The sequence below is a fragment of the Halomonas sp. A020 genome (genome assembly GCF_027943625.1).
Lineage (GTDB): Bacteria > Pseudomonadota > Gammaproteobacteria > Pseudomonadales > Halomonadaceae > Vreelandella > Vreelandella piezotolerans.
In genome coordinates this window covers 2234646-2696018 of sequence record NZ_AP022850.1, presented here as the reverse complement: position 1 = coordinate 2696018, position 461373 = coordinate 2234646, and the positions used below count along the sequence as shown (strand labels likewise).

At 58.5% G+C, this 461373-nt stretch carries 422 protein-coding genes, 18 tRNA genes, 3 rRNA genes, 2 pseudogenes and 1 riboswitch (2 of these 446 running past the window's edge); of the genes and pseudogenes, 198 read left to right on the top strand and 247 right to left on the bottom strand.

Features of this window, described 5'->3' with window-relative positions; all coding sequences use genetic code 11:
• Positions 1 to 84 carry the 5' end (the start) of a 23S rRNA (cytidine(2498)-2'-O)-methyltransferase RlmM gene (gene rlmM, locus FRH_RS12560; RefSeq protein ID WP_139528415.1) on the bottom strand. It extends 984 nt beyond the left edge of the window, so the window shows 84 of its 1068 coding nt (coding positions 1-84); its start codon is at positions 82 to 84; its stop codon lies beyond the left edge, outside the window.
• A 246-nt stretch (positions 85 to 330) separates the two neighbouring features.
• Between rlmM and rnk the strand changes: the two genes are divergently transcribed.
• On the top strand, positions 331 to 744 hold the full coding sequence (gene rnk / locus FRH_RS12555) for a nucleoside diphosphate kinase regulator (protein ID WP_139528414.1): 414 nt from the start codon (positions 331 to 333) through the stop codon (positions 742 to 744).
• 432 nt (positions 745 to 1176) lie between these two features.
• Here the strand turns inward: rnk and rrf are convergent.
• From rrf to FRH_RS12520, 7 genes are all read right to left on the bottom strand, one after another.
• A 5S ribosomal RNA gene (gene rrf, locus FRH_RS12550) occupies positions 1177 to 1292 on the bottom strand.
• 155 nt (positions 1293 to 1447) lie between these two features.
• Positions 1448 to 4338, bottom strand: a 23S ribosomal RNA gene (locus FRH_RS12545).
• Between the two features lie 291 nt (positions 4339 to 4629).
• Positions 4630 to 6162, bottom strand: a 16S ribosomal RNA gene (locus tag FRH_RS12540).
• Together the 16S, 23S and 5S rRNA genes form the textbook arrangement of a ribosomal RNA operon.
• Positions 6163 to 6723: 561 nt before the next feature.
• Positions 6724 to 8529 (bottom strand): acyl-CoA dehydrogenase C-terminal domain-containing protein, encoded by a 1806-nt coding sequence (locus FRH_RS12535; protein ID WP_281996963.1) that lies wholly within the window; start codon positions 8527 to 8529, stop codon positions 6724 to 6726.
• Between the two features lie 229 nt (positions 8530 to 8758).
• Positions 8759 to 9526, bottom strand: a complete 768-nt coding sequence (locus tag FRH_RS12530) for an SDR family NAD(P)-dependent oxidoreductase (protein WP_219863275.1) — start codon at positions 9524 to 9526, stop codon at positions 8759 to 8761.
• A gap of 31 nt (positions 9527 to 9557) precedes the next feature.
• Positions 9558 to 11228 (bottom strand): AMP-binding protein, encoded by a 1671-nt coding sequence (locus FRH_RS12525; RefSeq protein ID WP_139525648.1) that lies wholly within the window; start codon positions 11226 to 11228, stop codon positions 9558 to 9560.
• A gap of 195 nt (positions 11229 to 11423) precedes the next feature.
• The gene (locus FRH_RS12520; protein ID WP_139525647.1) at positions 11424 to 11987 is read right to left on the bottom strand and encodes a TetR/AcrR family transcriptional regulator; all 564 of its coding nucleotides are present in this window, start codon (positions 11985 to 11987) and stop codon (positions 11424 to 11426) included.
• A gap of 127 nt (positions 11988 to 12114) precedes the next feature.
• Here FRH_RS12520 and FRH_RS12515 point away from each other — a divergent pair, with 127 nt between their 5' ends.
• The 5 genes from FRH_RS12515 to FRH_RS12495 all read left to right on the top strand — a co-directional run bounded on the left by FRH_RS12515 (position 12115) and on the right by FRH_RS12495 (position 16010).
• A complete protein-coding gene (locus tag FRH_RS12515) occupies positions 12115 to 13302 on the top strand; it encodes an acetyl-CoA C-acyltransferase (protein ID WP_281996962.1) in 1188 nt (395 codons plus the stop codon).
• 140 nt (positions 13303 to 13442) lie between these two features.
• Complete coding sequence (gene arsH / locus FRH_RS12510; protein WP_281996961.1) at positions 13443 to 14162, top strand: arsenical resistance protein ArsH; 720 nt, start codon at positions 13443 to 13445, stop codon at positions 14160 to 14162.
• A 13-nt stretch (positions 14163 to 14175) separates the two neighbouring features.
• Complete coding sequence (gene arsB, locus FRH_RS12505) at positions 14176 to 15249, top strand: ACR3 family arsenite efflux transporter (RefSeq protein ID WP_139525644.1); 1074 nt, start codon at positions 14176 to 14178, stop codon at positions 15247 to 15249.
• A gap of 13 nt (positions 15250 to 15262) precedes the next feature.
• Positions 15263 to 15667, top strand: coding sequence for an arsenate reductase (glutaredoxin) (gene arsC, locus FRH_RS12500; protein WP_016914320.1), 405 nt, complete (start codon positions 15263 to 15265; stop codon positions 15665 to 15667).
• A gap of 28 nt (positions 15668 to 15695) precedes the next feature.
• A complete protein-coding gene (locus tag FRH_RS12495) occupies positions 15696 to 16010 on the top strand; it encodes a CC/Se motif family (seleno)protein (RefSeq protein ID WP_139525643.1) in 315 nt (104 codons plus the stop codon).
• On the opposite strand, the gene FRH_RS12490 is transcribed toward FRH_RS12495, so the two are convergent.
• From FRH_RS12490 to FRH_RS12450, 9 genes are all read right to left on the bottom strand, one after another.
• Positions 15975 to 17126, bottom strand: a complete 1152-nt coding sequence (locus tag FRH_RS12490; RefSeq protein ID WP_139525642.1) for an MFS transporter — start codon at positions 17124 to 17126, stop codon at positions 15975 to 15977. The two genes, FRH_RS12495 and FRH_RS12490, sit on opposite strands and share 36 nt — an antisense overlap.
• Entirely contained in the window at positions 17123 to 18346 is a 1224-nt protein-coding gene (gene arsJ, locus FRH_RS12485) for an organoarsenical effux MFS transporter ArsJ (RefSeq protein WP_281996960.1), read from the bottom strand. Before arsJ ends, FRH_RS12490 begins: the two co-directional genes overlap by 4 nt.
• Positions 18339 to 19370, bottom strand: coding sequence for an ArsJ-associated glyceraldehyde-3-phosphate dehydrogenase (locus FRH_RS12480; RefSeq protein ID WP_281996959.1), 1032 nt, complete (start codon positions 19368 to 19370; stop codon positions 18339 to 18341). The genes arsJ and FRH_RS12480 overlap by 8 nt, the downstream gene beginning before the upstream one ends.
• A 124-nt stretch (positions 19371 to 19494) precedes the next feature.
• Positions 19495 to 20241 (bottom strand): phosphate ABC transporter ATP-binding protein PstB, encoded by a 747-nt coding sequence (pstB, locus tag FRH_RS12475; RefSeq protein WP_231125546.1) that lies wholly within the window; start codon positions 20239 to 20241, stop codon positions 19495 to 19497.
• Positions 20242 to 20331: 90 nt separating this feature from the next.
• The gene (gene pstA / locus FRH_RS12470) at positions 20332 to 21690 is read right to left on the bottom strand and encodes a phosphate ABC transporter permease PstA (RefSeq protein WP_139525639.1); all 1359 of its coding nucleotides are present in this window, start codon (positions 21688 to 21690) and stop codon (positions 20332 to 20334) included.
• Positions 21691 to 21696: 6 nt separating this feature from the next.
• Entirely contained in the window at positions 21697 to 23076 is a 1380-nt protein-coding gene (gene pstC / locus FRH_RS12465) for a phosphate ABC transporter permease subunit PstC (RefSeq protein ID WP_139525638.1), read from the bottom strand.
• A gap of 102 nt (positions 23077 to 23178) precedes the next feature.
• Positions 23179 to 24198 (bottom strand): substrate-binding domain-containing protein, encoded by a 1020-nt coding sequence (locus FRH_RS12460; RefSeq protein ID WP_219863262.1) that lies wholly within the window; start codon positions 24196 to 24198, stop codon positions 23179 to 23181.
• 166 nt (positions 24199 to 24364) lie between these two features.
• Positions 24365 to 25102 carry a sulfite exporter TauE/SafE family protein gene (locus tag FRH_RS12455; RefSeq protein WP_281998164.1) on the bottom strand — a complete coding sequence of 246 codons (738 nt, stop codon included), beginning with the start codon at positions 25100 to 25102 and terminating at the stop codon, positions 24365 to 24367.
• Positions 25103 to 25107: 5 nt separating this feature from the next.
• Positions 25108 to 26283, bottom strand: a complete 1176-nt coding sequence (locus FRH_RS12450; protein WP_139525636.1) for a multidrug effflux MFS transporter — start codon at positions 26281 to 26283, stop codon at positions 25108 to 25110.
• 156 nt (positions 26284 to 26439) lie between these two features.
• On the opposite strand from FRH_RS12450, the gene FRH_RS12445 reads away from it, so the two are divergent.
• Both FRH_RS12445 and tal read left to right on the top strand, forming a co-directional pair.
• Positions 26440 to 28098 (top strand): methyl-accepting chemotaxis protein, encoded by a 1659-nt coding sequence (locus FRH_RS12445; protein WP_255303847.1) that lies wholly within the window; start codon positions 26440 to 26442, stop codon positions 28096 to 28098.
• A gap of 25 nt (positions 28099 to 28123) precedes the next feature.
• Positions 28124 to 29062 (top strand): transaldolase, encoded by a 939-nt coding sequence (gene tal, locus FRH_RS12440; RefSeq protein ID WP_139525635.1) that lies wholly within the window; start codon positions 28124 to 28126, stop codon positions 29060 to 29062.
• A gap of 59 nt (positions 29063 to 29121) precedes the next feature.
• Here tal and FRH_RS12435 read toward each other — a convergent pair whose 3' ends face one another.
• From FRH_RS12435 to FRH_RS12400, 8 genes are all read right to left on the bottom strand, one after another.
• Complete coding sequence (locus tag FRH_RS12435) at positions 29122 to 29640, bottom strand: STAS domain-containing protein (protein WP_139525634.1); 519 nt, start codon at positions 29638 to 29640, stop codon at positions 29122 to 29124.
• On the bottom strand, positions 29630 to 30823 hold the full coding sequence (locus tag FRH_RS12430; protein WP_139525633.1) for a fused response regulator/phosphatase: 1194 nt from the start codon (positions 30821 to 30823) through the stop codon (positions 29630 to 29632). The genes FRH_RS12435 and FRH_RS12430 overlap by 11 nt, the downstream gene beginning before the upstream one ends.
• Positions 30824 to 30831: 8 nt before the next feature.
• Positions 30832 to 31635 (bottom strand): VacJ family lipoprotein, encoded by an 804-nt coding sequence (locus tag FRH_RS12425; protein ID WP_231125525.1) that lies wholly within the window; start codon positions 31633 to 31635, stop codon positions 30832 to 30834.
• Positions 31636 to 31714: 79 nt separating this feature from the next.
• On the bottom strand, positions 31715 to 32836 hold the full coding sequence (locus FRH_RS12420) for a beta-ketoacyl-ACP synthase III (protein ID WP_239297297.1): 1122 nt from the start codon (positions 32834 to 32836) through the stop codon (positions 31715 to 31717).
• A 98-nt stretch (positions 32837 to 32934) separates the two neighbouring features.
• Positions 32935 to 36846: an ATP-dependent RNA helicase HrpA gene (gene hrpA / locus FRH_RS12415; RefSeq protein WP_281998163.1), complete on the bottom strand. Its 3912-nt coding sequence runs from the start codon at positions 36844 to 36846 to the stop codon at positions 32935 to 32937.
• A gap of 203 nt (positions 36847 to 37049) precedes the next feature.
• On the bottom strand, positions 37050 to 38723 hold the full coding sequence (locus tag FRH_RS12410; protein ID WP_139525629.1) for an AMP-binding protein: 1674 nt from the start codon (positions 38721 to 38723) through the stop codon (positions 37050 to 37052).
• Between the two features lie 164 nt (positions 38724 to 38887).
• Positions 38888 to 39667: a class II glutamine amidotransferase gene (locus FRH_RS12405; protein ID WP_139525628.1), complete on the bottom strand. Its 780-nt coding sequence runs from the start codon at positions 39665 to 39667 to the stop codon at positions 38888 to 38890.
• 27 nt (positions 39668 to 39694) lie between these two features.
• On the bottom strand, positions 39695 to 40120 hold the full coding sequence (locus FRH_RS12400; protein ID WP_139525627.1) for a hypothetical protein: 426 nt from the start codon (positions 40118 to 40120) through the stop codon (positions 39695 to 39697).
• 62 nt (positions 40121 to 40182) lie between these two features.
• Between FRH_RS12400 and FRH_RS12395 the strand changes: the two genes are divergently transcribed.
• A complete protein-coding gene (locus tag FRH_RS12395; RefSeq protein ID WP_139525626.1) occupies positions 40183 to 42258 on the top strand; it encodes a prolyl oligopeptidase family serine peptidase in 2076 nt (691 codons plus the stop codon).
• On the opposite strand, the gene FRH_RS12390 is transcribed toward FRH_RS12395, so the two are convergent.
• Genes FRH_RS12390 through FRH_RS12380 form a run of 3 tightly spaced genes read right to left on the bottom strand, consistent with a single transcriptional unit; the run spans position 42230 to position 48877 of the window.
• Complete coding sequence (locus FRH_RS12390) at positions 42230 to 42844, bottom strand: biliverdin-producing heme oxygenase (protein ID WP_139525625.1); 615 nt, start codon at positions 42842 to 42844, stop codon at positions 42230 to 42232. The two genes, FRH_RS12395 and FRH_RS12390, sit on opposite strands and share 29 nt — an antisense overlap.
• On the bottom strand, positions 42834 to 44324 hold the full coding sequence (locus FRH_RS12385) for a GAF domain-containing protein (RefSeq protein WP_139525624.1): 1491 nt from the start codon (positions 44322 to 44324) through the stop codon (positions 42834 to 42836). Before FRH_RS12385 ends, FRH_RS12390 begins: the two co-directional genes overlap by 11 nt.
• The gene (locus FRH_RS12380) at positions 44321 to 48877 is read right to left on the bottom strand and encodes an EAL domain-containing protein (protein ID WP_139525623.1); all 4557 of its coding nucleotides are present in this window, start codon (positions 48875 to 48877) and stop codon (positions 44321 to 44323) included. The genes FRH_RS12385 and FRH_RS12380 overlap by 4 nt, the downstream gene beginning before the upstream one ends.
• A 243-nt stretch (positions 48878 to 49120) precedes the next feature.
• Here FRH_RS12380 and FRH_RS12375 point away from each other — a divergent pair, with 243 nt between their 5' ends.
• Positions 49121 to 53095, top strand: a complete 3975-nt coding sequence (locus FRH_RS12375; protein ID WP_281996958.1) for an EAL domain-containing protein — start codon at positions 49121 to 49123, stop codon at positions 53093 to 53095.
• Between the two features lie 173 nt (positions 53096 to 53268).
• Positions 53269 to 53439: a hypothetical protein gene (locus FRH_RS12370; RefSeq protein WP_168444442.1), complete on the top strand. Its 171-nt coding sequence runs from the start codon at positions 53269 to 53271 to the stop codon at positions 53437 to 53439.
• A 60-nt stretch (positions 53440 to 53499) separates the two neighbouring features.
• On the opposite strand, the gene FRH_RS12365 is transcribed toward FRH_RS12370, so the two are convergent.
• From FRH_RS12365 to grxD, 8 genes are all read right to left on the bottom strand, one after another.
• On the bottom strand, positions 53500 to 53958 hold the full coding sequence (locus tag FRH_RS12365) for a YcgN family cysteine cluster protein (RefSeq protein ID WP_139525621.1): 459 nt from the start codon (positions 53956 to 53958) through the stop codon (positions 53500 to 53502).
• A 31-nt stretch (positions 53959 to 53989) separates the two neighbouring features.
• Positions 53990 to 54568 (bottom strand): ACP phosphodiesterase, encoded by a 579-nt coding sequence (locus FRH_RS12360; RefSeq protein WP_281996957.1) that lies wholly within the window; start codon positions 54566 to 54568, stop codon positions 53990 to 53992.
• Between the two features lie 25 nt (positions 54569 to 54593).
• Entirely contained in the window at positions 54594 to 54887 is a 294-nt protein-coding gene (locus tag FRH_RS12355; RefSeq protein WP_281996956.1) for a YcgL domain-containing protein, read from the bottom strand.
• A complete protein-coding gene (gene rnd / locus FRH_RS12350) occupies positions 54884 to 56017 on the bottom strand; it encodes a ribonuclease D (protein WP_281996955.1) in 1134 nt (377 codons plus the stop codon). The genes FRH_RS12355 and rnd overlap by 4 nt, the downstream gene beginning before the upstream one ends.
• A 47-nt stretch (positions 56018 to 56064) precedes the next feature.
• On the bottom strand, positions 56065 to 56676 hold the full coding sequence (gene recR / locus FRH_RS12345) for a recombination mediator RecR (RefSeq protein WP_139525617.1): 612 nt from the start codon (positions 56674 to 56676) through the stop codon (positions 56065 to 56067).
• A gap of 3 nt (positions 56677 to 56679) precedes the next feature.
• Complete coding sequence (locus tag FRH_RS12340) at positions 56680 to 57006, bottom strand: YbaB/EbfC family nucleoid-associated protein (protein ID WP_139525616.1); 327 nt, start codon at positions 57004 to 57006, stop codon at positions 56680 to 56682.
• A gap of 48 nt (positions 57007 to 57054) precedes the next feature.
• Positions 57055 to 58992, bottom strand: a complete 1938-nt coding sequence (gene dnaX / locus FRH_RS12335) for a DNA polymerase III subunit gamma/tau (RefSeq protein ID WP_281996954.1) — start codon at positions 58990 to 58992, stop codon at positions 57055 to 57057.
• 160 nt (positions 58993 to 59152) lie between these two features.
• Complete coding sequence (grxD, locus tag FRH_RS12330) at positions 59153 to 59503, bottom strand: Grx4 family monothiol glutaredoxin (RefSeq protein ID WP_139525614.1); 351 nt, start codon at positions 59501 to 59503, stop codon at positions 59153 to 59155.
• A gap of 218 nt (positions 59504 to 59721) precedes the next feature.
• Here grxD and argF point away from each other — a divergent pair, with 218 nt between their 5' ends.
• Positions 59722 to 60642: an ornithine carbamoyltransferase gene (gene argF, locus FRH_RS12325; protein ID WP_281996953.1), complete on the top strand. Its 921-nt coding sequence runs from the start codon at positions 59722 to 59724 to the stop codon at positions 60640 to 60642.
• A 135-nt stretch (positions 60643 to 60777) separates the two neighbouring features.
• Here the strand turns inward: argF and FRH_RS12320 are convergent.
• Positions 60778 to 60853, bottom strand: a tRNA-Ala gene (locus FRH_RS12320).
• Positions 60854 to 61027: 174 nt separating this feature from the next.
• Here FRH_RS12320 and uvrY point away from each other — a divergent pair.
• From uvrY to nadB, 7 genes are all read left to right on the top strand, one after another.
• Complete coding sequence (gene uvrY, locus FRH_RS12315; protein ID WP_139525612.1) at positions 61028 to 61678, top strand: UvrY/SirA/GacA family response regulator transcription factor; 651 nt, start codon at positions 61028 to 61030, stop codon at positions 61676 to 61678.
• A 46-nt stretch (positions 61679 to 61724) separates the two neighbouring features.
• Positions 61725 to 63539 carry an excinuclease ABC subunit UvrC gene (uvrC, locus tag FRH_RS12310; RefSeq protein WP_281996952.1) on the top strand — a complete coding sequence of 605 codons (1815 nt, stop codon included), beginning with the start codon at positions 61725 to 61727 and terminating at the stop codon, positions 63537 to 63539.
• A gap of 98 nt (positions 63540 to 63637) precedes the next feature.
• Positions 63638 to 64186, top strand: a complete 549-nt coding sequence (pgsA, locus tag FRH_RS12305) for a CDP-diacylglycerol--glycerol-3-phosphate 3-phosphatidyltransferase (protein ID WP_281996951.1) — start codon at positions 63638 to 63640, stop codon at positions 64184 to 64186.
• Between the two features lie 98 nt (positions 64187 to 64284).
• Positions 64285 to 64359, top strand: a tRNA-Gly gene (locus tag FRH_RS12300).
• Between the two features lie 31 nt (positions 64360 to 64390).
• Positions 64391 to 64464 (top strand) — tRNA-Cys (locus tag FRH_RS12295).
• 39 nt (positions 64465 to 64503) lie between these two features.
• Positions 64504 to 64590: transfer RNA gene (locus tag FRH_RS12290), tRNA-Leu, on the top strand.
• A gap of 182 nt (positions 64591 to 64772) precedes the next feature.
• Positions 64773 to 66359 (top strand): L-aspartate oxidase, encoded by a 1587-nt coding sequence (gene nadB / locus FRH_RS12285; RefSeq protein WP_281996950.1) that lies wholly within the window; start codon positions 64773 to 64775, stop codon positions 66357 to 66359.
• A 4-nt stretch (positions 66360 to 66363) separates the two neighbouring features.
• Here nadB and FRH_RS12280 read toward each other — a convergent pair whose 3' ends face one another.
• On the bottom strand, positions 66364 to 66762 hold the full coding sequence (locus FRH_RS12280; RefSeq protein WP_231125524.1) for a hypothetical protein: 399 nt from the start codon (positions 66760 to 66762) through the stop codon (positions 66364 to 66366).
• Positions 66722 to 67015 (bottom strand): succinate dehydrogenase assembly factor 2, encoded by a 294-nt coding sequence (locus tag FRH_RS12275; RefSeq protein ID WP_139525608.1) that lies wholly within the window; start codon positions 67013 to 67015, stop codon positions 66722 to 66724. The genes FRH_RS12280 and FRH_RS12275 overlap by 41 nt, the downstream gene beginning before the upstream one ends.
• Before the next feature lie 218 nt (positions 67016 to 67233).
• Here FRH_RS12275 and FRH_RS12270 point away from each other — a divergent pair, with 218 nt between their 5' ends.
• The 3 genes from FRH_RS12270 to lapB all read left to right on the top strand — a co-directional run bounded on the left by FRH_RS12270 (position 67234) and on the right by lapB (position 69125).
• The gene (locus tag FRH_RS12270; RefSeq protein ID WP_139525607.1) at positions 67234 to 67530 is read left to right on the top strand and encodes an integration host factor subunit beta; all 297 of its coding nucleotides are present in this window, start codon (positions 67234 to 67236) and stop codon (positions 67528 to 67530) included.
• 95 nt (positions 67531 to 67625) lie between these two features.
• The gene (locus FRH_RS12265) at positions 67626 to 67931 is read left to right on the top strand and encodes a LapA family protein (RefSeq protein ID WP_139525606.1); all 306 of its coding nucleotides are present in this window, start codon (positions 67626 to 67628) and stop codon (positions 67929 to 67931) included.
• Positions 67932 to 69125 carry a lipopolysaccharide assembly protein LapB gene (lapB, locus tag FRH_RS12260; RefSeq protein WP_281996949.1) on the top strand — a complete coding sequence of 398 codons (1194 nt, stop codon included), beginning with the start codon at positions 67932 to 67934 and terminating at the stop codon, positions 69123 to 69125. It abuts the gene before it with no gap.
• On the opposite strand, the gene pyrF is transcribed toward lapB, so the two are convergent.
• Complete coding sequence (gene pyrF, locus FRH_RS12255) at positions 69126 to 69827, bottom strand: orotidine-5'-phosphate decarboxylase (RefSeq protein ID WP_139525604.1); 702 nt, start codon at positions 69825 to 69827, stop codon at positions 69126 to 69128.
• Between the two features lie 274 nt (positions 69828 to 70101).
• Between pyrF and FRH_RS12250 the strand changes: the two genes are divergently transcribed.
• Positions 70102 to 70386: a ComEA family DNA-binding protein gene (locus FRH_RS12250; RefSeq protein WP_239285877.1), complete on the top strand. Its 285-nt coding sequence runs from the start codon at positions 70102 to 70104 to the stop codon at positions 70384 to 70386.
• Positions 70387 to 70452: 66 nt separating this feature from the next.
• Here FRH_RS12250 and prpF read toward each other — a convergent pair whose 3' ends face one another.
• The 5 genes from prpF to FRH_RS12225 form a co-directional block, all read right to left on the bottom strand.
• Positions 70453 to 71631, bottom strand: a complete 1179-nt coding sequence (prpF, locus tag FRH_RS12245; RefSeq protein ID WP_281996948.1) for a 2-methylaconitate cis-trans isomerase PrpF — start codon at positions 71629 to 71631, stop codon at positions 70453 to 70455.
• Between the two features lie 79 nt (positions 71632 to 71710).
• Entirely contained in the window at positions 71711 to 74350 is a 2640-nt protein-coding gene (gene acnD / locus FRH_RS12240; protein WP_281996947.1) for a Fe/S-dependent 2-methylisocitrate dehydratase AcnD, read from the bottom strand.
• A 30-nt stretch (positions 74351 to 74380) separates the two neighbouring features.
• Positions 74381 to 75508, bottom strand: coding sequence for a 2-methylcitrate synthase (gene prpC, locus FRH_RS12235; RefSeq protein ID WP_153842429.1), 1128 nt, complete (start codon positions 75506 to 75508; stop codon positions 74381 to 74383).
• A gap of 55 nt (positions 75509 to 75563) precedes the next feature.
• Positions 75564 to 76463 carry a methylisocitrate lyase gene (gene prpB, locus FRH_RS12230; RefSeq protein WP_139525599.1) on the bottom strand — a complete coding sequence of 300 codons (900 nt, stop codon included), beginning with the start codon at positions 76461 to 76463 and terminating at the stop codon, positions 75564 to 75566.
• Positions 76464 to 76475: 12 nt separating this feature from the next.
• Positions 76476 to 77261, bottom strand: coding sequence for a GntR family transcriptional regulator (locus FRH_RS12225; RefSeq protein WP_139525598.1), 786 nt, complete (start codon positions 77259 to 77261; stop codon positions 76476 to 76478).
• Positions 77262 to 77513: 252 nt separating this feature from the next.
• On the opposite strand from FRH_RS12225, the gene pabB reads away from it, so the two are divergent.
• The gene (gene pabB / locus FRH_RS12220; RefSeq protein WP_139525597.1) at positions 77514 to 78872 is read left to right on the top strand and encodes an aminodeoxychorismate synthase component I; all 1359 of its coding nucleotides are present in this window, start codon (positions 77514 to 77516) and stop codon (positions 78870 to 78872) included.
• A gap of 118 nt (positions 78873 to 78990) precedes the next feature.
• Positions 78991 to 79611: a phosphoadenosine phosphosulfate reductase family protein gene (locus FRH_RS12215; RefSeq protein ID WP_139525596.1), complete on the top strand. Its 621-nt coding sequence runs from the start codon at positions 78991 to 78993 to the stop codon at positions 79609 to 79611.
• Between the two features lie 93 nt (positions 79612 to 79704).
• On the opposite strand, the gene cysB is transcribed toward FRH_RS12215, so the two are convergent.
• Positions 79705 to 80679 (bottom strand): HTH-type transcriptional regulator CysB, encoded by a 975-nt coding sequence (gene cysB / locus FRH_RS12210; RefSeq protein ID WP_139525595.1) that lies wholly within the window; start codon positions 80677 to 80679, stop codon positions 79705 to 79707.
• A gap of 276 nt (positions 80680 to 80955) precedes the next feature.
• Between cysB and trxA the strand changes: the two genes are divergently transcribed.
• On the top strand, positions 80956 to 81339 hold the full coding sequence (trxA, locus tag FRH_RS12205; RefSeq protein ID WP_009722702.1) for a thioredoxin: 384 nt from the start codon (positions 80956 to 80958) through the stop codon (positions 81337 to 81339).
• Positions 81340 to 81401: 62 nt separating this feature from the next.
• On the opposite strand, the gene FRH_RS12200 is transcribed toward trxA, so the two are convergent.
• Entirely contained in the window at positions 81402 to 82523 is a 1122-nt protein-coding gene (locus FRH_RS12200; RefSeq protein ID WP_139525594.1) for an AI-2E family transporter, read from the bottom strand.
• A 194-nt stretch (positions 82524 to 82717) separates the two neighbouring features.
• On the opposite strand from FRH_RS12200, the gene FRH_RS12195 reads away from it, so the two are divergent.
• The gene (locus FRH_RS12195) at positions 82718 to 83548 is read left to right on the top strand and encodes an SIMPL domain-containing protein (protein WP_139525593.1); all 831 of its coding nucleotides are present in this window, start codon (positions 82718 to 82720) and stop codon (positions 83546 to 83548) included.
• On the opposite strand, the gene serS is transcribed toward FRH_RS12195, so the two are convergent.
• Positions 83490 to 84767 carry a serine--tRNA ligase gene (serS, locus tag FRH_RS12190; RefSeq protein WP_281996946.1) on the bottom strand — a complete coding sequence of 426 codons (1278 nt, stop codon included), beginning with the start codon at positions 84765 to 84767 and terminating at the stop codon, positions 83490 to 83492. The two genes, FRH_RS12195 and serS, sit on opposite strands and share 59 nt — an antisense overlap.
• Positions 84768 to 85010: 243 nt before the next feature.
• Here serS and FRH_RS12185 point away from each other — a divergent pair, with 243 nt between their 5' ends.
• The 3 genes from FRH_RS12185 (at position 85011) to FRH_RS12175 (ending at position 90157) form a co-directional block, all read left to right on the top strand.
• On the top strand, positions 85011 to 86264 hold the full coding sequence (locus tag FRH_RS12185; RefSeq protein WP_281996945.1) for a dicarboxylate/amino acid:cation symporter: 1254 nt from the start codon (positions 85011 to 85013) through the stop codon (positions 86262 to 86264).
• A 111-nt stretch (positions 86265 to 86375) separates the two neighbouring features.
• Complete coding sequence (locus tag FRH_RS12180; RefSeq protein WP_281996944.1) at positions 86376 to 86966, top strand: DUF4202 domain-containing protein; 591 nt, start codon at positions 86376 to 86378, stop codon at positions 86964 to 86966.
• A gap of 89 nt (positions 86967 to 87055) precedes the next feature.
• Positions 87056 to 90157: an FAD-binding and (Fe-S)-binding domain-containing protein gene (locus FRH_RS12175; RefSeq protein ID WP_281996943.1), complete on the top strand. Its 3102-nt coding sequence runs from the start codon at positions 87056 to 87058 to the stop codon at positions 90155 to 90157.
• A 43-nt stretch (positions 90158 to 90200) separates the two neighbouring features.
• Here the strand turns inward: FRH_RS12175 and trpC are convergent, their stop codons facing one another.
• From trpC to FRH_RS12150, 5 genes are all read right to left on the bottom strand, one after another.
• Positions 90201 to 91004, bottom strand: coding sequence for an indole-3-glycerol phosphate synthase TrpC (trpC, locus tag FRH_RS12170; protein ID WP_239285863.1), 804 nt, complete (start codon positions 91002 to 91004; stop codon positions 90201 to 90203).
• Positions 91005 to 91012: 8 nt separating this feature from the next.
• On the bottom strand, positions 91013 to 92032 hold the full coding sequence (trpD, locus tag FRH_RS12165) for an anthranilate phosphoribosyltransferase (RefSeq protein WP_139525587.1): 1020 nt from the start codon (positions 92030 to 92032) through the stop codon (positions 91013 to 91015).
• Between the two features lie 36 nt (positions 92033 to 92068).
• On the bottom strand, positions 92069 to 92674 hold the full coding sequence (locus tag FRH_RS12160) for an aminodeoxychorismate/anthranilate synthase component II (RefSeq protein ID WP_239285861.1): 606 nt from the start codon (positions 92672 to 92674) through the stop codon (positions 92069 to 92071).
• 98 nt (positions 92675 to 92772) lie between these two features.
• The gene (gene fdhF, locus FRH_RS12155) at positions 92773 to 95589 is read right to left on the bottom strand and encodes a formate dehydrogenase subunit alpha (RefSeq protein ID WP_281996942.1); all 2817 of its coding nucleotides are present in this window, start codon (positions 95587 to 95589) and stop codon (positions 92773 to 92775) included.
• Positions 95586 to 97325, bottom strand: coding sequence for an NADH-ubiquinone oxidoreductase-F iron-sulfur binding region domain-containing protein (locus FRH_RS12150; protein ID WP_281996941.1), 1740 nt, complete (start codon positions 97323 to 97325; stop codon positions 95586 to 95588). Before FRH_RS12150 ends, fdhF begins: the two co-directional genes overlap by 4 nt.
• A gap of 288 nt (positions 97326 to 97613) precedes the next feature.
• Between FRH_RS12150 and FRH_RS12145 the strand changes: the two genes are divergently transcribed.
• A complete protein-coding gene (locus FRH_RS12145) occupies positions 97614 to 98531 on the top strand; it encodes a zinc ABC transporter substrate-binding protein (RefSeq protein WP_281996940.1) in 918 nt (305 codons plus the stop codon).
• A 12-nt stretch (positions 98532 to 98543) separates the two neighbouring features.
• Here the strand turns inward: FRH_RS12145 and FRH_RS12140 are convergent, their stop codons facing one another.
• The gene (locus FRH_RS12140) at positions 98544 to 99212 is read right to left on the bottom strand and encodes a phosphoglycolate phosphatase (protein ID WP_281996939.1); all 669 of its coding nucleotides are present in this window, start codon (positions 99210 to 99212) and stop codon (positions 98544 to 98546) included.
• A gap of 135 nt (positions 99213 to 99347) precedes the next feature.
• On the opposite strand from FRH_RS12140, the gene FRH_RS12135 reads away from it, so the two are divergent.
• On the top strand, positions 99348 to 100646 hold the full coding sequence (locus FRH_RS12135) for an NAD(P)/FAD-dependent oxidoreductase (protein WP_281996938.1): 1299 nt from the start codon (positions 99348 to 99350) through the stop codon (positions 100644 to 100646).
• Positions 100647 to 100703: 57 nt separating this feature from the next.
• Here FRH_RS12135 and rpe read toward each other — a convergent pair whose 3' ends face one another.
• Positions 100704 to 101402, bottom strand: a complete 699-nt coding sequence (gene rpe / locus FRH_RS12130; RefSeq protein WP_281996937.1) for a ribulose-phosphate 3-epimerase — start codon at positions 101400 to 101402, stop codon at positions 100704 to 100706.
• 253 nt (positions 101403 to 101655) lie between these two features.
• On the opposite strand from rpe, the gene cysP reads away from it, so the two are divergent.
• From cysP to FRH_RS12105, 5 genes are all read left to right on the top strand, one after another.
• Positions 101656 to 102693, top strand: a complete 1038-nt coding sequence (gene cysP / locus FRH_RS12125) for a thiosulfate ABC transporter substrate-binding protein CysP (RefSeq protein WP_153842416.1) — start codon at positions 101656 to 101658, stop codon at positions 102691 to 102693.
• Positions 102694 to 102702: 9 nt separating this feature from the next.
• Positions 102703 to 103557 (top strand): sulfate ABC transporter permease subunit CysT, encoded by an 855-nt coding sequence (gene cysT, locus FRH_RS12120; protein ID WP_139525578.1) that lies wholly within the window; start codon positions 102703 to 102705, stop codon positions 103555 to 103557.
• Positions 103557 to 104384 carry a sulfate ABC transporter permease subunit CysW gene (gene cysW, locus FRH_RS12115; RefSeq protein WP_281996936.1) on the top strand — a complete coding sequence of 276 codons (828 nt, stop codon included), beginning with the start codon at positions 103557 to 103559 and terminating at the stop codon, positions 104382 to 104384. Before cysT ends, cysW begins: the two co-directional genes overlap by 1 nt.
• Complete coding sequence (locus tag FRH_RS12110; RefSeq protein WP_219863243.1) at positions 104381 to 105475, top strand: TOBE-like domain-containing protein; 1095 nt, start codon at positions 104381 to 104383, stop codon at positions 105473 to 105475. The genes cysW and FRH_RS12110 overlap by 4 nt, the downstream gene beginning before the upstream one ends.
• A gap of 80 nt (positions 105476 to 105555) precedes the next feature.
• The gene (locus FRH_RS12105) at positions 105556 to 106149 is read left to right on the top strand and encodes a YajG family lipoprotein (RefSeq protein ID WP_139525575.1); all 594 of its coding nucleotides are present in this window, start codon (positions 105556 to 105558) and stop codon (positions 106147 to 106149) included.
• An 8-nt stretch (positions 106150 to 106157) separates the two neighbouring features.
• Here FRH_RS12105 and FRH_RS12100 read toward each other — a convergent pair whose 3' ends face one another.
• The 3 genes from FRH_RS12100 to FRH_RS12090 form a co-directional block, all read right to left on the bottom strand.
• The gene (locus tag FRH_RS12100; protein WP_139525574.1) at positions 106158 to 106790 is read right to left on the bottom strand and encodes a thiopurine S-methyltransferase; all 633 of its coding nucleotides are present in this window, start codon (positions 106788 to 106790) and stop codon (positions 106158 to 106160) included.
• 31 nt (positions 106791 to 106821) lie between these two features.
• Complete coding sequence (locus FRH_RS12095) at positions 106822 to 107457, bottom strand: TIGR04211 family SH3 domain-containing protein (protein ID WP_139525573.1); 636 nt, start codon at positions 107455 to 107457, stop codon at positions 106822 to 106824.
• Positions 107458 to 107542: 85 nt separating this feature from the next.
• On the bottom strand, positions 107543 to 107872 hold the full coding sequence (locus FRH_RS12090; protein ID WP_009100748.1) for a DUF1820 family protein: 330 nt from the start codon (positions 107870 to 107872) through the stop codon (positions 107543 to 107545).
• A 208-nt stretch (positions 107873 to 108080) separates the two neighbouring features.
• Here FRH_RS12090 and FRH_RS12085 point away from each other — a divergent pair, with 208 nt between their 5' ends.
• From FRH_RS12085 to FRH_RS12075, 3 genes are read left to right on the top strand one after another with little or no spacing between them, the layout of a single operon-like run.
• Entirely contained in the window at positions 108081 to 109304 is a 1224-nt protein-coding gene (locus FRH_RS12085) for a carboxylate--amine ligase (protein WP_139525572.1), read from the top strand.
• Between the two features lie 30 nt (positions 109305 to 109334).
• A complete protein-coding gene (locus FRH_RS12080; protein ID WP_139525571.1) occupies positions 109335 to 111359 on the top strand; it encodes a hypothetical protein in 2025 nt (674 codons plus the stop codon).
• A gap of 33 nt (positions 111360 to 111392) precedes the next feature.
• Complete coding sequence (locus FRH_RS12075; protein WP_139525570.1) at positions 111393 to 112145, top strand: TlyA family RNA methyltransferase; 753 nt, start codon at positions 111393 to 111395, stop codon at positions 112143 to 112145.
• 3 nt (positions 112146 to 112148) lie between these two features.
• Here FRH_RS12075 and mscK read toward each other — a convergent pair whose 3' ends face one another.
• Positions 112149 to 115484, bottom strand: coding sequence for a mechanosensitive channel MscK (gene mscK / locus FRH_RS12070; RefSeq protein WP_139525569.1), 3336 nt, complete (start codon positions 115482 to 115484; stop codon positions 112149 to 112151).
• 177 nt (positions 115485 to 115661) lie between these two features.
• On the opposite strand from mscK, the gene FRH_RS12065 reads away from it, so the two are divergent.
• The 4 genes from FRH_RS12065 to FRH_RS12050 all read left to right on the top strand — a co-directional run bounded on the left by FRH_RS12065 (position 115662) and on the right by FRH_RS12050 (position 117792).
• The gene (locus FRH_RS12065; protein WP_139525568.1) at positions 115662 to 116693 is read left to right on the top strand and encodes a phospholipase A; all 1032 of its coding nucleotides are present in this window, start codon (positions 115662 to 115664) and stop codon (positions 116691 to 116693) included.
• Between the two features lie 88 nt (positions 116694 to 116781).
• Positions 116782 to 117114 carry a DUF883 family protein gene (locus FRH_RS12060; RefSeq protein WP_139525567.1) on the top strand — a complete coding sequence of 111 codons (333 nt, stop codon included), beginning with the start codon at positions 116782 to 116784 and terminating at the stop codon, positions 117112 to 117114.
• On the top strand, positions 117114 to 117509 hold the full coding sequence (locus FRH_RS12055; protein ID WP_153842412.1) for a phage holin family protein: 396 nt from the start codon (positions 117114 to 117116) through the stop codon (positions 117507 to 117509). Before FRH_RS12060 ends, FRH_RS12055 begins: the two co-directional genes overlap by 1 nt.
• Positions 117493 to 117792, top strand: a complete 300-nt coding sequence (locus tag FRH_RS12050; protein WP_137093870.1) for a YqjK family protein — start codon at positions 117493 to 117495, stop codon at positions 117790 to 117792. Before FRH_RS12055 ends, FRH_RS12050 begins: the two co-directional genes overlap by 17 nt.
• Positions 117793 to 117887: 95 nt before the next feature.
• Here the strand turns inward: FRH_RS12050 and FRH_RS12045 are convergent, their stop codons facing one another.
• Positions 117888 to 119072: an NAD(P)/FAD-dependent oxidoreductase gene (locus FRH_RS12045; RefSeq protein ID WP_281996935.1), complete on the bottom strand. Its 1185-nt coding sequence runs from the start codon at positions 119070 to 119072 to the stop codon at positions 117888 to 117890.
• Between the two features lie 196 nt (positions 119073 to 119268).
• Here FRH_RS12045 and FRH_RS12040 point away from each other — a divergent pair, with 196 nt between their 5' ends.
• Together FRH_RS12040 and FRH_RS12035 are read left to right on the top strand one after the other, a co-directional pair.
• Positions 119269 to 120333, top strand: a complete 1065-nt coding sequence (locus FRH_RS12040; protein WP_281996934.1) for an efflux RND transporter periplasmic adaptor subunit — start codon at positions 119269 to 119271, stop codon at positions 120331 to 120333.
• A complete protein-coding gene (locus FRH_RS12035; protein ID WP_281996933.1) occupies positions 120333 to 123473 on the top strand; it encodes an efflux RND transporter permease subunit in 3141 nt (1046 codons plus the stop codon). The genes FRH_RS12040 and FRH_RS12035 overlap by 1 nt, the downstream gene beginning before the upstream one ends.
• A 74-nt stretch (positions 123474 to 123547) precedes the next feature.
• Here FRH_RS12035 and FRH_RS12030 read toward each other — a convergent pair whose 3' ends face one another.
• Positions 123548 to 123961 carry a DUF3617 family protein gene (locus FRH_RS12030; RefSeq protein ID WP_139525562.1) on the bottom strand — a complete coding sequence of 138 codons (414 nt, stop codon included), beginning with the start codon at positions 123959 to 123961 and terminating at the stop codon, positions 123548 to 123550.
• A 160-nt stretch (positions 123962 to 124121) separates the two neighbouring features.
• Between FRH_RS12030 and FRH_RS12025 the strand changes: the two genes are divergently transcribed.
• Positions 124122 to 124331 (top strand): CPXCG motif-containing cysteine-rich protein, encoded by a 210-nt coding sequence (locus FRH_RS12025; RefSeq protein WP_281996932.1) that lies wholly within the window; start codon positions 124122 to 124124, stop codon positions 124329 to 124331.
• Positions 124332 to 124348: 17 nt separating this feature from the next.
• Here the strand turns inward: FRH_RS12025 and FRH_RS12020 are convergent, their stop codons facing one another.
• From FRH_RS12020 to FRH_RS12005, 4 genes are all read right to left on the bottom strand, one after another.
• Positions 124349 to 125191 (bottom strand): ABC transporter permease subunit, encoded by an 843-nt coding sequence (locus FRH_RS12020; RefSeq protein WP_139525560.1) that lies wholly within the window; start codon positions 125189 to 125191, stop codon positions 124349 to 124351.
• Positions 125188 to 126099 (bottom strand): ABC transporter permease subunit, encoded by a 912-nt coding sequence (locus FRH_RS12015; RefSeq protein WP_139525559.1) that lies wholly within the window; start codon positions 126097 to 126099, stop codon positions 125188 to 125190. Before FRH_RS12015 ends, FRH_RS12020 begins: the two co-directional genes overlap by 4 nt.
• Before the next feature lie 31 nt (positions 126100 to 126130).
• Positions 126131 to 127312 (bottom strand): polyamine ABC transporter ATP-binding protein, encoded by a 1182-nt coding sequence (gene potA / locus FRH_RS12010; RefSeq protein WP_239296237.1) that lies wholly within the window; start codon positions 127310 to 127312, stop codon positions 126131 to 126133.
• A 95-nt stretch (positions 127313 to 127407) separates the two neighbouring features.
• Positions 127408 to 128511 (bottom strand): polyamine ABC transporter substrate-binding protein, encoded by a 1104-nt coding sequence (locus FRH_RS12005; RefSeq protein ID WP_139525557.1) that lies wholly within the window; start codon positions 128509 to 128511, stop codon positions 127408 to 127410.
• Positions 128512 to 128862: 351 nt separating this feature from the next.
• On the opposite strand from FRH_RS12005, the gene ahpC reads away from it, so the two are divergent.
• On the top strand, positions 128863 to 129426 hold the full coding sequence (gene ahpC / locus FRH_RS12000; protein WP_139525556.1) for an alkyl hydroperoxide reductase subunit C: 564 nt from the start codon (positions 128863 to 128865) through the stop codon (positions 129424 to 129426).
• A 179-nt stretch (positions 129427 to 129605) separates the two neighbouring features.
• Complete coding sequence (gene ahpF, locus FRH_RS11995; protein WP_139525555.1) at positions 129606 to 131162, top strand: alkyl hydroperoxide reductase subunit F; 1557 nt, start codon at positions 129606 to 129608, stop codon at positions 131160 to 131162.
• Between the two features lie 100 nt (positions 131163 to 131262).
• On the opposite strand, the gene moeB is transcribed toward ahpF, so the two are convergent.
• The 5 genes from moeB to hemA are packed head-to-tail and all read right to left on the bottom strand — an operon-like array spanning position 131263 to position 135797.
• On the bottom strand, positions 131263 to 132018 hold the full coding sequence (moeB, locus tag FRH_RS11990) for a molybdopterin-synthase adenylyltransferase MoeB (RefSeq protein ID WP_153842406.1): 756 nt from the start codon (positions 132016 to 132018) through the stop codon (positions 131263 to 131265).
• Positions 132019 to 132022: 4 nt separating this feature from the next.
• Positions 132023 to 132523 carry an Lrp/AsnC ligand binding domain-containing protein gene (locus tag FRH_RS11985; protein ID WP_139525553.1) on the bottom strand — a complete coding sequence of 167 codons (501 nt, stop codon included), beginning with the start codon at positions 132521 to 132523 and terminating at the stop codon, positions 132023 to 132025.
• Positions 132524 to 132553: 30 nt separating this feature from the next.
• Positions 132554 to 133402, bottom strand: coding sequence for a peptide chain release factor N(5)-glutamine methyltransferase (gene prmC, locus FRH_RS11980; protein ID WP_153842405.1), 849 nt, complete (start codon positions 133400 to 133402; stop codon positions 132554 to 132556).
• Positions 133402 to 134490: a peptide chain release factor 1 gene (gene prfA, locus FRH_RS11975; protein WP_153842404.1), complete on the bottom strand. Its 1089-nt coding sequence runs from the start codon at positions 134488 to 134490 to the stop codon at positions 133402 to 133404. Before prfA ends, prmC begins: the two co-directional genes overlap by 1 nt.
• Entirely contained in the window at positions 134487 to 135797 is a 1311-nt protein-coding gene (gene hemA / locus FRH_RS11970) for a glutamyl-tRNA reductase (protein WP_153842403.1), read from the bottom strand. The genes prfA and hemA overlap by 4 nt, the downstream gene beginning before the upstream one ends.
• A gap of 228 nt (positions 135798 to 136025) precedes the next feature.
• Here hemA and FRH_RS11965 point away from each other — a divergent pair, with 228 nt between their 5' ends.
• The 9 genes from FRH_RS11965 (at position 136026) to FRH_RS11925 (ending at position 143426) form a co-directional block, all read left to right on the top strand.
• Positions 136026 to 137819 (top strand): tetratricopeptide repeat protein, encoded by a 1794-nt coding sequence (locus tag FRH_RS11965; RefSeq protein ID WP_281996931.1) that lies wholly within the window; start codon positions 136026 to 136028, stop codon positions 137817 to 137819.
• An 86-nt stretch (positions 137820 to 137905) separates the two neighbouring features.
• Positions 137906 to 138556: a lipoprotein insertase outer membrane protein LolB gene (gene lolB / locus FRH_RS11960; protein WP_153842401.1), complete on the top strand. Its 651-nt coding sequence runs from the start codon at positions 137906 to 137908 to the stop codon at positions 138554 to 138556.
• A 58-nt stretch (positions 138557 to 138614) separates the two neighbouring features.
• Positions 138615 to 139475: a 4-(cytidine 5'-diphospho)-2-C-methyl-D-erythritol kinase gene (ispE, locus tag FRH_RS11955; protein WP_281996930.1), complete on the top strand. Its 861-nt coding sequence runs from the start codon at positions 138615 to 138617 to the stop codon at positions 139473 to 139475.
• A gap of 30 nt (positions 139476 to 139505) precedes the next feature.
• Positions 139506 to 139580 (top strand) — tRNA-Gln (locus FRH_RS11950).
• Positions 139581 to 139639: 59 nt separating this feature from the next.
• The gene (locus FRH_RS11945) at positions 139640 to 140581 is read left to right on the top strand and encodes a ribose-phosphate pyrophosphokinase (protein ID WP_026001771.1); all 942 of its coding nucleotides are present in this window, start codon (positions 139640 to 139642) and stop codon (positions 140579 to 140581) included.
• Positions 140582 to 140677: 96 nt separating this feature from the next.
• Positions 140678 to 141319, top strand: coding sequence for a 50S ribosomal protein L25/general stress protein Ctc (locus FRH_RS11940; RefSeq protein WP_281996929.1), 642 nt, complete (start codon positions 140678 to 140680; stop codon positions 141317 to 141319).
• A gap of 188 nt (positions 141320 to 141507) precedes the next feature.
• The gene (pth, locus tag FRH_RS11935) at positions 141508 to 142089 is read left to right on the top strand and encodes an aminoacyl-tRNA hydrolase (RefSeq protein ID WP_239296229.1); all 582 of its coding nucleotides are present in this window, start codon (positions 141508 to 141510) and stop codon (positions 142087 to 142089) included.
• A gap of 104 nt (positions 142090 to 142193) precedes the next feature.
• Positions 142194 to 143285, top strand: a complete 1092-nt coding sequence (gene ychF / locus FRH_RS11930; protein WP_281996928.1) for a redox-regulated ATPase YchF — start codon at positions 142194 to 142196, stop codon at positions 143283 to 143285.
• Between the two features lie 64 nt (positions 143286 to 143349).
• A tRNA-Met gene (locus FRH_RS11925) sits at positions 143350 to 143426 on the top strand.
• Positions 143427 to 143505: 79 nt separating this feature from the next.
• On the opposite strand, the gene FRH_RS11920 is transcribed toward FRH_RS11925, so the two are convergent.
• On the bottom strand, positions 143506 to 144810 hold the full coding sequence (locus FRH_RS11920) for a M18 family aminopeptidase (protein ID WP_153842398.1): 1305 nt from the start codon (positions 144808 to 144810) through the stop codon (positions 143506 to 143508).
• A gap of 138 nt (positions 144811 to 144948) precedes the next feature.
• On the opposite strand from FRH_RS11920, the gene FRH_RS11915 reads away from it, so the two are divergent.
• Positions 144949 to 147042 (top strand): carboxy terminal-processing peptidase, encoded by a 2094-nt coding sequence (locus tag FRH_RS11915; RefSeq protein ID WP_281996927.1) that lies wholly within the window; start codon positions 144949 to 144951, stop codon positions 147040 to 147042.
• A 74-nt stretch (positions 147043 to 147116) separates the two neighbouring features.
• Here FRH_RS11915 and FRH_RS11910 read toward each other — a convergent pair whose 3' ends face one another.
• The 4 genes from FRH_RS11910 to FRH_RS11895 all read right to left on the bottom strand — a co-directional run bounded on the left by FRH_RS11910 (position 147117) and on the right by FRH_RS11895 (position 147994).
• Positions 147117 to 147497: a metalloregulator ArsR/SmtB family transcription factor gene (locus FRH_RS11910; RefSeq protein WP_176558203.1), complete on the bottom strand. Its 381-nt coding sequence runs from the start codon at positions 147495 to 147497 to the stop codon at positions 147117 to 147119.
• Positions 147498 to 147640: 143 nt separating this feature from the next.
• Positions 147641 to 147716, bottom strand: a tRNA-Asn gene (locus FRH_RS11905).
• Positions 147717 to 147754: 38 nt separating this feature from the next.
• Positions 147755 to 147830 (bottom strand) — tRNA-Asn (locus FRH_RS11900).
• A gap of 88 nt (positions 147831 to 147918) precedes the next feature.
• Positions 147919 to 147994: transfer RNA gene (locus tag FRH_RS11895), tRNA-Asn, on the bottom strand.
• Between the two features lie 188 nt (positions 147995 to 148182).
• On the opposite strand from FRH_RS11895, the gene miaB reads away from it, so the two are divergent.
• The 5 genes from miaB (at position 148183) to lnt (ending at position 153663) form a co-directional block, all read left to right on the top strand.
• Positions 148183 to 149526: a tRNA (N6-isopentenyl adenosine(37)-C2)-methylthiotransferase MiaB gene (gene miaB, locus FRH_RS11890; RefSeq protein ID WP_281996926.1), complete on the top strand. Its 1344-nt coding sequence runs from the start codon at positions 148183 to 148185 to the stop codon at positions 149524 to 149526.
• An 86-nt stretch (positions 149527 to 149612) separates the two neighbouring features.
• Positions 149613 to 150701, top strand: a complete 1089-nt coding sequence (locus tag FRH_RS11885) for a PhoH family protein (protein WP_139525540.1) — start codon at positions 149613 to 149615, stop codon at positions 150699 to 150701.
• Complete coding sequence (gene ybeY / locus FRH_RS11880) at positions 150698 to 151162, top strand: rRNA maturation RNase YbeY (protein ID WP_139525539.1); 465 nt, start codon at positions 150698 to 150700, stop codon at positions 151160 to 151162. Before FRH_RS11885 ends, ybeY begins: the two co-directional genes overlap by 4 nt.
• Positions 151163 to 151272: 110 nt before the next feature.
• The gene (locus FRH_RS11875; protein ID WP_139525538.1) at positions 151273 to 152157 is read left to right on the top strand and encodes a transporter associated domain-containing protein; all 885 of its coding nucleotides are present in this window, start codon (positions 151273 to 151275) and stop codon (positions 152155 to 152157) included.
• A gap of 48 nt (positions 152158 to 152205) precedes the next feature.
• Positions 152206 to 153663, top strand: coding sequence for an apolipoprotein N-acyltransferase (gene lnt / locus FRH_RS11870; RefSeq protein WP_153842396.1), 1458 nt, complete (start codon positions 152206 to 152208; stop codon positions 153661 to 153663).
• Between the two features lie 90 nt (positions 153664 to 153753).
• On the opposite strand, the gene phaC is transcribed toward lnt, so the two are convergent.
• From phaC to prmB, 5 genes are all read right to left on the bottom strand, one after another.
• The gene (phaC, locus tag FRH_RS11865; RefSeq protein ID WP_153842395.1) at positions 153754 to 155607 is read right to left on the bottom strand and encodes a class I poly(R)-hydroxyalkanoic acid synthase; all 1854 of its coding nucleotides are present in this window, start codon (positions 155605 to 155607) and stop codon (positions 153754 to 153756) included.
• Between the two features lie 104 nt (positions 155608 to 155711).
• Positions 155712 to 156122, bottom strand: a complete 411-nt coding sequence (locus tag FRH_RS11860; protein ID WP_139525535.1) for a phasin family protein — start codon at positions 156120 to 156122, stop codon at positions 155712 to 155714.
• 150 nt (positions 156123 to 156272) lie between these two features.
• Complete coding sequence (locus tag FRH_RS11855) at positions 156273 to 156644, bottom strand: hypothetical protein (protein WP_139525534.1); 372 nt, start codon at positions 156642 to 156644, stop codon at positions 156273 to 156275.
• A 60-nt stretch (positions 156645 to 156704) separates the two neighbouring features.
• A complete protein-coding gene (aroC, locus tag FRH_RS11850; protein ID WP_281996925.1) occupies positions 156705 to 157796 on the bottom strand; it encodes a chorismate synthase in 1092 nt (363 codons plus the stop codon).
• A gap of 13 nt (positions 157797 to 157809) precedes the next feature.
• Complete coding sequence (prmB, locus tag FRH_RS11845) at positions 157810 to 158769, bottom strand: 50S ribosomal protein L3 N(5)-glutamine methyltransferase (RefSeq protein WP_153842393.1); 960 nt, start codon at positions 158767 to 158769, stop codon at positions 157810 to 157812.
• Positions 158770 to 158919: 150 nt separating this feature from the next.
• Here prmB and FRH_RS11840 point away from each other — a divergent pair, with 150 nt between their 5' ends.
• Positions 158920 to 159483: a Smr/MutS family protein gene (locus tag FRH_RS11840; RefSeq protein WP_153842392.1), complete on the top strand. Its 564-nt coding sequence runs from the start codon at positions 158920 to 158922 to the stop codon at positions 159481 to 159483.
• Positions 159484 to 159500: 17 nt separating this feature from the next.
• Here the strand turns inward: FRH_RS11840 and FRH_RS11835 are convergent, their stop codons facing one another.
• Both FRH_RS11835 and FRH_RS11830 read right to left on the bottom strand, forming a co-directional pair.
• The gene (locus FRH_RS11835) at positions 159501 to 160517 is read right to left on the bottom strand and encodes a patatin-like phospholipase family protein (RefSeq protein WP_176558202.1); all 1017 of its coding nucleotides are present in this window, start codon (positions 160515 to 160517) and stop codon (positions 159501 to 159503) included.
• 60 nt (positions 160518 to 160577) lie between these two features.
• Positions 160578 to 161450: an alpha/beta fold hydrolase gene (locus FRH_RS11830; protein WP_168444439.1), complete on the bottom strand. Its 873-nt coding sequence runs from the start codon at positions 161448 to 161450 to the stop codon at positions 160578 to 160580.
• A gap of 80 nt (positions 161451 to 161530) precedes the next feature.
• On the opposite strand from FRH_RS11830, the gene FRH_RS11825 reads away from it, so the two are divergent.
• The 3 genes from FRH_RS11825 to FRH_RS11815 all read left to right on the top strand — a co-directional run bounded on the left by FRH_RS11825 (position 161531) and on the right by FRH_RS11815 (position 163631).
• The gene (locus tag FRH_RS11825) at positions 161531 to 161713 is read left to right on the top strand and encodes a hypothetical protein (protein WP_139525529.1); all 183 of its coding nucleotides are present in this window, start codon (positions 161531 to 161533) and stop codon (positions 161711 to 161713) included.
• Between the two features lie 89 nt (positions 161714 to 161802).
• On the top strand, positions 161803 to 162246 hold the full coding sequence (umuD, locus tag FRH_RS11820; protein ID WP_139525528.1) for a translesion error-prone DNA polymerase V autoproteolytic subunit: 444 nt from the start codon (positions 161803 to 161805) through the stop codon (positions 162244 to 162246).
• Positions 162243 to 163631 carry a Y-family DNA polymerase gene (locus tag FRH_RS11815; protein ID WP_281996924.1) on the top strand — a complete coding sequence of 463 codons (1389 nt, stop codon included), beginning with the start codon at positions 162243 to 162245 and terminating at the stop codon, positions 163629 to 163631. Before umuD ends, FRH_RS11815 begins: the two co-directional genes overlap by 4 nt.
• Here the strand turns inward: FRH_RS11815 and FRH_RS11810 are convergent.
• The 9 genes from FRH_RS11810 to FRH_RS11770 form a co-directional block, all read right to left on the bottom strand.
• Positions 163554 to 165017 (bottom strand): sodium-dependent transporter, encoded by a 1464-nt coding sequence (locus FRH_RS11810; RefSeq protein ID WP_281996923.1) that lies wholly within the window; start codon positions 165015 to 165017, stop codon positions 163554 to 163556. The two genes, FRH_RS11815 and FRH_RS11810, sit on opposite strands and share 78 nt — an antisense overlap.
• 134 nt (positions 165018 to 165151) lie before the next feature.
• Positions 165152 to 166534, bottom strand: a complete 1383-nt coding sequence (locus FRH_RS11805) for an L-serine ammonia-lyase (protein ID WP_281996922.1) — start codon at positions 166532 to 166534, stop codon at positions 165152 to 165154.
• Positions 166535 to 166717: 183 nt separating this feature from the next.
• Entirely contained in the window at positions 166718 to 167584 is an 867-nt protein-coding gene (gene purU, locus FRH_RS11800) for a formyltetrahydrofolate deformylase (RefSeq protein WP_281996921.1), read from the bottom strand.
• A gap of 59 nt (positions 167585 to 167643) precedes the next feature.
• Entirely contained in the window at positions 167644 to 168276 is a 633-nt protein-coding gene (locus FRH_RS11795; protein ID WP_139525523.1) for a sarcosine oxidase subunit gamma family protein, read from the bottom strand.
• Complete coding sequence (locus FRH_RS11790; RefSeq protein WP_281996920.1) at positions 168269 to 171319, bottom strand: sarcosine oxidase subunit alpha family protein; 3051 nt, start codon at positions 171317 to 171319, stop codon at positions 168269 to 168271. The genes FRH_RS11795 and FRH_RS11790 overlap by 8 nt, the downstream gene beginning before the upstream one ends.
• On the bottom strand, positions 171316 to 171657 hold the full coding sequence (locus FRH_RS11785; RefSeq protein WP_281996919.1) for a sarcosine oxidase subunit delta: 342 nt from the start codon (positions 171655 to 171657) through the stop codon (positions 171316 to 171318). The genes FRH_RS11790 and FRH_RS11785 overlap by 4 nt, the downstream gene beginning before the upstream one ends.
• 24 nt (positions 171658 to 171681) lie before the next feature.
• Positions 171682 to 172932, bottom strand: a complete 1251-nt coding sequence (locus FRH_RS11780) for a sarcosine oxidase subunit beta family protein (RefSeq protein ID WP_139525520.1) — start codon at positions 172930 to 172932, stop codon at positions 171682 to 171684.
• Positions 172933 to 172979: 47 nt separating this feature from the next.
• Positions 172980 to 174293, bottom strand: coding sequence for a serine hydroxymethyltransferase (glyA, locus tag FRH_RS11775; protein WP_281998162.1), 1314 nt, complete (start codon positions 174291 to 174293; stop codon positions 172980 to 172982).
• Between the two features lie 383 nt (positions 174294 to 174676).
• Complete coding sequence (locus FRH_RS11770; RefSeq protein WP_153842383.1) at positions 174677 to 175783, bottom strand: hybrid-cluster NAD(P)-dependent oxidoreductase; 1107 nt, start codon at positions 175781 to 175783, stop codon at positions 174677 to 174679.
• Positions 175784 to 176144: 361 nt separating this feature from the next.
• Here FRH_RS11770 and FRH_RS11765 point away from each other — a divergent pair, with 361 nt between their 5' ends.
• Positions 176145 to 177431: an aromatic ring-hydroxylating dioxygenase subunit alpha gene (locus FRH_RS11765; protein ID WP_153842382.1), complete on the top strand. Its 1287-nt coding sequence runs from the start codon at positions 176145 to 176147 to the stop codon at positions 177429 to 177431.
• A gap of 204 nt (positions 177432 to 177635) precedes the next feature.
• Here the strand turns inward: FRH_RS11765 and fdhA are convergent, their stop codons facing one another.
• Positions 177636 to 178826, bottom strand: coding sequence for a formaldehyde dehydrogenase, glutathione-independent (gene fdhA / locus FRH_RS11760; RefSeq protein ID WP_153842381.1), 1191 nt, complete (start codon positions 178824 to 178826; stop codon positions 177636 to 177638).
• A gap of 243 nt (positions 178827 to 179069) precedes the next feature.
• Between fdhA and FRH_RS11755 the strand changes: the two genes are divergently transcribed.
• From FRH_RS11755 to FRH_RS11745, 3 genes are all read left to right on the top strand, one after another.
• Complete coding sequence (locus FRH_RS11755; protein WP_281996918.1) at positions 179070 to 180650, top strand: BCCT family transporter; 1581 nt, start codon at positions 179070 to 179072, stop codon at positions 180648 to 180650.
• A gap of 166 nt (positions 180651 to 180816) precedes the next feature.
• Entirely contained in the window at positions 180817 to 182562 is a 1746-nt protein-coding gene (locus FRH_RS11750) for a sodium:solute symporter family protein (protein WP_219863222.1), read from the top strand.
• Positions 182563 to 182660: 98 nt separating this feature from the next.
• A complete protein-coding gene (locus FRH_RS11745) occupies positions 182661 to 183548 on the top strand; it encodes a DMT family transporter (protein ID WP_281996917.1) in 888 nt (295 codons plus the stop codon).
• A gap of 77 nt (positions 183549 to 183625) precedes the next feature.
• Here the strand turns inward: FRH_RS11745 and FRH_RS11740 are convergent, their stop codons facing one another.
• The 7 genes from FRH_RS11740 to FRH_RS11710 all read right to left on the bottom strand — a co-directional run bounded on the left by FRH_RS11740 (position 183626) and on the right by FRH_RS11710 (position 193087).
• Positions 183626 to 184456 (bottom strand): electron transfer flavoprotein subunit beta, encoded by an 831-nt coding sequence (locus FRH_RS11740; RefSeq protein ID WP_139525512.1) that lies wholly within the window; start codon positions 184454 to 184456, stop codon positions 183626 to 183628.
• Complete coding sequence (locus FRH_RS11735) at positions 184446 to 185714, bottom strand: electron transfer flavoprotein subunit alpha/FixB family protein (RefSeq protein ID WP_139525511.1); 1269 nt, start codon at positions 185712 to 185714, stop codon at positions 184446 to 184448. The genes FRH_RS11740 and FRH_RS11735 overlap by 11 nt, the downstream gene beginning before the upstream one ends.
• Positions 185711 to 187714, bottom strand: a complete 2004-nt coding sequence (locus FRH_RS11730; RefSeq protein WP_139525510.1) for a (Fe-S)-binding protein — start codon at positions 187712 to 187714, stop codon at positions 185711 to 185713. The genes FRH_RS11735 and FRH_RS11730 overlap by 4 nt, the downstream gene beginning before the upstream one ends.
• 200 nt (positions 187715 to 187914) lie before the next feature.
• Entirely contained in the window at positions 187915 to 189987 is a 2073-nt protein-coding gene (dgcA, locus tag FRH_RS11725) for a dimethylglycine demethylation protein DgcA (RefSeq protein WP_139525509.1), read from the bottom strand.
• 23 nt (positions 189988 to 190010) lie between these two features.
• Positions 190011 to 190556: a DUF5943 domain-containing protein gene (locus tag FRH_RS11720; RefSeq protein WP_139525508.1), complete on the bottom strand. Its 546-nt coding sequence runs from the start codon at positions 190554 to 190556 to the stop codon at positions 190011 to 190013.
• A 179-nt stretch (positions 190557 to 190735) separates the two neighbouring features.
• A complete protein-coding gene (locus tag FRH_RS11715) occupies positions 190736 to 191713 on the bottom strand; it encodes a dipeptidase (protein WP_139525507.1) in 978 nt (325 codons plus the stop codon).
• 231 nt (positions 191714 to 191944) lie between these two features.
• A complete protein-coding gene (locus tag FRH_RS11710; protein WP_139525506.1) occupies positions 191945 to 193087 on the bottom strand; it encodes a GlxA family transcriptional regulator in 1143 nt (380 codons plus the stop codon).
• A 599-nt stretch (positions 193088 to 193686) separates the two neighbouring features.
• Here FRH_RS11710 and FRH_RS11705 point away from each other — a divergent pair.
• Both FRH_RS11705 and FRH_RS11700 read left to right on the top strand, forming a co-directional pair.
• Positions 193687 to 194946 (top strand): M20/M25/M40 family metallo-hydrolase, encoded by a 1260-nt coding sequence (locus FRH_RS11705; RefSeq protein WP_139525673.1) that lies wholly within the window; start codon positions 193687 to 193689, stop codon positions 194944 to 194946.
• Positions 194947 to 195335: 389 nt separating this feature from the next.
• Positions 195336 to 195539, top strand: coding sequence for a hypothetical protein (locus tag FRH_RS11700; RefSeq protein WP_139525505.1), 204 nt, complete (start codon positions 195336 to 195338; stop codon positions 195537 to 195539).
• A gap of 419 nt (positions 195540 to 195958) precedes the next feature.
• On the opposite strand, the gene FRH_RS11695 is transcribed toward FRH_RS11700, so the two are convergent.
• Entirely contained in the window at positions 195959 to 196645 is a 687-nt protein-coding gene (locus FRH_RS11695) for a type 1 glutamine amidotransferase domain-containing protein (RefSeq protein WP_281996916.1), read from the bottom strand.
• A gap of 499 nt (positions 196646 to 197144) precedes the next feature.
• Between FRH_RS11695 and FRH_RS11690 the strand changes: the two genes are divergently transcribed.
• The gene (locus FRH_RS11690) at positions 197145 to 197924 is read left to right on the top strand and encodes a CLCA_X family protein (RefSeq protein WP_139525503.1); all 780 of its coding nucleotides are present in this window, start codon (positions 197145 to 197147) and stop codon (positions 197922 to 197924) included.
• A gap of 137 nt (positions 197925 to 198061) precedes the next feature.
• Here FRH_RS11690 and FRH_RS11685 read toward each other — a convergent pair.
• Positions 198062 to 198897 (bottom strand): annotated as a pseudogene (locus tag FRH_RS11685) (diguanylate cyclase).
• 1068 nt (positions 198898 to 199965) lie between these two features.
• Here FRH_RS11685 and FRH_RS11680 point away from each other — a divergent pair.
• Positions 199966 to 200307 (top strand): hypothetical protein, encoded by a 342-nt coding sequence (locus FRH_RS11680; protein ID WP_281996915.1) that lies wholly within the window; start codon positions 199966 to 199968, stop codon positions 200305 to 200307.
• A gap of 51 nt (positions 200308 to 200358) precedes the next feature.
• Here FRH_RS11680 and FRH_RS11675 read toward each other — a convergent pair whose 3' ends face one another.
• From FRH_RS11675 to FRH_RS11665, 3 genes are all read right to left on the bottom strand, one after another.
• Positions 200359 to 201120 (bottom strand): DNA adenine methylase, encoded by a 762-nt coding sequence (locus FRH_RS11675; protein WP_281996914.1) that lies wholly within the window; start codon positions 201118 to 201120, stop codon positions 200359 to 200361.
• A gap of 129 nt (positions 201121 to 201249) precedes the next feature.
• Positions 201250 to 202290: a phage portal protein gene (locus FRH_RS11670; protein WP_281996913.1), complete on the bottom strand. Its 1041-nt coding sequence runs from the start codon at positions 202288 to 202290 to the stop codon at positions 201250 to 201252.
• Positions 202287 to 204065: a terminase family protein gene (locus tag FRH_RS11665; protein WP_281996912.1), complete on the bottom strand. Its 1779-nt coding sequence runs from the start codon at positions 204063 to 204065 to the stop codon at positions 202287 to 202289. Before FRH_RS11665 ends, FRH_RS11670 begins: the two co-directional genes overlap by 4 nt.
• Before the next feature lie 146 nt (positions 204066 to 204211).
• On the opposite strand from FRH_RS11665, the gene FRH_RS11660 reads away from it, so the two are divergent.
• The 10 genes from FRH_RS11660 to FRH_RS11615 all read left to right on the top strand — a co-directional run bounded on the left by FRH_RS11660 (position 204212) and on the right by FRH_RS11615 (position 209787).
• Positions 204212 to 205024 carry a GPO family capsid scaffolding protein gene (locus tag FRH_RS11660; protein WP_281996911.1) on the top strand — a complete coding sequence of 271 codons (813 nt, stop codon included), beginning with the start codon at positions 204212 to 204214 and terminating at the stop codon, positions 205022 to 205024.
• Between the two features lie 15 nt (positions 205025 to 205039).
• On the top strand, positions 205040 to 206110 hold the full coding sequence (locus FRH_RS11655) for a phage major capsid protein, P2 family (RefSeq protein WP_281996910.1): 1071 nt from the start codon (positions 205040 to 205042) through the stop codon (positions 206108 to 206110).
• A gap of 2 nt (positions 206111 to 206112) precedes the next feature.
• A complete protein-coding gene (gene gpM, locus FRH_RS11650; RefSeq protein WP_281996909.1) occupies positions 206113 to 206793 on the top strand; it encodes a phage terminase small subunit in 681 nt (226 codons plus the stop codon).
• 110 nt (positions 206794 to 206903) lie between these two features.
• Positions 206904 to 207395 carry a head completion/stabilization protein gene (locus tag FRH_RS11645; RefSeq protein ID WP_281996908.1) on the top strand — a complete coding sequence of 164 codons (492 nt, stop codon included), beginning with the start codon at positions 206904 to 206906 and terminating at the stop codon, positions 207393 to 207395.
• Positions 207392 to 207616 (top strand): tail protein X, encoded by a 225-nt coding sequence (locus FRH_RS11640; RefSeq protein WP_281996907.1) that lies wholly within the window; start codon positions 207392 to 207394, stop codon positions 207614 to 207616. Before FRH_RS11645 ends, FRH_RS11640 begins: the two co-directional genes overlap by 4 nt.
• 23 nt (positions 207617 to 207639) lie before the next feature.
• Entirely contained in the window at positions 207640 to 207843 is a 204-nt protein-coding gene (locus FRH_RS11635; RefSeq protein ID WP_044627847.1) for a hypothetical protein, read from the top strand.
• Positions 207833 to 208318 carry a lysozyme gene (locus FRH_RS11630; protein WP_281996906.1) on the top strand — a complete coding sequence of 162 codons (486 nt, stop codon included), beginning with the start codon at positions 207833 to 207835 and terminating at the stop codon, positions 208316 to 208318. Before FRH_RS11635 ends, FRH_RS11630 begins: the two co-directional genes overlap by 11 nt.
• Positions 208315 to 208737, top strand: coding sequence for an Rz-like lysis system protein LysB (lysB, locus tag FRH_RS11625; RefSeq protein WP_281996905.1), 423 nt, complete (start codon positions 208315 to 208317; stop codon positions 208735 to 208737). Before FRH_RS11630 ends, lysB begins: the two co-directional genes overlap by 4 nt.
• A 107-nt stretch (positions 208738 to 208844) precedes the next feature.
• Entirely contained in the window at positions 208845 to 209339 is a 495-nt protein-coding gene (locus FRH_RS11620; RefSeq protein ID WP_281996904.1) for a phage tail protein, read from the top strand.
• Positions 209329 to 209787: a phage virion morphogenesis protein gene (locus FRH_RS11615; protein WP_281996903.1), complete on the top strand. Its 459-nt coding sequence runs from the start codon at positions 209329 to 209331 to the stop codon at positions 209785 to 209787. Before FRH_RS11620 ends, FRH_RS11615 begins: the two co-directional genes overlap by 11 nt.
• On the opposite strand, the gene FRH_RS11610 is transcribed toward FRH_RS11615, so the two are convergent.
• Positions 209774 to 209935 (bottom strand): hypothetical protein, encoded by a 162-nt coding sequence (locus tag FRH_RS11610; RefSeq protein WP_281998185.1) that lies wholly within the window; start codon positions 209933 to 209935, stop codon positions 209774 to 209776. The two genes, FRH_RS11615 and FRH_RS11610, sit on opposite strands and share 14 nt — an antisense overlap.
• Between FRH_RS11610 and FRH_RS11605 the strand changes: the two genes are divergently transcribed.
• The 10 genes from FRH_RS11605 to FRH_RS11560 are packed head-to-tail and all read left to right on the top strand — an operon-like array spanning position 209864 to position 215188.
• Complete coding sequence (locus FRH_RS11605; RefSeq protein WP_281996902.1) at positions 209864 to 210415, top strand: phage baseplate assembly protein V; 552 nt, start codon at positions 209864 to 209866, stop codon at positions 210413 to 210415. The genes FRH_RS11610 and FRH_RS11605 overlap by 72 nt on opposite strands.
• Positions 210415 to 210765 carry a GPW/gp25 family protein gene (locus tag FRH_RS11600; RefSeq protein ID WP_281996901.1) on the top strand — a complete coding sequence of 117 codons (351 nt, stop codon included), beginning with the start codon at positions 210415 to 210417 and terminating at the stop codon, positions 210763 to 210765. The genes FRH_RS11605 and FRH_RS11600 overlap by 1 nt, the downstream gene beginning before the upstream one ends.
• Positions 210762 to 211658, top strand: coding sequence for a baseplate J/gp47 family protein (locus FRH_RS11595; RefSeq protein WP_281996900.1), 897 nt, complete (start codon positions 210762 to 210764; stop codon positions 211656 to 211658). Before FRH_RS11600 ends, FRH_RS11595 begins: the two co-directional genes overlap by 4 nt.
• Entirely contained in the window at positions 211655 to 212377 is a 723-nt protein-coding gene (locus FRH_RS11590; protein WP_281996899.1) for a phage tail protein I, read from the top strand. Before FRH_RS11595 ends, FRH_RS11590 begins: the two co-directional genes overlap by 4 nt.
• Entirely contained in the window at positions 212374 to 212901 is a 528-nt protein-coding gene (locus tag FRH_RS11585) for a phage tail protein (protein ID WP_281996898.1), read from the top strand. Before FRH_RS11590 ends, FRH_RS11585 begins: the two co-directional genes overlap by 4 nt.
• A complete protein-coding gene (locus FRH_RS11580) occupies positions 212898 to 213257 on the top strand; it encodes a hypothetical protein (RefSeq protein ID WP_139525413.1) in 360 nt (119 codons plus the stop codon). The genes FRH_RS11585 and FRH_RS11580 overlap by 4 nt, the downstream gene beginning before the upstream one ends.
• The gene (locus tag FRH_RS11575; RefSeq protein ID WP_281996897.1) at positions 213250 to 213504 is read left to right on the top strand and encodes a hypothetical protein; all 255 of its coding nucleotides are present in this window, start codon (positions 213250 to 213252) and stop codon (positions 213502 to 213504) included. The genes FRH_RS11580 and FRH_RS11575 overlap by 8 nt, the downstream gene beginning before the upstream one ends.
• Positions 213501 to 213866: a hypothetical protein gene (locus tag FRH_RS11570; RefSeq protein WP_193460735.1), complete on the top strand. Its 366-nt coding sequence runs from the start codon at positions 213501 to 213503 to the stop codon at positions 213864 to 213866. Before FRH_RS11575 ends, FRH_RS11570 begins: the two co-directional genes overlap by 4 nt.
• Positions 213863 to 214702, top strand: a complete 840-nt coding sequence (locus FRH_RS11565) for a hypothetical protein (RefSeq protein WP_281996896.1) — start codon at positions 213863 to 213865, stop codon at positions 214700 to 214702. Before FRH_RS11570 ends, FRH_RS11565 begins: the two co-directional genes overlap by 4 nt.
• 12 nt (positions 214703 to 214714) lie before the next feature.
• Positions 214715 to 215188 (top strand): hypothetical protein, encoded by a 474-nt coding sequence (locus FRH_RS11560; protein WP_281996895.1) that lies wholly within the window; start codon positions 214715 to 214717, stop codon positions 215186 to 215188.
• 57 nt (positions 215189 to 215245) lie between these two features.
• On the opposite strand, the gene FRH_RS11555 is transcribed toward FRH_RS11560, so the two are convergent.
• Positions 215246 to 216103: a hypothetical protein gene (locus FRH_RS11555; protein WP_281996894.1), complete on the bottom strand. Its 858-nt coding sequence runs from the start codon at positions 216101 to 216103 to the stop codon at positions 215246 to 215248.
• Positions 216104 to 216139: 36 nt separating this feature from the next.
• The gene (locus tag FRH_RS11550) at positions 216140 to 216985 is read right to left on the bottom strand and encodes a hypothetical protein (protein WP_281996893.1); all 846 of its coding nucleotides are present in this window, start codon (positions 216983 to 216985) and stop codon (positions 216140 to 216142) included.
• A gap of 166 nt (positions 216986 to 217151) precedes the next feature.
• On the opposite strand from FRH_RS11550, the gene FRH_RS11545 reads away from it, so the two are divergent.
• The 6 genes from FRH_RS11545 to FRH_RS11515 all read left to right on the top strand — a co-directional run bounded on the left by FRH_RS11545 (position 217152) and on the right by FRH_RS11515 (position 224046).
• Complete coding sequence (locus tag FRH_RS11545) at positions 217152 to 218336, top strand: phage tail sheath protein (RefSeq protein ID WP_281996892.1); 1185 nt, start codon at positions 217152 to 217154, stop codon at positions 218334 to 218336.
• 21 nt (positions 218337 to 218357) lie between these two features.
• Complete coding sequence (locus tag FRH_RS11540) at positions 218358 to 218870, top strand: phage major tail tube protein (protein ID WP_044627860.1); 513 nt, start codon at positions 218358 to 218360, stop codon at positions 218868 to 218870.
• Positions 218871 to 218918: 48 nt separating this feature from the next.
• Entirely contained in the window at positions 218919 to 219227 is a 309-nt protein-coding gene (locus FRH_RS11535) for a phage tail assembly protein (protein ID WP_281996891.1), read from the top strand.
• A gap of 153 nt (positions 219228 to 219380) precedes the next feature.
• Positions 219381 to 222104, top strand: a complete 2724-nt coding sequence (locus tag FRH_RS11525) for a phage tail tape measure protein (protein ID WP_281996890.1) — start codon at positions 219381 to 219383, stop codon at positions 222102 to 222104.
• A 515-nt stretch (positions 222105 to 222619) separates the two neighbouring features.
• Positions 222620 to 223063 (top strand): phage tail protein, encoded by a 444-nt coding sequence (locus tag FRH_RS11520; RefSeq protein WP_281996889.1) that lies wholly within the window; start codon positions 222620 to 222622, stop codon positions 223061 to 223063.
• On the top strand, positions 223060 to 224046 hold the full coding sequence (locus tag FRH_RS11515) for a phage late control D family protein (RefSeq protein ID WP_281996888.1): 987 nt from the start codon (positions 223060 to 223062) through the stop codon (positions 224044 to 224046). Before FRH_RS11520 ends, FRH_RS11515 begins: the two co-directional genes overlap by 4 nt.
• 2 nt (positions 224047 to 224048) lie before the next feature.
• Here FRH_RS11515 and FRH_RS11510 read toward each other — a convergent pair whose 3' ends face one another.
• Positions 224049 to 225044: a hypothetical protein gene (locus FRH_RS11510; RefSeq protein ID WP_281996887.1), complete on the bottom strand. Its 996-nt coding sequence runs from the start codon at positions 225042 to 225044 to the stop codon at positions 224049 to 224051.
• A gap of 248 nt (positions 225045 to 225292) precedes the next feature.
• Complete coding sequence (locus FRH_RS11505) at positions 225293 to 225643, bottom strand: hypothetical protein (RefSeq protein ID WP_139525400.1); 351 nt, start codon at positions 225641 to 225643, stop codon at positions 225293 to 225295.
• Positions 225644 to 225759: 116 nt separating this feature from the next.
• Between FRH_RS11505 and FRH_RS11500 the strand changes: the two genes are divergently transcribed.
• Entirely contained in the window at positions 225760 to 227073 is a 1314-nt protein-coding gene (locus FRH_RS11500; RefSeq protein WP_281996886.1) for a Y-family DNA polymerase, read from the top strand.
• Positions 227074 to 227085: 12 nt separating this feature from the next.
• On the opposite strand, the gene FRH_RS11495 is transcribed toward FRH_RS11500, so the two are convergent.
• The 5 genes from FRH_RS11495 to FRH_RS11475 all read right to left on the bottom strand — a co-directional run bounded on the left by FRH_RS11495 (position 227086) and on the right by FRH_RS11475 (position 230172).
• A complete protein-coding gene (locus FRH_RS11495) occupies positions 227086 to 227574 on the bottom strand; it encodes a hypothetical protein (RefSeq protein ID WP_281996885.1) in 489 nt (162 codons plus the stop codon).
• A complete protein-coding gene (locus tag FRH_RS11490) occupies positions 227567 to 227935 on the bottom strand; it encodes an STAS-like domain-containing protein (protein WP_281996884.1) in 369 nt (122 codons plus the stop codon). Before FRH_RS11490 ends, FRH_RS11495 begins: the two co-directional genes overlap by 8 nt.
• Positions 227925 to 229001: a hypothetical protein gene (locus tag FRH_RS11485; RefSeq protein ID WP_281996883.1), complete on the bottom strand. Its 1077-nt coding sequence runs from the start codon at positions 228999 to 229001 to the stop codon at positions 227925 to 227927. The genes FRH_RS11490 and FRH_RS11485 overlap by 11 nt, the downstream gene beginning before the upstream one ends.
• A gap of 30 nt (positions 229002 to 229031) precedes the next feature.
• Complete coding sequence (locus FRH_RS11480) at positions 229032 to 229697, bottom strand: LexA family transcriptional regulator (protein ID WP_281996882.1); 666 nt, start codon at positions 229695 to 229697, stop codon at positions 229032 to 229034.
• A 277-nt stretch (positions 229698 to 229974) separates the two neighbouring features.
• Positions 229975 to 230172, bottom strand: coding sequence for a hypothetical protein (locus FRH_RS11475; RefSeq protein ID WP_281996881.1), 198 nt, complete (start codon positions 230170 to 230172; stop codon positions 229975 to 229977).
• Between the two features lie 48 nt (positions 230173 to 230220).
• On the opposite strand from FRH_RS11475, the gene FRH_RS11470 reads away from it, so the two are divergent.
• The 11 genes from FRH_RS11470 (at position 230221) to FRH_RS11420 (ending at position 236805) form a co-directional block, all read left to right on the top strand.
• Entirely contained in the window at positions 230221 to 230547 is a 327-nt protein-coding gene (locus tag FRH_RS11470) for a hypothetical protein (RefSeq protein WP_281996880.1), read from the top strand.
• Positions 230548 to 230592: 45 nt separating this feature from the next.
• Positions 230593 to 230799: a hypothetical protein gene (locus tag FRH_RS11465; protein ID WP_281996879.1), complete on the top strand. Its 207-nt coding sequence runs from the start codon at positions 230593 to 230595 to the stop codon at positions 230797 to 230799.
• 25 nt (positions 230800 to 230824) lie between these two features.
• On the top strand, positions 230825 to 231028 hold the full coding sequence (locus tag FRH_RS11460) for a hypothetical protein (RefSeq protein WP_044627875.1): 204 nt from the start codon (positions 230825 to 230827) through the stop codon (positions 231026 to 231028).
• 38 nt (positions 231029 to 231066) lie between these two features.
• Entirely contained in the window at positions 231067 to 231267 is a 201-nt protein-coding gene (locus tag FRH_RS11455; RefSeq protein WP_239296065.1) for a hypothetical protein, read from the top strand.
• A complete protein-coding gene (locus tag FRH_RS11450; protein WP_219863131.1) occupies positions 231267 to 231551 on the top strand; it encodes an ogr/Delta-like zinc finger family protein in 285 nt (94 codons plus the stop codon). The genes FRH_RS11455 and FRH_RS11450 overlap by 1 nt, the downstream gene beginning before the upstream one ends.
• 161 nt (positions 231552 to 231712) lie before the next feature.
• Complete coding sequence (locus FRH_RS11445; RefSeq protein WP_281996878.1) at positions 231713 to 234379, top strand: toprim domain-containing protein; 2667 nt, start codon at positions 231713 to 231715, stop codon at positions 234377 to 234379.
• A gap of 11 nt (positions 234380 to 234390) precedes the next feature.
• Positions 234391 to 234789, top strand: coding sequence for a hypothetical protein (locus FRH_RS11440; protein WP_281996877.1), 399 nt, complete (start codon positions 234391 to 234393; stop codon positions 234787 to 234789).
• A 2-nt stretch (positions 234790 to 234791) separates the two neighbouring features.
• Entirely contained in the window at positions 234792 to 235013 is a 222-nt protein-coding gene (locus FRH_RS11435) for a TraR/DksA family transcriptional regulator (protein ID WP_281996876.1), read from the top strand.
• Positions 235003 to 235296, top strand: coding sequence for a hypothetical protein (locus FRH_RS11430; protein ID WP_281996875.1), 294 nt, complete (start codon positions 235003 to 235005; stop codon positions 235294 to 235296). The genes FRH_RS11435 and FRH_RS11430 overlap by 11 nt, the downstream gene beginning before the upstream one ends.
• On the top strand, positions 235293 to 235511 hold the full coding sequence (locus FRH_RS11425) for an AlpA family transcriptional regulator (protein ID WP_281996874.1): 219 nt from the start codon (positions 235293 to 235295) through the stop codon (positions 235509 to 235511). The genes FRH_RS11430 and FRH_RS11425 overlap by 4 nt, the downstream gene beginning before the upstream one ends.
• A 127-nt stretch (positions 235512 to 235638) precedes the next feature.
• Complete coding sequence (locus FRH_RS11420) at positions 235639 to 236805, top strand: DUF3596 domain-containing protein (RefSeq protein WP_281996873.1); 1167 nt, start codon at positions 235639 to 235641, stop codon at positions 236803 to 236805.
• A 91-nt stretch (positions 236806 to 236896) separates the two neighbouring features.
• On the opposite strand, the gene FRH_RS11415 is transcribed toward FRH_RS11420, so the two are convergent.
• From FRH_RS11415 to FRH_RS11390, 6 genes are all read right to left on the bottom strand, one after another.
• Positions 236897 to 236984 (bottom strand) — tRNA-Ser (locus FRH_RS11415).
• A 91-nt stretch (positions 236985 to 237075) separates the two neighbouring features.
• Positions 237076 to 237582, bottom strand: a complete 507-nt coding sequence (locus FRH_RS11410) for a YiiD C-terminal domain-containing protein (protein ID WP_139525502.1) — start codon at positions 237580 to 237582, stop codon at positions 237076 to 237078.
• 31 nt (positions 237583 to 237613) lie between these two features.
• Entirely contained in the window at positions 237614 to 238174 is a 561-nt protein-coding gene (locus FRH_RS11405) for a nitroreductase family protein (protein ID WP_139525501.1), read from the bottom strand.
• 27 nt (positions 238175 to 238201) lie between these two features.
• Positions 238202 to 239035 carry an NADPH-dependent 7-cyano-7-deazaguanine reductase QueF gene (gene queF / locus FRH_RS11400; protein ID WP_139525500.1) on the bottom strand — a complete coding sequence of 278 codons (834 nt, stop codon included), beginning with the start codon at positions 239033 to 239035 and terminating at the stop codon, positions 238202 to 238204.
• Positions 239036 to 239097: 62 nt separating this feature from the next.
• Positions 239098 to 239871 (bottom strand): ABC transporter permease, encoded by a 774-nt coding sequence (locus FRH_RS11395; RefSeq protein ID WP_139525499.1) that lies wholly within the window; start codon positions 239869 to 239871, stop codon positions 239098 to 239100.
• Positions 239868 to 240830 (bottom strand): ABC transporter ATP-binding protein, encoded by a 963-nt coding sequence (locus FRH_RS11390; RefSeq protein ID WP_139525498.1) that lies wholly within the window; start codon positions 240828 to 240830, stop codon positions 239868 to 239870. Before FRH_RS11390 ends, FRH_RS11395 begins: the two co-directional genes overlap by 4 nt.
• Positions 240831 to 241103: 273 nt before the next feature.
• Here FRH_RS11390 and FRH_RS11385 point away from each other — a divergent pair, with 273 nt between their 5' ends.
• Positions 241104 to 242735 (top strand): methyl-accepting chemotaxis protein, encoded by a 1632-nt coding sequence (locus FRH_RS11385; RefSeq protein ID WP_139525497.1) that lies wholly within the window; start codon positions 241104 to 241106, stop codon positions 242733 to 242735.
• A 158-nt stretch (positions 242736 to 242893) separates the two neighbouring features.
• Here the strand turns inward: FRH_RS11385 and FRH_RS11380 are convergent.
• From FRH_RS11380 to FRH_RS11355, 6 genes are all read right to left on the bottom strand, one after another.
• A tRNA-Gly gene (locus FRH_RS11380) sits at positions 242894 to 242968 on the bottom strand.
• A gap of 32 nt (positions 242969 to 243000) precedes the next feature.
• Positions 243001 to 243076, bottom strand: a tRNA-Glu gene (locus FRH_RS11375).
• Positions 243077 to 243080: 4 nt separating this feature from the next.
• Positions 243081 to 243155, bottom strand: a tRNA-Gly gene (locus tag FRH_RS11370).
• 40 nt (positions 243156 to 243195) lie between these two features.
• Positions 243196 to 243271 (bottom strand) — tRNA-Glu (locus FRH_RS11365).
• A gap of 4 nt (positions 243272 to 243275) precedes the next feature.
• A tRNA-Gly gene (locus FRH_RS11360) sits at positions 243276 to 243350 on the bottom strand.
• Positions 243351 to 243375: 25 nt separating this feature from the next.
• Positions 243376 to 243451: transfer RNA gene (locus FRH_RS11355), tRNA-Glu, on the bottom strand.
• Between the two features lie 363 nt (positions 243452 to 243814).
• On the opposite strand from FRH_RS11355, the gene dctP reads away from it, so the two are divergent.
• The 8 genes from dctP to htpX all read left to right on the top strand — a co-directional run bounded on the left by dctP (position 243815) and on the right by htpX (position 252325).
• Entirely contained in the window at positions 243815 to 244918 is a 1104-nt protein-coding gene (gene dctP, locus FRH_RS11350; RefSeq protein ID WP_139525496.1) for a TRAP transporter substrate-binding protein DctP, read from the top strand.
• 1 nt (position 244919) lies between these two features.
• Positions 244920 to 245429 (top strand): TRAP transporter small permease subunit, encoded by a 510-nt coding sequence (locus tag FRH_RS11345; protein ID WP_139525495.1) that lies wholly within the window; start codon positions 244920 to 244922, stop codon positions 245427 to 245429.
• 3 nt (positions 245430 to 245432) lie between these two features.
• Positions 245433 to 246758, top strand: a complete 1326-nt coding sequence (locus FRH_RS11340; RefSeq protein ID WP_139525494.1) for a TRAP transporter large permease subunit — start codon at positions 245433 to 245435, stop codon at positions 246756 to 246758.
• A 27-nt stretch (positions 246759 to 246785) separates the two neighbouring features.
• Complete coding sequence (locus FRH_RS11335) at positions 246786 to 248372, top strand: gamma-glutamyltransferase family protein (protein ID WP_139525493.1); 1587 nt, start codon at positions 246786 to 246788, stop codon at positions 248370 to 248372.
• A gap of 211 nt (positions 248373 to 248583) precedes the next feature.
• Positions 248584 to 248982: a peptide-methionine (R)-S-oxide reductase MsrB gene (msrB, locus tag FRH_RS11330; RefSeq protein WP_139525492.1), complete on the top strand. Its 399-nt coding sequence runs from the start codon at positions 248584 to 248586 to the stop codon at positions 248980 to 248982.
• Between the two features lie 80 nt (positions 248983 to 249062).
• Positions 249063 to 250016: a ribosome biogenesis GTPase YlqF gene (ylqF, locus tag FRH_RS11325; protein ID WP_139525491.1), complete on the top strand. Its 954-nt coding sequence runs from the start codon at positions 249063 to 249065 to the stop codon at positions 250014 to 250016.
• Positions 250017 to 250070: 54 nt separating this feature from the next.
• Positions 250071 to 251321: a pyridoxal phosphate-dependent aminotransferase gene (locus tag FRH_RS11320; protein ID WP_139525490.1), complete on the top strand. Its 1251-nt coding sequence runs from the start codon at positions 250071 to 250073 to the stop codon at positions 251319 to 251321.
• Between the two features lie 98 nt (positions 251322 to 251419).
• Positions 251420 to 252325: a protease HtpX gene (gene htpX, locus FRH_RS11315; RefSeq protein WP_139525489.1), complete on the top strand. Its 906-nt coding sequence runs from the start codon at positions 251420 to 251422 to the stop codon at positions 252323 to 252325.
• A gap of 55 nt (positions 252326 to 252380) precedes the next feature.
• Here htpX and pdxB read toward each other — a convergent pair whose 3' ends face one another.
• A complete protein-coding gene (gene pdxB / locus FRH_RS11310) occupies positions 252381 to 253520 on the bottom strand; it encodes a 4-phosphoerythronate dehydrogenase PdxB (RefSeq protein WP_139525488.1) in 1140 nt (379 codons plus the stop codon).
• Between the two features lie 84 nt (positions 253521 to 253604).
• Between pdxB and FRH_RS11305 the strand changes: the two genes are divergently transcribed.
• A complete protein-coding gene (locus FRH_RS11305; RefSeq protein WP_139525487.1) occupies positions 253605 to 253886 on the top strand; it encodes a hypothetical protein in 282 nt (93 codons plus the stop codon).
• A gap of 33 nt (positions 253887 to 253919) precedes the next feature.
• On the opposite strand, the gene FRH_RS11300 is transcribed toward FRH_RS11305, so the two are convergent.
• Complete coding sequence (locus tag FRH_RS11300; RefSeq protein ID WP_139525486.1) at positions 253920 to 254255, bottom strand: glutaredoxin family protein; 336 nt, start codon at positions 254253 to 254255, stop codon at positions 253920 to 253922.
• Entirely contained in the window at positions 254248 to 256485 is a 2238-nt protein-coding gene (gene rlmKL, locus FRH_RS11295; RefSeq protein ID WP_139525485.1) for a bifunctional 23S rRNA (guanine(2069)-N(7))-methyltransferase RlmK/23S rRNA (guanine(2445)-N(2))-methyltransferase RlmL, read from the bottom strand. The genes FRH_RS11300 and rlmKL overlap by 8 nt, the downstream gene beginning before the upstream one ends.
• 388 nt (positions 256486 to 256873) lie before the next feature.
• On the opposite strand from rlmKL, the gene rmf reads away from it, so the two are divergent.
• The gene (gene rmf, locus FRH_RS11290; protein ID WP_139525484.1) at positions 256874 to 257083 is read left to right on the top strand and encodes a ribosome modulation factor; all 210 of its coding nucleotides are present in this window, start codon (positions 256874 to 256876) and stop codon (positions 257081 to 257083) included.
• Positions 257084 to 257161: 78 nt separating this feature from the next.
• Here rmf and FRH_RS11285 read toward each other — a convergent pair whose 3' ends face one another.
• From FRH_RS11285 to FRH_RS11265, 5 genes are all read right to left on the bottom strand, one after another.
• A complete protein-coding gene (locus tag FRH_RS11285; protein WP_139525483.1) occupies positions 257162 to 258178 on the bottom strand; it encodes a quinone-dependent dihydroorotate dehydrogenase in 1017 nt (338 codons plus the stop codon).
• Positions 258179 to 258333: 155 nt separating this feature from the next.
• Positions 258334 to 263157 (bottom strand): NAD-glutamate dehydrogenase, encoded by a 4824-nt coding sequence (locus tag FRH_RS11280; RefSeq protein ID WP_281996872.1) that lies wholly within the window; start codon positions 263155 to 263157, stop codon positions 258334 to 258336.
• Between the two features lie 193 nt (positions 263158 to 263350).
• Entirely contained in the window at positions 263351 to 264460 is a 1110-nt protein-coding gene (trmA, locus tag FRH_RS11275; protein ID WP_139525481.1) for a tRNA (uridine(54)-C5)-methyltransferase TrmA, read from the bottom strand.
• Positions 264461 to 264517: 57 nt separating this feature from the next.
• Positions 264518 to 265315, bottom strand: coding sequence for a glutamate racemase (gene murI, locus FRH_RS11270; protein ID WP_139525480.1), 798 nt, complete (start codon positions 265313 to 265315; stop codon positions 264518 to 264520).
• A gap of 156 nt (positions 265316 to 265471) precedes the next feature.
• Positions 265472 to 266017, bottom strand: coding sequence for a hemerythrin domain-containing protein (locus FRH_RS11265; protein WP_139525479.1), 546 nt, complete (start codon positions 266015 to 266017; stop codon positions 265472 to 265474).
• A gap of 234 nt (positions 266018 to 266251) precedes the next feature.
• Between FRH_RS11265 and FRH_RS11260 the strand changes: the two genes are divergently transcribed.
• Entirely contained in the window at positions 266252 to 267577 is a 1326-nt protein-coding gene (locus tag FRH_RS11260; protein ID WP_139525478.1) for a replication-associated recombination protein A, read from the top strand.
• A gap of 31 nt (positions 267578 to 267608) precedes the next feature.
• Here FRH_RS11260 and lolA read toward each other — a convergent pair whose 3' ends face one another.
• Positions 267609 to 268265, bottom strand: coding sequence for an outer membrane lipoprotein chaperone LolA (lolA, locus tag FRH_RS11255; RefSeq protein WP_139525477.1), 657 nt, complete (start codon positions 268263 to 268265; stop codon positions 267609 to 267611).
• A 140-nt stretch (positions 268266 to 268405) separates the two neighbouring features.
• Complete coding sequence (locus FRH_RS11250; RefSeq protein ID WP_139525476.1) at positions 268406 to 271678, bottom strand: DNA translocase FtsK 4TM domain-containing protein; 3273 nt, start codon at positions 271676 to 271678, stop codon at positions 268406 to 268408.
• 117 nt (positions 271679 to 271795) lie between these two features.
• On the opposite strand from FRH_RS11250, the gene aat reads away from it, so the two are divergent.
• From aat to infA, 3 genes are all read left to right on the top strand, one after another.
• The gene (aat, locus tag FRH_RS11245; protein WP_139525475.1) at positions 271796 to 272545 is read left to right on the top strand and encodes a leucyl/phenylalanyl-tRNA--protein transferase; all 750 of its coding nucleotides are present in this window, start codon (positions 271796 to 271798) and stop codon (positions 272543 to 272545) included.
• Positions 272546 to 272573: 28 nt separating this feature from the next.
• Positions 272574 to 273308: an arginyltransferase gene (locus FRH_RS11240; RefSeq protein ID WP_139525474.1), complete on the top strand. Its 735-nt coding sequence runs from the start codon at positions 272574 to 272576 to the stop codon at positions 273306 to 273308.
• A 137-nt stretch (positions 273309 to 273445) separates the two neighbouring features.
• Positions 273446 to 273664 (top strand): translation initiation factor IF-1, encoded by a 219-nt coding sequence (gene infA / locus FRH_RS11235; protein ID WP_007111068.1) that lies wholly within the window; start codon positions 273446 to 273448, stop codon positions 273662 to 273664.
• Positions 273665 to 273837: 173 nt separating this feature from the next.
• Here infA and clpA read toward each other — a convergent pair whose 3' ends face one another.
• The 3 genes from clpA to FRH_RS11220 all read right to left on the bottom strand — a co-directional run bounded on the left by clpA (position 273838) and on the right by FRH_RS11220 (position 279105).
• Positions 273838 to 276114 carry an ATP-dependent Clp protease ATP-binding subunit ClpA gene (gene clpA, locus FRH_RS11230; protein WP_139525473.1) on the bottom strand — a complete coding sequence of 759 codons (2277 nt, stop codon included), beginning with the start codon at positions 276112 to 276114 and terminating at the stop codon, positions 273838 to 273840.
• A 153-nt stretch (positions 276115 to 276267) separates the two neighbouring features.
• Positions 276268 to 276576 carry an ATP-dependent Clp protease adapter ClpS gene (gene clpS / locus FRH_RS11225; protein WP_044627932.1) on the bottom strand — a complete coding sequence of 103 codons (309 nt, stop codon included), beginning with the start codon at positions 276574 to 276576 and terminating at the stop codon, positions 276268 to 276270.
• A gap of 294 nt (positions 276577 to 276870) precedes the next feature.
• Positions 276871 to 279105 carry an NADP-dependent isocitrate dehydrogenase gene (locus FRH_RS11220; RefSeq protein ID WP_139525472.1) on the bottom strand — a complete coding sequence of 745 codons (2235 nt, stop codon included), beginning with the start codon at positions 279103 to 279105 and terminating at the stop codon, positions 276871 to 276873.
• Between the two features lie 308 nt (positions 279106 to 279413).
• On the opposite strand from FRH_RS11220, the gene FRH_RS11215 reads away from it, so the two are divergent.
• The 9 genes from FRH_RS11215 to FRH_RS11175 all read left to right on the top strand — a co-directional run bounded on the left by FRH_RS11215 (position 279414) and on the right by FRH_RS11175 (position 288187).
• On the top strand, positions 279414 to 280085 hold the full coding sequence (locus FRH_RS11215) for a pseudouridine synthase (protein ID WP_139525471.1): 672 nt from the start codon (positions 279414 to 279416) through the stop codon (positions 280083 to 280085).
• Complete coding sequence (locus FRH_RS11210; protein ID WP_139525470.1) at positions 280082 to 280552, top strand: NUDIX hydrolase; 471 nt, start codon at positions 280082 to 280084, stop codon at positions 280550 to 280552. Before FRH_RS11215 ends, FRH_RS11210 begins: the two co-directional genes overlap by 4 nt.
• A gap of 73 nt (positions 280553 to 280625) precedes the next feature.
• Positions 280626 to 281783, top strand: coding sequence for a tRNA 2-thiouridine(34) synthase MnmA (gene mnmA, locus FRH_RS11205; protein ID WP_281996871.1), 1158 nt, complete (start codon positions 280626 to 280628; stop codon positions 281781 to 281783).
• Entirely contained in the window at positions 281780 to 282418 is a 639-nt protein-coding gene (gene hflD / locus FRH_RS11200; RefSeq protein WP_139525468.1) for a high frequency lysogenization protein HflD, read from the top strand. The genes mnmA and hflD overlap by 4 nt, the downstream gene beginning before the upstream one ends.
• 55 nt (positions 282419 to 282473) lie before the next feature.
• On the top strand, positions 282474 to 283859 hold the full coding sequence (gene purB / locus FRH_RS11195) for an adenylosuccinate lyase (protein WP_139525467.1): 1386 nt from the start codon (positions 282474 to 282476) through the stop codon (positions 283857 to 283859).
• Between the two features lie 50 nt (positions 283860 to 283909).
• Positions 283910 to 285085: a cupin domain-containing protein gene (locus tag FRH_RS11190; protein WP_139525466.1), complete on the top strand. Its 1176-nt coding sequence runs from the start codon at positions 283910 to 283912 to the stop codon at positions 285083 to 285085.
• 3 nt (positions 285086 to 285088) lie between these two features.
• Positions 285089 to 285514 carry a GNAT family N-acetyltransferase gene (locus FRH_RS11185; protein ID WP_139525465.1) on the top strand — a complete coding sequence of 142 codons (426 nt, stop codon included), beginning with the start codon at positions 285089 to 285091 and terminating at the stop codon, positions 285512 to 285514.
• Positions 285515 to 285895: 381 nt separating this feature from the next.
• Positions 285896 to 287494, top strand: coding sequence for an isocitrate lyase (locus tag FRH_RS11180; protein ID WP_139525464.1), 1599 nt, complete (start codon positions 285896 to 285898; stop codon positions 287492 to 287494).
• A 225-nt stretch (positions 287495 to 287719) separates the two neighbouring features.
• Complete coding sequence (locus tag FRH_RS11175) at positions 287720 to 288187, top strand: glycine zipper 2TM domain-containing protein (RefSeq protein WP_054641192.1); 468 nt, start codon at positions 287720 to 287722, stop codon at positions 288185 to 288187.
• 137 nt (positions 288188 to 288324) lie between these two features.
• On the opposite strand, the gene FRH_RS11170 is transcribed toward FRH_RS11175, so the two are convergent.
• Positions 288325 to 288603 carry a hypothetical protein gene (locus FRH_RS11170; protein WP_139525463.1) on the bottom strand — a complete coding sequence of 93 codons (279 nt, stop codon included), beginning with the start codon at positions 288601 to 288603 and terminating at the stop codon, positions 288325 to 288327.
• A gap of 176 nt (positions 288604 to 288779) precedes the next feature.
• Here FRH_RS11170 and FRH_RS11165 point away from each other — a divergent pair, with 176 nt between their 5' ends.
• Positions 288780 to 289262, top strand: a complete 483-nt coding sequence (locus tag FRH_RS11165) for a peptidylprolyl isomerase (protein WP_139525462.1) — start codon at positions 288780 to 288782, stop codon at positions 289260 to 289262.
• 79 nt (positions 289263 to 289341) lie between these two features.
• Here the strand turns inward: FRH_RS11165 and nikR are convergent, their stop codons facing one another.
• Complete coding sequence (gene nikR, locus FRH_RS11160; protein WP_139525461.1) at positions 289342 to 289743, bottom strand: nickel-responsive transcriptional regulator NikR; 402 nt, start codon at positions 289741 to 289743, stop codon at positions 289342 to 289344.
• Between the two features lie 105 nt (positions 289744 to 289848).
• On the opposite strand from nikR, the gene FRH_RS11155 reads away from it, so the two are divergent.
• Genes FRH_RS11155 through FRH_RS11135 form a run of 5 tightly spaced genes read left to right on the top strand, consistent with a single transcriptional unit; the run spans position 289849 to position 294673 of the window.
• The gene (locus tag FRH_RS11155) at positions 289849 to 291432 is read left to right on the top strand and encodes an ABC transporter substrate-binding protein (RefSeq protein ID WP_139525460.1); all 1584 of its coding nucleotides are present in this window, start codon (positions 289849 to 289851) and stop codon (positions 291430 to 291432) included.
• Positions 291423 to 292403: an ABC transporter permease gene (locus FRH_RS11150; RefSeq protein WP_231125522.1), complete on the top strand. Its 981-nt coding sequence runs from the start codon at positions 291423 to 291425 to the stop codon at positions 292401 to 292403. The genes FRH_RS11155 and FRH_RS11150 overlap by 10 nt, the downstream gene beginning before the upstream one ends.
• On the top strand, positions 292400 to 293197 hold the full coding sequence (locus FRH_RS11145; protein WP_139525459.1) for an ABC transporter permease: 798 nt from the start codon (positions 292400 to 292402) through the stop codon (positions 293195 to 293197). Before FRH_RS11150 ends, FRH_RS11145 begins: the two co-directional genes overlap by 4 nt.
• A 29-nt stretch (positions 293198 to 293226) precedes the next feature.
• Entirely contained in the window at positions 293227 to 294048 is an 822-nt protein-coding gene (locus tag FRH_RS11140) for an ATP-binding cassette domain-containing protein (protein ID WP_139525458.1), read from the top strand.
• On the top strand, positions 294041 to 294673 hold the full coding sequence (locus FRH_RS11135) for an ATP-binding cassette domain-containing protein (protein WP_139525457.1): 633 nt from the start codon (positions 294041 to 294043) through the stop codon (positions 294671 to 294673). The genes FRH_RS11140 and FRH_RS11135 overlap by 8 nt, the downstream gene beginning before the upstream one ends.
• On the opposite strand, the gene FRH_RS11130 is transcribed toward FRH_RS11135, so the two are convergent.
• From FRH_RS11130 to FRH_RS11115, 4 genes are all read right to left on the bottom strand, one after another.
• Positions 294641 to 295828, bottom strand: a complete 1188-nt coding sequence (locus FRH_RS11130; protein ID WP_139525456.1) for an MFS transporter — start codon at positions 295826 to 295828, stop codon at positions 294641 to 294643. The genes FRH_RS11135 and FRH_RS11130 overlap by 33 nt on opposite strands.
• Before the next feature lie 37 nt (positions 295829 to 295865).
• The gene (locus FRH_RS11125) at positions 295866 to 296396 is read right to left on the bottom strand and encodes an NlpC/P60 family protein (protein ID WP_231125521.1); all 531 of its coding nucleotides are present in this window, start codon (positions 296394 to 296396) and stop codon (positions 295866 to 295868) included.
• A gap of 211 nt (positions 296397 to 296607) precedes the next feature.
• A complete protein-coding gene (locus FRH_RS11120; protein ID WP_153842323.1) occupies positions 296608 to 299073 on the bottom strand; it encodes a YbeU/YbeR family protein in 2466 nt (821 codons plus the stop codon).
• A 181-nt stretch (positions 299074 to 299254) separates the two neighbouring features.
• Complete coding sequence (locus tag FRH_RS11115; RefSeq protein ID WP_139525453.1) at positions 299255 to 299497, bottom strand: GlsB/YeaQ/YmgE family stress response membrane protein; 243 nt, start codon at positions 299495 to 299497, stop codon at positions 299255 to 299257.
• A 117-nt stretch (positions 299498 to 299614) separates the two neighbouring features.
• On the opposite strand from FRH_RS11115, the gene FRH_RS11110 reads away from it, so the two are divergent.
• From FRH_RS11110 to FRH_RS11095, 4 genes are read left to right on the top strand one after another with little or no spacing between them, the layout of a single operon-like run.
• Positions 299615 to 300484 (top strand): D-hexose-6-phosphate mutarotase, encoded by an 870-nt coding sequence (locus FRH_RS11110; protein ID WP_153842322.1) that lies wholly within the window; start codon positions 299615 to 299617, stop codon positions 300482 to 300484.
• A 58-nt stretch (positions 300485 to 300542) separates the two neighbouring features.
• Positions 300543 to 300734 carry a hypothetical protein gene (locus tag FRH_RS11105; RefSeq protein WP_058576924.1) on the top strand — a complete coding sequence of 64 codons (192 nt, stop codon included), beginning with the start codon at positions 300543 to 300545 and terminating at the stop codon, positions 300732 to 300734.
• A gap of 47 nt (positions 300735 to 300781) precedes the next feature.
• On the top strand, positions 300782 to 302170 hold the full coding sequence (locus tag FRH_RS11100; protein WP_139525451.1) for a YcjX family protein: 1389 nt from the start codon (positions 300782 to 300784) through the stop codon (positions 302168 to 302170).
• The gene (locus tag FRH_RS11095) at positions 302167 to 303204 is read left to right on the top strand and encodes a TIGR01620 family protein (RefSeq protein ID WP_139525450.1); all 1038 of its coding nucleotides are present in this window, start codon (positions 302167 to 302169) and stop codon (positions 303202 to 303204) included. Before FRH_RS11100 ends, FRH_RS11095 begins: the two co-directional genes overlap by 4 nt.
• Positions 303205 to 303222: 18 nt before the next feature.
• Here the strand turns inward: FRH_RS11095 and FRH_RS11090 are convergent, their stop codons facing one another.
• The 7 genes from FRH_RS11090 to FRH_RS11060 all read right to left on the bottom strand — a co-directional run bounded on the left by FRH_RS11090 (position 303223) and on the right by FRH_RS11060 (position 310966).
• Positions 303223 to 304344, bottom strand: coding sequence for an ABC transporter ATP-binding protein (locus FRH_RS11090; RefSeq protein WP_139525449.1), 1122 nt, complete (start codon positions 304342 to 304344; stop codon positions 303223 to 303225).
• 175 nt (positions 304345 to 304519) lie between these two features.
• Positions 304520 to 305398: a carbohydrate ABC transporter permease gene (locus FRH_RS11085; protein ID WP_054641198.1), complete on the bottom strand. Its 879-nt coding sequence runs from the start codon at positions 305396 to 305398 to the stop codon at positions 304520 to 304522.
• The gene (locus tag FRH_RS11080; RefSeq protein ID WP_139525447.1) at positions 305391 to 306305 is read right to left on the bottom strand and encodes a sugar ABC transporter permease; all 915 of its coding nucleotides are present in this window, start codon (positions 306303 to 306305) and stop codon (positions 305391 to 305393) included. Before FRH_RS11080 ends, FRH_RS11085 begins: the two co-directional genes overlap by 8 nt.
• A gap of 98 nt (positions 306306 to 306403) precedes the next feature.
• Positions 306404 to 307678, bottom strand: a complete 1275-nt coding sequence (locus FRH_RS11075) for an ABC transporter substrate-binding protein (protein WP_139525446.1) — start codon at positions 307676 to 307678, stop codon at positions 306404 to 306406.
• Positions 307679 to 307849: 171 nt separating this feature from the next.
• Positions 307850 to 309253, bottom strand: a complete 1404-nt coding sequence (locus FRH_RS11070) for an ATP-binding protein (protein WP_244993004.1) — start codon at positions 309251 to 309253, stop codon at positions 307850 to 307852.
• A gap of 74 nt (positions 309254 to 309327) precedes the next feature.
• Positions 309328 to 310053, bottom strand: coding sequence for a response regulator (locus tag FRH_RS11065; RefSeq protein WP_139525445.1), 726 nt, complete (start codon positions 310051 to 310053; stop codon positions 309328 to 309330).
• Positions 310054 to 310168: 115 nt separating this feature from the next.
• Positions 310169 to 310966: a Cof-type HAD-IIB family hydrolase gene (locus FRH_RS11060; protein WP_139525444.1), complete on the bottom strand. Its 798-nt coding sequence runs from the start codon at positions 310964 to 310966 to the stop codon at positions 310169 to 310171.
• A gap of 180 nt (positions 310967 to 311146) precedes the next feature.
• On the opposite strand from FRH_RS11060, the gene FRH_RS11055 reads away from it, so the two are divergent.
• The 3 genes from FRH_RS11055 (at position 311147) to FRH_RS11045 (ending at position 315355) form a co-directional block, all read left to right on the top strand.
• Positions 311147 to 313087: an exoribonuclease II gene (locus tag FRH_RS11055; RefSeq protein WP_281998161.1), complete on the top strand. Its 1941-nt coding sequence runs from the start codon at positions 311147 to 311149 to the stop codon at positions 313085 to 313087.
• Positions 313088 to 313221: 134 nt separating this feature from the next.
• Positions 313222 to 314340, top strand: a complete 1119-nt coding sequence (locus tag FRH_RS11050; protein ID WP_139525443.1) for a glycosyltransferase family 1 protein — start codon at positions 313222 to 313224, stop codon at positions 314338 to 314340.
• Entirely contained in the window at positions 314318 to 315355 is a 1038-nt protein-coding gene (locus tag FRH_RS11045) for a lysylphosphatidylglycerol synthase transmembrane domain-containing protein (protein WP_139525442.1), read from the top strand. Before FRH_RS11050 ends, FRH_RS11045 begins: the two co-directional genes overlap by 23 nt.
• A gap of 64 nt (positions 315356 to 315419) precedes the next feature.
• On the opposite strand, the gene sucD is transcribed toward FRH_RS11045, so the two are convergent.
• The 9 genes from sucD to sdhC form a co-directional block, all read right to left on the bottom strand.
• Positions 315420 to 316292 (bottom strand): succinate--CoA ligase subunit alpha, encoded by an 873-nt coding sequence (gene sucD, locus FRH_RS11040; RefSeq protein WP_044627828.1) that lies wholly within the window; start codon positions 316290 to 316292, stop codon positions 315420 to 315422.
• Positions 316292 to 317458 (bottom strand): ADP-forming succinate--CoA ligase subunit beta, encoded by a 1167-nt coding sequence (sucC, locus tag FRH_RS11035; protein WP_016914526.1) that lies wholly within the window; start codon positions 317456 to 317458, stop codon positions 316292 to 316294. The genes sucD and sucC overlap by 1 nt, the downstream gene beginning before the upstream one ends.
• Before the next feature lie 165 nt (positions 317459 to 317623).
• Positions 317624 to 319063 (bottom strand): dihydrolipoyl dehydrogenase, encoded by a 1440-nt coding sequence (lpdA, locus tag FRH_RS11030; RefSeq protein WP_139525441.1) that lies wholly within the window; start codon positions 319061 to 319063, stop codon positions 317624 to 317626.
• 112 nt (positions 319064 to 319175) lie between these two features.
• Positions 319176 to 320735, bottom strand: coding sequence for a 2-oxoglutarate dehydrogenase complex dihydrolipoyllysine-residue succinyltransferase (odhB, locus tag FRH_RS11025; RefSeq protein WP_281996870.1), 1560 nt, complete (start codon positions 320733 to 320735; stop codon positions 319176 to 319178).
• A 38-nt stretch (positions 320736 to 320773) separates the two neighbouring features.
• Complete coding sequence (locus tag FRH_RS11020; RefSeq protein ID WP_139525439.1) at positions 320774 to 323608, bottom strand: 2-oxoglutarate dehydrogenase E1 component; 2835 nt, start codon at positions 323606 to 323608, stop codon at positions 320774 to 320776.
• A gap of 347 nt (positions 323609 to 323955) precedes the next feature.
• Positions 323956 to 324666 (bottom strand): succinate dehydrogenase iron-sulfur subunit, encoded by a 711-nt coding sequence (locus tag FRH_RS11015; protein ID WP_016914530.1) that lies wholly within the window; start codon positions 324664 to 324666, stop codon positions 323956 to 323958.
• Positions 324667 to 324693: 27 nt separating this feature from the next.
• Positions 324694 to 326469, bottom strand: coding sequence for a succinate dehydrogenase flavoprotein subunit (gene sdhA / locus FRH_RS11010; protein ID WP_139525438.1), 1776 nt, complete (start codon positions 326467 to 326469; stop codon positions 324694 to 324696).
• 3 nt (positions 326470 to 326472) lie between these two features.
• Positions 326473 to 326820, bottom strand: coding sequence for a succinate dehydrogenase, hydrophobic membrane anchor protein (gene sdhD / locus FRH_RS11005; RefSeq protein ID WP_139525437.1), 348 nt, complete (start codon positions 326818 to 326820; stop codon positions 326473 to 326475).
• Positions 326814 to 327191, bottom strand: a complete 378-nt coding sequence (sdhC, locus tag FRH_RS11000; protein WP_196781579.1) for a succinate dehydrogenase, cytochrome b556 subunit — start codon at positions 327189 to 327191, stop codon at positions 326814 to 326816. The genes sdhD and sdhC overlap by 7 nt, the downstream gene beginning before the upstream one ends.
• A gap of 488 nt (positions 327192 to 327679) precedes the next feature.
• Between sdhC and gltA the strand changes: the two genes are divergently transcribed.
• The gene (gene gltA / locus FRH_RS10995; RefSeq protein ID WP_139525436.1) at positions 327680 to 328966 is read left to right on the top strand and encodes a citrate synthase; all 1287 of its coding nucleotides are present in this window, start codon (positions 327680 to 327682) and stop codon (positions 328964 to 328966) included.
• A gap of 99 nt (positions 328967 to 329065) precedes the next feature.
• Entirely contained in the window at positions 329066 to 329947 is an 882-nt protein-coding gene (locus FRH_RS10990; RefSeq protein ID WP_139525435.1) for an NAD(P)-dependent oxidoreductase, read from the top strand.
• Between the two features lie 375 nt (positions 329948 to 330322).
• Here FRH_RS10990 and FRH_RS10985 read toward each other — a convergent pair.
• The 3 genes from FRH_RS10985 to gltX form a co-directional block, all read right to left on the bottom strand.
• Positions 330323 to 330398 (bottom strand) — tRNA-Glu (locus FRH_RS10985).
• Positions 330399 to 330449: 51 nt separating this feature from the next.
• Positions 330450 to 330525: transfer RNA gene (locus FRH_RS10980), tRNA-Ala, on the bottom strand.
• A gap of 129 nt (positions 330526 to 330654) precedes the next feature.
• Positions 330655 to 332133: a glutamate--tRNA ligase gene (gene gltX, locus FRH_RS10975; RefSeq protein WP_153842315.1), complete on the bottom strand. Its 1479-nt coding sequence runs from the start codon at positions 332131 to 332133 to the stop codon at positions 330655 to 330657.
• Positions 332134 to 332419: 286 nt separating this feature from the next.
• Between gltX and FRH_RS10970 the strand changes: the two genes are divergently transcribed.
• Complete coding sequence (locus FRH_RS10970) at positions 332420 to 332944, top strand: helix-turn-helix domain-containing protein (RefSeq protein ID WP_139525433.1); 525 nt, start codon at positions 332420 to 332422, stop codon at positions 332942 to 332944.
• Between the two features lie 21 nt (positions 332945 to 332965).
• Here FRH_RS10970 and FRH_RS10965 read toward each other — a convergent pair whose 3' ends face one another.
• Positions 332966 to 333544 (bottom strand): hypothetical protein, encoded by a 579-nt coding sequence (locus FRH_RS10965; RefSeq protein ID WP_139525432.1) that lies wholly within the window; start codon positions 333542 to 333544, stop codon positions 332966 to 332968.
• Between the two features lie 395 nt (positions 333545 to 333939).
• Between FRH_RS10965 and dusA the strand changes: the two genes are divergently transcribed.
• A complete protein-coding gene (dusA, locus tag FRH_RS10960; RefSeq protein ID WP_281996869.1) occupies positions 333940 to 334983 on the top strand; it encodes a tRNA dihydrouridine(20/20a) synthase DusA in 1044 nt (347 codons plus the stop codon).
• A 342-nt stretch (positions 334984 to 335325) separates the two neighbouring features.
• Here the strand turns inward: dusA and FRH_RS10955 are convergent, their stop codons facing one another.
• Positions 335326 to 336057 (bottom strand): SDR family oxidoreductase, encoded by a 732-nt coding sequence (locus FRH_RS10955; protein ID WP_281996868.1) that lies wholly within the window; start codon positions 336055 to 336057, stop codon positions 335326 to 335328.
• Positions 336058 to 336210: 153 nt separating this feature from the next.
• Here FRH_RS10955 and FRH_RS10950 point away from each other — a divergent pair, with 153 nt between their 5' ends.
• A complete protein-coding gene (locus FRH_RS10950; protein WP_153842313.1) occupies positions 336211 to 337095 on the top strand; it encodes an AraC family transcriptional regulator in 885 nt (294 codons plus the stop codon).
• Positions 337096 to 337209: 114 nt separating this feature from the next.
• On the opposite strand, the gene FRH_RS10945 is transcribed toward FRH_RS10950, so the two are convergent.
• Positions 337210 to 338664: a catalase gene (locus tag FRH_RS10945; RefSeq protein WP_281996867.1), complete on the bottom strand. Its 1455-nt coding sequence runs from the start codon at positions 338662 to 338664 to the stop codon at positions 337210 to 337212.
• Positions 338665 to 338846: 182 nt separating this feature from the next.
• Entirely contained in the window at positions 338847 to 339878 is a 1032-nt protein-coding gene (locus FRH_RS10940; protein WP_044627886.1) for a succinylglutamate desuccinylase/aspartoacylase family protein, read from the bottom strand.
• A gap of 243 nt (positions 339879 to 340121) precedes the next feature.
• On the opposite strand from FRH_RS10940, the gene FRH_RS10935 reads away from it, so the two are divergent.
• Both FRH_RS10935 and FRH_RS10930 read left to right on the top strand, forming a co-directional pair.
• Positions 340122 to 340733 carry a TetR family transcriptional regulator gene (locus tag FRH_RS10935; RefSeq protein WP_139525375.1) on the top strand — a complete coding sequence of 204 codons (612 nt, stop codon included), beginning with the start codon at positions 340122 to 340124 and terminating at the stop codon, positions 340731 to 340733.
• A 70-nt stretch (positions 340734 to 340803) separates the two neighbouring features.
• Positions 340804 to 341727, top strand: coding sequence for an alpha/beta hydrolase (locus FRH_RS10930; RefSeq protein ID WP_239296115.1), 924 nt, complete (start codon positions 340804 to 340806; stop codon positions 341725 to 341727).
• Positions 341728 to 341736: 9 nt separating this feature from the next.
• Here the strand turns inward: FRH_RS10930 and FRH_RS10925 are convergent, their stop codons facing one another.
• From FRH_RS10925 to FRH_RS10905, 5 genes are all read right to left on the bottom strand, one after another.
• The gene (locus FRH_RS10925) at positions 341737 to 342411 is read right to left on the bottom strand and encodes a hypothetical protein (protein WP_139525373.1); all 675 of its coding nucleotides are present in this window, start codon (positions 342409 to 342411) and stop codon (positions 341737 to 341739) included.
• A 211-nt stretch (positions 342412 to 342622) separates the two neighbouring features.
• The gene (locus FRH_RS10920; protein ID WP_139525372.1) at positions 342623 to 345811 is read right to left on the bottom strand and encodes an efflux RND transporter permease subunit; all 3189 of its coding nucleotides are present in this window, start codon (positions 345809 to 345811) and stop codon (positions 342623 to 342625) included.
• Entirely contained in the window at positions 345811 to 347079 is a 1269-nt protein-coding gene (locus FRH_RS10915; protein WP_139525371.1) for an efflux RND transporter periplasmic adaptor subunit, read from the bottom strand. Before FRH_RS10915 ends, FRH_RS10920 begins: the two co-directional genes overlap by 1 nt.
• Positions 347080 to 347144: 65 nt before the next feature.
• Positions 347145 to 348614 (bottom strand): TolC family outer membrane protein, encoded by a 1470-nt coding sequence (locus FRH_RS10910; RefSeq protein ID WP_139525370.1) that lies wholly within the window; start codon positions 348612 to 348614, stop codon positions 347145 to 347147.
• Positions 348615 to 348762: 148 nt separating this feature from the next.
• Entirely contained in the window at positions 348763 to 350721 is a 1959-nt protein-coding gene (locus tag FRH_RS10905; protein ID WP_176558194.1) for a sigma 54-interacting transcriptional regulator, read from the bottom strand.
• Between the two features lie 434 nt (positions 350722 to 351155).
• Between FRH_RS10905 and FRH_RS10900 the strand changes: the two genes are divergently transcribed.
• Genes FRH_RS10900 through cynS form a run of 4 tightly spaced genes read left to right on the top strand, consistent with a single transcriptional unit; the run spans position 351156 to position 354699 of the window.
• Positions 351156 to 352439: a CmpA/NrtA family ABC transporter substrate-binding protein gene (locus FRH_RS10900; RefSeq protein WP_244992996.1), complete on the top strand. Its 1284-nt coding sequence runs from the start codon at positions 351156 to 351158 to the stop codon at positions 352437 to 352439.
• 2 nt (positions 352440 to 352441) lie between these two features.
• A complete protein-coding gene (gene ntrB / locus FRH_RS10895) occupies positions 352442 to 353299 on the top strand; it encodes a nitrate ABC transporter permease (protein ID WP_139525368.1) in 858 nt (285 codons plus the stop codon).
• Positions 353300 to 353309: 10 nt separating this feature from the next.
• Positions 353310 to 354266: an ABC transporter ATP-binding protein gene (locus FRH_RS10890; RefSeq protein WP_153842311.1), complete on the top strand. Its 957-nt coding sequence runs from the start codon at positions 353310 to 353312 to the stop codon at positions 354264 to 354266.
• On the top strand, positions 354259 to 354699 hold the full coding sequence (gene cynS / locus FRH_RS10885) for a cyanase (RefSeq protein ID WP_153842310.1): 441 nt from the start codon (positions 354259 to 354261) through the stop codon (positions 354697 to 354699). The genes FRH_RS10890 and cynS overlap by 8 nt, the downstream gene beginning before the upstream one ends.
• Here cynS and FRH_RS10880 read toward each other — a convergent pair.
• The 11 genes from FRH_RS10880 to FRH_RS10830 form a co-directional block, all read right to left on the bottom strand.
• The gene (locus FRH_RS10880; protein ID WP_153842309.1) at positions 354684 to 355532 is read right to left on the bottom strand and encodes a fructosamine kinase family protein; all 849 of its coding nucleotides are present in this window, start codon (positions 355530 to 355532) and stop codon (positions 354684 to 354686) included. The genes cynS and FRH_RS10880 overlap by 16 nt on opposite strands.
• 73 nt (positions 355533 to 355605) lie before the next feature.
• A complete protein-coding gene (gene xylB, locus FRH_RS10875) occupies positions 355606 to 357090 on the bottom strand; it encodes a xylulokinase (RefSeq protein WP_153842308.1) in 1485 nt (494 codons plus the stop codon).
• Positions 357090 to 358577, bottom strand: a complete 1488-nt coding sequence (locus FRH_RS10870) for a mannitol dehydrogenase family protein (protein ID WP_153842307.1) — start codon at positions 358575 to 358577, stop codon at positions 357090 to 357092. The genes xylB and FRH_RS10870 overlap by 1 nt, the downstream gene beginning before the upstream one ends.
• A gap of 36 nt (positions 358578 to 358613) precedes the next feature.
• The gene (locus FRH_RS10865) at positions 358614 to 359234 is read right to left on the bottom strand and encodes a nucleoside/nucleotide kinase family protein (protein ID WP_153842306.1); all 621 of its coding nucleotides are present in this window, start codon (positions 359232 to 359234) and stop codon (positions 358614 to 358616) included.
• A 7-nt stretch (positions 359235 to 359241) separates the two neighbouring features.
• Positions 359242 to 360027, bottom strand: a complete 786-nt coding sequence (locus tag FRH_RS10860) for an L-iditol 2-dehydrogenase (protein WP_153842305.1) — start codon at positions 360025 to 360027, stop codon at positions 359242 to 359244.
• Complete coding sequence (locus tag FRH_RS10855; protein ID WP_139525361.1) at positions 360011 to 360709, bottom strand: HAD-IA family hydrolase; 699 nt, start codon at positions 360707 to 360709, stop codon at positions 360011 to 360013. Before FRH_RS10855 ends, FRH_RS10860 begins: the two co-directional genes overlap by 17 nt.
• Positions 360706 to 361863, bottom strand: a complete 1158-nt coding sequence (gene ugpC / locus FRH_RS10850; RefSeq protein WP_139525360.1) for a sn-glycerol-3-phosphate ABC transporter ATP-binding protein UgpC — start codon at positions 361861 to 361863, stop codon at positions 360706 to 360708. Before ugpC ends, FRH_RS10855 begins: the two co-directional genes overlap by 4 nt.
• Before the next feature lie 11 nt (positions 361864 to 361874).
• Positions 361875 to 362726 (bottom strand): carbohydrate ABC transporter permease, encoded by an 852-nt coding sequence (locus FRH_RS10845; RefSeq protein WP_153842304.1) that lies wholly within the window; start codon positions 362724 to 362726, stop codon positions 361875 to 361877.
• A 32-nt stretch (positions 362727 to 362758) separates the two neighbouring features.
• The gene (locus FRH_RS10840; RefSeq protein ID WP_139525358.1) at positions 362759 to 363649 is read right to left on the bottom strand and encodes a sugar ABC transporter permease; all 891 of its coding nucleotides are present in this window, start codon (positions 363647 to 363649) and stop codon (positions 362759 to 362761) included.
• A 75-nt stretch (positions 363650 to 363724) separates the two neighbouring features.
• Positions 363725 to 365047 carry a sugar ABC transporter substrate-binding protein gene (locus tag FRH_RS10835; RefSeq protein ID WP_153842303.1) on the bottom strand — a complete coding sequence of 441 codons (1323 nt, stop codon included), beginning with the start codon at positions 365045 to 365047 and terminating at the stop codon, positions 363725 to 363727.
• Between the two features lie 164 nt (positions 365048 to 365211).
• Positions 365212 to 366165 carry a sugar-binding transcriptional regulator gene (locus FRH_RS10830; protein WP_139525356.1) on the bottom strand — a complete coding sequence of 318 codons (954 nt, stop codon included), beginning with the start codon at positions 366163 to 366165 and terminating at the stop codon, positions 365212 to 365214.
• A 121-nt stretch (positions 366166 to 366286) separates the two neighbouring features.
• Here FRH_RS10830 and FRH_RS10825 point away from each other — a divergent pair, with 121 nt between their 5' ends.
• The gene (locus FRH_RS10825; protein ID WP_153842302.1) at positions 366287 to 366598 is read left to right on the top strand and encodes a YqfO family protein; all 312 of its coding nucleotides are present in this window, start codon (positions 366287 to 366289) and stop codon (positions 366596 to 366598) included.
• 35 nt (positions 366599 to 366633) lie between these two features.
• Here the strand turns inward: FRH_RS10825 and FRH_RS10820 are convergent, their stop codons facing one another.
• Positions 366634 to 367191, bottom strand: a complete 558-nt coding sequence (locus tag FRH_RS10820) for an NUDIX hydrolase (protein WP_153842301.1) — start codon at positions 367189 to 367191, stop codon at positions 366634 to 366636.
• A 93-nt stretch (positions 367192 to 367284) separates the two neighbouring features.
• On the opposite strand from FRH_RS10820, the gene FRH_RS10815 reads away from it, so the two are divergent.
• The 4 genes from FRH_RS10815 to FRH_RS10800 are packed head-to-tail and all read left to right on the top strand — an operon-like array spanning position 367285 to position 370836.
• Positions 367285 to 367956: a CoA pyrophosphatase gene (locus tag FRH_RS10815; protein ID WP_153842300.1), complete on the top strand. Its 672-nt coding sequence runs from the start codon at positions 367285 to 367287 to the stop codon at positions 367954 to 367956.
• Positions 367953 to 368621: a 2OG-Fe(II) oxygenase gene (locus tag FRH_RS10810; protein WP_153842299.1), complete on the top strand. Its 669-nt coding sequence runs from the start codon at positions 367953 to 367955 to the stop codon at positions 368619 to 368621. The genes FRH_RS10815 and FRH_RS10810 overlap by 4 nt, the downstream gene beginning before the upstream one ends.
• A 20-nt stretch (positions 368622 to 368641) precedes the next feature.
• Complete coding sequence (locus FRH_RS10805; protein WP_153842298.1) at positions 368642 to 370171, top strand: ATP-binding protein; 1530 nt, start codon at positions 368642 to 368644, stop codon at positions 370169 to 370171.
• The gene (locus tag FRH_RS10800) at positions 370171 to 370836 is read left to right on the top strand and encodes a response regulator (RefSeq protein WP_153842297.1); all 666 of its coding nucleotides are present in this window, start codon (positions 370171 to 370173) and stop codon (positions 370834 to 370836) included. Before FRH_RS10805 ends, FRH_RS10800 begins: the two co-directional genes overlap by 1 nt.
• 7 nt (positions 370837 to 370843) lie before the next feature.
• Here the strand turns inward: FRH_RS10800 and FRH_RS10795 are convergent, their stop codons facing one another.
• A complete protein-coding gene (locus FRH_RS10795; protein ID WP_231125533.1) occupies positions 370844 to 371725 on the bottom strand; it encodes a L,D-transpeptidase family protein in 882 nt (293 codons plus the stop codon).
• A 371-nt stretch (positions 371726 to 372096) separates the two neighbouring features.
• Between FRH_RS10795 and FRH_RS10790 the strand changes: the two genes are divergently transcribed.
• Entirely contained in the window at positions 372097 to 372576 is a 480-nt protein-coding gene (locus FRH_RS10790; RefSeq protein WP_153842296.1) for a PRC-barrel domain-containing protein, read from the top strand.
• Between the two features lie 136 nt (positions 372577 to 372712).
• On the opposite strand, the gene FRH_RS10785 is transcribed toward FRH_RS10790, so the two are convergent.
• Positions 372713 to 373135: an OsmC family protein gene (locus FRH_RS10785; RefSeq protein WP_044627904.1), complete on the bottom strand. Its 423-nt coding sequence runs from the start codon at positions 373133 to 373135 to the stop codon at positions 372713 to 372715.
• 241 nt (positions 373136 to 373376) lie between these two features.
• On the opposite strand from FRH_RS10785, the gene FRH_RS10780 reads away from it, so the two are divergent.
• Positions 373377 to 374282 carry a DMT family transporter gene (locus FRH_RS10780; protein WP_139525347.1) on the top strand — a complete coding sequence of 302 codons (906 nt, stop codon included), beginning with the start codon at positions 373377 to 373379 and terminating at the stop codon, positions 374280 to 374282.
• Here the strand turns inward: FRH_RS10780 and FRH_RS10775 are convergent.
• The 6 genes from FRH_RS10775 to FRH_RS10750 form a co-directional block, all read right to left on the bottom strand.
• Positions 374242 to 375078 (bottom strand): MOSC N-terminal beta barrel domain-containing protein, encoded by an 837-nt coding sequence (locus FRH_RS10775; RefSeq protein WP_153842295.1) that lies wholly within the window; start codon positions 375076 to 375078, stop codon positions 374242 to 374244. The two genes, FRH_RS10780 and FRH_RS10775, sit on opposite strands and share 41 nt — an antisense overlap.
• A gap of 88 nt (positions 375079 to 375166) precedes the next feature.
• On the bottom strand, positions 375167 to 376162 hold the full coding sequence (gntR, locus tag FRH_RS10770) for a gluconate operon transcriptional repressor GntR (protein WP_153842294.1): 996 nt from the start codon (positions 376160 to 376162) through the stop codon (positions 375167 to 375169).
• 79 nt (positions 376163 to 376241) lie between these two features.
• Complete coding sequence (locus FRH_RS10765; RefSeq protein WP_153842461.1) at positions 376242 to 376742, bottom strand: gluconokinase; 501 nt, start codon at positions 376740 to 376742, stop codon at positions 376242 to 376244.
• A gap of 57 nt (positions 376743 to 376799) precedes the next feature.
• Positions 376800 to 378080 carry a TRAP transporter large permease gene (locus tag FRH_RS10760; protein ID WP_139525344.1) on the bottom strand — a complete coding sequence of 427 codons (1281 nt, stop codon included), beginning with the start codon at positions 378078 to 378080 and terminating at the stop codon, positions 376800 to 376802.
• Positions 378081 to 378085: 5 nt separating this feature from the next.
• Complete coding sequence (locus tag FRH_RS10755; RefSeq protein ID WP_139525343.1) at positions 378086 to 378712, bottom strand: TRAP transporter small permease; 627 nt, start codon at positions 378710 to 378712, stop codon at positions 378086 to 378088.
• 71 nt (positions 378713 to 378783) lie between these two features.
• The gene (locus FRH_RS10750) at positions 378784 to 379857 is read right to left on the bottom strand and encodes a TRAP transporter substrate-binding protein (protein WP_153842293.1); all 1074 of its coding nucleotides are present in this window, start codon (positions 379855 to 379857) and stop codon (positions 378784 to 378786) included.
• A gap of 308 nt (positions 379858 to 380165) precedes the next feature.
• Between FRH_RS10750 and FRH_RS10745 the strand changes: the two genes are divergently transcribed.
• The 4 genes from FRH_RS10745 to FRH_RS10730 all read left to right on the top strand — a co-directional run bounded on the left by FRH_RS10745 (position 380166) and on the right by FRH_RS10730 (position 382532).
• Positions 380166 to 380615: a MarR family transcriptional regulator gene (locus tag FRH_RS10745; protein WP_139525341.1), complete on the top strand. Its 450-nt coding sequence runs from the start codon at positions 380166 to 380168 to the stop codon at positions 380613 to 380615.
• 127 nt (positions 380616 to 380742) lie between these two features.
• Positions 380743 to 381168, top strand: a complete 426-nt coding sequence (locus tag FRH_RS10740) for an organic hydroperoxide resistance protein (protein WP_153842292.1) — start codon at positions 380743 to 380745, stop codon at positions 381166 to 381168.
• Between the two features lie 249 nt (positions 381169 to 381417).
• The gene (gene yghU / locus FRH_RS10735) at positions 381418 to 382278 is read left to right on the top strand and encodes a glutathione-dependent disulfide-bond oxidoreductase (protein WP_139525339.1); all 861 of its coding nucleotides are present in this window, start codon (positions 381418 to 381420) and stop codon (positions 382276 to 382278) included.
• Positions 382279 to 382301: 23 nt separating this feature from the next.
• Entirely contained in the window at positions 382302 to 382532 is a 231-nt protein-coding gene (locus FRH_RS10730; RefSeq protein ID WP_139525338.1) for a DUF2798 domain-containing protein, read from the top strand.
• Between the two features lie 101 nt (positions 382533 to 382633).
• Here FRH_RS10730 and FRH_RS10725 read toward each other — a convergent pair whose 3' ends face one another.
• The 14 genes from FRH_RS10725 to FRH_RS10660 all read right to left on the bottom strand — a co-directional run bounded on the left by FRH_RS10725 (position 382634) and on the right by FRH_RS10660 (position 397093).
• Positions 382634 to 384745 carry a TonB-dependent siderophore receptor gene (locus tag FRH_RS10725; protein WP_244992995.1) on the bottom strand — a complete coding sequence of 704 codons (2112 nt, stop codon included), beginning with the start codon at positions 384743 to 384745 and terminating at the stop codon, positions 382634 to 382636.
• A gap of 153 nt (positions 384746 to 384898) precedes the next feature.
• Entirely contained in the window at positions 384899 to 385216 is a 318-nt protein-coding gene (locus tag FRH_RS10720) for a DUF6693 family protein (RefSeq protein ID WP_153842291.1), read from the bottom strand.
• 71 nt (positions 385217 to 385287) lie between these two features.
• Positions 385288 to 385827 (bottom strand): YetF domain-containing protein, encoded by a 540-nt coding sequence (locus tag FRH_RS10715; protein ID WP_139525336.1) that lies wholly within the window; start codon positions 385825 to 385827, stop codon positions 385288 to 385290.
• Positions 385828 to 385888: 61 nt separating this feature from the next.
• A complete protein-coding gene (locus FRH_RS10710; protein WP_153842290.1) occupies positions 385889 to 386209 on the bottom strand; it encodes a hypothetical protein in 321 nt (106 codons plus the stop codon).
• Positions 386210 to 386263: 54 nt separating this feature from the next.
• The gene (locus FRH_RS10705) at positions 386264 to 387202 is read right to left on the bottom strand and encodes a lipid A deacylase LpxR family protein (protein WP_231125531.1); all 939 of its coding nucleotides are present in this window, start codon (positions 387200 to 387202) and stop codon (positions 386264 to 386266) included.
• 304 nt (positions 387203 to 387506) lie between these two features.
• Entirely contained in the window at positions 387507 to 388046 is a 540-nt protein-coding gene (locus FRH_RS10700; protein WP_153842458.1) for a YaeQ family protein, read from the bottom strand.
• A 46-nt stretch (positions 388047 to 388092) separates the two neighbouring features.
• On the bottom strand, positions 388093 to 388800 hold the full coding sequence (locus FRH_RS10695; RefSeq protein WP_153842289.1) for a glutathione S-transferase family protein: 708 nt from the start codon (positions 388798 to 388800) through the stop codon (positions 388093 to 388095).
• Positions 388801 to 388837: 37 nt separating this feature from the next.
• The gene (locus FRH_RS10690; protein ID WP_153842288.1) at positions 388838 to 389455 is read right to left on the bottom strand and encodes a LysE family translocator; all 618 of its coding nucleotides are present in this window, start codon (positions 389453 to 389455) and stop codon (positions 388838 to 388840) included.
• Positions 389456 to 389555: 100 nt separating this feature from the next.
• On the bottom strand, positions 389556 to 390329 hold the full coding sequence (locus tag FRH_RS10685; RefSeq protein WP_139525333.1) for an enoyl-CoA hydratase-related protein: 774 nt from the start codon (positions 390327 to 390329) through the stop codon (positions 389556 to 389558).
• A 109-nt stretch (positions 390330 to 390438) separates the two neighbouring features.
• Positions 390439 to 391287, bottom strand: a complete 849-nt coding sequence (locus FRH_RS10680) for a 3-hydroxybutyryl-CoA dehydrogenase (protein WP_281996866.1) — start codon at positions 391285 to 391287, stop codon at positions 390439 to 390441.
• On the bottom strand, positions 391284 to 392930 hold the full coding sequence (locus FRH_RS10675; RefSeq protein WP_153842286.1) for an acyl-CoA synthetase: 1647 nt from the start codon (positions 392928 to 392930) through the stop codon (positions 391284 to 391286). Before FRH_RS10675 ends, FRH_RS10680 begins: the two co-directional genes overlap by 4 nt.
• A 107-nt stretch (positions 392931 to 393037) precedes the next feature.
• Positions 393038 to 394834, bottom strand: a complete 1797-nt coding sequence (locus FRH_RS10670) for an acyl-CoA dehydrogenase (RefSeq protein ID WP_153842285.1) — start codon at positions 394832 to 394834, stop codon at positions 393038 to 393040.
• Positions 394835 to 394948: 114 nt separating this feature from the next.
• Positions 394949 to 396319, bottom strand: a complete 1371-nt coding sequence (locus FRH_RS10665; RefSeq protein WP_153842284.1) for an MFS transporter — start codon at positions 396317 to 396319, stop codon at positions 394949 to 394951.
• 135 nt (positions 396320 to 396454) lie between these two features.
• Positions 396455 to 397093: a class I SAM-dependent methyltransferase gene (locus FRH_RS10660; RefSeq protein WP_153842283.1), complete on the bottom strand. Its 639-nt coding sequence runs from the start codon at positions 397091 to 397093 to the stop codon at positions 396455 to 396457.
• A gap of 41 nt (positions 397094 to 397134) precedes the next feature.
• Between FRH_RS10660 and FRH_RS10655 the strand changes: the two genes are divergently transcribed.
• From FRH_RS10655 to FRH_RS10640, 4 genes are all read left to right on the top strand, one after another.
• Positions 397135 to 397518 carry a VOC family protein gene (locus tag FRH_RS10655; protein ID WP_153842282.1) on the top strand — a complete coding sequence of 128 codons (384 nt, stop codon included), beginning with the start codon at positions 397135 to 397137 and terminating at the stop codon, positions 397516 to 397518.
• 117 nt (positions 397519 to 397635) lie between these two features.
• Positions 397636 to 398040, top strand: a complete 405-nt coding sequence (locus tag FRH_RS10650) for a DUF4870 domain-containing protein (protein WP_153842281.1) — start codon at positions 397636 to 397638, stop codon at positions 398038 to 398040.
• 3 nt (positions 398041 to 398043) lie between these two features.
• A complete protein-coding gene (locus FRH_RS10645) occupies positions 398044 to 398976 on the top strand; it encodes a lipid A biosynthesis acyltransferase (RefSeq protein WP_153842280.1) in 933 nt (310 codons plus the stop codon).
• Between the two features lie 12 nt (positions 398977 to 398988).
• Positions 398989 to 399339, top strand: a complete 351-nt coding sequence (locus FRH_RS10640) for a DUF4870 domain-containing protein (protein ID WP_139525324.1) — start codon at positions 398989 to 398991, stop codon at positions 399337 to 399339.
• Between the two features lie 10 nt (positions 399340 to 399349).
• Here FRH_RS10640 and FRH_RS10635 read toward each other — a convergent pair whose 3' ends face one another.
• Entirely contained in the window at positions 399350 to 400759 is a 1410-nt protein-coding gene (locus FRH_RS10635) for a mannose-1-phosphate guanylyltransferase/mannose-6-phosphate isomerase (protein ID WP_281996865.1), read from the bottom strand.
• The gene (locus FRH_RS10630) at positions 400756 to 402351 is read right to left on the bottom strand and encodes an alkaline phosphatase (RefSeq protein ID WP_281996864.1); all 1596 of its coding nucleotides are present in this window, start codon (positions 402349 to 402351) and stop codon (positions 400756 to 400758) included. The genes FRH_RS10635 and FRH_RS10630 overlap by 4 nt, the downstream gene beginning before the upstream one ends.
• A 176-nt stretch (positions 402352 to 402527) precedes the next feature.
• Here FRH_RS10630 and FRH_RS10625 point away from each other — a divergent pair, with 176 nt between their 5' ends.
• From FRH_RS10625 to FRH_RS10610, 4 genes are read left to right on the top strand one after another with little or no spacing between them, the layout of a single operon-like run.
• Complete coding sequence (locus FRH_RS10625) at positions 402528 to 404057, top strand: glucan biosynthesis protein G (protein ID WP_281996863.1); 1530 nt, start codon at positions 402528 to 402530, stop codon at positions 404055 to 404057.
• Entirely contained in the window at positions 404050 to 406020 is a 1971-nt protein-coding gene (gene mdoH, locus FRH_RS10620; RefSeq protein WP_281996862.1) for a glucans biosynthesis glucosyltransferase MdoH, read from the top strand. Before FRH_RS10625 ends, mdoH begins: the two co-directional genes overlap by 8 nt.
• Complete coding sequence (locus FRH_RS10615) at positions 406021 to 406794, top strand: FkbM family methyltransferase (RefSeq protein ID WP_281996861.1); 774 nt, start codon at positions 406021 to 406023, stop codon at positions 406792 to 406794.
• A gap of 52 nt (positions 406795 to 406846) precedes the next feature.
• On the top strand, positions 406847 to 407647 hold the full coding sequence (locus FRH_RS10610; RefSeq protein ID WP_281996860.1) for a creatininase family protein: 801 nt from the start codon (positions 406847 to 406849) through the stop codon (positions 407645 to 407647).
• Here FRH_RS10610 and ribA read toward each other — a convergent pair.
• Complete coding sequence (gene ribA / locus FRH_RS10605) at positions 407644 to 408747, bottom strand: GTP cyclohydrolase II RibA (RefSeq protein WP_281996859.1); 1104 nt, start codon at positions 408745 to 408747, stop codon at positions 407644 to 407646. The two genes, FRH_RS10610 and ribA, sit on opposite strands and share 4 nt — an antisense overlap.
• Before the next feature lie 97 nt (positions 408748 to 408844).
• Between ribA and FRH_RS10600 the strand changes: the two genes are divergently transcribed.
• On the top strand, positions 408845 to 409669 hold the full coding sequence (locus FRH_RS10600) for a RibD family protein (RefSeq protein ID WP_153842457.1): 825 nt from the start codon (positions 408845 to 408847) through the stop codon (positions 409667 to 409669).
• 123 nt (positions 409670 to 409792) lie between these two features.
• On the opposite strand, the pseudogene FRH_RS10595 reads toward FRH_RS10600, so the two are convergent.
• The 4 genes and pseudogenes from FRH_RS10595 to FRH_RS10580 form a co-directional block, all read right to left on the bottom strand.
• Positions 409793 to 410659 (bottom strand): annotated as a pseudogene (locus FRH_RS10595) (lysylphosphatidylglycerol synthase transmembrane domain-containing protein); the annotation flags it as partial.
• A 2-nt stretch (positions 410660 to 410661) separates the two neighbouring features.
• Positions 410662 to 412596, bottom strand: a complete 1935-nt coding sequence (locus FRH_RS10590; protein ID WP_281996858.1) for a glycosyltransferase — start codon at positions 412594 to 412596, stop codon at positions 410662 to 410664.
• A complete protein-coding gene (locus tag FRH_RS10585) occupies positions 412593 to 412991 on the bottom strand; it encodes a 6-carboxytetrahydropterin synthase (RefSeq protein WP_139525315.1) in 399 nt (132 codons plus the stop codon). Before FRH_RS10585 ends, FRH_RS10590 begins: the two co-directional genes overlap by 4 nt.
• 33 nt (positions 412992 to 413024) lie before the next feature.
• Positions 413025 to 414005, bottom strand: a complete 981-nt coding sequence (locus FRH_RS10580) for a zinc-binding alcohol dehydrogenase (RefSeq protein ID WP_281996857.1) — start codon at positions 414003 to 414005, stop codon at positions 413025 to 413027.
• Positions 414006 to 414264: 259 nt separating this feature from the next.
• On the opposite strand from FRH_RS10580, the gene FRH_RS10575 reads away from it, so the two are divergent.
• Both FRH_RS10575 and FRH_RS10570 read left to right on the top strand, forming a co-directional pair.
• Positions 414265 to 414984 (top strand): CDP-alcohol phosphatidyltransferase family protein, encoded by a 720-nt coding sequence (locus FRH_RS10575; protein ID WP_139525313.1) that lies wholly within the window; start codon positions 414265 to 414267, stop codon positions 414982 to 414984.
• Between the two features lie 290 nt (positions 414985 to 415274).
• Positions 415275 to 415835, top strand: coding sequence for a manganese efflux pump MntP family protein (locus FRH_RS10570; protein ID WP_281996856.1), 561 nt, complete (start codon positions 415275 to 415277; stop codon positions 415833 to 415835).
• A 109-nt stretch (positions 415836 to 415944) separates the two neighbouring features.
• Here the strand turns inward: FRH_RS10570 and bla are convergent, their stop codons facing one another.
• The 9 genes from bla to FRH_RS10525 all read right to left on the bottom strand — a co-directional run bounded on the left by bla (position 415945) and on the right by FRH_RS10525 (position 423720).
• On the bottom strand, positions 415945 to 416826 hold the full coding sequence (bla, locus tag FRH_RS10565; protein ID WP_281996855.1) for a class A beta-lactamase: 882 nt from the start codon (positions 416824 to 416826) through the stop codon (positions 415945 to 415947).
• Positions 416827 to 416943: 117 nt separating this feature from the next.
• Positions 416944 to 418368: a glycosyltransferase family 2 protein gene (locus tag FRH_RS10560; RefSeq protein ID WP_281996854.1), complete on the bottom strand. Its 1425-nt coding sequence runs from the start codon at positions 418366 to 418368 to the stop codon at positions 416944 to 416946.
• Positions 418368 to 419501 carry a HEAT repeat domain-containing protein gene (locus FRH_RS10555; protein WP_281996853.1) on the bottom strand — a complete coding sequence of 378 codons (1134 nt, stop codon included), beginning with the start codon at positions 419499 to 419501 and terminating at the stop codon, positions 418368 to 418370. Before FRH_RS10555 ends, FRH_RS10560 begins: the two co-directional genes overlap by 1 nt.
• Positions 419491 to 420294 (bottom strand): YaiO family outer membrane beta-barrel protein, encoded by an 804-nt coding sequence (locus tag FRH_RS10550; RefSeq protein ID WP_219863091.1) that lies wholly within the window; start codon positions 420292 to 420294, stop codon positions 419491 to 419493. The genes FRH_RS10555 and FRH_RS10550 overlap by 11 nt, the downstream gene beginning before the upstream one ends.
• A 12-nt stretch (positions 420295 to 420306) precedes the next feature.
• On the bottom strand, positions 420307 to 420702 hold the full coding sequence (locus tag FRH_RS10545; protein ID WP_219863089.1) for a response regulator: 396 nt from the start codon (positions 420700 to 420702) through the stop codon (positions 420307 to 420309).
• A 42-nt stretch (positions 420703 to 420744) separates the two neighbouring features.
• Positions 420745 to 422151, bottom strand: a complete 1407-nt coding sequence (locus tag FRH_RS10540; RefSeq protein ID WP_281996852.1) for an ATP-binding protein — start codon at positions 422149 to 422151, stop codon at positions 420745 to 420747.
• Positions 422152 to 422285: 134 nt separating this feature from the next.
• A complete protein-coding gene (locus FRH_RS10535) occupies positions 422286 to 422744 on the bottom strand; it encodes an N-acetyltransferase (RefSeq protein ID WP_281996851.1) in 459 nt (152 codons plus the stop codon).
• Between the two features lie 2 nt (positions 422745 to 422746).
• A complete protein-coding gene (locus tag FRH_RS10530; RefSeq protein ID WP_281996850.1) occupies positions 422747 to 423175 on the bottom strand; it encodes a GFA family protein in 429 nt (142 codons plus the stop codon).
• Positions 423176 to 423255: 80 nt separating this feature from the next.
• Entirely contained in the window at positions 423256 to 423720 is a 465-nt protein-coding gene (locus FRH_RS10525) for an OsmC family protein (protein ID WP_281996849.1), read from the bottom strand.
• Between the two features lie 195 nt (positions 423721 to 423915).
• Between FRH_RS10525 and FRH_RS10520 the strand changes: the two genes are divergently transcribed.
• The 3 genes from FRH_RS10520 (at position 423916) to FRH_RS10510 (ending at position 425403) form a co-directional block, all read left to right on the top strand.
• Positions 423916 to 424737 (top strand): aldo/keto reductase, encoded by an 822-nt coding sequence (locus FRH_RS10520; RefSeq protein ID WP_281996848.1) that lies wholly within the window; start codon positions 423916 to 423918, stop codon positions 424735 to 424737.
• A gap of 163 nt (positions 424738 to 424900) precedes the next feature.
• Positions 424901 to 425152, top strand: a complete 252-nt coding sequence (locus FRH_RS10515; RefSeq protein ID WP_081195530.1) for a type II toxin-antitoxin system prevent-host-death family antitoxin — start codon at positions 424901 to 424903, stop codon at positions 425150 to 425152.
• Entirely contained in the window at positions 425149 to 425403 is a 255-nt protein-coding gene (locus FRH_RS10510; RefSeq protein ID WP_281996847.1) for a Txe/YoeB family addiction module toxin, read from the top strand. Before FRH_RS10515 ends, FRH_RS10510 begins: the two co-directional genes overlap by 4 nt.
• A gap of 310 nt (positions 425404 to 425713) precedes the next feature.
• Here FRH_RS10510 and FRH_RS10505 read toward each other — a convergent pair whose 3' ends face one another.
• The 4 genes from FRH_RS10505 to FRH_RS10490 form a co-directional block, all read right to left on the bottom strand.
• Positions 425714 to 426055: a hypothetical protein gene (locus FRH_RS10505; protein ID WP_281996846.1), complete on the bottom strand. Its 342-nt coding sequence runs from the start codon at positions 426053 to 426055 to the stop codon at positions 425714 to 425716.
• A 454-nt stretch (positions 426056 to 426509) separates the two neighbouring features.
• Positions 426510 to 426710: a hypothetical protein gene (locus tag FRH_RS10500; RefSeq protein WP_281996845.1), complete on the bottom strand. Its 201-nt coding sequence runs from the start codon at positions 426708 to 426710 to the stop codon at positions 426510 to 426512.
• A gap of 113 nt (positions 426711 to 426823) precedes the next feature.
• Positions 426824 to 427411, bottom strand: a complete 588-nt coding sequence (locus FRH_RS10495; RefSeq protein ID WP_281996844.1) for an ImmA/IrrE family metallo-endopeptidase — start codon at positions 427409 to 427411, stop codon at positions 426824 to 426826.
• Between the two features lies 1 nt (position 427412).
• Positions 427413 to 427898, bottom strand: coding sequence for a hypothetical protein (locus FRH_RS10490; RefSeq protein ID WP_281996843.1), 486 nt, complete (start codon positions 427896 to 427898; stop codon positions 427413 to 427415).
• 387 nt (positions 427899 to 428285) lie between these two features.
• Positions 428286 to 428437: riboswitch (TPP riboswitch) on the top strand.
• Between the two features lie 81 nt (positions 428438 to 428518).
• On the opposite strand from FRH_RS10490, the gene tenA reads away from it, so the two are divergent.
• Positions 428519 to 429187 (top strand): thiaminase II, encoded by a 669-nt coding sequence (gene tenA, locus FRH_RS10485; protein ID WP_281996842.1) that lies wholly within the window; start codon positions 428519 to 428521, stop codon positions 429185 to 429187.
• 23 nt (positions 429188 to 429210) lie between these two features.
• A complete protein-coding gene (thiC, locus tag FRH_RS10480) occupies positions 429211 to 431127 on the top strand; it encodes a phosphomethylpyrimidine synthase ThiC (RefSeq protein ID WP_281996841.1) in 1917 nt (638 codons plus the stop codon).
• A gap of 17 nt (positions 431128 to 431144) precedes the next feature.
• Here the strand turns inward: thiC and FRH_RS10475 are convergent, their stop codons facing one another.
• From FRH_RS10475 to FRH_RS10435, 9 genes are all read right to left on the bottom strand, one after another.
• The gene (locus tag FRH_RS10475) at positions 431145 to 432224 is read right to left on the bottom strand and encodes an NAD(P)-dependent alcohol dehydrogenase (RefSeq protein ID WP_281996840.1); all 1080 of its coding nucleotides are present in this window, start codon (positions 432222 to 432224) and stop codon (positions 431145 to 431147) included.
• A gap of 143 nt (positions 432225 to 432367) precedes the next feature.
• Complete coding sequence (locus tag FRH_RS10470; protein ID WP_139525293.1) at positions 432368 to 432553, bottom strand: CsbD family protein; 186 nt, start codon at positions 432551 to 432553, stop codon at positions 432368 to 432370.
• A gap of 106 nt (positions 432554 to 432659) precedes the next feature.
• Positions 432660 to 433778, bottom strand: coding sequence for a DUF2955 domain-containing protein (locus FRH_RS10465; RefSeq protein ID WP_281996839.1), 1119 nt, complete (start codon positions 433776 to 433778; stop codon positions 432660 to 432662).
• Positions 433768 to 434829, bottom strand: a complete 1062-nt coding sequence (locus tag FRH_RS10460; protein WP_281996838.1) for an HlyD family secretion protein — start codon at positions 434827 to 434829, stop codon at positions 433768 to 433770. Before FRH_RS10460 ends, FRH_RS10465 begins: the two co-directional genes overlap by 11 nt.
• Positions 434830 to 434996: 167 nt before the next feature.
• Positions 434997 to 436325, bottom strand: a complete 1329-nt coding sequence (locus FRH_RS10455) for a TRAP transporter large permease subunit (RefSeq protein ID WP_281996837.1) — start codon at positions 436323 to 436325, stop codon at positions 434997 to 434999.
• A complete protein-coding gene (locus FRH_RS10450) occupies positions 436322 to 436837 on the bottom strand; it encodes a TRAP transporter small permease subunit (protein WP_139525289.1) in 516 nt (171 codons plus the stop codon). Before FRH_RS10450 ends, FRH_RS10455 begins: the two co-directional genes overlap by 4 nt.
• Positions 436838 to 436915: 78 nt before the next feature.
• The gene (locus tag FRH_RS10445) at positions 436916 to 437968 is read right to left on the bottom strand and encodes a C4-dicarboxylate ABC transporter substrate-binding protein (protein WP_281996836.1); all 1053 of its coding nucleotides are present in this window, start codon (positions 437966 to 437968) and stop codon (positions 436916 to 436918) included.
• A 230-nt stretch (positions 437969 to 438198) separates the two neighbouring features.
• A complete protein-coding gene (locus tag FRH_RS10440; protein WP_281996835.1) occupies positions 438199 to 438708 on the bottom strand; it encodes a porin family protein in 510 nt (169 codons plus the stop codon).
• Positions 438709 to 438839: 131 nt separating this feature from the next.
• Positions 438840 to 439760: a DMT family transporter gene (locus FRH_RS10435; RefSeq protein WP_153842249.1), complete on the bottom strand. Its 921-nt coding sequence runs from the start codon at positions 439758 to 439760 to the stop codon at positions 438840 to 438842.
• 152 nt (positions 439761 to 439912) lie between these two features.
• On the opposite strand from FRH_RS10435, the gene FRH_RS10430 reads away from it, so the two are divergent.
• Together FRH_RS10430 and pta are read left to right on the top strand one after the other, a co-directional pair.
• Positions 439913 to 441097, top strand: a complete 1185-nt coding sequence (locus FRH_RS10430) for an acetate kinase (protein WP_153842248.1) — start codon at positions 439913 to 439915, stop codon at positions 441095 to 441097.
• On the top strand, positions 441094 to 443277 hold the full coding sequence (pta, locus tag FRH_RS10425; protein WP_281996834.1) for a phosphate acetyltransferase: 2184 nt from the start codon (positions 441094 to 441096) through the stop codon (positions 443275 to 443277). Before FRH_RS10430 ends, pta begins: the two co-directional genes overlap by 4 nt.
• A 95-nt stretch (positions 443278 to 443372) precedes the next feature.
• Here the strand turns inward: pta and cyoE are convergent, their stop codons facing one another.
• From cyoE to FRH_RS10395, 6 genes are all read right to left on the bottom strand, one after another.
• The gene (gene cyoE, locus FRH_RS10420) at positions 443373 to 444296 is read right to left on the bottom strand and encodes a heme o synthase (RefSeq protein WP_139525284.1); all 924 of its coding nucleotides are present in this window, start codon (positions 444294 to 444296) and stop codon (positions 443373 to 443375) included.
• Positions 444254 to 444580 carry a cytochrome o ubiquinol oxidase subunit IV gene (cyoD, locus tag FRH_RS10415; RefSeq protein ID WP_044629017.1) on the bottom strand — a complete coding sequence of 109 codons (327 nt, stop codon included), beginning with the start codon at positions 444578 to 444580 and terminating at the stop codon, positions 444254 to 444256. The genes cyoE and cyoD overlap by 43 nt, the downstream gene beginning before the upstream one ends.
• 1 nt (position 444581) lies before the next feature.
• Positions 444582 to 445193, bottom strand: coding sequence for a cytochrome o ubiquinol oxidase subunit III (gene cyoC, locus FRH_RS10410; protein ID WP_044629016.1), 612 nt, complete (start codon positions 445191 to 445193; stop codon positions 444582 to 444584).
• Positions 445193 to 447220 (bottom strand): cytochrome o ubiquinol oxidase subunit I, encoded by a 2028-nt coding sequence (gene cyoB / locus FRH_RS10405; protein ID WP_139525283.1) that lies wholly within the window; start codon positions 447218 to 447220, stop codon positions 445193 to 445195. The genes cyoC and cyoB overlap by 1 nt, the downstream gene beginning before the upstream one ends.
• A 2-nt stretch (positions 447221 to 447222) precedes the next feature.
• A complete protein-coding gene (gene cyoA, locus FRH_RS10400; protein WP_139525282.1) occupies positions 447223 to 448269 on the bottom strand; it encodes a ubiquinol oxidase subunit II in 1047 nt (348 codons plus the stop codon).
• A gap of 318 nt (positions 448270 to 448587) precedes the next feature.
• Positions 448588 to 449355 (bottom strand): DeoR/GlpR family DNA-binding transcription regulator, encoded by a 768-nt coding sequence (locus FRH_RS10395; protein ID WP_062374779.1) that lies wholly within the window; start codon positions 449353 to 449355, stop codon positions 448588 to 448590.
• A 291-nt stretch (positions 449356 to 449646) separates the two neighbouring features.
• Here FRH_RS10395 and FRH_RS10390 point away from each other — a divergent pair, with 291 nt between their 5' ends.
• The 7 genes from FRH_RS10390 (at position 449647) to cdd (ending at position 456631) form a co-directional block, all read left to right on the top strand.
• A complete protein-coding gene (locus FRH_RS10390; protein ID WP_139525281.1) occupies positions 449647 to 450492 on the top strand; it encodes an outer membrane protein OmpK in 846 nt (281 codons plus the stop codon).
• A 34-nt stretch (positions 450493 to 450526) separates the two neighbouring features.
• Positions 450527 to 451810 carry a NupC/NupG family nucleoside CNT transporter gene (locus tag FRH_RS10385; protein ID WP_139525280.1) on the top strand — a complete coding sequence of 428 codons (1284 nt, stop codon included), beginning with the start codon at positions 450527 to 450529 and terminating at the stop codon, positions 451808 to 451810.
• Positions 451811 to 451893: 83 nt separating this feature from the next.
• Positions 451894 to 452700, top strand: a complete 807-nt coding sequence (gene deoC / locus FRH_RS10380) for a deoxyribose-phosphate aldolase (protein ID WP_281996833.1) — start codon at positions 451894 to 451896, stop codon at positions 452698 to 452700.
• Complete coding sequence (gene deoA, locus FRH_RS10375; protein ID WP_281996832.1) at positions 452701 to 454053, top strand: thymidine phosphorylase; 1353 nt, start codon at positions 452701 to 452703, stop codon at positions 454051 to 454053.
• Positions 454053 to 455297, top strand: coding sequence for a phosphopentomutase (locus FRH_RS10370; RefSeq protein ID WP_281996831.1), 1245 nt, complete (start codon positions 454053 to 454055; stop codon positions 455295 to 455297). The genes deoA and FRH_RS10370 overlap by 1 nt, the downstream gene beginning before the upstream one ends.
• Before the next feature lie 164 nt (positions 455298 to 455461).
• Positions 455462 to 456187: a purine-nucleoside phosphorylase gene (gene deoD / locus FRH_RS10365; RefSeq protein WP_139525276.1), complete on the top strand. Its 726-nt coding sequence runs from the start codon at positions 455462 to 455464 to the stop codon at positions 456185 to 456187.
• Positions 456188 to 456223: 36 nt separating this feature from the next.
• Entirely contained in the window at positions 456224 to 456631 is a 408-nt protein-coding gene (cdd, locus tag FRH_RS10360) for a cytidine deaminase (protein ID WP_139525275.1), read from the top strand.
• On the opposite strand, the gene FRH_RS10355 is transcribed toward cdd, so the two are convergent.
• From FRH_RS10355 to FRH_RS10335, 5 genes are all read right to left on the bottom strand, one after another.
• Positions 456628 to 457617: a LacI family DNA-binding transcriptional regulator gene (locus FRH_RS10355; RefSeq protein WP_139525274.1), complete on the bottom strand. Its 990-nt coding sequence runs from the start codon at positions 457615 to 457617 to the stop codon at positions 456628 to 456630. The genes cdd and FRH_RS10355 overlap by 4 nt on opposite strands.
• A gap of 84 nt (positions 457618 to 457701) precedes the next feature.
• Complete coding sequence (locus tag FRH_RS10350; protein ID WP_281998160.1) at positions 457702 to 458931, bottom strand: ABC transporter substrate-binding protein; 1230 nt, start codon at positions 458929 to 458931, stop codon at positions 457702 to 457704.
• 94 nt (positions 458932 to 459025) lie between these two features.
• On the bottom strand, positions 459026 to 460075 hold the full coding sequence (locus tag FRH_RS10345) for a Gfo/Idh/MocA family oxidoreductase (RefSeq protein WP_281996830.1): 1050 nt from the start codon (positions 460073 to 460075) through the stop codon (positions 459026 to 459028).
• A complete protein-coding gene (locus tag FRH_RS10340) occupies positions 460072 to 460851 on the bottom strand; it encodes a ThuA domain-containing protein (RefSeq protein WP_281996829.1) in 780 nt (259 codons plus the stop codon). The genes FRH_RS10345 and FRH_RS10340 overlap by 4 nt, the downstream gene beginning before the upstream one ends.
• Positions 460852 to 460989: 138 nt before the next feature.
• Positions 460990 to 461373 carry the 3' portion of a hypothetical protein gene (locus FRH_RS10335; protein ID WP_139525270.1) on the bottom strand. It continues 1026 nt past the right edge of the window, so 384 of the gene's 1410 nt are visible here — the last part of the coding sequence; its start codon lies beyond the right edge, outside the window; its stop codon occupies positions 460990 to 460992.

The following is a 461373-nucleotide window of genomic DNA, read 5'->3' as shown; positions in this document are numbered from 1 at the left end:
ATGATGCTGCATCTCTGCTAACGCATCGTTTTCAAACCCTGGTCGGCAGTAAACAAGCCATGACGTGGGTACCGTATCGCTCACCTTTCACCTCAAAATCATTTGCAATCCATAAATGCGATATTTATCACTTGCTCGCTCGGCGGCCTGCATCATAGCACTTTGCGCGCCTCGCTCTAAGCGCGTCGTCTTTTCATTAGAAGTGTCGTACACTATCCAAACAGTATCTTGAGTCCTTCCTTCTTGGTGGGGCTTTTTTTATGCCAGACAGTACCATTTGACTAACAACGCACGCCGTGTCGTTCGGCCGCGTTTGCCAAGGAGAGCATCATGGGGCAGCGTCCTCCCCTCTTGATTAATCGTCTCGACGCAGATCGTCTGCAGCGCTTGATCGATAACGCCACCGACAAGGATCAAATGGTGGCTGAGCTTTTACAAGACGAGCTTAGTCGCGGAGAAGTAGTGGATCCTGAAGACATTCCCGACAACGTCGTCAGTATGAACAGCCAGATTCAGTTCACTGACCTAACGCGTAACCAGCAGATGGTGCGTACACTGGTGTACCCGCACTCTCTCAGCACGACGAAAGACGCTATTTCGATCATGGCCCCCATTGGAGCCAGCCTATTAGGGCTCAAAGTGGGCGACACCATCGACTGGCCGCTGCCCAATCAGCAAAATGCTCGCCTGCGAGTAGACGCGATTCTCTGGCAACCCGAACGCGAGAAGCAGTACCACCGCTAACGTCGATCAAAAGAGCCACTTATGCGAATAGGAAGGTGGCCAGTGCCCGTACCTTAGCAATGAACGGGATGGGTGAATAATAAATGCATGAATAATGCTATTCGCCCTTCCCCGCTTATGGTTTTTCACTTCCCCTTCGTGCACACAGCAAAAAACCCCGAGCACAGCGTACTCAGGGCCTGAATAATGGCGCGCTTATCGAGCGCGCAACAAAAAACCCAGCCGATTGGCTGGGTTCTTTGCGGTATAAGTGCCTGATTATGTTCGGGCCGGCCACCCGGCGGGCGGCGCTCCGCGACTTTACTCGTCTCATCCTGAGACTCGCCCTTCGGGCCCGCTGAAGCGGTTCCCGTTCGTTCCCGACGAACGGCTCCAGGGAGAGACCCCTTAACGACAAAACCCCGACCAGATGGCCGGGGTTTCTAAATAAGTGCCTGACGATGACCTACTCTCGCATGGGGAGACCCCACACTACCATCGGCGCTAAGCGGTTTCACTTCTGAGTTCGGCATGGGATCAGGTGGTTCACGCGTGCTATGGTCGTCAGGCGTAACGGGTAATGCATATCATGCTGAGTGCGTCGTTGACGCGGTAAGTGATCGTCTCATGTCCGCCAGCACGTTGGCTGGCGGATGCGTATCCGGTTTTTCGAGTGGCTGTCCACTCGATCGTTATCACGGCGACCAGACCCCTTGGGTGTTATAGGGTCAAGCCTCACGGGCCATTAGTACACGTTAGCTCAACGCCTTGCAGCGCTTCCACACCGTGCCTATCAACCAGCTGGTCTCGCTGGGCCCTTTAGGAGACTCTAGGTCTCAGGGATGTCTCATCTTGAAGGGGGCTTCCCGCTTAGATGCTTTCAGCGGTTATCCCGTCCGACCATAGCTACCCGGCAATGCCACTGGCGTGACAACCGGAACACCAGAGGGTCGTCCACTCCGGTCCTCTCGTACTAGGAGCAGCTCTTCTCAAACATCCAACGCCCACGGCAGATAGGGACCGAACTGTCTCACGACGTTCTAAACCCAGCTCGCGTACCACTTTAAATGGCGAACAGCCATACCCTTGGGACCGACTTCAGCCCCAGGATGTGATGAGCCGACATCGAGGTGCCAAACACCGCCGTCGATGTGAACTCTTGGGCGGTATCAGCCTGTTATCCCCGGAGTACCTTTTATCCGTTGAGCGATGGCCCTTCCATACAGAACCACCGGATCACTAGAACCTGCTTTCGCACCTGCTCGACGTGTCTGTCTCGCAGTCAAGCACCCTTATGCTCTTGCACTCATTGCACGATGTCCGACCGTGCTGAGGGTACCTTCGTGCTCCTCCGTTACGCTTTGGGAGGAGACCGCCCCAGTCAAACTACCCACCACACACTGTCCTCGATCCGGATCACGGACCTGAGTGAGAACGCCAATGATGCCAGGCTGGTATTTCAAGGTTGGCTCCACCCGAACTGGCGTCCGGGTTTCAAAGCCTCCCAGCTATCCTACACAGGCAACATCAGCGTCCAGTGTGAAGCTATAGTAAAGGTTCACGGGGTCTTTCCGTCTAGCCGCGGGTACACCGCATCTTCACGGCGATTTCAATTTCACTGAGTCTCGGGTGGAGACAGCGTGGCCATCATTACGCCATTCGTGCAGGTCGGAACTTACCCGACAAGGAATTTCGCTACCTTAGGACCGTTATAGTTACGGCCGCCGTTTACCGGGGCTTCGATCAAGAGCGTCGGCCGAGGCCTAACACCATCACTTAACCTTCCGGCACCGGGCAGGCGTCACACCCTATACGTCCGCTTGCGCGTTAGCAGAGTGCTGTGTTTTTACTAAACAGTTGCAGCCACCTGGTATCTTCGACCGGTTCGGGCTGAAGGAGCAAGTCCTCTCACCCTACGCCGGCGTGCCTTCTCCCGAAGTTACGGCACCATTTTGCCTAGTTCCTTCACCCGAGTTCTCTCAAGCGCCTTGGGATTCTCACCCTGACCACCTGTGTCGGTTTGGGGTACGGTCGCACATGATCTGAAGCTTAGAGGCTTTTCCTGGAAGCGTGGCATCAATGACTTCGACACCGTAGTGTCTTCGTTTCGTGTCTCGGCCTTGAGCACCCGGATTTACCTAAGCGCTCAGCCTACTCACTTTCACCAGGACAACCAACGCCTGGCTCACCTAGCCTTCTCCGTCCCCCCATCGCAATCATGTCCGGTACGGGAATATTGACCCGTTTCCCATCGACTACGCCTTTCGGCCTCGCCTTAGGGGCCGACTCACTCTGCTCCGATTAGCGTCGAACAGAAACCCTTGGTCTTCCGGCGAGGGAGTTTTTCACTCCCTTTATCGTTACTCATGTCAGCATTCGCACTCGTGATACCTCCAGCATGCTTCTCAACACACCTTCATCGGCTTACACGACGCTCCTCTACCGCTCACACATAGTGTGAACCCGTAGCTTCGGTACCTGGTTTAGCCCCGTTACATCTTCCGCGCAGGCCGACTCGACTAGTGAGCTATTACGCTTTCTTTAAAGGATGGCTGCTTCTAAGCCAACCTCCTAGCTGTCTGAGCCTTCCCACATCGTTTCCCACTTAACCAGGATTTGGGGACCTTAGCTGACGGTCTGGGTTGTTTCCCTTTTCACGACGGACGTTAGCACCCGCCGTGTGTCTCCCACGCTCGCACTCACCGGTATTCGGAGTTTGCCTCGGGTTGGTAAGTCGGGATGACCCCCTAGCCGAAACAGTGCTCTACCCCCGGCGGTGATACGTGAGGCGCTACCTAAATAGCTTTCGAGGAGAACCAGCTATCTCCGAGCTTGATTAGCCTTTCACTCCGATCCACAAGTCATCCAAATCTTTTTCAACAGATCCTGGTTCGGGCCTCCAGTTGATGTTACTCAACCTTCACCCTGCTCATGGATAGATCGCTCGGTTTCGGGTCTATATCCAGCGACTGTGTCGCCCAGTTAAGACTCGGTTTCCCTACGGCTCCCCTATACGGTTAACCTCGCCACTGAATATAAGTCGCTGACCCATTATACAAAAGGTACGCAGTCACGGAACAAGTCCGCTCCTACTGCTTGTACGCACACGGTTTCAGGATCTATTTCACTCCCCTCTCCGGGGTTCTTTTCGCCTTTCCCTCACGGTACTGGTTCACTATCGGTCAGCCAGGAGTATTTAGCCTTGGAGGATGGTCCCCCCGTCTTCAGTCAAGGTTTCTCGTGCCCCGACCTACTCGATTTCACGTGATCAGATTTTCGACTACGGGGCTATCACCCGCTATGGCCAGACTTCCCAGTCTGTTCGCCTAATCTTTCACACGCTTAAGGGCTGGTCCCCGTTCGCTCGCCGCTACTAGGGGAATCTCGGTTGATTTCTTTTCCTCAGGGTACTTAGATGTTTCAGTTCCCCTGGTTCGCCTCTTACGCCTATGGATTCAGCGCAAGATACTCATCTTGTGATGAGTGGGTTTCCCCATTCAGAGATGTCCGGGTCACAGGTCGTTTGCCACCTCACCGAACCTTATCGCAGGCTACCACGTCTTTCATCGCCTCTGGCTGCCTAGGCATCCACCGTGTGCGCTTCATTGCTTGACCCTATAACCCGAAGGGGTCTGGTGTCTCGCAATGATAACGATTGCCGGATACGCTTGAGACGTATCACTTAACAATTACGTATGAACGTATAAAACGTTCATGTCAGCATGATATACATTGTTAAAGAGCGACTGCTATAAGCAGTGATAAGCGTTCTTTCACATCAAAAAAAGAGAAAAGACCTTTCTTTTTCTTTTAATGTGAAAAAAGCATCCGCTTATCACTGCGTATCAACAGTATTCTGATCAGGTAATTCATTGTGAGCGCTTACCGCGAGGGTGCGTCATCGTTTAAGGAGGTGATCCAGCCGCAGGTTCCCCTACGGCTACCTTGTTACGACTTCACCCCAGTCATGAACCACACCGTGGTGATCGCCCTCTTGCGTTAGGCTAACCACTTCTGGTGCAGTCCACTCCCATGGTGTGACGGGCGGTGTGTACAAGGCCCGGGAACGTATTCACCGTAGCATTCTGATCTACGATTACTAGCGATTCCGACTTCACGGAGTCGAGTTGCAGACTCCGATCCGGACTGAGATCGGCTTTTCGGGATTGGCTCACTCTCGCGAGTTGGCAACCCTTTGTACCGACCATTGTAGCACGTGTGTAGCCCTACTCGTAAGGGCCATGATGACTTGACGTCGTCCCCACCTTCCTCCGGTTTGTCACCGGCAGTCTCCTTAGAGTTCCCGCCATTACGCGCTGGCAAATAAGGACAAGGGTTGCGCTCGTTACGGGACTTAACCCAACATTTCACAACACGAGCTGACGACAGCCATGCAGCACCTGTCTCTGCGTTCCCGAAGGCACTAAGGTATCTCTACCAAATTCGCAGGATGTCAAGAGTAGGTAAGGTTCTTCGCGTTGCATCGAATTAAACCACATGCTCCACCGCTTGTGCGGGCCCCCGTCAATTCATTTGAGTTTTAACCTTGCGGCCGTACTCCCCAGGCGGTCGACTTATCGCGTTAACTTCGCCACAAAGTGCGCTAGGCACCCAACGGCTGGTCGACATCGTTTACGGCGTGGACTACCAGGGTATCTAATCCTGTTTGCTACCCACGCTTTCGCACCTCAGTGTCAGTGTCAGTCCAGAAGGCCGCCTTCGCCACTGGTATTCCTCCCGATCTCTACGCATTTCACCGCTACACCGGGAATTCTACCTTCCTCTCCTGCACTCTAGCTTGACAGTTCCGGATGCCGTTCCCAGGTTGAGCCCGGGGCTTTCACAACCGGCTTATCAAGCCACCTACGCGCGCTTTACGCCCAGTAATTCCGATTAACGCTTGCACCCTCCGTATTACCGCGGCTGCTGGCACGGAGTTAGCCGGTGCTTCTTCTGCGAGTGATGTCTTTCCTAGCGGGTATTAACCGCTAGGCGTTCTTCCTCGCTGAAAGTGCTTTACAACCCGAGGGCCTTCTTCACACACGCGGCATGGCTGGATCAGGGTTCCCCCCATTGTCCAATATTCCCCACTGCTGCCTCCCGTAGGAGTTCGGGCCGTGTCTCAGTCCCGATGTGGCTGATCATCCTCTCAGACCAGCTACGGATCGTGGCCTTGGTGAGCCGTTACCTCACCAACTAGCTAATCCGACATAGGCTCATCCGATAGCGGGAGCCGAAGCCCCCTTTCTCCCGTAGGACGTATGCGGTATTAGCCTGGGTTTCCCCAGGTTATCCCCCACTACCGGGCAGATTCCTATGCATTACTCACCCGTCCGCCGCTCGTCAGCATCCAGCAAGCTGGATCTGTTACCGCTCGACTTGCATGTGTTAGGCCTGCCGCCAGCGTTCAATCTGAGCCATGATCAAACTCTTCAGTTTAAGATCAATGCGGTTCTTGCCTGTCGCCGAAGCAACAGAAGCGAACCAAACTTGGCTCAAGGGTCAAACGAATTCATTCATTAGGCCGAAGCCTGTTTGACGAGTCGCTTGCCTTGATAATAGGTGATTTATCACCCTCATCGGCAAGCGCCCACATGAATTACCTGATCAAATTGTTAAAGAGCAACTTTCTTAATGTCGCTGCGGCGGGCTCGATGACCTGACCCGTGTTGCCTCAGCGAGGAAGGCGTATTCTACGCATTCCGTGGTGTTTGTCAACCGCTGTTTTCAGCGGGCGAAGCGAGCGATCTGACCAACCTACCACAGAACTCTAACTTCCTGACAAACAAGAGATTTTCCAACCTCATCACCGCTGGTAACGCTGGGCGTCCCCGGCAGCGGATGCGTACTTTACGGATTCGATGCCGGGTTGGCAAGGGCTAATGTGAAAAATTTTTCAAATAGCCGAGATAAAAAAGCGGCAGGCAATGCCCGAGGGCAAACCTGCCGCAAACCACCGATCAGTACCCTGACCAGAGAGTGCCTGGCAAAGGCGTGGGCTCAGCTCTCGAAGCCCAGGCCAAAATCTTCGCTGGAAATCGCCATCAAGCTACCGGCACCTGCCTGGATCATGGCGGCGTGCGCCTTGGTACGTGGCAGCAGACGCTGGTAGTAGAAACGCGCCGTATTTAGTTTGGCGGTGTAGAAAGCGGCATCTTCACCCCCCTGTGCACTAGCGGCTTGCTTGGCAGCGCGAGCAAACAGATAGGCGACAGCGACATAGCCGGAGTACATCAGGTAATCGACGCTGGCGGCCCCTACTTCTTCACGATCCTGCATGGCCTTCATACCGATACCCATGGTGAGCTCACCCCACTGGGCATTGAGCTTGGCCAGCGGCTCGATAAATTCCTTGAGCGCAGGGTTGTCGGCTTCGGCTTGGCAGAACTTGTGAATCTCCTTGGTGAAGACCTTGAGGGATTCACCCTGGCTCATCAGCACCTTGCGGCCCAGCAGGTCCAGCGCCTGGATACCGGTCGTGCCTTCATAGAGGCGCGTGATACGCGCATCACGTACCAGTTGCTCCATGCCCCACTCTTTGATGAAGCCGTGACCGCCAAAAATCTGCACGCCTTCATTGGTGCACTCGAAACCCACTTCCGTCAGGAAGGCCTTCACGATCGGCGTCAGCAGGCCAAGCAAGATCTCGGCACGCTCCTTCTCTTCGCCTGCTGCGCCATGCTCGACCACGTCCAGCAACTGGGCGGTATACAGCACCAGCATGCGCCCGCCTTCGGCAAAAGCTTTTTGGGTCAGCAGCATGCGACGCACGTCGGGATGGACGATGATCGGGTCGGCGGCTTTATCAGGGGCCTGAACACCTGAAAGGCCACGCATCTGCAAACGATCACGGGCATAGCTGAGCGAGTTCTGGAAGCTGGCCTCCATCAGACCAAGCCCTTGAATCCCCACGCCCAGACGGGCCGCATTCATCATGGTGAACATGCAGGCCAACCCTTTGTTCGGCGCGCCTACCAGGTAGCCCGTGGCACCATCGAAGTTCATGACACACGTTGCGTTGCCGTGAATACCCATCTTGTGCTCGAGAGAGCCACAGCTGACACCGTTACGCTGCCCGGGGTTGCCCTCGGCATCGGGCAGGAACTTGGGTACGACGAACAGTGAAATGCCTTTGGAGCCTTCCGGCGCATCCGGCAGCTTGGCCAGCACCAGATGGACGATGTTCTCGGCCAGATTGTGCTCACCGGCAGAAATGAAGATCTTGGTGCCGGTGATCTGATACGCGTCGTCCTCCGCAGGAACCGCACGGGTCTTGATCAGCCCGAGATCGGTACCGCAATGGGGTTCGGTCAAGCACATGGTGCCGGTCCAGACGCCTTCGACCAGCTTGGTGAGGTAAGTGGCCTTTTGGGCATCGGTTCCGTGATGACGCAGCGCGTCTGCAGCGCCGTGGGAAAGCCCCGGGTACATGCCCCACGCCAGGTTGGTGGCGCAAATCATTTCGGAGAGCATCATGGCCAGCGAAGGCGGCAGCCCTTGTCCACCCTGCTCAGGATCTGCCGCCAGGCTTGGCCAACCCCCTTCGACATACTGCTGGTAGGCTTCCTTGAAACCACGGGGCGCTTTGACCTCCCCACCTTCCAGCAGGCAGCCCTCTTCATCACCGCTCTGGTTCAATGGCAGCAGAACGTCACGGGCAAAGCGAGCGCCCTCTTCCAGAATCGCCCCAACGACGTCAGGAGACGCTTCTTCACCATTCGGCAGTGCCGCATAGTGGCTTGGGTAATCAAACATTTCGTTCATCACGAAACGCATGTCACGTAGGGGGGCTTGATAGCTCGGCATGTCACTTCTCCTAAACGGGGGCTGAAAGAGCCGGTACTCAGCAGCTACTTTCAAACACATGTTTGAAAATTAGCGCGCAGACCCGACACAGTCAAGCAGTCGTTTGAATTAAATCGAAAAACCGACTACAACTTTGGTCTTTACCTTAGTAACGTCATGGTTTGAAAATAAAAAAAAGCCCGCCCGAAAAAACCGAGCAGGCTGTTTATCAGAGCTTACTGAGCGTAAATCACTGCATGCGGATACCACCATCCAGGCGAATCACTTCACCATTGAGCATCGGGTTGGTGATGATCTGCTCGGCCAGCAGCGCAAACTCGTCGGCCTTGCCCAAACGCTTGGGAAAAGGCACCGCAGCGGCCAACGCTTGGGCGGCTTCATCCGGTATCTCGCTCATCATCGGGGTTTCGAACACCCCTGGCGCAATGGCCATGACACGAATCGCGTGGCGCGACAGCTCTCTGGCAGCAGGCAAGCTCATGCCCACGACCCCCGCCTTAGAGGCACTGTAGGCGCACTGACCGACTTGCCCATCGAACGCGGCAATCGATGCGGTATTGATGATGACGCCACGCTCACCCCCTTGGTCTGGCGGGTTGCTGGCCATGGCGGCGGCCGCCAGCCGCATGACATTGAAAGTGCCTACCAGATTGATCTGAATCGTGCGCGCATAGCCCTCGAGATCTGCTGGGTTGCCTTGCCGATCCACCAGCTTGGCTACGCTGACCACACCGGCACAATGAACCACCCCCGAAAGACCGCTTTCGCCCCCCAGCGCAACGGCTTTGTTCACCGCCTCCTGCATGGCGTCGGAGGAGGTAATGTCGGCGATGCATGCTTGCGCGTGAGCGCCCAACTGCACGGCAAGGTCCGTCACACGATCACTCATGTCGCACAGCACCACCTTCCCGCCCGCCTTTACCAGCCGTTCGGCCGTGGCGGCACCCAAACCCGACGCAGCGCCGGTAATCAAAAACGTACGATCCTGGACCTGCATGGCACTCTTCCTGTGAATGATATCCTGTGAATTATGAGCTGTGGCGCACTTGTTCGGCCGCTTGAGCACGCAGTTTGAAGCGCTGAATCTTGCCGCTGGGCGTTTTGGGCAGCTCATCGACGAACTCGATGATACGAGGAAAAGCATGCGTAGAGAGCCGTTCACGTACTTGCTGACGAATCTCTTCCGCCAGCGCATCGCTGGGCTCGTAGCCATCGCGAAGTACGATATAGGATTTGATGATCTCGCCACGAATCTCATCTGGCTGGCCAACGGCGGCGGACTCTGCCACTGCCGGGTGCGTCATGACGCTATTCTCTACGTCCGTTGGTCCCACTCGGTAGCCCGCCGTGGTGATGATGTCATCGTCCCTACCAGCAAACTGAAACGAACCATCTTCGTTACGAATCACTACATCGCCGGTCAGGTAATAGCCATTGACGAAGGGATCTTTCTCCTGCCAAGTGTATCCTTGGAAAAAGTGAGCCGGAGAATTCTTAATGTCCACCGCAAGCACACCTGGTTCACCGGGCGGCAGCTCATTGTACTCGGCATCGAGAATGGCCAATCGGTAGCCCGGCATCGGGACGCCCATGGCCCCCACGTGCTTGGGATGGTCAAGAGAGTGATGGTTATTACAGGTCATGCCCGTTTCCGTCTGGCCATAATGGTCCATCACCGGACAGCCCAACGATTTTTCCACCCAGGTGACCACCTCGGTATTAAGCGGTTCTCCAGCGGAACTGGCTGCACGCAGCGATAACGTTTGATGCGCGTCATCGAATAACCCAGATGCTTTCATCAAACGGTAAGCCGTGGGTGCCGCAGCAAAATTGGTGATCTGATGGCGCTTCATGAACGCCAGCGCCCCTTCGGCGCTGAAGCCTGCCTCGCAAAAGTGGGTCGTGACTCCAAGTAGCAGCGGCCCCGCGATGGCGTAATAAAGGCCGTAGGCCCAACCTGGATCTGCCATGTTCCAAAAACGGTCTTCCTCGCGCAGATCCACAGCGAGCTCCATATAAAGCGCGAAAGCCGTCATGCCTGCTAAAGGCACGGCAACGCCCTTTGGCTTGCCCACCGTCCCCGAAGTGAACATTTGCAGAAAGGGCTGATCTGGCGACAGGCGCGGTGGCGCATCGCTCATTGACGTATACGTCAATGCCGTTTGCCAATCGAGGTCATCGCCATGCTCACTGCTCGCACCACCCACGGCTAATACGGGTGGGCACTGGCTCAATCCATCGAATTTATAGCGATTGGCGTGATCCGTAATCACTAACTTGGTATCAGCACGACCGAGCCGATAGTCAACTGCATCAGGGCCAAAAGCGGTGAACAGTGGCTGATAGACCGCACCGATTCGCCAGGTCGCCAGCACGGCGACCAGCAAATTGACAGAACGAGGCAGCATACAGGCAATTCGGTCGCCCTCACCAAGCCCTTGGCTTATGAACCAGCCCGCTAGCTGGCTACTTTGGCTGTCAAGCTCGGCATAGGTCAACGTATGGGTCTGGCCTTGGGTGTCTTCATGCACCAGCGCTAACACATCACCGCGGCCTTGGCGCACATGCCTTCCGCAGCATGCTTCATAGGCGTTCAGGTAACCATCTTGATGGTCGTCCAGCTTGGCGACGACACTCTCTATTGAAAATTTCTCGACAAATGAAGAATACGAGGGAAGTGACGATGATGTTGCTGTCATGACGGCTCTCTTATGTTGTTGGTCGTGAGCACTCAAGCAGGCAAAACTCCACGCGCTGTCAGCTTTATTATCAGTTTACGTTAACGGAAGCCTGCCAATAGACCAACGCTAAAAGTATTTCACCTATTGCGCAAGCCGCAAGCGCCGCAACAAGGTTAGACGTTGGTCGACCGAACAGAAGCCTCGCTGTTAGGCTCACCGCGATAGGATCATCGCCACCAGCTCGTCGGCAAGGTCGTCTGGCGTTCGAGGACCGTTGGGGTCATACCAACGGACAGTCCAGTTCAACGCTCCTAAGATGAAGCGGGAAACGAGAAAGCGGTCACCATGAATCAGCCCGGCCGCCAAGGCGTCATCGATCACCTCGACCCACAGAGCCTCGTAAGCATCCCGTAGATGACTCAAATGCGCGCTGGCAGCAGGGTCCAATCGCCGCCACTCGAACAGTGCGACGACATGAGCGTTACGGTCTGCAAACAGTGTTTCCAGATGAGCTCTTGCCATAGCATGTAGCCGTGCCTCTGCACCGTCGGGACAGGACTGAAGCGCAGCTTTCGCAATGGCAAGCGCATTTTGGGTACCCTCCTCGATCACCGCTGCCAGAATTTCTTGCTTATCTTTGAAGTGATGAAACAGGCTACCCGATTTAATGCCCATTTCCTGCGCCAACATGCGCACCGTGGTGCGATCAAAGCCTTCTTGGACGAATAGCTGAGCAGCTAAGCGCGTCAATTCCTTGCGGCGAGGAGATGCATTCATTACATTCATGTCATTTACACTAGCGCTTGCTTGGTTACTCAGGAGAAAACCACAGCCCCGCGAATGGGTCAACGCATCGCTAACTACTCAGCTCGATAATCACAAAAAAGCTATCAGGAGATAGGTCATGAGTCGCGCTACCGACGTCGTTTTTTTATCTGCCACCCGTACCCCGATGGGCGGCATGATGGGCAGCCTGTCTAGTATGAGTGCCCCTGAACTTGCCGCCGTTGCCATCCGCGCTGCCATCGAGCGCGCGGGCATTGAGGCCGCCGCCATTGAAGAGGGCATCCTGGGCTGCGTGCTGCCAGCGGGCGTCAAACAAGGCCCTGCGCGCCAAGCGATGCGCCAAGCGGGCATTCCCGATGCCAATGGTGCCACGACCATCAACAAACTCTGCGGCTCTGGCATGAAAGCGGCCATGTTGGCCCATGACCTGATCAAGGCGGGCAGTGGAGAAATAGTGCTGGCGGGCGGCATGGAATCCATGTCGAATGCCCCCCATGTGCTGACCAAAGCACGCGGCGGCTATCGTCTGGGCCACGGCGAGCTGAAGGACCACATGTTTCTCGATGGCCTGGAAGATGCCGAAACCGGAAAGCTGATGGGGGTCTTTGCGCAAGAGGTGGCCACCGAGCGTGGCTACACCCGAGAACGGCTGGACGATTTCGCGATTGCCTCGCTGGAACGGGCTATGGCCGCCACCAACCATGGCGACCTGGATGCGGAGATGGCGCCCGTCACCGTGACGACCCGCCAGGGTGAAACCGTGGTATGCCACGATGAGCAGCCCTTTCAGGCCAAACTGGACAAGATTCGCCAACTGCGCCCAGCGTTTGCAAAAGACGGCACCATTACCGCCGCCAATGCGAGTTCGATCTCCGACGGCGCCTCGGCGCTCATTTTATCGAGTCACGAGGCAGCACAGCGTCACGGTGTCAAACCGCTGGCCAGGATGCTGGGACATGCCACCCACTCGCGTCATCCCAGCGAATTTACCATCGCGCCGGTGGGAGCCATCGAGAAGCTGATGAAAAAGCTTGGCTGGGGCGTCAATGATATAGACCTGTTCGAAATCAACGAAGCCTTTGCGGTCGTCACGCTGATGGCCATGGATGATCTGGGCCTGCCACATGAAAAGGTCAACGTGTTTGGCGGCGCCTGTGCCCAGGGGCATCCCATCGGCTCTACCGGCTCACGCATCATTGCCACGCTGATTCATGCCTTGCGCCAGAAAGGGGGCAAACGCGGTATCGCCAGCTTGTGCATTGGTGGCGGTGAAGCAACCGCCGTGGCGGTCGAGCTGATCGACTGATTTACAACGCGCTTCATGGCGGTAGCGATGAAGCGCGTCTGGCCCAGGGCTGACAAGATGATCGGTGTTGCAACAAAAGATATATGAAAATTCATATATCAATGCCAAAATGAAGGACATCGTTTTTAACGGACCTTCACATGGCACACTTCGACACCTTACCCAATCTCGATCCTGCCCTGTTCAACATTCCCAGCCCGGAATCCCTGGGGTTAACGTGTAACGACCTTCCCTCGCCTAAAATACTGCTGCTGTATGGCTCGCTACGCAAACGCTCCTTCAGCCGACTGGTCGTCGAAGAAGCCGCGCGCCTGCTCGAAGCCATGGGGGCTCAAACACGTATCTATGACCCCAGCGGACTGCCTCTCCCCGATGCCGAGGATGCCAGCCATCCCAAAGTGGAAGAGCTGCGCACGCTGGCCCAGTGGGCGGAAGGCATGGTCTGGTGCTCCCCCGAACGACATGGCGCCATGACCGGCATCATGAAGGCACAGATCGACTGGATTCCTCTGGCACTGGGGGGTGTCAGGCCCACCCAAGGCAAGACACTGGCGGTCATGCAGGTGTGTGGCGGATCCCAGTCGTTCAATACGGTGAATCAGCTGCGTATTCTGGGTCGCTGGATGCGGATGCTGACCATTCCCAACCAATCCTCGGTGCCCAAGGCCTTCATGGAGTTCGATGACGACGACCGCATGAAACCCTCCCCTTTCTATGACCGCATCGTGGACGTCATGGAAGAGCTGATGAAATTCACGCTGCTGACCCGAGAGCGCAGCGACCTGCTGACCGACCGCTATTCCGAGCGTAAGGAGAGTGCCGAAGAGCTCTCCCGACGGGTCAACCAGCGCGCCATTTGAACGAGGAGTGAACATGACACAGCCACAGCCAGCCACCCCCAGCAGCGCCGACATGGGACTTTTCGAGCGCTATTTGTCGCTCTGGGTGGCCATTGCCATCATGGTCGGTATCGCCGTGGGTCAATGGGCGCCCCAGGTACCGGAAACCCTGGCGCGCTTTGAATATGCTCAGGTGTCGCTGCCCATCGCCGTGCTGATCTGGGCGATGATTTTCCCGATGATGGCCCAAATCGACTTCAGCGCGGTCGCCGGTGTGCGCCGTCAGCCCAAGGGGCTGACCATCACCACCACCGTCAACTGGCTGATCAAGCCATTCACCATGTTCGCGCTGGCCTGGCTCTTCTTCATGGTGATTTTCCGCCCGTTCATCCCTGAAGCGCTGGCCAACCAGTATCTGGCCGGGGCGATTCTGCTGGGGGCCGCCCCCTGCACGGCCATGGTGTTCGTATGGAGCTACCTGACACGGGGCGACGCGGCTTACACCCTGGTACAGGTAGCGCTGAATGATCTGATCATGCTGTTTGCCTTTGCCCCCATCGTGGTTCTGCTGTTGGGCATCTCGAACATCCAGGTCCCGTGGAACACGGTGCTGCTCTCGGTCGTGCTCTACATCGTCATTCCCCTGGCCGCTGGCTATGTCACTCGCAAAGCGCTGATGGCCAGAAAAGGCGCCGAATGGTACGACAAGGTGTTCATGAAACGCCTGGCCCCGGTCACCCCCATGGGCCTGATCGTCACGCTGGTCTTACTGTTTGCTTTTCAAGGCGATGTCATCCTGAGCAATCCGCTGCATATCGTGCTGATTGCCGTTCCGCTGATCATTCAGACCTTTCTTATTTTCTTCATCGCCTATGGTTGGGCCAAGGCGTGGCGCGTACCGCATAATATCGCCGCGCCGGGGGCGATGATTGGTGCCAGCAATTTTTTTGAACTCGCCGTGGCCGCCGCCATCGCGCTGTTTGGCCTGCAGTCTGGAGCAGCCCTGGTCACGGTGGTCGGCGTGCTGGTAGAAGTCCCGCTCATGCTGGCCCTGGTGCGTATCGCCAATAAGACGCGCGCGCATTTTCCTGCAGCCCAACCCTCCTGATGAGGACCCCGCCATGATCGTGATCTATCACAACCCTGCGTGTGGCACGTCGCGCAATACGCTGGCCATGATCGAAGCATCGGGAGAAATACCGCAGGTGATCCACTACCTGGAAACGCCGCCCAGCCGAGAGCGGCTGTTGGCACTGCTGGCCATGATGCAGCTGCCCCCCAGGGCGCTCTTGCGCCAGAAAGGGACGCCTTATGATGAACTGCAGCTCGACGATCCAACGTTGAGCGATGACCAGCTCATCGACGCCATGATGGCTCACCCGCTGCTCATCAACCGGCCCATCGTCAGTACGCCCAAGGGCACGCGATTATGCCGCCCATCCGAGCAGGTATTGGCGCTCCTGGACCACCCTGTTGCACAATTTACCAAGGAAGACGGAGAGACCGTCTACTATCCCCCCACCTAACGGCCCGGCATGGGCAGCCAGGAGCGTCATGCGTCAAGTCATCGAGATGGAGCACCCTGCCGTGGCATTCATCCAGCAGCATGGAGGCGTGGTGACGGTACGCCGTTCACCACGTCATGGCTGCTGTGGCGGGACGGCACATATCGCCGTGGCAGAGCTGGGCGCGCCAAGCGATACATCGGCCTTCGAATATCATCAGTTGCCAGAGGCCGGCCTCTGGATAGAGCCGTCCCTTGCCTGGCAAGACCTGCGATTACGGGTGGAAGGATGGTGGAAATTCAGGCGGCTGTTCCTGGATGACGCCCCGTTAACGCCGAGGAGCCGGGATACTCAACAGCGCTAGCGTGGCTGCCAGCATGAGCAGCGACGTCAGCCATAACGCGGCTGCGCCCCACTGGTCGATCAGCAGCCCAAACAGCAGCGGCGCCAGAGCCTGCAAGGCCCGAGCGGGCATCATGATGAGCCCCTGCCTGCGCCCAAACCCCTGCGGGCCAAACAGTGCCAGGGGCAGCGTCCCCGAGGCAATCGTCATCATGCCGTTACCCGCCCCATGCAGCAACGCAAACCCGGCGGCCGGCATGCCGAAAAACGTCAGCAACCCGGCGCCCACGGGATGCAGCGTGGTAGCTATCCTGCCTGCGAACAAGGGGTGAAACCGGCGCAGCAAAACGAACTCCCCCATGCGCGCCGCTACTTGCGCAGGCCCCACCAGAGCAGCCGCTGCAATCGCCACCGACAGAGAAACGCCACTCTCCTGCAGCAGCCTGGGAAGGTGGGCGGCCATGGCCGTGGAGACGAACCAGCCCGCCGCGAACACGTACGCCAGCAGCAGCAGGGTAAAACGCGGGCGTTCAGGCGCCCCAGACGCAGGGCTCGACGCGCTGGAGAGCGCTCGCTCGGCCTTGGGCAAGCGAGCGTTCAAGGGCATTCCCAACACGACATGGGCCAGCGCCCAGCTGGCGCAGGCAGCACGCCAGCCCCACTCGCTCTCGATGAAGGCAGTGATGGGCCAGCCAAGAGTACTGGCAAATCCTGCCACCAGGGTCACGCCGGTAATCGATGCCCTGGCGTGACTCCCCAGCAGCCGCCCCAGCGTAGCAAAGGCCGCATCGTAAAGACCCAGCGCCATGCCCACGCCCATCAGCAGCCATGCCAGCACCAGTGTCACCGCCCCTTGCGCCAACGCCAGTGCCAACAAGCCCACCGCCATGATGGCGTTCGAGGCCATCAGCACACCGCGCCCGCCCTGGCGATCGATCAGACGCCCGACGCTGGGTCCCAACATGGCGACCAGCAGCAACGCAGCCGAGAAGGCGCCAAATACCCAGCGAGTGGACAGCCCCAATTCCAGCGCCATGGGCCCCGCCAGAATGGCGGGCAGATAGTAGCTGGATGCCCAGGCAAGGGTCTGGGCACTCCCCAGGGTGAGCGTCAGACCAGCGCCAGGCGAACGAATCACGCCACCTGCCTGGGCAGCGCCAGTGCCATGAGCGCGCTGGCAGCCACCAGCGCCGCCGCCACCCACAGGCACGCACTCAAACCATAGGCCATGTAGAGCCACCCCGAGAGCAGCGTGCCGACCAGGCGGCCCATGGCGTTGGCCATGTAGTAGAAGCCTACGTCCATGGACACGCCATCGGCACGGGCGTAGTGGACGATCAGATAGCTGTGCCAGCTGGAGTTGACGGCAAACAGCACGCCAAAGGCCAGCAGCCCCACCACCAACCACCCCACTTGAGCCAGAGGCAACAGTGCCAGCAGAATGGCGAGCACGGCAAGCGCGGCTGCCCAGCCAGCCGTGAGCATACGAGCATCTCCATGGAACAGTGCGGTGAGCCTGGGCGCCTGGGTCTGCACGCCGCCGTAACCAATGATCCAGGCAGCCAACAGCCCACCCACGGTCCAGTGGCTCCAGCCATGCTGATCATAAAGGAAGACCGGCAAGGCCACGACAAACCACACGTCTCGAGAGGCAAACAAGCAGAAGCGTGCCGCCGAAAGCACATTGATGGCGCGGGACTTGGAGAAAATCTCGGAAAACTTTGGCTTGACCTTCTGTTTGCCGAGATCAGCCTTCAACCGCCACAGCGACAGCCCCAGCACGGCACCCAGCATCAGCGCCATGGCCACCACCGCGCCGCGAAAGCCGATCAGCGTCAGCAGCACGCCGCCCACAAAAAAGCCCAGCCCTTTCAGGGCATTTTTGGAGCCGGTCAACATCGCTACCCAGCGGTACAGGGCGCTGTTGGCATTGGCACTATCTGCAGGCACCAGCACTTTCACCGCACTTTTGGCGCTCATCTTGTTCAAGTCTTTGGCAATACCCGACAGCGCCTGGGCCGTCATGACCCAAACGACGGTGAGCATCCCGGCAGGCACCATAAGCATGGCAAGCGCCACAATCTGCAGCCCTAGCCCCACGTTCATGGTGCGATTGAGCCCCAACCGCGCACCCAACCAGCCACCCACCAGATTGGTCACCACCCCAAACGCTTCGTAGAACAGAAACAGCATGGCGATTTGCAGCGGCGAGTAACCCAACTGGTGGAAGTACATCACCACCAGCATCCGCAGGGCCCCATCGGTGATGGTAAACGCCCAGTAGTTGCCCGTGATCAGCATGTACTGGCGCACGTCGAAAGGCAGTGCGCCGATGCGTGCCCTGAGCGACTCAGCCACGGCGCGCCTGCTCCTTGCCCACCATCCAGGCAAGCTCAGCGGTGCGGTTGGCATAGCCCCACTCGTTGTCGTACCAGGCGTAGAGCTTCAACTGCGTACCATTCACCACCATGGTCGAGAGTGCATCGATGATCGAGCTGCGTGGGTCAGTGCGATAGTCGATGGACACCAGCGGCCGCTCCTCGTAACCCAGAATCCCCTTCAAGGGCCCCTCTGCGGCCATCTTGAGCGCCTGATTGACCTCCTCGACGGTTACCTCGCGCTCGAGCTCGAATATCATATCGGTCAACGAGGCATTGGCCAGCGGCACGCGAATCGCATGGCCGTTCAGCTTGCCGGTCAGCTCAGGAAAGATGGCCGTGATCGCCTTGGCCGAACCGGTGGTGGTGGGAATCAGGCTCATGCCGCAGGCGCGCGCCCGGCGTAGGTCCTTGTGCGGTGCGTCCAGAATCGTCTGGGTATTGGTAATGTCATGCACCGTGGTCATGGAACCATGACGGATGCCGAACGTTTCTAGAATGACCTTGACCACGGGGGCCAGACAGTTGGTGGTGCAGCTGGCCGCGGTGACGATGCGGTGCGTAGCGGGTTCGAACAGATGATCGTTGACACCCACCACTACGTTGAGCACGCCCTCCTCCTTGACCGGCGCACTCACCACCACACGATCGACCCCCTGATCCAGGTAGGCCTGCAGCTTCTCCGTGGTTTTCATTTTGCCGGAGCATTCGATCACCACATCGCACCCGGACCAATCACCTTCGGCAATCGTCTTGTGGGCGCTAAAGGCGATAGTACGGCCATCGATGGTGATCGCCTCTGGGGCGGCGTCGATGCCCTGCCCCGGCGCCCACTGACCATGTACCGAGTCAAACTCCAGCAAATGGGCAAACGTCGCCGCATCGCCGCCTGGGTCGTTGATGCACACCAATGTTACCTCGTCGGCAGCGGCTCGCGCCCACAGACTGCGCAGTGCCAAACGACCAATACGGCCAAATCCGTTGATACCAATGCGTAGTGACATGCTGAACCTCCAGAGCAAAGCGAGCTAGATATATGAAAAATCATATATTAAAGATCAAAAAAAAGCAGTGTTCTATCGCGCAGGCGACAAGCCGCCTGCGCGATAGGGAGTGAGCGGCGCTACATCATCCGAAGCGCCCCGTGATGTAGTCGTGGGTACGCTGGTCTTGCGGATTAGTGAAGATCTCGTCGGTGCTATCGACCTCCACCAAGTCACCCATGTGGAAGAACGCAGTGCGATCCGCCACGCGTGCCGCCTGCTGCATGTTGTGCGTCACCATGACGATGGTGTAGCTCTCGCTGAGTTCATCGATCAGTTGCTCGACCTTGGCTGTCGCGATGGGGTCCAGGGCCGAACAGGGTTCGTCCATCAAAATGACGTCCGGGCTAACGGCCACGGTACGGGCAATGCACAGGCGCTGTTGTTGCCCCCCCGATAAACCGGTCCCCGGCTGATCGAGGCGATCTTTCACTTCGTCCCAGAGGCCTGCACGGCGTAAGCTACTTTCGACGATGTCATCCAACTCCGCCTTGCGTTTTGCCAGCCCGTGCAAACGCGGACCATAGGCGATATTTTCATAAATCGATTTGGGGAACGGGTTAGGCTTTTGAAACACGATACCTACTTGAGCGCGTAGCAACACGACATCGCGATCCGGCGCATAGATGTCCTTGTCATCCAGGGTGATCTTGCCCTCCACCCGACAGATGTCGATGGTATCGTTCATACGGTTCAAACAGCGCAGAAAGGTAGACTTACCGCAGCCAGAAGGCCCGATGAACGCCAACACCTCGTTTTCGTATACGTCCAAGTCGATGCCGTTGATCGCTTGGCTGGCACCGTAAAAGACCTTGACGTTCTGGGCGCTCATCTTGACCGTGTCAGTGGCTTTACTGGTGCGGCTCTCGCCAGCGCCTACGCTCACCATAGGGGATGTCTTTGGCTCTGTTGAAGTATTCACTTACCACCTCGTCTCGAATTTTTTACGCAGCCAGATTGCCAGTGCATTCAGGCTCAGCATCAACCCCAGCAGTACAATGATGGCCGCTGACGTACGCGCTTCGAAGAAATTACGTAGCTCGTTACCCTGCCATAGATAGATTTGCACGGGTAGCGCAGCAGACTGGTCCAACGGCGTAGCAGGCACGTTGGATACGAATGCATTCATGCCGATCAACAGCAGCGGCGCCGTCTCACCCAGCGCCTGGGCAACGCCCAGAATGGAACCCGTTAGAATACCGGGCAGCGCCAAAGGCAGCACATGATGGAAAACGGTCTGCACTCTCGACGCTCCAATTCCCAAGGCCGCCTGGCGTATGGAGGGAGGAATAGAGCGCAGCGACGCCCGAGTCGCGATAATGATGGTCGGCAAGGTCATCAGCGTCAGCACTAGGCCACCCACCAGCGGGGCTGATAGCGGCAAGCCCAGATAGCCAATGAAGATGGAGGCCCCCAGCAAGCCAAACACGATGGAGGGCACTGCCGCCAAGTTATTGATATTGATCTCGACGAGATCGGTCAGCCGGTTCTTGGGAGCGAACTCTTCGAGGTAGATGGCGCTAGCCACACCAATCGGTACCGATAGCACGATCACGATCAGCATCATGAACAGCGACCCCATAAACGCGCCTGCCAGGCCTGCCGACGCAGGCGAGCTGCGCGAGTCCGTATTGAGGAACAACGAGGTGCTGAAAGAGTTACGAATGACATTTTCATCGTAAAGACGATCCGCCCACTCGCGCGTTTGAGCGCTTAGCTGCTGGCGTGAATCCGGCAGGGAGCGGTCGATATTGCCTTTTATCCAGACATCGACATCCGCAGCGGCCAGCATTTTAACTTCGACGGTCTGACCCAATAGGGAAGGATTCTCGACGAATTGATCGCGCAGGGAAAAACGCTCATCCGACGCGACTAATGCACGTAAGTCGCGCAGTTGGCGTGGCTCGACCTCGACACCTAACGCCTCTTCCATGGCGCGGTCGATCAGCGACTGCCAATTTACCATTCCCGCTTGAATCAACCACTGTGTGTAGCGCTCATCGAAGGCCGCCTGGCTTTCACCACTGGCACGCTCGGGCTTCTCGTCAAGTTGAATCACTTCAGGATCGAAGTAAATTTCTGGATACAGAGTTGACTGCCAGAATGCCGGCACACCGCGCATCAAAATACTGATGAACAGAATGGTGACAAGCGTGAGGCCAATCACTACCGCGGCCAAACCCGCAAAGCGGAAACGCTTTTCTTGACGATGACGTCTTGCCAGCGAATTTTCGATCGTTGTCAGACGGTGCTGACGGCGCTGCTCAATCGTAATAGACATGGTCGCTTACTCGTATTGCTGGCGGTATTTACGCACCACAACCAGTGCGATGACATTCAGGCCAAGGGTAATGACGAACAGCGTCAGCCCCAGAGCAAAAGCCACCAGCGACTGCGGGCTGGCAAAGTCCATATCCCCTGTCAGCTGGTTGACGATGGTCACCGTAATGGTCGACACCGCTTCGAACGGATTGCCGTGAAGCACCGGATTATTACCAGCCGCCAATACCACGATCATGGTTTCACCAATGGCGCGGCTGGCGGCCAACAAAAACGCACCGACGATACCTGGAAGCGCAGCAGGCAACACTACTTGGCGAATCGTTTCGGACTTCGTTGCACCCAACCCTAGCGCACCATCGCGCAACGACTTAGGCACTTGGGTAATGATGTCGTCTGACAAGGACGAGACGAATGGAATGATCATGATGCCCATCACCAAACCCGCCGTCAGTGCACTGGTGGTGCGAATGTTGATGCCCACCACATCCCCAAGGCTAGACAAAAACGGACCGATGACGATCAACGCGAAAAAACCGTAAACGATCGTGGGAATACCCGCCAGCACTTCGATGATCGGCTTGGCCACACTACGCAGCCAAGGGGGAGCGTACTCGGCCATGTAAATCGCCGTCATCAGGCCCACAGGGATGGCCACCAACAAAGCAATGATACTCACCATCATGGTGCCCCATAGCAGAGGCAGTAAACCAAATTCGCCTTGCGCATCGGTGCCCGAGGTACTGAAGCGAGGATTCCAGGTCGTTCCAAAGAAGAACTCTGCTGGACTGATGAAGCTAAAGAACTTCAGCGCTTCGCCCAGCATCGATAGCACGATGCCCACGGTGGTGAAAATCGCAATGGCCGAGCAAGAAGCCAGCGCAATAGAGATCACTTTTTCGACATGGTTACGTGCACGCCATTGGGGGGAAACGCGACGGCGAGCAAGCACCAGCCCCACCACCGCCACAACGGCCATCAGTGCGATCAGGGTCGTGTTCTGAAAGGTCTGCAAGCGAGCCATGTGAGCGGCCGCCGCTAATTCTTCGGGGCTTCCGCCACCCGCCACATTTCGCTCGTTGGCTAGCGCAGTAATGCGCCGTAACAAGGTAGCCATTTCACGTTCGTTCATACCCGCCACTAGCTCGGGGGGCAGTTGTTGAACGACCAGCATATCCATCAATTGTGGCGCCAGCAGCGACCACAATATAAACAGCGCAAGCGCTGGCAACCCGCACCAAAGGGCCACCAACGCTCCATAATAACCGGGGCGCGAATGCATCCGCACATCGTGCTCTGCCGCAACCGCGCGACTACGTGTTAACCCTAAGTGGTAAGCCAAGGCCATTATCACGAGTAGCGTGGCTATCAAGGCAATGTTACTCATTCTCTCTCCGCCCATGATTTCCTACGTTCAAGCGCCAGCATCATTTTCATGATGCTGGCGCAATACCTACCTACACATCGCTATCAAGCGACAAGGGCAGTCTTACTCTTCTACGCTTACCACGGTACGGGCCTGGAACTCAGCCAGTGCTTCAGCACGCTCTTCTTCGCTCATCGGAATGAGACCAGCGTCTTCCAGCGGGCTGCCATAGCCAGAGATCATGTCATTCAAGAAGAACTCGGTATACTCGGCCAAGCCAGGAATAACGTCCAGGTGCTCACCCTTGACGTAGAAGAACAACGGACGAGAGACGGGATACTCGCCCGAACCGATGGTTTCCAGGCTCGGGGTTACGCCATCTACCGTGGCCACTTGCAAGCGATCACGGTTTTGATCGTAGAAGCTCAGACCAAATACGCCAACGGCATCAGCCTGGGCATCCAAGCGGGCCAGAGTTTCGGTGTAATCGCCAGCAATCTCGACGATACGGCCATCGCCACGCAGCGCATTACACGCATCGCCTTCTACGTTGGCGTCGCTTTCACAACCAGCGTGCACGACTTTCTCTTCGAACACTTCACGGGTGCCGTGGTTGGAAGCCGGAATGACCAACACGATCTCCTGATCGGGTAGGCTGCTGTCGATTTCGTTCCAGCGAGTGTAGGGGTTGTCGACCAACTCACCCTCGTGGGTAACTTGTGCGGCAGCGGCTTTGAACACGTGCTCAGGCGTTAACGCGAACTCTCCACGGTCGATACGAGAAGCAAACACGATACCATCATAGCCGAACATCACTTCGAGAATTTCGTTGACGCCATTTTCGTTACAGCTGGCCACTTCGCCGCTGCGAATGGCGCGAGAAGCGTTGGCGATGTCAATGGTGTTTTCGCCAACGCCCTGGCAGAACTGACGCAAACCGCCACCGGAGCCGCCAGAACCGACGACCGGCGTGTTGAACTGGGGATAGGTGTTACCAAACTCTTCGGCAACGATACTGGCAAACGGAAGTACAGTGGAAGAACCGGCAATCTGCACCGTGTCACGAGCTACGGCGGCAGTCGATACGCCGGTAGCGAGTGCGGCAGCAACAACAACACCAAGTGTCTTTTTCGTTACTTTCATCGTCATGTCCCCTCTGGTTTCATGCCTGGGCTGCTTGAATTAACCCGTTCGGCAATGTTGGCGATTGGCCTTTCACACCGAGGAGTTTGCACAGTGACGATTGCAGAAATATGACAGTGGTAATTTTTTTAGCAAGGAATGTTAACGAAGCGTTGGCCCAAGGACTTCAAAGCAGCAGCCCCAGTGCTGCTAGCGTGCATAGTGCCAATGAACAGCGCTGCAGCAGCACTTTATCCAGCCGGTGGGCCACTGCATCGGCCAACGCATTGCCGACCAATACGGCAGGCAAAAACGTCAGTGCCAGCTTGAAATGCCATGCGCTGAGCTGCCCCGCCAGCGCCAGCGTCGCCAGAGTCAACAGCGAGGTGATGACGAAAAAGGCCGCCAAATTACCGCGCATTCGATCGGGCGAAAAGCCGTGCATCAATAGCACGATGGGCGGCCCACCAATCGCCGCCACGGTGCCGAAGATGCCCGACAGCACACCGGCCACGAACAGCGTGACGCGATTCACCGGCACATGAAAACGGCACAGCGTGACACCGACCGCAAACAGCACGATGGCGGCAATCAGCGCTTCCAGCACGGCCATGGGCGCCGCCAGCAGCAGCCAGATGCCCAGCCCATTACCCGGCAGCCGCCCCACCAGTGCCACGCCGATCTCGCTCAGATGCACTTCGTGCCAATAGCGACGTACCATCATTAGCGATACCGTAAAACCAAACAGCACCAGTACGACAGGCACCAACCGAGGCTCCAGCATCAGCAGCAGCGGCGCCCCAACGACGGCAAGGCCAAACCCCGTCGCACGCTGTACGAAGGCACCTAGTAGCAGCACCCCGGCACAGGCAAGCCACCTATCCAGTGAAAGTCCTAGCGAGAGCTCCAACCCTTCCAATACCATCACGCTCAAGACACCCGAGTAAGCTTTCTCACCCCAATATTCCCAAGCAGCGCCGCCCCTAACATGGTTAGCACCATTGGCCAAAGATGCTCGACCTGGAAGAGTCCCACGAGTACACCCGCCAACGCGCCACAGCTAAACTGGATGCCCCCCAGTAGTGCCGTGGCCGTGGCGCTGATATGACCGAAATGATCCAGCAGCGACGAAATGGCATTGGGTGTAATCAGTCCAATCATCCCAGTGAAGAGCATTACCAACACCACCACGACAGGTAATGAAGCCAGGCCAAGCGCCGTCGTGACGACTAACGCCAACGCCGCGAATAGCTGTACCGCCAAACCAAACCGCAGGTTCTGCTGCGGCGTCCGCTTGCGCAGAAGATGAATATTCAGCCGATTAGAGAGAGCAATGATGACCACATTGACACCAAACACCAGCGGGTAAATTCCCGGAGAGAGGGAGAAGTAGTCTAAGTAGAGAAACGGTGATGCCGTCACGAAAGCGAACAGGCCTGCAAAAGAGGCGGCCACCGCACAAATGTAGCCCATTCCCTCTCGGTGACGCAGCACGCTGGCGTAGTTGCCCAACACCTGACGTGGGGTGGCGGCGGGCCAACTGGGGTCACGGGTTTCGGGCAATCGCGTGCCCAACAGCCATAATAAGAACCCAGCATAGACCGCTAGAAAGACGAAGATCAGCCACCAGCCTGCAATATGCAGCAGCAGACTCCCAACCGCCGGAGCCACCAGCGGGGCCAGCATCATGATCATGGCCATGGTAGACATGACCTTGGCAGCCTCACGCCCGCTGAAGCAGTCACGCACAATGGCTGCCGAATTCACCACGCAAGCCCCGCCTCCCAGTGCTTGTACGAATCGCCATATCAACAGTGAGGTCAAACTATCAGCAGTGGTGATCATCAAGCTGGACAGCATAAAGACAACCAGCCCACTCAGCAGGACGGGTTTGCGTCCTATACGATCCGACAAAGGCCCAAAACAGAGCTGCCCCAGCGCAAAGCCGAACAAGAACATGCTAATGGAAAGCTCGGTATGGTGAATGCTGGCATCGATACTCTCCGCCAACACGCCCATGGCTGGCAGATAAGCATCTATCGCAAAAGGGGCCAATGCCGTATTCGCCGCCACCAAAAGCGCCACGCGACGCGGATTGAGTTCCATACATCTCCTCACAGCTACGCTGGTCGACCGCCTGGCGGCCATTTAGATAGGACGCTAATCATACACTCAACCCCAGGATCTCGCACCGTTCACTCAGAACTGAAACATTTGCCTATTAAGCTGGCTTCATGAGTCGAATGAGGAATACCTGGGGGCATGATGACACTCACAAAACTTGAAAACATTTCGTTACGCCAGCTAAGCCTATCGGCACTGCTCTTGATGGCGGGCTGCCTGCTGATGTTTGCCGCGCTAGCATGGCACATCATGCAGCAGAGCCAGCGTGATCTGGCCGCTTTGGAGCTGGTCAACGTGCAGCAAGCGTCTTCGCTGAATCGACTACACATCGCCAGTTTAGAAGGACTCAATCGCATGGATCGCGCTTTAGAGCGACAACTGCGCCCCTCGCTCGGTGATCCTATTGCAGCGCTGGAAGCGGTCGAGTACGAGTTGAACGAAATGTCACAGGCACTTGATAGCTTTCTGCAAGCCACACAGAACAGCCCGTATTCAGCGCTACGCGATGCCATCGATGATAGAGCCCATCAACTGCTGGCTAGCATGGATGCGCAGCACGATGCCATCACCTCCGGTGACCGCAGTGGCTATCGACAAATCACGCTGGAAGCCATGGCGCACAGCGAGGCGCTAGCCAGTCATGCACGCGCATTTTATCAGGTCGCCGATCAGCAAGGCGTCAGTCTGATGCAAAAGGCCGAGCAGCGTGGTGGCATGGTCGCCGTTGGCTTGGCCCTGGGTATGGCGATCTCACTCGCACTCATGGGATCGCTGATATGGCTTGGGCATTACCAGTTGCTTCAGCCCATTCGCCACTTGATCGTCCACTTCCGTCATATGGCCGACGGGGATTTGAGCAAGGCGGTTCCCGCTCGAGGTAACAATGAAATCGGCCAGCTCTATGCTGCCTTGGGCGTCATGCAAACCTCTCTCATTGGCACCGTCACCCAGCTACATGACAACAGTCAGCACGTCTTCCAAAGCGCTCAGCGTTTGGCATTGGGTAATGAGGACCTCGCCACACGCACTCATCAGCAAACCACCTCGTTGGACAGCACGGCAACCAACGTCCATACGTTAACCGATAGTGTGGCGCATACCGCTGAACATGCTCTCCAGGCCAAAGAGTTAACCGAACATGCGACGGCGCAGGCACAGCGGAGCCACCAGACCATGGAAGCCTTTCTGTCGACCATGGGAGAGATCGACACCCACGCCAAGCAGGTCAACGACATCGTCAATGTCATCAATAGCATTTCGTTCCAAACGAACCTGCTCGCTCTCAACGCCTCGGTAGAAGCCGCGCGAGCGGGTGAGCAGGGCCGCGGCTTTGCCGTCGTGGCTGCAGAAGTACGCTCACTGGCCACCCGCAGCGCGGAAGCCGCGACCCAAATTCGTCACTTATTGGCATCTTCCAATGCGAGTATCGAGCGGGGTAATCAGCTATCCCGCGATGCCAGTCAACAGTTCGAAGAGATGGTGGGCTCGATCTCCTCGACCCGCCGAGTAATCACCGACATCGCCGATGCTGCCCACCTGCAACACCAGCACATCGAAGAGATCAACAAAACATTACAGGAACAAACCCATGTGACACAGGCGAATGCTCGGCAGGTCGATGCCACCGCACAAGACGCCATGTCGCTGGAGTCGGCCGCCGAAGGGATGCGCGAGCAAGCGGCCCAATTCAAGGTAAACCAACAGCGCCGGGCATCTGATTACCAGTGGCGCGCCGCAGATTCTTCGCCAACGTTACCGATCAACCATACTCAACGTGAGTCAGCCTTGTTAGAGTAACCTTGACTCAAACAAGGAGCACTGCATGGCCACTAGCCTATTAAACCAATTGAAAGAGATGACCACTGTGGTGGCCGATACGGGAGACCTGGAGGCCATCCGCCGTTTTCAGCCCAAGGACGCCACCACCAATCCATCGCTGATTCTTCAAGCTGCCCAGCAAGAGGAACGACGGGCTCGCTTGGCCAGTATTGCCAAAGACAGCACCGATCTGGACGACGCGGTCGATCGTGTAGCGGTGGATATCGGTAGCGAAATTAGCAAGCTGGTACCCGGCTACGTATCGACCGAAGTCAGCGCCCGCCTCTCGTTTGACCGTGACGCCACGATTGCCAAGGCGCACTCGCTGATCGAGCGTTATGCCGAGTGCGGCGTGGGTCCTGAGCGTATTCTGATCAAGATGGCCTCTACCTGGGAAGGCATTCAGGCCGCCCGCCAGTTGGAGCGCGACGGCATTCGTACCAATCTGACATTGCTATTCGGCTTTGCTCAGGCGCAGGCATGTGCCGACGCCGGTGCCACGCTCATTTCACCGTTCGTTGGCCGCATCCTCGACTGGCACAAAGCCCGTTCGCCGGAAGCCGACTTTAGCGGCGCCAATGATCCGGGCGTACAGTCGGTAAAACGTATCTACGACTACTATAAAGGCCATGGCTACCCCACGATCGTCATGGGAGCGAGCTTCCGGAACGTCGATGAAATTCAGGCACTCGCTGGCTGCGATCGACTCACCATCTCCCCTGCTCTGCTCAACGAACTCGACGAGCTGCAGGGTGACTTGCCACGGCAGTTAACGCCCATGGGTGCTAGCAGCTCCATCGAGCAAGCGCTAGCGCAGGCTGATTTCCGGTGGGAGATGAACGAAGACGAAATGGCGACAGACAAGTTGGCCGAGGGTATTCGCAAATTCATGGCCGATCAGCGTAAGCTCGAGGAGCTGCTGAGCGCGCTACGCCAAGGGTAAGCGCTGCCTCGGCAGCCCCCAACCAGGACGCCCTCTTAACCGCTCGCTAAGAGGGCGTTTTACTTATGTGTCACCGTCGATTGCGATTCGAGCATTTCGACCAGCGGTTGAAACTGCTCACGATTATGCTCGTTCATGTGCATCAAAATACGGTGCGCTTCCAAAATACGTGTGCGCAGGCCCTCTTCATCGGCAGGCTCGGCTGGCAAATCTTGCATCGATGAACTGAGCGGGGTAGTGGGCTGCAGAGGCGCTTCCATTAGCGTAAAAAAGCGCGCAAATCCCATGACGTCGAGCATCTGCCGCACGTCGGGGTTATCGGCAATGATCGTCGGCGGCTGTTCCAACCGCCCTTTGACGGCCATAGCGACTTTCGCAAGGAAGCCGAGCGCGGTGGAATCCACGTTGGTCGCTTCGCGCAGGTCGATCATCACCGCCTGGAGCCCAGGGGTTTGGGCAAGGCGTTGCGCTTGCGTATCGAGCGTGGCACACAGCGTCAGTCGCACGTCTCCGCAGAGCTTCAAGACAAAAACACCAGAGTCGAACGCCGCTTTGATACGGCCCTCTTCAATCAGCATGACCAAATCCGCTCACCATCATGATTGTCAGGTCATCGGGTAAAGCATCGCGGTCTTGGTTCGCCTCATCATCCGCATCGCCCTTTTCGAGGAGCGAGTTGGTGCTGGCTAGCCGGTCGCGCAGCTGCTCAAGCGTGACACTTTCGCTAACGAGTTGCTCAAGTTCCGTGAGCCGCGTGTCGAGCGTTTTACCCGGCAAGCATTCCAATACACCGTCTGAACACAGCCATAAACGAAAATTGGCCGGTAAAGCACAGCTAAGCGAAGGATACTCCACATCGGGGAAAAGGCCTACCGGCATCCCTTCCCCAGCAAGACGCTCTAGTTTACCGTCGGCCGCGAGCAGCGGCATCGGTAGCTGAGCACCGAGCGAATAGTGAAGAGTATGCGCCTCATGGTCAATAACACCGACGAATAAAGTGGCATGTTTTCCAATATCGGTATCCTGCAGCTCACGGTTCATCGCCGCGAGCCAGTGGGGGGGCAATTGCTCTGGGGCTTGGCCATCCCACTCGTTGAGCCAACGGTTACACAGATATTTGAGCAGCACCGTCACGAAAGCAGACGACGCGCCATGCCCCGACACATCGGCAAAGTAGAACGCACTGAAGCGATCGTTATAACGTTGGTAGTCAAGAAAGTCGCCTGATAAATACAGCGATGGCGCAAACCAGTAGTCGTAGTAAACGCCACTGATCACTTTGGGATGCGCGGGCAACAATCGGCGCTGAATATGGCCCCCGCTTTGTTGATCCATGCGCAATAGCGCCAAGTGCGTCTCGAGGCTCTCGTTGAGCTCTGCCAGGCGCTCACGGTCACGGTCACGCTCCTGCGCCAAAGCGTGCAGCTCGATCGCTTTGCGAATCATCCGGCGCAGTAGTTCAGTATGGCGTAGCGGGTGCACGATATAATCCACCAGCCCCACATCGATCGCCTTGATCAGGTCAGCATCCTGGCGAGAGTCGCTCACGATGAGCGTGGGCAGCCGAAGCGTTAACGGCGACCATTGCTGCCGCGGCACAGCGCGCGCATGGGCGACGATCAACGCAGTGCCGTTAGGCAAATGGGCTATGTTATCGGCGGCGTACACCCACATGCCGTCGCAAGTAATCGCCTCGGCCAGCGCATCGCGCTCGGGGCCAGGCTCATCGATTACTGCGATCAACTGCTTAGCGTGATCCATGTTGGGCCTCAATCGGCGAAATCGTCGTCACCAAAGTCGGTATCGTCGAAATCAAAATCATCCATGGCAAACGGGTCATCGCCCAGCGCTCCGTCATTTACCTCGAACTGTCGGCGCTGTAAATAGGCATCGCGTACGAACCGGTAGCGATCTCCCGAAATCAACGACTCTTGATCCAGCAAGCCCGCACGTATATCGATGATGTTCAGCGCTGTCAGACCGATCCTGACACGATCTTCGTCTAGGTAAGTGGGCGGATAGGCGGCCATGTCGGCAGGTCGACCGGTGGCATCGCGCAGCGTGCTAGGGCCAAACAGCGGAAGAACCAAATAGCGCGAATCTTCCCAGCCCCATACGGCTAGGGTTTGACCAAAGTCCTCCTCATCGGCAGTGATCTCCATCAGAGTGGCGTAGTCCAGCAAGCCGCCGATACCTACCGTAGAATTGATCAAAAAGCGAGAGGTCGCGAGCCCTGCATTAGCAGGCTTGCCCTGGAGTAAGCTGTTGAGCGCCGTGCGTATCTCTGCCAAGTTGGAGAAAAAGTTACCTACCCCTGTTTGAACAGGTTCAGGCGTGATGGTTTTATACCCCTGCGCTACCGGCTTGAGAGCGTAGCGGTCCAATACGTCGTTGAACGCAAACACGCGTCGATTGAAACCTTCCCATGGATCCTGTGGATCAGCGGCCACTTGCGCCTCCGCCGCTCCCTCCTCTTGAGAAGCCCCTGTGCTCGCGCAGCCGCCCATGCCGAGCATCGTGAATAGCAGAAGCGGCAACAGCTTCTGCCATCCATTTCCCGCTTGTCTTTGCATTGCCCACCCCTTCAGCATGCGTTGTCCTCTTACCGTATTGCTCGCGCTTCTCAACATTCACTCTCGAATCGCCACACGCTTACTGACGGCGCACCACCACGCTGCCCGCACTGTAACCTGCACCGAACGAGCAGATAACGCCGATATCCCCGTCCGTTAACGCCTCGCGGTGAAGGTGGAAAGCGATGATCGAGCCTGCCGAGCTAGTGTTGGCATAGCGATCGAGAATGATCGGGGCCTGTGTCTCGCTAGGTTCTACACCCAGCACTTTACGTGCAATCAAATCATTCATATGGCGGTTGGCCTGATGAAGCCACATACGCGTCAGATCAGCACCCGACAGCTCGAGCGAGGCAAGATGGTCGGTGATGAGCTTAGCCACCATCGGGCAGACCTCTTTGAAAACGCGTCGTCCCTCTTGCACGAATAGCTTGTCCAACGCCTGCGGATCACTGTCGGTCACACGGTTCAAAAACCCAGCATTGTTGCGAATCGCGTTGGAAAATTTGGTGACTAGCCGCGTGCCAAGGATCTCATAGCGTTCCCGGGCCACCGCCACGTCGTCATTTTCCAGTACCATAGCCGTACAAGCATCGCCGAAAATAAAGTGGCTGTCACGGTCTCTAAAGTTCAAATGCGCCGAACAGATCTCCGGGTTGACGATCAAGGCCCGCTTGACACTGCCTGCCGCAATCGCATTCGCCGCCGTTTCCAGCGCAAACGTGGCGGAGCTGCAGGCAACGTTCATATCGAATCCGTAGCCAGACGTACCCAATGCTTGCTGTACTTCTACCGCTACCGCTGGATAAGCGCGTTCTAAGTTAGAGCACGCCACGATGACCAGCTCGATATCTGCGGCATCCACCTCAGCCGCCGACAAGGCTTGGCGTGCCGCCTGGGTGGCCATCTCACACTGGATGGAGGGCTCGTCATTACGACGCTGTGGCAGTTTGGGTCGCATGCGCTGGGGATCAAGGATGCCGTCAGCATCGAGCACGTAGCGGCTTTTGATACCCGAGGCTTTTTCGATGAACTCACTGCTAGAATATGCCAATGCTTCTTGTTCGCCCCGTGCGATGGCGTTGGCATGCTGGGTGTTGTGCTGATCGACCCAAGCATTGAAAGCAGCGACCAACGCCGCGTTGTCAATGGCGTTTTCCGGCGTGTAAAGTCCAGTACCGGTGATCACTACGTTGGCCATGCTGTCTCCTTAAGAGGCCTCGACACGTCAAGCCGAAACCATCAGTCAAATAGTATCGTGCAGGCAGACCATCCTGCTCTGTGCTGACGAACGCTGTGTTAGGGATGCGTGATCTCTTCCCAGCGTTTTTCCAGGCGCTTTACTGACACCGGCATTTTTGTTCCGAGCTGCTGCGCAAACAGAGAAACACGCAGCTCCTGGAGCCACCAGCCGAATACCACGAGTGCCGGGTCTTCAGCGTTACCGCGTCGCTCGCTTTTGCGTCGCGCGTCGAAGCGTTCTTCGAGCGCCTGGACATCCTGCATCATCATTTGATCACGACCTCGTTCGCGGGCCGCCTTTTCAAGGCGAATCAACGCGGCTTCGGTATAGCGTGGATACTCATCGAGCCACTCCCCAGCATCGCGAATGAAGCCAGGATAGACCAACCGCTGCATCTGTGCGCTCACATCACTGTAAACGAGCGCTAGCGCAAAATTGAGCTTCCCTTTAAGCACCTTGGTGACGGCTAAATGCCCTTTCAAGGCGTTTTCAACCCGCTCCAAAAGCGTTACCGCATAGGGAATCAGCGATTCGCCGGTCCTATTGAGACGCTCGGCGAGCTCAGGGGCAGAGCGCGGCAGCGGATGTGTCGCCACCACCTGGGTAAACACTGCTAGCAGCAAGTCGTCCACGAGCACCTGCTTAGTGCCTACTTTAGCAAATAGCAGCGCGCACTTTTCCACCCCAGGCAAGCGTTTGATCGCTTTCACTTGCTCGGGCTGCTTTGCGATGGCTAACCGGGCAACGCCCTCTTGGTGGGCCGCAGTGGCTTTCGCAGGGTGATCGAACAGGCTGACGTTGAAATGATGCCCATTGGCGACCAGCGCTGGATAGGCTTCTACACGAATGCCCGCTTGCGTGGTCACACGCGACTCGGGCAGCGGTGTCTGAGGTAGTTCGTCCATCGAAGGCGCTTGGCTTGCCTGATCGGCCAACGCCTGGGCCCCTGCACTAGCCGCCTCTTCGAAACGCTTCTCTAGTGCCCTCACGTCGCGCCCCTGGCCAAGCATGTCACCCGCATGATCGACCACTCGCACGTTCATGATCAGGTGCGGGGGTAGCAAATCGAGACGCCAATCGTCTGGATGAACACGGGTGCCGGTACGTCGGCGAATGAACTCACCCAACGCTTCGGTAAGCGGCCGCTCATCGGGCGCTAGCGTCTCCAATGCAGCATCGACCCAGTCAGGAATGGGCACTACCTGACGACGAATGCTTTTCGGCAGCGATTTCAAAAGCGCAATACACTTCTCGCGTAGAAGCCCCGGCACCAACCACTCAAGGGCATGAACGGGCAACTGCGGTAGCATGGCCGCAGGCACGGTTAGGGTCACGCCATCGTCGGCGGCATCCGGGTCGAAGTGGTAACTGACCGGGTACGCGACGCCAGACAGCGTTAAATGATCTGGATACTGCGCCAGAGTGACGTCATGGGCATCCCGGGCCTTGAGAGCATCGATATCGAACTTGAGCAGCTCAGGGTCCTGACGCTCGGCCTGCTTACGCCAGTGCTCGAAGCCCTTGCCATTGACGACATCTGCGGGTATGCGCTCGTCGTAGAAGGCAAAGAGCGTCTCTTCGTCAACGAGAATATCCCGCCGACGGGCGCGATCTTCTAGCGCTTCGACTTCATCGATTAGCGCACGATTATGGGCGAAGAACGCCCCTTTGGTTTGAAACTCGCCTTCCACTAGCGCCCGGCGGATGAACAGCTCCCGCGACTCCTGTGGCGCAATGGGCCCATAATGAACACGACGGCGCGCTACGATAGGTAGGCCAAACAGAGTGACCTGCTCGAAGGCGACCACCTGGGCACGCTTCATCTCCCAGTGAGGCTCACTGTAGCTGCGTTTCACCAAGTGTTCCGCCTGCGGTTCGATCCATTGGGGGTCGATTTTGGCGACGGTGCGGGCAAACAGCTTGGTGGTTTCGATCAACTCGAAGGCCATGACCCATTTGGGGGTTTTCTTGGCCAGCCCTGAGCCTGGATGAATCATGAACTTGCGGTTTCGCGCGCCGAGGTACTCGCGGTTTTCAAGTAACGTGCCCAAATGGGAGAGCAGACCCGATAGTAACGCCTGATGCAGCTTACCGGACGTTTTCCGTCTGGCTTGCTTGGCCTGCTCTTCGCTTTCGTTCTCATCACGGGGTAGCGGTGCGGGCACCTCGATATCCATATCCCGCAACAGCTGGCGTAGCTGGCGAAACGTATCGTGCCACTCGCGCATGCGCAGGTAGTTGATGTAGTGCTCGCGACACCAGCGGCGCAGCTGGTTGCCGGATAGCGCATCGCGGGCGTTATCAATGCCATGCCACAAGTTCAACAACGCCACGAAGTCGGAATCCGGATCGTGCCAGCGCTGATGCGCCTGGTCGGCGGCTTGGCGCTTGTCGGCGGGCCGATCGCGGGGGTCTTGAATCGCCAGCGCCGATACGACAATCAGTACGTCACGCAGGCAGCCCCGCTCTGCACCAGCCAACACCATACGGGCCAAGCGAGGGTCGATGGGCAGCTTCGCCAGCTTACGGCCCAGTGTGCTCAGTTGCTGCTTCTCGTTGACGGCACCGAGCTCGAAAAGCAGCCTAAAGCCATCTTTGACGAAGCGACTATCGGGCGGGTCGACGAAGGGGAAGTCTTCGATACTGCCTAGCTTGAGTGCCAGCATCGACAAAATGACCGACGCCAGGTTGGTACGCTGGATCTCCGGGTCGGTGAACGCGGGCCGAGACAGAAAATCCTCTTCGTCGTAAAGACGAATACAGACGCCTTCGGCGATCCGGCCGCAGCGGCCCTTGCGCTGATTGGCGCTGGCCTGGCTGACTGGCTCGATGGGCAGTCGCTGAATTTTTGCCCGGTAGCTGTAACGGCTGATGCGCACAAGGCCCGGGTCAATGACGTAGCGTATCCCCGGCACGGTGAGTGAGGTTTCGGCCACGTTCGTCGCCAGTACGATCCGCCGTCCCCGGTGAGGAGCAAACACCCGATTCTGCTCTTCGTTGGAGAGGCGCGCGTACAGCGGCAAAATCTCGGTGCCTTTCAAGTCAGCACGGCGCAACGTATCGGCAGTTTCACGGATCTCCCGCTCGCCGGGTAAAAACACCAGTACGTCCCGGGGGCCATGCAGCCAGCCTTTTTCTCGTTCGATCGTTTCGATTTCTCGCACGGCGTGAACGATGCCTTCTTGCAGTGTGCGGTCCTCTTCATCCTCATCGCTGCGCGCCAACGGACGGTAATGCACGTCTACCGGGAACGTTCGGCCCGACACCTCGACCACCGGCGCTGGCGTTTCAGGCGTGCCGAAATGCGCCGCAAAACGCTCCACATCGATTGTGGCCGAGGTGATGATGACTTTCAGATCAGGACGCTTAGGCAGCAACCGTTTGAGGTAGCCAAGCAAGAAATCGATGTTCAGGCTGCGCTCGTGGGCTTCGTCAATGATCAGCGTGTCGTAACGGAGCAGCAGAGGATCGTGTTGAGTCTCGGCCAGCAGGATTCCGTCGGTCATCAGCTTGACGAGCGTGCTCGGTGAGCTTTGGTCGTTGAAACGGACCTGATAGCCTACTTGCTCGCCTAGTGGTACGCTCAACTCCTCCGCCAGACGCCCCGCGACGCTGCGCGCCGCCAGACGCCGTGGCTGAGTATGGCCAATCAACCCTTTACGGCCACGACCCAGCTCCAGACACATTTTAGGTAACTGAGTGGTTTTACCCGACCCCGTCTCCCCGGCCACGACCACCACTTGATGGTCACGGATCGCGGCGAGAATATCCTCACGGCGCTCTACCACCGGCAGCTCTGCCGGGTAATCCAGCGTCACGCGGAGGCTTTCCCGCTGGGCCAGCAATTGCTTGGCTTGGTCGACCTCCCGCTCCACCTCGTTCAAACCGCGGTCGATCGGTTTGTTCTCTCGCTGCCGCCGCCGTAGGCCCGCCACCCGACGCGAGAGCCGCTCCTGATCACGCCGCATGACGTGATCTAGCGACGCCTTGAGCGTTGCTAGTGAGGAAGCGTTGTCTTGCAGGATGTCGATACGGGATGAGTGCGTGTCGGTGGTCACGTTAGGCTCGGTTCCATCTCAGAATAAACGTCGGCCCACTTGCAAGTGGGCCGACCATTGTAACGCTTTCGCGAACGAGACGCCTAACGTCCGCTTGACCGAGTACTCAAGCTTTATGGCGTAGAAGGCTTTTCCTGATCACGCAGTTGGCGCCGCAGCACCTTGCCAACGTTGGTCTTCGGTAGCTCATCGCGGAACTCGATGTATTTGGGCACTTTGTACGCAGTTAGCTCTTTCTTGCACCAAGCCCGTAACGTCTCGGCATCGAGCTGGCTGTTTTTCGACACCACGAATAGCTTGATGGCCTCACCCGCGTTCTCATCGGCGACGCCCACGGCCGCTGCTTCCAACACATCTGGATGTGCTGCGACGACGTCCTCGACCTCATTGGGGTAGACGTTGAAACCCGACACCAAAATCATGTCCTTCTTACGATCCACGATTTTGATGTAGCCGTCGCTCTGTAATACAGCGATATCTCCTGTCCGGAACCAGCCGTCATCATCGATGGCGTTACGCGTTTCCTCTTCACGCTGCCAATAACCTTTCATGACCTGAGGGCCCTTCACACACAGCTCCCCTGGCTCTCCAAACGGCATATCTTGGCCATCGCCATCCACCACTTTCACCGACGTACCCGCGACCGGTTTGCCAATGGTGCCCAATTGAATGGCATCGTTGGGGTTGAAGCTGACGATAGGCGACGTCTCGGTAAGGCCGTAGCCTTCGGCGATCGGGCAACCGGTGGTCTCTTCCCAGCGCTGAGCAGCCGCCTTGGTCAGCGCCATGCCGCCGGAAATGGTCAGTTTCAATTTGGAGAAGTCGAGCTGTTTGAAGTCATCACGATTACATAGCGCATTAAATAGCGTATTGAGGCCGATAAAACCGGTAAACGGCAGCCCTTTGAGTTCTTTAACGAAATTGGGCAAATCTCGAGGATTGGTGATGAGCAGCGAGTGATTGCCGGTTTCCATCAGGAACAAGCAGTTCACGGTAAAGGTGTAGATGTGGTAGACAGGCAACGGCGCAATCACCAGCTCTTCACCATCGGTGAGATGTTCACCGATGGCTGAACGGGCCTGTAGCATGTTCGCCACCAGATTGCGATGGGTCAGCATGGCCCCTTTAGGCATACCGGTCGTGCCGCCCGTGTACTGCAGCGCTGCCAAATCCTCCAACGTGCGCTCCACGGGGGTGTGCTTTAGCGACGCGCCTTTCTTCAGTGCGTCTCTAAAGCCAACGGCGCTGGGCAGCGAGTAGGCAGGCACCATTTTCTTGACGTGCTTCACGACGGCATTGATGAGCCAACGCTTGGGGGCATCGTGCAGGTCGGCAAGCTGCGTTACCAATACATGCTTAATGTCCGTTTTATCGAGCACTTTTTCTAGCTTGTCGGCCATATTGGCCAAGATCACGATGGCCTTGGCATTGGAGTCTTTGAACTGGTGCGCCATCTCCCGCTCGGTATACAGCGGGTTGGTGTTGACCACCACGAGCCCCGCCCGCAAGGCACCAAACACTGCCACGGGGAACTGAAGCACGTTCGGCAACTGGATGGCGATCCTGTCTCCTGGCACCAAGTCGGTCTCATGCTGAAGCCAAGCCGCGAAGTGAGCCGAAAGACGGTCAAGGTCGGAAAAACTCAGCGTTTTGCCCATGCAGGTAAACGCGGGCTTGCTTGAAAAACGTGAGACGGCTGAGTGAAAAACATCCGTAATAGAGTGGTAGTCTTCCAACCCTTCAAGCGCTGGTCCGCTTAAAATAGAGGTGTTGGCGTGTTCGCTCATGGGCTATCTCCGCTATCCGTGTCGATATGAGACCGACCTTGTTATTGTGGTGGGGTTGTATAAAGCGACTAAATGCCAACGATATACGACGTTTAGGGCACTGTAAAACGATCGATTGAAACTTACGTTTCAACTTTAGCTTATACCCTTCGAACCCTATTGCATTATGGACAATACCGCGCGCTGATTTCTCCCTCACGCCATACCAGTAACTCCCCTGGCACCATGCGCTGCCATGCCTCGTTTTGAGTGAGCGGCTCAGTCGCAATGACCGATACGATATCGTTGGGCGTCGTATGCTCGATGAAATTGACCGTCATCTCAGCATCAGATAGCTCCGCCTCACCAAAGGGCGCACGCCGAGTGATGTGCGCCAACTTGGTGGTGCAATAGCTATAAAGATAGACGCCGTCAGAAAGGAGTAAATTAAAAACGCCTAAACCCCTGAGCTGCTCACATAGTGAATGCAGTGTTTCCCATAGTGCCTCTGGCGAAGCCGGTGGCATAGGAAACGTGCGCCGCAGTTCACCCATGATCCAGCAAAACGCATGCTCGCTATCGGTATTGCCCACCGGGGTGTACATCCCTAAGGGCAGCGACTGCCAGTTGCTCAGTTGACCATTATGAGCGTAACACCAAGGCCGACCCCACATTTCACGGGTAAACGGATGCGTGTTGGCCAGCCTTACCCCGCCCACGTTGGCTTGGCGAATATGACTGATGACGACGTTGGATTTGATCGGATACTCACAGATCAAGCGGGCAATCGGTGAATCCACGGACGGGTGAGGGTCTCTGAATTCGCGATAGCCGCCCTCCTCATAAAAGGCGATACCCCAACCGTCGCGGTGCGGGCCTGTGCCTCCACCGCGGTGCAAGAAGCCTGAGAAGCTGAAGCAAATATCGGTGGGCACGTTGGCACTCATGCCCAGCAATTCACACATGGGCGCGCTCCTTTGCTGCTTCTCCCACTAGCGGATGACCGGTTCACGGCGACGTGTCGGCTGGGGGGCCTCTTCCGCTTGATGGCGCGGCGGGGTGTGCTCTTCAGGCAACGGGCGACGCCACCACCACAGCGCGATGCCAATGCCTGCCCCCAGCGCTACGCCCAGCACGGCCCACAGCAGCCCGGTGCGCATGGCGCTTGCGCTGTGCTCAAAGAAACCAACGGCCGCCACCATCGCCGAGGGCGCCCAGCCGGTATAAAACTCCCCCTCCTCAACCAGCGGCAAGCGGTAGTTCGCAGGCATCCACATGGCGCCCGCCACGCACCAGGTGATCACTAATCTTGGCAGACGTGGAAACAGGGCCAACGCAAAGTACACCGCTAACAGAACCAGCAGTGAAAGACCGTAATAACTTAACCACAGCAGTGACATTGAGTCTGCAAACAGCATAATACCCCTCATGTGGGTGGAATCACCCGACGTTGATTTCCCGTTATGGTACCTGTCAATTTATGAAAGCACAGCCTGGTATGCACGAAGGCTCGCCCGTCGCGCACTATTATCGCGCCGATGATCCTGAATGGCACTGGTTAGAAGACCGCGAGAGCACTGACGTCAGCGATTTCATCACTGCGGCCAACCAGCAGCATGCCGACTGGTTTGCCCCCCTCTCACCCCTAGCGGATACGCTCTACCGTTCGCACCTTGCACGTAGGGAGTTAGCGGTCAAGAGTCTAGAGACAGCGCTTGACCACTTTACGTTCTGGAGCGAGACCGGCGCGGAAGATGATTACCCTTGCTGGTGGCGTTACCCCAACGGCCAGCCAGAGCAAAAAACCTGTTTTCTCGATGTCCGCGAGCGCGCTGCTCATCAGCCGTTCTTTGATATGGGGGACATGGCCCTCTCTCCCGACGAGCAGTGGCTGGCCTGGACGGAAGACACTCAGGGTGACGAGCGTTTTACGCTGTGGTTGAAAAGGCTGCCTAACGGAGCGCCCCGTCAGCTACTTAGCGATATCGGCCCTAGCGTATGCTGGGCGGAAGACCAAAGCGCCGAGGGTGCCACGCTTCTATTCACCCGCTTCGACGATACCCAACGACCAGACAGCTTATGGCGTCTGTGGGTCGCTTTTGCCAAGGACGGGGGTCAGCCATCTCCTGAATTGATCTTCCGCGAAGCCGATCCGGAATTCTGGGTCGGCGTGGGCAAAACACGCTCGAAAGCCTGGTTAATGATCGAAACTGGCTCGAAGGAGACCACGGAAGTGCTTGCTCTTCCAGCCCACCGGCCAGCCGTCCCGCCGGTATGTCTTCATGCTCGCCAACCGGGTGTAGAGGTAAGTATCGATCATCGCCCTGGCACGTTCTATCGCTTGAACAACCAAACGGGACCACACTTCCAGTTAGACATCCGCACCGATTCGCTGAGCAACCCACAGGCGCCTTGGCAAACGCTGATTCCTCACCGCGACGATGCAACGCTCGAAGGTATGGATGCATTCTCATGGGGGCTAATTCTGGCCGAGCGCAGCCATCAAGATGCACAGGTAAGGTTGCGCCGTGTGGAACTGGATGCGCAACATCATTTCCTATTCGATGGCTATTTGGCGCTGCCGGAAACGCTTTGCTCACAGCTTCTGGAAGACTCGCCCCACTTCGATACGCGCACGCTGCATCTACGAGAAGAGTCGTTCACCCGCCCGCCAAGCTGGTACGCCCTGGATCTCGATAGCGGTCAACGCAAACTGTTGAAGCGCGTCGCCGTTCACGGCCACCTGACACCTGAGCAATTGACCAGTCGCCGAGTATGGGCGACCAGCCACGATGGGGAGCAGGTGCCCATCTCGGTGGTCATGCGGACCGACTTGGCCGACCAACCGCTGCCCACTCTGCTGTACGGTTATGGTGCCTACGGGGACGCACTGGACCCCTGGTTTTCGATTGCCCGACTGGAGCTTCTGGAACGCGGCGTCGCGTTTGCCGTGGCTCATGTGCGGGGTGGTGGTGAGCGCGGCGAACCGTGGTACTTGAAGGGCAAGATGGCCCACAAAGAAAACAGCTTTCACGACTTTTTAGCCGCCCGTGAGGCCCTCGTCACCGCCCATGTCAGTCAACCTGAGCGGGTGGTCGCCTATGGGGCCAGCGCCGGTGGGCTACTGGTAGGCACGTGCCTTAACCGCGCGCCCGAGGCGTTCTGTGCCGCCGTATTGGATGTGCCTTTTCTGGATGTGCTGCGCACCATGCAAAACCCAGCGCTGCCGCTCACCACGGCCGAGTATACCGAGTGGGGAAATCCGGAAGACCCAAATGTCGCCAAGCGTATCGCGGGCTACTCGCCTATCGACAACATCCAACCGCAGCGCTACCCAGCGCTATGGGTCGAAGGAAGCTGGTTCGATACTCGGGTGAGCTACTGGGAGCCTGCCAAGTTCTACGCCCGCGTCACACAGGCGCAGCAGGGAGACGCGCCCATTCTACTGCATACCGACATGAGCAGTGGGCACGGTGGCGCCTCGGGCAGGTTCAAAGCCTGGCGGGATGCCGCACGCCAAGACGCATTCATTCTATGGGCGCTAGGGCTGGCGTAATGGCGTCGTCGGCGGGAAGCGCCGCAGTGAGCGCTTGGTTGAACTCACCAAAGGCTTGGCGAGCGCCCATAACGACGTCGGGCCATGTGGACTCAGGACACACGGCTTCGGCATAGTGCCAAAAAGCAGCCCATGCGTGGGGAGTCAGCGGCACATCGGTAAAAAAACGGCATGGCACCTGCTCCCCCAGTAAGCGCCGAACATGCCGACCAATCAGCTGTCCGCCCAGTCGAGACCCCTCTAGCACGTACATCATTCCCACCTTTTCGTATGCGTTGGCGGGGGCGGTGAACGGCCAAGCCGACTGCTGCGGTTGATTCAGGCCTACGAGGTCCTGGCGAAGCAGTGGCTCCCGCAGGGTCAATGGATAGCGCGCTTCGTCATCTACTGGCGACTGATCTAACGTAAACTCCAGCCCGGCAATGGCAGGATAAAGCGCCGCAAGCCCACGTCCAAAGCGGGTCCTATCAAGGTGAGGACTCAGCAGTGTCACCAATGCCGGATGATGGTCGATGCAGCGATGGTCGGCTTTCGTCGCGAGCCTTAGTGTCTGCGCCAGTAGCCCCCCTGCATCTTTATGCTTCATTTTGCCGCCACGGTATTGTCTTGGCTTGCTGGAGCAGCGCACGTAGTTTTAAAAGATGAAGACGGGTACTTTTGGTCCAGGGTCGGCTGTGCCCCAGTCGCTGTTCGACCCAAGCTTCGAAGGACCGCCTTGGTGACACCATGCTGCCTCCTTCGCGGTAATCCACCGGCTTATCGGGATTACCTCCCCAGGTGACGTTGTAAATGTGCTCCACGCGGCATAAGTAAAGATTGACGGTATGATGCGAGTCGAAGGGAAGATCGCTGATCAATGCCACACCCGCCACTTCACTAAGCGGCATCCCCGGGCAGTCACGCTGCAGACACTCGCTGACCCAAACATTGCTGGACTCCTTCGCAGCCTGGGTCGCGACCATCGCCATCACATGAGGCGTCAATCCTACGCCTTGCTGGTAGTACTCCTCCCCCATCTGCAGTATGACGCCATCTACACTGAAGGTGTCCATCAACCACTCGCTCAACTCGTCCCAGGCGCTTTCAAGCTCGCCGTGACGCATCAGCACCGACTTAGCGTGATCGAAGTAGCGCTGCAGACCATCGATGACTTGCTGACGCCGACGCGCTTTGAAATCGCGCAGACGTAAGTTAAACCCCTCACTCAACGTACGTATGGACTCAAGCTGGCTGAGCGTAAGCTGTTTGGGCATAGCAGCATGGCAAGAGATAAGCGCATCCAACTCTCCCCCCTGGATGATCGGTAGCGAGACGGCACCCTCAACGCCCATATTGGCCATGTACTCCAAGTGCACTGGCGAGGCACTGCGCAGGTCGACGTAGCTCAAGTCAGGCGTTGCATCGGCCTGGGTCGCATAGATCGGTACAGGGGCGGCCGTGGCATCGGGAATCGTACGCCACGGGTTCTTCAAATAGAGTTGGCGAGCGATATAGGGTATGTCGCTGGCGGGAAAACGCAGCCCACGATAGCTGCCCGTCACGCCCTCGCGACGCGCCTCGGCGATCACCTCACCATCACCCTCTGGCATGAAACGGTAATAGAGCACCCGGTCGAAACCACTCACCGCCAGCAGGCTATCCATTAGCGCCTGACACTGGCTTGCCAGCTCATCAGCACTCTCCGGCACAGCCGTAGGAGGGCTGACGGCAACCATCGGTGCGGCATGGGCATCGACAGGATACAATTCATAGATCCAACCGCGCCCATGATGCTGAGTCACCACGACATCGAACTCTTGCCGGGGCGTTTCGCATTGACCCGCATGCCGCTCTCCAGGACCTAGGTTGGGGAGCGTTTTGACGATACCGTCAAGAAAGGCGGGCAACGGCTTTCCCAGGCCTACTTGGGGCTCCACATCCCTCAATAGAGTCTCTGCATTGGCCGAAACGTGTGAGACCGTGCCATCGACATCGGTAATCAGCAGCACACCATGGGGCTGAATGGCGCCAGAAAGGTGTAGCGCCTCCTGCTCACAGTGGTGGATAAAGCCACGGGATTGGGTCATGACACTACATCCTGAGAGGGGGCATCGTGGGGGTGACCACTGCCGGTAATCAAGGCCGTGAATTCGGCCAGCGGTAACGGTTTCGAGAGTAGGTAACCTTGAACAAAGTCACAGTCGTTTTCAATCAACCACGCTAATTGAGAGGAGGTTTCGACCCCCTCCCCCACGGTGCGAATGCCCAAGGCCTTTGCCATACCCAAAATCGCCAGCGCAATGGCGCGATCACCCTCGTCTTTTTCCCCTAAACCATCCACGAAGCTTTTGTCTATTTTCAACTCGGCCAAGGGCAGCCGCTTCAAGTACGCTAGCGATGAGTAACCAGTGCCGAAGTCGTCCACGGCCAGTTTAATGCCCGCTTCACGCAGTTTTTCGATATTGCCCAACGCCGAACTCGACCGATCCACTAGGGTACTTTCCGTGATTTCCACCTGAATGAGCGAGCAAGGCACCCGGTACTGTTTCAAGCAGCCGAACAGATGCGTAATGAAGCGCTCCTCTTGAAAACTACGCGCGGATACGTTCATGGCCACTGGCGGCGGCGTCAGTCCATCGTCACGCCACTTGGCCAATTGGCGAATCAATTGCAATGCTACGTAGCGGTCCAGCTCCAGAATCAGGCCGGTCGCTTCGGCCACCGGTATGAAATCGACAGGACTTACCTGTCCCAGCGTGGGATCGACCCACCGCAGCAGCGCCTCGGCTCCGGATAACGCGCCTTGGTCGACACAGACGAATTTCGGCTGGTACACCAGCTGTAAACGGTCGTGTTCCATTCCGTCGCGCAGGGCATGCTCGATGGCGACATCACGCATCAGGCGTGCTTGAAGCTCGGGTTTAAACAATTCGAACCGATCACGACCATTCTCTTTGGCTCGATACATTGCCGTATCAGCGGCTTTGGTGAGCCCAGCCACGTCGTCACCATCATCGGGGCAGAACGCCAAGCCAACGCTAGAGGTCACGAACAGCGCATGACGGCGCACGTCGAAAGGCTTGGAGAGTGCCTCGACAATCCGCTTAGCGACCTGCTCGGCCCCTTCGATGGAGGTATCCACGAGGATGACCGTAAACTCGTCACCGCCTAGGCGGGCAACGGTATCCATGTCCCGCACCAGCTCTTTCAGACGATGCGCGACTTGAATGAGCAGCTCATCCCCAACGTCATGCCCCAGGGTATCGTTGATACTCTTAAAGTTGTCCAAATCCAAAAACATTAGTGCGCTGGCCTGCTCACTACGCTTGGCGTGAGCAATCGCTACTTTGAGACGGTCCTGAAACAGCGTTCGATTCGGCAAGCCGGTCAGCGCATCGTGGGTGGCCAAATACTCTGCTTGGCGCTGCGACTCCTTGATATGGCTGATGTCCGAAAAGACCGCTACACATAGCGCTTCGTCTTGGCTATCGGGCTCGATCATATTGAGCGTTAGCCACTGCGAAAATAACGTGCCGTCTCGGCGTTTGTTGAACACTTCACCCTGCCAATATCCGTGCTGTTTGACGATGTCCCACAGCACATAGCAAGTGCCCCGTCGTTGCCTACCCTCCTGGCTGTCATCGTCGCGGTACAGCAAGGGTAGCGCGGGCTGTCCCTCGACAGCGTCAGCCGCGTACCCCGTAATGCGACTAAACGCATTATTGACCGACCTAACATTGCCTTGGGCATCGATGACGACAATCGCCTCGCCAGCTTGCTCGAAGACCTTCGAGGCCACCAGCATTTCTCGTTCGGCGTGTTTACGCGCGGTAATATCTTCAGACTCAGTCAAAATCAAGTAGGGATGGCCTTGCTCGTCACGTAGCACTTGATGCACGCAGGACAAGACACGCGCAGTGCCGTGATCGCTGGGGAGCGTATGCTCAGCCTCAACGATTTTTTGAAAGCGCACCGCATCCATGTCCCGCGCCCATACCGAGCCTGCGTATGCGTCTGGGAAAAGCTCGAAGACACTTCGCCCAATCAATTGCTCTTTCGTGAGACCAAACGTTTTGAGAAACTGCGGATTGGCAAACGTGTAGCGTCCGTTGAGATCTTTCAACGCGACCATGATCGTGCTGTTTTCCATCAGCGCTTGCATTTGCGCTTGAGATTGTCTGAGCTTCGCTTGCACTTGGCTCAGGTCGGTCACGTCCATCAACGTAACGACCAGTAGCTCCACCGTCCCTTGCTGATTGATGCCGGGGGTGATCAGCCGCTGTAGTAGTCGCCCTTCGAGTTCGATAACGCTCTCCACCGGTGCAGCCTGCCGGGCAACGTCTGCCATGGCGTTCTCTAGATCATCGAACACCTGCGGTAAGCGAAGCCCCGACACATGGCGCATCAGCGCGGTTGGACGAACATTGAACGAGCGTGCAGCAGGCGCATTGTAGCGTTTGAGAAAAAGTGCACCATCGAATACTAGTAGCGGAAAATCGAGCGCATCGTACAGATAGGTATATTCTTCGTTGAGCTTCGTCAGCTCGCCGGTTTTCACGTTGAGCTCTTCATTCAAGCTGATCAGTTCTTCGTTCGTCGCTTGCAGCTCTTCGTTGGACGCTTCCAACTCTTCGTTCGTGGCCTGAAGCTCTTCATTAGACGCTTGGGCCTCTTCGTTGAGCGACTGCATCTCCTCATTGGCGGTCGCTAGCTCTTCAATGAGCGACTGTAAATGTTCGCGAGTGGCCTCTAGCTCATCTTCTAAACTATCGGCGCCATCGAGTAAAGGTGGCTCCATGAGCTGGTCGAGCGGCATTCGAGTTGGCTTTTCGATATCCGCCAGCGGTGCCAAAACGATCAAGATACGCCGCTCGTCTCCTTGGTCGGTAAGCCCACGAACGCTGAGCTGCCACCACTCATCGTCAAGCCGCCGACGTCGCCCTAGCTGTGGCGCTCGCTGTTTGTTGAACTGGTGTAACAAGGACATCAGTTCACCGCAAAAAGGGTCGATCATGACATCCTGAATGCCCACCTGCGTGCGTCCGGCAGGAAAGCGTAAGAAACGTTTTACCTCCCCGGCGGTATGCTGAACGTTACCCTGAGCATCGCATAAGGCCACGGTGATCCCCATGTGCGCAACTAGGGCATCCAATAGCTGCTGCAGGTCTCGATCTTGGCGCTTCACGGGAGACATGATGCTTCTGGACGTCGGCGCGTTATTCATGATCTCGTGACTTTCGCCCTGTTTGGCAAATAGTCGTTCGCGACGGTCGACTGGAGTAAACAGTGGCTCACAGTGTCCAATGCTCTCGGAACGCCCTAAAAACAGAGTGCCTTTTACCCTGAGACCAAAATGGAAGCGCTGCAGGACTTTAGACTGAAGCTCACTATCGAAGTAAATCAAGACGTTCCGGCAGGTAATCAGACTCAAGCGCAAAAAGGGTGGGTCGTCGACCAAATTGTGCTTTGCAAACACAATCATATCCCGCAAGGTTTTGTTCACTTCATAAAAGTGTTCGAGGCGTGTGAAATAGCGGGCCAATAGGTCGGGCGATAGCGCCTCTAATGCAGCGCTTAGGTAACGACCACGCCGGGCTATCTCTAGTGCATATTCGTCAATGTCCGTGGCAAAAATCTGCACCACCACGCTGCTATCGAGCATGCGCTTCGCTTCAGCGATCAACAGCGCAAGGGAGTATGCCTCCTCGCCGGTCGCACAGCCCGCTACCCAGATACGCAGCGGGCCCGCATCGGCCTCTTCTACCATGGAATGAATCACTCGTTTGAGCGCGTCAAACGCCGTGGTATCTCGAAAAAAAGCCGTTACGGAGATCAATATATCGCGTCCAAGCTGTTCAAGCTCAGAGGGGTCGCGCTCCAACAATGCAACGTACTGCTGAATGTCCGCGACGTGAGTGGCCACCATACGACGGCGGATCCGGCGACTCAACGTGCCCAGTTTGTAGCCGGAAAAATCCAGATGGCGACGCTCTTTTAACAACGAAAGCACCCGCGGAGGCACCGCTATTTGGTTTCCTTCGAGGCTCGCGCACTCTAGGCGCGCCAACTCAGACAGCCGAGCAGCCATCTCGTCGACGTCGAGAATATAGTCGATGACCCCGGCATCAATCGCCGATTGGGGCATCCCATCGTACTTGGCGCTACTTGGCGTTTGCACCATGGTGATGCCACCGGCGGCTAAGATCGCCCGCAACCCGGCAGTGCCGTCCGATCCCGTCCCAGATAGCACGATGCCGACGGCAGATTCATGTGCATCACTGGCTAATGATGAGAAAAAATCGTTGATTGAGGGCTTAGGCACGATATGGGGCAACGCGGGCGTCGTGTGAAACGCACCTTCTTTGATCGTCGCGTTGGTGTTGGCGGGCACGACATAGATGACCCCTGGCTCAGGGCGCTGTAGATGTTCGAGCCTCACCACCTGCAGCCGTGTTTCTCGGCTGAGGATTTCCACCAGCATACTCTTGTGATTAGGAGACACATGCTGCAGCACAACAAACGCCATAGGCAACGCAGGGTCGAGCGGTCGGATCAGGTTGGAAATGGCTTCGAGCCCGCCAGCCGAGGCTCCGACCCCTACCACAATGGGCGGTACAGGCGCAGAAGTTGCAGCGGTCATGAGGTGTCCTTGCAAATCGAGAGGTCTTTCCCCAGTCTACACAGCTCTATGGTAAAGCTATATGTCCCCAACCGATAAACTATAAACGCAGTCGCTATTTAGCGTTGATAGGCGCACCTTGTAGAGCCGACTTTCGACGGATGGCGCCTTGCCAGCCTAGGGGATCGCTGAGAGTATTGGCCTGTACTGTGCAATCGCTATATCGATATCGATTCCCACCCTGTTTTAGGTGGCCGCTGCCTAATGGATGTCAATAACCGTGAGTTAGCGTTACAGACGGGCCTACTCATGCTGTTAACCACCACGGTCATTATCGGTGGTGCCAGCTTGATATTTGGTACTGTGCCTCGCCTGCCCCAGCCGCAAGCACTGGCGATACTTCCCGATAGTTCGCTCGTCATCCTACTCTCAGGCTTGGGCTTGAGCGCCGTCATGGCAAACGCCCCTCGCTGGCGACGTATCGCGGGCATTACCCTGTTGTTGTTAGCGCTTTATACGGCTATCCATAACTCCTTTGCTGGCAGCTCGGGCGTCTCTTGGCTCACCGGACAGCCCAGGCTACCCAGCCAAGCCGCGCCTATTTCCCTGCTCGCGGCGTTCTGTTTATGGGTCGGACCCAAAGGTGCCTGGCAACGTCGCATATGGCTGAGCGGGGGGATGGTGCTGTGGGGGATCGGTGCAATAACGCTCCTCCACAATTTAGGTGTCGCACTGCCGAACTGGCTGCCTCGCGCCAGTGCTCCGTTGCCCGCTTTTTTGTGTTTCTCGTTTGGCTTGGCCATGATCATGGTGAGTCGGCACGTCCCACACTTGGCGGCCTCGTTGAGCAAAGCCGCTGTTGCGGCAGGCATCGTGGGTGTAGCGCTGAGCATGAGCGCTTGGTTTTTATTGAGTTGGAGTCAGCATGCCACCACCCGCACAGAAGCAGAGAACACGCTCGCCAGTGTCACCACCAGTGTCGAACGTACACTGAACTCTCGTGCCGTCATCCTTGAACGTCTCGCTGAACGCTGGCAAAACCTGCCCGAAGAGGAGACCTTTCGCCAACAGGAAGTGGCTCGCTACTGGCGTGATTATCCCAGCATCCGCGCCCTGGCCTACTTCCTCCCCTCAGCGCGAGACGTCTGGCGACATGCTCAGCAGGAAAACGAACTTTTATGGCTGGATGACCAGCTCGTCAGTCAGTCGGTATTACGCTGGCTGAATCAGCCACGAACCGTTCAGTGGCTCTTTCCTGATCCACAGCGCCCTGATATGGCTCTTTTGGCAGTGACCCCCTCGGTCGAGGAGCGGGCTCAGCTCGTGGCCGTCATCGATATAGCCTATCTCATTACTCAAGAGACCCAAATTGCGGATCAAGCTTTCTCGCTTTCGATCAGCCATGCAGGCGGTTCCATCCTCTCAGCCGACACCGCGACAGATGAGCAAGAAGCACGACCACAGGACGCCCCCCTTAGCGAACAGCGCCTTGGGCTGCCAGGTGATGCGGCGCTAAACTTGAGCCTTTGGCCGCGCCCTTCACCTACGTTCGATGTCGCTCAATTCCTTGCTGCCAGTATCGGCATAGCGGGTTTGCTACTCACCTATCAACTGGTGCTTAGCTTCGCCTTGATCGCGGCAAGAGCTCAGCGGACACGGGAGCTTGCCAAAGCCAAAGAGGCACTGGAGGATCAGCACCGCATCCAAGCCATGATTGCTCGCGACGAGCCCTGCAGCGCCACCCTTCTGCAAATTTGCCGGCTCTTGGAACAACAAAGCCCACACTGCCACGCGGCCATATGGCGGCTAGACAACACAGCGACCTACCGAGTGGAAGTACTCTCCAGCAGTCTACCGTTTGCCCTCCAAGACTCGCTATCCTTCAGCGAGAGCCTCGTCACGCTGGTCAGAGAACTACATCAGCAAGGGCAATCGACGACGCGTTTGACCCCAGATACCAACACGTCGCTGACGTTTAGCCAAATGGCGGCCGAGAATGGGTATGTTTGCGCCGACGTACACATCATAAGCGGCTCAGAGGCACTGCCTTTGGGCGTGGTGGTACTGCTGTCGCAGCAGATGCCCGCATCGGCAGCCAACCACACCGCCGATACCGAACCAACGCTGTTACCTAGCGCTCTGCGATTGATGCGTTTGGCTATCGAGCGTTATCACCACCAACAAACCCTACAAGACAGCGAACAGCGCTTTCGCTCACTGTTTACTCAAAATCCAGACGGCGTGTTTTCGCTGGATATCGACGGCCACTTCCTCAGCGTGAACCAATCACTCCTGACGCTGATGGGCATGAGCGAAGCCGATATCATCGGTCAACACCTTGACAGTTTCGTGCCCACCGAGCAGCGCGAATCGATCGACGAAGTCTTTAGCCAGGCGCTCACCGGCGTGGCACAGCGTATAGAAATCGAGCTTCCTAGCCAAACAGGGCAACTGCACTTCGTCGATATCTCGTTTCTACCGACAGTGGTCATGGAAACGGTGGTAGGCGTGTACGGCGTGGTAAAAGAGATGACCGCCCTGCGTTTCAACGAGGCGCAATTGCGTATCTTTCAGCGCAGCCTGGAGGCGAGCAGTAATGGCGTGTTGATTTGTGAGGCTCGCGGCGACGACTTCCCGATCATTTACGTCAATCCTGCCTTCGTTGCGATCACCGGCTATGAACTCGACGATGCCCAGCAACAAAATTATGACTTTTTAAAGGGACCAGATACTGACCCCAAACAGGTACAAGAGATCCAAGACGCGCTCACCCATCAGCAAGACATCAGCTTGACGATTCGTCACTATCGTAAAGATGGACGCGCATTCTGGAACAACGTGTTCATATCCCCCGTGCGTGCGCAAGATGGCAAAGCGACCCACTTTGTGGGCATTATCAACGATATTTCAGAACGAAAAGATCACGAAAACGAGCTGGCATTTCATGCCACGCACGATGCGCTTACTGGACTTGGCAACCGGGCGCTGTTCGAAGATCGTTTACGCCATGACGTCGACTTAGCCAAGCGACACCATCAGCAGCTCGCCGTGCTGTTCATCGATTTGGACGAATTCAAGCCGATCAATGACACGTTGGGCCATGCCATCGGCGATCAAGTATTGATCCACGTGGCACGTCGTTTGGAGGACGTGATTCGCCCTTCGGATACGCTTTGTCGCTTTGGCGGCGACGAATTCGTGCTTCTGCTGCCTGATTTGGACGCTCCCCATCAAGCACAAGAGGTGGCCGAACGCTTGCTCTTAGAACTCGCCCAGCCCTATCGCATCGACCGGCACGAACTCTATCTCTCGGCGAGTATCGGTATCGCGCTCGGCGATGAGGGCCTCGATAATCCGGCGGCTCTGCTTCAACAGGCAGACATGGCGATGTACAAAGCCAAACAGCAAGGGCGAAATACCCAGCAAATCTTTACACACGATATCAATCAGAAGTTGACACAGCGCGTCACGTTGAGAAACGACCTTCAAGAAGCCATCAGCCAAGAGCAATTCGAACTGCATTATCAACCACTGCTGGGTCGAGAGGGTGATGTACGCGGTTTCGAGGCGCTTCTTCGTTGGAATCATCCTGTCAAAGGCCCCATTTCACCTGCGCTATTCATTCCCATCGCCGAGGAGACGGGACAAATCATCGGCTTGAGTCAGTGGGTCATGGAGCGTGCCGCCCAAGACTTCATGAAACTGCCACCAGATCTACCAAGCGACTGCCGCATGGCGATCAACCTATCTCCCATGCAATTTCATCGCCCTAGCTTTTTGAGCTCGCTACGCAACACCCTCGACGCCGCAGGTCTCCCGCCCACCGCACTGGAGCTGGAACTGACCGAAGGTATTTTAATGAACGACACCGACGCCGCCATCGATACGCTGCACGCGCTACGAAACATGGGGATCAGTATTGCGATCGATGACTTTGGCACGGGGTTTTCGAGTCTTAGCTACCTACGCCACTTACCCATCGATAAAATCAAGATCGATCGCAGTTTCATTATCAATATTGGTGACAACGGCAAAGATGCCGCCGTCGTGCAGGGAATCATTGCACTCGCTCATCATTTAGAGCTCACCGTGGTTGCCGAGGGTGTCGAAACCCGCCAACAGGAGCGACATTTACTGTCGCTGGAGTGCGACGTTCTACAGGGGTATTTGTTCGCCAAACCCATGCCATTCAATACCCTCATTGGTTGGCTAGCCAAGCATAGGACTCCCCAAGGGTGAGTCTTGACACCAGCAAACCAGCAGCGCCGAGGCGCTGCTTTTTTATGAGTACGTGTTGGCGTCGAGTTTATTTATGAAAACATTTTCCATAAAACTTCACAGGGCGCTTTTTTTACGTCATACTAGCCATAAGTTTCATATACCAACGTCTAACCAACATGACGAGGCACACCATGAATTATCAAGATAAGTTTCTGACCATCTGGGACGCACCGGTCACATCAGCGGCGCAAGAAAAAGCCAAGCAAAGCGTTCAGCAGCGTGCCAACAGGCCTCAATCTTCGGCGCTGAAAGAAGCGTTCCTAACGATTTGGGACAGCACGAAAAGCAAAACCGCCAGCTAACCCAGAGGGCAGCTAGCGGCCGAATTGCCAAGGAAGGCAAACACCACAACGAGCATCACATCATGTCATCGGGATCACGGCAATAATGTGCTCTTCGAGATATTTCTCTGGCACGTCATCCTGCGACACGGCAAACCCACGCACACTCACTCCTTTGCGGTGCACCCGCTCGGCATCGTTACTCAACAATGGGTGCCAACCCGCCAGCTTTCGCCCTTCCGCTACGCGCCGATAACCACAGGTTTGCGGCAACCAAGTAAACTCTTTGACCAGCGCAGGCGTTAGCTGCGTACAATCCGGCACGCTATCAAAGCGGTTCTCATAATCACTGCACTGACAGCTATGGGTATCCAGCAGCCTACAAGCTACGTTCAGAATGGCGAGCTCTTTCGTCTCGTCATCGTGCAGCTTGAGCAAACAACACTGGCCGCAACCATCACACAGCGCTTCCCACTCGGGCTGAGTGAGCTCTTCCAGCGGGTAGCGCTCCCAAAAGCGCTCGCGAAGCGCGGTATTCATCTCTTATCACCTCAGCAAACCGTTACGTCTATTAGTGAATACTCTCAGCGCCATCGCTGGTTAGCTCTGCGCGGCACTCGCTCCACAGTCGACTGAAATCGCGTTCCAGTGCAGCGTAATCTTCACGCAGCCAGGGAACGAGCTCGGCCAAGCGATTAGCGCCTGACAGCCGCTGCCCAATGCCCGATACCGCACGGCAGGTAAAGTCGAAATCCGCATAGCGGCGAAGCCAGTCTTGCTCGACCAGGACCGGCATCATCGTCGACAGCCGCTGGGGTGCAGGCCAAGCACTCAGTAAACGATAGCAGCGCTCGACCAACGCGGATTGCTCGGCCCCTGCATGCTGGCGCGCAATGAAGTGATCCCAGACGATATCCAGCGCAATGCCCGCGTAGCGTCGCTGCGTCTTCGGGGCACGCCGTTTGGCCAACAAAACACTCGGGTGCTGATCTACCCAGGCATCGACCCGGCGATGATGACGAATACCGCCTGCAACACTCGGCGACCACCCAGAGAGATCGCTGCCTTTTACGCCATCGGCAATCAAATTGCCGTACAAAAAGCCATCGTCGCCTGGCTGTGCCAGCCAGGCGTGGGCCAGAAAGTTCATAATGCCCTACGCTGCCTTCGTTCGTTCACGAGCGGTCAGCTGACTGTGCTCTATGAATGTCGAGTAAGTAAGGCTCTTTGGCAGGCGGCATTTGCAAATAAAACCCCTGTTCATCGATGGCCGTCATTACGTCGGCTGCTTTGACTCGGGCAAGCGCCTTGTCCGCCGTCAGGATCATGGTCAGCACGGGCAATGGCTTACCAAACGTAGCCATCAGCGCGTCAGGCACACTCTCCAGACCTTGACGCTTGTCCACATAAAGATACATTTCGTCTTTGCGCGAACTTTTAAAGATCTCGCAAAGTAACTTTTCACTCATAAAGATGACTCCTCGAGCGCTTGGTGAATCGCCTGGGTAAGGCAGCGGGCACGCCAGCCGCTAAGCTCCGTCAGCGGCTGGTGCGCGAGCCGCTGCATGACCAGCGCCTCGATATCCCGTCGGCGCAGTAACATTTCAGGCGCGATGTTCAGCTCAGACGCCGTTTCCGTCACCACGCCTTTGATGATTTTGAATCGGCGTTTGAAAGCAGGTTGCATCGGGTCAGGCCAGGGTGTTGGCAACGCGTTATCGGGACAGTGAAGCGCCTGTTTGACGAGCGCCAATAGGGCATCGCCCTCTTTTTTGACCAGCGACGGTTTGACGCCGTCTATCTCGGCGAGCTCATAGCGGTTTTTCGGCATCTTCTCGGCGATGGCAAACAGCAGCTTATCGCTCACCAGCCAGTTACGCGGTAGATCGCGGCGACGCGTTTCACCCTCACGCCAGATGGTCATCAGCCGATACGCCTCGAGTTGGCGTGGTGAAAGCCGCCACAACTGACGCTGGCGAGTATACCACTGACCATCGTTCTCCTCGCTGCGCCCTGCCTGCTCAATCAAATGGGTGCACTCGCTGTCTAGCCACTCCCGTCGTCCTAGACCGTCCAGTTTCTCAGATTGAAGTTGCCATACCTGGAGTAGATAGATGACGTCCAGCGCCGCATATTCACACTGAGACGGCGTCAACGGCCGCTCCAACCAGTTGGAGCGCGTTTCTTCTTTTGGCAGCGTCTCACCTACCCAATGCTCGACCAGCTTTTGATAGCCCATGCCGGGGTTTTCCCCCAAAAAGGCCTGCGCGACTTGGGTATCCACCAGCGGTGTAGGGAGAACGCCCGCCCAATGCTGGAAAACCTCCAGATCTTCGCTGCAAGCATGCAGCAGTTTCACCGCATCGTTTTGCAGCAGCGCTTTGAACGAGGCCGTGCAGGGCGTACAGAGCGGATCGACCAAATAAGCGACGTCATCACTGGCAAACTGAATCAACGCTGGGACGGGGAAGAAGGTGTTCTCACGGAAAAACTCGGTATCGAGGGCAATGACACTAGCACCGGCCACCGCTTCACAGGCGGCATCCAATGCCTCGGCATTATCAATCCATTGATATAAAGAAGAGCTTGAAGAGGACAAAGCAGTTTTCCGGGTTGGCACAACCGCATCAGCGCTTGCGTTTCTTGTCAGTATTCGTCGCTAGCGAAAGGCTGGCGACCGTTAAAGGCGCGACTCAGTGTGCCACCATCGACATACTCCAGCTCACCGCCCATGGGCACCCCGTAAGCAAGACGTGAGAAAGCGACGCCGTAATGTGCTAACTGAGACGCAATGAAGTGGGCGGTCGCTTCACCTTCTACCGTGGGATTGGTCGCCAACACCACTTCACGAACGCTGCCCTCGGCCACGATACTCTCGAGCACATCGAGCCCAATAGCGTCTGGCCCAATACCGTCGAGCGGCGAGAGATGGCCATGTAGCACGAAATAGCGCCCTTGAAAGCCACCGGCCTCTTCGATCGCTAGCTGATCAGCAGGGGACTCGACGACACAAAGTAGCGCATCGTCTCTGCGCGGACTCTCACACAGCGCACATATCTCGGCTTCAGTCAGCGTTCGACAGCGCTGGCAATAACCGACCTCATCGATCGCTTGCTGGATCACGGCGGCCAAACGCTTCCCCCCCGGGCGCTCACGCTCCAAGAGATGCATGGCCATACGTTGAGCCGTTTTCGGCCCAACGCCGGGCAGCACGCGAAAGGCGTCCATCAATTGCTCGACAAGCGGAGAAAAACGCATGGTTTAGAAGGGCATCTTAAAGCCAGGCGGTAAATTCAGGCCGGCCGTTGCTTCTTCCATCTTCGCTTTAGAGTTGGCTTCTACTTTGCGAACGGCATCGTTCACTGCGGCGGCCAGTAAATCTTCCAGAAGCTCCTTATCTTCTTCCAGCACGCTAGGGTCAATCGTCACATCGATGACATCGTGACGGCCGTTCATGGTGATTTTGACCATCCCAGCGCCTGCCTCACCATGTACCTCCGCCTGAGCGACTTCTTCCTGTACACGCTGCATTTTTTCCTGCATTTCTTGGGCTTGCTTCATGATGTTGCCCATTCCGCCTTTGAACATGCGGTGTTCTCCTCAATTATTGAAACGGATAAAGATAGCCGGTAGCCATTAAGAGCGTGCCGCTGGCGTCGGTTTGACGGACGACTCAATGAGCGTAGCCCCAAACGCCTGCTGTAGCTTCTGGATATTGGGGTCGTGATGCAATAGATCAACTGCCTGTGCGTGGCGCTCCTGCAGCAGGCGTTCTTCTTGCTGGCGAGGCGTTTCCAGCGCCGTGTCTAGCTCGGCGACGCTGAACTGAAGCTTTCTTGTCAACCCCAACGCCTTGAGCGCACGCTCGATTCGTCCATTGTGCACATCGGCTTGCATGGCCGACTGACTGGGGTCGAGCCGCAGTATCACGGTCTGCCCATCATCGCTCTCCAACTGGCAATGTGCCGCCAAATTGCGCGTCAAGCCTCCCAAGCCCAACGCGTCAAAATGGGCTAACCACGTCTTATGGTCCCAACGACCAAGCTCGGTCACGGGTTCGGGTGTGACTTCAGACGTAGCAGCAACCAAAGAGGCGTCATGTGGCTCTGGCTCTGGCTCTGGCTCTGGCTCTGGCTCTGGCTCTGGCTCTGGCTCTGGCTCTGGCTCTGGCGCGAGCGTAGCCGTATGTTCCACTTCTTCAAGCGACCAGGGCGGGGGCTCCGACTCGTCTCGTTCGGCGCCAGTCGGCAAAGACAAGGCCGAGCCCGCATCATCCTCATGAGCCGCTGAGGCCTGCACCTCAGCAGGCGCTACGGACGACTCCCCGGCGACTACGGATGCAGGCTCAGACTTTTTTGCGCTAGATCCGTCGACAGAAGTAGCGGTCTCGGTTGATGCCTCGGCGGGTGCGCTCGTATCGGAGGCGGGCTCGCGGCGTAGCGGTAACGGCGTTACCGGCGGTTTCGGCACGCCCTGGGGACGGAAGGCCAGCATACGCAACAAGGTCATTTCCAAGGCGCTGCGCAAATCCGGGGCATGCACCATGTCGCCACGTCCCTGAATACCAATCTGGTAGTAGAGCTGAATGTCTTCGGCGGTAAAACGGCTGGCCAACTGCTGGATCTGCGCACGATCACCGTGACTGTTATCCACAGCATCGGGCACCATCTGCGCCACGGCCAAGCGATGAAGAGTGGCCGTCAGCTCGTCTAGCACGGCGGCAAAATCCGGCCCCTGTTCGGCCAACTGCGCCACTTCCGCCAACAGCTTCTGCACGTCCACATCTGCCAAGGCATCGACGAGCGCGAGCACATGGCGATGATCCAGCGTACCCAGCATGGCCGCCACATCGGCGTGCCGAACGGCGCCTTGGCCGAACGCAATCGCTTGATCGGTCAGACTCATAGCGTCACGCATGGAGCCTTCGGCGGCTTTGCCCAGCAGCCAAAGCGCGCTCTCGTCGTAATCGACGCCCTCTTGCCCCAGCACGTAGGTCAAATGCTCGACGACACGCTCAGGCGGCATGTGCTTGAGCGTAAACTGGAGACAACGTGATAAAACGGTGGCCGGGAGTTTATGCGGGTCGGTCGTCGCCAGCAGAAACTTGACGTGAGGCGGGGGCTCTTCCAGCGTTTTCAGCAGCGCGTTGAAACTACTGGTGGACAGCATGTGCACCTCATCGATGAGATACACTTTATAGCGCCCTTGTGTAGGCGCGTACTGGACATTATCGAGCAGCTCGCGGGTGTCTTCCACTTTGGTACGCGAGGCAGCATCGACTTCGATCAGGTCGACGAACCGCCCCTCGTCGATGGCTTGGCAGCTATCACACTGACCACAGGGGGTCGAGGTAATGCCTTCGTCGCCGCGCCCATTCGCCGTGCAGTTGAGGCACTTTGCCAAGATGCGCGCCAGGGTGGTTTTGCCGACGCCTCGCGTGCCGGTAAAGAGGTAGGCATGATGCAAACGGCCCTGATCAAGAGCATTGACCAGGGCGCGTTGAACATGGGCCTGGCCCACGAGCTCGTGGAATGTACGTGGCCGCCACTTGCGGGCCAGAACCTGATAGCTCATTGAGCAACACTTCCTTTGGCGGGCTGACAATCGGTGCGACGCGGCCCATCGTGAACCGCGTTTGCTAAGAGTAAGCGCTTAGTGATTGCGCACCATTCTAGCGGCTGCACCGCAGCCCGCCAACCGCCGGGCGGTCTTCAAACGGCTTGTGGCATCACGCTCAAGCGTTTTCACCACCTTCGGCGGCTGCAGCGCGCTGGGCGGCTTCTTTGACGAGTTTTTCCAGCTCGCCGTTTTGATGCATTTCGACCACGATATCGCAACCGCCAACCAGTTCGCCCTCTACCCACAGTTGCGGAAATGTCGGCCAGTTGGCAATTTTGGGGAGTTCTGCACGGATATCCGGATTGTCCAGAACGTTGACGAAGGCAAAGCGCTCACCGCAGCTCATCAGCGCCTGAACCGTCTGCGCGGAGAAACCACACTGGGGCAACTGAGGTGTGCCTTTCATGTAGATCAGAATCGGGTTTTCGCTGATTTGACGCTGAATGTTTTCGGCAGTCGTGCTCATGATGTGCTCCTAACGAGTGTTGTGTTCCGCGCCAGTCTACGCCATCCGCTCACTGGCTTTAACCCCATGACCGGCAGAGTAAGGTAGGCGCGGCTGCCGCCAATACCCGAGCAAACGACTCGGTCTTAACGCGTGGCCGCCATTCTACGCATGCTGCTCGCGTTGCGCATCCCCTGCCGCATCGCTAGGATGGTGTTTTTGTGTGGAGAGCAGTCATCATGGCGACACGCCATTTCCTTACTTTACTGGATTTATCCCCAGACGAGCTGGCGTATTTGATCCAGCGTGCCATCAAGATCAAAACGGACTTGAAAGCCAACGGTCCGGTTTATACACCGCTGCCCAACCGCACGCTGGCAATGATTTTCGAAAAATCCTCCACGCGTACTCGTGTCTCTTTCGAGACGGGTATGGCGCAGTTTGGTGGCCACGCGCTCTTCCTCTCTCCCCGCGATACCCAGCTGGGCCGCGGCGAGCCCATCGAAGATACCGCTCGCGTGCTCTCTGAAATGGTCGACGCCGTGATGATTCGCACCTTCTCTCACGAAGGATTGGAAACCTACGCCAGTGCCAGCAGCGTGCCGGTGATCAATGCGCTCAGCGACGACTATCACCCCTGCCAACTGCTAGCAGACGTCATGACCTGGACCGAGCTTCGCGGCAGCGTGAAAGGCCGTACCGCCGTATGGGTGGGCGATGGCAACAATATGTGTCACTCCTGGATCAATGCCGCTCGCCAGTTCGGCTTCCATTTGAGGGTATGTTGTCCGAGAGGATACGAGCCTCGCGCTGACATCATGGAAGCGGCTGGCAACTGCGTCACGCTACTCCACGACCCCAAAGAAGCGGCCAAAGACGCTGACTTGATCACCACCGACGTGTGGGCATCAATGGGCCAGGAAGCAGAGCAAGCAAAGCGCGAGGCGGATTTCGCCGGCTTTCAAGTCACCGAAGCCATGCTCGATACCGCCAAGCCCGACGCCCTCTTCCTGCACTGTCTACCAGCTCACCGCGGCGAAGAGATTAGCCATACACTGCTGGACGACCCGCGCGCCGTGGTTTGGCAAGAGGCAGGCAACCGTCTGCACGCCCAGAAGGCACTGATCGAATTCCTGCTGCTCGGGCAAATCGAAGGCTAAGCTCTTCGTAACCCAAGCTCCTCGAAGCCTAAGCTCTGGTGCTTTCCACCCAAACTCGGGTGGAAAGCAGAGGAGCAAAGCTCGAGAGCAGGCATACGAAAACGCCGCGTTATAAATAACGCGGCGTTTAAAATTTGGTGGAGCCTAGCGGGATCGAACCGCTGACCTCAACACTGCCAGTGTTGCGCTCTCCCAGCTGAGCTAAGGCCCCAATCACTGCAGCAACCTGCAGCGGAGCGAATACTAAGCGACAAGTAGCGCAAGGTCAAGGTTTAAAGTAAACAAGCATCAACTAATTCTCCTTTGCCAAGAGCTGTGGCACTCTATAGTTTCGCAGCACGCGTATCGCCCGAGCCAACGATGACTACCTGCAGGAGCCAGACCCTTGATCAACGTTTTAATTGCCGATGATCACCACCTGGTGAGAACCAGTATCGCCCACCTGCTCAACGAAGAGTGCGATATCAAAATCGTGGGTGAGGTTGACGATGGCGAAAGCGCCGTGACTCAGTGTCGCCAGTTAAAGCCTGATATCGTACTCATGGATATCCGCATGCCGGGAATCGGCGGACTCGAAGCCACACGCCGTATCCACCGCACCTTGGCCGATGTCAAAGTGATTATTCTTACCGCGCATTTGGAGGATAGCGTGCTGCGACGGATGCTCGAGGCCGGCGCATCAGGCTTTCTTAGCAAAGGGGCAGACGCCGTTGAAATGACCGAAGCCATTCGGCAGGTATTCCACGGACGCCGTTATGTCAGCCAAGAGATTGCCCAGCGGCTTGCCTTGGCGCACTTCACTGACGAGGATAACCCCTTTAGCCACCTCTCCCACCGTGAACTACAAATAGCGCTGATGATCGTCAACTGCCAGCGTGTACAAGACATTTCCGATCGCCTGCACCTGAGCCCAAAGACCGTCAACACGTACCGTTACCGCCTGTTTGACAAGCTGCAAGTCGCCACGGACGTCGAACTCACTCACCTTGCCTTACGCCACGGGCTCGTCGAGGGCTTTGACGCGATCCTGGGATAGACCTACCATCGCCTCTTCTGACGTTTGAGAGCGCCGATGCCCAGCCATGACTTTTGATGCCAAGCAGTTTCTAAGCTCCGTCAGCTCGTCGCCGGGCGTTTACCGCATGCTCGACGAAGAGCAAAATACGCTCTATGTAGGGAAAGCAAAACGCCTGAAAGCTCGGCTGGCAAGTTATTTCCGTGGCCAACTCAATGCGAAAACTCAGGCGATGGTGGCGCGCATTGCCGACATTCAAATCACTGTGACCCGCAGTGAAACCGAGGCCCTGTTACTCGAACAAACGCTGATCAAGGAACTTCGCCCGCCCTATAACATTCTGCTGCGCGACGATAAGTCGTATCCTTTCGTCTTCGTCACTGATCGCCACCCCTACCCGGCTCTGGAGTACAAGCGTGCACGCCAGCGTCGCGATGACGGCCGCTACCTAGGCCCTTACCCCAGCAGCGGCGCGGTCAAGGAGAGTCTCACGCTGATGCAGAAAATATTCCGCATCCGCAACTGCGAAGACAGCGTCTTTGCCCACCGTTCTCGTCCTTGCTTGCAGTATCAAATCCAGCGCTGCAGCGCCCCATGCGTGGACTATATTTCCGAGGAAGAGTACCGGCGAGATGTGGAGCACGCCGTCATGTGCTTGGAAGGCAAGAGTGAGCACGTCACGCAGCTATTGACTCAAGAGATGGAAATCGCCAGCCAGGCGCTCGACTTCGAAGAAGCCGCTCGTCTGCGCGATCAAATTCAGCAGCTGCGTCAGCTTCAGCAGCGCCAATTCGTCGATAACGAGAGTGGCGATGCCGATGTGTTTGCGCTGGCCCAGCGACCGGGTGCACTCGGCATCTCTATCCTAAGCGTGAGAGATGGACGCTTACTAGGCGCGCGCCATCACACGCCAAAAAACGATCTCGACCTACCGCCGGAGATGCTGTTGACCGAAGTCGTCAGCCAGTACTACTTTGGACAGCCCCATAATGTTCCTGGGGAAGTGATTACGAGCCACCCCCTAGAGGATAGTGCGCTGATTGCCGATGCGCTCTCGCAACTGGCGGGCAAAAAAATCAGGGTCGCCAGCCAGGTACGCGGACATCGCGCCCAGTGGCAGCACTTGGCCATGACCAACGCCGAGCAGCAGCTCGCCTCACAGCTTGCCAACAAGTCTCAACTGACCCAGCGTTTCGAGGCCCTACAAAGAGCGCTCGGCCTTGACAGCCTGCCAGAACGGCTGGAGTGCTTTGACATCAGTCATAGCCAAGGCGAGGCGACGGTAGCGTCCTGCGTCGTTTTTGATCATCAAGGCCCGCGTAAGAACGACTATCGCCATTTTCGCATCGAAGGCGTTGCCGCCGGGGATGATTACGCTGCCATGCAGCAAGCGCTCACTCGGCGGCTGAAGCGAGTAAAAAGCGGTGAAGCGGTGGCTCCAGACATCTTGATTGTGGATGGCGGCAAAGGGCAGCTCAATATGGCGCGTGGCGTATTGAACGACTTAGCCGTTACCAACATCGTGCTGCTGGGCGTCGCCAAGGGCACTACCCGTAAAGCGGGTCTAGAAACGCTATTCTTAGAGACCAGCGATAACCCGTTACCGATGGACCCTGCTTCCCCAGCGCTGCACCTGATACAGCACATTCGCGACGAGTCGCACCGCTTTGCCATTGCCGGGCACCGCGCCGCCAGAGACAAAGCGCGGCGCACCTCTACTCTGCAAGACATCCCCGGCATTGGGCCAAAACGGCGGCGCGAACTATTGCGCTTCTTCGGGGGGCTACAGGGCGTACAAAAGGCAAGCCGCGATGAGCTGGCCAGAGTGCCTGGCATCAACGCCGCGCTGGCTGAGACGATTTATACGTCATTGAACGGATAAACGCGTTCTTAACATGGATGCAATGCGCTAAGGGGGATAGAATGACCCCACGCTTCACTCCGACTTTCATGATTCTCCGGCAAGGATCGCGCCCTGCGATGAATATACCCAACATACTCACACTGGCAAGAATCGTTTTCATTCCGCTACTGGTCGTACTGTTCTATCTACCCTTTAGCTGGAGCATGCCAGTCGCTGCGGGCTTGTTTGCCCTTGCTTCCGTGACGGATTGGTTAGACGGCTACCTCGCCCGTCGCTGGAATCAATCCACTCCCTTTGGCGCTTTCCTAGACCCTGTTGCAGATAAGCTCATGGTCGCCGTGGCACTCGCCCTGCTGATCGAACGCTTCGACACGCTGGTCTTGACGCTCCCAGCTTTGGTCATCATTGGGCGTGAAATCGTCATTTCGGCGCTTCGAGAGTGGATGGCAGAGATGGGCAAACGCGGCATGGTCGCTGTGTCCTGGATTGGCAAACTCAAAACCACGCTGCAAATGATGGCCATTCTGGTACTTCTGGCCTTCCCCCCAGGACATTTTATTGCCCTTTTAGGCGTGGGGGTGCTTTACGTCGCCGCCGCCCTGACACTGCTCTCCATGGTCCAATACCTCAAAGCTGCTTGGCCTCACCTTAGCCGCTCCATGTAAAGGGCATTGCCTCAGTTTTACAATAGCTCTTTGAACCCATTGGTAAATTGATTGTTTGACAAGCGCGTGGCGATGCGTATAATTCGCCCTCGAGTCGAGCGGGAATAGCTCAGTGGTAGAGCATCGCCTTGCCAAGGCGAGGGTCGGGAGTTCGAATCTCCTTTCCCGCTCCAATTTGGTTGACCCCAATGAAATGACTTGCTTGGCTGGATGGCAGAGTGGTTATGCAGCGGACTGCAACTCCGTGTACGCCGGTTCGATTCCGACTCCAGCCTCCATTTTCAGTGTAACGATGGCTTTCATAGCATCGATACACTGCCCGGATGGCGAAATTGGTAGACGCAAGAGACTTAAAATCTCTCGGAGGTAACTCCGTGCCGGTTCAAGTCCGGCTCCGGGCACCATTGATAAACCATTAATTTAGATTGAAAGTAACGCTGCGAGATAGAGGCTATCTACGCGGCTTTTTTTGTATCTGCCCCTCCCCTCCAACTCCCTGTTTTTTTGACCAAACACATCGCCTAGTCCGAAACGTCACGCTATCATGCCCTCCTGACTATTGTCGTAAAGAGAGGAAGCGGGCCAAATGAGCACGCCAGCATCTGACATATTGATTATTGGCGGCGGTGTCGCTGGTCTAACCTTGGCGTTGGAAGTTGCTGATCATTTGTCCGTTACCCTGGTTCGTCCTAAACAGGATGATCAAGGGGCCAGTCGCTGGGCTCAAGGCGGCATCGCAGCGGTGCTTTCCCCAGATGATTGCCTGGATGATCATGTACGGGACACGCTGATTGCAGGCGACGGTCTGTGCGACGAAGAAGCCGTTCGCTTTACCGTATCTCACGGACCTGAGGCCATTCAGTGGCTCATCGACAGGGGCGTGCCTTTCACCCTCGACCCCGACCCTCAGGCTCGCTACCCCTACCACCTCACCCGAGAAGGCGGGCACAATGCGCGGCGCATCATTCACGCCGACGATGCAACAGGCCGCGCCGTCGTCGATACCCTGGTCAGCAGCGTCACCGCGCACCCACGCATTAACCAATGCAGCGATCTCACCATCGTCAACCTGTTGCAAGATGCCAAGGGCCGTTGCGTTGGCGCCCAGGGCGTCGACAGTAGCCAGCGGCGACAATTGCTTTTCGCCCAACACACGGTACTGGCGACCGGCGGAGCCAGTGGGCTCTATCGCCACACCACCACCCCTTCGCCCAGCAGCGGCGAAGGGATGATAATGGCAGCCGAGCTGGGCGCCTCGCTCTGCAACCTCGAGTTTCAGCAGTTTCACCCCACCTGCCTTTACGACCCGCACGGCCCGGCTTTCCTCATTAGCGAAGCAGTACGAGGTGAAGGGGGACATTTGCTCGACGAGACGGGCCACCGTTTCATGCCCGACCTGGACCCGCGCGCCGAACTTGCCCCGCGAGACGTGGTGGCGCGCGCCATCGACGCGCACATTCAGCAAGGCACACTGGGGCACGTTTGGCTAGACATTCGTCACCTCGGGCAGGCAGCCATACGCCATCACTTCCCCACGATTTTGACGCATTGCGCCTCACGGGGAATCGACATTACGCGCCAGCCGATCCCCGTTGTTCCCGCCGCCCACTATAGCTGCGGCGGTGTCGCAACGGATCACGTGGGCGCCACACAGGTCGCCAACCTCTACGCGATCGGAGAAACCGCCTACACCGGCCTTCACGGAGCCAACCGTATGGCCAGTAACTCGCTCCTGGAGTGCTTGGTGTATGCTAGAAGCTGTGCGCAGCACATCCTTGCGTCCCCTAAGCACGCACGCGAGACGGTCACGCAAGAAACCGTAACCCCCCCTCCCTTAACCCCAGACGCCCCTTTTGACGCTAAGCAGCTCGACCGGTATCGCCACACGATGCGTAGCATCATGAGCCAACATGTTTCCATCGTTCGGAGCGATCAAGGCCTAGAAGCTGCCCGCAGAGCGTTAGCCGCCCTGAGCGATGAATGGGAGTCGAACGAATCCGCCAAGACACACCCAGAGAGCATTCGCCTCCAGCAGGCCCTGGCATTGGCCACAATGACGGTGATGGCCGCCGCAAAGCGCCACGAATCACGGGGGTTGCACTACTCGAAGGATTGGCCGCGCCCCGCACTGGATACTCAGCCATCGTGGATAAAGCTAGATGACCTGGTCTAAAGGATCAGCGGCCCGGCCGATGAAAGCAGCGACGCAATGCGCGCTGACTGGCATTCGGCAATGAGTCGGGCCACACCCACATTCGCCGGGCACCGATACGCAGACCGACCAGCCAAGGCCCAAGGTAGTCACAGCTTACACCTAATCTCACGCCCGGCTCACCCGTGCTCTGCAGCCAGTAACCTTCCCACTGACTGCCGTTTTGCACCAGATGAAGCTCACCACACCGCTGTGTACGATAAGCCCTAACGATCAGCCACACGCTGATCACAAGCATACCTGACGATACCCAGACGCTTAATGCCCGAGCGGTGAGTAGCGCCAAACCCAGCACCAAAGCAACTTGAACACCAACGGCTAATTTAGAGCGTACGATAGGCAGCGTTATCGGTGGTTTCAGCATGCTCGACGATCATCTGGACGAGATGGCGAAGCTCAGGGTCTTCGGGCCATTCTCGATGCATCAACCACACGAACAGATCTTGATCCTCTTCTTCGATCAAGCGCTGGTAGGTGCGCTGTTCCTGTTCGCTTAGCGCGTCGAATCGCTGCTCCAAAAAGGGAATCAACAGCAGATCCAGCTCCCACATACCGCGTCGGGAGTGCCAGTAAAGCCGCTTTCGTAGAACGGCAGCAGGGGAAGTGTCGTCGCTCAACGGTCGCTTCTCCGAGTCAGTGAAATGAAAGGCCAGTATACCGAAGCTGCAGGGTCGCGCCAGCGCCGAGCATCGCCTATGCTGTTAATCAGCTTTGTACTTACCTAGTACCTTGTTTTATCTGAATTGTTTTATGCGTTTATGCGCAGTATGCTGATTTCGATGTTATCGAGGTCGCATGTGCGTCACGGCCTTTAAAGTTCGCAGGGAGCCAACCGATGACCAAATCTGAATTAATCGAACAAATTGCGATGCGTCAACCGGAGCTATCCGCCAAAGAAGTCGAGACGGCGGTGCGTATTATCTTGGACGATATGACCGATGCGCTTGCCAACGGAGGGCGAGTGGAGATACGTGGTTTTGGCAGTTTCTCGCTTCACTATCGCGAGCCGCGCACAGGGCGCAATCCTAAAACCGGTGACCCGGTGGACCTGGATGGCAAGTACGTCCCGCATTTCAAACCGGGCAAGGAGTTGCGCGAGCAAGTCGACGCCAGTCGTGCGCTCGGCTACTGACCGCGAAAGTAGCGGTATCCGACCTTCTGCGGGATGACGCCGTGCCGAGACTCAGACACAATAGCACCATGAATGTCACTGACTAGGAAACTCTCATGCGTTGGATCAAAGGGCTGATTCTGGCCGTCATTTTATTGGTAGTGCTGCTGGTCGGCATTTTGTTCGCCGTCAATAATCAGCAGGCCATCCCCTTGAACCTGATCTGGGCCGAACTGCCTCCGGTCTCGCTATCGGTGTGGTTGCTGGCCACGTTGGCGGTTGGCGTCATCGTCGGCATGCTGGCCATGCTCGGTGTGTACGTCCGCCTAAAAGCGCAGCTCGCCCGTAGCGAGCGCCACAACAAACAGCAGCGTAAAGAGCTAGACCGTTTACGTACGCAGGGGTTTAAGGAACTTGCCTAAATGCAGGATGCGGTGCTGCTAGGCGTTCTCTTGGCAGCCATAGCCATTGGCTTTGGCCTGGGTTTTCGCTACGCCCACCGCCGCGCCCAGCGACCCTCCCGCGCTCCGGGCCTCTCCAGAGAATACTTCGTCGGGCTGAACTACTTATTGAACGAGCAGCCTGACGAAGCCATCAAAACGTTCATCCATGCACTAGATGTCAACAGCGAAACCGTTGAGACACACATTGCCTTGGGGAAGCTGTTTCGCTCGCGGGGTGAAGCGGACAAAGCCGTCGGCATCCACCAAAACCTGCTCGCCCGCCCCGCCCTCTCTACCACGACCAATGAAACCATTCAGCTCGAACTCGCACGGGATTTCATCGCCCTGGGCGTGCATGATAGAGCGCAGCGTTTGCTGCGTGCACTGCTGGAGCACTCCAGCCAAGAGGGCCTGCGCCTGGAAGCTAAACGACTATTGATCGACCTGCTCGAGCGTGAAAAAGAGTGGCAGGATGCCTTAGAAATCGTACAACCGCTCATGAAACAGCAGCCCGCCATGCGCCGACCTGCCTCTCACTGGCTATGCGAGCTTGCTCAGCAAGAGATCGACCAATCTAGCCGTGCTTTGGCACGTAAACATCTCAAAAAAGCGCTACAGCTAGACGAGCGTTGTGTACGTGCGACGCTGATGCTTGCCGATCTGGACATGGACAATGGCCAATACGCCAAAGCCATCGAACGTCTCAGCCATATTCCCCAACAGGATATCGCTCACATCCCGACCATGTTACCAGCCTTGCAACGCGCCTATGCACGCCACGACGACCTAGCTGGATTGGAAACCCACCTCTACCAACTATTAGGCGAAGCCCCCTACACTAGCGTCATCGTGGCACTAGGCGCACTGGTACATCAACGAGATGGCGTCGACAGCGCTATCGAGCGCACCGGCGAATGGCTAGCAGAAGCCCCTAGCTTGGGGGGACTGGATTATCTGGTAGACCTTTACTTGGAGAGCGAGCGCCTCATGGGTAAAGAGACGCCCGATACACGCTTGATGCTGCTCAAACATCACACCAAGGCCCTGATGGGCGGGAGGCCCCGCCAACGCTGTCGCCGCTGCGGCTTTAGCAGCGACAGTTTGGCATGGCAGTGCCCAAGCTGTCGCCGCTGGGGAACGATCAAACCGATTACCGGCGTAGAGGGCGAGTGATCACACGCCCGAAAGCTCGGCCTCGATGGCTGCCAACGCTGCCATGGGATCCTCGGCCTGGGTCACCGGACGACCAATCACCAAATGCGTACTGCCCGCGCGCATCGCATCAGCGGGTGTCATGATGCGCTGTTGATCGTTCGCTGCAGCAAAGCTTGGCCGTATGCCTGGGGTGACTTTCAAAAACGCCTCGCCACACTTCGCACGAATTTGGGCCGCCTCCTGGGCCGAACAGACGACGCCGTTCAAACCACTTTGCTGCGTCAAAGCCGCCAAGTGCATGACATGCTCAGCAGGGCTTGCCGTTAAGCCCACCTCCGCCAAATCCTCTTTGCCCATACTGGTTAACACTGTGACGGCGATCAAGTGAGTCGCGAGTCGATGATCGGATAACCGTTTGGCGGCTGTTTCCATCATTTTACGCCCGCCCGATGCGTGTACGTTCACCATCCAAACCCCCTGTTCCGCTGCCGCCTGAACGGCACTGGCCACCGTGTTGGGAATATCATGGAATTTAAGATCCAGAAATACCTGGAAGCCACGGCCGTGAAGCGCTTCCAGCACCGCAGGGCCACTGCGCGTAAAGAGTTCTTTACCGACTTTGACACGACAGCGAGCCGGGTCGAGCTGGTCGGCCATGCAGAGCGCCGCATCGAGCGAGGGGTAATCGAGGGCAATAATCAGTGGGGAATCGGTGGACACGCGCTTACTCCGTGTTCGTGAACGCTGTTGAAAAATCACGTCTTGGACGCAGGGGCAAGCGCCTAGTGTACCAGCCTCGCCATATAAGCTGTGTAAGCGATTCGCCATTACCCTGTAGCGAAAGACTTACAAAAGTTATCGTTGATCGCTTACAGCACTTACGTTTTGAAAAGTTTAAGTTCATTAAGGCGGCGACCATGAAGGTGACCGCGACTACTCGCCATCACGTTGAGCACGTGGCTGGCACCTAAGCACCAAATAAGGGACATGAACCATGCACACAGCCGTCAAACGCTTTGTCGTTGCACTTCTCATCAGTCTGAGCCTAGGACTTTCCAGTGCAGCATTTGCCCAAACCGTGGCTCCCATCAACGTCAACAGCGCCGATGAAGAACTGTTAGCTGAATTACCAGGCATCGGCCCAAGCCGCGCCGCCGCCATCATCGAAGAGCGCGAAACCAACGGCGCCTTTACGGATGCCGATGACCTCACTCGGGTGAGCGGCATTGGCCCTGCCACGGTAGACCGTATGCGCGATCAGGTCACGTTCGAAGAGTAACGTGAGCCATCACCGTGCTCTGCCGCCGCTTGACAATAGCCAGCGGCGGCAGACTACCTCTACCGATCAGAACGTATCGCTGGGGATACGGACCTCACCCTCCATCAATACCCTGGCACTGCGGCTCATCAACGCTTGATCGATTTGCCAACGGCCATCAACCAAGCTGGCTTTTGCTCCCACTCGAAGGGTACCTGACGGATGCCCAAACGTGACCGCCTCGCGCTCGATGCCTCCTGCGGCCAGGTTCACTAACGTGCCTTGAATGGCCGCGGCTGCGCCAATCGCCACCGCCGCTGTGCCCATCATGGCATGGTGCAGTTTACCCATCGATAGGGCTCGCACGACCAGGTCGACATCCTCCACACGAACGGCTTTACCGCTTGACGCGGTATAGCTCGAGGCCGGCGCGACAAAGGCGACTTTCGGGGTGTGCTGGCGGCTAGCCGCCTCCTCCACACGCTGAATGAGCCCCATTTTAACCGCCGCGTGAGCGCGAATCGTCTCGAACATCGCCAGCGCCTTGGCGTCGCCGTTGATCGCGTCTTGCAGCTCGCAGCCGGTATAGCCTACGGCTTCGGCATTGACGAACACCGTCGGGATACCGGCATTGATCAACGTCGCCTTCAGCACGCCGACGCCCGGCACCTCTAGGTCATCGACCACGCTGCCGGTGGGGAAAATCGCTCCCTCTCCGTCCGCCGGGTCCATAAACGCGACGGGAATTTCTGCGGCAGGAAAGGTGACGCCATCCAGCTCGAAATCACCGGTCTCTTGCACCTCACCCTCCGCCATGGGTACTTGGGCAACGATGGTTTTCTGAATATTGACCTGCCAAATACGCACTTCCGCGATGCCGTTTCGAGGCACCTTGGCGGGATCGACCAAGCCGTTGGCGATAGCGTAAGGCCCTACCGCCGCGGATAGATTTCCGCAGTTACCGCTCCAGTCCACGAAGGGTTTATCGATCGAGACTTGGCCGAATAGGTAATCCACATCGTGATCGGGCGAGTCACTCTTCGAGAGAATCACCGTTTTGCTGGTGCTGGACGTAGCTCCTCCCATGCCATCAATCTGTTTTTCATAAGGATCGGGGCTACCAATCACGCGCAGTAGCAGCTTATCGCGCGCTTCACCCGGCACCTGAGCGGCGGTGGGCAGGTCACTCAAAGTGAAAAACACCCCTTTACTGGTGCCGCCCCGCATATAGGTGGCGGGAATACGCATTTGTGCTTGATGAGCCATGACGCACCTCTCAAACAATAGCCTGGCTACAGCCAGGCTATTCGCTATTCATCACCCCCTTACCATCGCGCTGAGACGACTAGGCAACGGAGGATTCCAAAAAGTCCTGAGCAAAACGCTGCAGCACGCCACCGGCAGAATAGATGGTCACTTCTTCGGCCGTATCCAATCGGCAAACCACTGGCACGCGCTCGGTGCTGCCACTCGTGCGGTGAATGACTAGGGTGAGCATGGCGCGCGGTTCGGGCGTGCCTTCCACATCGAAGACTTCCGTGCCGTCCAACTCTAGGGTTTTCCGCGTGGTCCCTTCCTCGAACTGCAGCGGCATAACACCCATACCGATCAAGTTCGTGCGGTGAATACGCTCAAAGCCCTCGGCGACGATGGCCTCTACCCCCGCAAGGGCAACGCCTTTTGCCGCCCAGTCACGGGATGAGCCCTGCCCGTAATCCGCCCCGGCAATGATGATGAGCGGCTGCTTACGTGCCATATAGGTTTCGATGGCTTCCCACATGCGAGTCACCTTGCCTTCCGGCTCGATCCGCGCCAGCGACCCCTGCAGCACCTTACCCTGCTCATCGTGGACCATTTCGTTGAACAGTTTTGGATTCGCCAGGGTGGCCCGCTGGGCGGTCAGGTGGTCGCCACGGTGGGTGGCGTAGGAGTTGAAGTCCTCCTCCGGCAGGCCCATCTTGTGCAGATACTCCCCCGCCGCACTATCGAGCATGATGGCATTGGAGGGAGACAGGTGATCGGTGGTGATGTTGTCCGGCAAAATCGCTAGCGGACGCATGCCCTTTAGTCCACGCTCTTTTGCCATGTTGCCTTCCCAATAGGGCGGGCGGCGGATGTAAGTGCTTTGGGGCCGCCATTCGTACAGCGGGCTTACCTTGGTACGCGCGCTCTTGTCCAGGTCGAACATCGGGATATAGGTTTGGCGGAATTGCTCGGGCTTCACCGCCGACTTTACGATGGCGTCGATTTCGCTATCGTCGGGCCAGATGTCTTTGAGCGTGACCGGATTCCCCTGAGGATCGTACCCCAACACGTCTTTTTCGATATCGAAGCGGATCGTGCCCGCAATGGCATACGCCACCACCAGCGGCGGCGAGGCCAAGAACGCCTGTTTGGCGTAGGGGTGGATACGTCCATCGAAGTTACGGTTACCGGACAGCACCGCCGTGGCGTACAAGTCGCGGTCGATGATCTCCTGCTGAATGCTGGGCTCCAGCGCCCCCGACATGCCGTTACACGTCGTACAGGCATAGGCCACGACGCCAAAGCCGAGGTTTTCCAGCTCGTCCATCAAGTGCGCCTCTTCCAGGTACATCTTGACGGTTTTCGAGCCGGGCGCCAGCGACGATTTCACCCACGGCTTGCGCGTCAGCCCCAATCGGTTGGCATTGCGGGCAATCAACCCTGCCGCGACCATATTGCGCGGATTGGAAGTGTTGGTGCAGCTGGTGATGGCGGCAATGATGACGGCGCCATCCGGCATTTTCCCGGCCTGTTCATCGGCTCGGGCTTTATCCAAATCGATGGCAATGCCGCGCTTGGCGAGCTCCGAGGTCGGCAAATGGGCGTGGGGGTTCGAGGGGCCCGCCAACGTGCGTGCCACGCGGGAGAGATCGAAGCGGAGTACCCGCTCGTACTCGGCCGTCGTCAAACTATCGGCCCATAGGCCGGTCTGCTTGGCGTACGCTTCGACCAGCGCCACCTGTTCGTCTTCGCGCCCGGTGAGCTTGAGGTACTCGATGGTTTGATCATCGATGTAGAACATCGCCGCCGTGGCACCGTACTCCGGTGTCATATTGGAGATGGTGGCACGGTCGCCCACGGTCAGCGCATCGGCCCCTTCGCCATAAAACTCCAGATAAGCGCCCACGACCCGCACTTTACGCAGAAACTCGGTAATCGCCAGCACCATGTCGGTGCCGGTGACGCCCGGCTGTAGCTTACCGGTGAGTTCGACACCGACGATGTCCGGCAGGCGCATCATAGAGGCGCGCCCCAGCATGACGCTTTCGGCTTCCAAGCCACCCACACCCACGGAGATCACGCCTAACGCGTCGACCATGGGCGTATGGCTATCGGTGCCCACGCAGGTATCGGGATAAGCAATACGCAACCCTTGTTCATCTGGGCGGCACTGCACCACTGGCGACATCTTCTCCAGATTGATCTGGTGCATGATGCCGTTGCCGGGAGGAATCACGTCGACGTTCTCGAACGCCAGCTTGGTCCAGTTGATGAAATGGAAGCGATCATCGTTGCGACGATCTTCCACTTGACGGTTTTTCTCGAAGGCATCCTTCTCGAACCCCGCGTGCTCCACCGCCAAGGAGTGATCGACGATGAGCTGGGTAGGCACCACGGGATTCACTTTGGCGGGGTCGCCACCTTTTTCGGCAATGGCGTCACGTAGACCCGCCAGATCCACGAGCGCGGTCTGGCCTAGTATGTCGTGGCATACCACCCGCGCCGGATACCAGGGAAAGTCCAGCTCCTGCTTGCGCTCGATGAGCTGTTTTAGCGCATCGCTAAGCAGCTCAGGGTCGCAGCGACGCACCAACTGTTCGGCCAATACCCGTGAGGTATAGGGCAGCGTGGCATAGGCGCCGGGCTGTATGTCCTCGACCGCCTGACGTGCATCGAAGAACTCTACCGGCTCGCCCTCTACCAGAACGCCCGGTAGCGGCTTGCGATAATTCGTGTTCATAACGCCTCTCACTTAGTCACACGCAACCGATCAGTCGCGCGCTTCGATGGGTACCCATTCGCTCTTCTCAGGGCCGATGTAATCAGCACTGGGGCGAATAATTCGATTATTGGCACGCTGCTCGAACACGTGCGCAGCCCAGCCGGTCACCCGTGACATGACGAAAATCGGCGTGAACAGCTTGGTAGGAATATCCATGAAGTGGTAGGCGCTGGCATGGAAGAAATCGGCGTTGCAGAACAGTTTCTTCTCACGCCACATCACCTCCTCACAGCGAACGGACACCGGATAGAGCACGGTGTCGCCAACATCATCCGCCAGCTTCTTCGACCACTCTTTGATAATGGCATTACGCGGATCCGACTCCCGATAGATCGCATGGCCAAAACCCATGATCTTCTCTTTACGCTCCAGCATACCCAGCATTTCCCGCTCGGCTTCTTCGGGAGACGTCCAGTGCTCGATCATCGCCATGGCCGCTTCGTTGGCTCCGCCGTGCAACGGGCCGCGCAGCGAACCGATCGCACCGGTCACGCAGGAATGCATGTCGGACAGCGTCGACGCGCACACTCGGGCAGTGAAGGTAGAGGCGTTGAACTCGTGCTCGGCATACAGAATCAGCGAAACGTTCATCACCCGGGCATGCAGTTCGGAGGCGGGCTCGCCGCGTAGCATATGCAGAAAATGGCCGCCTACCGAGGCATCATCGGTGTCGGTGTCGATACGCACGCCATCATGACTGAAGCGGTACCAGTAGCAAATGATCGAGGGCAGTACGGCCAACAGGCGATCCGCGACATCCTGCTGCTCGTCGAAGCTCTCCTCGGTTTCCAGGTTGCCCAGCATGGAGGCACCCGTGCGCATCACGTCCATCGGGTGGGCGTCTTTGGGAATCTGCTCCAGCACGGTTTTCAGCGCATCGGGGAGACTACGAAGGCCTTTCAGTTTGGCAATGTAGTGATCGAGTTCGGCTTGGTTGGGCAGCTTGCCTTTCAACAACAGGTAAGCGACCTCCTCGAACTTGGCTTTTTCAGCCAGTTCTTTGATATCGAAGCCGCGGTAGGTTAGGCCTGATCCGGTTTTACCCACCGTACACAGGGCCGTCGTCCCCGCACTTTGTCCTCGTAACCCTGCACCTGCTAACGGTTTATCGCTCATGTGATGTCTCCTGACGTACGTATTTATAAGAATTGTTGGTCAATAGGGGTAACGTTTAGGCGTCTTTTTGCTCGGCAAACAGCGCGTCGAGCTTCTGCTCGAAATCGTGATAATTCAAAAAGTCATACAGCTCATTGCGGGTTTGCATGGTGTCGATGACCTCACGCTGATGGCCATGCGTCATGATGCTCTGGTACACCTTCAAGGCAGCGGCGTTCATGGCGCGGAAAGCCGAGAGCGGGTAGAGCACCATGCGGCAGCCCACATCGCCCAGCTCCTGCTGACTAAACAGCGGCGTCGCGCCGAATTCGGTAATGTTGGCCAGAATGGGGGCGTTCACTCGCTGGCAGAATGCCTTGTAGTCGTCCAGCGTATGCACTGCCTCGGCAAAGATAGCGTCTGCACCTGCCTCTACGCAGGCATTTGCCCGCTCGATGGCAGCATCTAGGCCCTCTTTTTGGAATGCGTCGGTGCGAGCAATGAGATAAAAATCAGAGTCCAACTTGGCATCCGCAGCGGCTTTGATGCGGTCGACCATCTCTTGCTGCGACACGATGGCTTTGTTGGGGCGATGGCCACAGCGTTTTTGCGCTACCTGATCTTCCAGGTGAACGGCGGCCACGCCCGCACGCTGCATCTCTTTGACCGTGCGGGCAATGTTGAACGCACCGCCCCAGCCGGTATCGATATCCACCAGCAGTGGTAAGTCCGTCGCGCCGCAAATCCGGTGAGCGTCTTCCACCACATCGTTCATGGTCGTCATGCCCAAATCTGGCAAACCAAACGAGGCGTTCGCCACGCCGCCACCGGACAGATAAATAGCATGATGCCCCACCCGTTCGGCCATCATGGCCGTATAGGCGTTGATGGTACCTAGAATGGGTAGCGGCTGGTTGGCATTCAGCGCGGCACGAAAGCGTGCTCCAGGGGTTGACGAGGGTGATGATGACGGCATGGGCGTAAGCTCCTAATCAGACGTTGTTGTGGCTTGTTGTTCGTTCTTTGTAGACGCCGGTACGCTTGCCGCAGGCGATTGCTCAAGAATCGCGGCGTAGCGGTCGGCGACATTGGCGCGGGAGGCGCTGACATGACGGCGCATTAGCAGTTCGGCCAGCTCGGCATCGCCCGCCTCAATGGCATCGACGATGCGATGGTGCTCGACGAATGCCCGCTGCGGCCGTGTGCCGCTGGCGCTAAACTGCGTGCGATAAAGACGCACGAGATAATAAAGGTCGTCGCACAGCAAGTTCATGAGCATTTTGTTGTGACTGCCCTGAACGATGCGATAGTGGAAATCCAGGTCGCCTTCACGCTGGTAGTAAGCTTCACCACGCTTCAGGTCACCCTGTCTTTCATGGAGCGCCAACACGTCGCGCAGTCCTTGAATCTCCTCGGCCGACATGTGCTCCGCCGCCAACCGAGCCGCCATGCTCTCCAGAGCTTCACGCACGTCGAAAAGCTCCAGCAGCTCTTTCATGGAGAGTTTGACCACCCGTGCGCCCACATGGGGCACTCGCTCGATCAAGCGGTGCGCCTCCAAACGACGCATGGCTTCTCGCAGCGGCCCACGTGAGATACCGTAAGTTTTAGAGAGCCCAGGCTCGGTAATTTTGCTGCCCGGTGCCAATTCGCCACGTACGATATCGCTCTGTAACTGATGAAACACGCGCTCCGCGAGCGTACGCACCTCTGGCGACACCGGTTCAGCAGAGCCGTCATGGGAGGTCGAGGAAGTAGTTGCAAGTAACGTCATGGGGAATTGTCGACAATTAGGGAATAAAAGAACTTTAGCCCGCCGCATTTCCCTCGTCAACCATGCAAAAAGGCCGTTTTAGTTCACCTTTCGTTGCAAGTCCTTTCTTCACCGCCCGACCAATGTCAACAATCAGCGATGCCCTATCCTGAATGGAGTTTGCTGCGTGAGAAAGGCGTCGACGGCCATACTGGTGTCATGAGGTTACGGCCTCTAAAATACGTCGCCCCCCACTGGCTTGGCGTTTGCTTCATGACAACGGCGTTGACGATTTCAGCCCTGCCCTACTCTACTGACCCTTTGGCGCTCTTCGCCAAATTGCGGCACCGCCCCGGCGCAGTGCTGCTTGATAGCGGCCGCCCAAAAGCGACGACCGGCCGTTTCGACATCGTCAGCAGCGATCCGCTGGCAACGCTGACAATGACCCCAGAGGGCGACACTCGACTGTCGTCTGACATGCTCACTCTTCCCGCCTCACTTGCCGAGGACGTCACCGCGCAACAGCAGTGGTTGATCGAACAGCTACCCGCGGTCAACGTAAAGAGCGAATTGCCTTTTCTGGGCGGGCTGATGGGCTACTGGAGCTATGACCTGGGCCGCAATCGCGCCGATATCGCCAGTCAACACCCTGCTGCCACTCGTCTCCCGTTATTACGTGTGGGGCTATTTGATTGGTGCATCACACTAGATCATGTCAAAGAGCAAGCGTGGTTCGTTGGCAGCCCGGCGCGACGTGAACAAGTAGCGGCATGGCTGGCGGCGCCCGACACGCCAACAACGCCTTTCAAGCTCACTCAGCGATTTTCCCCGGAGTTGACTCAGGCGGCCTACACCGAGCGTTTCGATGCCGTTCAGCGCTACATTCGTGCTGGGGACTGTTATCAAATTAACCTCGCCCAACGTTTTACAGCGCATTACGAAGGCGATGAGTGGCAAGCGTATCTTCAGTTGCGTAAAGCAACCCCCACGCCATTTTCTGGTTTTATGGCCTGGGGTCATCAGGCTGTGCTATCGCTCTCTCCCGAGCGCTTCATTCAAAGCCGTGACGGCTTAGTGGAAACACGCCCCATCAAAGGCACACGGCCACGAGGCAAAACGCCCGACCAGGACCGTGCCCTGGCGAATGATTTGCTCAGCAGCACCAAAGACCGTGCAGAGAACGTGATGATCGTGGATTTGCTGCGCAATGATTTGGGTCGCGTTTGTGTCCCCGGCTCCATTCGCGTGCCGCAGCTATGCCAGTTAGAGAGCTATCCCAACGTCCATCACTTAGTCAGCGTGGTGCAAGGCCAACTGGCGTCCCAACACTCACCGCTTTCATTGCTCACGGCAGCGTTTCCCGGCGGCTCGATTACCGGCGCACCCAAAATACGGGCAATGCAAATAATCGATGAACTGGAGCCCTGCCAGCGCAGCGTCTATTGCGGCAGCTTGGGCTATATCGACGTGCGCGGCAGCATGGATACGTCGATTGCCATACGCACAATGGTGGCTGACGATGGCGCTCTCCACGTGTGGGGCGGCGGCGGGTTGGTGGCAGATTCACAAGCCGAGGAAGAGTACACCGAGACATTGGACAAGATTCGTCATTTGATTGGCGCCTTGGAATAAACAAACTACTTTTTTAAATCCAAAAGAAATATAAAAGCCTAACCAAACGGTATTGGGGAGAAGTCCTTCGCTTTTGGTAGCCTAGAGACATTGCACGCTTTTTCACATAGGAGGCCGCATGTCCTCAACGCTCGAACAGATCAATCGCGATTTCGCCAACGACCCGCAAGGGCTTATCGAGTGGGCGTTCAGCCAGGGTGAGCGCCCTATTTGCACTACCAATTTTCGCCCCTTCGAAGCCGTCATTTTGCACATGGTGACGCAGGTGCGTCCGGATATTCCCATCGTATGGATGGATAGCGGCTATAACACCGAGGCGACCTATCAGTTCGCAGACGCACTCATTCAGCGTTTGAATTTGAACATCGTCAGCTTCCTACCCCAACGCACCCGCGCCCATCGTGAAGCCTTGGATGGGCCAATGCCTGGCATCGATGACCCGCGGCACAACGCCTTTACGCAAGAAGTGAAGCTAGAGCCTTTCGAACGGGCGCTTCGAGAAATGAAGCCTGACGTATGGTTCACAGCCCTGCGCGCCGAAGACACGCCAGAGCGAGCGAAAATGCAGGTCGTCAGCCGTAATAGCGACGGCTTACTGAAAGTGGCGCCGCTGCTTCAGTGGACGGCCAAAGATATGTACTACTACCTGGAAGCACATGATCTACCCAACAACTTCGACTACTTCGACCCCACCAAGGTGGAAGAGAAGCGCGAGTGCGGCCTACATCTTCAGCACTAAGATCAGCACGGATCAAAGCGCCACGTAACATAAAGTTCGTCATGCCTCCCTTCACCTGCTTCGGCCTAACTTCCGAAGCAGGTTTTTTTGGGATCAATACTCTGGCAGCTCGACGCCTTCGAACAGCGTCTGTTCGAAGCGCGGCCCGGCCATTAGCGCCTCATCCACTCGGTCACGGGTCAAATGAGGTGCAAAACGCGCTAGAAAATCGTACATGTAGCCACGCATGAAGGTCCCGCGCCGAATACCGATTTTCGTCGTCGAACTGGCAAACAGATGGCGGGCATCCAGGGCGACCAAATCACTATCCAGTGCCGGGTCGACCGCCATGTGCGCGACGATACCCACGCCCATTCCCAAGCGCACGTAGGTTTTGATCACGTCCGCGTCGGCCGCCGTTAGGACGACATTGGGCGTCAAGCCCTTGGCTTTGAACGCATCGTCGAGCTGAGAGCGTCCGGTAAAACCAAACACGTACGTCACTAGCGGGTGTTCGGCCAATGCGTCCAGGGTCAAGGGTCCGTCGAGGGTGGCCAGCGGGTGCTCCTTAGGCACCAGCACACAGCGATTCCAACGATAGCAGGGCAGCAACACTAGGTCGGTGAATAACTCCAATGACTCCGTGGCAATGGCAAAGTCCGCCTGCCCTTCGCTGACCATTTGAGCAATTTGTTTGGGCGTGCCCTGCTGCATGTGCAGCGCCACTTCAGGATACTTCAGCGTGAATTCGCTGATGATCGGTGGCAGCGCATAGCGCGCTTGTGTATGTGTGGTGGCAATCGCCAGGCTACCGCGACGCTCATCGCTGTGCTCTTGCGCTACTTGCTTGATGTTTTCGGTGAGTTTGAGCACCTGCCCCGCCAATTCGATGATCGACTGTCCGGCAGGCGTGACACGGGTGAGGTGTTTTCCGCTCCGAGCAAAAATCTCGACACCGAGCTCATCTTCCAGCAGGCGAATCTGTTTGGAAATGCCCGGCTGGGAAGTAAATAAACTTTGAGCTGTCGCCGAGACATTGAGGTTGTGTCGATTGACTTCCCAAATATAGCGAAGTTGCTGTAGCTTCATATCCTCACCTTATTGTCTATGCCGTAAGCACGTCATAGCGCATCCTCGTGCTGCGACTCCGTGCTTGGCCAAGCACCCGATAACCGTGCTTCAATGAGCACATTTTTGAATAAAAAAACGCCTCATAATTCCCTTATAGTATAAAAAATAGCGCCTATGAGCATCTATTAATTTTTTCTATTTAAGGCTGAATCGTATCAGGAATTTGCCAGCACCCTTCTCGCCCGCTAACATCTGGCAACTTGGCGCGGTGAAAGTGCGCTAATATATCGCGTAATGACCGTTGCTCCATTTGAGGCAACGAAACAGCAAGAGCAACGCAAACGGGAGAAGCAAATGGCTAATAATGTTGATGTCACCAACGCCAATTTCGAGCAAGAAGTCCTCAACGCCGAACAGCCTGTCCTGCTGAAATTCTGGGCCCCCTGGTGCGGCCCATGTAAAGTCATGGCGCCTGTTGTCGATGAAGTGGCCGCCGAGCGTGGCGACAACTTGAAAGTCGTCAGCGTGAACGTTGACGATGCCCCGGAAATCGCTGCCGAGCAAGGTGTTCGCGGCGTCCCCACCGTCATGTTGTTCAAGTCGGGCACCAAGGTCGCTTCTCTAGTAGGTGCGCAGTCCAAGTCTCAGTTGACGCAGTTCATCGACCAGAACGCTTAAGCCGTTCACGTTACCGCTGGCATGGCCAGCGGTAACGACGCTTCCTCTTCTCCTTCTCCGCCTTATTCACGCTTCGACCATACACCTCGTCGCCAGGGTGGACGACGCGCATCGCCAGGTCGCCTTACCTGCACGTTCCGTTGCCTGCCAGGTCCTAACAAGTGAGCGATCCAGCGCGTTTGTGGATGGCTATCCAACGCGATTTTCAGCGTCATAGTGAGCACCACCGACAGCAACATACCCGCCGCACCAAAGATCCAACCCCACACCACTAGCGAGAGAAACGCCACGAACGTGGATAATCCCAGCGCTTGGCCCATCACTCGTGGCTCGATCAAGTTTCCCAAAATGAAGTTGATGACAAGATACGCTGAAGCCAATAAGAATGCCTGAAGTAAACCGCCATCCTGAGAGACCAAGAGCAACAGCACCGGCGGAATGGCCGCGAGCGCGGAACCGATATTGGGAATGAAGTTGAGCGCAAAGGCCAGCACCCCCCAGAGCAGCGGAAATTCTACGCCCACCATGAGGCATGAGAGCCACACCAGCACGCCGGTCGCCAAACTAATCACGGTCTTCACCGCCAAATAGCGCTTTAACGTCACACTGAACTCGCTGAACCGTTTGAGGCTCGGCGCCGGATTCTCTAGCGCGCGCGACACTTTATCGCGGAAGTGCAGTGTTTCGAACAGCATGAAGATCACCAGCAGTGCAACGATACTGCCCTGCATGAACAGCGAACCCAGCTCGCCCAGAAGCGTAGCGACCCAAGAACCGTCATCTTCCATGGCGAACATCGAACTGAGCTGATCAGGATCGATGGCCAGCCCGTGGGAGGCCAGCGTATTGAGAAGATCCCAATAGTGCTCGTAAAGCCTTGACTCGATATCCGGCAGCGCCTCGATGAACGTACTGAAACTGTTCACGACCAGTAAACCGATCAGGGAAAGAAAGCCCATCAACACCAGTAGCGTAATCAGCGCCGACATTCGTCGACTCAGGCCGCAGTGATGCAGCCACTGAACGGGAGAGGTACACACCACGGCGATGAATACCGCCAGCAGCAGCGGCACCAATAAATCGGCACCTATTTTCATACCCGCGATGATCACGACTAGCGCAGCAATCGCCAGGGTGGCGTTGAGGGGAATACTTCGATAATCCTCATCCGACAACTTCGACATAGCCCTTTCCTTAGCATGTTATCCATACATGATGGTCGTTTAGATGACGTTGCACAAACCATGCAAACATTCAGCAACCGCTTTTCGTTTTCGCTTAGCCTGTGAACTTTATGTCCACGCCCCCTTCAAAGCAGCGACATCTCACGCTATTTAGCGCACACAACGTATTGGCTCTCTCAGCAAGGAAGTGACCGATGAAAACAGCAACACACTCGTTGAAACGGCTTCGTCATGGCGTGCTGGCCGGCGCGTTACTGGCCCTTTTGGCAGCCCCTAGTGCACAAGCGGCACCACCCGCGCCCCCCAGCCTCAGCGTCCAGGCACAGTCGTGGGTAGAGGTCGAACCCGACAAGGCCACGCTCTCTGCTCGCCTTTGGGAAAACACGCCGGCAGTGTCCACCCTCGAAGAGACGGACAGCGCCGCGCTTGGCAGCGCTCGTGAACGCCTCGAAGAGCGTGCCAGTGAACTCATCACCGCCATGGAATCACTGGGCATCGAGCAGCGTGCGATCCACGCCGGCTCATTGAACGTTTACCCTGAGCACGTTGCAGGACCGCACAACGAAAATGGCGAGCAGGAACCGCTGATGCGCACCCGTTTGGAGCGTCCCTTCAGCGTCGAGCTAACTAATATAGACCAATTAGGCGATGTGCTGGACGCGCTGATTGGCGCTGGCGTCAATGCGTTGGATGGCGTGCAGTTCGATCTACAAGACCGGGAAGCAGCTACCGACGAGGCATTGACCAAGGCGCTGGAAAAAGCCCGCCATAAAGCCGACCTCATGGCGAGCACCCTCAACGTCACGCTTGGCCCCGTTCAGCGTATCGAAGAGACGCAATCGCCCATTTTCCAGCCCCGGATGATGGCCATGCGCGCCGAAAGTGACACAGTCGGCGGCGGTGCCGCCAGTGACTACCGCCCCGGCACCATTCGCATCGATGCCGGGGTAAACGTCGAGTGGGCGCTTAGAGGACAAGACGCTCGAGGCCGCCCAGGTAGGGTTGCAGGGGAGCCGGAACAGTAATCGATCCATCTGCCTGCTGGTGGTTTTCGAGCACCGCCAGCAGGCAGCGCCCTACCGCAAGGCCAGAGCCGTTGAGCGTATGCAGTAACTGCGGCTTTTTGACATCTGGATGACGGTAACGCGCTTGCATCCGGCGCGCCTGGAAGTCCTCGCAGTTAGAGACAGACGAGATTTCCCGGTAGGTGTTTTGGCTTGGCAGCCACACTTCCAGATCGTAGGTTTTCGCTGCGCCGAATCCCATGTCGCCGGTACATAACGTCACTACGCGATACGGCAACTCGAGTGCCTGCAGAATGGCTTCTGCATGCCCACGCATCTCTTCCAACGCGTCGTAGCTCTTCTCCGGCTCCACGATCTGTACCATTTCGACTTTGTCGAACTGGTGTTGACGAATCATGCCGCGCGTATCGCGTCCATAAGCGCCAGCTTCCGAACGGAAACATGGTGTATGCGCCGTGAGCTTCATCGGCAGTGCGGCCAGCTCGACGATCTCATCACGCACGAAGTTGGTCAGCGGCACTTCAGAGGTGGGAATTAAGTGGTACTCCCGCTCATCGTTCAGCTTGAAGAGATCCTCGCCAAACTTGGGCAGCTGACCCGTGCCCATCAGCGAATCGCGGTTGACCATGTAAGGCACATAGCACTCTTCATAGCCGTGCTGCTGGGTTTGCGTATCGAGCATAAACTGCGCCAACGCACGATGCAGTCGCGCAACGGGCCCGCGCATCACTGCAAAGCGCGCGCCGGTCAGCTTGGCCGCCAGCTCGAAATCGAGATAACCAGACTTCTTGCCCAAATCCACGTGATCCAGCACGTCGAAATCGAACTCTCGCGGCGCTCCCCAGCGGTGCAGCTCGACGTTATCGTCCTCACTCTTGCCTTCCGGCACGCTTTCGTGGGGCAGGTTGGGGATACCGCTGATGGCCTCGTCCCACTCCTCCTGCACGTCAGCCAATTCTTTTTTGGCTTTATCCAGGCGGTCGCCTAAATCGCTGACTTCATCCAGCAGCGGTTGAATATCTTCACCGCTGGCCTTGGCCTTACCAATCGCCTTAGAGCGCATATTGCGCTCGTTCTGCAGTTGCTCGGTCTGAGTTTGCAGTTCACGACGACGCGACTCTAGCGCCTTAAGCGCTGCAGTATCGAGTTCAAAGCCCCGGCGGGCCAGTCGTTGCGCAGTCGCATCAAGATCACCGCGCAGCAGTTTCGGATCGAGCATGGATTATCCCTTGGCCTGAATTCAGTGGAACACGGCACATCGACGCCGTGGCAAAGGGGCCTATTGTAGGCAAAAGCGAGACAAGGGGCTATGGGGCATGGCCACCACAACCACTAGGTAAAGCGCCGGTATGCGCTATGAACAATTTACATACCCATCCCCGATCATTAGGCAAAAGTGATAGAGTGCCCGCCCTTCGTCAGCAAGAACCACTAACAACGGATCTAAAAAAGGAGAAACAACGTGCAGGAAACCGCACCGAAAGGAGCATGGGGATGGTGGCGTCGCATTGCCCTGTGGAAAAAAATACTGGCGGGCTTGGCCCTCGGGGTAGTGGCAGGAGCGCTGCTCGGTGAAACCGCCAGCATCTTCAAACCGCTGGGCGATATCTTCATCAACGCCATCATGATGCTGATCGTACCGCTGGTCTTTTCTACCCTGGTGGTCGGCATTACTTCAATGCGCGACCCGCAAAAGATGGGCCGAATCGGCGCTCGTACGATAACGCTTTATTTGGTGACCACCGCCTTCGCGATCACCATTGGCCTCGTGCTCTCGACGCTTTTGCAGCCTGGGGTAGGCGTGGGGCTGAGCTTCGATGCCGAGGTATCGGCCAACGAAGCGCCCTCTCTGGTCTCCATCCTGGTCAACCTCGTGCCGCGCAACCCGCTGGATGCCTTGGCGAACGGCAACATCATGCAGATCATCGTGTTTGCCATTGGGCTGGGAATCTCGCTGACGCTGATCGGCGAGAAAAGCGAACCGGTCATGAAGGTTTTCGATAGCTTCGCAGAGGCCATGTACAAACTCACCGGCTTGGTGATGGCGTTCGCCCCGTTCGGGGTCTTTGGCTTGATTGCCCACGTCTCGGGTCAGTACGGCCTGGAGATCCTGCTGCCGCTCGCCAAGCTAATTGGCGTGGTCTATGTAGCCAGCATTCTGCATGTTCTGGTGATTTACTCAGGTTTTATCTCCCTGCTGGGTCGTTTGAATCCCGTGCGCTACCTGAAAGGCAGCCTGGACGCCATTGTCGTCGCTTTCTCCTCTGCTTCCTCTGCGGGCACCCTGCCCGTATCGATTCGCTGTGCGCAGAAAAACCTGGGCGTATCGGAAGGGGTATCGGGCTTCGTCCTGCCCGTGGGCGCCACCATCAACATGGACGGCACTGCGCTCTACCAAGGTGTGGTGGTGCTGTTCATTGCCCAGATGACCGGCACCGACCTGAGCATGATGGATTACGCCATGATCGTTGCTACCGGCACACTGGCTTCGATTGGCACGGCGGGCGTGCCCGGTGCGGGGCTGATCATGCTCTCCATCGTCATGGCGCAAATTGGCCTGCCTCTGGAAGCCATTGCCGTGGTAGCGGGGATCGACCGCATTCTAGACATGGCACGCACCAGCGTGAACGTGGCCGGTGATTTGATGGTCACCACGCTGGTGGGTAAAAGCGAAGGTGAGCTCAACGAAGAGATTTACAATACCAGCCGTTCTTGACATCGGCTTTCTGACCCTAGCGCGCCCGCTGCCCCTGGCAGCGGGCGTTTTTTATCGTGGCCGACAAGCTGCTAGGATACCTCCATTCCACTCCCTCCAAGCGAGCCCGCCATGTCGTCCGCTTTTGACAAGACCCTTGCCGCCCTCGACGCGCTGCACGCCCAAGATCCCCAGACGACCACCCTCTCGGATGGCACTGCCCAGCCCCAAGAGCTGGCCTATGCCCAGCGTATGAGCCGGTGGCTAGAGCGACTCCAGGAGACGCCCAGCGACCTATTGGGCATTGCCGTGCGCGCGCAGCATCTGCAGCGTTGGAAGCTGCCGCGTAGCGATTATCCGGAAGGCCGTATTGGCTATTTGACTTGGCGACGCGACCAGAGCGCTCGAGCAGGCGATACCACGGCAGCGATCATGGAAGAAGCGGGCTACTTCCAAGAGGAGGCCAAGCGCGTCGCCAGCATGATCCGCAAGCAGGGCCTGGGGCGCGATAGCGATGTGCAAGCCCTGGAAGACTGTGCCTGTTTGGTGTTCTTGGAAAACTACTTTGCGGACTTCTCCCGCAAGGTAGAGCACGATCACATGGTGCGCATCGTGCAAAAGACCTGGGGTAAGATGTCGCCGCAGGCGCACGCACTGGCCCTGACGCTGCCCATGAACGATACCTGTTCAGCACTCGTCAAAGAGGCTCTCGGCAGCGACTGAGTCCGGCTATCGAGATGCACCGCTACGGTAGCTGCGGTAAAGTAGCGCTTATCCCTTATCCGCTTCCAGCAGTGACGGCTCAACCTCCTATGATTGCATCCCTGGACTCTCGCACGGCCCCTTTCGAACGCCTTGGCAGCCACTACGTGCGTTTTCTCGACGCTCTGCGTGCCCGCGGTTTCGAAGGTGACATCGCGCCGGATTACGCCCACCGCACCGTGCTGGCTACGGATAACTCGATTTATCAGCGCCTGCCCCAAGCAGCGGTGTTTCCCAAGCATGCCGAGGACCTGGAGCGTCTCGCCAAGCTGGCCTGCGAGCTGCCCCACCGGGATATCGTGCTGACACCCCGGGGCGGCGGCACCGGCACCAACGGCCAGTCGCTGACCGACGGCATCGTGGTGGATGTCTCCCGCCACATGAACCAAATTCTTGAGATCGATGTGAAAGCCCGCCGGGTGCGGGTACAGGCGGGCGTGGTCAAAGACCAGCTCAACGCCGCGCTGAAACCCCACGGGCTGTTTTTCGCCCCGGAGCTCTCGACCTCGAATCGCGCCACCATTGGCGGCATGATTTCCACCGATGCCAGCGGCCAAGGGAGCTGCCAGTACGGCAAAACCCGCCACCACGTGCTGGAGCTGGATACGGTTCTGCTCGGCGGGCAGCATTTACACAGCCGCCCGCTGAGCGCCGATGAGGAGCAGCAGGCGCTGGCCCAAGCGGGTGTGCTCGGCAAGGTACACCGCACTGCCGCGACGATCATCGACCAGCAGCGTGAATTGATCGAGGCGACCTTCCCGCCGCTCAACCGCTGCCTCACCGGCTACGACTTGGCCCACCTGCGCGAAGATGGGCGGCTCAACCTGAACAGCCTGCTGTGCGGTTCGGAGGGCTCGCTGGGCTTTTTGAACGAAGCCGTGCTCAACGTACTGCCAATCCCCAAGCACTCTACGCTCGTCAACGTGCGCTATCCAAGCTTCATGGATGCCCTGCGGGATGCCAAGGCGCTGATGGCCAGCAGCGCCAAGCCCACCTCCATAGAAACGGTAGACGACACCGTCCTACAGCTGGCGATGGACGACTTCGTTTGGGACAGCGTGGCGGAATTTTTTCCCGCAGGCAGCACGCCCATTCAAGGCATCAACCTGATCGAGTTCAACGATGATGACCCCGAACGGCTCGCGGCGCGTGTAGCGGCCTTTACCCAGCACCTGAGCCAGGATGCCACTGTGGAGCGGCTGGGCTACACCCTGGCGGAAGGCCGTCCGCAGATCCAAAAAGTCTACGCCATGCGCAAACGCTCGGTGGGCCTGCTGGGTAACGTTCAGGGGGAGAAACGCCCGCTGCCGTTCGTGGAGGACACCGCCGTCCCGCCGGAGCACCTGGCGGATTTCATTACCGAGTTCCGCGCCGCGCTGGATGCACGCAAGCTCTCCTACGGCATGTTCGGCCATGTGGATGCGGGGGTGCTGCACGTGCGCCCGGCGCTGGACATGAAAGACCCGGCCCAGGAAGCGCTGATTCGCGAGATCTCCGATGAAGTCGCCGCCCTCACCCAGAAGTACGGGGGGCTACTGTGGGGCGAACACGGCAAAGGCGTGCGCTCCGAATACGGCCCCAAGTTCTTCGGCGAACTTTACCCCTACCTGCAGCAGGTCAAGGCGGCCTTCGATCCGCACAACCAGCTCAACCCCGGCAAGATCGCGTCACCTTCCGAAAGCGCCATGCTGATTGCGAAAGAGAGCGACCCGGAACTGCTCACCATCGACGGCGTGCCTATGCGCGGCCAACTCGACCGCACCATCGACGAGCGGGCCTGGCAGGCCTACGACGCGGCGGTGTACTGCAACGGCAACGGCGCTTGCTACAACTACGATGTGGACGACCCCATGTGCCCCTCGTGGAAAGCCACCCGCGACCGCCGCCACTCTCCTAAAGGCCGCGCCAGCTTGATACGCGAGTGGCTACGCCTGCAGTCGCAAGCGGGCGTCGACGTGGTGGAAGAGTCGCGTAAGAAAAAGCAGGAGCGCACCTGGGGCTTCATCAAAAGCTTCCCCAAGCGGGTGATGAACACCCTTAGCCGCCAGCAGCAACACGACTACTCCCATGAGGTGTACGACGCCATGGCGGGCTGCTTGGCGTGCAAATCCTGCGCGGGCCAGTGCCCGATCAAAGTCAACGTGCCGCAGTTCCGCTCGCAGTTTTTAGAGGTGTATCACGGCCGCTACCTGCGCCCGCTGCGCGACTACGTGATTGGCGGCACCGAATTCATGTTGCCTGCGTTGACCAAGATCGCTCCGCTCTATAACGCCGCCCTTGGCCAGCGTTGGGTCGAGCAGCTGATGCAAAAAGGGCTCGGTATTAGCGACTCCCCCGCGCTCTCTCGCGCCAGCGTGAAAAAACAGCTGCGTGCCTGGGGCGTGGCGGAAGCCACGCCCACATCGCTTGCGCTCCTCACCGAGCAGCAGCGAGCCAACAGCGTCGTGATCGTGCAAGACGCTTTCACCACTTATTTCGAAGCCAAGCTGGTGATGGACGTGGTAGAGCTGCTATCGCGGCTGAACCTGCGCGTGTTCGTCATGCCGTTTTCCGCCAACGGCAAGCCGCTGCACGTACAGGGCTTTTTGGGTGCCTTCGAGCGCACGGCAGAAAAGCAAGACAAACGCCTTCGCGCACTCAGCGAGTTCGAGGTGCCCATGGTGGGCATCGACCCTGCCATGACGCTCACCTACCGCCAGGAGTACGTCAAAGCGTTGGGCCCTGAGCAAGTGCCGAACGTACTGATGCTTCAGGAGTGGCTGGCGACCCGCGTCAACACCCTCGCCACCAACAAGCTCACGCTCGAAGACCCAGGCTTTAAGCTACTCTCCCACTGCACCGAAAAAACCAACGCACCGGGCAGCCCGAAAGCGTGGCAGCAGGTGTTTGCCGCCTTTGGATTGCAGTTGGAGCTGGCCACCACGGGCTGCTGCGGTATGTCCGGCACCTACGGCCATGAGACCCGTAACGTCGCCACCTCCAAAACGATCTACGCTCAGTCGTGGCAGCCCCAGGTCGAAGCCGAAGAGAACAGCGGCAAGCTACTGGCCACCGGCTACTCCTGCCGCAGCCAAGTAAAGCGCTACTCGGCGCAAACCCTGCCCCACCCGCTGCAAGCCCTGCTCTCCTGCATCAAACAGGCCAGCCGCTAACGCGACTGGCCTGCTGGGGCTTGCTTGTATCCGTGTGAAGCGTTTAGAAAAACAGCCGCTTGAGGGCCAAACCAGGGTCCTCTTCGCGCATGAACGCCTCCCCTACCAGGAAACCATTGACTTCGTGGTCACGCATCAGCTCTACGTCATCACGCGTGTGAATACCTGATTCGGTGATCACGGTGACGCCATCAGGAATACGCGGCAGCAGGTCCAGGGTGGTATTCAAACTGGTCTCGAACGTGTGCAGATTACGGTTATTGATACCCACTAGCTTTAGGTCCAAGGCGAGCGCCCGCTCTAGCTCCTCTGCATCGTGAACTTCCACCAACACGTCCATGCCCAATGCGTTGGCCTGCTGGTGCAGGTCGCGCAGCTGAGCGTCATTGAGCGCCGCCACAATCAATAGGATGCAGTCCGCACCGATGGCGCGCGCTTCTGTGACCTGATAGCCGTGGGTAATGAAGTCTTTACGGATCACCGGCAGGTCACAGGCATCACGAGCGGCGATGAGGTAATCCTCATGGCCCTGGAAGAAGTCGGCATCGGTGAGCACCGAAAGACACGCCGCCCCGCCCTGGGCGTAGCTTTTGGCGATATCCGCTGGGTGAAACGCTTCCCGCATCACGCCTTTAGAGGGCGAGGCTTTTTTCACCTCGGCAATCACGGCCGCATCGCCTGCCGCAATACGCTGATTCAATGCCTCAATAAAGCCACGGGGCGCGCTCTGCTTTTCCGCCAGCGCAAGCAGATCCGCTTCAGATACCGCCTGCTGACGCTCAGCGACTTCCTGGTCTTTACGGGCCAAAATGCGCGTTAAAATAGTCGGCGTTGCCTGGTCACTCATTGGAAGTTTTACCCTTTAAAGACGCTAGTGAAGTGCGAAAGCTCTCTGAGCTTCTCAAGCGGTAGTTTGGAGGCCTGGGCATCCTGGGCCACCATCACGCCCTCTTTCAAGCTATCGGCCACGCCCGCGCAGTAAAGCGCCGCCCCGGCGTTGAGCGCCACCATATCTGCCGCTGCGCCTTCACCGCTAAGCGCGGCTTTCACCAAACGCAGGCTATCTTCCGCGCTGGACGCTTTGAGGTTGGCCAGGCTTTGGCGCTCGACGCCCAGGGATTCCGGCGTAATGGTGTACTGGGTAATTTCGCCCTCTTTTAGCTCCGCCACCAGCGAGGGTGCCGCGAGGGAGATCTCATCCAGGCCATCCTCAGAATGCACCACCATGACATGGCGGCTACCCAGCTTGCGCAATACTTCGGCCATCAGCGGCACCAGCTCGGCCGAGTAGACGCCTAACACCTGGTTGGGCGCCCCGGCCGGATTGGTGAGCGGGCCCAGAATATTGAACAACGTACGTACGCCCATTTCGCGCCGCGGTCCAATGGCGTAACGCATGGCCGGGTGGTGGTTAGGTGCGAACATGAAGCCAACGCCCACCTGCTCGATGCAGCGGGCTACTTGGTCGGGCTTCAGGTCAAGATAGATGCCTGCGATATCGAACAGATCCGCGCTACCCGAGGAAGAGGAAACGCTGCGATTGCCATGTTTAGCAACGTGAGCCCCCGCCGCCGCCGCCACGAAACTGGACGCGGTCGATACATTGAACAGGTTGGCACCATCGCCGCCGGTACCGACGATATCCACCACGTTCTCGGTGTGCAGCTCGACGCGCTTCATGAGCTCACGCATCACCTGGGCAGCGGCGCTGATCTCTTCAGCGCTTTCCCCTTTCATGGCCAACCCCACCAGTAGACCGCCAATTTGCGCGTCGGAGGCTTCGCCAGTCATGATCTGGCGCATCAGCGCGTGCATCGCATCGAAAGAGAGGTCTTCGCGGCGCATCACCGCGTTAATTGCGTCTCGCATTTGCATGAGCAGGAAAGCCCCTAAAGCGTATGAATGTGGCGATCAGCCGCGTTGTAAAAAATTGGCCAATAACGCATGGCCCTGGCGCGTGAGTATCGACTCAGGATGAAACTGTACGCCTTCCACATCAAGGGTACGATGACGAAACCCCATGATCAGCCCAGGCGTCACGTCATCTTCGGCGGTCCAGGCGGTCACTTCTAGGCAGTCGGGCAGGCTCTCATGCTCAACCACCAATGAGTGATAGCGCGTCACTTCCAGCGGGTTTTCCAGCCCGCTGAACACGCCCTGCCCACGGTGTACAACGGCCGAGGTTTTGCCGTGCATCACCTGGGGCGCCTGCACGACCTTGCCGCCATAGACCTGGCCAATGGCCTGGTGCCCCAGGCAAACGCCCAATATAGGCAGTTTGCCCGCAAAGTGCTCGATGGCTGCCAACGAAATGCCTGCCTCGTTGGGCGTGCAAGGGCCGGGCGAAATTACCAGATGGGTCGGTGCCAAGGCGCACATCTGGGCTAAGGTAATTTCATCGTTGCGGTAGGTCATCACCTCGGCATTCAGCTCACCCAGATACTGGACGATGTTAAACGTAAAGCTATCGTAGTTGTCTAGCATCAACACCCGTTGCACTGCCTGTGCTTGCGACATCGCCCCGCTTACTCCATCAGATAATTAACACTCACTGGCAGGATGATACCCCAACCCAGACGCTCCTTGCAGGGGCAGCGTGCAGGGGCGGAGCTCGCTTAGTGCGGCTGCGGCACTGCTGCGCGCTCCAGCCGACAGGCGGCGTACTTGAACTCGGGTATTTTGCCGTAAGGATCCAAGGCCGGGTTGGTGAGCAGATTGGCGGCGGCCTCGGCGTAGGCAAATGGCACGAAGACCATACCATTGGGGATTTTGTCGTCCACTCTGGCGGTCAGCGTGATCGCGCTCCTCCGCGTAATAATGGTGAGCTTCTCGCCCGGCGACACCCCCAAGCGATGGAGTTCACCCGCTGAAAGACAGGCGACCGCTTCTGGTTCTAGCGCGTCGAGCACCTGGGCGCGCCGCGTCATGGAGCCCGTATGCCAATGCTCTAACTGACGACCCGTGGTCAATACCGTGGGGTACTCGTGATCCACCGGCTCATCCGGGGGAAGCGGACGCGCAGGGGCGAATTTGGCCAGCCCGCCAGCGCGCGGAAAGGCGTCGCTAAACACCACATCCTGACCCGGTTCATCCTCGGCTGGGCAGGGGTATGTGACAGAGCTCTCCCGCGCTAGCCGCTCCCAGCTAATATGGTTGAATGAGTGCATCCCCTGCTGCATTTCAGCAAACACGTCTTGCGGGTGCTGATAGCGCCAGTTCAGCCCAAAGCGGTTAGCGATCTCCTGGATGATCCACCAGTCTGGCTTGGCGTCTCCTGGCAACGGTAAGGCAGCACGCCCAAGCTGTACTTGGCGGTTGGTGTTGGTCACGGTGCCCTCTTTTTCGGGCCATGCAGAGGCAGGCAAAATGACATCGGCAAACTGGGCGGTTTCAGTGACGAACAGATCCTGCACCACCAAATGCTCGAGCTTACCCAGCGCGGCGCGGGCATGGGTAAGGTCCGGGTCAGACATCGCCGGATTTTCACCCAGGATGTACATGCCACGCACCTCGCCTGCATGAATCGCATTCATCACTTCCACCACCGTCAGTCCAGGCTCATTGCTCAGCGGCGTGTTCCATAGCGCTTCAAACGCGGCGCGTAGCTGGCTATCGCCTACTGGCTGGTAGTCCGGCAGCACCATGGGAATCAGCCCCGCATCCGACGCCCCCTGCACGTTATTTTGACCCCGCAGCGGGTGCAGGCCCGTGCCGGGGCGACCGGTATGGCCGCAGGCCAGTGCCAGCGAAATCAGGCAGCGGGCGTTGTCGGTGCCATGGGTATGCTGGGAAATACCCATACCCCAGAAAATCATCGCTTTTTCGGCGTTGGCGTAGCGCCGCGCCACTTCACGAATGGTGTCGGGGGAGACGCCGCATAGTGCGCTCATGGCTTCCGGTGTACTGTGAGCGACGCTCAGCTTGAGCGCGCCAAAGCCCTCAGTGTGGGCGTCGATGTAGGCTTGGTCATACAGGCCTTCCGCAATGATCACATGGAGCAGCGCGTTGAACAGCGATACATCCGCCCCTGGTGTAAAACGCACGCTCATGCTGGCGTATGCGTCCAGCGCCTGCCCGCGAGGGTCGAGAATAATGATCTCGGTGCCCTGCTTGGCTGCCTGCTTGAAGAATGTCGCCGCCACGGGGTGATTCACTGCCGGGTTGCAGCCGGTAAGGATCACCACATCAGCCTCCAGCGCCTGCATAAACGAAGCGGTCACCGCGCCAGAGCCTAAGCACTCCATCAGCGCCGCGACGGAGCTGGCATGGCAAAGCCGCGTGCAGTGGTCCACGTTATTGCTGCCAAAGCCGGTACGCACCAACTTCTGGAACAGCCACGCCTCTTCGTTAGAGCATTTGGCGCTGCCAAAGCCCGCCAACGCTTTGGGGCCTTGCGCCTGTTTAATCGCCATTAGGCCGCCCGCCGCGATTTCCAGCGCTTCGTCCCAATTGACCTCACGGAAATGGCTGAAAGGATTGGCAGGATCAAAGGTAGGGTCGAGCGCTTTGGGAATCCCAGGCAAGCGTATCAGTGGCTTGGTCAGGCGTGCCGGGTGGCTCACGTAATCAAACCCAAACCGGCCTTTCACGCACAGGCGGTTCTGGTTAGCGGGGCCGTTGCGCCCTTCCACATAAGCCAGGGCATCGTCGTTAATATGGTACGTCAGTTGGCAGCCCACCCCGCAATAGGGGCACACGGAATCTACCTGCCGCTGGCTTTGAGAATCGCCCTGACCTTGGGCATTGACCACGGTGGCAGGCATCAGCGCGCCGGTGGGGCACGCTTGCACGCACTCGCCGCAGCCCACACAGGTGCTCTGGCCCATCGGGTCGGCAAAATCAAATACCACGGTGGCGGCAGCGCCTCGCTGCGCCATGCCGATGACATCGTTACTCTGCACCTCGCGGCAGGCGCGCACGCACAGGTTGCAGGTAATGCAAGCGTCCAAGTTGACGTGCATCGCCGGGTGACTGGTATCCGGCTGGCTCACCTTCGGTGCCGCCGCCGCATGGCTGACGGCGACTGAGCGGCGTGCTGGCAGCCACGACTTAACGGCCGCTTCGTCAACCGCCAATTGGTCGGCTACTTCCCAGAAGTGGCTGGAGCGGTCTGGGCTTTGGGCGCGGCTGGGCTGGTCGGCCATCAGCAGTTCCAATACCGTTTCACGCGCTTGTATGGCACGGGGCGAGTGGGCGCTGCGTACCACCATGCCGGGTTTGGCCTCGCGGATACAGCTTGCCGCCAGCACGCGCTCGCCTTCCACTTCCACCATACAGGCACGGCAATTGCCATCGGCACGGTAGCCGGGGGCGTCTTTGAAACAGAGGTGAGGAATGGTCTCGCCAGCGCGCTTGGCCACCTGCCAAAGAGTTTCTCCGTGGTAGGCAGTGACGTCTTGATCATCCAATACAATAGTGAACGAAGCGCTCATGGTGCACTCCCTTCAGCGGCATCACTGACGATAATCTGCTGCTGGGCGAGCGCAGGGCGGAAATCCTTGAGTAGTCCTAAGACAGGATTCGGTGCCGCTTGCCCCAGGCCGCAAATCGAGGCGTCCTGCATCACTTGCGCCAGCCGAGTGAGCGCTTGCACATCCCATGTGGGTTGCTCCAGCAGGCTGAGCATTTTCTCGCTGCCTACCCGGCAAGGCGTGCACTGCCCGCAGGATTCATCGGCAAAAAAAGCCAGCAGATTGGTGGCCACCGCCTGAAGGTTATCCTGATCAGACAGCACGATTATCGCCGCTGACCCAATAAAACTGCCGTGCGCCTGAAGCGTATCAAAATCCAGCGGCACATCGGCTTTGCTGGCCGGCAGAATGCCACCCGAGGCCCCGCCGGGCAGGTAAGCGGCCAGCGTATGTCCTTCTGCCATGCCGCCCGCATACTCTTCAACCAACTCGCGCAGCGTGATGCCTGCTGGTGCCAAGTACACACCGGGCTTGTTCACTCGACCAGAGATAGAAAAACTGCGTAGGCCCCGCCGTCCGTGGCGCCCATGTCCGGTAAACCATTCCGCCCCTTTGTGCCAAATGGCGGGAATCCAGTAAACGGTTTCGACGTTATTGACCAGCGTGGGACGACCAAATAGCCCCTCTTGGGCCACGTAAGGCGGTCGGTGGCGCGGCTTGCCGGGCTTGCCCTCCAGGGATTCGATCAGCGCCGACTCCTCGCCACAAATATAGGCGCCCGCTCCCCGGCGCATGATGATGAAGCCCCGCGCGACGATGCCCGCCTGCTCAAGCTCTGCAATCGCCTCATGGAGCACGCGGTGTAGGCCGGGGTACTCGTCGCGCAGATAGATATAGAGCGCCTCGGCATCGATTGCCCAAGCGCTCACCAGTGCGCCCTCCAGAAACTGATGCGGCGCGCGCTCTAAATAGTAGCGGTCTTTGAACGTCCCCGGCTCGCCTTCGTCAGCGTTGATGACGCAGTAGCGTGGCCCGGCGGCTTGACGCACGGCCTGCCACTTTTTGAAGGTAGGGAAGCCCGCGCCTCCCAAGCCTCTCAGGCCCGAGGTTTCAAGCGTCTGCAGCACCTCATCAATGTTGACCTTACCGCTTCGGGCATTGGCCAGTAACTGGTAACCGCCCATCTGCTGATAGTCGCCAAGCCGCTGCCATAGGATCGCTTCAGGATGAAAGTGCCCCGTGTCCACGACAGCTTCTACACCGTCTGCGGTGGCATACAGCACATGGTGGTGGCCAACTTCAGCCACCGGCGCGGTATCGCAGCGACCCATACAGGGCGCACGGATCACCCGCACGCAGTCAGGGTCAACGCGGGCTTCCAACGCTTTGTGTAGCGCACTGGCCCCTGCTAATTGGCACGAGAGAGAATCACAGACGCGAATCGTCGTATCCGGGGGAGGCGCTTGTTGGTCATGCACGACATCGAAGTGGGCGTAGAACGTCGCCGTCTCGTACACCGCCGCCATAGGCAGGTTCATATAGGCTGCCAGGGCGCGCAGTTCCACGAGCGATAGATGGCCGTGGGCGTCCTGAAGGGTGTGCAGGTGCTCTATCAGCAGGTCGCGGCGTTTCAAGCTGGGCGTTTGGCGCTCATCGCCCAATAAATCGCGAAGTGCCGCCAGCGCCACGGGGGCGATATCGCGCCCATTGGGGTAGCCGCGACGGCGGCGAGAAGACGTAACAGATTGAGAAGTCATGACGCGCCATCCAGAGCTAGGCCAAAGAACGTTACAAACACCGCCGTCAAAGCCGCTATGCTCAGTGAAGCGTACAAACGTTGCGACAGCGACTCGATGGGCAGCCCGCCAAGAGCGATGCCAGCGTTGAGGGCTTTTCATAGCATAGAGGGTAAGCGTCAGCGGGGAAACCATCGCGTCTGTTGGTGGTGCAGCTCACTATGGCCGCTCTCTACACCAAGCAAGACTGGCAACGGGGCGCGACTCTCTTTATTATCTCCCGTCATTTTAATGGGTTAGGAGCGTGGCATGGATAAGCGAATATCTTGGATCATCACGCTCTTGTTAGTAGCAACATTCATCTCTTCGCCGTCATTCGCCGCATCGTCTGCCAAGATCATCGCCTCGTTTTCGGTGATCGAGGATTTGGTCAAACGCGTTGCCGGTGACGACATTTCCATTACGACGATCGTACCGATCGGTGAAGATGTGCATCGCTGGGAACTCACCCCGCCTAACGTACTCGCCGTCGAAGAGGCCGATATCGTGTTTTACAACGGCCATGGATTAGAGCCGTGGATTCGTCATTTAAAAGCGATGGCCAGCGATAGGCTGACGCTAGTCGCACTCGCCGAGATAGCCGACTATCCGACCCTGACACTACAGCAGGGGCAGTACGAGGGAAGCCCTGACCCACATATGTGGATGGCTCCGCACGGTGCAGCGGCCTATATCGATGTCATCATGCACACCCTCAGCGCCCGCTTTCCCGAGCGTGCCGACGCATTTCGAACGCGCGCTGAAGAGGCCAAGGACGCGCTTTCGTTACTCGACCAGCAGGTCATCGAACGCTTGGAGGGCATCCCCCACACCAATCGACTGATCACCATGAGTGAAGCCGCACTAAGCTACTTTGCCCACGCTTACGGATTCGAGTTCGCGGCCATTTGGGGGCTGAATAGCGAAACGATGGGCAGCGCTCACGACATGGCCAGCATGAGTGAGCGTCTGGTTGACAAGCGCCCGCCAGCGCTATTTTTTGAGAGCACGACACCCGACATTCACATGGACGCCCTAGCCCGGGAGACCGGTTTGACGCTGGCAGGCCCGCTCTACGTTGATACGTTGAGTGAGGCCGACGGGCCCGCTTATAACTACCCCGCTTTGCTACACCACACTACCGAGCTTTTGCATGAAGCCCTGGGGGGCGCAAGAGCCGAGGAGTAGCCGTTAGCTGAGTTAGCCGAGTAGATCGCGCAGGGAGGAGACGAGCAGATCAGGCTGGCTCTGCGCGATAGGCTCGCCGTGGTTATAGCCGTACGGCAACGCCACGGTGGCAAAGCCAGCCGCCTTACCCGCCGCAATATCGTGGCGAGAATCACCTACCATCACGCTGGCTGACGGAGCAATGTCTAACGCTTGCGCCACATGAATCAATGGCACCGGACTTGGCTTTTTCTCGCTGAGCGAATCGCCCCCAACGGTAAGCGTAAACAGTGCTAGCAAACCGAAGTGATCTAAAATAGGCGCAATGAACCGCTCGGGTTTGTTGGTGATCAGGGCCAGGGCAAAACCTGCTTCACGCAGTGCGTGAAGCGCTTCCGATACGCCAGGGTAAAGCGTCGTCCACGCGTTGGGTGCAGCTCCGTAGTGGCGCATGAACGCTTCATAGCCGTTCTGCTGCAGCGCCGCCTCGGGTCGCTCACCTAGCGCCCAGGTCAGCGCTCGCTCCACCAGCACCTGAGCGCCGTTGCCCACCCAGTCGCGAACCTGCGCTTCACTCGGCTGGGCCAGCCCAACGTCGTGCAGCGCCCGCTGCACGCCAACGGCCAAATCCGGCACCGAGTCGATCAACGTACCGTCTAGATCAAAGGCAATTAACCGTTTTTCTTGCAAAATGGTATGCACGCGCCGGCCTCACTGATGCGTCTAAGCGACTGGTTCACGATAATGTCGATTAATTCCATCATCTTACCCGTTTAGACCTTCGTCATACAGCGTAGAAAGTTCTATGCTGTGGCTATATTTGCCAAGGAGAGAGTAATGGCCATTCCCCGAATTGTGATTGTGGGCGGCGGTGCAGGCGGGCTAGCCCTTGCCACACGCCTTGGGCATACGCTGGGCAAGAAAAAGCGCGCTGAGATCGTCCTACTCGACCGCAATGCCACCCACGTATGGAAACCGCTGTTGCACGAGCTAGCTACCGGGGTACTCAACTCCAGCATGGATGAAGTGGATTATCGCGGTCACTCCTCGGCCCACTACTACCGCTACCAGCGCGGCTCGCTGAATGGCTTGGAACGTGACAAGAAGGTCATTCACCTAGCGCCCATCGAAGACGAAGATGGCATGGAAGTGCTTCCCGCCCGCCAGCTCACCTACGATTACTTGGTACTTGCGCTAGGCAGTGTATCCAACGATTTTGGCACCCAAGGCGTTGCAGAGCACTGCCACTTCATCGACTCTCCCCAGCAGGCCAAAGCCTTCCAGCGGGACATGATCAACACGTTTCTGCGCTATACCGACCCCAGTCTGCGCCAACACACTCAGCTCACCATTGGCATCGTCGGGGGCGGAGCGACGGGCGTTGAACTGTCCGCCGAACTCCTCGACGCATCTCGGCTGCTCAATGCCTACGGCGTCACAGCGGTGGATCACCAAACGATCAGCGTGCATTTGATCGAGGCAGCACCGCGTCTGCTGCCCGGCTTATCCGAACGTATCAGCCAGACCGTTCAGCAGGAACTCGAGAGCCTGGGTGTCACCGTGCATGTCGGCACGGCAATTCAAGAAGCTCAGGAGTATCAGTTGGTCACAGGGGACGGGGAAATAATAGAAACCGACCTGAATGTGTGGGCGGCAGGCATCAAGGCTCCCTCGTTTTTGGCCGAGCTGGGTTTGAGCACGAATAAGCGCCATCAGATCAACGTCAAACAGACACTACAAAGCGTGGACGACTCGCATATTTTTGCGATGGGCGACTGTGCTTGCTGCCCCCAAGGCGACGAAGCCACGGTACCGCCTCGCGCTCAGGCGGCGCATCAGCAGGCAAAGCTACTAGCGAAGAATTTAGAACACTGTCTAGCTAAAAAGCCGCTGCAAGACTTTACCTATCACGACCATGGCTCATTGGTATCGCTGGCCCGTTACGATGCCGTCGGAAATTTGATGCGCAGCTCGGCCTCTCGAGGTCTGTTTTTGGAGGGATGGCTCGCGCGCCAAGCCTACGCGTCGCTCTATCGCATGCATCAGCTCTCGATTCACGGCGCGCCGAAAACCGGGCTTGCCTGGCTAGTGGATAAATTGAACCGCTACCTCAAACCACGTATGAAACTTCACTAAGGACATGTAAAGGGCGGAAGATCAGCCGCCCTTTTGTGTTTTAGCGCGCTTTCCGTCTCAGCGCACCTTAGCGAGCTGCGTTCGCATCTGCTGAATCACGCTGTCGTAGCCATGCGGGTCGCTTGCCTGATGGGCGTTAAAAATCGCCGAACCAGCAACAAAGGTATCGGCACCAGCGGAGGCGATGTCTGCAATATTGTCGACTTTCACGCCGCCATCGATTTCAAGGCGAATCGGCAAGTCCGCCGCATCGATACGCGCCCGTGCCTCGCGCAGTTTGTCCAACGTACCGGGAATGAATGACTGGCCGCCAAACCCAGGATTGACGCTCATCAGCAGCACCATATCCACTTTATCCATCACATAATCGAGGTATGACAACGGTGTGGCCGGGTTGAACACCAACCCTGCTTTGCAGCCGCCATCACGAATGAGCTGCAAAGAGCGATCGATATGTTCGGAGGCTTCGGGGTGAAAAGTGATGTAGCTAGCCCCAGCCTCGATGAAATCGCTGATCATACGATCCACTGGCTTCACCATCAGATGAACATCGATGGGTGCGGTCACACCATGGTCGCGAAGGGCCTTGCATACCATCGGCCCAATGGTCAGGTTTGGCACGTAATGGTTATCCATCACATCAAAATGCACCACATCGGCGCCAGCCGCCAGAACGTTATCGACCTCCTCGCCCAACCGCGCAAAATTGGCGGAGAGTATCGACGGGGCAATCAAAAATTCCTGGGCAGCGCTCATGGCGGGGTCCTCGGATAAACAGTACGTGATGATGAGATAAGAAAGACATTCAAGCGCATATCTTACCAGAGCTGCTCACGAAGCCCTATGCCCAGAACGCACGACCAACCAGCCTGAAAGACGGGCCATGCTCGCTCGATACGTCAACACATATTTCCAAATAGAATATAAAACACGATTGTAATTCCACAATCCAAGGTTTAACCTTAACAGCATTGCGAGCATCATCGCCCATCGTTTCTAGGAGTTTGCAATGACGTCATCCACTGCATTCCGTACTACCCTTCGCCGCAGCCTGCTGGCCGTCGCCCTAGGTACTGCCGTTTCTGGCATGACCTTCTCCAGCGCTGCCGTTGCTCAGGAACGCGAGCTACTGAACTCTTCCTACGACATCGCCCGTGAGCTGTTTGCCGCCATCAACCCAGAGTTCCAGGCATGGTGGGAAGAGGCGCATGACGAAGAAGTCGCCATCAGTCAGTCGCACGGCGGCTCCTCTGCTCAGGCGCGTGCCATCATGCAGGGGCTACGTGCCGACGTCGTGACGTTCAACCAAGTGACCGATGTTCAGGTACTGGCCGATGCGGGTCTGGTAGCAGAAGATTGGCAGGATGCGTTCCCGAACAACGCCTCGCCCTACTACTCCACCACGGCGTTTTTGGTGCGTAAAGGCAACCCTAAGGGCATCGAAAGCTGGGATGACTTAGCCCAGGAAGACGTTCAGATCGTTTTCCCTAACCCGAAAACCTCGGGTAACGGCCGCTACACCTACTTAGCCGCTTGGGGCTTCGCCGAAAACGAATTCGACGGTGACGAAGAGCAGATACAGGACTTCATGCGCACTTTCCTGCGTAACGTTGCCGTCTTCGACACCGGCGGCCGTGGTGCCACGACCAGCTTCATCGAGCGCGGCATTGGTGATGTATTGATCAGCTTCGAGTCAGAAGTGAACAATATCCGCAGCGAGTACGGCAGCGATGACTACGAAGTGGTCGTTCCGCCAGTCAGCATTCTGGCCGAATTCCCGGTGGCAGTCGTGGGTGAGAACGCCGAGCGTAACGGGAACAGCGACCTCGCCCAGGGCTACCTGGAGTACCTCTACACCGAAGAAGCACAGCGCCAGCTAGCAGGTTTCAACTACCGCGTTCATAACGAGACGGTGGTCGACGAGTTTGCCGACCAGTTCCCCGACACCGAGCTATTCGAAGTCGAGAACGTGTTCGGCAGCTGGGAAGAAGCGATGGAGACCCACTTCGAAGGCGGTGCTCTTCTCGATCAACTGCAGCGTCGTTAACGGTATCTCATGAGCCAGTTAGCATTTTGGCGATCCGGCAGCACGCGCGTGCTGCCGGGTTTTGGTCTATCCATGGGCATCAGCGTGCTGTTCATCTCGCTGGTACTGCTTCTGCCGATGACGGGGCTGTTCGGTCAGCTTTCCGAACTGAGCTTGGCCGAGTATGTTGCGATCATCACCGAAGGCCGCGTGGTGGCCAGCTACATGGTCACCATCGGCGCGGCAGCGGTCGCCGCGCTGGTGAATGCGGTATTTGGCCTGCTTTTGGCTTGGGTACTGGTACGCTATGAGTTCCCCGGCAAACGCCTGCTCGATGCGCTGATGGATCTCCCTTTTGCCCTGCCCACCGCAGTGGCAGGCATTACCCTCGCCACGCTTTATGCGGGCAACGGTTGGGTGGGCAGTATCATCGAGCCGATGGGGTTTCAGGTCGCTTATACTTGGGTGGGAATTGCCCTAGCGATGGCCTTCACCAGTATCCCTTTCGTGGTGCGCACGGTTCAGCCGGTGCTGGAAGATTTACCCGCCGAAGTGGACGAAGCCGCGATGTCCCTGGGTGCCACCGATGGCGTGGCATTTCGCCGCGTCATCATGCCGCATCTATGGCCCGCGCTCGTCACCGGCACCGGGCTTGCCTTCGTGCGCTCACTGGGCGAGTTCGGCGCGATCATCTTCATTGCGGGTAACATGCCCTACGAAACCGAAATTACCGCGCTGATGATCTTCGTCAAGCTGCAGGAGTATGACTATGCGGGGGCATCCGCCATTGCCTCGGTGGTGCTGTTCGTCTCGCTAGCACTGCTGCTCGCCATCAACATCTGGCAGGGGCGTTTCGTGCGCCGCCTGCATGGAGGAAAAGGATAATGCGCCGGATTGGTGACGCGCCCACCGTGCGGCGCTTGTTGATTGGCGCAGCCTTGCTGCTGTCCGCGCTATTTCTGCTGCTGCCGCTGGTGGCTATTTTTGCTCAAGCGTTCTCTCAAGGTGTGGCAGTGTTTTGGGGGAACGTGAGCAATACGTTCACTCTGCACGCCATTGGTCTCACGCTGATCATCGCGCTGATGACCATCCCCATCTGCTTGGTCTTCGGTGTCGCCTTGGCGTGGCTGGTGACGCGCTTTAGCTTTCCGGGACGGCGCATTCTGCAAACGCTGATCGACATTCCGTTTGCCGTCTCTCCCGTCGTCGCTGGCTTGATCTATCTCCTACTGTACGGCCGCAACGGCTGGATCGGAGGCTGGCTCGATAGCCACGACATTCAGCTGATGTTCGCCTGGCCGGGCATTTTGATGGTAACCGTCTTCGTCACCTGCCCATTCGTGGCGCGGGAATTGATTCCGCTCATGCAGGCGCAAGGGTCACACGAGGAAGAAGCCGCCGTGACGTTAGGTGCTTCTGGTTGGACGACGTTTTGGCGGGTCACACTGCCCAACATCCGCTGGGCACTACTGTACGGCATCATCCTGACCAATGCCCGTGCGGTGGGTGAATTTGGCGCGGTGTCGGTTGTCTCAGGAGCCATTCGCGGGCAAACCAATACGCTACCGCTACACCTAGAGCAGCTTTATCAGGACTACAACGCCGTCGGGGCGTTTGCCAGCGCTGCGCTGTTGGCGCTGATTGCCCTGTTCACGCTTGCGGCCAAGGCAGGCCTTGAATGGCGCGCATCGCGCCGGGAGGCATTCTCATGAGTATTCGCTTACAGAATATCGCCAAACACTTTGCCAACACCCAGGCGCTCGAACCGATCAATTTGGATATTCACGAAGGTGAACTGGTGGGCTTGCTAGGCCCCTCCGGCTCGGGCAAAACCACTCTGCTACGCATCATAGCCGGCCTGGAAAGCGCCGACCGCTCGCCGCAGCCGGGTAAAATACTGTTCGGCGACCGTGACGTTACCCACGTGCACGTTCGCGATCGTCGTATCGGCTTCGTCTTCCAGCACTACGCCCTGTTTCGCCATATGAGCGTCTATGACAACGTGGCGTTTGGTCTCACGGTGATGCCGAAAAAGCGTCGTCCTTCCAGCGGCGACATTCGTGCACGGGTGTTTAGACTCCTGGAAATGGTTCAGCTTCAGCACTTGGCAAATCGGCTCCCTGCACAGCTTTCCGGTGGCCAGCAGCAGCGCGTATCGTTGGCGCGCGCACTCGCCGTAGAGCCAGACGTACTGCTGCTCGATGAGCCGTTTGGGGCATTGGATGCTAAAGTGCGTCAAGATCTGCGCCGCTGGCTGCGTCGCCTGCACGACGAGCTGAACTTCACCAGCGTGTTCGTCACCCACGATCAGGAAGAAGCACTGGAGCTCTCAGACCGTGTGGTCGTAATGAGCAACGGCCGCATCGAGCAGATCGACACGCCGGATACGCTCTACCGCGCGCCGAAGAACCGCTTCGTGTTCGAGTTCTTGGGGGATGTGAACCACCTAGAAGGGCGCGTTCGCAATGGCGTACTGACCTGCGGCGATGCCCACCTGAACGTGGACTTGTCCGACGGCGATGAAGAGCTGTTGCTCCGCCCCCATGAGGTGCGCCTTGCAGAGGAGCCCAGTGCGGAGTGCCACCTACCGGTGACCGTTACCGCCATCTCCCCGGTCGGTGCCGAAGTGCGCGTAGAGCTAGAGGCCGACTGGCTAGCCACTCCGTGGCAAGCCACCGTTCGCCATGCCGATTTCGAGCGCCTGCATATGCGCCGCGGCCAGCGGTTGTTTGCCCATCCGCGCCAGTGGCACCGTTTCAAAGAAGAGGCCAAAACACCCGAGCAACAGACCCGCGTGGCCTAGCCATGGCTGGCGTCTCGCGTAAACTCAGGTCTATACTGCGGCCTTTGTCTCGTTCAACCAGGATGATTGCGGAGAGTAATATGCGTCGGCGTCACTTTTTACGCGCGTCGGGTGCGCTGCTGGCCACCTTACTGGTAGCAGGCTGCGCAAGCCCTCAGTATCTACAGCTCAACCCCACCCGTAGCGCCAACGTGCCACAAACCGGCTCGGGTCAACAAGTTACCGTCGTGGCCGTCGACGCCCGGCCGAGTGAAGTCATTGGTACGCGGACGGGCGGCAACATGTCCACCGCGCAGATTACCGTCAGCAGTCACGAATTGATCCCGCGCCTGCAGGCCGAAGCCGAACGCGCCGCCAGCGATATGGGGTTCACTCCCACCCGCGAAACCGCGCAGGGTCGTCCCAGTTTGACGCTAGAGCTTGCCAGCTTGGATTACGGACGTGGCGACAGTGGCCAGCCGCTGATCGATGAAGCGCGCATCGAAGGGGTGTTCCGTGCGATCGCACACAACCAGGGCACGACTTATACCGGCACGTATACGTCACGCCGTACCCAAGGCTACGCCATCAAGCCCGGCGAGGATGCCAATACACGTATGCTCAACGATCTGCTTAGCGATGGACTGAATCGGGCGTTCAGTGACCCAGAGCTGGGCAGGCTGCTAGCCCGATAAGCGCTCGTTTATACCCGTGGCCCGCGACGTTCTAACGCCCATAGGCTCTCGCTGCGGCCACGAGCATCAGCCTCTAGACGAGCCAGCCGCTCGACATGGAAGTTGGGCGTCATCAAGCGCTCGATTTCGTCATCCGGCACGCTAAAAGGCGGCCCCGCTTCGCCATCGCCATGGGTAAGCCCCACCAACAGCCCTTTTGCTCCCGGCGGGGTCAATTGCGCCAAATGAAAGGCATAACGCTCTCGCGTTGCCGGTGGCAATGCAATCAAAGAGGCCCGGTCGTAGAACGCGCCCACTTCTGCCGCTTGCTGAATATGCAGATGAAAAAAGTCACCGCACCACAGCTCGATACTGCCCTGCCGAGACACCTCGAACCCCGCTTGGGTATAGCGCGAAACACCGCTGCGTCGCTGAGCCAAAAACTGCTCGATGGCCTCCGGTGCAAGCTCGATGCCGAGCACTGGGTGCCCGCGATCCGCCAGCCAGCGCATGTCTAGGCTCTTCCCACATAGTGGCACCAGCACTTTGGTCCCATCGGCCACGCCTAATTCCGGCCAGTGCTTGACCAGCGCAGGATGAGTCTCCTCGAGATGAAAGCCGATGCGCCCCTCTTGCCAGCGCTGCCGCCAGGGATTCTCCATGAGCTACCTCGTTATTGCTTGGAAAGCACGTTTAGAACCAGCGATCGCGCTTTTTACGACGGCGCGGTAAATGCGGCACGATCAAGCCTACCAACAGACCGGCCCCTGCCACACCGCCACCGTACATGAAGTAGCGCATCAGCAAGTCCTCCTCTTGGGTATCCAAGCGGGCCTGCAGGGCGCGCACCTGCTGGCGAGACTGCTCCGCTTGATTGTCCAACTCGGCGTTTCGGGCTTCCAGGTCGGCGATACGCTGCTCGCGAATATCCAGAGTTTCCGTCATGGAGGAAACCCGCTGCTCCCAGGTATCGTTGATTCCGTCTAGCTCTTGCGTCAGCTCTTCAACTTGGGCTTGCAGCTCGGGAAGCTGCTGACGCGCGCTGGGCGTTTGCTGCAGCTCATTGCTGAGCACCCAAACGGTGTCGCCGCTGTTACTGCGTACCCGTGTGTAATCGCCGCTGGTTTCCAGCACCTCGACCTGCTCGCCGGCGTTCAGCGTTCCCACAATGCGATAACCATCTGTCGGCCCGCTACGCACATAGGTGCTCAGTTCATCGCTCACCCAAGCTTGGCTATCGGATTGAGCTAGCGCTGCTTGGCTGCTCACGGTTAACAGCACGCCCACAGCGGCGGCATAACAGTTACTGCGAATTTTTTCTACTTGCATGACGTCATGTCCTGGTCAAAAAAACGCGCGTGGCCGACGAAGCCGCCGCGCGTGTCGCTCAAAGCGTTGCGCATGTCTTAGGCGCTTACCCTTCCCCGCGGGGCGGTAACGGAAAGGGACGAGGAAACTCTGCGACGCGAGCATCACTTTTCACGGCTTTCAACGGGCCTTCACGCTCTACCTCATCGATCCGCACAATGGCATTCAACGGCAGGTAGCTACGCTTCACTCCCTCGAAGGTTCGCTGCAGTTTTTCCGCTCCTGGATCCACCACCACCCGCGACGCATCGTCAAAGACAAACTCCTCGACTTCAATAAAGCCCCAGAGTTCGCTTTGAAAGATCTCTCTGACGTATAAATCCCAAATTTCACCCTGCTGGTGAACCACTACACGGTAGATCGGCTTGGCCGCCATCTTGGCCTAATCCTCTTGCCACTTGAACGTATCGTTACTGGGCAAGCCTACCATATTCGCGCTGGGCTCTTTAGCAGACATCGCTAACGTGGGCGAATTCCCGCTATTTTCGCTTCAGAAGCTGCTAATTAGCCCAGAATGGTTCGGGTCGTGTATGGTGAAGAGAGCAGTTGGCAAGACCATTCATCACCCCAGAGGAGTCAACACCATGCAAAAGGATCCCAATAAGGGCTATATCGCCCTCTTAGGCTGGAGCCTCAATGCGATCGAAGCGGCGGAAAACTTTGACCGCCGATATATCGTGGTGGCACCCGACTGGGCGGAGGAGTACTGCCAAAAGCACGACATTCCCTACGTCCCTTGGAACTTCGAGCGCCTCAATGACCGCTCCATGGAGATCGCCGAAACGCTCAAGGAAAAAGGCGTCGACGTGGCGATACCCCTATTCGAAGAGACCGTGGAGTGGGCGGGGGCCATCAACTCGGTGCTGCTCGACAATCCGCGTCTTTACGGCCAGTCGCTGCTACTGCGTGATAAGGCGCTCATGAAACGCCGCGCACAGCTTGGTGGCATTCGGGTGGGCATTTTCGAAGAAGCCCACGACAAAGAGGACGTCATCCGCTTTCTCAAGCGCGTCAACCAGACGCTGTTGAAGCTCGATGGCGACCCCAACGACCCCATCCACCTCAAGGCCTTCGACAAAGCGGGTTGTTTGGGCCACCGGGTCATTCGTACCCCTGACGAAGTCGATACGATCCCCGAGGAGGAGTTTCCAGTCCTGATGGAGTCACACCTGGATGGCTGGGAGTTCGCGGTAGAAGCGTGGATTCACGATGGCAAAATCGCCTTTTTGAACATTTCCGAGTACGTCACGCTGGGCTACTCGGTCTTCGTGCCTGCTTCCCCAGAATTGGAGAAGTACCGCGCGCAGATCACCGCGCAGATCGAAAAACTGATCAAAGCCTTCGATATCGAATTCGGTCTGATTCACCCCGAATACTTCGTCACCAGCGACGGTGAGATGTACTTTGGTGAGGTCGCCTACCGTCCGCCGGGCTTCAAAGTCTTCGAACTGTTGGAGCGGGTTTACGGCTTTAACGCCTATCAGGCGTCCATGCTGGTCTTCGACCCGAAAAGCACCAAAGAAGAAGTGGCTGAGTTCTTCCCGAAAGAGATCGTCGATGCCGACGGCTTTGCAGGCTGCTTCGGCGTCTATCCACGCCGCCGCGTCGTGAGCCGCCTAGAGATTCCAGAAGAGACGGAAGATCACCCCTACTTCGAGTCTCACGAGCTGACCCCACCGCTGGAAGAGACCGTCACGAAACGCACCGCCTTTGGCACTCACTGGGGGTTGATCTACTTTAAGGGTGACGATGCACATACGATTCGCGATCTCCTCAAACGCCAAGAAGATCTCGACTTCTATGTATAATCCCCGCTTACGCTGGGATAAGGAGTCACCGTGACGACCAAGCACGAGGCTACTGCCACACAAGATGGCAAGCTTGCTGGACTACTGAGCAAATTCGATGATGCATTGCGCCTGCTTTCGCAGGCGCCAACCTTTTCTAAACCGTCAAAGCTCCCCCGCGTGCTCGACACTGCACGCCGCGTGCTCCTTCAAGCAGGCGGATGTGCCGCTCTGGAGCATCGCTCGATGGATATCGAGTCTGCCGGGGTCTTTGAAGGTTCCGATTGGGCAACTCCTCAGTTTTTGGTACCTACTTTGACGACCTTCTCGCTGAAAAGCGCCGATGCCAACGTGGTCGTCATCGAAGCGCTCAGCGAATTACGGCTTCTCGCCGTCGCCAAGGGCGATTATGCCCACCCGCTCGTTTCTCAAGAGCATGCCCATCACTACCTTACCCAGGTCATGGCGATCAATCTGTGGCTGCTCTTCAACGCACCCAGCGAAGCCGAGCGAGAGACCCAAGGGCGCTTAGCCAACATTTCTCGTCAGCTGTTTCACCATCTGGCCGAGCGTATCGGCTATGAGTACGTCATCGATCAGTTGATCGATGAGATCTGGCGCATTCTCAAGCAGCGCCCGATTCAGGTCGATGCCATTAAACAGATGATCACCCAGATTGCACTCTGCCAAGCCAATCCAGACATCGATCTAGGGGCCAGCGGCCATGGCGCGGATCGACTCGTCAGCTCGCTATATGGCCCGACACAAGCCTGCCGGGAAGATCCCGGCATCGATATCTACCGAGGGCGTCTGGAGCGAATGGATAACGCCACGCTTCAGGCAGAATCCATTGGTTTTGCCCGCGCCATGCACGATACCGGCCTGGTATCTCCTTACCATGCGGTGCTATTACGCTACCTGCTAGAAGAGGGCGACCACCTGCTCTCCGAAGCCCTTGGGCTCTCCTCCACCGGCCGCGACTGTTTGCTCTGCTACCGAGAGCTGGTGCATGCACTGATTCGCAGCGGTGTTTACCCGGCCACCGCGCAGGCGGTGTACGGTCTGGCACTTTTACTAGAACGCGGCATCCTCTATCAACCGCCTGTCGCACCCGCCATGTGGCGTCAGCTCAACCTTCAACTCTCCGAGTGGGCCGAGGCGCGTTTGACCCTGGCGTATGGCGAGGTAGCCTCACCCCGTGCACGGCTCATCGAGGGTGTATTGTGCATGCTAGGGCTACCGCTGGGTGTCGGTCAGGGTAACAACCCTACCTGCCAATCGGCGCGGGCACTCTCCATGTGGGCCTATAACGACCCGGACTATCTGCTGCAGATGGTGACTTGGGCGGCGCGGGACGATGAAATCATCATGCACTTCGAAGGCCAGCCGATTTCCTCCAACGAGAGTATCTCGGGCGTGGCTACCGAGCTGCCGATGGATCTCGATCCGGTGTCACTGATCGTAGTGCCCCATCTGGACCGAATTTATGCCGAGATGGGACGTCGCTGCTTAGGTCGCGAGGGCGATCCACACCGTTGGGTCAACCCTGAATTTCATGGCTGGTGGTCTGGCCGTGGCTTCAGCATCAATGTCGATGTCGCGACCGGCCAGTTGGCCGAGGTCGATAGTTTCGTCCGCCATTTTTATGCCAGCTATCATCCGTACTACAACGGCAACCAGCCGTTGATTCATCCCCAGCCTGCGGGTATTGCCGTGACCGACAGCGCCGCACGGTTTATTGGCTGGCACGCCATTACGATTTTGCGCGCCTCGCTAGACCCCAACGACATCATGCGGGTCTACTTCTACAATCCCAACAACGACAGTGGCCAAGATTGGGGCGACGGGGTCAAGGTCAGCACGTCCGGCAACGGCGAGCGCTTTGGCGAGGCATCCCTGCCCTTCGAGCAGTTCACCTCGCGACTCTATATTTACCACTACGACCCCTTAGAGCGCGGCGAACTGGCGACGGTATCCACCGAGGAGCTCGACCGCGTGAAGGGATATCTGCATCGTAGTTGGGGAGCGACTCGTCTCCCTTCCGCCGCGCTACAGGCTGACCAGGGGCCCCAATAACCCGGGCGCTTTACCATCACAGACATGACCACCATGATACGACTCGACCAACTGTTGGTCAGCCAAGGGCTGGCCAGTTCTCGTACCCGTGCCCAACGACTGATCAAAAACGGGCGCGTTTTTTTGAGCAATGGTAAGCCGCTGAGCAAACCATCGGAGAAATGGCCCTCCGATACGCCGCTACGCATCGACGCAGACCCAGAGGAGCGCTACGCCTCTCGGGCGGGGCTCAAGCTGGAGAGCGTGCTACTGACGTTAAATATGCGCCTCGACGAGCGAGGCGTGCTGGATATTGGTCAATCGACGGGGGGCTTTACCGACTGCGCCCTGCAGTTCGGCGCGCGCCACGTCATTGGTGTGGAAGTGGGCCACGACCAACTCGCCAGCCACCTGCGCAGCGACCCTCGTGTGACGTGCCTAGAAGGACTCAACGCCCGCTATATGAGCGGTGCAGCGGCGCTATTGAACACCCTCGCCGAACGGCCCATTGATCTTGCGGTCATGGATGTTTCGTTTATTTCCCAGACCCTGATCTTGCCTGAGGTTGCCGCACTGCTGCCACCCAGCGGGCAGCTCCTCTCCCTGGTCAAGCCGCAGTTCGAACTCGACCCAGGCGCGCTGGATAAGCGCGGCATCGTGCGCGACCCGCAGCGCTATCAAGAGGTAGAACACCACATACGCGACGCCTGCGAGCAGTGCGGCCTCGTCATCAGTCACTGGCAAGAGAGCCCGATTACCGGCAGCGACGGCAATCGGGAGTTTCTACTATTTGCCAGCAAGCGGTAGCGATCAGCTCAAGGTAGCGGGCGGGAGAGTCGAATCCGACTGCACGTTCACCGGCTCTCCCTGCTCACGATGTAGCCATACGTCCAACTGCTCGAAGGCGATTTTCACTCCAGCCTCCTTGAACAGCTCGTCCACCCGGCAGTTCACCTCGTCGGCAGCAAACAAGCGGTCCAGTAGGTCATTGACAAAAATACGCAGTTCGAAATTCAGGCTGTGTGGCCCATAGCTCAAGCAGAACACCTGCGGCTCCGGGTCATCCAATACGCGTGCGTTCTCATCGGCAGCTTGACGTAACAGTCTATGCACGAGTGGTAAATCCGAACCGTGGGAGACGCCGTAGGTGAGCACCACGCGGGTCACGTTGTCGGAGAGCGACCAGTTGATCAGTTGGTCGGTCACGAACGTTTTGTTGGGAATGATGATCTCTTTGCGGTCGAAGTCGGTCACCGTGGTCGCCCGAATGCGAATCCGGCTGACCGTGCCGTGAAGGTTCCCTAGCGTAATGGTGTCGCCGATACGAATGGGGCGCTCGAACAGAATGATCAATCCCGAAATGAAGTTGGCAAAGATCTCTTGCAAGCCAAACCCCAAACCCACACTCAGCGCCGCCACCAGCCACTGCAGCTTGTCCCAAGAGACCCCCAAGGTCGCCAGCGACATGACGATCCCGGTGCCTACGATGGTGTAAGAGAGCAGTGAGCTAATCGCATAAGCGCTGCCCTGCTTGAGCGCCAAGCGAGAGAGCACCATGACTTCGAGCAGTCCTGGCAGGTTACTCGCCATGATGAACGTGACAGCCACCACCAGCAGCGCCGTAAAAAAATCCGAAATGGAGAGAGCATCATCGACCAGATCGCCTTCGCCCGCGTCCCAAAGCGATACCTGGTCCAAGTAACCCAACACCGAGAGCAGGTCCGACCACACCAAATAGAGCAGCGCACTGAAACCAATCAGCAGAATCAGCTTGGAGAGCCGCAGCGACTGAGCGTTGATCTTTTCCATATCCAGCGGCGGCTCTTCGACTACCTCGAGCCCGCCTTCGGCACCCTCTTGCACCTGGGCGCGCCGTCTGGCCAGCGCTCGGCGGTAGGCCAAGCGGCGGGCGGCAACGGCCAAACTACGCACCACCGTCGCCTCCACTACCACCCAAAGCCCTAATAGGTAGAGCGTAATGGCAAAACGCGCTACCAGCCTGAGCGCCGTGTACTCGTAGCCCCAGGCAACCAGGCCCATCAGCACCAGTGGAACGGCGGCCATGGCGAGCCCCAAGATCAGCCTGAAAAGCCGCACACCAAAGATTGGGACATGGGCCAGGATGAGCTGCGTCAGCGACCACGCCATGGCAAGCAGCCCCCCCATGAACAGTGCCATGGCGACAGGGCGCTGGGCCAAGGGGGTCTCCATCTGTTCAGACATGGCCGCAATGGCCACGACCGGTACCAGCGCCATGCCCAGCCCAATCAACAAGCGACGCAGCCGCGCGTTGTACGCCGGTGACCAGGTAAAGTGACGCTCGGCGACGCCGTCGGGCACCAGCAGTCGCCGCCCAAGGGCTACCACGAACCAGCTCAAACCAAGCTGCAGCAGCGCCGGTGCCAGTCCAAGGGCCAGACCGCCTTCCGCCGTACGTAGGGCTACGCCCGTGCCAGCCAACGCCAGCGGGCCTGGTACCGCCAGCAGTGCATTGAGCAAAACGGCCTTGGGGGTATGCAGCTGGGTATCGCTCTTCAAACGGCCAATTTGTGAATGAATCAGCGCCAAACGCGCTTTGATATGCCCGCGCAAAGCGATTAAAACCACGCTCAACAGCAGCAGTGGCGCGCCCACCAACATGTCCCATGAGAGCCCTTTCCAACGAGTAGGCAACACCGCGCGCCACTCCCCTTCCCGCCACTCCTGCTGAAGATGCTGGGGCAGTTGGCGCAGCCAGTTCACATCTAGAGGACGACTGTTGGCCACCCAAAACAGCTGCTCATCGATGGTAGTGCGTAAATCTTGTGTCGTGCTGAGCAGCTGCTGCTGATTGAGCTGTAGCTCGATAGCCGAGCTCAATAGGTTGCCGTATGCTTGTTCGAGCTGCTCGACCAGCTCGCGTCGGGATTGATACAAGCGGGTCAGAGAATCCACCAGCCCTGGCGTGACATCGACGCCAGCCTCTTCCAGGCGCTGAGCTGCCAGTCGCTCGCCCTGCCGGAGTTGATCGCGCTGGCGGATGAGATCGAACTGCTTCAAACGCAGATCGGCGATCTCATCTTGCAAATCCCGGCGCGGCACCACAACGGGTAGCGATTGACGCTGTTCGCGAAGAATACGCGACAACAGTTGGCTGCCGCGAATCGCCTCCATCTGCTCGTTGAGGCTGCGCTGGAGCTGGCGAACATGCTCCAACTGGCGCTGCGCCTCGATGTTTTCGCGCACGATGCCATTGGCACGGTCCGTCGCCCGCAATAGCTCCAGGCTAAGCGTTTGGTTGATCTGCTGTGCATTCAGCACGACAGGGTGCCCCTCGGCGATCAATGGATCGTTCTTGGCGGCGTCGGCAATGGCCTGTTCAGACTGAAGACGTCGCTGGCGGTCGATCACGCCCTGGAGCAGGTTGAGCTGCTGCTCTTGCTGGTCGATTTGCAAGGCAATCAGGTCACGACGCTGCTGAGCCAGCTCGCGCAGGCGACTGTTAGCGCTCAACTCCCGCTGGTTCAGGGTGACCTCTTGCTCGGCCACCGCTCGCTCTAAGCGCCACTGAATGAGCTGCGCATCCTCACGGGCCGAAAGCTGGCGGTCGGCGAGCAGCGCGGCTCGGGTATCGTGCTCACGACGCAGTGTTTCAGCCCGCTGCAGCGCCTCGGAAATGGCCTGTTGCGCCCGCTCGGGCAGCGTTTGCGCCGCAAGGAGTTGGGAATTCACCTCGGCCATTTGGCTCTGGAGCTGCTGCAGTTCGATCACGGCATCCGCTTGTTCGGCTTCCAAAGCCTCTAAAGGCATATCGCTAAGGTTATCGACCGACAGCTGCAGACTCTCCTCTTGCGCAGCGTTGAGCTCACGCTCCAGGCGTAGCAACTGCTCAGGCGCCTGACTGACCCGCTGCTCGAGTGCCTGCTGACGCTCTTCGATCGCTTGGAGCCGCTCATATGCCTGCAATGCAGCGGTCAACGCCGCTTGGTCACGCTGCTGCTCAGCGGTAGGCTCAGTTTCAAGAGATTCAATGACTGCCAAGCGTTCGGAGAGCTCAGCTTGAGGAGGAACGCCCTCGATCGAGGTGCTTTGAGCGATGGCGGTTTCCGCCAACAGCACTACCACAAACAGGCAGCCGATGGCGGCTTTCAGGGCATTTCTAACCACGTGACGGATGCCTCATAGACATATCGGCCCGCGATGTCGGGCGAGATAGCCATTGTCATGGGTAAGACAGCTCGACGCAATATTGTCAGCACGTCGCCATACGGAGTTGACTTACACAAGCGGCATGTATAGAAACAATGCTGGCATCTCTCTACTCTTAATTTGCGAGCCACGTTGATGGTTACCCGAAAACTGCTGTTCACCGGTTTGGCGACATTTGTGAGCGCGACCGTGCTCAGTCAAAGCGCCATAGCCGATTCCCGAGAAGACATTGAAGCGCGCATTCAAGCGCTCAATACCGAACTCTACCAGTTGCGCCAGCAGCTTCAGCAAATCGAAGCACCCGAAGATGCCGCCCAGGGTATCGAACCAGCGCCGCTGCCAGTCGAAGTAGCGCTCGAAGACCTGAGCGAACGGCGACAGTTGGAACAAGAGTCGTCACGTAACCCCTTCGCCATCACGACGCATCGCACCAACTATCTGTTCCCCATTAGCTACAACACGAATCAAAACGTCGAGAATTTCCGCAGCATCACAGACGACGTTCAACCGGATAGTGGTGAGGTCAAATTTCAATTCAGTGCCAAGTTCAATTTGGCCGAAAATGTCTTCGGTGACATAGGCGACGTTTACTTTGCGTATACCCAGCGTAGCTGGTGGCAGGCGTACAACACCGATGCCTCCTCGCCGTTTCGCGAAACCAACTATGAGCCCGAAGTGTTTATCGACTTCGACAACGCCTGGAGTGCCTTGGGGTGGGTGAACACCCGCAACCGCGTTTCGTTCATCCATCAGTCAAACGGCCGCTCCGATCCGCTCTCGCGCAGTTGGAACCGAGTGTACTTGGAAAGCACCTTCCAAAGCGGCGATTGGGCGCTCACCCTGGCGCCCCACTGGCGCGTGCCCGAGTCGGATAGCGATGATGACAACCCCGATATCGAGCGCTTCGTCGGCTATGGCGACATTCGCCTCGCCAAGCGCCTGCAAAACAACCATGAATTTGCCGGTCAACTGCGTGGCAACCCTAGCGCCGGCAACTACGGCACGCAGATCGATTACAGCTGGCCCGCGTTCAACGGCGTGCGCACCCATGTGCAGTATTACTACGGTTACGGCGAGAGCATGATCGATTACAACCACCGCGTGCATCGCCTGAGCCTTGGTTTTAGCCTCAACCCACTGTTCAGCGCCACTGGGCTGAACCGTTAAGCCAGTAAGGTTGTCTATATGATGATGACTGCTATGCTGAAGTCGTCACTCGAAGTCGTAACTCATTCACTCGTCAAAGGAAGACATCATGGCAAAACGTAATACAGACACCTCTGCCCGTGCTGACCAGCTCAAAGAGGATCTGCGTCACCTCAGCGAAACCGTCGAAGAGCTGATGAACGCCACCTCCAAGGATGCTAGCGGCGAAATGCGCGACCTGCGTGAGCGTGCCGAGCGACGTTTGAAGGATACCCGTGCCCGCCTAGAAGCCCGCGGTGAACGTTTTTACGAAGATACCCGCGAGACACTTTCAGAGCAGGTCGATTGCTGTGATCGTTACGTCCGTGAGAACCCCTGGACCAGCATCGGCCTTGGTGCCGCAGCGGGCCTTGTCGTTGGTATGCTCCTCGGACGTCGCTAATGGCTTTGGGTCCTACCCAACGTGTCTTTTCCGCCGCCAAACGCCTGCTAAAAACACTGGTTGCCAACAGTGAGACCCGCCTGCGTTTGGCGGTTTTGGAACTAGAGGAAGAGCGCGCCCGCTTATTAGTCTTACTGCTGCTTGCTGGTGCCAGCCTGCTATTACTGCTTCTTGGCATTGCTACGCTAACGGCTCTTGTCATTGTGCTTTTTTGGGACACGTATCGTCTCACGGCCATCAGCGTGAGTGCTGGTGTACTGATTGCACTCAGCGTACTACTCGCCGTAATAGCACTTCGTCAAGCCAAGCGTCATACGCTGCTCAAAGAAACGTTAAAGCAGCTTGCGGCGGACCGGGCCTTGCTAGAGGTGAATGAGGATGACCCGTCACGATAGCGTCGTTAAACCACTCAGCCGAGCAGAGCGCAAGGCGGCGCTGCTCGCCGAACTGGAGCAGCAGCGTATCGACATATTGGTCGATAGCGACACGTTGCTACATGCCTCTTCCCCGCTGGAACGTCATTGGAAAAGCGTCAAACTGCCGCTTTACGCCATTGGCGGCATTGCTGCGTTACGCATTGCACGTCATCCAGGCGGTGCCATGGTGCTAGGTCGTAAGGCACTGGCAGGTTACATGCTCTTTCGGAAGTTGAAGCTCCTTGCCAAAGTGGCGACATAATCGTCCGTTGACCGCTACGCCTGCGATAAGGATGATCCGACAAGCCGCTGCGGCTCACTTACCGCAGCGGCTTGTTTAATGCGTGTCGATGACACTTAACACGCTTGTCCACAGGCAACACCGCTAGCCCATGCCCACTGAAAGTTATAGCCGCCTAGTTGCCCCGTCACATCCAGCACCTCACCAATGAAGCGCAGCTGCGGTAGGTCTTTGACTTCGAAAGTTTTCGATGAGATAGCATGGGTACTTACCCCGCCCATCGTCACCTCCGCCGTGCGCCACCCTTCCGTACCCGCCGGTTTTAGCTGCCATTGGTTGAGCCGCTGAGCCCACACATCAAGCGCTTCATTGCTGTACTGGGCCAGCGGACTAGCCAGCTCTGCGTTGGGGTACCACTCTTGCAATGCTTGTGCAAAGCGCTTGGGAAAACGCTCGCCAAGCCAGGTAGACAATAGGCGCTTAGGGGTTTCCTGCCGCGCATGACGCAAGGCCTCCGCGACGTTTTCACCCGGCAAGAGGTCAATGGTAATCGCGCTACCAGACTCCCACACGCTGGAGATCTGCAGCATGGAGGGGCCAGACAGCCCTCGGTGGGTAAACAGCATCGGCTCGACAAAGCGCGTCTCCTTGCAACTCACCGCCGAGGGCAGGCTGACGCCAGAAAGCGCTGCGACCCGCTCTTTCCAGCTATCGCTCAGGGTAAACGGCACCAAGCCGGGGCGAGTGGGCAGCACCTCCAGGCCGAACTGGCGCGCAATGTCGTAGCCAAATCCCGTCGCCCCCATGGTGGGAATGGAGAGCCCCCCTGTAGCCACCACGACCACGCCTGCATCGATGGTCCCCATGGAGGTGGTCAGGCGCATGCCCTCCCCTTGGCGCTCCACGCGCGAGATGGAGGTTTTCAGTGCCACCTCTGCCCCAGCCCACTCACACTCGGTCATCAGCACCCGAACGATCTCTTTAGCGGAATCGGCGCAAAACAATTGTCCAGGCGCTTTTTCTACATACTCGACGCCATGGGCTTCCACGAGCGATACGAAGTGTTCTGGACGGTAACGTTTTAATGCGGAGATACAAAAATAAGGATTTTCAGAGTAAAAATGCCCAGGCGCCGTATCAAGATTGGTAAAGTTACAGCGGCCTCCCCCCGACATTAGGATTTTTTTACCCGCTTTGTTGGCATGGTCGAGCACTAAGACACGTCGCCCGGCATAGCCTGCTTGCGCCGCGCACATCAAACCAGCGGCGCCCGCGCCAATGACCACGACGTCGAAGACCATTACAAAGGCTCCCAAAAAGAATAGGCGGGTATTTTAACAGGTAAAAAGCACTACATTGCTGTACATTATCAGCTTTAAAGTACAAGAAGAGCACAATATTTCGCTTGGCGGTACGGCACCGCTGCGCCTAGGGGCTGACACCGGCCTGGACGGTGGAGCGTAAAGCACCCAGTCCGTGAATGATATCGAGACACTTATGCCTGCATCGAAACGCACCTTTTGTGGCCTCTTACTACTGCTTGGTTGGGCCACTCTTGCCAGCGCGCAAACACCCCCACCCGTCATTGGGTATCAAGTAGCGTCCGACACCTGGTCGGACCCGCTGGAAGCGCTGGGCACTTTGAGCGCCGACGAGAGCGTGACATTATCCGCTACTGTCACCGACACCATCGCGGAGATCAACTTTGACGATGGTGAACAGGTCGAGCGTGGCCGCTTACTCATTCGTCTGGAAGATGCCGAAGAGCAGGCACTATTGAGAGCAGCGCAAGCGCTCACCGATGAGCGGCGCAATGCATCCGGCCGCGCCTCGCAGCTGCAGCAGCGTAACTTAGCGGCCAGAGCCGACGTCGAAGATACGCAATCTCAGCTCCGCCAAGCGCAAGCCGATGCCCAAGCGCTAGAAGCGCGACTCGAGAATTATCGTATCCTTGCACCGTTTAGCGGCAGGGTCGGCTTTCGTGATGTCAGTGTCGGCACGCTCGTCACCCCAGGTATGGCGCTGGTGACCCTCGACAAGCTCGACGTCATGAAGCTCGACTTCACCGTGCCTGAGGTGTTTTTGGGCCGACTCTCTGCCGGGCTGAGCCTAACGGCCACCACCGCAGCGTATCCAGACGAGGTGTTTCGCGGGGAAATTGCTAGTATCGGCACGCGCATCGATCCCACCTCCCGCAGCGTGAACGTTCGCGCCGAGCTTGCTAACCCCGACTTGAAATTGCGCCCCGGCATGCTGATGGAGGTCATCGTGCAACAGCGCGTGCGCGAGACGCTCGTGCTCCCTGAAGCCGCCCTTCAGCCCAGTGGCAACCGCCATTTCGTCATGGTAATTCAACAGCAGGAGGCCCCGCGCTTAGAACGCCGTGAGGTCGCTATTGGCGAGCGACGCAGTGGCGAGGTCGAAATCCTCGAAGGCCTTCGTGAAGGCGACTTGGTCGTGATCCACGGCCTACAGCTCGCCCGAGAAGGCCAAGAGGTCAGGCTACTGGGCATTGCCGACGAAACGACGGATATTCGCTCGCTGCTGGAGGCTGATCGCTAATGCGTTTATCCGATATTTCCGTCCAGCGGCCCGTGCTCGCCATGGTGATTGCGGCGCTAATCATCGCCTTTGGACTGCTGGCGCTCAATCGTTTACCGCTTCAAGAGTATCCGACTGTCGACCCGCCCATCGTTAGTATCGATACACGCTACCCCGGCGCCTCAGCAAGCGTGGTAGAAACACGTATTACCCAAGTGCTGGAAGATCGTATTGCCGGGGTCGAAGGTATCGAACTGATCACCTCTCAAAGTGAAGATGGCCGCTCGCGTATCGAAATCGAGTTCGCCATCACCATGGATATCAACGCCGCGGCGAACGATATACGCGACCGCATCTCCGGCGCGCTGCGCAATCTCCCAGACGACGCCGACAACCCAGAAGTCACCAAAGCCGATAGCAGCGAAGAGATCGTCGTATGGCTGAGCCTGTCGGGGGCGGACTACTCGATTGCCGAACTCACCGACTACGCCAACCGCTTTCTCGTCGATAGCCTGTCGGTGCAACCCGGCGTTGCCCGCGTGCGTGTCGGCGGCGGCCAAGATTACGCCATGCGCGTGTGGCTCGACCGTAACGCACTGGCGGCTCGCGGCCTAACCGTGGGCGATGTAGAAGACGCATTACGCGCCGAAAACGTCGAGCTACCCGCTGGCTCGATCGAGTCCGATGACCGTCAGTTCATCGTCCGTCTGCCGCGCAGCTTCGCCACCGCCGATGATTTTCAGCGCCTAGCGCTCACTCAAAGCAACAACGGTTATTTGGTACGTCTTGCCGATGTCGCCCGCGTGGAAGTCGGGTCAGTAGAAGATCGCTCGGTGTTCCGAGCCAACGGTGTGCCCATGGTGGGGCTGGGGATGATCATGCAGTCCACCGCCAACGTGATCGAGCTGTCTGAGGCGGTGCAGCAAGAGCTGGAGCGGCTGCAGGGCACGCTGCCCGCGGGCATGTCGCTTGCACTCAATTACGATGCCTCAGTGTTTGTCTCTGGTGCCATCGAGCAGGTCGTCATGACGCTCTTTATTGCCATGGGCCTTGTCGTCATCGTGATTTTTCTGTTCCTAGGCAATCTACGTACGACCCTGGTCCCCGCCGTCACGGTACCGATTGCCGTGATTGGCGCGTTCACGGCGCTGGCCGCAATGAACTTCTCCATCAACCTGCTCACCCTGCTTGCCCTGGTGCTGGCCATCGGGCTGATCGTGGACGACGCCATCGTGGTACTCGAGAACATCAATCGACGCATGCATGACTATGGCGAAACCCCGCTAGTGGCCGCCTTTCGTGGCACGCGACAAATCGCCTTTGCAGTGATCGCCACCACCCTGGTGCTGGTCGCCGTCTTTGTACCACTGAGCATGCTGCAAGGCGACATCGGCCGACTGTTCTCGGAATTTGCCCTGACCATGGCGGCGGCGGTGATCGTCTCTACCCTACTCGCGCTGACGCTAACGCCGATGATGGCCTCCAAGATTCTCAAGCCCGGCATGCACGACAGTCGTATTGGCCAAGGCGTACAGTGGTTGCTGGACGGCACTAAGCGCCGCTATCAATGCGCTCTTGAAACCGTATTGGCAGCCAAATGGCTGGTGGTGGCGCTGTTTGCTTTACTGATCACGGGTACGGCGTGGCTCGCATCGGCGCTGCCCAACGAGTACACCCCCCAGGAGGATCGCGGTAACTTCATCGTGCTGGTGAATGGGCCCGAAGGCGCCACATTCGACTACATGATGGACTACATGGACGAAATCGAGGCGCGGCTAACCCCCTTCGTAGAGAGCGGCGAGCTGGAACGCGTGGTCGTGCGCGCCCCGCGTGGGTTCGGCAATATCGAAAACTTTAACAGTGGGTTCATCATCGTCAATATGGCTGACTGGGGCAGCCGCCGCAGTGCCTGGGAGATCATGGCTGACGTGCGCCAACAGCTTGGCTCGCTGCCTGGCGTCCAAGCCTTTCCGGTGATGCGCCAAGGCTTTGGCCAGCGTACGCAAAAGCCTGTTCAGTTCGTCTTGGGCGGCGGCACCTATGAAGATCTTGCCCGCTGGCGTGATCGGTTGATCAACCACGTACGGGAAAACAACCCGCGCCTGACCGCCATCGAGAGCAACTACGACGAAACCCAGCCCCAGCTAAGGGTGGATATCAATTACGAACGCGCCGCATCGTTGGGCGTTACGGTGACCGAAATAGGCCGCACACTAGAAGTCCTGCTAGGTGGGCGTAACGTGACGCGCTATGTAGATGACGGTGAAGAGTACGACGTCATCGTGGAAGGCGACCGCAGCCGCCAGAACAGCCCGCGAGCGCTGGATAACATTCAGGTGCGCTCGATGCGCACGGGCGAACTGATCCCGCTGGCCAGTCTCGTGACTTTGTCCGATTTTGCCGGGGCTAGCACGCTGAACCGATTTGACCGGGTACGCGCCATCACGATCGAAGCAAACCTCGCTGACGGCTATCCCCTTGGCGAAGCGCTGGCCTACCTCCAAGACGCCGCGGATACGCATCTACCGGAAGAGGTACAAACCAACGTGGCCGGGCCTTCCCGGGATTTCCAGCAGGCCAGCGGCGCAACGACGTTTCTGCTGATCCTCGGCGCGGTGGTGGTCTTCCTGGTGCTGGCGGCTCAATTCGAGAGCCTGATTCACCCCTTCGTCATCATGCTGACGGTGCCACTCGCCATGAGCGGTGCGCTGCTCGCGCTGCTACTCAGCGGCCAGTCGCTGAATATTTATAGCCAAGTCGGCCTAGTACTGCTGATCGGTTTGGCGGCCAAGAACGGTATCTTGATCGTCGAGTTCGCCAACCAACTGCGCGATGAGGGCCAGGGGTTTCGCTCGGCGCTGATCGAAGCCTCGGTGACGCGTTTGCGGCCCATATTGATGACCGCCGTCACCACCATGGCCGGTGCCATTCCGCTGATCATCTCCAGCGGCCCGGGGGCCGAGTCACGCCTAGTGATCGGCACGGTCATCATGGCAGGCGTCGGGGCTGCCACCCTCTTCACGCTGTTCGTCGTGCCGGTGGCCTACGACCTGCTGGCCCGCTACTCCGGCTCGCCTGGGGCGGTCAAGCGTCAGCTCGAAGAGGAGATCGCCAATGCCCCGACGGCGCCACACACGCCGCTGGAAACGCCAGAGCGATGAATCGACGGGCAGTAGAGACACCAAGGGCGCCCAGTGGGCGCCCTTGGTGGTTTAGGCTATCGTAACGGGAGTGCTTATTCGCAGTTACCGATACGCTCGCCTTCGATCGTCGTGTTCATGGTCAGTTCGCCCATGGGCGACTGCGTCAGAATATCCACGGTGCCTTCGATCTGCTCACCCATGAAGCGCATTTCGCCATCGATGGTGGCTTCGCCACCCTCTGCGCGGCATACCATGCTGTAGGAGAGGCCATCGGCATTCATCTCTTGGTCCAGCAGCTCGCAGCCCTCTTCCTCTTCGATGAAACCGAACTCAGCGCCTTCCAGTTCTGCCTGGGTAATGCACTGACGCTCGGTTTCGGTTTGATCGGGAATCTGCATATCGCCACTGACGCTAGTTACGCTGACGAACTCCCACTCGCCGGGCGTCAAATTCGGTGTATCTGCCTGGGCGACCATTGGGAAGGCCGCTAGGGCCGCAACTGCCATGTATCGTTTCATCATCGCTCTCATCTCGCTAGGTGATTCGGGAAAACCCGCTGATATCCTACCTGATTCGCGCAGCAGGCGCCTGCCTGTAAAGCGCACTGCTACACTGAGTCATCATGTCCATGCTTCAGCCAGTGTAACGTTAAAAAGGGCAAACACCATGCAAGACGACGCGTTGATCCATCACGATTTTCACTGCCCTTATTGTGACACCCCGCTCACCTTCGTGATCGACATCTCACAGGGCAGCCATGATACCTGGGAAGGTTGTCATCAGTGCTGTGCGCCCATCCAACTTCAGGTCATCGTTTCGCCGATGACCGGCGAGCTAGAAGCCGTCATCACCGGCCGTGATGACGACGTGCTCTAGCGGCGCTCGAACTCTATTCAAGCCCCTTCGGCCTGCTGCATGGCCGCCTGACGCTTGGCCTCGCTGCGGCGCATGAAATACCACGCCAGCAGCGTCGCCAACGACACCGTCAAAATGATCAACGTCGCCAACGCGTTGATCTTCGGCGACACGCCCATCCGTACCGATGAGAACACCACCATCGGCAGCGTGTTCGCACCCGGGCCCGACACAAAGCTGGCAATGACCAAGTCATCCAGCGAGAGGGTAAACGCCAGCAACCAGCCAGCGGCCAGCGCCGGGGAGATCACCGGGAGCGTCACAAAGAAGAACGTCTTGACCGGGGGCGAGCCCAAATCCATCGCCGCTTCCTCGATGGAGCGGTCCACTTCCCGCAGGCGAGCGGCGACCACCACCGCCACGTAGGCACTACAAAACGTAGTGTGGGCGATCCAAATGGTCGCCATGCCACGGTCAGCAGGCCAACCTATTAGCTGCGCCATTTGCACGAACAGCAGCAGCAGCGACAGACCGGTGATGACTTCCGGCATTACCAGCGGCGCGGTCACCATGCTCGAGAGTGCCGTTTTACCTCGAAAATGTCCGTAGCGGGTCATGACGAAGGCCGCTACCGTTCCCAGGCACACCGCCATGCTGGCGGCAAAGAAGGCAATCTTCAAACTGGTCCACACCGCCGACAAAATCTGCTGGTCGCGGAATAGCTCACCGTACCACTGGGTGGAGAACCCGGCCCATACCGTCACCAGGCGTGATTCGTTGAACGAATACACCACCAGAACGACCATGGGTAGGTACAAAAACAGCAGCCCCAGCACCAGCATCACGGTGGTAAAACTTGGGCGCCGATGCGATCTGATCATTCTTCAAGCTCCCGTGACTGGTAGCGGTGGAACCACACGATAGGGACGAGCAATAGCAGCAGCATGACCATGGCGAGCGCCGAGGCCACGGGCCAATCCCGATTGAGGAAGAACTCTTCCCACAACACCTTACCAATCATCAACGTATCGGGGCCGCCCAGCAGTTCGGGAATCACGAATTCACCGACCGCTGGAATGAACACCAGCATCGAGCCCGCAATGATGCCCCCCATCGAGAGCGGCAGCGTGACCTTCAAGAAGGTGTTGAATTTACGTGACCCAAGGTCCGATGCCGCTTCCAGGAGCGAATTATCCAAACGCGTCAGGTGGGCGTACAGCGGCAGCACCATGAACGGCAGGTAGGCGTAGACGATGCCTACGATCACCGAGAATTGCGTGTTCATCATCCGCAGCGGGGCATCGATGAGACCAAGCCCCATCAGCAGGTTATTGATCAACCCGCTATTGCTGAGAATGCCCATCCAAGCGTAAACCCGAATCAGAAACGACGTCCACGACGGCAGCATCACCAACAGCAGCAGAACCAGCTGCCAGCGCCCTGGCGCACGCGCCATGGCATACGCCATCGGGTAGCCAATCAGCAAACATACCGCCGTGGCAATGAACGCGGTTTTGATCGACCCCCAGTAGGCGGCCACATAGAGCGAATCGGACAACAGAAACAGATAGTTGCCTAAATTCAGAAAAATGTTGAGCGTTTGGTCGGCATACTCCACCAGCGGCCCATAGGGCGGAATGGCGATGGCCGATTCGGATAAGCTGATTTTCAGCACCAGCGCGAACGGGAGCAGGAAAAACAGCGTCAGCCACACCAGCGGAAGTGCAATCACGGCGCGACGGCCTAGCTGCATCCGCTTGATCACGCCTGAAACGCGAGATGGCGTCATCATAGGCAATCTCCTCTCATCCACCTGGGCATTAGCGGTTCAGCACGATAGCGCTGTGGTCTTCCCAGTAAACGTACACGCTATCCTCCCAGGTAGGGCGGTCGCCGCGACGCTCGGTATTGGCCATGCTGACCTTGATCATCTGCCCGGAGGCGGTGCGCACGTAGTAGAGCGAGTAGCCACCCAAATAGGCGATATCGTCCACTTTGCCCGCTTCCCAGTTGTACTCACACGTTGGCTGTTCGCGGGTGAGCCAGATTTTCTCAGGGCGCAACGCTGCCCACACCCGGCGATCCACCGCTTGGGTCGTAATACCGTGATCGATATAGATAGGTCGCGACAGCGCGGGGGATTCGATGCGGCAGTGATCGGCGGCGTCTTCGATGATCTCCCCTTCGAACAGATTCACCGTGCCGACGAATTCAGCCACCATTCTGCTCGCGGGGCTTTCGTAGATATCCACCGGTGAGCCCACCTGCTCGATCCAGCCGTCGGCCATGATCGCCACGCGGTCGGCCATGGTCATGGCTTCTTCCTGGTCGTGGGTCACCATGATGCAGGTGACGCCGACCTGCTCGATGATCTCGACCACCTCCAGCTGCATTTCGGTGCGCAGCTTTTTGTCCAACGCGCCCATGGGCTCATCGAGCAGCAGAAGCTTGGGTCGCTTGGCGAGAGAGCGTGCCAAGGCCACCCGCTGACGCTGACCGCCTGAAAGCTGATGGGGCTTGCGCTTGGCGAAACGCTCCATGTGCACCAGTTTGAGCATCTGAGCCACGCGCGTCTCGATGTCGGCTTTCGGCAACTTGTCCTGCTTCAAACCAAAAGCAATGTTTTGGGCCACGGTCATGTGCGGAAACAGCGCATACGACTGGAACATCATGTTGATGGGCCGTTTATGTGGTGGCATCTCGGTGATGTTCTCGCCACTCAGCAAAATGCGCCCCTCGCTGGGCGTCTCGAACCCCGCCAGCATGCGCAGTAGCGTCGACTTACCCGAGCCAGAGCCGCCGAGCAAGGCAAAAATTTCGCCGCGCTTCACCTGCAAATTCACGTCATCTACGGCAAGCGCATCATCGAACCGCTTGCTCAAACGCTTGACCTCTAAAACGATATCCTCGGCAAAACGAGGCGTCTTGCCCTGGGCGCGAGCCTGAGGAGGTACGGCAGACGAAGCAGAGGGAACGTCGTTCGACAGGGGCGTAGTGACCATTCGCCACTCCCATCAAAAGGCCCGAAAGACCGGGCGATAAAAGACAAACAGCGAGCCGGGCAGCTGCCCGGCTCGCCGTCAGACGATGATTGGCATTAACGTCCAGATTTGACGCGGTTCCAGGTGCGCGTTCGAGCACGCAGCAGCTCCTGGGGTTTTTCGACTTGGACGTAAAGGTTCTTCATTACGTCGGTCTCAGGGTAAATGGCCGGGTCGTTGATCAGCTCATCAGAGAGATACTCGTTAGCAGCCAAGTTGGGGTTGGCGTAACGCACGTACTCGCTGATCTCGGCAGCGATTTCCGGGTCGAGAATGAAATTGATGAACGCGTGGGCGTTCTCAGGATTCGGCGCATCGGCCGGCACCGCCATCATGTCGAACCACAGCGCAGCGCCCTCTTTCGGGATGCTATAACCAATGGTGAAATCACGACCCGCCTCTTCGGCACGCGCAGCGGCCTGGAAGATATCGCCGGAGTAACCCGCCGCCACGCAAATGTCGCCATTAGCGAGGTCAGAAACGTAGCGCGAGGAGTGGAAGTAAGTGATGTTGTCGCGAACGTTGGCAATCAGCTCACCAGCCGCTTCGATGTCTTCGACGGTCTCGTTCAGCGGATCCAAGCCAAGGTACACCATAGCAGGCGACAGCATTTCATCGCCCGAATCCATCATCGATAGACCACAGCCCGCTTCACTCAGCTTAGTGGTAATCTCTGGATCGAACAGCAGTGCCCAGCTATCCAACGGAGCGTCGTCACCGAGAATGTCGGTCACTCGCTCGACGTTATAACCGATGCCGTTGGTGCCCCACATATAAGGAACGGAGTATTCGCTGCCTGGGTCGATGGTTTCGAGATTGGCCATCAGCTCCGGGTCGAGGTTGTCCAAGTTCGGCAGCAGCTCATGGTTCAGCGGCTGGAAAACGCCCGCTTTGAGTTGGCGGGTAAAGTAGTACGTTGACGGCACCACCACGTCGTAGCCAGAACGGCCCGACAAGAGCGCTGCGTCGAGAATTTCGTTACTGTCGTACACATCGTACGTCACTTCGATACCGGTACGCTCGGTGAACTTCTCCAGCGTTTCCGGGGCGATATAGTCAGACCAGTTATATACCCGCACTTCCTCAGCGTGGGCAGCGGCAGCCGCTACGGCAAAAGAGATGGCCGTAACGGCCGCTGAAAGTTTTTGGATGTTCCCCATCTACCTGCTCCTAAATGTAAAATTCACGTCACCACAGCCCACGGTCGGCAACCGACTGCTCTTTGAAGGAAGGCCTGTACGCCAACCCAACGCAGTTGAAAACAGCTTAGGCGATTATCGCAACCGTGCGAATTTTGCGGTGCAGTGCCGCCTACCGCAAGAGCCACCGAAAAATTCTTGTATTAAGCCCCGACTGCCCCCACAACAAGTGTCGCGAAAGGTAGCCAAATCGTTCAATAGTCCACTTCTATTGGAAAGATTCATTTTTCCAATTTTAGCTATTAGTCGTAGCCCGCTACCATTAGCAACAACTTTTTTTACTGCCATCCACCCTTTATGGAGACGTTCTAAATGTCTTTGATTAACACTGAAGTAAAACCGTTTAAAGCCACCGCCTACCTGAACGGCGAATTTATCGATGTTACTGAAGCGGACCTCAAAGGTCAGTGGTCCATTTTCTTCTTCTACCCGGCTGACTTCACCTTCGTCTGCCCGACCGAGCTTGGCGATTTGGCCGACAACTACGAAGCCTTCAAGAAGCTGGGCGTCGAAATCTACAGCGTATCTACCGACACCCACTTTACCCACAAAGCATGGCACGACAGCTCTGAAACCATCGGCAAGCTTCAGTACCCGATGATCGCTGACCCAACCCTGCAAATTTCTCGCAACTTCGAAGTACTGATCGAAGAAGCAGGCCTTGCTGAGCGCGGCACCTTCGTCGTTGACCCCGATGGCAAAATCCAGATCGTCGAAATCAACGCTGGCAACATTGGCCGTAACGCCGAAGAGCTGCTGCGTAAAGTGAAGGCAGCTCAATACGTTCGTGAAAACCCGAACGAAGTGTGCCCGGCCAAATGGAAAGAAGGCGAAGAGACACTTGCCCCGTCTCTGGATCTCGTAGGCAAAATCTAACTCGCCTACCGCTGCCCTACCGGCAGCATGACACCCGGGCACTTGGCCCGGGTGTTCCGTTTAAGCACCCGTATCACCGCATCCCTGTTTTCCCTAGCGCCATTGGCTGCCCGACTGACTCGGCAGCGAGCGTTTTAGGTCGAGAACGACTTACTGCTGACTGCGAGGAAGCCACTGTCATGCTGGACGCCAATTTAAAAAATCAGTTGAAAGCTTACCTGGAAAAAGTGACTCAACCGTTCGAGATCGTTGCGTCCCTCGATGACGGTGCCAAGTCACGTGAATTACTGGGTCTGCTGGAAGATATCAGCAGCCTCACCGATAAGATTACTCTGCACACCGACGGGCAAGACAGCCGTACCCCGTCGTTTGCCATCAACCGCCCCGGAGAAGAGACCGGCGTGGTCTTTGCTGGCATCCCCATGGGCCACGAGTTCACTTCGCTGGTACTGGCGCTGTTGCAAGTGGGTGGCCACCCACCGAAGACCTCTCAAGCGCTGCTGGACCAAATCAAGGATCTCGATGGCGAAATGCTGTTCGAGACCTACTACTCGCTCTCCTGCCAGAACTGCCCAGATGTGGTCCAGGCACTGAACCTGATGGCAATCTTTAATCCGAAGGTGCGCCACGTCGCCATCGACGGTGCGCTGTTCCAGGATGAAGTCGAATCGCGCGAAATCATGTCCGTGCCCAGCATCTACTTGAACGGCAAGCCGTTTGACCAGGGACGCATGACCCTCGAACAGATTCTCGCCAAGGTCGATACCGGCGCTGCAGAACGCGAAGCGAAGAAGCTGAGCGAAAAAGCTGCGTTCGATACGCTCGTCATCGGCGGCGGCCCAGCAGGTGCGTCGGCAGCGATCTACTCCGCCCGTAAAGGCATCAACACCGGCGTTGCCGCTGAGCGCTTCGGCGGTCAAGTCGCCGATACCATGGGCATCGAGAACTTCATCTCCGTCACCCATACCGAAGGTCCCAAGCTGGTCAGCGCGCTCGAAGAGCACGTCAAAGAGTACGACGTCGACGTCATGAATCTGCAGCGCGCTACATCGTTCAAAGCAGCGGAGGCCGATGGCGGCCTGCACGAGGTCACCTTCGAATCTGGCGCGAAGCTGAAGAGCAAGACCCTGGTACTGGCGACCGGCGCCCGCTGGCGCGAAATGAACGTGCCTGGCGAACAGGAGTACCGCAACAAAGGCGTTGCCTACTGCCCCCACTGTGACGGCCCGCTGTTCAAAGGAAAGCGGGTGGCGGTCATCGGTGGCGGTAACTCGGGCGTCGAAGCCGCGATCGACCTGGCCGGCATCGTCGGTCACGTGACGCTGGTGGAGTTCATGGGCGAAATGCGCGCCGATGCCGTCTTGCAGAAGAAGCTGAAGAGCCTGCCCAACGTCGACATCGTGCTGAACGCTCAGACCACCGAGGTCACTGGCGACGGCAGCCGTGTCAACGGCCTGACTTACAAAGACCGCAATACCGATGAAGTGAAGAGCATCGCACTGGAAGGCATTTTCGTACAAATCGGCTTGGTGCCCAACACCGAGTGGTTGAAAGGCTCGCCCATCGAAATGTCCCCGCGTGGCGAGATCATCGTCGATGCCCACGGCATGACCTCGGTGCCCGGCGTGTTCGCCGCAGGCGATGTGACCACCGTGCCTTACAAGCAGATCATCATTGCCATGGGTGAAGGCGCCAAAGCGTCCTTGGGTGCCTTCGACTACCTGATTCGTCATTAAGCAAATGACTGGCTAAGAGGGCGGCCGTACCGCCCTACTGAGTTCGTTCCCTTTGACGTGAAGACCGTGACGTCACGCCCGCCTCCCTGCGGGCGTTCTTTTATGCGCGGGCGCTACACACTGGGCAGGCAGGATCTCTCGGCACTTGGAAATGGCGCCACTGGCCGCTCAAGCCATCGAAGGTGGACAAGCCCTGATGTGACCTGCCCGCGCCGCTGATCAGTTTGAACGCTTCGACCGCCTGGAAACAGCCGATCAGCCCCACCAGCGGGGCCATGACCCCGCTCTCCGCACAGCTCAACGTTTCGTCGTCACTATCGCCTGGCGGGTAGAGGCAGGCATAGCAGGGGCAGGCATCATCACGGGGATCAAACACCGCCAACTGGCCCGAAAAGCGAATCGCTGCACCGGAAATCAGCGGCACGCCCGCCCGCTGAGAGGCGGCATTGATGGCATAGCGACTGGAGAATCGATCGGTGCAGTCCAGCACTACGTCGGCCGAGGCCACCAAGTCCATGAGCGCCTCGCCTTCGGCATGTTGCTCGATCGCCACGACATGGCACTCCGGGTTGAGCGCCTGCATACGCTCCTTCGCTGAGCGCGCTTTGTTGACCCCCAGACTGGCTTGCTGGTGGGCAATTTGACGCTGTAAATTTGTCAACTCCACCTGATCCGCATCGACGATGGTGATCCTGCCAACGCCCGCCGCCGCCAGATAGAGCGCTACCGGCGAGCCGAGCCCGCCGGCACCAATGATCAGGGCATGAGCAGCACTCAGGCGCTCCTGGCCGCCAATATCGACCTCGGGCAGCATGATTTGGCGGCTATAGCGCAGCAGCGCCTGATCGTCCATCATCGCGTTACTTATCCTCAAACTCCTCGATATCGGGGATGTGCAGGCTAAAGCTCTCCTTTACCTCTTCCATCACCACGTAGCTTTTCGACTCTTTCACGCCGGGAAGGGTCAGCACTACATCGCCCAATAGCTGACGATACGCGGCCATTTCGGGAATGCGGCACTTCAAAATATAGTCGAACTGCCCAGAGACCAAGTGACACTCCTGAATCTGCGGCAGCTTCTCGACCGCTCGGCGGAACTCGTCGAACACCGTCGGCGATTGGGTTTCCAGACTAATTTCGACGAACACCAGCAAATTCGCCTTGAGCGCCCGGGGATCGAGAATGGCTTGGTAGCCGCGGATGATGCCCGCTCGCTCCAGGCGTTTGACACGCTCCAAACAAGGGGTTGTGGATAACCCAACTTCCGAAGCAAGGTCTACATAGGAGATACGTGCGTTTTCCTGCAGACAGCGCAGAATCTTCAGGTCGATACGGTCCAGCGTTCTATTTTTTGGTTTCATGGCAGGATCCAATACTGATGAATCAGGCAGTTATTCGAGATGCCCCAGGGTAACCCGTTCATGGCCGCCGATGTCTTGTACGCTTTCAACGTTTTGATAGCCCGCCTGCATCAATGCTTGGCGAACGCAGGCAGCCTGCTGGTAACCGTGCTCTAGCGCCAGCCAGCCGCTGGGAGAAAGAAACGCTTGGGCAGCGATGATCAGATGCATCAAGTCCGCCATGCCATCCCCCTCGGCCACCAGCGCCGAACGGGGCTCGAAGCGCACGTCACCCTCGGACAAATGCGGGTCGTCGGCGGCGATGTAAGGCGGGTTACTCACGATGATATCGAATGCATCGCCGTCAGGCGGCACTCCCAGCGAAGCAAACCAGTCGCTCAGCAAAAAAGTTGCGTTAGCGATGTGCAGTGTCTGAGCATTGTGAGTGGCAAGCGACACTGCCTCCGGCCGAACATCGACCCCAATGACTTGCCACATCGGCCGCTCACTGGCAAAGGCCAGCGCGATAGCCCCGGTGCCCGTCCCCAAATCGAGCAGCCTGCCGCTGGGCGCTTTGGCACGCGCCAGCACGACGTCCACTAGCGTTTCGGTATCGGGACGGGGGATCAGCGTAGAGGGCGAGGTGGCTAGCGGCAGGCCCCAAAACTCGCGCTCTCCGGTCAAGTAAGCCACCGGCTGTCCCTGAGCACGCGCGGCGACCAAGGCGTCAAAGCGAGCATGCTCCCAGGTGGGGCATTCGCTATCGCCCCAAGTGTATAGCCACGTGCGGCTGCGGCTTGCAGCGAATGCCATCAACACCTCAGCATCGATCCGTGGCGATGGCGAACCGGCGCGCTGCAACCGCTGGGCAGCGCTCTTCAGAAGGGCGTCGAACGTCATCAAGCGTCCTGCAGCGCCGAGAGCTGTTCTGCTTGGTACTCGTGAATCAGAGGCTCGATGACGTCGTCCAATTGCTCGCCGCTCACTACTTCGGTCAGCTTGTAGAGCGTCAGGTTGATCCGGTGGTCGGTAATGCGCCCTTGGGGGAAGTTGTACGTCCGGATTCGCTCGCTGCGATCCCCCGACCCTACCAACGAGCGGCGAGCATCGGCCTGCTCCTGGCGCTGTGAATCCACGGCGTTGCGTTTGAGCTTGGCGGCCAGCAGCGACATCGCTTTGGCACGGTTCTTGTGCTGGCTACGCTCTTCCTGGCACTCCACCACCACGCCGGTGGGCAGGTGGGTAATACGGATCGCGGAGTCGGTGGTATTGACGTGCTGACCACCGGCACCGCTGGAGCGGTAGGTATCAACCCGCAAATCGGCCGGATTGATATCGATATCCCCCACCTCGTCCACCTCGGGCATCACCGCGACGGTGCACGCTGACGTGTGGATACGCCCCTGCGATTCGGTTGCCGGTACGCGCTGCACCCGGTGAGCGCCCGACTCGAACTTGAGCCGCGCGTAGACGCCTTCACCCTTCACCCGGGAGATGACTTCTTTATAACCGCCCTGCTCGCCGTGGCTGGCACTGACGACTTCGACACGCCAGCCACGCTTTTCCGCATAGCGGGAGTACATGCGAAACAGATCGCCCGCAAAAATAGCGGCTTCGTCCCCGCCAGTACCTGCACGCACTTCCAAAAAGACGCCGCGCCCATCGTCGGGATCTTTCGGGATCAGCAGGCGCTTGAGCTCCACGTCGAGCGTTTCCAACTGCTCGCGGCCTTCGATGATCTCCATCTCGGCCAGCTCGCGCATGTCGGGGTCGCTGTCGCGGCTGAGCTGCTCGGCGTCGGCAATGCTCTGTTCCACGTCGAGATAACGCTTCCACGCGGCGACCAGCTCTTCGAGTTCGGCGTACTCACGGGAGTAGTCGCGAAAGCGCTGTTGATTGTTGATCACCTCAGGATCCGACAGCAGCATGGCCAGCTCTTCGAACCGGTCGGAAAAGCTGTCTAAACGTTGGCGCAAAGTCTCTTTCATGCGGGCGTATCATCCTTCTGGCGTTTTGCCGAGGGCGCAGGCTGCTCGAAGGCGGGCTTCGGTGGTAGCAGCAGGCGCGGCGCGGCGCTGAGCAAATCGTGGTTTTCCTGGGCAGCCGCTTCGCGAATGGTCAGCGTCGGCTGATGCATGAACCGGTTAGCGAGCTGGTGCGCCAAACGCTCGACCACTTTGGCGGGGTCTTCGCCTTTGGCCAGACGCTCCAACGCCTGGTCGCGGGCTTGGTCGCGCAGCGATTCACCGTGACGCCGAAAATCGCGAATCACTTCGCCCCCATTGCGTACCCGCCGCTCCTGCTGCCAGCTCCCCACGCCGTGTTCGATCAGCGACTCGGCTTGGTCGGCCGCAACCTGGCGATGACGCCGGTTCTCCTCGATCACCTCTTCCAGGTCATCGACGGTATACAGGAACACGTCCGCCAGCTCCCCCACTTCCGGCTCGATATCCCGGGGCACGGCGATGTCTACCATGAAGACCGGGCGATGGCGGCGCTTCTTCAGCGCCCGCTCGACCATGCCCTTACCCAGAATCGGCAGCGGCGAGGCGGTGGACGAGATGACGATATCGGCACGCTCCAAGGCGTCGGGAATTTCCGGCAGGGTAATCGCCGTGCCTCCGAGCGAAGAGGAGACCCGTTCGGCACGTTCACGGGTACGGTTGGCAACGGTGAGCTGACGTACCCCCGCCTCGTGCAGGTGGCGAGCCACTAGTTCGATGGTCTCCCCCGCACCTATCAATAGCGCATTGGCGCGGCTGAAATCATCGAAAATGCGGCTGGCCATGCTAACGGCGGCATAGGCCACCGACACCGGGTTCTTGCCGATTCCGGTTTCGGTGCGTACCTGTTTGGCCACGGCAAAGGTGTGCTGAAAAAGCCGCTCCAGCTCGCCACCCAGCCCCTTGGCCTGGCGCGCCTGCTGGTAAGCCTCTTTCAACTGACCCAGAATCTGTGGCTCGCCCAACACCATGGAGTCCAGACCAACGGCCACGCGCATCAAGTGACGCGCGGCATCGTTATCGTGGTAGTGGTAGGCACAGCGGGTAAGCTCTTCCACACGCAAATTATGAAAACGGCCCAGCCAGTCCAATACGGTTTGCTCACCGGCGGCATCCGTCACACAGTAAAGCTCCGTGCGATTACACGTCGAAAGTACCGCTGCTTCGCTGATGTGAGGCAGGCTGCGCAGCTCGGCCAGCGCGCTTTCTAGCTGCGTTGGCGTAAAAGCCACCTGCTCGCGCACCGCGACGGTAGCAGTACGATGATTGATTCCCAGGGCAAGAAGCGTCATGGGTTATGCGTCTTCGCTAGTGGATCGGTCGTCACGTCACTGTCGGTCATTGTTTCTTGGCTTGCTGATACAAGTCTAAGAGAGCAGCTTTGTAAGTGAATTGCGCTGACTCGGCTCTTTTTCAAGGAGAGTCATTCTATCACAGCCGAGCATCTTCTGGCGCACACCACTTTGCCGCAGGCAGCCAAGCCGCTATGCTGAACACTCGGCCACTTGATCGAGATACGCATGCCCCATCGCGCAACACTTCTGGGTATTCCCCTTTCGTTTTCGGGTTTTCCACTGTACCCCCTGGCCGCCATGCTGATGTTGAGCGGCTGTCAGCTCTCGCCCTCGCTGCTGGGTAACGACGCGCCATCTCGTGTCGATGATCCCATGGCATCGGCGCCCCCCATCACACGCGGCTTGGATGCCGCAGGCTTGAGCACCCTGCTGGCCGCCGAGCTGGCCGGGCAGCGAGGCGACTACCGCTATGCTGGGCAAGGCTATCTCGACGCCGCGCAGCGCTATACCTCGCCGGGGCTTGCCGAACGCGCCACGTTTGCTGCTCGGTTTGGTAACGACGCGGCGTTGATGGAAAGCGCCGCGCTTCGCTGGCGTGAGCTCGATCCACAAGCAGAGACGCCCAACCGCCTGTTAGCGTCGCTGTCGCTTCAGCGTGGCGATTGGCTCGACAGCCTTGAGCAACGACTCGCCATCGCCAGGGCTGGCGGTAACGGTGAGATCGCCACCTTTGCCGAAATCGCTGTAGCGGAAGAGGCACCGCTACGCCTGCTAGCCCAGCAGTTACGACGCTATCTCGGCGAGCCCGGCGCCGCCCAGCGCGAGTTTCATAGCGATGTGCTGCTAGGTACCGCCTTGATCGAAGCCGCCCTAGGAGAAACGCAAACGGCGCAGCGCTACTTGAACGAGGTGGAGCAACAAGCCCCCGAGTCATCCGCGCTATGGCTTGCCAAAGCCCGTCTAGCACTTGAAACCGGCGACCACCGTGGCGCACAGCGAGCCGCCCAGCAGGGCTTGAACCTTGCCCCGGACGACGTGCGATTCATCCTCATGCTGGCTCAGGCAGAAATCCGGCTCAACAACATTACCGCCGCCGAGGAGCAAACCAACGCGCTTCTCGATAGTCATGGCGGCAACCAGGAACTACGTATTGCTCTCGCCCAGCTTTATTTAGAAGAGGGACACAGCGAGCCCGCCTATCGGCTGCTGCAACCATTGATTGGTCAAGAGAACGTCCCAAACCTCGTCTACTTCCTGATGGGTGCCATTGCGCAGTCTCAAGATGAAGTCGACAATGCCCTTCTTTACTATCGACAAGTGCAGGAGGGCAACGAGTTTCTTCCCGCCAGAGCCGCAGCGGCCAACATGCTGATCGACGACGACCGCCTGCTGGACGCCCGCGCCTTTCTGCGCATCGAGCGTATGCGCCATGATGCTTACTTTGGCGACTTGGTACGGCTAGAAGTACAGCTGCTCGACGAGCTCTCACGTCAAGAGGACGCCACGGCGTTACTGAATCGTGAACTCATCCGCACGCCGGATGACACCAGCCTTCTTTACATGCGTGCCATGCGCGCCTGGGAGAGAGGTGATTTGGCCGGCATGGAGCAGGATTTACGTCAGATCCTGCGCACCGAGCCCAACAATGCCGATGCGCTGAACGCGCTGGGCTACACTTTGGCCGATCTCAATATTGCTGGCAGGCTAGAGGAGGCCCGCGACCTGATCGAGCGCGCCTACGAGGCCGACCCTAATAACCCCGCAGTACTCGATAGTATGGGGTGGGTATACTTCCGACTTGGCCAGCCCAATGACGCACTCGCATGGCTGGAGAGTGCCTACGCCCAAATGCCCGACCAAGAAATTGCCGCGCACCTCGCCGAGGTTCTGCACTCGCTGGGACGTAGCGATGAAGCGCGAGAGCTCATCGAGCGAATTCTTCAGCGCGCGGCGTATCACCCGCAAATCGATGATTTGCTAGAACGCCATCCTGAACTTAGGCCCGTACGCGCGCCCTAAGGCTTACGCTTGGCGGGCGCACTAGCGCCCGCACGCTCTCTTAATCGACAGCCACCTTTGTAAATAGCAATGACATGGAGCCAGTTATGTTGACCTCTTTTTTGCACCGCGCGCCCTCTAGCACGCCCTCTTGCTACCGCGCTGCACGCTTATGGGTAGCGGCCTTGGCCATCGCCACCCTGGCAGGCTGTGCCAGCCAATCGCCGGTCGATGAGAGCGGCCGCCAAGCAGGGCAATGGGAACGCCAGCAGGCCGAGGTCGAAGCGTTCGACACCTGGACCCTGGTAGGTAAAGCGGGACTGCGCACCCCCCAGGAGAACACCAGCGCCAACCTGGACTGGAACCAAACACCCTACTATTTCCGCATGCTGATCAGCGGTCCCTTCGGCGGTGGCCGTAGCGTACTGGAAGGCCGTGAAGGCCGCTTCTCGCTGACCACCAGCGAAGGCCGTTTCGAAGCCGAAACGCCAGAAGCCTTGATGGAAGAGCAGCTTGGCTGGTCGCTGCCGGTGCGCGCCATGCCCGACTGGGTGCGCGGCCTGCCCGGCGATCACGCCAGCTACCAGCTAGAAACCGACGAGCTGGGTTTTCCGAGCTTCTTGCAGCAGGATGGCTGGGAGATCGATTACCGCGACTGGGAGCAGGCAGAAGGCATGTGGCTGCCGCGCCGTCTAGTGATGAACTATGGCGACGTGCGTATTACCCTGGTCGTCAATCAGTGGCAGGCGTCACAGTAGTCTTCTCGGGCTGGCCTAGCGCCAGCCCTTTTCATACGCTTAGCAGTAGAGAGACGGCATGTCCGCAACACCCCAAACGCTTACCCTACCCGCTCCCGCCAAGCTGAACCGTATGCTGCACATCGTAGGGCGCCGCCCAGATGGCTACCACGAACTGCAGACGCTGTTTCAATTCATCGACCTATGCGACTACCTGAGTTTCACGCTGCGCCAAGATGGCATCATCGAACTGACCACACCGATAGCGGGAGTGGCCCACGATGACAACCTGATCGTACGGGCAGCCACCTTACTGCAGCAGGCCAGCGGCACCCACTTAGGCGCGACGATTTCCATCGAGAAGCGCCTACCCATGGGCGGCGGCTTGGGTGGGGGCAGCTCCAACGCAGCCACCGCACTCAAAGGGCTCGACCGGCTCTGGCAGCTTGGACTGGGCGATACGCCCCTGGCCGAGCTCGGTTTGGCGCTGGGTGCCGACGTGCCGGTTTTCGTTCGGGGCCGCAGCGCCTGGGCAGAAGGCGTCGGCGAAAAGTTGACGCCCGTGACTCTCGACACCCCATGGTTCGTGGTCATTCACCCCGGTATTAGCGTCTCGACCCCGGCGATCTTCCAAGACTCGGAATTGACACGCGACAGCCTCCCCATTACTATGGCGCGCGCACTGCAGGGGGGAGTAGCCGAGTGGCGTAATGACTGCGAGGCGACCGTCAAAAAACGCTACCCGCACATCGCGGAAGCACTTGACTGGCTCGCGCAGCATGCACCTAGTCGACTGACGGGCACAGGCGCCTGTTTGTTTGCCGCTTTCGAGTCGAAAGAGGCAGCGCAAACGGTGGCTGAATTGGCTAATCGGCGCTGGCAAGCGTGGGTAGCGCGCGGACTCAACACCTCTCCCCTACAAGATGCTCTGGGCTGCTGAAAGCGCCCGGTCATCGCATTAGGTTATTGCTGGGGTATCGCCAAGTGGTAAGGCACCGGTTTTTGGTATCGGCATTCCCAGGTTCGAATCCTGGTACCCCAGCCAACGCTAATGTTGATCTGCGTTTTCTCCCCTGATCCCCAACACTGCAAAGGTGGCTGCGCGTGTCAAAATTGATGGTTTTCACCGGGAACGCCAATCCCGAACTCGCTCAAAAGATTGCCGAGAGCTTAGACAGCCGGATGGGTAACGCCACGGTGGGTCAATTTAGCGACGGCGAAATCGCGGTCGAGATCAATGAGAACGTGCGTGGTAAGGATGTCTTCATCCTGCAATCCACCTGTGCCCCGACGAACGACAACCTGATGGAACTGATCCTGATGGTCGACGCTCTGCGTCGCGCCTCAGCGACCCGTATTACGGCAGTGGTTCCCTATTTTGGCTATGCCCGCCAGGACCGTCGTGTACGCTCCGCCCGTGTTCCCATCTCCGCCAAAGTCGTGGCGGACATGATGGTGAAAGCAGGCGTCGACCGCGTCATGACCATGGACCTGCACGCTGACCAAATCCAAGGTTTCTTCGACGTTCCGGTCGATAACGTATACGGCTCACCGATCCTGCTGGACGACATCGAGCGTCAGAACTACGACGATCTCGTGGTCGTCTCTCCTGACGTTGGCGGCGTGGTACGCGCCCGTGCCATCGCCAAGCAGCTCAACGCCGATCTGGCGATCATCGACAAGCGTCGCCCCCAGGCGAACCAAGCCCAGGTGATGCACATCATCGGTGAAATCGAAGGACGCACCTGCGTGGTCGTCGATGACATGATCGACACCGCCGGCACGCTGTGTAAAGCCGGTGAAGCCCTGAAAGACCACGGCGCTGCGCGCGTTGTCGCGTACGCCACGCATCCGATCTTGTCCGGCCCCGCGGTCGACAACATTACCAACTCTGTACTGGACGAGGTTGTCGTGACCGACACCATTCCGCTCGCCGACCACGCGCGTCGCAGCGGAAAAATTCGCCAGTTGAGCGTTGCTGGCCTGATTGCGGAAGCCATTCGCCGCGTCAGCAACGAAGAATCCGTCAGCGCGATGTTTCACTAACGCCTGACGTTATGAGCCCCCACTTGGGGCCCTGGAAACGTCGTCGTCTGGTCGCGGGCGGCGGCGTTTCCTTACTTAAACCAAGAGGCAAATTCCATGTCTGATTTTATCCTGCAAGCCAGCGTTCGTAACGACCTGGGGAAAGGTGCGAGCCGCCGCCTGCGTCGTGCGAACCAACAAGTACCGGCCGTTGTATACGGCGGTGAGAAAGGTGCTCAGTCGATCTCCGTAGAAAAAACGGCGTTCTACAAAGCGATCGAAGACGAGTCCTTCTTCTCCTCTGTCATCAAGCTGGTGATCGACGGTAAAGAAGAGCAAGTTGTCGTTCGTGACCTGCAGCGTCACCCGTTCAAGCCGCTGCTGACCCACGCTGACTTCCTGCGTGTTGACGCTACTCACGAAATCACCATTAACGTGCCGCTGCACGTGGTGAACGAAGAGAAGTGTGTCGGCATCAAAGACCAAGGCGGCGAACTGCACGTACTGGCCAACGAAGTGGCCATTAGCTGCTTGCCGAAAGATCTTCCGGACTTCCTGGAAGTGGACATCAGCAAGGTCGAGCTGGGCACGACTCTGCACCTGTCTGACCTGACCCTGCCGGCCGGCGTCACCTCCGTTGACCTGTCCCATGGTGAAGAGCACGACAACGCCATTCTGAGCATCACCAAAGTGAAAGTACGCGGCGACGACGAAGAAGAAGACGAAGGCGAAGGCGACGCAGAAGACAGCGCCGAGTAAGCCTGGTTAAAAGTGCTGCCAGCCAGCGCTGCCTGGGCCATGCTCGCATGGCCCAGGGATGTTAAAATCAAGCGCTTCGGCGCTTGATTTTTTTTTGCGGCATGAGGCTCGATAGCCTCAGGCAGCCGCCTGCCAAGGCAGTTCCGTCACACGTCGTCATATCTTCCAGAACCGTTGGAGGTGGGAAAATGAGCCAGGTAACGGCCATTATAGGACTGGGCAACCCAGGCGCTGAATACGACGCCACCCGACACAACGCGGGCTTTTGGCTCGTCGACGCCATTGCACGCAGCGCCCACACCGAATTGCGTCCTGAAAAAAAGTTTTTAGGTCTCTACGCCAAAGCCCGTGTGGGTGACCATGAGCTGCATTTGCTCAACCCCACCACGTTCATGAACCGTAGCGGTGCGGCGGTCGCCGCGCTTACCCAATTCTTCAAATTGACCCCGGAGAACCTGCTGGTCGCCCACGACGAACTCGACCTTCCCCCGGGGCAGTCACGTTATAAAACCGGCGGCGGACACGGCGGCCACAACGGGCTGCGCGATATCATCAGCGCCCTGGGCAACCAGAAGCAGTTTCACCGCCTGCGCATTGGAATTGGCCACCCGGGCGAAGCGAAGCAGGTGGTCAATTACGTGCTGGGCCGCCCGGGCAAGGCCGAACAAGAAGCCATCGAGCGCTCGCTGGACGAGTGTCTGGCCACGCTGCCCCTCGCGCTTTCCGGCGACTGGGCTAAAGCCATGAACCGCCTGCATAGCGTAAAATAGCGGCACGTTGTCGGACTCTATCACCCCGCGTTACGAACGCACTCTTTTCACACCGGGCAGACGCAGCAACGGTTGCGCCGCCCTAGCGGTCAGGAAGTTATTTTATGGGCTTTAACTGCGGTATCGTCGGCCTACCCAACGTAGGCAAATCCACGCTCTTCAATGCGTTGACCAAGTCGGGCATTGATGCCGAGAACTTTCCGTTCTGCACCATCGAACCCAACGTCGGTATCGTGCCGATGCCCGACCCACGTCTGGACAAGCTGGCGGCCATTGTGAAGCCTGAAAAAGTGCTGCCCACCACTATGGAGTTCGTGGACATCGCGGGTCTTGTAGCAGGCGCCTCCAAGGGAGAGGGCCTGGGCAACAAGTTCCTCGCCAACATTCGCGAAACCCAAGCGATTGCCCACGTGGTGCGCTGTTTCGATAACGACAACGTCATCCACGTCGCCAATCAGGTCGACCCACGCGCCGACATCGAGACCATCAACCTCGAGCTCGCCCTTGCCGACCTGGACACCGTCGAGAAAGCCAGTCAGCGCTTGGTGCGCGTGGTGAAAGGTGGTGACAAAGACGCCATTGCCACCAAAGCCGTGCTGGACAAGATTCAGCCGCACCTGGCAGAAGGCCAGCCGCTGCGCAGTTTTGGGCTGGACGAGGACGAGAAGCGTCAGGTAAAAAGTTTCGGCTTCTTGACCCTCAAGCCCACCATGTACATTGCCAACGTCAATGAAGACGGCTTCGAGAACAACCCCTACCTGGACATCGTCAAAGAGATCGCCGCCGAAGAAGGTGCAGTCGTCGTGCCGGTGTGCAACCAGTTAGAAGCCGAAATTGCCGAGCTGGATGACGAAGAGCGCAGCATGTTCCTGGCCGACATGGGCATGGAAGAGCCGGGACTCGACCGCGTGATTCGCGCGGGCTACGCCCTGCTGGGCCTGCAAACCTACTTCACCGCCGGTGTGAAAGAAGTGCGCGCCTGGACCGTGAAACAGGGCGCTAGCGCGCCGGAAGCCGCCGGTGTGATTCACACCGATTTTCATAAAGGCTTCATTCGCGCCGAGGTCATCGCCTATGACGACTACGTCGCGCTAGGCGGCGAACAAGGTGCCAAAGACAACGGCAAATGGCGCTTGGAAGGCAAAGAGTACATCGTCAAAGATGGCGACGTGATCCACTTCCGCTTCAATGTATAAGCGAGAAAAGAAACAAATGCTTGACGGGCGGCGTGCCTCTGGGTAATATTCGCCCCCGTTGAACGGCTACGTAGCTCAGCTGGTTAGAGCACATCACTCATAATGATGGGGTCCCCTGTTCAAATCAGGGCGTAGCCACCAACACCGAATACCGCTAGCAATAGCCAGGCCCGCTGACTCAGTCAGCGGGCCTTTTTCGTTTTTAAAATGCTGATCAATATTACGCAAGCGCCGGGCGGTTCAAGAAGACCGTCAGCGCACGGGTCAGGTAATCCACGTCTCGCGTACCGGACGTTTCACGAATCGAGTGCATCGCCCACTGGGGCAACCCGACGTCGATGGTCGGCACGCCCACTTCCGTGGCGGTAATCGGCCCTATGGTGCTACCACAGCCCATATCCGCCCGTGTGACGAACGACTGTACGGGCACATCTGCTTCGCGACACACGTCCCGGAACAGCGCGCCGGTGACGCTATTGGTGGCGTAGCGTTGGCTGGCGTTCACCTTGATCACCGGGCCGCCGTTAATGGCCGGACCGTGACGTTCATCGTGTTTGTCGCGGAAGTTTGGATGCAGCGCGTGGGCGTTATCGCAGGAAATCATCAGCGACGATTGAATCAGCTGAATCAACGACTCCTCGCTGCCACCGCCCACCTGGGCATTCAAGCGTTTCAGCACGTCGCTCAAGAACGGCCCCTGGGCACCGCACGCGCTGGCACTGCCCACCTCCTCATGGTCATTCGCCACTAGCAGCGCGCCCTGACTACCATCGCTTTCCAGCAGCGCTTCCAGGCCCACGAAGCACGAAAGCAGGTTATCCAGCCGCGCGCTGGCCAGCAGCTCCTTGCGCAACCCGACCAGTGATGGCGGCTGAACGTCGTAAAAACCCAACTCGAAATCCACCACCTCGACCGCGCGTAGGCCGTGCTGCTCTTCCAACCACTGCCCCAGCAGTTCGTGCAGCTTGGCGGTATCGCTCTGCATCAGCACCGGCGCCATCTGTGTTTGCGGATTGATCGAGCGCCCCGCATTTACATCGCGGTCCATATGGATCGCCAAGCTCGGAATCATTGCAATCGGACGCGCCACGTTGAGCAGCACGCTCTCCAAGCGGCCATCGGCATGGCGCACGTGAACGCGGCCCGCCAAGCCCAAATCGCGGTCAAACCAGGGGGCCAATAGCACGCCGCCGTACACCTGCACGCCCAACTGCAGCCAACCCGCTGAATATTGGGTGGCGTTGGGCTTCAAGCGCAGCCCTGGGCTATCGGTGTGAGCACCCAGCATGCGCAGGCTGGTCAGCTTACCAGCGGGCAGCTGAAACGCGATCACCGACGAGTCGTTGCGCGTCACGTAGTAGCGCTTTCCTGGCGACAACTGCCAGTTCGCGGTCTCTTCCAGGCGCGCAAAGCCCGCCTGCTCCAAACGCTCGACCATGCGTTGGGTCGCATGCCATGGCGTGGGCGACTGCTGCAGAAAATCGCACAGCCGCGTTAAACGTTCCGCGTTGAAAGCCTCGGACATGGAATTCCTCATAACAGTAATGATTGAGTCTCACAGGGGAAATGACCTGCTACAATGCTCCCTCGGCCTACGCAACTCATAGGCTGACTGCGGGTCTAGGGAAGAATGAGTGTACACAAATCCGGGAGAGCTTGACTGATGAGCTTGTTTGCAACGCTTTCGCGCTCGGTCGCCCTTGCCGTCATGCTGGTGATCACCAGCCCGGCAGCGCTGGCGCAACTTGCGCCGACCGACGAACAACGCCAAGCGGCGGTGGAAATTGCGGAAGCCCTCCGCTATGGCCATTATGCCGATATTGATTTCGACGAACAGTGGTCACAGGAAGCTTTCCAGCGCTATCTGGACATTCTTGATGGTCAGCGCAGCTACTTACTGAACCGTGACATCGAACCCTATCGCCACCTCGAAGACGACATGGCCGACGCGCTGTTCGACGGCGACCTAGACGATGCGTTTGCGCTTTACAACCGTCTCAGCGAGCGGCACACAAACCGCTTGGAATGGCTGCTCGCCGAATTGGACGACGGTTTATCGTTGGAGTTCGATAGCAACGAACGCTTGGAAGTCGACCGCGAAGACGCTCCCTGGGCCAGCCGCGAAAGCGAGCTGGATGAGCTATGGCGCAAACGGCTGAAAAACGACGCCCTGACCCTCGCCCTCACCGACCAAGACGCAGAGCAGATCGAAGACAACCTGCGCCAACGTTATGAAGGCCAGCTTTCGCGGTTACGCCAAACGGAATCGGAAGATGTCTTTGGGCTGCTGATGGCCGCTGTCTCCGGCACCATCGACCCGCATACCGGCTACCTATCTCCTCGCCAAGGCGAATCTTTTGACATTCAAATGAGCCTCTCGCTGGAGGGCATAGGCGCGCTACTGCAATCCGACGGCGAGTACGTCAAGGTCTCTAGCCTCGTACCCGGCGGCCCCGCGGAGCGCGCAGGTGTATTAGAACCCGCCGACCGCATCATCGCCGTGGGCCAGGAAGAGGGAGAAATGGTCAACGTGGTGGGCATGCGCCTGGATAACGTCGTCGACCTGATTCGCGGCCCGAAAGGCTCCGTGGTCCGCCTGGACGTGGTGCCGGCCCAGGCGGTGGATATGACCCGCTCGCAAATCGTCGAAATCACCCGCGATACGGTGAGCCTTGAAGATCAAGCCGCCCACAGCGAAGTGATCGAAGTGATGCGTGACGGCGAGCCACACCGCATCGGCGTCATCAATGTGCCCACCTTCTACGTGGACTTCGACGCCTGGCAAGCCGGTGAAGAGGAGTACCGCAGCACCACCCGCGACGTCGCCCGAGAAATCGAGACTCTCAAAAAAAAGGGTGTGGAAGGCATCGTGCTGGACCTGCGCAATAACGGCGGTGGCGCGCTACAGGAAGCCAATTCGCTGATCGGCCTATTCATCGACCGCGGCCCCACCGTGCAGGTACGCGACGCCCAGGGCCGCATTCAGCTCTACGGCGACACCGAAGCGGGCACCGTGTACGACGGTCCACTCACCGTACTGGTGAACCGCCTTTCAGCTTCGGCCTCGGAAATCTTTGCCGGCGCCATTCAGGACTACGGCCGTGGCGTTGTAGTGGGCGCCTCCACCTTTGGCAAAGGCACCGTGCAAACCCTCAACGAGCTGAGCCATGGCCAAATCAAACTGACCCGCGCCAAGTTCTACCGTATCTCTGGCGACAGCACCCAGAACCGCGGCGTGGAGCCAGACATCACGTTTCCCAGCTTGATCGACCCCGAGCGCATTGGTGAAAGCAGCCTGGATAACGCATTGGCTTGGGACACCGTGCAAAACGTTCAGTATCGCCGCTACGGCGAGCCGGAGCGCGTACTGCCTACGCTGATTGCTCGCCACGAAGAGCGCGCCAAAGAGAATCCCAACTTCCGCTATCTGGAACGCCAGTCCACGCTGGCTCGCCAGCTGCGTGAACAGCACACCAGCGTGAGCCTAAACCGCGAGCAGCGTCAGAGAGAGCTAGAGGCCCAAGAAGCCGAGCAACTCTCTCTGGAGAACCAGCGCCGCCGCGCCCTGGGCCTGCCGGAACTGGAAGAGTGGATGGACGCGCGTAGCGACGGCACCGCCGCCACCGAAGACGCCGAGACCGAGAACGACAGCGACGACGAAGAGATGCCCGTGGACCGCGCCCACGTGCTCGAAGCCGCCGAAGTGCTCCTCGACTACGTTCATCTGCAAGAGAGCCAGCGCATGGCCAAGCGTTAACCACGCTTACCCTACACTGGAAGCGACAACGCCAGCCTTCGGGCTGGCGTTTTTTTGCATGTCATCGATGGCTGTTAACAGAGCGCCGCACGCCGCGCCGGGCGATCTCCCATGCGCGCCAAGCGTTGCGTCAGCGCTTCCAACGGCACTGCACTCCCCTGCGCACCCGATGCGATGATCGACTGCGCCCAGGCCGGCAGCTGCGGCGCCAAACGGTAGTAGACCCACTGCCCCTCCCGCTGGTCGACCAGCAAGCCACACTGTCGCAGCTGTGCCAAATGGCGCGACACCTTGGGCTGAGACTCCTCAAGCGCATAGGTCATCTCACACACACACAGCGACTGCTCGCGGGCAATCAGCAGCACCAGCATCAGCCGCGTCTCATCGCTCAAACACTTGAACACCTGCAGCGCCTGCAGGCTAGCCGCTTCTCCCACGACACCTTCCCACGCCATGAATTGGAAACATAGTGTACGCCATACGATAGGCAGGCGTTAAGAAGGGACGGACAGCTAACAAATACACATGTAAAAACACCCAAGATGCCAGTTGGCAACGGGCGATAGAATCATTCAGATAGGAAAGGTGATACGCTAAATGGCTCCCCGAGCAGGACTCGAACCTGCGACCCAATGATTAACAGTCATTTGCTCTACCAACTGAGCTATCGGGGAACGTTTACCTTATCGGTAATAATAGCAGAACAGCGATGTGGCTCCTCGAGCAGGACTCGAACCTGCGACCCAATGATTAACAGTCATTTGCTCTACCAACTGAGCTATCGAGGAACATCGTTTGCTGTTGCGTCTGAGCTGGAACCGACGACTTATCAGTGTTTGCGTAGATTGACCTAAGCCACTGTGCTGATAAGTGTTTTGGCTCCTCGAGCAGGACTCGAACCTGCGACCCAATGATTAACAGTCATTTGCTCTACCAACTGAGCTATCGAGGAACTGCTCAAACACGGTGCGTAGTATACTGATTGAATCGCGCGGGTCAAGTATCGATTATGGGGGAGTGCTAGCCCCTGGTTGGCTGTGTCCGTATAATGCAGCCATTCGACGGCAGCGCTGCACGCTGTCTCACCGTTATTTCATTCATCCCTCGTCCCCTTCGACGACCCATAGATGACAGGTACCGATGGCGAAGAAGCTCTTCATCAAAACGCACGGCTGCCAAATGAACGAGTACGACTCCTCGCGTATGGCGGACCTACTCGGCGAATCTCACCAGCTAGAACTCACCGATAACGAGAAGGAAGCAGACGTCATTCTTCTCAACACCTGCTCCATTCGTGAAAAGGCGCAGGACAAGGTGTACCACCAGCTAGGCCGCTGGAAAAAGCTCAAAGACGCCAATCCAGACCTGGTCATTGGTGTGGGCGGCTGCGTAGCCAGCCAAGAGGGTGAAGCGCTGCGCAAACGCGCCCCTTACGTGGACATGATCTTTGGCCCGCAAACGCTACACCGCGTGCCGAAGATGCTCGACGCCCGCAACAATAATCAGATTGCGGCGGTGGACGTCACTTTCCCGGAAATCGAGAAGTTCGACCACTTGCCCCAGCCCAAGTCCGATGGCGCGACGGCGTTCGTGTCGGTCATGGAAGGCTGCTCCAAGTACTGTACGTTCTGCGTGGTGCCCTACACCCGTGGCGAAGAGGTCTCGCGACCCTTCGAGGCGGTGATGGACGAAGTGATCCACCTGGCGGACCAGGGCGTGCGCGAGATCAACCTGCTGGGCCAGAACGTCAACGCCTACCGGGGGGAGAATGACGATGGCGACGAGATCGACCTGGCCGAGCTGATTGCCTGCGTGGCCGCCGTCGACGGTATCGACCGCATTCGCTTCACTACCTCGCACCCAGTGGAATTCACTGACAGCCTGGTCGACGCCTTTGCCGAGATTCCCGAGCTGGTCAGCCACCTGCACCTACCGGTGCAGTCCGGCTCCGACCGAATTCTCAGCGCCATGAAGCGCGGGCACACGGCAGAAGAGTACATCGAGAAGATGGAGCGCATCCGCGCGAACCGCCCGGATATTAGCTTCTCCTCCGACTTCATCATCGGCTTCCCCGGTGAAACGGAAGAAGATTTCGAAGCGACGATTGATCTGATTCATCGCATCGGCTTCGACCACTCGTTCAGCTTCGTCTACTCGGCGCGCCCCGGCACGCCGGCATCGGGCTTGGCCGACGACACGCCAGAAAGCGTCAAGAAGCAGCGCCTGGCCATTCTGCAGGAGCGCATCCTGCAGCAGGCGGCGCAAATCAGCCGCCGTATGGTGGGCTCTACCCAGCGCATCCTGGTCACCGGGTTCTCGCCCAAGGACCCCGGCCAGCTCTCCGGGCGCACCGAGAACAACCGAGTCGTCAATTTCCGTGCCGCCAACCCCACCGAACTGATCGGCTACTTCGTCGATGTCGAGATCACCGAAGCGCTGCCCAACTCGCTGCGTGGCGAGCTTGCTTCGGGCGAGCGTTATTGATCGCTCGCCTATCCTATGTAATTGCCCCGGCCCCGCCGGGGCAGTAAGCTGAGACTCACACACATCAACTAACGGGTTTCTTACTCTTGAGCCAGCCATCACCTCAGGCCAATCGCATCATTACCCTAAGCCTTGAACCCAATGACCCGCAGCGCCTTGCCAGCCTCTGCGGCCAGCAGGACGAGCACCTAAAGCTGATCGAGAGCCGCCTGGACGTGACGTTGCGCAACCGTGGCAACGTTTTTCAGCTGGCCGGTGCCGCGAATCGTATCAAAGCGGCTGCCAACGTGCTGGAACACCTCTACCGTGAAACCGCTGCCGACGAGCTCTCGGCGGATACCGTGCATCTATTCCTGCAGGAGTCAGGCCTGGAAGCACTGGAGGAGGAAGAGGACGGCGAAGGCGGTAGCGATGAAGTGATCATGCGCACCCCGCGTGCCATGATCAAACCCCGCGGCCTGAACCAGCAGCGCTACGTGCAGAGCATCCGCGAGCACGACATCAACTTCGGCATCGGACCAGCGGGTACCGGCAAAACGTACCTTGCCGTAGCGGCTGCCGTGGAAGCGCTCAACCAGCAAGAGGTGCGCCGCATCCTTCTGGTCCGCCCAGCGGTGGAAGCGGGCGAAAAGCTCGGCTTCCTACCGGGGGACTTGGCGCAAAAGATCGACCCGTACCTGCGCCCGCTATACGACGCGCTGTACGAAATGATCGGCTTTGAGCAGGTGGCGAAACTGATCGAGCGTCAGGTGATCGAGATTGCCCCGCTGGCTTACATGCGTGGCCGCACACTCAACAACTCGTACATCATTTTGGACGAGAGCCAGAACACCACGCCGGAGCAGATGAAGATGTTTCTGACGCGGATCGGCTTTGGCTCCACGGCGGTCATCACCGGCGACATTACCCAGGTCGACCTGCCCCGGGGGCAGCGCTCGGGGCTGTCGCAGGTGCTGGACGTGCTCAAGGATACCCCCGGCATCGGCGTGACCCACTTTGCCGCGAAGGACGTAGTGCGTCACCCGCTGGTGCAGCGCATCATCGAAGCCTACGACGAGTTCGAGTCTCAGCAGGAAGTGGCCGAGCGTGCCCGGCGTGAAGCCCGCCAGCAGGAGCGCGAAGCGCGTATGCAGGCCATGGAGCGCAACAGCAGTCCGAGAGAGAACGACCGATGAGCACTATCGTGATCGACCGGCAGGCGGCCATCGATGAGCCGCTGCTCCCTTCGCTCGAACAGCTCACCCACTGGGTGGGCTGTGTCTTTTCTCGTCATCCGGACGACGAGCGTCAAGAGTTGACCATTCGTTTCGTCGACGAAGAGGAGAGCCAGGCGCTCAACCGCGACTATCGCGGTAAAGACAAGCCCACCAACGTGCTCTCGTTTCCGTTCGAGAACCCACCTGGCATCACTCTTCCGCTGCTGGGTGACCTAATCATTTGTCACGCCGTGGTCGCCCGCGAAGCCGACGAACAGCAGAAGCCGCTGGCCCACCACTATGCACACATGGTCGTACACGGCACCCTTCACTTGATGGGCTACGATCATATCGACGACCAGGAAGCCGAAGAGATGGAGCAATTAGAGCGTGAGCTGTTGGCTTCCCTCGATATTGCTGATCCTTATCACGCGTCCTAAATCCAGCGAACGTTTAGAGTGGTGTCAACGGCCACTCAGTGATACAACGATGGCGTGTATGTACGATCACCCTAGCAACACCTTTTTTGGTAACTGAGAGATTTGACGCAATGAGCGAAGACCGATCGAGCAACCCCAATCAAAAATCATGGCTCGAGAAACTCTTTGGCGCCCTTTCCGGAGACAACGACGAACCCAGCTCACGAGACGAGCTGATGACGTTTTTACGCCACACCGCTGGCAAACTGAAGCTCGATCAAGACGCCATCATGATTATTGAGGGGGCGCTCGATATCAGCGATCAGCAGGTGCGTGAAATCTTGATCCCACGCTCTCAGGTCACGGCCATTACCCTCGATCAAACGCGGGAAGATTACCTGCCGCTAATCCAAGAAACCGGCCACTCCCGCTACCCCGTGGTGGGCGAAAATCTGGACGACGTGAAAGGTATCCTGCTTGTCAAGGATCTACTGCCCCTGCTGTCACAATCGCAAGAGAGCCGCGACGCCTTCAAGCTGGAAGACGTGCTGCGCCCAGCGATGTTCATTCCCGAATCCAAACGTCTGAATACGCTGCTCAAGGAGTTTCGCGAGACCCATAACCATATGGCGATCGTGGTGGACGAGTACGGTGGCACGGCGGGGATCATCACCATCGAAGACATTCTCGAACAGATCGTCGGGGATATCGAAGACGAGCATGATACCGATGAAGAGGACGATATCCGTACGCTGGAGAACGGCCACTTCGCCATTCGCGCCCTCACGCCCATCGAAGACTTCAACGAGCGTTTCGGCACCGAATTCTCCGACGACGAATTCGACACGGTGGGTGGACTGGTCATGCAGCAGTTCGGTCACCTTCCCGGCCGCGGCGAACACACGACGCTAGGCGGCTGGCGCTTCGTCATCTTGAACGCCGATAATCGCCGTATTCGCCTGCTCGAAGCCTACCGCGACAGCGACGCCGCTGACGACGAGCATCAGGACGACTAGATGGCCGTCCTCCCACTGTCTTTACTACCCTGCAGATAGGATATCGCCATGGGGTTCACACCCACGTTGATGCTACAGCTGCTCGCCGCTCTGGTGGCGGGCGGCTTTACCACGCTGACCGCCTCCCCCTTCGAACTCTGGTGGCTAGGCCCGGTGGCCATGGGCCTGCTGTACGTGGGCCTGCACACGCTGACTCCGCGCCAGGCGGCGCTGAAAGGCTGGCTTTATGGCGTGGCGTTATTTGCCAGCGGCACCTCTTGGGTGTACGTCTCGATTCACGATTACGGCTATACCGGGGTGCCGCTGGCGGTGTTTTTGACGGCGCTCTTCGTTGGGGTGCTGGCGCTCTTCTTTGCGGGCACGTTCTGGCTCTACCGCCGCTTCATCGGCCCCCGCTGGGCGCTGCTCACCTTTGCTGGTGCGTGGGTGCTGGGCGAGGTGCTGCGCACTTACTTGTTCACCGGCTTCCCTTGGCTGCTGGTCGGCGCGAGCTACGTGGACTCCCCACTGGCCAACTGGGCCCCAGTAGGAGGTGTCTACCTACTCTCGCTGCTGGTGGTGCTCACCGGCACGCTGGGAGCGGAACTATTGCGCCGCCAGTGGTGGGTCGCCCTGCCGCTGGCCGCCATCTGGCTGGCCCCGCTGGCACTGCCCAGCCAGTGGACCACGCCGGTCAGCGAGCCTACCCGCGTGGCGCTGCTACAGGGAAACTTGCCGCAGCTGCTGAAGTGGACCCCCGAAGGCCAGCGTACCGCGGCCAATACCTACAGCGAGCTGACGCGCGAAGTGGCGGATGAGACGGATCTGATCGTGTGGCCGGAAACGGCGTTGCCCATGATCGATAGCCAAGCACGGCCCGTGCTGGAGCGAGTGCAGTCCAACCTGCCGCCTGAAACGGCTCTCATCACCGGCATCGTGCAGTTGGATGAGAACGACCGCTACTTCAACAGCGTGATTGGCGTTGGCAACGTGGAAGGCAGCTACCAAAAAGAGCACCTGGTGCCGTTTGGTGAGTACCTGCCGCTGGAGAGCCTGCTGCGCGGCGCCATCAACTTCTTCGACTTGCCCATGTCCAGCTTTACCAAGGGCGCCTCCGAGCAGGTGCCGATGCAAGCAGCAGGAGTGGCGATCGGTAACGCCATTTGCTACGAGATCATCTACCCAGCGCTGGTCGCAAAGCGGGCGGCAGATAGCGGCGTGATCGTGACCGTCTCCAACGATACTTGGTTCGGCGCCTCCATCGGCCCGCACCAGCACCTGCAAATGGCGCGCCTGCGCGCCTTGGAGAACGGCCGTTACGTGGTACGCGCCACCAGCAACGGCATCACCGCCATCATCGACCCACGTGGCGACGTAGTGGAGCGCGCGCCGCAGTTCGAGACCACCTATCTCACCGGCGAGTTTTACGCCATGGAGGGGCTGACGCCGTTCACCCGCCTGGGCAGCCTGCCCGTTTGGTTGCTGGCGGGGCTACTGCTGCTACCGGGCCTCGTGCGTCGGCGGTAACGGTTGCGGCGCAGCGGCCATCAAAAAGCCCCCTGACACGTTCGTGGCAGGGGGCTTCGTTTTAGGCGGGCTTCTAACAGCCCTCGCCGATCAGGTGCTGCTAGGAATTTCTCCGAGCACTTCTGGAATGGTCATGCGCACGTAGCGGCCCGGCGCGGCTTCGATCACCTTCAGCTCGCCCGCACCCGGCTGGCGGGCGGGCACCATCTTTTTCGGGTCCGCATCGGCGTAGCCGTTCTCCGTCACCCACGCTTGCCAATGGGGCCACCAGGAGCCTTCGTGGAAGGTCGCGCCCTCCTGCCAGGCGTCGTGGGTCTCGGGCAGCGTGTCGTTGGTCCAGTAGCCATACTTGTTCTTATGAGGCGGGTTCACGATACCGGCAATATGCCCGGAACCGCCCAGCACGAAGGTCGTCGGGCCTTTGGGCAGCAGCGCACCGTAGTAGGTGCTGTTCCACTTGGCGATGTGATCCTCTTTGGTGGAGACGAAATAGCTGGGCGCCGAAATTTTGCGCAGGTCGATGTTGACGCCGTCCAGCTCGATGCCGCCCGGCTCCACCAAACGGTTCTCCAGGTACATATGACGCAAATACCATGCGTGAGTGCCAGCCGGCAGGTTGGTGCCGTCGGTGTTCCAGTAGAGCAGGTCGAAGGCTGCCGGAATCTCACCCTTCAGATAGTTGTTGATGTAGAACGACCAGAACAGGTCGTTCTCGCGCAACAGATTGAAGGTATAGGCCATGGATCGGCCATCCAAATAGCCCTGCACCTGCATGGTTTGCTCAATGCCCTGCACTACGCGCTCGTTCAAGAACACGCCGATATCGCCCGGGTCTCGAAAATCCTGCAGTGTGGCCATGTAGGTGACCGATTTCACCTTGCGGCCACGGCGGGTGCTGGTGAGGTAAGCCACCGTCGAGGCGGTCAGCGTGCCGCCCACGCAGTAGCTCAGCAGGTTGACCGACTTCTCTCCGCACGCCTTTTCGATGGCCTCCATGGCGCTGATCGGGCCCATCTGCATGTAATCGGCCCAGGTAATGTCACGCTGCTCGGGACCTGGGTTACGCCAGGAGATCAGAAACACCGTGTGGCCTTGGTCGACCATCCACTTTACGAGCGAGTTATCTTCACGCAGGTCGAGGATGTAATACTTGTTGATCCAGGGCGGCACGATCAATAGCGGCGTCTTGAACGTTTTTTCGGTGGTCGGCGTGTATTGAATGAGCTGGATCAGCTCGTTTTCATACACTACGGCGCCAGGCGTTACCGCGATGTTCTCGCCCACGCCAAAGGCGCTGCGGTCGGTCATGCGTACGTTGATACCCTCTGCCGAGTTGGCAAGGTCTTCACGCAGCCGTGCCAACCCGTCGACCAAATTCTGGCCTTTGGTTTCCAGGGTACGGCGCATCACTTCTGGGTTGGTCGAGACGAAGTTGGTGGGCGACATCGCGTTCACCAACTGGCGGGCGTAAAACGCCAGATTACGCTTATGAACGGGGTCCAACCCGTCGAGGTCGTTAATCAGCTCGTCGACCATCTGCGAAAACAGCAGATACTGCTGCATGATCGCCATGTAGTAGGGATCGGTGGTCCAGGCATCGTCCTTGAAGCGCCGGTCATGTTTGGGCGGGGTCACGAGCGGGGTGACCTGCTCTCCGGCCATGGCGCGCACTCCCTGCTGCCATAAAAGCCACTGGTCTTGCATCAGCCGCGACTGGGTTTGCCACAGCAAATTTGGGTTGCTCATCAGCGAGCGGGCGGCGGCTTCGAAGCTCTCGCGCATATCGCTGTAGACGGAGTCGGCGGCTTCGCTGGGCGCCATGCGTGTCAGTAAGTCGCCTAACAGAGCGTTGTACTGCTCACCAATGTCGTCGAGCTGCGCCTTCCATGCCTCCATCTCTTCTTGAGAGTAGTGTTGAGACGGCATTTTCCACCCTGACTGCATACCCCTTCCCCCTCACCTGCTGGGCGGCATCCGCCCCGGCAACGCTTTCAAGAACACGACAAACGAAGGCGGCGCCTCGATGGCGCCGCACGGCTCGTTCACGATCAGCTTTTGCGAGACGACTGGCTCGTCGCTTTGGCGGGCTGCTCGCCTTTGGCGGCGGCGCTGGCCTGTTCGGTCATTTTTTGCCCGGCTTCGCTAAACAGCTTCTCCATTTCGGATTTGAACTGCAGGCTCATCTCGCTCATCGCTCGCGCGTCTTCCTGCATTTGTTGGGAGAGCTCGTTCATCATTTCTGCTTGTTGGGTGCCGAAATCGCGCAGGCTCTCGGCGTCGCTGATCTCCGTTGCACTGCGGATGCGCTCGGTGCCCATTTGGGTATAGCGCTTCATCGCTTCGAGCTGATACTGGGTCATTTTTTCCATGTTGTTGAGCATCAGCGAGTTCATCTTGCGCATCGGCTCGAACATTTGGCGGGTCTGGGCGTTGAAGGCGTCCATCATTTTGTCTTGCATGGTGATTGCTCCTATCTCTCGTTCCTTGGCATGAGCCGGGAGTGGCTCATCACATCGCAAATTGCTGCACCGCAAAAAGAGTAATACGCGCCATGCTGCTTTGCAATATACTCCCGCCGCAGTGCTCCCCATCGATAGCGCCTAACTCGCCTACCCCTTGGCCCGAGAGCGAGAAGAGGCCGTGGCTTTCGCCTTGGTCGTTTTCTCATTGGCCGCCGACGAAGGTTCGCTATCCGTTTGGCTGGCACTACCGCTGTGGGCGCTACCGGCCTGGCGCAGCATATCCAGCATCATCTGTTGATAGGTGCCAAAATTGGCCAGCCCCTGTGAAAGCCCCTGCTGCATCATGGGTTGCTGCAAAAAGGGGCGCATCAAGCTCATGGGGTCATAGCCCTCTACCCCTGATTCCATCTGCCGTTGAATGTTGTTCAGCAAGTTCTGCTGGAACGCTTCCACATCGGGGAGCCCCAGCGACTGCCGAAACTCATCGGGCGTCAGGTCAAACTCAACGTTAATTTTCATAGGGAACTCCTTAACCGTCTTCCTTGAGTGTAGCAGCGAACTTCTCGGCGTACCTTGGCGTTATCGCTGACCCAAACGCGGTGTATCAACGCTAACGTCGGCGTTTTGGCCACGATGGCGCAGCCAGTGGTCGAGCAGCGTAATCGCCATCATGGCCTCGGCAATCGGCGTTGCCCGAATACCCACGCAGGGGTCGTGACGCCCTTTGGTGATCACCTCGACCGGCTCGCCGTATACATCGATGGAGCGTCCGGGCGTGGTAATGCTGGACGTCGGCTTCAGCGCCAGCCGCGCGACGATGGGCTGGCCGCTGGAAATGCCGCCCAGCACGCCGCCTGCGTGGTTGGAGAGAAAGCCTTCCGGCGTCATCTCGTCGCGGTGTTCGCTTCCGCGCTGGGCAACGCAGCCAAAGCCCGCGCCGATTTCGATCCCTTTTACCGCGTTGATACTCATCAAACCGTGCGCTAGATCAGCATCCAGGCGGTCGAAGACCGGCTCGCCCAGACCCACGGGCACGCCCTCGGCAATCACGGTGATTTCCGCACCCACGGAGTCCTGATCCCGGCGAAGCTGATCCATGTAGGTTTCCAGCTCAGGGACCTTATCGGGGTCGGGGCAGAAAAAGGCGTTCTGATCGACGGCGTCCCAGGTTTTGAAGTCGATCTTGATCGGTCCGAGCTGGCTCATGTAGCCACGAATCTGAATACCCTGTGCCGCCAGCACCTTCTTGGCAATGGCACCGGCCGCCACGCGCATGGCGGTTTCACGGGCACTGGAGCGGCCGCCCCCTCGGTAGTCGCGGTGGCCATACTTGTGGTGATAAGTGTAGTCCGCGTGGGCGGGGCGGAACTGGTCCTTGATCTTGGAGTAGTCCTTGGAGCGCTGGTCGGTGTTTTCGATCAGCAGGCCAATGGAGGTGCCGGTGGTCTTGCCGTCGAACACGCCGGAAAGAATGCGCACCTGATCCGGCTCTTTGCGCTGGGTGGTGTGGCGCGAGCTGCCAGGGCGACGGCGATCCAGGTCGCCTTGCAGATCCTCTTCGCTAATCGCGATACCGGGAGGGCAGCCATCGATGATGGCTCCCAACGCGGGACCGTGGCTTTCGCCAAAAGTAGTGACGGTAAACAGTTTGCCAAACGTATTGCCAGACATGGGCGTTAATTCCTCACGCAAAAGACGCCGCATGGGCGTCGAGTTCAGCGGCGCTCAGGGCGAACACGCCCTGGCCGCCACGCTCGAATTCAAGCCAGATGAACGGCACCTCGGGGAAGGCGGCCTCCACGTGGCGGTCAGAGTTGCCGACTTCGACGATCAGCCAGCCCTCTTCCGTTAAGTGTTGCCGCGCCTCGCGCAGAATGCGCCGCACGATATCCAGGCCGTCGCTGCCGGCGCCCAGCGCCAGCGACGGCTCGTGGCGGAACTCGGCGGGCATGGTGGCCAGATCGCGCTCATCGACGTAGGGCGGGTTGGAGACGATCAGGTCGAAGCGCTGGCCTTCCAGGCCGTCGAACACGTCCGATGCCACGGCGCGCACGCGGTCGCCGACATCGTGACGGGTAATATTTTGCCGCGCCACGGCCAAGGCATCCTGGCTGATATCCGCCAGCGCCACTTCACAGGTGGGCAGCACCAGCGCCGTGGCAATGCCGATACAGCCAGAGCCGGTGCATAAATCCAGCACCCGGGCGGGCGGCTCTTCGGGGAACCAGGCGGCAAAGCCATCTTCGATCAGTTCAGCCATCGGCGAGCGGGGGATCAACACGCGCTCATCGACGTTGAAGGGATAGCCAGCAAAGAAGGCTTCGCCCAGCAGATACGGCAGCGGGCGGCGCGTGGTGACGCGCTCACGAGCGAGGCGAATGATCCGCTCGCGCTCGACGGGCAGCAGCCGCGCATCCAGCACGGCGGGGTCGACGTTCCAGGGCAGATGCAGCGCACCCAGGCAGAGCGCTACCGCCTCGTCCCATGGCGACTGCGTACCGTGGCCATAGTGCAACCCCGCCAAATAGAACTCACTGGAAACCCAGCGCAAATAGTCTCTCAGCGTGAAAAGCTCGCTGATCAACGCAGATTCCGGCTGCGCTAACGTCGAGGGGAAGGACTCATCGGTGAGATGCGTGGTCACAAGGGCTCCTGGCGTCAAAAATTCGTTAGGGGGATTGTACCTTTGACGCCGCCCGGTTCACAGCAGCGCTAGGCTCGCTATACTGTCTCGCCTTAGCGTTTTTATTCATCGCCGTGTTTTTCACCACTACCTTGTTGATTCGAGCCGACCATGACGCGACACCTGCCCAACGATGACGATATCAGTGCCTTTCGCCAAGCGCTGCAGGCGGCAGGGGTGCGCCGTATTGCCACTAACCAAGCCGATCCCGGCAAGCCCAAGCGCCCGTCAGAGGCCAGCGAAGCGCGCCGCCGCGCGGCGGTGGAGAGCAACACGTTGCAAACCAGTGGGCGCACTTCCGATGGCCGGGTAGAGGCCGTGCGGCCCTCGGAGTATCTTGAGTTCAGCGTCCCCGACCTCCCCTGGCGTACCTTTAGCCAGCTCAAACGGGGCCAAACGGCATGGCAGGCGGGGTTGGATCTGCACGGCTACACCTTGGAAGAGGCGCGTTTGGAGCTGGAGAGTTTCTTGCGCGACGCCGCCGCTCAGGGGCTGCGCTGCGTGCTGGTGGTGCATGGCAAGGCGTGGGGCACCACGTCCGACTTCCCTGTGCTGAAAAGCCACACCAACGCCTGGCTGAGAGAGTGGCCCGGCGTGCTGGCGTTCTGCTCTGCCACCGATATCGATGGCGGCACCGGGGCGGTGTATATCTTGCTGCGTAAGCGTGGCCAGTAGGGTTATTTCTAACGTGTTTACTCCGCCGCATCCGAGGCGATGCTCGGCATGCGTCGCTCCAATGCCTCATCGGCCAAGTGACGGCCTAACCGAATCAACTCGTTGGCACGGTGGAATTCATAAGTGCTGCAAACCGTTTTGGGAATCTCGATCAGTACGTCGGGCGGATAGCCCGCCACTTTGTACTTCGCTAGTGCCGCCTGAGTAATATCGAACGACTCCAGAATCATATCCAGCTTGCCCCACTCACGCTTGCCACGCAGGTCCACGGTTTCGTCATCGTCGCTCTCGTCGACACCACCGCCCAAACCGCCCCACAGCCGCCGGGTGGTGGCGCGCACCTCTTCTATCCAGCCACCAATATTGGCGTCCCGATCACGCACTAGGGCGGTGCGTTCGTCATCGTGTGCCTCTTTGGGTAGCAGCTCATCCAGCGTGACGGGCTGCGGGCTGTGGGCGGTAACGTTCACCGCCACCACGAAATCCGCCTCATGGGCCGCCAGAATCGGCATCATGGGGAGCGGATTGAGCAGCCCGCCATCCACCAGCACCTGCTCACCAACGTGTACCGGCGTGATCACTCCCGGCACGGCAATCGAAGCGCGGATGGCGCGCAGTAGCGGGCCGTTTTGAAACCAGACTTCTCGCTGACGCACCAAGTCCGTCGCCACGGTGGTCACCGGAATGGGCAGGTCTTCGATCAGCCGATCGCCCACCAGCTCTTCGAGCTTGCTCATCACTTTGTTGGCGCGCATCGCGCCCATGGGGCTCCAAGTCACGTCGACCAGCTTGAGCACGTCTAGGTAATCGAGGTTACACACCCAGTCGCGATACTCCGGCAGCTTACCCGACGCGTAAATGCCGCCGATCAGCGCGCCCATGGAGCATCCGGCTATCGAAATGATCTCGAAACCTCGGGCTTCTAGCGCCTCGATCACGCCGATGTGTGCATACCCCCTTGCGCCACCGCTACCTAACACCAGAGCGACTTTATTGCCGCCCCCCAGTGCTCTCTGCGTCAATTGGCTAACCACGTTCCGACCCTCCTTGTTGGCCTAGCGACCCATGGGTGTGCGTTGGCTTTTCATGCACCATCAACTGGCCAAGCAGTGTTCACGAGAGATCACGTCGGCCACGCGTTCGACGGCCTGCGGCTCCAAATGCAGATGATGACCGCCTGATAGCACGTGCCGGGTGAGCTTCGGCACTGCCTGCCGCGCCTGAACGGCCCATGCCCGCTCGCCCAAAATACCTCGTTCTCCTTCTATCAATAGCACCGGTGCGCGAATCTCGCTCAGTACGGCCAGCACCTGCTGGGGCGTAAAGCGTACCAGCGAGGGTTTGAGCAGGCGGCTATCGGTACGCATCTGCACCTTACCATCGGCGGTGATTTGAGTATTGCGCTCGACCAAAGGCATCGCGGTGATACTGTCCAACGGCGTGACACCGCCCGCCACCCGGGCCGCCACGGCGCTTTCCAGGTCAGGATAACGCGGCGTGCGTGAAGAACTGCGCCGATGAGCGATGACGCCTTTGCGCAGTTGGCTAACCGTCTCTTCTGGCGGCGTATTGAGCGCGCCCAAGCCGTCCAGCAGCACCAGTTGCGCGACCTTTTCTGGCAAGGCAGCCGCGATCAAACAGGCAACCGCCGCGCCCATGGAGTGCGCCAGCAGCGTGGTCTGTTCGAGGCCTAGGTCGTCCATGGTATCCAGCACATCATGGGTGTAGTCCCAGAGCGCGTAGTCGCTGCCCGCAGGTGCATGGACGGAGTGCCCGTGGCCACGAAAATCGATCGCCACGATGCGAATGCCCAATGTACTCACCAAGTGCGGGGCTAGGCGTGTGAAGCTCGCGGCGTTATCCAGCCAGCCATGCAGCGCCAGCCAAGTGGGCGCGTCACGCTGTCCCCAGCTCAGGGCCGCTAACCGCCCATCGGCCAACGAAAGCGGCTGAGGCGCCGCACTCATTCGAGAAGCGTCCTTCATAAATCAGTGTCTCACAGCGAAAATCCGGCGCGTCAGATGACGCTATGGATGCAAACATTAGGATGCAAACGTTACCATGCTCGACGCAGCGCTTGCGCTGCTTTTACGCGGCCACGGGCCACGACGCCGATTATTTTTTGATGGAGATTGCCATGAAACCTCGCCGCGATACCCGCGTTCGCAACCTTGTGTTCTTTATCACGGTCATTAGTGCCCTGGTCGTGGGGCTGTGGCTGGCCCGCTAAGAGGCGAGCTTGCAATTTTTACCTCGTGGATAAATACTGTTTATTTATACTGTATATAAACACACCACTCATTCTCGAGGATACCGACGATGCCGTCTCAACTCGCCCCCGTTGCGACAGCCTTGCCGTTAACGTCTCAGCCGCTGCCGTTTCCTCCCTTGCGAGGCCGCGCAGGCTTTAGTGGCTTTCCTTCTCCGGCACAAGACTATGAGCCGCGCACCCTCGACCTCAATGCGCGGCTGATCAAACATCCCACCCAGACGTTTTACCTCACCGCCGCTGGCGACAGCATGGAGGGCTGGGGCATCTTCGAGGGAGATTTACTGGTCGTCGACCGCAGCGTCACGCCCCGCTTAGGGCATATCCTCGTGGCCATGTTCGATAACGAAGTGCTGATCAAACGCTACGCGCTGTATCGCGGCACGCCACACCTCTGCTCTGCCCACCCTCACTACCCGCCGCTGCCACTGGAAGACACCGACTGTCAGCACTGGGGCGTGGTGCGTGCCGTCATACACGAGTACCTTCCATGATCGGGCTGGTAGATGCCAATAACTTCTATGTCTCCTGCGAGCGGGTGTTCAACCCAGCGCTAGAAGGCAAGCCGGTTGGCGTGATGTCGAATAACGATGGCTGTGTGATTGCCCGTTCGGCGGAGATGAAAGCCATGGAGATCGCCATGGGCACGCCCGCCTACCAGTTAGAGGGGCTGCGCCGCCGTGGCGTGATTCACCTGCTCTCTTCCAACTACGAGCTGTATGGCGATATGTCGGCAAGGCTGGCCCAGCTACTGCGCGATGCCTGTCCCGAGGTCGCCCCCTACTCCATCGACGAGATGTTCATCTACTTGGACGGCTTCGACGATGCCCAGTGCCAAGCCATCGGTGCAGCACTGCGCCGCCGTATTCGTCGCCATTTAGGGCTGCCCGTGTGCGTGGGCCTTGCGCCGACACACACGCTGGCCAAGCTGGCCAACCACGTAGCGAAAAAGCAGCCGCATTATGAAGGGGTATGTTTACTTCAAGGCGATAGCGCGACTACCCATGTGCTGCTCAAACGGCTCGCCGTTAGCGACGTGTGGGGGGTCGGGCGACGCTTGTCGGAGCGGCTAGCGGTGAGCGGTATTCGCACCGCCTGGGACCTGCGTGAGTGCGACCCGAAACTGCTGCGCAAACGCTTTTCCGTGGTAGTGGCACGCACCGCACTGGAACTACGCGGTACGCCCTGCCTGGAGATGAACGCCGTGGAGCAGCCCCGTCAACGCATCATGACCTCACGCTCGTTCGGTCAAGCCACCGGCGTCAAAGCAGACCTGCACGCGGCGCTGCGCCGCCACGCGCAGCGCAGCGCCGAAAAACTGCGCCAGCAGGGCAGCCTGGCCCGCGCGGTGATGCTGTTTTTGAATACCAACCGCCACCGCAAAGATCAGCCGCAGCGCTCGCCCAGCGCGATGATTCCACTCGACGCGCCTACCGACGATACCCGTATCCTCTTGGAGGCCGTTCGCGAAGGGCTCGACCAGATGTACCTGCCCGGCTTTCAGTTCATGAAAGCGGGCGTGATGCTGCTGGATTTGGTGGATGCGCAGCAGTATCAACTCTCGCTGCTACAGCCTGCCGCCAAAGCACACCCGCACTTGATGAAGACCGTCGATGCCATCAATCAAAAGATGGGCCAAGGTACGCTACGCTTCGGTATGACCGATGCCGACGCACCTTGGCAGCTACGCTGTGCGCACCGCTCCAATCGCTACACCACGTGTTGGGATGAGTTAATGGAGGTAGGCACTCACCCTGGCGCCATCGCTGAGGCCAGGGCGAGACGAGAAGCGCAGCAGCGCTTAGCGGGAAGAGAGCGCTCGGCGAAGACGCGGGCTAATGGCTTCGCCCACCACGGCCACGAGCACCAACAGCGCTAGCAGCACCGGCCAGTGGGCCGCAAACGACACCTGGTACAGCCCGAGAGCATCGACGAAGATCACCAGAATGCCCAGCGGGCTCACATAGCGCACCATGGCCAGCCACAGTGCATAGGGCAGTGGCGCAAGACCCAGCTCGTCGCGGAAGGTCTCGCTGTTCAGCACGAAGCCCGCCAGCAGCACCATACCCAGGCCACCCAACGGCATCATCCAGCGCGAGGTGAGGTAGTCCAACCAGTCGAAGAAGTGCTTGCCCGCCAGCGTCCAGTCTGCGCCCAGGTTGAACGACAGCATCGCCAGCGTGCTGATCAGCCACAGCACGATGCCGGTGGCCCAAGCTGCCGACCGACGGCTCATGCCTTTGTTATCGCACAGCCAAGAGACCGTCGCTTCCACCATGGAGATCGACGAGGTGAGCGCGGCCATGGAGAGCATCAAGAAGAACAGCACGCCAAACAGCGACCCCAGCGGCATGGCCTGAAACGCCAACGGCAGGCTCATGAAGAGCAGGCCCGGGCCTTCGCCGGGGTTCATGCCGTTGGCGAAAATCACCGGGAAGATCGCCAGCCCCGCCATCAGCGCCACCACGGTATCGGCCACGGCCACGCTCAAAGTGGTGCGGCCAATGGAGGCACCTTTGGGCAGGTAGCTGCCGTACGTCAGAATCGCTCCCGACGCCAGCGAGAGGGTGAAAAACGCGTGGCCCAGCGCCGCCAGCATCCCTTCGCTGGAGAGGCTGCCCGCCTTGAAGGAGAACAGGAACGCGACCGCATCGCCGAAGCCGCCAGAAAATATCCCGAAGGCGATCAGCAGCAAGAGCATCAGCACGAGGCCAGGCATCATCCAGCTGACGTTTTTCTCGATGCCCTCTTGAACACCTTTACCGACGATGAACATGGTCAGCAGCGTGACCAGGGTGCTCCAGCCGCCGAGCGCAAAGGGGTTCGCGTTGTTGGCGCCGAACACGGCGGCCATGTCGTCAACGCTGGTGCCCGCCAAGCCGCCGGAGAGCATTTTCCATAGATAGGAGAACGACCAGCCCGCCACCACGACGTAGAACGACAGAATCATGAAACCGCAGAGCATGGCCATCCAGCCCAGCAGCGACCAGGCCGACGACCCTCCAGACTCTTTGACCACGCGACGTATGGCATCGATGGGGCTACCACGGCCACGACGACCGAAGGCGATTTCCGTCATCATGACCGGCACGCCCACCGCCAAAATACAGGCCAAGTAGACCAGCACGAAAGCCCCGCCACCGTACTCGCCGGTGATGTAGGGGAATTTCCAAATATTACCCAGTCCCACCGCCGAGCCGGTGGCCGCCAGCATGAAGCCCCAGCGGCCCAGCCACTGAATGCGAGGTTGTCCCGAAGACGCCATGACCTTCTACCCTGTCGGAAAAAAGCGCCTATCCTAGTGGATTTTGTCGCGAATGCCCACGATGCCCGTGCAAGACGCCTTTAACGCTCTTTCCCCGATCCTTTCTCCAGCCCTTTCTCCAGCCTTTTGCGGTATCAGCATTCGATGGCATTGACGGCCAGCCCGCCTTTGGAGGTTTCCTTATATTTATCGAGCATGTCTTTACCCGTATCACGCATGGTGCGGATCACTTTATCCAGCGAGATGAAGTGCGAGCCATCGCCCCTCAGCGCCATCTGCGCGGCATTGATGGCCTTGACCGTGGCAATCGCATTGCGCTCGATGCAGGGGACTTGCACCAGCCCGCCGACGGGATCGCAGGTCAGCCCCAAGTTGTGCTCCAAGCCGATTTCGGCGGCGTGTTCGACCTGCTCGGGCGTTGCCCCCATCACGTCGGCCAGGCCAGCGGCCGCCATGGCACAGGCGGAGCCCACCTCGCCCTGGCAGCCCACTTCAGCTCCGGAGATCGACGCATTCTTCTTGCAGAGAATGCCGATGGCGCCCGCGGCCAGCAGAAAGTCCACCACCTGCTTTTCACAGGCGTTGGCCTGAAACTTCATGTAGTAGTGGAGGACGGCGGGGATGATACCCGCCGCGCCGTTGGTAGGCGCCGTGACCATGCGCCCACCTGCCGCGTTCTCCTCGTTGACCGCCAGAGCGAAGATGTTCACCCACTCCATGGCCGAGAAGGTCGAGGCAATCAGGCAGTCGTTCTGCTCTGCGGTTTGCAGACGCTGATAGAGCAGCTTTGCCCTACGCTTCACTTTCAGGCCGCCCGGTAGAATGCCTTCGTGGGTCAGCCCGTTATCGATGCACTCACACATCACTTGCCAGATGCGCCATAGCTCGTTTCTGATCTCCTCTTCGCTGCGCCACACCTTCTCGTTCTCCAGCATCAGCTGGCTGACCCGCAGCCCGTGATGCTTACAGAGCGACAAGAGCTCATCGGCAGTATCGAAGTTATAGGGCAGCACGACGCCCTCGAGGTCGTCCAGCGGCTTGTCTACCTGGGACTGCTCCACGACGAAGCCGCCCCCCACCGAGTAGTAGGTATTGTCGTAGAGCACCGCGCCTTCCGACGTGTACGCAGCCAGCCGCATGGCATTGGGGTGGTGCGGCAGGCTCTCTTCGTGGAAATGAATGTCCGCGTCCCAGTCGAAGGGCACCTCTTTCTGGCGACCGAGGCTCAACGACCGAGACGCTTTCAAGCGCTCGATCGACGGCTCGATCACCGCCGGGTCGATCGTGTCGGGCCGCTCACCCAGCAACCCCATGATGATGGCGTGATCGGTCGCGTGCCCGACCCCCGTGGCAGAGAGCGATCCGTAGAGATGAACGACCAAATGCCCGACGTCGTTGAGCAGCTGTCGATCTCTTAGCTGGGTCACGTACGTATAGGCGGCCAGCATGGGCCCGACGGTATGCGAACTGGAGGGACCGACTCCAATCTTAAAGAGGTCGAAAACACTGATAGGCATTGGAGCACCTCTTTACCTATGCACGGGAGGACATCAGGCCGTGCCTGATACCTAGAATGAGTGAACGAACGATGGTTAAAACGACGGTCGGTGTCGAACGGCGTGTGCGCCGTTCGATGTCTTGGTTGGGCAAGGTGTCATGGGCAAGCCATGACGGGCGCTCGACGAGCGCCCGTCAACGTATCAGTTACCGAACACCACCGTGCGACCCGAGTAGAAAAACACGCGGCGCTCCACGTGGTAGCTAATCGCCCTGGCCAGGGTCAAACACTCGATGTCTCGCCCCTTGGCCACCAGGTCTTCGGGGTAGTGCGTATGATCGACCGGCTCGACCCCTTGAGCGATGATCGGGCCCTCGTCGAGGTCGTTGTTGATATAGTGCGCGGTGGCACCCACCAGCTTGACGCCTTTTTCGTAGGCCTGGTGGTAGGGTTTGGCCCCTTTGAAGCCGGGCAGCAGCGAGTGATGGATATTGATAGCGCGTCCCGCCAGCAACTCGCACATGGAAGGAGACAGCACTTGCATGTAGCGGGCCAGCACCACCAGCTCGGCGTCGGTCTCGGCGATGATGTCGCGTACCTGGGCTTCCTGCTGCAGCTTCGTTTCGGGGGTGATCGGCAGGTAGTAGTAAGGCAAACCGTGCCACGCCGCCAGCGGCTCCAGGTCCGGATGGTTGGAGACCACGGCTTTGATATCCAGCGCCAGCTGCCCCGTGCGATAGCGATAGAGCAGGTCGTTCAGGCAGTGATCGGCCTTGGAGACCATGATCACGGCCCCGGTGCGCTTGCCCGGCGCGGTCAGTTCGAACTGCATGTCGAACTCCCGCGCCCTGGCCAGAAAATCAGCGTCGAAGCGCGCTTCGTCGAACGTATCGCACTCCGGACGAAACTCGGCGCGAATGAAGAAGCGTCCACCCAACCGATCATCGAACGAGTTCAACTCGGTGATGTAGCACTGCTGCTCTTTCAAAAAGCGCGTCACGACGTCGACCGTTCCCAAACGGCTCGGGCACTGGGCGGCAAGAATCCAGGTATCGCTCATTCGGCTCATAATGTGTCTCTCGATGAGGGCAGACGATCACCGCCGGAACGCCGTTCCGGCGGGTCCGCTCATTGTTCTACGTGAACGCCATACTCGGCGGCTGCATCCAGCAACCAGCGATAAGAGTAGTCGGCGAAGCTACGGCGTATCACGAGCTCCCAGCACTCTTCACTGGGGCGACGTAGATTGACGGTCGCCTTGGCGAAGACGGTCGTCACCCCCTTGCCGACAGGAAAATGGCTGGGATGGACGTCGTAGACCACCGTTTTCATCAACAGCTCTCGGGCCGCCTCGCCGGTGAGTTCGAGCAGGGTCTGCCCGCCGCTGACGTCGCTGATGGCGAAGTGCGCATCAGCCAGACGCTCGCGCAGCTTGGTTTCCAGCGGATACTCCTCGCCACCGGGCACGATCACCAGCCACTCGTCCGGGGAGAGCCACTGAATGGAGCGCTCGCCGCTGGCATCGTGCACTAGCGCCTGCGGGCGCCCCGGCAAGCCAATGCCTAGCACGTCGCGCACCGCTTCGTCGAGCACGATGGCACCTCCCCGCAGCACCAGATGGCCGAGCATTGCACGTTCGCGTATTTTCAGCCGATAACTGCTGCCCCGTGGGGCGCCGCTGCGCCGGTAGCTGTAGGCGAGCGGTGACTCCACTGGAACAGCGGTATCGGTACGGGTGTCAAAAGTGGCCGCATTAGACATTCTGGCGCTCTCCCTTCGGGTCGTAGAAAACGGAGCTGACGATTTCGGCTTCATGGGTTTGGCCATCGGCCATGGGGAGGTAGACCGTCTCTCCCATCTTCTTGAGGCCGCCTTTGACCACGGCAAGGGCAAACCCTGCACCCAGCGTCGGGCTGTAGTAGCTGGAGGTCACGTGCCCTGCCATGGGCATGGGAATCGCGTGGTTCGGGTCGAACACGATCTGCGCCCCCTCTTCGAGGACGACCTTGGGATCCTTCGGCCTGAGCCCCACCAGCTGCTTACGATTCTCACGCTTGGTGTCGCTACGCGTCAGCGCCCGCTTGCCAATCCAGGAAAACGGCTTGTCGTAGCCGACGCACCAGTGCATGCCCAGATCTTCTGGCGTCACCGAGCCATCGGTCTCCTGCCCCACGATGATGAAGCCCTTTTCAGCGCGCAGCACGTGCATGGTTTCGGTGCCGTAGGGCGTCAGGCCATACTTTTCACCATGTTTGAACAGCGTTTGCCATACGTGCATGGCGTAGTTGGCCTGGACGTTGATCTCGAAGGTCAGCTCGCCGGTGAAGGAGATGCGGAATACCCGCGCCGGTACGTCGGCCACCTTGCCAGAGCGCCACTCCATGAACTTGAAGCCGTCCCGATCGAGATCGATGTCGGTGATCTCGGAGAGCAGCTTGCGCGCCTCGGGACCGGTGACGGTCATCGTGGCCCAGTGGTCGGTCACCGAGGTGAAGTAGACGTCCAGCTCCGGCCACTCGGTTTGATGCCACAGCTCCAGCCACTCGAGAATGGCCGCCGCGCCGCCGGTCGTGGTGGTCATCAGGAAATGGTTCTCGGCCAGACAGCTCGTGACGCCGTCGTCGGTCACCATCCCGTCGTCTTTACACATCAAGCCGTAGCGGCACTTGCCCACCGCCAGTTTTTCCCATTTGTTGGTATAGACCCGCGCCAGAAACTCACGGGCGTCGGGGCCTTGAATGTCGATCTTGCCCAGCGTCGAGGCGTCGAGGATGCCGACCTTTTCGCGCACCGCCAGGCACTCACGCGCCACGGCCTCATGCATCGTTTCGGTTTTGCCATTGACCTTCTGCGGGTAGTACCACGGCCGCTTCCACTGGCCGACGTCCTCGAATTCGGCGCCGCGCTCGACGTGCCACTGATGCAGCGCCGTGTAGCGCTCAGGATCGAAGAGTTCGCGGCAGTGTCGACCGACGATGGCGCCAAACGTCACCGGGGTATAGTTGGGACGGAAGACCGTGGTGCCGACCTCAGGAATCGAGCGTCTCAGGCAGCGGGCCGCAATCGCCATGCCGTTGATGTTACCCAGCTTGCCCTGGTCGGTACCGAAGCCCATGGCGGTGTAGCGCTTGACATGCTCGATGGACTCGAAGCCCTCGCGGGTCGCCAGCTCGATACCGGCCGCCGTCACGTCGTTCTGCAGATCGACGAACTGCTTCGGCGCACGCGTCGTCGCTTTCTCGTGGGGCACTTGGAACAGCGCCACCGCCTGGCCCTGCTGCAACGGCTCGACGCTGGGCGCATTGACGACCTGGGTGGTTTTACCCATGGCCGCCGCTGCCTTGATGCCCGCTTCGATGCCCGCCGCGAGCACGTCACCCAAGGCATAGGTGCCGTTGGCACCGCCGCAGGCCTGGACGCCTTTCACGAGCCCCGGCACGAAACCGATGATCTCGTCACGCCAGGTCGGCCGCGCGCCCGTATGAGACGCCAAGTGAATCACGGGGCTGTACCCACCGGAGCTGGCGATGGTATCGCAGGCCAGCTCTTGCACCGCACCGTTCACCTTAAACGCATCGATATCGATAGCGGCGACGCGCGCCGCGGTGACCCGGTTGCTGCCTTTGGCCTCGATCACGGCACTGCCGGTGACGATCTTGATACCCTGGGCGCGAGCAGCGTCGATCCAATCGCCCTTTGGCGCTTCGCGAGCATCGACGATCGCCACCACGTCACGACCCGCCTCTTTCCAATCGAGAGCCGCGCGATAGCCGTAGTCGTTGCTGGTGGAGAGCACCAAACGGCGACCGGGCACCACGCCATAGCGACGGATATAGGTGGACACGGCCCCGGCCAGCAGGTTGCCGGGAATGTCGTTACCGGCATAGACCAGCGGGCGCTCATGGGCGCCCGTGGCCAAGATGACCTGACCGGCGCGTACGCGATGCATGCGCGAGCGCACCGGGCGATGGCCGTGGACCACCGGCGCGGTCTCCCCCAGATGCTCGGTACGCCGCTCGTGCAGCGTGACGAAGTTATGATCGTGGTAGCCGTTCGCCGTGGTGCGCGGGAGCAGCGTGACGTTGTCACAGCCCGCCAGTTCGTCGAGTACCTGGGCGACCCACTGATCGGCGGGTTTGCCTGCCAGCATCTCACGGGTATCCAGCAGCGAGCCGCCCATTTCCTCTTGCTCGTCGGCGACGATCACTCGCGCACCGCTGCGTGCCGCTGCCAAGGCGGCCGACAGGCCTGCCGCACCGGCGCCCACCACCAGCACGTCGCAGTGCTGGTGGAGATGGTCATAGCTGTCCGGATCGTTCTCCAGGGGGCTGCGGCCCAGCCCCGCCGCCTTGCGGATGTACTTTTCATACGTCATCCACATTGATGCCGGGGCCATGAAGGTCTTGTAGTAGAAGCCGGGCGGCATGAACTGACCGCCGATCTTGCCCACCAGCCCCATCATGTCGCGCTGCACGTTTGGCCAGCCGTTGGTGCTGCGGGCGGTCAAGCCGTCGAACAGCGCCTGCTGGGTCGCACGCACGTTAGGCACCTGGGCCGCTTCGCTGCTGCCTAGCTGCACGATGGCATTGGGCTCTTCGGCTCCCGCCGCCACGATGCCGCGGGGCCGTGAGTATTTGAAGCTGCGATTGACGATATCGACACCGTTGGCCAACAGGGCTGACGCCAGGGTATCTCCTGCCTGGCCTTGATAACGCTGGCCATTGAAGGTGAAGCTCAGCGTGCGCGAGCGATCGATACGGCCGCCGGTATCAAGGCGGTTGGCTTGTTGCTTGGACTGGCTCATGCCCGCACTCCTTCTGGACGACTCTCCGCGACCGCTTCGCGAGGCGCTGTCTGGCTCTCGGCCATGATGGACGGCTGCTCACCCATCTTGTAGGTCTCGAGAATTTCGTAGCTCACCGTGTGACGCGTGACGTTGAAGAACTTGCGGCACCCCACTGCATGCACCCACATTTCGTGGTGCACGCCGCGCGGATTGTCGCGGAAGAACAGATAGTCTCCCCACTCTTCGTCGCTGCACTCCTCGGGCTGTTTGGGGCGCTCGATGTGCGCCTGACCCTTGGGGTGAAACTCCTCTTCTTCACGGTGTTCGCCGCAGTAAGGGCAATAGATATAGAACATGCGAATTCTCCTCGCTTACAAACCCTAGTGGGCCACACCGGCAGCGCCGTGTTCGTCGATCAGTGCACCGCTGTGGAAGCGGAACATGGAGAACGGCTCGGCAATCGGATGCATCTCACCTTTGGCGAGGCTGGCAGCGAAAACGTGCCCCGACCCCGTGGTCGCTTTGAAGCCGCCCGTGCCCCAACCGCAGTTAAAGTAGAGGCCTTTGACCGGCGTCTTGGAAATGATCGGGCAGGCGTCCGGACAGGTATCCACGATACCGCCCCACTGACGGTTCATGCGCACCCGAGAGAAGATCGGGAACATCTCGACGATCGCTTGGAGCGTATGCTCCACGGTCGGGTAGCTGCCGCGCTGGCCGTAGCCGTTGTAGCCGTCGATACCCGCACCGATCACCAAATCCCCCTTGTCGGATTGGCTGACATAGCCGTGGACGTGGTTGGACATCACGACGGTGTCGAGAATCGGCTTGATCGGCTCGGAGACCAACGCCTGCAGCGGATGGGACTCTAGCGGCAAGTTGAAGCCCGCCATCTTGGCCAACACGCTGGAGTTACCGGCGGCCACGCAGCCCACGGTCTTGGCCTCGATGTCACCGCGATTGGTGTGCACGCCGTAGATCTTGCCGTCACGGATCTTGAAGCCGGTGACTTCGGTCTGCTGAAGGATGTCCACGCCGTGAGCATCGGCACCGCGGGCGTAGCCCCAGGCCACGGCATCGTGGCGAGCCACACCGGCACGCGGCTGCCAGGAGGCACCCATGACCGGATAGCGGGCGTTCTTGGAGCAGTCCATGATGGGCACGAGCTCTTGCACGCCCTTGGCATCCAATACTTCACCGTCGATACCGTTGAGGCGGTTGGCATTCACCCGGCGCTGGATATCGCGCATGTCCTGCAGCGTGTGCCCCAGGTTGAGCACGCCCCGCTGCGAGAACATGACGTTGTAGTTGAGATCCTGGGAAAGCCCTTCCCACAGTTTCATGGCGTGTTCGTAAAGCGCCGCCGCCTCGTCCCACAAGTAGTTGGAACGCACGATGGTGGTATTACGCGCGGTATTGCCACCGCCCAACCAGCCTTTTTCGATCACCGCGACGTTCTTGACGCCGAACTCTTTGGCTAAGTAGTAAGCCGTGGCCAAACCATGGCCGCCTCCACCGACGATAATCACATCGTACTGTTTCTTGGGCGTGGGATTGCGCCATTGGCGCTCCCAGTTCTCATGGTGGCTCAGCGCGTGCTTGACCAGGCCGAAGCCGGAATAGCGTTGCATAGTGGTCTCCTTAGTTCAGCCGCGCCGGGCCCTGCCGGCAAGCCGATTCAAGCAATGGATTCGACGGATTCAGTAACGGCAGCGCCATACACCGGGTGACGAGCACACACCTCGGCCACGTTGGCACGCACCCGGCTTTCGATATGAGTGGTATCCACGCCGGCGGCCAGCTCATCGAGAATGTCGCAAATCCATCCAGCGAGGTCGGCGCACTCTTGGGCATCGAATCCCCGCGTGGTGACCGCTGGCGTGCCGATGCGCAGCCCGGAGGTCACGAAAGGGCTCTGGGGGTCATTGGGAACGGTGTTCTTGTTGACCGTGATATGCGCGCGACCCAAGGCCGCATCCGCGTCTTTACCAGTGATGCCCTGACGAATCAGCGACACGAGGAAGAGGTGATCGTCGGTGCCGCCAGACACCACGTCGTAGCCGCGCTCGACGAACACGCCCGCCATCGCTTTGGCGTTATCGATCACCTTCTGCTGGTAGCGCACGAAGTCCTGATTCATCGCCTCTTTGAAGGCCACGGCCTTGGCCGCGATCACGTGCATCAGTGGGCCGCCTTGCTGGCCTGGGAAGACGGCGCCATTGAGCTTCTTGTAGAGCGACTCGTCACCGTCCGCCGAGAGAATCAGCCCGCCACGTGGGCCGCGCAGCGTCTTGTGGGTGGTCGTGGTCACGACGTGGGCGTAGGGCACGGGGCTGGGATACAAGCCCGCCGCGACCAGACCCGCCACGTGGGCCATATCGACCATCAGGTAAGCGCCCACTTCGTCAGCGATAGCGCGAAAACGCCGCCAGTCCACCACGCGGGAGTAGGCCGAGAAGCCTGCAATGATCATCTTGGGGCGGTGCTCGCGGGCCAGGCGCTCCATCTCTTCGTAGTCGATCTCGCCGGTCTCCGGTTTGAGACCGTACTGCACGGCGTTGTAGTGCTTACCGGAGAAGTTGGGCGCGGCGCCGTGGGTCAGGTGGCCGCCATGGGCCAGGCTCATGCCCAGCACGGTATCACCCGGAGAGACCAGCGCCATGAAGACCGCGGCGTTGGCCTGGGCGCCGGAGTGCGGCTGAACGTTGGCGTAGTTGGCGCTGAACAGGTCACAGGCACGCTCGATGGCGAGCGCTTCGACTTTGTCGACGTATTCGCAGCCACCGTAGTAGCGGCGGCCCGGATACCCCTCCGCGTACTTATTGGTGAGCTGAGACCCCTGGGCCTCCATGACGACCTTGCTGGTGTAGTTTTCGGAGGCGATCAATTCGATATGCGCTTCCTGGCGTGCCGTTTCTTCGGCCATGGCTTCGGCGAGCAGCGTATCGTACTGGGCTAATCGGGCACGGGGGGAAAAATTATTCTGAAGCATCATCGCCTCCTCATTCGTCACTTGTTATTCACTATCATGCAGTGCGTTCAATACTGATGAGCCTTTGGCCACCATGGGCTAGAGCGCTATCACGTGTTGTTACGGCGATACTATCGCTGGTTGGTACCGCCAAGATGCTTAACGACGTCACCAGGGGATGCATTTGCGACATGCTCGGCATTTAGCCAGACGAGCTGCATCGGCCCCTACACATCGTCTTGTCCAGCGCCTTTTACGCAGTGGGCATCCCCACCTCGAACGTCGCCAACACGCCAATTACCGGCCACTCCCCGCCATCGCCAGGCTCGTAAAACAAGCAAAACGCCCCGAACGGTCAGTAGCCGTTCAGGGCGTTAGAAGCACATCAAAGCGTCGCACGATGGCTAGAAATCGACCACCAAGTTGCCTTTCGGGCGACTGCAGCACGACAAGATATACCCCTCTTCGACATCCTCCTCGGTGATGCCGCCGTTATGCTCCATCTCGACGTCACCGGACTTGAGCGCCACCCGACAGGTGCCGCAAATACCCATACCGCACGCCTTGGGTATGTGCAGACCGAGCTTCGCGGCCGCTTCATGAACCGTCTCACTGGGTTGGATACGAACGCTTTTCCCGGAGCTGGCGAACTCGATACTGTGTAGCTCGCTGGTGTCGATCTGCTCGGCCGCGACCTCGGCCTGCTCGGCAAGCTCGAGCACCTCTTCGCGCACCTCGACCGGCGTGGCACCGAACGACTCTTCGTGGTAGTGGTTCATGTCGAAGCCGTTGGCACGAAGAATATTCTTGATGGCATTCATGTAGGGCGTCGGGCCACAGCAGAAAATCTCTCGCTCCATGAAGTCCGGCACGATGAGTTCGAACAGCGGCTTGGTCAGGTAGCCACGGTAACCGGCCCAGGCTTCACCGATATCGTCTTTGTTCTCACAAATGATGTGCAGCTTGAATTCAGGAATGCGCGAGAACATGTGCACCAGCTCGCGATGGTAGATGACATCGCGAGGCGCGCGGGCGCTGTGTACGAATTCGACGTCGACGCTGGCGTTGGTATCGAACAGCCAGCGGGTCATGGACATCAGCGGGGTGATGCCCACACCGCCGGAGAGGAACAGGACTTTCTCGGCGGGAAAATCGATGGAGTTGAAGTTACCGACCGGCCCGTGCACCACCAACTCATCACCCACCCTCAGGTTGGCGTGCAGCCAGTTGGAGACCTTGCCACCCGGCACCTGCTTGACGGTGATGGAAAAACTATAGGGGATGGAGGGCGAGCTGGAGATCGTATACGAGCGCATGACGGGCTGGCCGTCGATCTCTAGCTCAAGCGTGACGAACTGACCGGGCTTGAAGAAGAACATCACCGGTTGCTCGGCCATGAAGCAGAACGTACGCACGTCCTGCGTTTCCTGTATCACCTTGACGCAGCGCACCTGGTGACGGCCGTTGGTCCAGGTTTGGGTCGTGACCGGATTGAAAAAATTGGTTGTCATTATCGCCTCTGCCTGACCGGCCTTCATCGCTATGCATCACCGGATCGTGTCGCTGCACGACCAGTACCGTTGACGAGCATTCTGGGGATGCCCAACCCAGCAGACTTACCTGACAGCGACGCGCACTTACCTCGCGCCACTCTCTCTCGTTTAGAAATCACTTTTTTAGTCGCCACTGCGTCACCGTATGTCGCGGCTGGATAACTCGCCTACTGACGTCTGCAACACAATCAGCCACAGACATCGCACCACAGTCGAACAAAACGCCAGGTTACGCAGCACAACAACAAGACAAACGATCTTGACTAACGGCCGACTCGCAGCCCTCAACAGGAAAGCGGTGGTTCACGAGGATACTGGTATGCAGAAAAGTGTGTTGAATATGATGGAAGACCCGCTGGCAGCGGCACGCGAGGCAACGGCCCAAATGCTGCGAACTCGCGAGACGACCTATTCGCTCCCGCAGCCGTTTTACAACGATGCCCGGCTGTTTGCGCTCGACATGCAAGAAGTGTTCGAGAAAGAGTGGCTGTTTGCGGGCATGACCTGCGAAATTCCCGCCAAGGGCAACTTCATGACCCTGGACATCGGCGATAACCCAATCGTCATCGTCCGTGGCGACGGCGGCACCATTCACGCCTTTCACAACGTCTGCCGCCATCGCGGCTCGCGTCTGTGTTTGAAAGAAAAAGGCAAGGTCGCCAAGCTGGTCTGCCCCTACCACCAGTGGACGTACGAGCTCGACGGCCGCCTGCTGTTCGCAGGCAGCGAAATGGGCAGCCAGTTCGATCTCAAACAGTTCGGCCTCAAGCCGGTCCACGCAGAGACGGCGGGCGGTTTCATCTTCATCAACTTGAGCGAACAACCGCCCGCGTTCGATGAGTTCCTCGCCACCCTGGATCACTACCTCGAACCCTACCAGATGGATAACGTCAAGGTGGCCGTCGAGTCCACCATCGTCGAGCAGGCCAACTGGAAGCTGGTGATCGAAAACAACCGTGAATGCTACCACTGCAACGGGTCGCACCCTGAGCTACTCAACTCGCTGCAGGAGTTCGACGATACCGACGACCCCCGCGCCACCCCCGCCTACAAGGCGCTGGTGGCCAAGAAGCAGGCGGACTGGGATGCCGAGCGCGTTCCTTATCAGCTAAAGCGGCATGGCAAGCGCAATCGCCTCACCCGCACACCGCTGCTGGACGGTATCGTCTCCATGACCATGGATGGCAAACCGGGTAGCCAGAAGCTGATGGGACGCCTACAAAGCCCCGACATGGGCTCGCTGCGCATTCTGCATCTTCCCAACTCCTGGAACCACTTCATGGGCGATCACGCGGTGGTGTTCCGCGTGCTGCCCATTGGCCCTCAGCAAACCATGGTGACCACCAAGTGGCTGGTGCACAAAGATGCGGTAGAGGGGGTCGACTACGATCCCGAGCGGCTGCGCCAAGTATGGGATGCCACCAACGACCAGGATCGCCAGCTGGCGGAAGAGAACCAGCGTGGTATCAATTCCAAGGCCTACCAGCCCGGCCCGTACTCGGAAACCTACGAATTCGGCGTGATCGACTTCGTCAACTGGTATGCCGCGCGCATGCTAGAGAATCTCGAAAACGACCAGCCGTCGCTCAAGCTCGCCCAGGGTTGATCAATAGGCGTGAGCCACACGGCACCCAGCAGCTGGCCCGCAAACGCGGGCCAGCTTTTTTGATGGGCACTCAGCAACTCTCTCAACGGCCTCGATACGCGCTAAGGAAAGAGTGCCGGGCTCACACCATCCACGACAAAAACGGCACTCCGTGGAGTGCCGTTCGTGATCGTTGCCTTAGCCAATGCTATGGCATTGCTGCGATCACGCCACGCTGCCGTGGGGATCGATGACGAATTTCTTGGCCGCACCGCCATCGAAATCGGCATAGCCCTGGGGCGCCTGATCCAGATCGATCATCTGTACGTTGACCGCATCGGCGATCTTGACCTTACCGAAAAGGATCGCCTGCATCAGCGGACGGTGATACTGCATCACCGGGCACTGCCCCGTATGGAAGCTGTGGGACTTGGCCCAGCCGAGGCCAAAGCGCATGCTCAAAGCCCCCTGCTTGGCCGCCTCGTCAGCCGCGCCTGGATCTTCGGTCACGTACAGACCGGGAATACCGATCTGCCCGCCCGCACGGGTCAGCGACATGGCCGAGTTGAGCACCGTGGCGGGCGCCTCTTTACCGTGGTTACAGCCGCAGGCGTGGGCTTCGAACCCCACGCAGTCGACGAAGGCATCGACCTCTCGCTCGCCGAGAATCGCCTCGATCTTGTCGGCCATGTCACCGTCTTGGGTCAAGTCGAGGGTTTCACAGCCAAAGCTGCGGGCCTGGGCCAGACGCTCTTCGATCATATCGCCGACGATCACGCAGGCTGCGCCCAGCAGTTGAGCGGACACCGCAGCGGCCAGTCCCACCGGGCCCGCGCCAGCGATATAGACGGTACTGCCCGGTCCGACGCCGGCCGTTACGCAGCCGTGAAAACCGGTAGGGAAGATATCGGAGAGCAGGGTCAGATCCTTGATCTTCTCCATGGCCTGATCGGCATCCGGGAACTTCAGCAGGTTGAAGTCGGCATAGGGCACCATGACGTACTCCGTCTGGCCGCCTACCCAACCGCCCATGTCCACGTACCCATAGGCAGCGCCTGGACGCGACGGATTGACGTTGAGGCAGATGCCGGTCTTGCCGGATTTACAGTTACGACAGCGGCCGCAAGCGATATTGAACGGCACAGACACCAAGTCGCCCGGCTTGATGAACTCGACGTCGCGACCGGTCTCGATCACCAGCCCGGTGATTTCGTGTCCCAACACCAGGCCCGCAGGCGCCGTCGTGCGCCCCCTAACCATGTGCTGGTCACTGCCACAGATGTTGGTAGTCACGACTTTAAGAATGACACCGTGCTCACATTTGCGATTCCCCAGCGCAAGCTCAGGATACGCAATAGATTCGACGGCGACTTCACCTGGGCCCTTATAGACGACTCCGCGATTGGCTGCACTCATGGATGACTCCTGTCGCTGCTTGTTGTTGTGCATAGCGTGAATGGCGCTTTTTCACACTATCCCTTCGCCACCCCGAGACTTGCTCCAAAAAGGCATCCACATGTCTATTCGAGACATGCCCGCCAGGATGAATAGGTAGAGGTCGCTTTCGAGATACTTCCCGCTGCGAACACGCTCAACAATTTCTGACGTCGGCGGTGCCCATCCTGCCTGACGTACTAAAACAACCTAAAAGGAAACGCGATGAACAACGACGATGATCCCGTTCTGTCGCCTGGACAGGACAACACACAGATACTGGGGTTGGACTTCCATAACCCCGTCTTCCCACTCTCCGCTCTCGCCATCCTGCTCTTCATTATCTATGCGCTGGTCTATCCAGACGCCGCGAACGCACAATTGGGTCTCGCCAAGAACTGGTCGATCGAGCATTTCGACTGGCTCTTCATGGTGGCGGGTAACGTTTTCGTGGTCTTCTGCCTGATACTGATCTGCTTACCCCTCGGCCGAATTCGCTTGGGCGGCAAAGATGCCAAACCGGAGTACTCACGCACCTCCTGGTTTGCCATGTTGTTCGCAGCGGGCATGGGGATCGGCCTGATGTTCTGGAGCGTCGCCGAACCGGTGGCCTATTACACCGACTGGTACGGCACCCCCCTTAACGCGCCCGCGGGCACGCCGGAGGGCGCCAGCGCCGCCATGGGCGCGACCATGTTCCACTGGGGACTGCATCCCTGGGCCATCTATGCCGTCGTCGCGCTTTCGCTAGCGTTTTTTGCCTATAACAAAGGACTGCCGCTGACGCTGCGCTCCGCCTTTTACCCCATTCTGGGCGAGCGTACCCGCGGCTGGGCTGGCCATGTCATCGACATTCTCGCCGTACTGGCCACCATCTTCGGACTGGCGACCTCGCTCGGGTTTGGCGCGACCCAGGCGGCAGGCGGCCTCGCTTACCTGTTCGACGTGCCCAATACCATTGGCACCCAGCTGGCGATCATCGTCGTGGTCACGGTCATCGCGCTGATCTCGGTATGGCGGGGCATCGATGGCGGCGTCAAGCTGTTTTCCAACATCAACATGGTCATTGCGGCGGCGCTACTGCTGTTCGTGGTCGTCGCGGGCCCGACCCTGATGATCCTGACGGGTGTCGGCACCACCGCAGTGGACTACGCCAGCTATCTTCTGCCGCTGTCGAACTGGATCGGCCGCGAGGATGACACCTGGTACCACGGCTGGACCATCTTCTACTGGGCGTGGTGGATCTCCTGGTCACCGTTCGTCGGCATGTTCATCGCTCGCGTCTCCAAGGGACGTACAGTTCGTGAGTTTTTGATTGCGGTACTGTTAGTGCCCACGCTGGTCACGCTGGTCTGGATGAGCACCTTTGGCGGCACGGCGCTCTCGCAAGCGACCAACGGGGTCGGCGAGCTGGCCAACGGGATCAGTGACGTTTCGCTTGCCATGTTCCATATGCTGGAGCAGTTGCCCCTGACCAGTATCACTTCGACGCTGGCCATCGTGCTGGTGCTGGTGTTCTTCATCACCTCATCGGACTCCGGCTCATTGGTCATCGACAACATCACAGCAGGCGGCAAGACCGACGCGCCCAGGAGCCAGCGTGTCTTTTGGGCCACGCTGGAGGGTGTCATTGCAGGCGCCCTGCTCTATGGTGGAGGAAGTACTGCCCTCACGGCACTGCAGGCGGGTGCAGTCGCCACCGGGCTCCCCTTCACCATCGTGCTGCTGCTGATGTGCTTCAGCCTCTACAAAGGACTTCACAAAGAGTGGAAACAGACGCAAGCGGTGCCTAACGCCGCCGTCTGATCGGGTCAAGTCACCGCCAACGACGGGGCGCCATGCAGATGGCGCCCCGTTCGTTTTGCGGACAGCGTGTCGTGATTTCGGCACTATAGGACGCTACTGGCTATGAGACGCCAAAACACGCGCGGCACTATAACGACACAACATCAACGACTTCATGGCGACCCTCATGATCTACACCATCGCAATACTGCTAAGCCTGGTCGGCTATTTCGTAATCGGCCACCTGGCCGGACGTCGCGTCAAGGGGCTGGACGACTATCTGGTCGCTGGCCGCAATGCGCCTACTTTCTTCATCCTCGGCACCCTAGTGGCCAGCTACCTGAGCACCAGCGCCTTTCTGGGCGAAACGGGGTTTGCTTACCAAGGTTACCCCTTCGTGATGCTGATCTTTGCGGCGGTCAGCACCTCGGGCTGCCTGCTGGGGGCGCTGGTGTTCGGCCGCTACCTGCGCCGCAGCGGCGCGCGCACCGTGCCGGAGTTCTTCGGCAAGCGATTTGCCTCGCGCCGGGTACAGGCCATCGCCGGTCTCACCACGATCATCGGCCTTGGCGCTTACCTGCTGGGCGTGATGCAAGGCGCGGGCATCATGTTCGCCGAACTGACTGGCATGCCCTACTGGGTGGGGCTGGTGCTGGTATGGGCGACCTATACCGGTTTCATTCTCTACTCCGGCTCGCCGGGGGTGATGCTCACCGATACCATCATGTTCGTGATCTTCTCGCTGGCCGCCGTGGGCGGGTCGCTGTATGTCATCCAGGATCTAGGCGGCTGGAGCGGGGTCGTCGAGGGGCTGCTGATCCAGACCGACAAACCGGGCATTGCGCTTTGGCATGGGGTGGTCGACGGGCCGGAGGCCAGCTTCTCTTCTCCTGGCGAGGCGCTGGTCTGGGGCCTCACCCTGGGACTCGTATGGGCGGCAGTGCTGGCGGCAAGTCCCTGGCAGTCCAGCCGCTATCTGATGGCCCGCAACGAGCATGTCGTCATGCGCTCGGCCATGCTCACCGCCGTGGCGCTGGCCGTGTTCTACGCGCTGATGATGATGACCGGCGCCGCGATCAACCTTTACGACGCGACGCTCGATCCAGAGCGTTCGATGGTCTGGGTGGCGCTCAACGTGCTGCCGACCTGGCTGGGGGTGGTCATTCTGACCGGAGTATTCGCCGCAGGGCTCTCCTCCTGCTCGACCTTTCTATCGATCATTGGCTTCAGCCTCTCCAACGACATTCTGCCCGCCTCGACGGATGAGCGGACGGCCATGCGCAAGAGCCGCATCGCAGTGCTCGCGGCTGGGTTGATCGCGCTGCTGCTGGCCCTGTTTCAGCCCCCCGCCGTCATGTCGGTGGTGTGGTTCGCGGCGACCCTGTTTGCCTCCTCCTGGGGGCCGGTGGCGCTGATGAGCATCTGGAGCCGTCGCATCACCGCGGCGGGCGCAAGCTGGGGCTTGGTCGTAGGCTTTGCCGGTAATGTCGCGCTCTCGTTGATGGTGCAGGCCGAATGGATTAGCCTGCCCGTCTACCTGCATCCGGTGCTGCTCAGCACGCTCTTGGCCCTGGTGGCCATCGCACTGGCCTCGCGTGTGACCCAGGTGAGCGAGGCCGAGTCGGCGTATCGGGCCTTCCTGCACGAATTCGATGCCAGCGCGATGAGCGGCTGGGTATCCGGCACCCGCTGGATCGCCCTGTGCACCATGCTCTCGGGCGTCGCCATCGGCGTGTTTCTGTGGCAGCAGTACGCCGTCATACTGGCGGGGTTCACCGAACGCTTCGCGCTTTCCAACGGTGCGGTGTCGGGTGCTTACCTGCTGGCGATCGGCTGCGGCAGCATGCTGCTGATCGCAGGTGCCGTGGGCGCCTGGGTGGTGCGCGACCGCCACGCAAAGAGCCCGGCGATAGCGGGCCACCCCAGCCAGTGACGACCTCCATGAGGCCGCTCGCCTCATCGGCCTGAGGTCGTCCATCGCCCGCCTACTCGGCGGGCGCTTCACTTCATGACTCACAAGGAGATGAGATCATGCAGCTCAGCACCTATCAACGCGGCCTGCTCATCGTGGTACTCGGTGTGGTATTTCTCAGTTTCGACGGTCTGCTGATCCGGCTCGCCGCCACCGACGGCTGGACCGTCATCTTCTGGCGCGGCCTGTTGATGTTCTGCGTACTGGGGCTCATATGCACTGTCGGCCAGCGGCTGACGGCCTTGAGACGGCACCCCGTTGCGTCACTGGCTTCGACCGTGCTGCTGGGCCTGATATCCAGCCTGTTCGTGCTGGCGGTGATGAACGCGAGCGTTGCCAACGTGGTGGTGATTCTCAGCACCGCGCCGCTGTTCGCCGCCGTGTTCTCACGGATGTTCCTGGGAGAGAGGGTCGCCCGGCACACGCTGGCGGCCATCGTGGCCTGCATGCTGGGCATGAGTCTGGTCTTCATGGGCCACGGCGCCCACGGAATGCTGCTGGGTAACCTGTACGCCCTGGCAGCCTCCGCCGCCATCGGTGGCAACCTGACGCTGCTGCGCCGTTTTCCAACCGTCGATACCATGTCGGTGGTCGCCGGTGGTGGGCTGCTATCCGCCGCGGTGGCACTCTCCATGGCCACGCCGCTGGCCCTCGATGCTCAGCGCTACGGCGTACTGGCCTTGATGGGGCTCGTGCAAATGCCCTTGGCGACGGTACTGATCAACAGCGCCACCCGCTACCTGCCCTCCACCGAAGTGGCGCTGTTTTATCTGGTCGAAACCGCGCTGGGCACGGCGTGGGTGTGGTGGTTACTGGGCGAAGCGCCCAGCGTCTCGACGCTGATCGGTGGCGGCGTGGTGATCCTGGTGCTAGTGCTGCACGCCTGGATAGGCCTTCGCCTCGAACGCCAGCGGCTACGGATATCTCCCGCCTTTTGCGCCAAGTAGCCAACGCCCCCACATGCGCACGCAATGAAAAGCCCGCGGGAGTGCGGGCTTGGTAGGTAACGCTAGAGGAATAGACGTCAGCGTAGCACCTCCTCCTCCTTGAGCAGCTTGTAGATCGCCTCGGCGCCCTGCTCAGGCGTCACGTCGGTGAGCACTTGGCCGCCCTTGCCCTCGGACTTGGCGGCCGCCGCCTTGAAGCGATCCCTGGCCGACGCCGCCTTGACGATCTTCAAACGCTTGGGCCGTTTACGGGCGGGGGTCAGGTGCCACTCGGCCAGTGCCGTATCGGCTTCGGGCTGGGTCGGCTCGACGGCCAGTTCCCCGCGCCGCGCCGGACCAAAGGCACTTTGACGCGCCACCGGCGCCGCCTCGTCCACGCTGATGATGGCCGGCAGGCGCACCTTGAGGCGACGACGCTGCCCGCGCGGCAGCGCCTGCAGCAGGGTCAGCACGCCGTTCTCCACGCTTTCGACGGCCGCCAAGCCGTTGATCAGCGGCCATCCCAGGCGTTCTGCCAGCGCGTAGGGCAACAGCCCAGAGCCCTCCCCGCGCTCCGCGCGGGTGCCGGTAATCACGAGCTGGGGGGACGCCGCCGTCAGGTGCTCGGCCAACGCTGGAATCGCGTCGCTGCCTTCGGGCTGCTCCAATAGAGTCATGGCATCGAGCCCCATCCCCAAGTAACCGCGCAGCGCGGCGTCGCTCTCATCGTCCTTCGGACCGGCATGCAAGACGCTTAGCCGCGCGCCCGGCTCCTCGCTCTGCATGGCCAGCGCCAGCTCCAGCCCGCGGGCATCCTGCTCGGCACGCCGCGGACGACCGGTGGTCGGGTGGCGACCAATGGAGACCAGCACCGCGATGCTCACCCCCTGCTGGGATGGCTGCTTCTGCTGCGTTGAATCAGGCCGCATCGCGCTCTCCTCCTCGCTGCCGTTCGACCATGGCCACCAGGGCGGCCAGAATCTGCGTACTATCACCAATGACGGCCAGATCGGCCCGCTTGATCATGTCGCACCCAGGATCGACGTTGACCGCCACCACCTTGTCGCAGCGCTGAATGCCCTGCAGGTGCTGGATCGCGCCTGAGATGCCGACGGCCATGTACACGCGGGCCGTGACCCAGGTGCCGGTCGCGCCTACCTGACGGTCGCGGGCCATGAAGCCATCGTCCACCGCCACCCGGGACGCCCCTTCGGTAGCACCGAGCACTTTGGCAGCGTGGTGGAAAGCCTCCCACTCTTTGACACCGTTGCCGCCGGAGAGAATGAACTCCGCCTCGGCCAGCGCCACGCCCGCCGGGTCCACGGCCACCTGCCCCAGATCCTCGATCCGCGACAGCGTGGTGGGAATCGACGCCGCCAGGCTCACCGGCTCCGCCGCGTGGCGCGTTTCGTCCACCGGCTCGGCGCATTCGGCCAGTGCCAGCGTGACGCGGGGTAGCGGACGCTGAATGTCCAGGCTGTCGGCGGCACCGCGTGCGGTACAGCGCCAGTCCAGCGAAGCGTTTGGATCGGTCTCGACCTGCCAAACGCCGGTGGCGGCGCGCTCGCCCAGGCGCACGGCCAGCCGCCGCCCCAGGTCGGCACCGCCCAGCGGCGAGTCCGGCAGCAGCCAGAAGCGCGGTGCCATCTCCCGTTCGACGGCGTTTAGCGCCGCCAAGCGCGCTTCGGGCGCGAACCCAGCGTAGTACTCATCGTCCAGATGCACGACCCGGTCGATACCGGCTTCACCCAGCGCTTCCTCTTTGTGCTCGCCAAACAGCACCGCCACGACCGCGCCAGGGCGCTCGGCGTCGGCATCCGCCAACCGCCGAGCCAGGCCCAACAGATCTTTGTCGTGGCCGGATAGGCGTCCGCCGGTCAGATCGGGCACCACGGCAACCAGGAAGGCCGGTTGCTCGATGGTCACCGGGCGACGGCTATCGCGGCTGGCCGCGGCGGCCGCCGTGGACGCCTCGCCCTGCTGGAGACCGCTGCGGTCGATACGCTTCACGCCATTGGGGCCGATGAAGCCGATGGCGTGGGGGTTCTTGCGCATCACACCGTTGGGGCCCAGCCACTCGCTGACAGCAGAGCCATTCATTTCGGACGCCACGCTGGCGTGCTCGGGGTGCAAGCGGTTGCGGGCAATCCATTCGCGACGCGGGTCGCGGCGAATGATCTCACTCATACGGTCACCTCCTCGGCGGGCGTGGTGGTAGCAGAGCGACGGGCCGCCTCGAGCGCAGGGTCAGTAGGGCGCTCGACCAGCGCATCCGCCACCAGTTCGGCAATGTCACGCACCTCGGCAGTGGCATCCACCACGCCTTCCAACATGGCGGTACACTGCGGGCAGCCCACCGCCACCAGCTCGGCACCGCTCTCTTTGACGTCGTTCATGCGCATGTCGGGAATACGCTGCTTGCCGGAAATATCGGTAATCGGCGCGCCGCCACCGCCGCCGCAGCAGCGCGAGCGGAAGCCGGAGCGCTGCATCTCCTTGAGCTCGATACCCAGTGCCTTGAGCACGTTGCGCGGGGCGTCGTATTCACCGTTGTAGCGCCCCAGGTAGCAGGGGTCGTGATAAGTGACGCGGCCGCCCTTCCAGGGCGCGAACGCCAACCGTCCGGCCTCATATAGCTCAGCAATGAACGTACTGTGGTGGCGAACATGATAGTGGCCGCCCAGCTCACCGTACTCGTTGCCCAGCACGTGGAAGCTGTGCGGGTCGCAGGTGACGATCTGCAGGAAGTGGTACTTGGACAGCGTGGCAATGTTGCGCTTGGCGAGTGACTGGAACGTGGCCTCGTCACCCAGACGACGCGCTACATCGCCGCTGTCGCGCTCTTCAGCACCCAGTACAGCGAAGTCCACCTCGGCGGCACGCAGCACTTTCACCAGCGCACGCAGGGTACGCTGATTGCGCATGTCGAAGGCGCCATCCCCCAGCCACAGCAGCACGTCGACCTGCTTGAGATCGGCCATCAGCGGCAAGTTGAGATCCGCCGCCCAGTGCAGCCGCGAGCCTGGATCGAAACCGCCGGGGTTGTCGGTGGCAATCAGATTGTCGAGCACCTCGGCGCCTTTGTTGGGCGTCTTGCCCCGCTCCAGCGTCAGGTGGCGGCGCATATCGACGATGGCATCGACGTGCTCGATCATCATCGGGCACTCTTCGACACAGGCGCGACAGGTGGTGCAGGACCATAGGGTCTCGGCATCGACGAGCGCCTTGCCCTCCAGCGCCACGATGGGCGAATGGGGCGCACCCGCATGTTCACCCACGGGTTTTCCCGGGTAGGGAGAACCGACATAGCCCGCGTCGCTGCCCCCGGCCATGCCCACCACCATGTCCTGAATCAATTTCTTGGGGTTGAGCGGCTGGCCCGCGGCAAACGCCGGACATACCGCTTCACAGCGGCCGCACTGGACGCAGGCGTCGAAGCCCAGCAGCTGATTCCAGGTAAAGTCGACGGGCTTTTCCACACCCAGCGGCGCCTTGGCATCGTCGAGATTCAGCGCTTTGAGGCCCGTCGAGCGGCCGTTGCCACCCTTGTGCGTCGAGAAGCGTTCGGCACGGCGGTGGAAAGCCAGGTGCAAGGCTCCCGCAAACGCGTGCTTCATCGGCCCGCCCCAGGTCATGCCGAAGAACATCTCACCCAGCCCCCAGGCGATGACGCCCGCCAGCACCAGCGCCAACAGCCAGCCGCCACTGCTTTCCAGCAGCCCTTCGGGCAGTAGGGCCACCGTGGGCAGAGTGATCAGGAAAACGCCCAGCGAAAATGCCATGAGGCTTTTTGGCAGGCGCATCCAGGGCCCCTTGGAGAGCCGCGTGGGTGGATCGAGCCGCCGACGCGCCACGAAGAGGCTGCCGATGAACATCGAGGTGCTGGCCAGGAGCAGTAATCCGCCCAGCACGGGGTTGGCGACCCCAAGACCGTGCACCAGGATCATTAGCACGGCAGCGGCCACGAAGCCACCGGCGGTGGCCACGTGGGTGTTGGAGATCATCTTGTCACGCCCCACCACATGGTGCAGATCCACCAAGTAGCGGCGCGGCATTGCGATCAGACCCTTGAGCAGATCGACCTTCGCCGGGCGTCCCTGGCGCCAGAGACGCACGCGGCGCACGGCGCCGATGACGGCCAGGGCCAAAGCGCTAAAAATCAGTATCGGCAAGAGCGTGTCGAGCATGGTACTCACCTCATCTTTCGCGGCGGGGCTGCTCCGGCGGCAGACCTCGGCGAGGGCGCTGTCAACCCATCCCTGGGCGCTACTTTCGACATATGACCGCCATGGATGGCGGAAATGCCGTAAACGTACGGAACTGTTTTACGGTCCTGTCAAAAGACCCTCGCTACGGTCTTCCACCGGCGCCCCGGCTCTCGCTCGGGTCAAAAATCCTTGCAGATTCGCAGGGCATCGTAGATGGCCGCGTGGGTATTACGCGGTGCCGTGCAGTCGCCCAGGCGGAACAGCAGGAAGCCATCCCCCTCTTCGCTCAGGCAGGGCTGAGGCTGAATCGCATAGAGCGCCTCAAGATCCACCTGCCCTTTATTGCGAGACTGCTCCTTGAGGGCGTAGTAGAGCGACTCATCGGGGCGCACGCCGTTCTCGACGACCACTTGATCCACCACGCGCTCTTCCAGGGCGCCGGTGTACTCGTTTTCGAGCACCGCCACCAGGCTGCCGCCCTCGCGGTAGACCTTATGCAGCATCAGGTCGGAGGACATGATCACCTCCTTCTCGTAGAGGCTGCGGTAGTAGGTCGGGAAGGTGGTGCCGCCCACCGCTGCGCCGGGCTTGATGTCGTCGGTGACGATCTCCACCTTGGCGCCCTTGTCGGCCAAATAGTCGGCCGCCGAGACGCCGGAGAATTCGCAGATGGCGTCATAGATCAGCACGTTCTTGCCCGGTTCGACCTTACCGGAAAGGATGTCCCAGGTACTGACCACCAGGCTTTCCTCGGGATTGTCCGAGTAGCCCCACTCGGGGTGCTGGCTCAGGAACGGCTGACCGCCGGTGGCCAAAACGACGATGTCCGGGCGCAAATCGAGCAGCGTTGCCTCGTCGGCGCGGGTACCGAGGCGCAGATCGACCTTGAGACGCGCCAGTTCGAGCTGATACCAGCGGGTGATACCGGCAATCTGATCGCGCTGCGGCGCCTGGGCGGCAATGGTGATCTGGCCACCCAGGGCGTCCGCCGCTTCGAACAGCGTGACATCGTGACCGCGCTCCGCCGCCACCCGCGCCGCTTCCATACCGCCAGGGCCACCACCGATCACGACGACCTTACGCTTGGCGCCCTCGCTCTTCTCGATGATGTGCGGCAGTCCCATGTACTCCCGCGAGGTCGCCGCGTTCTGGATACACAGCACGTCCAGGCCTTGGTACTGGCGGTCGATGCAGTAGTTGGCGCCGACGCACTGCTTGATCTGGTCGACCTGCCCCATTTTGATCTTGGCGATCAGGTGGGGATCGGCGATGTGGGCGCGCGTCATGCCGACCAGATCGACATAGCCCCCTTCGAGGATACGCTGCGCCTGGTTGGGATCCTTGATGTTCTGGGCATGGATCACCGGCACGCTGACCACTTCCTTGATGCCCGCCGCCAAGTGGAGGAAAGGCTCCGGCGGGTAGGACATGTTGGGAATGACGTTGGCCAGGGTATTGTGGGTGTCGCAGCCGGAACCGATGACGCCGAAGAAGTCGACTTGGCCGGTGGCGTCGTAGTAGGCGGCGATCTGCTTCATGTCATCGTGAGAAAGACCGTCGGGATGGAACTCGTCGCCGCAGATACGCATGCCGACGCAGAAGTCGTCACCCACTTCGGCGCGTACCGCCTTGAGCACTTCCATACCGAAGCGCATGCGGTTTTCGAAGCTACCGCCCCACTCGTCGGTACGCTTGTTGACTCTCGGACTCCAGAACTGGTCGATCAGGTGCTGGTGCACGGCCGACAGTTCGACCCCGTCGAGGCCGCCCTCTTTCGCTCGGCGCGCGGCCTGGGCGAAGTCGCCGATGATGCGCCAGATCTCTTCGACTTCGATGGTTTTACAAGTAGAGCGGTGCACCGGCTCACGGATACCGGAGGGTGAGACCAGCGTCGACCAGTCGAAACCGTCCCAGCGGGAGCGGCGGCCCATGTGGGTAATCTGGATCATGATCTTGCCGCCATGCTTGTGCACGGCATCGGCAAGGTTCTGAAAGTGCGGAATGATGCGGTCGGTGGAGAGGTTCACCGAGCTCCACCAGCCCTGGGGACTGTCGATGGAGACCACCGAGGAGCCGCCGCAGATACATAGACCGCAGCCGCCTTTGGCCTTCTCCTCGTAGTACTTGACGTAACGCTCGGTGGTCATGCCGCCGTCGGTGGCGTGCACTTCGGCGTGGGCGGTGCTGACCACGCGGTTACGGATCGTCAGTTTGCCGATTTCGATCGGCTGAAAAATTGCGTCGAATGCCATGTGCGTCTCTCCTCTACCTCTGGCTATCGGGCGGCGTCGTTCAGCGGCTGGACGGTAAAGAGCCCAACGTCACAGCCCTCTTCGGCAGCACTTTGGGTCTGCTCGGCCACGGTGCGCAGCGAGCTTCCCCGCGCGGCGAGGATTTGATCCATGGCACCAGCAAACCAGCCAGTGAACATGTACTCCTCTTTTTTACCGGTCTTGCCGAGTTGGTAAACGAACGCGCTATGCTCGAGACGCACCTGGGCGGTACCCGAGTCGAGATCGATCTGCTCGGTCAGGAAAAGCCCCCAACCGCGCTGAGAGAGACGATTCATGTAGTGCTCGAAGACGGCCTCGCCCTCGATACCATGGCATTCGGCCTCTTTTTCGCACCAGTGCCAGGCGCTCTTGTAACCAGCGTGATAGAGAATCTCGGCGTACTTCTCGGCACCCAGCGCCTCTTCGATGGCCACGTGGTTGTTGATGAAAAAGTGACGCGGCACATACAGCATCGGCAGGGCATCGCTCGTCCAAACGCCGGTTTCGCTATCGACTTCGATGGGCAGTGCGGGGGCCAGTTTGGTCACGGTTATATTCCTCGAATCTTTGTTATGTCAGGTTATCGACGGGGCTACCCCGGGAACATGCCTACGAGGAGGCGCTATGAATCCATCCCTGGACGCTACCGACGCCATCCCTGGCGTCGGACCTCCTCTACGGCATGCTCCCGGCGCCCCTCGCTTCGGAGGCAGTCATCTGCTCGGCGTCAGGCGCCCCAGACGTCCTTGAGCACGCGCACCCAGTTCTCGCCCATGATCTTGCGCACCTGTTTTTCGCTCATGCCGCGCTTGAGCAGCGCCTCGGTGAGATTGGGGAACTCTCCCACGGTGCGGATTCCTTCGGGATTGATGATCTTGCCAAAGTCCGTCAGGCGGCGTGCGTAGCCCTTGTCGTGGGTCAGCCACTCGAAGAACTCCTGACCGTGTCCCTGGGTGAAGTCGGTACCAATGCCGATGGCGTCTTCACCGACGATATTCATGATGTACTCGATGGCCTCGCAGTAATCATCGATGGTCGAGTCGACGCCTTTCTTGAGGAACGGGGTGAACATGGTGACGCCGACGAAACCGCCGTGATCGGCGATGAACTTCAGCTCTGCGTCGGACTTGTTGCGGGGATGCTCTTTCAAGCCCGAGGGCAGGCAGTGGGAGTAGCAGACGGGCTTTTTGGACTCGAGGATGACTTCCTCGGAGGTCTTGGCGCCGACGTGAGAAAGGTCGCACATCATGCCCACACGGTTCATCTCGGCCACGATCTCGCGGCCAAAACCGGACAGGCCACCGTCGCGCTCATAGCAACCGGTACCGACCAAATTCTGGGTGTTGTAACACATCTGCACGATGCCCACGCCCAGCTGCTTGAAGATCTCGACATAGCCGATCTGGTCTTCGAAGGCATGGGCATTCTGGAAACCGAAGATGATCCCGGTCTTGCCCTCCTCCTTAGCGCGGGTGATGTCGGCGGTGGTGCGCACCGGGCGCACCAGGTCGCTACACTCTGCCATCAGCTGATTGGATTTGACGATGTTGTCGACCGTGGCCTGAAACCCCTCCCACACCGAGACGGTGCAGTTGGCAGCGGTCAAACCGCCGCGACGCATGTCTTCGAGCAGTTCGCGGTTCCATTTGGCGATGATCAATCCATCGATGACGATGGCGTCATCGTGCAGTTCAGAGGGGGTCATGGCTAAGCTCCAACATGGGTGAATGAAGCGAGCATAGCGCCGACGCTGGGCAGGGCGACGCTTGGAAACGACCGTGGAAATTCCAAAAGCGTCATTCTGTCGCTAAAACGACGCAGCCCGATTCCCCGCCAACAGAGCAACAGCCGACCGGCCAAAGGGGAGCCGTGCCCATAAAAAAAACGTGCCGCTCTCAGTAAGCGGCACGTTTTAAAGGGACCTTCACACGTCACATCAGCTCAATACCGGTACGCTAGCAAAGGTGGGCTCCCCCTGAGCGTAGGCCAACGCCTGCTGGGCACTCGACAACGGCTCGTTCTTGTAAGGCTTGATTCCCCACCGCTTGATCAGAGACGCAGATTTATCGGGGTGGCCCTCCTGGCGGTCGGAGACACCGAGGCGCTCGTTGCGGGGCGGCACGCCAAAGTACTCTCGATAGCATTTCGAAAAGTGCGGCGTAGAGACGAAGCCGCAGACCGACGCAATTTCGATGATCGACAACGGCGTTTGCTTGAGCAGCTGTCTCGCCCGGGTCAACCGCAGCTTGAGATAGTAGCGGGAAGGTGAACAGAGCAGATAGCGTTGAAAAAGCCGCTCTAACTGGCGCCGTGAGACGCCTACGTAGCTCGCCAATTCGTTGAGTTCGATAGGCTCTTCTAGATTGGCTTCCATAAGCGCCACGATTTCCAACAGCTTGGGCTGAGTCGTCCCCAGCACATGCTTGAGGGGCACGCGCTGCTGATCCTGCTCGTTACGCACGCGCTCGTAGATGAACATTTCGGAGATACCCGCCGACAGCTCTTTGCCATGGTCGTGAGCAATCAGGTTGAGCATCATATCGAGCGGGGCGGTACCTCCTGAGGCCGTGAACCGATCGCGATCGATAGAGAACAGGTGCGGGGTCAGAATCACATTAGGGAACGCCTCCTGCATGGAGGGCAAGCACTCCCAATGCACGCTGGTTTCGTAATGATCCAGCAGCCCCGCCTGGCCCAATGCCCAACTGCCCGTGCATACCGAGCCAAGCCGCTTCACCTGACGCGCCTGTGCCTGCAGCCAGCGGAGGTGTTCACGGGTCACACTATGCTGTGGGCCCACTCCGCCACACACGACGACCCACTCGAGCGACAGCGGCGTATGAATGGAAGCGTCTGGCGTCACCTGCAAGCCGTCACTGGCACGCACCGGCAGGCCATCCTGGGTCAGCGTGTACCAGCGATAAAGCTCACGACCGGCCAACTGGTTGGCCATACGCAGTGGATCGATGGCGGATGCCAGCGAAATCAGGGTGAAATTGTCCAACAGCAGAAAGCCAAGGGTCTGTGGTTCGCACGCACGGTTAGTCGTGGCCGAGTCTTTTACTGAATGTGATGTCATGGTCCTACCCTCACTCACCTTTTTAAACCATTCGTCTTTTTTATTAGAGTTTTTTGGTATCCCTGGCGTTTCATAGCCTCCCCTGATGCAGTATGCCTGAATGCTAACTCATCCAAGGGGGCGTCTTGCTCCGTCGTCGTATACTGGCACGAATAGAGCGGTTAGAGACAAGACTATTACACTCATCTGCTCGCAAAAGTCGCAAATAACATGTTGTAAGTCGCATTGGGACCTCTAGAGGTGTATTGAGCGAAAAAATGTTAGTTCCAGACTTGAGGATGAAACGCTGATAGAGGCGCGCACTGAAGGTCGCCTTGTGTAGACCGCGGAAGGTTAGCCCTCGTCATCGCTGACTAATACGTTGAATTAATTACTTTTAAGAATATTCATATCGATAAAAATTGCCATTCAGGTATCCATGGACAGTAGCCACTGATACCGCCAGCATGACGTGCCCTAGCCGTTCATGCTGATGAGCAATTGACCAGCGACCCAAATGATACTTAATCAACTAACTTCAAGTACTGGCGAACGCTATACAGCCAGCCACAATCTGGCAGACTAGTGTGTTTATACCCCCTCAGAAGTGAGTAAGCATGATGAGCGATACCGCAAAACCCTGGACGCAACCGATGCCCGATGCGCAGTTCAAACTGATGCGCGACATTTTGGCGGCCCCCAGCCCAGTGGGCTTGGAAGGCGCGATGACCTACGGCGTACTAAAGCCCTACTTCGAGAGCTTCGCGCCCAGCGACTGGCACCTGCACCAGTTCAAAGGCAACGCAGGCGTGGTGCTAGACACGCATCCGGGCCGCGATGACATGTTCAAGTTGATGATCATCGGCCACGCAGACAAAATCCGTATGCAAGTTCGTTCGATTGGCGAAGACGGCAAGGTCTGGATCAACACCGACTCTTTCTTGCCCGGCGTATTAATCGGCCATGAAGTCACGCTGTTCAGCGAAGATCCAAACGCCCCAGGCCACTACCGCAGCATCGAAGGCGGCACAGTAGAAGCACTCGGCGCTATCCACTTTTCTGATCCCGCTCAGCGCGATGGCAGCAAAGGGATCAAAAAGGAACAGATCTATCTTGACCTGCAAATCCACGGCGAGAACAAAAAGCAGCAGGTACTGAACCTAGGCGTGCGTCCAGGCGACTCGATTATCTTCAACCGCCCTATTCGCTCTGGCTTTAGCCCGAACACCTTCTACGGTGCCTATTTGGATAACGGTTTGGGATGTTTCGTGACGGCAGAAGTGGCGCGCTTGATCGCCGAAGCGGGCGGCACCGACAACGTACGGGTGATGTTTGCCATCGCCAGCTACGAGGAAATCGGCCGTTTCGGTAGCCGCGTGCTGGCTGGTGAGCTCAAGCCCGATGCGCTCATTGGCGTGGACGTGAATCACGACTATGTGGCCGCCCCTGGCATCGGCGACAAGCGCATGCAGCCGCTGGAAATGGGTAAAGGGTTTACGCTGTCGGTGGGCTCGATTGCCAGTGAACAGCTCAACCGTATCATTGCCAGCGCTGCCAAAGAGCAAGACATCCCCATGCAGCGGGATATCGTGGGGGTGGATACCGGCACCGATGGCATGGCTGGCGTTCTGGCCTCCATCGATAGCGCAGCAACGTCTATGGGGTTCCCAATCCGCAACATGCACACTATTTCGGAAACCGGTAACACCCATGACGTGCTGGCGGCAATTCACGCGCTACACCACACCATTAAAACGCTGGATACCCTGCCCAATCCCAAGCAGGCATTTTTGGATAATCATCCGCGTCTCGATCAAGCCAGCCCACTAACCCATCAAGGCAGCGCCAAACCTGAGAACGATGACGAAAAATCCGCTTGATCCCTATAAAAAAACCCCGGCCATTGCTGGCCGGGGTAGTAGTAATTCCTCCGTAATCCTTCTTCACGAACCTCCTGTTCGTGCATCCCTGGTCTGACAAGCGTTCCATGCTTGCTCTCGCTCCTTAACACCTCTCCCTGTGTTGCTACTTACCTTGAACCTTCTATGTGTCAAAAACATTAACCTGAGATAGAAAATAGCGCACTTTTGATAAATTTTACCTTTTGGCATACCGAGCCCCCTTCAGGCGCGCAGCATGCTTTTCTTAGCGCTTTACCAGGCGACCGCCTATACTTTTTCTGCATCCATCGTGATGTTTCTCTACACGGACGTTACCACGCCTGAACCCATTCATTCCCTAGCGGTAGGAGGTCAGCGTGAGACATATCATGATCAGTTCGACCGTCCACGGTGTGGATATCATGTGCCGCCACTGCGGCAATGCAGAATCCGCCACCACATCGTACCTCAATCGGTTCCGGTTGGAAGGCACCGGTAAGGACAGCGTGCTGCTTCGCTGTTTGAGTTGCCAAACGTCGGTGTCGGCCCCCATGAGCCAGCTAAGCGCTCTGTTCTATCACTACGCCTGTTAATGGCTTAGATGAACTCGAGCACACAAGTACGGCTCGCAAAAAAAACCCCGACCATCGCTGGCCGGGGTTTCATCAGGTCCTCCCTAATCTTACATCACGAACATCCTGTTCATGCTTCCTTGTGCGCCGCAAGCACTCCCTACTTGCACTTCCTTGTAACGCCTTCCTTGCGTTATGTGCACACAGTGCGCCCTATAAAGCTCGAGTTATCTAACCTGGGATATGAAACGCGAAAAGTTTTTCGTTTCGTGCGCGCACCATCTACGCGTGCTTACGCAGGTCGGCATCAAAAACGTCCCACGCTTCGCTGGCCACTCATCGATGAGTGAGACCGCGACGCTTTAACGGCCGATGGGCTGCTTACCTACGCAAAAGGCGGGCTCGAAGGCCCGCCTTGTCGATGGCATTACGTCAGCGTACTAGCGTGTGAACCATGCCATCAGCGCCTCTGCCGTAGGAGCAGAAGAGGGCGGGTTTTGGCCGGTGATCAACTGACCGTCCTCGCGTACGTAGGGTGTAAAGATATCGGCTTTGCTGTAGATACCGCCACATTTCTGTAGCGCATCTTCTACTAAATGCGGTACGACATGAGTGAGACCCACCGCCTCTTCTTCACCATTAGTAAAACCGGTCACTTGACGACCTTTCACCAGCGGCTCGCCGCTTACGTCTTTGGCATTCACCAGCACGATAGGTGCGTGGCATACCGACGCCACCGGTTTACCTTGGGCGATAAAAGTTTCGATCAAATGGATAGAGTCTTCATCGTCCACCAAATCCCATAACGGCCCATGGCCACCAGGGTAAAACACCGCGTCGAAATCGTCTGCGCTCATGTCGCTCAGGCGATGCGTATTCGCCAATTCGGCTTTAGCTGTCTCGTCTTGCTGAAAGCGTCGGGTTTCGTCGGTTTGGCTCTCTTCCGCATCGCTTTTGGGGTCCAGCGGCGGTTGCCCACCTTTAGGTGAAGCAAGCGTTATGTCAGCGCCCGCATCTTTGAAGACGTAGTAAGGTGCCGCCAGCTCTTCCAGCCAAAAGCCGGTTTTCTCTCCTGTATCACCTAGCTGATCGTGCGAGGTCAACACCATTAGAATACGCTTACTCATCTCGATGCTCCTATTGGTCACGCATGGGATAGCATTTGCACTCCTAGGGCTACTTTGGGGCGCTCATCGAGGCTTACAAGCCCTACCTCCTGATATTGTATAGCAAATTCATCGCGAACAAACGAAAAGTAACTCTTTGTTTTATATAAATTAAACGACATAAATCATCATTTCGTACCATTCAGGTACAATAAATATACAATTTAATCTTGTACATTATTTATCCCTAACCTATAGTTTGAAGGGTCGGGGGCAGGGATACCGCGGCACAAAGGAATGTACGCTAAGGAATAGCGACACCAAGCTCACGGAAAAGAGCGTGCTCAGGAAGAGCCATGTAAAGCCACGGAAGGAGCTAGCCAAGGAAGAGCTAAGCGATGACCATGGAAGGCAAGGTACTAGAAGCATCGGTGCTTAAAAAAGCGTCCTCAGTTTTGAGGGCGCTTTTTCATGGGTGAAAGGTAGCTAACGCTATGATTTCCACCGACATAGGTGATACGTGAGCTTTCATGAACGACCATTTTTTCGGAACGGCCCTACACATCGCGCAGACTCCGCCAGTAGCTTTGGCGCAATTCGCCGCCAATTTGACTTCCGCTCTATCGAAATTGGCCGCTGGGTAACGCGTGAAGAGCGCGATCGAGCGGCAGCGCTGTTTCATGATGCGCTCTGCGACCTCATGCTCATTTTACAAGGCAACGAAACGCTGATTTCACTTAGAGGCGCACTAGCGCTGCAGTACGGCACCGGTGGGCGTCCTGGCGTGTCGGCACACTATGATCCCAGCCAGCGTAGCTTTGCGCTTGCCAAAAACGCTGGCCCCGGCAGCATCGCTCATGAGTGGTTTCACGCATTTGACCACTACATTGCCCCCAAATGTTTTCAAGACCTGCCTAATAACGCCTTCGCCTCAGCCGCCTGGTTGACCAATGCCGCACCCATTTGCCACCCCCTCAACCAGCGATTACTCGCCTGTTTCCGGGCCATTCTGCTTCAACCGGACGGCCAGCAGCCTAGCGCACTATTTTTAAACGCTGCCGCAATGGACAAATCGCTGGGCCAGCTTTACTACAGCAAACCCGAAGAGATGTGCGCTCGCGCTTTCGAAGCTTTCGTTCAAGATGCTCCGATCAAAAACCACTTTTTGGTCAAAGGCACCCAGTGCTCTCCTGACGCCGAACGCGGCTTGTACCCGGTAGGTGAGCAGCGCGCAGCGATCAACCGCGCATTTAACCACTACTTCTCTAGCCTTGGCGCAGCGCTGAGCCTTGAGCAATAGCGATGTGCAAAATCTTTTGCTAGCGACTAGGCTGTAGGCTCACTTATTTCTCAGAGGACGAGAGCATGCCATCTACTACTACTATCGTGGTCGTCGTTGTCGTGGTTGCCGTGGTGATCTTTGGTTTTAGCGGTGGCCTACCGTTTTGACGCACCGGAGTATGCACGACCACGCTGTTTTTTCATCCGGTACATGTTTACATCGGCATGGCGAAGCAGTGTGTTGGCATCTTGGCCGTCTTCGGGATAGACGGCCACACCCACGCTGCAAGACGGCATATCCATGCAGAGTGTACTCACACTCTCGTTCGAGGATAACTCGTCAAGCAGTTGAGCCGCTTTTTCCATCGCGGCTTCTTTGGAGTGAAGATCGGTCAAGAGTACCGTGAATTCATCCCCACCCATGCGTGCCACCGTGTCGGTATCACGAACACAGCTACTCAAGCGCGGGCTATCTCACACAGCACGGCGTCTCCTGCCGCATGACCGTGCACATCGTTGATACTTTTAAAGTCATTCACATCCAAGAATAGAAGTGCCAAACGGGCTTGATAACGCCTAGCGGTAGTCAACGCCGAGGCTAGGCGGTCATAAAACAGCGAGCGATTGGTCAGCTTCGTCAACGGGTCGTGGTGTGCGAGAAAACGCAATTCCTCTTCCGCTTGAACTTGGGGGGTGATGTCGCGTGCGACGCCAATACGCACCTGCTCCTCCTCGGACCAGCGCGCAGACCATAATATATGCACCACGCTGCCACTCTTGTGCAGGTAGCGATTACGAAAATCGAGATGAGGCTGTCCATTCATTACTCGCTTGATGGAAGCATGCGTCATCGCCACATCTTCTGGGTGCATATAGCGGGTAATTAGGGTGCCTATCAGCTCATCAGCGCGATACCCCAACAGCGACTCGCAGGCATCACTGACGAATAGAATGCGATGCTCTGCATCTACCACGAACACGGTATCGAGCATCAGGTGAATCAGTTTGGGGTAAAGCGCCTGCAAATCGACGGTCATGGGCAGCCTGGCGGGGTGACTTTCTCCCGAGTATAGACGGATCAAGAGCTGTATCAGTACCGTCTGTCTCGACCCTTCCATCGAAATTAACACTATGAACTCGATGAAGTTTCCAGCCAACCTTGTTTCACGGAGATCTCACTAGAATGTTCCCAAAACCGCTCCCAAAGCCCAGAAACGACGAAGGGGAATCAACATAAGGTTGATTCCCCTTCTATATTTCGTGGCGGAGAGGGAGGGATTCGAAACCACACTGACCTCCCTTCCACTACCTAACTAACTGATTCTATTATGAACTATCACGACTGACAGCACCAAAGCATTCCCAGTTTGTTCCCGAGTATTTGGCAGCAACGTCATTATCACGTACGTGCGCACGTCACATGTGGAGGGTTGGCGGGAATGTGTGGGTGTCTCGGAAAAAGGTAATAAAGGTAACCAACCTCGCGAAAACCACCTAAGCAATTGAAATTATTAAAATTAACACAGTCGTTCAAAAGGTAATAAAAAGGTGATCTATAGGTAACCACATTACCTTTTATAAAGGTGAATCGTTCATTTATAAAAAACATTTACTATCAATAAGTTACTCAAAAATTACCTTTTACATCACCTTATATTACCTTTTAGAGGTAATAAAAAACCAAAATAAAATCAGCTGCTTGCGATTAAAAAAGAGACAGATCACCCAGGTTACCTTTTTCCGATCTCCCCATGCTTTTATGCCCCACTCCCTTCACGAAGCCACACCATGCTCTGTTTGAAGGAATTCGCATGATTCCGCATGGAAATGGGCGTACGGAATTTGGCCGCAGGCCCTAGTAAAGGCGCGGTTTAGCGGCATGTGCATGGGTGCATAAAAATACACAGGTTTAGCGCGCAGGCGGGGCGGGGAGTCGACGGCGCGCCAGAGGGAGCAGTGGATGGTAAGCTATTTAAATTGCATCACCACAAATCAGGCTGAGCTCTGGGTAAAATTAGTAGGGATATTCACCATCAGAACATCGAAGTCTAGGAGTGAAAATGGAAGCAAATCTAACTCATCTGATTGCGTTAGTTGTAGGTGGGACCATGCTCTGTACAATCATTTTTTATCTCATGAAATGCAGAGGGGACCTTGGGCGTGCTGTCATATTTATAATCGCTATTCTCTGTATGGTCATGGGAGCATTCGGGCAGTTTCTATTCGAGGATCTATCCTCGACATACCAAATTATGCATGATGCAAATAAAATAGATGCTGAGCTGTTCAGCAAACTAGCCAGCGACGCAAAGTTGTGGTCACAAATTTTAGGTACGACTTTTATCGGCTTAGGAGTGGGTCTTCTAGTGGCATATCTATCTCATAAACCTGTCAAAAGCTAAAAAAGAAACCGCCCTCATCAGGGCGGTTTGGTTAATGCCTTCGATACCAGCCTAGCGATTGCTGATAATCAGCTCCCCCCGCGGCTCTGTCGCCTTCTGTCCTACAGTGTATCGAATTTGCGTAGTGTGGTGCGTTAAGCCCTGAAAGGCGTCTCGCATTTCTGGCGTGTCGTTGACGCTGATCACGAACTGCCCCTGACCTGTTCGGGCAAGGTCGCCCATACGGTAGTACTCCTCCAGCGGAAAGTCGCAACCGTAGCCGGCGGTTCCCCAGTAAGGCGGGTCGAGGTAGAACAGCGTGCCTTCCCGATCGTAACGCTTGATGCACTCTGCCCAGTCCAGGTGCTCGACCACTGTACGTGCCAAGCGTAAGTGCGCAGCGCTGAGATCTTCCTCAATTCGCAGCAGGTTCATTCGTGGTGGGGAAACGGCAGAGGTGCCAAACGTCTGGCCACTCACCTTGCCGCCGAAGGCCAGCTTTTGCAGGTAGAAGAAACGTGCCGCCCGCTGGATATCCGTCAGGTGGCGAGGGTCGATCTCGCGTTGCGTGAGGTACTCTTCACGGCTGATCAGCCCCCAGCGGAACTGTTTCACCAGCTCATCCGGGTGGTGCTTCACTACGCGGTAGAGGTTGACCAGCTCCCCGTGGGCGTCGTTGATGACTTCCACTTTGCTGGGGGCTTTCATAAAGAAGAGCGCAGCACCGCCGCAGAAGGGCTCCACATAGGCGGTGTGCGGTTTGAAAAGCGGTAGGATCTGTTTAGCCAAGCGGCGCTTGCCGCCCATCCAGGGCAAAATCGGTCGATTCATCATCCATGATACCTGTTCAAATATACAGTATTGATATACAGTAGTGGGTATCGCTTGCGGGGCCGGGACGCCTCCACTGCTTTCAGGGATGAAACGAGCGATATGCGCCTGGTCATGCCAGGCGCTTTTTTATTATGGGTCTAGCGAATACTCCCGAAACCGAATCACCTCCCCCCCCAGCACGTCGTTGATCTCACTGAACACCGCCTGCACCGGCTCAAGCTCATTGGTGACGAACACCTTGGCGGCTTTCTCCACGTCACCGAAACCGCCCGTATTGTTGGGGATGATGCCCATGAGCTGCGGGGGAATACGGTGGCCGGCGAGCTGGTCGTCGCGGGTGATGTTCTTGATCGCGGCGAAGTCGTCCTTGGCGGCCACCTCAGAGATCGGGATGATCTGGATACCGTCTTTTTTGCCGTTGGGGCTGTACAGGAACAGGTTGCGGAAGTTGCCCACGCCCTTCGACTCCTTCAGCGCGGTGCGCATGGCGTCGATGTCTTCCTGGTTGTGGGCAGCGTCGGAAACGTACATTACGAACCCCGCGTGGGAGCCGTTCAGGTAGTACTTACGCCGAAACAGCGTGGCGTTCTCATTCAGGAAGATCGACTGCAGCGCGCCCAGGTAATCCGGCACGCCGTACACCTCTTGGTTAATATCCGGCTCTAACAGGTGGATGATGCTGCCCTCGTCAAACTCGCTGCGCTCCGACCAGTTGGGCACCCAGAAGTAACGTTTGAGATCTACCCCACGGCGAACGTACTTCGCCCGCGCGGGCTTCAATGCCAGCAGCCTTCCCAAGCGGCCGAAGATCCGCTCCAGGTAGCAGTTGCCAAATACCAGATAGTCGGTGGCCAGCGCGCTAAATGCTTGGCGGCTTAACAGCGGGTGGGGAATAAACGAGCGCACCAGGATATTGCGCTTCACCTGAATGGCCGAGCCATGGTGCGCCGTGGCCCGGTAGGTTTGGGCCAGCGCGGGAAAATCCACCGGCGGCTCGTACCACTCGTTGCCCAGCATCCAGCAGCCGGTATAGAAAAAATCGTACCCATCAATCACCGGCGTCGGCTCGCCGAAGCTAAACGCCTCCGCTTTGGCAGGCGCGGCGGTGGTGTCGGTGTCTTTCACGTAAGCGGGCACGCGCACCCGTGGCTTTTCTGCCGCGTCGCTCATCCGTACATCTCCATTAGGGAACGGCCAGTGCCATGGTCGGCGGGGCCATCAAGAGGCTCATTGTGTAAGGCGTGCATGGTCGCCCACGCCAGGTCAGCGTGGCCGGTTTGGTTGTTGCGCCCTGCGGTGTAGGTCATCTGGCGGCCGGAGGCGGTCAGCTCCCGGCGGATCGCCATAAACGACTGGGCGAGATCCACCCAGCCAGCATCGAATTCAAGACGCCCCTTATTGATGATCTGCTGCGCCTGCATCACCAGGCGCGACTTCATTTCCGGGGTATAGCGGTAACGGGTGACGGTGGGGAAGAACTTCGCCACCAGTTGGGCCACGGCTTCACCGAGGCCCGAGGTATCAATGCCGATAAACGTCACGTTATAGCGGCGGGTCACGCTGCGGATAAACTCCGCCTGGGCTTCATAGTCGCGCCCTTTGAGACGATGGCGTTCCAGAATGCGGTGCTTACTATCGGCAGTTTTCGGCGGTGCGACCACCACCAAACCGGCACCATCGCCATCCTCACCATCCCCCGCCGGGTCGTAACCAATCCATACTGGAAATTCGCCATACGGCCGAGGCGCGAAGGGTTTCAGATCCCGCCAAGCATCCCAGCTATCCACCATGCAGCGCTGCATCATCGCCAGCGGGAAGGCGCTCTGCGTATCGTCCACGAACTCGCACATCAGCAGGTTCGCAAACTCGTCATCCGAGTATTCGAGGCGCAGTTGGTCGATGTCGAATAGGTCACAGCCCCCGGCAATCGCATCCTCGATGGTCACGATCTGCCGCCACTGGCCATCTGGCCCCCGCGCCCCGTTTTTCAGCGCCGCGTGGCTGACATCGATCTTCACCCGGTCGGCTTTCTTCTGGCGTTTGTTGAACCGGTCACCGGTCCAGAACGGGTAAGCTTCGTGGGCCACGGAAGATGGCGTGCTGAAGTAGGTCTGCTTCCACTTCTTGTGCATGGCCATGCCCGACGTCACCTTACGGAACGTCTCGAAGCCATGAATCCAGAAGTATTCGTCTAGGTAGGTATCGCCGTGGTAGCCCTGGGCGGTTTTGGCGTTGGTACCCAGAAAGTGCAGCTCTGCGCCATTGGCGAGAATGATCGGGTCGCCCTTGAGTTCCACCCCGGTCACTTCCTTCACGAACTGCACGATGTAGTGGCGGAAGATATGCGCCTGGGCCTTACTCGCGCTCATGAAGATTTTGTTCTTACCGGTCTCCATGGCATCGGCAATCGCCTCCCGGGCGAAGTACCACGTCGCGCCAATCTGGCGGCTTTTGAGCAGGTTACGAATGCGCTCATGCTGCCCCGCCCGGTACCAGCCCCGCTGGTAATCAAACAGCGAGGCCTCGAACGCCTCAACAATCTGAATCACCCCTTCATCACCCACATCGTTCCGGGCAGGCTTCTTCTTCGGCCCCTCGTTGCGGCGCTCGATGTTGGGGTTCAGGTCGGCTTCCTTCCCGCTGCCCTGGTACTTATGCACCCGGGCAAGCCGCTCGATCTGGCGGCCCAGCAGGTCGATCTCCTTAAAATCCTTGCCCTCTTTCTGCTCCTTCCAAATCAGTTGCACCAGGCGCGCTTCCAGCGCCCCTTCGACCCGCTGCGTGGGCGTGGCCTCGTCCCAGGCGTCGCGCTTTTTCCAGCTATCAATCGTTGCCCGCGGCAACTCCAAGAATTCGGCAATGCGCGCAATCCGCCACCCCATCCAATAGAGATGGCGGGCAGAAAGGCGGTGCTGGTCGTCGTCAATCGGGGCTTGGGCTGTCATGCCGCCAGCGTACCCGCGCAGGCACAGTCACGATTGCCCCGCCCGATGTAAGTCACGCCACTTACACCCAGCCCTCATTGAGCCAAGGCCCCACTGCGGGGAACCTGACCGCAGCCAAACGCCCACCCACTCACCGAGGCCCGACCATGCCCTGGCACCGTATCGCAAAAGAAGGCGCAACCACCGATGGCCGCACCATCAGCGCCGAATGGCTCACCCAAATGGCCGCCAACTTCGACCCCGCCAACTACGGCTGCCGGGTCAATATGGAACACATCAAAGGCCTGCTGCCGGATGGCCCCTTCAAAGCCTACGGCGACGTGACCGCGCTCAAAACCGAGGCAGACGACGACGGCAAGCTCGGCCTTTATGCCGAGATCGACCCCACCGACGAACTCAAGGCCATGGTCGAAAAACGCCAGAAGGTCTACACCTCCATGGAAATCGACCTCGACTTTGCCGACACCGGCGAAGCCTACCTGGTCGGGCTGGCGGTCACCGATTCCCCCGCCTCCCTCGGCACCTCCATGCTCAAGTTCAGCGCTTCTGAGGGCAAAAACTCCCCGCTGGCCGCCCGCAAACAGCGCCCGGAGAACCTCTTCTCCGAAGCGCTGGAAACCGACCTCTCCTTTAGCGAAGCGCCGCACGAGCAAGGCCCTTCGCTTGCCGAACGCGTCAAAGCGCTGTTCAAAAAGCAGGATGCGAAAAGCGCCGCCGGTTTCGAGGCCTTCCGCAGCGAGCTGGAAGAGACCCTCGGCCTGTTCGTGGAAAAACACCAGGCACTCAGCGACGCCCTGAAAAAGCGCCCCACGCAAGCCGCCTTCAACGAGCTCAAAAGCGACTACGAGACCCTGAAAAAAGAGTTCGACGCGCTCTACACCAAGCTCGACAGCACCCCCAACCGCCCGGCCCGCACGCCCGCCACCGGCGGCGACACCGACATCGAAACCGACTGCTAAGAGACGCCCACGCCCATGCGCAACGAGACCCGCAAGCACTTCAACAACTTCGCCGCCAAAGTGGCGAAGCTCAACGGCGTCCCCGACGCCACCCAAAAATTCGCCGTCGACCCCACCATTCAGCAGCGGCTGGAAAAGCGCATTCAGGAATCCAGCGACTTCCTCTCGCGCATCAACATGGTCGGCGTCGATGAGCTGAAAGGCGAAAAGCTCGCCCTCGGCGTTACCGGCCCCATCGCCGCCCGCACCAACGTCGCCAACCAGGACCGCAAAACCCGTGACCTCACCACGCTGGACGCCCAGGGCTACGAGTGCCGAATGACCGAATTCGACACCCACCTGGGTTACGCCAAGCTGGATGCCTGGGCCAAGTTCCCCAACTTCCAGTCCATGGTGCGCGATGTCATCGTTCGCCAGCAGGCGCTGGACCGCATGATGATCGGCTTCAACGGCACCTCCGCCGCCGCGCAAACCGACCCGGTCGCCAACCCCTACCTGCAAGACGTCAACATCGGCTGGCTGCAGCAGTACCGCACCCACGCACCTCAGCGAGTGATGAAGGACGGCAAAACCAACGGCAAGATTCTCATCGATCCCACTGCCGAGAAAAATACGGAAGGCAAATTGACTGGCGGCATTCTAGGCGACTACGCCTCGCTGGACGCCCTGGTATACGACGTCATCAGTAGCCTCATCGCGCCCTGGTTCCGCCGCCTGCCGGGGCTAGTGGTCATCCTCGGCCGCAACCTGATGTCGGATAAATACTTCCCGCTGCTCAACCAGCTACCGCCCAGCGAGCAGCTCGCCGCCGATCTGGTCATCAGTCAAAAGCGTATTGGCGGGCTGCAAGGTATGGATGTGCCTTTCTTCCCCGAAAACGCGCTGATGGTCACCACCCTGGATAACCTCTCGGTCTACTGGCAGAACGGTGCCCGCCGCCGCTTCGTCACCGAAAACCCCAAGCGCAACCGTATCGAGAACTACGAGTCCTCCAACGACGCCTACGTGGTGGAAGAGTTCGGCGCGGGCTGTCTGGTGGAAAATATCGAACTCTCTGAAGCTGCTCGAAACGGCATCAAGGAGTAGTGATGACCAGCCCAGCCCGCCGCCACTTTGAACGCGTCAGCGCCGCCCTCGCCGCCGCTGACGCGGGAGAAGCCCCCATGCAGGGCGAAGCGTATGAGCTGATGCAAGCCGCGCTGTTTGAAGACTATCGCCTGCTCAAATCCACCCAATCCATGGAGCGCAAAGCCGAAATCAAGCGCGAGATCCTGCCCAAGTACGCCGAGTACGTGTCCGGAGTGCTGGAAGCGGGCCAGGGCGCGCAAGACGACGTGCTGATGCGCGTGATGCTCTGGCGTATTGATGCCGGTGACCTCGCTGGGGCCATAGCCATCGCCAAGTACGCCACCAAGCACGGCCTTACCCCGCCGGATCAATTCGAGCGTGGCACCGCCGCCATCATCGCCGAAGAGGTCGCCGACCAGGCACTGAAGCAGCTGGATGAAGAAGGCGCAGACACCACCGCCCTGCTGGTTCACCTGGTGGATGTGGAAGCGCTCACCCGCGATGCGGATATGCACGACCAGATCCGCGCCAAGCTGCACAAAGCGCTGGGCTACACCTGCCGAGCCACCGGCCAGCTAGACGACGCCCAGCACCACCTGGAACGCGCCCTCGCGCTCAACGACCGCATTGGCGTGAAGAAAGACCTCGAACGCCTGGAACGAGAACGCAAACAGAACGCTGCCGCTACGCCCACGGGCTAGCGGCCAACCGAGTCGACCGCCGACGTCAGGGGGCGCGACGTAAGAGCCAGGCGTTTTAACGCCCACGCTCGAACGCCGCCCACCCCCTTCTTATTCAAGTGAGGGAACCGATGAGCAGCTTTATCTCGGCAGGCACACCCAAAAGCGGCACCCACACCACCGAGCAGCCGCTCGACAGCCCGCTCGAAAACAACGGCTTCTGGCCGGACATCCAGCCCAGCGATTTTCGCGCCACCCACCGGCTGGACAGCACCATCACCCAGCCGCGCATCGAAAGCGCCCTGAAGGCCGCCATGATCACGGTCAACCGCGTGCTGCGCCATTGGCAGCAGGCCAAGGTCGAAGCGGGCTACCCCACCATGGCCTCGCTGCCCATTCCCGTGTGGCAGTCGCCGGAAGTGTTCAACGTGCTCTACCTGCGCGCCGTGTACTCCACCGCCCACGCCAGTCTGCTGGAGCACTACGCCGATTATGACGCCACCAATAGCGCCCGGGAGCGCGGTGAACAGCTCCAAGCCCCCGCCGATGGCTACCGCCGCGACGCCGCCTGGGCGATCAGCGAGATCGAAGGGCGGCCACATAGCACGGTCGAGCTGATATGACCCTCGCTCCATCCAACACCGTGCGCGCCCAGCAGCACGACACCCTGGATGCCATTTGCTACCGCGTCTACGGCACCACCCGAGGCGTCACCGAGCAAGTGCTAGCCGCCAACCCCGGGCTGGCAGAACAGGGGCCGGTGCTGCCCCACGGCACGCCGGTCACCCTGCCTGCCATTCCCCAGGCCACCCAACGCGCCCCCACGGTGAACCTGTGGGATTAACGTTCTAAATCGCCGAGGCCCGTATGAGCCACCACTTTGAAATCACCACCGAAAGCGCCAAAGCCGCGCCCCCGGCCATCGTCTCGCTGCTGCACGTCGGCGGCATGACGCCCGCCGATTGGGTCACGGTGCTAACGCTGCTCTACTTGGCGCTACAAATCGGGCTGCTGATTCCCCGCTACCTCACCCGCTTACGTGACTATTGGGAGAACCGCCGTGGGTCTTAAAACCAAGCTCGGCGTCAGCCTGGCCGCCGGGGCCATCAGTATCGCCACCGCCGTGGTGTCGTTCTACGAAGGGTACGAGCCCACCGCCTACCGCGACCCCGTAGGCATCCCGACCATCTGCTATGGCCACACGGAAACCGCCCGCCTGGGGCAAACGCTCAGCCAGGCAGAATGCACCGCCCTGCTGCAGCAGGATCTCGGCGAGGCCTTCGTGGTGGTGGATCGCCGCGCCCAGATCGAGCTACCAGAACCCACCCGCGCTGCGCTGGCCTCGTTTGTTTACAACGTCGGGGCTGGCAACTTCGCCCGCTCCACCCTGCTGCGCAAACTCAACCGGGGCGACCTGCACGGTGCCTGCCATGAGCTCAGCCGCTGGGTTTACGCCGGGGGAAAACGGCTCAACGGGCTGGTTAGCCGCCGTGCCACTGAGAAAGAGATCTGCTTGGCAGGCTTAGCACAGGAGGCCACGCCATGACCCGCCTACTCGCCGCCCTTGCCATTTTGGTGCTCGTGCTGCTGATCACCTGGGCGCTGTGGCAGCGCACCCACGCCGCCGAAGCCCGCGCCGAACTGGCCGAACAGCAGCTCTCTCACTCACAGCAGCGGGAAGCAGAAAGCAAGGTGGTCATCGATGCGCTCTGGGAAAACGCCATGCGCCTAGAAAGCCAGCGGCGTGCCCTCGCTCAGCAGCAGGCCACACTCACCCGCACAGCGGCCAACCGCCTGGCCACCATTGAGGAGCTACACCGTGACAATGCAGAACTTCGCGCTTGGGCCGGCTCTCGCCTGCCTGATGCTGTTATCCGGATGCGCCGCCGCCCCGCCGTCACCGGTGCCGACGCTTATCATCAATCAGTGCGCGACCCCCAGCCCCTGCACGCTCCCCGCGAGTAACCCCGAAACCAACGGCGAGCTAGACCTGCAGCTAGAACGCACCGAAGCCGCCTGGGCACAGTGCGCCGCCGAAGTCGATGCCGTCATCGCCTGCCAAGAGGCCCACCATGCAGAAGCTCCACCTGCTACGCGCTCACCTGGTTAACGCGGTACCCGCCCTGGCGAAAGACCCCGAACGGCTGCTCACCTTCGTGGAAGAAGGCAGCATCGCCTTTCGCCGTGGCCCCAACCTTACCCACGAATACCAGTTCACCGCCCAACTCGTGCTCACCGACTTCAGCGCGAACCTGGACACCATCATCGTGCCGCTGCTGCAGTGGCTAGCCGAGTACCAGCCCGACGCCGACCCCTTTGATGCCATCCGCTTTGAAGCCGAGATCCTCAGTCATCAATCGGTGGATGTCGCCCTGCGGGTAACGCTCAGCGAACGGGTGCTCGCCAAGGTGGAATGCGCGACTGGGCACATTAAGGTCGACCGCGCCCTGCCACGATTCGAGACCACCGGCTGCCCGGATACCCGCTGGCAGCTACTGATCCGCGATAGCGACGCCCAGGAGGAGTACACCCTGGTAGCCGAATGGGACGGCCCGAATGCCGGATAACATGGAAGCGTTGGAGGAGTGGGTCGGCCCGCTGCTCGCCAAGCTGGACGACCAACAGCGCCGCGCCCTGGCCCGCAACGTGGCGCGGGATCTTCGCCGCCGCCAACGCGAACGCATCCGCGCCCAAACCAACCCGGATGGCACGCCCTACGCCCCGCGTAAGGAACAGCGCCTGCGCGCCCAGCAAGGCAGCATCAAACGGCGCGCCATGTTCAGCAAACTCTCCACTGCCAAATGGCTCAAGGCCACCGCCCAAGGCGACACCGCCGTGGTGGGTTTCTTCGGCAGCGTCGCCCGCATCGCCGCCACCCACCAGCGCGGCCTCAAAGATCGCGTCACCCGCGACGGCCCCCGCGTGAAGTACGCCCAGCGGGAGCTGCTCGGTTTCACCGCGCTGGATCAAGAGCACATTATGGATTCTGTGCTCAAGCACCTCAGCCCCGGCTAAGCGGCTCGGTGTAAACCGCCCCATTCACACCCGCCGCCGCTTCGCCTTCGCCAAACGCCGCCGCAGGATAGCGGCTATGAACATTCCCGAACTCCTCCGCCTGCTGCACAACCTGATCCGCCTCGGCACCATCGCCGAGGTGGACCACCGCGCTGCCCGCGTGCGCGTTAAAACCGGCGAGCTGTTAACCGACTGGCTGCCCTGGCTGGAAGGCCGCGCAGGCACCACGCGGGATTGGGACCCGCCTACGAAAGGCGAGCAAGTCATCCTCTTTTCACCCGGCGGCGACCCCGCCGCCGGTGTGGTGCTGTGCGGACTGTGCTCAAACGCGCACCCCGCCCCGGCGGAGGTCGCCACGCTGTGGCGCAGAATCTTCCCCGATGAGGGGCTATTCGAGTACGACCACGCCAACAGCGTGCTGCGCATCCGCCTGCCCGGTGCCATCGAAATCAGCGCGCCCGGCGGCACCACCTGGCAAGGCAACATCCAGCACACCGGCGAGCTGAACCGGAAAGGCGGCTACAGCCAGCAAGGCGGCGGGCTAAGTCACAACGGCAAAAACGTGGGGCACGACCACGCCCATAGCGGCATCCAGCCCGGCCCCGCCAACACCCAGGGGCCAATCTAATGGCAGGCATGAACGCACACACCGGCCGCCAGTTGGATTCGCTGGCCCATATCCAGCAATCGGTGGCAGACATTCTCACCACGCCCATCGGCTCCCGCGTGATGCGTAGGGAGTACGGCTCGCTGCTGCCGGAACTGATCGACCAGCCCTTGAACGGCCCCACCGCCCTGCGTGCCTACGCCGCCACGGTGGTGGCCTTAATGAAGTGGGAACCGCGTATTCGCGTGCAACAAGTCACCCGGCAGGTCTCCACCCAGCGCCCTGGTCGTTTCGATCTGATCATCACCGCTCAGCGCGTGGATAACGGCGAGCGCGTCAGCCTAGACGTGCCGCTCAGGGGGAATCTATGAACAATGCCATCGACCTCTCCCAGCTTCCCGCGCCAAACGTCATCGAGCCGCTGGACTATGAAACGATCCTGGCCGAGCGCAAGGCGCGGCTGATCGCGCTGCATCCCGAAGAGGAGCGGGAAGCCGTGGCCGAGCTGCTCGCGCTGGAATCCGAACCCACGGTCAAGCTGCTGCAGGAGAACGCCTACCGCGAGCTGCTACTACGCCAGCGCATCAATGAAGCGGCCCGCGCGGTGATGATCGCCTTCGCCAACGATGAGGACCTCGACCAGCTCGGGGCCAACCTTAACGTGAAACGCCTAGTGCTGGACGCAGGCGACCCCACCGCCATTCCGCCGGTACGTCCCACCCTGGAAAAAAACCGCGACTACCGCGCCCGTATTCAGCTCGCCTTTGAAGGGTTATCGGTGGCGGGGCCAAGTGGGGCGTATGAGTACCAGGCCATTAGCGCCCACCCCAGCGTGCTGGATGTTTCAGTCGCCAGCCCGGAACCCGTGGAGGTCGTGCTTACCATTCTCTCCCGGGAAGCCGGTGGCCAGCCCAGCCAAGCGGTGCTAGAGGCAGTGCGCAAGAGCGTGGATGAACGCCGCCCACTGACGGATCGCGTTACCGTGCAAGCGGCCACCCTGCTGCCGTTCAGCATCACGGCGGTGTTGGCCCTGCGCATCGGCCCCGATCCCGCCGTGATTCGTGAGCAGGCCCGGCAACAGCTAGCAGCATACGTGGAAGCCCGCCATCGGCTAGGGGCGTGGATCACCCGTTCAGGCGTTCACGCCGCCCTCACCGTGGAAGGCGTCGAGCGCATCACGTTGGAAGGCTTTAGCGAGATTATCGCCGCCCAGCACCATGCGCCGCACTGCACCGGCATCACCCTGCACACGGAGGGCGTATGACCGACCTACTGCCCCCCAACCGCACCGCGCTTGAATCGCGCCTGGCCGCCTCGCACCCGCTCGCGCTGCCGGTACCGCTGCGCACGCTCTGGAACCCGGCCACCTGCCCGGCGCACTGCCTGCCGTTTCTGGCCTGGGCGTTTTCGGTCGACCAGTGGCACGAGTCCTGGCCGGAGAGCGTCAAGCGCCGCGTGATCGCCAACAGTGCAGAGCTTCACCGCATCAAAGGCACCCGCCCAGCGGTCGAGCTCGCCATGGAATCCCTCGGGGTAGAAGTCGAACTCACCGAGTGGTTCGAGGCCACGCCCCACCTGCCACGGGGCACCTTCCGCGCCGTGCTCTACGTGAACGAAAACCTCACGCCCGAAGCGCCGGCGCTGCTCAGCGACACGCTCTACACCCAGCTACGCCAGGCCATCGACAACGCCAAGAACCAGCGCAGCCACTACACCTTCCAGGTGGGTGCCCGCTACGCAGCGGGCATGGGGGCCGCCAGCGCCGTGAAAAGCGCCGCCGTTCGGCGCGACACCGCCAACGCCATCACGCCCCCGCTGAATGCCCAAAGCTCCCTCGGCGCGGCAGCCGTGCAGCGCACGGCGGCAGTCTCCCGCTGGGCGGCCACCGCCACCCAATCTCCCACGTTATCCACCCCGCTTGCCGTGGCCTGCACCTTCCGCGCCACGGCGGTGGCCCGTTATCCCATGGAGGCCCCCGCATGACGGCCCTTGTTCCCACGCTCACCCTCGCCGGGCTAAACGCCGTGTTTAATGCCCAAGGCGATGGCCTGCAAGCCCGCATTACCCACCTCGTGCTGGGTGATCAGGGGCGCACGCCTAGCCCATCGCACACCTCACTCGGCAACCAGCGCCGCCGTATTCCTATTGCCGATGGCGAAAAGACCGCCGACCGGCAGCTCCACGTCACCGGCGTGGTGGATGGCGATGGCCCGGAGTTCTGGGTGCGGGAAGTGGGCTTTGAATTGGAAGACGGCACGCTGCTGGCGATCTGGTCCAGCACCCAGCCGCTGGCCTACGTCTCCAATAACGTGCCGCTGCTGCTGGCGTTCGATCTACGCCTGGAGGCGCTACCGGCGGATGCCGTCACGGTCGTCACCACCGGGGCCAACCTGTCGCTGGCCGCCTGGGGCGAGCAGTACCTCGCCAATGCGGCGGCCATCGTCGACAACATGGCCCGCCAGGTGGATCTCCTCTACCGCGTTCAAGCCCTAGAGAAACGCCCATGAGCACCCAAGCTCCCACACTCTCAATGATCGCGGGCACTACCTACCGCTTTAGCGCGACCTGGGCCAGCGACGACGCCCACGCCACGCCGATCAACCTCACCGGCTGCGAGGCGATGTTCGCGGTGGTCAGTTACCAGGGAGAAACGCTGCTCACCTGCGAGACGGGTAACGGCATCGACCTGGAGCCAGAAGACGGTGGCATCCACCTGCACCTTCGCCCCGAGCAAACCGCTGGCCCCGTGGCCCCGCACTGGGCAGGTGCCCGTTACGAGCTGCGCATCACCTTTCCCAACGGCGATGTGTTCAGCCTGCTGCAAGGGCGCTTTCAGCTACAGCCGGGGGTGATTCATGGCTAACGCCACGCGCCTCACCATCACCATGCCCGCCCGCAGCGTCACCGTGCGCCTACCCGCATCGTCGCGCTTTCAGGTAATTAGCCACGGCCTGCAGGGGCCGCCCGGCACGCTCTCGGCGGAGATCCTGCAGCAGGTCAGCGAGGCCCGCCACGCCACCCAACAGCTCGGCAGCATGATGGCCGCGCTCACACAGGAATTCACCTACTACGGCGGCAGCATCAGCGCCCAGGAGGACGACACCCCATGAGTTTTGACGACAACCTCGCCGCGCTTCGCCAAGCCGTGACCCACACACTCGGGGTGATCGACGGCAAGCTGCGCAACAAAGCCAATAAAGCCGACGTGATGACGCCGGAACAGGTCGACCAGCGCATTCAAACGCTGATCGGGGCCGCGCCCGAAACCCTCGACACCCTGGCCGAGATCGCCGAAGCGCTGGGCAACAACCCCAACTTCGCCGCCACCATCACCGAGCAGCTCGGCACCAAGGCCACCAAAACCCAACACGCCGCGCTTGAGGCTGAACTCAGCGAGGCCCTCACCGCGCTCACCGACGCCTTCACCCAAGGCGCGGCCAACATCCAAAACGCCACCCAGGAGACACCATGAGCTTAGAAAGCCAAGTCGCCGCGCTCGTCAGCGCCGCCAATAGCCTCACCAGTCAAGTGGCTGGGAAGATGAGCCAGATTGACCAGAAGGTGGATCAGGCCACCCAAGCAGTGCCTGAGGCGGTGAAGAAACTGTCGCAACAGACCTTTTACGTCGATGCTGAATACGGCGATGACAACCATACGGGTACCAAAGAAACCGAACCACTAAAGACCATCAAAGGGATTGGAAAGCACGCGGCTAGCGGTGCAGAAATAGTGATATATCTAAAGGCCGGACAAACCCATGAAGTTAACGGGTTTGGTTTCTACATCTCCACCGGGATGATTGGCTTCTACGCATGGGGCGACTATGCAAACCTTGGTAAGCCAGAGATTAAATTTTCCCCTGCATATGACCAAGCCAATAACTACTACAGTGGTTATGTAGCTGGATTATCCACTGGAAACATACTGACTCGCTTCTGTGACTTAACGGTAGACTTTGACGCTTCAAAAGGAACGTTAGGTACGCAAACCTCTTTTTGGGCCTACTCCAATAGCGCCATTTCAATAATCATGCACGCTGCGGCGATCACGCTTAGAAACGCACCTTTAATAGCGGCCTACAGTGGTTACACAGGGCGTGACCTCTATTTATCGCTGTGCAGTATCGAGGTCATTGAGAATGTGTCGGGGCATGCACATCTTGTCAAAAACCGCAATGGCACACACCACACCCTCAAACTGGACGTTTACGCCACTAACCTAATAGGCAGTATCACTTGGCGGGATTTAATCAACATCTATCCAGACAACCGAAACATATTAACGAACCTCGACCTAACAGATATTTAAGGAGCCTATAGCATGATAATTAGCTCTGTATCTCATAACGGCAACTCGTACTGGAATGTGGACTCTGCGACAACCACACTACCAACCGATGTCATACTGCACGCAGGCCAGCAAAAGCTAAACCAGCACATCGACACCGCCGCCGGCAACGCCCGTGCCGCGTTTGTCAGCCCAGGCAGCTATATCGATCAGGAGTATCTGCTCGCTAAGCAAGAGGCGCAGGCCTGGCTAGACAGCGGCAAAGATGCCAACGCCATCCCCTCCAGCGTCAGCGACCACATGGCCATGTTTGAAGTAGGTGCCGAAACCGCCGCCACCGAGATCGTCGCCACCGCCGAGGCATGGGAAACCGCCTTGCGCGAGATCCGCCAACTACGGCTCGGCGGCAAAGCGTCGGTACGCCAAGCGGAGACGATCGAAGCGGCAGAGGCAGCTGCTAAGGAAGCGATTGAGCAGTTGAATCGGTATCGGCCGCCGGAGGGCTGACCAATCACACTGAAATAAGAAGCCCGCCGATTGGCGGGCTATCTAAGACTTAATAACTCACCATGCAATATTACCAGCACTTTCTCTTACTTGCTCTCCAAGCCCAAACCATAACCATTCCTCACCTGCCTGTCGCAATTCAAATCTTAGATACTCACTAGCTTTTTTCATAAAATCAATATCACCAACACCCACCTTATAAGAGCAATAGCACCTCACAAAAACCCAAACGTCTTTGTCCATGCCAATGCCTTTTTTCATATTGCTATCAAAAATATAATAGATATTAGAATCAGCCCCTATCAGTTCAAAAGCCATTAAGCATATATCATCAATCTCAGAAAAATAATCTCTAACAAAAAAATCTACATCATTTGGGTTTATTACTTCACTCTTGATGGCATTAGTCAGCGTGCTAGGATATGCCAGCACCTGGCTATAGTTCATACGTTGAAAAAGCTGGGCACAATTCCAGACTTCAACATGCTCATTGCTAGAAAAGTTCGGAAAGTCTCTCTGACTTCTATTGGATAAAGAGTTTACCACTAACGGCAGTACGTTCAAGCTTGCTTCATATGCACGTTCTACAATTCTTTTGTCAGTCGCCATATCAAGTTGCCGTTTCGCTATAGCCAGCTGTTCCTCCTGGCTATCTATCAACTTTTGCTGTTGTTTTAGAGTAATTATAAAAGCTGCCAAAGTAGCTACTACTGCCGCCACCCCAACTGTACCCGATAGGTATGTCGCAAAATCTGCCCAGTTCCCAGTATCGGATGAGATAGGCAACTCTTTAAAATTCCATACGTATGCACCTATAGCAACCATCGCAATCATTACTACTGCAATGGCAAGTACCCAATAGCCATGGTCTTTAATCCAACAAAAAAACTTAGCAGCACTTAAGTTAATTGCCACAACCACCCCCATGAGGAATTTCACAATCAATAAAAATTATTTATTAAGTACATCAAGCTGTGCACTATTGAGTTTTTTTATCTTAACCCCTAGCTCATACCAATTCACCAGCTTACGATCTTCGCCTTCAAATGTTGTTTGCATATTCAAGAAACGCTTTCCTTTTTCACAAAATTCATCATCACCTAAACCGGAATAGTAAGCCATTACACATAGCATATAAAAACCTGGACTCCTAAGAGGCCTTGCAAACCTTTTATCTAACTGGCAATCAACGACATTGAAAAGTTCTGGAGACACCTTTAACTGTTGAAATAAAAAAAGATGGGTTCTGATCACAGGTCCCAATGTCATATTGGCATATGACTCAACATCACCTACAGTGTCTTCATTTAAAAAACTCGTTATTCTATTTGCATGTTCAAAGAGGTCTTTCCTTATATAGTAACTATACCCTTGCCCTCTATCCCTGATAACCACTTTCATTGACTCTGTTGGCATAACCATCTCATTAAGCGAAACCTCAATATAATCAATCATCATGGGAAGCAGGCTTTTTATATTATCATAGGCTAAATCAACTTCTCTTTTCCTTTTTTCAAACTGCAATTGTTGTTCGGAAAATGAAATAAGTTTCTTCTGATCTCTTATTATTTCATTTTGGCTATCAATAAGCTCCTGTTGATGTCCCAATGTTCTAACAACTGCATAAAGCGTGCCTAGCACCGCTGTGACACCCACCGTGCCTGATAAGTACGTAGCAAAATATGCCCAATCCTCGGGATCGGTTGATGTTGGGTTGCTGCCAAAAACTAAGATATAAGCAGCCACGAAGATGAAAGCGAAAATGGCTACCAACATACCCACCAGTTTATTCTCCATCCCAACATTCCCTTAGCAGTCACTTTCCCGCACCTTACCACACCCACCATGTAAACCACCCCACTTACACCCACCACTGCTACCACCCTCCCCCCAGCCCCCGCACGATACCTGCGTGAATTCACCCTTTTCGTTACTCGAACAGTGAACCTGCGCAGGAGCCACCATGGCACTCGATCAATACCACCACGGCGTGCGCGTTGCGGAAGTTAATGACGGCACGCGTACTATCCGCACCGTCTCAACCGCCGTCATCGGCGTGGTTTGCACCGCACCGGATGCGGACGCCACCACCTTCCCCCTCAACCAGCCCGCGCTGGTGACCAATGTGGACACCGCCATTGGCAAAGCGGGCACTCAAGGCACGCTAAAAGACACCCTCACCGGCATTGGCCAGCAGGCCAAGCCCATCATCGTCGTGGTGCGGGTAGAGGAAGGCCTAGACGACGAAACCACCACCGCCAATGTGATTGGCACCACCACCGAGCTAGGCCAGCGCACCGGGCTGCAGGCGCTGCTCACCGCCAAGCAAAAGCTGGGCGTCTCGCCGCGCATTATTGGTGTGCCTTACCTGGATACCCAGCCGGTGGCCACCGCGATGGTCTCGGTGCTGCAGCAGCTGCGCGCCTTTGGCTACGTGTACGCCCACGGCTGCGAGACCACCAGCGATGTCATCGCCTACCGCGATGAGTTTGGTGCCCGCGAACTGATGGTGCTCTGGCCCCAGTGGCAAGCGTTCGATACCGACGACGCGCAAACGCTGGATATCAGCCCCGTGGCAATCGCACTGGGCCTGCGCGCCAAGCTGGATCAAACCGTGGGCTGGCACAAAACCCTGAGTAACGTGGCGGTGAACGGCGTCACCGGCATCAGCAAAGACGTGTTCTGGGATCTACAAAGCCCCAACACCGATGCCGGGCTGCTCAATGCTGCCGATGTCACCACGCTGGTGAACCAGAACGGCTACCGCTTCTGGGGCTCGCGCACCTGCGCCGGGCCAGAAAGCCTCTTCCCCTTCGAGAACTACACCCGCACCGCCCAGATCCTCGCCGATACCGTGGCCGAAGCGCACCTGTGGGCGGTGGATCTCCCCCTGCACGCCTCATTAGCGCGAGACATCATCGAAGGCCTGAACGCCAAATTCCGCGAGCTGAAAACCCTGGGGCTGATTGTCGATGGCAGCGCCTGGCTAAACGAGGAGCTCAACACCCAAACCTCCCTCAAGGGCGGCAAGCTGCGCATCGACTACGACTACACGCCGGTACCGCCGCTGGAAGACCTCGGTTTTCAGCAGCGCATCACCGACTCCTATCTGGCCGACTTCGCCGAGCGCGTCGCGGCCACCGCCTGATTGGATTAGCGAGAGACCCCCATGGCACTCCCGAAAAAGCTCAAAGACCTCAACCTGTTCAGCAATGGTGAAAGCTGGCAGGGCATCGTCCAGTCGATCACCTTGCCCACCCTCACCCGCAAGATCGAAGAGTGGCGCGGCGGCGGCATGGACGGCGCAGTGGGTATCGATATGGGCCAAGACGGCCTGCTCACCGTGCAATGGACGGTAGGCGGGCTGGTAGAAAGCCTGTTCGACAACTTCGGCACCGCCCGCATCGACGCCGACATGCTGCGCATGACCGGCAGCTACGAGCGCGACGACATCGACGATGCCTCCTCAGTCGAGGTGGTCATGCGCGGCCGCCACACCGAGATCGATATGGGCGACGCCCAAACCGGTGAGAACACCGAGCATCAGGTCACCAGCACGCTCAGCTACTACAAGCTCACCATCGACGGCACCGAGAAAATCGAGATCGACCTGGTGAACGGCGTGTTCAAGGTCAACGGCGTCGACCGCCTCGCAGGCCGCCGCCAGCGCCTGGGTATTTAACACAGGCATTTAACCCGATCCCTTTAACCCAACACCAGGAACACCCCCATGACCAAAGCTGCCACCACTCAAGCCATCGCTGCCACCATCACGCTGGATACCCCGCTCACCCGAGGTGAGACCGAAATCACCGAGCTACGCCTGCGCAAACCCACCTCCGGCGAGCTGCGCGGTGTCTCCCTGGCCGATGTGCTGCAGATGCAAACCGATGCGCTGATCACCCTGATCCCGCGCCTCTCCAACCCATCGCTCACCGCCACCGAGGTACGCCAAATGGACCCGGCCGACCTCGTTCAATGCGGCGGTGAAATCGCCGGTTTTTTGCTGACGAAGCGGGCCAAGGGCGAGAGCGAATAAACCTCCCCAATCAGGTAGAAGACGCGATGGCGGATCTCGCCATCGTCTTCCACTGGACCCCGCAAGACTGCGCCGCCTTCACCCTGCGCGAACTCATGGCCTGGCGAGAACGAGCGCGCAAACGCAGCACCACCACAGACACCAGGAGCCAGCGTGGCCGGTAACAACCTCAAGCTGCAGGTCATTTTAAACGCCGTGGATAGGGCCACCCGCCCGCTGCGGGCCATCGACCGTGCCAGCCAGGCCGCGTCTCAGGCCATGCGTGAAAACCGCGACCGCCTAAAGCAGTTGCAGGCCACGCAGAAGAACGTCAGCTCCTTTCGCACCCTCACCCGGCAATCCACGGAAACCGCCACCGCCCTGCGGGAACAGCAAGAGCGCATTCGTCGCCTCTCGCAGCAAATGCACACCCACCAGGGCGACACCGCCGCCCTGCGCGCTGAACGGCAAAAAGCCATTACCCAAGCGCGCAGGCTCAGCCAGCGGGTAGATGAAGAACGCCAGCAGCTCCAACGGCTACGCAGCACCCTGAATGAAAACGGCGTCAGCACCGCCCACCTCTCCCGCGATCAACGCCGGCTTTCCAGCGACATCCAGCAGGCCAATACCGCCGTGGAAGAGCAGCGGCAGCGGCTCAAGCGGCTGGCCGAACAGCAGCGCAACGCCGCCCAAGCGCGTAGCCGCTACGACCGTGCCATGAGCCTACGCAGCAGCATGGCCGGTACCGGCGCAGGCATGGTGGCCAGCGGCGGTGCCGCGCTGTACGCCGGGGCACGGCTGCTGGCCCCCGGTGTTGAATACGGGGAATCCATGTCGCGGGTGCAGGCACTCACCCGCCTGGAAGGAGACGATGAACGCCTGGCAGCGCTTCGCCAGCAAGCCCGGGAGCTAGGGGCCACCACCGCCTTTAGCGCCGGGCAATCCGCCGATGCCCAAGGCTACCTGGCCATGGCCGGTTTCGACCCCGCCGCCATTCAAGCGGCCATGCCGGATATGCTCAACCTGGCACTGGCCAACCAAACGGATCTCGCCCGCACGGCGGATATCTCCTCCAACATCCTCTCCGGCTTTGGGTTAGACCCCGCCGAGATGGGCCGCGTGGGCGATGTGCTCACCGCCACCACCACGCGGGCCAACGTCGATTTAGAGATGCTCGGCGAGTCAATGAAGTACGTCGCCCCGCAAGCGCGGGCGATGAATATGTCGCTGGAGCAATCCGCCGCCATGGCCGGGCTGCTGGGCAACGTGGGTATTCAAGGCAGCCAGGCAGGCACCACCCTGCGCGCCATGGTCACCCGCTTAGCCGCCCCCACCGGGGCCGCCGCCGGTGCGCTGGCCGACCTCGGCGTGAACGCCAAAGACGCCGAAGGCAACCTGCGCGACATCCCTCGCATTCTCACTGATGTGGCAAGAGCCACCGAAGCGATGGGCAACGCCGACCGCGCCGCCTACCTAAAAGACATCTTCGGCGAAGAACCCGGCGCCGGCATGGCGGAACTGATCGCCCAGCAGGGCAGCGAAGGCATTGAGGCGTTTGTCGAGATCCTCTCCAACGCCGCTGGCGAAAACGCCCGAGTAGCCAAAACCATGGCCGACAACATCGGCGGCGACCTGAAATCGCTCAAATCGGCCTGGGATGAAGTGGGTATCTCGATCACCGAGACCAACAACGGCGCGCTGCGCGGTCTGATTCAGAACGTCACCGCCATCACCCGCGGCATCGGCCGCTGGATCAACGAAAACCCCAAGCTGGCAGGCACTCTCGCCAAAGCCGCCGCCCTGGTGGCGGTGCTGGTCGCGGCAGGTGGCGCGCTTACGCTGATGCTCGCCTCCATCCTCGGCCCCTTCGCCATGGTGCGCTTTGGCATGGCAATGCTCGGCCCGCAGGCGCTAATGGTGGGTAAAGCACTTACCTGGTTAGGCGGGGTGATTCGCGCCGTGGGTATGCTGGCCGTCGCCAACCCCATTGGTGCAGCGGTGGCCGCCATTGCCGCCGCCGCGTATCTCATCTATCGCTACTGGGAACCCATCAAAGCATTCTTCCAAGGGCTATGGCAGCAGGTAAAAACCGCGTTCGATGATGGGCTGGGGGCAGTCGCGCAGCTGCTGATGAACTGGTCGCCGCTTGGGCTGTTGTACCGAGGCATTACCACCGCGCTTTCCGCGCTGGGCGTCGAGATCCCCGCCCGCTTCACCACGCTAGGCAGCGCGGTGATTGATGGGCTGCTGGTAGGCCTGCGCAACGGCCTCGGCACCGTGCGCCAGGTGATTACCGACCTCGCCAACAGCATCGCCAACTGGTTTAAAGAGATCCTCGGCATCCACTCCCCCAGCCGCATCTTTTCGGGCTTTGGTATCAACATCATCGAAGGGCTGATCGGCGGGCTGACCGGCAAACTCGCCGACCTGCGCGACAGCGTAATGGGCATTGCCGACAACGTGCGCAGCTGGTTTGCCGACGTGCTGGATATCAACAGCCCCTCCCGCGTGTTCACCCAGCTAGGCGGCTACACGGTGGACGGCCTGAACCAGGGGCTAGACGCCCAGCGCGACGAACCTGCCAAGCGCATTCAAGAGATCGCCCGCCGCGTGAGCCGCGCCGGAGCCGGGCTGGCACTCGGGGCGGCCACCCTGCCCACCGTGGCGATGCCGAACATCGAGCAGCAAACGCCGATTCAGTTCGATAACCGGCCGCCGCTCAGCAGCCAGGCAGCGGTGCAGCACGTCGATAACTCGAGTAACCACTACCACATCACGATTAACGCTGCGCCCGGGAGCGACGCGCACGAGATCGCGAGTATCGTAGGTCGTGAGCTAGATCGGAGGGAGCGGGAGAAGGCTGCGCGGAGTCGTTCTTCTTTGCGAGATCTAGAGTAGCAATACGAGTAACTAGCACAAACATTGCATTCATCGGTATACAAATCATGAAAACTAAAACTGAAACAAAGGAAAACAGAGCAATCCAGTTTATGAGATAACTATCTCTATACGTAGCCATATCATCAGGAATCCAATTCATAATTTGCATGAAAACGACGAGGAAAGCTGAGTGGGTAATCAATAGCGCCAAAGGAACCTTATTGGTTTCTCGCACTAAGGAAATAGCTATTACGCCCATAGCAATATATAAAAAATCCCTCACTGGGACTTCTCTAATGGCTTCAAACAAAACATCATCATTGACACCTTCGAATGAATCAAGAACACCAACGCATAGAGCAATCAATAAGAATGAGAAAAAGTATTGAATATAAAAATAAATACCAAGCTTAAACCAGAACAGCCCTTCACTGTCCCCTTTTTTAAGCCGCTTCCTAATTCTGAACCTCTCAGATCTTATATTGCGCCCATGGAAAAACTTTTTTATTAATTTATTCACAGGATAACTCACGATGTTAATGGCCCTCGGCATGTTCATCTTTGAAACTCGTTCAGTTCCCTATCAAGAACTTAAGCGTATCACGGAATGGCGGCACCCCAGCCAATCCCGCGTGGGGCAGCGGCCCGCTTACCAGTTTGCAGGCCCAGGCGCGGATACCATCACCCTAAGCGGTACTCTGCTACCCACCTTCACCGGCGGCCGCTTTAGCCTGGATGAGATCCGCGAGATGGCCGACCAGGGCAACGCCTGGCCGCTGGTCGAAGGCACCGGCCGCCAGTACGGCTTATGGGTGGTCACCCGGGTGGAAGAAACCAGCTCCCACTTCTTCCGCGACGGCGCGGCGGAGAAAATCGAGTTCAACCTCACGCTCGAGCACGTTAATGATGAACGCACCGACCTGATCGGCCGCTTGGCGCTGCCCGCCGTGGCGCGATTGGCCGGGGGCTACGTATGAACGCTTACCCCAAGCCCAGCTACCGCATCACGCTGGATGGCACCGACATCACCCCACGCATCAACGGCCGCCTGATCAGCCTATCGCTACGCGAGCAGCGCGGCCTGGAAGCCGACCAACTGGATATCACCCTGGCGGATCACGACGGCCAGCTCGCCATTCCCTCACGCGGGGCCGAGCTGCAGGTGGCGTTTGGCTGGCAGGAGGAAGAGCTGGTGGATAAAGGCCGCTTTACGGTGGATGAAGTACAGCACACCGGCACGCCGGACCAGCTCACCATTCGCGCCCGCTCGGCGGATATGCGCGGCCAACTGCCCGGCAAGCGCACCCAGGGCTGGCACGATGTGACGCTGGGCGAGATCGTCACCACCATCGCAGGCCGCAACCGCCTGGAGCCGGTGGTGGCCGCCGCGCTCAACGGCATTCGTATTGGCCATATCGACCAAACCGACGAATCAGACCTGAATTTTCTCACCCGCCTGGGCGAGCGTTACGATGCCATTGCCGCCATCAAAGCCGGGCGCATGCTGTTCACCGTGGCCGGCCAAGGGCTCACCGCCAGCGGCCGCGCTATGCCCGCCATCACCCTCACCCGCCGCGACGGCGACCAGCACCGCTACAACGTGACCGACCGCGACGCCTACAGCGGCGTAAAAGCCTACTGGAACGACACGCGAGGCGCAGAGCGCCACACCGTACTGGCAGGCACGGAAGAGAACGCCAAACAGCTACGCCCCACCTACGCCACGGAAGACGACGCCCTGGCCGCCGCCCGTGCCGAATGGCAGCGCATCCAACGCGGCCTGGCAGAGTTCGAGTTAACGCTGGCTTTGGGCCGCGCCGACCTGCTGCCCGAAACCCCGCTCACGCTCGCGGGCTTCAAGCCTCAAATCGACGCCACTGCCTGGCTGGTAAGCGAGGTCACGCACTCGCTGAATGATGGGGGGTTGGGGACGGTGATTAGGTGTGAGGTAAGAGGTTAGCTTTATGCAGCTATTATCAAATTCGTCGCATTGAACTGCTCGATTATCTCAGAATCAGCTTCTAATATTTTTTGGGCTGCTGTAGATGGAGATACAGGAGCCTCGAACTTATTAAAGCTCCACATCCGGTACAATTGAACTCGTTCACTGTGGTCGGATGTTAGATAAATAAAAAACTTCGTATTTGAACGTTCAAACAAAATTTTTTCTGAACAGTAGTTCCTTACTCTCTCACACAAAGGGTCAATCTCTAGAAGTTCATTATGCAGCTTTGCCACGGATCTCGCTGAAGAGTCATGCTTGGTGTATTCCAAACGATTTATGAGATCTATCTTTTTCTTCAACTCATCAAGGAGACTTAATCTATATGCATGATTGAAAACACTTAATCCTTGAATCTCTCCCAATGTATGTGTAAGGATACTTACGTCTTTTTCGACTTTACCAGTGACTTCATTTTTTTCTTCAACTACTTTTCTAACATCCACAGCTATAGATCGCCTACCTGATTTAGCCATTTCCTGAAGCTTTGAGACAGCACCAGAAGGTAATGATTTGACCAAATCAGAAACATACTTATTTACACAACCTATCTGTTGAGCCTCTACTTCTAATTTTTTTACAATCTTACCTTTGTCATAAAAACAATCATTAACATAACCAACTCTTTCAAAGAACCGCTTTTGATTGTCATAATGAGCTACTGACTTCCTTAACTCACCTTCTGGATCAAAATCTTTAACGCATGTACTTCCAAGGAGCGACTTGATTCCATCAGTTAACTCAACAACATATCCATTTCTGTGATTTTGACCACATATATCTTTTTTCTTTTTTTCACAAAAACACTTTAAATGAGGTTCTGAATCTTTTAAGCGGTAATCTCCTATCAGTGCCACAAAATTATTGGCATTCACTGCGGTAGGGGTTTGAGTATCTACGATCTCAAGAATATCACTAGTACGCTCATAAGAATTTATATCTAATTTCTTACTCATCCCTACCCCTAGCTGTATTAGGCTCACGGATATTTTCTTAATATAACCTAGCACACAGGTAGCGCGTGAACCAATCTGGAACGGGAGGCAAATTAATACCCCCAGCCATTCCATGGCCGGGGGTATCAGTGCCGCAATCTTCTGGCGAAACAACCCTGCAACGCGTGCTTTTAGGCGACACCACCACTATGACAAATCAGCTCAGGCAATGATGTAAGCCATTGACCATAAAGCTTGTAAGCGATCTCCTACAACGCCCAGCACCTCGCCTGCCTCACCACCACCCCACGAAACTGCTTCGCGGTGATGAAGCACCCTTCTCCGCCCGTGGGCGGCAACAGGCGGCAGCGGCTGCCGACGCGCTGGGTTTTGAACAACCGGTACTCGCCCTCTACTTCCGCCACCACCAGATCCGCGTGGCCATACGAGCGGGCTTCGTCCACCACCAGCACGTCGCCTTCCATCCATGGCCCACCTGGGTGCGCCTCCTCGCTAATCTCCACCAGAAAACAGGTCGGCGGAAATTTTCGCCGGTCCATCTCCGCCACCGCCGGGTGCTCCACCCCCACCACGGCAGGCCCCAAGTAGGTCACTCGCATGCTGTTGCCCTGTGCTAGCTCCATATTCAGCGACGTATATTAGCGTTTGCCTGTCGCCTCCCTAATGTCTAATACTGTATAAACGAACAGCATTTAACAAGGGTTAAGGAGGCGACATGATCGGGTTAGTGGACTGCAACAACTTCTACGTGAGCTGCGAGCGGGTGTTCAACCCCAAGCTGAACCACCGAGCGGTGGGCATTCTCTCGAATAACGACGGCTGCATCGTCGCCCGCTCTAATGAGCTCAAAGCCCTGGGCGTGGAAATGGGCACGCCCGCCCATCATGTGCGCCATCTGGTCGAACGCGGCGAAGTGATTCTCTACTCCTCCAACTATGAGCTGTACGGTGATATGTCTCACCGGGTGCAGAGCGTGCTCGAGGAGGAGACCGCCGGCGTTGAGCCCTACTCCATTGATGAAATGTTCGTGCGCATGGATGGCTTCACGCCAGAGGCGCTGCTGGCCCACGCCAAAACCCTGCGCTGGAAAGTGCGCCGCTATACCGGCATTCCCGTGTGCGTGGGCGTAGCGGCCACCCATACCCTCGCCAAGCTCGCCAACCGCATCGCCAAAAAGCACCCCGGCTACCCCGGCGTGTGCATCCTCCACGCCGATAGCGACGAAGCCCGGCACCTGCTGGAGCAAATCGACGTGGGCGACGTGTGGGGCATTGGCCGCCGCCTGAACGAGCGGCTGCAGGTAATGGGCATCAAAACCGCCTGGGATCTGCGCGAAGCGGACGCCAAACGCCTGCGGCGCAAGTTCTCGGTGAACGTAGAGCGCACAGCGCTGGAGCTGCGCGGCATTCGCTGCCTGGAAATGAACGACCTGCACGAACCTAAACAGCGCATCATGACCAGCCGATCGTTCGGCCGCCCCACCCAGCAGCTCACCGACCTGCAAGGGGCCATCCGCCACCACGCGCAACGCGGTGCCGAAAAACTACGCCAGCAGAAAAGCCTGGCGCGTGCCGTCATGGTGTTTCTGAAAACCAACCGATTCCGGCCCGACCTGCCGCAATACTGCCCCAGCGTGGTGGTGGAACTGGAACGCCCCACCCAAGACACCCGCGAGATCCTCCACGCCGCTCAAGAGGCGCTGCGCAAAATCTACCGCCCTAACTACGCGTACAAAAAAGCCGGGGTGATGATGCTCGACCTCACCGACCAGCACCGCCAACAGCTCAGCCTGATGGACACGCCACAAACGGAAGAAGAGCGCCAACGCAGCCAAAAGCTAATGGCCACCATGGACGCTCTGAACGAGAAGATGGGAAAAGGCACGGTACGCCTGGGCCTACCAGAAAAGAACGCCCCCTGGCACCTCCGCTGCGCGAACCGCAGTCCGCGCTATACAACGCATTGGGATGAGCTGATGAAGGCGTATACGGATGAGGGGGCGGCTAAGAGGAATTTAAAGCCAAGGTAGTATTTTCACTAATTATAGAACAGAACATTTATACCGAAATGCGCGTTCAATTTCATCTAGCAAATCGTCCCTGGCGTTCAATATACCTGCTATCTCAATAGTGTAATAGTTAGGTGTGGATGCAGTGGCTTTATTATTCCCAAACGAATTAACGCCAGTGATACTTTTCTTGTGGCCTCTAAGATGATATTTCAAGGACTCCTTTTCATTACTGGAAAAGGGCAACCTATCAACCCTTCTATTTAAAGATTTAAAAGATAGCACTATTTTTGCCTCTAACGATCTATCTTTCTTACCGGCATGGTATTCGACACCATTTTCGGTTATTTCAAGCACCTGAGCAATTACCTCATCAACAGCACTTCTAAGCTCTTTCCTAAACTCTCTTTTATTATTTTGACTATTTACAACAATCCAACCAAGCACAATAAGCAGCAATGATATAAAGCTTATAAAAACCCTAAAATCATCTACGCCGTTTACATCAAAAAAATCAAGCATCCTTAGCTTCCAACATTGCATCACTTATATAGCTTTCAATCTCAGATACTAAAAAAGGATCTTCTTCAGAAACAAACTTCATTTTTTTTAAAATATCCTGCCCTTTAAAAAGGCCTGTCCTAACAAGCCCACCAAACGACTCTTCTAAAAACGAAGACCCGTAACCAAACCCACCATCAAAAATAATTTTGACATCTTCACCAGTAGCAAGGGCTGGCATTAAATGCTCATTCCTAAAAGCCTCGCCACTAAACGGTCCCTCATCTACATATCTGCCAGCAGGGAAGGGCGAAAAGTCTTTTGCTATGTTAATAACTTTCATTACGATAGCCCTATAATAAGGCGTGTTTTCAATAAGCACATTCTAGCTCCTTCTCCTTAGAACCAGAACCCATATTTTCAGGTAAAGACACTCGCCACCCTACAATAGTTCCGCTCATACTACTAGAATAGTCAATTGTTTCTGTTTCACCACCACTTTTATACCTATATCCGCCACAGTTACTTAATATAAACATTTCGCCCTCACTACAAGAGTCCACTGTTTCAACTATTTGGCGCAACCCTTTGCCACGATAAGATTTATGTGTTCTTGTAACGCTATCTATCACAGCTTCTTGAATAAGCTTAGAATCAGTTAATTTATTTCCAAGTAGATACATAAGCGATTCAATTAGACTTGGTTTTGTTTTTGGTAAGCTATCGGGAATGCCCACACCCAGATCGCAAAGCACAACTGTAAGCTGTCCATCAACCTCTTGCGAAAAAAGCCACCAAGGCTTAGTTCCCATACTAATATCAATACCGTCTCTTCTATTCCCAATATAAGCGTGCTGATTGGCATTGGTCATTGCCTCAGACATTCCCTTATAGAGCTGTATTGAAAGTGAATTAGCAATCCTACCTTTATATTTACTCAGAATATTTCCACAGTTTTCACCATTGACATTTTCACCATAAGCCGCAAGCCAACTGTAAACATCTTTTCTTTTCTCTTCGGGCGCTCGTGGAATACTGCATTTAACTAAACTTGTAAATTCTATTTTTTTAAAAACCTGTGCTACAACCTGGTCTATTGGTGCTGTTGACCTAATATCAATATAAGGAAAACGCTTTTTAAGCTGAGAAATCTCCGCATAGAGATAAATCATGCCATCAGCAACAACTTTATTAGTTTGCGAGAAATCAATCCAGATATTGACTTTCCCGTTAAGAACCAACCGTCTAATACTTTTAACAAATGAAATAAGCTTTTTTCTGGGGTCGCTCTTTACCAGAGACAAATGCTCAGGTCCAGTTAGAATAAAGTAACCACGCTTCTTTGACCTTTCCTTACTAGCTAAAGCATTTCTCTTTTTTCTTAACGCTATAGTATCTTTGGACTTTTTTAACAAATATTTCTTTTGACTGGGCGATAACTTTCTCATAAATCAAATTCCCTTTTAATTATTAGTAAATTACACAACCCGCCCAATCCGTATCTCACACCGCCCCAGAATCACCACATCGTGCATATCCTGCGGTTTGATCATTTCCGGTTGGTAGTGGTCATTGTCACTGATCAAGTACAGCGCTCCGCCCGCCAAGCGCTGCACCCGCTTAATCCGGCGCTCACCACTCACCAGCAGCAAGAACACCCCTTCCTGTTTCGGGTCGCGGTTGCTGCGATCCACCAGTACCCAGTCGCCATCGGCCAGGGTGCCGTCCATCGAATCCCCACGCACTTTGATGCCCACCACCTGGGCAGGGTCTAGCCCCTGCTCGGTCAGCTCACTGCTAGGAAAGTGAAGGGTGGTTTTGACCGGCTCGCCCTCGAAGCTACGACCAGCGCCCGCAGCAGCTTCGATGTCGTACATCTTGATGGGTGAAAGCTCTGCCGATGGTTCACTTAACGCAACCCCGAGAGGTTGAGCAGTGGCATTTACTGAACGCTGGCCTTTGAGCACGTAAAAGACATCCACACCCTCATCAGAAACGGCGGAAAGGTAGGAAGAATCAGGGCTACTGGCACCTTTTTCATATTTGATCTGGGTGGTTTTTCCTACACCCCCAATCTGCGCAAGGGCCGTCTGACTCAACCCAATCCGCTCACGTTCTTCTCTCAGGCGCTCGCCAATGCTCATTTTTATGAACCATCCTTATTGACAGGTTCATTTTTGTGAACCATTCTATTCATGTCTTTCACTTCGATACACATAGCAAAGGGAGCCACTGCCATGGCCACACCCGCTGAATCTCACTGCCACATCCCCCTGGAAGGCCACCAACAAGTGATGGCCAACAAGGTTCTTGCAGAAACCGTGGGAGAACTCGCTAAGCAAGGCTTAACAGGGGAGGAACTGCGCAAACGGGCTATCGATCTTGCCGCGGCCCTATGCGCAGGTATCCACCATGTTGCCACTACAGCTCCTTGTAATAAGCCGTCAGCTTCTTGTGAGCCGCAATGATGGCATCAGCCAGCGCTTCACCGTCCCCGGTACTCATCGCTTTGTACTCACCACCGAGATCAAAAGCACCGGTTTCACACAGCGCTAAAACGACCTCTTGGGCGGCTCTCTCCGGCTGACCCTTGGGACTAACTACACGTTGCTCAGACATTACCAAAGCCCTCCTTGGGCATCTGTAATCACAAAGGAAACCACTGCCATGGTCACCATCATTGCCACGATCATCTTGCCGCCTTCCCCCACCGTGCTGTTTCGCGGGGTGGAAGTGAACCTGAACCGCTGTTCGCCACGTACCCGCCGCACCATTGAAACGGCGCTGCGCCAGGGCACGGAGAAGCCCAACCCGCTGGCCGATCTCGAAGCGCTGGAAGAGCGCACCACCGCCCAGGCGGTGAGTCAGCTCGCTGCCACGATGCTGGCCCAAAACGCGCCGTTCGAGCAGGTGGAAGACGCCTTGTGCGAACTGCGCACCCACATGGATGAGCACTTCCTGCAGCGCAAGCTGGTGCGCTTGTACGAGCGCTAAACCGCTGCGGCCAAAGTTATTCAACCTGATACGGAAGCCTACCCCATGACCACGCCCAACGCTATTGCCCCAAAGCCAATTTATGCCCCCAAAGGCTGCACCAGCACAGTACTGACGCGCATGACCGAAGACGAACGCGCCGACCTGGAGCGCATCGCCGAGCTGGAAATGCGCTCGCTCTCGGCCACTGCTCGCATGTTGTTGCTGCGCGGCATCGCCCAGTACGACCAAGACACCCTCAATGCCGAATGACCCTGCTTGCATAAGGATGTTTGCCATGTACCAGGACCCCAAACGTGTGCGCACCCGCTACGCCGCTCTCAATTTGGATCAGTACGAGGCCCGACTGATCGATGCGCTGGTGGATTACACCGGCATCGAGCGGGCATCGCTGCTGCGCCAACTGGTGCTGAAAGAAGCCCTAGAGACGCTGGGCGTTGCGGATCTCTCACTTAGCACTGTGCCCCAGCAGGCGTCGTAAAGGCAGGGCTTTTTGAGGCCCTCAAGGAGCATTGAGGTATGGCTGACCAACCGGCACGCGGCGAACGCCTTCCGCTGAACGACCAGCTAGAGGCCGCGCTGCAGCAGGTGTGTGAACAGCAGGATTTAACCAGCCTGGACGACGCCGCCGAATGGCTACTGCGGCGGCGGCTACGTAAAGGCACCCAAGGGCTCACCGGCCGCGGCCGCGCCCTTTATCCGGTAGGGAGAAACCATTGATGTCGACCGCTTCCAAGCACCGTATGCCCTGCCCCCACTGCGGCCACAACATGCGGGTCCGCAACAGCCAGGGGCTAACACCGGTGTACCGCGAAGGGGTAGTGGAGTGCCGCAACGTGGAGTGCGGCTTTCGAGGCAAGGCGGGGTTTCAGGTGCTGCACACCCTCACCCCGAGCGATATCCCCAACGCCCGGGTGGATCTTCCGTTCGCGCCTCGCCTGATCCAGCAGATGCAATTGGACATCACCCGCCCAGCCGCCAACGACGAACGTTATGAGGGTTAAGACGATGCAGAGAGCTGCCCATCACCCAAGGCCCCCGCGGCCACCACGCCCCTTTCGGCCTGTGTGTTATGCCCGGCCGAAAGGGGGCACCCACGGCCCCGCCGGTGCCGTGAGCTAAGCCCAAGCCCAGCCCCATCCATTTGTTGAATAAGGAGGCGAGCGTGAATTCATCGCTGCGCCAGGACATTGTTGCGCGCTTAATCAGCGATTTTGAGGCGATTGAGCGCGGCCCCTACCTGCAACGGGTGCGCTGCCCGGAGTGCGGTAAGCGCGAGGCGTACATCAACGCTGACGCGCCGTGGATGCTGAAATGCGGGCGGGAAAACAACTGTGGCGCACAAATCCACATCAAAGCGCTGTTCCCGGATCTGTTCCGCTCCTGGAGCGATCGCTACAGCCCGAAAGCGAACGAAACGCCCAGTTCCACCACGCCGGTGGCCGATGGCTACCTGCGCGATGGCCGGGGCTTCGAGCTTTCCCGCATTCAGGGCTGGTACACCCAAGAGAGCTACTGGAAGCCGGAAATTGGCGGCACCGCCACCGTGCGCTTCGCCCTACCCGGCGGCGCTTACTGGGAGCGCCTGCTGGATAACCCGGAGCGCTTCGGCAAGCAGAAAGCCAATTTCGTTGGCCGCTACAAAGGCCAGTGGTGGTGCCCGCCAGCCCTCACCGCCGCTGATTTAGTAGCGGCTGAGGAAGTGTGGATTGTAGAGGGCATCTTCGATGCAATAGCCCTTTACCACCACGGCATCGCGGCGGTTTCCGCTATGAGCTGCGGCAACTACCCCGATGAGGCGTTGAACGCCCTTTCCGATGCCGCGCACCAGGCCGGTACCAGCCGCCCCACATTGGTATGGGCGCTGGATAACAACCGCGCCGGCCACAACGCTACTCATAAGCACGTAAAGCGCGCCAGGGCGGCGGGCTGGGAGTGCTACGCGGCGCAGATCCCGAACGGTGGCCACGACTGGAACGACGCCCACCAGCGCGGCGAGCTCAACGAGAAACACCAGGAAACCTACCGCTACCACGGCGACCTGCTGCTGGCCCCCACGGCCATGGCGAAGGCGCTGTTGATGTACAAGCGCCGTGAACAGCGGGAGTTCTGGTTCGAGTTCAAACGCCAGCTGTGGTGGTGGAAGCTGGACATGGACGCCTTCGACCGCGCCCTGCGCGCCGATGGGCTAGACGGCGAAGACCAGCGGCAGATCGACCCCGCCCTGCGCGATGCGGCGCTGGAGCAATCCGGCAGCGTGAAGCGCATCTGCACCTGTTTCCCCACAGCGCTGTACTACCAGGCCAACGCGGTGACCGATGAGAGCTGGTACTACTACCGCGTGGAGTTTCCCGACGGTCGCCCGCCCATCAAGAACACCTTCAGCGGCGGCCAGCTGGCCTCGGCTTCTGAGTACAAAAAGCGCCTGCTGGGCATTGCCCCCGGCGCGGTGTGGACGGGTACCAGCCAGCAGCTCGATAGCCTGCTGCAGGACCAGATCGGCAACATCAAAACCGTCGAGACCATCGACTTCATCGGCTACAGCAAGGAGCACGGCGCGTATGTGTTCGGCGATCTTGCCGTGGCCGGTGGCAAGGTGGTGCCGATCAACAGCGAGGACTTTTTCGAGCTTGGCCCCCGCCGCCAGCTGAAAACCCTCAGCCAATCCGTATCGCTGCACATCAACCCCGACCGCAAGGCGTTCAGCACTGAGTGGACGCAGCAGCTCTTGGGCGCGTATGGCTCTCGGGGCGTGGTGGCCCTGGCGTACTGGATGGGCAGCCTGCTGGCCGAGCAGATCCGCGCCGAGATGGGCAGCTTCCCGTTTTTAGAGATCGTGGGTGAAGCCGGCGCGGGTAAATCCACGCTGATCGAGTTTCTGTGGAAGCTGTGCGGCCGGCGCGATTATGAGGGTTTCGACCCCAGCAAGGCCACCATGCCCGCCCGCAGCCGTAACTTTGCCCAGGTGAGCAACCTGCCGGTGGTGCTGATCGAATCCGACCGCGAGCAGGAAGGCGGTGCCAAGCAGAAGCAGTTCGATTGGGATGAGCTGAAAACCGCCTTCAACGGCCGCTCGATCCGCGCCCGTGGCGTGAAGAACAGCGGCAACGACACCTACGAGCCGCCCTTTCGCGGCAGCATTGTGATTAGCCAGAACGCCCCGGTGCAGGCGGGCGAGGCGATTCAAACCCGTATCTGCCACCTGCATTTCACCCGGGAAGGCCAGAACAAAACCACCAAAGCGCTGGCCGAGGGGCTGGAGCGTACCGAGCTAGAGCACGTCAGCCAGTTCGCCTTGGCCGTCGCCCAACGGGAAGCCGCGCTGTTGGCCACCATCACCCAGCGCGCCCGTTTCTACGCCGACCGCTTGGCCGATGACCCGGATATCAAGGTGCTGCGCATCGCCAAGTGCCACGGCCAGCTAATGGCGTTGGTGGAGTGCCTGGGGCCGGAGGGCTTGGGGCTGTTCGACCAACAAACCATCGATATGGCCAACGGCATGGTGGAGCAGATGGCCCGCGAGCGGCAGCAATCCATCAACGCCGACCACCCGATGGTGGCCGAATTTTGGGAAGCCTTCGACTACATCGAAGGCCTGCGCGACGAGCCACAGCTGAACCACTACGGCAAGGGCAGCGAGCACATCGCCGTGAACCTTAAAGACTTCGAGCGCACCTGCGCCGAATACAAGCTGCGCACCCCCGAAATGCGCGAGCTGAAGCGCTATTTGAAGACCAGCAAGACCCGCAAGTTTATCGAATCCAACCGCACCGTGAACTCCCGCGTCCGCCTGCACGGCGGCAGCGTGAAGTGCTGGGTGTTTCAAGCATGAAGGAGCCTGTGATGACCACTCAACCCAGTATGCCCCTGGTGGTTCAGCGTATTCGTGAACGCAACCGCCAGGCGTTGGAAGCCATGATCGCCGCCGAGGCCAACCACCACTCTTATTGCGCCCAAGTAGCGGCTCAAGGCCTAACCGCGTTGAAGCGCCTGGCAGAGGTGGCCGAAGGCGATAGCCACCAGCCGCAGCACTGCCGCCGCGTACTGCTGGCCGTTTACAACAGCTACGCCTGGCCGCTGAACCTAACCAGCCTGCGCGTGCTGGATAACGACCTGCGCCGCGCCGCCCTGGCGGTGATCGAGTGGTCGGCCGTTAGCGACCGCGAGCTTCACGAGTACCTGCCGCACGGCCACGAACTGATGCAGCGCTTTGCCACCATCGAACAACAGAAGGATCAATAACCATGGCTGACAACGCCGACATCGCCGCCGACCTGATGGAGCGCCGAATGCAAGCCGCGCTAGCTAATCGCCCTGTTTGGATTGGCTTAGATCCAGCCGCCAACCCGGAGTGCGAAGACTGCGGCCACGAGATCCCCCAAGCCCGCCGCGACGCCCTGCCCTGGGTAGCCACGTGCATCGAGTGCCAAAGCATCCGCGAACAACGGGGGCGCTATGGCCGCTAACAGCCCTAAGGGCGGCCAGCTTGCCCGGCAAGCCGCCATGCTGTGCCAGGACGCACAGTTTCAGCTCTACCTCGACCGCCGCCGGCGCGCCAAGCACGGCATGACCGAGAGCCAACTGCCCGACGGCACCCACAACACCGATGACGCCCGCGACTGGCTCTGCGCTGCTTGCCAGATCCAGAGCCGGGCGGAATTAGATCACCACGTCACCGCGGCGGCCACGTTCCGCCGCATTCGCCAACGCTTCCTGAGTTGGAAGCAGCAAGGAGGTCATCAACCATGACAACGCCCACTACAGGTAACCGCCTGCTACGTAGACCGGAAGTAGAACACCGCACAAGCAAGAGCCGCTCTGCGATTTATGATGACATCAGAAAGGGTACCTTTCCGGCACCTGTGCCCGTTGGTAGAAAAAGCGTCGCCTGGCTGGAGTCTGATATCGAAGAATGGATCGCTGGCCGTATAGCGGCCAGGAGTGCCAAACGAGGAGAGTTGTAAGTCACAACGCCGCCTAGCGCGGCGTTTTATCCAAGGCTTAAAATAACGGTATAAGAAATCAAAGCGTTTCGCTCCCTTTCAAACTGAAATACACTGTTTATATTTACAGTTTAACGAAGGGGGCTTCATGGCTGATGGGGTTGAAGTTCGCGGCAACGCCGTGCGCATCTATTTCCGCTGGGAGGGGGAGCTGTGCCGCGAGCCGCTGCCTGGTGCAGCGACTGAGAAAAACATCGAACATGCGAAGCGCCTGGCGACCATCATCAACTACGAGATCGAGGCCGGCACGTTCGACTACGCCCGCCACTTTCCTGAATCCAAACGCCTGGCGGAGAACAGTTTCGGCCATTACCTGGATCTTTGGCTGGCCATCAAGAAAAACGAGCTGGCGTATTCCAGTTATCGCGGTGTGCTTTCCAAGGCTGAAACCCACGTTAGGCCAAAGTGGGGCGAGGCGCAGGCGGATGCGATCGACCACATCGAGCTGCAGTCGTGGATTCAAAAGGAGCTCTCGGCCACGCTGGCCAATAAGACGATCAAAGAGATCGTTAGCATCATGCGGCAAACTTTCCGGCTTTATGCCACGCGCAATAAGAAGTCGTTCGACCCCACCAGCGGCATCACCATTCGCTTGCCGGATGATGAAGATCCCGACCCTTTCACGCGCAGCGAGATCAAGCTGATCCTTGACACGCCAACGACACGCGAGCAGGAGCTGAACCTGATCAAGTTCGCCCTGTTCGATGGGCCACGCATTTCAGAGGCGCAGGCGCTTGCCTGGGAAGACATACTGGATGTGGATAAGGGGATTATTCGCTATCGGCGGGCGGTCGTGCGCGGGCGTTTCAAGGTGACGAAAACCAAGCGATCTACCCGAGTGCATCACCTGCTCAAACCTGCCCGGGAGGCGTTGCAAGCGCAGTATGCCATCACTAGCAAGCTAGAGCCGCGTGTTTACGAGGTGGTCGATCGGGATAACCGGACGGTGCGAAAAGAGAAGCTACGCCTGGTGTTTTTGAATTCCCGTAACAATGAGCCATTCTACGAGAACGCCATTCGCGAGCGCTTCTGGAAAACCCACCTTAAACGCGCTGGCGTTCGTTATCGTGGCCCCAACCAGTGCCGGCACACGTTCATCAGCCAGTTGCTTTCCCTCGGCGTGGTGCCGCTGCACTGGATCTCCAACCACGTTGGCCACGCCACGATCACCATGATTCAGCGCCGCTACGGTAAATGGATACGCAGCGACGGCCCTGACATCCCAGCGCTCATCGAGAAGCAGCTAGACCTGTAGCATTCCCAGGCTTGTTCCCAAAACCGATCCCAAGGCCCAGAAACGACGAAGGGGAATCAACATAAGATGTTGATTCCCCTTCTATATTTCGTGGCGGAGAGGGAGGGATTCGAACCCTCGAAGCCTTTCGACTTACACACTTTCCAGGCGTGCTCCTTCGACCACTCGGACACCTCTCCACATTGTTGCTCTGCCGTCGGGCGCTGCCTTTCTCAACAGAACGGCGCGTATTCTATGGCCTAAGCCGTGAAATAGCAAGCCTTTTCCTGATTAGGCATTGGGCAGCACGGCGTAGCGTCCGTGGGCTTCTAAACAGAGTGCATCACCGCAGTAGAGCTGATGGGTCAATTCGATACTGCCTTTGCCTCGCTCGTTGAGTTTGTCGGCAAGCTGGACAGGGCCCTCCGGATGGCTGGGCGTGCAGATGAGGCGATAGTCCCTTGTGACCGGAGCAAGAAACCGTTGGTCGGCCTCGGCGACCACCACGTCTTGCGCTCTGCCCTGCTGACGAAGCCACAGAGTGACCCAACACCAGCCTTGCAGCGTGGTTTGCGCGGTCAGTGCTCCGCCGAAGCCAGTGCCTTTGTCATTGAGATTAGGCGTAAGCGCCAGTTGCCACGTGAGCGCGCCATTGGCTTGACTCATATGGGTAATACCCAGCGCCTCTACCATAGGGATGGCGGCCTCTAGCCAACGTTGGAAAGCCTGAAGATCCTCCTCCCCGTCTGGTAACGGCAAACGAGGGTATGGCATACCCGGCTGACGCGTATGGCGCATGTTGCTCTCCTTCATCGCTAGGCGGCGTGCATTAGCGCCAGTGCTCGACGAAACTTGCCGCGTCGTGCTTTGGCACGGGTTTGTGACGTCCGCCCAGGCTGCCGAGGTAGATGAACGCCACGACCTCGTCCTCCTCATCGAGCCCAAGACCTTTACGCACCACCGGATCGAAAGCGTACTTACCGCTGCGCCACATGGCTCCCAGGCCCAACGCGTGGGCAGCCAGCAGAATGCCGTGAGCCGCACAGCCAGCAGAGATCACCTGCTCCATTTTGGGTACTTTGGGAATATCCGGGGTGACCTTGGCAATCACGGCAATGATCATTGGCGCGCGCAACGGCTTTTTACGCGCGGCATCGAGCGTATCATCGCTGACGCTGGGGTCTTCCTGAAACTCCGCTTCGGCAAACAGCTCGCCTAGGCGCTCCCGGCCTTCGCCAGTAAACTCGATGAAGCGCCACGGGCGCAGTTCTTTGTGGTCAGGGGCACGCAGGGCCGCCTGATAAATGGCGCTGAGCTGATCGGCGTTAGGGGCAGGCTCGGCGAGCTTGCCCATGGAACTACGTTCGTGAAGCAGCGTGAGTGCGTCCATGAAGACTCCTATCCATTGAGGTGAGCGTTACTGGCGCGCCAAGCGCAGTGGGCTGGGAGGGGCAAGGCCCGGTGTGGCGCGCCAAGGGCTGATGTCCAAGCCGCCGCGTCGCACGTAGCGCGCCAACACCAGCAGCTCTTCCGGCTTCGCCTGCTGCATTAAATCAGTGAAGATATGCTCGACGCAGTGCTCGTGAAAATCCTGGTGCTGCCGGTAGCCAATCAGGTAGCGCAGTAGCCCTTCTCGGTCGAGCTTGGGGCCTTTATAGCGAATCAAGACGCTTCCCCAATCCGGCTGACCAGTCACCGGGCAATTGGATTTTAGCAGATGCGAATGCAGCGTCTCCTCGACGATCTCATCACTGATAGCAAGGTGCATGGCACTCGGGGTGTAATCGCTCACCTCGATATCCAGGTCGTCCAGGCACTCACCCGGCAGTCGCTTGGGCGCGAGTTCACCGTCATCAACGCCCAACAGCTCGACGCTAACGCTGGCACCAGCAGCGCGGCTCAGGTCGTGTACCAACGTCTCCTCCACCTCGGTTTGGCTAGCAAAGCGCGTTTGGTTGAGACTGTTGAGATAGAGCTTCCAAGATTTGGACTCGATGAGATTCGGCGAGCTGGCGGGTAAGCGAAAACGCGCCACCGCGACGATGGGTTTACCGCGCGCATTGAGCCAAGAGACCTCGAAGGCATGCCACTCGTCTTCACCGACGAACGGCAGCGTACGCTCGTCGATGCCCAGCGGCGCACGGTTGGCTGCGCGAGGAATGGGGTATAGAAGCCCCGCGTCGTACTGCTCCGGGTAAGTGGAGTCGCGCCCCAAGGGCGCGTGTTCTAAGGTATCGGGGCGATGTGTCATGGACACTCTCTCAGTCGTGCGATGTCAATGAAGGCATGTCGGTGGGCGGCCGTTACCACCCATTAGCTGCGAATGCCTTTGCCGCGCTCTAGCATGGTCAGCGCGACCATGAATAGCACGATGATAAAGGCAAAAATAGCGGCCAGTGCCCAGCCTACCGGAATATCGGAAACGCCCAAAAAGCCGTAGCGAAAGACGTTCACCATATACAAGATCGGGTTGAGCATCGATACGCCCTGCCAGAAATCCGGCAGCATCGAAATCGAGTAGAACACGCCACCCAAATAGGTCAATGGGGTCAGAATGAACGTCGGCACGATAGAGATATCGTCGAATTTATTCGCCAGCAGCGCGTTGATAAATCCGCCAATGGAGAACAGCGCCGAGGTCAGCACCACGACCAGTATCGTCAATAGCGGATGTTCGACCGTCAAACGGGTGAAGAACAGCGATACCAGAGTAACGATCAACCCCACGCCCAACCCCCGCGCCATGCCGCCGAGTATGAACCCGGAGAGAATCACGCCGTTGGGCATGGGTGACACCATCATCTCTTCGATGGAGCGTTGAAACTTGTTGGAGAAGAAGCTGGACGCCACGTTGGAGTAACTGTTGGTGATCACCGACATCATGATCAGTCCTGGCACGATGAAGTCCATATAGCTGAAGCCGTCCATATCACCAATGCGCGACCCGATCAGGTTACCAAAAATGATGAAATACATGGCCATGGTAATCGACGGCGGCAGCAGGGTTTGCGGCCAGATACGGGTAAAACGCTTGATCTCTTTGAGCACCAACGTCCAAAGGGCCACCAGAGTTTGCATGATATTCACGCGCTGGCCTCCTGTTGCTCACGCTGATCGATGGCCTGCTGGCTGCTCTCTACCATGGAAACGAACATCTCCTCTAGGCGGTTGGCACGGTTACGCATGGAGACCACCTGAATCCCCTGCGCACTCAGCGCACTGAACACATCGTTCAGCTGCTGGCCACGGTGAATGACCAGCGCCAACTGGGACGGCTCGATCTGCTGTAGCTCGAATCCTTCGATGGCAGGCACGCGTGTCAACGGTTCGGCAAGATCCAAGAGGAAAGTCTCGGTGTCCAGCTCCGCCAACAGCTCGCGCACGCTGGTATTCCGTACGATCTCACCGTGGTTGATGATGGCGATATTGCGACACAGGCTCTCGGCCTCTTCGAGATAGTGCGTCGTCAGGATGATCGTCGTGCCCTCATCGCGGTTGATGCGGCGCATGTACTCCCACATGCTGCGGCGGAGTTCGATATCGACGCCCGCCGTGGGCTCGTCGAGAATCAGCAGTTTGGGACGATGCATCAACGCGCGGGCAATCATCAGGCGGCGCTTCATGCCCCCCGAGAGCATCCGCGCACTACCGTTGCGTTTTTCCCACAGCCCTAGATCGGTCAATAGCTGCTTGGCGCGGGGCAGCGCTTCACTGCGCTTCATACCGTAATAGCCTGCCTGAGCCAGCACGATATCCAGCACCTTCTCGAACTGGTTGAAGTTGAACTCTTGAGGCACCACGCCGAGCTGATACTTCGCCTTGGCGAAATCCTTGTCGATGTCGATCCCAAAAATCGACACCTTGCCCGCCGTTTTCTGCACTAGCGAACACACGACGCCTAGGGTGGTGGACTTTCCTGCGCCGTTGGGGCCCAACAGCGCAAAAAAATCGCCCTGCTGGACGTCTAGATCGATACCTTTTAACGCTTGAAAGCCGTTGCCATACGCTTTGGTAAGGCCACGGATCGACAATGCCGGTTCGGCCATGAACATGTCCTGTCAGCAAGTGGGGAAGCATAAAGCGATAAGAGTAAGATATCGGGGCACGCGTATATTTTTTCAAGTTAGCAGCATAAAGCGCGTCGAAGCCTTTTCCATGCTGCTGATTTCCCTCTATTAAGCACTACATTAAGTGACACTTTGCCACTCGATTACTGCGGCAGCGCTCAAGTTAATACTTTAGTATTAGATCAGTGCCTGCCTAGCTAGGCAGCAGCACCTCAAGGGAACATACTGATCATACAAGAGAGCCTATCGATAATGAGCACCGCCATTACCTCGCCCTCCGGCGCTAATACCCATCTCTCGCCATCAGAGTCGTCTGCCTCCACACAAAAAAAGCTATCCACACTGCCGCTGCGCCGCCAACGATGGCTGGGCGTCGTTGTTCTTTGGTTGATTCTGGCGATGATGATCACGATCAACGCTTGGCAAAGCCGCGCGTTGCTGTATGCCGAGCGCGAACAGCGCATGGTCACCGCCGTGGATATTGGCGTATCGACGCTGGCGCATTACCACCAGCTCGCCGAGCAGGGCCAGCTCTCCATGCCGGAAGCGCAGCGTCAGGCCTTCAACACCCTACGCGACGTGCGCTTTGGTGAAGAGGATAACTACCTATTCGCGTTCAATGGCAGTCTGCGTATGCTGGCTCACCCTAGCCGCGACGTAGGAGAGGACATCTCTCAGGTAAAAGACCCTGAGGGCACGCTCATCTTCCAATCCATTCTTGATAACACCCGAGACACTGGCAGCGGCTTTACCGAATACTTCTCTAACTTTGCCCGCGGTGGCGATGCCAAGCCAAAAGTGCGCGCTTACTCAGCCACTTTTACGCCGTGGGATGTCTACGTGGCTAGCGGCGTGTTCGTCGGTGACGTCAGTAGTACCATCATGCGCCAGCTCGTCAAAAGCATCTTGGTAGGCATCGTGGCAGGCGCGCTGGTCACGCTGGCCTTTTGGGGCATGATCTCTCTCATTCTACGCCGACTAGGCGGGGAACCGCGCTATGCCGCAGGCGTGGTATCACGCATCGCGCAAGGCGATTTGACGGCCCCTGTGGCACTTCATCCCAACGACACGAGCAGCCTGCTGTATGACATTTGTCAGATGCGCGACAAACTACACGATGCCATGCAGGAGATTCATGCCACCAGCACGTCCGTAGACCATAACGCAGGCGATATCGCCGCAGGCAATCAAGAGCTTTCATCGCGCACCGAGCAGCAGGCCGCCGCGCTTCAACAGACGTCCTCCAGCATGGAAGAAGTGACCGCCACGGTTCGCCAAACCGCTGACAGCGTCGAGCAGGCGAAAGCACTGGTCAACAGCGCGAATGAAACGTCTCAGGCGGGCCAGAAAGCCATCGGCGATGCAGTAGCGTCCATGAAGGAGATAACAGCCGAAGCGGATAAAATCACCGAGATCGTCACGCTAATCGACAGCATTGCTTTCCAGACCAATATTTTGGCGCTCAACGCCTCGGTCGAGGCCGCCCGCGCGGGTGAGCATGGCCGGGGGTTCGCAGTTGTGGCTGGTGAAGTTCGCCAGCTAGCCAACCGCTCGGCCAACGCGGCGCATGAGATCAAAGGCTTGATCAATACCTCCAACGCTCAGGTCAGCAACGGCGCCAACTTAGTGGATGCCGCCAAACAGCGCATGCAGGAGATCGATCAGCGCATCCAGCGCGTCAACGAGCTGTTTACCGACATCACTACCGCGACCCATGAACAGACGCGCGGCATCGAGCAGATCAACGTCGCCATTGCTCAGCTCGATCAAGCCACCCAGGACAACGCCTCCATGGTTCAGCAAACTGCTCTGTCTGCTCACGACTTGAAGCAGCGCTCCCAGTCGCTCAATAGCGTCGTCGGCCACTTCACCCTGGTGGATTGACCCACCCGCTGCCCAGGCCCTGCGCCTGGGCACGCCCACCCTACGTATCGGCCAACGCAACACACGCGCACACGAAAGCGCCGCAACGAGGCGGTAACAACATTTTCGAAAGGGGATTAAAAAAAGGGGCTATGTAACGAAACAAGAAGGGGTTTGCATGGAGCGGGAAAAGAGATTCGAACTCTCGACCCTCGCCTTGGCAAGGCGATGCTCTACCACTGAGCTATTCCCGCAACGCAAACATGCAACGATGCTTTAGAGTGAGTGGCGTCCCATAGGGGGTTCGAACCCCTGTTCCCGCCGTGAAAGGGCGGTGTCCTAGACCACTAGACGAATGGGACGTGCTGGAGCGGGAAAAGAGATTCGAACTCTCGACCCTCGCCTTGGCAAGGCGATGCTCTACCACTGAGCTATTCCCGCTAAACAGGCTGTCTCACTATTAGCATCTCTGCTATCGGATTGGCGTCCCATAGGGGGTTCGAACCCCTGTTCCCGCCGTGAAAGGGCGGTGTCCTAGACCACTAGACGAATGGGACGTACTGGAGCGGGAAAAGAGATTCGAACTCTCGACCCTCGCCTTGGCAAGGCGATGCTCTACCACTGAGCTATTCCCGCAACTCCGATACCTGAACGATTTAAGTGGCGTCCCATAGGGGGTTCGAACCCCTGTTCCCGCCGTGAAAGGGCGGTGTCCTAGACCACTAGACGAATGGGACGTTTCATTGCCTCGTCGAGGTGGCGCGTATATTACTCAGACCAGGGGTCGAGTGTCAAGCACTCTGATATCAAAACATTAATTGATGGTTAATGAGGCAGTAAGGTGGCTCAAAACAAACGCTGCGCAATTGTAGTGCCTAACAGAGTGTTTACAGCGCGCATACGCATCATATCGGTGCACTTCCCGCTACTGAGTTCATCGACCGTGTAGCCCTCCTGTTCTCTGACAGTAACGACAAACCGCTAAAAATCTTTCATTTACAATAAAATCGATTTTTTGGCACACCCCTTGCAGTCTCATTAACGATCCAACGACGTAACTGCTCCGCGACTCTTCGCTTCCCGACTGCTTGAGGTGCCTTATGTCTTTTACTCGTCGCAAGTTTCTTACCACCGCTGCACTGACCTCCACGGCTGGCTTAGTGCTTGGCGCACCTAGTGTGGCAAGCGCTCAATCCTCCGAGCGCTTCAACTGGCGCATGACCAACGCTTACAGCCCCGGCTCGCCCTTCTATGTCGAAGGCCCCGGCAGCCCTACCGATGTGATTGCCAAGATCAACGCGATGTCCGGCGGGCGTTTGAACATCCAGCACTTCGCAGCGGGTGAATTGATTCCTGCACTGGAAGGGTTCGAAGCCGTGCAGAGCGGCACCATCCAAATGAACGCAGCCAACAGCTACTTCTGGTCGGGCACCACCTTTGCCGCTCAATACTTCACCACCGTGCCCTTCGGCATGAGCTTCATGGGGCATATGGCATGGCTCTACCACGGCGGCGGCTTAGAACTATGGGAAGAAGTCTATGCTCCTTACGGTATGGTCGCCCTACCGCTCAACAACACTGGCGTGCAGATGACTGGCTGGTTCCGCGAGCCCATCGAGGATATCGGACAACTCAACGGTTTACGCATGCGCGTGCCCGGGCTTGCAGGCAAAGTGTATTCGGCACTGGGCGTCGATGCCCGTGTACTGCCCGGCGGTGAAATTTTCCCGGCGCTAGAGCGTGGCGTGATCGACGCCGCTGAGTTCGTTGGCCCGTATCAAGACCGCCGTATGGGGCTGCAAAACGCGGCCAAGTTCTATCACACCACGGGCTGGCATGAACCCTCTACTACCGGCGAGCTGCTCATTTCCAAGCAGCACTGGGACGAACTGCCGGAAGATCTGAAGATGATCGTGAAGAGCGCCTGCATGGCCGCATGTCTTGAGAGTGTCACCTGGTCCGAAGCGGTGAACGGCGAAGCGATGACCGACCTGGTCGATAACCACGGCGTCACCGCCAGCATGCTGCCCGACCCCGTAGTGAATGCCCTGCGCGAAGCCACCATGGATACGCTGGCCACCGAAGCCAACGCCGACCCAATGGTGCGCAAAGTTCACGACAGCTACATGGCCTTCAAGGCCAACCATGACCGCTGGGCAGGCGCCAGCGAACGCGCCTGGTTAAACGACATCATTGGGGTGTGATATGCAAACCGTGGAACGCGTTGTCCACGGGATCGAGGCGGTGGTCCGGCTATTTGGCTGGATCGCCGCTTGGATCTGCGTGGTACTGGTGGCCCTAGTCGCAGGCGATGTGGTGATGCGCTACCTGTTCAGCGTTGGCGCCGTGTGGCTACAAGAGTTGCAGTGGCACTTGATCTCCCCCATTGCGCTATTCGGTATGTCGTACCTTTTGTTCATGGGCGAACAGGTGCGGGTCGATGTGTTTTACGAGCGCTTTCCGGAAGCCTTACAGCGGGTGATCGAAGTGATTGGCGGCTTGCTGCTGCTGGCCATGGGGCTCTATATCGCCTGGTTAACGCTGCCCTGGGTCGAGCAGTCCTATCTTCGGAACGAGGCCTCTCCCAACCCAGGCGGCCTGCCGCTGCGCTGGGTGCTCAAAGCTCTTATCCCCTTCGGGTTTCTTTTATTGGCGCTTCAGGGCTTGGCCCATGCGCTGCGCCAAGGGTTTGCTCTACCAAACCGAGGTGAATAACGCATGTCTCCTAATGAGTGGCTCGCGATCGGCATGATCGTCGCCTTTTTTGTACTGCTGTTAATCGGCATTCCGGTAGCGATCAGTATTGCCGTCACGGCTTTTGTATTTGGCTATCTCGGCTTTGGCCCTATGCTATTTAACCTGCTGCCCTCGCGCATTTACGGCGTGGTGACCAACTACACCTTCATGGCGATACCCCTGTTCGTGTTCATGGGCGTCATGCTGGAGAAATCGAAGCTAGCCGAAGAGCTGATCGATGTGATTGGCCACTTGTTCGGCGGGCTTTCCGGCGGGATGGGCGTGGCGATTATTTTCGTTGGCGTGCTGTTAGGAGCCGCTACCGGTATCGTGGGCGCGACTATCGTCACCCTGGGCCTGCTGACACTGCCCACCCTGCTTCGCAGAGGCTACCCCAAAACCTTGGCCACCGGCATGATTTGCGCCTCAGGCACATTGGGCCAAATCATTCCGCCTAGCTTGGTACTCATTCTATTGGCCGAAATCCTGGGTGAATCGGTGGGCACGATGTTCGCCGCTGCCATGGTTCCCGGGTTAGCGCTAGCGGGTATCTACATCGTGGCGATTTTAGTGGTGGCACAGCTTTATCCCGGCATGATGCCCCCCATCCCGGCAGAAGAGCGCGCTGAGATTAGCAAAAGGCAGTTACTGTACAAGGTGATGACGGTAGTGGGCCCACCCGTTGGTCTGGTGTTTGCAGTACTCGGCTCCATTATTGGCGGCATTGCGGCTCCCACGGAAGCCGCCGCCATGGGCGCGCTAGGGGCGTTGGTGTTCGTTGCCTGCTCGGGACGGTTGACCATATCGCTATTAAGCGACGTGGCCAAAGCCACGCTAGTGATCTCCGCCATGGTCTTTTTTATTTTAATCAGCGCGCAGGTCTTTGGCCTTGCCTTCCGCGGGCTGGGGGGCGAACACTTGGTAGAACGCATGTTTGATTGGGTGCCCGGTGGCGAGTTTGGCGCCCTGCTGTTCATGCTACTACTGATGTTCGTGCTGGGTTTCTTCTTGGAATGGATCGAAATTAGCTATATTGCTCTACCGCTCTTTTTGCCCTTCTTTATACAGATGGGCGTGGATATGGTGTGGCTGGGTATTTTAGTGGGCCTGGTGCTGCAAACATCGTTTCTTACCCCGCCCTTTGGCTGGTCGCTATTTTTCTTGAAAGGCGTCGCGCCCAAAGAGGTGACCACACTGGATATCTACAAAGGGGCGCTACCCTTTATCGGGCTGCAATTTTTAGCCGTGGCGCTAGTGTTTATGTTCCCAAGCATAGCCACGTGGCTACCCGATGCCATTGGCTGGTAACCACAACCAATAACAAAGGACTCTTCAATGCTCCACACCCAACGTAGTTACGGCGGCAGCTGTGTCGCGCCACACCACTTGGCCGCCAGCGCCGGTCGCGATGTTTTGAAACAGGGTGGCAACGCTGTCGAAGCCATGGTCGCAGCAGCAGCGGCCATCGCCGTGGTCTACCCACACATGAACGCCCTGGGGGGCGACGGTTTTTGGTTGATTCACGAGCCCGGCAAATCGCCAGTGGCCATCGACGCTTGCGGCCCCGCTGCACAACTCGCCAACGGCGATTTTTACGCCGGGGAATCGCACATCCCTGAACGCGGCCCCAAAGCCGCGCTTACCATGGCAGGCACGATTAGTGGCTGGCAGGAAGCGCTCAATGTGGCGGCGGGTTGGGGTAACGCGCTGCCGCTGACCACGCTGCTGGCCGACGCCATTCGTCACGCCGATGAAGGGGTGGCCGTTTCGCAAAGCCAGGAAACGCTCACCGCCAAACACCTGGAGCGCTTGCGCCAAAGCCCCGGCTTTAGCGATGCCCTGCTGCTTGACGGCCAAGTCCCCCGCGAAGGCGAGCGCTTGCGGCAGCCCCGCCTGGCGAAGACGTTGAAACGCCTCGCCAGCGCCGGGCTGGAAGACTTCTACCGGGGTGAACTCGCCGCTAGCATGGCGAAGGATCTGGAGGCACTCGGCAGCCCACTACGCTTAGCCGATTTTCACACTTACCGCGCTCAGCAAGTCACACCGCTGCACGTGCGCCTCAACGACGCCACACTGTATAACCTGCCCGCGCCTACTCAAGGCATGGCGTCGCTGATGATTTTGGGCATTTACGAGCGCATTAAAGCCGCCGAGCCCAATGGCTTTGACCACCTGCACGGGTTAATTGAAGCCACCAAACGCGCCTTTATGCTGCGCGACCGCTACGTTACAGACCCACACCGTGTTCCCACGCCGCTGCAGGAGCTTCTCAGCGAAGAGCGCATTGGTGCAGAAGCTGCCGAGATTAATCCTAACCAGGCGCTACCTTGGCCTCACGAGCCTGCGCCCGGCGATACTATTTGGATGGGCACCGTCGACAGCGAAGGCCGCTCGGTGAGCTTTATTCAGAGCATCTACTGGGAATTTGGCAGCGGCGTGGTACTGCCTGAGAGCGGCGTGCTGTGGCAAAACCGCGGCATTAGCTTCTCGCTCGACCCTGACGACTTACGCGGTTTAGCCCCTGGCCGCAAACCCTTCCACACGCTCAACCCCGCGCTGGCACTGTTCAACGATGGGCGCACGATGGTGTACGGCACCATGGGCGGCGAAGGCCAGCCGCAAACCCAGGCGGCGGTGTTCTCCCGCTACGCGCTGCACGGCATGCCGCTGCAGCAAGCCGTCACCGCACCGCGCTGGCTATTGGGGCGCACCTGGGGAGAGTCCAGCACCAACCTGAAGTTAGAAGAGCGCTTTGATGACCGCTTGGTGGCCGCACTTGCCACCGCAGGCCACGACGTAGAAGTACTGCCAGAGGCGTTCAGCGACACCATGGGCCACGCAGGCGGCATCGTGCGCCACCCGGATGGCCTGATCGAGAGCGCCCACGACCCGCGCAGCAACGGGGGAGCGGCTAGCGTGTAAAGGGCCTTCAGCGGGTACTTAACAAGGAGCCTTCAGCGGTTTAGTGTGGAAAGCGACTGGCGGATTTTATCACTTTCGCACATGCTGAACTTGGACAGGCGGCCCATTGTCGTTAGCCTTTCCGCAGTTGCTACGATGCGTGCTAACGCTAATAGGCTAGCCGCCTTAGACAGCCTCTGATAAACGGCAACCAGAGGGAGAGGAGATTCCCATGGCGAAAATTGAAAAATCCCCCGACGAGTGGCGCAAGCAGCTCACGCCCGAGCAGTACCGGGTTGCCCGGGAGAAAGGCACCGAACGACCGTTTACCGGAGATTACCAGGTAAGCGATGCTCAAGGTATTTACCACTGCGTTTGCTGCCACGCGCCACTGTTCGAGAATGAGCATAAGTTCGATGCGGGCTGCGGCTGGCCCAGCTTTGATCGCCCGCTGGGGGCTCGTTGTGTCGAGGAGCACCGCGATACGTCCCACGGCATGATTCGCACCGAAGTGGTCTGCTCGCACTGCGACGCTCATCTGGGCCACGTCTTTCCCGATGGACCTCCTGACACCACCGGTTTGCGCTACTGTATCAACTCCGTCTCGTTGGAGTTCCACCCCGACGAGTAACCTTTGAAAGGAAGCACGGCAAGGCGGGCACCATCTGCTAGAATGGTCGCCCGCTTTTTTTGTGCTTGTAGGAGACCCCCATGCTCGGCTGGTTCCCCGGACATATGAATAAGGCCCGCCGCCAGATCAAGGACGCGCTGCCAGAAATCGATGTGGTCATCGAGGTGCTCGACGCGCGCCTGCCCTACTCCAGCGCCAACCCGATGCTGGCCGAGCTGACTCGCCATAAGCCGGTGCTGAAAATTCTTTCCCGCGCCGACTTGGCCGACCCCGTTCGTACCGACGAGTGGGTGGCCTTTTTTGATGCCCAGGCAGACACCCGCGCTCTGGCGATTACCACCACACAGACCCGCGAGCTCAAGAAGATTCCCAAACTGTGCCACGAGCTGGCCGGTGCGGTGCGCGCCGACCGCGATGTACGCGTGATGGTGATGGGCATCCCTAACGTCGGTAAATCGACGCTGATCAACGGCTTGGCCGGTCGCAAAATTGCCAAAACCGGTAACGAGCCGGCGGTCACCAAGCGCCAGCAAAAAGTGCGCATCGACGGGCGTGTCGCGCTGATCGACACCCCCGGAGTGCTGTGGCCGAAAATCGAAGACCAAGCGAGCGCCTACCGTTTGGCGGCTAGCGGTGCGATTCGCGATACTGCCATCGAGTATACCGACGTGGCCATCGTTGCCTGCGCAGAGCTCGCCAAACGCTACCCCGCCGAGCTCACCGCCCGTTACAAGCTCAAAGCGCTGCCCACCTACGCAGCCCCCGAGTCAGATGACGTAGACGCCGACGGGCCGAAAAGGCCCGATTTCCTGGCGCTGGCCGGGTTCGATGGTCACGCCATTCTCAAAGAGATTGCCGGTAAACGCGGTGGCCTGCGCCCCGGCGGCGAAGTGGATCTTCACCGTGGCGCCGAGGTGCTGCTGCATGAATTGCGCGACGGTAAGCTTGGACGCATCACGCTGGAAACCCCCGCAGACATTCCGCCGCCGCCCGAGCAAAACGACCAAGACAGCCCGGCCCTATCCGACGCATAATGAGCCAACAACAGACACTTCCACGGCAATGGACACTTTTGGATAACGCACCCCATGGACACGCCCCAGCCTAGAGAATCATACCCGCTTAAAAAATCACACAAACTGCACAACGTTTGCTACGACATCCGCGGCCCGGTCCTCGACCACGCCAAGCGCCTGGAAGAGGAAGGCCAGCGGATTTTGAAGCTCAACATTGGCAACCCAGCACCGTTTGGCTTCGAGGCGCCGGAAGAGATTTTGCAGGACGTGATGCGCAACCTGCCCACCGCCCAGGGCTACTGTGATTCCAAAGGCCTCTACTCCGCCCGCAAGGCGATCATGCAGGAGTGTCAGCGTAAGCAGATTCCTGGGGTGGGTATCGAAGATATCTACATTGGTAACGGCGTGTCCGAGCTAATCGTCATGGCCATGCAGGCGCTATTGAATGATGGCGACGAGGTGCTGATTCCCGCGCCGGACTACCCGCTATGGACGGCAGCCGCTCATCTCTCCGGCGGCCATGGCGTGCATTATCTGTGCGACGAGCAGGCCGACTGGGCACCGGATATCGCCGATATTCGCGCCAAAGTCACCAGCCGCACCCGTGCTATCGTGGTCATCAACCCCAATAACCCCACCGGGGCGGTCTACCCCCCGGAAGTGGTCAGGGAAGTGCTCGATATCGCCCAAGAACACAACTTGGTGGTGTTCTCCGATGAGATCTACGACAAGATCCTCTACGACGGGGTCGAGCACACCGCCACTGGCGCACTGGCCGACGATGACCAGCTCGTGATCACCATGAATGGCCTGTCGAAAAGCTACCGCTGCGCCGGCTTTCGCTCTGGCTGGATGACGATCTCTGGCACCCTAGCGAAGCAGCGGGCGAAGGACTTCATTCAGGGCCTGACCATGCTGGCCTCGATGCGGCTATGCGCCAATGTACCCGCCCAGCACGCTATTCAAACGGCGCTTGGCGGGTATCAGTCGATCAACGACCTGATTCTGCCGGGCGGGCGATTGCTGGCCCAACGCGACATTACCGTCGAGAAGCTCAACGCGATTCCCGGGGTCACCTGCGTGACGCCCAAAGGCGCACTCTACGCCTTTCCGCGCTTGGACCCTCAGGTATTCAATATCAAAGATGACCAGCAGCTGGTGCTGGATTTGCTTCTGCAAGAGAAAATACTGCTGGTGCAAGGTACTGCCTTCAACTGGCCAGACCCCGACCACGTGCGTATCGTGACGCTGCCCTGGGCCGACCAGCTCGGCGACGCGCTCGACCGCTTTGCCAATTTCTTGTCCCGCTATCGCCAAACGTGATCGACACGCTACCAGCGACTTGAAACTGACATGAAATGCACGTATCTAAGCCATCATTCCATTAACGCTTGTTATGACCTTGAGGGAGATCGTCACCCATGATGCGAATCGTGCTGTTTTTAGCCACCAACTTAGCGGTGTTGCTGGTCGCCAGCCTGACGCTAAGGCTGTTTGGCGTTGAGAGCTATCTCAACAGCCAGGGCATTAACTTTACCAGCCTGCTGATCTTCTGCTTTGTGTTCGGTATGGCCGGTTCACTGGTCTCGCTGTTCATCTCTAAATGGATGGCGAAACGCTCGACCGGCACGGTGATCATCGAAAATCCGTCGAACGCCACCGAGCAATGGCTGGTGGATACCGTGGCCGAGCTTTCCCGTGAAGCGGGTATCAAAACCCCAGAGGTGGGCATTTTCCCCGCCCAACAGTCCAACGCCTTTGCCACTGGCTGGAATAAAAACGATGCCCTAGTGGCGGTATCGGCGGGCTTGCTCAACCGTATGCGCCCAGAGGAGGTGCGCGCGGTGCTTGCCCACGAAATTGGCCACGTTGCTAACGGCGACATGGTGACACTAGCGCTGATTCAAGGCGTGGTGAATACCTTCGTCATGTTCTTCGCTCGTATCGTCGCCCACTTGGTCGATAGCTTCCTGAAAAGCCGCAGCGATGGCGAAGGTGGCCTGGGCTTTATGGGTTACTTCGCCGTGGTGATGGTGGCCGAAATCGTCTTTGGTATCGTCGCCTCCGCCATCGTAGCCTGGTTCTCCCGCTACCGTGAGTACCGTGCCGACGAAGCGGGTGCCCGCCTGGCAGGCACTGGGGCGATGGTCAACGCCCTGGCACGTTTGAAGGCCGAAACCGAAATGCCCGACCAAATGCCGGATACCCTGCGCGCCATGGCGATCACCAAAGGCCAGACCCGCTCGCTGGTCGAGCAGCTCTTCGCCAGCCACCCGCCGCTGGATGACCGTATTCGTGCCCTGAAAGAAGCGGCTTACCGCCAGTAAGCGACAAACCGCGCGATAAAAGATGCCAAGGCCCGCCAATGCGGGCCTTGTTAATTTAGGCAATCCAAAAACCCGCCGCCTGAAGCGATGGCTGCAATGACACCGCGTCGTTCTCCAAGTGAACGGTCAGCGTGCCAAATTCGCGACGTAGCGGATAGTTGGCGCGGCAGCTATCAAAGCCTTTGGCAATGCCCTGATGCACCACTTGACGCTGCAACGCATCGTGGTCGCGGCGTACGTCATACACGGCCCGCGCACATAGCCGAAGCGCCTCTTCCACAGGCAGTGCCTCCTGCAGCGTGAGCGTAGCGAGTGCTGGCGGTGGGCAGAGCGCGCTAAACGGCATGTCGCTGGGCAGGCCTAACTGCGCTGCCAACGCCTGCTGAATCATCCATGTGCCGCGCAGCTTGCCATCCAGGCTATGCCCGGCAATATGCGGTGTCGCTAAAGCAACCAAGTCACGTAGCCCCGCATCGATACCAGGCTCGTCTTCCCAAACGTCCAGTATGGCCGTGATATCGCCCTTCCCTGCCATACGGCTGCGCAACGCTAAACCATCCAGGCAGTCACCGCGTCCAGCGTTCAACAGCAGCGTACCCGGGGCAAGCTCGTCGATACGCTGGGCACTCAGCATCTGATAAGTGGCGTGAGGACCCGCCTTCACCAGCGGGGTGTGCAGGCAGATGACGTCACACTCCTCGATGAGCGTATCGAGGGAGACGAAACCGCTCGCGCCCTCTTGTTCCGCCCTGGGGGGGTCACACACCCGTACCGCCACGCCAAGTGCCTGCAAGCGGCGCTGTAAGCGACTACCCACGTTGCCTGCGCCAACGATGCCCACGGTTCGTTTCAGCAGCGGCCAGCCTTCTCGCTCGCCCACCGTCAGTAAGCTGCTCAGCACATAGTCCACCACCGCGTCCGCATTGCATCCCGGCGCGCTGGCAAAGCCAATTCCACGCTCTTTGAGATAGTCGAGATCGATATGGTCAGTACCAATGGTACAGGTACCCACAAAACGCACCGCGCTGTTGGCCAGCAGTGTGCGGTTCACCTGAGTGATCGAGCGCACGATCAGCGCATCGGCGTCCTGCACGTCTGCCGCACAGATCTCGCGGCCTGGCAGACGGTGCAGCGTCCCCATGCCTGCAAAACAGGCGTCGGCAGCGGGGATATTAGCGTCGATAACAAGTTTCATAGGCGTTTTGGTATCCGGGCTTTACAATACGCCCGCAATGGCTTGCTGTGCAGGCGTGATCAAGCAGTGGTTAAGGAGATGGGTGTGATCGTACGCTGGGAAACCGACCATGACTATGTGTTGGTGCATATTCACCAGGATATGTTCGGCGACTGGATTTTCAGCCGCGCCTGGGGGCAAATCGGCACCCAGTTTGGCGGATTGAAACACCAGTTAGCGGACACTCTGGAGCAAGCAGAGATGTGGCTGGAGGATGAAACGACGATTCAATCCTCACGCGGGTTCCGCAAAGTGCTTGAAGCCGCCGACCATACGCCAGAAGGCCAAGAAGCGATGCGTCAGCTATCGCTTTTGGATGCCCTCTGACGCATCACCTGTTAAACGGACTCGCCCGTTTCGTTAGCCTAAGAAGCGCCGCCCGTTGCGCTGATGCGCCCCCACGGGGGGCGCGTGTTCTGGCGGCGCGGTGAGTGCGGCCAGCGCCGTCTCATCCAGCCAGCCCCGCTCGCTCAACCAGTGGCTCAAACGCGCCACGTCGAAGCCGCGATCCAACTCGACCCCGTCGTCATCGACCAGCACCGGGATCCGCGTGCCGTAACGCTCCACTAGAGCGTCGTCGTCGCTGATCTCGATGTGGTGCAGCCTCACCTCTTGGTTGGCCAGGGTTGCCACCAGCACCTCCAATTGGGCGCATAGATGGCAGCCTAGCGTGGTGTAAATCGATAGTTCAATCATCGCCTTGCCCTTTATCGGCAAAGGGGGCGTGACGCAGCAAAAATACGTGATGCAAGTTGGTGCGCCGCTGAAAATCCGGATCGAAGGTGCGCGCAGTGATCTCCTCGACGGCGTAGCGCTCGCTCAGTGCTTCGTCGAGCTTGAAGCGGCGCTGATTGTTGGAGAACACCAGCGTACCGCCGGGGGCCAGGCGCGCCATGGCGAGCTCCACCAAGCGCGGGTGGTCGCGCTGCACATCGAGCGTGTCGCGCATCTTTTTCGAATTCGAGAAGGTCGGCGGATCCATGAAAATCAGATCGAACTGCGCGTTGGCGGTTTCCAGCCAGCGGAAGCAGTCATCCCGCACCACGCGGTGCAGCCTGGGGTCGAGCTGGTTGAGCGCAAAGTTGTCCCGGGCCCACTCCAGGTAGGTGTTGGACATGTCCACGCTAACGCTGTCGCTGGCCCCGCCTAGCGCGGCCTGCACGGTGGCCGTCGCGGTGTAACAGAACAGGTTGAGAAAGCGCTTGCCGCTGGCCATCTCGCCCAGCATTCGGCGTACCGGCCGGTGGTCCAGAAACAGACCGGTATCCAGGTAATCCCGCAGGTTGACCCATAGCCTTGCGCTGCCCTCCCGCACTTCAAAACGCTCGCCGCTGGCATCGCGCTTTTGGTACTGGGCCGCACCGGTTTGCCGCTCGCGGCGCTTGACGTAAATCTTGCTGGGATCGACCCCCAACGCCTCGGGCAGCACGTCCAGCGCATCAAACAGCCGTTTTTGTGCCTGAGAAGGGTTCACGGAACTCGGTGCCGCATACTCCTGAACGTGCACGCGGTCGCCGTAGCGATCCACTGCCAGCGCGTACTCCGGCATATCGGCATCGTAAAGGCGATAGCAGGTTTCACCACTCTGCTTCAGCCATTTTTTCAGACGTTTTTGATTTTTTGCCAGACGGTTGGCAAACATCTTTGCATTTTCCGACACCGTCGATGTTGTCGTACGGCTTGCCTGGGGCACTACGCCCGCGTCTGTCGGCTCACCGCTCTGCTTAGGCGCAGGGCGGGCGCTGGCAATCTCCATGAGCAGCAGCTTGGCATCCAGCGCGCCGTTTTTTAGCGCGTACTGTTTGTGGGCGCGCAGCCCAAGGCGGTGGCCGAGATCCGGATTACCGGTAAACAGCGCCAGCGTCCAGCCAGGAAACAGCGCCTTGGCTTTTTCACCGAGCTGAGCATAAAGCCGCACCAGTTCCGGCAGCTCGCCCAGGCGCTCGCCGTAGGGCGGGTTGGTGATCAATAGCCCCTGCTCGGCGGTCAGCGTCTCCGGCCGATGTAGTTGGGCGAGACTCTGGCCGTGGAGCGTGATCAGCGCAGGAATGCCCGCCCGCATGGCGTTAGATTTCGCGGCGGTCAGTGCTGCCGGGCTTTGATCAAAGCCCATCAGTTCGGTTTTGCAACGTTTGCGTCCAATCGAGGCGCGTGCTTCGGCTTCGCGTTTTAATTCACTCCACACAGCGTCTTGATGGCCTGCCCAGCCGTGAAAACCAAACCGCTCGCGGTTCAAGTTAGGGGCTTGGTCAGCCGCCATCAGCGCCGCTTCGATCAGCAGCGTTCCTGCTCCACATAGCGGATCGATCAATGGCTCGCCCGCTTTGGCCCGTTCCGGCCAGCCTGCGCGCACCAGCAGCGCTGCCGCCAAATTCTCTTTGAGCGGCGCGTGCCCGACATCGCGGCGGTAGCCACGGCGGTGGAGACTATCACCGGAGAGATCGATTCCCAGGCTTAAGTTGGCCCGGTGCAGGTGGGCGTAAATGCGCAGGTCAGGCGCTTTGGTGTCCACGTTGGGCCGCTCTCGACCGCCTAACTGCAGCGCGTCCACCACGCCATCTTTCACCGTCTGTGCGCCGAAGCGCGTGTGGCGAATATGGTCGCTGCGGCCATGAAAATCCACCGCCAAGGTCTTGCCGGGGGCAAGATGCTGGCTCCAGGCGATGCGTGCGACCACATTGCGTACCTGCTCGGCGGTCTCGACCAGAGACTCCCGCGCCAGTAGCAAAATCACACGGTTCGCTAGGCGAGACCATAAACAGACCCGGTAGGCCGTGGCTTGGTCGGCAGAAAAATAGACCCCCGCCACGGTGGTTTTACCCGGTTCGGCGCCCAGGGCCGTCAGTTCATCCGCCAGCAGGCCTTCGATGCCTTTGGGGCAGGTCGCTAGTAGGTTGAGAGGGGCAGTTTGGCTCAGCTCGGTCATGATGATCGCCGCGCGTCACCGCGCGATATTCCTGTATATGGCAAATGAATGTATGTCTTATGACAATTTGATGGTCGACAAGTGACCCCATCATGGTCTAACAATAAGAGGGTAGCTACTAAAAACGCATGCGTTGCTTGTCAGGGTCTTTATCGTGTCTGTTTCTAAACGCCGGTAATGATCCTTGGCTTGTCTGAGCTTGCCGCTTCTTCCGTTCAGCACGTGAGTGCTAGGCATTAGCGCTGAGGCAGCAGCTCACTCTTGAACTTGAAGTCACTTCTCGAAGTGGTGTTGGCAATCTGGGTAAAGCACGCCTATGGGCCTGTTGTTACTACGTTGCCTTGTGACCTGCTTCTTATCAAAGGCTTTCATGCAAAGAGGTTAGCCAATGAAACGACAAAAACGTGATCGCTTCCAACGGGCTTATGTTCACGGCTACAAAGCGGGCATCATGGGTCGCTCCCGTGATGATTGCCCCAGTCAAGATGTCAATTTACGCGAATATTGGATGAGCGGTTGGCGTGAAGGTCGTGGTGACCAGTGGGACGGAATGATCGGCGTCTCCGGTATTCATAAAAACCCCATGGTCATGACCTAATTTATTTACCTTTTACTCAAACATTAGGAGACGGAGCCCGCTGCAAAGCGGGCTTTTTATCGCCTATCTGCGGCTTTTTCAACCGATTTGCTTGAGCGCCTCGGCACACTGCTTCACTAGCCCAGGCCCTTGGTAGATCAATCCCGAATAGAGCTGCACAAGATCCGCACCGGCCGCCATTTTCGCCCGGGCCGCTTCACCACTATCGATGCCACCCACGCCAATGATCGGCAGCGTCGGCAGGTGCTTGCGCAGTAGACGAATGACCGTATTGGACGCCTCGAACACCGGCTTACCGGAGAGCCCGCCGGCTTCTTGTGCTTGCGGGTCGTTCTGCACGGCCTCCCGGGAGACGGTGGTATTGGTCGCAATCACGCCGTCCAGCTCGTTGCGTGCGATACTGCCAGCCACCAGCGCGACCTCCTCTTCGCTCATGTCTGGTGCGATTTTCACCAGCAGAGGCACCCTGCGACCTGCCTGAGCATCCAACTCGCGGCTTTTGGCGCGAATCGGCCCCAACAGGGCATCTAGCTGTTCGCCAAACTGCAGCGTGCGTAGCCCCGGTGTATTGGGCGACGAGATATTCACCGCTATGTAGTCCGCCGCGCCATGTACCGCATCGAGGCATAATAGGTAGTCATCCAGGGCGTTCTCAACCGACGTGGTCAAATTCTTACCGATATTGATGCCGACGATGCCGTTGTAGTGACGTTTTTTGACCTGCGCGACGAGATGTGCCACCCCTTTGTTGTTGAACCCGAAGCGGTTGATGATCGCCTCGTGGTCGGCCAATCGAAAGAGACGCGGTTTTGGATTTCCCGGCTGCGCCTTGGGTGTTACGGTGCCGACCTCCACAAAGCCAAATCCTAGCTCGCCCAGCGCATCCAAGTGGTCGGCGTTTTTATCCAGCCCGGCCGCCAGCCCAATACGGTTAGGGAAACGCAGCCCCATGAGTTCGACCGGGTCGCTCACCGGCTTGCCATACAGTCGCTGAATACCGCCCACTTTGTGCAACGCGTCGAGCGCGTTCAGCGCCATGCCATGGGTGGTTTCGGGATCCAAGCGAAACAGCAGCGAGCGGGCAATGGGGTACATCGGTAAGACTCTCCTAATCGGTGGGCGACGTGCGGGGCGGGCGCAGTATAGCGCACATCGCCCAGGCTTCGCAGGATGAAAAAAGCCGCGTCCTGGTCCCCCAGGGCGCGGCTTCCTACCGAGCGTGCAGCGTGCCGTTGAGCATGCGCTTCGGTTTACGCTTCGCTGTCGCTCTCGGCCAGGTCGACCAGTTCACGCACGGCCACGGCGAACAGTGCAAACCCTCCTTCACTGCCACCGCGCACTTCGTCGATCAGGCGGCACCAGCGGCGGTGTAGCTCGGCATGCTGCTCTAGCCACTGGGCTACCCGCTCTTGGGTGTCACGGCTGCCGGCTTCTAGCTTCAGAACGCTGGTAGTGAGCGCCAGCTGCTGACGGTCGATGTCGTCGCGGAAGGTTTCTCTCGCCTGGGCCTGCCAGGCATCGCGGACCTCCAGGTGGGTAACCTGCTGGATCATCCATGGTAGCTCTAAGCGGCTGCCGATTTCATAGAACACCTCGGCCACCCGTTGCGGCTTCTCGTTGGTGATCCGCGCGGCTTGAATGATGCCCAGGCCAGCGTAGAGACTCGGCGCGGCAGCCACGGTGGCGGCCAGTGCTTCCGGCACGCCAGCTTCCAGCAATTCATCACAGCGCTGGCGCCATACGGCCTGCTCTTCACCGCTGAGCAGCTCGCCAATGCCCTCCTGCAACTGCGCCAAGCGTGGGCCGAAGTACTCGATGGTGTCCTGGGTCGAGAGCCCCAGGTGCTGACGCAGGAACCAGCGCGTGGCGCGGCGGATCATGCGCATCAAATCCAGCATCATGGAGTACTGCACACGGCTGGGCACTTGGTTATCCAGCGCTTCGATCTGCGCCCACAGCGACGGCAGATTGAAGGCATCGCGGGCCACCACGTAGGCGCGGGCAATGTCCGCACGGCCAGCGCCGGTCGAATCCATCAGGCGACGCACGAAGACGATGCCCATGTGATCGACGAGATCGTTGGCCACCTGGGTGGCGACGATTTCACGCTTTAGACGGTGGTCGTACATCTCGTTCTGGTAGCGTTCGGTGAGCACGGCCGGGAACAGACGCTCCAGATGACGGTGGATATACAGATCGTCGGGCACGTCGGAGTTGATCAGGTCGCCCTTCAGGGTGCTCTTGGCGTAGGAGATCAGCACCGACAGTTCCGGTAAGCGCATGCCCTGATTGTTGCTGGCGCGCTCTTTGAGCACGTCATCGGCGGGCAGGAACTCGAGCTCGCGGTCGATTTGACCGGCGGACTCCAGCTCGCTGATGAAGCGACGGTACGGCCCCATGCCCTGGTGAGACAAGATCTCCGACAGGTCCAGTGCCTGGGTCTGGCGGTAGTTATCCAGAATCACCAGGTCGGCAACCTCTTCGGTCATGTCGGCCAGCAGCTGGTTACGCTGCTTGTCGGTCATATCGCCACGCTTGACCACTTCATCGATCAAGATTTTGATGTTGACCTCGTGATCCGAGCAGTTCACGCCGCCCGCGTTGTCGATAAAGTCGGTATAGACGCGTACCCCGTTGGCGGCGGCTTCCATCCGGCCACGCTGGGTCAGGCCCAGGTTACCGCCCTCGCCGACCACGCGGCAGTTCAATTCTTTACCGTTGATACGCAGCGCATCGTTGGCTTTGTCGCCCACATCCGCATCGGTCTCTTCAGAACTCTTCACGTAAGTACCGATGCCGCCGTTCCAAATCAGATCGACCTTTGCTTTGAGCATGGCGCGAATCAGGTCGTTGGGCGACAGGCGAGCCTCTACAATCCCAAACGCTTGCTGCATTTCCGGCGTGATGGTGATCGACTTGGCGCTGCGGCTGAACACCCCACCCCCTTGGGAGATCAGTTCGCTGCTGTAATCTTCCCAGCTGGAGCGCGGCAGATCGAACAGGCGTTTGCGCTCGGCAAAGGCCGCTGCGGCATCCGGGTTCGGGTCGACGAAGATGTGCAGGTGGTTGAAGGCGCCCACCAATTGGATCTTATCGGAAAGGAGCATACCGTTACCGAACACGTCCCCCGCCATGTCTCCGATACCCACCACGGTAAACAGGTCTTCCTGGGTATTGACGCCCAGGTTCTTGAAATGACGCTTCACGGATTCCCACGCGCCGCGAGCGGTGATTGCCATCTTCTTGTGGTCGTAGCCGTTGGCACCACCGGAAGCAAAGGCGTCACCCAACCAGTGGCCATACTCGATGGAAATCGCGTTGGCGATATCCGAGAAAGTAGCGGTGCCTTTATCGGCGGCTACCACCAAGTAAGTGTCGTCTTCATCGTGACGCACGACGTTTTGCGGCGGCACTACCTCGCCACCCACCAAGTTGTCGGTGACGTCCAATAGCGCACGAATGAAGATTTGGTAGCAGGCGATCCCTTCCTTCTGTTGGGTTTCGCGGTCGGCGTTTTCCGGCATGCGCTTACATACGAAGCCGCCCTTCGCGCCGACAGGCACGATGACCGCGTTTTTCACCTGCTGCGCTTTGACGAGGCCCAGCACTTCGGTACGGAAATCCTCGAGACGATCCGACCAGCGCAGGCCACCACGGGCCACTTTACCACCGCGCAAGTGAACGCCTTCGACACGCGGCGAGCAGACAAAGATCTCGAACGCCGGGCGCGGCTTGGGCATTCCGGTGACTTTCGACGGCTCCAACTTGTAGGCGATGTAATCCTTGAAGCGGCCACCGTCGGTGGTCTGGTAGTAGTTGGTACGCAGCGTGGCCTGAATCAGCTCCATGAAGCGGCGCAGCAGTTGGTCATCGTTGAGGCTGGCAACGCCTTCTAAGTGCTCGTTGAGTCGCGTAAGGCAGTCATCGACGTTGCTGGGCTGCTGGGCCGGGTCGAAACGCAGGCGGAACAACTCCACCAGGGTCTGGGTAATGGCCGGGTAGTTCGCCAGCGTTGCGGCAATGTAATCCTGAGACATACCGAAGCGAATCTGCTTCAAATAGCGGGCATAGCCGCGCAGCATGGCCACTTCGCGCCAGTCGAGCCCTGCGCCGATGATCAGGCGGTTGAAGGCGTCGTTATCGGCCTCGCCTGCCCAAATACGCTTGAACGCTTCGCTGAAGGTGTCGCGCATTTCGCTCAGGTTGACGCCTTCACGGCTGTGTTCCAGTTCGAAATCGTGAATCCAGTAGCGCTGCTGTGGTGCGTTGATGTCGTAGGGGCGCTCGCCAATCACGCGCAGGCCAAGGTTTTCCATCATCGGCAGCACGTCGGAGAGTGGAATTTGCGATTCGCGGTGGAACAGCTTCAGGTTCATGCCGCCCGCCTGCTCTTCCAGGGGGCGATAAAGCGACAGAGAGAGATCGTCGCCGTTATCCAAATTCAGCAGATGCTGGACATCGAACACGGCCGTGCGAGCGTTGAAATCTTCCCGGTAGCTGGCGGAGAACGCGTCGTGGAACTGATCGATCAGATGATTGGCACGCTCTTCCCCGAAGCCTTCGATCATCGCCGCCTGCAGATCGTCGCGCCAGCTGCGGGCTAGGCGAGCGACTTTACTCTCCAGGCGTTTGAGATCGTATTGGCTCGGGGCGTCGCCGTTGAAGCGCAGGATCAATTGGATACGCGCCAGCACCGACTCGGATAAGTAGGTGTTGAAGTCGCCGAAGTGCGCGTCCAACTCGTCGCAGAGCATGCCCTGAATGCGCTGGCGTAGATCGGTCGAGAACACATCACGCGGCACGAACACCAGGCAGGAATAGAACTTACCGCTGACATCGGCGCGGATGAATAGCCGCACCTGACGGCGCTCACGGATGTTGAGAATACCCAGTGCGGTGCTGGCTAGGGATTCGGTACTGATCTGGAATAGGTCATCGCGTGGGTAGACTTCCAGCACCTGCAACAGCTGCTTGCCGTTGTGGCCCTGGGGATTGAAGCCAGCGATATCCATCACGGCCTTGAGTTTACGACGCAGCAGCGGAATGTTGCGCGGCGACTCGTTGTACACCGTGGCGGTGAATAGGCCAAAGAAGCGGCGTTCGCCAATGACGTTGCCGTCATCGTCGTAGCGGTCGACGGTGATGTAATCTGGATACGTGGGTCGGTGCACGCGGGAGTGGTGGGCGCTTTTGGCGAACGAGAGCAGCTGCGGCACCAGCACATAGTCATTGTGCTCATCGACACCCTCTTCGGTGCGGATTCGCTCGCGGTAGCGCGGCTGGTCCAACCGGAACACACCCAGCACGCTGTTGGGATCACGCTGCAGCTCGTTGCCTTCTAGCAGGTACTCATCGTAGCCCAGGAAGGTGAAGTTATCTTTCAGCAACCACTCTAGGAAAGCGATGGCTTCTTCATGGTCATCCGGGTCGATCTGCGGCGGGCAATTTTTTTCCAGCTCTTGAATGGCGGAGGTAATTTGACCGCACATGGCATCGAAATCGCCCACGGCGGTACGCACGTCCCGCAGCACTTCGTGCAGATTACGCTCGATTTTTGCCAGGGATTCGGCATCGGTGTGGCGATCGACTTCGATGACGATCAGCGATTCACGGGCGTCCGGTGCATTCTCATCTTTGGGAGAGGTGAGCGCCTTCAGCTGATGCTGGCTATCACGGGCCACGGCGAACACGGCGTTTTGAATGGCGTGTACCGTTAGGCCGCGACGGTTGAGTTCGATGCGCACGGAATCGACCAAAAACGGCATGTCTTCATGCAGCACCGCCACGAAGGTGTGGGTAGACTGCCAGCCATGCTCTTCGAAATCCGGGTTGAAAATGCGTACTTTAGGGCTTTTCGGATCATGGTGCTGGAGGAACTGCCAGATGGACAGCGTCGCACCGTACAGGTCGTCTAAACGACGGTCGACCAAGTCTTCCACCGGCACCGTGGCATAAAAGTGGCGCGCAAAGGCTTCGATATCGGCCGCCCGCGCTGGCTCCAGTCGCGCTTCCAAGCGCTCTTGTAGCTGCTTTAAAAGATCCCGCCGACTCTCTTCGATCGCAACGTAATGCATCCATCACCTCGACTGCCTGGGGCCACTACTTAGGCCAAAAAAACGAAGGACAATAGGCCTTTAGGCCACACTACCCATTAGCTTACGCTACCCATCATCGCCACCCTAACCATCTGACAGGTTATTCATGGTGTATACCGCTTGTGCATCATAAGCACTATTGACAAGTTCCACGCGTCTCATGTGAGTGCGCTCAAGGCTGTCGACGGGTCAGCAGCACGCCACATTCACAGTGGTGGGTAAACGGAAACTGGTCAAATAGGGCGAATCGCTCGATGTCATGGGTCTTGGTCAGCAGCGCTAAATTTTCGGCCAGTGTGACCGGGTTGCATGAAATATAGACGATTTGAGCGTATTCGCTGACTTGATGGCAGCTCTGCTCATCCAGTCCCGCCCGAGGTGGGTCGACCAGCACGGTCGTGAAGTCGTACTCGTCGAGGGCCATGTCGGCCACGCGGCGGCCCGCCTTCTCGCCTTTCAGGGCCAACGAAAACTCTTCCGCCGACATACGCGCTACGTGAGCATTGGTCACACCGTTGGCATCGAGATTGACGTTGGCGCTGGCTACCGAGGTGCGCGAAATTTCAGTGGCCAGTACGCGGCGGAAATTGTCGGCCAGAGCGATCGTGAAGTTGCCGTTGCCGCAGTAGAGCTCCACCAAATCCTCGTCCTGACGACCTTGCGTGACCTCTTTGGCCCAGCTCAGCATGGTTTGACAGATATGCGCGTTGGGCTGGGTAAAACTGTTTTCCACCTGCTGATAGTGCAGCGTGCGGCCATCTACCGTGAGCTTCTCCCATACATGGTCCTGGGTGAGCACGAGGCGCTGCTTGCGAGAACGACCAATAATCATGATACCCAGCGCGCGCTCTAGCGCACGGGCTTCCGCCTCCCAGGCATCACCCAGCGGGCGGTGATAGATCAGCGTTACCAGCGCTTGACCAGAGAGTGTGGTCAGAAACTCCACCTGAAACAGACGGCGACGCAGCTCATCGCTAGCTAAAAACGCCTCTCGCAGTTGGGGCATCAACGCGTTGATCTGGGCACTAGCCACAGGAAACTGGTCGAGGCGTACCACCCGTTTGTTTTTAGGATTCTCTGGGTCGACCTCGAACATGGCATAGAACAGATCGTCCGCTTCATGCCAGATACGAAACTCGCAGCGTTGACGATAGTGACTCGGCGGCGAGGGATACACCTCCAGTTCAGGCGTATCGAACGCGGCGAAGGTGGTGGCCACGTAGGCTTGCTTATCGGCCAGCTGCTCATCGTAATGTGCTGGGTCTACAGTCGGGATCGCCAAGGTGGCTCCTCTCTACTCATGGTGAACGTCTTGGAAGATGCGCTGCTCGTTGGCAGCCTAGCGGGCGTTGGGCAATTCGAGCGGTTGCGCTGGCTGAAAACCGTAGCGGGCAAAGCCATCGGTCAATGCGATCGCGGGGGCAGTCGTAAAGCAGCGGTCATCGACGGTGTGGCTAACGAGCGCGGTGGCAACCTGGCCGACCCGTCGCGCAATGGCATCGCCAGAATCGACCCAAGTGATAGGCACCGGTGCCAGCGATGCTAGCTGTGGCTGCAAAAGCGGAAAATGGGTGCAGCCTAACACCACGGTATCTAACGCCGGTTGGGTCTGGGTGGCTTGCCATAGCGGTGCCAGCACCTGACGCATGCGTTCCACGTCAAAGGGCGCTCCCCCCAGCCAGGCCTCGGCCGCGGTCACCAAATCGCCCGCAGCGACCCGGGTAACCACACAGTCGCTGGCAAAGCTGTCGATCAATCCTTGTGTGTAGGGACGGTTCACCGTGGCCGCCGTCGCCAGCAAACCAATATGACGCGTGGCACTCAGCTTGGCCGCCGACTTGATCGCTGGCACGGTGCCCACGACCGGTATCGAAAGCGCTTGACGCAGCTTCTCAAGTGCCAGGGTGCTCGCGGTGTTACACGCCACGACCAGCACGCTAGCCTGACAGGCGCGCACCGCCGCTTGGCACACCGTCACGATACGCGCAGCAAGCGTTGCGTCGTCGCGCAGTCCGTAGGGTAACCAAGCGTTATCGCAAGCGTAACAGAGAGCCGCCGAAGGGTAGTGTTGACGCAGCGCATGGGCGACGGAAAGCCCGCCCACGCCAGAATCGAAAATCAGTATTGGCCCTGCCATTACCCCTCACCTGCCCATCCGTTCTATTGAAATACCGCGTTGATCAACGCCGGTGACGTTTGTTATCACGCGTTAGCGTGACGTTTCAGCCGCCCATAAAAAAGGGGCGCTAGTTTAACACGCCCCGTTCGGCACTGAAGGTGTCACATGCTGAGATTACAGAGCAGGTACGTCGGCGCCGCGCAGCTCGGCGTATAACTCTGGATAGGCAAGCTGAAGTCGCTCTAACTCTTTTTCCGCCTCTTCGGGCAGGGCTTGGCGTAGCTCCTCCAGATCATCTGGGGTGAAATGTTTGTCGATCAACGGGAAAAGCCCCTCACGTTCATGACGCAGATAGCCGCGATGCGCCTCCAAGTACGCTTTGAGGTCGTCGGCAAAGCGGTCCATCGGCAGAATGTTGTCCATGAGGATCATGTCAATATCATGGGAAAGGCGCATCAAGCGAGGCTTGAGCTCACGATAATCGCTGGCCATTTGCTCCATGAGTGGCAAGTGTTCAGGGGCCTGCACCTGCAACCGCTCGACACAAATACGCTCTAACGGCGTTGCGAACCCCTCCATGTAAGACAGGATATAGTCCACCACTTCGCGCATCAGCTGAAAGTCAGGCCGTTCTCCGCTAGCCAAGGTTTTTTGCTTGAGCTGCAGCACATGGAGCATTCGCGCCATGTTGGCATGATCTAGACGCAGTTGGTTTAACATCGTGCCGTCTCCTTAGTGAGTGTCATGCTGGCTGCTTTCTACTGCAGTCAGCACGCGATCATGAGCTGGGTTCTACTACACTAGCGTTAATCCTTGTCCTGCGCCTCCGCGATATTCAATCACATGGGCGCTTCTTTACGGTCATGCCAAAAGGTAGCCTGACGTAACCTCTTTTACCACAGACACTTGTTAAGCATTGGTTGTTCAACGTCTCGATTTACAACGGAAGTTTATATGGATCTTTTTGACGCAACCCCGGGTGACGACGCGCCGCTGGCCTATCGTATGCGCCCGTTGACCCTGGACGACTATATCGGTCAACAAGCACTCGTCGGGCCTGACAAACCTCTACGTCGCATGGCCGAATCAGGCGTGGTGCGCTCGATGATTTTATGGGGACCACCCGGCGTTGGTAAGACCACGCTTGCTGAGCTCCTAGCACGTGCATCCAACGCGCAGCTCGAGCACCTGAGTGCAGTGATGGCTGGCGTCAAAGAGATACGAACGGTCGTAGAGCGCGCTCGTCAGCGCACCGCGCCAACGCTTCTCTTTTTAGATGAGATCCACCGCCTGAACAAGAGCCAGCAGGATGCACTGCTGCCCCACGTGGAGTCTGGTCTTTTGACGCTGATCGGCGCTACCACCGAAAACCCCTCTTTCGAAGTCAACTCGGCCCTGCTCTCCCGAGCACGCGTGTATGTCCTGAAGTCATTGACCCAGCAAGAGCTGGTCGAGGTCATGGAGCAAGCGCTTGCCGATACCGAGCGGGGACTTGGCAAGCGTGCCATCGAGGTAGAGACCGGTGTATTGGACGCGTTGGCCCACGCCAGTGCCGGCGATGCTCGGCGAGCCTTGGGGCTACTGGAAACCGCCTGCGATTTCACAGAACAACAGAGTGGTCGTGAGGTGTTACGTCAGGCAGTACTGGCGGACGTGGTGGGTCATCACACCAGCGCGTTCGATAAACAGGGCGATGCGTATTACGACCTGCTTTCGGCGATTCATAAATCGATTCGCTCCTCTCGTCCCGATGCCGCGCTCCTCTACATGGCGCGCTTCATCCAAGGCGGCGGCGACCCGCTGGATATAGTAAGACGTTTGACAGCCATCGCTTCGGAGGACGTCGGCAATGCCGACCCTCGCGCGCTACCGCTAGTGATTGCTGCCTGGGATGCCTATTTGCGATTGGGCGATTACGAGGGCCAGCGCGCGATTGCCCATGCCGCGATCCATTTGGCTGTCGCTCCAAAAAGTAACCGTATAGACCGCGCCTGGAAGAGCGCCCAGCAGTTCGTTCAGCAGCAGCCTCAGGTGGAAGTGCCCACTTACCTACGTAACGCACCAACCAAGCTCATGGAGCAGCTCGGCCATGGTGAAGGCTATCGCTACGCTCACAACGAGCCAAACGGATATCCAGCAGGCAGCGCCCACGACTGCTGGCCAGAAGACGTGCCCAAAACACGCTTCTACGAGCCGAGCCCGTTTGGCCAGGAGAAACGGTTCGGGGAAATCATGGCGTGGCGGGAAGAGCGCGACCAAGAAGCAGATCGGGCGCCTTAGAGCGCCCGATCGTAATCTACTGATTCACCCTCTACATCTCTTCGCGAATCACGTCCGTACCTTCGGGGATCTGGAAATCGAACAGATCGCGGTCGATAGTGCCATTGCGAGTGATGCCGCTAAAGGTGATGGCAGTGCGCTGACCGGTACTGTCCATCATCCAGAGCTCGGTGAGAGTATCGCCGTCGAAGACCATGCTGAGCTCCTCGAACAGCGTATCGGCCAGCGTCGGCATCAAGGTAAAGACATCGTCGCCATCCTGCTGCTCGTAGAACACATCGTAACTTGCCGTCAATTCATCGGCGCTGCCTGATAACAACAGCGCGGGCGTATGGGTCACACGGTCATCCATCGCCTGTACCGTGACCTGCTCCAAGTCAGGATCGTAGAGATACACCTCCTCACCATCGGAGACCACGGTTTGCGAATAAGGTGCCTCGACTTCCCAGCGCAGCATGCCGGGCCGCGACAGCCACATTTCCCCACGTGCGCTCTGCAAACGATCACCGCTGCCATCGAGAATCTGCTGCTCGAAGGTGGCGTGGTAGTTTTCCAACGGATCCAAGCGCTCGGTGAGCCGCTCTGCCGCCTCGTTGGCCCAGGCAGTCATAGGGGCAGCAAAAGTCAATCCCAGCGCACTGGCGGCCAGTGCCAATGCCGGTGAGCGGCGGTTAGAGGGTTCGCGCATGTTCTTTCTCCCTAGGCATTCATTGCCGAATAGCGGACGAGGCAAAGAGCGTAAAAAGCTCCGTATGCCCCTCAGACGCGAAACGCGCCGCAGGGTTTCACCGGCGGCGCGACTTTCACGCTTATTGCATGGTTGACGTGTTAATGGCCCACCGGCGGCGGCGCCAGCACCTCGCGGGCACCGTTGGTACCCATGGAGGAGACCACCCCGGCCCCTTCCATGGCCTCGACCAGACGTGCGGCCCGGTTATAACCGATCTTGAAGCGCCGCTGTACGGCAGAAATCGACGCTTTTCGCGTTTCAGTAACGAACTGCACCGCTTCGTCATAGAGCGCGTCCTGTTCGGCATCATCGCCATCGACGCCTTCCGCTTCGAGCCCGGTTAGCGCATCGGCAGATACGCCGCCGGAAAGAATCTCTTCGATGTACTCCGGCTCGCCTCGACGCTTCCAGTCATCGACCACCCGGTGGACTTCATCGTCGTCCACGAAGGCACCATGGACACGATTCGGTGGACCGGAGCCCGCGGGCAAGTAGAGCATATCGCCATGACCCAACAGACTTTCGGCACCGCCCTGGTCGAGAATGGTGCGCGAATCGATCCGCGAGGAGACCTGGAACGCCATCCGTGACGGAATGTTCGCCTTGATCAGGCCGGTCACCACATCCACCGACGGGCGCTGAGTAGCCAGAATCAGATGGATACCGGCAGCCCGCGCTTTCTGCGCCAGCCGCGCGATCAGCTCTTCGACCTTTTTGCCGACGATCATGAACATATCGGCAAACTCATCGATGACCACTACGATATAGGGCAGCTTTTCCAGCACTGGAGGCGTTTGATGCATTTCCCAGGGCTGGGGCTCCCATAGCGGGTCGGCCACCTGGGCACCGGCACGTTCGGCTTCATCGAGGCGCGCGTTAAACCCGGCGATGTTACGCACGCCCATGGCGGCCATCAGCTTGTAACGGCGCTCCATTTCAGCCACACACCAACGCAAGCTATTGGCAGCTTCCTTCATATCGGTGACGACAGGCGCCAGCAAATGCGGTATGCCGTCATACACCGACAGCTCCAGCATCTTGGGATCGACCATGATCAGCTTGAGTTCATCGGGTGTAGCCTTGAGCAGCATGGAGATCAGCATGGCGTTGACCCCCACCGACTTACCCGAACCGGTCGTACCGGCCACCAACAGGTGGGGCATTTTGCCCAAATTCGCCACTACCGGACCACCGCCAATATCTTGGCCAAGTGCCATCGTCAGCGGTGAATTCTCCTGCTGGTAGCGGTCCGAATCGATCACTTCACGCAAACGAATCATTGCGCGATGCGGGTTGGGAATTTCGATACCCACCGTGGGGCGGCCAGGGATGACCTCGACCACACGCACGCTCTTGACCATCAGCGAACGAGCAAGGTCTTTGGCCAGGTTACTGATTTTGGAAACCTTCACCCCGGCGGCAGGTTTGATCTCGAAACGTGTAATGACCGGCCCCGGCCACGTATCGACCACTTCAGCTTTAACACCGTATTCGCGTAACCTGACTTCCAGGAGTTCCGCCATATCGGCCAGCTGCTCATCCGTGTAGTTCGGCTGATGCGGCTCCGGCGGCGTGAGCAGCTGCAGGCTGGGCACCTCGCCCTCGGGCTCTGGAAGCGTTTCAAACGACGGACGCTGACTCTGTAGATGTTCGACGGTCCAGAGCGTCGGTCCATTGTCTGACTCTTCTTCGGCCGACTCGGTCGAGAACGTAGGCTCATGGCGCGCGCTGGCCGGCGCCTGCATGGCGGTCTTGACCGGTAGCTCGTCGTCATCGTCATCCCACACCGGCTCGGGCACCACCTCGGGTACGCGCTCACGACGCGACTCCGCAGACATCGGCGTTGGCCGATAAGCGGGATCGCTTTCGTCACTGCGCAGCGTCGTAGGAGCGGGGGCGGGTGCTACCTCTGGTTCTGGTGCTGGCTCTGAACGGCGAGCCAGCTCAACGGGCGTAATGGATTCCGAGGTCTCTTCTGGCTCATTGCGTAACGCGCGTAGCGGCACGGTCGGGGCAACGTCCTCGCTCGTTTGCTCTTCGCCAGCGCTTAAAGGTGAGTACTCACTCTCTTCCTGACGCACGGCAGGCTCTGGCTCATCCACGGGCTTGGTCGCAAATGCGTGCGCGTTTGGCAAGGATGTCTCAAGCGCTTCGAGCGGTACCTCTGTATCGGCGATAGAGGGTATCGGCTCTGGTTCTGGCTCCGGAGCAGGCTCTTGGACGTCCTCCGGAGCGTGAGCGGAGAGCGGCATGATCGGCTCTTCAGGCGCGTCTTTCTCTGGCGTCATCTTCGGAGAAGGCGCTGTCTCCAACTCGGGGTCTTGAGATGCGGCAGCCGCGGGAGGGGCCGGTGCATGACGCTCGCTCAGCACAGCGGCCGCTTCCCAGGGAATCGACGTATCGGTGACCGACGACGCCTCATCCTCTGCGGGTGCCGAGAAGCTCGGCTCACGGCGCTCGCGACGACCGACAGGTGAGCGCTCACTGACGGTAGGGCGCACGGGGGGCTCAATTGCTTCACTGGCCCGAGGCGTGGTCGTCGCCACTTCGTCATCGACGGGATCGGTACTCGTGTCACTCGGCTCAGCCCAGGAGCGCTGCTTCACTTTCTTGGACGCTGCCTTGGCCGCTGCGCGCACCGCGGCCCGTTCGGCACGCTTTTCACGCCGCTTGGCACGGCGCTCGCCAAACCAACCGCCGATACGACAAAGTTTACGACCGACTTCATCGGCCACTTGCAGCCAAGACATACCGCTAAACAGCGGGAAACCAATGAGAATGAGCGCTGCAGCGATCAACCCTACTCCGCCACTACTGACGAGCGGTTTTAAGGTGCCCACCAGCCCCTCTCCCAATATACCGCCAGAGGCATAGGGCAAAATGCTATCGGGATGGTAAAAGTGCAGTGCCCCCAACATGGTCGTGCCGAACATCAGCAGCACTAGCCCGCCCGCACGTACGGCGATGGCCACTGGGTCTAGCTCGAAGCGTACCTGGCGAGAGCGCATCAGCCACCAGGCGGCGTAACCAAACATACCCGGCCACCATAGGGCACTTGCACCCAGCAGTGAATAGAGCACATCGGCCAGCCAAGCACCCACGGGCCCCATCCAGTTGCGAACCTCGGTTTCGGGGCCTTGGTACGACCAGCCTGGGTCGGCAGGATGGTAACTAAACAGGGCCAACAGCAAGAAGACGCAGAGCGCCAGCATGACGACCACCACCCCTTCACGGGCAGAGCCTTGCAAGCGCAGGCCAACGCGGCGCGCCTTATCCTTCGCGGCATTGACCCGCGCCGATGATTGAGAACTCGATGGTGACTGACGCGACTGCCGCTGCGTTCGCTTGTCTACCGCCTTATTTACTTTCAAGCGATTCTCCCTTTACACCACACGGTGTCTTTAATCCACTTGCGAGTTTGCATCATACCGAGCATCCTTCCGCCGTCACAGCGCTTCGACGGACGCCACTAGCAACAGGAGCAAGCGATGCTACCTTGGCTCTCATCGCCACACCCCACTTTTCCTTCTACCGAACAGGCGTTGGAGAACCCTAACGGCCTGTTGGCTGCCGGTGGAGAGCTTACACCAGCCTGGCTGGTAGACGCTTACCGAAAAGGGATATTTCCTTGGTATAGCGACGATGACCCCATTTTATGGTGGAGCCCAGATCCACGCATGATACTGCTGCCTGAACAGTTTAAACGACGCCGCAGCCTTGCTAAACGGCTGCGACATAGTGGCTTTAGCGTGACGCTGAATCAACACTTTGCCCAGGTAATCGAAGCGTGCGCTGCGCCACGTAAAGACGAGCTGGGCACCTGGATCAATCCTTCCATGCGCGACGCTTACCAGAGGCTGCATGCATTGGGCATTGCCCACAGTGTCGAGGTCCACCATGGGGGCCAGCTGGTAGGCGGACTCTATGGCTTGGCGATGGGGCCGGTATTTTTCGGCGAGTCGATGTTTTCACGCCAGCCAGACGCCTCTAAAATTGCCCTCGCCCACTTGGCAAGCGCCATGCACACTTACGGCGGCAAGCTCATCGACTGCCAGGTGCATACACCGCATCTGGCCAGCCTCGGCGCAACAACGGTCGCCCGGCGAACGTTCATCAACTATCTTGAGAAGTGGCTGCCAGAAAAGGCGTTTTGCTTATCCAGCACTGAGACTCAAGCGCCCCAGGTGCCAGAATCTCCGTGGCTTGCAGCCATTGCTTCAAACGCAACAGCACAGTGACCGCCGTTCATGATCAAGGAGGCAAGCCGTGAGTAGTAACGCTCCTCGCCGCCCCGTGCGGGATTTGCGCTTCTTCCTAACCGTTCCTCATGCCTGCAGCTACTTGCCAGGCAAAGAGGCTACTACGCTGTTTCTTGACCCCCAGGAGTCACCCGTGCCAGGGGTGTACGACTCACTGTCGCTGCTGGGTTTCCGACGCAGCGGGCGCCACTTATACCGCCCCCACTGCGAGGGATGCAACGCTTGTCGATCGGTGCGGATTCCGGTGGATCACTTTAGCGCCAACCGCACCCAGCGAAAAGTCTGGCGGCGCAATGCCGATATCGAAACGCGTGTCATCCCAGCGCGCTTCGATGCTTCGCACTACGCGCTCTACGCTGACTACATTCGACAGCGACACGCTGACGGCGATATGTTCCCACCCAGCCGCGACCAATATCGCACCTTTTTGACGCTGGAAGAACCTTACGCCCATTTGCTGGAAATGTATCTCGACGACGAACTGGTGGCCGTGGCAGCGTTCGACCAGCTCGAACATGGACTATCGGCCATCTATACGTTTTTCAAAGTGGATGATGCGTTAGAGAAACGATCCTTGGGCACGTTTGCCATTTTAAAGCTAATCGAGCTTTGCCAAGAGAAACGGCTTCCCCACCTTTACCTTGGCTACTGGATCGAGGAGTGCCGAAAAATGCGATACAAGCAGGCGTTTTCGCCTATCGAGCTGCTCGATGGTCGCCACTGGCGCCCCTTAATTCGCTAATCTGAGCAGCTTTTTTGCCTTGACGGCAGGCTTACGGCACAATATAGCGCTGTTTCTTAGGCGTGCAGGTCTGTGCCAACGCCGTCGGAAACACTCATTCGACTATCCACGATATCTAAAAGTGAGGATCTGCCTATATGGCACGCGAAGATCATATTGAAATGGAAGGCGTGATCGTTGACACCCTTCCCAATACCATGTTCCGGGTTGAGCTTGAAAACGGCCATGTCGTGACCGCTCACATCTCTGGCAAAATGCGTAAAAACTACATCCGCATTCTGACTGGCGACAAGGTCAAGGTAGAACTAACGCCCTACGACCTGTCCAAAGGCCGTATCGTTTATCGCTCGCGCTAAGCCTTGAGTGTGCCCTCAAGCAACGTCTGCTCACAGATCGCGTCCCACGGCTATTAGTAGCACCGCGTAAAGACGGCGCCGCTCCCTGGAAACGACAACGCCCCGTCGAAGACAGGGCGCTGTGCGTGCTAGCGAGTATGCATTACTGCTTGTCGGTCATCTTAGCGCCCTTTTCAGGGCGCATCTGCCATTTCCGACTCTGTCGAAAGATGAAGCTCTCCCTCCTCCAGGCTAACATGTACGATACCACCGTGCTCGGCCAGCTCTCCAAACAGAATCATCTCTGCGAGTGGCTTCTTGAGCTTCTCTTGGATCAAGCGAGCCATCGGCCTTGCCCCCATATCCGGGTCGTAGCCTTTCTCTGCTAGCCAATCCCGGGCGACGTCGTCTACATCCAGCTGCACGCGCTTCTCGTCTAGTTGCGCTTGAAGCTCGATCAGGAACTTGTCGACCACGTTGCGCACTACCGTCGTGGGCAGCGCATGGAATTGAATGATGCCGTCCAGGCGGTTACGGAATTCCGGCGAGAAGGTCCGACGAATCACTTCCATCGCATCCGTCGAGTGATCCTGGCTCTGGAAACCGATAGAGCGACGCGACGCCTGCTCCGCCCCAGCGTTCGAGGTCATGATCAAAATCACATGGCGGAAGTCTGCCTCGCGGCCGTTGTTGTCCGTCAAACGACCGTGATCCATGACCTGCAATAGCAGATTGAAGACTTCTGGATGCGCTTTTTCGATTTCGTCGAGAAGCAGCACGCAGTGCGGCTGTTTGGTGACGGCCTCGGTCAGTAGCCCACCCTGGTCATACCCCACATAGCCTGGAGGCGCACCGATCAAACGCGACACGGTGTGACGCTCCATGTACTCCGACATATCGAAACGCACCAGCTCGATGCCCATGATATGCGCAAGTTGCTTGGCTACTTCCGTTTTACCGACCCCAGTCGGGCCTGCGAACAGGAAACTGCCCACGGGCTTATCGGGAGATTTCAGGCCCGCACGGGAGAGCTTGATGGCCGCCGACAGTGAATCGATCGCTTCGTCTTGACCAAACACCAACATTTTCAGGTCGCGGTCCAACTTCTCGAGCTGTTTACGATCCGAACTTGAGACGCTCTTCGGCGGAATGCGCGCAATGGAGGCCACCACGGCTTCCACCTGCTCCACGTCGATCGTCGTAGCGCGTACCTCAGGGGGTAGCATCCGCTGATGCGCACCCGCTTCGTCGATCACGTCGATCGCTTTATCGGGCAGGAATCGATCGTTGATGTAGCGATCCGCCAATCGGGCCGCACTTTCCAACGCACCGTCGGTGTATTTCAGTTCGTGGTGCTCTTCGAAGCGCGAACGCAGCCCTTTGAGAATCTTGATGGTGTCCTCAACGGACGGTGCCAGCACGTCGACCTTTTGGAAGCGGCGTGCCAAGGCGCGGTCTTTCTCGAAAATTCCGCGGAACTCCTGGAACGTGGTCGAACCAATGCAGCGCAGCTCGCCTGAAGAGAGCAGCGGTTTCAACAGATTGGAGGCGTCCATTACGCCGCCCGAGGCAGCGCCCGCGCCAATGACCGTGTGAATCTCATCGATGAACAAGATGGCATTGGGCTGTTTGCGCAGCTCGCTCAGCAAGCTCTTGAGGCGCTTTTCGAAATCGCCACGGTATTTGGTGCCTGCCAATAGCGCGCCCATGTCCAATGAGTAGACCACCGCATCGGCGATCACTTCGGGCACGTCTTCTTCGACGATGCGTTTGGCCAGGCCTTCAGCAATGGCGGTTTTGCCCACGCCCGCCTCACCCACCAGCAGCGGGTTGTTCTTACGACGACGGGCCAGGATTTGCACGACACGCTCGAGCTCGTGATCACGACCAATTAGCGGGTCGATTTTACCCTGGCGCGCCTGCTCGTTCAGGTTGGTGGCATAGCCCGTCAGCGGGTGAGCGGCACCTTCGGCACTGCCCTCTTCTGCATCGTCGTTTTCTTGAGAAGAGGGAGAGGGTGAAGGGCCATGACCAGACACTTTCGAGATGCCGTGAGCAATGTAATTTACTGCATCGACCCGTGCCACACTCTGTTGCTTCAAGAAATAGACTGCCTGACTCTCTTGCTCAGAGAAGATCGCTACTAGCACGTTAGCGCCTGTTACTTCACTCTTGCCAGACGATTGAACATGGAATACCGCACGCTGAAGCACGCGTTGGAAGCCCAGCGTTGGCTGTGTTTCACGGTCACCCTGCCCCTCGGGGATCAGCGGTGTGGTCGAATTGATGAAATCCTGCAGATCGGACCGCAGCTTGTCGAGGTTTGCCCCGCACGCCTTCAGCACATCCACCGCAGAAGCATTGTCTAGCAGCGCCAGAAGCAGATGCTCGACGGTCATAAACTCGTGGCGCTTCGAGCGAGCCACGGTGAAGGCCGTGTTCAGGGTCAGTTCAAGTTCTTTGCTCAGCATGGCAGTCCCCTTTTCGCTACTACCTAGGGCATATCGCCACCTAGGGCTTGCGTCGGATCAGTTTAATCGACCGGCACTTTCAACATCGGGTACAAATGGCATGGTTGCAAGCCCCTGCGCTACTTTTTTTCAACGCAGGTTACGTCAACGGGGTCAATCGGCCGCTTCGATATCGCTCATTAATGGGTGCTCGCACTCACGGGCGTACTCATTCACTTGATAGCTCTTTGTTTCAGCAATATCCCGGGTAAAAATGCCGCACGTGGCTTTTCCCTGAGTGTGTACGGCCAGCATGACCTGTACGGCTTTTTCGCTATCCATATTGAAAAAACCCTGCAGCACTTCGACGACAAACTCCATGGGGGTATAGTCGTCGTTGTGCAACACCACTTTATATAAAGGCGGCTGTGCCAGCGCGGGCTCGGCCGACTGCACCGCTAAGTCATCATCGTGCTCGGGCATGCCTGGACGCGTCATGCCTGCCTGTAGCGTCGCTACCACGATTGGGCTTTCTGTAATACGCATAAGCTGCAAGGATCATCTCTAGGCTGACGGACGGTGTCTGACAAGCAGTTCTAGGGAGGATGCTGAGAGCAGCCTCGGTTGTACACACTATAATCTGCTGTATAAGACGCACGCCATCAACAAGGGTTCACGAAAAACTCGAAATTATCACACTGGGCAAAACAAAAAACCCCTGCCTGCTAAGCAGGCAGGGGGCGAGCCGCACACAGGGTGCGACTGTCACCAGGCGATTTAGCCTTTGGCAACCATTGCCAGGGCGTCGTTTAGCGTCTTGCTTGGACGCATGGCTTGGCTGGCCAGTTCACCGTTCGGGTGGAAGTAGCCTTGAATATCGACCGGCTGACCTTGAACGCTATTGAGTTCGTCAACGATCGCGGCTTCGTTGGCTTTGAGCGCTTCGGCCAAACGGGCGAACAGCGTTTTCATATCGCCATCCTGATCCTGAGCTGCCAATGCTTCTGCCCAGTAGAGGGCCAGGTAAAAGTGGCTGCCACGGTTATCCAGCTCGCCGACTTTACGCGATGGCGACTTGTTGCTGTCGAGGAATTTGCCATTGGCTTCATCCAGCGCTTTTGCCAACAGCGTCGCGCGGGCATTACCGAAGGTGCTGCCTAGGTGTTCGAGCGACGCTGCCAGCGCCAGGAACTCACCCAGCGAATCCCAGCGCAGATGGTTCTCTTCCAGGAACTGCTGAACGTGCTTCGGTGCCGAGCCGCCAGCGCCGGTTTCGAACAGACCACCGCCGTTCATCAGCGGCACGATGGAAAGCATCTTGGCGCTAGTGCCGAGCTCCATGATCGGGAACAGGTCGGTGAGATAGTCGCGCAGCACGTTACCGGTGACGGAGATGGTGTCTTCACCCTTGCGAATGCGTTCCAGGGAGAGTTTCATCGCGTCGACGGGCGCTAGGATACGGATATCCAGGCCGGACGTGTCGTGGTCTTTCAGGTACGTTTCGACCTTCTTGATCAGTTGGGCGTCATGGGCACGGTTGGCGTCGAGCCAGAACAGCGCTGGAGCACCGCTGTCGCGGGCACGAGTAACCGCCAGCTTCACCCAGTCTTGAATCGGCGCATCTTTGGTTTGGCACATCCGCCAAATGTCGCCCGCTTCTACCGTGTGGCTGAATAGCGTTTCGCCCGAGTCGTCGGTCACCACGACGGTACCGTCGGCGGGCATTTGGAAGGTTTTATCATGGGAGCCGTACTCTTCGGCTTTCTGCGCCATGAGGCCCACGTTAGGAACGCTACCCATCGTGGTCGGATCGAACGCACCGTTCTGCTTGCAGTCTTCGATAACGGCTTGATAGATGGTGGCGTAGCAACGATCCGGGATGACCGCTTTGGCATCCTGCAACTCATCGTTGGCATTCCACATCTTGCCGGAATCACGAATCATCGCCGGCATGGAGGCGTCGATGATCACGTCGCTGGGCACGTGGAGGTTGGTGATGCCTTTGTGGGAATTCACCATCGCCATGGCCGGGCGTGTTTGATACAGCGCCTCGACATCGCCTTTGATGGCGTCTTGCTGGTCGCTGGGCAGCTTCTCGATGGCGCTGTACAGGTCGCCGATACCGCTGTTGGCGTTGAAGCCCGCGCTCTTCAGTGCGTCAGCGTGCTTCTCCAGCACCTCTTTGTAGAACTCTTCAACTACGATGCCGAACATGATCGGGTCGGAGACCTTCATCATGGTAGCTTTCAGGTGCAGCGAAAACAGCACGCCGCTCTCTTTAGCATCGTTGATCTGGCTGTCGATGAAGCTACGCAGACGACGGCTGCTCATGCACGCCGCATCGATCACTTCACCCGCCTGTACCGCAAGCCCCTCTTTTAGCACTACCTGGGTGCCATCGGCTTGCTGCAGCGCGATCTTCAGCGTGCCCGCTTTTTCCATGACCGCTGACTGCTCGCTGCCGTAGAAATCGCCTTCGCTCATGTGCGCGACATGAGACTTGGAGTCAGCGCTCCACTCGCCCATACGGTGCGGGTATTTACGCGCGTAGTTCTTGACCGATTTCGGCGCACGACGGTCAGAATTGCCCTCACGCAGCACCGGGTTTACCGCACTGCCTTTGGCTTTGTCATAGCGCGCTTTGATGGAGGCCTCTTCATCGTTCTTAGGCTCTTCCGGATACGCCGGCAGCGGATAACCCTGACTCTGTAACTCTTTGATGGTCGCTTTGAGCTGGGGGCCAGAGGCGCTGATGTTAGGCAGTTTGATGATATTGGCTTCCGGCGTCTTCGCCAGCTGACCCAGCTCAGCCAAGTCGTCGCTGACGCGCTGCTCGTCGTTCAGAATGTCGGGAAACTGTGCCAGCACACGGGCAGCCAGCGAAATGTCGCGGGTCTCTACTTCGACACCGGCAGAGTCGGTAAAAGCATCAATGATGGGTAACAGAGAGTAGGTAGCGAGCGCAGGAGCTTCATCGGTGAGCGTATAAATGATCTTCGGCGTTTTAGACATTTTTGCGTTAACCTCTTTTTCGGTCGCTGTGATTATAAAATCCTGAGCTACGCGGCCCATTACAACGATTGGCCATGCCGCGAAGCGTGTGGAGCATCCTGTATGCGCTGCCCCTTTAGTCAGTCGGTGGTACTACTGGTCACTCGGTGGTTACTGCGGTAACGGCGACGGCGCGGCAAGCACCGTTCTGCTTTCGGCCCTTTCAAACTCAAACAGCCGGGCCAGATTATACCAGCGCTGCACTTTAACCGCATGAGCGATTGTCGACAAATCCTCTGCCTACAGTCTGCAAGACAGTTCGAGAGACGATGAGCACCCTATATCTACTGCACAAACCCTACCGCATGCTCTCCCAGTTCACCGACAGCCAAGGCCGCTCTACTCTGGCCGACGTGCTCGATGCGCCGGGTGTTTATGCGGCCGGACGCCTCGATTACGACTCGGAAGGACTGCTCTTGCTGAGTGATGATGGCAACCTGATCCACCGTATCGCCCACCCCCGTCACAAACAGCCAAAAACCTACTGGGTGCAGCTCGAAGGTCACATTACCGACGAGGCCATTCGCGCACTCGTATCCGGCGTCACATTGAAAGATGGGCCCACTTTGCCCGCCAAAGCTCGGCGTATGTCGCCCCCTGACGTGGCTGAGCGCGCCCCGGCCATCGATCCCAAACGCCATCCCGTGACCAGCTGGTTGGAACTCACCATTAGCGAGGGGCGCAATCGCCAAGTGCGCCGCATGACCGCCCACGTTGGCTTTCCCACTCTGCGCCTGATACGTGCCGCGATTGGCCCCTGGCAACTGGGCGATCTCGCACCCGGCCAGTGGCGCAAAGAGACGCTACACGCGCCACGGACGACCCAAGCGACCAAGCCGCGCAGCGGACAACACAAACCACTCAACACCCATAAGGACGCTGAAAGGGGCGCCAAACGCGGCTCGAAAAGCAGTGCAAAACCAAGAGGAAGACGCAAATGAGCGGCGTTGTCCAAACGGACGTTGCCCGCCCCATCATTCACAGCACCGTTGCCTGTGTGATCGAGCAGCAGGGGCGTTTTCTAATGGTGGAAGAGAATAAAGGTGGCCCACACACGCTGTTCAATCAGCCTGCCGGACACGTCGAGCACGGGGAAGGGCCGATGGCAGCCGTTCACCGTGAAGTCATGGAAGAGACCGCTTGGCAGATCACCTTGACCGGCTATCTGGGGCTGTACGTCTTTCACACGCCTGCCGGTACGACCTTCCATAGTCACGGTTTCGTTGCCACGCCCAGCCAGTACGTTAGCTCGGCTATCGACCCGGCCATCGTCGCGACCCACTGGCTGACACGAGAGGAGATTGCCATGTTGGACGGCGCCCGACGGTTGCGCAGCCCGCTGGTTCTCCAACGTATCGACGACGCGCTAAACGGCCACTGCTACCCGCTTGGCGTGATCAAGGAGTGAAGCACTCGAAGCATCGAGCCCCCATCGTGTATAATCGCCGCCCAATTGCACACCACTTCAACCGAGGATGCTCATGACATCCACCCATGGCTCAGCCACCCAGGACACGGCGGACATCCGCACTGCGGCCACCGGCAAGGTTATCGTCGGCATGTCTGGCGGCGTCGACTCCTCCGTTTCGGCACTCCTTCTGCTCCAGCAGGGTTACGATGTCGAAGGCTTGTTTATGAAGAACTGGGACGAGGACGACGGCACCGAATACTGCACGGCCAAAGAAGACCTAGCGGATGCAGAAGCCGTGTGCGCCAAACTGGGCATCAAACTGCATACTGCGAACTTCGCCGCCGAATACTGGGACAACGTTTTCGAGCACTTCTTAGCGGAGTACAAAGCGGGCCGTACGCCGAACCCTGACATCCTCTGCAACCGCGAGATCAAGTTCAAAGTCTTTCTAGAGTATGCCGAGATGCTAGGTGCCGATAAAATCGCTACCGGCCACTATGTGCGGCAAGGCATTCGCGACGGCCACCCGCGCCTGCTGAAAGGCCTGGATGGCAATAAAGACCAAAGCTACTTCCTGCACGCCGTGCCGGAAGCGGCCATCGCCCGCACCCTGTTCCCGGTGGGCGAGCTGGAGAAACCCGAGGTGCGCGCGCTGGCGGAGCAGCACGATCTGATCACCGCCAAGAAGAAAGACTCTACCGGCATTTGCTTCATCGGTGAACGTCGTTTCCGCGACTTTCTGCAACAGTATCTGCCCGCCCAACCCGGGACCATCGAGACCCCCGAAGGCGATGAGATCGGCCAGCACATGGGCTTGATGTATTACACCTTAGGCCAGCGTCAGGGACTGGGAATCGGCGGCTTGGCCAACTACTCCGAAGAGCCCTGGTACGTGGGGGCTAAGGATCTCGATCGCAACGTACTGATCGTGGTTCAGGGCAAGCATCATCCGCTGCTGTACACCGATGCGCTGGCCACCGAGCCCATGGACTGGGTCGCGGGTCATCCTCCCGTGCAGCGGGGCCGCTTTACCGCCAAGACGCGCTACCGCCAAAGTGACTGTCCCTGCGAGATCATTGCCCAGCCGGACGGCAGTGTCGAGGTCGTGTTCGACGATCCACAGTGGGCGGTCACGCCCGGCCAGTCGCTAGTGCTTTACGATAACGATATCTGTCTGGGCGGCGGCGTCATCCGCGCCACCTGGAAAATGGCGGAGGCCGCCGCATGAGCGCCACTCCGATACACCGCGCGCCCGACTCCCCTGCTGCCCGCCAGACCCTTGCGCTGGCGGGCGTATTCCAAGCCGCCAGTCTGGTCGACGAGCTGGCACGTACCGGGCAGGTCGATACCCGCGCCTGGGAAACGCTGATCAACGCGACGGTCGACACGAATCCCGAAAGCTTCGAGGCGATTTACGGCGGCCATCCCAACAATCTGCGCCGCGGTCTAGAAACGCTGGAAGCACTGGTGGGGCGCAAGCAAGCTAACCCGGTCGTGCTTCGCTACGGTTTCTCGCTGCTTTTGTTGATGAACAAGCTGCGCACCGACCGCCAGATGATGGACCTGCTAGGCCAGAAACTCGCTCATGTCCAAGGACAAGCGGAGCACTTTGGCACGACCCACGAAAACGTCATCGCCAGCCTCGGTGAAGCTTACCAAGAGACTATCTCGACGTTTAAAACACGCATCGTGGTGCAGGGCGACCCCTCGTTACTGCAAACCCGTATGATGCCGGAGCGGGTGCGCGCCTGCCTGATGGCCGGCATCCGCTTCGCCCTGCTATGGCATCAGCAGGGTGGGCGCCGCTGGAAACTGGTTTTCCAGCGCAAGGCAATGCGCCGAGCACTGGATGACCTCGGCTAGCCGCTGCGCCACCTCACTTTCGATCCCTGACTTTGACTACTCTGGAAACCAAGCCATGCAACTCTCTGCTCTGACCGCCCTCTCCCCCGTCGACGGCCGCTACGGCGCCAAAGCCGCCGCGCTACGTGAACACTTCAGCGAATTCGGCCTGATACGCGCGCGGGTCATTGTGGAAGTGCGCTGGCTGCAACGCTTGGCTGACCACGGCCAAATCGTGGAAGTGCCCCCGCTCTCCGCAGAAGCCACCGCTTTTTTAGAGCAGTTGATTCGCGACTTTTCCGTGGACGACGCCGAGCGCATCAAAGAGATCGAGCGCACCACCAACCATGACGTCAAAGCGGTCGAGTACTTCTTGAAAGAAAAGATCGCAGGACAAGCAGAGTTGAATGCGGTCACCGAGTTCATCCACTTCGCCTGCACCTCTGAGGACATCAACAACCTCTCCTATGGCGTGATGCTGGCAGACGGCCTTAAAGCCTTGCTGCCGACCATGCATCAAGTCGCCGATGAAGTTGCCAAGCTGGCGATTGCCCATGCCGGTCAGCCGATGCTGTCGCGCACCCACGGCCAAACCGCTAGCCCCACCACGCTGGGCAAAGAGATGGCCAACGTGGCGTATCGCCTCAAGCGACAGCTCAAGCAGATCGAAAGCGTCGAGATTCTGGGCAAAATCAACGGCGCGGTGGGCAACTACAACGCCCACCTGACCACCTACCCGGACATCGACTGGGAAGCCAACGCGCGCACTTTCGTCGAAGGTTTAGGGTTGAGCTTCAACCCCTACACCACACAGATCGAACCCCACGACTACATTGCCGAGCTGTTCGATGCGATCTGCCGCTTTCACACGATTTTGATCGATTTCGATCGCGACGTCTGGGGCTATATCTCGCTGGGCTATTTCAAGCAGCGTACCGTAGAAGGCGAAATTGGCTCGTCGACTATGCCGCACAAGGTCAATCCGATCGACTTCGAAAACTCAGAGGGTAACTTGGGGTTGGCCAATGCAGTGATGAGCCACCTGGCACAGAAACTGCCGATTTCGCGCTGGCAGCGCGACCTGACCGACTCCACCGTGCTGCGCAACCTTGGCGTTGGTCTGGCCTACGGCCTGATTGGCTACCACGCTAGCCTGAAAGGCATCAGCAAACTGGAAGCCAACCCTGAGCGTCTTGCAGAAGACCTGGACAACAGCTGGGAAGTGCTGGCCGAACCTATCCAGACCGTCATGCGGCGTTACGGCATCGAAAAACCCTACGAGAAGCTCAAAGAACTGACCCGCGGCAAGCGGATCGATCAGGCAGGCTTTGCTGCCTTCATTGACACACTCGAGCTACCTGAGACGGTCAAAAAGGAGCTGAAAGATCTCTCGCCTGCCAGCTATATTGGTAATGCGAAGGCCCAGGCCGAAGCTCTCAATCAGCGGCTTGCTGCACTCTAAACGACGCTCTGCGGCACTGACGTAGTGCTCACTTGAACTAGGATAACGCCATGAGTCATCACGATAAGCCACTCACCCTGTTGGGCGATTTAACGCCCGCAGACTTCTTGGCCAACTACTGGCAGCAGAAGCCACTGCTGATCCGTGGCGCTATCCCCGATTTCGTCAGCCCCATCGATCCCGACGAACTGGCAGGCCTTGCCTGCGAACCGGGCGTCGAAGCGCGGCTGGTCGAAGAGAATGGCCCCGACGGCCCCTGGCAGGTCTCGCACGGGCCGTTCGACGACGCCACTTTCGAGCGGCTGCCCGAAGGTCACTGGAGCCTGCTGGTACAAGCGGTCGATCACTACGTGCCCTCCATTGCGGCGCTGATGGACGAGTTCGACTTCCTACCTCGCTGGCGGCTGGACGACATCATGGTCAGCTACGCCCCTCCCGGTGGCAGCGTTGGGCCACACATCGACCAGTACGACGTCTTCCTCCTGCAGGCTAGCGGCCACCGCCGCTGGCAGTTGGGTGGTAAGCAGCTCGACAATGCGCCGATCATCCAAGGGATCGATCTGCGCATCCTCGAGTCGTTCGAGATCGAAGCAGACTCCGACTGGACCCTGGCACCCGGCGACATGTTGTATTTGCCGCCAGGCTGGGCACACCACGGCGTCAGCCAAAGCGATGACTGCATGACCATTTCGGTGGGTTTTCGCGCGCCCTCGGCCGACGAAGCCATCACCTCGTATGCCGATTATGTCGGCGAACAAATGTCGGACTCCCAGCGTTATAGCGATGCGGGCATGGCCCCTGCCGAGGAGGTAGGCGAGCTGGACGATGCCGCCGTCGAACGCATGCGTCAGTTCATGCTGAGCGCGCTGGATAACCCTGAGCAAGTGGCCCAGTGGTTTGGCCGCGTGATGACCCAGCCCAAATATATCGATCAAGTCGTGCCTCTCGAAGAGCCGATGAGCGAAGCCGACCTTGTTGCTCAACTACAAGACGGCGAACCTTTGTTCCATATGCCAGGGTCTCGCTTCGCTTGGCGCAGCGATGCCTCTGGCACCACGCTGTTCGTCGATGGCGACGGGCACGCCTGCTCAGAACCCCTCGCCAAACGCCTTGCCGACGCTACACCGATGTACGCGGACGTGCTGGAACTCGAGGGCGCCGCCGCTCTGGTGACTCGACTGATCAATAGCGGCAGCCTGGGCTTCATGGGCGACGACGAGGAGTAACGCTTGGAACAAAACGCCACCGTGACAAGCGGCCACTGGGAAATACTGGAAGAGCACGCTTCGCGGATCCGCCGAGTCGTCTTCATCGATGAACAGCAGGTACCTCAAGAGGAAGAGTGGGATGGCCTCGATTCGCAGTGCCTGCATTTTCTGGCCATGCTCAAAGGCGAGCCGGTCGGCACGGCCCGCCTTCTTCCCGATGGCCACATTGGCCGAGTGGCAGTGCTCGAACATGCCCGGGGGCTGGGCATTGGCTATCAACTCATGGAGGCCGCCATCCAAGCGGCACGCGATGCCGGGCACGCCCGGGCGGTGCTCAGCGCCCAGCTACATGCTCTCGCTTTTTACGAGCAGCTAGGGTTCGTTGCCCACGGCGACGTGTTTATGGATGCAGGCATTCCCCATCGTGAGATGACGCTGTTTTTGTAGTGATTCAGCGCCAATGTCGCCAAGCGCCACCCCGTGTGGCGCTTTTTTTGTGTTCGTAGTCAAAGCCATGACGAAAAACGACTACACAAACAGGGCGTTTGGCGTAGTCGCTGTCGTCGGACTACAACGCCGCGTGCCCCCAAGTGACAATTGTTGGATCTCCTTGCCTAGTCGATAGTTATTGCACTGCAGCGTTAAGGACTCTCCTCTTCGGAGACACCGACACTGTGAAACGCAAAGCGCCACACCGCGACGTTTTATTAAGAGACGATGGGTGTAGAGACAGCGCCGCGAATTTGAATAATGCTGGAATCTATCTCGCAGGTGCAGCATAAGAACAAGCTAACGTGCGAACGACGATAACTCTGGAGGAAACAGCTCATGACAGGACTGCTCGACGATATCAAAGCCATGGCCCACCTTCGCGAAGCCCAAGGCGGCAAGTGGTCAGCCATCAAACCTGAATATGCTGCCCGTATGCGCGCTCAAAACCGTTTCCATACCGGTTTGGACATCGCTCGCTACACGGCCAAGATCATGCGCGACGACATGGCCGCCTACGATGCCGACACCTCCCAGTACACTCAGTCGTTGGGCTGCTGGCACGGTTTCATCGGTCAGCAAAAGCTCATCTCGATCAAGAAACACTTCGGCACCACCAAACGCCGCTACCTCTACCTCTCTGGATGGATGGTAGCCGCGCTGCGCTCCGAGTTCGGCCCGCTACCCGACCAATCCATGCACGAGAAAACCTCGGTCGCCAACCTGATCGAGGAACTCTACACCTTCCTCAAGCAAGCGGATGCCTGGGAACTCAACCACCTGTTCCGCGCCCTGGACGACGCCAAGGCGGCAGGCGATAGCGCTAAAGAGAAAGAGCTGATCAGCAAGATCGACAACTACGAAACGCATATCGTGCCGATCATTGCCGATATCGACGCCGGTTTCGGTAACGCCGAAGCCACCTACCTACTGGCCAAAAAATTCATTCAAGCGGGCGCTTGCTGTATCCAGCTCGAAAACCAGGTCTCCGACGAGAAGCAGTGCGGCCACCAGGATGGCAAGGTCACCGTTCCCCACGAAGACTTCCTAGCGAAGATCAACGCCGTGCGCTACGCCTTCTTAGAGCTGGGCGTCGAAGATGGCGTCATCGTGGCGCGCACCGACTCCCTTGGCGCAGGGCTCACCCAAAAGATTGCCGTCACCCATGAGCCGGGCGACCTGGGCGACCAGTACAACAGCTTCTTGGATGGGGACGTCATCGAGAACGCGGCAGACATCAGCAACGGTGACGTCGTCATCAAGCAAAACGGCAAGCTGGTCAAGCCCAAGCGTTTAGCCTCGGGTCTCTACCAGTTCAAGCCGGGCACGGGGGAAGATCGCGTGGTGCTGGACTGCATCACCAGCCTGCAAAACGGTGCCGACCTGTTGTGGATCGAGACCGAAAAGCCCCACGTTGGCCAAATTGCCAGCATGGTGAACCGTATCCGCGAGGTGGTGCCGGATGCGAAGCTAGTCTACAACAACTCGCCCTCCTTCAACTGGACGCTCAACTTCCGTCAGCAGGTCTTCGATGCTTGGGAGAAAGAGGGCAAGGACGTGTCGGCTTACCAGCGCGACAAGCTGATGAGCGTCGAGTACGACGACACCGAACTGGGTCAACTCGCCGACGAGTGGACGCGCAACTTCCAGCGCGACGGTGCTCGCGAAGCCGGTATCTTCCACCACCTGATCACGCTACCCACCTACCATACGGCAGCGCTGTCTACCGACAACCTCGCCAAGGGCTACTTCGGTGACGAAGGCATGCTGGCCTACGTCGCAGGCGTTCAACGCCAGGAGATTCGCCAAGGTATCGCCACGGTCAAACACCAGGACATGGCAGGCTCCAATATCGGCGACGACCACAAAGAGTTCTTCCATGGCGACGCCGCGCTCAAGGCGGGCGGTAAAGACAACACCATGAACCAGTTTGGTTAATCCGCTCTTCGCATGACCCACAGGAGGCGTCGGCCTCCTGTTTTTTTGCACACTGCTTTCTTAATGCCTGTCTACACTATCATTGTGACCTTTTTTTGGGATGGCTGGTCAAAGCGCCACACTTCCGTTATCTTTTAACGAACGCTGTTCTAAAACGAAATAGACGCGATGTTTGGCAATTGATGAAACGCCATTGACGCGGATAGATACCCACTGGAGGTTTTAATGAAACGTTTATTACCCGTTGCTGCATTGAGCATTTTGACACTGGCTGGCTGCGCCAATACCGCGCCCTACTCAGGCGATGTTTACCGTGGTAACCAAGCGCAAACGGGGCAGAGCGTCAGCTATGGCACCATCGTGGCCGTTCGCCCCGTACAAATTCAGGCCGATAGCCGCACCGGCAATTTGCTGGGTGGTGGCGGCGGCGCCGTGATTGGTGGCCTGCTAGGTAGCCAAATTGGCGGCGGTTCTGGCCGTCAGCTTGCCACCGTTGCCGGTGCCTTGGGCGGTGCCGTTGCCGGTACGGCCGCAGAAGATCGCGCCAACCGGATCAACGCACTGGAAATGGAAATTCGTCGTGATGATGGGACGGATGTGGTCGTCGTGCAAAGCGCCGATCGTCAGTACCAAGCAGGCCAACGGGTTCGTTTGATTGGCAGCGGTGCCAACCTGAGCGTTGCGCCTTACTAGCACCAGAGTTGCCCACTATTCGCCCGACGCTATACGCGTCGCGGCTCGTCAAAACAACAGCCCGGCCGATTTGGCCGGGCTGTTGTTTATTCAGCTATTTGACGATTCGAACCCAGGAGTGGACTCGATGGCTCGACTTAGTGGGCCATGCTGCTTGCCCAATTGGCGAGCTTCACGATGATCAAGCCAATCACGGCTAGCAAGATCGCCACCAGCAGCACGTCTACCGGGCGAATCAGTGTCGTTGCGCCCAGTACGGCCAACGCCGCTACCCACAGGTAGCGGTTGTCACCATGGCTTTTCAGCACCTCGGGCAGCACTTTGTCCAACCCTTGGCTAACGCCGCTTTCCCAACGTTTATTAGCAAAATATGCAATCAGCGCGAAGGCGACAACCCAAATAAAGAAGATGGTCATAACGGACTCCAGCGAGTGTATGGCAGGTTAAAAATGGGTGGATGTAGGGTATCCCTGCACACCCCTAGGCGCAATAGCGCTAAAGGCGTGTGGGTGGAAAAACCCCGCCGCCCCCCTGACAAGCCGCTCCACACGCGTTACCATGTTGGGACATGCACTCACCGAAAGGTTATTCAATGCAAATTGCGCAAAACTCGGTTGTCGCGTTCCACTATACCCTGACCAACGATGCAGGTGAGGTGCTAGACAGTTCCGAAGGCCGCGAGCCGCTCACCTATCTCCACGGCGCTGGCAACATCATCCCAGGCCTGGAAAAAGAGCTCGAAGGCCGCGCTGCTGGCGACAAACTGAACGTCCAAGTCGCTCCGGAAGAGGGCTACGGTGAAGTTCAAGAACAGCTGATGCAAGAAGTGCCGCGCGATGCGTTCCAAGGCGTCGAGAGCGTCGAGCCCGGCATGCAGTTCCAAGCCCAGACCCAGGGTGGCCCGCTGATGGTGACCGTCAAGAAAGTCGAAGGCGATACCGTCGTCGTCGATGGCAACCATCCGCTAGCAGGCCAGCACCTCAACTTCGACGTTGAGATTGCGACCGTTCGCGAAGCTAGCCAGGAAGAAGTCGAGCACGGCCACGTGCACGGCGAAGGTGGTGTCGAGCACTGAGCGACTCGACGCGATCAAGGGGCGGCCACTGGGCCGCCCTTTTTTATGGATATCAGGTTTTCAAGTGGGCATTAGCGCCCTATTCGTCAGGAATCAGTACGAGCTGGCCGTAGCGCACGCTGCGCGATGACGTCACCTCATCGGAGAACTGCTTCAGTGCGCTCCCCTGCCCCTTCAATAGCGCCACCTCCAGACAACTATCGTGATTGATGTGCACGTGCAGCGTCGAGAGCGTCAAGTCGTGATGATCATGGGAGTGGCGAGTCAGCCGCTTGGAAAGATCTCGCGCCGCGTGATCATACACGTACACCAGCGCTCCCATGCACGGCGCATCAGGTGCAACCTGCTCTTTAGCCTGCGTCAGCCCGCTGCGGGTGAGATCACGAATCGCCTCCGAGCGATTTTGATAGCCGCGCAGCGCCATCAGCGCGTCGACGTCGCTTAACAGCTCTTCATCCAGCGTTACCGTTACCCGCTGCATACCCTCTCCTTCGCCGGTCTCTCATTGTGCATCGCCGCAACTTCCAGCGTTGATAGTATGATGTTATTGTAAAAACATCATATCAGCAGCCTTAAAAGGTGTCTTATGCGTCGCTCTATCATACTGGCTCTAGCAGCCACATGCGTAGCGCTAAGCGCGCCTGCGTTGGCCAAAGAGCAGCTAGTGCTAGCCATTGGCGGCGAGCCGGAACAAGGCTTTAACCCACTGCTGGGCTGGGGGCAGTACGGCAACCCGTTGTTTCAATCCACGCTACTCACCCGTGGCCAAGATTTGACGCCGCAACCGGGGCTGGCGACCGAGTGGTCGCTGTCTGACGATCGCCTCACCTGGACGCTCACTTTACGTACGGATGTGCGTTTTTCCGATAACACCCCGCTCACCGCTGACGATGTGGCCTTCACCTTCAATGCCGCCGCGGAGGCGGGTGGCCGTGCCGATCTCAGTGCACTGGAGAGCGCCCGGGCCATCGACGGCAACACGGTTGAACTGACGCTAAAGGCACCGCGCATTACCTTTATCGATCAACTCATGACGCTGGGCATCGTGCCTGACGCTGACCGGGACAATGGCTATAGCGAGGGTTACGGCAGACAGCCGTTAGGATCCGGGCCTTACCAGTTGGTCGAATGGCAAGAGGGCGAGCAGCTGATTGTTGAGCGCAACCCCTACTTCTATGGCCCCACGCCCATCTTTGAGCGCCTGGTGTTTTTATTTACCGATGAGGCCGCCACGCTCAGTGCCGCCCACGCCGGTGAGGTGGATCTCGCCGCGGTGCCACAAGCACTGGCGAACAACCTCCCCAGCCAAATGCAGCGGGTCATCATGAAGAGTGTGGACAACCGCGGCATTCTGTTTCCTATGCAGCCCGATGAAGGCGAACAGGCTGCCAACGGCGCTCCGATTGGCAATGACGTCACGTCTGATCTCGCCATCCGTCAGGCGGTGAATCTTGCCCTCGACCGCGAAACACTGGTGGACGTAGCGCTCAACGGTTTTGGTCGTCCGGCCTTTGGCCCGGCGGACGGCCTGCCCTGGAGCCAAGAAGGCGAGAAAGTGGCGGCGCCCAATTTAGCACGCGCTAATGCCCTACTCGATGAAGCAGGCTGGGTTCGCCAGGACGAAGACGGGCTGCGTTTTAAAGACGGCCAGCCAGCACGTTTTCGCCTGACGTACCCATCGAGCGACACCACGCGCCAACAGCTCGCCCAAGTGAGCGCTGAGATGGTGCGACCGCTTGGCATCGAGATGCAGCCCACCGGCCGCCACTGGGACGAGATTCAACGGGAAGCCCTCCATCAAGATGCCATTGTGTTTGGTTTCGGCAGCCATAGTCCGCAGGAGGTGTACTACCTGTTTCATAGCGAGCATGCCGGATTTGGTTTCTATAACAGCGGCTATTACGCCAACGAGACCGTGGATAAACACTTAGAGGCCGCTCAGGCCGCAGCAACGCCGGAAGCGGCCAACCCACTCTGGCAAGCGGCGCAGTGGGATGGCGACACCGGCTATGGGTTGCAGGGTGATACCAGTTGGGCCTGGATGGTCAACCTTGCCCATGTGTATGCCACCCACCGCTGCCTTGATCTGGGTGAGCTGGGCGTGGCCCCCCACGGACACGGCTGGCCGATAACAGCTAACCTGCTGGAGTGGCGCTGGTCGTGCGACTAGCCACCTGGTTCACGGCACGCCTACTGCGGTTGGTGCTGGTACTACTATGTGTCGCGGCCGTCTCGTTTGGGCTGATGATGCTCTCGCCCATCGACCCTGTCGATGCCTATCTTGGCCCGCAGATGGCCCAGGTAAGCCCGGAACAGCGGGCCTTAATCGCAGAGCAGTGGGGGTTTGATGCGCCTGCTATGGTCCAATTTAGCCACTGGCTGCGCCAGCTGCTCAGCGGAGAGCTGGGCTGGAGCCATATCTACAACCAGCCGGTCAGCGAGGTCATTGGCCAGCGCTTCCAGCGCTCGTTCTTCCTGCTGTTTGGCGCCTGGCTACTCTCACTCGCCCTGGGGATGCTCCTGGGCATCGCGGCAGGCAGCAAAGAGGGCGCTTGGCTTGACCGTCTGATTAGCGGCTATGCCTATATCACCGCCTCGACGCCCACCTTTTGGCTGGCCATGCTGGCGCTGCTGCTCTTTTCGGTCACCCTCGGCTGGACACCCACCTGCTGCGCCGGCCCCATGGGCGTTCTCAGGCAAGAGGTGGGCCCACTGACGCGTCTACATCACTTGATCTTGCCGATGGCGACACTGGCGCTGCTGGGTATGGCGACGATCACACTGCACACGCGTGCCAAGATGGTGGCGTTTATGCGCTCGGAGACGGCGCTGCACGCCTTTGCACAAGGCGCAAGCCGCTTCGATATCGCTTGGCGTCATGGCCTTCGCCATGCCAGCCTGCCCGCCATCACCCTGGCGTTTGCCTCTCTCGGCGAGCTGTTTGGCGGTTCCCTACTAATTGAGCAAGTCTTTGCTTATCCCGGGCTTGGTCAGGCCACTGTTGCGGCGGGTTTAAGAAGCGATGTGCCCCTGCTGCTCGCGATTGCGCTGTTCACCGCGCTGTTTGTCAGCATGGGCAATCTTATCGCCGATGGCCTTTACCAGTTAGCCGACCCGCGCATAGCGCAGGGGCAGCGATGAACCGCCAACCGCGCCTACTGGCAGCAGGCTACGCAGCAATGCTCTGCCTACTGGTGGCACTGCTGCTCAGCCACCATGTCTGGCTAGGTGATACGACTTTTCACATGCAATTTGAGGCGCGCTTAATGCCTCCTAGCGCCACCCACTGGCTGGGAACGGATGCGCTGGGCCGGGAGCTATGGGCACGCACGCTGGCCGGTCTTGCTCTGAGTTTTTGGGTAGGTCTTAGCGCCGCACTACTAGGCACGCTGATTGCCGTAAGCCTGGCGAGCCTAGCGATGCTGTCATCAACGCTAGATGCCCTGGTCAGCCTGCTGATTGATACGCTGCTAAGCGTACCGCACCTGATTTTACTGCTGCTGATTGCCTTTGCCCTCGGCGGCGGAACCCAGGCAGTGATTATAGCGGTCGCACTGACCCACTGGCCCAGTCTTGCCAGGGTGCTGCGCGCAGAGCTATTGAGTGTACGCCATGCCCCGTACGTAGCCATGTCGAAAGCATTCGGCAAACCCCACGGGTTTATTGTGTGGCACCACCTGCTGCCCCATTTACTGCCTCACTGCTTGGTCGGCGCACTGCTGCTGTTCCCCCATGCCATTTTGCATGAAGCCGCTCTGACCTTTTTGGGCGTTGGCCTGGACCCAACCCAGCCCGCCATTGGCGTACTACTGGCCGACGCCATGCGCTATCTCACTGGTGGCTACTGGTGGCTTGGCGTGTTTCCGGGGCTGGGCTTACTGCTCATGGTGCTGGCCATTGGGCGTTTTGCGGCCCTGCTGCGCCAAGCGCTGTAAGGCGATACGGTCTACCTGAGGAGTTTGCCATGCTGCATATCGAACGGCTGACCCTAGAACTGCCCCATTACCCCCGCTGGTGGCAAAGAGAGTGGGCCACCTGTATCGACGCGCTATCGCTGCACATAGCAGCGGGCGAAATACACGCGGTGGTGGGGGCATCAGGCGCAGGGAAAAGCCTGCTCGCCTACGCCATTATGGGACTGCTGCCGTCGGCGGCTAAGATGAAGGGAACGCTGCATTTTCACTCAGCGCCTTTAACCCCTGCGCGTCAGCGCCAGCTACGCGGCCATCAGCTAGCGCTGATTCCCCAATCACTAAGCGCCCTTGACCCTCTCGCTCGTAGCCAGCAACAGGTACGCTGGGCTGCCCAGCGCGTGGGGTTTGAACGCCCCGCCGCCGATCAGCGTGCCGAGGCGCTGCTCGGCCACTACCAGCTTAGCCACGCCGCCGCCCTCTACCCCCATGAGCTCTCGGGTGGCATGGCCCGTCGCGTACTCATCGCCATGGCCCAAGTGGGCAACGCGCACCTAGTGATTGCCGATGAGCCCAGCGTGGGTCTAGACCCCACACAGCGCGACCGCGTACTGGCAACGCTAAAGGCCATGGCACTCGAGGGCAAAGCAGTATTGCTGATTACCCACGACCTTCGCCATGCCCTGCCCATTGCCGACCGCGTCACCGTGATGCGACACGGCAAAGGCCTAGAGACCGCCCCCGCCAAAGCGTTTCAGGGCCAAGGGGAACGGTTAACCACCGCTTATGCACGCGCCCTCTGGCACGCGCTGCCGGATAACGCTTTCAGCACGCTGCCAGTCACCGCCTTGCGACAGGAGCCAACGCTTGCTTGAAGCCCATGGTGTCTCGTTTCACTTTCCTTCCGGCTTGCCGCTCCTGAAAGGAGTTTCCCTTCGGCTTGCACCTGGCGAATGGATCGGGCTCAGCGGCGACTCTGGGGCAGGAAAAACCACCCTGGGTAAACTGCTGGCAGGTCAGCTAGCCCCCCACGAGGGCCAAGTGACCATTGACGGCGCGCCGCTACCGACACAAGGTTTAAGCCCCGTACAGTGGCTTCCGCAGTCACCTGAGCTGGCGGTCAACCCGCGCTGGCGGGTAGGCAAGATAGTGAGAGAGGCATGGACACCCCCCGATACGCTGATGAAAGCGTTTGGTATTGAGCCGCACTGGCTCAAGCGTTTTCCCAGCGCCCTCTCTGGCGGAGAGCTACAGCGTGTATGCGTACTTCGCGCACTCGCCCCCGGCGTGCGCTACGTGGTGGCCGATGAAATCTCAACCATGCTGGATCCCATCACCCAATTAACCCTTTGGCAGGCGCTGCGCGCCCAAGCGGAACGCCACAACCTGGGCGTGCTGGTAATCAGCCACGATACGGCGCTGCTAAAGCGCCTGTGCCATCAACGGTGGCATTTGGCGGGTGGGCAATTAACGGCTGGTACGGCGCTCGAAGCGCCATAGGCCCACGCTAATGAACAGCGTCACGCAAAGCAGCAGCCACGAACCGATCGCCACGCCCTGCCACTGCGACCAGCGCCAAAAGGGCTCCAACCAAAAACCGCCAATGCTGGCACCTAGATAGTAAAACACGAGATAGAGCGCTGATGCGCTACCCCGCGCTCCTTGGGCATAGCGCCCCACCCAGCTAGACGCCAGCGAATGCGCCATAAAAAAGCCAAAAGCGTTAATGGTCAAACCCAATATGATCAGTGCCAGCGAGTCCGCCAAGGTCACAGCCGTCCCCAGCATCAGAATCACGATGCCTGCGCTAATACAGATGGCAGGTGAAAAACGCCCCGCCAACTTGCCGGACACCGTCGAACCAAAGGTACCGCCCAGATAGGTAAGAAAAATCAGCCCTAGACCGCTGGTCGCCAACTGATAAGGCGCATCCGCTAGACGAAAAGTGATATAGCTGTATTGGTTGATAAAAATCAGAAAGTTGATGCCGCCTAGACAGTAGGCGGCGAGCAGCACCGGTGAGCGCAGATGTCCCAGCAGGTCTGTCACTGCGTCACGCAAATGAAAACGTTTGGGCACGAAGGCTTGGCTGTTGGGCAGTAGCCGCCAGAAAAGCACACAGCCAACCAGGGTCATGGCTCCCACTGCAATAAACGCTGCCGTTGGCCCGCCGATGGCGGCGGCACCACCGCCAACGATACGTCCGCTGATACCGCCCAACGAATTGGCGCCGATATAGAGCCCGACGGCGCTCAGCAGAGCCGTCTTGTCGAACTCATCGCCCATCCAGGCAATGGCCACCGCAGGCAAACCTCCGAGCACGAAGCCTTGCAGCAAGCGCAGCAACAGCAAACTTTCGAAGGACGGCGCAAAGGCCAAGGCAAGCGACAGGCCACCGGCCAGGAGCAGCGTAAACCGCATGATGGCTTCCCGACCAATCGCGTCGGAGAGCGGCCCAAACACCAGCAGCGCCAAGGCCAGCGAGAGTGTCGACACCGACATCAGCAGGCTGACACCTAGCGTCGACACGCCATAGGTCTCTTTGAGTCCAGGCAGCAGCGGCTGCGGTACGTACAGGTTGATGAACACCAAAAACGACCCTAAACAGAGGGCCGCCGTCGCGCGCCACCAAGCGCGCGTCTTTGCTTCAATCATGGCCTTTCCAACGTGAACGGACGCTCACGGCGAACACTTACGGCATGAAACGGCTGCTGAGCTGAGCCAGATTGGTCGGCTCTAGCGCCCGACGCGACTGCCAGTAATAGCGCTGCCAATAGCTGTTGTCCAAGCTTGAGATGATCACCCCTTTGGAGGTGGACGCATGGAGAAAGTAGCCATTGCCGACGTAAATGCCCACATGGTTGTAGCGTCCCGGTGGGCGGAAGAAGACCAGATCGCCCGCCTGTAGCTCTTGGCGGTCGATCGGGCGTCCCTCATGCACTTGATCTTGGGTGGAACGGGGTAACTCGACGTCAAAGGTATCGCGGAATACGTTTCTCACCAGGGCAGAGCAATCGATCCCTCGATCCGTCGTTCCTCCAATCCGATAAGGCGTTCCGGCCCACCGCTGATGCTGCTCTAGAAGCGCTTGGCGCACGACTGTTGGCGGGGGTGTCTGCAGACTGCGAAGATGCGCATCGATGGGATCAACGGGCGACATTTGAGGATTGGCGCCCTGCATGCCGGGAAGCGACATCGAGAAGTAATCCTCGGGGGGTTCCATACCCTGGCGTGAGGCGGAGCCCGCACAACCAGCTAACAAAGCAACGACGACACAAACACTTACAACACGGACAGCGGTCACAGCGGGGTGTGGCGACGCAACCATGCGATTAACCTCGTGACTGAAGAAAAAGTGGAAAAGACCCAAGCATGAGAAAACTCATTTTTTACAAACCCTGGACTATAAGCTAGTTATCCTATGCTTGGCGAGCCTAATGTAAGATTCGTTGATCACCCGGCAGCGTATCGATATGCAGCGGCGCGAAATGGCGCGGCTTGTTGCCTGGAAAATCCAGGCTCGCCCAGGGGCCGGCCAGCACTGGCGCGCCGCATAACCAAGCCACCAGCGCTTGACGAAAACCGGCCAAGAAACTCTCTCGTTCCGGGGTGTCGCCCATGAAAAACGAAAACCCTGCGTACATGCCCGCCGCATACTCCTGCCAACCCGAGTAATGATCCGCCGCCAACTGATAGGCGCGGTCGAGCACGTTCGCGAACGCTGACTTGTCGAGCCAACCTAGCTGACGTGCCGCAATGGCGAGATCGACGAGCTGGGCAATGTCCCAGGCGGCCATATCCACGTCATTACAACCATCTTCGTTGGTACTCACTCGGCGCAGGCGCAACAAGTGGTGACGCTCCTCTTCGCCGCAGTCGCCGGACTCCAATATGGCGATCTCAGCCGCCAACCGCTCCGGGTTCAGCGTGTAGGGCGCGTAGTTGATCTGGTACTCCTGCCGATCTCCCGCCTCCAACATGAAGGTCAAAAACTCCTGCATGTCGTCGGCGCTAGAGAGGTGATAGTGGCTCTCTACCCATTCGCGAATGTCGGCGCACTCACGAGGACTTTCCAACTGTGGCTCGCTCCAGACCGCGCTGTTCAGCGGCCCCACCAGCGACATCGCCGTGAAGTGGGTCAATGTAGGTCTCTCACCCGGTTCGCACCAAGCATCGGGGCGCCAATCTAGCCAGTGGAACAGGCTGCCAGGATCTTCCAAATGCCATGCGATTTCATTGATCAGCGAATCATGCTCGGGCTCTGGCAGGCAACTCTCCCAGGCAAACCACGCCTCTAGCAGACGCTTGGGCGACGCATAAAAGCGACACAAGCAGCTACGTAAGGCGCTAGCGTGTTGCATGAGCGGTTCGCGCTCGAACAGACCACTGTCGAAAGCCATATGCAGATAGAAGGCAAATTTCTCCGCCATGTGAATCGTCGCGGCGTGGCGGCTCACGCCTTTTACCGCGTTGCGCTGTTTGAGCTCATCGGGGGTCGGCTGACCAAAGCGCGTCTGCGACGGTGGCAATACGCCATGGGCGGCATCCGCAGCCAGCTGGTTAAGATGGTGCGCCTGGGCAGGTAGCCAGTAGCGCGCCAGCACTTGGTGGCCCTCATCGGCATGCAGCCCCAGAGAGTCTTGAAGGTAAACGGCGGCATCTGCCCTGCGCTGTTCGGCGATCGGCGCTGACGGATCGAGTTGCCGCAACATGACGTCCGGCTCGCGGACGCCCGCCAACGCGAGCAGCCAATGGTGCGGCGTATGACGCCATGCTTTGATGCGCGCCCGCGAGGCATCACGGGTCGGCTCGTCCAGTAACGCCCCCAGCGAGTGTTTCCAAGGGCTGTGGGGCGCGTGCATGAGCAGCTTATGACGCGCGCTAGGCGTCATCCCCCGGCGATCGACGCCCTCGAAGAGGCTTTGCCCGCGAAGGTAGGCTTTCAGTACAGCATGCCAGTCGTGGTAACGGCGCCCGACGAGATCAGCCGCGTGGGCCGCCAGGTCGTCCGCTTCCACCTGGCTTAGCCAGCCGCAGCAGGCACCGGCCCAGGCAAGCTCCACCAATCGCAGCCAATCCCAGGCAGCCCACTCCAGCGGCTCGCCCTGATTGACGAACGTGGTGAGCACCGGCGCGTAAGGCGCATCGTTCACCGCGCCCCGTTGCCACTCTTGGCGCTGAGCATGATCCATGGTTAGCAGTTCGCGGGCTTCGATATCCCAGCGCTGGCGCTCGCCCTGGGCACTGAGCCAAAGCATCACTTCCAGTAACTGCTCACGGTCGTGAATCTGCCAAACACGCGCCAACCACTGCGTGGCGTCGGGCCAATCGGCGGTGCTGGCTGGATAGCACACCAGCGGGCGGAACAGTGCGCCCAACCGCCAGGGCTGGGCTGCAGCAGACTGAGGCCACAACGATGCTGGGGCGCCACGCTCGGCGAGCGCGGCATCCAGCGCCTGCCAGGTAACACCTTCACCTTCACTCTCTAGATCCGACAACGCTTGGCAGGCATCGATAAAACGGTCATCGGCACCGGTTTCCCAGCCTTTAGCACCTAAGGCGCGGCGCAGGTCGGCCAGCCACGCTCGCTGATCGCCGTAGTCGGCGGTGATGCGTCGTATTAGGTGGTGCGCCCAGTTCGCCGCCTGCGCCTGACTCAACCAGCCTGCTGCTCCCGCCAGGGCTGACCACTCCAGCGCGCCCAGCAGTTGGTCGGCACCCCCCGATGGCGCACCAAGGGCAAAAAATAGCTGGTCTGCCAACGCGCCACGATCTGTCATACCCAGTTCCAGCAGGCGCTGCTCCGCTGCAACCGCATCCACCGCCAGTGGATGCGGCGTAAAAGCCCAGTCACACAGCACCAGCTGTTGAGCCCACCAGGTAGTTAGTGCGTCGACCAAAAGACACCTCGAAGAAACAGAAAGCGATCCATGAAAGCCATCACCCATCGGAGCAGCCAGTCGCGGCTGCTAAAAGCCGAATAGTGTAACGGAATCTGCTGCCAAGACCGATAGCCGCCGCACAAAACAGCGCTGCCCGGCACAAAGGCCGGGCAGCAGATACCACTTAGCGTGAGAAACGCTAGGCGCTTTTAACTTTACTAATGACCCATAACAAGACCACGGCCCCCACGGTCGCCGTGACGAGCGAGCCGATGAAGCCGCCCGCCTGCAGCCCCAGCAGGCTGAATAGGAAACCACCGACGAGCGCACCGACCACGCCGACGCCAATGTTACCGAGCACGCCAAAGCCGCCGCCACGCATGATGTTGCCGGCGATCCAGCCAGCTAAACCACCAATGATTAACCACGCAATAAAGCCCATACTACCTCCTTGGTTTCACTCAGCTTGGGGTTTTACCTTCCATCTATGCTTGTCCTACCATAGCACACGGCGCTACTGTTCTGCCTATTTGTTGCCTTTGCCCACAAGGATTCCCCTATGATTCCCGACTCCCTTAAACAGCTACTTAGTCATGTTGATGGTCATCAACGCGTCACCTGGGAAGGCCGTGACGTTACGCTCTTCAACATGGCCTGGGGGGAAATGGTCATTAGCCTGCAAGGCGCACAGGTGCTGCACTTTCAGCCGACAGGCGACACTGGCTGGCTATGGGTAACGCCAACGCCCCAAGCGCTGCCCGGCGCGATCCGTGGCGGCATCCCGCTCTGCTGGCCTTGGTTCGCCGACGAGCGCTACGCTGACGAAAGCCCCGAGCGTAACGGCCCCTTTCATGGGCTTGCCCGTCACGCCATGTGGCGCCTGGACGCCGTTGACGACCACGCCGAAGGCATCGAGGTCCACCTCTCGCCAGAAGAGCGTCTGCATAGCCAGCTCACCGCGCGCGTGGTGATTCAAGCCAACGCCCAGCGGCTCAACGTCGAGATCATCAGCGAAAACATCGGCGATGCCCCGATCAAGACCAGCGGTGCGCTGCACAGCTACTTGGCTGTCCATGACGCCCATCAGTGCCGTTTAGAGGGCCTGGCGGGGGCGCGCTACCTGGACAAGCTGCGCGACTTTGCCGAGTCTGAGCAGCAGGGCACGCTGGCGATTCGTGGACCGGTCGACCGTATTTATCACACCAACGAAGCCGTGCTGCTCGACGACGGTCAGCGCACGCTGCGCATCGGCAAACAGTCCAGCGACTCTACGGTGATCTGGCACCCGGATAGCGAACTGCCCAACGATACCCCCGCTGACGCCGCCAAGCACTTTGTATGCGTCGAAGCCGCCAATACTCGCCTTGATCCCGTTTGGCTGGTTCCCGGAGCACAGCACTTGCTAGGGACGACAATAAGCCGCGGTTAATGATCGGTTCATCGAGGCTTTGCTATGATCATGCCACCAATATCCCCAAGGAGAGACGATGGATCCGCAGCAATGGCTGGAGGCCGCCACGCTGGCCTTTAACCTAATCGGCATGGTGGTGTGCTTGGTGGGTTTGACCCTTGCGCAAAAAATGCAGCGCCGCTGGCCCGGCTATAGCCTTGCGGTCGTTGGCTTCATCATTGCGACCCTGCCCATGCTCTCTCAGCTGGTCTTGATGTGGCAGCGCTAGCGCGCTCATCTCATTCGAACGCCCTACCCAACCAAGGAAGCGACAGGATGCGCCAGCCGCTGAGCCGCGAATTGAGCAACCTATTAGAGCGAGGCCGAGACCGGCAGCTGCGTCTGGCGGTGACGGGTCTGTCGCAAGCAGGAAAAACAGCCTTTTTGACCTCGCTAGTGAACCAACTGCGCCATGCAGGCGTAGAAGCACGATTAGACCTGTTATCGGTTGCCCGCGAAGGGCGATTGCTAGGCGCGCAGCGTTTGAATCAGCCTGACCTAGGGGTGCCGCGTTTCCCTTACGACCCCGGCATGGCCTCGCTGAGAGACACACCGCCGCGCTGGCCAGAGCCTACTCGGGGTATCAGCGAGCTTCGCTTGCAGCTGCGCTACCGCCCTGCCCAACAGGGCTGGTTCACGCCGGATATCGCTCACCTGACACTGGACCTGTTCGACTACCCTGGCGAATGGCTGCTGGATTTACCGCTGCTGCAGCACGACTTCTATAGTTGGAGCCAGAGCCAAGCCCAGCACGAAGGCCCCCATCGCCGAGCGCTGTTTAGCGAATGGTTGGCCGAAGCAGAGCAGCTAGACCCCACGGCGGAAGCCGATGAAGCGCAGCTCGCCACGCTGGCCGAGGCCTACGCATTGGGCCTACGGCGCGCCAAGCAGGCGGGCTTTTCTAACCTGCAGCCGGGGCGTTTTTTGCTGCCCGGCGAGCTGGATGGCGCACCGGTGCTGCAGTTCTTCCCACTGCCTGGATTAGATATTCCCAAAGAAACCCTCGACGCGCTGCCCGAGTCGAGCCTCTACGCCACCCTGGCGGCGCGTTTTCGCTACTATCAGCAGCAGGTGGTTCGCCCCTTCTACCGCGACCACTTCCGCCGCTTTGACCGCCAGATTGTGCTGGTGGACGTGCTGGGCGCGCTCAATGCCGGGCCGGAGCGCTTCGAGGATCTTTCCCGCGCGCTGCAACAGCTGATGAAGAGCTTTGATTACGGCAAGCGCAGCCTGCTGACCCGGCTGTTCGCTCCCAAAATTGACCGCCTCGCCATTGCCGCCACCAAAGCGGACCATGTGACACCCGACCAACACACCCAAGTGGTGCAGCTGTTAGAAGCGCTGCTGGCGGAGCCATTGAAAGACTTACGCTTTGCAGATATCCCGGTGAAAGCGCTGTCGTTGGCGGCCATTCGCGCCACCGAGGCCCGCGAAGTGCTGCATGATGGCAAGCGAACACCAGCGCTGAAAGGCACCACGTTAGAAGGCGAAGACGTGCTGGTGTACCCCGGCGATGTGCCCAGCCGCCTGCCCAAAGCCGATTTTTGGCAGCAGCAAGGGTTTGATTTCCCCAGCTTCCGCCCGATGCCCGCCGATAGCGAGGCACTGCCCCACATCCGTATGGACGCCGCGATTGACTGGCTGATTGGAGACAAACTGACATGAGCAACCCTCAGCCCCGCCGCGACTTCCACACCGAAGCGCCGCCCGAACCTACCCCGGAAACCCTGCGCCAGCACGAACGCTTTTCGGCGACTGAATCGCACCAGCCGCTAGCGACCCAAGCCGAACTCAAAGCACTGCCGGAAGAGACCCTAGGCGCGCCCCGCAAGCGCCGCTGGGGGCTGATGTTCGCCTTGGCAGGCGGAGCCACACTCGGCACGGTAGAGCTGGCAACCGGCATTCCTGACGCGCTGTCCCAGTCCCAGTGGATGACGATGGCGTGGCAGCTGTTTGGGATTAGCCTGATTGGCTTGGGCGGTGTATCGCTTCTCAAGGAGCTGGGCCGTTTGCGGCGCTTAAAGCGACACGACCAGTTACGGGCCAACCTAGCCGAGCTTCCCCAGCGTTCCAGCCAGCAGGCCCAGGCGATGGCCGTTCAATTGAAACAGCAGCTCGCGCTGAGCAACGATGATCCTCACTGGCTGGCCTTCCAGCGGGCGTGCCAGCCGCACCACAGCGGGGAAGAGATTCAAACCCTGCTGCGCTACCACCTGCTGGCCCCCCGTGACCGGGAAGCTCAGCGGTTGATTACCCGGATGTCGGGGGAAACCGCCATCATGGTGGCGGTTTCCCCGCTGACCCTGGTGGACATGACGCTGGTGGCGTGGCGCAGCCTGGCCATGGTGGATCGGCTGAGCCGTCTGTACGGGCTGGAGCTTGGCTACGCCAGCCGCCTGCGGCTATTTCGCCACGTGCTGCACAACATGGCCTTTGCAGGCGCCAGCGAACTGGCCACCGATGCCAGCATGGACATGCTCTCGCTGGACTTGGCAGGCCGCCTTTCGGCGCGAGCCGGCCAGGGCTTGGCGACCGGGTTGCTGAGCGCCCGCCTGGGGCTGCGTGCCCAGCGGCTGTGCCGCCCGGTGGCCTTTACGCCAGAGGAGCAGCCCAAATTAGCCGACCTTCGCCAAGACCTCTGGCGGCAGATCAAGCGGCTCGACAAAGAGCCCGCCCCCGCCGCGCGTCACCGCGATTAATACCACTCACCCAGCGGCTCACGCCAGCCGCTGCTCGGTTTCAGCATCGAACAGCACCGCTCGGGACATATCGACCCTCAGCGCCAAGCGCTCCCCGGGTGATACCTCACATTTGGGCCCGACCCGCGCGGTAATCTCCTGCTCACCCAGCGGCAGGCGCAGCAGAATATCGGCACCGGTCGGTTCCACCACGCTCACCTTGGCGTCCAACAGCGTACCTTCGGCTTGCTCGCTGAGGCGCAGGTCCTCTTCGCTAAAGTGCTCGGGCCGTAGACCCAGAATCACCGGCTTGTCGAGCTGCTCTACCAAGCCTGCCGTGTGTCGGGCCGTTGGCCAGGGCAGCAGCAGGTCGGCTTCGTCGGGGGTGGCAATGCGCAGTGCATAGCCATCGCCGTCGGCTTCCAGCGTGGCGCGGATGAAGTTCATCGACGGCGAGCCCATAAAGCCCGCCACGAACATATCCACCGGATTGTTGTAGACCTCATCGGGGCTGCCCAACTGCAGAATATGCCCGTCACGCATCACCGCGATACAGTCTGCCAGGGTCATGGCTTCTACTTGATCGTGGGTAACGTAAACGATAGTGGTGCCCAGGCGCTGGTGGAGCTTTTTGATCTCGGTGCGCATATCCACGCGCAGCTTGGCGTCCAGGTTCGAGAGCGGCTCGTCAAAAAGATAGACTTTGGGCTCCCGCGCCAGGGCGCGCCCCATGGCGACCCGCTGGCGCTGGCCGCCGGAGAGCTGGGCGGGCTTGCGCTCTAACAGGTGGGAAATCTGCAGCAGATCGGCCACCCGCTCCACGGCGGCTTCCCGCTCGGCCTTGGGTACTTTGCGCATCTCTAAGCCGAAGCTGATGTTTTGGCGCACGGTCATACTGGGGTACAGGGCGTAGGACTGGAACACCATGGCGATATCGCGCTCGGCGGGGGTCCGCCAGGTGACGTCTTCGCCGTCGATATAAATATTGCCGCTGGTGACCGGCTCAAGGCCTGCAATGGCATTCATCAGTGTGGATTTACCACAGCCGGATGGCCCCACCAGAATCAAAAACTCGCCGGAATCGATGGAGATACTGACATCTTTCAGCACCCGCTCGCTGCCAAACTCTTTGCGTACGTTGTGTATCTCTAACGCTGCCATGATGAAAATCCTGTTCTAAGGGGCTGGCAAGAAGCGCCTTGGCACCGGTCAGATCACCCCTTGGCGGGGGCGCTGTAAACCCTTCCCTGGGCGCTACTTTCGCCGTCCTGGCGAAAGACCCCCGCTACGGGGTGATGCTGACCTCTACCTGCGACTGCCATGCACCTAGTTGTTATTAGCCCTTAACTGAGCCTGCCGTGAGCCCGCGTACGAAGTATTTACCCGCCAGCACGTACACCACCAGGGTGGGCAGTGCGGCAATCATGGCGGCGGCCATATCGACGTTGTATTCGCGCACGCCGGTGGAGGTGTTCACCAGATTATTGAGCGCCACGGTAACCGGCTGGGTGTCGTGTGCCGAGAACGCCACGCCGAATAGGAAGTCGTTCCAGATCTGGGTGAATTGCCAAATCACCGACACCACGATAATGGGCGCCGACACTGGCAGCAGGATGCGCCAGAAAATACGGAAGAACCCGGCACCGTCCAGCTTGGCCGCCGACACCAGCTCGTTGGGAATGCCCACGTAGAAGTTGCGGAAAAATAGCGTGGTGAAGGCGATACCAAACACCACGTGCACCAGAATCAGCCCCGCTCGCGAGCTGGAAAGCCCCAGCCATCCCAAGGTTTGTGCCATGGGCAGCAGCACCACCTGAAACGGAATGAAGCAGCCAAACAGCATCAGCGCGAACACCAACTCGGAGCCTTTGAAGCGCCACTTTGTCAGCGCATAGCCGTTCAGCGCACCCACGGCGGTGGAGATCAGCACCGCAGGAATGACGATGGCAAAGGAGTTCCAAAAATAACCACCCACGCCTTCGCAGCGCATACCGGTGCAGGCTTCACCCCAGGCTTTTGCCCAGGGGGCCAGCGTCGGATTTTGCGGTAACGACAGCAGCGACCCGGCGCTGATTTCGCTCAGCGGTTTAATGGAGGTCATCAGCATGACCACCAACGGCAGCACGTAGAACAGCGCGGCGATGACCAGGACCGCGTACAGCACGCCACGCCACAACTTGGCCGCAGGCGTTTGGCGACGAATCACATTAGCCATGTTTGCGGCTCCTTAATTCGGAGTAGAGGTAAGGAATCAGGATGGCCAGTACCCCACCGAGCATCAGCATGGCACTGGCCGACCCTAGCCCGATCTGCGCCCGGTTGAACGCATGGGTATACATGAACGTGGCCGGCAGGTCCGTTGCATAGCCCGGCCCGCCGCCGGTGAGCGCGACGACCAAGTCAAAACTCTTGATGGCAATGTGGGCCAGAATCATCACCGCGCTGAACACCACCGGGCGCAGGCAGGGCATGACCACCCGCCAGTAAATGCGCGGCAGGCTCGCGCCATCGAGCTGGGCGGCTTTGATAATGCTATCGTCGATACCGCGCAGCCCGGCGAGAAAGAGCGCCATCACGAAGCCAGAGGCCTGCCAAACGGCGGCAATCACCAAGGTGTAGATCGCCATATCCGGATCGACGATCCAGTCGAACTCGAACGACTCGAAGCCCCAGCTGCGCACCATGGCCTGAATGCCTAGCTGCGGGTTCAGCAGCCACTTCCACACGACCCCCGTAACAATGAACGACAGCGCCATGGGGTAGAGATACACCGTGCGTAGCGCGCCCTCCTGACGAATCTTTTGATCCAACAGCATCGCCAGCAGTGCCCCCAGCACTAAGCAGATCACGATAAACAGCGTGCCAAAGATCATCAGATTGGTAGACGCCACCCACCAGCGCTCGTTGGCCATCAGCCGCGCATACTGGCCAAACCCGACAAAATCGTAGCTGGGCAGCATACGCGAGCTGGTGAGTGATAAGACAAAGGTCCACAGCATAAAGCCGTAAACAAAAAACAGAGACACCGCCACCGAGGGTGCCAGCACTAGCCTTGGCAGCCAGGCCTGCAGCCGACCAGAGGCCGTTGGCCGCAACGCGGTGTGCGTTGGGGTTTCGCTCATGGGGAATTCCTCGCCAGTCAACCGCTAGCGCCGCCGTTGCGGCGGCGCTGGTTGCGTACGTTCAGCGCTTACTTGCGCTATTGCCAATGGTGCCGCGCTTAGAACGAGGCAGCTTCTGCGGCGCTGACCAGTCGCTGGGCCGCTTCTTCGGCGGGCATATCGGCGTCGTTGAAGTAGTTGGTCACGACGTCGAAGATGGCTCCCTGAACGTCGGCACGTACGGCCATACCGTGAGCCATACTGGGCACTAATCCGCCTTCATCGGCAGTGCTCTGGAAATCGGCCATTGACTGCTGGGCGCAGCTATCGAACTCGCTCATATCCAGATCGGGCCGTGCGGGAATGGAGCCTTTGGCAAGGTTGAAGGCTTCCTGGAAGGTGGGTTCAAGCACCAAACGCGCCAGCGTGTGCTGGGCTTCACGCTCGGCATCATCGGACACGCGGAACATCGCCAGGCTGTCGATGTTGAAGGTAAAGGCGCCTTCGGTGCCCGGAGCGGCGGCGCACAGGTAGTCGTCACCGGCGGTCATGCCTGCAGCGGTGAACTCCCCCTTCGCCCAGTCACCCATCAACTGGAAACCGGCCACGCCCTCGATCACCATCGCGGTGGCAATGTTCCAATCGCGGCCCGGCATGCCTTCGTCCATCAGCTCGCGCAGGCGTTTGAAATCTTCCAGTGCGGCGACCATCTGCTCGCCTCCCAGGGCTTCTGGGTCTAGCTCCACCAGCGCCTGCTGATAGAACTCGGTGCCTTGACTACCTAACACCACGCTTTCAAATACGGTGGCGTCCTGCCAGGACTGGCCACCGTGGGCGAGCGGCACAAAGCCCGCTTCACGAATCGCTTCCCCGGCGGCAAACAGCTCGTCGAGGGTGGTGGGCATTTCTACGCCAGCGGCTTCCAGCACGTCTGGGTTGGCCCACAGCCAGTTAACCCGGTGTACGTTTGCGGGCACGGCTACGTACTGGCCGTCATAACGCATAATATCGGCCACAATTTCTGGTAACAGGTCGTTCCAGCCTTCGGCATCCGCCACTTCATTTAAGTCACCTAGCAGGCCAAGCTCGCCCCACTCCTGAATTTCCGGGCCTTTAATTTGCGCGGCGGAGGGTGGGTTACCTGACATGGCACGGGATTTGAGCACTGTCATGGCGGTTTCACCGCCACCGCCGGCCACCGCAAAGTCCTGCCAGCCGTAACCTTCGGCTTCGAGTAGCTCTTTGAGAACGTTGGCCGCGCGGGCTTCACCACCGGACGTCCACCAGTGCAGCACTTCGACCTCATTGGCCTGCGCGGTGCTTGCCAGGGCCGTACCGGCGGCAAGGGCCAGCGCGAGGGCGGATTTTTTGAAGACGGGTAACAAATGACGCATGAGTTGCTCCTGCTGTTGTTTTTATAGGGATAACGATGATGGGTAAACGGCGAGAGCGCCGTTTTTATCGCGGTTATCGCGCCGCACTTCGTGGTGAGGCGGCTCATCGCAGAGTACGTCACCTGCGCCCACAACGGGAGTTACCGAGTCCTGCATAGTGTTAGCGATTTATTACAAGTCTGTAACGCTGGTTTGGCGAGGCAGCGTAAGCGTGGCCAGCAGGCCGCCTACGGGGTGATTAGCAAGGGTAATATCGCCCCCATGGGCACGGGCGATATGCCGGGCAATGCCTAGCCCCAAGCCGCTTCCACCGGTGTGGCGGCTTCTGGACACCTCCAGGCGTACAAAGGGTGAAAACACGCGGCCAAGCTGATCCTTAGGGATGCCAGGGCCACTGTCGTGAATATGTAGGCGCACCACGCCCGACTGCTCTTCCAGCGTTACCCTCGTCCGCTGGCCGTAAAACACCGCATTTTCTAACAGGTTCGCCAGGCAGCGCTTCATCGCCAGCGGCTTGACCGTGAGTAACGCCACCTGCCCGGCCACCTGCACGTCGCCCCCCTGCAAGCGCAGCGCCTCGGCCAGTTCAATCGTGAGCGCGTAGAGATCCGTTGGCTGCGGCTCTTCATGCAGGTCTAACCCCTTGACCGAGGCCAGCGCGCCTTTGACCAGCTTGGACAGCTCGTCCAGCGAGGCGCAGAAGCGCTCACGCTGTATTGGGTCATCGAGCATTTCAGCCCGTAAGCGCATTCGAGTAATCGGCGTTTTCAAGTCGTGGGAGATCGCTGAGAAGAGCCTCTCGCGCTCCTCCACCTGCTCGCGAATACGCCGCTGCATACGATTGAACGCCACGGCGGTAGCTGCTACTTCCTTGGGACCACTCTCTTTCAGCGGCGGGCTATCCAGGTCGTCGCCGAGCTGACGCGCCGCCCGAGAAAGTCTAGCCAGCGGTCTCGTGACGCTGGTAATACCCAATAACGACAGCGCCAGCACGGTGAGCAGCACGACGATGCCCGCCAGCAGCCGCTCTTCCGAGAGCCAGCGGTAGCCGCTGAAGATATCCGGGACGCCCAGCAGCGTGGCCACATAGAGCCAAGTATCCGGGGCCAACTCCAACTGCACCACCAGAATCGGCGGCGATAGCGGCTCCATCAACAGGCTATGCTGGCCCCAACGGGGCGGCAGATCGTGGAGCAGCACTTCGTTATTGAATACCCGCAGCGTTTCCGGGCGGGAAAACTCCACCACCACATCGTCAATCGAGAGCTGCTGAGTCAGAATGGTGCGAACGTTATTCACCACCACTGTTTTTTCCGGACCGTTGCCGATGTCCACTACGGGGATACGCCGCTCGTTCACACTGACAAAAAAACGCGTGCCGCCCATGCTACGCAGCTGATCCAGCACGATATGCCGATAGTCCACCGGCAGCGAACGGAAAAATTTCATGGTGGAGGCAATGCTAAACGCCATATTGCTGGAGAGCTCATCGAGCTGTTCAAGCTGGCTGGCGCGCACTTGAGAGGTCCAGATGGTATAGCTGGCCACCTGAGCGGCCAGCACCCCAGCAATCATGATGATGACAAAGCGCCCGCGCAGGCTGCCGGGCAGCCAGCGTGAACGTCGTTTCAGCCAACGTCGCCACGCCCTCACGACGTTGGTTCTACCCTGGCCGTGAGCACGTAGCCCGCCCCGCGTACGGTACGAATCAACTGTGAATGCTGGGCATCCTCACCTAGCCGCTGGCGTAGCCGACAGACGTGCACATCAATCGAACGATCCAGCGGCGGCGCATCACGGCCTCGGGTCAAGGTATAGAGATCATCGCGAGTGATCACCTGGGCGGGACGCTCCAAGAACACCTGAAGCAGCTGAAAATCTGCCCCCGACAGCGCGGTGCGCTCGCCGTTGTGACCGACCAGTTCCCGCGTCATGCGGTCGAGTTGCCACTCACCAAAGCGTACCCAGCGCGCTTCATGAAGGGCGGCCGCCGAGGCAGCCGTGCGCGTGCGGCGCAGTACCGCTTTGATACGCGCCAGCAGCTCACGAGGGTTGAAGGGTTTGCCGATATAGTCGTCGGCCCCTAATTCCAGCCCCAAGATGCGGTCGGTATCGTCGGCGCTGGCGGTGAGCATGATGATCGGCGTGTCGCTGGTTTTGCGCAGCTCCCGGCAAATGGTGAAGCCGTCATCCCCCGGCATCATCACATCGACGATCAGCAAATCGGGTGTTCGCTCGGCAAGCTGTGAGTAAAGCGTGTTCGCGTCTTCGGCGGTCCGCACGTGGTAACCGTGTCGCCCCAGGTAATCCGCCAGTAGCTCGCGGATTTCCGGATCATCGTCGACCACCATCAAGGTCGCAGGTGTGGTAGTCATCGTAGAAAGGGCCCCTAGGTTATTATCGTTTTAGGGGCTAGATGATGGTGGAGCGTATCGCCTACCGCAAGCGGCTCTCGACTAAGGTGGCAGAGTGATAATGGCAGCAAAAATGCTAAAGCCCAAAGCGCTGCTTCAGGAACGACGCCACCGCCGCTTCGCCGTGGTGGCCGATGCGCTGGGCTCTTGGCACGCGATCGAACAGCGCCGGATGGGCGTTGGCCATCACCTGGGCTTCACCTGCCAAGGTAAGCATTTCAGTGTCGTTGAGGTTATCTCCGAAGGCTAAGCAGTCGGCGGCGGTGAGCCCCAGCGACTCCAGTAGCGCCGCCAATGCCACGCCTTTGTTGACCCCGCCCGCCATGATCTCTAACGAGTCCACCGTGGAGTAGGTAATGTGCAGCCCATCGCCGTGGGCGGCCTGGGCCTGAGCTTCCAGCTCTGCTAGCGCTTCCGGGTCGCCTAAATAGAGCACTTTACCCACGCCGTTGGCGTCCATCTGATCGGGCGGCACGACCTCATAGCGAAAGCCCGTTGAGGCATGTAATGACAGCAGATGTGGCGCGTGGGCATCCACATGCCAGCCTACCTCGCGGTAAAGACTGAGACGCACTTGGGGTGGCCGGGGTAATTGAATCAGCGTGCGGGCATGAGCCGGATCGAGATGGGACGCGCTGACCAAGCTATCCGCGGGATCATGGGTGTACGCCCCATTAGTACTGATCAGGTGGGCAGGGACGCCCAATTCGTCACGGAATACGCGCATATCGTGGTAATGGCGGCCGGAGGCCAGCGCCAGATGGTGCCCCTGCTGTACCAGCCTACGCAGCACCTCGACGGTGCTGTCATGTAACCGGTGGTCGCTGCCCAGCAGCGTACCGTCCAGGTCGGAAACGATCAGGCGTGGGGTCATAAGCGCGCTCCTTGTACGTTAGTCGCCTTAGCGGTCGATCTACTCAGCTTAACCGATTCAGCCAAGCGTAAGTAAGCCATTGACCTGTCGTGCCCACCGCCACTTCCCCCAGGGCAACGATTGGCGCGGCCAGTGGGAATCCGTATAGTGGCACCCTACTCTCGCCAACTGATCGAACACATGCTTCAAAACAACTCCCTGCTTGCCCAGCTCAAGCAACAGATCCGTGAAACGACTCCTCGCGCCGAAGGGGTGATCAAAGCTACCGAAAAAGGCTTTGGGTTTCTTGAAACCGACAGCGGCGACTCCTATTTCGTGCCACCTCCCGCCATGAAGCAGGTACTGCACGGTGATCGCGTGGAAGCCGTCATACACGAAAACGGCGATAAGAAGTCGGTCGAGCCGGAAAAGCTCATCGAAGCCGGTTTGGACCGCTTCGTGGCACGTGTGCAAAAACGCGACGGCCGCCTGGCGGTGGTGCCGGACCACCCTTCGATTCGCAACGTGTTGAAAGCACGTATAAAAAACAGCCTCGACGAAAATAGCATTGGCGATGGCGACTGGGTCGTGGCGCGCTTGGTACGCCACCCACTAAAAGAGAACGACCGCGGCTTCTTCTCCCAGATCGATGAGTTGGTGGCCAAAGCCGACGACCCTGCCGTACCTTGGCGCGTGACGCTTGCTCGCCACGCGCTGGAACAAGAGTGCCCGGATGCTGGCAGCGATTGGCCGCTACGCGACGAGGGACTGACGCGGGAAGACCTCACCGCACAGCCCTTCTTTACCATCGACGGCGAAAAGACGCGAGACATGGACGATGCCCTATATGTGGTGGCCCGTCCCGAAGGCGGCTGGCAGTTGAGCGTGGCCATTGCCGACCCCACCGCCTATGTGGAAGAGGGCCACGCCGCCGATCTGGAAGCGCGCACTCGCGCATTTACCGTCTACCTGCCGGGCCAGAACGTCACCATGCTGCCCGAGCAGTTGGCGGACGACTTGTGCTCGCTGTGGGAAGGCCAAGAGCGCCCAGCCCTTGCCTGCACGCTGACCATTCATGCCGACGGCAGCCTGGGCGACTACCGCTTCTTCGCGGCCAACGTGACGTCCCATGCGAAGCTGGTGTACGAGCGCGTCTCCGACTGGATCGAAGGCCAGGGCGACTGGGCACCGGCCGAGGAGATTGCCGAGCAGCTGAAGGCGCTGCAGACCTTGACGGAAGCTCGCACTGCATGGCGTAACGAGCACGCACTGGTCTTCAAAGATCGTCCTGATTACGTCTTCGATCTGGATGAAGCGGGCAACGTGCTGGGCATTCGCACCGAAGACCGTCGCATTGCCAACCGCATGATCGAAGAGTCGATGATTGCCGCCAACGCCTGCTGCGCGGACTTCCTGGCCAGCCATATCGGCCACGGCATCTTCAACGTCCACCGCGCTTTCGAGCCGGAAAAAGCCGAAGCGGCCCAAGAGTTCCTCGCCACTCAGGAAATCGTCGTCGATCAACAGGCCTTGACCGAACTGGCTCACTATAAGGAACTCAAGCGTGCGCTTGAGAGCCGCGACGACGCTTGGCTGGATGCGCGCCTGCGCCGTTTCCAGGGCTTCACCAGCATGTCGGCCCAGCCTGGCCCGCATTTTGGGCTGGGGCTGCCCGCCTACGCCACCTGGACCTCGCCGATTCGTAAGTACGGCGATATGGTCAACCACCGCTTGATCAAGCGTGTGCTCAAGGGCGAGCAGGCTCCGGCAGAAGCCAGCCAGCAGCTCACCGAGCAGCTCACCGAGCGCCGCCGTCTGAATCGTATGGCTGAACGCGACGTAAAAGATTGGCTTTACGTGCGCTACCTGACCCCGGCGGCGCAGAATCAGGACACCTTCGACGCCGAAATCATGGCGATCAACCGTGGCGGTATGCGGGTTCGTCTGATAGAAAACGGCGCGACGGCGTTCGTGCCCGCCCCCTTGATGCACAGTGACCGCGATAAAGTGGTCATCGATGACAAAGAGGGCCGCATTCAGATCGAGGGCGAGGAGCGCTTCAAGCTGGGCGATAGCCTGCGTGTCTCACTGACCGAAGCTCGCGAAGAGACACGATCGCTGGTCGCCAAACCTGCTGCCTAAACGCAGCCAACACGTGTTCGCGCCACGGCTTTGCCGTGGCGTTTTTATTTCTGCTGCACGGTGACGTTGTCGCAGAACTGACTTATTTCTACCCTAAGGTAATTCGATGACACTCATGTGGCTCGGAGGTTACCTTGCACATCGCCGATGTGACCATGTTCCACGCCCCGGCAAGTGGCGGCGTTCGCACCTACTTACAGGCTAAACATCGCGTGCTTTCGCGCAGCCCCAACCTGCGAACCAGCCTGCTGGTGCCGGGGGCCGAACGCGATAGTTTGGGCGACCACCATACGCTGTCGGCGCTGCACCTGCCGCTTGGGCAGGGTTATCGATTTCCGCTGCGCCGCCGTCCTTGGCGAGAAGCCTTGGTAGACCTCTCACCCACGTTGATCGAAGCAGGTGATCCGTATGTGACCGCCTGGGCCGCGCTAGAGGCTGGCCAGCGGCTAGGTGTGCCAGTGGTGGGTTTCTACCACTCCGACTTACCTAACTTAATGGGGGACCGTTTTGGACGACACGTCCACCAACGGCTGGTTCGCTACGTGGTAGATCTGTACCAGCGCTTCGATAGCGTACTCGCCCCCTGCCACGCCATGGCCAACCGTCTCACCGAGTGGGGCGTACCCAACGTACGCGTGCAGTCGTTAGGGGTCGATTTAGTGCAGTTCCACCCTTCAAGGCGCGACCCTGGCTTCCGTGCAGCCATGGGTGTACCTGACGATAAGAAACTACTGATATTCGTCGGTCGCTTCTCGCGAGAAAAGAACATCGACGTTTTACTCGCCACCATGCGAGCGCTGGGCAGCGACTATCATCTGCTACTAATGGGGCCGGGCATGCCAACGCAGGTGCCCAGCAATGTCACGGTGGTGAACCGCTGCTGCGGCAGCCATGAAGTGGCAAGGGCGCTGGCCAGTAGCGATGCGTTACTGCATGCCGGCACCCGCGAAACCTTTGGGCTAGTGGCTCAGGAAGCAATGGCCAGCGGCCTGCCAGTCATTGGTGCGCGGGCGGGTGCGCTGATCGAGAACGTACCGCTGGGCGCGGGCGTGCTCTGCCAGCCGCTGGACCCAGATGCCATGGCTGACGCCTGCGCAGCACTATTTAGCAACGACATCGCCGCGAGCGGTCGCTATGCACGCCACTATGTCGAGCGACAGTTCAGTTGGGATAGTGTGATTGGCTCGCTGCTGACGCACTACATCGACCTATGCGGACTCGAACAGCCCGATGCCCGTGCCGTCCGCCGCTAACGCCCAACGGCTGCTACGTTTTCGTCCGCTACACGGTGTGTTGCTGCTCGCTGCCCTGGTGGCACCGCTGGTGCTCACCTCACTGGCCGGGGGCAGCCGAGCGTTCGACCATGTGGCGCAATTCCCCATTGGCTTGCTGGTTCTGATGATCGCCATGGCGGCGCTGTGCTGGAACTTGAACGCCGCCCGCCTGCGCCTGATGCTGAACGGCCGCGCCGGCCAGCTTGGCCAGCGCGGCGCGCTGGGCATCGAGCTGGCGGCGAAGTGCGCGCTCTGCGCCACGCCTGGCGGCAGCGGCGGTCCGGCCACCCTGCTGTTACTGCTTGCCCAGCGGGGATTTTCGCCCTCGAAAGGCACGGCGGTCTTTCTCATCGACCAGGGCTGTGACCTGCTGTTCTTCCTCGTGATGCTGAGCGGCTTGGTGGCGATGTCGGTAGTCGGTGATGCCCAGTGGCCGCACCAGGGCCTGGTACAGCTTTCATTGCTGGGATTGGCGCTGCTAGCCGTAGGCGTCTCGCTGATCATGGGATATTTACCCAAGCTGCTACGGTCGCGTCGTCAGTGGCTGGCTTGGCTACGCCCAAGCCGACGGCGCTGGCTGGTCAGGCGACTGTTACGCTGCCGCCATGCGTTGCGTATGACATTAGCGCTCCCCAAGGGCACGCTGGCAGCAATGCTGGCGCTGACAGCCCTGCACTGGCTACTGCGCTACAGCTTGCTTTACCTTGCAGTGATTGGCATCGGCGGGCATGCCGACTGGCTGTGGACGTTTTTGACTCAGATGCTGGCCATGGCCGCCAGCCAGTTCAGCTTTCTGCCTGGCGGCGCGGGAGCGGCTGAAGTGGGGGTGGGAAGCTTGCTGCTGCCTTTGATGAGCAGGGAGCAGGCCGCTGCCGCCGTTCTGGTTTGGCGGCTGATTAGCTACCACCTTTACCTCGCCGCCGGCGCGCCGCTGCTACTGTTCTACAGCGCCCGTCTGCTGCGTCAGCGCAAGCCGCCCCACCGCTTTCCTTGACCCCCACGAACGCAAAAAGGGCACCCGAGGGTGCCCTTTTCAGCGTCATGAAAAAGTGCGCAGCTTACCAGCCGGTGACTTCTTTCAACGCATCGCCAATTTGCGCCAAAGAACGAACGGTTTTGACACCGGCGTCTTCCAGAGCCGCAAATTTTTCATCGGCAGTCCCTTTACCACCAGAGATGATGGCGCCCGCGTGGCCCATACGCTTGCCAGGAGGTGCCGTCACACCGGCAATGTAGGAAACCACCGGCTTCGACACGTTGGCTTTGATGTAAGCCGCGGCTTCTTCTTCGGCGGTGCCGCCGATTTCGCCGATCATCACGATTGCTTCGGTTTTCGGGTCTTTCTCGAACATCTCCAGGATGTCGATGAAGTTAGAACCCGGAATCGGGTCGCCGCCGATACCGACACAGGTAGACTGACCAAAACCGTGGTCAGTGGTCTGCTTAACGGCTTCATAGGTCAGGGTACCAGAGCGAGACACGATACCGACGCGGCCTGGCTGATGGATGTGACCCGGCATGATACCGATTTTGCATTCACCGGGAGTGATCACACCCGGGCAGTTCGGGCCGATCAGGCGTACGCCCAGCTCGTCGCATTTGACTTTTGCGTCGAGCATGTCGAGGGTCGCGATGCCTTCGGTGATGCACACGATCAGCTTGATGCCAGCATTCGCAGCTTCAAGGATCGAGTCTTTGCAGAACGGTGCCGGTACGTAGATCACGCTGGCCTCTGCACCGGTTTTCTCGACCGCTTCTTTCACGGTGTTGAAAACGGGCAGGCCCAGGTGCGTCTGGCCGCCTTTGCCCGGCGTGACACCACCGACCATCTGCGTGCCATAGGCAATCGCCTGCTCGGAGTGGAACGTGCCCTGGCCACCGGTGAAACCTTGGCAGATGACCTTGGTGTTCTTATCGATCAGGATGCTCATTACTTGCCCTCCGCTGCTTTGACAACCTGCTGAGCCGCGTCGGTCAGACTGGTAGCAGCGATGATGTTCAGACCGCTAGACGCCAGTTTCTCAGCGCCCAATTCAGCGTTGTTACCTTCCAGACGAACGACCACCGGGACGTTGACGCCCACTTGCTCGACGGCACCGATGATGCCTTCCGCAATCATGTCGCAACGAACGATACCGCCGAAGATGTTCACCAGAACGGCTTTGACGTTGTCGTCAGACAGGATGATCTTGAACGCTTCTGCAACGCGCTCTTTGGTCGCGCCGCCGCCAACGTCCAGGAAGTTAGCGGGCTTGCCGCCACTCAGGTTGACGATATCCATGGTGCCCATGGCCAGGCCTGCGCCGTTGACCATGCAACCGATGTTACCGTCGAGGGCAACATAGTTCAGCTCCCACTTCGCCGCGTCGGCTTCACGCTGATCTTCCTGGGAAGGATCGCGCATGGCCTGCAGGTCTGGATGACGGTACAGGGCGTTGCTGTCGAGCCCCAGTTTGGCATCCAAGCAGTGCAGGTTGCCTTCGTCAGTGATGACCAGCGGGTTGATCTCGAGCAGTGCCAGATCTTTGTCGTGGAACAGCTTGGAGAGACCCAGGAAGATCTTGGTGAACTGTTTCACCTGATCGCCTTCGAGACCCAACGCAAAGGCCAGTTCACGCGCTTGGTAGGGCTGTGCGCCAACCAGCGGATCGATTTCTGCTTTGAGGATCTTCTCAGGCGTCTCTTCAGCAACGGTTTCGATCTCGACACCGCCTTCGGTGGAAGCCATGAACACGACGCGACGAGTGGTACGGTCAACGACCGCGCCCAGGTAGAGCTCGTCGGCGATGTTGGTGCAGGTCTCTACCAGAATCTTGGCAACCGGCTGACCTTTTTCGTCAGTCTGGTAAGTCACTAGGTTCTTGCCCAGCCACTGCTCGGCGAAGGTTTTGGCTTCTGCCGGGTCTTTGATCAGCTTGACGCCGCCCGCTTTACCGCGGCCGCCAGCGTGAACCTGGGCTTTGACAACCCACATGTCGCCGCCGATTTTTTTACACGCTTCTACAGCTTCTTCGGGAGTGTCCACGGCAAAGCCTTTGGACACTGGCAGACCATAATCGGCAAACAGCTGCTTGCCTTGATACTCGTGAAGGTTCATCGATTCATGCCATTGGTTGCATGTGACTCGAACGATGATCAGCTGGCGTGACAGTGTATCTGTACCGCCCTGACCATCCCCGTACTTTCAGTGGCCAGCACATTACCGCGCGGGGCTGAAAGTGTTGCGCCACCTGACGGTGGCGCTTGGTTGTTGCTTAGCGAATTACTTGCGCTTCTTACGGTTCGCCATATGAATCGCATGGCCTTCTACCGCAAGAGCAGCTTCGTGCACGGCTTCCGACATGGTCGGGTGCGCGTAGCAGGTCAGCGCGAGGTCTTCGGCGCTAGAGCCGAATTCCATCGCAATCACGCCTTGAGCGATCATTTCGCCGGCGTGCTGACCGACGATGTGCATACCGAGAATACGGTCGGTTTCCGCATCGGCAATGATCTTGGCGCTACCTTCGGTGGCATTGTTCGCCATGGCACGGCCGCTGGCGGCGAATGGGAAGCTGCCGGTTTTGACCTCAATGCCTTTGGCCTTGGCATCTTGCTCGGTCATACCGACCCACGCCACTTCCGGGAAGGTGTAGATCACGTTCGGGATGGTGTCGTAGTTCATCTCGGCTTTGTGGCCAGCGATGATGTCCGCCACCATAATGCCCTCTTCGGACGCTTTGTGCGCCAGCATCGGGCCGCGTACACAGTCGCCGATGGCGTAAACGCCCGGCACGTTGGTACGGCACTGGTCGTCGACGAAGATGAAACCACGCTCGTCCAGCTCGACGCTCACGCCATCGGCAATCACGCCTTTGGTGTAGGGGCGACGGCCAACGCAAACGATCAGCTTGTCGAAGGTCATCTCTTGTTCGCCGTTGGCATCGGTGTACTTGACGACGACTTCGTCACCGTTCGCTTCCGAACCGGTCACACGGGCACCCAATTTGATGTCCAGCCCCTGCTTCTTGAGCAGTTTCTGGGTCTCTTTGGCAATCGCGGTGTCGACCATCGGCAGGAAGGAGTCCATCGCTTCCAGCACGGTGACTTCAGAACCCAGACGGTTCCATACGCTGCCCAGCTCCAGGCCGATGACGCCCGCGCCAATGACGCCAAGACGCTTCGGCGTTTCCTGGAACTCCAGGGCGCCGGTGGAATCGACGATTAGGCCTTCGGTCAGCGGGGTCGGCGGGATTTCCACCGGCACGGAGCCTGCCGCGATGACGATGTTATCGGCGTCGTACGTCGTGGTATTGCCGTCGAGGTCGGTGACTTCGACTTGCTTGCCAGAGATGACTTTACCGGTACCTTCGATGGCCGTAACACCATTGGCTTTGAACAGGCCAGAGATGCCGCCGGTCAAGTTCTTAACGATCTTGTCCTTGCGCGCCATCATCTTCTTGACGTCCATGGTCACGTCGCCGGCTTCGATACCCATGTCGTCGAAATCGTGCTTGGCTTCGACGAACTTGTGCGAGGCTTCAAGCAGCGCTTTGGACGGGATACAACCGACATTCAAGCAGGTACCGCCGTGAACGACGTTACCTTCTTTACCGATCCATTTTTCAACACAGGCGGCTTTCAGACCCAGCTGCGCAGCGCGGATAGCCGCTACGTAGCCACCAGGGCCTGCACCAATAACGATCACGTCAAACTTGTCAGCCATGTTGGCTCCTTTAGCTTGGTGGCCTCCTCCCGGGTGGATGACAGCGGGTAGGAGGCTGTGTGCGATTAACTCAGCGTGCTCAACACTAGCGAAGGCGGATCAGCGCGCTTCGTTATACGTCCAGCAGCAGACGAGCCGGGTCTTCCAGCAGCTCTTTAATCGTAACCAGGAATTGTACCGCGTCTTTGCCGTCGATCATGCGGTGGTCGTAAGAGAGTGCCAGATACATCATCGGGCGAATTTCGACCTTACCGTTCACCGCCATCGGGCGTTCCTGGATCTTGTGCATCCCCAGGATAGCGGTTTGCGGCGGGTTGATGATCGGGGTCGACATCAGCGAGCCAAAGATACCACCATTAGTGATGGTGAAGGTGCCGCCGATCATGTCGTCCATGCCCAGCTTGCCATCACGACCACGCTTACCGAAGTCGACGATGGTGCGTTCGACGTCGGCAATTTTCATGCTGTCGGTATCACGCAGTACTGGCACCACCAGGCCACGGTCGGTAGACACCGCCACACCGATATCCTGATAGCCGTGATAGACGATCTCGTCACCGTCAATGGACGCATTGACATCCGGGAAGCGCTTGAGAGCTTCCGAGGCGGCTTTCACGAAGAAGCCCATGAAGCCAAGCTTGGTGTCATGCATCTTCAGGAAAGTATCTTTGTACTGCGCGCGCAGGTTCATGACCGCGCCCATGTCCACTTCGTTGTAAGTGGTCAGCATCGCCGCCGTCTGCTGGGCTTCGACCAAGCGTTTGGCAATGGTCTTGCGCAGGCGCGTCATCGGCACACGTTTTTCGACGCGATCACCTTCGACTGCCGGGACCGCCGCGGCTTTCTTCGGCGCCGAGGACTTGGTCGCTTTCTTTGCCGAGCCCTCTTTGACGGCTTTCTGAACGTCTTCTTTCAGAATACGACCGCCTTTGCCGGTACCTTCGATCTTGGACACGTCCAGATCGTGCTCGGCCACCATTTTACGTGCCGCCGGTGCCAGGATCTTGTCGCCGACTTTCTCGTCAGCGCCGTCGTCGTCGCTGCCGGACTTGTCTTCGGTGCTCGGTGTGCTGGCTTCGTCGCTGCCACCGCCTTCGACGAAGGTCGCCAGAATCGCTTCCGACTCTACCTGACTGCCCTCTTCGGCCTTGATCTCTTGCAGCGCACCGTCGGCCGGTGCCACGACTTCGAGTACGACCTTGTCGGTTTCGATGTCGGCGAGTACTTCGTCACGCTTGACCGCTTCGCCAACTTTTTTGTGCCACGTGGCAACGGTGCCTTCCTGGATCGATTCAGGGAAGCTGGGGGCTTTTACATCGTGCTTTTTACCGCCGCCAGCAGGCTTAGACTCTGCTTTTGATTCGGTTTTTTCAGCGCTGCTATCGCTAGAAGCGCTCTCTTTAGAAGAGCTATCTTCTTTGCTGGCAGACGCGTTGCCTTCGCCAATTTTGCCCAATACTTGCTCAGACTCAACGGTATCGCCCTCTTCGGCCATGACGTCGGTCAGGGTACCCGCTTCCGGTGCGACGACTTCGAGCACCACTTTGTCGGTTTCGATTTCAACAATCAGCTCGTCGCGTTCGACGCTGTCACCCGGCTTTTTATGCCACGCGGCCACAGTGCCCTCGGCAACGGATTCCGGAAAGGTTGGCGCTTTGATCTCAGTAGCCATGTCGTTTCCCTTATGTGTTCTCTAAACCCGGTGGGCGCTTATAGGTTAAAAGCGTCTTCCACCAGCTGGCGCTGCTGTTCAGTGTGGACGGACATATAGCCCGCTGCCGGAGCAGCCGAGGCAGGACGCCCTGCGAATTTCAACTCACGTCCAAGGCCATCTTTCAACATATCGGCCACGGTGCGCATGTGGTGCTGACTGGAGTACCAGGCGCCTTGGTTCAGCGGCTCTTCCTGACACCATACGATGTCTTCCACATTGGCATACGCCTGGAGCACTTCCAGAAGCTCTTCTTTCGGGAAGGGATAGAGCTGCTCTAGACGAATGATCGCCGTGTCGTCACGCTCGTTTTCAGCGCGCCAGTTGGCCAGATCGTAGTAGACCTTGCCTGCGCACATAATGACGCGGGTGACGTTGTTGGCGTCGAGATTCGCTTGATCCGGCAGTACCATGTGGAACTTGCCGTGAGCGAGATCTTCCAAGCTCGACACTGCTTCTTTGTGGCGCAGCAGCGACTTAGGCGACATGACCACTAGCGGCTTGCGCAGCGGACGAATCACTTGGCGGCGCAACAGGTGGAAAATCTGCGCGGGCGTCGTCGGTACGCACACCTGCATGTTGTGCTCGGCGCACAGCTGCAAGAAGCGCTCTAGACGGGCAGAAGAGTGCTCGGGCCCTTGGCCTTCATAGCCATGAGGCAGCAGCATGGTCAAGCCGCACAGGCGACCCCACTTGGTCTCACCGGAAGAGATGAACTGGTCGACCACCACTTGAGCGCCGTTGAAGAAGTCACCGAACTGCGCTTCCCAAATGACCAAGTCATTCGGGGCGGTGGTCGAGTAACCGTATTCGAATGCCAGCACGGCTTCTTCCGACAGGAAGGAGTCGTGGATGGTAAAGCGCGGCTGACCATCGGCCATATTCTGCAGCGGTACATAGGTCGACCCGTCTTTCTGGTTGTGCACGACCGCGTGACGGTGGGAGAACGTCCCACGACCCACATCCTGCCCGGTGATGCGGATAGGATGACCTTGGTCGAGCAACGTGGCGTACGCCAGCGTTTCGGCAAACCCCCAGTTGAGCCCCATGCCGCCCGCCTGCATTTTACGGCGGTCTTCGTAGATTTTGGCGACCTGGCGCTGAACGTCGACACCGTCCGGTATTTCACACATCTTCGCCGCTAGCTGCTGAAGACGCTTCATATCGAAGGTGGTGTCGGCGTCACCGGTCCACTCGTGGCCAAGGTAAGGCGCCCAATCCACGAACAGTGAAGTATTGGGCTCTTGGACCAGCGCATTGGCAACATGATTACCTGCGACAAGGTCATCACGGTAGGTTTCTACCATGGCCTTGGCATCGTCTTCAGTGATGACGCCCTGCTCGACCAAACGCTGCGCGTAAAGCGTACGTGAGGAAGCGTGGTCTTTAATCTTGGCGTACATCATTGGCTGCGTGCCTGACGGCTCGTCTGCCTCGTTGTGACCACGGCGACGGTAGCACACCAGATCGATCACGACGTCTTTCTTGAACTGTTGACGATAATCCAGCGCTACTTGTGTCGCGTGAATCACGGCATCAGGGTCGTCGCCGTTGACATGGAAGATCGGCGCCTGAACCATTTTGGCAATGTCAGTACAGTATTCCGTAGAGCGCGCGTCCAAGGGGTTCGAGGTGGTGAAGCCCACTTGGTTATTGATGACGATGTGCACCGTGCCGCCCGTCTTGTAAGCACGGGTCTGAGACATCTGGAATGTCTCCATCACCACGCCCTGACCGGCGAATGCAGCATCACCATGGACGTTGATGGGCAGTACTTTGCTGCCTTCGTCATCGTTACGACGATCCTGGCGAGCGCGTACAGACCCTTCGACGACCGGCGCAACGATCTCCAGGTGCGACGGGTTGAACGACATGGCGAGGTGGACTTCCCCACCCGGTGACATGACGTTCGAGCTAAAGCCCTGATGATATTTGACGTCGCCGGAGCCACGCTCGATGACTTTCTTGCCATCGAACTCGTCGATCAAATCCGCTGGGTTTTTACCCAAGATATTGACCAGCAGGTTCAAGCGACCACGGTGGGCCATGCCGATGACGACTTCTTTGGTGCCGTAACCACCGGCGCGCTGAATCAGCTCGTCCATCATCGGTACGAACGACTCACCACCCTCCAGACCGAAGCGTTTGGTGCCCGGGTACTTGGACGCTAGGTAGTTTTCTAATCCTTCCGCTGCGGTCAACCGCTCCAGCACGTGCTTGCGCACGTCATCGCTGAACTTGGGTGCGCTGCGTACCGATTCGAACCGACGCTGTAGCCAGCGCTTCTCTTCGGTATCGACGATGTGCATGATCTCGCAACCGATGGAGCGACAGTAGGTCTGCTCCAGCGCGTCGACGATGTCACGCAGCGGCGCTTTATCGATACCCAGGAAAAACGAGCCGGTTTGAAACTCGGTGTCGAGATCAGCTTTGGAGAGCTGGTGGAACGACAGGTCGAGGTCGGGAACGGGGGTGGGATTACGCAGCCCAAGCGGGTCGATATTGGCCTTCTGATGGCCACGGAAGCGATACGCGTTGATCAGCTGCAGGACTTTGACCTGCTTCTTGTTCTCACCGCTGTCGGAGGCGGCAGCTACCCGGCCCGGGCGGCTTTCACGGCCCAGTTGGTAGAACTGATCACGAATGGGGCTTAGTGGAACATCGTGGGAGGCACTGCCCTCAGGACGCGGCAGCTGATCAAAATAGCTGCGCCACTCGTCTGAGACAGAATCAGGATCGGCGAGGTACTGCTCGTAAAGCGCTTCCACGTAGTGGACATTGCCACCACTAACGTGAGAGGAACGCCACATCAACTCCATTATGCCTTGTTGCATCTCTCGGTCACCCTGCACTGATGGGGTGGTATCGGCATCGCTGCATGCATGCAACGACATCGCTATTGCCCTGCCGGCGGGGCGGGACGTTTGCCGGCGGCGCCGACCGGAGGCCGGAAGCCCTTGTTCATACACGTGGTTAAGACCACGTAGTTGCGACGCGTTTCTCATTCAGTTCATGCTCAAAAGCCGGTACTTAAAGCACCGGCTTTTAAACTTGGCTGACCACGGTGCGACGCGTCGCCGCACCGTGACGGCCCCTATGATAACAAGCGAAGCGCCACGATTTAAGTAGCTTTATGCTGCAACTTACGTGGTACACGCTTTTTCTTCATGGGATTAGATAGTTACGTAGCGTCCGCAAGCAACATTTCACGAATTTTACCAATTGCACGGGTCGGGTTAAGACCTTTCGGGCACACGGCAACACAGTTCATGATGCCACGGCAGCGGAAAACCGAGAACGGATCCTCCAAGCTGGTCAGGCGCTCACGGGTTGCGGTATCGCGGCTGTCGGCCAGGAAGCGGTAGGATTGCAGCAGGCCAGCAGGACCCACGAATTTGTCCGGATTCCACCAGAACGACGGGCACGATGTGGAGCAACACGCGCACAGAATACATTCGTATAGGCCGTCCAGTTTGTCGCGCTCTTCCGGCGACTGCAGGCGCTCAATGGCCGGTGCCGGGGTGTCGTTCTGCAGATACGGCTGGATACGCTCGTACTGTTTATAGAACAGCCCCATGTCGACCACCATATCGCGGATGACCGGAAGACCAGGCAGCGGGCGAAGTGTCAGCTTGTTGTTTTTCACGACGTCTGACAGCGGCGTGATGCACGCCAGGCCGTTTTTGCCATTCATGTTCATGCCGTCGGAACCGCAAACACCCTCACGGCAGCTGCGGCGATAGGCCAAACCGCTGTCTTGCTCTTTCATCAGATGCAGAACATCCAGCACCATCAGATCGCGGCCTTTGGTATCGACCTGAAACTCCTGCATATAAGGTGCGGAGTCGGTTTCCGGATTGTAGCGGTATACGGATACCTGAAGATTGGACATGGTGACTCCCTCTCGTCGGTGCGGAGATTAGTAGGTACGAACCTTGGGCTCGAACGTATCGACGGTTTTCGGCTTGAAGTTGACGTCGCGCTTCTTCAGCTCTTTGCTGGCCGGGAAGTAGAGCGAGTGTTTCAGCCAGTTGACATCATCACGGTCAGGGTAGTCGTAGCGCGAGTGGGCACCACGGCTCTCTTTACGCTCGAGGGCAGCAATCGCCGTTGCTTCTGCCACTTCCATCAGGTTGTCCAGCTCCAGCGCTTCGACACGAGCCGTGTTGAACGCGTTGGATTTGTCCGGCAGGTGCGCATTGGCAATGCGGCCACGCAGGTCCGCCAGCTTTTTGACACCTTCTTGCATGTTTTTCTCTTCACGGAATACACCGAAAGAGTTCTGCATGATGTCTTGCAGCTCGGCTTTCAGTGCCGGAATGCTTTCGCCACCCTCTTCGGATTCGTTCCAGCGCGTGATGCGCTTCATGGCGAACTCGATGTCCGACTCGGAAGCGTCGAGGTATTCGATACCTTCGTTCAGCGCGCCTTCGATGAACATACCCGCAGCACGGCCGAAGACCACCAAGTCGAGCAGTGAGTTACCGCCCAGGCGGTTGGCACCGTGGACCGATACACACGCCGCTTCGCCACAGGCGAACAGGCCGTTGACGATCTGGTCGTTACCATTTTCGTCTTGAGTGATCGCTTGGCCATGGATGTTGGTCGGAATACCGCCCATCATATAGTGGCAGGTCGGGACGACAGGAATCGGGTCTTTCGCCGGATCGACATGGGCGAAGGTCTTGGAGAGCTCGACGATCCCCGGCAGACGCTTGCCAAGGACTTCTTCGCCAAGGTGATCGAGTTTCAGGAAGACGTGATCACCCTTCTCGCCACAGCCGCGGCCTTCGAGAATCTCCATGACCATGGAGCGTGCCACCACGTCTCGACCCGCTAAGTCTTTGGCGTTCGGTGCATAACGCTCCATGAAACGCTCGCCGTCTTTGTTGATCAGGTAGCCACCCTCACCACGGCATCCTTCGGTCACCAAGGTGCCCGCACCGTAGATACCGGTCGGGTGGAACTGCCACATTTCCATATCCTGCATCGGGAAGCCCGCGCGCAGCGCCATGCCGATGCCGTCACCGGTATTGATCAGAGCGTTGGTGGTAGAGGCGTAGATACGACCCGCACCGCCCGTCGCCAGAACCGTGGCTTTCGATTTGACGTGCACCACTTCACCAGTTTCGATGCACATGGCGATACAGCCCACTACGTCACCGCTGGCGTTCTTGACCAGGTCGACTGCATACCACTCGTTCAAGAACGTGGTGTTGTTCTTGAGGTTGTTTTGGTACAGGGTGTGCAGCAGTGCGTGGCCGGTACGGTCGGCGGCTGCACAGGTGCGCGCTGCCTGACCGCCTTCACCGAAGTTCTTCGACTGACCGCCGAACGGACGCTGGTAGATGCGGCCGTTATCGAAACGCGAGAACGGCAGGCCCATGTGTTCCAGTTCGAAGACCGCTTTGGGGCCTTCGGAGCACATGTATTCAGCGGCGTCTTGGTCAGCAATGTAGTCGCCGCCTTTGACCGTGTCGTACATGTGCCAACGCCAGTCATCGTTCGGGTCGGCGGAGGCGATGGCACAGGTAATACCGCCTTGAGCAGAAACCGTGTGAGAGCGCGTCGGGAACACTTTGGAAAGTACGGCTGTCTTTTTACCGGATTTTGCTAGTTCGAGCGCCGCACGCAGGCCAGAGCCACCGCCACCGATGATGATGGCGTCGAATGTCAGGCTACGAAGGTTAGACATGTATCAAGCTCCCCACAGAATTTGAATGCCCCACACGAGGTACACGAAGATGGCCAGAATGATCAGCGTCTGGGCACCCACGCGCAGGCGAGTGGACTTGAGGTAATCGGTGGTGACGGTCCACAAACCGATCCAGGCGTGCGCAGCGATCGAGATAAACGCCAGCAGCGAGAAAATACGCATCCAGGTTTGCTCGAACAGGCCGCTCCAGGTGTAGTAATCCAGGTTCGGATTCAACAGCAGGTAAGCAACGACGAAAACGGTATAGAGGGCCAGCACGACCGCAGAAACACGCTGCATCAGCCAGTCAGACAGACCGCTACGGCCAAAACTCGTAATGTTGGTTACCATACCCAAACTCCTGCCAGAATGATCAGAACCGCGCTTACCACGACGGTCGCCTGTGCTTTTTTCACGCCACCTTCTAAGGTCACCCCAATATTGGCGTCCATCAGCAGGTGCTTGATGCCTGCCACAAAGTGGAATGCCAAGGCAGACAGCAGCCCCCACGCAACGAGCTTGGCAAAGAAGTTGTTGGCTAAGGCACTGCTGACAGCATCGAAGCCAGCCGGAGATGATAGGGATTTACCCAACGCCCAAAAAGCGAAAATCAGGCCAACGAACAGGATCACACCCGTGATACGGTGTGTAATCGACGTTAGCGCCGGTAGTGGGAAATGTATCGTCGTTAGATCTAGGTTTACGGGTCGTTTGCTATTCACGGCGTTATACACACTCTCTTGGCCCGCTCTGCGACAGGTCGGGCATAGCCCGAGCGGGCAGTGGTTGCTGGAAGGGGCTCGGCCGTTGCCAAGTCGGGCACGACCACCTACCTGCCGGTCGCGCGCCGTGGATTATAAGAACCTTAGCCCCTGCTGACAAACCGATCTCAGGCTTAACTCGACCATGGTGCAAGAAAAATGCCGCCTACCCGAGTCGATTTTGCGATGCAGCATGGTTATAGTGACAGGAGATTGATGGTTTGATAAGCCTGTTAACGTATCGTCAATCCTCTGGCACTTCGCTACTATGAACACCTCATTTATCATATACAAAAATTGTTCATAACAACAATCTCTGTACAAGCATAGCTAGCGCTTAGGCTAATTGACAAAATGTCGCACACTTCTATAGTGGGCAAGCCTTTTCGCCGGCGCGGTATGCGAAACAACGACTTTACGTCCCAAACCGAATTCGAAAGGAGGCCAGCATGGCTGACAGGAAAGCGACATTGACGGTAGACGGTCTCGACAAAACGATCGAGCTACCCATGTATTCCGGCACACTTGGCCCCGACGTCATCGACGTGCGCGGCTTAGGCGCCGAAGGCCTGTTTACCTACGACCCCGGCTTTATGGCCACCTCTTCCTGCCAATCTGCCATCACCTATATCGATGGCGGCAAGGGCGTACTGCTGCACCGCGGTTACCCCATTGATCAACTGGCGAAAGAGTCGAACTTTGTAGAAGTTTGCTACACCCTGCTGTTTGGTGAGCTGCCCAACGACGAGCAGTACGCTGATTTCGAATCACGTATTCGCAATCACACCATGGTGCACGACCAGATCAACAACTTTTTCAAAGGGTTCCGCCGTGACGCGCACCCAATGTCGATTCTGTGCGGTGTCGTGGGCGGCCTAGCAGCCTTCTACCACGATCACATGGACATCACTCAGGAAGAAGACCGCGTCATCAGCGCGATCCGTTTGATCGCCAAGATGCCGACCCTGGCCGCCATGTCGCACAAGTACAATGTGGGCCAACCGTTCAATTATCCGCGCAACGATCTGAGCTATGCAGAGAATTTCCTCTACATGATGTTCAGCAACCCGTGCGAAGAGTACAAAATCAACCCGGTATACGCGAAAGCCATGGACCGCATCTTCATGCTGCATGCGGACCACGAGCAAAACGCCTCTACCTCTACCGTTCGTCTGGCAGGCTCAACTGGCGCCAACCCGTTTGCCTGTATCAGCGCGGGCATTGCGGCCTTGTGGGGTCCTGCGCATGGCGGTGCCAACGAGGCCGTGCTCAACATGCTGGACGAAATCGGCGACGATTCCGAAGAGAACATTCAGCGCTTCGTGGATAAAGCGAAAGACAAGAACGATCCCTTCAAACTGATGGGCTTCGGTCATCGCGTCTACCGCAACTTCGACCCACGCGCCAAAGTGATGAAAGAGACCTGCGACGAAGTACTGGCCGAGCTCGGCATGGCCGACGACCCGCAGCTCAAAATCGCCAAGCGCCTGGAGCAAATCGCACTCGAAGATGAATACTTCATCGAGCGCAAACTGTATCCGAACGTCGATTTCTACTCAGGCATCATTCTGAAAGCCATGGGCATTCCGACCAACATGTTCACCGTGATCTTTGCGGTGTCGCGTACCATTGGTTGGATCTCCCACTGGCATGAAATGCTCAGCGAAAGCTACAAAATCGGCCGCCCGCGCCAGCTGTACGTCGGTCACGAAAAACGTGACTATCCCAGCAAGTGATTTGGCAGCTAACGCGCTAATGCATGCATAGGATGACGAAGGCCACCCACGGGTGGCCTTTTGTTTGCTCGTACTTCCTACCAACAACAAAGGTGCTTTATGCAATCTATCAAAACCGTTGCGTTTATCGGCCTTGGCGTCATGGGCTACCCGATGGCCGGCCACCTCGCCAAGCAGGGCCTCACCACGCGGGTTTACAACCGCACCGCAAGCAAGTCAGAAGCATGGGCTAACGCCTTTGGCGGCACGGCTCACGCGACACCCGCCGAGGCAGCCCAGGGGGCCGATTTGGTATTGGTGTGTGTCGGCAACGATGACGATGTGCGCCAAGTGACCATGGGCAGCGATGGTGTACTGAGCACCATGACCAGCGGGAGCTACCTCGTCGATCACACCACCGCGTCAGCGGATTTAGCGCTGGAGCTGGATGCTGCCTGTCGAGAAAATGGCGTAGCGTTTATTGACGCCCCCGTGTCAGGCGGCCAGCAAGGTGCCGAGAACGGCGCACTGACCATCATGTGCGGCGGCGAGCAAGCGCATTTTGATGCCGTCGCCCCTTTCCTGAATCATTACGCACGTGCCGTCACGCTCATGGGCGCTGCCAGCAGTGGTCAGCTCACCAAAATGGTGAATCAGATCTGCATTGCAGGCTTGGTACAAGGCTTGGCGGAAGGCCTGCACTTTGCTGAGCAAGCCGGACTCGATCAGCACCAAGTCATCGACGTCATTTCCAAAGGCGCTGCAGGGTCTTGGCAGATGGAGAACCGTCATAAAACAATGATTGCTGATGAGTATAACCATGGTTTCGCGGTGGACTGGATGCGCAAGGATCTGGGGATATGCCTCGAGCAAGCGCGACGGTTAGACGCCACCCTTCCTGTCACGGCGTTGGTCGACCAATTCTATGCGGACGTACAGCGTATGGAAGGCGGCCGCTGGGACACGTCATCGCTACTAAAACGGCTGCGCAAACCTGAATAACGCTTGACTTTTTGGCACTCGCTGCCTAGCCAGGGTTTTCCACACTATCTGTGGATAACCCTGTTCACAACCACTAGAAAACGCCCCACAATCGCCATGAACAGTGACTCAACCTTAAATTGGTTATTTTTTAACCTAATATAACTGATTGATTTTAAAGAGCTTACGCTAAATTGCTGATTTTTTGCTTCATCTTTATGTGGTTGTGCACAACCCGATCCTCCAAGTTACAAAAGTGGACAAGTCAAGCACAATATGGACAAAAAACGCGTGAAATAGACGCAAGTTCTAGACGACGGGAATGCAAAAAAGGCAAGTGAGAAGACTCATTGCTATTCGCGAATCGAAATGATTTAAGGAGAGAAACAAAGAGAGTGGCGTCCCATAGGGGGTTCGAACCCCTGTTCCCGCCGTGAAAGGGCGGTGTCCTAGACCACTAGACGAATGGGACGTTGTCAGACCTTAGATATCTTGGACAATCAACATCAGGGATGGCTGATATTGGTGGAGCCTAGCGGGATCGAACCGCTGACCTCAACACTGCCAGTGTTGCGCTCTCCCAGCTGAGCTAAGGCCCCACATGTCGCGAAGACGGAGCGTATATTACTGATTCGCCTGATCTTCGTCAAGCCTATTTCCCGAAGAAAACGCCACGCGTTCATAACTAGACCGCGCGACGCTCTCTCCATTTTCATACCAGGGGTCAATTACAGATCGCGGTACTCTTTTTCAAACCGCTTCGCTTGCTTTTTGGAAACACCCCCTAACACGTCAATAGCGTTACGCAACCGCGCACGTGTCACATCGGAGCCCAAGATAGCCATCGCATCCATCACCGAGGTACTGGACGCACTTCCGGTGATGGCAATGAACACCGGTGCCAAGAACACTTTCATTTTGAGCTCGAAGTGCTCTGACAATGTTTTCACCTCGGCCAGAAGTGCGTCTTTATGCCAAGCAGAAACGGCCTCGAAACGCCAAACCAGGAATTGCAGCAGCTTGACGAGTTCTTCGTCGTCCAGCTTTACGCTATCAAAGTCATCTTTACTGATCGCTGGCAAACCTGAGAAGAAATGGCCAGCGAGCGGTACGACCTGAGAAAGCGTCTCTATCCGTGGACGCACTTGCGGCAAAATCTGTTTAACGTACGCATCGTTGAACGCCCATTCGCGCAGCGCCTGAAGCAGGGCGTCGTCATCCAAATCTTCTCGAATGTAAACGCCGTTTAGCCACGTTAACTTCTCCAGATCGAACACGGGACCACCGAGGGAGACGCGCTGAATATCGAATTCCGCCATCATTTCTGACAGGCTGAATTTTTCACGCTCGTCGGGCATCGACCAGCCCATGCGCCCTAGGTAGTTGGTAACGGCCTGGGGTAAAAACCCCATGCGACGATAGTAGTTGATCGATGTGGGATTCTTACGCTTGGAGAGCTTGGACTTATCCGGATTACGCAGCAACGGCATATGGCAGAGCTGCGGCATTTCCCAGCCAAAGTACTCATATAGCAGTTGGTGCTTCGGCGCGGAGTTGATCCACTCTTCACCACGCAGTACGTGAGTAATGCCCATCAGATGGTCATCCACCACGTTCGCCAGATGATAGGTGGGCATACCGTCTGACTTCATCAGAATCTGCGCATCGACCTGCGCCCAATCGACCTCGATCGTGCCGCGCAACATGTCGCTCACCACACACACACCCTCGCTGGGTACGTGCATACGAATGACGTACGGCCAGCCTTCTTGCTCACGGCGTGCCTGCTCGTCGACGTCCAAGGCTAGATCGGCTGGCTTCAGCGCTAAGTGTAGGCCCGCCTCTTTGCGAGACTCACGCAGTTCGTCCAACTCTTCGCTGGTGCGGTAACATTTGAAAGCATGACCAGCATCCAGCAGCCGCTGGGCGTGCATCGCATAGATATCGCCACGTTCGCTTTGGCGATAAGGGCCATGTGGGCCACCAACGTCAGGACCTTCATCCCACTCCAACCCCAGCCAGCGCAAGGAATCCAAAATCATCTGTTCGGACTCGGGAGTCGAACGCACCCGATCGGTATCTTCGATACGCAGAATGAACTGCCCGCCGTGCTGACGAGCAAAGCAGAGATTGAACAACGCAATATAAGCAGTACCTACGTGCGGATCGCCTGTAGGAGAAGGCGCGATACGAGTGCGAACGGTCATCAACGGATCCTTTTGGCAATTAAGCGTGGCGCCATTATACGCACCCTTAGATCAACCAACAGCCTCCATAAGGGAACGAGTTTGGCTTAAAAGCGTCTGAACGAGTGCTCAAGGATCGTCGATAGGAAGATGCGCGCTAATGCACAATCGCTTAGTATGACGCAGTACCTATGATTCGTGTTCGTACATGAGAAAACATTGCGTCTTTCTCAGTATGATCAGAGCGCCACCTTGCGGGTGGAAGTACATTCAACGAGCTGATTCAGCTCATCGACAGGAAAATGAAATGGAATCGCTAGGCTCACGTATCAAGCAACTGCGGCTTAGGGCCAAGCTCAACAAGGCTGCCCTTGCACGTAAAGTTGGCGTGTCAGATGTCACCATTTCTTACTGGGAGTCCGGGGCGATTAAACAGATCGGCCACGAGCGTCTAGTGGCGCTCGCCGATGCCCTCGATTGTTCGCTGGCTACCCTGCTAGAAGGTGATAGTGCACCTCAACTGTTAACCCTGAGCCATACGGGTCCCCTCCCCTGGGAACAGGTTCAGGCCACGACCATTACCGTGCCGCATCATCTGCCGTTGAAGATCGACTGGAAAGCGCCCTGCGTGATGGCGACCCCGGGCAAAGACACGGATTTTTCACCCATTGCATCCGGGGATTTACTCCTGCTCGGCCCAACACATGTGTTCCATAAGGCGGGCCATTACTTGGTCCAGCGGGATAACCGCTTCGTGATCGAACACTTTGCGAAAGCGCCAAGTGACATCTCTATCCATGCCGTATTACTGGCACACTGGTGTCCTGCCTAAAGCAACTACCTCCCCATCCCTTTAGTTGTCCTCAATCACCTCCACCTGGTCGCGCGTCCGTCTTGGTTCATTGCCAATCAAGAAACGGCGCGAGTAGGTGGCTATCTGCCCTAGACCGTGGCGGGATTGGCTGACCAGCTCTCCCGCCAAGTATTCGCCTTCTCCACCAATGCGTTCCTGCACGCTTTCTGGCTGAACGGCAGCCTCACCTAACTGTACCGTAACCCAATAGCCCCCATCCGGTAGGCCGCTGCCAGAACCAAAGGGCCCCGCTTCGAATTTACCGTCCATCACTCGCGTACGCGCTTGCCAACGGACGCGGCTTAGCTCCCGCTCGATAATCACCTGCACTTGGGCGTTATCCGGCAAATTGGTGTCGCCTTCTACCATTAGGCGGCGATCGGGACGCAGTGACGCTGACGTCGAAATAACGACTTCCAGGGGCTCCACCTGCTGCGTTGGCGGTTCCGGCTCAGAGGCGCGCTCTTCGGCCACGGAGTTAGGCTGGGTTTGTGAGACCTCTTCCTCCGGCCCGCTGCACCCGCTCAATAGCAGGGCCCCGACTAACGCCACGCCAACATAACCGAGCGTCTTCCCCATAACGACTCCTCATCTTAATGTGCCACGCCTGCCTACCCAGCGTTGACTCTCACCATACCTTTTTTTGACCACAAAATACGCAAAGTGATGCAGGGGTTTATAAGAACTGATGAGGGCTGCGCGATGATTGAGACAGACCTCTCACCCCTCCTTAGAGACGCCATGCCTCTCCAATGGGGTCCACAGTGTTAGGACCTCAACAGTCGTACAGAGATAGCTTAGCTTTGTACTGTTCATAGCTTCTTGCGTACAATCGCACGCCAACGATGCCCCTTCGAATACATAGCCATGGTGCACCACCGCTTTTCGTTACACGGCAAGAAACTTGCTATTGGAACATTAGTGGTACATAGAGCATGACTTATAGATAGCATCTTATGATGCAAGTGATTGATATGAATAAACAAAGCCCAGCAGACATGGCACGCCGATTCTCCGTCGCGCCTATGATGGATTGGACGACCCGAGATTACCGCGCCTTCGCGCGCACGCTGACCAAGCGGGCGCTGCTATATACCGAGATGGTGACGACTGGGGCGGTGTTGCATGGTTCTCCCCGGGAGCGCTTTCTGGGTTATAGCGAGGTGGAGCATCCGATTGCACTGCAGTTGGGGGGCAGCGATGCGGGGGAACTGGCGGAGTGCGCGGCGATTGCGCAGGCGTGGGGTTATGATGAGGTCAATCTGAACGTTGGCTGCCCCAGCGACCGGGTGCAGAACAACATGATTGGCGCGTGTCTGATGGGCCACCCTGAGAAAGTAGCGGCGGCGGTGAAAGCCATGCAGGCGGCGGTGTCGATTCCGGTCACGGTGAAGTGCCGCATCGGCATCGATGATCAGGATGAAGATGCAGATTTAGCCCGATTTATCGATATCGTGGCCTCGGCGGGCTGTGAGGTGTTTACCGTACACGCCCGCAAGGCGTGGCTGCAGGGGCTGTCGCCGAAAGAGAATCGCGATATTCCGCCGCTGAATTATCCCCGCGTGCACCGGCTGAAGCAGAGCTATCCTGAGCTACATATCGGCATCAACGGCGGCATTAAAACGCTTGAAGAGTGCCAAGCGCAGCTTGAGCACGTAGATAGCGTGATGGTAGGTCGTGAGGCGTACCAAAACCCGTGGTTACTAGCGAGTGTGGATAAGCAGATTTTTGGGGAGTCGGGCCCTGCGCGTACGCGATTGGAAGCAGCCACGGCGTTTCGCCCGTACATTCAGCAGCGGCTGGATGAAGGGGCCAAGCTGAATCATATCACTCGGCATCTGCTTGGGCTGTTTCAGGGCTGTCCTGGCGGGCGTCGGTTCCGTCGCCACCTGTCGGAGCATGCGCACAAAGAGGGTGCAGGCTTACGTTTGTTTGATGATGCGCTCGGCTTGGTTCGCGAGCCTAAGTTTGAAGCGGAGTCTATCGAAGAGCATAAGACCAGCCAGCTTTTGTTCTAACACATCCAGGGGAGTTGAAACCTGCAGCGCTAAATCGTGCGCCGCCTCTGTAGGCTCGATACCGCGGGCTTTTCGTTCAAACAGCGCCACACCTAATTGATGGTGCTAACCTCATCGTCGCAGCGGCAAATTTTGACGGTAAGCCGTGGGATATTTTGGCTAAAGGCGCCTCTTTCGTGTAAGCCTTGCCAATAAGTTCAGTACTAACGTTGCTAGCTACCGGCGCTGATGTATGCGCAGCGTGAGCAAAAACGGCTGCAGCACCTCTCGAAGAAGACCCCGGTGCGCAGCTCAACTGCGCGGCCGGGGTTTTAATTTACCGGTTGCGTAAACAGATAAACCTTAGTAGCCAGATTGCGTTGGCTGAATAATGATTTCATCGATATTTACATCATCCGGTTGCACTATGGCGTAGGCAATGGCATTTGCTATCGCGTCAGGCTTCAGCGCTACCTGACGAAAATCTTCCAGCCAGGCTTTAGTTGCGGTGTCTGTGGTGGTGTGCGCCAACTCGCTTTCGACTACACCCGGCGAAATAGTGGTAACCCTGACTTTTTTTGTTTCCATCCGCAGACCATCGGAGATAGCACGTACTGCAAACTTAGTTCCGCAGTACACTGCAGCTGTCGGAAATACACTGTGGGCAGCTATAGACGCAGTATTGATTATATGGCCGCCACGCTGCTCCATCACGGTGAGCACAGACTCAATGCCGTTTAATACCCCTTTAATGTTCACGTCTATCATTCGGTTCCACTCATCTGCTTTCAGCGCCGCCATGGGTGACAGCGGCATTAAGCCAGCGTTGTTCACCAAAACATCAACCGGGCCGAACTCTTCGCTGACAGCCGCCACTACCGCCTTAAAGTTATCGCGTGATGTGACATCAAGCGTATAAGCTTTCGCCTTACCACCTGCTTGCTTAATTCTCTGAGTTAATGCTTCAAGCCGATCAGCACGCCGCGCTGCTACCAGCACGGTGTGCCCGGCGTTAGCTAATATTTCAGCGGTGACTTCACCAATACCGCTGCTGGCACCGGTGACCAGAACAACTCTAGGTTTGATAGCGCTCATAACAAAAATCCTTTGTAAATAAAGAAAATAATGCTGCTTTTATACGGGCTAACCCGATGCCTGTTATGTTAAAAGCATGAAGGACTGTCATGGATACCCAAAAATACGCTATGATTGCCTGATTATCCAACCTAAGTCGGAGGGGGTGGAGAGATGATTCACAGTACTCTGAAACGACAACTGTTGCCGCTGGTCCAGCAAGTTGCCGTTAATGAAGGGCTAAACAGCACCGCTTTACCTAATGTATTTTGTTACAAAGTTCGCAGCTCTCAGGTCACGATGCCAGCGGTGTATGAACCCTGTCTGTGTATTATCGTGCAGGGCCGCAAAAACGTAATGCTTGGCACCGATATACTAAGTTATGGCGAACTGGAGTTTCTGGTGGCCTCGGTCGACTTACCCATTCTTGGTACCGTGGTAGAAGCATCAGAGCAGCAGCCGTATTATGTTATCCAGATTAATATTGATGTCAGGATACTGTCAGAATTACTGCTACAGATGGAACATTTGGCCGTTGCAAACCGCAAAGCCGAAAGTGGTTTGTTTATCGGCCAGGTTGACCCACAGATGGGCGATAGCCTGCTGCGTTTATTAACATTAATGCAAGTGACAGACGATATTCCGGTACTTGGCGAAAGCCTAGTCCGCGAGATGCACTATCGTATGCTGCGTAGCAACTACGGCAAAGAAATTGCTCAGATCTCATTAAAAGGCACGCCAACTCAGCGCATTTCGGTTTCTATTCAAAAATTACGCCGGGACTACGATCAAACCGTCACCATAGAGGAACTGGCGGCGATGGCTGGAATGAGCGTGTCGTCTTTTCATGCCCATTTTAAAGCGGTAACCAACATGAGTCCGTTGCAGTTTCAGAAGTCAGTCCGGTTGGTCGAAGCGCGTAGTTTGATGATTGCGCAGCATTTGGATGCGGCCAGCACAGCATATAAGGTAGGTTACGAAAGCCCCTCGCAGTTCAGCCGCGAATATGCACGCATGTTTGGCAACCCGCCAGCACGTGATATTGCCAGGATTAGGTAATAGCCAAGTATTAGGGGGAAATAAATCAGACATGCTAAATGGTGCCCGGGCCAATGGGCTGACAGTTTAGCTAACGCCCAACGATGTTATCGTTGGGCGTTGTCGTTTACGGGGCTACTGCGCGCGAACGCCTTGCTCGATACGCTCGCCCACCTCTTGATCGATGTTGCGCCAATACTCAAACGCACGCTCCAACACCGGCTCGGTGACGCCACCGGAAAGGTGCCCCACCACGTTGGAAACCAACCGGTCACGCTGGGCATCGTCCATCACCTCACGCACCAGGGTGTGCGCTTGGCTCCAGTCGTCGTCATCTTTGCGCAGCGTGTACGCGGCGCGTACGAATTGCCCATCCGTCGACCACACCGCATCTTCCGGGTAGCGCTGCCCATCTGCCTTGGGTCCGCCTTTGCTATTGGGGGTGTAGACAGGATCAGTGGCGTGGCGAATGCACATGGCGCCACCCTGACCATAGCTATGCACAGGGCATTTGGGGGTATTTACGGGGATATGCTTGTAATTTACCCCTAACCTTGCGCGGTGGGCATCCGCATAGGAAATGGAGCGAGCCAGCAGCATTTTATCCGGCGACAGCCCGGTGCCGGGCACCATGTTGTTGGGTTCGAACGCAGCCTGCTCGATTTCGCTATGGAAATCGGTAGGGTTACGGTCGAGCGTCAGTTTACCCACTTCGATCAAGGGGTAATCTTTGTGTGACCACACTTTGGTAAGATCGAAGGGATTAACGCGGTAGGTCTTGGCATCCTCGAACGGCATGATCTGCATGTGCAACGTCCAGGTGGGGTAATCGCCGCGCTTGATGGCCTCGAACAGGTCGCGGCGGTGGTAGTCCGCATCGCTACCGGCCATCTGGTCGGCCTGCTCTTGAGTCATGCATTTGATGCCTTGATCGGTTTTGAAGTGGTACTTCACCCAGAATCGTTCGCCCTCATCGTTTACCCACATATAGGTGTGGCTGGAGTAGCCGTTCATGTGCCGCCAGGTGGCGGGAACGCCGCGGTCGCCCATGAGCCAAGCCACTTGGTGAGCAGATTCAGGCACCAGCGTCCAAAAATCCCACTGCATGTCGTGGTCGCGCAGGCCATTATCGGCGCGGCGCTTTTGAGAATGGATGAAGTGCTGGAACTTCATTGGGTCGCGTACAAAGAACACGGGGGTGTTGTTACCCACCATGTCGAAGTTACCTTCTTCGGTGTAGAACTTGATCGAGAAGCCGCGCGGATCGCGCCATGTATCCGGGCTACCGCTCTCCCCTGCTACGGTGGAAAAGCGAATGAGGACATCGGTCTTCGTGCCTGGCTGCAGAAATTTTGCTTTGGTGTATTGGCTAACGTCTTGAGTGACTTCGAAGTGACCAAAAGCGCCACTGCCTTTCGCATGGGGCTGCCGGTCGGGAATCATTTCCCGGTTAAACGCCGCCATTTGCTCCATCAGGTAGTGATCGTGCATCACGATCGGACCATCCGCGCCTACCGACAGCGAATGCTCATCGCTCGCTACCGGAATACCTGCTTCATTGGTGGTGGGATGCTGGCTACCACTGCTCATTGCTCTTCCTCCTTGTCACACTCGACATGGCACGGTCTGTACCACTGGAAATCACCGCTACTGCTTTTTAACGTAAGCTAAGGCGGCACCCACACAGGTATAGCCAACAAGCCAGCATCGCGCCATCCATGGCGCTGGTTATAGGGCTATTGCTTTAATAGCTGATAACTATCGAGATAACGTCAATACAGCGCGTCTGGTGGAGGCGTCAGGCTGGACTGGAAGCTTTCGATGGCCGTCTCGGCTTCTTCGATCTCGTCGAAACGGGCAATGTGGTAAAGCGCCTCTCCTTCGTTGGCAAGCGGTAAGCGGCTCATGCCGATGACGATGCCGTCCGCCATGGCGCGCACTTCGTCTTCATCGTTGCCGAATGGATCTGCCACTTTGCCAAGCACCTCGCCTTTGGCCACTCGCGCCCCCAAGCGCACCTTGGGGCGCAAGATGCCGTCGATGGGTGCGCGCGCCCAGCTTGAGCCATTGGCCAGTTCGGCCGGAGCCGGGGCACGGCGACGCTGCTCGCCTGTGAGCATGCCCAAGCGGCGCATGACGCGCAGCACGCCTTGCACCCCTGGGACAATGGCCCATTCATCGAAGCGCAGCGCTTCACCCGCCTCATAGGTGAGCACCGGAATACCGCGGCTTTGGGCGTAATGACGCAGGCTGCCTTCGCGTAGTTCCGCATTCAAAATAACCGGCGCACCAAAGGCGTCTGCCATGCGCTCGGTTTCGCTGCCCGTACTTAGCTGTGCACGGATTTGCGGCAAGTTCGTGCGGTGAAGGGCGCCGGTATGCAGGTCAATGATATGGGTGGCGTGATCGACGATCTCATCGCGAAACAGCGCCGCGATTCGGCCGCCCAGCGAACCTTTTTCGCTACCAGGAAAACAGCGGTTCAAGTCGCGACGATCAGGCAGGTAACGCGTCTGTTGGAGAAAGCCGAAAACATTGACCACCGGCACCGCAATCAGCGTACCACGCAGGCTATTGATCGTCTTCGAGCGCAGCAAACGGCGGACGATCTCCACACCATTGATCTCATCGCCATGAATCCCTCCACACACTAACATTACCGGCCCCTCTTTGCGGCCATGAACCACTTCGACCGGAATATGCAGCGGCGTATGGGTATACAGGCGCGCCACCGGCACGTCGATCTGTAAACGTTGCCCAGGCATCACGGTATGCCCAGCTAGGGAGAAAGGAGCTCGCGCCATGGCCATTCCTTATACATGCAGGGAGACATAGCCTGATACGCCATTTATAAGTGGCGCCAGGGCTTTGACCGGTTTTAAAACAGTGTTTCAAAATGAAATCATATCCGTTTTCAACCATTAAGTAACGTGCTTGATAACCTAGATTATCAACTTATACCCATTATCCATACAGTTTTGAATGTAAAAAGGCACCACATCAGATAAAATAACGCCATTGTGTATCGAGAGTGAGGTAATGGTTTCATGGCAAGAAAAACCAAAGCGGAGGCTGCTGCAACTCGCGAAGCGCTGTTGGATGCTGCTGAAGAGGTGTTTTTCGCAAAAGGCGTTGCGCGCACGTCATTGGAGCAAATTGCTCGCCATGCTGGCCTTACCCGAGGTGCCGTTTATTGGCACTTCAAAAACAAGGGTGACCTCTTCATGGCGCTGGTACAGCGGGTGCGCATGCCATTTCAGTCGTTGATGGAAGAGGTCAATAACGCCGACCCCACGGTGTCACCACTCGATGCCATCCGTCTTGCCTGCCATGCGGGCCTGAACCGTTTGGAGCAGCCCTCTCACCAGCGCATCCTATCGATTCTGCTGCATCGCTGTGAGTTCTTTAGCGACATCAATCCCATCGAAATGCAGGATGAAATTGCCGAAGAATGCTTCGACGAGATGCTTCTGGTGTTTCAGCTCGCCCAACAGCAGCAGCTATTACGCGATGATATAACACCGGAGATTGCCACGAGGCTCATGCAGGCTACTCTTGGCGGCCTGTTTCACGACTGGCTACGTAATCCCGATGCGTTTTCCCTACGCGAGCGCGGCGGAGAGTTGATTGACGCTTTAATGGCCATGCTCCACCGCTGAGGTGACTTCCCTCTCTGTTGCACTGCAGCAAATCGCCTATACTGGAGCTATCTCATGAAAGGAGCCCAGTATGGATGCTTTGGAATTTATCCGCGTGCGCGAGTTGGACGTGGCCGTACGCATTTGGAACCCAAAAGCAACGCGCACTCTGATCGCTTGGCACGGGCTTGCCCGCCACGGCGGTGACTTCGCCGCCCTGGCGAGAGAGCTGGGCAGCGAGTGGCGCATCATCGCCCCAGACACTCCGGGTCGCGGACTCTCCAGCTGGTCGCTGTTTCCCGCCCATGACTATCTCTACAGTCACTACATCACCATTGCCGTTGCGTTGCTGGATCATTACGAGCTCGATCAGGTGGACTGGCTAGGGACGTCCATGGGCGGCCTGCTGGGCATGTTGATCGCAGCAGACGCACAGCACCGCTCGCGCATTTCACGGCTGATCCTCAACGACGTGGGGCCCGAGCTGAATAAAGAGGGTCTCATCGCCCTGTCGAGCTACTTTGGCGTGACGCATCGGTTCAACAACTTTGCCGACTTAAAAGCAGAACTTACCCAGCATTACGCCAGTTTTGGTATCACCCGCGAGGAGGAGTGGCGAGAGCTGGCCTTGAACAGCGCTCGCCGCCTACCCGACGGCAGTTGGACCTACCACTTCGACCCGCGTATCGGCGAGCAGTTTATCCACGACACGCCCAGAGACACCTGGGCCGACTGGGCCAACATTCGCTGCCCGCTGATGGTGATTCGCGGAGAGACATCGACCCTATTGGATGCCGAGACGCTACCCAAGATGGCCGAGGTCCAGCCTACCTTGACGACCTTGACCGTCACAGGATGCGGCCACGCTCCGATGCTCAACACGCCCGAACAGGTCACGCCCATACGCCACTTCCTCGACGCGCCTGCACGCACACATCGCGAACGTGCCGCCACCGCTGCGCCCACCCTATTGAGCTGGCTGACGAGACAGTGGCAGCGCTGGTTTCATCGCTGAAGGCAGCCGTTAGGTGGAGTATCCGTTAGGATGCTGCTTGTGCTGCAAACGAAGCTTATTGATACGCACCCGTGTATCCAGATAGTGCTGCTCTAGCACGCTGCGGTATGCCCCTTCCTTGGCTAGATACTTCACCAACACACGGCGCTCACCCGGCTGCGGGCAGTCCCCGGCTTTACAGTGCAATATGACCGTACTGTTGGGCTCATTGAGCAGCGTAGCGCTGGCAGATTCGTCGTTTTGGCGCTCTGCCACCACGACGGTAGCGCCCAGCAGACAGCGACGTTTGAAGGGTTGATAACGGTGCAGCGCACGCTGCAGCGCATGGCATAAAGCGGCAGCGATGGGGGAAGCTACCGCGAGCGCAGCCCACACGACCAACACCCCGACCGGCACCCTGAGCAATCCAAGCGGCATCCATCGCAGAGCGAGCAGCTCGACGGCTAGTGATAACGCACCGGCAATGAGCATCAAGAAGCTGAGCGCCAGCGTCGCGGGTACCCCGGCAAACCCAAGCGAGACCAAGGTGCTGGCCATATGATCATCGCGTAAGCTGTCGCGCTCGAAAAGCTCTAGAGGGGCTAGTCGAATGAGTACCAGCAGCCAGTAGAGCGCCATTAGCGCCAGCAAAAAACTAAACACGACGGTAGGAAACTGCAGCGCAGCAGAGATAAGCGTTTGCATGGCGTGTCCTCCTCTGGGCGTACCCAGTCTTGTTTGCGCCTGACCCAAGCTCTGATTATTGGCGTTTATTAGTACAAGCTAAAAACGGGGTCACTACTAGCGTAGCTCATCTCATTGGCTTATGAAGCGCCAGGGTCGAGGGGCAATCGGATCGGTGGCAAAAAAACGGGCGCCCTGAAAAGGGCGCCCGTCGTCAGTCAAGCCAGATACATTAACCGTTATCGTGGCCAAGTTCCGCCTGCGATTGGCGGTTGCCGTTCGGATGGCGCTTACGATAGAGCCAATCCGAGACCGACGCGATCATGGCGTAGAAACTGGGAATGAAGAGACTTCCCAACACCGCCACGGAGGCCATACCCACCGCTACCGTAGTACCAATGTGGTGACTGCTCACGTCACTGGCACCGGTGGCCAGCGCCAACGGTAACGTGCCGAAAATGAACGCCAATGAGGTCATGACGATCGGACGGAAGCGCAGCTCTGCTGCGGTCACCGCAGCTTCACGAATCGACTTACCCTGCTCTTTACGCTGCAGCTCGGCAAACTCGACGATCAAGATGGCGTTCTTCGCCGCCAGGCCGACCACCACCAGCATGCCGATCTGCACGTAGACACTGGTATCCAATCCGCGTAGCACGATACCCGCGATGCCGCCCAGGAAGGCGAAAGGTGTAGCGGTGAGAACCGCCAACGGCAACGACCAGCTTTCGTACTGTGCCGCCAGAATCAAGAACACCATCAAGATACCGAACACGATGGCCAGCGTGGCGGTATTACCCAGGTTGGACTCCTGATACGCCGTTCCGGTCCAGCCCATGCCCCAGTTATCGCCCAGCGTCTCTTGCACCACTTCTTCCATGGCCTCGATGGCTTGGGCCGAGCTGTAGCCGGGTGCCGGGTTACCCTGGAATTGCGCCCCCGCGTAGACCCCAAAACGCGACACCACCGCAGGTCCCGTTTGACGCTCTAGCGTGACGAACTCAGAGAGTGGAATACGCTCGCCATTACCGCCGCGCACGTAGACGTTGTTGACGTCTTCCGGTGTTTTACGGAACTCGTCCTCGTTCTGTAAGTACACCTGGAAGTTGCGGTTTTGGTAGCTAAAGTAATTCACAAACCCATTACCAAAGGTGTTCGCCAGCGCCGAATTGATGTTCTCCAGCGCAACGCCGTAGCTGAGCGCTTTTTGCTGGTCGATCTCCGCCCGGTACGAAGGCACGTTCACGTTGAACGTGGTGAACACACGGTTCAGCACCGGGTGCTGGTTCGCCGCCTGCATGATTTGCAACGAAGCTTCATACAGCTCCCGCGTGGACGCTCCGTCGAACGACTGCAAATAGCCGGTGAAGCCACCGGTCGTGGAAAGCCCCATGATCGGCGGCACGTTGAAGGCCATCGCCGAACCGCCATCGATACTGGCACCCAGTTGCATGATGCGGCCGACCAGTTCGTTAGCGGTGAGTTCACGCTCTGCCCATGGCTTCATGTTGATGAACATGATGCCGCGTGCGGTATTCACCGCACTGGAGAGAATGTCGTAACCCGCCACAGCTGAGGAGTACTCGACACCAGGGATGGCTTCGATCTGCTCGCTCAACTCGGCCATGTACGCTTGAGTACGACTCAGCGAGGCCGCATCCGGCAAAGAGATACTTGCCAAGACGATCCCCTGGTCGGTTTCTGGCACCAGCGTCGAGGGCGTATTGGCGTAGAGCCAATAAGAGCCTGCGCCCACCGCCACGGTCAACGCCAGCGCCAGCACCCAGAAACGCACCAGCTTCTTCACCACCCACATGTACACCGCGGTGAAGCCCGCAAAGAAGCGGTCGAACAGCCGCAGCGGCGTGGTAATGGCACGCTTGAACGCCGATTGCTTGGTTTTGTGCAAGTTGTGCTTGATGAAGATCGCCGACAGGGCGGGGGTGAAGGTCAACGCCATCAGCGCCGACAGCGCCACCGAGATGGCTACGGTAATCGCGAACTGCTGATAGATCTGCCCGGTGAAGCCTCCCAAGAAAGCGACCGGTACGAATACCGCCGCCATGATCAGCGAGGTCGCAATGACCGGCCCACCGACTTCCTTCATGGCTCGGATCGTCGCCTCACGAACGCTGATGTCGTCCTCTTCGCTAAGAACCCTCTCGACGTTCTCGACCACCAGTATGGCGTCATCCACCACGATGCCTATCGACAGCACCAGGGCAAATAGCGTCAGCAGGTTGATCGAGAAATCGAACAGATAAAAGCCTGCGAAGGTACCGATCACCGACACCGGCACCACCGACATGGCGATCACGGTAAAGCGCCAGTTCTGCAGGAAGATGAACAGGATCACGATGACGATCAGAAACGCTTCGATGAACGTCTTGATCACCGTTTCTACCGAGGCATCGATGAACAGCGTCGTATCGTAGGGAGTGACGTACTCGAGCCCTGGCGGGAACCGCCCGGCCAGCTCTTCCATGGTGGCACGCACCGCCTCGGCGGTTTCCAGCGCGTTGGCCCCCGGCTGCTGATTGATGATGATCGGCGTCATGGCGTCGCCGTTCAATCGTGCGTCGACGCCATAGAACGAGGCGCCCAGTTCGATACGCGCTACGTCTTGTAGGCGCAGCGACGAGCCATCGGGGTTGGTGCGAAGGAAAATCTCACGGAAATCATCGGTGCTAGTGAGTCGTCCACCGGCGGTGATCGTGTAGGTATAGGCGCGCGGGTCGCTTTGCGGCGTCGCGGCCAGGTTACCAGCGGGAATTTCGGTGTTCTGAGCACGAATGGCGCTAGCCACTTCGCTGGGCGTGAGGTCGTATTGCGCCAGCTTGTCGGGGTCCATCCATATCCGCATGGCGAACTCACCGCCGCCGAGCACCTCGGCGTTACCCACCCCTGGCACTTGGCGAAGCTCATCCAGAATGTTGAGCGTGGCGTAGTTCTGCATGTAGATCTTATCGTAATCCCCGCTTTGCGAGGTCAGCGCCACCAGCATCAAAATGGAGTCTGAGCGCAGTTCGACGGTGACCCCCTGGGACTGCACGGCCTCCGGTAGCTGCGATAGCGCCCCCTGCACACGGTTGTTGACGTTGATCGTGTTGATATCGCCATCCGTGCCGATATTGAACGCTACACTCAGACTCATGGTGCCGTTATCGGCGCTATTGGAGGTCATGTAGAGCATGTCCTCGACGCCGTTAATCGCCTCGGCGAGCGGGGCCGCCACCGTTTGCGCTACGGTTTCGGCATCCGCCCCTGGAAACTGGGCCTGTACCGATACCGTGGGCGGCACCACGCTGGGGTACTGCTCGATCGGCAGGACCCGCATGGCCATCACACCTACCAGCGTGACGATGATTGCCAGTACCGTGGCAAAAATCGGACGACTGATAAAGAAGTTAGAGAAATTCATTATTGCGCGCCCTCTTCCCCTTCAGCAGCGGGTTGCGCGCCGTCGGCTTGCTGCATTGCCTCAGCGGCTTGCGCTTCTTCCTGGGCATCTTCCTGCATCGCTTCTTCCACTACCTCAGTCGCGCTGCCGCTAAACGGCTGAGGATCGATCAAGACCCCCGCTTCCAGACCGGCAGGATCACCGACGACCACGCGATCACCAGGCTCCAGACCATCGCGGATGATTTGCCATGGGCCTGCGACTTCACCCAACTGAACGGTGCGCTCCCGGGCTTTGTTCTCGTCATCCAGCACGTATACCAAAGGCCCCATCAAGCCTTGCGTGACGGCAATTTCTGGCACGGCCAGCACGCCGAAGCGCTTCAAGCCTTCGATACGCACGCGCACGAATTGGCCTGGCAGCACTGCGCCATCGGGATTGGCAAAGGTCGCCGAGGCCTGCACGGTGCTGGTGCCGGTATCCACGCGGGAACCGAGGAAGTCCAGGCGACCTTCCAGCTCGCTGCCTTCGCTACCATCCAACCCAGGCACCCGCAGGCGAGCGGTGATTTGGGAAGCATCGCCGTCGCTGCCGAGCTGGCGACGCAGCTCGAAGGCATCACGCTGGGGCAACTGGAAGCGCACTTCCAGCGGATCCAGCGGCGTGATCGTGGCAAGCTCGGTGCCCGACGTCACCAAGTTGCCGACGTTGATCTGGCTCAAGCTGATCATGCCGGATACCGGTGCCGTCACGTTGGAGTAGCCTAAGTCCAGGTTGGCGCTGGTCAGTGCCGCCTCCGCCTGGGCAACGTTGGCCTGCGCCACGCGCTGCTCGGCAAGCGCTTGATCGTACTGCTGGCGGCTAACGGAGTTTTGGCTCAGCAGCTGCTCGAAACGCTGAGCATCGCGCTGGGCACGGGCCAGCTCGGCGCGGGCGCTTTGCAGGTCGGCTTCCCGCTGGTTGACGGTCGCCTGATACAGATCGGGCTCGATGGTATACAGACGATCGCCCTGCTCGACCATTTGACCAGGTTCGAAGTGGCGCTCTTCCAAAAAGCCGCTGACGCGTGCCACGAGCGTCACTTCACTATCGCTGCGCAACAGCGAGGGGTAGGATTTATCCAGCGGTATGTCCCGACGCGCTATCTCAGTGACCTCCACCGGGTGGGGCGGCGCTTCCTGCTGCTGGCTTTGCTGCTCTTGTGGCTGCTCCTGGCCACACGCCGTGAGCGCTAACGCGGCGATCAGCGTCACTAGACTCGCTCTACCTGAGTGAATCACTCTTTTCATGCGTCGAATTCCCATTCATTTTTCTAAACATTGACCGACCGCCAAGAAGGCATGCGCAGCGTACGTCAAGCACCTGGAGTGGGCGGTGCACCAATATCCATTGCACGCTGATACGCGTCGGGCTCATTGCTTTCCGGTAGAATAAAGTGGATGTCCTCGCCGGTGAGCCACGCGTTCACTTCTTCGATGGCCTCGACATCGAGCAGCCCTGCCTGCTGACGCAGCGACAGCAGATTCACGACATAGTCGTAACGCGCCTCGGCATAATTGGCGATGGCGTTATAGAGGTTTTGCTCGGCATTGAGCACGTCGACGATATTGCGCGTACCCACTTCGTAACCCGCGCGGGTCGCTTCCAGCGCGCTGCGGTTGGACACGATGGCCTGCTGGCGCGCTTCGACCGTTTCGACGTTGTTGCTGACCTGGGTATAGAGCGAGCGAACCTGTTGAATCGTAGTGCGGCGCTGAGACTCGAAGTCGTACTGGCTGCTCTCCAATTGGAAAGTGCCTTGTCGAATGCTGGCGCTGGTGCTGCCACCGGTATAGATCGGCACGTTCGCCGAAACACCGACCTGAGCGGAAGTGTCGTAACCGCTCACTAATTCGCTGTCGCTGTCGGCGTACTGATAGTTGGCGAACGCTTGCACGGTGGGCAAACGACCAGCACGGGCCAGCTCTACTCCCACACGAGAAACTTCGATACCCGCCTGCTGGGCAAGTACCTGGGGGTTGCGCTCCAGTGACTGTTCGACCCAGTAATCACGGTCGGTGGGCGTCGGCAGCGCGATGGGCATACTATCGCCCAGGGCTTCGATGCTGGCATAACGCTGGCCGGTAAGCTGCTCCAGCACTTCAAACGCTACTTGCAGGTTGCTCTCGGCAGCAATGCGATCGGCGCGAGATTGATCGAAGCTCGCCCGCGCCTCCTCGACTTCGGTAATCGCAATCAAACCGACCTCGAACTGCTCACGGGCCTGCTCTAGCTGACGGCCGATAGCACGCTCCTGCGCTAACCGTGCTTCCAACACTTCATGAGCGCGTAGAATATCGAAGTAGGCACTGGCCACATCGATCAACAGCTGCTGCTCGGTGGCGGCCAGCAGATAGACCTGCTGATCGATCTGACGCTCTGCCTGAGTGACTTCCTGCCGTGTCACCGCATTGAATAGAGCCTGGGTGGCTTCTAACGTCAAAGAGACCGTGTTGTAGCTATCGTCACTGACGCCGACACCCGCATTAGCCCCTGCTCCGGTACCGGCACCACGGGCCGAGCCTTGACTCTCGAACTGCTCGTTATGCACAGCGCTGCCAGAGGCGTTCACTTGAGGCAGCAGTCCACCGCGGGCGACGTCACGCGCCGCTTCGACGCTTGAAAACTCAGACCGCGCAGAGGCCAGAGCCGCATTGTTATTCAGCGCGTCACGGGTAATGGTCACCAAATCGGCCGCTTGGGCGGGCGCGATAAAGGACGCCGTGAGTACTGCCAACAATAGGGGGCGGAAGGGGGCATTGACTGCCCAGTGTGCTAGTCGCATGGGATTGCCTCTAGGTGTCAACGTAAGACGGCGCAGCAGAGCACCATTATGAAAGAGTGGCATTATAGTTACATTCATGTATGTATGCTAGACTTGAAGTTGCCTGATTTGTGTGTACAAACGGATGTCAAGCAGATCCTCCCTAACCTTAGTCCAAAGCATCGTTGGCTGACGTACTTTTGCGCTGGCGTCTGCGATATTGCCGAGGATCGATGCCCCATTTTTGCAGTCGCGAAGTGAGGGTGGTGGGCTTCATGCCCAACAGCTCAGCCGCTCCTCCCGCCCCAGACACCTTTCCGTTTGCGGCTTTCAACGCTTTTAGTGCATTGCACCGCTGCTGATGGCACAGCGCTTGCTCGGTGAGCAGGTGGTCGGGCAACTCGCTACTATCGTGCGACGTTTCGTTGAACGCCGTGTGACGAGATAGTGGCTCTACCAACAAAAGGTCATCGAAAGAGAGCCGCTGATCTTGCGTCACGATTACCTGACGCTCGATGACGTTCTCCAACTCGCGAATATTGCCGGGCCAGGGATAACGCGTGAGGACATCAAGTTGCGCAGGCGGTATTCGTACCCCAGGTTTGTTGAACTTCAGGCAGGCGCGATGCAAGAAGTGGCGGGCCAGCAGCGGCACGTCTTCGATGCGTTTGCGCAGTGGAACGGAGTCGATGGGAAAGACGTTCAATCGGAAGTAGAGATCCTCGCGAAACTGCCCGGCATCGATCATCTCTTTTAACTCACGATTGGTCGCCGCAATCACCCGCACATCCACTTCGCGGGTACGGTTATCCCCCACCCGCTCGAACTGCTGATCCTGCAATACGCGCAGCAGCTTGCTCTGCAGCTCTAATGGGATTTCCCCTACTTCATCCAGGAACAGCGTGCCGCCATGGGCCAATTCAAAGCGTCCCGGACGGTCTTGCACCGCGCCGGTAAAGGCGCCTTTCACGTGACCGAAGAACTCACTCTCGAAGAGGTCGCGGGGAATCGCGGCACAGTTCACGCGGATCAACGGCCGGTCGCTGCGAGTACTACCTGCGTGAATTGCCCGGGCAATCAGTTCTTTGCCAGTACCTGACTCGCCGCTAATCAGCACGTTAGCGCTGGTCGGCGCGACCATGGCAATCTGCTGAGTCAGCTTGGCCACCGCCGGGCTGTTGCCGACGATATTGCGGTGGTTCACTTCGGCTTTGATCTCTTCTTGCAGATACTGGTTCTCTAGCTCCAAGCGGCGTTTGAGCGACTCCACCTCTTCTAGCGCATCGCGTAGCTGCTGCTCGGCACGTTTACGCTCGCGAATATCGCGAAACAGGACCACCGCTCCCACTAATCGGCCCATTTCGAAAATCGGCGTGCTGGTGTACTCCACGGGAATGGCCTCGCCATTTTTATGCCAGAACACTTCGTCATCCACATGGTGCACTTGACCATCACTAAACGAGGCATGGATAGGGCACTGCTGGACGGGGAAGTGGCTGCCATCGGCGTGGGTATGATGAAACATCAGATGCGCATCGTGGCCCACCATATCCTCCGTACTCCAGCCAAGAATGCGCTCGGCGGCCGGATTGACGAAGGTGGTTTTGCCATCGGCATCCAGGCCGTAAATGCCCTCCCCGGCCGCGCTGAGAATCAGCTGGTTCTGCTTTTCGATACGCTCGAACACCTGCTCGACCCGCTGCCAGCCCACCTCCCCTTGCCGGTGCTGTCGGCTAAGCTCGGCCTTGGCACGACGCTGTTCGGCCTTGTTGCGATCGATCAACGTCAACAATAGCTGCGATTCGCTCTGCAAGCGTTGGCCATAGACTTCGACACGACGAGGTTGGCGGGCGCTATCCAGCAGCACTAAATCATCCGACCACCCTTGCCCGGTCGTTAGTACCTCGTCGGTAAAGCTGACCCATAGCGGCAGTGAGGCGCTCAAGCGGTGACTGAAGGGGGTGGTGAGGGTTTGATCACGCGCTAGGAGCAGCAAGTGGCAGGCGGCAGGGTTGGCATCGATCAGGGAATCGCTAAGCGGATCGACGATGATCATGGCCAGCGGCGTATGGCTGGCCATATGCGTTAAGGGCGTTTCGATGATCGAGGAGTGGGAAGTGCCACGCATCACAGGCTCCTTGGCAGCCAGCTGGACGACTCTCTTTCCATACAAACAGCGGGCCAATCACGAATTTTCGTTATTTAAACAACGAAATATCGTCATTGACGAAAAATCGTGACGAATTCGTTGACTCAGCGACTGCCTTCTCACACCAGTAACCCTATGACTCATCGACAAAAACATCAGAAAAACTCGTTTTGGCATATAAGTCGCTATCTATGGACATAGCGCCGCAGGGAATCGTTACGCACCAAGACGGCGCAGCTTAAACCCCTTTTGCTCCTGTGAGGTGAACGTCCATGAAAGAGAACAACGACCCCAGCAGTCTTGGCAACCCGTTCGATCATCGCCAATCACTGATTCACGGACGACAGTGCGATTGCCATCAGTGCTCCCCCTCCCAACCCAACAGCGCTAGGTCCCCGCATCAGACAAACGCAGTGGCACCATCGTTAACGCCAAGCAGCGCCGATGACGTTATGGATCGAGTGGTCGAAAGCGCCTTAATACGCGGCATGTTTGGCCATAGCGACATGCACCGCCGTCAGTTCATGAAGCTGGTGGGTGGCGGCACGGCCGCCGCGGCGTTAGCGAGCCTGTTCCCCCTAGATTCGATCAAAGCCGCCGTCAAAGAGAGTTTAGGTCCGCTCGAGAAAACCCAGCTTAATGTGGGCTTCGTTCCCATTACCTGCGCTACCCCCATCATCATGGCCCACCCCATGGGTTTTTATGAGCGCTACGGCCTGGATGTCTCGGTCATCAAAACCGCGGGGTGGGCAGTGGCGCGGGATAAATCCCTTAACCGCGAATACGACGCGGCGCACATGCTAACGCCCATGCCATTGGCCATGACCCTCGGTGCGGGTTCCACGCCCGAGCCATTCATCATGCCAGCGGTAGAAAACATCAACGGTCAGGCCATCGTGCTACATAACGACCACCTGGATAAGCGCGATCCGCAGCAGTGGAAAGGCTTTACCTTTGGCGTACCGTTCGAGTACTCCATGCACAACTTCCTACTGCGCTACTATGTCGCCGAGCACGGCTTGGATCCGGATCAAGATATTCAAATTCGCGTGATTCCGCCGCCCGAGATGGTCGCCAACCTGCGGGCAGGCAACATCGACGGCTTCTTATCACCCGACCCCTTCAACCAGCGCGCGGTATTCGAACGCATCGGCTTCATTCATCTGCTGACCAAAGAGATTTGGGACGGACACCCCTGCTGCGCCTTTGCCACCAGCGCCCGCTTTGCCCGCGAGAACCCGAACACCTACGGCGCTTTGCTTCGCGCGATTATCGACGCGACACAGTACTCCTCCGACCCTGCCAACCGCTCAGAGATTGCCGAAGCCATTGCTCCGACGAATTACCTGAACCAGCCGGTCACGGTCATAGAGCAAGTACTCACCGGGCGCTTTGCCGACGGTTTGGGCGGCGTACAGAACGTGCCCGACCGCATCGATTTCGACCCCTTCCCCTGGCACTCCATGGCGGTCTGGATCCTGACGCAGATGAAGCGCTGGGGCTATATCGAAGGCGACGTGGATTATCAGCAGATCGCTCGGGACGTGTATCTGGCTACCGATGCGCAGACCGTGATGCGCGAGCTGGGCTATGAAGCGCCCGAAGAGACCGCCCGCAACTACCAAATCATGGGCAAGACCTTTGATTACACCCAGCCCGAAGCGTACGTCGACAGCTTCGCCATTCGGAGGGGTTAACCATGGACCGCACCACTACCGAGTGGAAATTGAGCCTAAACGTTCGCGCCACGATTCTTGCCATCATGTTGCTGGTCGTGGGTCTGGGCATCTGGGAAGGGTTGAATCAATCCCCGCTCATGGGGGGAGGTGCCGAGCTGAGCGAATACGAGCAGCTGCTGGCCGGGGCCGATGAGAGCGCTAAAGTACCGCCACCTTCAGAAATCGCCGTCAAAGCGTGGCAAGAGCTTTCGAACCCTTTTTATGATGCAGGCCCCAACGATAAAGGCATTGGCATTCAGCTGGGCTATTCGCTGTATCGCGTGCTCAGCGGCTATTTGCTGGCCGCGCTGGTGGCGATTCCCATTGGCTTTTTGATTGGCATGTCGCCGCTGGCGTACAGAGCGCTCAACCCGTTCATTCAGGTGTTGCGGCCCATCTCCCCGCTGGCCTGGATGCCGCTGGCACTGTTCATCATTCGCGATTCCGAAGCCTCCGCCATCTTCGTGATCTTTATCTGCTCCATTTGGCCCATGCTGCTCAACACGGCCTTTGGCGTGGCGGGCGTACGCAACGACTGGGTGAACGTGGCCCGCACCCACGAGCTGTCGTCGCTGCAAACGGCCTTCAAGGTCATTCTACCTGCGGCAGCGCCCACCATTCTGACCGGTATGCGGATCTCCATCGGCATCGCCTGGCTGGTCATCGTGGCCGCCGAGATGCTGGTGGGCGGTACGGGCATTGGCTACTACGTCTGGAACGAGTGGAACAACCTCGACCTGACCAGCGTGATCTTTTCCATCCTAATGATCGGCGTGGTGGGCATGCTGCTGGATATGTCGCTTGCCTATATTGCCCGCTTCGTCACTTACGCCGAATAAGGAGCCGACCATGAGTCATGCGTTCGTAGAGGTACAGAAAGCTGCCAAGCGCTTCCCAAGTGCCAGTAAAGAAGCCGAACCGCTGACGGTGTTCGAGAACATCAGTTTTCAGCTCGAGAAAGGCGAATTCGTGTGCATCATCGGCCACTCTGGCTGCGGTAAATCCACCATCATGAACGCGCTCGCCGGGCTGGATCAGTTCTCCGAAGGGTCCTTGGTGATGGAGAACAAAGAGATCAGCGGCCCAGGCCTCGAGCGCGGCGTGGTGTTCCAAAACTACAGCCTGCTGCCCTGGCTAACCGCGCTTGAAAACGTTCGCTTTGGCGTACGCGCCCGGTGGAAAACGTGGAGCGATCGAGAAGTTACCGACCACAGCATGAAGTACCTGGACATGGTCGGCTTGAAAGAAGTGGTGGACCGCAAGCCCTCCCAGCTCTCTGGCGGTATGCGTCAACGGGTGAGCATCGCCCGGGCGTTTGCCACCAAGCCCAAACTGCTGCTGTTGGATGAGCCGTTTGGCGCGCTGGATGCGCTGACCCGGGGCGTCATTCAAGACGAGCTGATCAACATCTGGAGCCAGGATCAGCAAACCGTGTTCATGATTACCCACGATGTGGACGAAGCGATCTTGCTGGCCGACCGCATCTTTTTGATGACCAACGGCCCCCAGGCGCGTATCGCCGAGGCGGTGGAGATCGATCTGCCACGGCCGCGCCAGCGGGCAAGTATCGTTAAACACCCGCACTTCTACACGATTCGTAACTACCTGGTCGACTTCCTGGTGAACCGCTCCGGCGAGCTGCGCACCCAGGAGTTCGACGGCCAAGGCCTGCGCTATCCCACACCGGTCAACCCGGTGCAACTAGCGACTGCCGAGGCCACCACGGTTTCAACCCCGGCAACCCCTGCCACCGAATCCCAAGAAAACCTAGTGAAGTTCACTCCCAAGGAGGTCCGTCATGGATAAGCTAGAAATGCGTCATACCCTGCTGGCTGCCAAGGCCCGCAAAAAACTGAGTTGGGACGACATTGCCAGCGCCGTCGGCATGTCGCCGGTGTGGGTCGCCTCTGCCTGCTACGGCATGAACAGCGCCAGCGCCGATATCGCTCATAAACTCTGCGACGTACTCGAAGTGGATGGCGACGTCGCTACCGCACTCACGGCCTTCCCCACCAAAGCGTGGGATGAAGCGATTCCCCAAGACCCGTTCATCTACCGGCTCTACGAAGTGGTGGGCGTGTACGGCGAAACGCTCAAGGACGTGGTGCAGGAGAAGTTCGGCGACGGCATCATGAGCGCCATCGACTTCACCATGGAGGTGGATAAGGTCGAAGACCCGAAAGGCGACCGTGTGCTGCTCACCCTCAACGGCAAATTCCTGCCCTATAAATCCTGGTAGTGCTCCAGCCGCGCGACGCTGCGCTCGACGCCGCCACGGTAGCTGACGCCAAACAGCAGTAGGTGGTTGAGCAGCGGATAGAGCTGAAACAGCGCCTCACGCCTCGGCCAGTCGGCCGGGGCGTTGCCGTTCCAGTAAGCCTCGAAAAACGCGTCACCGGGGGAGCCGAACAGCGTCAGCATGGCCAGGTCGGTCTCGGGGTAGTGGCGATAAATCGCCGGGTCGATCAGCGCTGGCCCGCAGGGCGTGGTCAGTACATTGCCGGACCATAGGTCGCCGTGAAGCAAACTCCCGGGGCCGTCCGGCAACCAGCGCTCAAGCTGTTCGGCCTGCTGCTCGATACGGCGACGTAGCGCGCTATCGAGTAAACCACGCTGAAAGCAAGCCTCGCAAAGAGGGAGCAGGCGCCGCTCGCGCTGGAACTGCCGCCCATCGGCCAGTGGCGCATTGGGCTGCGGGGTCAATCCGCAGGCGTTGTCTTCATGCCAACCATGGGAGCTGCCTATCACGCCGTGCAGCTGGCGAAGCCCCTCCCCTAGCGCGGTCGCATCCTGCCGGTTGGCGGGCTGAGTCTCCAGGGCTTCTATCACCAACCAGCCTTCCGCCTGGCCGAGCACTTCCGGAATGATGAGCGAGGTATGGGCCCCGGCCAGGGCGTGCAGGCCCTTTGCCTCGCCCCTAAGACGCTCGGGATCGTCGTGCTTCACGATCACCCGCCCCTGGCGCGTGGATAACGTGTACACCGCTGCACTGTCGCCGCCGCTTAGCGGCTCTAGTTCGCCGGTTGGCGCTATATCGTGAGTCGTGAGCAGATGGCGTAAGCGCGCCTCCATGGCATTCTCCGCTGCGTTACCGTGGTTGAATAGATCACGCTACAGGGCCATCGACCATGAAGGCAATGGGGGGTTATAGCGTATGGCGCTGCCCTAGCGCAGCCAAATAGCGCCGATAGGCCGCTTCATAGGTCGCCACACGCTCGACATCGGGCTCCGCCAGCGAGGCAGCATCCAGATGCACTAGGCGCTCGCAGAGCGATGCCAGGCTGACCCCCTCGGCCTGTAGATCGCACCAGGCCGCTTGAATGGCAGCCCCTAGCGCAGCGGCATCGGTAATCTCGGGGCAGATCACCTGGGTACGGGTAATGTCCGCCACCATCTGCCGCCACACCGGGCTGTTCGCCCCGCCGCCAATCAGCCGAATCTGGCTGGTGCCTGCGGCAAGCTCACCCAACAGCTCCAGCCCATAGCGTAGACCAAAGGTCGCGCCCTCCATTACGCCTCGGCAGAGGTTGGCCTGGGTCATGTTCAGGCTGGTCAACCCGAGAAAATCGCCGGCGGCATCGGGCAGCATGGGCACCCGCTCGCCGTTAAAAAACGGCAATACGGTGACACCTTCAGCGCCAATCGGGGCGCTGGCGACCTGTTCGCTAAAGGCGGCCAAATCCAGCCCAAACAGTTCACGCACGCGAGTCGTTGCCGAGGTCACGTTCATGGTGCAAATCAGCGGCAACCACCCCCCGTGGCTGGCGCAAAAATTCGCCACCATGGCGCTGTCACACACCACGGGACTAGGCGAGTAAGCGCACACCGTGCCGGAGGTGCCCAAGCTGAGCGTGACCAGTCCTTGGGTAATATTGCCGGTGCCAATCGCCCCCATCATGTTGTCACCACCGCCGGAGGAGACCACCACGTTATCGCTCAGCCCCAGCTCCTGCGCCACTAGCGGGCGCACCCGGCCTGCTGGTTCATGGGCGTCAATAATCCGAGGTAATACACGGTCAGGGTCGAGCTCCGGCGCAATGGCGGCAAACACCGCTTTCTGCCAGCACTGGGCGCGGGTATCGAAGTAGCCAGTGCCCGAGGCGTCGCCTGCCTCGGTCACGCGTTCGCCGGTTAGCCAGAAGTTTAGATAGTCATGGGGCAGCAAGAGTGTGGCAATACGCTGATAGGCATCCGGATGGTGGTTGCGTAGCCAAGCCACTTTTGAGGCGGTGTAGCCGGTTTGCAGCACCAGGCCCAGCTTCTCCAGGCAGCCCGCCTCGCCCCCCAGCGTTTCCACTAGTGCGCTATTTTGAGCGCTGGTTTCGGTATCGCACCACAGCTTGGCGGGATACACCGGCACGCCATCGGCATCGAGTGCCACCATGCCGTGCTGCTGGCCAGACACGCCGATGCCGCGCACCTGCTTGGCATCGATGCCGGCGCGCTCAATCGCTTGAAAGAACGCGCCTTTGAGCGCCGCCAGCCACTCCGCGGGTGCCTGCTCCCGGCGGCCATGCTCCCCTTCATCCAGGCGATGCGGGCGGCTGCCCTCGCCCAGAATGACGCCCCGCTCCACATCAACCACCACGACTTTGGTACTTTGCGTACCGCAATCCACCCCGATATACATCACAACGTTCCTTTGGACGCGACCAGAGCCTCAAGAGTAGCCCGTGCGCCTCGTTCATGCAGCGACTTCAGTGCCTCCAGGTAGGCGTTAAGGAAACGAGGCTGGTCCGCCAAGTCGCCAAACAGCTCGCGGTTTTCCACGAAGGCCGCTGGATGGGTGCGGTTATTGGCGGCAATGGCCATTAACGGCTCGCGCAAACGGTCCACGATCTCAATGGACTGACCCTGCTCATCGACGCCTTCGGCGTAGCGTGCCCAGCTGGCCACCACGGCGGCGCTGCGCTCAATCTCACCGCCCTGGGCAAGCTGCTGGCGAATCACCGGCACTAACCATTTAGGAATGCGATCCGAGCTTTCGGCGCACAGCCGCGCCAAGGTGTCTCTGATTTGCGGGTTCGCAAAGCGCTCGATCAGCGTCAGCCGGTAGGTTTCTAGATCTACCCCCGGCACGGGGGCCAGCGTCGGCGTGCCCTCTTCGCGCATGTAACCGAGCAAGAACTCGACAAACAGCGGGTCTTGGCACACCTCATGGGCGTAGCGGTAGCCCGCCAAATAGCCAAAGTAGGTCAGCGCCTGATGGCTGGCATTGAGCAGGCGCAGCTTCATGAGTTCGTACGGTTCGACATCCTCGACAACTTGAACGCCGACCTTCTCGAACGCCGGGCGGCCCAAGGGGAAGTGATCTTCCAACACCCACTGGGTAAAGGGCTCACACACCACGGGCCAGGCATCTTCCACGCCAAAGCGCTGGGAGAGCTCTTCGATATCCGTGGGCGCGGTCACTGGCGTGATGCGGTCCACCATGGCGTTGGGGAACGCTACCTCAGCGGCTAGCCAGTCGCCCAGCTCCGCACTGCGGGCGCGGGCGTAGGCGCTGAACATGCGCTTGGCGACATCGCCGTTGCCTTGAATGTTATCGCAGGACATCACCGTAAACGATGCAATACCCCGTGCCCGGCGGCGTACCAGGGCTTCCACCACCAAGCCAAAGCTGGTGGAGGGGCGCTCAGGGTGGGCGAGATCGTCGCGCACCTGGGGGGCGTCCAAGTTGAATTCTCCGGACACCGGATGAAAGTTGTAGCCGCCCTCCGTAACGGTGAGCGAGACAATTTTGATGGCGGGGTCGGCCATGGTTTCGATGACCGCCTCGGGGTCTTCCGAGGCAAACAGGTAGTTCACCATGCTACCAATCACCCGAGGCTGATACTCACCGTCAGGGTGCTTGACCACCAGCGTATAGAGGTAGTCTTGCGCAGCGAGGGCCTGCTGCATGCGCTTGTCGCCGGGCATGACCCCCACGCCCACAATGCCCCAATTCAGCGCTTCGCCCTGGTTCATCAGCGCATCCACGTACATGGCCTGATGGGCTCGATGAAAACCACCAACGCCAATATGCACGATGCCAGGCGTCACGGCCTGACGATCATAGGTTGGCGTCTCGACCGCCGCGCTGAGGGCACCCATGTTGTGGTTGTTAAGCTGGGTCATCGTCACTCTCCGGGTTATGGGTTAGGCAAGCGCGTCCTAGCGCCAGCGCTGGTCAGGTGTCACGCTGCAGGTTTTGACCAGCGCGGCATTGAGCATGTCTTTTTGGTGGGTACGCTCGAGGGCACCGGTCCGGTCTTGGCCCATACAGAGCCAGCGGTTCACCAGCCGCTCCACGAGCACGGCATCGTCCACGTCGATAAATACCGTCCAGTCGAACAGCGCGTGCAGTGAACGCCACGGGTCTTGGTCCAGTAGTAGGTAGTTGCCCTCCACGATCACGATGCGATGCTCTGGCGTCACGAGCCGCCCACCGGCACGGGCAAGATCCAGCGGTCGATCAAAGACCGGTACAGCGACCGGCTTATCCACACGACGGATGCGCGTCAAATCATGATGCAACCCCTCCACATCGAAGGTATGGGGCGCGCCTTTCACAGGAAGCTGCTCATCGCCCAGTACGGCGTTATCGAAGTGGTAGCCATCCATCGGCACCACCACCGCCTGCCCAGGGCGCAGCTGGTTGATCGCCTCACAGAGCAGCGCGCTGCGGTAGGATTTTCCTGCCCCCGGCGGCCCCGCCAGGGCAACCATCCAGCGCGCCTTGCCGTCGGCAGCATCCAGTAGTTGGTGGCTTAACGAAACAAGATCAGGGCTCATGGGCGTCTTAGCTCATCCAGTTGCCGCCATCGACGTTCAGGGTTTGGGCGACAACGTAATCGCTATCCTGGCTGGCAAGAAACACGGCGGCGCCGGTGTGATCTTCCGGCAGCCCCATACGGCCAAAGGGCACCGACTCGCCCACTAAGCGCTTTTTCTCACCCAGCGGGCGGTTCTCGTAGCGGGCGAACAGCGCATCGACCTCTTCCCACATCGGGGTATCCACTACGCCGGGGGCAATGCCATTCACATTGATGTGGTGTTTGATCAAATCGAGACCGCAGGACTGGGTCAGGCTAATCACGGCGGCTTTGCTAGCGCAGTAAACGCTTACTAGCGGCTCGCCTCGTCTACCCGCCTGGGAGGCCATATTGATGATCTTACCCCCCTGGCCTTGGGCCACCATGGCGCGGGCTACGGCCTGCAGGGTGAAAAACATGCCCTTGGTATTCACCGCAAACTGTTTATCGAAGCTGGCCTGGGTCACGTCCAGCACCGGCGCCATATCGAACACCGCCGCGTTATTGACCAAAATATCAATGCCGCCAAAGCGCTCGGTGACGCTCTCCACCATGGCATCGATGGAGCCTTGGTCACACACGTTCAGCACCACGCCCATGACCCGCTCGGCGCTAGCATCCTGCTGCAGCGTGGCGAGCGCGTCTTCGATGGCGTTGGCATCGATATCGGCCACCACCACCTGGGCTCCTTCGGCCAAGTAGCGCTGGGCAATGGCGAGCCCGATGCCACGGGCACCGCCGGTAATCACGGCACGTTTATCGAGCAGTTTCATTGTTATCGTTTCCTTGCAGATGTAGTTGCCACTCGTCGACCAAGGCGTTGAGCCCACGCATATGGGGCAAAATTCGCCAAGCACCCGCCGCGAGCAGGCGGTTAGACTGCTCGTCGTCGATATGGCTGGCGCCCACAAAACCAATCACCCGCATGCCGGCGGCATGGGCAGCGCTCACCCCTGCCACACTGTCTTCGACCACTAGACAGCGGCTGGGCGGGCAACCCAACTCGCTTGCCGCCAAGCGATAAATCGCGGGGTCCGGTTTGGGGTTGTCGACCTGCTCGGCGGTGAAAATGGGGGCGTCGCCCAGCGCCTCTTTCAATTGTGTCGTGGCGAGCGATGCCAGCACGCGGCAGCGGCGGCTGTTGGAGACCACGGCTTTGGGTAAATCGATACCGCTCACAGCGTCGTGAACCCCTTCAATAGCGGTGAGTTCTCGCGCTAGACGCGCTTCTATAGCGCTATCGACGACTTCAGAGGCATTGGACGGCAGCGGATAGCGGCTTAACTGCGCCAAGTGCTTTAGGATGTCGGCGGTCGTCATGCCCAGGGCTTGGCTGAGCAGCGAGGGAATATCCAGATCCGGCAGCCACTGCACAAGGTGGGTTTCCAAGGTCTCTTCCGCCAGTGCCTCGCTATCCACCAAGACGCCATCGCAATCAAAAATCAGCACCTTCATACCTGCGCTCCGGGCGTAGGCGTCTCGGTCGCCGCACGGTTATCCTGTCGGGTCAGGCTGGCCAGCGGGTGCTGTGACAGGCTTTCTAGCGCCAACCCTTGGGCATCGAACAGATGAGCACGCTCGGCGGCAAAGCCAAACTGCACGGTATCGTTCACCCGGTAGGCCACGTCGCCATCGGCCATGAGGGTGATGAGCAGCTCGCCCATCTGAACGTACAGCGAGGTCTGCCCGCCCAAGCGCTCCAACACTTTGATTTGGCCACTCAGCGGGCCGTTTTCATCCAACTGTAGGTGCTCAGGACGAATACCTAGCTCCAGCGCTTCGTCGCTGGCGAGCCCTTCGCCCGAGACGGGAATGGTGCACGGCCGCCCGCCGGGCAGGCGCACGGTGACACCGTCATCGCCAATGGAGCGCTGCTCGACGCTGAAGAAGTTCATCTTGGGCGAGCCAATAAAGCCCGCCACGAAGCGGTTACGCGGATGGTGATAGAGCGCCATGGGCGAGCCCACCTGCTCCACCACGCCATCGTGCAACACGACGATTTTATCGGCCATGGTCATGGCTTCTATCTGGTCGTGGGTCACGTAAATCATCGTGGCATCCAGCTCTTCATGCAGCCGCGCCAGCTCGATACGCATCTGCACACGCAGCGCCGCGTCTAGGTTGGAAAGCGGCTCGTCGAACAGGAAGATGCTGGGGTTACGCACGATCGCCCTGCCAATCGCCACCCGCTGGCGCTGGCCGCCGGACAGCGCTTTGGGCTTGCGGTCCAACAGCGGCTCGAGCTGAAGGATCTTGGCGGCTTCCAGCACTTTGGCGCGGCGCTCTTTTTTGGGCACGCCAGCCAAGCGCATGCTAAAGCCCATGTTGCCCTCGACGGTCATGTGCGGGTAAAGCGCATAGCTCTGAAACACCATTGCCAATCCACGGTCGGCGGGTCCCACGTCGTTCATGCGCTGGCCATCGATGAGAATATCGCCGTCGCTGGCGCTCTCCAACCCCGCGATCATGCGCATCAGCGTGGATTTACCGCAGCCCGAGGGGCCAACGAACACCACGAACTCACGATCATTCACGTCGAGATCGATACCTTTGATGACCTGGGTGTCGCCAAACCGCTTGGTAATGTTCTTGAGTTGTAAGGTCGCCATGGGGAACTCCTTTACTTGACGGCGCCAAAGGTCAGGCCACGCACCATTTGTTTTTGGGTCAGCCAACCGAGGATCAGGATGGGGGCAATAGCCATGGTGGACGCCGCCGACAGCTTGGCCCAAAACAGCCCTTCAGGACTCGAGAAGGAAGCAATGTAGGCGGTCAATGGCGCGGCTTTCGACGACGTTAAGTTGAGGCTCCAGAACGCCTCGTTCCAGCTCAAAATCACCGACAGTAACCCGGTAGAGGCAATGCCCGGCAGCGTGAGCGGTAACAGCAGGAAAAACACTTCCTGCAACGTAGAGGCACCGTCCATCCGGCCCGCTTCGAGGATGTCTTTGGGCATGTCTTTGAAGAAGGTGTAGAGCATCCACACCACGATGGGCAGGTTCATCAGGGTATAGACGATGATCAGCCCAGTGCGGGTATCCAGCAGCCCGACATCTCTAAAAATCAGATAGATAGGCACCAAAACACCCACCGGAGGCAGCATCTTGGTGGAGAGCATCCACAGCAGCGTGCCCTTGGTGCGCTTGGTGGGTAAAAACGCCATGGCGTAGGCCGAGGGAATGGCGATCAGCAGCGCTAAAAAGGTCGAGCCAAACGCCACGGCTACGCTATTTAGTGCAAAGCGGGCGTAGCCCGAGCGGTCCTGTACCGCCTGATAGCTTTCCAGGGTGGGCGAAAAAATAAAGCTGGGATCGGCAATCGCCGCTGTCTCGGTTTTGAACCCCGTCAGCACCATCCAGAGGATGGGAAAAAAGATGATCAGCGCGATGGTCCAGCCCAACAGGGTGAGCACCAGTTGCCTCATCGGCAACGAGCGAGTGTGTGCTGGTGCGCTATTACGATGCGTTGTCATTGAAATGCTCCCAAGACGCCCTGGTGCCGGGGTCAGTCTTCTAAGTTCTTAGCGACCATGCGGACAAGGAAAATCGCGACGATATTGGCGAGAATGATGGCGATCACCCCACCCGCCGAGGCCATGCCCACATCGAAATCCAGCAGCGCTTGGATATAGATCAAATAAGCCAAGTTGGTCGTCGCGAGCCCCGGCCCGCCGGAGGTGGTGACGAATATCTCGGCAAAAATCGTCAGCAGGAAGATCATTTCGATCATGATCACCACGCTTATAGCACGCTTGAGATGCGGCAGCGTGATGAAGAAAAAAATCGCCAGCGGCCCTGCGCCATCCATCCGGGCGGCCTCCACCTGGTCCTCATCCAGCGATTGCATGGCCGTGAGTAGAATGAGGAGCGCGAACGGCAGCCACTGCCACGAGACGATAATGATGATGGAGGTCAGCGGTAGCGACGAGAACCAGTCCAGCGCGGGGAGCCCTAACGACTCCGCCAGCCATGCCAGGACCCCATTGGAGGGGTGCATCATCATGTTTTTCCACACCAGCGCGCTGACCGTTGGCATGACGAAGAAGGGAGAGATCGCCAGTACGCGGGCGATACCCTGTCCGGCAAACTCCTGTTGAAACAGCACCGCCAACAGCGTGCCGCCTACAACGGTGACCACCAGCACCCAGCCCACCAGCAGCAGCGTGGTGCCCATGGCCGACCAGAGCGCGGGGTCGGTGAGCAGATACTCGTAGTTCTCCAACCCGGCAAAGCCGGTCATTCCGGGCATCAGCAGGTTGTAGCGCTGAAAAGAGAACCAGAGGGTCATGCCTAAAGGCACGATCATCCAGAGCAGCAACAGCGTGACGGCGGGCGCTTGAAGCGACAGCGTCCTCAGCCCGCCGACCGTCCGGCCAGAAGCACGTGTTCTATTCATGTAAATACCTGCAAGAAAGACCTGCGAGAACCACCAGCAACGCCTGCCCAGGGCCGGGCAGGCGCGGGAGTGCCTTTAACGTTCGATATAGCCCGCCCGTTGCATGGTGCGTTCGGTGGCGCGTTGGGCGCTATCCAGCGCCTGTTCAACCGATGTATCGACGGTAAGTGCCGCAGCAATGGTCTGGCCAACCTGCGTCCCAATCGACTGGAACTCGGGGATACCGACGAACTGCACGCCCACATAGGGGTTCGGCTCAAGGGTGGCATCGGTGGGGTCGGCTTCTTGAATGGCGTTCAGTACGAAGCCAGCAAACGGCGCGGCGGAGGTGTACTGCTCGTTAGCATAGGTAGACTCGCGGGTGCCAGGCGGTACGCTGGTCCAACCGTTGGTGTCACCGACTAGCTCGATGTACTCCTGGGATGTGGCCCAAGTGATGAACGCCTGCGCAGCCTCTTTATGCTCAGAGGAGGCTGGGATGGCGAGCGCCCAGGACCACAGCCAGTGGGAGCCTTTGGGGGTTTCCGCGATGGGCGCGGGTGCAAAGCCCAGCGTGTCGGCTACGTCGGATTCGTTCTCATCATAGAGCTTGCCAGCCGCCGAGGTAGCATCGACCCACATCGCGCAGTTGCCGCGGGAGAAGAGCGCGAGGTTCTCGTTAAAGCCGTTGGAGCTGGCGCCGGGCGGGCCATAGTTGCCAAGCAGATCTACGTAGAACGCAATTGCCTCATTCCAGGCCTCGGAGTTGAGCTCTGGGTTCCACTGCTCATCGAACCAGCGTCCACCGAAGGTGTTTACCAGCGTCGAAACAAAGGCCATGTTCTCGCCCCAGCCCGGCTTACCGCGCAAACAGATACCCGCAAGGCCCTCTTCGCTACCGTGGAGCTGTTCGGCCCAGTCACGCACCTGCGACCAGGTGGGCTGCTCGGGCATCTCGATGCCTGCCTGCTCGAATAGATCGGTGCGGTAATACATCATCGAGCTTTCCGCGTAGAACGGCAGGGCGTGCAGCGTACCATTTAGGCTCAAGCCATCGCGCACCGATGCCAGCAGATCGTCTTCGTTGTAGTCGTCAGCCAGGTCGTCCAGCGGCTCTAGCCAGCCGCGCTCCGCCCAAATGGGCACTTCGTAAGTGCCGATGGTCATGACGTCGAATTGCCCACCGCCGGTGGCAATGTCCGTGGTCATACGCTGACGCAGCACGTTCTCCTCGAGCACCACCCAGTCCAGCGTGATCTCAGGATGCGCTTGTTCAAAGGCGTCGGTCAGGCTCTGCATGATGACCATGTCGTTATTGTTCACCGTCGCGACGGTGATCTCGGTTTGAGCCTGGGCTTGGCCAGCTACCGCAACGGCAGCCGCTAGGGTCGTAACGGGCAAATGACGCGCGAGACGCATACAGCACTCCTCTTGGCAAATATTGGCATTGTTGTTGCCTTGATCTTATTGATCATCAACCGAACAAATGATCGTATGCAGACCAAAAAAAAGCAAAGCCTGCCGCGTTAGACTTTACGCTAATGCATTCAATCGTTTGCATGTTGCAGGCGCGAAGTCGCGCTTCACTCCATTGCCTCCACGATGTGTCGGGCGGCAATCTCATCGGTGACCAACCCTTTCAACCAGCCGCCGCGCAGCGCGGCTAAAATGGCGGGGGCTTTATCCCGGCCACCGGCAATGCCTACCATCAGATGTTTGCCAAAGCGTTCAAGCGGCAGGCTAGTCACGCGCCGGGTGATCGAGCAGTCCACCACCTCGCCACGGCGGTTCAGCGGCCAACCCAACAGCTCCCCCACGGCCTCTCGGCCCAGTAGCTCATCCAGCTCGGTTTCACTGATGAAGTGATCTTGAAACAGCGTGGCTCGACGATCGATGCGCCCAATACCGATAAAGGCGGCTTCCGACTCCCGCGCCACGTCGGCAATCGCTTTGAACAAACGCTGCGAGAGCATGGCCTCTTTTTCCGCCAGTGACGCCGCGACGACCGGAGCGGGAAGCAAAAAACGCTCTCCGCCGGTTTTATCCGCCAGCACCATCACGGCGTCGTAGCGGTTGGCGGAACCATCACGCGCCACGTTGCCCACCAGTGAGACAAAACGATGCTGCGGCCGCTCCACGCGGCTCAACGCTTCCACCGCGGCGCGCACCGAACGTCCAGTTCCCAGCGACAGCGTTAACGGCTCGCTGCGCTCCACCAGACGGGCAATGCGCTCTGCCCCTGCTACGGCCAAGTAGTAGGCCGCACTCTCAGGGGCCTGGGTGTCTGCTGGCACCACGTCGCAGTAGGTCAGTTGAAAACGCTCACGCAGCGTGCTGCCGAGCGCCATACAGGTCGAGATGGGGTGGTCGATATGCACTTTCACCAACCCCTCTTGGCGCGCCAGGGCCAGTAAACGCTGAACACCGGGGCGTGAGACGCCAAGTTGGCTGGCAATCTCGTCCTGGGTCATGCCACCGACATAGGACATCCAGGCAGCTCTCGCCGCCTGATCCAGTTTTACTTCGAACTTATCCATGACTGGGCTCGCCGCCTTGTCGTTAAAAAAACCTCATCATACAAAGCCTTCGCCAAGACCAGTAGTGTCCGATCCGCTAACATGGGCAGCGACGTCTTATTCCCGATGCACAGAGGTGGCCATGTATAAACTTGCGTTTTTCGTTCCCATTGAAAATGCCGATAGCGTCAAACGCGCCGTCTTCGAGGCGGGTGCCGGTCGCATTGGCGACTACGAGCATGTCTGCTTTCACTCCCGCGGCACCGGTCAGTTTCGACCGATGGCGGGCGCCGAACCGCATATTGGACAGGTCGGCACGCTGGAAACGGTCGACGAGTTCAAAATCGAGATGGTGTGCGACGACGAGCATATCCGCGCCGCCATTGCTGCGCTCAAGCTGGCTCACCCCTATGAAGAAGTGGCCTACGATGTGTGGCAGCTCGCCGACCTGTAAGCGCATGGACTAGACGAATGCGCGAAGCGAACGATCTAGGCGCTGCCGAAGTAGCGCTCGCGATCCTCGGGCGTGATCTTACTGATATGCAGCGGAAATATGGCGCTTTCACGGTCAGCATAATAGTGACGCAGCGTCCGCTCGATGGTGGGAAACGCCAGCGCGTCCCAGGGAATCTCGTGCTCCTCGAAGAGCGCCACTTCGAGGCTCTCCGGCCCTGCGTCGAAGCTCCCCACCAAGTCGGCACGAAAAATCATATAGACTTGGTTGATATGCGGCAGGTCGATCAGCGTGTATAGGTCCCCAAGGGCGACCTCGGCAAACGCCTCCTCCCAGGTTTCTCGCATGGCGGCCTGCTGGGTAGTTTCGGCGTTTTCCATGTACCCCGCCGGTAGCGTCCAGTACCCTTTTCGAGGCGATATCGCCCGCTTGCAAAGCAGTACTTTGGAGCCACTGATCGGCAGCGTACCCGCCACGATGCGTGGGTTCTGATAGTGGATCGTGCCACAGCCGTCGCACAGGTAGCGGGGGCGATCGTCGCCTTCGGGAACGGCAAACCGGACTTTCTCACCACACTGACTACAAAAGTTCATCGCGTTTTCTCTACGGCTGGTGGGTCGGGGCATCAACGTGCTTGACGATGATCACCGTGGCTGGGTAAAAGAGAGCAAAGTAAAGAGACGCCTATGTTAGAGAAACTGCGCAAACGGCTGCAACAGCATACCCCTCAACGGCTAGACCACATAGCGCTGCCGGAGGCGGCCGTGCTCATGCCCATCGTCGAGCGTCCTGCTCCTACCCTGCTGTTCACACGCCGGGCCAGCCACTTGACGACCCACCGAGGTCAGGTCGCTTTTCCAGGCGGCAAACGCGAACCGGACGATGCCGACCTATACGCCACCGCCTTGAGAGAAGCAGAAGAAGAGATTGCGCTGGCGCCTGGCCAAGTGCAACCGCTCGGGCGACTGTCGGATGTGATTTCGCTTCACGGCATTCGCGTGACGCCTTGGGTCGGTCTGATTCCGCCAGACCTGCCGCTGGTCGCCGACCCTGGCGAGCTGGACGCCATCTTCGAGGTCCCGCTCAGCCACTTTTTAGACGACCAGCGCACCCATACCGATGTGATCACCGTCGATGGCGTCGCGCACTATGTGCCCAGCTATCACGTCGATGGTCACGTCATTTGGGGATTATCTGCCATGATGTTGGTGGAGCTGTTGGCCGAGGGTTTTGGAATGGAGATTGACCTTTATCAGCGCCCGCCCGGCGCCCTACGCCACTACCCTGAACGCCGTACCCCCACTAGCCGTCGCTCGGCTACGACCAAGCGCGACCCCGCTACGAGATCAACGAAATGATTGCAACGCCTGACATGGATACGCCAGCCCTCACGCCCCAGGCCCACTTGGCGCTCGTAGACGCACTGGTGGAACAGGGTTGGTACGTCGGTAAAGGCGTGATCGACCCAGCGCTTTGCCAATCACTGCACCGGGAAATCCATCTCTTGGCCGAGCGTGACGCGCTGGATGAGGCGGGCATTGGGCGAGGCCAACAGCACCACCTGCGTAAAGACATCCGCGGCGACGCCATCCACTGGCTCGATCGCGAAAGCGACGCCCAGCGCCGCTATCTGGATGCCATGGCAGAGCTGCAGCAGTCGCTGAATCAAGCGCTGTTTTTGGGTCTGTTCGAGTACGAAGCCCACTTTGCCCACTACCCTGCCGGTGCCTTCTACCAGCGCCACCTGGACAGCTTTCGCGGGCGGGCCAACCGAGTGATTTCCACCGTCGGCTACTTGAACCCCAACTGGCCGAGCGACGGCGGTGGCGAAATGGTGATTTACCACCCCGATGACCCCACTCTGGAAGTGGCCCGGGTAGTACCCGAAGCTGGCACCTTTGCCTGCTTTTTATCGGAAACCATTCCCCATGAAGTGCTCCCCACCCGCCAGCCCCGCGCCAGCATTGCAGGTTGGTTCCGTCGCAACGCCTCCATGGGTGGCGTGTTAGACCCTGCCCGCTAAACGATGAGCGAGACGAGCCCGTGAGTGCTGAAAGAGAGGCTATCCTAGCGGCAAAAGTGGCGACCCTGGAAGCTCGCAACGCCGCACTCGAAGAGGAGAAGTGCCACTATCAGTGGCTGGCCGAGAGTACGACGGATCTCATTTCACGCCACGCCCGAGACGGCACGTTTCTGTACGCGTCCCAAGCCGCTCGGGAGCTGCTAGGCTATGAGCCGGATGAACTTATCGGCGTCTCTGCGTATCAGCTGTTTCACCCAGCAGATTTGAGCGACCTGCTCAACAAGTCGCCGCGGGTGTACTATCACGATGGCTTCTATCAGCAAACCTATCGGTTTCGTGCCAAGGCAGGCCACTACGTATGGTTCGAAACCACCAGCCGTACCCGGCGAGACACTCACACCGGTGAGCTGATCGATATTTTGTGCGTCTCCCGCGACGTCGGCCGACGTATCGAAGCAGAAGCCACCCGCGAGCGCTTGGCCCAAGTCGTCGAATCCACTACTGACTACGTGCTGTTTTTAGGGCCGGACCAGCAAGTATTCAGTGCCAACGAAGCCGCCCGCCGCTGCTTTGCCCTACCCGCGGCGTCGCCTACGGCGCTAAGCGCGCTGTATCAAGCCGAGTCGCTGCGCTTGCTCATCGAGGTGGTGTTTCCAGCCGTCGAACGCTACGGCTCCTGGAGCGGGGAATTGGAGATGTGCACCGAGAACGGCAGCGTGCCGGTGCTCAGCGTGGTACTGGCCCATCGCAGCCGGGGGGCCACACCCGGCCACTACGCCTTGGTGAATCGTGATATCAGCGCCCGCAAAGCCGCTGACGCCCAGGCGCGACGCCATCAGGAGCAGATTGCTCACGCCAACCGACTGGCCGCGGCGGGGGAACTGGCCTCCAATATCGCCCACGAATTGAACCAGCCTCTCGGCGCGATTGCCAACTATACCAGCGGCGCGTTGCTAAAGTGCCAGCAGCAACCCACGCCCCTCGCCAGCGAGCTTCAACTACCTCTAGAGCGCATCGACGAGCAGGTACAGCGCCTCGCTCAGCGGCTGCGGCATCTGCGCAGCTTCGTCCGAAAGCGTAGCCATCAAGTACGCCCACTGGTGTTGGCTGACGTAGTGACGGCCGCCTGCGGGCTCTGCGACTGGCAGTACCAACAGGCAGCGGTGGGTCTAACGGTAGAGCTTCCCGCTGTGCTGCCGCGGATCTACGGCGACGCGATTGCCTTGGAACAGGTCATCGTCAATTTATTGCTGAATGCGCTGACTGCCAGCCGTCGAGTGGTTGATGCCAAAACAGTGCGCGTCAGCGCACGGCGAAGCGGCCAGCGACAAATCATGCTAAGCGTGGAGGACGAAGGGCCGGGGGTCGACCCGAGGCATCAGCCCATGATTTTTGACGCTTTTTTTACCACCCGTGATGAAGGGCTTGGCATGGGGCTAGCCATTAGCCGTACACTGGTGGAAAGTATGGGGGGCGCGCTTGCTTTGCGTGCCGACAGCGCTAAAGGTGCCTGTTTTGACGTATTTCTACGCACGGAGACCGACGTTTGATGCCCTCGGCTAACGCGCCTACGACTGCCTCTTCGCCTAAGGCTAGCGCCATCGCGGTGGTCGATGACGACGACGCGCTTCGGGAATCGCTGGTGTGGCTATTGGAATCGGTAGGGCTCACCCCCCGCGCTTTCGCCAGCGGTGACGCCTTTTTAACCACGGGGCACGAAGCCTTTGGCGCGCTACTGCTGGACGTGCGCATGCCGGGTATGAGTGGTCTTCAGGTGCAACAACAGCTCGTTGACCAGGGCAGCCGCCTGCCCCTCATCATGATGACCGGTCACGGCGACGTTCCCATGGCGGTGGCAGCATTGAAGAACGGCGCATTCGACTTTATCGAGAAGCCCTTCAATCATCAGCAGCTCATCGATGTAGTGCAGCAAGCGCTCAGCCATACCGAACAGCAGCGTCAACAGACCCAGGCACTGGCACGATTACAAACAGAGTTCGACGCCCTGCGCCCCAAAGAGCAGCGCATCGTGCAGCATGTTGCAGAGGGCATGACCAGCCGTGAAATCGCCGATCACATGGGCATCAGCGCCAAAACCGTCGAGGTCTATCGGCTGCGTGCCATGAAAGCGATGGGGGCAGCCAACGTGGCTGCCTTAGTGCGTCAGGCGGTAGCGCTCTCGTTGGTCCCCGCGTTGCCGCCTGATGTCGACTGATCGTTGGTTAGCTAAGTGGCACGATCTGGCCGTTGGCGTCTTCCAAGACGCGGCTCACCTGCTCGTAGTTCGCGCGACCTTCACCTTCATGCGCTTCGATCAGGCTCACTACATTCAATAGCGTCTCCATACCAAACGCCTGCTCATCGGTCGCCGTGAACGCCTGAATGTAGGCGTCGCCTCCGACGTCCCATCCCAACTTGATCGGCGCATCGATGATGTTCACTTGGGTGCCCACCGGCACACGCCAGAAGACTGACTCGATATCCTCGGGGTGCATGCGAATACAGCCGCGGCTGGCGCGCATACCAATCCCGTCAGGTTGATTGGTGCCATGAATCAGATAACCGGGAATATCCAACAAAATGGCATATTGACCCAGCGGGTTATCCGGTCCAGGCGGTACGACCGCAGGCGGCGGGTCACCACGCTCGGCGGCCTCGCGGCGGATCGACTCAGGCGGGTACCATGCCGGATTTTCCAAGCGCATGGTGGTTTCGGTGATACCCAACGGCGTATTGTAGGCATCGCGGCCAATGCCGATGGGATAGGTTTCGACACGGGGAGCATGGCCATCTTCGGCCTCGGGGTAGTAGTACATGCGCAGCTCGGCAACGTTGATCACGATACCAGTGCGAGGCTCGTCAGGAAGGATGAACTGCCCCGGAATGGTGACCTCGGTGCCTTCGCCAGGCACCCACAGACTCACGTCCGGGTTAGCCATGCGGATCTCTTCGTAGCCCACGTTATGCGCTCGGGCAATATCCAGCAGCGTGTCCTCTTCACTCGCAGTGACGGTATACACTTCGCCCACCATATTGCCCGACTCGGGCAGTAAAAAATGGCCTTTCGGCAGCTCAGTATCGTTGGCGATCGCGCTGGCTGTCATCAGCCAAGCGCCTAATGCCACAACACCGCCAGCCAAGCGCTGTTTCAATGGCTGAAACAGCCATGAAGGGTCTGTCAGGGTCATTGGAAAATCTCTCTCTATGTCGCTATCGCTCTACGGCGATCTTGATGACGATGAAAATGAATATGCACAGCCACAGGCAGCGGGTCAATTCGCCAGACTGTCGCAGCCGTTTAACCTTTATCTAGCATTTTATTGATATTGATTAAGAGTTTGACACAGCGATTGCAAAGAACGTCTCAGCACCTACCTTGAGAAGTGTCCTTGCACAGCGAGGTGCAGGGCAACTTCGGACAAAGAGGTGCCACGCACAGTGAGACCTCTTCATCACCACGCAAGGAGCAATCACCATGAAACCGACCTTTCTGACTACCCTCATCCTTCCCGCGCTGATGGCTACGGCAGGCATCGCTCAGGCCAATGAGGGCGGCAATGGTATGGAAGCGTCTTACCTGACCCATGCCCCAGACAACACTTTTCACTCTGACTCGCTTACGGGTAACCAAGTGCGCAGCCGTGTCGAAAACGACGAAGACATTGGTACCATCAACGATTTGATCATCGATGAAGACGGCAAAATCAACGCCGTGGTCGTTGGTGTCGGCGGTTTTCTAGGGATGGGCGAAAAGAACGTCGCCATCGAATGGGACTCCCTGGAACTGACGAAGGGCGAAGATAACGAAGAGTACGTCATCTCCGTCAACGCCTCTGAAGAAGCCCTTCAGGAAGCCCAGGAGTACGAGCGCAACGATGATCTTCGCACCGAGCGCGACACCGAGATGAACAATAGCGAAGACAACGCTAACGAGATGCGCGACACACAGAGCTAAGCGGTACTTTAACGAGTACATAGCAGCCATTGCTCGCAAAAAGGGCCTTGCCATTCGGCAAGGCCCTTCTCGTATGTGAGTGGCAACAACGGTATACAACACGCTGCCAAGCGCTGCCCTAAGGCAGCGCCAGATATTAGCCTTTCAACTTGGCAGACATCGTGATATCGGCCTTGAGGACTTTAGATACTGGGCAGTTGGCCTTGGCGGTTTCGGCGGCCTCCTGAAAAGCAGCGTCGTCGGCACCGCTCACGCTGGCTTCCACGTCCAGGTGAATGCTGGAGATATCGAAACCGGCATCGCTTTGCGACAGCGTGACTTTTGCCTGGGTATCGATGGCGTCGGCGGTGTAGCCTTTCTCACCCAGGATCATCGATAGGGCCATCGAGAAACAGCTGGCATGTGCGGCGCCGATCAACTCTTCTGGGTTGGTGCCGGGCTCGCCTTCGAAACGCTGTTTGAAGGAGTAACCTGCATCCAGTACGCCGCTTTCCGTGGCGACTTTGCCTTGGCCATCTTTCAAACCACCTTCCCAATGTGCGCTTGCTTTACTATCCATTCTGTTCTCCTTTCCTAGGGTAGTGTGCTTCTCGCAGGATGAACGCAGGGTTACGTTCGGTGCTCATTCAGCGTAGCTGATTCTTAGCAGCGATTCTATGTGGCTGTCGAAACCTCTAAACCCCGACGATAAAACTGCTGGCGCTTCACTGCGGACAATAAAAAGGATTCGCTGGCGGTGGCTTTGTCGTTAAGCTGTTCATCTCTTTAAAAAGACCGACATACCACGGTAAGGACACTCCATGTCATCGGCCGATACGCTGCGCTTGCTACTGCTCTCTTCGTTATGGGGATTGTCGTTCATCTTTATGCGCGTCGCGGCGCCCGAGTTCGGCCCGATACCGCTGGTGTTGGTACGAATGGGCATTGGCGCTCTGCTGCTACTGCCGCTGCTGCTGAGCCTGCACTACGTGCGTCTGATTTGGCAGCATAAGGGGCCGCTGCTGCTGCTCGGGGTAGTCAACCACGTGCTGCCTTTTTCGCTACTGGCCCTGGCCACTACTCGGCTAGAGGCAGGCTTTACCTCGCTCATCAATGCAACGACCCCCATTTTCACTGCCCTGCTGGGCGCCGCCTTCTTTGCGACCCCTGTGCAACGCCAGCAGTACTTGGGATTGGCGCTCGCGCTGTTGGGGGTGTACGTGCTCTCGGCAGACAGACTGGACTTCGCACTCGGCGGCGACGGCTGGTTCATCATCGCGATCCTCGGCGCCACGTTCTGCTACGGCATCGCGGGCAACTATTCCAAAACGCGCCTGGGCCATTTGCCTACGCGGGTGCTTGCCGCGGGCAGCAGTGCCATGTCGGCCCTGGTGCTACTGATTCCCGGCGTGCTGCTGTGGCCAAGCGACCCCATCAGCCCCTTGGCGTGGGGCAACGCGCTGGCGTTGGCCATGCTCAGCACGACACTGGCGTTCTTGCTCTACTTTGGTTTACTGGCAAGCGCGGGCGCAACGGCAGCCTCGACGGTCACCTTCTTAGTCCCCGTTAGCGCCCTGCTGTGGGGCTATTGGCTACTGGATGAAACGCTGAGTCTACAGGTCATTGCGGGGATGGTGATTACCCTACTGGGCACTGCCATTGCCACGAAAATGCTACGTTTTAGGCCTAGCGGGGCGTTACGGAGACCGCCTCCCCCACACGAATGACGCTACCTTCCCCCGCCGTCAACGTGGCGTTTTGGCCAAAGTGCGCGCCCTTCAAGTGGGGTTGGGTATTCAGTGCCAGCAGCGTTTTCAGTGGCTCGGCTTGAGTAGGAATCGTGCCGGTCTGCTGGTCGACGGTGGTGATTTTGCAGCGCTGGCAGGGTTTACGCAGGGTGAGCTGATAGCTGCCGTTCTCGATCGTCGCCCAACCATCCTCTTGCCAGGCCTCGTCGCAATCCACCACGATATTGGGCCGAAACCGATTCATGGGCACCGGTGTATTGCCGCCCGCCACCAGCGCGTTGTTCAACGCATCCAGCGAACCGGTAGTGGTGATCAAAAAGGGATAACCATCGGCAAAGTAGGTGTGCGCCTCGCCACCGGCCAGAAAATCGTCTTCCACCGCCCGTGTAAAGGTAGTGGCGAAACGCACCAGACTCACACCCTTGGCCGACTCACCCAATGCCGCCTCTAGCCACTCGGACACCGCCTCGCTCTCCGGCAGCGCTTTGCAGTGATCACTCCACACCGATACCAGCCGCAAGTTGCCCTTGGGCTCTTCCAGTGAAATGGAAATCGGCTCGACGGTGGGGTGAGAGAGCACCAGGGCATCGGAGGTCAACGCCACGGTGATCGTGGCCAGCGCAGGTAGCTGGCGCTGGGTGACGAAGCGTTGCTGGGCATCCACCAGCATCCAACGGCGATCCCAAGCGAGGCCGTGGGCATGAATCTCGCTCTGGGTCACATCGATCCCCCGAAGGGATTTCACTGGATAAACCGTCAATTGGGTAATGTTCACAGCGGCCTCGTACGCCTAGGGCATGGCAAAATGAACCGTTAGCCTAACGAGGTTCTGATGCACCGCCAAACGATTTTTGGTCGCGCCGCTATAGCGTGTCGCCTGCTTCGATGCGGTATCCCAAATCCACGACTCTCTGCGCCAACGTCTCACCACGAATGCGCGCCAACAACGCTTGGGCGGCCGCCTCACCGATGGCTTGGCGGGGCGTCACGACGCTGGCCAAGCGGGGTGACATCGCTTGGCCCACGTCGTGCCCATGAAAGCCGGCAATCGCCATCCTTGCGGGCACGTCGACGCCCTGACGCCGACACTCGAAATAAGCCCCTACGGCTACGTCGTCGTTGGTACAAAAAATGCCGTCTGCTTCTGGGTAGTCGCGCTGAATTTCCTGCATCAGCGCGGCCCCGACGGTATAGGAGGAGCGCTGGCTGCTCTGCAGGGTCACCGGCGTGAGCCCCTGCTCTTCCATGGCTTGGCGATACCCCTGCTCCCGTTGCCGGGTACGCTCATCGAGCCGAACGGCGAGGTAGATCACCTGACGACGACCGCGGCGAATCATCTCGCTGACCATGTCGTAAGCGGCGCGTACATTGTCGTAGCCTACTGCCTGCTGCAGGGGCGGGCGGTGGGTATCCATGATCTCGACGATGGGAATACCCGCCGTTTCCAGCATGCGTAGACTGCGCGGCGTGTGATCATGGTCAGAGAGAATCACCCCATCTACGTTATACGACAGTAGCGAGGCAAGGCTGCGCTCCTCGAGCTCCTGACTATAGCCGTAGTGGGAGAGCATCAAGTGATAGCCTGCCGGTTCGGTATGGGCTTCGATCCCCACGATGACGTCGGCAAATACTTGGTTGGTCAACGAGGGGACCAGTACGCCTATCGAGTGACTGGTCGCGCGGGAGAGCAGATCCGGGGCACGATTGGGTATATAACCAAGCTGCTCGGCGATGCCGAAGATGCGCTCTCGAAGCCCTTCCGATACCGTTTCCGGGTCGCGTAAACAGCGGCTAACGGTCATCTTGGTGGCACCAACGCGATCAGCAATATCTTGTAATGTAGGGCGTTTTTTCTTCAATGGCGTCGCTGCCTTGTACAATGGATGGCGCTCGAACCCTACCATAGCGAATAGCAGGGCCCGCCGCCTATCCCTTCCTTTAGCCTAATGAGCGGCGCGGCGTGGGCGCGAGCGTAGCGCTAAAACGTTCCACGATCACCGCAGGCGTTAAGCTGATGGGGAGCGTCACGGCTTCGTCTACCTGGGGCGGCTCCAAGTCGGCCAATTGGCTGGCCAACATGTTATCGCCTTTGAAAAAGTGCCCGGCTCGGGTTTCCAAGCGCTTCCGCAGTAGCTCGTGGGTGCCTTCCAGGTACAAAATTCGCAGTTCGCTATCCCCTTTTCGCAAGCGGTCGCGGTAGCGCCGCTTGAGACCAGAGCAGGCAATCACCACCGATTCGCCTCGCGCTTTGAACTCAGCAAACAGCATGGCCAGAGTTGCCAACCAGTCGCGGCGGTCATCGTCGTTTAGCGGTGTGCCGCTGGCCATTTTGGCCACGTTAGCGGGCGAGTGATGATCATCGCCATCGATGAAGGTGGCACCTAGCGTCGCAGCCAACTGCTGACCAATATGCGATTTTCCCGATCCAGAAACCCCCATGACGAGAATGCGATATGAGCCGTTATGATTTGAATCAGTCGTCACACGCGGCTCCTATCAGTTACCGCGCACGGCGGTGAGGTCGGGCAACCAAGTCACGATGCTTGGAAAGGCGATGAGCAGCACCAGCACCACAAGCAGCGCGGCATAGTAAGGCAACATGGCCTTGACCAAAGACTCCATGGAGACTTTACCCACGCCACAGCCCACGTAAAGACAGGTGCCCACCGGCGGCGTGAGTAGCCCAATTCCCAGAATGAAGGCCATGAGCACGCCAAAGTAAGCGGCATCCACACCCACCGAGGTGACGATAGGTGCCAGCATCGGCGCCATGATGACCATGGCCGGGGTCAGATCCATCACGAAACCGACGATCAGAAGCAGGGCCGCCACGATCAGCAGCAGCAAAAAAGGCTCTTCAGTAATCGCCTGTACCTGACGTACCAGGGTTTGCGGGACCATATTGATGGTCAAGAACCAGGCAATCACGGTGGCAAAGGCCAACAGCATCATCACCATACCGGAGAGCCTGGCGGTACGAATCAGCATGCCGACCAGTTCTGAGAGTTTGAACTCACGATACACCAGCAGCGAAATTGCCAGCGAGTAAAGCAGTGCAGCGACCGCCGCTTCGGTGGCCGTAAACACACCGCCAATGATGCCGCCAATCACGATGACCGGTAGCACCAGGGCCAGCCAAGCGTCTTTGAAGGCTTTCCAGAGCACGTCCCAGCGAAATTGCCGCACCCCGCCACCCTGCTTGCTGGCCAGAATGAAGGTGGTGACCATCAAGGCCGCACCGATGAGTAACCCCGGAACGATACCGGAGATGAACAGGCGGCTAATGGACGTTTCCGTTACGATGCCGTACAGAATCAGTGGAATGGAAGGAGGAATGATGATCCCGATCACCGATGAAACGGTATTGATCGCCGTGGCGTTGGCAGCGGTGTAGCCCTGCTGCTTCATCGAGGGAATCATCATCGAGCCAGTGGCCGCTGTATCGGCCACTGCCGAGCCGCTGATGCCGCCAAAGAACATCGAGCCAGTGATGGCCACTTGCCCCAAGCCACCGCGCATGAAGCCGACCAGCGCACCGGCTAACTCCATCAAACGGCGCGCGATGCCGCCGTTACTCATGACCTCGCCGACCAAAATAAAGAACGGAATGGCCAGTAGCGGGAAGCTATTCACCCCACGGATGGACTGCTCGATCAGGATGGAGAGCGGAATATCCGATAGGACGGCCATCACCAGCGCCGCGACTCCCAAACCAAAAGCGATAGGTAAGCCGATGATGATCGAGACCAATAAAATAGCCAGAAAAATCCACAGCATGTCGATTACTCCCCTTGCGCTTTGGTCGATGGGTCGTGTGGTTGAACGATCACGCGTATGCTCATCCATACCCGCCACAGTGACACGGCGGCAATGAAGGCAACGCATAGCACGAGGGAAAGACTCACAAGGCTGAGCGGCACGCCCATGATGGCCGAGCGACCGCTGGAGCGTGACAAGACTTGATAACCACCAAACACCATCACTAGCATCAAACCCGTAATGATCAGGTGCTGCAGGCAGTAGAGCATGTGTGCGAAGCGCAGCGGCAGACGCCGCACCAGCGCATCCACAGCAATATGTTCATAGCGGGCGAACGCGGCCGCCGCACCAATGAAGACCAGCCAAATGAACAGCATGCGCGCCAGCTCATCGACCCAGGGGAGCGAGTGGTTGAACAGCGAGCGGCCCACCACGTTGCTCGACACCGCGACGATCAACGCCACCAAGATCATGCCAATCAGATATTCCATACCCAGCGTTAACCAGCGAAACAGCGCAGGGCCCTGGCGCGTGTCGGTATCGATTTCCAGCAGCTTGCGATTGGGATCGTCCAGGTAAACCGAAGGATCTTCCATGATGGGCGCTGCCAAAGAGGGATCAGCGTTGGGAGGTGTTGAGGAGGATGTCATAAGAACTCCAAGGGCACTGACAAGTCGGGCAGGCACAATGGCCTGCCCGATGGCGCGCTTAATGGTGCGTATTAGTTGCTGGCATCTTCAACGATCTGTTGAATTTCAGCGATCAGATCTTCGCCAATGCGCGGTGCCCACTCTTCATAAACGGGCTGCACGGCGTCTTGGAACGCGGCCAGTTGCTCATCGCTCAGGCGAGTGATTTGCATACCGCGGGCTTCTAACTGCTCACGGGACCAGTCGTCATACTCAGCAGAGAGCTGAATTTCGTACTCGGCGGATTGACGCGCGGCTTCAAGCACCAGCTCTTGGTACTCGGGTGCCATACGGTCCCAGGTACGCTCGGACAACATCATGATGAACGGTGTATAAACGTGACGAGTTTCGGTGCCGTAATCCTGAACTTCGTTGAAGTTGGATGTCAGGATGGTGCTCCAGGGATTTTCCTGGCCATCGACCACGCCCTGCTCTAGGGCAGAGAACAGCTCGCCAAACGCCATCGGCGTGGGGTTAGCACCTAATGCTTCCCAAATCGCCAAGTGCACCGGATTCTGCATGGTGCGCACGCTCAAACCGCGAACGTCCAAACCGGCGACGTCTTCCGGCGATTCGACCGGACGCGCGCTGTTGGAGAGCTGACGGTAGCCATTCTCAGAGAACGTCAATGCTTTCAGGCCGGTACCCTCGAACTTATCCAGCATTTCCTGCGCTACGTCACTCTGCATGACGGCAATGGCGGCTTCACGGCTGGGCAGCAGGAACGGCAGATCAAAAGCAGACAGCTCTTCAACGTAGCCAGTGGTGGCTGAGCTGGAGGGATAGGTCATGTCTAGCGTGCCGGTCTGCAGCATTTCCATCATCTGAACATCGTCGCCCAACTGGCTGTTGGGGAACACGTTGACCGTGATACGGCCTTCGGTGCGCTGCTCTAGAATCTCGCCAAAGTATTGGCTAGAGAGAAACTGCGGGGACGTTTCCGACAAACCAATACCCATACGAAGCGTGTGGCTACCGTGGTCGGCGACGATATCCCCTTCGATGGCGGGCGGATCGGAAAGCTCGGGACTTTGGGCATGAGCCATACCAAAGGTCAGAGTCGTTGCGCCTACCAGAGTAAGCGTGCTGCGCCAAATCGCTGTCATGACGTTATCTCCAAACATTCATTGTTGTTAAATGTTGAGCAGTGGTGTACTGAGATGCTGAGCGTTTATCTGCCACCCGAGCGAGCCGCGTCTTCATTCGCTTTATCGAATAACGCGTCAATATGAATGCTGCGGCTAATCGACGGGTTACGCCTTTTTTGTTACCGGTAACATTCAATAAGCGAAGGCTAGCGATCGCTTGGCGGGGTGTCAAAACAAAACTGCTCACTTACGACCAACGTCTAGGGATAGCCACTCATCGTTTGGCGCGCTACATTACCCACTATGCATTTCGTCTGGGAGTCCACATGCCTGCGTTAGACCCTTGCAGCGAACTTGAGCTCGATCACCAGCTCTGTTTCGCCCTCTATTCAACGTCGTTGACGATGACCAAAATCTATAAACCACTTTTGAAAGAGCTAGGGCTGACCTACCCGCAATACCTCGCCATGCTCGTGCTATGGCAAGAAGATGGCATTACCGTTGGCGCGCTGAGTAAGCGACTGCTGACGGACCCTGGCTCACTCACTCCACTGCTCAAACGCTTGGAGGCGGACCAGCTACTGCGCCGCCAGCGCAGCGTGCAAGATGAGCGCGTCGTCGAGCTCTTTCTCACCGACAAAGGCCGGGCGCTGCGCGAACAGGCTCGCCACATCCCTAGCTGCGTAGTGAATGCCAGTGAGAAATCGGTCGAGGCCCTGACGCAGCTCAAAGAGGACTTAGTACAGCTGCGTGAGAGTTTGCAAAAAGCAAAATGACGACCCGCTTTTTCAATGGGAAACGTTTTTCCGCTCAATTATATTGCGCGCAAAACAAAGCTGGACTAAATTAAAACAGATCATTATCCCAGCATGACCCACTTAACGACCAAAAAAGGAGACGTCTATGTCGATTGAAACGATTGCTTATCGTGCACATGCTCACGCCAAGGGTGGCCGTGAAGGCCATGCCAAGTCCTCCGATGGCGCGCTGGATGTCAAACTGAGCACCCCCAAAGAGCTGGGTGGCGCAGGTGGCGACGGCACCAACCCAGAGCAGCTGTTTGCGGCAGGCTACTCCGCTTGCTTTCTAGGCGCGCTGAAGCACGTGGCCAGCCAAGAAAAAGTCAAACTGCCCACAGATACTCAGATCGATGGTAGCGTAGGCATTGGCGCTATCCCCACGGGGTTTGGGATCGAAGTAGAGCTAAAAATCAGCTTGCCGGGTCTTGAGAAGGACGTTGCGCGGGCACTGGTCGATAAAGCGCATATCGTTTGCCCCTACTCCAATGCCACTCGTGGCAACATCGATGTCACGCTGACACTGGTGTAAAGCCGCTCTCTTTGCCGCCTTGCCAATCGGCAAGGCGGCGACACTGCATCTGCTCTGCGCTTTCTTTTACCCTTGCGGGTCATCCAGACAGCTCCTACCGTCAGTCCCCCTATACGCCCTGTATATTTTTATTTGACGAACACGCGAACTACCCTTGTACCCAGGTTTTACGTCCCCATTAAAAAGACACAACTTAGCAAGCTAGGCAATTGGTACTGCACTTATCACCTGTTCAACAGCGAGGCTATTATGAGCGATACGACCTACACGCCACCGCGGGTTTGGAAGTGGGAGCCGGGCAACGGCGGCAAGTTTGCCAATATCAACCGCCCGGTGGCAGGCGCGACCCACGAAAAGCCGCTACCCGTTGGTAAGCACCCCCTACAGCTCTATTCGTTGGCGACACCTAACGGCGTCAAAGTGACGGTCATGCTCGAAGAGCTGCTTGAAAAAGGCGTCACCGCCGCCGAATACGATGCGCATCTGATTCAAATCGGCGAAGGCGATCAGTTTGGTAGTGGCTTCGTCGAGGTGAATCCCAATTCGAAGATCCCGGCGCTGATGGATCACAGCGTGACCCCACCCCAGCGCGTGTTCGAATCAGGGGCCATCTTGTTGTACCTCGCGGAGAAATACGGAGAGTTCCTGCCGACAGACCCCGCCAAGCGCACCGAGTGTCTCTCTTGGCTGTTCTGGCAAATGGGCAGCGCACCGATGCTGGGCGGCGGCTTTGGACACTTCTACGCCTACGCACCAGAGAAGTACCAATATCCGATCGACCGCTACACCATGGAAGTCAAACGTCAGCTAGACGTGCTGGATCGTCACTTGGCCGACAACCGCTTCATGGCGGGCGATGAATACACGATTGCCGACATGGCAATTCACCCTTGGTACGGCGCGCTGGTTAAGAACCGCGTATACGAGGCGGCCGAGTTCCTAGAAGCGCATACGTACACCAACGTATTGCGCTGGACGGAAGAGATAGATGCCCGCCCCGCAGTACAGCGAGGCCGTATGGTGAACCGCACCTGGGGCGAGCCCAGCGAGCAGCTTCACGAGCGCCATGACGCCAGCGATTTTACTGAAAAAACCGAAGACAAGCGTTGATTCGCGTATTTAGGAAACGCACGATGTTCGATCCGAAATACGCCCAGCTGATATTTTCATGCCTGATGGCGCTATTCATGTCATGCATCATGTCGCTGGTGATTACGTTGTATAACGTGGGCCTCGTCGAGGGAATCGTGATGATTTGGCTCAAAGCGTGGCTGTTTGCCTTTGCCGTCGCGCTGCCGGTCATCAATCTAGTCTCCCCTATCGTGCGGCGTTTAGTGAAGCTGCTGATCAAGCGGCCACACTAACCGTGGCATCACGTCGAGTTCCAAAAAACAACGGGGCCTGCGATGAGCAGGCCCCGTTGTGTATGTGACGTTTCGCCAACGCGCGTCACGCATCGTTTACCTTAAAACTGATAGCGTACGTTGGCCGTGACGCTGCGGCGGTCGCCGTAGCCACAGTCGCCGCCGTCATAACGGCACCAGGAGACGTACTCTTCATCGGTGGCATTTTTCAGGTCCACCGAGAAGTCCCACTCGCCCATAGTGTAACCGACCATTGCATCGTATAGCGTGCTAGAGGGCACCACCGGCGCACCGCCAGAGCCGACGTTGTCACCGACATAGCGCACGCCAGCGCCAATACGCCAGTTACTGCCAACGTACAGGCGGTTCCACCAGGAAGCCTGCTCTTCGGCTACGTAGGGTAACCGCGTGCCGGTACTATCGTTGCTAGCGTTCAAGTTAGTGTAGGCCACCTGGGTCTCAAACTGCTGCCAGCGCTTGTTGACCTGTAGTTCCCAGCCATCGACCACGGCACCTAGCTGTTCGACACCGCCGGGGGTAACGCCGTCGCTAATACGGTTTTGCTGCGTAATATCGAAATAGGCAGCGCTAATGGCCAACGATTGATCAGGAGAGACGTACTTGAAACCAACCTCTTCTTGGTCACCGGTCGTGGGTTTCAACGGACTCGGATTGGCCGTCCCGTCGGTACCCAGGTTCATGGCAAACGCTTCCGAATAGCTCACGTAAGGCGAGAAACCGTTATCGAAACGGTACATCAACCCCACGCGGCCCGTGGTTTCGCCCTCATCGCTGACGGTATCCGGCCCAGACAGCGCCAGCGTCCGGTTCTCCGCCCAGTCACGACGCAGGCCAGCAGACACCACCACCGGCCCTACCTCGATATGGTCGGCTACGTAGATGCCGACCTGCTCGATTTCATTATCCGGACGATCGGTGGGGTTCAATGAATCTAACTGCAAGTTGCCATATTGGGGGTTGTAGACGTTGAACTGACCACCACCACCGGGCACCGAACTATAGTTATCCTGCGACCAGCGGGCGTCCTGACGGTCGACACCCGCAATGAGCGTGTGCTGGGTGTTACCGAGTTCGAACGAGCCTTCCAGACGAGCATCCATATTGAGAATACGCGTTTGGGCATCCGCCGTAAAAATGGTGCGACTGACATTGCCATCCGCATCGGGAATACTGGGAATGTCGACCCAGTGCTCGCGGGTCTCGGTACTGGAGTCGGTATAGCGCGCGGTGGCGGCAAACGCCCAGTCATCGTTGAGCTGATGATCGACGAACAGCGTGGTTTCGGTTTTTTCGCGGTCATAACGATCCCAACCAGGCTCTCCGACGAAGCGTTCCGAGCCAATGAAGCCGAGTGACCCTGGTTCCAAGGTGCCTACTTGGGGAAGAAACTGTGCCGACACCTGCCCCTTGTTCTCCTGACGATTGAACAGCAGCGTGATATGGGTGTCATCGCTGGGGCGCCAGGTAAATGAAGGCGCAAACAAATAGCCATCATCTTCGACGTGATCGACCTGGGTATCGCTATCGCGGGTCAACGCGACGAGCCGATACAGAAACTCACCATCCTCATCAGCGGCCCCCGTCACGTCCATTGCGAGCTGCTTGCGGTCATAAGAGCCATACTGGGCCCATATTTCACCGCTGCGCTCCTCTTGCGGCAGCTTCGAGACACCGTTGATGATACCGCCCAGATCCGCTTGACCGTACAGCATGGAAGAGGGACCGCGTAGCACCTCTACGCTTTCTAGAGCGTATACATTGGTGCGAACCGTATTGTAAGAACCGTATACTTGACGCAGGCCATCCAAATAGCGACCGGCATCCAGCCCGCGCACTTTGGCGCTGTCGCCACGGGTGTCGAAGCCAAAGTTGCCCGCATAGACGCCGGGAGTATAAAGCAGTGCATCCTGAATGTTTTTAGCACCGCTATCCTGAATGAACTCCTGGTCGATGACGGACATGGAGTAAGGCTGCTCGGCCAGGGGAACATCCAACTTGCCTACGCCAGGTTCGCGCTCGGCGTCGCTATAACCAAAGCGGCCTGCAGCGTCTGCAGTCACTTCCACTGTTTCTAAATTGACGCTATCAGACGCATTGTCTTGTGCATTGGCTGCCGATACCGAAGCAGCAGACGCAAGGGCGACCGCAACGCCAAGTGACCGCAGTCGAAAGCTAGGTGTGGTTTTCATCATGTAGATCCCGGAGCGAATATTAATATTAATGATAGTAATTTTTATTCACGCAAATATAGGGAGTTGTACATGGGTTGTCAATGACACACACTCCCCTGCCGATGCTCGGCAGAGGGAGTGTCGTGGCGCTGTTGGGAAGTACAACCGGAGAGATTACTGCAGGCGAGCGTTATTCAGGGCGTAGTTCCACACCCGGTAAAAGTAGAAAATATAACCAAGTCCCAAGGTGAGAAACGAGATCACCATCCATAGAATGATATGCCCCAAATTACTGAAAATATTGATATCGCACACCATTCTCCGCTCGATGCCCGTCGTGTTATCGATCACACGGGTGCGATTGATCACGAAGCGAGCAAACGAATAAGGAAAGAAAAACAGCGCGATGCCAAAGGTAATCAGGGTCAATACCACCCAAATCAACAAATGGCCGATGATGTCCAAAATCGAAAGATCCGCTTTTACGTTCACGGGTTGCCCTTGCACGGTAATAGAAAGAGGGAGCGCAGCGTACCATCGTCGAAGCTCGCCGTGAACGATGACTATCGCTCCCAGCCTTCACACCTAGCCCCTCGCACGCCAGCCAGACTGGACTCATCTGCTCGGCGACTACGCTTCACCACACTCAGCGAGCCATCGGTCTCCAGCACGACCGCCTGGGCAGCGTCGAGGCTGGCTAACCCGCTACTGCGCACGGCAGAGCGAACTTCATCGCGTGTTACCCTCGCCCTGTAGAGCGCGTCGAGCAACAGCTCGCCCTCGTACAGCAGTAAGAGCGGCTCACCGGTGACTACCCGTTTGACCCAGCTCACGCGCACGCTTAGCCACGTAATTATGAACTGTAGAGAAATCAGTAACCCCAACGCCAGCGCCCCTTCGGCCAGCGCCACGTCTTTGGACAACAGTACCGTGGCCAGCGTCGACCCCAACGCCACTGTCACAATCAGATCGAAGGCGTTCATTTTGGAAAGCGTACGGTTGCCTGACAAGCGTAAAAATACGATCAGCACCGCGTAGGCAAGCACGCCTACGATCAGCGTGCGACCTAAACTTTCCCAACTGCTAAAAAAAACCATCTCCATATGTCACTACTCCTAAGTGAAGACATCTATCTCTTCGACTGCTCAGGGTAGCAACCGTGGGTTAGGAGCGCGACGCCCACCACTGGGCGTAGGAGCTATTGTGAGGCGCAAGGCCACCCTCATCAGGCGCGCCATCTTCCCACCATACGGGCCCGCGCTCCCCTAACGCTTCTTTCGCTGCTTGTACCGCTTGACGCGCTTGGCGCAGCGCATGTTCATCTTCCTGTTGCTGAGCGCTGCGTACCGCCCGACGCGCTTTCATCAGCGCTTTGATATGGAGGCGCTTCTCCCCTTCCGAGAGGCGCGGGTCGGTGCAACGCCAAAGCCGATTCTTGGCAACGAAATAGCGGCCATCTGGCGTGTGAGGATACTGATTGGCCATCGCCCTCCCCCTATTAGCCCCTAAAGCCGCGCCCACCGGCTATCGATGAAGGTCTTAAAAGCGTCTGGTGAGTGTTAGTGCGCCAAATTTATCCTGCTCGTCTTGCCCATCGAATTCTCGGGTCCGCTGAACGGCCGCGTAGGTCACCTGCCACGCATCCCAGGCCAGTGCCAACCCGGCAGACGCCTCGGCCACCCATTCGTTGCGATCGACCGAGTGGCTGTTGCGGAAAGTGTTGCCATCGAGCGTCAGGTTTTGCGCCATGTAGTACCCTTCCACGTTCGCAAACAGGTACCACTGCCACCCGCGGGTGCCCTCGAGCTGATGGCGGCTGCCAGGATTGGGCGTTAGCGTCGGCACTCCCTGCGCATCGTCCCCCCAACGCACGCTATAACCCGCGCTGGCGTAGGTATACAAATTACCCAGCGCCGCGCCAACGCTTGGCCCATGAGAAAACTGCTTGCCGGCCAATGGCGCATCATGCCACCACTGGCGGCGCATGGTCAGGTTGAGGATGGCCTCGTCACCCAGCTGGTTACGCCAACCGCGCGGACGGTCGCTGTCGGTCACGCGGTGCACTTCGCGCTGAATACTGTCTGCCAGTGATGAAGGCCCCACCAAACCAACGTCTAGATGCAGATCCGTCGCCTGCTGCCAGCGGCCTACCGCTTTATCCTCGTAAAGCGACACGCCCCCGTACACTAACCCCGCATAGGGGCGGTCGTCTTCGATCAAGTCGCGGCGCTCGATCACATTGGGAGTGTAAATTTGATGTACCAAGCGATACGAGGCGCGATCCGCTTCGCCAATCAGGCTATCGGGTAACGCCACAGCCAAACGCTGGGTCCAGCTTTGCGGCTCGGGGGTAAACATCCAGTTCAGCTCGAAACCGCTGGTAAAGTGACCATCATCACTGCTGGCAAACCCATCGTTTTCGAACTTGATGGACAGCGCACTGTCGTCGGCGGGCGCCACGGCGGGCAGCAGGGTCATAGGCAGCACCAGCGGCAGGATGGCTTTACGGAGACCTCCTGCGTAGCGCTTTTTCTGATGAACAGGGGCGTTACCACGGGCAACGCGGGAACATAGAACAGAGGGCATCATGGCTCATTCCTTGAGTTGAGTGCTGAAGCAGGTAGTCAGGGACACAGGGGAACAACAAACATTGCTGATTGTATGTAATTACACAATTAGATAGCAAGCTACATTGCTTTGTCGCATCCACCGTGCCCAAAAGAAGTCCCTTTCATGGCGGGCAGACCCACCGCCCGACCATCAAAACTTAGCACAAGATGCTTCAACGCTCCCGCAATAGCCACTGCGGGGTGATCTCATGCTGGCCATTTTCATCGGTGATGAACAGCGAACCGTCGCTAACCATGACGGCCCAATTAATCGCACGGGGAAGATCTGCAGCAACGGTGGCCAGCGCCTCTTGCGGCAACCCTGCGACGTGAACATTTTTCAGTGAGGCAACGGCCGGTAGCACCTTACTCTCCCAGATATCGACGCGGCCATACGCCAGCAGGGACACCCGCTCAGCGCGGCGCGAGCACCAGATCAAACGCTCGGCGTCGGGTAGACCGACCTCGATCCAGTGCAGCACTCGGCCATCCAGGCTTTTTTCCCATAAGGCGGGTTCGTCGACATCCGATAACCCACGTCCAAATGCCAGCGATTCGCTGTACCATAGGACATAAGCAATCAGCCGAGCGCATAAACGTTCTTCCGTTTCGGAGGGGTGGCGAGCCACCGTAAAGCGCAGCGTTTCGAAAACGCTGCGGTCCAGGTCGGTCAGGTTAACGTCGACTTTATAAGGGGTAGCGCTCAGCGCCATGGCGAAGGTCTCGTTCGAAAAAGAAGTGGCGCGCAGTGTAGCGGATTTATGGCTCTCCTGCGGCGCTGCGTTCATCGCTAATGAGCGTGGCGTTTTTCACCGTTTCCTCTTCATGCATCGGCTCGCGCCACGTCTCTTTTAAGGCAGCCTCGTACCACTCCTGCATGGCGGGTAGTGCCAATAGGCGCTTTACATAGGCAAGTGAGGCATCGCTTAGCGGCAGGTTGAAGGTTTGTATCCGAAACGCAACAGGGGCGTAAAACGCATCCACCGCAGTAAAGTGCTCGCCTGCCAGAAACGGGCCGCCAAAATGCTCGAGCCCTTCTTGCCACAGCGCATCCAACCGGGCCAAATTACTTTTCAGCCCTGGAGAGAGCGCGTTCATTGTCACGCGAACGCCGCAGTTCATGGAGCATTCATCCCGCAGCGCGCCAAAGCCACTGTGCATCTCAGCACTGGCAGAGCGTGCCCACGCCCGCGCAGCACGTGCCCGAGGCCATACGTTGGAGTGTGTTTCCGCCACATACTCCACAATCGCCAGCGAGTCCCATACGGCCACACTGTGCTCGCTATCCACTAGGCATGGCACCAAGCCAGACGGTGAAAAGCGCTTGAACGTCGCGAGGCTCTCCCCAAAGCCACCCTCGAAAGGCATCAAGTGCTCGTTAAAGGGGATCTCCAGCGCCTTCAGCAACACCCAAGGGCGCAGCGACCAGGAAGAGTAGTTCTTGTTAGCGATATATAGGTCTAACATGCTGCGCTCCTTACGTTGAACATAACAATGAATGGCCCTACCGTGCCGCCTGGACCAGCGTATTCCCTCCGAGTCCCATCAACACACCGCCTCCCATTCGCTGAATCAGCTTGGAAGAGCCGTGAGACGTTTGCAGACATGCACGCAGTGGGCTGGCTAACAGCACTACCACCACATCCGCTGATGAGAACAAAACGTTGGTAGCAATGCCTAACCAAAGGAGCTGCCATGCCACCGGCATGGCGCTGTCGGGCTGCACAAATTGCGGCAAAAAGGCCACAAAGAAGAGCGCCGTTTTAGGGTTCAGTACCTCCACTAAAAAGCTATCGCGCAGTACCCGTCTGGTGGTCGCGAGCGGCAGCTCCTCAGCGTTCGTCCGGATACCTTGTTGCCATAAGCGCACCCCCATCCAAAGTAAATAAATGCCACCGATGACCTTCATCGCAAGATAGGCAGGCGGAATGGCGGCGAACAGTAGAGCCAAACCAAAAGCGGCAGCCACCACATGCACGTAGCAGCCTAAATGCACGCCAGTCACCGCCAACCAGCCTGCGCGCCGACCGCGTCCCAGCGTTTGCGCAGCGGTGTACAACATCGCCGGTCCGGGTAAATAGGCAAACCCCAGCGCGGCGAGAAGAAAGGCAACCCACTCCATCGCGATGACTCCGGCTTATCAAAAAATCGTAAGCCTGAGAATAAAATAAGGGATGACGCAAACGCCACCCCTTAAATGAACCAAACACGAAAAAGAAAACTTAGAAGTTGGGTTTGCGCTTCTCGACAAAGGCGCTCATGCCCTCTTTCTGCTCTTGGCCTGCAAAGCAGAAGGCGAATAGGCTGGTTTCCAGGGCCAGGGCGCTATCGAGATCCTGGTCCATGCCGTCGTGGACGGCTTGTTTGGCACCGCGGACCGACTGCGGGCCGTTGCCCTTCAGCTGCTTGGTGAGCTCTTCGACATAGCTCTCAAGCTCGGCCTGGGGCATCACGCGGTTCACGAGGCCAATGCGCAGCGCTTCCTGGGCATCGATTTTGCGCCCGGTGGTAACCAGATCGATCGCCATGGCGGGGCCGACACGACGCGGCAGACGCTGGGTGCCGCCAAAGCCAGGAATGACGCCTAACAAGACTTCCGGCTGGCCGAAGACGGCGTTGTCGCTGGCGACGGCCCAGTCACAGGCCAGCGCCAGTTCGCAGCCGCCGCCAAGGCAAAACCCGTTGACCAGCGCGACCACCGGCACGGGCAGCGTTTCAAGACGCTTGATGGTACGCAGCGCTTGGCTGGCAAAGGCGCGGGCCTCTTCGGGAGTTTTATCACGCATTTCGGTGATATCGGCTCCGGCTACAAAGGATTTTTCTCCAGCACCGGTAATCAACACCGCCCGCAGGCTGGGGTGCGCTTCGAGTTCGACCAAATGCGCTTCCAAGGCGCTGAGCACGTCGCTGTTCAACGCGTTCAAGGCTTTGGGGCGATTGATGGTCAGGCGCACCACGCCGTCGTTATCAACCTTCTCGATCACTGCGTCGCTCATAGTGGCTCCTTGATTGTTATTGCGCGTAGAAGTGGTAACCACTCAACCCTAGCGAACGCTTGGTTGGGTGGCAATCACTTCTTTTGTCGCGCTTCGACCCAGCCGCTGGCTACTCGTAGATATAGAACCCACGGCCGCTCTTACGCCCCAGGTAGCCTGCGGCCACCATGCGTTTGAGCAGCGGGCAGGGGCGGTATTTCGGGTCGCCAAAGCCTTCCTGCAGCACGTCCATAATCGCCAAGCACACATCCAGGCCGATCAAATCCGCCAGCGCCAGCGGCCCCATGGGGTGCGCGGCACCTAGCTTCATGGCGTCATCGATGGCTTCCGGTGTCGCGGTGCCCTCCTGCACGATAAACGCGGCTTCGTTGATCATCGGCACCAGCAGGCGGTTCACGGCAAAGCCCGGCGCGTCGCCTACCGGCACGGCGGTTTTGCCCAACGCTTTGGCCAGCGCTTCGATGCGCTCCACGGTGGCATCCGAGGTCTGCTCGGCGCGAATCACTTCCACCAGCTTGAGTACCGGCACCGGATTGAAGAAGTGCATGCCCACTACCCGCTCAGGGCGCTCGCACACCGCGGCCAGGCGGGTGAGTGACAGCGAAGACGTGTTAGAGGCCAGAATGGCATCGCTGCTCAGATGGCTGAGATCGCGAAACAGTTTCTCTTTCAACGCAGGCTGCTCGGGGGCAGCTTCGATAATCACGCTGCAGTCGCTAAGCGCATCTAGCGCCGTGGCGGTCGAAAGCCGAGCCAGCGCCTCCTGTTTGCCCTCAGCGGTCATCTTCTCTTTGGTAACGAGCTTCTCGAACCCTTTATCGATCGCGCTCTTGGCGCGGGTGAGCTGCTCGTCGGCGACATCGTACAGCCGCACGTTAAAGCCACTGGCCGCGACCACCTGGGCAATGCCCTGCCCCATGGTGCCTGCGCCTACGACGCCAATCCGTTGTTCGCTCATTTCGACTCCCCTGGCTGGTGCTGTTTGGCTTCTTCACGCAGCACGAATTTTTGAATTTTGCCCGTGGACGTTTTCGGCAGTTCGCTAAACACCACCGTTTTCGGCACTTTAAAGCTCGCAAGATGCTTACGGCAGTGGGCGATAATATCCGCCTCGGTGACTTCGCCGTAGCCTATTTTCAATTTGACGAACGCACAGGGCGTTTCGCCCCACTTGTCGTCCGGCTTCGCGACCACGGCGGCCTCTTCCACCGCGGGATGGCTGTAAATGGCATCTTCCACTTCGATGGTAGAGATGTTTTCACCGCCGGAGATGATGATATCTTTCGAGCGGTCTTTGATCTCGATATAGCCATCGGCATGCCATACCGCCAAGTCGCCCGTGTGGTACCAGCCGCCCTCCAGGGCTTTTTCCGTCGCCTCGGCGTTTTTGAGATACCCCTTCATCACGTTGTTGCCGCGCATCAAGATTTCGCCCATGGTTCGGCCATCTTTTGCAACCGGTTCTAACGTCACCGGGTCGGCCACGCAGAGCGCTTCCAGCATGTGGTAGCGCACCCCTTGGCGGGCTTTGATTTTGGCACGGGATTCCAGCGGCAGCTCGTTCCACGCCTCGCGCCAAGCGCACACGGTCACCGGGCCATACACCTCGGTGAGCCCGTAAACGTGGGTCACTTCGATGCCCAGCTTTTCCACCCCAGCAATCACCGAGGCGGGCGGCGCAGCCCCTGCGGTGGTCACTTTCACCGGATGATCGAACACCCGCTTTTGATCGGCGGGCAGGTTGACCAGCCCGTTGAGCACGATAGGCGCACCGCTGAAGTGGGTGACGCTCTCTTCGGCGATCAGGTCGGTGATGCGTTTGGGGTCGACTTTGCGTAGGCACACGCTGACACCGGCATTGGCGGCAATGGTCCAGGGGAAACACCAGCCGTTGCAGTGGAACATCGGCAGCGTCCAGAGATAGACAGGGTGATGGGGCATGGCCCACTCGAGAATGTTACTCACCGCGTTCAGGTAGGCGCCGCGATGGTGATACACCACCCCTTTGGGTTTACCGGTGGTACCCGACGTGTAATTGAGTGAAATGGCCTGCCACTCGTCGCTGGGCAGTTGATAGGCGTACTCAGGATCTCCCTCGGCCAGCAGCGACTCGTACTCCAGCTCGCCGATGCCTTGGGTCTCGCCCAGGAATTCCGGGTCGGCCACGTCGATGATCAGCGGCTTGCTTTCCAATTTGGCCACCGCCGCCTGAATCACCTCGGCAAACTCAGGATCCACTAGAATCGCTTTGGCTTCGCCGTGGGCCAGCATGTAGCCAATCGCGTCGGCATCGAGACGAATATTCAGCGTATTCAGCACGCAGCCCGCCAGCGGCACGCCAAAGTGCGCCTCGAACATGGCGGGAATATTGGGCAGCATGGCGGCCACCGTCTGCCCTGGCTGAATGCCACGCTTTTCCAGCGCCGAGGCAAGCCTTCGGCAGCGCGTCCAGGTCTCTGCCCAGGTACGGCGCGTCGTGCCATGCACCACAGCCGGATAATCGGGATAGATGGCCGCCGAGCGCTCGATAAAGGTAAGTGGCGAGAGCGGCACATGGTTGGCAGCGGTTGGCGGTAAGTCTTGTTCAAAGATGGAGGTCATGATCGGTTCCTGCACTCTTGGTTTTATTATTGAAGATCTTAGTATGCGCGACGTTCGCCAATCGGCGATGCCTGATGAACGCCGCCGCCTAAAAGGCGGCGGCGGGGCTAGTGGGCAAGGTGGCTGTCAAACTGGCTGAAACAGTGCCAGCCGGCCTCGATCACGGCACGGTGGGCGCGGCCCACCGGCAGCCATTGGTGAATGGCAAACTCGGCGCTGCACAGCTTGGTGCGGTAAAACGGCTCATCGCTGCCGCCTTTTACAGCCTGTTGGGCGTGCAGCGCTGCAATGCCCATTTGCCAAGCGCACAGTACGTGCCCGGCCAAGTTAAGCAGCGGCGTCGCGTAAGCCTGTACGGCATCGGGGCCGTGCTCAGGGTCGCGGCCCTGCTCCAGCACCAAGGCCATGGCGACGCGCAGGTCGTCAGCGCCTGCCGCGAGTGCACTGCCCATGCTGGCCAGCGACGCTTCACCCCGCAGCGTTTCGGCCGTTTTATGCACGTCATCGATCAGCGCCGAGAGTGCCGCGCCGCCGTCTCGCTGCAATTTGCGACCAGCCAAGTCCAGCGCTTGAATGCCGTTGGTGCCTTCATAGATAGGCGCAATGCGCGCATCCCGCAATAACTGGGCAGCGCCGGTCTCTTCCACGTAGCCCATGCCGCCGTGTACCTGCACGCCCATGGACGCGATATCTACCGCTTGGTCCGTCGAGAAGCTCTTGACGATGGGAATCAGCACATCGGCACAGGCCTGGGCGGCTTGGCGTTCGGCCTCGCTCTCTGCATGACGAGCGATATCTAGCTGTCCGGCACAGTAGAGTGCCAGTGCACGCAGCGCGTCGGTGCGGGCGCGCATGGAGAGCAGCATTCGACGCACGTCGAAGTGGTCGCTGATCGTGCATTCGCTGCCGCCGCGCTGCTTGGGCGAACGCCCCTGGGTGCGGTCATTCGCGTAGGCCAAGGCGTGCTGGCAGGCGCGCTCGGCCACGCCAATGCCTTGGATCCCGACTTTATGGCGCGCCTCGTTCATCATGGTGAACATATGGTTCAACCCGCGCCCCTCCTCGCCGACGAGGTAGCCTACGGCACCGCCGTTTTCCCCAAAGCTCAGCGTGCAGGTGGGCGAGCCGTGAATGCCGAGCTTGTGCTCGATGGAGGCGCAGGTGACGTCGTTACGCTCACCCAGCGAGCCGTCGTCGTTCACTAGAAACTTGGGAACCAGGAACAGCGAAATGCCCTTATTGCCTTCCGGGGCATCGGGCTTGCGAGCAAGGACGAGGTGAATGATGTTCTCAGCGGCGTCGTGTTCGCCCCAGGTGATGTAGATCTTTTGGCCGCTGATGCGGTAGTGCTCGCCTTCTGGAACGGCTTTGGTACGCACTTTGGAGAGGTCCGACCCTGCTTGAGGTTCGGTGAGGTTCATGGTGCCGGTCCAAGTCCCTTCGACCAGCTTGGGTAGATAGATGGCTTTGAGAGCATTGCTACCGTGGTGGGCCAGCGCTTCGATGGCACCGGCGGTGAGCATCGGGCAAAGCCCCAGAGCCATGTTCGCGCCGTGAAGCATCTCCTGTACCGCGCTGGCCACCACTTCGGGCAGGTTCTGGCCGCCCAGCGATTCCGACACGCCAATGCCGTTCCAGCCGCCTTCGACGTAGGCGTGATAGGCGGCGGCAAAGCCTTCAGGAGTGGTGACGCTGCCATCAGTTTGGCGCTTGGCCCCTTGGCGGTCGCCGGTGCCGTTGAGCGGAGCCCAGACGTCGCCAGCCAGCTTCGCAGCTTCTTCCAAAACGGCCTCGACGAGATCTGGCGTGGCTTCTTCGAATCCCGGCAGCGACAAGGAGCGATGCGCAAGCATCTCTTCGAGCACAAAGCGCAGATCGCGGACCGGCGCAGCATAAACATTCATGGCAAAACCTCAGGCAGACGCGGTGATATAGTAAAAACACTATCGACGATAGTAGTTTCCCTATTTCTTCAACACCATTAGCCCAAGGTCTCAGCAGATAGCCACCTTGGCGTCTTACTTGCGCACCTCGGTTTCGACATCGTCGTAGTAGGTGATATGGCTCTCGTCTGCCTGGGGCGGCCCTACCACCGGCTCGGCCACGTCGACCTCGGGTACGACATCAGATAGGTCTTCTAGGTGCTCGTGTTCGAGCGCCCCTTGCACCAGCTCCTCGGTGACCACCAGCTCAGCACCTGCGGCGGTCATCGGCGTCGTAGCATGGAACGGTGCCACGGGCACCGGTGCCGGGCGCACGCTGCGGCGCCAGCCAAAGAAAAACACGAAGAACAGGCTGAGCGCGCCAAATGCCCAGAATAGGCCCGCATCGCCCATTGCCGTCATTACCGGCGAAATCATCAGCGGGCTGACGGTGGCCCCAATCGAGTTGATCAACAGAAGGCCCTGGCTCATCCGCACCAAGGCACCTGCAGGCGCGCGGTCGGCGGCATGGCTCACTGCCACCGGGTAGAGCGCAAAGACGCCGCCGCCCAGCAAAAAGAGCAGCACAGCGAGCAGTGGCGTAGAGAGCGGCAGCCACAGCATGGCCGCCGAAATCACCACGCAGAAGGCACTGATACCGATCAGCACCATTTGGCGGTCGTGGCGGTCCGACCAACGGCCAATGGGGTACTGCAGCAGCATGGCCCCCAAAATTACGACAGCCATCATTTGACCGACTTGGTTAACGCTCATGCCAATGCGCTGTAAATAAAGTGGCAGCAGCGTATAGGCCGCAGCCACCACCATACCAGAGCCAAGGCTGCCCATAACGCCGGTAGGCGTCATGGTAATGAGACGATGCGGCGGCAGCGGTTCAGCGTGTTCGATGAGCGGCGAGACGCGGGGAATCATCGCCATGGGTAGCACCGATAGCGATGCCAGCAGACCAATCACCATGAAGGGTGCTGTGTCGCCCATCGCACTGGTGACCCCCAGCATGAGCTGCCCAAGCACCCCAGCCGCGTAAAGCGAAATCATATAAAGCGCCAGCAGGCGTCCACGTACTTTCTGGTCACCCGCCGTGAGCAGCCAGCTTTCGATGACCAAGTAGACCCCAACGGTCGCCCAGCCGCCAATCAGCCGTAGGGCAAACCACGCCCAAGGATCGAAGAACAGTCCCTGCAGTAGCACGGTCACCGCGACCAGCGATGCAAAGCTGCCGTACGCGCGGATGTGGCCAATGCGCAGCAGCAGGCGGTCGTTGAGCATGGCCCCGATGGCGAGGCCAATGAAATAGGCCGACGAGACGATACCGATCATGGTCGCCGACTCGCCCGCAGCGTCCAGGCGCACGGTAATCAGCGTGGCCAAAAAGCCATTGCCAATACCAAGAATAAACAGCCCTAATAGGGGCGCTAGCGCCATGGCCAGCAGTTGCCGCGACATGCCTACCTCACCTTGCTCAATGGATGAATCGTTGCCGTTTACACGCCATCACATCGAATAGGCAAGAAAACGGGCGCGCAATTATTGCTTTCAGAGGCGCAAAGTCAATGCTTTTTCGCTCCGACACTGAATAAATTAGTGTTTTCTAAAAATTACCACGTCATTACCAGCAAATTCGACTGTTAACCTCTCTTTCGCCGCCCACCAGCGAAAGGTGGCTTCGCTAAAAAAACTGACATGGGTGGGATCGTTGATGTAATGCCAACGGGCGAAGGCTTCTTGGCTCGTCACTCGCTTGGTCATCAGCCCAAGATAGCCGCCATGGTCGAGTTGCGCGATACGCTCACCCAACACCTCGCCCGGCGCCGCCAAGTGTTCGACCACCTCGGTCGCGGTGATGAAATCATACTGGCGGCTGAGCGACACGGCATGGGGCGCGTAAAAAATGTCGTACACGTCCATCTCAAAACCCGCTTCCTCGAACATCACCGAGAGCGTCGGCCCCGGGCCGCAACCAAAATCCAGCCCTTTTGCGCCAGGCGCCAGCTTTTCCGCCAGCGGCGTGAATAAACGCCCCAGAAAGCGTCGATATCCCGTATCCTGCGGCGAGTTTTGGTGCTGGTCATACTCGGCTTTTTCAGCGGCGGCGCTTAAATGCTGCTCACTAGACACAAACACCAGCGCACACGTGGCACACTGGTAGTAATCACGGCGACGGTCTTGATGGTACAGCGCAGACTCTTGCGCGTGGCATAGCGGACAGCGTCGCATCATCGTATTCTCTGGTTTTGACGTTCGTATTTAAGGAAAGAGGCATGCTCTCAGGTCTGGATCATCTTGTGGTTACCGTGACCGATATGGGTCGCGCAGTGGATTTCTACTCTCGCGTATTGGGCCTGGACGTACGCTACCGGGACGCTCAGCGCGTCGATCTCCTGCTGGGCGATACCGCCCTGCGCCTGCACCAAACTGACACGGATATTGCGCCCATTTCCGCCACGCCGACGCCGGGCAGTCTGGATTTATGCCTGCGCTGCCAGCTACCGCTGGACGAGTTCAAGCAGCATCTGGATGCGTTGGCCATCGACGTCGAGCTTGGCCCCGTACCCCGCCAAGGGGCTAGCGGCCCCATTGAATCGCTCTACCTGCGCGACCCCGACGGCAACCTGCTGGAAATTTGTCGCCCGGCAGCGCGTTAGGCGCGACCACATCGTGGGCCGCCCGCGCGTGATAAGTCGCTGCGCCCACGCTATCATAGCGCGCAGCCGAAGTGTCCGCTGGATGCTGGAATAGAACCGATCGAAGAAGGAACGCCCATGCGCGATGACACCCCGCTAGAAGGCGAAGTGGTCGACCGCCACGCCTCACAGGAAGAATCCTCAGCGCCTTCCCCCTCCCCGGACACCACCATGGCCATGGTAATTTACGCACTGTACTTGGCCAGCTTCGTGGTTGGGTTTACCTCGCTGATCGGGGTCATCATTGCCTATGTGTACCGTGGCAAAGGGCCTCACTGGCTGGAAGAGCACTACCGCTACCAAATTCGCACGTTCTGGATGGGCTTGTTGTATGGCAGTATTGCCACCCTGCTCACGCTCGTGCTCATTGGTTTTCCCATGCTGTTGGCGCTGGCCGTCTGGTTCATCGTGCGCTGCGTGAAGGGCTTCAAAGGGCTGCAGGAAAAACGCGCGCCCTCCAATGTCGATAGCTGGCTACTGTAATCCATGACCGAACAGGCAACTCCCTCCGAGACGCGGGCTCGCGCCCGCGCCATCGTCCTGCTCTGGCGCGGACTGTCCCGCTGGCCGATACGCTGGCTATGGCGTATCGCGGCCATGGTCGGCCCCCAGGTATATCGCTTCAGCAAACGCGAGCGACGCGTCACCGACATCAACCTCGCAAAAGTCTATCCCGACACGCCTGTCAGTCAGCGGCGCGCTTTGGCAAAGCAGAGCCTACAGCACTCGACCGCAACGATGCTGGAGCTCGGCCACGCTTGGATGGCCCCGCCAGAGAAGGTAGAAGCCAGTATTTTAAGGGTACATGGGCGCGACAAGCTGGACAGCGCACGAGCAGAAGGGCGTGGTGTGATCGTGCTCGCCCCCCATTTTGGCAACTGGGAAGTGCTGAACTTTTGGCTCTCCAGCCACTTTCCGTTTACGGCCATGTACGAGCCCCCCAAAATCGCCGAGCTAGAGCCGATCATTCGCCATGGCCGCGAGCGCATGGGCGCCAAGCTCGTACCCACGAATCCACGGGGCGTGGCGGCGCTGCTCAAAGCGCTCAAGCGAAGTGAAGCGATTGGTATTTTGCCGGACCAAGAACCGGACTGGGGCAGCGGTATATTTGCCCCCTTTTATGGCCGCGATGCTTATACCGCCACGCTGTTACCCAAACTGGTGGCGCGCACCCAGGCGCGGGTAGTGACCGGTGTGGCCCTACGCATTCCAGGCAAAGGCTTCGAGATCCACTTTCTCGATGCCGACGAGCGGGTGTATAGCGAGGAAGACGCTGTTTCGGCCACCGGTGTGAATGCCAGCGTCGAGGCCTCGATTGCCCTCGACCCGGCCCAATATCAATGGGAGTACAAACGCTACCGTAAGGTGGTGGAAGAGCAGCAAGGGCTGCCAAACGCCAACGACTTCCGTCTCTATTAAGTGAGGATGGGCATGACCGAACGATACCTCCCCAAAGAGGATACGCGTCCGCCACAAATTATTTACGCACTCTATTTGGCAGGCCTGATCACGGCCAACATCACCCTGCTGATCGGCGTCATCATCGCCTATGTCTATCGAAAAGAAGCGGCGCCCTGGCTACAGGCGCACTACCGCTATTTGATCCGCACGTTCTGGATCGGCAGCCTCTACTTCATCGTCACGTTCACCTTGAGCCTGATCTTCATCGGCACGCTGCTCTGGCCACTACTCGTGGTCTGGCTAGGCGTGCGCTGCATCATCGGATGGGTAGCCGTGCGAAAAGGCGAGCCCCCAGCAAGGCCGGGTAGCTGGCTCTGGTAACGACGGCTCATTACTCGTCGCGGTGGCGAGCATAAACGTCATCCAGCCGCTCGATATCATCCTCGCCCAGGTAGCTGCCAGACTGCACTTCGATCAACTCCAGTGGAATTTTGCCTGGGTTCTCCAAGCGGTGCAGTGCGCCGATAGGAATATAGGTGGACTGGTTCTCGCTGACCAAGTACGTACGTTCATCCACGGTTACTTTGGCTGTGCCGCTGACCACCACCCAGTGTTCGGCACGGTGATGGTGGCGCTGCAGCGAGAGCCGCCCACCGGGGCGCACGGTAATGTGCTTCACCTGGTAGCGATCTCCATTATCCATGGCTTGAAAACTGCCCCAGGGGCGGTGCACTTGAGGCGATGTCTGCGGCTCGCTGCGCCCTGCTTGGGTCAGCGCTGCGACGAGCTGCTTGACGCCCTGCGCCTTGTCGCGATGGGCCACCAATACACTGTCAGAGGTTTCCACGACGATCAGGTCTTCCACGCCCAGCGTGGCGACCAAGCGGTGGTTTGCGACTACCAGCGAGCGACGTGTATCGCTCAGTACGCCATCACCGGTCACCACATTGTCTGCCGAATCAGGCGTATGCGTGGCCATCAGCGCATCGAAGCTGCCAATATCACTCCACTGAGCGTCCAAAGGCACCACGGCCGCCTGGGCACAGTGCTCCATGACCGCGTAATCGATCGATTCGCTTGGGCAACGCTGAAAGGCGTGTTCGTCCAAGCGTAAAAAATCGAGGTCGCTTTGAGTGCGCGCCACGGCTTCTTGGCAGGCTGACAACATATCGGGCGCAAGCCGCTCGAGCTCCGCCAAATAACGGGAGGCGCGCAGCAAGAACATACCGCTGTTCCACAGCGTATCTCCCTGGACCAGCAGCGCTTTGGCTTTCTCCAATACCGGTTTTTCAATAAACGCGGCCAAATGGTGGCCTTCGCCCAAAACGTCACCGCAAGCAATATAGCCATAGCCCGTTTCCGGATGCGTCGGCACCACGCCAAACGTCACTAAATAGCCCTGCTCCGCCAGCGGCTCGGCACGCTGCACGCTGTGCTTAAACGCGGCAACATCGCCTAGTACGTGGTCGGCGGGCAGTACTAATAGCAGCGGATCCTCGCCCGACTGGCGCGCCAGCAGAGCGGCGCAGGCAATGGCAGGAGCGGTATTGCGGCCCACAGGCTCTAGAACGATTTGCCCCTCATGCTGAATTTCACGCAGCTGTTCGGCCATCAAAAAACGGTGCGAGTGGTGGCCCATCAAGATCGGCGGCAGCGTGGACAAGCCCTCCAGACGCGTGAGCGTCTGTTGAAGCAGGCTCTGCTTGCCGGTCAAACGCAAAAACTGCTTGGGCATCTGCTCGCGGGAGAGCGGCCAAAGCCGGGTACCGCTTCCGCCACTCAAAATAACCGGTTGAATCATGGTGTCGTCCTTGCTGATGTTGCTGCGGGGCCAAAGTCCTGCTGTAGCCAGTGGCGAAGTTGGCTCATCCTCGGCGCCTCCTGCGGGTGCGCTAGGGGGGGCAGCATCCCCTCCACGAAGCCACGTCGTTTGAAAGGGTTCAGCAGTGCTGGATCGCCGCTGATGATATGTACCGGTACGGCAGCACTGGCTTCGTCGCCGGTAATCAACGGGGCGGGCTGATGGTCGCCCAGCACGATGAGCAGCGTCTGTTCATTGGCCACGCGCTCGGCCCAGCGTCCTGCCACGCTAACAGCGTAGTCCACCGACCACGCATAGTGGTCGCGAATGCGCTCCAAATCTCGCCAGATCACCTCGGGCGGATCACCCGCGTTCTCCCAAGGGGCATAGAGACTGCCATCGCCCACCAGCGACCAGTTTTCCAGCACGGGCAGAATGGGTGTCCAGGGAGCGTGACTCGAGATCAGTGCGATCTGGGCGAACAGCGGTGAGTTACCCAGCAGCTCGCGCTGAGTATAGTCCAGGGTAAATTGATCCGGCATGGTGACCCAGTTGAGCGGCGGCCCTTCGTAGGGCATGTCTTTTGCGGCGACGATTTGGTCGAAGCCGTAAGCACGCCCCTCTGGCCACGCCAGGGTGATCGCAGGCATCACGCTGAGCGTGCGCTGCCCGGAGGCACGAAAATCGTCGATCATCGTCGAGTGGCCGCTCTCTAGCATCAGTCGATACCAAAGCTGATTGTCTATCCAACGCCCGCTTAGCGTCGTCGCATGGGCAAGCCACGACTGTCCGCCGCGGATGGGCGATGCGACCAACCCCGATACCACGTGCAGGTCACGCTGGGATAGTCGTCGCTTGAGGTCTTCCATGGTGAGCAGCAGTGTGCGGTTATAGCGAGGGTCTTTCAGGGCAGACACACCATAAGACTCGATGAACGTCAGTAGTACGTTTCGCCCAGCCAAACCTGGCAGGACCTGCGCCGCTATCGGCGTCTCTTCCAACTGCGCGCTAAACGCTTGCCGAGCGCGGTGCGTATCGACCACCTGTTCCCACTGAAAACGGGCAGTGGCGACCATCGGCAGTGCGGCCTGGGGAACTAGGCGATAGTGATTTGCCTCTAACAGAGCCATACTCGAACTGACCACTAGCAACACGACGGCCGCGTTTCTCGCCCGACCACGGCGCGTGGGAGGGCGAGCAGGCAGTAGCAGGCGCAGCATGAGCCACAGCACGCCAATGAGCAGTACACCGCCTAGCAACATCAGGCAAATTGCCGCCAGTTGGCCTACATTACCCACTAGTAAATGGTAAATGGAGCGCACGAGCGGCACGTCCAGATAAAGGTTCAGCGAACGGCCAAACGCCGTATGCGTAGCGGCATCGCCAAGGTTGGTCGCCGTTGCCAATGCCAGGGCGCTCACGACACCGCTCCCCAACCAGCGCCGCCAGCGACCGGCCGGTAGCAGTAGCATGGCCGGGGCAATCACCCACGCTTCCCAGGCGATCAAGGGCGATAGCGTGCCAAAGCGCCACCACAGCGGAGCCACCAGCAGCACATTCAGCGCACAAGCCGTAATGAGGAGACGACGCATTCATTTCACCAGTAGCGTTGAGGAGAGCATCAGCGGTATAACCGATTGAAGGCCCTGGAGCCTTGAACCGTTAAACCACTATTTTTAACACAGCTTGCTAAGCGTATAGGTTTTGTTTAAACATTTCACACAATGACGTGTTGTCCACTCTATCAGGTCACGAAAGGAACTCGCCCATGGATTGTCGAACGGCTGCAAAATGGATCGTCTCACTGAGTTGGATGCTTGCCCTTCCCGCTGCCGCCAGCGAAGATCCCGTGTTTCAACAAGTCATAGAACGCGCCAAACAATTAGCTGCTGCCCCCTATACAGCTCCCGACGCCCAGTTGCCCGAAGCGCTACGATCACTTGACTACGATGGCTATCGACAAATTCGCTTCAACCCAGAGCGCGCCTACTGGCGCGAGGAAAGCCCCTTTAGCCTACAGCTCTTCCACAGCGGGTTTCTATTTCAAACGCCGGTGGCACTCAATCTGGTCGAAAACGGTGAGGTCGTCCCGCTCGACTTCACCACCGACGATTTTCGCTACGATGGCGACGCCAGCGACCTGCTGGAGCACGACCTGAGCGGCAGCGGACACGCCGGATTTCGTCTCCACTATCCGCTCAATAATCCCGACTATGCGGATGAATTCTCCGTCTTTCTCGGCGCCAGCTACTTTCGTCTGGTGGGCCAGCATCAAGCCTACGGGTTATCCACACGAGGGTTGGCGATCGACACCGCCTCGTCCCAGGGCGAAGAATTCCCTGCCTTTCGTGAGTTTTGGCTAGTCACGCCAGACAGCGACGCCGAGAGCATCACGCTCATGGCGCTGATGGATAGCCCGTCGCTCAGCGGTGCCTACCGATTCACGCTCACCCCTGGGGAGCACACAGAAGCCGACATAGAAGCCGAGATCTTTGCCCGGGAAGATATCGAAAAAGTCGGCATCGCCCCACTGACCAGTATGTTCACCTTTGGAGAAGCGAGCGCCCAGCGGCCGGATGACTTCCGCCCCCAGGTGCATGACTCCGATGGCCTCTTGATGCACACCGGCAGCGGCGAGTGGATCTGGCGGCCGCTGAGCAACCCCAGTGAGGTCCGTGTGTCGAGCTTCGTCGATGATGCACCACAAGGCTTTGGCCTGATGCAGCGCGAACGTCGCTTCGACCGCTACTTGGACCTGGAAGCCAACTACCATCGCCGCCCTAGCCAGTGGGTCGAGCCGCTGGAGGCATGGGGAAAAGGTCACGTGGAGCTGGTGGAAATACCCACCCCTGACGAAACCCACGACAACATCGTGGCTTACTGGGTCGCCGAAGATGCGCTCGACGCCGGTGACTCTCGGCGCCTGCACTACCGCACTTACACTTTGAACGAGCAGCCCGACGCCCACGCACTGGGAAAAGTGATACGCACTCGGCATGGCAGCGCCTCCGTACCGGGTGAAGCGGACTCCCCCTCCGCCGAGCAGCGCCAGTTCGTGGTCGATTTTAGCGGCGGCGCGTTAGAGACGTTAGCGGCCGATGCAGAGCTCTCACTGGATATCAGCGTGCGCGATGGCGAAGCGCTACTGCCCCAAATCAAAGTGCTCCCCCATCACGGCCGACGCGCCACGTTCAGGCTTCCACCCAGCCCCCAGCCGAGCGATATACGCTTGCGTTTGATGCGAGACGGTGAGCCCGTCACCGAAACCTGGAACTACGTGTGGTATCCCAATGCGTAATCCACCTTCGTTAATGCCGTCCATACCGTGGCTCAACGCTCGGCGCGCACTGCTAGCCACGCTGGTCATTGGTACCAGCCTGCTGGGCTGCGCCGCCATGGTGCAAGTAGTGACCAACCTCGCGCTGGGCTGGCAAATCGCCATGCTGACGCTATTTGGCCTCACCTTCAGCTGGATTGCGCTGGCTTTTTGGGGGGCCATTTGCGGTTTTGTGATCTGTGCGCTGCGTCTCGACCCGCTTAGCCTCAAACCCTTGACGGCAGAGCGACCGACCGCCAGTCGCTTGGTCAGCCGGACGGCGCTGGTCATGCCGATTTACGCCGAGCCGCCCATCCCCACCATTGCCGGATTGGAGGCTACCTGCCGCTCACTGCTTCAACAGCCAAGCACACAGGGCGAGGACACCGCCCGCGTCATCGGTCAGCACTTCGAAGTGTTCATCCTCAGCGATACCCAAGACCCGACCCAAGCCGACGAAGAAGCCGCCCACGTGGCTGCGCTTCAGCAACGTATGGCTGGCCAGATGGCAGTGCACTACCGCCGTCGTCCCAATAACCATGAGCGCAAAGCAGGCAATATTGCCGACTTCTGTCGTCGCTGGGGCCGCCGCTACGACTACATGATCGTCCTGGATGCCGACAGCCTGATGAGCGGCGATACGCTGCTGCACATGGTGCACCAAATGCAGCGCTACCCCACCGTGGGCCTGATTCAAACCGTGCCCATTCCCGTTGGCCAGCGCACGCTGTTTGGCCGTTTTACCCAGCTCGCCTCGGCGCTGTACAGCCCGATGCTGGCAGCGGGCCAGAGTTTTTGGCAGGGCGACGCCGCCAACTATTGGGGGCACAATGCGATCATTCGCACCCGCGCCTTCATGGCCCACGCAGGGTTGCCAACGCTCTCCGGCAAACCGCCGCTAGGGGGCGAGCTGTTGAGCCACGATTTTGTGGAAGCGGCTCTGTTGAGACGTGGCGGCTGGCAGGTGCTACTGGATACGTCGGCAACGGCAGCGCTGTCCCGGCGCGACCCCCACGCCAGCGCCTCGCGCAACAGTTTCGAAGCCATGCCCAGCAACCTACTCGACTTCGCCAAGCGCGACCGCCGCTGGCTCCAGGGCAATCTTCAGCACCTGCGCCTGTTGACGGGCGCGGGCTTTCACGTCATCAGTCGCCTGCATTTCTTTTTTGGCGCGTTTGCTTACTTGTCGTCGCTGGTCTGGCTGGGGCTGCTGGTGTGTACCAGCCTGATGGTGGGCTACCACGCCATCGATGGGGCGACCGAGCCGGTCTTGCCCAAGGTGCTCTCGCTGTGGCTATTGAGCACCACGCTCGGCATGCTGATGGCCCCCAAACTACTCGGCCTACTGCTGTCCTTCTGCCAGTGCCCCCACGCCTTTGGCGGGCGCTTCAAATTGGTGGTCAGCACGCTGCTCGAAATCGTATTTGCCGCGCTCATTGCGCCGCTGATGATGGCGTGGCACAGCCTATTCATCATCAATGTGTTGATTGGTCGTGCCATTGACTGGCAAACCCAACATCGCGGCGAGCGCTCGTTGAGCTGGCGTGAAACCTGGCGGCATACCGGATGGATGACGCTATGCGGTGCGCTATGGGCGGGCGTGATGGTGCTGTTTTCACCCTCGGCGTTCGGCTGGTTGACCCCTGCTTGGCTCGGGCTCGTGGCCGCCGCACCGTTGGTAAAGTACTCCAGTAGCGGTACCTGGGGGGGCGTGGTGAGCCATCGGCTAGGGTTGCTGCATACGCCTAGCATTAGCCTGAAACCGGCGCTCCTCAAAGATTTTGCCGATCTGACGGCACGCAGCCCTGCAGCGCTGAACATGGACGGCGACCTCACGCTGAATATCCCCCCCAGTGAGCTGTATGGCGACATGCCTTGCCAACTCTTAAGACCCGGAAAGTCGTCACAAACGTCGACCGTTTCACGCGCGAAGGAACCCCATTAAATGCCCTCTACGCTTCAGCAACTTCGCAGCGCCAGCGGCTTGGCCCGTTCCCTGTTCATCTATTGGCGGCCTGGGCGGCAACGCAGTTTGAAGCGGCTCTACCAGCCCTTTCTAGTGCCCGGCGATATCGCTTTCGATATTGGCGCCCACCTAGGCGACCGCAGCGCCGCGTTTCAAGCGCTGGGTGCCCAGGTCATCGCCTTGGAGCCCCAGCCAGCGCTGGCCAAATGGTTTCAACGGCTGCTAAAAAGCCCACACATTACACTGCTGCCGCTGGCGGTTGGCCCCACTCCAGGTCATGCGGAGATTGCCATTAGCGTCGGTAACCCTACTCTTTCGACGCTTGCCACCGAGTGGCGCCGCCACGTGGGCAAGCGCAACGCTGGCTTTCAACGGGTGCGCTGGGAAGAGGCGCTACAGGTCGAGATGACCACCTTGGATGCCTTGATCGAACGTTTCGGCGAACCCCGCTTTATCAAAATCGACGTAGAGGGGTTCGAGGCGGAGGTGTTGCAAGGTCTTTCCTGCCCGGTAGCCGCTTTATCGATGGAGTTCGTGGCAGGCATGCTGGATGTCACTCACGCCTGCCTGGCAGAGGTCAACCGGCTAGGCGACTACCGTTTCAATGCCATCGCTGGCGAGCAACGCCAGTTCCGCTTTGCTACTTGGTTAACTCCGGAGGAGATGGCCTCTTGGTTAGCCGAAGGCGCTGATCAGCTCGCCTCAGGCGATATCTACGCCTGTCGCAGCGATCACCCGCTGCTCACCTCCTAACACACTGCGCCCCAGCGCTTCTCCCCAACGACACAAACGCTAACGAGACGCTATGGTTTATCATTGGCAACACTTGACCGCCCCTCAACTGAACGCCCTTGCTCAGCACGACCCGGTCGCGGTCATTACCTTAGGTGCCATCGAGCAGCACGGCACCCACCTACCCCTGGGCACCGACCTCATCATTGGTGAAGGGCTGCAGGCCGACATGCTGGTACAACTCGAGCGTCTGGCGAAGGATGTCGAGGTGCTGTGTCTACCCGCCATCGCGGTAGGGGCCAGCGACGAGCATGCAAGCTTCGCAGGCACATTGAGCCTGCCCGCACCGCTGGCCATTGCCACGCTGGAAGCGTACGGCGAGAGCATTGCCCGTACAGGCATTCGTAAGCTCGTGCTGATCAATAGTCACGGCGGGAATAAAGCGGTGATGGATCTAGCCGCGCTCACGCTTCGGCGGCGCTGTCACATGCGCGTAGTCAAAGCGACCTATACACGATTGCCGCCTTTAGAGGGCGCCATGAATGCCGATGAGCTACGTTATGGACTGCATGGCGGGCTGCTGGAGACGGCGATGATGCAGCACTTAGCACCGCAACTCGTCACTCTCGATGACTATACGCCTGCTGCTCCAGCCATGCCTGCGGAAGGCGTGCTGGTCAGCCCCGAGGGTAGCGCTGCCTTTGCTTGGTTAGGGGAAGATTTGAGTGAACATGGCGTGGCCGGAGATGCCAGCCACGCTAACGCCGCACTGGGTGAACGGCTCGTCCACCACTATGCCTACCAGCTTGCTCAAGTCATTGTGGAAACCGCTCGACTACCGCCACTGGGAGCGCCAGCGGCGGGCAAGCGTTAACGGCTGCGACTCTCGAGCACCTCATCCAAAAAGTGACCCGCTCGGCTGGCTTTGGCACTTAGGTAGCGGTGGTTGTGATCCGTTACGCTGCCATATAGTGCTTGGCGGGACACCACTTCGATACCGCCCTCTTTCAGGGCTGACATTTTCAGCGGATTGTTGGTGAGTAGCTGCACTTGATCGATACTCAACGCGTTCAGCATATCCACCGCCACGGCGTACTGGCGCTCGTCGTCGCCAAAGCCCAGCACTTGATCGGCATCGACGGTGTCCAGTCCGCTATCTTGCAGCGTGTAGGCGCGCAGCTTGTTCGCCAAGCCGATCCCGCGCCCCTCTTGGGCCAAGTAGAGCAGCACACCGCCCCCCATGGCCTGAATATCCGCCACGGCGTTGCGCAACTGCTCACCGCAGTCGCAGCGCAGACTGCCAAACAAATCACCGGTCAAACACGCCGAATGCATACGCAGCGGTACCGGACCCTGCACATCATCGAGCTGGCCGATGACCACGGCCACATGCTCACGCAAACCATCCGGTTCACGGAACAGCACGAAGCGACTATTGGGGGCATCTTCCAACGGAATATTGGCTTCGCTCACCCGCTTTAGCATACCCGGCGCACCCGCCAAACACTTATGCGCCTCGTCGGCGTTGACCTCCAGTAGCCGCCCTTGGGCAATATGTTTGTCAATGTCGTGGCGAGCATCCTCACTCACCAGAGCGGTTAACGCGGCAGGGATCAGCAGTGCTCGGCGCATGAGGGCCACTGCCCCGCGCTCGGCGACGCCAGCGGGTTTCAAGCCGCTCAACAGCGCACTGGGCTTTTTGCCAGCGTCAGCCACGGCCAGTTGATGCAGCTCGCGCTCGCCAATGTGTTCTGCCAACGGCAGGCAGGCGGCCTCTGCACTCAGCGACATGCCCATGGCCTCCAAACGATGCCGCGTGAGCACCAGCGCAGGGCGCGCACCCGCCAGCTGGGCCAGGGTATCCACCGAACGGCTACCCTCTAGCGCTTGGACCAGAAGGCGCTGCTCACCGCTGCTGATCACGACCGGTAAACCGCGACGAATATCGAAAATGGCGCGTTCAATTTGATACATGTAGGCCTCCAGGTTGCCTAATGGTATGGGCAAAGGTTGCTTGCGTTGGGCAACATGGCCCCGCATGATCTGAGGTTATTTTCAGTGTGGAGGCGTCATGCCCGACTCCAGTAGTACATCCCATTCGATCGATCTCGATACCGCTTGGCAGTGGCTGCTCGCCCAAAGCGACGGCACCTCTATCAAGGCGGATCTTTCGGTCACCCGCGACGGCGCGTGGCAGTCGCCGCACGCCGTCACGCCCCAAGCCCAGACAGCCTTGGACTGCCTGACGCCGCTGGCGTTGCAACCCCGCTGGGTCGTCGCCCAGCTGGGGCAGAGTTTGGATGGGCGAATTGCCACGGAAAGCGGCCACTCCCATTACATCAACGGCCATGAAAGCATCGTGCATTTGCATCGGCTGCGCGCGCTGGCCGATGCGGTCGTGGTCGGTGCAGGTACTGCAGCGGCCGACAACCCCCAGCTCACCGTTCGCCATGTCACTGGCCGCCACCCGACGCGAGTCGTCCTCGACCCTCGTGGTCGCGTGCCCGGTCATCTTGCGCTGTTTCGCAGCAGCGAGGTCAAGACCTTGCACATTACTGGGCCAGACGTGACGACGGCGCCCAGCCACGCGGAGCACTGCGTGCTGGCCTTGAATGCCCACGGCCAGTTCGACCCAGCGAAGGTCATCACGCTGCTGGCGGAACGCGGGCTCACACGTGTGCTGGTAGAAGGCGGCGGTGTCACCATTTCCCAATTCATCGAGGCATACTGCGTTGATCGACTGCATCTGATGGTAGCCCCGCTGCTGATCGGCTCCGGCAGGCCCGGCCTGCAAATGACGCCCATCGAGACGCTGGAGAGCGCGCTGCGCCCCACGATGCGCTCGTTCCGGTGTGGCGACGACACGCTGTTCGACGTGATGCTGCGCGACGTCTAGCCCACCTGCAGCGGTCGGGCCAAAGGGCGTGGAATCTGTCGATGTAGAACCTGTAGAAGGGGTGGCGCGACCACGTTTAGCCAACGCCACCCATATGCCCGGCAGACTAGAGAGCAGCACCAGGACACCGTAGGCCAACGAGATCGCAACCCCTTGCGCGGCTGGCAACCCCACCAAGACCCAAATAGCGGCAGCCGCGCCTTCCCGCAGGCCCCAGCCCGCAATTGATAAGGGGACTAACATGGCCAGCAGCAATACGGGGGTCAGCGCCAATAGGTCGAACACGGGCATCTCGCTACCCATGGCTCGGGCGGCGCACACCATCACCCCGCCATAGCTGAGCACGATGGCCAGCGAAGAGGCCAACTGCAGCGGCCATGCCCGACGCGCCAGCAGTCCACGGCGCACATCCCGTCCCAGCGCGATGCACCACTGAGGCAGTGCAGGCCCTTTCGGGCTGCGACACCAAACGCCCAGAGCGATCGCAGCCAAGAGCAGTGCCGCCACACCGACGACCAGCCCGAACAGCAGCGGGCCACCCAGCGCGGCGTGCCACAGCGGCGAGGCCGTCAGTGCCACCAGGGTCAGCACCACCACGGCCATTTGCCCCGAGGCCCGCTCGATGACTACCGCTCGCCAGGCGCTTCCCTTGGAGGCAGCTTGTCGAGCATGACGATGGGCGCGTCCCGCATCGCCCAATACGCCCCCCGGAAGCAGTTGATTGACCAACAGCGCCAAGTAATACTCGCGCAGGGCATAACGAAATCGCAGCGGCACATCTACCCGACCAGCAGTGAACTGCCAACGCCAAGCGCTGAGCATCACCTGCAGCACACTGATGGCTAACGCCGCCAGCACCCATTCGGGCGCGAAGCGTTTCACCTCGGCCAGAATGGCGGCAGGCTCTACCCACAGGGCCACCGCCGCCAATAGCGCCGCGCTGACGATGCCGCGCTGCACCCATGGCCGACGTAACCAGTGCCCGCTCATGGCTAACCCTTCACCGCGGGCAGCGCCAACAGGTCACGGTGGCCCACCCATACCCCTATTTGGCCGCGCTCCACGGCATCCAGGCGTGCGGTACGCCACTCGGCAATCCGCATGGCGGCGTCGGGGGCCTGCTCGGTGGCGGCTTCCGCCCAGCCGTTGATCAGCGAACTGACGAGCGGCTGATACGCGTGGCTACCCGCGGCAAGCCGCCAGGGCGTGGAGGCTTCCTCTACGTCATAACCCTGCGCCGCCAGGGCGTGGTAAAGCGCCCGGTGGGCCTCGCCGCCCAGCGCCTCACCTAGCCCTTTATCTCGCTGTTGATGCGCGTTGAATAGCCCCAATACAAAGCGATCTTCCGGGTCGTCGATGGGCTGCTGATCCCTATCCGTAAAGCACCATTCGCCGGTCACGCTCAAGCTCACCAGCAGCGCCTGCCGATGCGCAGCACACTGTTGGGCCAGCATGTCGATCCATGGCTGAGACACCAAATCGATGAGCGCTGACGCACTGACGACATCCGCCGCTTGCAAGGCGGGATGCTCGAGAGTCGCGAGTGAAGTGCAGTGTGTTTCCACTTGTAGCGGTTGGCCTGTGGCATCGTGCAACGGCATGGCCCGGCGACGCGCCTCGCGCAATAGGGCATCGTCATGGTCGAACAGCGCCCAGCGCTGCGCACCGCTCAACCGAGGCGCAAGAAACTGTACATTGCTGCCCCGCCCACAGCCTAAGTCCGCCAGCGTCACAGGCGCTTCGCAAGTCGCGAGCCACGCATCGAGCCGACTGACCAACGCCTCGCTACGGGCGTGACCATCGACCGCTTCGCGCAGCGTCAGCCAGCTAGCAGCAAACTGACTACCCGCCGTGAGTTCAGCCGTTCCTTCGTCCTTCAATGCCTTGACAAACTCATCGCCCGCCGCCTGCCAATCGTTAAGCTCTCCCCGCGCCAGCGCAACGCCCGCTCGCAGCTCGGTTCGCAGCGCTTCGTTGGAACAGAAATTATCGATGGCGGCACCGAGCGCGTCGGCATCGCCCGGCGCCACGCTAATACCCGCGCCTTCTGGCAAGGTATCGCGCAGGGCACCACCGGTCGTGGTAATCACCGGCAGGCCATGGGCCAACGCCTCGGTGACCACCATGCCGTAACCTTCGTACCAAGAAGGCAGCACCAGTGCATGGGCGTGTTGGTAAGCCGCCTCGAGGGTGTCGGCGTCACACTCACCGTGTAGGGTGATGCGTTCGGCAAGGCGATGCTCATCGATGAGCTGCTGCACGCTGGCGCTAAATGCCGTATCACGGACACCGCCGTAGCAGTCACACTGCCACTGCTCGCTAGCCACTCGCGCCAGCGCCTTGACCAATACATCCTGCCCCTTGCGCGGCGTCAGCGTGGCCACGCACAAAAGGCGGATGGTGTCACCCGCCGCAGGTGCGGGGCTGACCGGCGCATGGGCAACTCCCGGCTCCACGACAGTAATCGGCGCGGTAATCGGCAGGGAGTAATCGCTCGCGAGTTCGCTCAAACGGCGGGCAGTAAAGCGGCTGGTGACGATGATCCGTGCGACTTCGGCAAGCCCGGTGAGTTCGCTGCGGTGAAGTTGCTGCTGCTCTTCACTGGAGAGCCCCTGCTCATCTCCCAGCGGATGATGCAAAAGCGACGTGATATCCAACCGATCCGTATGGCGCGCCACCACGTCAGGCAGTGCGCCCATGGCTAGACCGTCGATAATGACTCGCTCGCCATCGGCCAACGTATCCAACGCGCTGGCAAGCGCACGTTTGGCCGTGTCATCGGCTTGAGTAAAGCGCCCCTCCAGACCGACCACATCCACCGACAGCCCCTGCTCGCGCAGCGCGTCAACGATGTGTGCATCGTAGATATAACCGCCGGTGCGCTGGTTGGGATCCCCCGCCACCAGTAACGTCAATCGCTGGTTCATAGCGCTCCTTCGTAACTGGCCCAGGCCACATGGGATTCATGCAGTTTGATTTCCATTTGGGTCAGGCCTTTGGCCGTTTCTCCCATACGGCCCGCCTTGATGGCCGCGGCGAGCTGGTCGAAGATCACTTTCGCCATGAACTCCGTGGTGGTGTTCTGGCCGGACAACTCACTGACCTCATCGAGGTTGCGATAGTTGTAGCCCGCCAACACTTCTTTGACGGTTTCGCTGGCTAGACCGATGTCGATCACCAAGCCATCCTGATCCAGCTCTGGGCGCTGAAACACGACGTCTACCACGTAAGTAGCCCCGTGGGTGCGCTGGGCCGGGCCAAAGATCTCGCCTTTGAAACTGTGGGCAATCATGAAGTGATCGCGAACGCATAAACGGTACATGGCAACTCCCGTAAGCAAATAACGGTTGAAAGATTAGGGGTAGCGAATTCGGTGACAGAGCGCCGTGCTCTGTGGACTAAACAGCGCCGGGGCTCGTTCGGGGAAATCGGCAAAATCGCACTCACTGCTGATCAACGCCTCAAGGGCAGGGTCGGCCAGCAGGCGAAGCGCCACGTTCAAGCGACGGCGATAGTTCCAGCGCGGCTGGAGTTTGGCTGGCAATTGACCCACTTGGCTGGCACGCAGTGTCAATCGCTGGGAGTGGAACGCCCCGCCAAGGGGCAGCGACACCTCTCCTTGACCAAACCAGCTCATCTCGATGACACGGCCTTCATTGCCGACGAGCGACATGGCCAAACGCAGGCCGTCGGGATGACCGCTGGCATGAATCACACAGTCTTGATCGTTCGAGGCTTGCTCAGGCAGGGCAAACGGTACATCGAGGGCTTGGGCCAAGGTTTCACGCTCGGGATTGATATCGACCAGCGTGACCTCGACCCCCGCCATGCGCGCGCACAAATACGCCACCAGCGCGCCCACGACACCCGCCCCCACCACACAAACACGCTCGCCCAGCATGGGGTTGGCATCCCATACGCCGTTGAGCGCGGTTTCCATGTTGGCAGTGAGCACCGCGCGCTGCGCGGGCACGTTATCGGGCACGGGCACTGCCATATCGGCAGGCACCACATAATGATCCTGGTGGGGATGTAGGCAAAACACGATTTTATCGACAAGCGCGTCAGGCCCATGGGTGACCCGGCCGACGCTGCAATAACCGTATTTCACCGGAGTGGGAAACTCTCCAGCTTGAAAAGGAGCGCGCATGCGCTGGGTTTCGCTGTCCGGCACGCGTGCGTGAAACACCAGTGATTCCGTGCCACGGCTAACGCCGCTGTACAGGGCACGAACGTGCACCTCTGCTTCACCTAACGTGGGCAGCGGTTCCTGCTGCAGTTGGCCCTGGCCTGGGTGTGTTACCCAAAAAGCCATGGCCGTCTTAGGCGCCGACATGACATTTCCTTATCGTTGAAGCGCTGTTTCCATCCGTTGATCTTAACGTGACTAAGATATGGCGACTTTTCAATGGCTCACCTATAGCTTAGCGTAGAAAAGCAATCGGTCTATTAACGCTTGCCAACCTTCAACATTGTTTAATGAGGGAACTTTTGGGGATGCTGACTACCATACACCCTATACAATAATGGTACATAGATAAATTATTGCATCATTAATTTCAACTGCGGTCGACGATACCGCTACGTGAGCCACCATGCCGCCTGTGTCTAACTCCTCCCCATTTCCCCTGCCCAAGCGACTGTGCAGCAGCATCGAACTGCTGGTAGGCGCGCTACTATTGGCAGGTCTTGGGACGCTGCTCGCGCCCCTCATGCCCGGCGCAGCCAACTGGTGGGTGGCCATCGCCTTTTATGGCCTGATCAGCGGCTTGGTCTTGGTGTTTTGGCCTCATGGCCCGCTGGGTTGGGCCAACCGGGTGACACTGGGGCGCGCGGTGCTGGTCGCTCTGGTGGCGGGCGCGCTGGTGAATGACGCCTTTATCGACGCCATTTGGCTATGGCTGGGCGTCTCGGTCATCGCACTATTACTGGACGGCGTGGATGGCTGGATCGCCCGCCGCACTCGCTGCCACTCATCTTTTGGGGCACGCTTCGATATGGAACTGGATGCCCTGCTGATCATGCTGCTGTGTGTTGGCTTGATCATGGAAGAGGGGCTGGGGCTGTGGGTGCTGCTGATTGGCGGCATGCGTTATTTATTCGTGGCCGCTAGCCTTCCCTTCCCTTGGCTGGAAGCACCGCTCAATGACAGCTACCGCCGCAAAGCCGTGTGCGTCTGGCAGGTCGTGGCGATGCTGCTGGCGCTAACGCCGCTGACCTCACCGCTGTTAGCGGGACTGCTGGCGTTCAGCGCGTTGGTGACGTTGATTTACTCTTTTGGCGTGGATATTAAGTGGCTTTACCAACACCGCTAAACGAATTCATCATTACATGGTGTGTTTAAAAAAGAAGTTACCTGATGCCTTTAAAGCAGCCATTTCTTACATCTTAACCACGGGCCCAAAGTATCAAAAAAGGCAAAAAAATCAGCTAGTAGACACATTTTTAGCCAAGGCAATACTTGTTCGCCATCATCAACTTTATTTTTTATGGACTTTGTGGTCATCAACAAAAAAACTGATAATATTTCGTGCTATTCGATTCTTTCTTTTGTCACTCAAGTAAGCATTTCACACAACGCTTTTACTTCAAGAGTCTGCCCACCATGACACCCGTTGCCCTCCTTTTTCTTGCGGTTTCCATGTCGGCGGATGCGTTCGCAGCCTCCATCAGTAAAGGCGCGGAACTGAGCAAACCCCGCTTCCATCACGCCATCGGCATTGGCTTGGTGTTTGGCATCATCGAAGCGATGACACCGGTGCTTGGCTGGGTAGCGGGTAAGGCGTCTCAACAGTACGTGGAAGCCTGGGATCACTGGGTCGCGTTTACGCTGCTGACCGTCATTGGCCTGCATATGATTCATGAAGGTCTCAAGAAAGAAGACAAGGTAGCGCACCGCAAGCAAACGCTGTGGCTGCTGATACTGACGGCTACCGCCACCAGCCTAGACGCCATGGCGGTAGGTGCCAGCTTGGCATTCATCGATGTGAACATTATCACCACCAGCCTCGCCATTGGCCTTGCCACCACTGTGATGGCCTCCATGGGAACGCTGCTTGGTCACTCATTGGGCAAGTACGTTGGCCACTGGGCCGAACTGATAGGCGGGGTCGTGCTGATGGGGATTGGCGTCATGGTGGTGGTAGAGCATACGGGAGTTTTATAACCAACGGCCCCTCCCCACTCGATAACGGCGGATAGGTTCACTCGATAGTAGCGTCGCTCAAAGATGAATGGTTACAAAAACGGGTGGCTGTTCGGCCACCCGTGGTTCGTTATTCGTCTGCTAAAGTGGCTTGCACCACTTCCCCTAGCGAGGCAATGGCTGCATTGCGCTCTTCAAACGAGGCCTCGGTGTCGGTGATATAAAATACCGCCACCGTGGGTGGTTGCTCTGGAGGCCAAATAATCGCGGTAATCGAGCGGGAGCCATAACCACCTGCGCCAGTTCGGTCTGCGATCACCCAATCAAACGGCATGGCGGCACGGAAGAGGCCATCCGCAACGGCATTGCCTTTCATCCATGCTTCTAACTGCTGCCGAGAATCATCCGCTAGGACATCGCCAAGCACCAGTTTTTCTAACGTGGCCAGCATAGCGTTGGGCGTGGTGGTGTCGCGCTCGTCCCCCGGAGTGGCTTCGTTCAGCTCGGTTTCATAGCGGTCTAACCGAGTGATAGGATCGTCCATACTACGTGCGAAGGCCGTGACCGCCTCCGGCCCGCCTAGCGCCTGTAACACGAGGTTAGCAGCGGTATTATCGCTGGTCGTCATGGTGGCATCGCACAGCTCGAACAGCGTCATCGGCTGATGGCCCGCATACTGCTCAGTCACCGGGGAGTACGTCACTAGGTCAGATTCCTCAAAACTCACCTCGGTCTCCAGCGCTAACTGCCCTTCATCTACCTGCTCCAGTAGCGCGCCGCAGGCCAGGGTTTTGAACGTACTGGACATCGCAAAGCGCTCATCGGCATTCACTTCCCAACGCTGGCCCGTGGCTAGGTTGTGCGCGGCAAAGCCAATACGCGCGTCCAGCGCCTGTTCGATACGCGCTAGCTCGGCGGTCATGGGGTCGTCTTGCGCCATCGCATGAGATGACGCGAACAGCACGCATGCCGATAGGGCTGCACGCAACCAACGTGGTTGGCGATGATTCATGGTTAATTTTCCTGGTCCTTAAGAGGGTCATAGATACCCTGCGTTGGCGTGGTCAGCCCCGGCAACAAGCGGAGCCATCATAGTATACGGGCAGTGGTGAGGGCCTTGGCTGCATGGCTAATGCTGGCCCCATTGGCCACTGCGCTTCATGGCACCCCACTGATGCTTTCGGCGCGAAAACCACTGCCATAAGCCACGGCAGCGCCATAACGTATTCAACTGGCGATAGCCGAAATTCTCAAGCACCGCGACACAAAACAGCCGCCACATATCTCGACGTCGGGCATATACCCGAAACGAGAGTGTTTCGAGCAATAGGCCATTCACTGACAGCAGAATGCCCATGCCTATGGCCACTAGCATGAAAACCGTCAGCGCCAGAGGCGAAATCACACCCAGGCTAAAACCAACGATCATGAATAGATAGCCGCCTAGTTCGATGAGAGGCCCTAGCCATTCGAATAATGCCATGAAAGGCCAGGCAAGCCTCCCCGGCGCGCCGCCCCTGGGCATAATTGCCAGCTTGGCATGCCTTGACAAACTTTCTGCCAAACCACGCTGCCAACGGCTGCGCTGCTTACCAAGCGTCGTCATATCTTCGGGGGCTTCGGTCCAGCAAATGGGGTCGGGTAGATAGTGAATACGATAGGGCAAGCGCTTTTCCCGGTGATAGCGATGTAACCGAACCACCAACTCCATGTCCTCGCCGACCGTCGTCGTGCTGTAGCCTCCTACCTCCATGACCCGCTCACGGTTGAACAAACCAAATGCCCCGGAAATGATCAGTACGGCGTTCATGGGCGACCAACCCAAGCGACCAAACAGGAAGGCGCGTAAATATTCCACGATTTGAAAACGCGCCAACAGGCTGTTGGGTATCCCCGCTTCCAAAAGATACCCGCCTTGTACCCTGGAGCCATTGGCAATGCGCACCGTACCACCAGCCGCCACCGTTCGCTCATCTTCCAGAAAAGGCTGAACCACACGTAACAGGCTGTCGCGCTGCAAAATGGAGTCTGCATCTACAGCGCAAAAAAGCGTATGTCGACACGCATTGATACCGGCATTGAGCGCATCCGCTTTACCACCGTTGGCTTTATCGATCACTTTTAAATGGTCATGTCGGCGCGAGCGGTACACACCCAATACGTCCTGATGGGGCACACTGCGACGCAATGGCTCGGGATACTCTTCCAGCTCGAAGGCGTCTTTCAACACCGCCAGGGTATTGTCCTTGGAACCGTCATTAATCACGACGATCTCGAACTCGGGATACTGAAGCTGCATCAAGGAAAGTATCGATGTTCGGATCGTTGCCTCTTCATTGAACGCAGGCACCAGAATGGAAACCGCAGGTTCCACCCCAAGGTAAGGAACGGTTTCCCCCAGCTCGCCCCGCTGGCGCATATAGCGGCGAAGGCTGATCATCGACAGGACATTGAGCGCCAAATAGCCACCGTTCAGCAAAACGAAATAGCCAATAAAGCCCACTTGCCCCCACCAGACCCAATCCACCTCTGTCACTGTTTGCCAAACATCCATTAGCGCTTCTCCGCAATGGCACGGCGCAAGGCATCTCGGCCATAGCGATCCTGAAGGCTGTCAAGTAACGCCTCCAAGTGGGCTGTTTCAAGGGTAGGCAAGTCAACTAGCGCATCGGCAGCCGCTTGCCTTACCCACCAACTTGGATCACTTAACATTCGGGTAAATTGTTTTTCATCCCCACGGCTGGACTGGTGTTTGAGGGCCAGCACCGCTTCGCTACGCACCTGGGGAAAAGGATGGTCAAACGCCTTCTCAATCAGTTCGCGATCTTGCTCGCTGTGTAGCTCTGCCAAACAGCGCAACGATGCACAAACGGCATCGCGCTGTTCGCGCGTCAACTCTGCCGAGGCCGGTAACTTACGTAAGCTTTGCCTAGCCCACGGCGCTGCCTCAATGGGCGTAATCCATTCGATCAAGGCCACGATGCGCGGGTGCGATGACTGTTTCAATGCAGCCAGTAGCGCGGGGCCTGCAGCCTCCCGCCCCGCCTGCTTACAAAGGGATTTAAATCGCAGGTACGCCCAGTCGTTTCGCTGAATGTAAAAAGGCACCAAAAAACGCATGGCGCGAGGAGGATTCATGGCCACCAGCGCATCTGCTGCGGCAAGGCTTTCCACCGGATTGGAGGAAGACACTAGCGGCGCAACGTCACCCCAGTGGCGCTCTTCGCCCAAATGCCGTAAACATGCCAAGGCCAACAGCTTACGGTGTGACTGCCGGGTATTTAGCAACGAGGTGACATAAGCATCCATTGCCAAGTGGTCGAAAAAAGCATTGAGATATTCTTTAGCGTTGCCACGCACCTGACGCTGCAAGTTAGCCCACATCAGCAGTAGCCAGAGCCGCTCTTCATGACGGCGACGCCCGAGGGGTGGTAATGCGGCGCGCTCGTTCAAGCTCCATGCCGTCAACAGCGGCCGCCAACGAACGCTGAAAGCGGCGCGTCGTCGTTCACGACGAGCGGCAAGCTCAGCCAATACCAGCACGTTCAGCATGACCACCAGTGTCAACGCCGCCAGCGCCATAGCGCTGTAAACCGCAAGGCGCAAAGCAGGATCACTGGGAAGAACGGTCAGTTGCCGCAGCGCTTCGACAACCAGCCTGCCCAGTGCGACAACGTCAGAAGGCACGACGGATGCCAACCTGGATGCCATAACGGTTATAAATTTCCCCCTGGCTTAGCCAGCCCACATCCCAGGAAACCGCCCAATCCTCATCCAGCCAATGACGGCCTCTCAGACCCGCACCAGAAACGGAGCTCGTGAAGACACTGCCCTCGGGTAGCGCTTCCTCTTCACGCCCCAGGTTACCCCGCAGGCCAACGAAACTTCTATCGCTGTAGTAGTAGTCTAATGCGACAGCATGCCCAACCGGCGTGCCAGCGCCCGCTACATCGCTCACATTTAGCGTATAGGCACCTCGCCAACTCCCCCAGTACCGCTCTCCCCCTAGCGCCAAACGATCCACCTGCGAATCTGTGTACTGGGTGCGGCGAACGCTAGCATTGGCAACCCAACCGGCTGTCAACGCGCGTTGTATGCGCAAGTCGGCGTACCAGCTGGGGAGAAAGTCGCCATCAAACGATTTGGCAACCTCTGGTTGGATCACCCAATGTTCACCGATAGGAAGGGCAGCCCCCGCTTCCACCCCTTCTTCCCAGCGACCATAACGCCGCTCTCGCAGTACTGCGCCGTACCAGGTCGCCCCTTGAACCGTGCGCGTTTGAGCGTCGAGCCGTTGGGCCTGCCAGGCAGAGAAACCATTATCTAGGTGTTCGTAGCGCTGCGAAATTTCCAGCTCGGTACGCCGCTCACTCGCCTCGGCAAAGGGCATGGAGGCAAGCACTATCCCCACCGCCATCACTGCCATACACGAGTTGCCTGACCAACGACGCTGGCCACGCCAGCGGGAAATGAGTGCCATCGATCTTCCTCTTCAGCGTTTACGCAAAAAGCGACGTAACCGTGCTAACAACTCATCCGGTTGGAAGGGCTTCGTCACATAGTCATCCGCACCCACTTCCAGAGCGCGCACGATATCTGCCTCCCGCGACTTCGCGGTCAGCATGATGACCGGCACATCTTCCCATTCTGGCTGCGCACGAAGCCGAGCGAGAATTTCCAAGCCATCATGATAAGGCAGCATGATATCCAGCAGTACCAAGTCAGGTACCTTGTCACTGTTGGCGCTTTGTTCAATACGCGCCATGGCCTGTCTACCGTCCTCGGCACGCTCGACGTTATAGCCACTTCGTTCCAGCAAAAAGCGCAGCAGAAACGCTACATCCTCTTCATCTTCAATCAGCCAAACAGTCAATGCCGCCGGTAACATAAGATGTCCTTAACATGATGAACACATCATTGCACTGATCCATCAGGGTAGCTTTGCAACCCTGGGTAAGCGAACCCAGAAACAGCAGCCCTCCGTTGGTACGGAGTGAAAACCGATGCTGCCCCCCATTTCTTCCACCAGGGACTTGGTGATGGCCAAGCCAAGCCCCGTCCCACCAGTACGTCGTCGGTCTGTCCCGTCCGCTTGAGCAAAACGCTCGAACACGCGCGGCTGAAACGACAACGGTATTCCGTTTCCGTGATCGCACACATGGATTTCAAGCCACTGGCTATCGATTGCCCCTGCGCTTACCGCAACGTGTTCGCCGGGATCAGAGTGCTTGCAAGCGTTCGAGATCAAATTCGCCATGATTTGAGCAAACCGTTCCGGGTCGATGTTCACATAGTCATGCTCATCGAGCGGTTGCATGGCTGGCCGGTGTGGTGCGTGATCGTGTGTGGTAATCGTTTGAAATCCTAGCGAGACTGAAAAACTCTCTGCATAGGGCTGATTCAGCGTTACCGCTTGTTCCACCAAGGGAAGCAACGGCAGGCGTTGCCGCTGGAACGTGAGCTGTCCGCTTTCGAGCTTCTCGATATCAAGAATATCATCGATCAAACTTTTCAATCGCTTGCCGTTATCGTTCGATAACACGACCAAGCGCTGCGCATCCGCACTCAACGTGCCACCGACACCGCTTTGCAGCATGCTCAATGCTCCTAGAATCACCGTCAAAGGCGTGCGCAATTCATGGCTCACCGTGGAGATGAAGGTTTTCTGCATGGTCATGACCCGCTGACGCTGACGCCACTGATTGATTACCGACAAACTTGTGACCAGCAGCAGCGCTGCAATCACCGCTGCCCCGCCCCCCCACACCCAACGGGATTGCCGGGCTTGACGAGTGGCCTGCAGAGTTTGGGCACTCAAACGCTCGCGTTCATTTTGCTCTAACGCATTTAAATGCCCACGTAACCGATCCATCGTTTGACGTCCACCAGCCGCCAACAGTCTTAGCGCGGCGGCTTCCAGGCCATCCGTATCACGCACGGAGATATTGGATTCTGCTATCTGCATACGCCGCTCGACCAAGGACGACAACACCTCTTCCGATAACAGATCATCGGCGCCAGTAGGCAATGAAATACGCCTCAACTGCTCTTGTTGATGTGCTAAGCGGGCACGCGCCTGCTGATAGGGAAGCAGGTAGGCTGGTTGACCAGTGATCACATAACCCCGCTCCCCCGTCTCCAGATCCAGTAGCGTTGATTTGAACGCCTGTATGAGAGCGATACTCTCCAAATGCCGGTTTACGGCAGCATTGGCATCCAGCAGTGCTTCCTGAACGCGAATTCCCTGCCATACCATGGCGGCTAACATGAAAGCGACTAGGGCAAGAGCACACCACTGCAAACGACGCAGTATCGGCGGGGTGAGTTTTTTAATCAATGGAACACCAAACCTATAACAATGATTGATTCATCTATAGCAGGTTAGACGCCATTTATCATTTAACTCTATGAGTTAATAGAGAATACCCAGCGATATATTGCGGCTTTCAAAAAAACTCTCAGCGTGTCGCACTATGCCGAGGTGCGTCTGAAACGCATGAGAAGCTCTGGCTCTCCCGTGTGCTCATCCAACTGCTCGCCCATGGGCACAAAACCCCGCGCTTCATAAAAACGGACGCTAGAAACATTCTGGGCATACACCGTTAGTTGCAGCCACTCCCTGCGGCGCTTGGCATCTTCCAGCAGCGCACTACCTAAGCCGTGGCCCTGCTGGTTGGGTTGCACAAAAATGGCGGCCAGCGTGTTTTCATAAAGGCTGTAAAAGCCCACCACCTGGCCCAATGCTTCAGCCACATAGGTTTCAGAAGCAGGAAGATACACATCTCGCATCGCCCCCTGCTTCGATTCCCAAAAGCGGGGCGCGATAAAATCATGCGCTTGAACCGACGCCGATAGCCAAACGGAGAGCACGGCCTCCATATCCTCTGCCTGAAAGGGGCGTATGTGATAGTTGGTTGAGATTGCGTTCATGCTCACACCTGCTGCAGTGCGCTGTTCAGCGCTTGTAGGCTCTCAGGGGAGGTATCAAAGCGCTGGCAGTGGGTTGCCTCCTGCTCCCAGGCGGCAGCCGAAGCCATATGAAGATGGACGGCAACCCGGGCAGTGGTCTCATCTTCTAATAACCCTGCTGGCACCCACATCCAGTCGCTACCGCGCAGTTGGTTGGGTACCGGGCTGCCGCATGTCGCGCAAAAATCACTTCGGTAGCCGCTTTCACGCTGATAAGAACGGATACTCCCCTGCCCCGACAGCCACTGGAACTGCTCACCCTGCACAAAGGTGGCTGCATTGGCAGCCGCGCCGGTGGCCTTGCGGCATAACGAACAGTGGCATTGGTAAAAGTTCGGTAGCTCACCGTCGATCGTGAACGCCACCTCCCCACACAGGCACTCGCCCTTCATTTCCTTCTCCTTTTACGAAGTTGCCTTCCAAGCTGGTCATTATTACCGTTCGATACCGCCTCCGAAGCGATCCGCTTACGCTACTTTTGAATCTCGGTCACTACCGCTGTCTTGACGGAGTTAGCGATAAAGCACTTTTCATGGGCGGCGTGGTGAATGTGCTCAAGCGCCTCAATAGAGGGCGGTTCTCCTGCAAACACCGCCTTTGGCCGCAGCGTGACTTGGGTCATGGCGATCTTCCCATCGCTACCCTTCTCCATCACACCCACCGCGTTATCCACGTAGCTTTCCACGACAAAGCCCTGCTGCCCGGCGATGGCGAGGAAGAACAGCATATGGCAACTGGAGAGCGAGGCCACGAACGCCTCTTCCGGGTCGACGTTGGCCTCGACCGAATAGGGCAATGGCACTACATGAGGCGATGACGACGCAGGCACGCGAACGCCACCATCGAACACCCATTCGTGCCCACGGCTATAGCGCTGATCTATAAAGGCTTCATCGGCTCCACGGGCCCACTGAATGCAAGCGGTGTATTCGGCCATGGGGTTCCTCGGTTGTATTGAAAGCGGCCACGAAGGCGGCATGAGTAGAGTCTGATATGATCTCAAAATTGTGATCATCGAGCTTCTCTCGTTTATCTCCTTCAATACGGATCGACTACGATGGAAGCACGAACGACGATGGCCTTGGTCAGTCAGAACCGCATCACACTATAAATCACACTAGGAGAGTGAGATATGCAGACGATTGCGCTAGGCGGCATCAGCGTACCCCGTATCGGCCAGGGTACCTGGCACATGGGCGAGGATGCCGGGCAGCGGCAGGCTGAAATCAGGGCGCTTCGTGAAGGTATAGACCTGGGCATGACGCTGATCGATACCGCCGAGATGTATGCCGTGGGCGGCGCTGAAGAAATCGTGGGTGAAGCCATTCGCGGGCGGCGCGATGAGGTGTATCTGGTTAGCAAGGTTTATCCCCACAATGCCAGCACCCAGGGGGTTCAAGCCGCCTGCGAGCGCAGCCTGCGCCGATTGGGCACCGATACGATTGATCTCTACCTGCTGCACTGGCGCGGCCAGTACCCGCTGAGTGAAACCGTGGAAGCGTTTGAGCGGCTACGCGAGCAGGGCAATATCCTGCGCTGGGGCGTATCGAACTTCGACGTTGACGACCTGGAAGAGCTAAACGCGCCCGCGTGCGCCACCAATCAGGTGCTCTACAACCCCGAAGCCCGGGGCATCGAGTACGACCTGCTGCCCTGGCAGGTACAGCACAACATGCCGCTCATGGCCTACTGCCCCATCGGGCAAGGCGGCGCGCTACTTCGTGACGCGACCCTGCAACGCCTCGCCGACAAACACAGCGCCACCCCCGCGCAAATCGCGCTTGCCTGGGCACTGCGCAACCCCGGCGTGATTGCCATTCCTAAAGCGGTGAATCTAGAGCACCTCAAACAGAATGCGGATGCTGATAAGGTTAGGCTCGATGATGAGGATTTGGCAGATATTGATGCCGCCTACGCGCCGCCAACACGCAAGCAGGGCTTAATGATGGTGTGAGCAACCGCCTATCACCGGCTTAGCGTGGGATACGATTCATGGGCATCACCGGCTCAACCGCTGTTTTTAAGCGGAGAAAACCGAACGCGGCGAAGCCAATTGGCAAACCCCGACCTGTACGCTATTCTGTACATTAACAACATCGCGTACAGGAGCACTCTTTATGGATGCCATCAGCTACACCGCCGCTAGAACCAACCTAGCAAAAACCATGGAGCAGGTTTGTGAAGACCACTCTCCTATGATCATCACCCGCAATAAGGCGCAATCCGTGGTCATGATCTCTCTCGAAGACTATGAAGCACTGCAAGAGACAGCCTACCTCCTGCGCGCACCCAAGAACGCCCGCCGTTTACTGGAATCCGTTGCCGAGTTGGAGCAAGGGGGCGGTCAGGAAAAGGAGCTTCTTGAATGAAGCTCATCTTTTCCGAGAACGCCTGGGAGGACTATTTGTACTGGCAGAAAACCGATAAGAAGGTTCTTAACCGAATCAACAAGCTAATCAAAGAAATCAAGCGAGCGCCATTTGAAGGAGTTGGCAAGCCAGAACCCCTTAAACATAACCTCGCGGGTTACTGGTCTCGGCGAATCAACGAAGAACACCGCATCGTTTACAAGGTCACGGACGACGCTTTGCTTATTGCCCAGCTGCGGTATCACTACTGATTTAACGCTTGCAGCATGCGCGCCCACGGAATGGAGCCGAAGGTGTAATGTAGTGGGTGTCGCCGTGCCTACACTTGTTAGCACTAACCCCGATATGGGACGTCAGATTTGATCACCTGGCCCCCCTCATATCCCTTGTATTTCAGATACTCTTGAATACTTTTAGCGGTCATATCTTGATTTACAGCAGGCCCAACCCTGACCTCAACAATAGGCAATTTATTTGTGCCCAAGTACTCTTCAAAGGATTTATCATAAATATCCTTTGAAGTTATTTAAGGAATAATGCAATTTTTACCAACTCTGTGCTTTATCCCTTAAAAATGATGCAAATAACTACTGGAGACGGCCATTCTAATTTCTTGCTCCGATGCATATTCGGGATGTTAAAGCTGATGAACTCTAAAGCCAAATGCTTTGCTAATTCATCACCCCAGTCTTCAGTATCAATAGCATCCTCATACTCCACATCTAAAAGATATTCTTTTTTATAACGTCTAATTGTTCTCAGGACAAGCTTTACTTTTTCACTGTCATTGTAAAGAACTTTGCTAACTAAGAGGATCGGCATCGCAAAAAAATGACTAAGAGATTTCCTTGTGTTATCGAATGTGATTGATAAACCTTGCCCATCCCCACATAAGACCGCCATTGATCGAGACTATCTTGTTTTTGGAGAATGAGCACACATAGTATGGCTCTTCGCTATAACTTTCTAATTGTGAGACAGTTTCTAGCAATACGTCTTTAAACTCACTGCATGATCTCTTTTCTGCTAGTTTTTTTCAGCAGATTATTTGTCAGTTTTCTCCCATTCTCGAACTCTTCAGTGTCATTTAAAAATCTATGATCAGAGAGCCAAAATCAGCCCGACTCTACAATTCCAAATAACCCACCAAGATCCGTATAGTGGCTGATTGTCTCGCCAGTATAGAAAAACAAATCCATGTCGAAGTGTTTTGGTGATCCTCTATTAAACTGGGCTCTTAAAAAACCAAAGACACATTGCTTTGGATCACTGATATCCATAACTTGTAATTCCTAAAGTGCTAACGAGGCTGTAGAAAACCCGGTTTCGAGCAGTCCCCACCACCTCTCGTCCTAATTTACTTACTCAGCCGGTCATCTGGCTGAGTAATCTTAATATCGGCATTTAGCCACTTGAGCACCCAGCTAAAGCTTGTTGATCGAGCTTGTGCTTGCAGGTAGTGCACGGCGTGTTCAAAGGTGCTTGGCTGGAGCTGATCTTGGTAGTTAATCACCACCATGGCATTTTGATCGTAGTTATAAGGCTTGAAGCGCGGCATACTGACCACTCCTCGTTTGTTTTCTCGATCCTACCAAAACTTAGCTGTCAGTGGGCTTTTTCTACAAGCTCAACGCCATGCTCAGCGGCACACCTTTGGCGTGCTCAATGTAACTATTTGTTGTTTTTTATCGCGCCTATGTTTTTTAATCGGAATTTCATTGCAGGCTCCGAAACGTTGAACAAGGAGGCCATTCTTTCTATAAACAAATCAACAGACATTGCTTGTCCACCTGATTCTATTTCGTATTTATCAATTATTTCATTACCATATTTCTTTAGTAACGACATGGGCATTAACAACTGTGCAGCGAAGTTATTTGCCTCATACTCCTTTGAATCCCAATATGAATCTTTTCGGTTTAGTGTTTTATTGGTATCGATAAACTCTCGAACTCCAATATCGGGATCAATGTGCTGAATCAAATGCCCTATTTCATGTGCTATAGTAAATCTTTTTCTGGGCTCATAATTATTTTCAAGAGGATTCAACCATATTCGCGCATGGTTATTTCGGATTGAAACAGAACCAGCCGTACTTATTTTTTCGATATCAACAGAAATATCCAATCTTGCACCTACTAATTCAACAATCTTCTCCACATCAATAGGAGGTTGAACATCAAAGCCATGATCTTCCTTTAAGCATTCAAGAAACTCTTTGGCAGATAGTTTATGGTACTTCGTAAATTCTAGTTTCATTTTACACCTCATCCTCATTCGACAACTTGGATGAAAAATCAACTTTCTCCTCCCCCTCCGAGGTGCGTAACTTTATTTCATCTTCCACACGAGCCTGGACTAGCTGATGTAGCTTATCTGAAATAACTTCGTGCGCGGAGAGCTCTCTTACAAACCTATCTGCCAAAGTCGAATCTTTATCCAAGGATTCAAACAAATCCCGCATATTCTCCCTTATTTCTTTTTCCTTGCTTATCCCAAACCATTTTGCAAAATATATCCCAGTACCTGTTACTATTATCGTAATCAGAACAAATATAAACGTTGTAAAAACAATATACGTATTTGCAATAGCAATAACGTCCGACCCATTATTAGGGTTAAGCAAAGCATTATTTTGTTGGAACAGTTCAACTATCGGGTGACCAAGAAGCATAACTAATACACCTCCTAATAACCCAGCAAGAAATCCCACAAATAAATTAACTGTACCAAATAGTGTATTCATGACTGATGCTCTTTTTCTAGAAATAACAGTAAATATACGCCCCTCTGCATCACCTCAGTGAACGTGTGGGCACATTTATTGAGGTTATGTGATCACGAAATTGACTCTACCCCATTGATTCTTCAGTGTGCAAAGAGAATTTCGGCGGCATACCCAAAACGCGTATACTTGCGCGTTTTGCCATACTCAAAACACTGTATATATAAACATTATACACTAGGAGGTGCTCTCATGAAACTGATGGTACCAGTAACAGTAATTCTGAGGGCAAGCACTATAGCCTACGCATTGAGAAAACCTATTGCTGCTGAGTAAGTATTTGTATTGGTGTTCACTTCAAGGCTCCCCCTTGCATCTCCCCCACCCGCCTCCTACACTCCACCCACGAACAGCTTGACGGGGTGCCGGTGATATCCGGCTGAGATGGCGCAGGGTGGGCTTTTGGCTACCGAGCGCTGGTCCCGCTGAACCTGATCCGGCTAATGCGCTGCTTTGAACGTGGCGCGGGTACCGGCGTAGGGATCAAGCGATGGCCGCGGTGCTCCTTTACGCCACCCTTCCGTGCCATTCCCTCGATCTTTCTCGCCCGCCCTCCGGATCATTACCACCGGAGGCACACAATGGGCTACCGCTTTACCGATCTCACTACCGCTTGCCATGACGATTGGCGCGCCTACATCGAGCACGATTTCGTGCGCCAGCTGGGCAACGCCACGCTACCTGAGGCGTCGTTTCGCCACTACCTGAAGCAGGATTACCTGTTCTTGATCCACTTCGCCCGCGCCTACGCGCTGGCCGCCTATAAAAGCCCCACCCTGGCGGATTTGCGCCAGGCCCACGAGGGCCTGAAAGCCATTGTGGATGTGGAGCTGGGCCTGCACGTGGGCTTTTGCCAGGAGTGGGGCATCAGCGAGCAAGCGCTTGCCGAACTCCCCGAAACCCGCGCTACGCTGGCCTACACCCGCTATGTGCTGGACACCGGCAATCGCGGCGACCTGCTGGATTTGCACGTGGCGCTGGCCCCGTGCCTGGTGGGCTACGGCGAAATCGCCAACTGGCTCAACGCGCAGTCTTCTACGCTGCGCGGCGCGCAGAACCCGTTTGATGCCTGGATCGCCATGTACGAAGGCGAGGAGTTTCAGGCCGCCATGCAGGCAGAGCTTGCGTGGCTCGATGCCCGCCTGGCGGATATCGCCCCCGCCCGTTTTGCTGAGCTGAGCAAGATCTTCCGCGATGCCACCCGCCTGGAAATCGACTTCTGGCAGATGGGCCTAGACCTCTCTGAATAACGACCAACAACAAGGACACCGTCATGACCAAGACCGTCAAAAGCAACACCGCCCACTTTTTAGCCGAAACCGCCCAGGTCGATGCCGCCGCCGTTGCGCCGCTGCCCGGCTCGCGCAAGGTGTACGTGGAAGGCTCACGGCCGGATATTCGCGTGCCGTTTCGGGAAATCACCCTCTCGCCCACCAAGACCAGCGGCGTGGATGAGCAGAACCCGCCGCTTTTGGTGTACGACACCTCCGGCCCCTGCACCGACCCCAACGCCCGCATCGATTTGCGCCAGGGCCTGCCAGAGCTGCGCCGGGCATGGATCGAAGAGCGCAACGACACCGAGTTTTTAGATGGCCCCACCAGCCAGTTTGGCCAGCGCCGCGCCAACGACCCTACCCTTGCCCAGCTGCGCTTTGATTTAAGCCGCACCCCGCGCCGGGCGAAAGCGGGCAAGAACGTGACCCAGCTGCACTACGCCCGCCAGGGCATCATCACGCCGGAAATGGAGTTCATTGCCCTGCGGGAAAACCAGCGCCGCCAAGCGTTGGGAACGGCAGAAGTAGAGCGCATTCTGGGCCATCAGCATGCGGGCCAGAGCTTCGGCGCCAGCCTGCCCAAGGAGATCACCCCGGAGTTCGTGCGCGATGAGGTGGCTCGCGGGCGGGCGATCATTCCCAACAACATCAACCACCCGGAAAGCGAGCCGATGATCATTGGCCGCAACTTCCTGGTGAAGATCAACGGCAACCTGGGCAACTCGGCGGTCACCTCTTCCATCGAGGAAGAAGTGGACAAGATGACCTGGGGCATCCGCTGGGGGGCGGATACCATCATGGACCTCTCCACCGGCCAGAACATCCATGAAACCCGCGAGTGGATCATCCGCAACTCGCCGGTGCCGATTGGCACGGTGCCCATCTATCAGGCGCTGGAGAAGGTCAACGGCATTGCCGAAAACCTCACCTGGGAAATCTTCCGCGATACGCTGATCGAGCAGGCGGAGCAGGGGGTGGATTACTTCACCATCCACGCGGGGGTGTTGCTGCGCTACGTGCCGCTCACCGCCAACCGTGTCACCGGCATCGTCAGCCGTGGCGGTTCCATCATGGCGAAGTGGTGCTTGTATCACCATCAGGAGAGCTTCCTGTACACCCACTTTGAGGAGATCTGCGAGATCTGCAAGCAGTACGATGTGGCGTTCTCACTGGGCGACGGCCTGCGCCCCGGCTCCATTGCCGATGCCAACGATGAAGCGCAGTTTGCTGAACTCGAAACCTTGGGTGAACTGACCAAGATTGCTTGGAAGCACGACGTGCAGGTGATGATCGAAGGCCCCGGCCACGTGCCCATGCACCTGGTGAAAGAGAACATGGACAAGCAGCTAGAGTGCTGCGACGAAGCGCCCTTCTATACGCTTGGCCCGCTGGTGACGGATATCGCCCCCGGCTACGACCACATTACCTCGGGCATTGGGGCGGCGATGATTGGCTGGTTTGGCTGCGCGATGCTCTGCTACGTGACGCCGAAAGAGCACCTGGGCCTGCCCAACAAGGACGACGTCAAAACCGGTATCATCACCTACAAGATTGCCGCCCACGCGGCGGATTTGGCCAAGGGCCACCCGGCGGCCCAGCGTCGCGACAACGCCCTTTCCAAGGCGCGCTTCGAATTCCGCTGGGAAGACCAGTTCAACCTGGGGCTGGACCCGGACACCGCCAGGGAATACCACGATGAAACCCTGCCGAAGGACTCCGCCAAGGTAGCCCACTTCTGCTCCATGTGCGGGCCGAAGTTCTGCTCCATGAAGATCAGCCAGGAAGTACGCGACACCTACCGCGACCGCACCCCGGAAAACGCCGCTGAAAGCGACGCCGAAGCAGTTAAGCGCGGTATGCAGGAGCAGGCGGAGAAATTCCGCCGGGAAGGTAGCGAGCTGTACCAAGAGGTATAGCCCGCTACCGGTGGCGCTTAGCCAGCGCTAAGCGCCACTTTTAGCACGCCATCGCGCTGGTGGGAGAAGAGGTCGTAGGCTTCCACGATCTCCTCCAGCGCGTAGCGGTGCGTAACTAGCGGGCCCAGATCTATGCGGCCTGATGCGATCATGCTCATCAGCCTGCGCATGCGCTCTTTGCCGCCCGGGCACAGCGAGGTAATGATTTTATGATCGCCCAGCCCTGCACAAAACGCACCCAGCGGAAGGGTGAGGTCTTCGGAGTAGACCCCCAGGCTCGAGAGCGTGCCGCCGGGTTTTAGCACCCGTAGCGCGGCCTCAAAAGTTTGCTGTAGGCCCAGCGCTTCGATGGCGGCGTCTACCCCCCGACCACCGGTGAGTTTCAGCACCTCTTCCACCACATCGACCTTGCGGAAATCCAGCGTTACATCCGCGCCCATCTGCTTGGCCATGTGCAGGCGCTCATCCACACCGTCTACGGCGATAATCATGCCCGCCCCCCGCAGCCGCGCGCCTGCGGTGGCGCACAGGCCAATTGGCCCTTGGGCAAACACCACCACCGTATCGCCTATTTTAATGCCTGCGGATTCCGCACCGGCAAACCCCGTCGACATAATGTCTGGGCACATCAGCACCTGTTCGTCGGTTAGGCCATCGGGGACGGGCGAGAGGTTCGCTTGGGCATCGGGCAACAGCAGGTACTCCGCCTGGGCACCATCGATGGTGTTCCCAAAGCGCCAGCCGCCCATGGGCTTGTAGCCGTGGCTGTGGTGGCCGCCATCCTGTGCACAACAACCGTCCTGGCAGGCGTAAGAGGTGAAACTGGGGCAAATCGCGCCAGCAATCACCCGCTGGCCTTCTTGGTAGCCTTTGACGTTGGCACCGAGTTTTTCAATCACCCCCACGGGCTCGTGGCCGATGGTTAAACCGCGCTCTACCGGGTATTCGCCTTTTAAGATATGAACATCGGTACCACAGATGGTGGTGGTGGTGATGCGCATCAGGGCATCGTTCGGACCAATCTCGGGGATGGGTTTATCGTCGATTTCGATGCGGCCGGGTTCAACGAAAATTGCCGCTTTCATCATGGTAGGCATGGGGCACGTCCTCAGTGAGGGGAGTCATGACACATTGCCATTAAGCGTGAAATAGCAGCCGCAAATCGTGCGCTGGGTCACGTAAAGTGCCAAAACAGCCACCGGAGCCTGGGCTCCGGTGGTTGATGGGGTGCCATCGAGAATTACTTTTTCTTCTTGGCCCCCTCCTTGGCATCGCCTTTGCCTTTTTGCAGTTCGCCTTTGGCTTGCTGGGCTTTGCCTTTGGCTTCGGTTTTGCTGCTGCCGGTGGCCTTACCGGCGGCTTCTTTGGCTTTCCCGGCGGCTTTGTTGGCCGCGCCTTTCACTTTGTCTTCTTTGCCACTTGCCATGACGAACACCTCTAATCCGTTAGGAGGGAAAAGGCCGCTCGTCGCGTGCATGGGACATCGACGGCGGCTCTTTTCAGCGTAGTGCGTCGTTAAAAAATTACCTCAACTACTTTTCGGGCAGGCGAGTAGGTTCCCAGCGGTTGAGCAGATAGTGCAGACAAATCATCACCGATAGCGTGCCGATCAGCGCTATGCTCATGGACGAAAAGCGATACAGCGCGCTGTAGACCAAGTCCTGCTGTGGCCCCAACGACTGGCCGAACAGAATGCCCATGGTGGTGAGCCCGCCAAACCCGATGCCGGAACCGCCGCCTTCCAAGATATGCTCCCGCGCGAACAGCATCAAACCCAGCCAATAAAGCAGAATCACCAGCAGAAAGTGGTGGCTTTGGGTGTAGAGCGCCAGCTGCATCACCAGCGCGAGGTTACAGCCCAAGAGCGTGCCCACCGCGCGCTTGGCCGCCGACACCTGCGCGCCAAAGTAGCCCAGCGTAAACAGAATCAAGATGGTGGCCATTTGCGCCGAGAGCGACCCGCGCAGATCGAACACCTGAAACACTACGAACGAAAGCGTGGCGGTGATGCCGCCAATCAGGGTTTCATGGCGAATTTGCGCCGCCGATTTGCTGCTCCTGGGTGGCGGCTGCCGAGGCTCCACATCGGGAAACAGGGTGTACATCAGCATGGCGATGAACACCGCCAGTACGCTGGCCATCAAATTGCTGGCCAATAGATCGCTCAAATCGACCCCAGGGTAACTAGCAAAGTGCAGCAGTATGCTGAGCGTCAACACGCCGTTGGCACCAAACAGAAACAGCGGGCCTTTGGCCATCAGGTTAAAACGCAGCAGAAATAGCCCCAACACCACCAGCGTCATCACCACGGGCATGTGCTTCAACAGCCCGACCACCAGGCTCACCTCCAGCACGTTGAGGCTCACGTTGGAGAGAAACTGGCGAATGATCGAGCCATTCAACACCGGCACCAACCCCAGCAAGAACATCGGAAAGACGGTAAAGAAGACGCCGTAATTCCAGCCCATCAATTGGCTAATGATGAACCCCACGGTGCCGCCGCCCGCGACCCGCAGGCACTGGCGCAGTCCGTTTTGGCTAAGTCCGTTCTGGCTAAATCCATTCTGACTGAGCGCCGAGGAAGCGGGCCCTGAGCGCGTAGCGGATGTGCCCATACGCGAGGTTGATTGAGTAGGCGATTTAGTAGACATAATGAAGCCAGCTCACCAGCCGGGCCTGCAGCCAGGCAAACGGCTTGGCCAAGGCGTGCTCGCCGGGCACTAGCTGCACCGTGGCCCGCGCGCCGCTGGGCGGAAGCTCGTCCAAAGGCTCGTCCAGCGCGATGTGAATACGCACCCGCTGGGCATCGCGCACCCAGCGGTCGGAGGTCGGAATGTCCACCAGCTGCCCGTCGGCCGCCTGCTGCCCTTCCCGCACACCGGCATCGAACGCGCTCACGTGGCCTGCCAACAGGCGTCCCGGCAATGCATCGAACACCACCGTTGCCTCGTCGCCTTCCTTCACGTGGCGCAAGCTTTTCTCGCGAAAGTCGGCCACGACGTCGACACGGCTGGCCACCAGCGCCACGGCGGGCTGGCCGGCCTGTACGTAATCGCCCGGCTGTAGCTGCAGGTTGGTGACTTCGCCCGCCTCCCGCGCTCTTACCGTGGCGCGGGCCACGTTTAAATCGGCTTTGGCGAGCGCATTGTCGGCCTGGCGCAGCCGCAGGTTGGCGTCGCCCTCTTCACCTAGCTGCACTTCTAGGCTATCGATTTGCGCGCGGGCAGACGCCACGGCAGCTTGGGCCGTATGCTCGGCGGCCACTTGCTGCTCGTACTGCTGGCGGGAGATGCCCTGCCGCCCTAACAGCGCCTCGGCGCGGTGGCGCTCACCGCTGCGCTCTTCGAACGTGGCTTGAGCTGATGCCAGCGAGGCTCGCGCCGCCGCCAATTCGGCGGTTAGCCGAGCGTTCTCCTGCTCGGCCTGCTCGCGATTCAGCGCAGCCTGCTGGCGTGCCAGCTCGAACGGCGCCGGATCTAGCCGAAACAGCACGTCGCCCGCGTCCACCCGCTGATGGTCCCGCACCACCACGTCTTTCACCGGCGCGCTGAGCTCCGGCGCAATCCGCGTCACGGGCCGCATCGCGCGCGCTTCCGGAGTCATGGGCATAAAGCTATCGGCGAGTAAGAAATAGACGAACAGCACTACAAACGCCGCCAGGGCTATTTTCACCCAGCGGGTAAATCGTTGATCAGGGGTCATGGGTATTACTCGTTCACTGGCCCCAAGCGGTCACGTGCACTCGGGGTAGCGTTAGACGGAATACCTTAGTCTAACAAATTTATTAGCACGCTAACAATATATCCGACTGATCAATAAAAAGCCGCTCTGGAGTGAGCGGCTTGTCATTACTGGGAAGTTTCAAAAGGCTAGCGCCAGGAAGGCCCTCCCATCACATCCGGTAGCCACAGGGCAATGGCTGGGAACATCAGGACCAATACCAGCACCACCAGTTGGGCAATAATAAAAGGCACCACACCTTTGTACATGTGTTTGAGCGTCACTTCTGGTGGCGTGATTGCTCTCAAGTAGAAAATTGCCGGTGCCAATGGTGGTGTCAGGTAGCTGGTTTGAAGCACGACCAGGAACGCAACGCAGAACCAGATTTCATCGAAACCGAGCATCCTCACAATGGGCATGGCAACCGGGATGATAATGAGCACCACCGAGATCAGATCAAGCACAAACCCGGCAATAAAGGCAATCAGTAGAATCAGCCCCAAAATCATCCACGGGCTAAGCCCCGTGTCCATTAGCAGTGCTTGCACAGTCGCCATGCCACCTGAGGCAAAAAAGACGCCCGCAAACATACTGCCCCCCATTACGATCAGGAGAATCATCGCGGAGATGTTCACGGTCTTGATCGCCGAGGTCCAAAGCACCGACAGGGACAGATTACGGTAGGCGGCCGCCAAAATAATCGCGCCAAGCGCCCCACAGGCAGCCGCTTCCGTGGGCGTTGCCATACCCAGCAAAATGGTCCCCAGCACGGTGAAAATCAGCAGCATGGTAGGGACTAACGCAATCAAGGTGATGCGCAGTTTGTCGCCAAAAGGAATATCCGGCTCTTGCTCCTGAATGCGCGGCGCCATCTCTGGCTTGAGATAGGCGACACCGACGATGTAGATCAAGAACATCGCGGCCATCAAAAAGCCAGGAATCAATAAACCGCTGAACAGTGACCCTACCGACACACCCGCCACGGGCCCCAGTACCACGACCGTAATGGAGGGCGGTATGGCCGTGCCTAATGAACCGCTGGCACAAATAGTGCCCGACATCAGGCTCTTGCTGTACTGGTGCTTCAACATCACCGGGATTGCGAGCATACCGATGACGGCCTCGGTGGCCCCCACTACCCCGCTAGAGGCGGCAAACAGAGTGCCGAGGATGATCGCGCCAATGCCCAGCCCACCCGGCAAGCGGCGTGTCCACATGTGGATGGCTTCGAACAGGCGCTCGGCAATGCCGGAACGCTCCAGCATGGCGCCCATAAAGATAAATAGCGGCACCGCGGCCAGAATGGAATTGGAAGCGGTATCTTCTATTTTGGTCAGCAGCTGGTAAGCCGCCACGTCACCAAACTGGATGATGCCAAAGCCGGTGGCCACCAAAATCATCGAAAACGCAATCGGAAACCCTGCGATGATGAAGGCCATCAACGCCGGGAACATCAATAACGCGAGATAGCTACTCATTTGGCTGGCTCCTCGACGTCAGTCATCCCCATGAGCACTCTGACCGATTTGAGCAGCTCGGCCACCACCTGCAGTGCCAATAGGGCAAAGCCTAAAAACCACACGGTAAAGATTGGCCAAACCACCGGATTCCACGCCGAGCGGCCCGAGCGCTCGTTGGTATCGAAAGCGGACCAAGCGTATTTGGATAGCTCCCAGACCAGCCACACGAGTACTGGCAGGAAAAGCACATAGCCCACCGCCCGGATCAGTGCGTTCGCCCGCGGTTTCAACTGCAGCGTCACGATATCGACGCTCACGTGCTGGCCCACCCGCAGGGCATTGGCCATGCCCAACATGAACATGGCGCCCATGACCATGTAGCTGACCTCGAATGCCCATAGGGTCGGTCGACCCGCCACATAACGGCTGAACACCTCGACGATCAGTGCCCCTATCAATGGGAAGACCAGTATCGCTCCCAACCAACCAGCAACGCGTGTCAGCGCCTCTATGGATCGGATTAGTTTCATGGGAATTCTCAACGTATAGGAAAAACAAATAAAAGAGAGGCCTGTAGAGGCCTCTCTGTTGGTTGACGCTGTTGCCTCTTAGCGTGCCATGACGCCGATGGGCAGACGATACTCCGACCAGCTGCTCATATCGTTCTTGAACGTGCGCTGAGATTCGAGCACCCGCGCAAACCATTCGTTTTCAGCGGCGTATTCGTCTTCCCATTTCGCAGTCTCTTCGTAGATAGTGTCAATGAAGGATTGATCCAGCTCGACGATTTCGTTGGGCCCCTCCACCAGCGCTTGATACGCATCGAGATCGGCAAACGAACTGGCAAGCCAGGTATCGAACACGGACAGTTTGCCCGCGAGACGCAGCATGTTTTGCTCACGCTCGGATAGTTCTTCCCACGTGTCGCTGTTCACTTGGCACTCGAGGAAACCGCCTGATTGATGGACGCCCGGCGTAATGACGTACTGAGCGACTTCCTGAAAACCCGTCGGGCGGTTCATTTCAGGGCTGCCCCATTCGGCAGCATCAATCACGCCGCGCTCCAAAGCGCTGTAGATATCGCTGCCCGCCATGACCACCGTTGAGGCTCCCAGGCGCGAGGCGATTTCGGCCCAAGCGCCTGACGTGCGCAAGCGCAGCCCCTGGAAATCTTCGAGCGTTCTAACGGGCTTGTTGGAGTGAAGGAAAATCTCGGTGCCCAAGATGGCACAAGGAAACGCGACCACATCAAAGACGTCACGGCGATACTCTTCATAGAGATCTGCACCGCCACCTTCATACATCCACAGCATGAACTCTTCGGGAGTCAGGCCGCTAGAGTGGCCCGCCAGCAATGCCGTGGTGGGGTCTGTTCCGTAGTCGTAGTTGATATAGTTATGGCTCACTTGTGCAACGCCAGACATCACCGTATTGGTGACGCGCAGCGCACTACCGAGGGTGCCGCCTGGATAGACTTCGATGGCGATCTTGCCATCGGTCAGCTCGGCCACGCGGTCTGCAAACATTTGCGCATCGCGCTCGAGCCAGGGGCCGCCGCTCCAAGGCGTGGCCATTCGCCAGTTCATTTCCGCTGCAGAGACTGTGGCCGAGACACCGATACTGAGACCAACGGCAAGTGCGATTTTGTTTAGGTTGCGCATGGGGGTTTCCTCATAAATGGAGCGTTATAAGTTTGTTCGCTGGCCATTCGTTATGTTTATCGTTTTTTTGAAGGTACCACCTTCGCGCTTGCAGCATTTGGCCCAAACTGAGGGAAATTATGCTGATCCTCAGAATTGGCCCACTCACAACCAAAAACCCCGCTGCCGAGTCTGTGCTCGGTCAGCGGGGTCGTATTCCCTTGATGAATAAGCGCTCAACGCTTGCCGTGTTAGAAGCGGTAGCGAAGGCCTACGCTCGCCGCATCGAAATCGTAGGCGGATTCGTCCAGGTAGCGCATGTAGTCGGCACCGATCGAGACGTTGTTAGCAATGTCCATCTCGGCACCCGCGCCGTAGGAAAGACCACTTTCGCGATTATCGCTGATCTCGACCTCGGAGAAACCCGCCAAACCGTAAAGACGGAAGTTGGGCGCTACCGGGAGGATGCCTTTGGCATACGCACCCGCCAGATGGTCTAGGTCGGCGCCGCGATCCGAACCGCCGGTGCCTAGGTGGCCCTCGAGGGCGAAGTAATCGTTGAATTGGGCACCACCGCGCAGGCGTAGGCCGACATCGTCACGGGAGTCGCCAAGGTCAGGGTTGAGGCTCCAAAACATGGCATCGCCACCCACGTATCCTTGTGGGTATTGGAAAGATTCTTGGGCTTGGGCGGATGCCGCAAACGCACCTGCACCTAACAGAAGCGCTGCAGAGGTCAGTGATAGTACGGTCATCTTCATGGGGATCACCTCAGTTAAAAAACAGTGTTTCCTTACGCTTTCGAAGTGTGACCTAGGCCCATGAAGAACGCAATTCACCTACTGACGCTTGCATCGAGTTTCCTTTTTTCTTGCGCTGTTGATGACGTTTTCTAGCGCCCTTTGGAAAGGCTCAGTACGACGATGCCCCCAACCACCACCGCGCCGCCCACGAGTTGGCTAGGGCTGAGCATTTGGCCCAGTACCAGATAGGCTATCAACAGCGACGCCACCGGCTCGAAGTTCATCACCGGCGCGTTGCGGGCCATATCTAGCCGGGGCACGAAAATGAAGAGAATCGAGAATCCACTGCCGTACAGCAGCGCCAGCAGCGTTAACCCCACCCAGCCAGTACTGTTATCCGGTAGGCTCATACCGCCCGGTACGGCCCCGAGAAACCCTCCAATGATCATGGCGATGAACACGGTTTGCATGGTCAGCAGACTGCGCAGCGTGCTGCCTACCCCAGACAGGCGATGCTCGGTGACCCACAGCGCGCAGGCAAACGCAAAGGCCGCTAGTAGTCCAAAACCAATGCCTGCCAGCCATTCAGGTCCCATGGCATCGGCGTTAGCCACCCAGCTGGGAATGTCCAGCACCACCAGAAGGCCGATCAAAATGGTGCCCATGATCAGGCAGCTACGTAAAGAAGGCCTAGGCCCGCCCAGCGCCCAGCTAATCAGCGCCAGTTGAATGGGGAAGGTATTCACCAACAGCAAAGCAATCACCACCGGAAGACGCGCGACGGCCGAGTAAAGGCTAACGCTTTGCAGCGTAATCAGTAGCCCCACCGCCAGCTGCCAGGGCCACGTTCCGGCAGGCAGCCAAAGGCGCTTTTTCTGCAGAATCACCAGCGAGAGTAGAATCAAGCAAGCCACACCCGAGCGCATCAACACCGCCAAGAGCAGCCCCGTGCCGTTATCGAAGGCCAGTCGGGCTGAAACGTGGTTCGCGGCGAACATCGTCGCCACGGTCATCATTAACAGAATGGCCAGATGGCGGGGTAACAGCTTAGGGCTAGAAATCGAGGACATAAGAACAAAACGGCTCACGATGGGTTATATAAGGAACAGGATGCCGACATTTTACATAGAAGGCTAACTAAATTCTTCGCTGATTTTCCGCGTCGCAGCATGTTAAACTAAAGTCTATTCCCTTACTTCCTCATTACGTTACAAAGGTGGTTATGAACGCACCGGTGCTGGTCATTAACTGTGGCTCTTCTTCTATTAAATACGCTTTGATCGATGCGGACCCGCAGGCACCACGCTTGGCCGGGCTAGCGGAGCGCTTAGGCAGCAGCGACGCCCGCTTGAAAGGTAAAGACAGCGCCGGTGAAAGCTTTACCCAACCGCTGCCGAATGCTGACCACGCCGACGCCTTGAACGCCATTCTTCAGCGTTTGGAAGGTCGCGTACCGGGGGCCGTGGGCCACCGCATCGTTCATGGTGGCGAGCACTTCACCCAAGCAGCGCTGATCGATGACAGTGTGATCGAGGCCATCGAGACCACCGCTGCCTTGGCACCGCTGCATAACCCCGCCAACCTGGCGGGCATTGCCGCGACTCGTAAGGTGTTTCCGGACCTGCCTCAGGTGGCCGTGTTCGATACGGCGTTCCACCAGACGCTGCCGCCCCGCGCCTATCGCTATGCACTGCCGGAAGCGCTGTATACCGAGCACGGCATTCGCCGCTACGGTTTCCACGGTACCAGCCACGCCTTCGTTAGCCAGCGTGCCGGTGAGCTCAGCGGCCGTGGCGCGGGCGGCTGGCTGACCGCCCACCTGGGCAACGGCTGCTCTACCGCTGCGGTGTGGAACCACCAAAGCCTGGATACCAGCATGGGCCTTACGCCGCTGGAAGGCCTGGTGATGGGCACCCGCAGCGGCGACGTGGACCCCGGCCTGCACGCTCACCTGCACCGCCAGTTGGGCTGGTCACTGGACGAGATCGACGACGTGCTGAACAAGCAAAGTGGCCTGCTGGGGCTTTCCGGCTTGACCAACGACATGCGCGAAGTCGAAGAGCAAGCGGTGGCTGGCCACCCCGCTGCCAAACTCGCACTGGACGTCTTCTGTTACCGCATTGCCAAATCGCTGGCGGCGCTGTCTTGTGCATTACCTAAGTTAGACGGCGTGATCTTCACTGGCGGCATTGGCGAGAACTCGCCTATCGTACGTCGTGAAGTGCTGGCGCTGCTGCCCCACTTTGGTTTCAGCTTGGATGAAGCGAGCAACGAAGTCACCATTCGTGGCAAAGAGAGCAAGCTGGATAGCGCTGGCCACCAAGGCCCGGAAGTGTGGGTGATCCCTACCGATGAAGAGGGCCGCATTGCCATGGAAACCCGCCACTGCGTGGAGACCGCTGAATGAATAGCTCCCCCGAGCAACCGCAAGCGATTCTACTCGTACCTACCAGCATGGGCGCGGGGCTCACCTCCGCGTGCCTTGGCCTGATTCAGGCGCTCGACACCATCGGCCTGAAAGCCGGTTTTTTAAAGCCATTCATGCAGAACGAGCTGAATGGTCCAGGCTTGGACCGCTCGACGGCGCTCGTATCACGCACATTGAATCAGCGCCCGCCGTCGCCCATCTCTCAGACGCGCCTGGAGCGTCTCCTGCGCGACGACCAAACCGATGAGCTGATGGAAAACGTCATCGAGCTCTACGAACAAGTCGTGCAGCAAGCCTACCGAGATGGCAGCGCGCTAGACCTAGTCGTGGTGGAAGGCGTGGTACCGACCCAGCACACCACCTACGCCACTCAAACCAATGCGCAGCTTGCGCATGCGCTGAACGCGCGGATCATTCTGGTGGGCTCTGGGGATCTCAACGAGCCCCAGGCGCTGGCGGAAGAGCTGGATATGCACGCTCGAAGCTTTGGTGGCGTCAGCTCTAGCCGCACCTTGGGCGGCATCTTGATGCGCATGAAAAACCTGCCCTACGGTCAGGAGGATGATCTTTCCGCTGCACCGGGCACCATCAAGCCGCAGCTAGAAGAGCCAGTCCTCAACGAACTGCGCCGCTACTCGCCAGCGCTGGCCACCGATAGCTTTCATCTGATTGGCGTCGTGCCCTACAGCAAAACCCTAAGCGCTCCGCGCACGCTAGACGTGGCCCGGGCGCTGAACGCAAAAATGCTCAACGAGGGCGACGCCGCTAGTCGTCGCGTCCTCTCTACCAGCCTGTGTGCTAGAAGTGCGGCCAATGCGCTGCATATCTTCACGCCGGGTAGTCTGGTGGTCGCCTCCGGGGACCGTGATGACGTGGTGCTGGCCTCGGCGCTGGCCACCATGAACGGTACGCAGCTGGCGGGCGTACTGCTTACCAACGGATTTTTGCCCAACGAGGGCATGATCGAGATGTGCCGCCCGGCGCTGAAAACCGGCTTACCGGTGCTGGCAGTCGACACCGATAGCCTGACAACGGCGCAGGACCTGAGCCAGCTCAACACCGAAATCCCCATGGATGATTTCGAGCGCGCCGAGCAAGTGGCACGCTACGTGGCTGCCCATATGGATTTAGAGTGGCTGAAAGCCAAACTGAGCCGTGGCTATACGCGCCGCCTGTCGCCTTCGGCGTTCCGGCACCAGCTGGTGAAGCTGGCCCAACAGGCCAAAAAACGTATCGTGCTACCGGAGGGCGACGAGCCGCGCACCATCGAAGCGGCGATCATCTGCCAGCGCCGTGGCATCGCCGACTGCGTTCTACTGGGCAAACGCGACGATATCGAAAACGTCGCCCACCACCGCGGCCTCACGCTGCCCGAGGCGCTGACCATCATCGACCCGGAAAGCACCCGCGCCCGCTACATCGGCCCCATGGTGGAACGTCGACGCGGCAAACTGAACGAGCTAACCGCCGAAGCACAGCTTCAAGATACGGTAGTGCTGGGCACCATGATGCTGCAGCTGGATGAAGTCGATGGACTGGTGTCGGGGGCGGTGCACACCACCGCCAACACTGTTCGCCCGGCGTTTCAACTGATCAAAACGGCGCCTGAGTACAACCAGGTCTCTTCGATCTTCTTTATGCTGCTGCCGGAACAGGTGGTGGTGTACGGCGACTGCGCGGTGAACCCAGACCCGGATGCCGAAACGCTTGCCGAAATTGCCCTGCAAAGCGCCCGCTCTGCTGAAGCGTTTGGCATCGAGCCCCGCGTGGCAATGATCAGCTACTCCACTGGCGACTCCGGCACCGGTGCGGATGTGGATAAAGTGCGCGAAGCGACCCGCATCGCCAAGGAGCGCGCACCGCATCTCGCCATCGACGGCCCGCTGCAGTACGACGCCGCCGCCATCGAAAGCGTGGGCAAGCAGAAAGCCCCCGACTCCCCCGTGGCGGGCAAGGCCACCGTGTTCGTGTTCCCCGATCTCAACACCGGCAACACGACCTACAAAGCCGTTCAACGTAGCGCCCGCGTCGTCAGCGTGGGCCCGATGCTGCAGGGTTTGAACAAGCCAGTGAACGACCTGTCGCGCGGCGCACTGGTGGACGACATCGTCTACACCATCGCCCTCACCGCGATCCAGGCCAGTCAGCGGGAAGGCTAAGCACTCGCCGGTCTATACGCGCTAAAAGCAACGCCCCGAACGGTCACCTGTTCGGGGCGTTTTGGTTTTGCGTCAGGTTTAATTGTTGGGAGGCATCACGCCCACATGGGTACCATCGCCTCCAGCACCATCACTAAGCTCATGGCGGTAATGGTCAAAATCGACACTCCGAATACCTTCTTCGCCCAGCGCACGTCGTCTTCTAATCGATAGCCACACAGCGCCAAGTAGAGCCAGTAGCCCCCCATGGTGAGCGCCACGCACAGGTAGCCTGCGCCCGCTTGGCTCGCCAGTACCAGCGCCAGTGACGCGGGAATGAAGGCCACGATATAGCCCAGAATATGGTGTTTGGCACGTTTGATACCGTGAACCACCGGCAGCACGGGTATCGACGCACGGCGATAATCGGCGTAACGGAAAATCGCGATGGCGTAGGAGTGCGGCATTTGCCACAGGCAGAAAATCACCAACAGCATGAACGCGCCGCTGTCGAACTGCCCCGTGACCGCGCAGTAGCCCACTACCGGCGGCATGGCGCCAGAGAGACTGCCCACCAGCGTGCCGTACTCGGAGTGGCGCTTCATGTAGAGGCTATACACCCCCACGTAGACGCCCCAGCCGATTACCGCTAGCGCGACCGTCAACCCGTTGGTGCCCAGCGCCAAGCAGACAACACCGGCCACCCCCAACAGCGCTGAAATACCCAGCGCCTGAGTGATCGAGATGCGCCCTTTGGCCAGCGGGCGATGGCGCGTACGCGCCATCAGTGCATCGATATCCCGGTCAATCACGTTGTTGCAGGCGCAGCCCGAGGCGATGACCAGGGCAATGCCCATCATTACCGAGGCAAAGGTGATCCAATCGAAAGTGCCGTGGGCGGCCAAAAAGTAGCCGCCCAAGGTTGCAATCAAGTTGCCACCAATGATCCCCGGCTTGGTGAGCGCCAGCACGTCGCGCCAGCGGCTCGGCGCCACGTTCAGCCGATCATCATGTTGAGATGCAGATGCTGCATGATCCATAACGAGCCCCCTACCACCAGGACGAGTATCGTCAGTGTGAAAACGAAGGACATCACGTTCCAGCCTTCGTCGGCTTTGGTATTCATATGCATAAACATGACCAGCTGGACCAAAATCTGCAGCACGGCTGTTATAGCGATGACCACCACCGTCGTGGCGGTGCTCAACGCACCGCTCATAACGACCGCGAACGGAATCACGGTTAGCACTAAAGATAGCAGAAGCCCCGTCACATACGATTTAACGCTTCCGTGAGAAGACGTTGAAGATGATGAATGACTCATGTCACAGCACTCCCATCAGATAAACGAACGAGAAGACGCAGATCCACACGATGTCCAGGAAGTGCCAGAACAGGCTCAGGCACAGAATCCGCGGACGTGTCATCGGGGTGATGCCCTTGGTCGAAAGCTGCACCAGCATCACTAGAATCCACACCAAACCAACGGTCACGTGGAGGCCGTGGGTGCCGACTAGGGTAAAGAACGACGAGAGAAACGCGCTCTGATCAGGGCCGTAGCCCTGATGAATCAAGTGCTGAAACTCGTACACTTCCATACCGACGAACGCGGCACCGAGCAAGAAGGTGATCGCCAGCCACGCTTTTACTTGGCCGACGCGTTCGGCATTCATCGCCAGTACGCCCATGCCAAAGGTGAAGCTACTGAACAGCAGCAGGAAGGTCTCCACCAGCACGAAGGGCAGTTCGAAGATATCTGCTGCCGTGGGTCCGGCGGCCGTGCCTTTCATCAGCACGGCGTAGGTAGCGAACAGTGACCCGAAGATCACCAGGTCACTCATCAAGTAGACCCAGAAGCCAAATACTTTCGTGCCGGTCGCGTCGTGGTGCTCATGGGGCTCGGACGCGGCGCCATGATGTAGGGTATCGGTGGCCATTACGCGCGTGCCTCCACATAGTTGGTCTGTTCACGGTCAGACGCTGCGCTGCTCGGCGCAGACGTTTTGCGCTTTTCATGCGCGCGCTCGATGCGCGCCACTTCGGCAGCGGGCACGTAGTAGTCGATATCTTCGTTGAATACACGGGCCAAGAAGCTGGCGACGGCACCCAACGCACCGACGGCGGCCAGCCACCAGATATGCCATACCAGTGCAAAGCCTAGAATCAGCGCAAAGAAGCTAATCACCGGACCCGCCACGGTATTACGCGGCATGTGAATATCGGTGTAGGGCGCTTCGTCCAACTGCTCGTTGCTACGCTGCTTTTGCGACCAGAAGCTGTCGATGTCGCCGACTTCCGGCAGGCGCGCGAAGTTATAGAAAGGTGCAGGCGACGAGGTGGACCACTCCAGCGTGCGGCCATCCCAGGGGTCGCCGGTCAGATCTGCATTCAGCTTGCGGTCGCGGATACTGACCCAGAACTGAATGATGGTGCAGGCAATCCCCATCATGATGATCACGGCACCTACCCAGGCCAGAATCATCCAGGGTTGCCACTCAGGATTGGCGTAGGACTGCATACGGCGCACGGCACCGAAGAAGCTCAAGACATAGAGCGGCATGAACGCGACGTAAAAGCCAATGAACCAGCACCAGAACGAGCGCTTGCCCCACTTCTCGCTCAGCGTGAAGCCGAACGCTTTCGGGAACCAGTAGGTCAGGCCCGCCATCATGCCGAACACCACGCCGCCAATGATCACGTTGTGGAAGTGGGCAATCACGAACAGGCTGTTGTGCAACACGAAGTTGGCCGCCGGTAACGCCAGCATGACGCCGGTCATACCGCCTAGGGTAAAGGTGATGATGAAGCCCAGAGTCCACAGCACTGGCGAGGTCAGCTCTAGGCTGCCGCGGAAAATAGTGAACAGCCAGTTGAACACCTTCACCCCGGTGGGGATGGCAATGATCATCGTCATGATGCCGAAGAAGGCATTGACGTTGGCACCGGCCCCCATGGTGAAGAAGTGGTGCAACCAGACGATGAACGACAGCAGCGTAATGGCCACCGTGGCCCACACCATGGTTTTGTAACCAAACAGGCGCTTGCGAGCGAAGGTGGCGATCACTTCAGAGAACACGCCAAAGGCCGGCAGAATCAGAATGTAGACTTCGGGGTGACCCCAGGCCCAAATGAGGTTGACGTACATCATCATGTTGCCGCCAAAATCATTGGTGAAGAAGTGCATACCGAAGTAGCGATCGAGCGTCAGCAGCGCGATGGTCGCGGTCAGAATCGGGAACGAGGCAATGATGAGGACGTTGGCGCACAGCGACGTCCAGGTAAAAATCGGCATGCGGAACATCGTCATGCCTTTGGTGCGCATTTTCAGAATGGTGACGAAGAAGTTGATGCCGGTGAGCGTGGTGCCTATCCCGGATATTTGCAGTGCCCATATCCAGTAATCGACCCCCACCCCGGGGCTAAACTCTATCCCCGATAACGGCGCGTAAGCGAGCCAGCCGGTTTTGGCGAACTCCCCTACCACGAGGGAAATATTGACCAAAATCGCCGACACGGCGAATAGCCAGAAACTCAGGTTATTCAAAAACGGGAAAGCGACGTCGCGGGCGCCGATTTGCAGGGGCACCACCAGGTTCATCAGTCCGATGACCATGGGCATCGCCACGAAGAAGATCATGATCACGCCGTGGGCGGTAAAGATCTGATCGTAGTGTTCAGGAGGGAGATAACCTGCGGCCCCACCGGCCGCCATGGCCAGTTGTGTCCGCATCATGATCGCATCGGCAAAGCCGCGAAGCAGCATCACCAAGGCCACCACGAAGTACATGATGCCAAGCTTTTTGTGGTCAACGGAGGTAAACCACTCGTTCCACAGCCAGCCCCATTTTCGGTAGTACGTCAGTGCGCCTAGTAGCGCGGCACCTCCAAGCGCCATAAAGGCGGCAACGACCATAATGATCGGTTCGTGGTATGGAATGGCTTCTAACGTGAGTTTTCCAAACATGCTTAACCCCCCGCTTCAACGCTTGTGGGATGGCCGCCCAGGGCGTGGTCATCACCTGCATGCTGATTGGTAACATGGCCGATCGCGGCCTGCTGTTGCGACGCGCTGGCGCTCTCTAGCTCGCTGGATTCGCCGTGACTGTCGTGGGCATCACTGATGGCGTCACCGTGGCTCGAATGACCGCCGTGACCGCTGCCGTCACCGCTGTGGAAGCTGCTCACGATCGACTCATACAGCTCGGGCGTGACCGCCGAGAAGTACTCCACCGGGTGATACTCGGTCGGCTGCGCTAGGGCTTCGTAACCGTCCGGGAAGGTCAGGGTGTCATCGGCGGCACGCACGTTGTCCACCCAGGCGTCGAATTCCGCCGAAGAGGTGACGTGGGCATCGAAGGTCATGCCAGAGAAGCCAGCACCGCTGTAGTTGGTGGAGCGGCCGGGATAGACGCCCTCTTCGTCGGCAATCAGGTGAACGTCGTTATCCATGCCCGCCATGGCGTAGATCTGGCTGCCCAGACGTGGAATGAAGAAGGCGTTCATCACCGAACCAGAGCTCACCCGGAAGCGCACCGGCGTATCCACTGGGAACGCCAACTCGTTGACACTGGCAATCCCCTGTTCGGGATAGATGAACAGCCATTTCCAATCCAACGCGACGGCTTGAATCTCCATGGGTTCCACGCTGCCTTCGATCGGCTTGTGGGGGTCCAGGCTGTGAGAGGTTTTCCAGGTAAGGAAGGCGAGAACGGCAATGATCAAGCAGGGAACGGTCCAAACCGCCGCCTCGATGGCATTGGAGTGCGCCCAATCCGGCAGATACTTGGCAACGCGGTTGCTGCGGCGGTAACGCCAGCCGAACAAAAGCGTCATCACGATGACCGGAATGACCACGATCAGCATCAACCCAAAGGAGGTCAGAATCAGCGAGCGCTGCTCGACGCCAATCTGCCCCTTCGGATCCAGCAATGCAGAACTGCAGCCCGTTAACAGCAAGCACAATACGACGAGCACAAACGTGCCTCGCCTGCGCCAGTGGGTAGGTAGTTGCATGGTGTGATCTCATCAGAGAGTTGTTTAAAACAGCCTGCTGTTTGGCTGGCTAACTAGCCAGCTATATAGCAAGCTAACTATCACCCCATACTTTTCCCAGAACAGTGAGAGCGTAAGCGTTGCTCCGGGAAAAATATGCGCCACCGCATGGGGTTGGTGGCGAGCCTCTGCCATGCGCTGATGCGCATCAACTAAGACTAAAGTATTTTCTATTGATCTGAGTCAATCAGAAAGAGACGTTATGCCGCACCCCGCACACCATGCCGCACCCCGCACACCGGTTTGAAGAGGGCGATACGGGGCTTCGACCGTCTTTCATTAGGCGAGCGTGACGTTAAGCGCGGGCAGCGGATGGCGCTCCAGCAAACCAGGGGCGCGCTCGTCGTCGGTGACGATGACATCGAAGTCTTCCAGCGAGGCAAAATAGGCCGGGCGCACCACGCCAAATTTGCTGGCATCGACCACCAACAGTCGCTGCATAGCCGTGGCAATGGCCGCTTGCTTTGGCCCTACTTCGTGAAAATGAAAGCAGCTTACGCCTCGTTCGCAATCCACGCCGGCAGCAGAGATCAGCGCCTTGTTGATGCCCAAGCGCTCGATGGCCGCGCCCATGCCGTCGCTGCCAAACGATTGAGAGGACGCGTAGAAAAGCCCACCTAGCAATACGAGGCGCACATTGGGCAGCCCAGCGACGGCATTGGCTACGTTGAGGGCATAGGTCACCACGGTAAGCTCTCGGAAACGACTAAGCTGACCCAGCAGTGGAATGAGCGTGGAGCCGCAGTCGATAAACAGCGTATCGCCCTCTTCGATGAAGCTGGCCGCGCGCTGACAAAGCCGCTGTTTGACTTGGTAATGGCTCGCCTGCTGCTCGGTCAAATCGTATACCGGCGTCACGCCGGGGTAGCTGGCCATCACCAATCGCCCGCCCAACAGGCTAATGGCCGACGGCTGCGTCGAGAGATCCCGTCGAATGGTCATTTCGGAGACGCCGCACAGCTCGGCGGCATCGCGAAGATGCAGGGTTCCCCCGCTGGCCAGCGCTTCTTGCAGCATGGCCATGCGCTGTGCGCTGCGATCGTTCATGTCCGGCATCTCCTTATGATTCATTTTGTTATCGGCATTGCGCCCCGCCAGGCATCCTATGCTGAGCTAGGCCCTTGCCAATTTCCACTACTGCGCACTCTTTTCACTGGCGTCACCCACCCGTGATGCGCTTATCACATTTAAATAGCGTTGATGTGACGATACTTGCAAATCAGCGTTAAAAAAATAACACTCAATGTTATAATTTTAACATCAACGCCAGCCCACACGACCCATAACGTCGGAACGCCAGCCCCTCTGGCTCCGAGATACAACCCTGTTGAGGCTTCCATGACTGCTCACTCTCACACTCGTTCTTCTACTTTCGTCACGCTTGGCGCTGGCGTTTTACTGACCGGTGCGGCGCTCGCTACACCCGCTTTGGCAGACGATGCCGAACCGCGTACCCTCGACCGCTTGTGGTCGTTTGCCAACGTCTCGGTCAACTACCTGGATTGGTCCAACGGCACCGAAGCGCGCACGGCTAGCAATGCCGCGAAAAGCGACTTTACATTCGTCGAAATCGAAGGCGGCGTCGGCTTTAGCTGGGGCGAGTTCTACGGCTTCTTCGATTTCGAGAATCCGACCAATGATCAATTCGACCAAGCCAGCGGCGGTAAAGACAACTTCCGCACCGCTGGTAAAGTGACCTCGCACATCTACCTGGGCGACAGCCCGCTGTCGATTTACGCCCACCTGTACGATTTCCGCGACTACGGCTTCAACGGCCGCGAGCAGGATCAAATTCTTGGCCTCGGCTATCGCACCACGTTCGATAATGGTCTGTGGTTCAAGCCCTTCATTGGTGCCGCGCGAGTACAAAGCGATGGCTACACTGGCATGAATGGCTTCATGGCAGGCTGGGTCGCGGGCTACGATTTCACCGCTGGCAACCAAAATTTCAGCGTCACCAACTGGCACGAGCAGACCTTCGGTCGTGACGATGAGTATCTTTCTCAGAACTACGTGAATGGTACCGCTGGCAGCGTGGGCACCAACGGAGCGCTGAGCCTATGGTGGCACCCGTCCGACCTGATCACGACGGGCGTGCAGTACCGCTACTCAGAGAATAAACTGGGCACCCCGGATGCTTACCAAAACGCGATGATCTACTCAGTGAAGTTGAACTTACTGTAATCGCTCACACTCCTCACGATCCGAAGGTACTCCCATGACCCTCATCATGAGCTTGGTTGGTATGGTCACCCTGGTGGCCATTGCCCTGATTTTTTCTTACGACCGCAAGTCGATTCGGCTGCGCACCGTGCTGGGTGCCTTTGCCATCCAGGCCGGTATTGGCGCGTTCGTGCTTTACGTACCGTTTGGCCAAGCGGTGCTTCAGGCCATCTCGGCGGGCGTTAGCCAGGTGCTGGTGTACGCCAACGACGGTATCGGCTTTTTGTTTGGTGGCCTTGCCGATGTAGAAAACGTCGGTTTTGTCTTCGCCATCAAAGTACTGCCGGTCATCATCTTCTTCTCGTCGCTGATTGCCGTGCTCTACTACCTGGGCATCATGCAGTGGGTCATTCGGATTCTGGGCGGCGCACTGCAAAAAGCATTGGGCACCTCGCGTACCGAATCGCTCTCGGCCACGGCCAATATTTTCGTCGGCCAAACCGAAGCACCGCTAGTGGTACGTCCATTCATTGCCCGCATGACGCCATCGCAGCTATTTGCGGTGATGTGCGGCGGTTTGGCCTCGGTGGCCGGTTCGGTGCTGGCGGGCTACGCCGCGCTGGGCATTCCGATGGAGTACCTGGTGGCCGCCTCGTTCATGGCAGCACCGGGCGGTCTGCTGTTCGCCAAGCTGATCATGCCGGAAACTCAGGACGCCGAAGACAGCGACAGCGTTTCCAAGGTCGATGAAGAGCTGAAAGAGCAGGACGACAAGCCTACCAACGTACTGGATGCCGCGGCGTCCGGCGCGACCTCCGGCCTGATGCTGGCGGCCAACGTTGGTGCGATGCTGCTGGCGTTCATCGGGTTGATCGCGCTGATCAACGGCATTTTAGGCGGCGTTGGCGGCTGGTTCGGCTTTGAATCGCTGAGCCTCGAGCTCATTCTCGGCTGGCTGTTTGCGCCGCTGGCGTTCCTGCTCGGCGTGCCGTGGGAAGAGGCAACGCTGGCAGGTTCGTTCATCGGCCAAAAGCTGGTGGTCAACGAGTTCGTCGCCTACATCAATCTAGCGCCGTACATCGATGGCGAACAGGTCGTGGCGGCAACGGGTCAACTGATGACCCCGCACACCATGGCCATCCTGTCATTTGCCCTGTGCGGTTTCGCTAACCTGTCATCGATTGCCATTCTGCTGGGTGGCCTGGGTAGCATTGCTCCCACGCGCCGCAAAGAAATTGCCCGCTTCGGTGTCAAAGCGGTCTTGGCCGGTACGCTCTCTAACTTGATGTCTGCTTCCATCGCCGGCTTCTTCATTGCGCTAAGCAGTTTGACGGCGTAACGCAGCGAGCACCACACCATTCAACGGGCGCTGCTATGTTTTCGCAGTGCCCGTTTTGTCTTTTATCGATTTGCGAGAATGTCATGAACGCTACTGCCTCCCCCCAGCTCACCCAAGCCCAACTCACCCAAGCCGCTCGTCAAGCCTTGTCGCTAATGGATTTGACCAGCCTGAACGACAGTGACACCGACAGCGTGATCGAAGCGTTGTGCCAGCAGGTAAAAACGCCGTTCGGCAACCCGGCGGCGGTGTGCGTTTACCCGCAGTTCATCGTCACCGCTGCCCGCGCGCTCAGCGCCCACAAGCTGGAGAGCCAAGTCAAGATCGCCACGGTCACCAACTTCCCCCACGGCGGCGGCGATATCATGGGCGCTGCCCGTGAAACCCGCGAAGCGGTAGCGTCAGGTGCCCACGAGGTCGACGTGGTGTTTCCTTACCGTGCGCTGATGGCAGGCGATGAAGAGACGGGGCGCGAGCTGGTGGAAATGTGCAAAGCCGCCTGCGGCGGGCAAGCCCAGCTTAAAGTCATCATCGAATCTGGCGAACTCAAGGAGCCTGCGCTTATCCAACGTGCAAGCGAGCTGGCCATCGAAGGTGGCGCTGACTTCATCAAGACATCCACCGGTAAAGTACCGGTGAACGCCACGCTAGACGCCGCCGAGATCATGCTAAAAGCCATCAAAGCCAGCGGTAAAAATGTCGGTTTCAAAGCCGCTGGTGGCGTTCGTACCGCCGAAGAAGCGGCCCAGTATCTGGCGCTGGCTGCCGACATTATGGGTCCGCAGTGGGTGACGCCCGAGCACTTCCGGTTCGGTGCGTCCAGCCTACTGACGAACCTACTGAACACGCTCAACGGCAATGCCGATGCCGCGACTAATGGAGGCTACTAAATGTCGTCTAACGCTTCTCACCACGCCCTGCTCCCCCAAGAACTGATTCGCCTAAAGCGCGACGGCCAACCGCTGCCCGCTGAAGAGATCAAAGCTTTCGTGCAGGGCATTGCCGACGACCGCATCAGCGACGCGCAGATCGGTGCTTTCACCATGTCGGTGTTTTTGAATGGCATGAGTCGTGAAGAGGTCGTGGCGCTGACCACCGCGACGCGCGATTCTGGCCACGTGATGCAGTGGGATTCGCTCAACCTGCCTGGCCCGATCGTGGACAAGCACTCTACCGGCGGCGTGGGTGACTTGGTATCGCTGGTGTTGGGCCCCTGGGTCGCCGCTTGCGGCGCCTTCGTCCCGATGATTTCTGGCCGCGGCCTGGGCCACACCGGCGGCACGCTGGATAAGCTGGAATCGATTCCCGGCTACGACCCCTACCCCGCCCCCGAGCGCTTTAGTGACGTGGTGAAGTCCACCGGCGTTGCGATCATCGGCCAAACCGGCAACCTCGCCCCGGCGGACAAGCGCATCTACGGCGTGCGTGACGTGACCGCCACCGTGGAATCCATTCCGCTGATCACTGCGTCCATCCTAGGTAAAAAGCTGGCGTCTGGCCTGGACGCCCTGGTCATGGACGTCAAGGTCGGCAGCGGCGCGTTCATGCCCACCCCGGAAAAATCCCGGGAGCTGGCGAAAAGTATCGCCAATGTCGCGACCCAAGCAGGCACGCCCACCACCGCCCTGCTGACCGATATGAGCCAGCCGCTGGCCCCGTGTGCCGGTAACGCGGTGGAGATCGTCGAAACCCTGGCGCTGCTGCGCGGCGAGCGCGCCAACAGCCGCGTGATGCAGGTCACCCGCGAACTCGCCGTCGAAATGCTGATGGCGGGCAAACTGGTGGCTAACCGCGAAGAAGCCCTTACCAAGCTGGACAAAGCGCTCACCTCCGGCGCGGCTGCAGAAGTCTTCGCCCGCATGGTGCGCGAACTGGGCGGGCCAGCCGACTTCATGGAGCGTTCGGACAGCTACCTGGCCACCGCACCGGTCATTCAGGCAGTGTACCCCGAGCAGAGCGGCATCGTGCAGCGCTTCGATAACCGTGCCGTGGGCATGAGCGTGGTGGAGCTGGGCGGTGGCCGTCTGCGTAACGACGCCAGCGTCGACCACAGCGTCGGGTTTAGCGATATCGCCGAAATCGGCGACCGTGTAGATAGCCAGCGCCCGCTGGCCATCGTTCACGCCCGGACCGAAGAGGCCGCCGCCCGTGCCGCCGCCCAGCTACGCGCGGCGATCACCGTCGGCGACGCCGAGGCCACCGCCGACACCCTGCTGCAAGAGACCTTCCGAGGAGAAGCCTAATGCGTCGTGCCATCGTCTTAGTTCTGGACTCTTTTGGAATCGGTAGCGCGCCGGACGCCGCTACCTTTGGCGACCAAGGTGCCGACACCCTGGGGCACATCACCGCGGCCTGCGCCCGTGGCGAAGCGGATACCGCCGAGCGCTCCGGCCCGTTGAAGCTTCCCAACATGGCCGCGCTCGGCCTGTTCCACGCCCACCGGGATGCCACCGGCAGCGTCGCGGAAGGCGTCAGCCTGCCCGAGCAGTTGAGCGGCGCTTACGCCCACGCCAAAGAGATCTCCAGCGGTAAGGACACCCCTTCCGGCCACTGGGAAATTGCTGGGGTACCGGTGCGATTCGACTGGGGTTACTTCAGCGACAAGACCGACAGTTTCCCCCAAACGCTGCTGGACAGCATCGTCGAGCAGGCCGACCTGCCTGGCGTGATCGGTAACTGCCACGCCTCGGGCACCGAGATCATTGCCCGCCTGGGTGAAGAGCATATCCAGAGCGGCAAGCCGATCGTCTACACCTCGGCAGACTCCGTGTTTCAGATTGCCGCCCACGAAGAGCATTTTGGCCTGGAGCGCCTCTACGCCCTGTGCGAAACCGTGCGCGAACTGCTGGCGCCGTACAACATTGGCCGCGTCATCGCCCGCCCGTTCATCGGCGACGACAGCCAAAACTTTGCCCGCACCGGCAATCGCCGCGACTACAGCATCGAGCCGCCCACCCCGACCGTGCTGCAAAAACTCGCCGATGCCGGGGGCGAAGTGGTTTCGATTGGTAAGATCGCCGACATCTACGCCCACTGCGGCATCACCCACAAGGTCAAAGCCAGTGGCCACGACGCGCTAATGGAGGCCACTCTAGCGGAAGTCGCGCGCACCGCCCGCGAGACCAGCGACCGCCCGACCATGATCATGACCAACTTCGTGGATTTCGATTCGGTCTATGGCCACCGCCGGGACGTGCCGGGCTACGCAGCCGCCCTGGAGCACTTCGACGCCCGCCTGCCGGAGCTGCTGGCGGCGCTTAACGACGACGACCTGCTGCTGCTCACCGCCGACCACGGCTGCGACCCAAGCTGGGAAGGCACCGAGCACACCCGCGAATACGTGCCCATCATGGTGCGCGGCGCAGGCTTCGCCCCCGGCCCGCTGGGCGAGCGCGGCACCTTCGCCGACATCGGCCAAACCCTGGCCGACTACTTCACGCTCGAGGCGATGGCCGACGGCGACAGCTTTTTGACCAAAGCGGCGTAAAGGCCAGTCAACCATTATTAGCACGCATGTTTACGTGTACCGCCAGAATCAGCCCGTAGCGGGGGTCTTTCGCCATGGATGGCGAAAGTAGCGCCCAGGGAAGGGTTTACAGCGCCCCCGCCTAGGGTTGTTCTGGCTACTAACTTCAATCAGAGGAGCTCTCCATGGCTACCCCCCATATCAATGCCGAAAAAGGCGATTTCGCCGATACCGTTCTGATGCCCGGCGACCCGCTGCGCGCCAAGTACATCGCCGATACCTATCTCGAGAACGTGCGCCAGGTGAACGACGTGCGCAATATGTTCGGCTACACCGGCACTTATAAAGGCCGCGAGATTTCCGTAATGGGCCACGGCATGGGCATCCCCTCCGTCTCCATTTACGCCAAAGAGCTGATTACCGATTACGGCGTGAAGTCGATCATTCGCGTCGGCTCCTGCGGCGCGGTGCGCGACGACGTGAACGTGCGTGACGTGGTGATCGGCATGGGTGCCTGCACCGACTCCAAAGTGAACCGCATGCGCTTCAACGACCACGACTTCGCTGCCATCGCCGACTTCGAGCTGACCAGCCACGCCGTGGCGGCCGCCAAAGCGCAGAACGTGCCGGTCAAAGTCGGCAACATCTTCTCAGCGGATCTGTTCTACAACCCGCAAACCGACATGGCCGAGCTGATGAAGCGCTACGGCATCGTCGGCGTCGAGATGGAAGCCGCTGGCCTTTACGGCGTGGCTGCCGAGTTCGGTGCCCGCGCGCTGACCATCTGTACCGTGTCGGATCACATCCTAAAAGGCGACTCGCTCTCCAGCGCCGACCGCCAAACTACCTTCAACGACATGATGGTGATTGCGCTCGATACCGTGCTGCGCGACGACGCCACCCGCGCCTAAGACGATGCCCACTCACGCCATTCAGAGGATAACAGCATGAATCGAGCGGACCCGGCCTTGGTCGACACGCTGCTAACCACCCTGGGCAACGCCTACGCGCCCTACTCCAACCACCCCGTGGCGGCGGTGATGGAGTGCCCCGACGGCCAGCAGTTTGCGGGTAGCAACGTAGAAGTCGCCCACTACAAAGGGCTGTGTGCCGAAGCCTCGGCCATTTCTGCCATGATCACCGCTGGCCAGCGCGAGCTTGCCAAGGTGTATGTCATGGGCCCTGGCGAGCACCTTTGCACACCCTGCGGCGACTGCCGCCAGCGCATCCGCGAGTTCGCCACCCCCAGCACGCAGATCATGGTGCTCTCCAAACAGGGCGAAGTGCTGAAAACCTACACCATGGACAGCCTGTTGCCAGACGCCTTCGGCCCGGAGCAGCTGCCGGGGCGTTAAGAGGTTTCTCGCAGCACCAGCGCCACCGGCAGCGACACGTGCCGGGGCGCTTTTCCCGCCAGCGCTTCGCTCAATAGCTCGACACTCATCGCCGCAATGGCAGCAATGTCCTGGCGCACCGTCGTTAATCCGGTGGCTAGGGTAGGCAGGTCGTCAAAGCCGGTAACGGCCACGTCTTCGGGCACACGAATATCGCGATCTTCCAGCGCAGCGACACAGCCGAGCGCCAGTTCGTCGGTGGCGCAAACCAGCGCATCGAACGGTAATGACGTAGCACCTCCATGATCGAGAAAGCGGTTGAGGTGGCGGTAGCTAGTGAGCGAGTCGGACGTGAACCGATGGGGCAGGCTCAGAAGCTGTTCGCTCAGCCCCGCTTCCGCTATGGCTCGTTGATAGCCGGAAAGACGACTATGGGGGCGCGGCACGTCCAACTCGCCACCCACGAAGGCAATCCGTGTTCGCCCTTGCCCGATCAGATGGCGCGTGATTTGGTACAGGCCTGAGACATCGTCCGGGGCCACCGAGAACCCTTCCCCGGCGTTGCCAATCCGCACGAACGGTATGCCCGCCTCACGTAGCAGCGCTGGGCGCTCGTCTTCGCCGGTTTCCCCTAGCAAAATCGCCGCGCCTGCCCTTTCGGGCAGCGCCGAGGTTTGGTCGTGGTGAAAGAAGATCGGCACCATGCCCTGCTGGTGCAACGCGACGGTCAGGTGCTGGTAGAGGAGAATATAGTAAGGGCGCAGTTCGATATCTTGCCGCCCCAATGAAATGCCCACCACGGCGGCTTTTCCGCTAATCAACTGCCGCGCCGCCGCGCTAGGCTGATAGGCCACTTCACGGCTGATGGTGAGAATTTTATCGCGCAGCGCGTCACTGATCCCCGGCTTGCCATTGAGCGCCCGGCTGACCGAGGCAATCGAGACCTCGGCGCGCCGGGCGATTTCGCGGATGGTGGCGGTTTGCGCGCTCGGTGTGTTCTGTTTCATGCCATGCCTCAGCCAGTCGGGCCCTGATTGTACAAAAAGCGGGGCCGAAAATCGCTGAGTACACGGACGCTAACGCCGTTCGCGCTACCAGCCACGCCGCCCTAAACGCGCCAGCTCACTATCCAACTGCTGCACCGCCTGCTCTGGCGTGACGCTGCCGGACAGCGCTTCGTGAACGCGATTGAAGATCGCGTTGGAGACACGTGGGTAAGCATCGCCAGTGACGCTGGCCGGGCGCGGCACGCCGCTCATCACCGTTTCATAAAGCTCGCCAATGAACGGATGCGCGGCCAGAACCTCGTCGTCTTCGTACAGCGCCGGGCGCGTGGGGTTGCGGCCAAACTCGATGGCATGCGCTTTTTGCTGTGCTTCGGCGGTGAGATAGGCCACCAAGTCAGCGGCGGCCTGCGGCTCGTCCGAATAGCGGGAAACTGCCCAGTTCCAACCGCCCAGCGTGGCAACGGACTCGCCCTCAGGTCCACTGGGCAGCGGCGCTACGCTGAACTTGTTTTGAATCGGCGTGCCGTCCGCTTGGCCCAGCGACCATGCGTAGGGCCAGTTACGCATGAACACCGCATTGCCCGCCTGGAAAACGCCGCGGGCTTGCTCTTCCATGTAATTACGCACGCCTTCTGGGCTGATATCCCCCACCCAGGAGGCCGCCAGCGCCAGGGCGTCCACCGCTTGTGGGTTATTCACCGTTACCTGCCCTTCAGCATCCACAAAGGTACCGCCGCCATGGCTTGCCACCCACTCCAGCGCGTTGGTGGTCAGCCCTTCGTAGGCGCGGCCCTGAAAGACGAAGCCATGCATGCGCTCGTTGCCCGCCTGCCGCTCGGCGTTTTGAATGCGCCGGGCAGTGTCGGTCAGCGCTTGCCACGTCTGCGGCACCTCGGCGCCATACTGCTCGAGAAGATCATGGCGATAGTAGAGCAGTCCCGCATCGGTGAACCACGGCAGCGCGACCAGCTTGCCCTGTACGGTATTGTTCTCCATTAGCGAGGGAATGAAACCCTCGGTGGCGGATGCTGGTAGATACTCGTTCAAATCAACCAAGTGCTCTGCCAGCAGCCCCGGCCAGACGATATCCACCATCAGCACATCGACATCTTCCGACTGGCTGCCCAGCAGCTGTTGATAAAGCGAGAGCTTTTCAGTGGGTGAAGCGGGCGTAGTGACGATAGTGACCTGGTGGCCGTTGGCCTCGGCCCAGCGTTGGGAGAGTTCGGGGCAGAAATCTGCCGCCCCACCGTCGCCACAGGCCACGGTGATCTCGGCGGCCATCGTCGGCAGCGCCGTGGGCAGCAGAGCCATGAGTAGCAGCGGTGTTTTCAGTGGCTGGCGCATCATGAAGTCCTCATCTTGTTATTGGGTATCTGACGCTATGGATGCGTTGGCATGACACGGCCTAGCTAGCTATCGCCAGGCTGCGATCCTCCAGGCTTGAAACGAAACAGGCGTCCAGCACGGTTTGAATGGCCGCGCCGCGGGCAAAGTCGGGCTGATCGTTTTCGCCGGTGCGAATGCTTTCGATAAAGCGCTGGTAGATGCTGGGCGTTGGCGGCGCCTTGACGGTGCTCCAGCGGGCGGGGTGCACGTCATCGTTCAGGCACACCTGTACGTCGTCTTTGGAGGCGTCCAGATCCAGGCGAATCGCGCCTTTATCGCCGTGAACGCTCAGCGTTAGCGAGTTGTGGTGACCAGTGGCCCAGCGGGTCGCTTGAATCGTGCCCATGGCCCCATTGGCAAAGCGCACGCGCATCAGTGCGGTGTCGTTGGCGTCCAGCACGTAGTCGCCAATGCGGTTATCCGGGGCTTTGTCGAAGCAGGTGAGTTCGCAGTTGACCCGGGTGATGTCGCCCACCGGGAAGCTGGCAAAATCGACGATATGCACGCCCACATCGCCCAGTACGCCTTTGCTGCCGTGGGCTTCCGAGAGCCGCCAGAGCCACTGGCTATCTTCATCCCAGCGCCCCCAGGCGTTGCTCACCAGCCAGCTTTGGCGGTAGCTGGCATCCACATGGCGCACGGTGCCGATGGCACCACCGGTAATTAGTGCTCGGGCGTGCTGAATGGCGGGGGCGTCCCGGTAGCTCAGGTTGACCATGTTGATGACCTTGGCGGTCTGGGCGGCAGCGGCCATCTCATGGGCATCCTCGGCATTGGTGGCCAGAGGCTTTTCACACAGAATGTGTTTACCCGCTGCAATGGCGGCCAAAGACGTGGCCTTGTGCACGCCATCCGGGGTGACGTTGCTCACCGCGTGGATATCGTCCCGTGCGAGCATGGCGTCCAGCTCTTGATACACGTCGGCAATGCCGTGACGCTCGGCAAACGCCTGGGCTTTGGGCACATCACGGTCGCAGACGGCGACCACTTCGACGCCTTCGAGTCGGCCATAGTGCTTGGCGTGCTCGCCTGCCATGCTGCCCGCGCCAATGATTGCGATACGGATCATTTGAAGCCCTCCTCACCGGGTTTGTGTAGGCTTTCGCCCTTTATCTCGACCGGGTTGGGTGCCTGGTCGGCGGGGATGTTGGGGCAGCTGTCGATCCACCGGGCGCCCTCCGGCTGCGCCCAGAGCACGGCGTTCTTGAGCACCCGCTTGACCTGCTCGTCGTAGTAGATCGGGTAGGTTTCGTGGCCGGGACGGAAGTAGAAAATCTTGCCGTTGCCACGCTTGTAGGTCAGGCCGGAGCGGAACACTTCGCCGCCCTCAAAGGCACTGATGAAAATCACCTCGTCCGGGTTGGGCACCGCAAAGGGCTCGCCGTACATTTCGGTATGGGGCAGCTCCAGATAATCCCCCAAGCCCTGCACGATGGGGTGCCCAGGGTTGACGACCCAAAGGCGCTCGCGCTCGCCGGCCTCTCGCCATTTCAGCGAGCAGGTGGTGCCCATCAAGCGTTTGAAGATTTTCGAGTAGTGACCGGAGTGCAGCACGATCAACCCCATGCCCTGCAGCACGCGCTTTTGCACCCGATCAACGGTCTCTTCTAGCACGTCGCCGTGGGCGGCGTGGCCCCACCACAGCAGCACGTCGGTATTCTCCAGCGTCTCTTCGCTGAGCCCTTGCTCTAAATCTTGCAGCGTGACGGCGGTGGCGGACAGCGCCTCTGACTCATTCAAACCGTCGGCGATGCACTGGTGCATGCCGGTGGGGTAAATGCGCGCTACCACCTCGTTGGTTTGCTCGTGGACGTTCTCGCCCCATACGGTGACTCGCAGTGCCATCGCTCTCTCCCAAGCGTATTCGTATATCGCCTCACCAGCCGTTTTGACCGGCGCCTGGGAAAAAGTAAACGTTTACGCTTTCAGAGTAAACGTTTACTTTTTAGCTTTTAGTCGCATTCAATGGCAAAGGAAAAGCGATTAGGTGTCGCGGTTTTCGGCAACTCGCTCGACATCCACGATACCGGAACGGCTCACCACGACTTTCCAACGGGCCAGATAGGGGGCATCTTCACTGCCGGTCTCGCGTATCACCAGATTGAAAAGATGGCGACGTTCGACGCTCTCCCGCACTGCCTGACCCTCTTTGAGACGATAGATGTGGTGTTTGTCTTTGCTCATCAAACGCGTCAGCATCGAGAGGTCGATATGCAGCGTTTCACGAGTGTGTTCGTATCCGCTTAGAAAGCGGGTGGGCGACATATGCGAGCTGGAGCGGTAATGCATGACCACTTCGTCCCGCTGGGCAACGGTGCGCCGCCGCATCTGCTGAATGTCACGATCCAAGGCGGCGTAGCGTTTGTA

Excerpts from the sequence above, each read along its gene's own strand:
- rnk (WP_139528414.1), top strand. The coding sequence starts at position 331 with ATGGGGCAGCGTCCTCCCCTCTTGATTAATCGTCTCGACGCAGATCGT.
- FRH_RS12535 (WP_281996963.1), bottom strand. The coding sequence starts at position 8,529 with ATGCCGAGCTATCAAGCCCCCCTACGTGACATGCGTTTCGTGATGAAC.
- FRH_RS12530 (WP_219863275.1), bottom strand. The coding sequence starts at position 9,526 with ATGCAGGTCCAGGATCGTACGTTTTTGATTACCGGCGCTGCGTCGGGT.
- FRH_RS12525 (WP_139525648.1), bottom strand. The coding sequence starts at position 11,228 with ATGACAGCAACATCATCGTCACTTCCCTCGTATTCTTCATTTGTCGAG.
- FRH_RS12520 (WP_139525647.1), bottom strand. The coding sequence starts at position 11,987 with ATGAATGCATCTCCTCGCCGCAAGGAATTGACGCGCTTAGCTGCTCAG.
- FRH_RS12515 (WP_281996962.1), top strand. The coding sequence starts at position 12,115 with ATGAGTCGCGCTACCGACGTCGTTTTTTTATCTGCCACCCGTACCCCG.
- arsH (WP_281996961.1), top strand. The coding sequence starts at position 13,443 with ATGGCACACTTCGACACCTTACCCAATCTCGATCCTGCCCTGTTCAAC.
- arsB (WP_139525644.1), top strand. The coding sequence starts at position 14,176 with ATGACACAGCCACAGCCAGCCACCCCCAGCAGCGCCGACATGGGACTT.
- arsC (WP_016914320.1), top strand. The coding sequence starts at position 15,263 with ATGATCGTGATCTATCACAACCCTGCGTGTGGCACGTCGCGCAATACG.
- FRH_RS12495 (WP_139525643.1), top strand. The coding sequence starts at position 15,696 with ATGCGTCAAGTCATCGAGATGGAGCACCCTGCCGTGGCATTCATCCAG.
- FRH_RS12480 (WP_281996959.1), bottom strand. The coding sequence starts at position 19,370 with ATGTCACTACGCATTGGTATCAACGGATTTGGCCGTATTGGTCGTTTG.
- pstB (WP_231125546.1), bottom strand. The coding sequence starts at position 20,241 with ATGAGCGCCCAGAACGTCAAGGTCTTTTACGGTGCCAGCCAAGCGATC.
- pstA (WP_139525639.1), bottom strand. The coding sequence starts at position 21,690 with ATGTCTATTACGATTGAGCAGCGCCGTCAGCACCGTCTGACAACGATC.
- pstC (WP_139525638.1), bottom strand. The coding sequence starts at position 23,076 with ATGAGTAACATTGCCTTGATAGCCACGCTACTCGTGATAATGGCCTTG.
- FRH_RS12460 (WP_219863262.1), bottom strand. The coding sequence starts at position 24,198 with ATGAAAGTAACGAAAAAGACACTTGGTGTTGTTGTTGCTGCCGCACTC.
- FRH_RS12455 (WP_281998164.1), bottom strand. The coding sequence starts at position 25,102 with ATGGTATTGGAAGGGTTGGAGCTCTCGCTAGGACTTTCACTGGATAGG.
- FRH_RS12450 (WP_139525636.1), bottom strand. The coding sequence starts at position 26,283 with ATGGAACTCAATCCGCGTCGCGTGGCGCTTTTGGTGGCGGCGAATACG.
- FRH_RS12445 (WP_255303847.1), top strand. The coding sequence starts at position 26,440 with ATGATGACACTCACAAAACTTGAAAACATTTCGTTACGCCAGCTAAGC.
- tal (WP_139525635.1), top strand. The coding sequence starts at position 28,124 with ATGGCCACTAGCCTATTAAACCAATTGAAAGAGATGACCACTGTGGTG.
- FRH_RS12435 (WP_139525634.1), bottom strand. The coding sequence starts at position 29,640 with ATGCTGATTGAAGAGGGCCGTATCAAAGCGGCGTTCGACTCTGGTGTT.
- FRH_RS12430 (WP_139525633.1), bottom strand. The coding sequence starts at position 30,823 with ATGGATCACGCTAAGCAGTTGATCGCAGTAATCGATGAGCCTGGCCCC.
- FRH_RS12425 (WP_231125525.1), bottom strand. The coding sequence starts at position 31,635 with ATGCAAAGACAAGCGGGAAATGGATGGCAGAAGCTGTTGCCGCTTCTG.
- FRH_RS12420 (WP_239297297.1), bottom strand. The coding sequence starts at position 32,836 with ATGGCCAACGTAGTGATCACCGGTACTGGACTTTACACGCCGGAAAAC.
- hrpA (WP_281998163.1), bottom strand. The coding sequence starts at position 36,846 with ATGCGGCGTGATCAGGAGCGGCTCTCGCGTCGGGTGGCGGGCCTACGG.
- FRH_RS12410 (WP_139525629.1), bottom strand. The coding sequence starts at position 38,723 with ATGAGCGAACACGCCAACACCTCTATTTTAAGCGGACCAGCGCTTGAA.
- FRH_RS12405 (WP_139525628.1), bottom strand. The coding sequence starts at position 39,667 with ATGTGTGAATTGCTGGGCATGAGTGCCAACGTGCCCACCGATATTTGC.
- FRH_RS12400 (WP_139525627.1), bottom strand. The coding sequence starts at position 40,120 with ATGCTGTTTGCAGACTCAATGTCACTGCTGTGGTTAAGTTATTACGGT.
- FRH_RS12395 (WP_139525626.1), top strand. The coding sequence starts at position 40,183 with ATGAAAGCACAGCCTGGTATGCACGAAGGCTCGCCCGTCGCGCACTAT.
- FRH_RS12390 (WP_139525625.1), bottom strand. The coding sequence starts at position 42,844 with ATGAAGCATAAAGATGCAGGGGGGCTACTGGCGCAGACACTAAGGCTC.
- FRH_RS12385 (WP_139525624.1), bottom strand. The coding sequence starts at position 44,324 with ATGACCCAATCCCGTGGCTTTATCCACCACTGTGAGCAGGAGGCGCTA.
- FRH_RS12380 (WP_139525623.1), bottom strand. The coding sequence starts at position 48,877 with ATGACCGCTGCAACTTCTGCGCCTGTACCGCCCATTGTGGTAGGGGTC.
- FRH_RS12375 (WP_281996958.1), top strand. The coding sequence starts at position 49,121 with ATGGATGTCAATAACCGTGAGTTAGCGTTACAGACGGGCCTACTCATG.
- FRH_RS12370 (WP_168444442.1), top strand. The coding sequence starts at position 53,269 with ATGAATTATCAAGATAAGTTTCTGACCATCTGGGACGCACCGGTCACA.
- FRH_RS12365 (WP_139525621.1), bottom strand. The coding sequence starts at position 53,958 with ATGAATACCGCGCTTCGCGAGCGCTTTTGGGAGCGCTACCCGCTGGAA.
- FRH_RS12360 (WP_281996957.1), bottom strand. The coding sequence starts at position 54,568 with ATGAACTTTCTGGCCCACGCCTGGCTGGCACAGCCAGGCGACGATGGC.
- FRH_RS12355 (WP_281996956.1), bottom strand. The coding sequence starts at position 54,887 with ATGAGTGAAAAGTTACTTTGCGAGATCTTTAAAAGTTCGCGCAAAGAC.
- recR (WP_139525617.1), bottom strand. The coding sequence starts at position 56,676 with ATGCGTTTTTCTCCGCTTGTCGAGCAATTGATGGACGCCTTTCGCGTG.
- FRH_RS12340 (WP_139525616.1), bottom strand. The coding sequence starts at position 57,006 with ATGTTCAAAGGCGGAATGGGCAACATCATGAAGCAAGCCCAAGAAATG.
- dnaX (WP_281996954.1), bottom strand. The coding sequence starts at position 58,992 with ATGAGCTATCAGGTTCTGGCCCGCAAGTGGCGGCCACGTACATTCCAC.
- grxD (WP_139525614.1), bottom strand. The coding sequence starts at position 59,503 with ATGAGCACGACTGCCGAAAACATTCAGCGTCAAATCAGCGAAAACCCG.
- argF (WP_281996953.1), top strand. The coding sequence starts at position 59,722 with ATGGCGACACGCCATTTCCTTACTTTACTGGATTTATCCCCAGACGAG.
- uvrC (WP_281996952.1), top strand. The coding sequence starts at position 61,725 with ATGACTTTTGATGCCAAGCAGTTTCTAAGCTCCGTCAGCTCGTCGCCG.
- pgsA (WP_281996951.1), top strand. The coding sequence starts at position 63,638 with ATGAATATACCCAACATACTCACACTGGCAAGAATCGTTTTCATTCCG.
- nadB (WP_281996950.1), top strand. The coding sequence starts at position 64,773 with ATGAGCACGCCAGCATCTGACATATTGATTATTGGCGGCGGTGTCGCT.
- FRH_RS12280 (WP_231125524.1), bottom strand. The coding sequence starts at position 66,762 with ATGCTGAAACCACCGATAACGCTGCCTATCGTACGCTCTAAATTAGCC.
- FRH_RS12270 (WP_139525607.1), top strand. The coding sequence starts at position 67,234 with ATGACCAAATCTGAATTAATCGAACAAATTGCGATGCGTCAACCGGAG.
- FRH_RS12265 (WP_139525606.1), top strand. The coding sequence starts at position 67,626 with ATGCGTTGGATCAAAGGGCTGATTCTGGCCGTCATTTTATTGGTAGTG.
- lapB (WP_281996949.1), top strand. The coding sequence starts at position 67,932 with ATGCAGGATGCGGTGCTGCTAGGCGTTCTCTTGGCAGCCATAGCCATT.
- FRH_RS12250 (WP_239285877.1), top strand. The coding sequence starts at position 70,102 with ATGCACACAGCCGTCAAACGCTTTGTCGTTGCACTTCTCATCAGTCTG.
- prpF (WP_281996948.1), bottom strand. The coding sequence starts at position 71,631 with ATGGCTCATCAAGCACAAATGCGTATTCCCGCCACCTATATGCGGGGC.
- acnD (WP_281996947.1), bottom strand. The coding sequence starts at position 74,350 with ATGAACACGAATTATCGCAAGCCGCTACCGGGCGTTCTGGTAGAGGGC.
- prpC (WP_153842429.1), bottom strand. The coding sequence starts at position 75,508 with ATGAGCGATAAACCGTTAGCAGGTGCAGGGTTACGAGGACAAAGTGCG.
- prpB (WP_139525599.1), bottom strand. The coding sequence starts at position 76,463 with ATGCCGTCATCATCACCCTCGTCAACCCCTGGAGCACGCTTTCGTGCC.
- FRH_RS12225 (WP_139525598.1), bottom strand. The coding sequence starts at position 77,261 with ATGACGTTACTTGCAACTACTTCCTCGACCTCCCATGACGGCTCTGCT.
- pabB (WP_139525597.1), top strand. The coding sequence starts at position 77,514 with ATGACAACGGCGTTGACGATTTCAGCCCTGCCCTACTCTACTGACCCT.
- FRH_RS12215 (WP_139525596.1), top strand. The coding sequence starts at position 78,991 with ATGTCCTCAACGCTCGAACAGATCAATCGCGATTTCGCCAACGACCCG.
- cysB (WP_139525595.1), bottom strand. The coding sequence starts at position 80,679 with ATGAAGCTACAGCAACTTCGCTATATTTGGGAAGTCAATCGACACAAC.
- trxA (WP_009722702.1), top strand. The coding sequence starts at position 80,956 with ATGACCGTTGCTCCATTTGAGGCAACGAAACAGCAAGAGCAACGCAAA.
- FRH_RS12200 (WP_139525594.1), bottom strand. The coding sequence starts at position 82,523 with ATGTCGAAGTTGTCGGATGAGGATTATCGAAGTATTCCCCTCAACGCC.
- FRH_RS12195 (WP_139525593.1), top strand. The coding sequence starts at position 82,718 with ATGAAAACAGCAACACACTCGTTGAAACGGCTTCGTCATGGCGTGCTG.
- serS (WP_281996946.1), bottom strand. The coding sequence starts at position 84,767 with ATGCTCGATCCGAAACTGCTGCGCGGTGATCTTGATGCGACTGCGCAA.
- FRH_RS12180 (WP_281996944.1), top strand. The coding sequence starts at position 86,376 with ATGTCGTCCGCTTTTGACAAGACCCTTGCCGCCCTCGACGCGCTGCAC.
- FRH_RS12175 (WP_281996943.1), top strand. The coding sequence starts at position 87,056 with ATGATTGCATCCCTGGACTCTCGCACGGCCCCTTTCGAACGCCTTGGC.
- trpC (WP_239285863.1), bottom strand. The coding sequence starts at position 91,004 with ATGAGTGACCAGGCAACGCCGACTATTTTAACGCGCATTTTGGCCCGT.
- trpD (WP_139525587.1), bottom strand. The coding sequence starts at position 92,032 with ATGCAAATGCGAGACGCAATTAACGCGGTGATGCGCCGCGAAGACCTC.
- FRH_RS12160 (WP_239285861.1), bottom strand. The coding sequence starts at position 92,674 with ATGTCGCAAGCACAGGCAGTGCAACGGGTGTTGATGCTAGACAACTAC.
- fdhF (WP_281996942.1), bottom strand. The coding sequence starts at position 95,589 with ATGAGCGCTTCGTTCACTATTGTATTGGATGATCAAGACGTCACTGCC.
- FRH_RS12150 (WP_281996941.1), bottom strand. The coding sequence starts at position 97,325 with ATGACTTCTCAATCTGTTACGTCTTCTCGCCGCCGTCGCGGCTACCCC.
- FRH_RS12145 (WP_281996940.1), top strand. The coding sequence starts at position 97,614 with ATGGATAAGCGAATATCTTGGATCATCACGCTCTTGTTAGTAGCAACA.
- FRH_RS12135 (WP_281996938.1), top strand. The coding sequence starts at position 99,348 with ATGGCCATTCCCCGAATTGTGATTGTGGGCGGCGGTGCAGGCGGGCTA.
- rpe (WP_281996937.1), bottom strand. The coding sequence starts at position 101,402 with ATGAGCGCTGCCCAGGAATTTTTGATTGCCCCGTCGATACTCTCCGCC.
- cysP (WP_153842416.1), top strand. The coding sequence starts at position 101,656 with ATGACGTCATCCACTGCATTCCGTACTACCCTTCGCCGCAGCCTGCTG.
- cysT (WP_139525578.1), top strand. The coding sequence starts at position 102,703 with ATGAGCCAGTTAGCATTTTGGCGATCCGGCAGCACGCGCGTGCTGCCG.
- cysW (WP_281996936.1), top strand. The coding sequence starts at position 103,557 with ATGCGCCGGATTGGTGACGCGCCCACCGTGCGGCGCTTGTTGATTGGC.
- FRH_RS12110 (WP_219863243.1), top strand. The coding sequence starts at position 104,381 with ATGAGTATTCGCTTACAGAATATCGCCAAACACTTTGCCAACACCCAG.
- FRH_RS12105 (WP_139525575.1), top strand. The coding sequence starts at position 105,556 with ATGCGTCGGCGTCACTTTTTACGCGCGTCGGGTGCGCTGCTGGCCACC.
- FRH_RS12100 (WP_139525574.1), bottom strand. The coding sequence starts at position 106,790 with ATGGAGAATCCCTGGCGGCAGCGCTGGCAAGAGGGGCGCATCGGCTTT.
- FRH_RS12095 (WP_139525573.1), bottom strand. The coding sequence starts at position 107,457 with ATGCAAGTAGAAAAAATTCGCAGTAACTGTTATGCCGCCGCTGTGGGC.
- FRH_RS12090 (WP_009100748.1), bottom strand. The coding sequence starts at position 107,872 with ATGGCGGCCAAGCCGATCTACCGTGTAGTGGTTCACCAGCAGGGTGAA.
- FRH_RS12085 (WP_139525572.1), top strand. The coding sequence starts at position 108,081 with ATGCAAAAGGATCCCAATAAGGGCTATATCGCCCTCTTAGGCTGGAGC.
- FRH_RS12075 (WP_139525570.1), top strand. The coding sequence starts at position 111,393 with ATGATACGACTCGACCAACTGTTGGTCAGCCAAGGGCTGGCCAGTTCT.
- FRH_RS12065 (WP_139525568.1), top strand. The coding sequence starts at position 115,662 with ATGGTTACCCGAAAACTGCTGTTCACCGGTTTGGCGACATTTGTGAGC.
- FRH_RS12060 (WP_139525567.1), top strand. The coding sequence starts at position 116,782 with ATGGCAAAACGTAATACAGACACCTCTGCCCGTGCTGACCAGCTCAAA.
- FRH_RS12055 (WP_153842412.1), top strand. The coding sequence starts at position 117,114 with ATGGCTTTGGGTCCTACCCAACGTGTCTTTTCCGCCGCCAAACGCCTG.
- FRH_RS12050 (WP_137093870.1), top strand. The coding sequence starts at position 117,493 with ATGACCCGTCACGATAGCGTCGTTAAACCACTCAGCCGAGCAGAGCGC.
- FRH_RS12045 (WP_281996935.1), bottom strand. The coding sequence starts at position 119,072 with ATGGTCTTCGACGTCGTGGTCATTGGCGCGGGCGCCGCTGGTTTGATG.
- FRH_RS12040 (WP_281996934.1), top strand. The coding sequence starts at position 119,269 with ATGCCTGCATCGAAACGCACCTTTTGTGGCCTCTTACTACTGCTTGGT.
- FRH_RS12035 (WP_281996933.1), top strand. The coding sequence starts at position 120,333 with ATGCGTTTATCCGATATTTCCGTCCAGCGGCCCGTGCTCGCCATGGTG.
- FRH_RS12030 (WP_139525562.1), bottom strand. The coding sequence starts at position 123,961 with ATGGCAGTTGCGGCCCTAGCGGCCTTCCCAATGGTCGCCCAGGCAGAT.
- FRH_RS12025 (WP_281996932.1), top strand. The coding sequence starts at position 124,122 with ATGCAAGACGACGCGTTGATCCATCACGATTTTCACTGCCCTTATTGT.
- FRH_RS12020 (WP_139525560.1), bottom strand. The coding sequence starts at position 125,191 with ATGATCAGATCGCATCGGCGCCCAAGTTTTACCACCGTGATGCTGGTG.
- FRH_RS12015 (WP_139525559.1), bottom strand. The coding sequence starts at position 126,099 with ATGACGCCATCTCGCGTTTCAGGCGTGATCAAGCGGATGCAGCTAGGC.
- potA (WP_239296237.1), bottom strand. The coding sequence starts at position 127,312 with ATGGTCACTACGCCCCTGTCGAACGACGTTCCCTCTGCTTCGTCTGCC.
- FRH_RS12005 (WP_139525557.1), bottom strand. The coding sequence starts at position 128,511 with ATGGGGAACATCCAAAAACTTTCAGCGGCCGTTACGGCCATCTCTTTT.
- ahpC (WP_139525556.1), top strand. The coding sequence starts at position 128,863 with ATGTCTTTGATTAACACTGAAGTAAAACCGTTTAAAGCCACCGCCTAC.
- ahpF (WP_139525555.1), top strand. The coding sequence starts at position 129,606 with ATGCTGGACGCCAATTTAAAAAATCAGTTGAAAGCTTACCTGGAAAAA.
- moeB (WP_153842406.1), bottom strand. The coding sequence starts at position 132,018 with ATGATGGACGATCAGGCGCTGCTGCGCTATAGCCGCCAAATCATGCTG.
- FRH_RS11985 (WP_139525553.1), bottom strand. The coding sequence starts at position 132,523 with ATGAAACCAAAAAATAGAACGCTGGACCGTATCGACCTGAAGATTCTG.
- prmC (WP_153842405.1), bottom strand. The coding sequence starts at position 133,402 with ATGACGTTCGACGCCCTTCTGAAGAGCGCTGCCCAGCGGTTGCAGCGC.
- prfA (WP_153842404.1), bottom strand. The coding sequence starts at position 134,490 with ATGAAAGAGACTTTGCGCCAACGTTTAGACAGCTTTTCCGACCGGTTC.
- hemA (WP_153842403.1), bottom strand. The coding sequence starts at position 135,797 with ATGACGCTTCTTGCCCTGGGAATCAATCATCGTACTGCTACCGTCGCG.
- FRH_RS11965 (WP_281996931.1), top strand. The coding sequence starts at position 136,026 with ATGCCCCATCGCGCAACACTTCTGGGTATTCCCCTTTCGTTTTCGGGT.
- lolB (WP_153842401.1), top strand. The coding sequence starts at position 137,906 with ATGTTGACCTCTTTTTTGCACCGCGCGCCCTCTAGCACGCCCTCTTGC.
- ispE (WP_281996930.1), top strand. The coding sequence starts at position 138,615 with ATGTCCGCAACACCCCAAACGCTTACCCTACCCGCTCCCGCCAAGCTG.
- FRH_RS11940 (WP_281996929.1), top strand. The coding sequence starts at position 140,678 with ATGTCTGATTTTATCCTGCAAGCCAGCGTTCGTAACGACCTGGGGAAA.
- pth (WP_239296229.1), top strand. The coding sequence starts at position 141,508 with ATGAGCCAGGTAACGGCCATTATAGGACTGGGCAACCCAGGCGCTGAA.
- ychF (WP_281996928.1), top strand. The coding sequence starts at position 142,194 with ATGGGCTTTAACTGCGGTATCGTCGGCCTACCCAACGTAGGCAAATCC.
- FRH_RS11920 (WP_153842398.1), bottom strand. The coding sequence starts at position 144,810 with ATGTCCGAGGCTTTCAACGCGGAACGTTTAACGCGGCTGTGCGATTTT.
- FRH_RS11915 (WP_281996927.1), top strand. The coding sequence starts at position 144,949 with ATGAGCTTGTTTGCAACGCTTTCGCGCTCGGTCGCCCTTGCCGTCATG.
- FRH_RS11910 (WP_176558203.1), bottom strand. The coding sequence starts at position 147,497 with ATGGCGTGGGAAGGTGTCGTGGGAGAAGCGGCTAGCCTGCAGGCGCTG.
- miaB (WP_281996926.1), top strand. The coding sequence starts at position 148,183 with ATGGCGAAGAAGCTCTTCATCAAAACGCACGGCTGCCAAATGAACGAG.
- ybeY (WP_139525539.1), top strand. The coding sequence starts at position 150,698 with ATGAGCACTATCGTGATCGACCGGCAGGCGGCCATCGATGAGCCGCTG.
- FRH_RS11875 (WP_139525538.1), top strand. The coding sequence starts at position 151,273 with ATGAGCGAAGACCGATCGAGCAACCCCAATCAAAAATCATGGCTCGAG.
- lnt (WP_153842396.1), top strand. The coding sequence starts at position 152,206 with ATGGGGTTCACACCCACGTTGATGCTACAGCTGCTCGCCGCTCTGGTG.
- phaC (WP_153842395.1), bottom strand. The coding sequence starts at position 155,607 with ATGCAGTCAGGGTGGAAAATGCCGTCTCAACACTACTCTCAAGAAGAG.
- FRH_RS11860 (WP_139525535.1), bottom strand. The coding sequence starts at position 156,122 with ATGCAAGACAAAATGATGGACGCCTTCAACGCCCAGACCCGCCAAATG.
- FRH_RS11855 (WP_139525534.1), bottom strand. The coding sequence starts at position 156,644 with ATGAAAATTAACGTTGAGTTTGACCTGACGCCCGATGAGTTTCGGCAG.
- aroC (WP_281996925.1), bottom strand. The coding sequence starts at position 157,796 with ATGTCTGGCAATACGTTTGGCAAACTGTTTACCGTCACTACTTTTGGC.
- FRH_RS11840 (WP_153842392.1), top strand. The coding sequence starts at position 158,920 with ATGACGCGACACCTGCCCAACGATGACGATATCAGTGCCTTTCGCCAA.
- FRH_RS11830 (WP_168444439.1), bottom strand. The coding sequence starts at position 161,450 with ATGAGTGCGGCGCCTCAGCCGCTTTCGTTGGCCGATGGGCGGTTAGCG.
- FRH_RS11825 (WP_139525529.1), top strand. The coding sequence starts at position 161,531 with ATGCAAACGTTACCATGCTCGACGCAGCGCTTGCGCTGCTTTTACGCG.
- umuD (WP_139525528.1), top strand. The coding sequence starts at position 161,803 with ATGCCGTCTCAACTCGCCCCCGTTGCGACAGCCTTGCCGTTAACGTCT.
- FRH_RS11815 (WP_281996924.1), top strand. The coding sequence starts at position 162,243 with ATGATCGGGCTGGTAGATGCCAATAACTTCTATGTCTCCTGCGAGCGG.
- FRH_RS11810 (WP_281996923.1), bottom strand. The coding sequence starts at position 165,017 with ATGGCGTCTTCGGGACAACCTCGCATTCAGTGGCTGGGCCGCTGGGGC.
- FRH_RS11805 (WP_281996922.1), bottom strand. The coding sequence starts at position 166,534 with ATGCCTATCAGTGTTTTCGACCTCTTTAAGATTGGAGTCGGTCCCTCC.
- purU (WP_281996921.1), bottom strand. The coding sequence starts at position 167,584 with ATGAGCCGAATGAGCGATACCTGGATTCTTGCCGCCCAGTGCCCGAGC.
- FRH_RS11795 (WP_139525523.1), bottom strand. The coding sequence starts at position 168,276 with ATGTCTAATGCGGCCACTTTTGACACCCGTACCGATACCGCTGTTCCA.
- FRH_RS11790 (WP_281996920.1), bottom strand. The coding sequence starts at position 171,319 with ATGAGCCAGTCCAAGCAACAAGCCAACCGCCTTGATACCGGCGGCCGT.
- FRH_RS11785 (WP_281996919.1), bottom strand. The coding sequence starts at position 171,657 with ATGTTCTATATCTATTGCCCTTACTGCGGCGAACACCGTGAAGAAGAG.
- FRH_RS11780 (WP_139525520.1), bottom strand. The coding sequence starts at position 172,932 with ATGCAACGCTATTCCGGCTTCGGCCTGGTCAAGCACGCGCTGAGCCAC.
- glyA (WP_281998162.1), bottom strand. The coding sequence starts at position 174,293 with ATGCTTCAGAATAATTTTTCCCCCCGTGCCCGATTAGCCCAGTACGAT.
- FRH_RS11770 (WP_153842383.1), bottom strand. The coding sequence starts at position 175,783 with ATGACAACCAATTTTTTCAATCCGGTCACGACCCAAACCTGGACCAAC.
- FRH_RS11765 (WP_153842382.1), top strand. The coding sequence starts at position 176,145 with ATGCAGAAAAGTGTGTTGAATATGATGGAAGACCCGCTGGCAGCGGCA.
- fdhA (WP_153842381.1), bottom strand. The coding sequence starts at position 178,826 with ATGAGTGCAGCCAATCGCGGAGTCGTCTATAAGGGCCCAGGTGAAGTC.
- FRH_RS11755 (WP_281996918.1), top strand. The coding sequence starts at position 179,070 with ATGAACAACGACGATGATCCCGTTCTGTCGCCTGGACAGGACAACACA.
- FRH_RS11750 (WP_219863222.1), top strand. The coding sequence starts at position 180,817 with ATGATCTACACCATCGCAATACTGCTAAGCCTGGTCGGCTATTTCGTA.
- FRH_RS11745 (WP_281996917.1), top strand. The coding sequence starts at position 182,661 with ATGCAGCTCAGCACCTATCAACGCGGCCTGCTCATCGTGGTACTCGGT.
- FRH_RS11740 (WP_139525512.1), bottom strand. The coding sequence starts at position 184,456 with ATGCGGCCTGATTCAACGCAGCAGAAGCAGCCATCCCAGCAGGGGGTG.
- FRH_RS11735 (WP_139525511.1), bottom strand. The coding sequence starts at position 185,714 with ATGAGTGAGATCATTCGCCGCGACCCGCGTCGCGAATGGATTGCCCGC.
- FRH_RS11730 (WP_139525510.1), bottom strand. The coding sequence starts at position 187,714 with ATGCTCGACACGCTCTTGCCGATACTGATTTTTAGCGCTTTGGCCCTG.
- dgcA (WP_139525509.1), bottom strand. The coding sequence starts at position 189,987 with ATGGCATTCGACGCAATTTTTCAGCCGATCGAAATCGGCAAACTGACG.
- FRH_RS11715 (WP_139525507.1), bottom strand. The coding sequence starts at position 191,713 with ATGACCCCCTCTGAACTGCACGATGACGCCATCGTCATCGATGGATTG.
- FRH_RS11710 (WP_139525506.1), bottom strand. The coding sequence starts at position 193,087 with ATGACATCACATTCAGTAAAAGACTCGGCCACGACTAACCGTGCGTGC.
- FRH_RS11705 (WP_139525673.1), top strand. The coding sequence starts at position 193,687 with ATGAGCGATACCGCAAAACCCTGGACGCAACCGATGCCCGATGCGCAG.
- FRH_RS11700 (WP_139525505.1), top strand. The coding sequence starts at position 195,336 with ATGATCAGTTCGACCGTCCACGGTGTGGATATCATGTGCCGCCACTGC.
- FRH_RS11695 (WP_281996916.1), bottom strand. The coding sequence starts at position 196,645 with ATGAGTAAGCGTATTCTAATGGTGTTGACCTCGCACGATCAGCTAGGT.
- FRH_RS11680 (WP_281996915.1), top strand. The coding sequence starts at position 199,966 with ATGGAAGCAAATCTAACTCATCTGATTGCGTTAGTTGTAGGTGGGACC.
- FRH_RS11675 (WP_281996914.1), bottom strand. The coding sequence starts at position 201,120 with ATGATGAATCGACCGATTTTGCCCTGGATGGGCGGCAAGCGCCGCTTG.
- FRH_RS11670 (WP_281996913.1), bottom strand. The coding sequence starts at position 202,290 with ATGAGCGACGCGGCAGAAAAGCCACGGGTGCGCGTGCCCGCTTACGTG.
- FRH_RS11665 (WP_281996912.1), bottom strand. The coding sequence starts at position 204,065 with ATGACAGCCCAAGCCCCGATTGACGACGACCAGCACCGCCTTTCTGCC.
- FRH_RS11660 (WP_281996911.1), top strand. The coding sequence starts at position 204,212 with ATGCCCTGGCACCGTATCGCAAAAGAAGGCGCAACCACCGATGGCCGC.
- FRH_RS11655 (WP_281996910.1), top strand. The coding sequence starts at position 205,040 with ATGCGCAACGAGACCCGCAAGCACTTCAACAACTTCGCCGCCAAAGTG.
- gpM (WP_281996909.1), top strand. The coding sequence starts at position 206,113 with ATGACCAGCCCAGCCCGCCGCCACTTTGAACGCGTCAGCGCCGCCCTC.
- FRH_RS11645 (WP_281996908.1), top strand. The coding sequence starts at position 206,904 with ATGAGCAGCTTTATCTCGGCAGGCACACCCAAAAGCGGCACCCACACC.
- FRH_RS11640 (WP_281996907.1), top strand. The coding sequence starts at position 207,392 with ATGACCCTCGCTCCATCCAACACCGTGCGCGCCCAGCAGCACGACACC.
- FRH_RS11635 (WP_044627847.1), top strand. The coding sequence starts at position 207,640 with ATGAGCCACCACTTTGAAATCACCACCGAAAGCGCCAAAGCCGCGCCC.
- lysB (WP_281996905.1), top strand. The coding sequence starts at position 208,315 with ATGACCCGCCTACTCGCCGCCCTTGCCATTTTGGTGCTCGTGCTGCTG.
- FRH_RS11620 (WP_281996904.1), top strand. The coding sequence starts at position 208,845 with ATGCAGAAGCTCCACCTGCTACGCGCTCACCTGGTTAACGCGGTACCC.
- FRH_RS11615 (WP_281996903.1), top strand. The coding sequence starts at position 209,329 with ATGCCGGATAACATGGAAGCGTTGGAGGAGTGGGTCGGCCCGCTGCTC.
- FRH_RS11605 (WP_281996902.1), top strand. The coding sequence starts at position 209,864 with ATGAACATTCCCGAACTCCTCCGCCTGCTGCACAACCTGATCCGCCTC.
- FRH_RS11600 (WP_281996901.1), top strand. The coding sequence starts at position 210,415 with ATGGCAGGCATGAACGCACACACCGGCCGCCAGTTGGATTCGCTGGCC.
- FRH_RS11595 (WP_281996900.1), top strand. The coding sequence starts at position 210,762 with ATGAACAATGCCATCGACCTCTCCCAGCTTCCCGCGCCAAACGTCATC.
- FRH_RS11590 (WP_281996899.1), top strand. The coding sequence starts at position 211,655 with ATGACCGACCTACTGCCCCCCAACCGCACCGCGCTTGAATCGCGCCTG.
- FRH_RS11585 (WP_281996898.1), top strand. The coding sequence starts at position 212,374 with ATGACGGCCCTTGTTCCCACGCTCACCCTCGCCGGGCTAAACGCCGTG.
- FRH_RS11580 (WP_139525413.1), top strand. The coding sequence starts at position 212,898 with ATGAGCACCCAAGCTCCCACACTCTCAATGATCGCGGGCACTACCTAC.
- FRH_RS11575 (WP_281996897.1), top strand. The coding sequence starts at position 213,250 with ATGGCTAACGCCACGCGCCTCACCATCACCATGCCCGCCCGCAGCGTC.
- FRH_RS11570 (WP_193460735.1), top strand. The coding sequence starts at position 213,501 with ATGAGTTTTGACGACAACCTCGCCGCGCTTCGCCAAGCCGTGACCCAC.
- FRH_RS11565 (WP_281996896.1), top strand. The coding sequence starts at position 213,863 with ATGAGCTTAGAAAGCCAAGTCGCCGCGCTCGTCAGCGCCGCCAATAGC.
- FRH_RS11560 (WP_281996895.1), top strand. The coding sequence starts at position 214,715 with ATGATAATTAGCTCTGTATCTCATAACGGCAACTCGTACTGGAATGTG.
- FRH_RS11550 (WP_281996893.1), bottom strand. The coding sequence starts at position 216,985 with ATGGAGAATAAACTGGTGGGTATGTTGGTAGCCATTTTCGCTTTCATC.
- FRH_RS11545 (WP_281996892.1), top strand. The coding sequence starts at position 217,152 with ATGGCACTCGATCAATACCACCACGGCGTGCGCGTTGCGGAAGTTAAT.
- FRH_RS11540 (WP_044627860.1), top strand. The coding sequence starts at position 218,358 with ATGGCACTCCCGAAAAAGCTCAAAGACCTCAACCTGTTCAGCAATGGT.
- FRH_RS11535 (WP_281996891.1), top strand. The coding sequence starts at position 218,919 with ATGACCAAAGCTGCCACCACTCAAGCCATCGCTGCCACCATCACGCTG.
- FRH_RS11520 (WP_281996889.1), top strand. The coding sequence starts at position 222,620 with ATGTTAATGGCCCTCGGCATGTTCATCTTTGAAACTCGTTCAGTTCCC.
- FRH_RS11515 (WP_281996888.1), top strand. The coding sequence starts at position 223,060 with ATGAACGCTTACCCCAAGCCCAGCTACCGCATCACGCTGGATGGCACC.
- FRH_RS11510 (WP_281996887.1), bottom strand. The coding sequence starts at position 225,044 with ATGAGTAAGAAATTAGATATAAATTCTTATGAGCGTACTAGTGATATT.
- FRH_RS11505 (WP_139525400.1), bottom strand. The coding sequence starts at position 225,643 with ATGCGAGTGACCTACTTGGGGCCTGCCGTGGTGGGGGTGGAGCACCCG.
- FRH_RS11500 (WP_281996886.1), top strand. The coding sequence starts at position 225,760 with ATGATCGGGTTAGTGGACTGCAACAACTTCTACGTGAGCTGCGAGCGG.
- FRH_RS11495 (WP_281996885.1), bottom strand. The coding sequence starts at position 227,574 with ATGCTTGATTTTTTTGATGTAAACGGCGTAGATGATTTTAGGGTTTTT.
- FRH_RS11485 (WP_281996883.1), bottom strand. The coding sequence starts at position 229,001 with ATGAGAAAGTTATCGCCCAGTCAAAAGAAATATTTGTTAAAAAAGTCC.
- FRH_RS11480 (WP_281996882.1), bottom strand. The coding sequence starts at position 229,697 with ATGAGCATTGGCGAGCGCCTGAGAGAAGAACGTGAGCGGATTGGGTTG.
- FRH_RS11475 (WP_281996881.1), bottom strand. The coding sequence starts at position 230,172 with ATGTCTGAGCAACGTGTAGTTAGTCCCAAGGGTCAGCCGGAGAGAGCC.
- FRH_RS11470 (WP_281996880.1), top strand. The coding sequence starts at position 230,221 with ATGGTCACCATCATTGCCACGATCATCTTGCCGCCTTCCCCCACCGTG.
- FRH_RS11465 (WP_281996879.1), top strand. The coding sequence starts at position 230,593 with ATGACCACGCCCAACGCTATTGCCCCAAAGCCAATTTATGCCCCCAAA.
- FRH_RS11460 (WP_044627875.1), top strand. The coding sequence starts at position 230,825 with ATGTACCAGGACCCCAAACGTGTGCGCACCCGCTACGCCGCTCTCAAT.
- FRH_RS11455 (WP_239296065.1), top strand. The coding sequence starts at position 231,067 with ATGGCTGACCAACCGGCACGCGGCGAACGCCTTCCGCTGAACGACCAG.
- FRH_RS11450 (WP_219863131.1), top strand. The coding sequence starts at position 231,267 with ATGTCGACCGCTTCCAAGCACCGTATGCCCTGCCCCCACTGCGGCCAC.
- FRH_RS11440 (WP_281996877.1), top strand. The coding sequence starts at position 234,391 with ATGACCACTCAACCCAGTATGCCCCTGGTGGTTCAGCGTATTCGTGAA.
- FRH_RS11435 (WP_281996876.1), top strand. The coding sequence starts at position 234,792 with ATGGCTGACAACGCCGACATCGCCGCCGACCTGATGGAGCGCCGAATG.
- FRH_RS11430 (WP_281996875.1), top strand. The coding sequence starts at position 235,003 with ATGGCCGCTAACAGCCCTAAGGGCGGCCAGCTTGCCCGGCAAGCCGCC.
- FRH_RS11425 (WP_281996874.1), top strand. The coding sequence starts at position 235,293 with ATGACAACGCCCACTACAGGTAACCGCCTGCTACGTAGACCGGAAGTA.
- FRH_RS11420 (WP_281996873.1), top strand. The coding sequence starts at position 235,639 with ATGGCTGATGGGGTTGAAGTTCGCGGCAACGCCGTGCGCATCTATTTC.
- FRH_RS11410 (WP_139525502.1), bottom strand. The coding sequence starts at position 237,582 with ATGCGCCATACGCGTCAGCCGGGTATGCCATACCCTCGTTTGCCGTTA.
- FRH_RS11405 (WP_139525501.1), bottom strand. The coding sequence starts at position 238,174 with ATGGACGCACTCACGCTGCTTCACGAACGTAGTTCCATGGGCAAGCTC.
- queF (WP_139525500.1), bottom strand. The coding sequence starts at position 239,035 with ATGACACATCGCCCCGATACCTTAGAACACGCGCCCTTGGGGCGCGAC.
- FRH_RS11390 (WP_139525498.1), bottom strand. The coding sequence starts at position 240,830 with ATGGCCGAACCGGCATTGTCGATCCGTGGCCTTACCAAAGCGTATGGC.
- FRH_RS11385 (WP_139525497.1), top strand. The coding sequence starts at position 241,104 with ATGAGCACCGCCATTACCTCGCCCTCCGGCGCTAATACCCATCTCTCG.
- dctP (WP_139525496.1), top strand. The coding sequence starts at position 243,815 with ATGTCTTTTACTCGTCGCAAGTTTCTTACCACCGCTGCACTGACCTCC.
- FRH_RS11345 (WP_139525495.1), top strand. The coding sequence starts at position 244,920 with ATGCAAACCGTGGAACGCGTTGTCCACGGGATCGAGGCGGTGGTCCGG.
- FRH_RS11340 (WP_139525494.1), top strand. The coding sequence starts at position 245,433 with ATGTCTCCTAATGAGTGGCTCGCGATCGGCATGATCGTCGCCTTTTTT.
- FRH_RS11335 (WP_139525493.1), top strand. The coding sequence starts at position 246,786 with ATGCTCCACACCCAACGTAGTTACGGCGGCAGCTGTGTCGCGCCACAC.
- msrB (WP_139525492.1), top strand. The coding sequence starts at position 248,584 with ATGGCGAAAATTGAAAAATCCCCCGACGAGTGGCGCAAGCAGCTCACG.
- ylqF (WP_139525491.1), top strand. The coding sequence starts at position 249,063 with ATGCTCGGCTGGTTCCCCGGACATATGAATAAGGCCCGCCGCCAGATC.
- FRH_RS11320 (WP_139525490.1), top strand. The coding sequence starts at position 250,071 with ATGGACACGCCCCAGCCTAGAGAATCATACCCGCTTAAAAAATCACAC.
- htpX (WP_139525489.1), top strand. The coding sequence starts at position 251,420 with ATGATGCGAATCGTGCTGTTTTTAGCCACCAACTTAGCGGTGTTGCTG.
- pdxB (WP_139525488.1), bottom strand. The coding sequence starts at position 253,520 with ATGAAACTTGTTATCGACGCTAATATCCCCGCTGCCGACGCCTGTTTT.
- FRH_RS11300 (WP_139525486.1), bottom strand. The coding sequence starts at position 254,255 with ATGATTGAACTATCGATTTACACCACGCTAGGCTGCCATCTATGCGCC.
- rlmKL (WP_139525485.1), bottom strand. The coding sequence starts at position 256,485 with ATGACCGAGCTGAGCCAAACTGCCCCTCTCAACCTACTAGCGACCTGC.
- rmf (WP_139525484.1), top strand. The coding sequence starts at position 256,874 with ATGAAACGACAAAAACGTGATCGCTTCCAACGGGCTTATGTTCACGGC.
- FRH_RS11285 (WP_139525483.1), bottom strand. The coding sequence starts at position 258,178 with ATGTACCCCATTGCCCGCTCGCTGCTGTTTCGCTTGGATCCCGAAACC.
- FRH_RS11280 (WP_281996872.1), bottom strand. The coding sequence starts at position 263,157 with ATGCATTACGTTGCGATCGAAGAGAGTCGGCGGGATCTTTTAAAGCAG.
- murI (WP_139525480.1), bottom strand. The coding sequence starts at position 265,315 with ATGGCAGGGCCAATACTGATTTTCGATTCTGGCGTGGGCGGGCTTTCC.
- FRH_RS11265 (WP_139525479.1), bottom strand. The coding sequence starts at position 266,017 with ATGTTAAACCAACTGCGTCTAGATCATGCCAACATGGCGCGAATGCTC.
- FRH_RS11260 (WP_139525478.1), top strand. The coding sequence starts at position 266,252 with ATGGATCTTTTTGACGCAACCCCGGGTGACGACGCGCCGCTGGCCTAT.
- lolA (WP_139525477.1), bottom strand. The coding sequence starts at position 268,265 with ATGCGCGAACCCTCTAACCGCCGCTCACCGGCATTGGCACTGGCCGCC.
- aat (WP_139525475.1), top strand. The coding sequence starts at position 271,796 with ATGCTACCTTGGCTCTCATCGCCACACCCCACTTTTCCTTCTACCGAA.
- infA (WP_007111068.1), top strand. The coding sequence starts at position 273,446 with ATGGCACGCGAAGATCATATTGAAATGGAAGGCGTGATCGTTGACACC.
- clpA (WP_139525473.1), bottom strand. The coding sequence starts at position 276,114 with ATGCTGAGCAAAGAACTTGAACTGACCCTGAACACGGCCTTCACCGTG.
- clpS (WP_044627932.1), bottom strand. The coding sequence starts at position 276,576 with ATGCCCGAGCACGATGATGACTTAGCGGTGCAGTCGGCCGAGCCCGCG.
- FRH_RS11220 (WP_139525472.1), bottom strand. The coding sequence starts at position 279,105 with ATGTCTAAAACGCCGAAGATCATTTATACGCTCACCGATGAAGCTCCT.
- FRH_RS11215 (WP_139525471.1), top strand. The coding sequence starts at position 279,414 with ATGAGCACCCTATATCTACTGCACAAACCCTACCGCATGCTCTCCCAG.
- FRH_RS11210 (WP_139525470.1), top strand. The coding sequence starts at position 280,082 with ATGAGCGGCGTTGTCCAAACGGACGTTGCCCGCCCCATCATTCACAGC.
- mnmA (WP_281996871.1), top strand. The coding sequence starts at position 280,626 with ATGACATCCACCCATGGCTCAGCCACCCAGGACACGGCGGACATCCGC.
- hflD (WP_139525468.1), top strand. The coding sequence starts at position 281,780 with ATGAGCGCCACTCCGATACACCGCGCGCCCGACTCCCCTGCTGCCCGC.
- purB (WP_139525467.1), top strand. The coding sequence starts at position 282,474 with ATGCAACTCTCTGCTCTGACCGCCCTCTCCCCCGTCGACGGCCGCTAC.
- FRH_RS11190 (WP_139525466.1), top strand. The coding sequence starts at position 283,910 with ATGAGTCATCACGATAAGCCACTCACCCTGTTGGGCGATTTAACGCCC.
- FRH_RS11180 (WP_139525464.1), top strand. The coding sequence starts at position 285,896 with ATGACAGGACTGCTCGACGATATCAAAGCCATGGCCCACCTTCGCGAA.
- FRH_RS11175 (WP_054641192.1), top strand. The coding sequence starts at position 287,720 with ATGAAACGTTTATTACCCGTTGCTGCATTGAGCATTTTGACACTGGCT.
- FRH_RS11170 (WP_139525463.1), bottom strand. The coding sequence starts at position 288,603 with ATGACCATCTTCTTTATTTGGGTTGTCGCCTTCGCGCTGATTGCATAT.
- FRH_RS11165 (WP_139525462.1), top strand. The coding sequence starts at position 288,780 with ATGCAAATTGCGCAAAACTCGGTTGTCGCGTTCCACTATACCCTGACC.
- nikR (WP_139525461.1), bottom strand. The coding sequence starts at position 289,743 with ATGCAGCGGGTAACGGTAACGCTGGATGAAGAGCTGTTAAGCGACGTC.
- FRH_RS11155 (WP_139525460.1), top strand. The coding sequence starts at position 289,849 with ATGCGTCGCTCTATCATACTGGCTCTAGCAGCCACATGCGTAGCGCTA.
- FRH_RS11145 (WP_139525459.1), top strand. The coding sequence starts at position 292,400 with ATGAACCGCCAACCGCGCCTACTGGCAGCAGGCTACGCAGCAATGCTC.
- FRH_RS11140 (WP_139525458.1), top strand. The coding sequence starts at position 293,227 with ATGCTGCATATCGAACGGCTGACCCTAGAACTGCCCCATTACCCCCGC.
- FRH_RS11130 (WP_139525456.1), bottom strand. The coding sequence starts at position 295,828 with ATGATTGAAGCAAAGACGCGCGCTTGGTGGCGCGCGACGGCGGCCCTC.
- FRH_RS11125 (WP_231125521.1), bottom strand. The coding sequence starts at position 296,396 with ATGGAACCCCCCGAGGATTACTTCTCGATGTCGCTTCCCGGCATGCAG.
- FRH_RS11115 (WP_139525453.1), bottom strand. The coding sequence starts at position 299,497 with ATGGGCTTTATTGCGTGGTTAATCATTGGTGGTTTAGCTGGCTGGATC.
- FRH_RS11110 (WP_153842322.1), top strand. The coding sequence starts at position 299,615 with ATGATTCCCGACTCCCTTAAACAGCTACTTAGTCATGTTGATGGTCAT.
- FRH_RS11105 (WP_058576924.1), top strand. The coding sequence starts at position 300,543 with ATGGATCCGCAGCAATGGCTGGAGGCCGCCACGCTGGCCTTTAACCTA.
- FRH_RS11100 (WP_139525451.1), top strand. The coding sequence starts at position 300,782 with ATGCGCCAGCCGCTGAGCCGCGAATTGAGCAACCTATTAGAGCGAGGC.
- FRH_RS11095 (WP_139525450.1), top strand. The coding sequence starts at position 302,167 with ATGAGCAACCCTCAGCCCCGCCGCGACTTCCACACCGAAGCGCCGCCC.
- FRH_RS11090 (WP_139525449.1), bottom strand. The coding sequence starts at position 304,344 with ATGGCAGCGTTAGAGATACACAACGTACGCAAAGAGTTTGGCAGCGAG.
- FRH_RS11085 (WP_054641198.1), bottom strand. The coding sequence starts at position 305,398 with ATGGCTAATGTGATTCGTCGCCAAACGCCTGCGGCCAAGTTGTGGCGT.
- FRH_RS11080 (WP_139525447.1), bottom strand. The coding sequence starts at position 306,305 with ATGAGCGAAACCCCAACGCACACCGCGTTGCGGCCAACGGCCTCTGGT.
- FRH_RS11075 (WP_139525446.1), bottom strand. The coding sequence starts at position 307,678 with ATGCGTCATTTGTTACCCGTCTTCAAAAAATCCGCCCTCGCGCTGGCC.
- FRH_RS11070 (WP_244993004.1), bottom strand. The coding sequence starts at position 309,253 with ATGATTGCTGGGGTGCTGGCCGCTCAGGTGGCCAGCTATACCATCTGG.
- FRH_RS11065 (WP_139525445.1), bottom strand. The coding sequence starts at position 310,053 with ATGACTACCACACCTGCGACCTTGATGGTGGTCGACGATGATCCGGAA.
- FRH_RS11060 (WP_139525444.1), bottom strand. The coding sequence starts at position 310,966 with ATGACCCCACGCCTGATCGTTTCCGACCTGGACGGTACGCTGCTGGGC.
- FRH_RS11055 (WP_281998161.1), top strand. The coding sequence starts at position 311,147 with ATGCTTCAAAACAACTCCCTGCTTGCCCAGCTCAAGCAACAGATCCGT.
- FRH_RS11045 (WP_139525442.1), top strand. The coding sequence starts at position 314,318 with ATGCCCGTGCCGTCCGCCGCTAACGCCCAACGGCTGCTACGTTTTCGT.
- sucD (WP_044627828.1), bottom strand. The coding sequence starts at position 316,292 with ATGAGCATCCTGATCGATAAGAACACCAAGGTCATCTGCCAAGGTTTC.
- sucC (WP_016914526.1), bottom strand. The coding sequence starts at position 317,458 with ATGAACCTTCACGAGTATCAAGGCAAGCAGCTGTTTGCCGATTATGGT.
- lpdA (WP_139525441.1), bottom strand. The coding sequence starts at position 319,063 with ATGGCTGACAAGTTTGACGTGATCGTTATTGGTGCAGGCCCTGGTGGC.
- odhB (WP_281996870.1), bottom strand. The coding sequence starts at position 320,735 with ATGGCTACTGAGATCAAAGCGCCAACCTTTCCGGAATCCGTTGCCGAG.
- FRH_RS11020 (WP_139525439.1), bottom strand. The coding sequence starts at position 323,608 with ATGCAACAAGGCATAATGGAGTTGATGTGGCGTTCCTCTCACGTTAGT.
- FRH_RS11015 (WP_016914530.1), bottom strand. The coding sequence starts at position 324,666 with ATGTCCAATCTTCAGGTATCCGTATACCGCTACAATCCGGAAACCGAC.
- sdhA (WP_139525438.1), bottom strand. The coding sequence starts at position 326,469 with ATGTCTAACCTTCGTAGCCTGACATTCGACGCCATCATCATCGGTGGC.
- sdhD (WP_139525437.1), bottom strand. The coding sequence starts at position 326,820 with ATGGTAACCAACATTACGAGTTTTGGCCGTAGCGGTCTGTCTGACTGG.
- gltA (WP_139525436.1), top strand. The coding sequence starts at position 327,680 with ATGGCTGACAGGAAAGCGACATTGACGGTAGACGGTCTCGACAAAACG.
- FRH_RS10990 (WP_139525435.1), top strand. The coding sequence starts at position 329,066 with ATGCAATCTATCAAAACCGTTGCGTTTATCGGCCTTGGCGTCATGGGC.
- gltX (WP_153842315.1), bottom strand. The coding sequence starts at position 332,133 with ATGACCGTTCGCACTCGTATCGCGCCTTCTCCTACAGGCGATCCGCAC.
- FRH_RS10970 (WP_139525433.1), top strand. The coding sequence starts at position 332,420 with ATGGAATCGCTAGGCTCACGTATCAAGCAACTGCGGCTTAGGGCCAAG.
- FRH_RS10965 (WP_139525432.1), bottom strand. The coding sequence starts at position 333,544 with ATGGGGAAGACGCTCGGTTATGTTGGCGTGGCGTTAGTCGGGGCCCTG.
- dusA (WP_281996869.1), top strand. The coding sequence starts at position 333,940 with ATGAATAAACAAAGCCCAGCAGACATGGCACGCCGATTCTCCGTCGCG.
- FRH_RS10955 (WP_281996868.1), bottom strand. The coding sequence starts at position 336,057 with ATGAGCGCTATCAAACCTAGAGTTGTTCTGGTCACCGGTGCCAGCAGC.
- FRH_RS10950 (WP_153842313.1), top strand. The coding sequence starts at position 336,211 with ATGATTCACAGTACTCTGAAACGACAACTGTTGCCGCTGGTCCAGCAA.
- FRH_RS10945 (WP_281996867.1), bottom strand. The coding sequence starts at position 338,664 with ATGAGCAGTGGTAGCCAGCATCCCACCACCAATGAAGCAGGTATTCCG.
- FRH_RS10940 (WP_044627886.1), bottom strand. The coding sequence starts at position 339,878 with ATGGCGCGAGCTCCTTTCTCCCTAGCTGGGCATACCGTGATGCCTGGG.
- FRH_RS10935 (WP_139525375.1), top strand. The coding sequence starts at position 340,122 with ATGGCAAGAAAAACCAAAGCGGAGGCTGCTGCAACTCGCGAAGCGCTG.
- FRH_RS10930 (WP_239296115.1), top strand. The coding sequence starts at position 340,804 with ATGGATGCTTTGGAATTTATCCGCGTGCGCGAGTTGGACGTGGCCGTA.
- FRH_RS10925 (WP_139525373.1), bottom strand. The coding sequence starts at position 342,411 with ATGCAAACGCTTATCTCTGCTGCGCTGCAGTTTCCTACCGTCGTGTTT.
- FRH_RS10920 (WP_139525372.1), bottom strand. The coding sequence starts at position 345,811 with ATGAATTTCTCTAACTTCTTTATCAGTCGTCCGATTTTTGCCACGGTA.
- FRH_RS10915 (WP_139525371.1), bottom strand. The coding sequence starts at position 347,079 with ATGAAAAGAGTGATTCACTCAGGTAGAGCGAGTCTAGTGACGCTGATC.
- FRH_RS10910 (WP_139525370.1), bottom strand. The coding sequence starts at position 348,614 with ATGCGACTAGCACACTGGGCAGTCAATGCCCCCTTCCGCCCCCTATTG.
- FRH_RS10905 (WP_176558194.1), bottom strand. The coding sequence starts at position 350,721 with ATGCGTGGCACTTCCCACTCCTCGATCATCGAAACGCCCTTAACGCAT.
- ntrB (WP_139525368.1), top strand. The coding sequence starts at position 352,442 with ATGGACCGCACCACTACCGAGTGGAAATTGAGCCTAAACGTTCGCGCC.
- FRH_RS10890 (WP_153842311.1), top strand. The coding sequence starts at position 353,310 with ATGAGTCATGCGTTCGTAGAGGTACAGAAAGCTGCCAAGCGCTTCCCA.
- cynS (WP_153842310.1), top strand. The coding sequence starts at position 354,259 with ATGGATAAGCTAGAAATGCGTCATACCCTGCTGGCTGCCAAGGCCCGC.
- FRH_RS10880 (WP_153842309.1), bottom strand. The coding sequence starts at position 355,532 with ATGGAGGCGCGCTTACGCCATCTGCTCACGACTCACGATATAGCGCCA.
- xylB (WP_153842308.1), bottom strand. The coding sequence starts at position 357,090 with ATGTATATCGGGGTGGATTGCGGTACGCAAAGTACCAAAGTCGTGGTG.
- FRH_RS10870 (WP_153842307.1), bottom strand. The coding sequence starts at position 358,577 with ATGACCCAGCTTAACAACCACAACATGGGTGCCCTCAGCGCGGCGGTC.
- FRH_RS10865 (WP_153842306.1), bottom strand. The coding sequence starts at position 359,234 with ATGAGCCCTGATCTTGTTTCGTTAAGCCACCAACTACTGGATGCTGCC.
- FRH_RS10860 (WP_153842305.1), bottom strand. The coding sequence starts at position 360,027 with ATGAAACTGCTCGATAAACGTGCCGTGATTACCGGCGGTGCCCGTGGC.
- FRH_RS10855 (WP_139525361.1), bottom strand. The coding sequence starts at position 360,709 with ATGAAGGTGCTGATTTTTGATTGCGATGGCGTCTTGGTGGATAGCGAG.
- ugpC (WP_139525360.1), bottom strand. The coding sequence starts at position 361,863 with ATGGCGACCTTACAACTCAAGAACATTACCAAGCGGTTTGGCGACACC.
- FRH_RS10845 (WP_153842304.1), bottom strand. The coding sequence starts at position 362,726 with ATGACAACGCATCGTAATAGCGCACCAGCACACACTCGCTCGTTGCCG.
- FRH_RS10840 (WP_139525358.1), bottom strand. The coding sequence starts at position 363,649 with ATGAATAGAACACGTGCTTCTGGCCGGACGGTCGGCGGGCTGAGGACG.
- FRH_RS10835 (WP_153842303.1), bottom strand. The coding sequence starts at position 365,047 with ATGCGTCTCGCGCGTCATTTGCCCGTTACGACCCTAGCGGCTGCCGTT.
- FRH_RS10830 (WP_139525356.1), bottom strand. The coding sequence starts at position 366,165 with ATGGATAAGTTCGAAGTAAAACTGGATCAGGCGGCGAGAGCTGCCTGG.
- FRH_RS10825 (WP_153842302.1), top strand. The coding sequence starts at position 366,287 with ATGTATAAACTTGCGTTTTTCGTTCCCATTGAAAATGCCGATAGCGTC.
- FRH_RS10820 (WP_153842301.1), bottom strand. The coding sequence starts at position 367,191 with ATGAACTTTTGTAGTCAGTGTGGTGAGAAAGTCCGGTTTGCCGTTCCC.
- FRH_RS10815 (WP_153842300.1), top strand. The coding sequence starts at position 367,285 with ATGTTAGAGAAACTGCGCAAACGGCTGCAACAGCATACCCCTCAACGG.
- FRH_RS10810 (WP_153842299.1), top strand. The coding sequence starts at position 367,953 with ATGATTGCAACGCCTGACATGGATACGCCAGCCCTCACGCCCCAGGCC.
- FRH_RS10800 (WP_153842297.1), top strand. The coding sequence starts at position 370,171 with ATGCCCTCGGCTAACGCGCCTACGACTGCCTCTTCGCCTAAGGCTAGC.
- FRH_RS10795 (WP_231125533.1), bottom strand. The coding sequence starts at position 371,725 with ATGACAGCCAGCGCGATCGCCAACGATACTGAGCTGCCGAAAGGCCAT.
- FRH_RS10790 (WP_153842296.1), top strand. The coding sequence starts at position 372,097 with ATGAAACCGACCTTTCTGACTACCCTCATCCTTCCCGCGCTGATGGCT.
- FRH_RS10785 (WP_044627904.1), bottom strand. The coding sequence starts at position 373,135 with ATGGATAGTAAAGCAAGCGCACATTGGGAAGGTGGTTTGAAAGATGGC.
- FRH_RS10780 (WP_139525347.1), top strand. The coding sequence starts at position 373,377 with ATGTCATCGGCCGATACGCTGCGCTTGCTACTGCTCTCTTCGTTATGG.
- FRH_RS10765 (WP_153842461.1), bottom strand. The coding sequence starts at position 376,742 with ATGGGGGTTTCTGGATCGGGAAAATCGCATATTGGTCAGCAGTTGGCT.
- FRH_RS10760 (WP_139525344.1), bottom strand. The coding sequence starts at position 378,080 with ATGCTGTGGATTTTTCTGGCTATTTTATTGGTCTCGATCATCATCGGC.
- FRH_RS10755 (WP_139525343.1), bottom strand. The coding sequence starts at position 378,712 with ATGACATCCTCCTCAACACCTCCCAACGCTGATCCCTCTTTGGCAGCG.
- FRH_RS10750 (WP_153842293.1), bottom strand. The coding sequence starts at position 379,857 with ATGACAGCGATTTGGCGCAGCACGCTTACTCTGGTAGGCGCAACGACT.
- FRH_RS10745 (WP_139525341.1), top strand. The coding sequence starts at position 380,166 with ATGCCTGCGTTAGACCCTTGCAGCGAACTTGAGCTCGATCACCAGCTC.
- FRH_RS10740 (WP_153842292.1), top strand. The coding sequence starts at position 380,743 with ATGTCGATTGAAACGATTGCTTATCGTGCACATGCTCACGCCAAGGGT.
- yghU (WP_139525339.1), top strand. The coding sequence starts at position 381,418 with ATGAGCGATACGACCTACACGCCACCGCGGGTTTGGAAGTGGGAGCCG.
- FRH_RS10730 (WP_139525338.1), top strand. The coding sequence starts at position 382,302 with ATGTTCGATCCGAAATACGCCCAGCTGATATTTTCATGCCTGATGGCG.
- FRH_RS10725 (WP_244992995.1), bottom strand. The coding sequence starts at position 384,745 with ATGATGAAAACCACACCTAGCTTTCGACTGCGGTCACTTGGCGTTGCG.
- FRH_RS10715 (WP_139525336.1), bottom strand. The coding sequence starts at position 385,827 with ATGGAGATGGTTTTTTTTAGCAGTTGGGAAAGTTTAGGTCGCACGCTG.
- FRH_RS10710 (WP_153842290.1), bottom strand. The coding sequence starts at position 386,209 with ATGGCCAATCAGTATCCTCACACGCCAGATGGCCGCTATTTCGTTGCC.
- FRH_RS10705 (WP_231125531.1), bottom strand. The coding sequence starts at position 387,202 with ATGACCCTGCTGCCCGCCGTGGCGCCCGCCGACGACAGTGCGCTGTCC.
- FRH_RS10700 (WP_153842458.1), bottom strand. The coding sequence starts at position 388,046 with ATGGCGCTGAGCGCTACCCCTTATAAAGTCGACGTTAACCTGACCGAC.
- FRH_RS10695 (WP_153842289.1), bottom strand. The coding sequence starts at position 388,800 with ATGTTAGACCTATATATCGCTAACAAGAACTACTCTTCCTGGTCGCTG.
- FRH_RS10690 (WP_153842288.1), bottom strand. The coding sequence starts at position 389,455 with ATGGAGTGGGTTGCCTTTCTTCTCGCCGCGCTGGGGTTTGCCTATTTA.
- FRH_RS10685 (WP_139525333.1), bottom strand. The coding sequence starts at position 390,329 with ATGAGCGACGCAGTGATCGAGAAGGTTGATAACGACGGCGTGGTGCGC.
- FRH_RS10680 (WP_281996866.1), bottom strand. The coding sequence starts at position 391,287 with ATGAGCGAACAACGGATTGGCGTCGTAGGCGCAGGCACCATGGGGCAG.
- FRH_RS10675 (WP_153842286.1), bottom strand. The coding sequence starts at position 392,930 with ATGACCTCCATCTTTGAACAAGACTTACCGCCAACCGCTGCCAACCAT.
- FRH_RS10670 (WP_153842285.1), bottom strand. The coding sequence starts at position 394,834 with ATGAATGTTTATGCTGCGCCGGTCCGCGATCTGCGCTTTGTGCTCGAA.
- FRH_RS10665 (WP_153842284.1), bottom strand. The coding sequence starts at position 396,319 with ATGTCGCGGCAACTGCTGGCCATGGCGCTAGCGCCCCTATTAGGGCTG.
- FRH_RS10660 (WP_153842283.1), bottom strand. The coding sequence starts at position 397,093 with ATGATGCGACGCTGTCCGCTATGCCACGCGCAAGAGTCTGCGCTGTAC.
- FRH_RS10655 (WP_153842282.1), top strand. The coding sequence starts at position 397,135 with ATGCTCTCAGGTCTGGATCATCTTGTGGTTACCGTGACCGATATGGGT.
- FRH_RS10650 (WP_153842281.1), top strand. The coding sequence starts at position 397,636 with ATGCGCGATGACACCCCGCTAGAAGGCGAAGTGGTCGACCGCCACGCC.
- FRH_RS10645 (WP_153842280.1), top strand. The coding sequence starts at position 398,044 with ATGACCGAACAGGCAACTCCCTCCGAGACGCGGGCTCGCGCCCGCGCC.
- FRH_RS10640 (WP_139525324.1), top strand. The coding sequence starts at position 398,989 with ATGACCGAACGATACCTCCCCAAAGAGGATACGCGTCCGCCACAAATT.
- FRH_RS10635 (WP_281996865.1), bottom strand. The coding sequence starts at position 400,759 with ATGATTCAACCGGTTATTTTGAGTGGCGGAAGCGGTACCCGGCTTTGG.
- FRH_RS10630 (WP_281996864.1), bottom strand. The coding sequence starts at position 402,351 with ATGCGTCGTCTCCTCATTACGGCTTGTGCGCTGAATGTGCTGCTGGTG.
- FRH_RS10625 (WP_281996863.1), top strand. The coding sequence starts at position 402,528 with ATGGATTGTCGAACGGCTGCAAAATGGATCGTCTCACTGAGTTGGATG.
- mdoH (WP_281996862.1), top strand. The coding sequence starts at position 404,050 with ATGCGTAATCCACCTTCGTTAATGCCGTCCATACCGTGGCTCAACGCT.
- FRH_RS10615 (WP_281996861.1), top strand. The coding sequence starts at position 406,021 with ATGCCCTCTACGCTTCAGCAACTTCGCAGCGCCAGCGGCTTGGCCCGT.
- FRH_RS10610 (WP_281996860.1), top strand. The coding sequence starts at position 406,847 with ATGGTTTATCATTGGCAACACTTGACCGCCCCTCAACTGAACGCCCTT.
- ribA (WP_281996859.1), bottom strand. The coding sequence starts at position 408,747 with ATGTATCAAATTGAACGCGCCATTTTCGATATTCGTCGCGGTTTACCG.
- FRH_RS10600 (WP_153842457.1), top strand. The coding sequence starts at position 408,845 with ATGCCCGACTCCAGTAGTACATCCCATTCGATCGATCTCGATACCGCT.
- FRH_RS10590 (WP_281996858.1), bottom strand. The coding sequence starts at position 412,596 with ATGAACCAGCGATTGACGTTACTGGTGGCGGGGGATCCCAACCAGCGC.
- FRH_RS10585 (WP_139525315.1), bottom strand. The coding sequence starts at position 412,991 with ATGTACCGTTTATGCGTTCGCGATCACTTCATGATTGCCCACAGTTTC.
- FRH_RS10580 (WP_281996857.1), bottom strand. The coding sequence starts at position 414,005 with ATGTCGGCGCCTAAGACGGCCATGGCTTTTTGGGTAACACACCCAGGC.
- FRH_RS10575 (WP_139525313.1), top strand. The coding sequence starts at position 414,265 with ATGCCGCCTGTGTCTAACTCCTCCCCATTTCCCCTGCCCAAGCGACTG.
- FRH_RS10570 (WP_281996856.1), top strand. The coding sequence starts at position 415,275 with ATGACACCCGTTGCCCTCCTTTTTCTTGCGGTTTCCATGTCGGCGGAT.
- bla (WP_281996855.1), bottom strand. The coding sequence starts at position 416,826 with ATGAATCATCGCCAACCACGTTGGTTGCGTGCAGCCCTATCGGCATGC.
- FRH_RS10560 (WP_281996854.1), bottom strand. The coding sequence starts at position 418,368 with ATGGATGTTTGGCAAACAGTGACAGAGGTGGATTGGGTCTGGTGGGGG.
- FRH_RS10550 (WP_219863091.1), bottom strand. The coding sequence starts at position 420,294 with ATGGCACTCATTTCCCGCTGGCGTGGCCAGCGTCGTTGGTCAGGCAAC.
- FRH_RS10545 (WP_219863089.1), bottom strand. The coding sequence starts at position 420,702 with ATGTTACCGGCGGCATTGACTGTTTGGCTGATTGAAGATGAAGAGGAT.
- FRH_RS10535 (WP_281996851.1), bottom strand. The coding sequence starts at position 422,744 with ATGAACGCAATCTCAACCAACTATCACATACGCCCCTTTCAGGCAGAG.
- FRH_RS10530 (WP_281996850.1), bottom strand. The coding sequence starts at position 423,175 with ATGAAGGGCGAGTGCCTGTGTGGGGAGGTGGCGTTCACGATCGACGGT.
- FRH_RS10525 (WP_281996849.1), bottom strand. The coding sequence starts at position 423,720 with ATGGCCGAATACACCGCTTGCATTCAGTGGGCCCGTGGAGCCGATGAA.
- FRH_RS10520 (WP_281996848.1), top strand. The coding sequence starts at position 423,916 with ATGCAGACGATTGCGCTAGGCGGCATCAGCGTACCCCGTATCGGCCAG.
- FRH_RS10515 (WP_081195530.1), top strand. The coding sequence starts at position 424,901 with ATGGATGCCATCAGCTACACCGCCGCTAGAACCAACCTAGCAAAAACC.
- FRH_RS10510 (WP_281996847.1), top strand. The coding sequence starts at position 425,149 with ATGAAGCTCATCTTTTCCGAGAACGCCTGGGAGGACTATTTGTACTGG.
- FRH_RS10505 (WP_281996846.1), bottom strand. The coding sequence starts at position 426,055 with ATGGCGGTCTTATGTGGGGATGGGCAAGGTTTATCAATCACATTCGAT.
- FRH_RS10500 (WP_281996845.1), bottom strand. The coding sequence starts at position 426,710 with ATGCCGCGCTTCAAGCCTTATAACTACGATCAAAATGCCATGGTGGTG.
- FRH_RS10495 (WP_281996844.1), bottom strand. The coding sequence starts at position 427,411 with ATGAAACTAGAATTTACGAAGTACCATAAACTATCTGCCAAAGAGTTT.
- FRH_RS10490 (WP_281996843.1), bottom strand. The coding sequence starts at position 427,898 with ATGAATACACTATTTGGTACAGTTAATTTATTTGTGGGATTTCTTGCT.
- tenA (WP_281996842.1), top strand. The coding sequence starts at position 428,519 with ATGGGCTACCGCTTTACCGATCTCACTACCGCTTGCCATGACGATTGG.
- thiC (WP_281996841.1), top strand. The coding sequence starts at position 429,211 with ATGACCAAGACCGTCAAAAGCAACACCGCCCACTTTTTAGCCGAAACC.
- FRH_RS10475 (WP_281996840.1), bottom strand. The coding sequence starts at position 432,224 with ATGCCTACCATGATGAAAGCGGCAATTTTCGTTGAACCCGGCCGCATC.
- FRH_RS10470 (WP_139525293.1), bottom strand. The coding sequence starts at position 432,553 with ATGGCAAGTGGCAAAGAAGACAAAGTGAAAGGCGCGGCCAACAAAGCC.
- FRH_RS10465 (WP_281996839.1), bottom strand. The coding sequence starts at position 433,778 with ATGTCTACTAAATCGCCTACTCAATCAACCTCGCGTATGGGCACATCC.
- FRH_RS10460 (WP_281996838.1), bottom strand. The coding sequence starts at position 434,829 with ATGACCCCTGATCAACGATTTACCCGCTGGGTGAAAATAGCCCTGGCG.
- FRH_RS10455 (WP_281996837.1), bottom strand. The coding sequence starts at position 436,325 with ATGAGTAGCTATCTCGCGTTATTGATGTTCCCGGCGTTGATGGCCTTC.
- FRH_RS10450 (WP_139525289.1), bottom strand. The coding sequence starts at position 436,837 with ATGAAACTAATCCGATCCATAGAGGCGCTGACACGCGTTGCTGGTTGG.
- FRH_RS10445 (WP_281996836.1), bottom strand. The coding sequence starts at position 437,968 with ATGCGCAACCTAAACAAAATCGCACTTGCCGTTGGTCTCAGTATCGGT.
- FRH_RS10440 (WP_281996835.1), bottom strand. The coding sequence starts at position 438,708 with ATGAAGATGACCGTACTATCACTGACCTCTGCAGCGCTTCTGTTAGGT.
- FRH_RS10435 (WP_153842249.1), bottom strand. The coding sequence starts at position 439,760 with ATGTCCTCGATTTCTAGCCCTAAGCTGTTACCCCGCCATCTGGCCATT.
- FRH_RS10430 (WP_153842248.1), top strand. The coding sequence starts at position 439,913 with ATGAACGCACCGGTGCTGGTCATTAACTGTGGCTCTTCTTCTATTAAA.
- pta (WP_281996834.1), top strand. The coding sequence starts at position 441,094 with ATGAATAGCTCCCCCGAGCAACCGCAAGCGATTCTACTCGTACCTACC.
- cyoE (WP_139525284.1), bottom strand. The coding sequence starts at position 444,296 with ATGGATCATGCAGCATCTGCATCTCAACATGATGATCGGCTGAACGTG.
- cyoD (WP_044629017.1), bottom strand. The coding sequence starts at position 444,580 with ATGAGTCATTCATCATCTTCAACGTCTTCTCACGGAAGCGTTAAATCG.
- cyoC (WP_044629016.1), bottom strand. The coding sequence starts at position 445,193 with ATGGCCACCGATACCCTACATCATGGCGCCGCGTCCGAGCCCCATGAG.
- cyoB (WP_139525283.1), bottom strand. The coding sequence starts at position 447,220 with ATGTTTGGAAAACTCACGTTAGAAGCCATTCCATACCACGAACCGATC.
- cyoA (WP_139525282.1), bottom strand. The coding sequence starts at position 448,269 with ATGCAACTACCTACCCACTGGCGCAGGCGAGGCACGTTTGTGCTCGTC.
- FRH_RS10395 (WP_062374779.1), bottom strand. The coding sequence starts at position 449,355 with ATGAACGATCGCAGCGCACAGCGCATGGCCATGCTGCAAGAAGCGCTG.
- FRH_RS10390 (WP_139525281.1), top strand. The coding sequence starts at position 449,647 with ATGACTGCTCACTCTCACACTCGTTCTTCTACTTTCGTCACGCTTGGC.
- FRH_RS10385 (WP_139525280.1), top strand. The coding sequence starts at position 450,527 with ATGACCCTCATCATGAGCTTGGTTGGTATGGTCACCCTGGTGGCCATT.
- deoC (WP_281996833.1), top strand. The coding sequence starts at position 451,894 with ATGAACGCTACTGCCTCCCCCCAGCTCACCCAAGCCCAACTCACCCAA.
- deoA (WP_281996832.1), top strand. The coding sequence starts at position 452,701 with ATGTCGTCTAACGCTTCTCACCACGCCCTGCTCCCCCAAGAACTGATT.
- FRH_RS10370 (WP_281996831.1), top strand. The coding sequence starts at position 454,053 with ATGCGTCGTGCCATCGTCTTAGTTCTGGACTCTTTTGGAATCGGTAGC.
- deoD (WP_139525276.1), top strand. The coding sequence starts at position 455,462 with ATGGCTACCCCCCATATCAATGCCGAAAAAGGCGATTTCGCCGATACC.
- cdd (WP_139525275.1), top strand. The coding sequence starts at position 456,224 with ATGAATCGAGCGGACCCGGCCTTGGTCGACACGCTGCTAACCACCCTG.
- FRH_RS10355 (WP_139525274.1), bottom strand. The coding sequence starts at position 457,617 with ATGAAACAGAACACACCGAGCGCGCAAACCGCCACCATCCGCGAAATC.
- FRH_RS10350 (WP_281998160.1), bottom strand. The coding sequence starts at position 458,931 with ATGGCTCTGCTGCCCACGGCGCTGCCGACGATGGCCGCCGAGATCACC.
- FRH_RS10345 (WP_281996830.1), bottom strand. The coding sequence starts at position 460,075 with ATGATCCGTATCGCAATCATTGGCGCGGGCAGCATGGCAGGCGAGCAC.
- FRH_RS10340 (WP_281996829.1), bottom strand. The coding sequence starts at position 460,851 with ATGGCACTGCGAGTCACCGTATGGGGCGAGAACGTCCACGAGCAAACC.